Genomic DNA, 454,558 nt, shown 5'->3' on the forward strand with positions numbered 1-454,558 from the left:
TCCTCATCAAGCGGGTCAGGCAACACCTCGCGGTCGCGCCGCGCACACACGAGCACCATCCCGCCGCGGGTCACAGGTAGGAGCGACGATGGAGGGTCCGAAGGAGCGATGGGTCGGCCGGGACGCCGGCCCCCTCGTCCGCCCGTACACCATCACCAAGGGCCGCACCCGGACCTCGGGCGTCCGGCTCGACCTCGTGACGATCCTCGTCGCCACGTGGAACCCGGTCCGCGACCACATGCGCCTCACCAGCGAGCAGCACCGGCTGCTCGCGATGTGCCGCAAGCCCATCACCATCGCCGACCTCGCCTCCGAGATCGACCTCCCGCTGAAGGTCGTGCACGTCCTGCTCGGCGACCTGGTCGAGCACGGGCTGCTGCAGGAGGTGCCGCAGCAGCAGCAGACCCCCACCGGGCGACACGACGCCCGGCTACTGATGAGAGTCCTGAATGGCCTACGAGAACTCTGACCCGGGCGCCGACGACCCGCGCGTCGCGCTGAAGATCCTCGTCGCGGGCGGCTTCGGCGTCGGCAAGACCACGCTCGTCGGCGCCGTCAGCGAGATCCGGCCGCTGCGCACCGAAGAGGATCTGACCGACGTCGGCGCGGGGGTCGACGACCTGACCGGCGTCGAACGCAAGACCACCACCACCGTCGCGATGGACTTCGGCCGCCTCACCTTCGCCGACGGCCTCCGCCTGTACCTGTTCGGGACACCGGGCCAGGAGCGGTTCTGGTTCATGTGGGACGAGATCGCCTACGGGGCGGTCGGGGCCGTCGTCCTCGCCGACACCCGGAGGCTCGAAGACTGCTTCGGCGCCATCGACTTCTTCGAACACCGCCGCATCCCGTTCGTCGTCGCCGCGAACTGCTTCGACGGCGCCCGGCGCTACTCGGCCGAGGAGATCCAGGACGCGCTGGAGGTGGACCCGCACGTCCCCGTCGTCCTGTGCGACGTGCGCCGCCGCGACTCCGTCAAGGAAGTCCTCATCGCGCTCATCGAACTCGCCATCGAGGACTCCGTCACCGCCACCCCGGCGCCGCTCCCCGCCCACCCGCACCGCTGACCTCACCCCCCTCCCCCCGGCCGTCGCCCGGCCCCACCCCCCGGGCGACGGCCCCCTCATCCGCGCGTGGCGGCGACGGCGGGGCGCGGGTCAGGTCAGGGGATGGGCCAGCTCGTCGGAGGGCATCCTGGCGGCGATGAGGGCGATGAGGGCGAAGGCGAGGGGGAGCAGGCCGGCGCCCACAAAGATGAGCGGGATGGGGACGACCTGGGAGAGCGGGCCCGCGGCGGCGATCGAGGCGGGCATGAGGGCCAGCGAGACGAAGAAGTCGAGGCTGGAGACACGGCCGAGCATGTGGGCGGGCACCCGGCGCTGGAGGAGCGTGCCCCAGATGACCATGCCCGCGCCGTCGGTCAGACCCACGACGAAGACGGCGGCCGCCATGATCCAGAACGAGTCGGTGTAGCCGAGGACGACGAGCGGGACGTTGCCGAGGCCCCAGCCGAGAACCATCACCGTCAGGTAGCGGCGCGGCAGCCGCCACGACGAGACGGCGAGGGAGCCGATGATCGCGCCCAGACCGAAGAAGGTGAGCAGCAGCCCGAACACGCGCTCCCCGTCGTCGAACGCGTCGCGGGCCAGGAACGGCAGCAGCACCTCCACCGGCCCCATGACGGCCAGGACGGCGAAGCAGGCGAACAGAAGCGTCCACAGCAGCCACGGTGTGCGCACGGTGAAGAGCACGCCCTCGCGCAGCTCCCCGAACGCGCTCTTCACGCCACCCGACGCTCCCGCCGAGGAAGCGTCGGCGGGCGGCTCCTTCGGCAGGAGAAGCACGAGCACAAAGGCGAGCGCGTACAGCACGGTGACGATCAACGCACCCGTCCGGGGCAGGAACGCCCCGACGACGACCCCTGCGAGCGCGGGCCCCGCCGCCTGCTGCAACGCCGGGCGCAGCGCCCCTTCGAGCCCGTTGGCGGCGAGTAGATCCCGCGCCGGAAGGATCGTCGGCAGGTAAGCCGTGTAAGCCGGATAGAAGAAGGCCGCGCTCGCGCCGAGCGCCAGGGACGCGAGCCCGAGATGCCACAGCTGGATCAGCCCGGTGAAGGCGAGCAGCGTGATCACCGAGGTGACGACGGCGCTCGCCGCGTGCACCACGATGATCACCGCGCGTTTGGAGACCCGGTCGGCGACGACGCCGCCGAGCAGCGAGAACAGGAAGATGCCCGCGCTGAGGCCGGAGGCGACCGCCGACAGCGCCACCGGGCTGTCGCTGAGCGCGATCACCTGGAAGACGAGGACGACCGTCCACATGCCGCCCGCGAACAGCGAGAGCGCCACCGAGCCGACGAGCGGCCGGTACGCCGGGACGCGCAGCGGGGCGAGCGCCCGCCAGCGGACGGGCGGATGGTCGTGCGCTGTCTTCTCCGCGACGTTCTCGGGCATCCGCCCTTGGTAGCAGGCGGGCGGTCCCGGCTTCCAACCATTTTCGGCCGGGCGGCGTCACACAAAACAGGGGCTCAGATACGCCGGAGACGGATGCGCTGGACGGAGTGGTCGGGTCCCTTGTGTAGGACGAGGGTCGCCCTGGCCCGGGTGGGGAGGATGTTCTCGGTGAGGTTCCGCTCGTTGATCTCGTGCCAGATGCCGCGCGCGAACGTCACGGCCTCCGCGTCGTTCTGCAGCCGGGCCTGCTCGTGGAAGTAGGAGCGCGGGTCGGCGAACCTGGTCCGGCGCAGCGCCACGAACCGCTCCAGGTACCACTGGCGGATGTGCTCGACCTTGGCGTCGACGTAGATCGAGAAGTCGAAGTAGTCGGAGACGCTGAGGGAGCCCGTCTGGGGGACCTGGAGGACGTTGATGCCCTCGAAGATGAGGATGTCGGGCGTCTGGACGGTCTGCCGTTCGCCCTTGAGGATGTCGTACTCCAGGTGCGAGTAGACGGGGATCGTCTGGTCCTTGGCGCCCGCCTTGATCCGGGAGACGAACCGGAGCAGGGCCCGCTGGTCGTAGGACTCGGGGAAGCCCTTGCGGTTCATGAGGCCGCGCCGGGCCAGCTCGGCGTTGGGGTGGAGGAAGTTGTCGGTGGTGACGAGCGCCACCCTGGGGTGTTCGGGCCACCGCGCCAGCAGCGCCTGCAGCAGCCGCGACACCGTCGACTTCCCCACGGCGACACTCCCCGCCACCCCGATGACGAACGGCGTCGGCCGCACCGCCTCGCCCAGAAACGTGCTGAGCGCGTCCCGAAGCCCACTGTCCCCGGTGAAGAACAGGTTCAACAGCCGCGTCAGCGGCAGATACACGTCCTCAACCTCATCAATCCCGATCGGGTCCTTCAACCCCCGAAGATCATCCAGATCCGCTTCCGTCAACGTAAGCGGAGTATTCGCCCTGAGTTGCCTCCAGGCGTCCCTGGAGAACTCAACATAGGGACTCGGGATCGGTTCCCAGGGCGCGCTCATGGGTGACGAGGGTAGCCAGGGGTGGCTTCGGTGCAGGTTGGCGGGGCTCCAGTCTTTGACGGATCGACAGATAGTGTGGCGTTCATGTGCGGAATCGTGGGTTACGTCGGCGGTCAGCAGGCCGAGCAGGTCGTCGTTGACGGGCTGGCGCGGCTTGAGTACCGGGGGTACGACTCGGCGGGCATCGCGCTCGTCGTGGAGGGGAAGCTCGCGACGGCCAAGAAGGCCGGCAAGCTGATCAACCTCCGCAAGGTGCTGGAGGAGGAGCCGCCGCCCGCGTCCACGGTGGGGCTCGGGCACACCCGGTGGGCGACGCACGGCGCGCCCAACGACGCCAACGCCCACCCGCACGTGGACTGCGGCGGGCGGATCGCGGTGATCCACAACGGGATCATCGAGAACTTCGCGGCACTGCGGGCGGAGCTGACCGAGCGCGGGCACGTGTTCGGCTCGGAGACCGACACCGAGGTCGTCGCGCACCTCCTGGAGGAGGAGGTCGGCGCCGGGCACGGTCTGGCCGAGGCGATGCGCAGGGTCTGCCGCCGCCTTGAGGGCGCCTACACGCTGGTCGCGGTGGACGCGCAGGACGCCGACGTGGTCGTCGGCGCCCGCCGGAACTCGCCGCTCGTGGTCGGCAAGGGCGTCGGCGAGAACTTCCTGGCCTCGGACGTCGCCGCGTTCATCGAGCACACCAGGGACGCGATCGAGCTGGGCCAGGACCAGGTGGTGGAGCTGCGCCGCGAGGGCGTGAGCGTCACCGACTACGACGGGCGTCCGGCCGACGTCCGCGAGTACCACGTCGACTGGGACGTGTCGGCGGCCGAGAAGGGCGGCTACGACGCGTTCATGCTGAAGGAGATCGCCGAGCAGCCGCGCGCGGTGGCCGACACCCTGCTGGGCCGGATCAGCGCGGACGGCCGCCTGCACCTGGACGAGATGCGGATCACCGACGAGCAGCTCCGCGAGATCGACAAGATCATCATCATCGCGTGCGGCACGTCCTACCACGCGGGCATGATCGCCAAGTACGCGATCGAGCACTGGGCGGGCGTCCCGTGCGAGGTGGAGCTGGCCAGCGAGTTCCGCTACCGCGACCCGATCCTCACCAAGACGACGCTGGTGATCGCGATCTCCCAGTCGGGTGAGTCGATGGACACGCTGATGGCTGTCCGGCACGCGCGTGAGCAGAAGGCGCGGGTGCTGTGCATCTGCAACGTGAACGGCTCCACGATGCCGCGTGAGTGCGACGGCGTCCTGTACACGCACGCGGGCCCCGAGGTGGGCGTCGCGGCCACCAAGACGTTCCTGACGCAGTTGGTGGCGGTGTACCTGATCGCGCTTTACATCGCGCAGGTACGCGGCACCAAGTGGGGTGATGAGGTCTTCGCCATGGTCCAGTTGCTGGGGTCCATGCCGGAGAAGGTGGAGAAGGTCCTGGAGACGATGGAGCCGGTGCGTGAGCTGGCCCGCTCCCTGGCGGACGAGAAGTCGGTGCTGTTCCTGGGCCGTCACGTGGGCTACCCGGTGGCGCTGGAGGGCGCGCTGAAGCTCAAGGAGTTGGCTTACATGCACGCGGAGGGCTTCGCGGCGGGTGAGTTGAAGCACGGGCCTATCGCGCTCATCGAGGACGGCCTGCCTGTGATCGTCGTGGTGCCGCCGCGTGCCCGCGCGGTGCTGCACGACAAGATCGTCTCCAACATCCAGGAGATCAGGGCGCGGGGGGCGCGCACGATCGTGATCGCCGAGGAGGGCGACGACTCGGTCGCGCCGTACTCGGACACGCTGATCGAGGTCCCGGCCGTGCCGACGCTGCTCCAGCCGCTGGTGACGACGGTGCCGCTCCAGGTGTTCTCGTGTGAGCTGGCGACGGCCAAGGGCCACGACGTGGACCAGCCGCGCAACCTCGCCAAGTCCGTCACGGTGGAATAGTCCCGGCGAGTCGTGAACCTCCCGCTGTCGCCCGTCATCTGATCCGCTGATGACCACGGCGGTCGGCGGGAGGACGCATGGACGCAGGGGTGCGGGCGCGGGAGGTGACCCGCTCGTTCGGCGCCGTCCGCGCCCTGGACGGGCTCGACGTCACCGTCCCGTACGGCGCGGTGACGGCGCTGGTGGGCGCGAACGGGGCCGGCAAGACGACCCTCATGCTCATCCTGGCGACGCTGCTGGCGCCGGACTCCGGGTCGGTCGAGGTGGGCGGGCACGACGCGCTGCGCGACCCCGTCGCGGCCCGCGCGTCACTCGGCTGGATGCCCGACGTGTTCGGCGTCTACGACATGCTGACGGCCGAGGAGTACCTGGTCTTCTTCGCCGAGGCGTACGGGCTGCCCAAGGCCGAGGGGGTGTCGCGCGCGCACGAGCTGCTCCAGCGGATGGGGCTCGCGGAGTGGGCGCGCAGGCCCGTCCACGTGCTTTCGCGCGGCCAGAAGCAGCGGCTTGGGCTAGCGCGCGCGCTGGTGCACCGCCCGAAGGTGCTGATCCTTGACGAGCCGTCTTCCGGGCTCGACCTGAAGTCCCGGGTGGAGCTGCGCGGCCTGCTGCGCTCGCTGGCCGCCGACGACGGCGCCGCGGTGCTCCTGTCCAGCCACGTGATGAGCGAGCTGGAGATCGCCGACCGGGTCGTCCTGATCGACGGCGGCCGGACGCGCGGCGAGTGGGACGCCGCCGAACTGCTCTCCGGCCGACGGGTGCCATGGCTCGTGCGCGCGCTTGACGACCAGGCCCTGGCCGTCGCGCTCGATCGCGCCGGGGTGCCGCACAGCAGCGCCTCGGGAGCGGCCGACGTGCGGATCGGCCCGCTTACCGAGGAAGAGGCCGCGGGCGTGCTCTCGGGGCTCGTGGAGGCCGGAGTACGGGTCGTCTCCTACACGCCCGCAGGCGGCGTGCTGGAGAGCGCGGTGCTCGCGGCGGGAGCGGAGGACGAGCCCGATGAACACGGGCTCGTCGTGGACGGCGCGTGGCGGCGGGAGGAGATCTGATGGCGGGTGTGCGCGGGATCGGCCTTGTGGCCCGGCAGGAGCTGCGGACCAGGGTGCGGGCGCGGCGGTGGCGGCTGCTGCTCGGCGTGTGGTTCGGGCTGGTCGGCCTCCTCACCTTCGCCCTGTGGGCCGCCTATGACGGCGGCTACTCCGACCGCGACCTGGGTGTCGCCGTCTACGGGACGCTGCTTCTGCTCGTCCTCCTTCTGGTGCTGCTGCTCGCCCCGGCACTGGCCTCGCAGTCCGTCAACGGGGAGCGGGAGCGCGGCACCCTCGCGCTGCTCCAGCTGACGGGCCTGACGCCGGGCGAGATCGCGGCGGGCAAGCTGGTCGCCGCCTGGGGGACGGGCCTTGTGGCGCTCGGCCTCACGCTGCCGTTCCTGGCCTGGCCGGTGCTCACCGGGGCGGTTCGGCCTGTCACCGCGCTGGTGTCGGTGCTGGTGACGGCTTTGCTTATGGGCGTCGTGTGCGCGCTCGCCCTGTGCTTCTCGGCTGTCGCGGCCCGTGGGGTGGCGTCCGCTCTGGCGTCCTACCTGACCGTCTTCGGGATGCTCATTGGGACGGTCATCTGCTACGGCGTCTATTTCGGACTCACCGCGCCGTCCGAGGGGTCGGGCGCCAGTGAGGACGAGAGCCGGGGCTGGTGGCTGCTCGCCCCGCACCCGTTCGTCGTCCTCGCCGACGCCGCCCCGGAGACGCCTCCCCGGCCCGTCTGCGGCTACACCACGCTGCCGCCGACGCCCGAGCACCCGCAGGGCGAGCGGGTCCGGATCTGCCCGGAGGAGGAGCCCGCCTTCGACCTGCTCGGCGAACTCCGCGAGACGATCCGCGAACTGCGCGCCGAGGATGTCGACTACGTCGTCTCGGACACGGACCACGGCACCCACAGGTACACATACCAGGAGAACGCCTCAGGCCCGGTCTGGCCCTATGGCCTCGCCGTGAACCTCGCCCTGGGCGCGGGCGCCTTCGCGATCACCGTCAAACGCCTCAGACTCCCCGTCAAACACCTCGCCGAAGGCACCCGCCTGGCCTGACTTCACGCCGATAAGCTGCGCGGGTGATCGTGGGTGTGGGCATCGACGTGGTGGACGTGGCGCGCTTCACGGCCTCCCTGGAACGCACACCCCGGATGCGGGAGAGGCTGTTCACCGAGGTGGAGCGTGAGCTGCCCGTGCTGTCCCTGGCCGCCAGGTTCGCCGCCAAGGAGGCGCTGGCCAAGGCGCTGGGCGCGCCGCGCGGCCTGAGGTGGACCGACGCGGAGATCAGGCGCGAGCCCGACGGCCGCCCCACCCTGCACGTCATCGGCACCGTCGCCGCCGCCGCCCAGGCCCGCGGCGTCACCTCCTGGCACGTCTCCCTGAGCCACGACGGCGGCGTCGCCACCGCCGTCGTCATCGCCGAATCCTCCTGAGCCGCCGTCCATCGGACACAGCCCGGAGGTGGGCGCTCCCGACGAAGTCGGGAATTGCCAAGCGCCTGCCTCCGGGCCATCGGACACAGCCCGGAGGTGGGCGCTCCCGACGAAGTCGGGAATTGCCAAGTGCCTGCCTCCGGGCCATCGGACACAGCCGGATGATCGCGGGCGGGCTGTGGGCGGGGTAGGAAGGGTGGGGACGGGCGAGCTCTGGGAGGGCCGTTGAGGTACGCGCACGCGGTGGAGGAGGTCAGGGCCGCGGAGGCGGCGCTGATGGCGACGTTGCCCGAGGGCACGCTGATGCAGCGCGCGGCGGCCGGGCTGGCCGCGGTGTGCGCGCAGTTGCTCGGCGGCGTGTACGGCGCGCGGGTGCTGCTGCTGGTCGGCAGCGGCGACAACGGCGGTGACGCGCTCCACGCGGGCGCCCGCCTGGCCCGGCGCGGCGCGCGGGTGACGGCGGCGCTGGCCGCCCCCAAAACGCACACGGAGGGCCTGGCGGCCTTCCGGGAAGCCGGGGGGCGGGTCATCGTCCACGAGCGTCTTGAGGGGCTTCTGGCGCCCGCGGGGCGGGAGTTCGCGGGCACCGACCTGGTGATCGACGGCCTGGTCGGCATCGGCGGCCGTGGCGCGCTGCGCGGCCTGTACGCGGATCTTGTGCGCGCGCTCCCAGACGACGCCGCCGTGGTCGCCTGCGACGTCCCGAGCGGGGTCGACGCCGACACCGGCGAGGTCGTCGGCGACGCCGTCCGGGCCGACGTGACCGTGACCTTCGGCACACTCAAGCCCGGCCTGCTCATCGACCCCGGTGCCGACCGGGCTGGCGTCGTCGAGCTGATCGACATCGGCCTGCGCGACCTGCCCGCGCCCACCGTCATCGCCCCTGCGACGGCCGACATCCACCCGCCGCGCCCGTCCGCCGAGACCGACAAGTACCGGCGCGGCGTGCTCGGCGTGATCGCCGGGGGCGCCCAGTTCACCGGCGCTGCGCTGCTGTCGGTCGGGTCGGCGCTGCGCGGCGGCGCGGGCATGGTCAGGTTCGCCTCCGCCGCCCGTGTTGTGGACCTCGTGAACGCCCGCTGGCCTGAGGCGGTCACCACGGTCCTGCCGGAGGCGTCCGCCGACCTGGAGTCGGTCGGCCGGGTCCAGGCGTGGGTCGTCGGCCCCGGCCTGGGCGTGGACGCGCGCGGCGAACGCCTCGTGGAGGCGGTGTTGCGCTCTGACGTGCCCGCTCTCGTGGACGCAGACGGGATCACCGTCCTCGCCGAGATGGACACCGCCCGCCGGGCCGATCTCCTCAACCGGGAGGCCCCGACCCTGCTCACCCCGCACGCGGGCGAACTCTCCCGCCTCCTGGACGCCACCCGGGAGCAGATCGAGACGCACCGCCTCGCCCACGTGCGCAGGGCCGCCGCCGACCTTGGCGTCACCGTCCTGCTCAAGGGCTCTACGACGCTCGTGGCCGATCCCAGCGGCCCCGTCCTGGCCAACCTCACCGGCACCCCCTGGCTCGCCACGGCGGGCTCCGGCGACGTCCTGTCCGGCCTGGCGGGCGCCCTCCTCGCCCAGGGGGTGGCCGCCGCCGAGGCCGGGGTCTGGGCGGCCCACCTGCACGGCCTCGCGGCCCGCCGCGCCGCCGCCCCCCGTCGCGGCCTCGCCCCCGCGCCCATCACCGCCGAGGACGTCCTCGCCGCCCTCCCGGACGCCTTCGCCCAACTCCCCTGAGCTGCGCGGACCCGTCGTCACAGGGCGTCGCGTGCGGCAGACTTGGGGACCATGACGCATCCGACGCGCGCGGTGGTCGATCTGGAGGCCATCAGGGACAACGTGGGGTTGCTCGCGGGTATCGCGGGCACCCCCGTGATGGCCATGGTCAAGGCCGACGCCTACGGCCACGGCGCCGTCCCGGTGGCCCGCGCCGCGCTGGAGGCCGGGGCCGCCTGGCTGGGCGTGGCTTTTGTCGAGGAGGCGCTCGCCCTGCGCGCGGCGGGGATCATCGCCCCGGTCCTGGTCGGGGTGATCCCGCCGGGCACCGACGTGGAACCCGCCGTCGCCGCTGACGTCGATCTTGGGGCGGGCACGCTCAGGCTCCTCGCCGAGATCGCCGACGCCGCCGCGCGCGTAGGCCGGACGGCCCGCGTCCACCTCAAGGCCGACACCGGCATGTCCCGGGGAGGCACGACCGAGCGGGAGTGGCCCGCGCTCGTCGAGGCGGCTTTGAAGGCCGAGGCGGCGGGGACGGTCAGCGTCGTAGGGATCTGGTCGCATCTGGCCTGCTCGGATGAGCCCGACCACCCTTCGGTAGCCCGGCAGACGAAGGCGTTCGCGGCGATGGTCGGGCACGCGGAGGCGGCCGGCATCCGGCCCGAGGTAAGGCACCTGGCCAATTCCTCCGCCGTCCTGCACCTGCCCGAGACGCACTGGGATCTGGTCCGCCCCGGCATCGCCGTCTACGGCCTCAACCCGGCGCCCGACCTCCCGGACCCCGGCCTACGCCCCGCGATGACGGTGACGTCCACCGTGACGGTCGCCAAACGCGTCCCGGAAGGCTCCGGCGTCTCCTACGGCCACCTGTACACGACCGACCGTGAGACGACCGTCGCCCTCGTGCCCGCCGGCTACGCGGACGGTGTCCCGCGCGGCGGAAGCGGCATCCTGGAGGTCCTCGCCGCCGGACGCCGCCGTAGGATCGCCGGACGGGTCTGCATGGACCAGTTCGTCATCGACGTCGGCGACGACCCCGTGGCCGAGGGCGACGAGGTTGTCCTGTTCGGCCCCGGCGACCGGGGGGAGGCCACCGCGACGGACTGGGCGCACGCCCTCGGTACCGTCTCCTACGAGATCGTGACGCGCCTGGGCGGCCGGGTCCCGCGCGTCCACCTGGACCGGCGCACCACCGACGCACGCGAGTGACCTCACGGGGAGGACGACTGTGGACGGACGGAGCAAACGGCGGCTCGGCATCGCGGGGGCCGTCGCGGGAGCGGGCGCGGCAGGGTTCGGCGCCGCCATCGCCGCCCGCAAGTACGCCGTAGGCAGGGTCAGGGCCCAGCCCGACCCCGAGGTGAACGAGCCTTTCGGCGTCCCGCGCGGTGACGCCCTGACGGTCTTGGCTGACGACGGCCTGCCCCTGTACGTCGAGGTGGAGGAGCCCGGCATCCCCCCGATGCCGGGAACGCCCACCCTGGTGTTCTGCCACGGCTACTGCCTGACCCGCGACACCTGGCACTACCAGCGCCGCGACCTGACGGGTTTCCGCCGGATCGTCTGGGACCAGCGCAGCCACGGCCTGTCCGGGCGCAGCCACCCCGGCCGCGCCACGATCGACCAGACGGGCCAGGACCTCGCGGCGGTGCTGCGCGCGACGGTAGGCGACGACGAGCCTGTGATCCTCGTAGGCCACTCCATGGGCGGCATGACGGTGATGGCGTATGCCGAGCACCACCCTGAGGAGTTCGGGAGCAGAGTGCGCGGCGTCGGCCTGATCAACACGGCGATAGGCGACATCCAGCAGATGACGCTGGGCCTGCCGCTGGTGCTGGCGAAGCTGGCCAGGCCGCTGACGCCCCGCCTGGTACGCGGCCTGGGCAGGGGAGGCGCTTTCATCGACTCCAACCGCAACCGCAACGTGGGCGCCGACCTCGCCTTCTGGGTGATCCGCCGGATGGGCTTCGCGGACCGCGCGGTCAGCCCGACCGTCGTGGACTTTGTGGAGCGGATGATCCGCGCGACCCCGTTCGAGGTGATCGCGGAGTTCTACCCGACGTTCCTCGGGCACGACAAGCGCGCGGCGCTGGCCGTCCTGGACAAGGTGCCCGCGCTGGTGATGACCGGCGACGCCGACCTCCTCACCCCGGCCGCGCACGGCGCTGAGATCGCCGAGGGGCTGTCGGACGTCGACTACGAGCCGGTGTCGCCCGCCGGGCACCTGCTGCCCCTGGAGCACCCGTACCGGGTCACCGAGGCGCTGTTGCGGCTGGCCGGTCGGGCCGTGGCCGGGACGGGGGGCCGGGGGTGAAGATCGAGACCGCCGAGCGGATGCACGCGTTGGGCGTCGGGCTCGGCGAACGGCTGCGCGCGGGCGACGTCGTCGTGCTGTCGGGCGGCCTGGGCGCGGGCAAGACGACGCTCACGCGGGGCATCGGCGAGGGTCTGGGCGTGCGCGGCCCGGTGACGTCGCCGACGTTCGTGATCGCGCGGGTCCATCCGTCGCTGGTGGACGGGCCGCCGCTCGTCCACGTGGACGCGTACCGGCTGGGTGGCTTCGCCGAGGTGGACGATCTGGACCTGGACGCCGATCTCGCCCATGCCGTCACGGTCGTCGAGTGGGGCGAGGGGCTCGTCGAGGGGCTCGCGGAGGACAGGCTGGAGATCCGGATGACCCGGATAGGTGACGGTGAGTCACGCGAGGTCGCCGTCAGTGGCGTCGGGGCGCGTTGGGCGGGCTGGAGCTGGGACGGGATCGTTCCAGAATAGATAGCTACCGCCGGGTACTCCCGATTCGCCTGTGACATGGCTTACCCTCTACCGAGCATCTTCGACAAAGGGATCACGTCCCGGGACCTGACGGGTATGGGAGTCCTCCAGTGGGTGGTCAGAGACGTAGAAGCAGCGGCTCGGAGCGCAGCATGGCGATCCTCCTCGCCGGTGCGCTCACGGGTGTGCTCGCCGTCTGCGCGATAGCGGGACTTTTTATCCTCAAGAACGCGGGCAGCACGGCGCCCCCGCACCTGGCGCCGGACACGAGCCACCAGTCCGCGCCCGGCGCGGGCGGCGCGGAGTTCCTGCCGCTCGACGGCCCGCCGGACGCCTGCAAGGTGCTCGCGGCGTCCCCGGCGCAGCTCGTGCCCGGCACCAAGCCGACCCCCGGCACCGCCACCGACACCGCCACCGAGGTGCGGTGTAGCTGGGGCGACGTCGGGCTCGGCGACGACCCTCGGGAGCTGAGCGTCGAACTGCGCAGCGTGCTGGGCGTCGACCCGCTCGGCGAGGCCGAGGTCCAGTTCACCGACGAGATGGCCACCGACAAGAAGGGCGAGAACCTCCTCCCCGGCCAGAAGCAGAAGTACTTCGCGGAGGTGAAGGATCTGGGCGACCAGGCGTACGTGCTGTACCTCGCCGACTCCGCCTTCGCCCAGGGCATCCTCAACGCCCGCGTAGGCAACATCCTGGTGACGGTCTCCTACGGCGGCAGCAAGAGCGACGACTCACCCTTGTCCCAGGACACCTGCGTCAACGGGGCCAAGGCGGCGGCCGCGAACGCCGTCGCGGCGATCAAGAAGCTCGGCGCCGCCTGACGCGGGCGCCGTATAGGCTTGACGGTCGTGCTGGTACTGGCTTTCGACACCGCGACCTCGACGGTCACCGTGGCGCTCTACGAGTGGTTCCCCGGCGATCCCGTCAAACCCGTCGCCGTGGTGGCAGGGCGGGACAAACAGCGGCACGCGGAGGTGCTCTCGCCCTCGATCGCCCGTGTGCTCGCCGAGGCCGGAGCCGCCCCCCGCGATCTCGACGCGGTCGCCGTCGGCGTCGGCCCCGGCCCCTACACCGGCCTGCGGGTGGGCCTGGCGACGGCTGACGCGCTCGGCAACGCGCTGCGCGTCCCCGTCCACGGGGTGTGCACGCTCGACGCGATCGCGTGGGCCACCGGCCGCACCGAGCCGTTTGTGGTGGCCACCGACGCGCGCCGCCGCGAGGTCTACTGGGCCAGGTACGACGCCCACGACAGGCGCGCCACCGAGCCCGCCGTGGGCCCCGCCCTCGAAGCCGCCTGCGGCCTGCCCGCGTACGGCGAAGGCGCGGCCCTGTACCGGGACGTCCTGGGCGAGCCCGGAGAACCCCTGCTTCCGTCGGCCGGGGCGATCGCCGAGATCGCGATAAGCCGCCTGTCCGGCAAGCCGGGCCTGCCTCTGCTGCCCGCCGACCCGCTCTACCTACGCCGTCCCGACGCGCAGGAGATCGGCGCGCGGAAGAGGGCGAGCCAGTGACGGACCCCGTCGTCAGGCCCATGACCACCGCCGACCTGCCCGCCGCGCTCAAGCTGGAGCACGAGCTGTTCGGCGCCGAGTCCTGGACCGAGGAGATGCTCCTGGAGGAGCTCGCCGCCGTCCCCCACGTAAGGCACTACGTCGTCCTGGAAGACGCGGGGGAAGTCATCGGCTACGCGGGCCTTGCTTCCGCAGGCGGTGACGGCGACGTCCAGACAATCGGGGTACGCGCCGTCAGCCAGGGCCGGGGCCTGGGCGCCGTCCTGCTGACCGAGCTGCTGGACGAGGCGCGGCGGCGCGGCTGCCGCCGGGTCTTCCTTGAGGTGCGGGCCGACAACACGCCCGCGCAGCGGCTGTACGAGAAGTTCGGCTTCCACCGGATCGGCGTGCGCAAACGCTACTACCAGCCGTCCGGCGTGGACGCGATCATGATGCGGAGGGACGAACCGTGACCGAACCCCTGGTGCTGGGCATCGAGACGTCCTGCGACGAGACGGGCGTGGGGATCGTGCGCGGGCACACGCTGCTGGCCGACACCGTCGCCTCCAGCGTCGACCTCCACGCCAGGTTCGGCGGTGTGGTGCCCGAGGTCGCCAGCCGCGCCCACCTGGAGGCGATGACCCCGACGATCGAGCGGGCCCTGGCCGAGGCGGGCGTCGCGCTCTCCGACCTCGACGCGATCGCCGTCACCGCCGGCCCCGGCCTGGCGGGCGCGCTCATGGTCGGCGTGGCCGCCGCCAAGGCTTACGCACTGGCCCTGGGCAAGCCCCTGTACGGCGTGAACCACCTGGCCGCCCACGTCGCCGTAGACCAACTGGAACACGGCCCTCTCCCGAAGCCGTGCGTCTCCCTCCTGGTCTCCGGCGGCCACTCCTCTCTCCTCCTGGTCCCCGACGTGGCCCGCGACGTCCGCTCACTGGGCTCAACCGTGGACGACGCCGCAGGCGAGGCGTTCGACAAGGTGGCCCGAGTCCTGGACCTGGGCTTCCCCGGCGGCCCTTTGATCGACCGAAGGGCCCGAGAAGGCGACCCCCGCTCTATCGCCTTCCCCCGAGGCAAACTCGACGACGGCACCTACGACTTCTCCTTCTCCGGCCTGAAGTCCGCCGTAGCCCGCTGGGTCGAGGCCCGTGAACGCTCCGGCCACCCCGTCCCCATCGCCGACGTAGCCGCCTCCTTCCAGGAAGCCGTAGTAGACGTCCTCACCCGCAAAGCCATAGCCGTCTGCAAAGACAACGGAGTCGACCACCTACAAATCGGCGGCGGCGTAGCCGCCAACTCCCGCCTCCGAGAACTAGCCGCCACCCGCTGCGAAAAGGCCGGAATCCACCTCCGAGTCCCCCGCCCCGGCCTCTGCACCGACAACGGCGCCATGGTCGCCGCCCTAGGCGCCGAACTAGTCTCAGCCAACCTGGACGACTCCCGCCTGGACATCCCCGCCGACTCCTCCCTCCCCGTAACCACCATCCACCTGTAACCCACCCCAACCCCCACCCCTCCAACCTCGGACACCGCTTCGCGGCGGCAGCCTTTCTCATGCGACCCTGAGATGTCGGTCGGCAACGTCCGCACCCACGACCTGCCCCGAGGACCGCTGTGAACCCCAAGCTTCCGCCCGGCCTGTCCAACGTGATCGCCCCGTTCGTCGGAGAACTGTCGTCCGTCAGCGATCCGGCCGCGCGCGGCTTCTCCTCGGACGTGGCAGCCGTGGTCGAAGGCGACAGGGGAAGGTTCTTCATCAAAGGGATGCGAGGCGGCAAACGCCGCCGCGCGTCCCTGCTCCGTGAAGCCGCGATCAATCCCTACGCACGTGAGTTCTCGCCAGCCGTCCGCTGGCAGGCCGAGTCGGACGGCTGGCTCGTCCTCGGATTCGAAGTCCTGGAGGACTTCCGACCCTCCGACCTTTCCCCCGGATCCGAGGACCTCCCCGAAGTGGTCTCCGACATCAACGCCAACAACATCCTCCTCGGCCAGACCGAGCACTGGGCAAAAGACTGCACCGCATGGCGCAACGCCAACCCCCGCGCCATCGACGCCTTCGCCACCGCCTCAATCCGCCAAACCGCCCGCTTCGCCGAACACCACCCAGACAAAACCTGGCTCAAAGAATGCCTCACCACAACCGAAGCCTGGGCCGAATACCGCAGCCTCCGATAACGGCGGCAGCCGGGGAGTGTGTTCGGCGTCCATCACCCCGGTCGGTCGGCGTAGTCTTCAGCGGGTGGCGGTGGAGGGACGGAGGTCGGGCATGGTCAGGACGGGCGGTAGTCGAAGTGGGGGACGGCCCGTGCCCAGGCCGCCTCAACGGTGTCCCGGCAGAACGCGACGATGTCGGGATCGTCGGAGTACTGGATCTCGGGGATGGTCCCGTGCTCTCCGTCGTGGACGTTGAAGATCACCGCGCTGCCGTCGAGGACGAAGCAGTCGTTTCCGGGCAGCGGGGTCGCGGAGACCTCGCGGCGGGGAAGCCACCGGAGCCGCTCGCCTGCCTTGACCGAGGGTCCGCAGGTCGCGACGGCCATGCGCTGGTACTCCGACAGCGGCTCGGAGACCACGCGAACTCGCCGGAACGTCCAGCCCGTCGCCGACTGCGCCTCGACGAACTCGGCGTACTCCCGCGCGGACCGCTCGACGTACTCGCGATCCCCGCCCCGCCACGCGTCGAGCAGGTGGCGGTCCATCCCGTACTCGTCCAGCAGCTCGACCTTCAGCAGGTCGCGGACGGAGCGGATGAGCGTCGCGCGCCGCTCAGCCGAGATCGACTCCATGGTGCTCCTTCACGTAGTGGAAGCGGGACAGCAGGGTGTACGTGATCGCCGACCAGTCGTGTGTCGATGGGTTTGTTGGGTTATGGCCAGCTGCTCGTGCTGGTGCGGGTGGTGTTGTCGGTGGGGGGTTTGAGGGTGGCTTGGGTGGCGGCTTGGGCTAGGGCGGCTTGGGTTGTGGCGGGGAGGCCGAGGCGGTTCCAGTGGAAGATGATGTGTTGGGAGATGACGGCGCGGATGCCTCGGGTGAGGTGGCCGGTTTCGCGGAGTTGTTGGAGTGTGGTGCCGGTGTGCTGGAAGGAGGTGAGCCAGGCGTTGTCGGTGAGGTCGGGGTGGGGGTGGCCTAGGAGGAGGTGGCGGACGTTGTGGGTGTAGGACGCCCAGACGTTCGGGGTGGGTGGTTCGGGTGTCAGGGGGGCGCGTTGTTCGGCGATTTTGGCCCAGACGTCGCCTTGTTCGTTGAGGTCGAGTCCGGCGGCGCGCATGAGGGCTGTGCAGAGGATGAGGGAGCGTTCTTGTCGGTCGTTGGGGTTGTCGGCCAGGTAGGTGAGGAGGTGGTGGCTGTCGTGGTGGAAGAGGGTGTGTGCGGCGGTCATGCTGTGGGGGCCGCCGAAGGCGTGGGTTTCCGGTTCGTAGATGTCGGGGGTCCAGGCGTGCTTGTTGGTGAAGATGTCTTGTGGGGGGTGGGGCGGACCGAGGTAGCGGATGCGCCAGCGGCCTTTGCGGATGAACCACCAAGAGGTGATGGTGCCGGTGGACTCGGCTGCGGGTAGCACGGTGGACAGGTGCTGGACGGCTGCGTGTTCGCGTTCGCGCGGGGTCTGCCCGGGATAGGTGATGTTCACCTGCTTCCAGCGGGTTTCGTCCATGCGCGGTTTCCTTTGGTCAGCAGAGCAGGAGGCAGGCGTCCCATGCGGTCGTGGTCTCAGCGGTGGCCAGAGTGGTACCTGCCTTGCCTTCGAGGAGCCCGGTGGGTTCGTCTGTCGGGAAAGCGGTCGTGTGGTGGAGGCGGGCGAGGTGTTGCAGTGGGATCGGGTGGAGGGCGTCGGCGGCGATCCGTCGGGCGGTGGTGAGGAGTCCGGCGGTGCCGTGGCACAGGCTGCGGTCGGTGAAGAGGCTTGTTTGGGCGGGGTCGGTCACGCAGGCCGTGAACGCGGTTTCGGCGGTGTGTTGGCGGTCGGGGTCGGTGAGGGCGCGGGCGGCGAGTTGCTGGGCGCGCGCGATGCCGGGGGTGCCGTAGCACCAGGACGGGCGGAGCGGGCCGGTCTGGGCGGGGCGGGCGGTTTTGAGGTCGGCGCGGGTGACGGTTTGGGGCCACCATGCCGCGCCGTTGTCGGTGTGCTGCCGCCAGGTGTCCAGCCAGGTGAGGATGCGTTGGATGGCGTCGGTGTGGCCGTGGACGTGGGTGCCGTCGAGGTGGGTGAGGGCCAGGAGGGCGAGCGGCCCGGTGATGCCGTGGGCGAGGCCGTGGTTGCCGTGGCCGTCTGCGGGGGCGGGGTGGTCGCGGCGTGGGCCGTTGCGGCACCACCAGCCGGGGAGGGGTCCGAGGGGTTCGGTGAGGCGGACGAGGTAGGTCAGGACGTCGCGGAGCAGGTCGGTGCGGCCGACGCGGCGTAGGGCGACGCCGAGGCCGGTCAGTCCTCGGATCAGGTCGTACTCGGCGTAGTCGGGCCGCTGGCGTCGGTCGATGCGGCGGTGCGCGGCGTCCAGGCGTTGCCGGGTCACGTCCACGGTTCCGTCGATGGCGGTGGCCTTGGCGCGGGCGAGGCCGGGGTGGTCGCTGGCGGCGAGGACGAACGCGAGGGCGGGGGCACCGTAGTAGAGGCTCGCGCCCTCGGTGACGCTCACGCCTTCGGCGACGGCCAGTTCGAGTGGCGCGAACGCGCGCTGATGGTCGCCGGTCGCCAGGTGGAGGAGAGCGATCCCGGCTGCTCCGTCCGCGAGGGACTGTCCCGCTGTCATGGCGCAGCCTGGGCGAGGCGGGTAAGGGCGACGGCGCGGGCCAGACGCAAGCAGTGCCGTTCGGAGGCGGTGTCCACCCCGATCATGCGTGCGTGGTGCAGGTGCAGCAGGTTCGACAGGACGTGGTCGAGATCAAGGCCGTCCGCCTCAGCCAGGCCCCGGTAGGCGGCCAGCGCCGTCGAGAGGTCGGCGTCGCCGTAGGGGCGGCGGGAACGGGTGAGCTGGGCGGGGTCGAGGCGGGGCCCGCTGCGGCGGGGCGCGTGGTGGGCGAGCCAGGCGGGGCCGTCGCCGGTGAAGCCGTGCGCGATGGCGAGCATCCCGGCGGCGGTGGCGGCTTGCCGGTCGCCCGACAGGTGCCGCAGGACGTTGCGGGAGTCGGCGGCGAAGACCGTCTCGGCGGCGGCGAGGGTCGGGCCGGTTCCGTGGCGTGTGTCGGGCCGGTAGGTGGTCAGCAGGTAGTCGGTCAGGAGGCCCGCGTCGTGCAGGTGCTCGGCCCAGACGGCGAGGTCACGGGCGGCGTCGGCGAACGCGACGGTGTGCAGCGGAACGCGGAGCCGCAGGTGGGGTTCGGGGTCGGGGTAACGCAGGAACCACCAGCCGCAGGGGAGACGGGGACGGCCGGTGAGGATGTCGTCGGCCCGGCCGAACAAGCGGGCGTCCAGCCAAGGAGACGGCCCCGGCCGGTGCTGCAGGACGCTGGCGGGACGACACGGCCGGGCGGCGCGGGGCACGGTGGACGGTCGCGTGTGGGCGAGCGTGAGAAGGAGCTCGACGGGTCGTCCATCGGACCACCCCGACCCTCCAGGGGCTTCGGTGAGGACCGCGTTCGGGTGCCGGTCGAGGTGGCTGCGCAGAAGCGCGAGATGGGCGTTCTCGTCCAGATCGAGGCGTATCCGGATGTCGTCGTCGCCGAGGAACACCTCACGCGGCAGCCGGTACCGATCGCGATACCGGGCCCAGGCCGTCTCCCACTCCTGCCACGTCGCCCTCCGGCCGGGGAACGCGGTCGCGGGGATCAGCCAACGCGCCGGGTGCAGGATCGACCGGCCGCGCCGGACACGCGGGAGGAACGGCAGGCGGCTGGCGTGGCCCCAGTCGAACCGGGTGCACGGGGCCAGGAACGCCGTCCAGATCTCGGTGAGGAAGCGGACGAGGGGCTGCTGCCCGGCGGGTAGGAGCACGCTGTTGAACAGCAACGGCTCCACCGGTCGCCCTGTCGTGTGGGAGACGAGCCACAGCCGCACACCGTCGCCGACGACAGCGAGGTCCTCGACCCGCACGGCCGGATCGGGATGGAACTCCCCAACGGGCAGGACGGGAAGCAGCTCCGGGGCGCGGGCGAGGGCGGCGAGCCGGAGATCCAGCGGAGGCGCGGCCACCTGGACGGCTTGCGCGTCGGGCGACGCGGAGGGCAGATCCCGGTAGACGCGCTGGAAACGGTCGAGGTCGGCGGGGTCCAGGAGGTGCAGGAACCGGGCGGCGGAGACCCCGGCGTGCCGGGCCGCGCTCACGACCGTCAAGGTGAACTCACCGCGATCAAGGTCATGGACAGTGCCCGCCGCGAGGGTGAAGCGGAGTTCGGTGTGGGGGATCGGTGGCCGGTCGTCGTCGCCGCGCAGCGTGTTGATCGTCGTGTCGTCAAGGAGAGTCTCGGCCGCGTCGGCCAGCGCGGCCTCCTGCGCGAGGGAGAACAGGACGGAGTCGCGCGTCGTGTGCGGTGCCGGGGGCCTGCGACGGGTCGAGGTCCGGTATCCGGCCGGGTACCCGAGAACACGGAGGACTTCGCGGACGGGCACGGCGGCGCCGGGACCCCAGCGTTCGAGGAACGCCCGGTGGTAGTCGGCCGCCCAGGCGAAGCGCGGCGCGATCGCGACCAGAGCGGAAGCCGCGTCCTGTGCCTCGCCGACCACCGATGGAGGAAGCGTCACCGCACAGTCCAGGCGAAGATCAACGGGCGTCTGGGCGGAAGGCTCGGGAAGGTCCCCGGAACAGGTGCGGGCGCGGGAATCCGTGATGATCGTTCTCGTTCGGACGGCCGTGCGGAGTGTCCCCGCTTGCACAAGGTCGGCCAGCAGCACCTCGGCAGCCGCGAGATCGTCGTCGGGCTCTTTGGCGACCAGTTCGGCCAGCTTGACGAACGGAATGGGCGACCGGGCGGCTTCGAGTGCCGTCTCTATCGGGCGGGTCAGTTTGATCTCGGCGTCCCAGACCCGGCCGTCTTCGATGCGGGCGCAGGGCGTCACCCACGCCCCGCCTCGTCGGAACCCGAGTGAGTCGGTCATGACCGAGGTGGTGCGCAGGGCCGGGAGGTCTTCGGTGGTTGCCCGGGGTCCGCCCGGGTGGGGAACCGCGTGATGCCTGTCGTCCCAACGGAACGCGGCGTGTGTGCCGAGGCGACCGGATGCCGCTCCGGCGAAGCGTCCGAACGGTGTCGCCCGTGTCGTCCATCGCAGTACGTAGCGCACCGTCGCCTCGGTCAGACGGCGCAGCCTGTGCGCGTCGAGAGTCTCGCCGCCCAGTACCCGCGTGATCTGGGCGCTGAGGTCCGGCGAGGCGAGGCTGACGGCCTTCGCGAACTCGGGCGACTCCCATACCTCCCGCAGCCACGCCACCCAGGAGGCAGGTCGGTCGCCGGTGAGGTCGGGCCAGGCGGGCAGGGTGAGCCCTTGGGGGTAGGCGGCGGCTCTGATCAGCGTGGCGTCGACGGCTCGGAACATGTCTCGCTCCGGGGGGCGGCGGGTGAAGGGTCCGGCCGCTGGTAGAGGCCGGACCCTCTCGGACGGGACTTTGCTCAGCCTGTTTCAGGCGCCTGAACAGGCGTCGGAGTCAGTGTCGCCGCTGCCGCAGTTGTCGTCGGTGATGGTGGCGTAGGCGTTGGCGGCGGGTCCGGCATCGACCAGGCGCAGGTTCAGTTCGTACTCGGGGCTCATGCGGCGTTTCCCTTCTTGTTGGGGGTGAAGGTCAGGACGAGGCGGCTGTGCCGCTTGTCCAGCACCATTCCGTTCGGCAGGTCGCCGTCCGGGGCGTGCGCGGGAAGGACGGTCAGGACGGGCGCGGGGTTGCCCGCGTCCAGCCAGGCGCGCATGTGCTCGACCATCCGTCCGGCCGCCACCTCGGCCTGCGGGCCGTGGGCGTAGGAACCGAGGTCGAAGACCCTGTCGGTCCAGGACAGCTTGGACCGGTAGGCGAGTGTGCCGTCTTGGAGGGTGGCGGGCGTGCCGTACTGCCAGGACGGCGCCACGGTCCCGGCCTCGATGGCCTCGCTCTGCGCTGTCAGAACGACGAGCCCCTCCCGCAGCCGGGTCGCCAGCCAGAGGTTGAGGTCGGACAGGTTCGTGCGGGGCGGCAGGGCCACCCCGGCCCACGCCTCCGCGCGGGGCAGGTCGAGGAGACCTTCGATCGCGGCGGGGTCGATGTGCTGGCCTTCGTCCAGCCGCAGGTGAACCCCGTCGGCGATGTCGAGGTGCCGGATCTCGGAGGCTCCGTCACCCTGCATCGACACGAAGCCGCACAGGCGGTGGCTCTGGCTCACGAGGCGGTCTCCCTCCCGGCGCAGCGCCCACGAGCGGGTCATCCCGAACGTCCGCAACGGCACGACGAGGACGCCGCCTTCGGTGAGCTGATCCCGCCAAGCGGGCGGCACGTCCCATGCCCCGACGGTGACGATGATCAGGTCGTAACGGCGGCCCGGCTCGACCGGGTGCTCGGCGTCCGCGCGGAGCACGGTGACGTCGTCGTAGCCCGCCGCCGCAAGGCACTTCGAGGCCCGGTCGATGACGTCCGGGTCGATGTCCACCGTCGTGACGGACCCGGCGGCACCGACCAACTCCCGCAGCAGCGAGGCGTTGTACCCACCCGAGCCGATCTCCAGGACCGAACGCCCGGTCAGCCCGCCAAGCGCGTCGGCGGCCTGACCGAGCATCTCGGCGATGAGGAACGGCGCCGACACCGAACTGAGGCTCTCCCCACTGGGCAGCCTCTTGGTGACGACAGCGGTGTTCTCGTACGCCTCCTCCAGCGGCAGCCCCGGCGTGAACAGCTCACGCGGCACGGTCCGCATGGCCGTTTCCACCTCCGGCCGCAACACCAAGCCCTTCGCCTGGTGATCGGCCGCAAGCCGATCCACCATCGCGTCCCGCAGTCCCTCACCACTCAGAGTGCCGATGCTCACCAACATTCCCCCTTCGACGTTCCTCCGCCACCGCGATCACCGCCTCGCGCGTGCTCCACCACCCTCCCGTGCCCCGGCGCGTGGTGCCAGGAATTTAGCTACCTTTAGCAGCTAAGGAAATGGCACTTCCCGCCTGGTCAGGCAGGAAATTGGATGAGTCGGACGCTGCTCGTCACGGCTAGCGAAGACGGAAGCCGGGGGCATGCGTACGTGATGGCCAGTTCGTCCTCGTCGTCGGCCCAGGCCGCCCGTGAGCGCCTGGGAGCCCGCCTGCGCGAGCTGCGGACAGGGGCGGGGCTGTCAGGGGTGGAGTTCGCACGACGGGCTGGCTGGTCTGCCTCGGCCGTCGTGTCGCAGGTGGAGAAGGGCCGCCGCTCCATCACCGCCGATCACGTGCGGCTGTGGTGCTCGCTGACCGGCGCGTCGCCCGAGTTGACGGCCGAGCTGCTCGCCGAGCAGGCGAACATGGCGGGAATCTGGCTCTCGCTCCGCGAACATGGGCGCGGCCTTGCCTTGAACGCCCGCCAGAAACTCACCATCGGCGACTCGATGTCCCGCGTCACGCTTGTCCGCACCTACCAGACCAAGGTCATTCCCGGGTTGCTGCAGACGCCCGGCTACATGGAGCAGGTTCTCCGGGGGGTCCGCAGAGACCGCCGCATCGAGCCCGACGACATCGCCGAGGCCCTCGCCGAACGGCTGGGACGGCAGCGGAATCTACGCCGCCATGGAGCCCGGTTCGTCTTCCTCCTGGAGGAGACCGTCCTGCGGTTCCGCCAGTTCGGGCCGGACGTCCACCGTGAACAGCTCCTGCACCTCCTGGAGGTCATGCGGCTCCCGACGGTGTTCGTGGCCGTCATCCCGATGGACACCGACCGGCGAGGCGTGCGGCCACGCGAGTCCTTCGACATCTCGACCTTCCCCGACCACGAACACGTCCAGGTGGAGCTGCTGTCCGGGCTGCTCACCCTCACCCATCCCGAAGAACTCGCCATGTACCGGCAGGCGTGGGACGCCCTCATGTCCCGCGCCGTCCACGGCGACGGCGTCCGCGCCTTGATCGGACGGGCGTTGGAGGCGCTTGACGGCGAGGCCGAAGGCGGGCGATCGTCGTAGTGCAACTCTCAGCCCGGCTACAAGGAGGCCCGACACCCGTGGTCGAGTTCATCGGTGAAGACCCCGACTCCGACCAGCACGAATGCCCGGCCGTGTGGGCCGAGCCCGGAGGGATGTACATCCGGGGCAAGCGCGTCGATCCGGCCATCAGCGAGCGGTTGAGCCGGGACGTCGCCAAGGGCGAGGACGAAGAGGACGTCTGGGTTCCGGATCGCCTCTTCCCGATCGTCCGTGAAGCCCTTGACGGAACGTTCGAGCCCGGCCGCGAGGGCAAGGGCCAGCCTTCGTTCGACAGGCTCGTCGCGAACGCCAAACGGTCCATCATCCGGCTGGAGATGCGGGACGCCTACGACCCCTCCCAGGCCAGCAGCTTCGCCGAATGGAAGCAGACGGGCGGCCTGTCCAGCCACCAGTGGGGCGACTGGGCCGCCATCGTCGGCGACGCCGTCAACCGGGGTGTGACCTGGCGGCGCGTCCGCGTCATCTCCAAGCCCATGTCGGAGTACATGAGGTGGGAACACGCCGTCACCGACATGAACGTCTCCTTCGGAGAGGACATCCGCTGGCTATGGCGACACGACGCCGCAGACCTGCTCCTCCCCGCTGCCGACTGCTGGGTCTTCGACTCCCGCATCGTCCGCTGGAACTTCCAACGCGGCGACGACACCAACCCCCGCGTCTACACCTTCAGCTCCGACCCACGCATCACCCGAGACATCGCAGGCGCCTTCACCGCCGCCTGGGACCGAGCCACCCCACACACGGAGTTCAAACCCGAGTAATGCCCCGCCGACCTGTAATCCGATGAAGGGAACAAGCGAAAGAGCCTGCCTCTTGAGAGGAGAAGGTAGGCTCTTTCGCGTTTTGGGAAAGAGCTAGCTGCTTTGGTGCTTGAGAGCGTTGGTGAGGGTGGTGAAGGTGGACTTGGTGAAGCGGAGGGTGGGGCCGTTTGGGTGCTTGGAGTCGCGGGTGGCGATTTTTCCGGGGAGGGGGGCTAGTTCTACGCAGTCGCCGCCGTTTCCGCTTGTGTAGGAGGACTTGCGCCAGTTTAGTTCTTCCATTTTTGTACTGCCTTTTCGATCAGGGTCAGGGATTCGTTTCTGCTCAGGGCGGCGGCTCTGAATGTCTCGAAAATGTGGCGTAGGTGTGAGATGGCCTCTGGGCCTTCCACGACTTCGCCGTTGAGCTGGTTGTCCATGTAGGCGACCTCTCCGCCGCCGTTGAGGTTCGCGATGGCGAAAGGTCCGGAGAATCCGCTGCAAACGCTATCAGACAGGGGGAGGAGCGCGACGATCACGTTACGTCGTTGGGCCATCTCGTGGAGGTGTTCCATCTGGCGGTGCATGGTCTCGTCGTCGCCGACGCGCCGTTCGAGGACGGCGGTGTCCATGAGGGCCACGAAGGTGATCGGGCTGTCTCTCGTCAACAGCTCCTGTCGTTCGAGCCGGGTTGCCACGTGCCTGTCGACTTCGGTGCCGAGATATCCGTGGGCCTCGAAAGTGCGTCTCATGTACTCCTCGGTCTGGAGCAGGCCGGGAATGAGAAGCGGCTGGAACGACCAGACGAAAAGGCTCGCGCGTTCGGCTTGGAGCCATTTGCCGAACCATTCCTGGGGCATGGCGTCGTTGATCATGTCGTCGCGGATGCGTGCTAGGTAGCCGGGATCGGGGTTGTCCTTGGTGGCTTTGCTGAAGCCGAAGTAGACCTCGATCTTGGCCAGATCTTCCGGGACGGGTATGCGTTCGCCGCGCTCCCACATGTAGACGAGGCTGAGCGAGACGTTCATCGCGGTGGCGAACTGTTCGGGCTTCAGCCCGCGCCGCTCACGGGCGATCTTGATTTCTCGGCCGAGAAACCTGCGGGGGGTCAGGTGAACGCTCGCCATCGTTTGCACAGCTCCTGCACGCGTCGGGGGAAAGGCCAAGTGCATCCGGTGTGTTTCTGTCCGTACTGCCCAGCATACGCCGGTGAGTGCAGGGTGTGGATACAGAAAGCACATGCTGGATCGATCCTGGTTCCGTTGGATCGGAAAGCGACCCGAGCCTTACCGGGGAAGGAAGGTCCTGGCTGTGGGGAAGCGTAGCGAAGATCGGACACGGCACATGAACGCGCGACCCGGACCGTTCGCCGGGCAGGTCCGCCCACGGTTCCGGCACCTTGAGCGGTGCTACCCGGCTTTTCCCGCAATAGTGGGACTTTCCCGGAGTCTCGTCAGCACCCACGCGCACTCTTGGGGCCTACCAGCGGACATAACGGACTCTCTCGGCCGGTGTGTCTCGGAGCTGGCGACCAACGCGCTCGCCGTCTCGGGCCCACTCGATCTGATCAGGGTCCGTTTGCAGGCGTTCCCCAGTTGTGTCCTTCTCTCGGTCTACGACGTGAGCCCAAAAAAGCCCGAGGCGTCCGCCCCCGACCTGACGCTGGCAGAACTCGACGCCCTCCCCGACGTCGAAGATCCGCTTGGGTTCCCCGAATTCGGCGGATGGGGCCTCCCCCTGGTTCAGGCGCTCGCCGACGTGACGGGCGCCCATTGGCTCGACCCCGTCCCCGAATCCGGCAAATGGGTGTGGGCGCGCTTCGACTTCCCTCCTCAGGTGACAGGGGCGTAGAGGCAAGAGCCTCGGTTATCCCGCACGCGCGGATCGTTGCGGGAGTTCCTCATGATTCGTGAAAGGTGAATGCGTATGTCTGGGCGTGGTTGTTTTGCGGTGAATCTGGCGCGGTGGGGTGTCGTGCCGTACATCACGGCGTGGACGTCGGAGGTGATGTCGGAGGTTGCGGTGGTGGTGCGAGGCGGGCGGATCGCTTACGTCGACGAGAGGGCGGGGGATCGTGATGGTGCGGGGGTGTTGTGGACGCGGGTGGGGTTCAGTCCGGGCGTGGGGGTTCCGGAGTTCAAGTCCGTGCACTCCCTGCGGCAGCGTGAGGCGATGCGCCGTCGACTGTGCCAGGTATGCGGAACGCCCTGCGGGCGGAGCGCGCTGTGGATGCTCTCGCAGGAGGAGTACGAGAGCGCGGAAGGGCCGTGGCCCGCCCCCGTCATGACCGCGCACCCGCCGGTATGTCCGGGATGCGTGGAGCGCTCGGGGCGACTCTGCCCGCACCTGCGCAAGGGATACGTGGTGCTCCGCCCCCGGCGCGTCGCTCCGGCCGCGATCTCCGGCGTGCTCTACCAGCCGACCAGCACCGGCCTGAAAGCCGGTGCCCCCACCACCATCGCCCACGACGACCCCCGCACCCGCTGGCTACGCGCAGCCCAACTCCACGTCACGCTGGAGGACTACGAAGTCATCAACCTAGGCAACATGCTCACCACCGGTTCCCAGGCGCGGCCTCGCTCGGGCCCCGGCGTCTCGGTCAGCGTGTCAGGGCTGCCCTGAGGTGTGTTTCCAGGGCGGTGGCGCGTGGGTCGGAGAGGGGCGCCAGGGACGTCAGGGCTTCGGTCAGGTGGGGGCGGGCGTCGTCTGTCCGGCCCAGGTCGGTGAGGGCCGTCGCCAGGTGGGTCAGGGCGAGGGCCAGGTTCCAGGGGTCGTTCAGCGCGCGATGGGTCCTCGCCGCCTGCAGGTGGAAGCCGACGGCCTCCTCGGGCTGGCCGAGATCCCGGTAGGTCTCGCCGGTGCAGTCCAGCGCCATGGCCTCCCGGCTGCGGTCGCCCACCTTGCGCTGGATGACGGCGGCCCGTCGCAACGGGTCGAGGGCGTCGGCCGGACGACCGAGGGCACACAGGACCCTTGCGTGTTCGACCAGCCAGTGCGCCAGCCACACCTGGTTCCGAGCGGCGTGCGCGATCGCGAGCGCGGACTCGATGCTCCGCAGCGCCTCCGCGGTCATGCCGAGTTCGCGCAGGGCCATGCTGAGGAAGAACCGCGAGTTGCCCTCCTGCGCGGTATCACCGATCTCCTCCTGAACGGCGATCGCCTGCCGGAGATGTTCGGCCGCGTCATCGAGCCGGGCCAGTTCGTACAGGGTCTCGCCCAGATTTCCGAGAATCAGGGCCTGCCATCGCCGGTCGTCGAGGCTTCGGAAAAGGTCAAGGGCTTTCTGGAAGTGGTCGGCGGCGGCGTCGAGACGTCGGTGCCGGAGACCGAGCAGGCCGAGCGCGTTGGTCGAGACGCCTTCACCAAAACGGTTCCCGATCTCCCGCCGGATGTTCAAGGCGGCGACGTGGAACTCCTCCGCCTTGGTCAGCCCGCGCGCCTGGAAATGGGCTTTGCCGAGGCTCTCCAACACTTCGGCTTCACCGTAACGGTCGCCGATCGCCCGGGCGGCGGCCAGCCCGGCGGATCCGGTGACAAGCCAGTCGTCAAAGGCGTTCTGGTGCATGTAGGCGCCTCGCAGAACGGCGGCGAGCTGCCAGCAGATCTCCGCCATGCCGCTCTGCCCGGCGAGGACGGTCGCGGCGACGAGGTTCTCCCGTTCCGTCGCGAACCACAGATCGGCCTCGGCCCCTCCCGGAAAGGACGGCGGCGCGGCGTCCACGGGTTCGGAGAGCACAACGGTGCGGCTGAACGGGGCGAGCGCGCCGAGCGCGGCGTCAGCCGTGTGCAGGTACCAGGAGAGCAGGCGGCGCAGAGCCGTCGCGCGGTCGGCTGCCGTCTCCTCGTGCCGGACCTGGTCGATGGCGTAGGCGCGGAGCAGATCGTGGAGTTGGAAGCGGTCGGGGCCTGACTGTTCGAGGAGATGGGCGCCGACCAGGACGTCCAGGAGATGCCGGACCCGCTGGCCCGCGCCCGCGCCCAACAGGGCTTCGGCCGCCGCGGCGCCGAAGACGGGCGTGGGGTGCAGGCCGAGGAGCCGGAAGAGCCGCGCGGCGGCCTCGGGAAGCGCCCGGTAGGACCAGGCGAAGACCGTGCGCACGGCCTCGGCCTCCGTGTCGTCGCCGGTGGAAAGCGCGTCCCAGAGGCCCGACTCGTCACGGAGGTCCTGGATGAGTTCGCTGAGCGGCATGAACGGCCGGCCGACCGCGCGCTCGGCCGCGATGCGCAGCGCGAGCGGGAGCCGCGCGCACAGGAGCGCCAGTTCCCGGAACTGCTCGGGCGTGTCGTCCGCCCGGTACTGCACGGTGACGCTCGCCAGCAGTTCGATCGCGTCGGACTCCGGCAGGATGCCGAGGGTCAGTCGACGCCCGCCGTCCCTGGCGACGAGCCCGGACAGCCGGTCGCGGCTGGTGACGATGACGAGGGGACCCGCTGTCCCCGGCAGTAGCGGACGCACCTGCCCTGCGGACGCCGCGTTGTCGAGTAGGAGCAGCATCCGCCGGTCGGCGAGCCGCGAGCGGAGCAGGGCCGCCCGTTCGTCGGCGTCGGCGGGTATCTCGGCGGGGCGGACGCCGAGCGCCCGCAGGAACCGGTCGAGCGCCTGCTCCGGCGGGGTGGGCGCCGCCGGGTCATAACCCTTGAGGTTGAGGTAGAGCTGGCCGTCCGGGAACCGATGCCGGACCCGGTGCGCCCACCGCAGCGCCAGCGCCGTCTTGCCGACCCCGGCGGTCCCGGTGATGACGACGAGTGACTCGCCGGTCAGCAGTCCGTCCAGATCCGCCAGTTCGGCGCGGCGGTTGACAAAATGTCTGATGTCCGCGGGGAGTTGGCGCGGGGGCTCGCCGGCGGGATGTCCGGAAGCGTGGAAATGCACCCCGCCGTGGACGTCCCTGGCCTGGACGAGCTCGGCGGGGCCGAGTTGGTCGGAGCGGTTGACGTGCTGTGGCCGCTCGTCGTGGTCGCCTCGATCCATGCTCGAAGAGCCTCAGGGGGTCGCGGGGGGATCCAGATGGGCGATCTCTCTGGCCATGAACGTGTCGAGTGGTTCGCCCGCCCTGTACAGGTCTTCGATGAAGCGCTGGCACGTTGAGATCAGCGCGGAGTCGGTGAACCTGTTCGCCGCCTCCAGGACGCCGTCGTCGTTGTAGACGGCCTCGTACATCACGTCCGTGCCGAGCGTGTAGATCTCCGGCAGGGGGCCGGACTTCTCGAACTCCGCGACGTCGGAGGCGTGGACGACGCTGGTCAGCCCGCCTTTCGCGTGCCGCATCGCGAGCAGGTGCAGTTCCCATCGGAGGTACGGGCTGAACGGTTTCTCGACAATTCGCACCCGGTGGCTGACGAATCCGTGGTCCGCGACCCGCCGGTAGTAGTCGGCGTAGTCGGCCTCACGTTCCCGGATACTGCGCAGAGACGCGTCCCAGTCCCCGGCCGCGAACGCCTCCCAGCTCGGCTCACCCGGCTCCTTGAAAACCTGCTGCCGTTCCAGCTTCCAGAACCCCGGCTCGCGCGTCTCCCAGAACCGTTTCTCAAAATCGGCCCAGTATTCGGCAAGCCCGAGGCGTTCCGGAACGGCTTTCCCGAACCCCTCAAGCATCCGGAATGTCCCGCTTTGCGGCCAGGATCGCGGCTCGCGGAACAACGACCAGGCTTTCCCCGGGATCAATGGAGACGCCCTCGGGTAGCCGGTCGCGATAGGCGGCCGTGAGTTCCTGTCCGATAATGGCGACATCACCGTTCTCAAGTTCCCAGACGTCCGGGCAGCTTCCCTCGCCGGACGTGTCGCCCCGCTCGTGCGGTGACTTCCCCCAGCGTCGCAGGAGTCCCGCGGTCGCGTCCGCTTCCCACTTCTTTCCTGCCATCTCACGCCTTCCCCAAGGCCGATGGGAATTTCAGGCTAGCAGGCGAAGTCCGTTTCTCGCAATGGTGCAATAAGGCGCATAAGGCCAGAAACGACAATATGGGGTGGTGGAAATCAGACGGTGAGTTCGAACCAGACTATTTTGCCGGAGGTGGTTCGGGTGGCGCCCCAGCGGCGGGCCAGGCGGGAGACGAGTTGGAGGCCGCGGCCGCCCTCGTCGTCGTCGTGGGCGTCGCGGAGGACGGGGAGGGTGTGTTCGTCGTCCATGACCTCGACCAGGAGGTGTTCGGTTTGGACCAGGCGGAGTTCGATGGGGCGGCCGGCGAAGCGGACGGCGTTGGTGACGACCTCGGTGGCGAGGAGTTCGGTGATCTCGATGTGGTCGGTGAGATCCCAGGAGTTCAGGGTGGCGCGGATGAGGCGGCGGATCCGGGACGGGGTGGTGCGGCGTGGTTCGAGCATCCAGCGGGCGACGTTGGCGGCGGGGATGCCTGTGAGGTCCGCCATGAGGACGGCTACGTCGTCGCTCCTGTCGTCGATCTGGAGGTGCCGTAGGACGTCGTCGCACTGGGCGTCGAGGGTGAGGCGGCGGCCGTCCAGGGCGTTCCGCAGGTTCTCCAGGCCGGAGGTGATGTCCTCGCCGCGCACCTCGATGAGGCCGTCGGTGCACATGACGAGGCGGTCGCCGTCGCACACGGGGAACTCGATCGGCTCGAAAGCCACGCCGCCGACCCCGATCGGCACGCCTTCGGGGACGTCGAGGAGTTCGGCGCGGCCGTCGGCGCGGACGAGGATCGGCGGCAGATGCCCGGCGTTCGCGAAGGTGCAGCGCCGCGCGACCGGGTCGTAGACGGCGTACATGCACGTGGCGAGGTGGTTCTCGCCGAGCCCCTGGGCGAGCCCGTCGAGCTGCCGGAGCACCTGGTCGGGCGGCAGGTCGAGGGCGGCGAGGGTCTGCACCGAGGTGCGGAGCTGGCCCATGATCGCCGCCGAGCGCATGCCGTGCCCCATGACGTCGCCGACGACGAGCGCGACCCGGCTGCCGGGCAGGCCGATCGCGTCGAACCAGTCGCCGCCGACGCGGGCGTGGTCGCTGGCCGGGAGGTAGCGGTGGGTGATCTCGACGCCCGCGAAGCGCGGTAGCCGGTTGGGCAGCATGCTGCGCTGGAGGGTGTCGGCGGCAGCCGCCTCCTGCCGGTAACGGTGCGCGTTGTCGGCGGCGAGCGCGGCCTGCGCGACGAGCTGGCCGATCATGAGCATGTCGGCCTCGTCGCTGAGGTGCCCTTCGAGGAGGACGGCGCCGAGGGTGCGGCCACGGACCTTCATCGGCAGCGCGAGGAGCTGTCCGTGGCACAGGGCGCCGCCCGCGGCCATCGCGGCGTGCGCGGCCTCCTCGGGCTGTTTGGGGCCGGCGGCCAGGCGCAGGTCGTCGGCGAAGTCGCGCTGGCCGAACAGGCTCTCCTGCAGGTAGACCGACGCCGCGGACGCGAGCCGTGGCACGAGCGCGCCGACGAGGGCCCGCGCGGACTCGGCGGGGTCGAGCCGGGTCCCGATCCGGGCGGCCGCGTCCGCGAGGAAGGCGAGGCGCTCCCTGATGCTCACGGCGGTCTCGGTCACGGGGTCACACCCGGCGGCAGTGGTAGAAGAGCTGGATCTCCGGGACGGCCTGTGTGCTGGACGGCGCGTAGCTGAGCACGTTCTCGGCTTCGACGGCGAATCCGGCGGCTTCGACGGCGGCGCGCAGTTCGTCGCGCAGCAGGCAGGAGACGAGGAGTTCCTGGCCGAGGAAGGAGATGGGGAACTCTTCGAGGTCGGCTTCGACCATCGACAGGCAGAACAGCCCGCCGGGGCGTAGGAGGCCGTGGATGAGGGCGAGCGATTCAGGGATCTGCGCGAGAGGCAGCATGAGCAGGACAAAGAAGGCGACGATGGCGTCGTACTGGCCCTTCACGTCCCGCAGGTCGCCCTGGTGAAATTCTCCTTCGGGAACGTTCTCACGGGCGAGGCGGACCATCTCGGCGCTGAGGTCGAGTCCGGTGACGCGGTGTCCGGCTCCGGCCAGCTGCGCGGCGGTCGGCAGTCCGGTGCCGCAGCCGAGGTCGAGGATGGAGGAGGACGGCGCGAGCTGGTCCAGGAGCCAGCCGCCGGCGGCGAGCTGGCCCTCCTTGTGCGGGAACGCCTCGTCGTAGCGGACGCCGATCGCGTCGAACGCGGCGGCGTGGCGTCTCTCTCGTTCGGCCCACTTGGTCACTGCGCACGGTCCCTGGGTGCTCGGCTACGCGACTTTGGTGTGGTCACTTTAGAGGTGTTTGTTGCGGATAGGGAGAAGTTCCCGAATCGGCCTCATGTGATGTCGGTTTCTTGCGAAGATCCACAAAGTGGATCTTCCTAGGGAGGCTTCTCCGATGCAGGAACACGAATCTCACGCCATCAGCCGACGCGCCGCCGTGACCGGGCTGGTCGCGGGCGCCCTCGTGGTGGGGCTCGACCCCGTCACCCGCACGTGGGCGACCGCGGCACACGCGGCCGGACCCCTCGACGCCGTCCCCTCGCTCGACGGCACGCTACGCACCGACGCCGCTTCTTTGGCGGCGGCCGCCGACGACTTCGGACACATCGTCAGCCGGACCCCGCTCGCCGTCCTCGAACCGGGATCGGTGTCCGACATCGCGAAGATGGTGAAGTTCTGCCGTCCGCGCGGGATCAAGGTGGCCGGACGTGGCCAGGGCCACACCACCCAGGGCCAGGCGCAGGTCTCCGGCGGGCTCGTCATCGAGACGGGACCGCTGAACTCGATCCAGATCCTCTCCGACAGGGCGGTCGTCGGGGGCGGCACCACCTGGAGCGCCCTCCTCCAGGCGTCGCTGGCGCAGGGCCTCACCCCGCCGACCCTGACGGACTACCTGGGCCTGTCCGTAGGCGGCACCCTCTCCAACGGCGGCCTCGGCGGGCAGATCATCCACCACGGGGCACAGGTGGACAACGTGCTCGAACTGGAGGTCGTCACCGGCAAGGGCGACGTGCTGCGCTGCTCGCCCACCCTGCGCAAGGACCTCTTCGACGCCGCCCGCAGCGGCCTCGGCCAGGTCGGCATCATCACCGAGGCGGTGGTGAAGCTCGTGCCCGCGCCCGCCACCGTGCGCAGGTACAACCTGTTCTACCCGAGCGTCGCCGCCCTCACCGCAGCGCAGCGGGCCATGTGCGAGGACGGCCGCTTCGACTACCTCGAAGGCCAGATCGGGCTGGCCGAAGGCGGCCACACCTTCCTGATGGAAGCCGTCAAGTACAACGCCACACCCGCTGACGACGCCGCCCTCATCGGCGACCTCACCCACACGTCCGTCACGATCGACGACCTCACCTACTGGGACTTCGCCGACCGCATCGGACCGATCGTGGACATCCTCAAGGCCATCGGCGAGTGGCAGCGGCCGCACCCGTGGCTCGACAGCGTCGTCGCGGGCTCCGCGGTGAACTCGCTCGTCACGGGGGCGCTGCCCGACCTTACGCCGGAGAAGATCGGGCTCAGCGGCGTCATCCTGCTGTACGCGATCCCGACCAAGAAGGTGAAGGCGCCGCTGCTGCGGCTCGGCTCGACCCGTGAGCTCAACGAGAAGTACGCGTTCCTGTTCTCGCTGCTGCGCACGTCCTCGCCCGGATCCCTCGACCCGGCCGCCATGATCGCCCTGAACAAGGCGTTCTACAAGAAGAACCGGCTGCGCGGAGGCGGCTGGTACCCGGTCGGCTCCAACCCGCTCAGCAAGGCCGAGTGGGTCGTCCACTTCGGCACCGCCTACCCGGCGTTCCTGCTGGCCAAGGCCAAGTACGACCCGTCCCGCATCCTCGCCCCCGGGCAGGGCATCTTCTAGCCTCTCCCGAGCCGCGCGCCCGGTCCTTCGGCCGGGCGCGCGGTCACGTCTTGGCGGTGACGGCCGGGGCGTCGTCTGAGGGCAGGTCGGGGCGGGGCGGCCGGGCGGCGCGTAGGGCGGCCGAGATGACGGCGGCGAAGAGGCACAGGATCGCGGCGCCGTACCAGGCGACGTCGTAGGCGCCCAACCCGTCACGGACCAGGCCCGCCGCGAGGGCGGCGGCGGCCGCGCCGACCATGTGCGAGGCGAACACCCAGCCGAAGACGATCGGGCCGTCCGCGCCGAACACCCGCGCGCACAGCGCCACCGTGGGCGGGACGGTCGCGACCCAGTCCAGGCCGTACAGGGCGATGAACAGGATGATGCCGGGAGACAGCGCGCTAGGCGGGTTCCCGGAGGCGAGCAGTGAAGGGAAGACGAGGAGGGACAGCCCGCGCAGCCCGTAGTAGACGAACAGGAGCTTGGCGGGGTCGAACCTGTCGGTGAGCCAGCCGGACAGGATCGTGCCGACCACGTCGAAGATCCCGATGACCGCGAGCAGCCCTGCGGCGGCCTGCTCCGGCATGCCGTGGTCGTGCGCGGCAGGGATGAAGTGGGTGCCGACGAGGCCGTTGGTGCTCGCGCCGCAGATGAAGAACCCGAACATCAGGTACCAGAACGCCCGGTGCCTCGTGGCACGTCCGAGGACGCGCAGCGCGTGCCGGGCCGCGCCCTTGCGGGGCTCCCTTATGACGGGCCCGTCGGCGCCGTAGGCGGTGAGCCCGATCTCCTCGGGGGAGTCGCGCACCAGGAACCAGACGAGCGGCACCACGGCGAGCGCGGCGGCGGAGACGACGACGGAGGCCGTCCGCCAGCCAGGACCCTCGGCCAGCGCGGCGAGCAGCGGGAGGAACACGAGCTGGCCCGTCGCGCCGCCCGCCGTGAGCACGCCCATCACCAGGCCGCGTCGTTTCGCGAACCAGCGGTCGGTCAGGGTGGCGGCGAACACCAGCGCCATCGAGCCGGTGCCCAGCCCCACCAGGACGCCCCACAGCGCGACGAGCTGCCAACTCGCCGTCATCCAGACGGTGAGGCCGCTGCCCGCGCTGATGAGCAGCAGCGCGGCGGTGACGACCCTGCGCATGCCGAAGCGGTCCATGAGAGCGGCGGCGAACGGGGCGGTGACGCCGTAGAGCACGAGGTTCACCGAGACGGCGAGCGAGACCGTGCCGCTGGACCAGCCGAACTCCGCGCGCAACGGGTTGATCATCACGCCGGGGGTGGCGCGGAACCCGGCGGCGCCCATGATCGCGACGAGCGCGACACCGCCGACGATCCACGCTCTGTGCAACTTCATCAGACGAGTCTCGTGGAACCGGACGGATCCCGGTGAGTGGCGTAAAGGACAACTAACGCAGGATTCCGGCCACTACGCTCGGATCCATGCCCCATCGCGTCGCGGTACTGATCATGGACGACTTCGCGCCCCTCGACGTCGGCGTGCCAGGCCAGGTCTTCTGGGCGGCGCGCGGACCCGCCGACTACGAGGTGCTCGCCTGCACCGAAGACGGCCTGCCCCGGCGCTGCAAGGCCGGATACAGCATCACCCCCGACCACGATCTTTCGCTGCTCGCCACCGCCGACACCGTGGTCGTGCCCGGCGTGCACGGCGGGCCCGTCATGCGCGGGGAGGTCTCCCCGGCCGTCAGGACGGCGCTGCGGGGCACGTCGGCCCGGATCATGTCCATCTGCACGGGCGCGTTCGTGCTCGCCGCAGCGGGCGTCCTGGACGGCCGCAGGGCCACCACACACTGGCGCGACACCGCACGGCTCGCCGCGATGTACCCGGCCGTCAAAGTGGACCCGGACGTGCTTTTTGTGGACGAAGGCGACGTACTGACCTCGGCCGGGGTCGCCGCCGGGATCGACCTCTGCCTGCACGTCATCCGGTGCGACCACGGCGCGGAGGTCGCCAACCGGACGGCCCGGCGCTGCGTCACCGCGCCCATGCGGGACGGCGGCCAGGCCCAGTTCATCGAACGGCCCATCCCCGAGCCGTCCGGGACGTCCACCGCCGCCGCGCGGGACTGGGCGCTGCGGCACCTCGCCGAACCCGTCTCCGTGCCGCTGCTGGCCGCCCGCGCCGGGATGAGCGCCCGCACCTTCACCCGCCGCTTCCGCGACGAGACCGGCCTCAGCCCCGCCCGGTGGCTCGGCCAGCAACGCCTCGCCCACGCCCGCGAACTCCTGGAAGCGACCGACCTGCCCATCGAGGAGATCGCCCGCCGCACCGGCTTCACCACCCCCGTGACCCTCCGCCAACACCTCCACGCCGCCGTCGGCCTCTCCCCCCTCGCCTACCGCCGCACCTTCCGCCACTGACCAGCCGCGACACCGGGGCGGCAGCGGCTTTTTGACGGCGAGCGCCCTCCCGTCCGGCACAGCTTTCCCAAAACGGTGTGGAGTGTAAAAATGACCGGTGGAGGCGCGAAATCGAGGCAACGCGAGCGAACACGGCGTTAATCCGCACCGGACGGCCGTGGCTCCTTTCCACCTTTTCCCCAACAGTCAGCCCGGCCGTCATGCGGTCCCCCAAGAATGGAATTCAGGCCCGTCCGGAATTACCCGCGCCGTCAGATCCCCGCGGTTCAGCCTTCAAGCCGGTAAGCCGACAGCGGGCGGTCCGCGCCGTGGCTGGCGACGAGCGTGACGCCGTCGCGCCGGAGCAGCCACGAGGGCGGCGCGTCCCTCGCCTCGACGCCCGCACCGGGGTGGTTCCCCTCGAAGCGCTCGGAGCGGAACTCCCCGCCCGTCCCGACGTCGAGCAGGATCATCCGGTCGGCGTGCGCCTGGTACCCGTTGAACAGCACGGCGACCTCGCCGTCCGCCACGTGGAGCGCCGTGCCCATCAGGCCGACGCCGTCCGGCGCGGTGGCGCTCATCATGCAAACGACCCCGCCGCCCGTGTCGTACCGCCACGTTTTGGCCCCGTCGGCGATGCGATAGGAGAGGGCGCCGTCCGAGCGCACCCGCACGACCGTGCCTTTCGCGGCGCCGCCGGGCACCCACACGCCCTTGCCCTGGAGGCTCGCGGGCCGGTCCGCCTCGGCCTGCCAGACCGTCTCCAGTTCAGGCGGAAGACTCTCCCTACCGATCACGAACCCCGCGCCCGCCCCCACGGCGATGGAGAGCAGGAGCGCCCCGAGCCCGCCCGCCGCAGACGGCTCGCGCCAGCGTGAGGGCGCACCGCTCGCTGGGGATGCCCACGCCTCAGCCCGATCTGGGCGTTTGTGTGCGGCTGGGGTGCCTGTCGCTTGGCGGCGTGCACCCGACTTTCGCGGATGCGCGTGCCGCGATTCCCGTTCGTAGGGGACGGGTCAGAGGTCGTCGGCGTCGGTGATGCGGTAGGCGTAGCCCTGTTCGGCGAGGAAGCGTTGGCGGTGGGCGGCGAAGTCCTGGTCGAGGGTGTCGCGGGCGACGACGCTGTAGAAGCGGGCGGTCTTGCCGGACGCCTTGGGGCGGAGGACGCGGCCTAGGCGCTGGGCCTCCTCCTGGCGGGAGCCGAACGAGCCGGACACCTGGATAGCGACGGACGCCTCGGGCAGGTCGATAGAGAAGTTCGCGACCTTCGACACGACGAGGCAGGAGATCTCGCCCGTCCGGAACAGCTGGAACAGCCGCTCCCGCTCCTTGATCTTGGTCTCGCCCTTGATCACCGGGGCGTCGAGGCGCTCGCCCAGCTCGTCGAGCTGGTCGATGTACTGACCGATCACCAGAATCTGCTCGTCCCTGTGCGTCTCCACGAGGCGTTCCACCACGCGCGTCTTGGTGTCGGTCGTGGCGCAGAAGCGGTAGCGCTCCTCCGGCTCGGACGTCGCGTAGGCGAGGCGTTCGGAGTCGGTCAGCGTGACGCGGACCTCGACGCAGTCGGCGGGCGCGATCCAGCCCTGGTTCTCCATCTCCTTCCAGGGCGCGTCGTAGCGCTTCGGGCCGATCAGAGAGAAGACGTCGCCCTCCCTGCCGTCCTCGCGCACCAGCGTCGCGGTGAGGCCGAGCCGTCGCCGGGCCTGGAGGTCGGCCGTCATCCGGAAGATCGGGGCGGGCAGGAGGTGCACCTCGTCGTAGATCACGAGGCCCCAGTCGCGCGCGTCGAACAGCTCAAGGTGCCCGTACACGCCCTTACGCCGCGATGTCATGATCTGGTATGTCGCGATCGTGACGGGCCTGATCTCCTTCCTGGAGCCCGAGTACTCGCCGATCTCGTCCTCGGTCAGGGAAGTCCGCTTCAGCAGCTCCTGCTTCCACTGGTGGACGCTGACGGTGTTCGTGACGAGGATCAGGGTCGTCGCCCGCGCGTGCGCCATCGCGGCAGCGCCCACCGTGGTCTTCCCGGCCCCGCAGGGCAGCACGACGACCCCTGAGCCGCCCTGCCAGAACGCCTCCGCCGCGTCCTTCTGGTACGGCCGCAGCGACCAGCCGTCCTCGGCCAGGTCGATCGTGTGCGCCTCGCCGTCCACATAGCCCGCGAGGTCCTCGGCGGGCCAGCCGATCTTCAGCAGCGCCTGCTTGAGCGACCCCCGCTCGGACGGATGCACCACGACGGTGTCCTCAGCCACCCGGTCGCCCAACATCGGCTTGATCTTCCGCGACCGCAGCACCTCTTCAAGGACTGCCCTGTCCACCGACACCATGACAAGCCCATAAGAGGGATGCTTCTCCAGCCGCAACCTCCCATACCGCCCCATCGTGTCCGCCACGTCCACCAGCAGCGCATGCGGCACCGGGTAGCGCGAGAACTGGATCAGCGCGTCAACAACCTGCTCAGCGTCATGCCCGGCCGCCCGAGCGTTCCACAACGCAAGCGGCGTCACCCGATACGTGTGCACATGCTCAGGCGCCCGCTCCAGTTCGGCGAACGGCGCGATCGCCCGCCGACAGTCCGCCGCCCGCTCATGCTCGACTTCCAGAAGCAGCGTCTTGTCCGACTGCACGATCAACGGACCATCGTTCATAGGCATTCAGTCTGCAACACGTGGGCACGTGCTCGTGTTCCGTGGGGCGGTCAGACGCGGGCGGGTTCGTCCCAGGTGCTGCTCTCGGCCTCCAGCGCGCCCCATAGGCCGAAGCCGAAGAGGGCGATGACGAGGAGGATGCCCAGGGCGATGGCCACTCCGAAGATCACCCAGCTGATCGTCGTCAGCCGGGCGGCGGACTGGGGGTCGGTGGTCGTGCGGCTCATGGCGATCGCGGCGGTGATGATCCCCGGTACGGCGAACAGGCCGCAGCAGGTGACCGTCAGCACGATGTTGCAGATCAGCGCGGCTACCGCGCTGCCGTTGTTCGGCGCCGGAGGCGGCGGACCGTAGCCGCCGTACTGGTTGGGATGGCCGGGGACCCCGTAGCCGTAGGCTTTCGGGTCGGGGGTGTGGTAGCCGTAGCTCACGGGAGCATGCACCTTCTCGCAGGCAGGGCGCTCGAACGCCGGACAGGGTCGGCCGTTGGCGGGAGTCTTCTCCTGGTTTGACTGTGCAGCGTAGCGCCTGGTTCCCGCAGGGTGCTCACACGTCCCGCACCCCCGTGATCCGGTGCAGGGTGAACCGCTGCACGGACGCCTTCGTGCGGTCATAGGCCGTGAGGTAGCCACCGTCCACCCGGACGGGCTCGACTATCCGGCTCGTCGCCTGCCCCTGCTGGTCGAGGTAGCCGATCCAGACACGGGAGCCGATGGCCGAGCGCAGCCTCTCGATCGTCGCCATCGACGGGGTCCTGGGCGGATCGCCGTCCGGGGCGCCCACCGCCGCCGCCTCCTCCCCGGCCCTGAGCGCGCGCACGGCGGCCGCCGCGATATCGGCGTCGACCACCTGCTCGTGGTCGATCGGCGGACGGGCGGGCGTCTCGGCGCGGTGCGCGTCCGTCCGCGTCACCACGAGGCCGCCTTCGGCCGACTCGGGCACCGGCGAGAACCCGACCGAGCGCAGCGACTCCAGCAGGTCCTGCCGGGACAGCCGGGACGCCAGGACGGTCGGCGCGAGCCGGTACAGCCGCAGCGCCGACGCCCTACGGTCGGCGAGGATCTCGTCCAGGACGGCCGGGTCGTCACAGCGCACGTAAGACAGGGCCGTGCCCACCCGCAGCCTGCCGTGCTTGCGCCCCACGTCCTCGACCAGGTACGCGAGCGGCTGCGGGACGGGCGTCGCGCTGTGCCGCGTCAGCAGGTCGAGCAGCTCCGAGATGGTGCGGCCCGCGTCCATCGCGCGCCGCACCGAGGCGGGCGTGAACCTGTAGACGGTCGCGCCGCCCGTCGATTCCACGTCGGCCGCCAACGCCAGCTCCCTGGCCAGCTCGGGGACGAGCGGGCCGGGCGCCACGGCCGTCAGGTCGGCCTGGAGCAGGACGTGGTCCACCGGGGCGGGCAGCAGGGCGCCCAGGCCGCCCGTGACGTCCTCACCCCGCAGGAAGGGCCCCGTGTAGGACGCCTTCGCGCCGAACCCCGTGAGGCCCAGGAAGGCCGCCTCCCGGAGCGTCCAGGAGGCCATCCGGGAGTACAGGCCGCCCGTCCTGCGGGGACGCCGCCACGTCAGCCGCTCCATCAGGGACTCCTCGGAGGCCGCCACCTCGTCGGGCAGCGCCTCCAGGACCTCCCTCCGGACGCGCGGGGCGTGCGCGCGCACGGACTCGTCGGCGAGCGCGTTGATCGTCTTGTCCCTGTCGTCCTTGCCGCCCGCCAGGCCGGGCACCCTGTCGGTGTCCAGCCAGGCGTTCGCCAGGTCGGCCCAGCGCTCGGCGGCGCCGCGCAGCAGCCACAGGTCGTAGGAGCGGGTCGGGGTCCACCCGACGTCGCGGGCCAGAAGGCCGGCCGCGTAAGCCACCTCGGCCAGGAGTGCGACGTCCTGCTCCGCCACATCAAGACGGGCCGCCGCGGCCCTCAGGTCGCGGACGGCAAGGCCGCCGCTGCGCAGCACGGACGGCGGCTCCAGGCCCCAGCCCTCCAGCAGCTCCTCCATGAGGCGCAGCGCGGTGAACACCTGCCCCGACGCGATCTGGTCGGTGAGGCCCTGCGGCCGCTCCGGGCCCGCCGCCGACGGCTCGGTGAGCACGTTCTCGCGGAACAGGACGCCGCCGCGCAGATACAGGCCGACCTCCCGGGGCAGCGTCACCGTCCGGTCGTCGGTGGCGACCAGGAGGCCGCGCGCGAGGAGCCTGTCGATCGGGCTCGCCGCCGTGGCGAGCGTCACGGGCCGGCGCGCGTTCTCGATCCGGCCGGACGGCGGGCCCCACGCCAGCCGCTCCAGCGCGGTGCGCGCCTCGGGCCCGGCGTCCGCGACGAGGTCGGCCGGGTCGGCGAGCCGGGCGGCGACGGCCTCGGCGAGGCCGCTCGCGTTCGCGAAGGCGGTGGACAGGCCGAGATCCTCGGCGAGCACGACGAGCCGGTCCAGGGGGAGCACGGCGAACGCGTCACGGGCGGGCGGGCCGAGCCCGGCGGGCTCGCGCAGCGCCGCCCGAATGCCCGGTGCGACCTGGTATGACCGGCGCGTCCCCGGCCACACGAGACCCAGCGCCAGCAAGTTATCCACAGATTCGGCGACGCGCGGTCCGAGCGCCTTTTTCAGTGCTGTGATGGTGGGGGAAGGGAGAACGATGACGGATTCCAGCACCGCGAGCGCGGCCCGGTCCAGCCCGTCGAGCGCCCGGGAGACGGCGGGGGGCGTCGCCGCGCGGGCGGCCAGCGCGCCCAGGTCGGCCGGTACCGGGGTGATCAGTTCCGGGCGCGCCCGCACCAGCGCCGCCAACTCCTCGTCGGTGCGCCCGCGCAGCCAGTCCCCGTAGCTGTCCACGTCCCTAGTCGTGCCCCGCCGTGCCCGCCGTGTCTCCGCCGACGTTCCGGTCGCGGGTTCCGCGCCCGTCACGTCCGCCGCGTCCGTGGTGTCCGCCCGCCGCGCCGGGTCAGTCCCGGGTGGGCAGCAGGCCCAGGGCCAGCCGCGCCCACGCCGTCGTGAACCGCCGCTCGTCGGTCTTGATCGGAGCCTCGTACAGTGACTCGTTCGCCAGCCAGTAGTTCACCACCGAACCGCCGAGGATCGCCGCGATCGCCTCCCAGTCCTCGTCCACGCCCGCGAACTCGGGCTGGGTCGAGATCCACTGGGCGATGCCCTGGTACAGGGGGTTGACGACACCGTCACGCATGTCGGCGACAAGATGCGGGAACTGATCGAGGTCGCGGAAAAGGACCCTGACGAGCTCCTTCTCCTCACGCATCTTCTGCAGACCCGCCACACACGTCATGCGCAGCCGCAGTTCCAGCGGTTTGTCCTTGTACTGTTCGGACTCCGCGAGCACCGTCACCACCTGCTCGCGGGTACGTTCGATGTGCTCGCGGACGGCGGCCGCCAACACCTCCTGCTTGGACGGGAAATGCCGGTACAGGCCGCCCGCCCCCGGCGAAAGGCCCGCCGCGGCCTCGATCTCGGCGACCGACGTCGCCGCGTAACCGCGCTCGGCGAACAGGCGCAGCGCCTCGGCCACGATCCGCTCGCGCGTCGATGTGCTCATTCTCTGAATCCTCCCCCAGAAGCCTAGGGCAGGTCAGGCGTCGATGTCGTCGGCTACTGCGCGCAGTACGGTTGCGATCTTGCGGGACTCGGTGCTGGAGGGGTGCTTGCCGCGCCGGTAGGTCTCCGAGACGTGGTCGAGGAGTTTGATCAGATCCTCGGTGATGTTCACCATGTCGTCCGGCTTCTTGCGCTTGGCCTTGGCGATGGTCTTCTCCACCGACGGGGGCGAGTCAAGCACGCGCACCGACAGGGCCTGCTGCCCGCGCCGACCCTCGACCACGCCGAACTCCACCCGCTGACCCTGCTTCAGCGACGTCGTTCCGCTCGGCAGCGCCGAAGAATGGACGAATACCTCACCGCCGTCGTCGCGGGTGAGAAAACCGAAACCCTTGTCGGAGTCGTACCACTTGACCTTGCCACTGGGCACGGTTGACCTCTGTGTCTTGGCTGCGGGTGCATGGGATCTACAAGGCTAATGCCTTAAGGGATTAAGGCGATACTCCTTATAGGGCGAACGTTCCCCTACCCGTGCCCTTGCCCGTCCCCCGGGCGGAGAACCATGAAGGGAAGGTAGTCAGATCCCCCAGGACATGGTCCGCGCCGTAAGCCGCGAGCGCCTCGGCGGTGAACGGACCCGTCGCCACGGCGAGGCTGAACGCCCCCGCCGCGCGGGCCGCGTCCACGTCGCCGGTGTGGTCGCCGACATAGGTGTGCGCGCCGTGCTCGCGCAGCGCCTCGCCCTTCGCCGCCGACCACAGGCCGCCGACGAGGAGATCCACTTCGAGGCCCAGATGGCGGAGCGTCGCCTCCGCGTGCGGCCTGTTCTTCGCGGTGACGACGATGACCCTGTCGCCGCCGTCCCGCACCGCCTGGACGGCCTCCGCCGCGCCCGCCATCGGGTCCGTCGCGGGGATCGCGAGGTCCGGGTACAGGGCGCGGAACCGCACCACCATCTCAGGGACGCGCTCGGCCGGGAACCAGTGCGCCAGCTCCGCCTCCAGCGGCGGGCCGAGCCGTGACGTGACGAGCGGGACGTCGATGAACACGCCGGTCTCGGCGGACAGAGCGGCATAGACGGCGCCGATGCCGCGGCGGGTGTCCGCGAGCGTCATGTCCAGGTCGAATCCCACCATCATGGGCGTCAGCATAGGCGGCCGACGTGCCCGTCATGGGCGGCATTGGGGGGCCGCGTCCGGCGGCGCGGAGGGCGGCGGGGGCGGGCGCGTGCACGGTCATGCTCCGGGATGGGCGACAATCAGGGGGTGACCTCACTCCGCCCCGCCGCATCCCGCCGCAGCCGGACCCCGGCCGCCGACACGGCCTGTGTGCAGGCCGTCGAGCTGGCCCTACAGGCGGCGAGGGAGACGGCGCGGCCGTCCGAGGTGGGAGATCACCTCGGCTGGGCGGTCGAGGGCGACCGCGTGGTCACGCACTACTTCGCATGTAGGGACGCCGGCTACCGGGGCTGGCGCTGGGCCATCACGGTGACTCGGGCGTCCCGCGCCAAGAACGTCACGATCTCGGAGACGGCGCTCGTGCCGGGCGACGAGGCGATCCTGCCGCCGCCGTGGGTGCCGTGGCTGGAGCGGCTGCGCCCCGGCGACATGGGCCCCGGCGATCTGCTGCCGACGGCCGAGGACGACGTGCGCCTCGCCCCCGGCTTCACCGAGACCGACGACGTGGACGCCGACGTCGAGGCCCAGTGGGAACTCGGCCTCGGCCGCGCCCGGGTGCTGTCGGTCGAGGGCCGCGCCCAGGCCGCCGAACGCTGGTACGACGGCACGGCGGGCCCGCGCGCCCCCATCGCCGCCGCCGCCCCGGCCCAGTGCAGCACCTGCGGCTTCTTCATCCCGCTGTCCGGCGAGCTCCGCCTCCTGTTCGGCGTCTGCGCCAACGCCTACGTCCCCGACGACGGCCGTGTCGTCGCCGCCGACCACGGCTGCGGCGGCCACTCCGAAGCCGTCAAGGCCCCCGCCCAGTCCGACCCCCCACCCCTCATCCTCGACGACCTCACCATCGACCCCTTCACCACCACCCCCCACACCTCCCCGGCCACCGAGGCACCGGCCCAGGCCGATCGCGTCGCCGATGCCGACGACGCGGAGGCCACCGACGGCCCCGAACAGCCCGCCGCCTCACAGGCAGCCGAGCAGCCCGCCGAGCCGGATCTCACTGAGGACACCGAAGGGTCGGCCAGCGCCGCCGCGTCGCAGGCGGTCGAGAACGCCGCCGAAGCGGACTTCGCCGACGACGGGGACGAGCCGTCCGGGCCCGCCAGCCCGCAGGCGGTTGAGATCGCCGTCGAGGCGGACTTCGCCGACGGTGGGGACGAGCCGTCCGGGCCCGCCGGGTCGCAGGCGCAGATTGACGGCGTCGAGCAGGGCGTTGCCGAGGTTGCCGAGGCGTCGGTGCAGGCTGCCGCGCCGCAGGTGTCGGCCGAGGGCGTCGCCAGGCCGGACGCTGCCGAGGGCGTGGCCGGGCCGGATGCTGCCGGGGTCGCCGAGGGTGTCGAGGTGTCGGCCGGGGACGTCGGGGTTGCCGGGGTTGCTGAGGGCGCTGGGGAGGTGCCCGAGGGGGGTGAGGTGCGGGCTGAGGGTGGTGTTGAGCTGGGGGCCGTGGGGTCGGATGACGATGCTGGGGTTCAGGTTGAGGATGGTGCTGAGGGTGTTGGTGGGGAAGAAGGGGTTGGGGTGGAAGTTGTGGTTGAGGGGGAAGGGGCTGGTGGGGGAGAAGAAGGGGCCGGGTTGGGCGAGGGTGGTTGACGGGTGATGGGTGACGGGCTGAGCGGGGCCACGGGCGGGGCGGCGAACGATCCGCTGGACCCGTTCGGGACCGCGCGGATCAGGGAGCGGGTGCTCGCGGCGTGGGCCGCGTCGCCCGCCCGGTTCCGCGAGGACGCGAACAGCGAGGAGGACCACGCGCTCGGCGGCTACCGCGACCGCGTCCTCATCGAACTCGCCCAGAACGCCGCCGACGCCGCCGCCCGCGCGGGCGTCCCCGGCGAACTCCACCTCTCGCTCTCCGCCGGCGTCCTCACCGCCGCCAACACCGGCGCCCCCCTCACCCCCGAAGCCGTCGAATCCCTCTCCACCCTCCGCACCTCCACCAAAACCCCCACCCTCCCCACCCCCGGCATCACCCTCAACACCGCACCCGCCGACCCCGCCGCCCCGACACCCCCACAAACTCCCACCCCGCCGACCACCAGCACCATCACCAGCCCCGAAGCCGCCGAACCCCTCCCCGCAACACCGGAAACCCCCGGCACCCCGACCACCAGCACCAATGCCAGCCCCGAAGCCGCCACAAGCGGGCCCACCACCGAATCTCCCGACCTCTCCGAAACACCGGAAACATCCGGCGTGGAGCCCGGCAGTGGGGCCCGGGGTGGCGCGCCCGCTGAGCCCTCGCTTGCGACGTCGGAAACGCCCGGCACGCCGACTACCGGCGCGCTCAGCGGCGCTGAGGCTGGCGAGGGTCCGTCCGTCACCGGATCCCCCGAGGGTTCCGCGACGCCGGAAACCTCCGGTGTTCAGCCCGGCGGCGTGGCCGGGGGTGGCGCGCCTGCTGAGCCCTCGCTTGCGACGTCGGAAACGCTCGGCACGCCGACCACCGGCGCGCTTGGCGGTGCCGGGGCTGGCGAGGGTTCGTCCGTCACTGAATTCCCCGAGGGTTCCGCGACGCCGGAAACGTCCGGCGTTCAGCCCGGCGGCGCGGCCCGGGGTGGCGCGCCCGCTGGATCGCCCCCGGCAATGCCCGGCACGCCTGGCACGCCGACTACCGGCGCGCTCGGCGGTGCCGGGGCTGGCGAGGGTCCGTCCGTCGCCGGATCCCCCGAGGGTTCTGCAACGTCGGAAACCTCCGGTGTTCAGCCTGGCGGCGTGGCCCTGGGTGGTGCGCCTGCTGAATCCTCGCTTGCGACGTCGGAAACGCCTGGCACGCCGACCACCGGCGCGTTCAGTGGTGCTGGGGCTGGCGAGGGTCTGTCCGTCACCGGGTCCTCCGAGGGGCGCGTGATGTCGGAAACGGCCGGGGGGTGGAGTGGTGGGGGAGAGGTGGAAGGTGGGGAGACGGGGTTTGTGGGGAGGTTTGGGGTGGGGTTTGCGGCGGTGGTGGGGGTTACGGATCGGCCGGTGATCGCTTCGGTTACGGGGGCGGTGAGTTGGTCGGCGGTGGAGACGTTGCAGTTGGTGGAGGTGGTGCCTGGGTTGGCGGGGGAGGTGAAACGGCGTGGGGGGCATGTGCCGGTGTTGCGGTTGCCGTTCGCGTCGTCGGCGCTGCCGCCTGAGGGGTATACGACGCAGGTGACGTTGCCGCTCAGGGACGCGGCGGCGGAGGAGCAGTTGCGGGCCGAGCTTGAGGCGTTCGGGCCGGAGCTGCTGCTGGGGCTGCCCGCGCTGGCCATGGTGACGATCACGGTGGACGGGCGGAGCAGGGTGCTCCAGTCGTCGGACGCGGGCGACGGGCTTGTGGTGGTCGCCGAGACGGGCGGGGAGGGTTCGGCCGTCACCGAGTGGCGCACGGTCGAGCGGCACGGCAGGATCCCCGCCGACCTGCTCGCCGACCGGCCCACCGAGGAGCGCGCAAGGCCGTTCTGGTCGGTGCGCTGGGCGGTCAGGGCGGAGCCGCGCGGCCCCCTCGACGGCCCGCCGGAGGGCCCCGGCGTGCTGTACGCGCCGACCCCCAGCGCCGAGCGCCTCGACCTGCCCGCCCTGCTCATCGCCAGCTTCCCGCTGGCCCCCGACCGCAGACACGTCCAGCCGGGAACGCTCACCGACTTCCTCGTCGCCAGGACGGCCGAGGCGTACGCCGACCTGGTGGCGGGCGCGCCCGGCCCGGAGGCGCTCGACCTCGTGCCCGGCCCGGTCGGCGCGTCGGCGGTGGACGGCGCGATCCGCGCGGCCGTCCTCGACCTGCTGCCCGAACGTCCGCTGCTGCCCCTGGCCGAGGACCAGAACCTCAGGGTCCGCGCCCGCGACGCCGTCGCCCTGGACGCGCCCCAGCCGGTCGTGGAGGCGCTGACGGGCGTCGTCCCGGGCCTGCTGCCGCCCGGCTGGAACGCGGGCCACCGGGGCCTGCGCGCGCTCGGCGTGCGCCGGATGGGCCTCGCGGACGTCGCCGACGCGCTCGCGTCGGTGGAGCGTGAGCCGTCGTGGTGGCGGGAGATCTACACGGCGCTCGCGTCGGCCGACACGGGTGAGCTGGGCGCGCTGCCGGTGCCGCTCGCCGACGGCAGGCTGGTCCGTGGCCCGAAGGGCGTCCTGCTGGGCCGTGATCTGCCGCCCCCGGAGCATCTTGAGGTTCTGGGACTGCGCGTGGTGCATCCGCAGGCCGAGCATCCGCTACTGGTGCGCCTGGGTGCGCTGGAGGCGGGCCCGCGTCAGGTGCTCAACGACCCTGCGGTTCGCGGCGCGGTCGAGGGCTCCCTGGACGCCGAGGATCCGGAGGCCGTCGCCGACGCCGTGCTGTCCCTGGCGCGCGGCCTGGTGACGCCGGGCGAGCCGTGGCTGGCGGAGCTGGCCCTACCGGCCGACGACGGCGAGCTGTACCCGGCGGGCGAACTCATGTTCCCCGACGCGCCGCTCCGCCGGATCGTGGGCGAGGACTCCCCGTTCGGCGTGGTCGCCCCCGAGCTGATCGACGAGTACGGGGAAGACGCGCTGGCCGCCGTAGGCGTGTTGCGAGGTTTCGCCCTCCTGCGCGCCGAGGACGCCGACCCCGAGGATCTCGACCTGGACGGCGTCGAAGACTGGGATCTGCCTTCGGGCCACATCCCCGAACTCGTGGCCGTCCGTGATCTGGAACTCGTCGAAGACTGGGACGCCGCTCTCACCCTCCTGTCCGAGCCGCCCTACCGTGACGCGGTGATCGAGCCGGTCCGCTTTATGGACGGCCGTACCGCCCCGTCGTACACGGCGTGGTGGCTCGCCGAACACGAGGTGCTCGGAGGCCCGCGCCGCACCCACGATTCCGACCCCTTGCTGGACGGCCTGTACGAGCCCGCTCCCGAGGGCCTGGACGCCGGGTTCGGCCGTGCCCTGGGCGTCCGGGCGTCCCTGGGCGACGTGCCGCCGGACGAGTTGCTTGACCGGCTGGCCGATCCGGCCCTGCCCGTCACCCGGCAGCAGTTGCGCGCGCTGTGGGCGTGGCTGGCGGGGACGTCGGGGGCGACACCGCCCGCGCGGGTCAGGGCGCTGTCCGGGGGCGTGCCGGAGGTCGTCCCGGCCGAGGACGCGATAGTCGTCGACGTCCCTTACGCGCTGCCGCTCCTGGAAGGCCAGCCGCTCATCCTGCTTCCGCTGGAGCGGGCCGCCACCCTGGCCGACCTCCTCGACCTGGCCGTCGCGTCGGAGGAGATCCCGGGCGAGGTCGTCTCCGAGGGCGTCGAGCGGGAGGTTCCCGAACATGTCAGGGCGCTTTTCCCGGAGGCCCCGGAAACCTACCTCCATCACGACGCGCTGAGGGTGGACGGCCGTGAGGTCGCCTGGTGGTACGACGGCGCCCCGCACGCGGCGACCCCTGACGGCCTGGCCCGCGCCCTGGCCTGGGAGATGGGCCGCTGGGACGACAGGCTGTTGCTCGCCGCGCTGCTCACGTCCCCCGGGGACGCCGGGGCGCTGCTGGCCGAAGCCGACCTCGGCTGACGGGCCCGCAGGCCGCCAGGCGCGAGATCACGGCCGTCCAGGGGCCTCCGAGCCGTCGTCGGGGACGTCGGCGTGCGGTTCGCGTTTGCGTTCGAAGCGCGGCAGGTACAGGCAGGCGAACACGCCGATGACGGTGCCCGTGACGCACACCCACAGCCACCAGTGGGCGTCCTCGGGGAGGCCGACGGCGAGGAGCACGACGAAGGCGACGACCCACGCTGCCGTACCGACGGCGGCGACCCTGACGTTGTTCGTCTCGATCGGCTCAGGTTGCGGCAGGTGAGGACGGGCCATGCGGCCAGACTATCCGGGAGACGATCAGCGGCCCGTCCGGGGGAATGTCCGAGAAGGGGGGTATCGTTAGCAAGAGTAATGACTCTCGCTAGCGACTTTGACGATGGAACAGAAGAAGACGACCCCAGAGCCGGTCGCCAGAGCGGAGCCGTCGGTGGTGTCCGAGCTGGCGGCGGAGCTGCGGATCTCGGTGGCCCGGCTGTCCCGGCGGCTGCGCAGGCAGGCCAGGAGCGGCCTGTCGGTCACCCAGCTCTCGGCGCTGGTGACGCTGGACAAGCACACCGAGATGACGCCGCGCGAGCTGGCCGGGCACGAGCACGTGAAGCCGCCTTCGATGACGCGGACCGTCGCGTCCCTGGAGGCCGCCGGGCTCGTCGCCAGGCGCGCGCATCCGACCGACGGACGCCAGGTGGTGCTCGCGCTCACCGACTCCGGACGGTCCTTGCTCGTCGAGCATCGACGGCTGAAGGAGGCGTGGCTGGCCCAGCGGCTCGCCGAGTTGACGGCCGAGGAGCGGGCGGCGCTGGAGCGGGCGGCGCCGATCCTGGAGCGGCTGAGCCGGATGTGAGACGCGCCGGGATGTTCCGCAGCCTGCGCAACCGGAACTACCGGCTCTTCATGTCCGGCCAGGTGATCTCCAACACGGGCACCTGGATGCAGCGGATCGCCCAGGACTGGCTCGTCCTCCAGCTCACCCATGGCAGCGGGACGGCCCTGGGCATCACCACGGCGCTCCAGTTCCTCCCGATGCTGCTTTTCGGGCTGTGGGGCGGCGTCATAGCCGACCGCTACTCCAAGCGGAAGCTGCTCGCCGTCACCCAGTTGGGCCTCGCCTTGCCCGCGCTCGCGCTGGGCCTCCTTGACGTCACGGGCCTCGCCCAGGTCTGGCACGTCTACCTTCTGGCGTTCGCCCTGGGCATGGCCACGGTGTTCGACAACCCGGCCAGGCAGGCGTTCGTCAGCGAACTGGTCGGCAAAGAGGACCTGCCCAACGCGATCGCCCTGAACAGCGCGACCTTCAACGGCGCGCGCGTCGTCGGGCCCGCCGTCGCGGGTGTGCTCATCGCGCTGATCGGCACCGGGCCCGTCTTCCTGGTGAACTTCGCGTCCTTCGGCGCCGTCCTGTTCGGGCTGTGGCGGATGCGTGAAAGCGAACTGCGCACCCTTCCGCCCGTCCCACGGCAGAAGGGCCAGCTACGCGAGGGCCTGCGCTATGTCCGGAACCGGCCGGACTTGATGCTGATCCTCGGCACGATCGCGCTGGTCGCCGGGTTCGCGATGAACTTCCAGATCACCACGGCGCTCGTCGCCACCGAGGACTTCGGCAAGGGCGCGTCCCAGTTCGGCCTGGCCAGCACCGCGATGGCCGTCGGCTCTGTGACGGGCGCGCTGCTGGCCGCCCGGAGGGTCGCCCCCACGAACCGTCTCCTGTACGGCTCGGTACTGCTGTTCGGGCTTTCGGCGATCCTGGTCGGCGTCATGCCCACGTGGCCGCTGTTCCTCCTGATGCTCGTGCCGACCGGGATGCTCCTCATGACCTTCACGACCGCCGCGAACGCCACGATGCAACTCGGCGTCATACCGGAGATGCGTGGGCGCGTGATGGGCCTGTACATGTTCGTGTTCATGGGTGTGAACCCGATCACAGCGCCGTTCGTCGGGTGGCTCGCCGAGGTGTTCGGCGGACGCGTCTCGATCATCTTCGGCGGCGCCGTCGCGACCGTCGCCGCGCTGGCCGTCATCACGCTCGGTGCGCGCCGGGAAACGGCGGGAAGGCGGGATACCGCTGGGAAAGTGTCGGCGGGAACGCATAGGCTCAAAGCCGGATGACCACCGGCGGGCCATGGGTGCCGCACCCGTGCACGCGGCCGCCGACCAACCGAGGGGAAAGAAAGCTGTGACGGTTTCCTTGCAGAAGGGCCAGCGGATCTCGCTGAGCAAGCCGGGAGGGGGCGGGCTGACGCTGGTCCGGATGGGCCTGGGCTGGGACGCGGTGAAGAAGAAGGGCTTCTTCGGCTCGCGTGAGCAGGACATCGACCTCGACGCGTCGGTCGTGGTCTTCGCCGACCAACAGGTCGCCGACGTCGTGTACTTCGGCCAGCTGACGAGCCGCGACGGCTCGATCCGGCACACCGGCGACAACCTGACCGGCGCGGGCGACGGCGACGACGAGTCGATCATCGTCGACCTGTCGCGCGTCCCGGTGCACGTGACGGCGCTCGTGTTCGTGGTGAGCTCCTTCCAGGGCCAGACGTTCAACCAGGTGGAGAACGCCTTCTGCCGCCTGGTGGACGAGACGACCCAGGCCGAGCTGGCCCGCTACACGCTCACCGGCGGCGGCGCCCACACCGGCATGGTGATGGCCCGCCTGTACCGGCACGGCCAGGAGTGGAAGCTCGGCGCGATCGGCGAACCAAGCCAGGGCCGCACCTTCCAGGACATGCTCCCGGCGATCGCCGCCCACGCCTGACGCGGTGACCGCCCTCGTCCGCGGGGCCAACGCCCCCCTGCGCGCCACAAGGGTCACCGTCACCCACACTTGTGCGCGCCCGGTCGACCTGAGCGCGCTGCTGGTCGGCCGGGATCTCCGGGTGCGGTCGGACGACGACCTGGTGTTCTACAACGCCCCGGTCGCGTCCGGCGTGCGCTGGAGCCAGGAGGCGCTGGAGATCGATCTGGCCGCGCTGCCCGGCGACGTGCACGCGGTGCTCGTCGCGATGAGCCTTGCCGACGCCGCGCCGTTCGCGACGGTCCCGCCGCCGACGGTGCTGGTCGAGGAGCACACGTTCGCCATGGCGGGGCTCGCCGAGGAGACGGCCGTGGTCGCGCTGGAGCTGTACCGCCGCCAGGACGCCTGGAAGGTGCGGGCGGTGGGCCAGGGCTACGCGGGCGGTCTCGCGGCGCTGCTGGTGGACCACGGCGTCGAGGTGGACGATCCGGGGCCGCGCCCGCCGCGCCCGCCGCGGGTGGCGCCCGATCCGGTGCCGCCGCCGCCGAGCGAGCCCGCCGCGCCAGGCACGTCGCTGCCTTACGTGGATCGGGCCTGGATGGTCTGGGAGGACGCGAGCCGTTCCCTGGATTCCTACCGGGGTTCGCTGGAGCACGCCCTGGCCGTCCGCGACGAGGAGGTGACGGGCAGGGCGCCGCGCGGCAGGGCGCAGCAGCTGATGGACGCGAGTCTGGAGCGGCTCACCACCGACATGGCGCAGTTGGCGGGCGAGCTCGCCGCGCACGAGGGTGTGGTGGGCGCGGAGGTCGCGCCGTTCGCCGGGCCGTCCTGGCTGACGTGGCAGCCGCCGGAGAAGGTCGGGCAGGGCATGCTGCTCGGCCACCTGGACGCCGACGAGGTGTCCACGCCGCGTATCCCGCTGATCCTGCGGGTGCCGTTCGGCAGGCCGGTGTGGCTGAACCGGGGCGTGGTGCCGCGCGATTCGGTGGCGTTCGCTTGGTCGCTCGTCACCCGGTTCCTCGCCGCGGTGCCGCCGGGCGCGGTCGCGCTCGACGTGATCGACCCGACGGGCCTGTCCGGCGCGGGCTGGATCAACGGGCTGCCGCGGCCGGTGCTGGACTTCCTGTGCGGCGGCGGTGTCGCGTCGGGCCCGCAGGCGGGGCAGCGTCTCGACAGGCTGCTCGACCTGGTGGATCTGCGCGCGATCAGCGGTGAGGAGGACCAGTTGCTCGGCGGCACGCCGCCGGTGCGGCTCGTTGTCGTCTTCGACGTCGGCGCGGCGCTGGACGAGTACGGCGACAGGCTGATGCGGCTGGCGAAGGAGGGGCCGCCGCTGGCCGTCCCGGTGATCTGTGTGGAGACGGAGACGCCGACGGGCGAGTCGGTGCGCGCGATGCGGATCAAGATGGCGGGCAACACGCTGCCGTCGGACGAGGGCACGTTGAGCGACCCGTGGGTCGGCGGCACCTGGACCCTCACCCCCGATCTCCTCCCGGACGCGGCCCTCGACCGTCCGCCCGCGCTGCTCACCCACGTCCTGAACACGCACGCCAAGGTGCTCGGCTGACCTTCCGGGTCGGCCGGGCGCCGCACCCGCCTCGGGGGAGGTGCTTCCGACGCGCCTGTACGCCGCGCTCCGTCCGCCGGACGCCGCGCTCGCCGAGCTGGACGCCGCCCTGCGTCCCGTCCGGGCGGCCCACCCCGGCCCGCGCTGGACGGCCCGCGCCTCCTGGCACCTGACGCTCGCCTTCTACGGCGACGTCCCGGACGAGGCGGCCGCCGCCCTACCGGCCCTCCTTGCCGAAGCCGCCTCCGACACCCCGCCTCTACGCCTCGCCTTCACCGGCTCCGGCTCCTTCCCCGCCCGCAACCCCCGCGTCCTGTGGACGGGCCTGCACGGCGACCTGGCCCCCCTCACGTCCCTCGCCGGAGCCTGCGCCGACGCCGGGTCCCGCCTGGGCCTCCCGACGCCCGACCGCCCCTTCCAGCCCCACCTGACGCTCGCCCGCACCCGCACCCCCGGCGACCTCACCACCCCCGCCGCCCTCCTCCACCCCCTCACCGGCACCCCCTGGACGACGGCCGCCTTCACCCTCGTCCACAGCCACTTCCCCCACCCCGGAACCACCCCCCTCCACACCTTCCCCCTCACCGCCCCACCGGACGGCGAAGGCTAGATCTCGGGGGGTGGGGCGGCGGAGCCGGCGGAGTCGGGGGGGCCCCAGGGGAGGCCGTACTGTTCGCAGGCGCGGCGGAGTTCGGCGAGGTCGGGGGCGAAGGAGACGCGGCGCAGGACGCGGCCGCCGGGCGACCAGACGACGAGGCGGGGCACACCCTCGCCGGAGTGGTCGATGCCGACGCCGCCGACGGTCTCCCGGCGCAGGCTCCAGTCGGTCCGGCCGAGCCTGGTCACCGAGGCGATGCCGTGCACGGAGACGCGCAGCTGGGAACGGTTCCGGTCGTAGAACCAGGCGCCGACGAACCCGATGAGCAGCCCGAGCGGCACCGACCAGGCCATGACGGGGCTGAACCCGAGGAACACCCAGGCGACCGTCACGGTGACCAGGAGCGTCACGGCGGCCGTCACCCCGTACGCCCACAGGCGGGCGCGCGGCGTGGCGTCCAGGAGCGCGCCAGGCCCGCCCTCGGGGGTCGGGAGCGGCGCCGGGTCCTCTGCGGCGAGGGTGGAGACGGCGCCGTGGAAGGCGGCGCTGAGATAAGCGTCATACTCCGCGTCGGTGACAGGCAGGCCGACGGCCCGCGCCTTCTCCCGCAGATCGGTACGGGCGATCCGGAGCGCCTTGAGCGGCGCCGCGAGGAACTCCTCACCCTCGGTGTCGTAGACCCGCAGCCAGGCGTGCCCGTCGACGGTGAGCAGTTCGACCACGCCGATCCGGTCGGCGGGCATCTTCAGCATGACGTCGCCCGCCATGTCGGCCCAGCCGAGGCCGTCCTCGCCGACGACGAGCCGCCCGCCGGGCACCTGGGAGAAGATCTCCGGCAGCCCGTCGAGCCCGTACTCGGACGGCCGGGGCGCGGCGGGCGCGGTCGAGACGACCCGGTACCCGTGCTCGTCCAGGGTGTGCGCGAGCTGGAACTCGTCGACGCCGCGCGCGTGCAGTTGGGCGACGACCCGTAGCCGGTGGTCGAACACGACGGCCGTAAGCGGCGCGTACTCAGGCTCGCCCGTCAGGGGGTTCAGTTCGGGTCCCGGCCCGAGCAGCAGCGCCCCGATGGACGCCGCGGGCACGTCCTGCACGCCGTCGGCGGAGATCGCCCAGGTGACGGGCGCCGTCCGCCGCAGCCGCCGCCGGACGCCGAGCGCGGCCAGTGCCCCGCCGAGCGCCCACAGCCCCGCGCCGAACCGCGCGGACATCGTCTCAAGCCCCTGGACGGCCGAGACGACGACCATGAGCCAGGCGAGCGTGACGGCGGTGCCGCCGAGCAGGGCGGCGCGCAGCCGGGCCGGTCCGTCGCCCTGGGAGGCGAGCTTGACGGGTTCGCCGGACGGCGTCGAAGGCTCCACCACGGCTGACATCAACGCGGCCTCGACGTCCAGGTAGTCCTGTTCCTCATCGAGGTCGGGAGCGAAGTCGGAGTCCACGACCCGGATGGGGATGCCGAGCCGCCGCGCGGTCACAAAGAACGCGTGCGGCTCGAACCCCATCTCGGGCAGCGTGCCGAGCTGGGTGGTGCCGAACTTGTGGTGCACGGTGAGCACCTGCTCGTCCGCGCTGATCGACAGCTCCTGGACGCGTCCGGGCGCGTAGGACTGGGCGACGCGCCCGTCACGGTCGAGGAGTTCGAGTCCGGCCGCGGACAGCCGCCAGCGGGGCCCGGGGCGCGGGCCCGGCATGAGCAGGGGCAGGGCCGCGAAGCCGAGCACGAGGGCCGCCCACAGCCAGGACGGCCTGAGCGGGATGAGTGCGACGGCGAAGGCGAGCAGGGCGAAGGGCGCGCCGCCGGGCGGGCGACGGCCCTCGGCCCTCAGGCCGACGAGCTCGTGGTCCACAGGAGGAATAGTGACACGCTCCACTCACTTTCGTCTGCGCCCGAAGACCACCGCGGCCAGCAGGACGCCCGCTAGGACGAACAATCCGACGCCCTTATTAGTTCCTGTTGTGTCCGAATCCCCCGAGGCGTTCTCCGCGGTCTCCGCCGGGGACGGTTGGGGGAGCGCGTCGTCGGGAAGGGGAACCCGCCACACCTTGCGGTCGGCGCCCTCCGAGCTGATCAGGAGGGCCTTCCCGTCGGCCGTGTAGGTGATCCCCTCGCCTTGTTCCTGGTTGGGCAGCGAGATCCTGTCGATCCGCTCTCCGGGGGCCTTGTAGAGGGTGGCCGAGCCGTACCCCCTGATGACGAACGTGCTGCCGTCCGGGGAGAACGCGCCGTCCGTCGCGAACGAGTGGGCGGGCCCGACAGGGCGCAGGACGTTCTTGGCCGACGTGCTGAGCTTCTTGGGCGCCCGGTACAGGGTGCCGCTTCCGAGCTGCTTGGAGGCGATGTAGAGGCGGTTGTCGCGCGGGTCGATCAGGAGGGACTCGGCGTCTCGGGGGCCGTCCTCGTAGGTGAAGCGGAAGGCCGTCACGGGGAGGGTGGCGTCGCGTAGGCGGGCGGGTTCAGGGATGCGGAAGACGGCGACGTGCGGCCAGGCGCCGCGCAGGTTGTCGCCGATGTCACCGAGGAACAGGGCGGGCCTGCCCTGTTCGTCACGGCCCAGGGCCATGCCCTCCCAGTCGCGCGCGGTGATCCCGTCAAGGGTGAGCACCGCCTTGGTCCGCCCGGTGGCGATCTCCACCGCGAACACCTGGGCGAGGCCGCCCGAGTCGTTGTGGGTGTACACGATCCCCGGATGCCGCTGTGAGGCGGCCAGGCCGGACGACTCGGTGATCCTGGCGTCCTGGAAGCTGAACGCCACCTGCGGATCGCCGCCGCTCCCCAGGGGGAGAGCGGCGGCGAGCAGGACTGACGTGAAAGGGCTCACCGCAGCAACGTACCCAGCACCACCGCCAGGACGAGCAGGGCGAGGATGGTCGGCAGGAGCCAGCGAGTCGGGCGGTACACGGCACTGAGCCTACGGCCGGTCCCGGGATGCCCCGGACGGGGGCTTCCCGAAGCGGTTACAGGCGCTCCAGCACGTAGTCGACGCAGGCCGTCAGCGCCTCGACGTCAGCGGGGTCGATGGCCGGGAACATGCCGACCCGGAGCTGGTTCTTGCCCAGCTTCCGGTACGGCTCGGTGTCCACGATGCCGTTGGCCCGCAGCGTCTTGGCGATCGCGGCGGCGTCCACGCCCTCGGCGAAGTCGATGGTGCCGACGACCTGGGAGCGCTGCGCCGGGTCGGTGACGAACGGGGTCGCGACCTCGGACTTCTCGGCCCAGCCGTACAGCCGCTGCGCGGAGTCGGCGGTCCGGGACGTGGTCCAGGCGAGGCCGCCGTTGGCGTTCATCCACTCGATCTGCTCGGCGAAGAGCAGCGCGGTGCCCACGGCCGGGGTGTTGTAGGTCTGGTCCTTGGAGGAGTTGTCCACGACGGTCTTCAGGTTGAAGAACTCGGGGATGTACCGGCCGGTCGCGGCGATCTCGTCGATCCGGGCGAGCGCCTTGGGCGAGACGAGCGCGACCCAGAGGCCGCCGTCGGCCGCGAAGCACTTCTGCGGGGCGAAGTAGTAGACGTCGGTCTCGGCGACGTCCACGGGCAGGCCGCCCGCGCCGGAGGTGGCGTCCACCAGGACCAGCGACTCGTCGTCCACGACCCGCCTGATCGGCATCGCGACGCCGGTGGAGGTCTCGTTGTGGGTGAGCGCGTAGACGTCCACGCCCTCTTCGGGACGCGCCTGCGGGTGGGTGCCCGGCTCGGACGAGATCACGGTGGGCTCGTCCAGCCACGGCGCGCCGGAGACGACCTTGCCGAACTTGGACGAGAACTCGCCGAACGACAGGTGCTGCGACTTGGCCCGGACCAGGCCGAACGCGGCGGTGTCCCAGAAGGCGGTGGTGCCGCCGTTGCTGAGGAGCACCTCGTAGCCGTCGGGAAGCTGGAACAGGTCGGTCAGGCCGGAGCGGATCCGGCCGAACAGCGACTTGACCGGCTTCTGCCGGTGCGAGGTGCCGAAGTAGGTGCTGCCGGACTCGTACAGCGCCTTGAGCTGCTCGGGCCGTACCTTGGACGGGCCGCAGCCGAATCGGCCGTCGGCGGGCTTGATCTCAGCGGGGATGACGATGTCGCTCACGTCAGGACAGCCTACGTGACTCCTGCTCGGTGTCCGGCGCGCGGTACCTGGCCAGGGCCGGGAAGGCCGCGCCGACGACCACGACCAGCACCGCGCAGGCGAGCCCGCCCACGACCCACGACACGCCCGCGCCGAACGCCACGGCCATCAGCCCGGCCCGCAGGTCGCCGAGCCGGGGCCCGCCCGCGACGACGACGGTGAAGATCCCCTGGACGCGGCCGCGCATCTCGTCGGGCGCGTAGGTCTGCAGGATCGTCTGCCGGAAGACGGCCGAGACGAGGTCCGCCGCGCCCCCCAGAGCCAGCAGGAGGACCGCGAGCCACAGCGAGTGCTGGAGCCCCGCGACGGCCACCGCGAGCCCCCACAGGACGATCGAGACGATGAGCGCGAGCCCCTGACGGCGGACCCGGCCGATCCAGCCGGAGAACAGCCCGCCGAGCACCGCCCCGATCCCGATGGCCGCGTAGAGCCAGCCGACCGCGAATCCGCCGTCGGGCGTGTCGCCGAACCGGGTCTCGGCCAGTTCGGGGAAGAGCGCCCGAGGCATGGCGACGCCCATCGCGATGATGTCCACGACGAACGAGAGCAGCAGGACGGGCTGCGTCCACAGGAAACGCAGGCCGTCAAGGACGGAGCGCAGTCCTGGCGTCCCCAGGGCGGCCTCGCCGTGCGGCGGGATGGGCGGCAGCCGGAAGGCGGCCCACAGCATGACGGTGAAGAGCACGGCGTCCACCGCGTAAGCCCACGCGTAGGAGCCGACCGCGAGGATCACGCCCGCCAGGAGCGGCCCGCCCAGGATCGCCGCCTGCGTGAACGTGTAGGTGAGCGTGTTGGCCGCCGGGATGTCCGCGGGCTTGAACAGCCGGGGGATGATCGCGCCGCGGGTCGGCGACGACACGGCGAACCCCGTGGCCTGGAGCGCGGTGATGACCATGATGATCCACAGCTGGCCGAGCCCCAGCACGGCCTGGAGGAGCAGCGCGAGGGTGGCGGCCCACGTCAGGGCCGAGGACCACAGGAGCAGGCGCCGCCGGTCCATGTGGTCGGCGACCGCGCCGCCCCACAGCCCGAAGACGATCAGCGGCGCCAGCGTCACCACGCTGAGCGCGCCGACCCAGAAGGACGACTCGGTGAGCCGCCAGACCTGGACGGGCACCGCCACGGCCGTCACCTGGAAGCCGACGAACGACACGCCGTGCCCGATCCACAGGCGCCGATAGGCGGGGTCGCGTAGGGGGCGGGTGTCCAGGAAGAGGCGACCGCTCACGGGGCCAGGCGCTCCCGCCGCCAGCCCTCGCCCGCGCGGGTGTAGCGCAGCCTGTCGTGCAGCCGGTCGGGACGGCCCTGCCAGAACTCGACGTACCGGGGCACCACGAGGTAACCGCCCCAGAACCCCGGCACGGGCACCCCGTCCGCTTCCGGCCAGCGCGCCGACAATTCGGCGAACCGATTCTCCAGCGCGGCCCGGTCGGCGATCACCTCGGACTGCCGGGAGGCCCACGCGCCCAGTTGCGAGCCGTAAGGGCGCGACCTGAAGTACTCGGCGGACTCCTCGGCGGGCAGCCTGGTGCACAGCCCTCCGACGATCACCTGACGGTGCAGGGGATGCCATGGGAACAGGAGGCTCGCCTGCGGGTTCTCGTCAAGATCGGTGCCCTTGCGCGATGTGTGATTCGTGAAGAACCGGAAACCATCGGACTTGAAGCCTTTGAGCAGGACGGTCCTGGCGCGCGGCTCCCCGTCGGCGGAGGCGGTCGCGAGCACCATCGCGTTGGGCTCGGGCAGGCCCGCGCTCACCGCGTCCGCGAACCAGCCGGTGAACAGCGCGAACGGCTCGGCGGGCGCGGATTCTTCGGCGAGCTCTCCCATGTCGTAGGAGATCCTGAGATGGGCGGGGTCCGCGAGAGAACGATCCACGGTCGTCAAGCCTCTCATCCCGGAGTCGGCGCGCCGGGAGCGCGGGGGGTACTGGACGGTGACGGGCCGGGGTTCAATGGCCGGACACCGATCGCGGGGAGCGCCGTGCCCCCGGAAGGGAAGGCCGCATGAGTGACTTCAAGCCGGGCCTCGAAGGGGTCGTGGCGTTCGAGACGGAGATCGCCGAGCCGGACAAGGAAGGCGGCGCGCTCCGCTACCGGGGCGTGGACATCGAGGATCTCGTCGGGAAGGTCTCCTTCGGCAAGGTGTGGGGCCTGCTGGTGGACGACTCCTTCGATCCCGGCCTCGCGCCCGCCGAACCGCACCTGCTTCCCGTCCGCTCGGGCGATGTGCGGGTGGACGTCCAGGCGTCGCTGCCCACTCTCGCGCCGCTCTACGGCATGCGGCCCCTGCTGGACGTCTCGGACGCGGAGGCGCGCGCCGACCTGGCGAGGGTCTCCGCGCAGGCGCTGTCGTTCGCCGCGCAGAGCGCCCGGGGCCTGGGCCTGCCCGCCGTCCCCCAGCGCCTCGTGGACGCCGCCGAGGGCGTCACCGGGCAGTTCATGGTCCGCTGGCGCGGCGAGCCCGACCCGGCCCACGTCAGGGCCATCGACGCCTACTGGGTGTCGGCCGCCGAGCACGGCCTGAACGCCTCGACGTTCACCGCGCGGGTGATCGCCTCCACCGGCGCGGACGTCGCGGCGGCCGTCTCCGGGGCGGTCGGCGCGATGTCGGGGCCGCTGCACGGCGGCGCGCCCGCCCGGGTGCTCCCGATGATCGAGAAGGTCGAGCAGTTGGGCGACGCGCGCAAGGTCGTCGCCGGGATTCTGGACAGCGGCGACCGCCTCATGGGCTTCGGCCACCGGGTCTACCGGGCCGAGGACCCCAGGGCGAGGGTGCTGCGCCGGACGGCCCGGGAGCTGGGCGCGTCCCGCTACGAGGCGGCCAAGGCGCTGGAGGACGCCGCCCTGGCGGAGCTGCGCGAGCGCCGTCCCGACCGGGCGATCGAGACGAACGTGGAGTTCTGGGCGGCGGTGGTCCTCGACTTCGCCGAGGTGCCCACCGCGATGATGCCCGCGATGTTCACCTGCGGCCGGACGGCCGGGTGGGCGGCGCACATCCTGGAGCAGAAGCGGACGGGTCGGCTGGTGCGGCCCAGCGCCCGGTACGTCGGGCCCGGAAACCGTCCGATCCGTGACGTGGCGGGCCACTCCGGCGACACGGAATAACCCGGTACCCCGAAAACGCTGAACAAAGCCCGGAGACTCGGGCATCTGGAGGGTGGTCGAGAAGTAGACTGCGACCTGGAGAGTGGAGGGACCTTGAGCTCACACGGACTGATCGACACCACGGAGATGTATCTCCGCACGGTGTTCGAGCTTGAGGAAGAAGGCATCGTCCCGCTGCGGGCCCGGATCGCCGAGCGGCTGTCGCAGAGCGGTCCGACGGTGAGCCAGACGGTGGCCCGGATGGAGCGCGACGGGCTGTTGCGCGTCGAGGGCGACCGGCATCTTGTGCTGACCGAATCCGGCCGCGAGCTCGCCGTCCGTGTGATGCGCAAGCACCGCCTCGCCGAGTGCCTGCTGGTCAACGTGATCGGCCTGCCTTGGGAGGACGTGCACGCCGAGGCGTGCCGCTGGGAGCACGTGATGTCCGAGCAGGTGGAGGCCCGTCTGGTCGCCCTGCTGGACAACCCGACGACGTGCCCGCACGGCAACCCGATCCCCGGTCTTGAGGAGTTGGGCGGCACCGCGGCCACCGCGGTGGAGCCGCTCACGGCGATGACGACCGCCGCCACGCGCGACGGACAGGCCGCCGTGATCCGCAGGATCGGCGAACAGGTCCAGGGCGATCACGACCAAATGCTTAAACTCAAGCAGATCGGGATACAACCCGGACGCGAGGTGACGCTCGCGGTAGGCGACGACGATGGTGTGCGAGTTATCTGTGACGACTCCGGGGACGGTCCTGAGACAGAGCTGCCACGGCGTATCGCCGAGCACGTCTTCGTCGCGAAGCTCTGACATCTTGGCCGACGATCTCCGTGGTTTCTCCGCGACGGGTCCGGTGTTCATCGTTGAATGGGCGCCGGAGGTGAGCGGATGAGCCAGTGGGGGGACGCGGAAGGCGAGGATCACGCCTTCGACGCGGAACTGCCGCCGGAGACGGTGTTCAACCAGATGGAGATGGCGGTCATCGTCACCGACCGCTTCAGCAACGTCATCTCGTTCAACGCGTTCGCCAGGAAGCTGTTCGGCTTCGGCGGCGACGAGTTCATCGGGCAGAGCGTGCTCTCGCTGGGCATCGCCGAGGAGGACCACGACCAGGCGCTCGACCTGGCGCGGCACGTCCTCAAGGGCGGCGTCTGGGAGGGCACGTTCTGCAACCTGCGCGACGACGGCACGCCGGTGTACACGCGGGCGCAGGCCGTCCCGCTGCGGCACCCGTCCGGCTCGATCGACGGGGTGGCGATCTTCGCCCGCGAGGCGCTGCGCAGCAACCAGCGCGAACAGGACCGCTACGGCCTCCTCGACCGCGTCGGCACCCGTCTGGCCGCGTCCCTGGAGCTCGACGTGACGCTCCGGGCGGTCGCCGCGACCCTCGTCCCGCAGTTCGCCGACCACCTCTTCATCGACCTCGTGACGGCCGACAAGCTGGTCCGCCGGGTCGCCGAGCACACCCGCGGCTGGGCGCCGCCGCCCGGCACCTGGGCCGAGGCCGGCGAGCAGGTCGACTACCCGCCCGAGCACCACGCGGCCAAGGCGATCCGCCGCCGCGACGCGGTGCTGGTGGAGTCGGCGCAGCCGGGCGGCGAGTTCGGCGTCACCTCGGTGATCGCCGCGCCGCTCGTGGCGCGCGGCGAGGTGTTGGGGGTGATGAGCCTGGCCCTGTCCAACCTGGGCCGTAGACCCGACCCCCACTACGACGAGTTCGACAGGGCGCTGGTCGGCGCGATCGCCTCGCGGGTGGCGCTGTCGATAGACAACGCGATGCTCTTCGAGGAGGAGCGGGAGACGGCGCTGGCGTTCCAGCGGCAACTGCTGCCGGGTGAGCGCCCGCCTGATCTCGACGGCCTCCAGATCGCCTGGAGGTACGAGCCCGCCCGTCCGCTGGAGGCGCACGGCCAGGGCATACAGACCCAGGTCGGCGGCGACTGGTACGACGTGATCCCGCTGTCGGCGGGCCGCGTCGGCATCGTCATCGGCGACGTCGAGGGCAGGGGCGCGCGGGCCGCCGCCGTCATGGGGCAGCTCCGGGCGGCGCTGCGCGCGTTCGCGCAGGACGACAAGTCCCCGGCCGACATCATGCGCAAACTGGACGAGTGGACGCGCGGCATGGTCCGCCCCGACGCGCCGCGCCCGCCGCTGGTGTCCTGTAGCTACTTCGTCTACGACGCGTGGTCGCGCGAGCTGACCTGGGCGAACGCGGGCCACCACCCGCCGCTGCTCGTTGTGGGCGACGCCGTCGGCGACCTGGATTTCAGCCGCTCGACGGGCGCGCTGCTCGGCATGCGCTCGGCGGGCATGGGCGGCGACGCGGTCTTCGAGGAGGAGACCGTCGTGCTGGCCCCCGGAAGCACCCTCGTCCTGTACACCGACGGCCTCGTCGAGCGGCGGCCCAAGCCGGACGGCAGCCTGCACAGCGACGACGAGTCCCGCGCGTTGGTCCGCGGCGCCGTCGGGACGGCCTCCGCGCACGGGGTCGAGGCGGTGGCGCACGCCGTGTTCTCCGCGGTGCCCGGCGAGATAGACGACGACATCGCCCTCGTCGTCATCCGGACCGCGCCCGAGGAACTCGCCGTCCGCGAGCGCACCTTCCCGAGCGAGCCGATCATGGTGTCCGAGGCGCGCCGCCTGGCGTCCGAGACGTTCACCGCCTGGGGCCTTTCCGAGGACGACGCCGAGACGGCCTGCCTGCTCGTCTCCGAGATCGTCACCAACGTCGTGCTGCACGCCACCAACGTCCCGGCGCAGAAGCGCGCGCTGGTCGGCGCGCCCGAACTGTCCTTCGACGAGGACGACTGGGATCTCGGCGGCGGCCTGGGCCGTCCCGAGCCGGTGAAGCCCGAGTTCCGGCTCCGGCTGCGCAAGGGCGCGCGCGCCCTGTGGGTCGAGGTCTTCGACCCGGACCTCCGGCTGCCGCGCATCCGCAACGCGGGCGAGACGGACGAGGGCGGGCGCGGCCTCTACCTCGTCGACCAGATCGCCGCCCGCTGGGGCTCGCGGCCCACGCCCAGCGGCAAGGCCGTCTGGTTCGAACTGCCCCTCGACTGACCCGGCGTCAGGCGGGGCGGGCCACCACGTGCGCCCACGTCTGGGTGAACCACAGCTCGCCGCCGACGATGCGGGGGCGGGCGCCCGTCTTGGGGCCGCCGTCCACCTCGGCGAGCAGGACCTCGCGCAGCCGGTCGGCGATGCGCGGGTCGGGGGCGGCGGCCAGCCAGGGCGCGGCCGGGCGCTCCACGCTGAGGAGGTCCATGCCGGTGACGCGCCCGCCCGCCCGCCCGACCATCGCCAGCAGGTCGTCGATGCGGGGGATGGCCCGGAAACCGGGGTCGCGGACCCGCTCCAGCGCGTCGCGGTGGTCGCTGGACAGGTTGGTGCGGGCCAGATCGGCGACGACGACACGGCCGTCACGGCGGCAGACCCGCAGCATCTCGCGCAGCGCGGCCGCCGGATCGGCCAGGCGGCCCAGCGCGAACCTGGCCGTGACCAGCGAGAACGTGCCGTCCGGGAAGGGCAGCGCGGTCGCGTCGGCCGGGAACTCGCCCGACCTCGTCCCGATCGCCGCCGACGTCACCCGGGCCACCCTGCCCTCCAGGGCGAGCGCCATCGGGCTCGGGCCGTGGCACACGTCGAGGACGTGGTCGGCCGGGGACGGCTCGGCGAAGTCCGCGAGCCGTTCCAGGAAGGTGGAAAGGGTCCCGGGTGCGGTGGCGGTAGGCGACACGGCGGGCTCCCTCCCCAGGCATGGTCAACTCGATGAGACGTCGGGGAGAGCCGTACGGTTCGCTTTCAGTTGAGTGCGTCTCCCCACAGCGCGAGGACCACGAGCACAAAGACGATCGCCACCGAGGAGGCGAGCGGCGCGGGCAGCCGTAGCTTCAGCGCCGTCCAGCGGACGCAGAAGGCGGCGAGGATGGCGAGCAGCGCGAGGGTGACGATCCCGTCCATGCGCCCACAGTAGACGGCCGGGGAGAACCTTGGCGGCCTCCGGGGATTGCCCGGCGGCGCGCTCAGGGTAGGCGTCCGGTGAGGCGCGGGAGGGGGCGCATGGGGCGGCATGACGGGCGGACGGCGCGCGGCCGGGTCTGGATCGTCATCCTTGCCCTGATGCTGGGCACCCTGCTCGGGGCGCTCGACCAGACGATCGTCTCCACCGCCCTGCCTACGATCGTGAGCGAGTTCGGCGGCCTGAACCATCTGGCTTGGGTCGTCACCGCGTACCTGCTGGCGAGTACGGCTTCCACGCCGCTGTGGGGCAAGCTCGGCGACCAGTACGGCCGCAAACCCCTGTACCTGACGGCCATCGTGGTGTTCCTCATCGGCTCCGCGCTGTGCGGGGCGGCCTGGGACATGCCCTCGCTCATCGTGTTCCGCGCGCTCCAGGGACTCGGCGGCGGCGGGCTCATCGTGCTCGGCATGGCGATCGTCGCCGACGTGGTGCCGCCCCGCGAACGCGGCACGTACCAGGGGTTCTTCGGCGCGGTGTTCGGCCTGGCGAGCGTGGCCGGACCGCTGCTCGGCGGATTCTTCGTGGAGAACCTGACCTGGCGGTGGGTGTTCTACGTGAACCTGCCGATCGGGGCGTTCACCTTTGTGCTGGTGCTCATGGTGCTGCACGGCAAGCGGGACAGGACAAGGCACCGGATCGACTACGCGGGCACAGCCGCGATCGCCGCCGCCGCGGTCTGCCTTGTCCTCGGGACGACGTGGGGCGGCACCGAGTACTCGTGGGGCTCACCCGTCATCATCGGGCTGTTCGCCGCCGCCGTGGCGCTGCTCGTGCTGTGGTGGTTCATCGAGAGGCGGGCCGCCGAACCGGTGCTGCCCCCGCACCTGTTCCGGAACCCCGTCTTCACCGTCTCCGGGTTCCTCGCCTTTGTCATCGGGTTCGCGCTGTTCGGGTCGGTCACTTATCTGGCTGTCTACTTCCAGGTCGTCAAAGGGGTCTCGCCTACGTTGTCGGGGCTGAGCCTGCTGCCTCTCATGGCCGGGGTGCTGGCGACGTCGATCCTCTCCGGGCTGCTCATCACCCGGACGGGGAGATACCGGGTGTTCCCCATCGTCGGGACGGGCCTGATGACGGTCGGGCTGTTCCTGTGCTCGCGCCTCACGCCTTCGACGTCGGTGCTGGAACAGAGCGTCTACCTTGCCGTGCTGGGGGTGGGCCTGGGGTGCGTCATGCAGGTGCTCATCATCGCGGTGCAGAACTCCAGCCCGTACGAGGACCTCGGGGCCGCCACGTCCGGGAACACGTTCCTGCGCTCGATAGGCGGGTCGTTCGGGGTCGCGGTGTTCGGGACGGTCTTCAGCAACCAGTTGGCTTCGAACGTCGCGCGGGCACTGCAAGGCATCCAGTTGCCTGCCGGGGTGGACCCCGCGGAGTTGCAGCAGAACTCCTCCGTGCTGCGCAGGCTGCCGCCCCAGGAGTCGGCCGCGATCCTAGGCGCCTACGCCGACGCCATCCAGACGGTCTTCCTGTACGCGGTGCCCGTCACGGCACTCGCGTTCGTCGCAAGCTGGTTCCTCAAGGAAGTCCCCCTGAAGACCGCCACAAGGGAGGCGGGCATAGGCGAGAGCCTGGGCGCCCCCACCGAACGCTCGTCCCGCGCCGAGCTGGAGACCTGCCTGGCCCGCCTCCTCCGCCGCGACCCCACCGCCCGAGTCCTCTACGGCCAGCTGGCCGCCCGAGCGGGCCTGGACCTCCCGGCCGGAAGCATCTGGGCCCTCTGCCGCATCGCCCAGGCCGGCGTCATCACCGGCCGAGACCTAGCAGGCCAAGCCGAAACCACCCGAGAAAAAGGCCGCCACTACGTAGACGAACTAGTCGCCGAGGGCCTGGTAAACCGAGACGGCGAAGCCCTAGTCATCACCAACACCGGCCGAGCCTACGCCGAACGCATCTGGCAAACCCGCCGCCGCGCCCTAGACCACCTCCTAGACGGCTGGAACCCCACCCACCACCCCGAACTAACCACCCTCCTAGACCAAATGAGCCGAGACTCCCTAGGCACCCCCAAAGACCTCACCACCCTCTCCCCCTAACCCCCCATCACAGCCGCTCCACCCTCTCCACCGTCCCACCCGTCGCTCCGCAGCACGCCCGCCCGTCCAGCAGGTGCCACCACGCCGCGTCGACCCGGCACAGGTAGCCGTCCGCCGTGTGCCGGTCCGCCAGCGTCTCCGCCTTCAGCTGCGCCACCAACCGACACCCACGATGCGTCGGAGCCTGGCCGGGGGTGGGCGTGTGGTGGGTCACCTTCGACTTGGGGGGTACCGGCGGGTAAGGTGGTACTGACACCGAACATGATTCGGTTCCGGGACGGAACCCACCCCTAGTTTTGGAGGCGCAGTGGCCGAGGCTTACATCGTCGGAGCGGTCCGTACCCCCGTCGGTACCAAGAAGGGCGCGCTTGCCGGAGTCCACTCGGCGGACCTTGGCGCGCACGTGCTCAAGTCGCTCGTCGAGCGTACGGGGATCGACCCGTCGGCCGTCGAGGACGTGATCATGGGCTGTGTCATGCAGGTCGGCGCGCAGACCCTGGACGTCGCGCGGACCGCGTGGCTGTCGGCGGGACTGCCCGAGAGCGTGCCCGGCGTCACCATCGACCGGCAGTGCGGCTCGTCGCAGCAGGCCGTGCACTTCGCCGCGCAGGGCGTCCTGTCCGGCACCCAGGACCTCGTCGTCGCCGCGGGCGTGGAGAACATGGCGGCGGTGCCGATGGGCGCCTCCGTGCCGTTCACCGCCGAGGGCCCCACCGCGGGCCTGCCCTGGGGCGGGGGCTGGGGCGAGCGCTACGGCAAGCAGGAGATCTCCCAGTTCCGCGGCGCCGAGCTGATGGCCGAGAAGTGGGGTCTCACCCGCGACCAGCTTGAGGAGTTCGCCCTCGAGTCCAACGTGCGCGCCGGCAAGGCCATCGCGGCCGGGTACTTCGACCGTGAGATCGCCCCGCTGGCGGGCGTCGAGCGCGACGAGTGCGCGCGCCCCGACACCACGCTGGAGAAGATGGCGGGCCTGAAGACGCTGCGTGAGGGCGGCGTCATCACCGCCGCCGTCTCCTCCCAGATCGCGGTCGGCGCCTCCGCGCTGCTCATCGCCTCCGAGGAGGCGGTGAAGACCCACAACCTGAAGCCGCGCGCGCGCATCCACACCCTCGCCCTCGCGGGCTCCGACCCGGTCTACATGCTGACCGGCCCGATCCCGGCGACCGAGAAGGCCCTCAAGAAGTCCGGCCTGACGATCGACGACATCGACGTCACCGAGATCAACGAGGCGTTCGCCCCGGTCGTCCTGGCCTGGCAGCAGGAGATCGGCGCCGACCCGGCCAAGGTGAACCCGAACGGCGGCGCGATCGCCCTCGGCCACCCGCTGGGCGCCACCGGCGGCATCCTCATGGCCAAGCTCCTGCACGAGCTGGAGCGCACCGGCGGCCGCTACGGCCTCCAGACGATGTGTGAGGGCGGCGGCCAGGCCAACGCCACCATCATCGAGCGCCTCTGACCCCTCAAGGGTGACGCGTCGTAGGCCGGGACGGGCCATCGCCGTCCCGGCCTCCGTCTTTTCCGCGTGCTGCTTCCCTGTGCTCTCTTTGTCGGTGGGGCACCGTCGTTTCACCGGGACGAGGGGGACGCGCGGCTAGGGTCCTGACCCATGGCGGATGAGACCACCCCTGCGACCCCTGTGACCAGCGCCTCGACCTCGCCGTCGGCGCCCGTCCCCGCTGCTCCCGCGCCCGCGACGGCGCCGGTGGCGGACGCGCCGAAGCGGCCCGCCAAGGCCAAACGCCGCAAGTCGGTGCCGTCGATCTTCCCGATGCCGGGCAAGGCACAGCCCGAGGCCGCCGACGGAGTCGACGGAACCGCTTGACCGGGCGGCGCCGAACGGTGTTCGCTTTCCGTGATGGACGAGACACGCAGACCCACGCTGATCGCGTCGGTGCAACGTGCGCTCCGCCTCCTGGAGGCCGTCGCCGGGCATCCGTCCGGCGCCCCGGCCAAACTCCTGGCGCGTGAGGCGGGGCTGCCGCTGGCCACCTCCTACCATCTGCTGCGCACCCTCGCCCACGAGGGCTACGTCGTGAAGCTGCCCGACGGCGCGTGGCTGCTCGGCGCGCGTGTCGGCGAGCTGCACGGCAGGGCGGGCGGCCAGGTGCTGCTCGGCAGGGTCCGCCCGATCCTGGACGACCTGCGCAAGTCGCTCGGCGCGGCCGCCTACCTCGCGGTGCACCAGGACGACGAGATCCGGCTGATCGACGTCGCGGACTCGCCGCGCACCCCGCGCGTCGACCTCTGGGTCGGCTTCGACGAGGCGGCCCACGCCACCGCGATAGGCAAGTGCCTGCTCGGCCAGCTCGACGACGAGAGCCGGCGCGACTACCTGTCCCGGCACCCGCTGGTGTCGCTGACCCGCAACACCATCACCGAGCGGGAACGCCTGGAGCGGGCCCTCACGCCCGACGGCATCGCGATGGACCGCGAGGAGTACGCGCTCGGCACCGGATGCGCCGCGGTGCCCGTCACGGACGCCGAGGGCGCCGTGGTGGGCGCGCTTGCCGTCTCGTGCCGGCCGCAGCGCCTGGGCCGTCTCACGGCCGACCAGGCGCCGCTGCGGGCCGCCGCGGCCCGGATGGGCAGGGTGCTCGCGCTCGCTTGATCCCCGCGGCGCGGGCCGCCACTGTAGGCTCGGATGCCGTGTCCGAGAAGAACCAGCCGGTCCAGCCCGCCGCAGGTGAAGGCGCCCTGGAGAACCACCTCGGTGGCGACGAGGCGCGCAACTACCGCAAGTACGAGTACGACATGGTCGCGCCGCACGTCGGGCGGTCGCTGCTGGAGATCGGGTCGGGACTCGGCCACTTCTCCGAGCAGTTCGCCGGACGGCTCGACTACCTCGCCGTGAGCGACAACGACCCCTACTGCGTCGAGCAGCTCGCCAAGCGCTACGCCGACGACTCCGGGGTCGAGGTGCTCTCGCTGGCGCTGCCCGCGAAGGTCGGCATCCGCCAGAAGGTCGACACGGTCGTCATGATGAACGTCCTGGAGCACATCGCCGAGGACGTCCAGGCGCTGCGCGACCTCGCGGCCGTGGTGGAGCCCGGCGGCCGGATCGTCATCTGGGTGCCCGGCTACATGCAGCTTTATGGGGACTTCGACCGCAAGGTCGGGCACGTCACCCGGTACACGCCGAAGACGCTCGGGAAGACGATCGCCGAGGCCGGGCTCGAAGCCGAGGTGCTGAAGCCGATCAACTTCCTTGGCGGCATCGCCTGGTGGGCGGCGGTGCGCCGGGGCGGCGTCGGCTACCCGGACCCGCGCCTGGTCAAGATCTACGACCGCACGGTGATCCCGACGACCAGGTTCCTGGAGCGGCTGTTCCGGCCGCCGTTCGGGCAGACGGTCTTCGCGGTCGCGAGAGTCCCGGGCTGACAAGGCCGAACGTGTTCCAGCCGAGCCGCGGCGCCCGCCGGAAGGCCGGTCGCCGTTCGACCCGGTCGGCCTTCGGCGTCGTGGCGGCCGTCGGCGCGGGCGCCGTCCTGGTGCTCGTCATCGCCGCCGCCCTGCTCCACGACGAGCCGCCGCCGCCCGCCGCACCGCGGACCGACCCGGCGTCGGCGAGCGGGGGAGGGCCGCCGCGAGGCGTGTTCCCGCGCGCCTTCGCCGGGACGTGGCGGGGCGCCCTCGCCACCGACGACGGCGGCTGGGAGGTGCAGCTCGCGCTTCCGCTCGGGGAGGGCACCGGATCCGTCCGGTACTACCAGCACGGCGCGCTGGAGTGCCGCGGCACCGTACGCCACCTCGCCCAGCGCCGCACCGTGCTGCGCCTGGAGGAGCGGACCCCCAACTGCGACCCCAACAAGTCGGGGATCGTGCGGCTCACCGTCGAGGGCGACCGGCTGCGGCACGCCTGGTTCGCCGACGCCGACGACCTCGCGCAGGACGCGCCCTCGTTCCACGGGGTCCTGGACCGGGTCGGCTGACCTGCCCCTGGACGGCCCTCAGACGTGCGCCAGGGCCGCGATGGAGTCGTCGTCGCAGGTGGCGAAGAACTCGCCGGCGACGTCCTCCAGATGGCCCAGGGACTCCGCGCGGAACAGGTCCGTCTGGTACTTCGTGATGTCGTAGGCGGTCGAGCCCATCGCGCGGACGTCCAGCGGGTGGATCGACATCGAGCGGAACTCCTCGATCTCCCCGTAGGACGACAGGATGCCCGCGCCGTACGCCTTGAGTTCGCCGTCCTCGTCGACGACGCCGAACTCCAGGGTGAACCAGAAGACCTTGGAGACGAACTCCAGCGCCTCTTCCGTCTCGATCCTGCGGGCGGCGTCTCCGGCGGCCCGGTAGAGGGCGGCGTACCTGTCGGACGCCAGGGCGTTGCCGTGCCCGAGCACCTCGTGCAGGACGTCGGGCTCCGGCGTGTAGAAGGGCGTGCTGTGGTGGCGGATGTACTGGGTGGCGTGGAAGAGGGAGTCGGCCAGGGAGCCGTAGAACTCCCGCAGGGGCACCAGGCCCGCCGCCGGTAGGTAGTTGAACCCGGTGAGGGCCCCGAGGCGGCCGGAGACCTCGCGGAGCTGCGGGATGCGGTCGGCGGGCAGGCGGAGCCGCGCCTTGGCGTCCAGGTACTCGGCGGCGGCGTAGCGCCGGTGCTTGGCGTCGAGCTCGGCCGACACCAGCCGCCACACCTCGTGCTCCTCGGGCGTGTAGGCGGCCTCCGGCAGCGGGTCGCCCCTGCGGTGCTCAAGGGCGAGCCGGGCGATGGCGTTGCGGCGCTCCCGGTACACGGGGTCGGCGAACCCGGGGTGCCCGCTCGCCAGCTCGACGGTCACGGCGCCGTGCTCGTCCCGGGTCACGGGCGCGAAGTACTGTGCCTCTTCGAACATGTCGGCCTCCTCCTCGTCGCGGAGCCGATTACGCGTCCTGGTTCCATCATGCGCCGTCTGTCCACAGGCCGGGATCACGGGGTGGATCGGCCGGGTTACGCTGGGTCTCCCGGTTTGGCGGATCCGCCAAAGAAGGCGGGCTCCCCCAGGGGGGCGTTGTCCGGATATCCGCAGTTCGCGGGCCGGGTTTGGTGGGAGGCGGGCGGATGACGGATGCTGTGGCGGTGACGAGTACCAGAGAGCTCAGGGGCGTGCTGCACGGCCTGCCGGGCGTCGACGAGGTCGGCGCGAAGGCACGCGCGGCCCGTCTCGGCACCCGGTCGATCAAGAACGACACCAAGGCGGCGGCGATCGACCTGGCCATCTCCATGGTCGACCTGACCACCCTGGAGGGGGCCGACACGCCGGGCAAGGTCCGGGCCCTGTGCGTCAAGGCCGTCCGGACGGCGCCGGGCGCGCCGACGGTCGGGGCCGTGTGCGTCTACCCGGATCTGGTGAAGGTCGCCGTCGAGGCGCTGGCGGGCTCCGGCGTCGGGATCGCCTCGGTGGCCACCGCGTTCCCGGCGGGCCGCGCCCCGCTGGAGGTCAAGCTCGCCGACACCCGCCGCGCGGTCGCCGACGGCGCCACCGAGATCGACATGGTGATCGACCGCGGCGCGTTCCTGACCGGCGACTACGGCAGGGTCTTCGACGAGATCACGGCGGTGAAGGAGGCGTGCGGGGAGGCGCATCTCAAGGTCATCCTGGAGACGGGCGAACTCGCCACCTACGACAACGTGCGGCGCGCGTCCTGGCTGGCGATGCTGGCGGGCGCCGACTTCATCAAGACGTCCACGGGCAAGATCCAGCCCGCCGCCACCCCGCCGGTGGTGCTCGTCATGCTCCAGGCGGTCCGCGACTTCCAGGCCGAGCACGGCAGGGTCGTCGGGGTGAAGCCCGCGGGCGGCATCCGCACCACCAAGGACGCGCTGAAGCTGCTCGTCCAGGTGAACGAGGTCGCCGGGCCGCGCTGGCTCGACCCGAGGCTGTTCCGCATCGGCGCCTCCAGCCTCCTCAACGACCTGCTCATGCAGCGGGAGAAGCTCGCCACCGGCGTCTACTCCGGCCCCGACTACTTCACGCTGGACTAGCCATGATCTTCGACACCGGGTACGCGCCCGCCCCCGAGTCCACCTCCGTGGTGGACCTCCGGGCGTCCTACGGGCTGTTCATCGACGGCGGGTTCGTCACGGGCAAGGAGACCTTCCCGACGATCAACCCGGCCACCGAGGAGACCCTCGCGGAGGTCGCCCTCGCCGGGGCCGGGGAGGTGGACGCGGCCGTCGCAGCCGCGCGGACCGCTTACGAGAACGTCTGGGGGCCGATGCCGGGCGCCGAGCGCGCCAAGTACCTGTACCGGATCGCCCGGATCATCCAGGAGCGGTCGCGCGAGCTGGCCGTGCTGGAGACCCTCGACAACGGCAAGCCGATCCGGGAGACCCGCGACGTCGACCTCCCGCTGGTCGCCGCGCACTTCTTCCACTACGCGGGCTGGGCCGACAAGCTGGAGTACGCCGGGTACGGCACCACCCCGGTCGGGGTCGCGGGCCAGGTCATCCCGTGGAACTTCCCGCTGCTCATGCTGGCCTGGAAGATCGCGCCCGCGCTGGCCTGCGGCAACACCGTGGTCCTCAAACCCGCTGAGACGACTCCGCTGACGGCTCTTGCCTTCGCGGAGATCTGTCAGCAGGCCGAGCTGCCTGCGGGCGTCGTCAACATCGTCACGGGCGCGGGGGAGACGGGCCGTCTCCTGGTGGAGCACCCGGGGGTGGACAAGGTCGCCTTCACCGGGTCCACCGAGGTGGGCAGGCAGATAGCGCACGCGCTGGCGGGCACGTCCAAGCGGCTCAGCCTTGAGCTGGGCGGCAAGGGCGCCAACATCGTCTTCGACGACGCGCCCCTGGACCAGGCGGTCGAGGGCGTCGTCAACGCGATCTTCTTCAACCAGGGGCACGTGTGCTGCGCGGGCTCCCGGCTGCTCGTCCAGGAGTCCGTGGCCGAGGAGCTGCTGGCGAAGCTGCGGGCCCGGATGGAGACGCTCGTCGTGGGCGACCCGCTGGACAAGAACACCGACGTCGGGGCGGTCAACTCCGCAGCCCAGCTCGCCAGGATCCGGGAGCTCGTCGCATCGGGCGTCGAAGAGGGCGCCGAGCCGTGGTCGCCGCCGTGCGCGCTGCCCGAGCGCGGGTTCTGGTTCGCGCCGACGGTCTTCACTTGCGTCGCCGCCAGCCACCGCGTCGCCCGGGAGGAGATCTTCGGGCCCGTGCTGTCCGTCCTCACCTTCCGCACGCCCGAGGAGGCCGTGGAGAAGGCCAACAACACCCCCTACGGGCTGTCGGCCGGGATCTGGACGGAGAAGGGCTCCCGCATCCTCGCCGTCGCCGAGAAGCTGCGCGCGGGCGTGGTGTGGGCCAACACGTTCAACCAGTTCGACCCCGCGTCGCCCTTCGGCGGCTTCAAGGAGTCCGGCTACGGGCGCGAGGGCGGCAGGCACGGGCTGGAGGCGTACCTTGCCCAAGGCTGACAAGAAGAACAAGAAGCCGAAGAGGACGGAAGGCGGACCGGTGCGGCTCAGCGTGCGCAAGACCTACAAGCTGTTCATCGGCGGGGCCTTCCCGCGCTCGGAATCCGGCAGGTCCTACGTGGTGCACGACGCCGACGGCGCGTTCCTGGCCAACGCCTCCCTCGCCTCCCGCAAGGACGTCCGCGACGCCGTCGTGGCCGCCCGCAAGGCGTTCGGGCCGTGGGCGGCGCGCACCGCCTACAACCGTGGCCAGATCCTCTACCGGATCGCCGAGATGCTGGAGGGGCGGCGCGCCCAGTTCGTCGCCGAGCTGCGCGCCACCGGCCGGTCCGCCGAGGCGGCCGGGGCCGAGGTGGACGCCGCGGTGGACCGCTGGGTCTGGTACGCGGGCTGGGCCGACAAGGTCGCCGCCGTCGCGGGCAACCCCAACGCGGTCGCGGGGCCGTTCCTGAACATCTCCACGCCGGTGCCCACCGGTGTGGTGGGCGTGCTCGCGCCGGAGGGGTCGCCGCTGCTCGGGCTCGCCTCGGTGCTGGCGCCCGCCATCGCGACGGGCAACACCGCCGTCGCCGTCGCGGACTCCCCGCTGGTCGCCGTCACGTTCGCGGAGGTGCTCGCGACGTCCGATTTGCCGGGCGGCGTCGTCAACATCCTCACCGGGCACCGCGCGGAGCTCGCGCCGTGGCTCGCCGGGCACATGGACGTCAACGCGCTCGACCTCGCGGGCGCGTCTGCGGAGCTCGCCGCCGAGTGCGAGCGGGCGGCGGCGAGCAACCTCAAGCGGGTGCTGCGCCCCGCTGACGAGGACTGGCACGCCGACCCCGGGCTGCGCCGTCTCACCGCGTTCCTGGAGACGCGCACGGTGTGGCATCCGGTCGGTGTCTGACGTTCCGTCGCGGCGTGTCCGCGTCATGCCGGTTGCCGACATGATGGGAACGGCGTCGGTATTTCGGCGTTCTGCGGTTTAAAGCCGCAGGTCACGGGCTATCTCCCCGTTACCTGATCACTACGGGGGGATGGATCAGTGGCTACCAACAACACGAGGCGTGCGACCACTCGCCGTAGTTCTACGACGAAGCGCACGTCGGCCGCCCGGAAGACGGCCGCAAGCAAACCCGCGTCCAAGCGCACGAGCGCCGCCGCGCGCACGACCGGCACCCGCGTCACCGCGCGTGCCGCGTCCTCGCGTGCGACGACACCGCGCTCGGCTTCGGCGCGTTCCACCGCGTCGCGCGGCACCGCGTCCCGCACCGGGACGTCCCGCTCGCGCACCACGACGGCCCGCAAGACCACGTCCGCGGCGGCGCGCAAGCCCGCCGCGAGCCGGGCCACCACCACCCGGGCGACCACGAGCCGCACGACGACGGCCCGCGGCACCGCGAGCCGGTCCACCGCGGGGCTCACGCCCGCCAGGGCGGCGACCAAGGTGAACTCCGCCGCCACCAAGATGACCTCGGCCACCACCAAGCTCACGGCGGCCGCGACCAAGGCCGGCACCTCGGCCAAGTCGATGAACACCGCGATGACCGCGATGAAGTCGGCGACCCGTTCGATGGCGACGGCAGCCAAGGCGATGTCCGACGCGGCGAAGGCGCTCAAGACCGTCAAGGCGACGGCCGCCGCGCCCGCCCGCCGCACCACCACGACCCGCGCGACGGGCACCCGGACCACCGGCACCCGCGCGACGGGCACCCGCGCGACGCCCACCAGGGCGGCGTCCACCCGCAAGACCACCACCCGCGCGTCGTCTGGAACGCGCACGGCGGCGGCCCGCAAGCCCGCCACCCGCACCACCGCGAGCCGGACCGCCGGCACCCGCGCCACCGGCACCCGCACGACGGGAGTGACGCGCAAGGCGGCCGCAGGCGCCCGCAAGACGACCGCGACCCGGGCCAGCGCCGCGCGCAAGCCCGCCGCCACCCGGGCCCGCGCCACCGCGACGACGACGGCCGCGAGCCGCACCCCCGTGGTGCGGACCAAGGCCACCCGCCGGACCGAGGCCCACGAGGTCGTGCCCGGCGACCCGGAGGTGATGAAGGAAGAAATGGCGGAGGGCGATGACGGAGAGTCGACGGTCCTGCGCGGTCTCTCCGGCCTGTTCAGCCGCACCTGACACCACACCACCGCGGCCCCCGTCCCATCCCGGACGGGGGCTGTGTCTATTGGGCGACACGCGGGGGGTGGGTAAAGGGTTGGTGGGGTGGGTGTGGCGGGGTTGCGTGGGGGTGGGGGCGGCCTAGCGTCGTGATCATGCGTCTGGGGATCGCCGCCGTCGGCTCGTTGACCGTGCTGCTCACGCTGGTGCCGGGGGTGCCCGCGCGGGCCGAGACAGGGTTCCGTGACTCGGGACGCGACGTGCGCGTCCTCCAGACGCGGCTGAAGCGCCTCGGGTTCCCGCCGGGGCCCGTCAACGGCCGCTACGGCAAGGAGACCAGGTCGGCCGTCTGGGCGTTCCAGAAGGCCAACGGCCTCAAGGCGACGAACCAGATCAACAGGCGCACCGCGCGCGCGCTGTGGCAGCCGCGCAAGCTCAGGCCGCTGGTACGCGGCGCGCACGGCCGCCGGATCGAGATCGACCTGCGGCGGCAGCTCCTCACCGTCTGGCAGGGCCGCAGGCCGCTGCTGGTCAGCCACATCTCCACCGGCGCGAACAAGTACTACTGCGACAACGGCGTGTGCGGCTTCGCCAGGACGCCGATCGGCGACTTCCGCGTCACCCGCAAGATCAAGGGCTGGCACACCGGACGGCTCGGCTCCATGTACTACCCGGCGTTCTTCGTCGGCGGGGTGGCGCTGCACGGCTCCACCGCCGTGCCGGGCAGGCCCGCCTCACACGGCTGCGTCCGGATCCCGCTGCACAACGCCAAGCGCGTGTACCGGCTGGTGCGGATCGGCACCCCCGTCCACGTGCGCAACCCCGACAGGCGGCGCTGAGGCTCAGCGTGGGGCCCTGGGAAGCCTGACGACGAGCCGGGCACCGGACGCGGAGTCCGCGACCGCCACGGAGCCGTTGTGGGCGTGCGCGATCTGGCGGCAGATGGCCAGGCCGAGCCCGCTGCCCCCGGTGTCCTTGCTGCGTGAGGCGTCGAGCCGGGTGAACCTGTCGAAGATGGCCTCGCGCATCTCCACCGGGATCGAGTCGCCGTCGTTGACGACCTCCAGCACGGCCATCGGCCCGTCGGGGTGCACCCTGACGATGATGGAGTCCTTGGCGTGCCGGGCGGCGTTGTCCAGCAGGTTGGTGAACAGCCGGGCCAGGTGGACGCGCACGCCCAGCACCCGCGTCGGCTGGACCACCACCTTGATCCTGGCGTCCTCCGGCCGCCGCGCGATCTCCTCGCGGACGAGCGCCGCGAGGTCCACCACCTCCCGTTCGACCGACGCGCCCGCGTCCAGCCGACTCAGCGCCAACAGGTCCTCCACCAGCTCGGACAGCCGGTCGAGGCTGCCCGTCAGCTTCTCGGCCGTCTCCGGCCAGTCCGCCTCTTCGGGGTAGAGCATCGCCTCGTCCAGCTCGGTGCGCATCGCGGTGATGGGGGAGCGCAGGTCGTGCGAGGCGTTGGAGGTGAACTCGCGCTCCCGCGCGATCGTGGCCTCCAGCCGGGCCAGGACCAGGTTCGCCGCCTTGGCCAGCGCGCGCAGCTCGTCGTCGTGCTCGGGCAGGGCGATCCGCTGCCCCTTGATCCGGCCCTCGCCGATGTCGAACCCGATCTTGAGGGCCTGCTCCCGGATCCGGGCGACCGGCTCCAGCGCCCCCTTGACGGTGTGCGCGGTGCCCAGCGCCGTCAGCCCGACGAGGATCAGCGAGACGAGCCCGAGCTGGACGATGTAGGCGATGCTGATGTACCAGGGGACCTGCTCGTCGATGATGTAGAGGAACCAGTCGCCCTGCGTGTCGTAGATCCGCACGGCGATGACCGTCTGGCAGCCCTCGAACTCGGGCAGGTCGCACCTGACCTCGTACCCGCGCGGCTGCTCTCGCGCCGGCGTCAGCATCGACACCCGGGGCGCGTACCCCAGCTCGCCCGTCCCCCCGGCGACCTGGCCGACCGGGTCGACGATCTGGATGCCGCCGACCTCGGAGATCCGGCCGGTGCTCGGGAGCACCCGCGGTACCTGGTCGTCCTGGATGAGGCCGATGACGGTGACGGCGGAGCGCATGACCGTCTCGTTGTGCAGGTCCGCGACCCTGCCGCGCAGCACGACGGTCAGCAGGATGCTCATGCCCAGGCAGAGCAGGGCGGTGACGCCAGCCGCGAGCACGGTCAGCCGGGTCCGGATGGACCAGCGGTTCACCACGCACCCCCCGAGGTCGGCTGGGCAACACCATGTCCGGGGGATCTACCGTCAAGTAAAACACGAGGGGGCCTCCGGGCGGGCGCCAGGGTGCCCCCTCGCGATCTTCACATCCGTTCGGGCACCGTGATGCCGAGCAGGCCGAGGCCGGTGACGAGCGTGTTCAGCGCCAGCGCGCAGATCGCCAGCCGGGGCGTCCGCACCTCCTCGGGCACCGGGCCGTCCGGGCCCTTCACGACCGGGCAGTTCTCGTAGAAGCCGGTGAGCGCGTCGGCCACGCCGTACAGGTAGGAGGCGAGCTTGTGCGGGGCGACGTCCTCGACCATCGCGTCGATCGCCGCGCCGAACCCCAGCAGGTGCAGGACGAGGGCGCGTTCGGCCGGGTGGGTGATCGTGATCGGGGTGCTCACGACGGCCTCCGGGCTGCTGCCCGCGAGCCGGAAGATCGACCTGATCCTGGCGGACGCGTACTGCAGGTAGGGGCCGGTGTTGCCGGTGAGCGCGATCATCCGGTCGAAGTCGAAGACGTACTCGCTGTCGCGGGCCACCGACAGGTCGGCGTACTTGACCGCGCCGATCCCGACGGCCTGGGCGATCTCCGCCCGCGTCTCGGCGTCGTAGCCGCGGTCCTCGATGACCTTGGCGGCCCGCTCGACCGCCTCCGCCAGCAGTTGGGCGAGCCGGATCGGGGCGCCGGAGCGGGTCCGCAGGATCTTGCCGTCGGTGCCCAGCACGTTGCCGATCGCCGCGTGGAACGGCTCGGTGCGGCCCAGCCAGCCCGCCTTGCGCACCGTCTCGAACACCATCCGCAGGTGCAGGCCCTGGGGCGCGCCGATGACGTAGACGACGCGGTCGGCGTGCAGGTCCTGCGCCCGGTGGCGGAGCGCGGCGAGGTCGGTGGTGGCGTAGCCGTAGCCGCCGTCGCTCTTACGGATGATGAGAGGCACCGGCTTGCCCTCGCGGCCGGTGAACCCGTCGAGGAAGACGCACAGGGCGCCGTCGTCGACGACGGCGATGCCCTGCTCGTACAGGTCGTCGCAGACGGCGCCGAGCATGTTGTTGTACCGGCTCTCGCCCGCGAGGTCGGCGTCGGACAGGGTGACGTCCAACTCGGCGTAGATCCTGTTGAAGTACACCTTGGACATGTCGACCATGCGCCGCCAGATCGTCAGCGTGGCCTCGTCGCCGGACTGGAGCAGCACCACCCGCTTGCGGGCGCGCTTGGCGAAGTCGCTGTCGTTCTCGCCCTTGTCGCTCGCGTCGAACTTGGCGCGGGCCGCCTGGTAGAACCGGTTCGGGTCGCTCTGCAGCTCGGCGGCGGCCTCCTCCTCGCCGATGTCGAGGAGGTGCTCGATGAGCATGCCGAAGGGCGTGCCCCAGTCTCCGATGTGGTTCTGCCGGATCACCTTGTGGCCGCGGAACTCCGCCGCCCGGCAGAACGCGTCGCCCACGACCGTGGTGCGCAGGTGCCCGACGTGCATCTCCTTGGCCACGTTGGGCGCGGAGTAGTCCACCGGGATGATCTCGGGCCGGTCGGTCAGCGGCACGCCCGCCCGCGCGCCGTCGGCGAGCAGCGGCGTGGCCTGCCGCGCGATCCACTCGTCGGCGAGGGTGAGGTTGATGAAGCCGGGCCCGGAGACCTCGACGGACGAGCAGACGCCCTCCACGTCAAGCCGCTTGACGATCTCGTCGGCGACGTCCCTGGGTCGCTCGCGCAGCCGCTTGGCCAGGGGCAGCGCCGCGTTGGCCTGGAGGTCGGCGAACTGGGACGGCCGGATCACCGGGTCGGTGTGCGCGAACTCGACGCCGAACGCGTCGACGATCGCTGCCTGCACCCGGGCGGCGAGGACGAGTTGTGGATCGGACATGTACCAAGGTTAGCGACCCCCGGGCCGGGCCTCGACGAGATATCCACAGGCTCCCGGCGATCTGGCCGGAGATTACCGGCGCACCACCCGGCGCAGGGGTTCCAGCGCCTTGTCATACCAATTCCGGCGCAGCGCATGGGACAGGAGGAACCCGGCGGCGACCGCGATGAGCAGCGCCACCGCGTCGTTGCGCGCGTCCTGGTGCTGGAGCGCGAAGAACTCGCGCGTCGCGGGCACCGCCAGCACGAGGAGGAACAGGAGGCCCATCGCCACGACGAGGGAGACCCGCCACCACGTGTAGGGGCGCGCGATGAGCGCGAGCACCCACAGCGACAGCAGGAACAGCGCGAGTGTGGCCGTCGTGCTGTCCTGGAGGAACTCGGTGTGCGGGTCGTCCGCCGCGAACACGTACCCGGCGAACGTCGCCGCGCCGCACGCCAGCCCGGCCGGGACGGCGAACCGCAGGACGCGCGGCACGAACCCCGGCCGCGACCGCTCCAGGTTGGGCGCGAGCGCCAGCACGAACGCGGGGATGCCGATGGTCAGCGCGCTGATGAGCGTCAGGTGCCGGGGCAGGAACGGGAACCGCACCCCGACCACGCCCACGAGGATCGACAGCAGGATCGAGTAGACGGTCTTGGTCAGGAAGAGGTTCGCGACCCGCTCGATGTTGCCGAGGACCCGGCGGCCTTCGGCAACGACGTAGGGGAGTGTGGCGAAGCTGTCGTCCAGGAGCACCACCTTGGCGACCGCGCGGGTCGCCCCGCTGCCCGAGCCCATCGCGACGCCCAGGTCGGCGTCCTTCAGGGCGAGCACGTCGTTGACGCCGTCGCCCGTCATCGCCACGGTGTGGCCGCGCGCCTGGAGCGCCCGGACCATCGCCCGCTTCTGCTGCGGGGAGACCCGCCCGAACACCGTGTGCGTCTCCAGGACGTCGCCGATGTCGGCGTCGGTCAGCTTCCGCGCGTCGTAAGGACGGTCGGCGCCCTCGACGCCGAGAGCGGCCGCGATCGCTCCGACGCTCTCGGGGTTGTCGCCCGAGAGCACCTTCACCGCGACGCCCTGCTCGGCGAAGTACGCGAGCGTCGCCTTCGCCTCGGGCCTGAGCCGCTGGCTGAGGACAACGAGGGCAGCCCCCTCCAGCGGCACCCGCCCGCCCCGCGCGAGGTCCTCCAGGCCGTCCTCGCGGGCCCTGGCGAGGGCCAGCACCCGGCGTCCCGTCGCGCCCCGCCGCGCCGCCTCCTTCAGCTCGGCGGAACCGCCCTCCAGCAGCACCTCGGGCGCGCCCAGCACCCAGTCGCCGTGCCCGCCGAACGACGCGCCGCTCCACTTGCGGGCGCTGGAGAACGGCACGACCGCCCCGGACGGCCACCGCGTGCCCGTCCCGTCCAGCGCCGCCGCGACGGCGCGCATCGTCGGGTTGGGCGACGGGTCGGCCGCGACCAGCGAGCACAGCGCGTCGTCCACGGGCAGGCCGGGACGCAGCCTGACGATCTCCTCCAGGTCCATGCCGGGCTCGGTGAGCGTTCCCGTCTTGTCCAGGCACAGCACGTCCACCCGGGCCAGCCCCTCGATCGCCGGGAGCTCCTGGACGAGGCAGCGGCGCCGTCCCAGCCGCACCACCCCGACGGCGAAAGCGATGCTCGTCAGCAGGACGAGCCCCTCCGGCACCATCGTGACGACGCCCGCGACGGCGCCCACGACCGCGTCGGAGAAGCTCCGGGTGGACAGGAACTGACTGATCGTCAACAGGATGCCCACGGGCACCAGAAGCCAGGTCACGTACTTGAGGAACGTGTTGATGCCCGTCATGAGCTCGGACGTCGCCAGCTTGAACCGGCTCGCCTCCGCGACCAGCCGCGCCGCGTAGGCGTCCGCGCCGACCTTCGCTGCGACAAACCCGCCGCTCCCGGCCACCACAAAGCTGCCCGACCTGACCTCGTCGCCCTCCCGCTTGGCCACCGGCTCGGCCTCCCCGGTCAGGAGGGACTCGTCCACCTCCAGCGACCGGGAGACGACGACGGGCCCGTCCACGACTATCCGGTCGCCCGTGGCCACCAGGATGAGGTCGTCCTGGACCACCTCGTCTTGGGCGATCTCCTCTTCCCGCCCGTCCCTCGTCACCCGGACGCGCTGCTCGCCCACCACGGCCAGCCTGTCGAGGGTCCGTTTCGCCCGCAGCTCCTGGATGATCCCGATCAGGGTGTTCGCGAGGATGATCCCGCCGAACAGGCCGTCCCGCCAGTCGCCGAACACGAGCACCAGCACGAACAGCGCGCCGATCAGCGCGTTGAACCGGGTGAACACGTTCGCCCTGACGATCTCGCCGACGCTGCGGCTCGTGTGCCGCCGCACCCGGTTCGTCCGTCCGGCCGCGACCCGGTCGGCCACCTCCGTGCCGCTCAGCCCCGCGGGGGCCCGCTCGGCGAGGCCGGTCACGCGCCGTCGCCGGGCTGCTCGCGCGGGTCCCTGGGCTCCTTCGGCTCCCGCTCGCCGAGCGGCACGAACCTGAACCGCGACGGCCGCGCCGCGCTCCCGAGCTGCTCCCGCACCCGGTCGATCAGTTTGCCCTCGGACAGGTCGAAGGCGAGCTTGCACGCCGCGGCGATCGCGCGCGCGCGGGACGCCCCGTGCGCGATCACCACCGCGCCGTTCAGGCCGAGCAGCACGCCGCCGCCGTAGGTGTCGCTGTCGAAACGGTCCGTCAGCGTGGTCAGCTCACGCCGCTGCAGGGCGGCGCCCAGCTTGGCCCGCCGACTCGACGTCAGCGCGTGCTTCAGCTCGTCCACCGCCACCCGCAAGGTGCCCTCCATCGTCTTCAGCGCGATGTTCCCGGTGAACCCGTCGGCGACGATCACGTCGACCGTGTTGCGGAGCAGATCGTGGCCCTCGATGTTGCCCGCGAACTCCAGGGGAGAGGCCGCAAGCAACTCGTGCGCCTTCTTCGTCAGCTTGTTGCCCTTGCCCGGCTCCGCCCCGATCGTCAGCAGCCCGACCCGCGGCCTGGCCACCCCCAGCCGGATCTGCGCGAACGCCGTCCCCAGCAGCGCGAACTGGACGAGCATCTCCGGCTTGGCGTCGGCCGTCGCGCCCGCGTCCAGCAGCACCGTCGGCCGCGGCCTGGTCGGCAGCGTCACCGCGATCGCCGGACGCAGGATGCCGTGCTGCGTCTTCAGCCGCACCGCCGAGGTGGCCACCACGCCCGCCGTGGAGCCCGCCGACACCAGCGCCCCCGCCTTCCCGTGCTTCATCAGCTCGCAGGCGATCGCGATCGTCGAGCGCGGCTTGCGCCAGGACGCCAGCGCCCCCTCGCCCATCTCCAGCGACTCGTCCGTGTGCACGATCGACAGGTTCCCGACGGCGTCGTACTCGGCGAGCAGCGCGCGGATCCGCCGCGACGGGCCGACGAGGATCAGCGGCACTTCGTGGTCGCGCGCCGCCATGACGGCGCCCGCCACCACCTCCCGGGGCGCGTGGTCTCCTCCCATGCAGTCCAGCACCACCGGCAGCAACGGGCCTCTCCTTCACGTGACGGCTAGTCGTCCTCGCAGTCTGCCCCCAGACAGGGGGCGTTCTTCACCAGGGGCCGTCCGTCCACGAGGATCGTGTAGTACTCACGCCGTGCCGACGGCATCGCCGCACCGAACACATGGACGGGTTTCTTGGCCGCCGTCTGCCCCGTGCACCTGACCAGCAGCCTGTCCGCCGAAGCGCCTTCCATGCTTTCGCAGGCCAGCGCGCCCTCCAGCGGCTGCCCCCGGCCGCCGAGTTCCGCTTTCGCCGCCGCGGGCACCGCCCTGAGCATCGCCGCCTGGTCGGCGTGGCGGGTGCCCTCCCCGCGCAGCGCCAGCGGGATCGCCACGGCGAGCCCCAGCACGAGGGCGGCGGAGAGCGCGCCGATGAGGATCTTCTTGTTCACGCTCGATGATGTCGCCTGGTGGGCCGTCCGCCACACGCCGGGCGCGCCATCTTTTCCCGGCCCTTGCCCGGCCGATAGCCGATCGATAGCGGCCCGGTGCATCGTGGGATCACCTGTTTCGTCACCTTGCAGCCGGGTCGGAGTAGGGACGCACACGGGCGGTCGTCTCGGGGCGATGAATTCGACCGCACCGGGCCGGGCCGACCGCCTGTGTGCGTTGGCCCTCAGACGCCGTAGGTGGCGACGATGTAGCCACGGGCCAGGGTGTGGGCGGTGATGTTGAAGCCCACCTGGGCGGCCGGGGCGTCCGCCGGGACGCCGAGGGACGGCACGTCGAGCGCGTGCACGGCGAAGACGTACCGGTGCGCCGGGCCGGGGGGCGGCCCTGCCCCGCCGAAGGCGTTGTCGCCGTAGTCGTTGCGGCCCTGGATCCCGACCGGGTCGTCGGCCCTGACGCCGGAGGGCAGCTCCGTCACGTGCGCCGGGACGTCCCACAGCAGCCAGTGCCAGAAGCCGGACCCGGTCGGCGCGTCCGGATCGTAGACGGTGACCGCGAAGCTCAGCGTGCCCTCGGGGGCGCCGGACCAGGCGAGCCGTGGGGAGACGTTGCCCCCGGAGTGGCCCCATCCGTCGAACACGTGGGCGCTGGCGAGGGTGCCGCCGTCGGTGACGTCCGTGCTCGTCACCGTGAGGGGCGGTACCTCCGGGAGGAAGTCGAACGGGAGTGGTGCGGGCATGGGAATGGCCTCCATCAACCGGTGATGGAGGCCACTCTAGTGAGCTACTTGTTGATCGCCTCGGTGTACGCGGCGATCACCTCTTCGGGGCTGCCGTCCATGACGATCTGCCCCTCGTCGAGCCACAGCACCCGGTTGCAGGTCTCGGCCACCACGTCCAGCTGGTGGGCGACGAGGAACACCGCGCCCGCGTTCTTGCGCATCTGCTCGATCTTGCGCTTGCTGCGCCGCCGGAACTTGGCGTCGCCGGTGGCCAGCGCCTCGTCGATCAGCAGCACGTCGTGGGTGCGGGCCGAGGCGATCGCGAACCGCAGCCGCGCGCCCATGCCCGAGGAGTAGGTGCTCATCGGGTACTTGATGAACCCCTTGCGCAGCCCCGCGAACTGCACGATCTCCGGGTACTTCTCCTTGGTCTCCTCCGGCGTCAGCCCCATCGCCAGACAGCCCAGGATGATGTTGCGCTCGCCCGTCAGGTCCCGCATGAGGGCGGCCCCGACGCCCAGCAGGGACGGCTGCCCGTCGGTGTACACGCCGCCCGCCGCCGGGGGCAGCAGGCCCGCGACCGCCTTCAGCAGCGTCGACTTGCCCGAGCCGTTCGTGCCGATGACCCCGATCGCGTCGCCCTTGTACGCGACGAAGGACACGCCGCGCACCGCGTGGATCTCGGTCATCTGGGGGCGGCTGCGCCCGCGCAGGATCCGGCCGAGGGCGCTGGCCCCGGTGCCCTTCTCCCGGACCGTTCCGTACACCTTGTACTTGATGTGCAGGTCGTCTACGACAACGATCGGCTGCCGGGTGGTGTCGATGACCACCGGCGGCGGAACGTGGCGCGCCTGCTCTTTCTCTGCCACCTCAAGAGCTCTACCCACGTCCGTACCTCTCCTCGGCCCGGTAGAACCAGTAGAAGCCGCCGACCAGCACGACGACGGCCCAGACGACCGCGTAGGCCCAGAGCGTCCCCGGGTTGGTCGCCGCGACCTGCGGGTCGGTCTGCGCGACGTAGGGGGGGAGCAGGGCCTGACGGGCCAGCTCGATGTAGACGTAGCCCGGGTTGATCTCCAGGACGTCGCTGATCCAGGGGTTCTCCTTGATGAAGTCCGAGCGGTCGTGCAGGCTCGCGACGGAGAAGATCACGCCTGAGGCGTACAGCCAGGTCCGGGTGATGAACGGGATGAGCTGGGAGATGTCCCGCGTGAACGCGCCGAGCCTGGCGACGATCAGGCCGATCCCCATGTTGAACAGGAGTTGCAGCGCCACGATCGGGATGATCAGCAGCCACGTCAGCGCGGGCATGACGCCGAACGCCATGACGATGGCGAAGAGCACCGCGAGCGCGACCATCGCCTGCTGGAACTCCACCACCGTGTAGGCGAGCGGGAGGGTGGCGCGCGGGAAGTGCAGCGCCCGGATGAGCGAGAGGTTCGTCCCGACGGACTTGGCCCCGGAGGTGACCGACCGCTGGGTGAACGAGAACAGGAAGACGCCCGTGACGAGCCACGGCACGTAGTCCGGGATGCCCTCTTTCGCGCCGAGGAGCAGCCCGAAGATGAGGAAGTAGACGCCCGCGTTGAGGATGGGGGTCAGTACCTGCCAGAGCTGCCCGAGCCTCGACGAGGTGTACATCGCCTTGCTCTTGGACGAGGCGAACATCCAGATGAAATGCCGCCGTCCCCATAGTCTGGTCAGATAGAGACCGAGGGAGGGGCGGGCGGCGCTCTGGGTCAGGCCGTGGCGAGCGGCGAACGCGGTCAGTGACTCGCCGGACTTCCCTTGGGATGCGGGGGGTGCGGTGAGACTGCCGGTGGGGCCGCTTGCGGGCCGTTCCGGGTGACTCATGGCGCAGAGCCTATTGCAGCCGAAGCCGCGCATGGGACATTAGCCGCCATGTGATCCACCGCTGGTAGATCTTTCTCCCGTGGCCTGACCTGTCCGTTATCTCACGGCTGTGAACGCGGCATGAAGCAGTGTTCCACACCCGTCCGGTCGGGCGCCGCGACGGGCCGTCCGAGGGAGTTATCCACAGGCCACGTCCGGGGCCGTCGCGTCTTCGGTAGCCTTTGGCGCGTGAGTCGAGAAGGTGTAACTCCGCAGTCCGAAGATTTCTCCGCCTGGTACAACGACGTGGTCGTGCAGTCACTCCTCGTCGACCGGGGGCCGGTGCGCGGCACGATGGTGATCAGGCCGTACGGGTACCGGATCTGGGAGCTGATCCAGGCCGATCTCGACGCCAAGATCAAGGACGCCGGGCACGAGAACGCGTGCTTCCCCCTGTTCATTCCGGAGTCCTATCTCAAGCGCGAGGCCGAACACGTCGAGGGCTTCTCGCCGGAGCTCGCCGTCGTCACCGTCGCGGGCGGCAAGCAGTTGGAGGAGCCGCTCGTCGTCCGGCCGACGTCCGAGACGGTCATCGGCGAGTACATGGCCAAGTGGATCGACTCACACCGCGACCTTCCGCTGCTGCTGAACCAGTGGGCCAACGTCGTCCGCTGGGAGATGCGCCCCCGCATGTTCCTGCGCACCACCGAGTTCCTCTGGCAGGAGGGCCACACCGCCCACGCCGACGAGGAAGACGCCATGCGCGAGACCCTCTGGGCGCTGGACGCCTATGAGAAGGTCGCGCGCGACCTCGCCGCGATGCCCGTGGTGCCCGGCGAGAAGACGCCCGGCGAGCGCTTCGCGGGCGCGGTGCGCACCTACACCATCGAGGGCATGATGCGGGACGGCCGCGCCCTCCAGGCGGGCACCTCCCACTATCTGGGGACGAACTTCGCCAAGGCGTTCGAGATCGACTACCAGGACGAGAACGGCGACCTGACCCTCGCGCACACCACGTCCTGGGGCATGAGCACCCGCATGATCGGCGGCGTCATCATGACCCACGGCGACGACAAGGGCCTCGTCCTGCCGCCCCGGCTCGCGCCCTACCAGGTCGTCATCGTGCCGCTGGGCCGCAAGGAGCAGGCCGAGGTCACCGCGGCCAAGGCGCACGAGGTCGCGGCGGAGCTGAAGGCCGCAGGAGTCCGCGTGCACGTCGACGACAAGCGGCCGCACCTGTCGCCCGGCTTCAAGTTCAACGACTGGGAGATGCGCGGCGTCCCCGTCCGGCTGGAGCTCGGCCTGCGCGACATCGACGGCGGCGTCGTCACCCTCGCGCGGCGGCTGCCGACCGTCGAGGGGCAGGGCAAGGAGCAGATCCCGTTCGGCGAGATCGCCGCGCGCGTGCCGGAGATCCTGGAGGACTTCCACGCGTTCCTGCTGCGCCGCGCCGAGGAGTTCCGCGACGCGCACACCGCCGAGGTGGACACCTGGGAGGCGTTCACCGAGCAGGTCGCCGAAGGCTGGGCGCTCGCCCTGCACTGCGGCACCACCGCCTGCGAGGACGAGATCAAGGCCGAGACGGCAGCCACCCCGCGCTGTATCCCGACCGCGGGCGAGCCCGCCGAGGGCACCTGCGTGAAGTGCGACGCCCCGTCCGCCTACGGCAAGCGCGTCATCTTCAGCAAGTCGTACTGACGGCCCAAGACCAAACGGAGGGGCGGGCCCTATAGGGCCCGCCCCTCCTGGCTTCGCCTAACCGAGCTTGAGCGTCCCGGCCAGCTCCCGTGCCCGCAGCAGCGGGTTGTCCGGGACGCCCGCGAGCCGTCCGTTCGCGGGGGCGGGGATCGGCACGCCGGGGCACGTCCGGTCCTTCTTCGGGTAGACGCCGTCGATCAGGTAGGCGTCCACGACCTTGTCCACACAGGCGTTGCCCGAGGCGTACAGGGCGTGGTCGCCCTCGTTGTTCACCGTGACCAGCCTTGAGTTCTTGTACTTGCGGTGGGCGATGACCGCGCCTTCGTACGGCGTGGCCGCGTCCGTCCGCGACTGGATCATGAGCACGCGAGGCAGGCCCTTGCCTGTCGGCCGCTTCAGCTTGACGCCCTGGGGACGCTTCCAGTGCGCGCAGGGGTCGGACGTGAGCGAGTAGCCGACGAGCGGGTACTTGCGCCCGATCTCGGTGGACTTGGCGGCGTGCTGGGCCGGGGTGCCCTGGAACGGCGTGTCATTGCAGAGGATCTTGATAAACGTCGGGTTTTCGCCCGCGTAGGGGTCGGGCGCGCGCAGCCGGACGGGCAGCGCGCGGGCGGCGGCGTCCGCGATGACGGGGGAGAGGGCGCGCAGGTCGGCGGCGAGGCCGGGGAACTGGATCTTGGAGTACAGCGACATCGCCACCAGGTAGTCCAGATCGGCCGCGTAGAGGATGTCCGTGGTGCCGTCGACGTACTCCACCTCGACGCCGCTCAGGCCCGCGATGGCGGCTCTGACGGCCTCGTAGCGGGCGACGACGCCGGGCGCGGTCGTGCCCAGGCCGTACAGCCCGTCGTACCTTGCCGCCCACTGGGCGAAGTCGCGGGCGAAGCGGCGCTGGAAACCGAGCGGCTGGCGGTGGTTGTCCTGCTGCCAGGTGCCGGTGAACTGGGTGTTGGAGTCCAGCACGAACCGTCCCGCGCGCTTGGGGAAGGCCGCCGCGTAGTGGGCGCCCAGCCACGTCCCGGCCGAGTAGCCGAGCCAGTTGACCTTGGTGACGGCCTTGCCGTTCGACGTCTTCAGGTTGCGCCTGATCCACTCCAGGTCCCGCACGGTCTGCGCGGTGGTGACGTACCGGGAGGGCAGGCCGCCGCCCGTCTGGCAGGCACCGGCCGTCGAGGCGCCCTCCTCCAGTTGGCGCCTGATGCTCGGCGCGCTCCGGTCGCGCGGGTCGAGGCCCGGGTAGTAGTAGGCGTCCTTGCATCGGGTCTGGGTGCTGTAACCGGTGCCTCTGACGTCGATGCCTATGACGTCCTGGGTCTGGAGGAGGCGGGTGCGTCCGGCGTCCATGAGTATCAGCGGAAGGAACAGCCCCACCTGTCCTGGCCCGCCGGGGTTGGTGAACAGCACGCCCTTGGGCTTGCCGCTCTTGGCCTTGAGTCGGCTGATCGCCAGGGTGATCTTCGGGCCGTTCGGCTTGGCCCAGTCGCGCGGGGCCTTGAGGGTGGCGCACTGGAGCCGCGCGTACCGCGCGGGCACGCCGGGCTCCAGGCAGCGCTGCCACTTGAGCTTCTGGAGGGGGAGCCGGGAGACGGCCTCCGTCGCCGGATCGGAGGGTGGGGCGGCAAGGGCGGGGGCCGTAGGCAGGATGAGGGTGCTCGTCAGGCAGACAGCCGCCACGAGGGCACGACGGCGCATGGTCGGGGGGTCCTCCTCGGATGGCGCGCGACGCCGTTATGGGCGGTTCGCACGGAAGATCCAAGGAGCGTATTGCTGGAGAGGTTAAGAAATGTCCGTCTTGGTCGTCTCCGTTGCCTAACGGAAACGCCGGACACGTCAAACGGGGCCGCGGTTGGGCGGCCCTGTCGGTGGTCGGCGGCGTCAGGCGGCGCGTGCGCGGGGCACGTTCGGACTGTGCTCGGCGAGCGCCTCGCGGAGCTGCTTGCGGCCGCGGTGCAGGCGGGACATCACCGTGCCGATGGGGGTGCCCATCATCTCGGCGATCTCCTTGTAGGCGTAGCCTTCGACGTCCGCAAGGTAGACGGCGTTACGGAAGTCCGTAGGCAGGTCGCGCATGGCGGCGACGATGTCGGAGTCGGGGATACGGTCGAGCGCCTCGCGTTCGGCCGAGCGCAGCCCCGAGATGGACGACTCGGTCTGCGCGAGCTGCCATTCCTCCAGCTCGTCGGAGCCGGTCCGCTGCGGTTCGCGCTGCTTCTTCCGGTAGGAGTTGATGAAGTTGTTCGTCAGAATCCGGTGCAGCCAGGCTTTGAGGTTCGTCCCCTCCTGGAACTGGTGGAAGTTCACGTAGGCTTTGGCGAGGGTCTCCTGGACGAGGTCCTCGGCGTCGGCGCTGTTGCGCGTCATGCGCACCGCGCTGGCGTAAAGGGGATCGGCCAGAGGGAGCACGTCGCGTTCGTAGCGCTCGGTCTTCTTCTCGGCCGTGGTCGTTGTCGTCATCAACCCTCCTCTTCGCCACCGGGGCCGGTGCGGCGCGTACTTCATATCCAGTCCACCACCGGAGCCGCCCGCACCCCACAAAGAGTGGGTAAAACCCTCCAAACTATGATTCACCAGACAAAAGCCCTTGGAAGGTGCGACGCGCACCGTGCGGATAGAGCGTTCCGTGGACTCCGGGCGCGCGGCTTCGGTAAGCTTTCGGCCGTCCGTGCATATGCACGTGCAGGAGGCCGGGGCGACGCACCGGAACGGTGTCGGCGGGATGCCGCTGTGGTGGTGGAGGGCGGTCGGCGATGAGTTCCGGTTCGATGACCCGCCGGATCCAGCTCGGCGGGCAGCTCCGGCGGCTCCGCGAGGCGCGCGGCATCACCCGCGCCGACGCCGGGTACGCGATCCGCTCCTCCGAATCCAAGATCAGCCGGATGGAGCTCGGCCGGGTCGGTTTTAAGGAACGTGACGTCGCCGACCTCCTCACCCTCTACGGCGTTACCGAAGCCGACGAACGTCAGCCGATCCTCGACCTGGCGGCGGCGGCCAACCGGCCGGGCTGGTGGCAGGAGTACTCCGATGTCATCCCGGCGTGGATGACGACGTACCTGGGTCTGGAGGAGGCGGCGTCCCTCATCCGGACGTACGCGCCCCAGTTCGTCCCCGACCTGCTCCAGACCGAGGACTACGCCCGCGCTCTCCTGCGCACCGCCCACCCCAAGGCGCACCCGGACGAGCTGGAGACGCGCGTGACGATCGTCAAACGCCGCCAGCACGCTTTCTTCCGCCCCGACGGCCCCCGCCTCTGGGCCGTCCTGGACGAGGCCGTCCTCCGCCGCCCCGTAGGCGACGAGAAGATCCACCAAGCCCAACTCGCCCACCTCCTAAGCCTCAAAGGCGTAATCCTCCAGATCCTCCCCTTCAAGTCCGGCGCCCACCCCGCCACCGCCGGCCCTTTCACCCTCCTCCGCTTCCCCCAGCCCGACCTCCCCGACACCGTCTTCACCCACTCCCTCACCGGCTCCACCCACCACGACCACCCCACCGCCGTAGACACCCACCTCCGCACCATGGAACACCTCTGCGTCCTAGCCAACCCCCCCGCCACCACCCCCACCCACCTAACCCCCACCCCCTAACCCCCAACAACGCCCCCAAACCCGCCGCCGCACAACCCGCCCACAGAGCGAGCCAAACATGGCCCACCCGGCGCACCACCCCCCACCTCCCCAGCCCGCCAAGCACCGGCTCAGCCCCAAGCAGGTCGGCTGCCTCACCATCCTCGCCATCATGCTCGTCGCCGGAGGGATCGGAGCCCTCGCGGAGCGCGTCGGCCGGACGGGTTCCACGCGCTGTGGGCGCTGTTGCAGAGTTGGAGCGTCCGTGCGGACGCCTACGGTCAGCCTGGCTTCTGGGAGGCCAGGGAAGCAGCCCTCGACCCGACAGGGGCAGACCTACAGCCTTGAGGAGATCGGCGCTCTGAGGCGGTCCGCCAGCGCATGACCTGGCGTGTCGAGTTCGCCGCCGCCGGCGCGCACCAGACCATCGGACTCCCCGAATCCGCCTACCTGGCCCTCAACAAGACCCTCGCCCTGATCTCCCGCACCCCCTGGGAACTCAGCCTCCTCGACGACCCAGATGACCCCGCCTTCCGCTGGGCACCCTTCGACAACGGCCTAGGCGCCGTCTTCTTCCGCCTGGACGAACCCCGCCAACTCATTGATCGGGCTCAGGATTCAGGACTGCCTCCTACCTGATGAGGGATGGGGAGAACTCATCCTGGAGAAGGCGAACCCGTCGCCAGGTAAGAGCTGGACCGACAGCGGACGCGTCCATGAGGAGCGAGGACTGAAGCACCGGCCGCGCAAGGCGGTACGACCGGTACCGATCCCACCTGAACTTGTGGCCATGCTGCGCGCGCACATCGACCTGTTCGGCGTCGGTCCGGACGGTCGGATTTTCCGGAGTGTCCATGGGAATCCGATCAGCCCATCGACCTACGACCGGGTGTGGCATCGCGCCCGCGAACTGGGGTTGCCGCCGAACCTGCTGCCCTCGGTGCTGTTGGCGCGGCCGTACGACCTTCGGCATTCGGGGATCACGGTCCGGCTCTATGCCGGGGTTCCGGAGCGTCAGGTGGCGGAGTGGGCGGGGCAGAGCGTGGAAGTTCTGAACCGGATCTACTCGAAGATCCTCGCTGGGTTCGATCGGATCTGGCACTCACGGATCGACCAGGTCCTCGGCGGCCAAGCCCCTGGTTCTTGATCGCGTGCCCGTGCTGTGCCCGTAGCGCGCTGCTTCCAGCGGCTCACCGTGACAATCAGTAGCACAAGCCGAATCCCCGGCTGGCTAGCGTTCTGCCTGGTCAGGCGGGGGTTTTGGCTGGTCTGGGAAGCGGCCCCGAGAGGATTCGAACCTCCGACACACGGTTTAGGAAACCGTTGCTCTATCCCCTGAGCTACGGGGCCTTGGTGCGGGGCAAGCTTACAGGTTTTGGGGCTGGGGCGTGTCCTGGCTTTCATTGGTGGGGGACGAGGAGGGGCGGCGGGTGGTTGGGCGGGTGGGCGTTGGATGGTGGGGGGTGGCGGATTGGGGGGTGGCTGGGGTGGGGTTTGTGGGGGTGGTCGGGGAGGGGTGGGGGTGTAGTAGCGTTCGAGCGCTGGTTGTTGGAACTTGGTCGTGCGGAGGACCTGCGGTGCTGACCTCACGGTTTGCGAGGCTGGTCTGGGCGTTTGTGGTTGTGGGGTTGCTCCTTGTGGTGGAGGGGTCGCCGGGGGTGGCGGCGGTGAAGCCTTCGGTGGACCAGGTGGAGGAGTTGCGGCGGCAGGCGACGAAGGCTCGGAACGAGTTGCAGGGGCTGGACAAGGATCTGAAGGAGCTGCGTAAGACGGTCAAGCAGTCGAAGAAGCGGCTGCGGGACACGTTGGCGCAGTTGGCGGCGGCGGACGCGCAGTTCGAGGAGATCCGGGAACCGCTCGCGCAGCTCGCGAACTCCGCGTACCAGGCGCCCGCGGCGTCGGGACCACTGTCGATCTTCGGGCCCGGCGGGCCGATCGAGGCGCTGCGGGCCTCGGCGGACGTCAACTTCCTCGCCGGGAGTGACGAGGCGCTGATCAACACGGCGAAGGAGCTGCGGGAGCGGCGGGAGACGCTCGCCAACGACGCCCAGGACCTGCAGTCGCAGACGAACCTGGACCAGGCGAAGATCAAGAAGCAGCAGAAGGCGCTGTTCAAACGGATCGCCGAACTCAACGGCCAGTTGACCAAGATGCTCAAACGGCTCGATCTGGACCGGGACACCAAGCTCACCCTCCTGTGTGACACGAGCCTCGTCCAGGACTCGCTGAAGTTCCCGAACGGCCTGATCCCCAGCAAGTACCTGTGCCAGATCCCGCAGAAGGGGTTCCTGCTGCGGGCCGACGCGGCCCTGGCCTTCCTGAAGCTCAACGCCGCCTACAAGAAGCGGTTCGGCGTGGACATGTGCGTCAACGACGCCTACCGGGACCTCGCCGAGCAGCAGCGGCTCTACTACGCCAGGCCGGGCTTCGCGGCCATCCCGGGCCGCAGCAACCACGGCCTCGGCCAGGCGCTCGACCTGTGCGGCGGCGTCGAGAGATCCGGTTCGCTGCAGTTCACCTGGCTGGAGGCGAACGCGAAGAGCTACGGCTGGTTCCACCCGGCGTGGGCCTACAGCAGCCCGTTCGAGCCGTGGCACTGGGAGTACGGCACCGAGGACCGGTGAGCCCGGCGCGCCACGCGACGGGGTTTCCACGGGTGTGCTGACCGCGGGTCATTGATCCTCCCGAAATCGCCGGCCACGCCCGTCGCGGCCGTCCCCGGCACGTTAACCCGCCGCTGAGAATTCTGCTCAGACGCCTGTGGATAACCGCGGAAACGCCGTGCGCCAGGGGCTTTCGGGGGTTCGGGGAAACGCCGGAACGCGCCCGCCGACCGGCGTGCGCGTTCCGCTTGGATCTCCCGAACCGGGGCGAACCCGGCGTCAGGTCGAGGACGTGGAACCCGTGCTCGACGACGTCGAGGGCGACGAGGACGTCGAGGAAGACGACGACTCGGTCTTCGCGGGAGCCGAGTCGGACTTCGTCTCGGCCTTCTTCTCGGAGGTCGTCGTCACCGGGGTCGAGGACTTGCCGGAACCGCGACTGTCGTTGCGGTAGAAGCCGGATCCCTTGAACACGATGCCGACGGCGGAGAAGACCTTGCGAAGGTTGCCGCCGCAGTTCGGGCACTCGGTCAGGGCGTCGTCGGTGAACTTCTGGACGACTTCCAGCCCTTCGCCGCAATCAGCGCACGCGTACTGGTACGTGGGCACGGTCACTCCTTCGCAACGCTGTTGGCACTCGGCATCGCCGACTGCCAATAGTACGTCTAGTCTCCGTGCTCTCCGAACCAGCCCGCCAGCTTGCCCTGTCTACTGACCGCGCGCAGGCGTTTCTCGGCCTCGTCGCGGTCGGCCGCCGTGGTGACGACCAGCAGCGAGTCGCCGCCCTGGAGCACCGTGTGGTCACCGGGGACAAAGCTGTGTTTCTCCGGCATGCCCCCAGTTCCGACGATCTCGCGGAGCACCATGGTGATCTGCGCGCCCTTGGGCAGCCGCAGTTCGAAGATCTCGACCCCGGCGAGCCGCGACCCGTGCGGGATGCTGATCTGGAGCAGGTCGGCTTTCAACGCCTCCAGTGGCGCCGCTTCGACGCCGAGGTCCGCGGGCTGTCCCTCCTCGGTGATCCTGAGCCGTTTGGCGAGGAACGGAAGGGTGGGCCCCTGCACGAGCGTGAAGATCACCACGATGATGAAGACGGCGGAGAACATCGCGTCCGACCCGGGGATGTCGTGCGTCATGGGGACGGTCGCGAAGATGATCGGGACGGCGCCGCGTAGGCCGGCCCAGGACAGGAACGCCTTCTCCCGCCAGCTCACCTTGAAGCCGAAGGTGGCGATGAGGACGGACACGGGTCGGGCGACGAACGACAGGATGAGCCCGGCCACGACGCCGAAGACGAGCTGTCCGGGGAGTTCGGAAGGCGACGCGAGCAGGCCGAGCATGATGAACAGCCCGATCTGCGCCAGCCAGGCGACGCCCTCGGCGAATCCCAGGGTGGCGGGCCGGTGCGGGAGCCCGGAGTTGCCCAGGACGAGGGCCGCCAGGTAGCAGGCGAGGAAGCCTGACGCGTGCAGCATGGCCGCGCTGCCGTAGGCGCCGAACCCGAGCGACATGACAGCCAGCGGGTACAGGCCGGACGCCGGTAGCGCGACCTTCCGCAGTACCCAGGCTCCGCCCCATCCGATGAGCAGCCCGACGACCCCGCCCACGGCCAGCTCGTACCCGAGGACGGCCAGCAGCGACCCCACCCCGGACCCGCCGTGCGACGTGGTGCTCAGCATGACGACGAGGATGACGACGGGCGCGTCGTTGAACCCCGACTCGGCTTCGAGCATGCCCGCCAGCCGGGGCGGTAGCGGGAGCCTGCGGAGTACGGAGAAGACGGCGGCCGAGTCTGTCGGGGCCAGGACGGCGCCCAGGAGCAGCGCGATCCGCCAGTCGGCGCCGAGCAGGTAGTGGGCGGAGGCGGCGACGATGCCGATGCTGACCGTGGTGCCGACGACGGCGAGGGACATCGCGGCGGGCACGCCGCCGCGCATGTGCCGCCAGTCGGTGGTGAGGCCGCCTTCGATGAGGATGATGACGAGCGCGGTGAGCCCGAGCGTCTGCGCGAGCTGGGCGTCGTCGAAGTGGATCCCGACGGGTCCGGCCTCGCCGAGCAGGAGCCCGAGGCCGAGGTAGGCGAGCAGGCTCGGAAGCCCCAGCCGGTAAGAGAGCCGGACGGCCACGATCGCCACAAGCACCATCGCCGCGCCGAACGCGAGCCACTCGTCAAGCCCCACCGATCACCTCCGCCCGGCAATTATCCCGAACGGAACAGTCTGGTAGGGACCGTACGAATGTTACGAAACTGACGAACGGCGCTCGATGTGCGGGCCGAGACCGTTGACGACGTGCCGCACCGGCTCGCCGGAGACCAGCCGTGTGACGTTCGCGACGACCTCGCCGATGATGGCGAGCTGCGCCTGGCCGCTCGCGCCCGCCGCGTGCGGCGACAGCAGCGCGTTCTCGTGCGTGCGCAGCGGATGCCCGGCAGGGAGCGGCTCGGCCTCGAAGACGTCGAGGGCGGCGCCGCCGAGCGCGCCGGACTCCAGCGCGGCGAGCACCGCGGCGTCCGGCACGATGCCGCCGCGCGCGACGTTCACCAGCAGCGCCCCCGACGGCAGGAGGGCGAGCTCCCGCTCACCGATGAGCCCGTGCGTCTCCGGCGTCAGCGGTAGCGCGACGACGAGGACGCTGGCGGTGGACAGCAGCTCCTCCAGCGACAGATAGGCGGCGACGGCGTCGGGCTTCGGGGTACGGCTCCAGTAGGAGACCCGGCAGCCCAGCGCGGAGAACAGCCGGGCCGTCTCGGCGCCGATCGCGCCGTACCCGACGACGCCGACGTGCTGGGCGTGCAGCTCGCGGCCGCCGATCTCCAGCTGCGGCCAGCTGTCTTCGCGCACCCGCCTGTCCGCCCAGGCCAGCCGGCGGCAGAGCGCGAACGCCGCGCCGACCGCCCACTCGGCGACGGCCCTGGTGTTGGCGCCCGGCGTGTTGGCGACGGCGACGCCCGCCGCCGTCAGCGCGTCGAGGTCGCAGCTGTCGACGCCGACCTGGGGCATCTGCACGAACGTGAGTCGCGGCGCGGCCAGGACGGCGGCGGCGTCGAGCGCGAGCGCCCCGGTGAAGTCGCCCACGACGGCGTCGGCGTCAGCGAGGACGGCGTGCAGCCCCGCGGTGTCGCGGGTGGCCGGCACGGCGAACTCGGCACGGTCGCGCACGTCGGCGAAGAGGCCGTCGATGAGTTCCACGGGCAGCGGCGGCAGCGCCGCGATCTTCCACATGACCGCACCCTAGGGGACGGCGGCGGCGTCACGGGAGGCTGTCCCCAGCCTGTGGAAACCCGAGGGCGTCACCACCGCGCGCACCGGCACGTCGTGCGGCTCGGCCGGGATCTCGTCGAGGAACTCGCCGTCGTAGACGACGCCGACCGTGAGGATCGCGGGGCCGACCCGCGCCAGCGCCCGGTCGTAGAACCCGCCGCCGCGCCCCAGCCGGTTGCCGCGCCTGTCGACGGCCAGGGCGGGCACCAGGACGACGTCGGCGGCCTTGACCGCGTCCGCCCCGCGCAGGGGCTCGGTGGGCTCCAGAAGGCCGTACGGGCCCGCCTGGAGCGACTCGGGGCCCTCATAGGACGCCCAGTCCAGTTCGCCGTCTTTTCGGACGACCGGCAACAGAACGTAAGAACCCCGCTTCCACAGGGCGAAGAGGAGACTTTTCGTGCCCGGTTCGTTACCCACCGAGACATAAGCTGCGATGGAAGACGCCATCTCAAGCTCGGGGACGGTCAGGAGGGTGTCGCGTATGGCAGAGCTCGCCCGGTCCTGTTCGGAACTGGGTAGAACACTCCTAGCTTGACGTATATGGGTTCGCAACGAGGGCTTAACGTCTTCCTGCACCCGACACTCCCTTCAGTTGACTAGGGTTTTTCCTATGGCCGACATCTCACCCGTAACCAAGGCAGTGGTTCCCGCAGCAGGACTCGGCACCCGATTCTTGCCCGCGACGAAGGCGACGCCCAAGGAAATGCTGCCGATCGTGGACAAGCCCGCGATCCAGTACGTCGTCGAGGAGGCGGTTTCGGCCGGCCTCTCCGACGTCCTGATGATCACCGGTCGGTCGAAACGCTCCATCGAGGATCATTTCGACCGCGCCTACGAGCTGGAGGAGGCGCTCCGGCACAAGGGCGACACCGTGCGGCTCGCCTCCATCCAGGAGTCCGCCGACCTGGCGCAGATCCACTATGTCCGGCAGGGTGAGCCCAAGGGCCTCGGCCACGCGGTGCACTGCGCGGCCCAGCACGTCGGCAACGAGCCCTTCGCGGTGCTGCTCGGCGACGACCTCATCGGCGCCAGCGACCCGCTGCTCCAGCGCATGATCGAGGTGCGCCAGCAGTACGGCGGCAGCGTCGTCGCGCTCATGGAGGTCGCGCCCGACCAGGTCTCCAAGTTCGGCTGCGCCGCGATCTCCGGCAACGTCGAGGACGACGTCGTGGAGGTCTCCGACCTCGTCGAGAAGCCCTCGATCGAGGACGCGCCCTCCAACTGGATCGTCATCGGCCGCTACGTCCTGGACCCCGAGGTCTTCGACGTGCTCGCCAAGACCCCGCCCGGACGCGGCGGCGAGATCCAGCTCACCGACGCGCTGCGCACCCTGGCCACCATGCCGTCGGAGAACGGCGGCGGAGTCCGGGGCGTGCTGTTCCGCGGCAACCGCTTCGACACCGGCGACAAGCTCGACTACCTGCGCACCGTCGTGCAGTTCGCGGCCGAGCGCGAGGACCTCGGCGCCGACTTCCTCGGCTGGCTGCGAGAGTTCGTGGCCGACCGCCAGTCGTGAAATACATGGGGGCATGAGAACAGTCCCGGAGCACCTCGCCGCGATCGTCGCGCGGCTCAGCCCGCTGCCGCCCGTCCGGCTTCCGCTGCTGGAGGCGGCCGGGACCGTGCTCGCCGAAGATGTCTCCTCACCCGTCGACCTCCCCCCGTTCGACAACTCGGCGATGGACGGATACGCGGTGTGCGCGTCCGACCTCGCCACGCCACCGGTGACGCTACCCGTCGCCACCGACATTCCGGCGGGCGACGCCGCGGCGCACGGGATCCGGCCGGGGCAGGCGGCGCGCATCATGACCGGCGCGCCGCTGCCCCCGGGCGCCGACACCGTCGTCCCCGTCGAGTGGACCGACGGCGGCGCCCACGAGGTCCGGATCGACCGCGGGGCCCCGGTCGGCAACTACATCCGCCGCGCGGGCGAGGACGTGCGGCGCGGCGCGACGGTGCTGGCGGCCGGGACGCCGCTGGGCGCCGCCCAGCTCGGCATCGCGGCCTCGGCGGGCAGGCCGGACCTGCTCGTCAGGCCGCGGCCGCGCGTCACCGTGCTGTCCACCGGCGACGAGCTGCGCCCGCCGGGCGTCCCGCTGGAGCACGGCCAGATCTGGGACTCCAACAGCTTCATGCTGGCCGCCGCCGTCGCTGAGGCGGGCGGGGCGGCGACGCGGCGGTCGTTCGTGGGCGACGACCCGGCGAAGGTCCGCGCGGCCCTGGACGCCGAACTGGAGGGCGCCGACGCCGTCATCACCACCGGCGGCGTCTCGATGGGCGCCTACGACGTGGTGAAGGCCGTCCTTTCGGGCGGGGGAGAGGTCGAGTTCGAGAAGGTCGCGATGCGGCCCGGCAAGCCGCAGGGGTTCGGACTCCTGGACGGACGCGTCCCGATCTTCACCCTTCCCGGCAACCCGGTGAGCGCGTACGTGTCGTTCCAGGTGTTCGTCCGCCCTGCGCTGCGCTACCTCCAGGGCCTGCCCGCCGAAGGGCTGCCCACCGTGACGGCCGTGTGCGAATCCGCCCTGACGTCGCCCGAAGGCGTCCAGCAGTACCTACGCGGCGTCCTCGCCTTCACCGGAGGCGGCTACCGGGTCCGTCCCGCGACGGCGCAGGGATCCCACCAGATGGCGGCGCTCGCCGCGGCGTCCGGCCTCATCGTCGTCCCGGCCGAGGTGACGGAGCTGCCGGCGGGCGCCGAGGTCGAGGTCCTTAGGCTGCCCTCGTGAAGTTCTCCCATCTCGACGAGTCGGGCGCGGCCCGCATGGTCGATGTCTCGGCCAAGGACGTCACCGTGCGCACCGCGACGGCACGGGGCTTCGTCCGCCTCTCCGCCTCCTGTGTCGCCGCGCTGCGCGAGGGCGGCGTGCCGAAGGGCGACGCCCTCGCCGTCGCCCGTATCGCGGGCATCATGGGCGCGAAGAAGACACCCGACCTCGTGCCTATGTGCCATCCGATCCCGATCCACGGCGTGCAGGTGGATCTGCGCGTCACCGACGAAGGGGTCTTCGTCGAGGCGCGTGCCAAGACGGCCGACAGGACGGGCATAGAGATGGAGGCCCTCACCGCCGTCTCCGTCGCGGCGCTCGCGTTGGTCGATATGGTCAAGGCCGTCGATCCCGGCGCCGTCATCACCGACGTGCGCGTCGTGGAGAAGACCGGGGGCAAGACAGGTACCTGGAACCGTCCGGAGGAGCCATGACCGTGCGCGCGCTAGCGGTGACCGTCTCGACCCGGGCTGCGGGCGGCGTCTACGAGGACCGCTCGGGGCCGCTGCTGGCCGAACTCCTGCGCGAGTGGGGCTGCCAGGTGGACGGCCCCCGTGTGGTGCCGGACGGGGAGCCCGTCCTGAGCGTGCTCAAGGAGGCCGTCGAGGAGGGCTACCAGGTGGTGGTCACCTCCGGCGGCACAGGGCTCACCCCGACCGACCGCACCCCGGAGATGACCCGCCAGGTGATCGAACGGGACGTTCCGGGCATCGCCGAGGCGATCCGGCAGCGCGGCTCGGTCGCCACCGCGATCCTCTCGCGCGGTCTGGCCGGGACGGCGGGCGGCACCCTGATCGTCAACCTCCCCGGCTCGACGGGTGGCGTCCGCGAGGGTATGGCCGTCCTTGGGCCGGTGCTCGCCCACGCCGTCTCCCAGATCGGCGGAGGCGACCATCCGCGACCGGGCGATGGCGGATGACGCCCCGGCCGCGCAATCATGGTGGGTGTGGAACGGATGCGAGGGTGGCCGGTCACCCTGACCGACGGGCCTGTCGGCCTGCGGCCCCTGCGGCTGCGGGACGCCGCGACCTGGCGCGACGTGCGCGTGCGCAACGCCGACTGGCTGCGGCCGTGGGAGCCCACCAACCCTGAGACGCCGCTCTTCCGCAGCGGCCTCGGCCCGTACTACAGCATGATCCACACCATGCGCAGGGAGGCCCGCACAGGGCTGTCGCTGCCCTGGGTCGTCACCTACGAGGGTGTCTTCGCGGGCCAGCTGACGATCGGCGCGATCGTGTGGGGATCGGCGCGTAGCGCGCAGGTCGGCTACTGGATCGACCGGGCGTACGCGGGGCGCGGCATCACCCCGACGGCCGTCGCGCTCGCCGTCGACCACTGTTTCCTCACCGTCGGGCTGCACCGCGTCGAGGCGGCGATCCGGCCGGAGAACGCGGCGTCGCGCCGGGTCGTGGAGAAGCTCGGCTTCCGCGACGAGGGCGTGCGCCGCCGTCAGCTGCACATCGACGGGGCGTGGCGCGACCACATCTGCTACGCCCTGACGGCAGAGGACGTTCCGGACGGACTGGCCACCCGGTGGCGGGCGCAGCGGGCCCGGCACTAACGGCAAACCCCGGATGATCCTCACGATCGAGAAAACTTCGCTCAAGAACGGGTCATCACTGGAGAGATCTCACGACACACCGTCCCCTATGCTCGTCAAGACTAGGCACCGGTCCTACCGTGCGGAACGTGAGCATGCCAACGTCCCGGAGCCGCATCGCTCCCGGGTGTGCTCGCCGTGAGCCGGTCCCGGGGGGATGTCGATGAGCAGCACCCTCCTCTACCTGGCCATCGTCGCGGTGTGGGCCGTCGTTCTTGTACCCATGTGGCTGCACCGTGATTCAGACACCCCCTCCGGCTTCACCCGCCTTCTGGCCCGCCGCCCCGCCGCCGAGTACGACGACTACACCTTCGATGACGCGGAGACTGTCGCCGCCCCCACCGAGGAGATCGAGGATGAGGTCGAGGTCGAGGACGACGACCTCGACGTGCCGGAGCCCGTCCGCGCGCCGGTCAGGCAGCCGCTCACTGCGGGGCACCGCAGGGCGCGCCGCTCGGCTGTGATGGCCCGGCGGCGCCGCAACACGACGACGCTCACGCTGGTCGCCGCCGTGTCCGCCTTCGCCTCCGCGTTCACCGCCGCGCCCTGGTGGATCACGGTGCCGCCGGTGCTGCTGCTGCTCGCGCACTTCGCGCTGCTGCGCGCCGCGAGCCGGATCGACGCCTCCCGCACCGCGGCCCGCCGTGCCGCCGAGGCGGCCGCCCGCCGCGCCGCCGTCCCGCCCCCGGCCCCCGCTCCCATCGCCGAGATCCTCCCCTTCACCACCCGCCCCGAGCCCGTCGTCGCCCGCGACGAGGTCTTCGACCAGTACGCCGACCAACCGCGCGCCGTCAACGACTGACCCCGACCCACCCCGCTTCGCCACCAAACCGCTTTTCCCGGCTGATCTCGCGCACCGTCGGCCGAAGGCGGGTCCGTCGGGCGATGACGCGGTGCCGCTGCGGGCCCTGTGCGCCGCCACGGCGGGCTTGGCGGCGGCGGTGCGGTTGGGTGTGGCTGTGGCGCCGCGCGGGGCTGTGGCGCCGGGTCAGGACGTCGCGGGGCGGGGCGTGCCGGAGGGTGGAGTTCGGTGGTGTTGAGGTCCGCGCCGGAGCCGCCGGAAGTCCTATCATCGGGCATGGCTCAACTCCCCGAAGACCTTCGTGCCAGTCTGCGCTTCTTCGCCCTCTACCTGGCCAACGGCACGCTCGACCCCGACCTCCTCGACGGTGTCGACTACCTGCCCGTCCTGACGAAGTCCCCGGCGGCGCTGGAAACCGCCTTCACCATCTTCACCAACGTCCTCGACATCGACGAGGACGGCCAGGTGGACGACGGCGACGCCTACTACCGGACCGCCCAATGGATTCGCTACTACTGCGACCCCGCCTACGTCGTCACCCCGCCCTTCGAGGACTGGGAGACCCGCCCGGCCGGCACCTGACGCCGAAGTGCGGACACCCGCTACCGGGGGCGGCCTGCTGGCGTCCCCGGTAGCCGAGGCCGCGCGGGTCAGGTGGGGTGGGCGGGGTGGGGTGTGGTCCGGGCGTGGGCGAGGAGGGCCGGGTAGTCGGTGGCGGCGCCGCGGAGGAGGGTTTCGACGGTGTTGGTGGCTTCGGCCGGGGTGAGGTGGTGGCCGAACTGGGCGCGGTAGTGGACGAGGGAGGCCAGGAGGTCGAGCAGGTGGGCGGGGTCGGTGTCGGGGCGGAGGTCGCCCCGCGCGCGGGCGCGGTCGAGGGTGCGGGCCACGGCGTGGCGGGAGGGCTCGACCACGGTTTCCAGATAGCGCGCGCGCAGGTCGGGGTCCGTGGCGCACTCGGCGTACAGGGCGGTGAGGACGTCCGGGCGGATCGTGCGGTAGGCGGCGAGGAAGACCGAGAGGCTCTCATCGAGGTCGCACAGGGTGCAGCCCGTGTCGGGGGGCGTGGGGACGTCCAGCCGGGTCGCGATGGCGGCGAGCGCCAGGGGGGCGCGTCCGGGCCAGCGCCGGTAGATCGCGGGCCTTGACGTGCCCGCGCGCCGGGCGACCTCTTCGAGGCTGAGGGCCGCGTAGCCCCCCTGGTCGAGGACGGTGAGCGCGGCGGCGAGCACGGCGTCGTCGATCTGCGGGTCGCGCGGCCGACCGGCCCCGCTGCCCGTGGCGGCGCCGCGCGATGGGGACATGACGCCAGCGTACCGGGGCTGGCGCCGCCGGGGCCAATTCTGTTACGTTCCGGCATGTAACGTAATTGGCGCCCGGAGGGGGACGATCATGGGACGACCGACCACGGAACCGGAAGCGCGTGCCACCGCACGGGAATGGCTGGGCCTCGCCCTCCTCGTGCTCCCGATGCTCGTGCTTGCGATGGACCTGACGGTGCTCTTCTTCGCGCTCCCGTCACTGACCACGGACCTCGACGCCACCCCCGGCCAGGCGCTCTGGATCGCGCACGTGTACGGCTTCCTCATCGCGGGCTTCCTCATCACCATGGGAAGGCTCAGCGACCGCTTCGGCGCGCGGCGCCTGCTGCTGTACGGGTCCGCCGCCTTCGCCGTGCTGTCCTGCGCCGCCGCCTTCGCGCCGACCGCCGGGGCGCTCATCGCCGCCCGCGCGCTGCTCGGCGTCGCGGGCGCGACCCTGATGCCGTCGCTGTTCTCGCTGCTGCGCACGATGTTCGCCGACGACGGGCAGCGCCGGTTCGCCGTCGCCGTCGTGTTCAGCGCCTTCTCGGCAGGCGGGGCGGTCGGGCCGCTCGTCGGCGGCGCGCTCCTCGAACACTTCTGGTGGGGGTCGGTGTTCCTGGTCGGCGTGCCGCCCGTCGTCGCGCTGCTGCTCGCCGGGCCCTACCTGCTCCCCGAACGGCGCGAGGCGACGGCGGCCCGCATCGACGTGCCGAGCGTCGGCCTGTCCGTCGTGGGGATGCTCGCGGTGGTGTACGGGCTCCAGGAGATCGCCGCAGGGGTCGAGACGGGCGGTTTGCCTTGGCGCGATCTGGCGGCCGTCGCGGCGGGTGTGGCGGCGCTCGTCCTGTTCCTGCGCAGGCAGCGCCGGGTGGCGGACCCGCTCTTCGACCCCCGCCTTCTGGCCGACCGGCGGCTCTCCGCCTCTCTCGGGAGCCTTCTCCTCGTCGGCATCGGCATCGTCGGGGTCTTCTACCTCTTCACGCAGTACCTCCAGGGCGCTCGGGGGCTGAGCCCTCTGACGGCCGGTCTGTGGACGCTGCCATGGGTCGCCGTCAACATCATCGGTGCCCTGGCCGCCCCCGCTCTCGCCGCGCGCTTCCGCACCGCCTCCGTCGTCACGTGCGGCCTTGCCGTGGCCGCCTCGGGCGCCCTGCTCACGGCCTTCCTGGCGGACGCCTCCCTGCCCGCCCTCACCGCCGCCCTCTCCATCATCGGCCTGGGCCAGGGCGTCGCGTTCGCCCTCCTCAGCGACCTCATCATCGCCTCCGCCCCACCCGCCCACACCGGCTCGGCCGCCGCCGCCCAGGAGGTCGGCGGCGAACTCGGCGCCGCCCTCGGCATCGCCGCCGCCGGAACCACCCACATCCTCCTCACCCATCCCACCACCCCCACCACATCTCTCACCCACTCCCTCCAGACCTACGCCGCCCTCACCACCGCCCTGATCCTCACCGCCACCCTCCTCACCCTCACCCTCCGCGACACCGCCCACCCCGAGGCCACCCCCGACAAAGCCGGACTCGCCTGAACACCCACAGCCCCGGATGAACACCGCCGAAGCGGGCATAGACCCCGCTCTGACCAGGATCCCCCTTCTTCCTGGACCTGGCGGAACAGGACCTCCCCCAGAACACCCTCTGGTTCACCGCCGCCGCCTCCTGACCCGGTGCGGGCGCGGTCACGGGCGCCCCGGAAAATGTCGGTGGCGGGTGGCAGAGTTCGGCGGGTGGAGATCGACGGGTTCTGGAAGTTGGTGGAGGAAGCTCGGCGGGGGGCCTCGGAAGGGGGCGCTGAGGGGGTGGCCGAGGCGACGGTCGCGTTGTTGGCTCGGCGGAGCGGAGCGGAGATCGTCGGGGCGGCTCAGCCGTTCTGGGACCTCATGGCGGTCTCGTATCGGGGGGAGCTGTGGGGGGCCGCGTACCTGATCAACGGCGGGGCCTCGGACGACGGGTTCGACTACTTTCGCGGGTGGCTGATCAGCCAGGGGCGGGAGGTGTTCGAGCGGGCGGTGGCCGATCCGGACTCGCTCGCGGAGGTTCCGGCGGTGCGGGCGGCGGCAGCCGCCGGGGAGGACCTGGAAGGGGAGGACATGCTGGGCGTCGCCTGGAACGCCCACCGGATCAGGACCGGGCGACGGCTTCCCGAGGGGGCCTTCACGATCCGGTATCCGGCGATCGAGTTCGGCTGGGACTTCGACGACGATGACGCGATACGACGGCGCCTGCCGCGCCTGTCACGGCTCTTCCTCGACTGAGCCACCGGGTGGTGACGGCCGGGCTCGGGGTGAGCCCGGCGTCGGGTGACGGCCGGGCGGGTTGTGGTCAGGGGGTGGGGGTGAAGGCTACGGGGAGGTGGTCGAGGCGGTGGACGAGGAAGGTTTCCTTCCAGGTGAGGGTGGAGGGGGGGACGGTGAGGGTGAGGTCGGGGAGGCGGTCAAGGACGGCGGCGAAGACGACCTCGCCTTCCAGGCGGGCGAGGGGGGCGCCGATGCAGAAGTGGATGCCGTGGCCGAAGCTGAGGTGGCCGTTGGTCTTGCGGCGCAGGTCGAGACGTTCGGGGGAGGGGAACTTCGACGTGTCGTAGTTGGCCGAGGGAGGGGAGAGGGCCACGTGCTCGCCGGCGGAGATCTCCACCCCGGCGAGGACGGTGTCGGCGGCGGCGAAGCGGTAGGTGATGCCGGAGACGGGGCTGTCCCAGCGGAGCAGCTCCTCGACGGCGTTCGACATGAGCGACCGGTCGGCGCGCAGGTCGGCGAGCTGGTCGGGGTGGCGCAGCAGCGCGAGGATCCCGTTCGCGATGAGGTTGACGCTCGTCTCGAAGCCCGCCGCGAGCAGCAGGAACGAGTTCGAGCGGACTTCGAGGTCGGTGAGCCTGTCGTCCTTCTCCTGCGCGGCGATCATCGCGCTGATCATGTCGTCGCCCGGCTCGGCCCGGCGGCGCGCGACGAGCTCGGTCAGATACCGGTCGAACCACTGGCCCGCCGCGACGATGTCCCCGAAGTCGGACGAGGAGTTCGCGCCGGTGAGGATCTCGGCGTACTGCTCGAACTGGTCGCGGTCCTCGACCGGGACGCCGAGCAGCTCGCAGATGACCGCGATGGGCAGCGGCAGCGCGAGCGCCTCGACGAGGTCGATCTCGCCCTTGCCCACAAAGCCGTCGAGGAGCTCGTGGGTGATCTCGGCGACGCGCGGCCTGAGCCGTTCGATGCGGCGCGCGGTGAACGCCTGCGAGACGAGCTTGCGCAGCCGCGTGTGGTCCGGCGGGTCGGCGAACAGCATGTGCCGGGTCAGCACGAAGTCGTCGCTGGCCAGCCCGAGGTACTGGTGCAGTTCGGGCGCGGCGGCCGAGACCCCCCGGACGAGTTTGGGGTCGGCGAGCGCCTGCTTGACGGCGTCGTTCCCGGTGACGAGCCAGGACGGCATGCCGTCGGGCAGGATCACCCGGTGGACGGGGTCGTCCGAGCCGAGGACGGCGCGGAGCGCGACCGGGTCGGCGAAGTGCGCGGTCTCCAGCGCCACGGGTGCTGATCGTTCCAGGCTCTCGGTCATGGCCCGTCCTCTCCTGCGGTGGGTTCGGACGGCAGTCTCGCCGCGGCGGGTTATGCCTGGGTTGTGCGGCTCGCCCGGGTGAACCGGTCGGCGATGCGGCGTACCTCCTCGCGCAGTTCGGGCGGGTCGAGCACGGCGAAGTCGGCGCCGACCATGCCGATGTGCAGGGCGAGCCCGTCCAGGGAGTTGGCGCCGGAGTGCAGGATGCAGGACGTCGCGGAGACGACCTCGATGCGTCCGGCGGTCGGCGGGATGCGTTCGGCGACGCGGTCGGCGGGCGCGTGCATGAGGACGCGCGCCTGGTAGCGGTAGGGCGCGGACGCCACCTTCTGTGAGACGTAGGCGGTGAGGTCCTCGGCGGGCGGGGTCCGTGGCCGGAAGCGGGTGCCGGGTGTCAGCGGGAGGGAGATCCGGTCGGCGCGGAAGGTGCGCCAGTCGTCCTTCGCGACGTCGTAGCCGAGCAGGTACCAGCGGCGGCCCGTGTGCACGAGCCGGTAAGGCTCGACGGTGCGGGTGGTGACCTCTCCCGCGTGCGTCCGGTAGGAGAACTTGACCTTCTCGTGCGCGCGGCAGGACGCGGCGAGGGCCGTCAGGAGGTCGGGGCCGACGGTGGGCGCGCCGGGCCCGGTCAGCGGCAGCGTGACGGCGCTGAGCGCCTCGATGGACTCGCGCAGCCGCGCCGGGACGATCTGCTCCAGCTTCGCCAGGACCCGGATCGCGGTCTCCTCAAGCCCGGCGACGGTGCCGCCCGCCGCCGTCCGCAGGCCGACGGCGATGGCGACGGCCTCCTCGTCGTCCAGGAGCAGCGGCGGCATGACGGCGCCGGAGCCGAGCCGGTAGCCGCCCGCGACGCCCGGCACGGCGTGCACGGGGTAGCCGAGGGTCCGCAGCCTGTCGACGTAGCGGCGGATGGTCCGTGGGGTCACGCCGAGCCGCTCGGCGAGCTCGCCGCCGGTCCAGTCGCGGTGGACCTGGAGCAGCCGGAGCAGTCGCAGAAGTTGCGCCGCGGTTTCTGACATGTTCGCCATTCTCTCCGCGATAGCGGACAGGCGGTGTCCGCGATTTCTCCTAGCGTTGCGGCCGCGCCACCTGAGTCCCCATCCGATGTCCCCGTCCCGACGGAATCCCGTCTCACCGTGGGAGAGAATCCAATGACCGAAGCACGACCGAATCCGCGCAGGTGGAAGGCGCTCGCCGTCCTCGCGCTCGTCCAGTTCCTCGTGTTCACCGACGGCACGATCGTCAACGTGGCGCTGCCGTCGATCCAGCAGGACCTCGATCTCGGGCAGAGCGCGCTGACCTGGGTCGTCAACGGCTACCTGTTGGCCGCAGGTGGCCTCCTGCTGCTCGGCGGCAGGCTCGCCGACCTGGTCGGCCGCCGCGCGATCTTCATGGCGGGCGCGACGCTGTTCGCGCTGGCGTCGCTGGCCGCCGCCCTGGCCGGGTCGGCCGAGATGCTGGTGGCCGCCCGGTTCGCGCAGGGTGTCGGCGAGGCGCTCGCGGTGCCGTCCGCGATGTCGCTCGTCGCCCTGCTGTTCACCGACGATGGCGAGCGCGCCAAGGCGTTCGGCGTCTGGGGCGGTCTGGCCGGTCTCGGCTCGACCGCGGGCGTGCTGCTCGGCGGTGTGCTCACCGACCTCATCAGCTGGCACTGGATCTTCTATGTGAACGTGCCGCTCGCGTTGGGCGCGGTGCTGCTCGTGCCCCGCCTGATCGAGGAGAGCCGGGCGCCCGGTGGGGCCCGGCCTGACTGGACGGGCGCCGTCCTCATCACCGGCGGCCTCATCGCCGTCATCCAGGGCATCCTCTCGCTCGCCGAGCACCCGTTCGCCAGTGTGAACGTGCTCGCGCCGCTGCTGGGCGGGCTCGCCGCCGTGACGCTGTTCGTGTTCCTCCAGTCGCGGGTCGCGAACCCGCTGGTGCCGTTGCGGTTCTTCCGGCACCGGGTCCGGGTGACGGGCAACGTCGCCATGGTCTTCCTGTCCAGCTCGACCGCCGCGATGTTCTTCCTGACGGTCGTGTACGTGCAGCAGATCCTGGGGTTCACCCCGTTGCAGAGCGGCCTGGCCTGGCTGCCGTTCATCGCGACGTTCATGATCGGCCTGACCGTCACGATGAACCTGCTTCCGAAGATCGGGCCGCGCTGGCTGATCTCGGGCGCGCTGCTGCTGGCCGGTGTCGGCATGCTGCTGCTCGCCCGGATCCCGGTGGACGGCAGCTACCCGGCCGACCTGCTCTTCCCGCTCCTGCTCATCGGGCTGGGCGGCGGCGCGGCGACCCCGGCCACGCAGGTGGCGGCGCTGACGGACGTGTCCGGCGAGGACGCGGGCCTGGGCTCCGGCGTGATCACGACGGTCCTCCAGTTGGGCCAGGCGCTGGGTCTCGCCACGATCGTCACCGTCGCGACGGCTTACGCCGCTGACAACGGAGGCACCGTCCAGGCGATCACCGAGGGCGACCAGCTCGCGTTCCTCGTGGCGGGCGCGGTGCTCGTCACCGGGTCGCTGGTGGTGGCGCTGCTGCTGCGCGCGAAGAAGTCCCCGGCCGCGGCGCCGGCCGGGGACGTCGCGGGGATCGGCGCCTAGACGTCGATCTCGAAGAAGGCCATCGAGCCCTTCATCCAGACCCTGTACGCCGAGAAGCGCTTGCCGAGCTCGGCGTCCAGGGTCTCCACCCGGTCGTGCAGGTTCTGGAACGACCCGGCCTTGTTGTAGGAGCGCATCATCCACCGGGTGAGCGGAGGCTGGTCGCGCTGGTCGCCGATGACCGTCGTGCCGAAGATCCGCGCGCCGGGCTCGGCGTAGGGCAGCAGGTGGTCGAAGACGACGGCCTTGTCCGCCATCGAGCCCGGCAGGCAGTGCAGCACGTTCTGCACGGCGAGCGAGGTGAAGCGCCGGTCGCCGAGGTCGAGCGGGTGCAGCACGTCGCGGACGAGGGTCTCGGGGGAGTACCGGGCGATCCGCTTCGCGACGGTGGAGAGCACGAGCTCGTTGAGGTCGGCGACGACGATGGACGGCCGGGGCGTCGGGAAGGCGCAGCGGTCGAGGAAGTAGCCGCTGCCGGGCCCGAGGTCGAGGTGCCGGTCGCGCACGTTGCGGTCGTAGTGGTTCAGCATGACCCGCCGGGAGCAGCGCCACGCGACGGGGCACACGATGCCGAGCGCGATCGGGTCGTAGATGGCGAGGACGGGTCGGGTGTACATCTCGGCGTCGCCGCTGAGCGCGGGCTGGGTCATCGCGGGTCCTTCCTTGGCGTCTTAGGCGAAGTTGGCGAGCAGGTCGGTGGCGGCGACGCTGCCGGCCGCCGCCGCGAAGTACTTCTCGGTGAGCTCGGGCGCCGCCTGGACGGTCCGGAGCAGCGCGAGCCGCTCGGGTTCGACGGCGAGGCGGGCGACGGCGAGGGTCGAGCGGTAGTTGGCGAGGAGGATCCCGTCGCGCTGGTCGGCGAAGCGGCGGGCGGCGGCGTCCGGGTCGTCCGGGGCTTCGGGCCCGGCGAGCAGTTCGGCCTGGAGGAACGCGTCGGTGATGCCGCGCGCGGTGAGGGAGTCCTTGTGGTGTCCGGCGTCGCCGACGAGGACCCAGCCGGGCCCGGTGGCGGTGCGCAGGAAGTTGCGCTGGTCGCCGGTGCCGTAGAGCTGGGCGGCCCGGGACGCGCCGCGTAGCCGCTCGTGCAGGGACGGCGCGGTCAGCCGGATGTTCTCGGTGTAGGCGGTCTCGGCGTCGGCCCTGATCCGTTCGAACTCGGCCTGCCGGAAATAGGCGGCGACGAGCGTCTGGCCGTCGTTGGTGGGGATCGCCCCGATCCAGTGCCCTTCCCGCTGGTACTGCTCGAAGCCCGTCTCGACGCCGTCCCAGTAGCTGTAGTAGGCGCAGCTGAGCTTCGGGTGCTCCTGGTACTCGGCGGCCCCGACGAGCCGCGCGACGGTCGAGCGCATCCCGTCGGCGCCGACGACGAGCCGGGACCGCGCCTCCTCGACCGCCCCGCGCGGTGTCCGGTAGCGGACGCCGGTGACGCGTCCGTCGTCCTCCAGCAGGCCGAGCACGGTGCAGCGGTGCCGCACGTCGGCGCCCGCCTTGGCGGCTGCTTCGGCCAGGAGGGCGTCCAGGACCGTCCGGCGCGGGGCGTAGGCGACGCCCGGGATGGGGCCTTCGAGCCGGATGTCGGCGACCTCGTAGCTCTGCCGGGTCAGCGCGGGCGCGCCGGTGCCCGCGACGTCGTCCAGGACGCCCCAGGCGCCCAGCCGCTCGGTGCCCGGCGGATGGATGTAGAGCGTCGAGAGCTTGTCGGCGCCGGGCCTCGCCCGGTCGAGGACGAGCACTTTCCGGCCGGAAGCGGCAAGCAGGAGGGCGGTGCCCGCTCCCGCGCACCGGGCGCCCACCACGATCACGTCGTACATGACCGAGACCTTCAGGGCCCGCAGTTAGCGCGGGGTTACGCCCCGGCGTAACCCCCGGATGACCTCGCGGACCTACGTTCCCGGCGGGTCGGCAGGGCGCCGCCCCTTCGAACGAGGTGGCCGATGTCAGAAGTGAAAGTGGAGCGCATCGCCAGGCTCTCGCCCGAACGTCAGGCGCTGCTGGCGCGGCTGCGCAGGGACGGCAGGCGCGTCGCGCGCAGGGCGGACGGCGGCCCGCAGCCGCTGTCGCACGCCCAGCGCAGGCTGTGGTTCGTCAACGAGATGGGCGAGGGCGGGACGGCGTTCAGCGCGCCCGTCACCTACCGGGTGCGCGGCCGGATCGACGCCGACGTGCTGGACCGCGCGCTGCGGTTCCTCATCGGGCGGCATCCGTCGCTGCGCACCGTGTTCCCCGAGCACGACGGCGAGCCCGTCCAGGTGACGGGGGAGGTGCCAGAGCAGGCCGTCCGCCGGGTGCGGCTCGGCCATCTGCCGCCCGAGGCGCGGGAGGCGGCCGCGTGGGCGGAGCTGCGGGCGGAGGTGGCCACCCCGTTCGACCTCGGGCAGGGGCCGCCGCTGCGCACGGTCCTGGTGACGCTGGCGGACGACGACCACTTCCTCCTCCTGAACATCCACCACATCACGTCGGACCAGTGGTCGATGGGGATCCTGGCGCGTGAGCTGGAGGCGGTCTACACGGCGTTGGGCGAGGGCCGCGCGCCGGAGCTGCCGCCGCTGCCCATCGACTACGCCGACTACGCCCTCTGGCAGCGCGACCGCCTCACCGGCGCGGCCGAGCGGGAGCTGCTGGCCTACTGGGAGCGGCGCCTGGACGGCATGGTCGAGCTGGACCTGCCCGCCGACCGGCAGCGGCCGCCCGTCCCGTCCTACCGGGGCGCCGAGGACGTGGTGTGGCTGCCGCCGGAGCTGGTGACGGGCCTGCGCCGGGTCGCCGCCGAGACGAAGGCGTCGCCGTTCCTGGTGCTGCTCGCTGCTTTCGCGGCGCTGCTGTCGCGGTACACGGGTGAGGACGACATCGCGGTCGGCACGACGGCGGCGGGCCGGGACGCGCCCGAGGCGGACGGGCTGATCGGCTTCTTCGTGAACACGCTGGTGCTGCGCACGGACACCGGCGGCGATCCGACGTTTCGTGAGCTGGTCGGCCGGGTAGGCAAGGGGGTGCTTGCCGATCAGGCGCACGCCGAGCTGCCGTTCGACAGGCTGGTGGAACACCTGCGGCCGAGCCGCGATCCGGGCCGCCCCCCGCTCGCGTCGATCCTGTTCCAGCAGGACAACACGCCCGCCGCCGCGCTCTCCCTGCCGGGCCTGGATGTCGCGCTCGTCGACGACTTCGACACCGGCACCGCCAAGTACGACTTGCTCGCGAGCGTCCGGGTGCGGGACGAGGGCGTCAGGCTGCACGTCCAGTACAGCCTCGACCTGTTCGAGCCCGCGACGATCCGGCGCTTCCTCACCGCGTTCGAGGCGCTCGCCGAGGCGGCGGTCGCCGACCCGGACACGCCGGTGCGGGCGCTGCCCGTGCTGCCGCCGGACGAGGCCGCGCTGATCCTCGACCACTGGAACGACACAGCCGTCGAGTTCCCCGATGTGTGCCTGCACGAGCTGTTTGACCGGCAGCCGCGGGACGCCGTCGCGCTCGTCGCGGGCGGGGAGCGGTTCACGTTCGGGGAGCTGGACGAGCGGTCCGACCGGCTGGCCGCGCATCTGGGGGCCGCGCCCGGCACGCTGGTCGCGCTGACGCTGCCGCCGGGCCCGGACTACCTGGTCGCGGTCCTCGCGGTGCTCAAGTCGGGTGCGGCTTTTGTGCCGATCGACCCGGCTTATCCGGAGTCGCGGATCGAGTACATCCTGGCCGACTCGGGGGTCGCCGTTGTGGTGACGGCCGAGGACGTCGCGGCGTCGGCCTCGGTGCCGCCCTCGCGGCCGTCCGTCGCGGTGAGCCCTGAGGACCGCTGCTACGTCATCTACACCTCCGGCTCCACGGGCGCGCCGAAGGGTGTGGTGCTGCGGCACCGGGGCGTGGTGAACAACCTGTTCGACCTGAACGTCGGCTTCGGCGTCGGGCCCGGCGACAGTGTGCTCGCGCTTTCGTCGCCCAGCTTCGACATGTCCGTCTACGAGTTCCTCGGTGTGCCGGGGGCGGGCGGCACCGTGGTGCTGCCGGAGCCGGAGCTGGCCAGGGACCCCGCGCACTGGGCCGAACTCGTCACCGAGCACGGGATCACCGTGTGGAACTCCGCGCCCGCGCTGCTCAAACTGTTCCTCGACCAGGTGGAGGGCGCGGTGGAGGACCCGCCCGCCTCGCTCCGGCTGGCGATCCTCGGCGGCGACTGGGTGCCGGTGACGCTGCCCGACCGGCTCCGCGCCCTCGCCCCCGGCCTGGAGTTTGTGGTGCTCGGCGGGGCTACCGAGGCGTCGATTCATTCGATCGTCTACCCGGTGGGCGAGGTCGATCCGGCTTGGGCGTCCATTCCCTACGGGCGTCCGATGGCCAACCAGACCGCTTACATCCTGGACGCGCACGGCGAGCCCGTACCCGTCGGGGTGCCCGGCGAGCTGCACCTGGGAGGGATCGGCGTCGGGCTCGGCTACCTCGGACGGCCCGAGCTGACCGCCGAGAAGTTCGTGAAGTGGCGCGGGAAGCGCCTCTACCGGACGGGCGACCGGGCCCGCTGGCGCCCCGACGGGGTCATCGAGCTGCTCGGCCGGATCGACTTTATGGTCAAGGTGAACGGCGTCCGGATCGAGCCGGGAGAGGTCGAGGCCGTCCTACGGTCGCATCCGGCCGTCGCGGAGGCCGTCGTCGTGGCCAAGAACGACGCGGCGGGGGACAGGCAGCTCGTCGGCTATCTCGTCGCGGACTCGGCCGTCGATCCCGAGGAGGTGCGGGCGCACGCGCGCGGCGTGCTGCCGCAGGGCATGGTGCCGTCCCGGCTCGTCGTGCTGGACGCGCTGCCGCTCAGCCCGAACGGCAAGGTGGACCGCAGGGCGCTCACCGACCGGGTGGACGACCGGGCGCGCGCCGTGCACAGCCCCCCGGACGGCCCCACCGAGACGCGGGTGGCCCGCGCCTGGGGCAGCGTCCTCGGCCTTGAGGTGATCGACCGGAACGGCGACTTCTTCGCGCTCGGCGGCGACTCGTTCAAGGCCGTCAGGGCGGCCCGGCTGCTGGACGACGGGCTCTCGGTCGTGTCGATCTTCAAGCATCCGACCGTCGCCGCGCTGGCCGCCCACCTGGACGAGGGCGGAGCGCGCGATGACCGCTTCCTACACCTGCTCTCTCCGACCGCCGACGCGCCGCTCACCCTGGTGTGCGTCCCTTACGGCGGAGGCAACGCCGTCGCCTACCAGCCGCTCGCCGACGCGCTGGGCACGTCCGCCGCGTTGTGGGCGGTGGACCTGCCGGGCCACGACCTCTCCGACGCCCGGCCGCTCGCCGGGATCGAGGAGGCCATGCCCGCCTGCGCCGCCGAGGTCAGGGAGCGGATCACCGGGCCCGTCGCGCTCTACGGCCAGTGCGCGGGCACCGCGGCGACCCTGCTGCTCGGCCGGGCGCTGGAGGACCTCGGGGTCGAGGTCACCGCGACGTTCATGGGCGCGGCGATCCCCGACCCCGACCCGGAGGCGGCCTGGAGGCTGCTGACCGAAAGCGACCAGGACGACCTGCACGCCCACATGCGCCGGCTCGGCGGCTTCGACGGCGCGCTCGCCGACGACGACGTCACCGCGATCCTCCGGGTCGTCAGGCACGACCTCACCGAGATGGTCGCGCTCTACCGCAAGGAGGCCGGGACGCCGCCCGTGACGCTCACAGGGCCCGTCCACTGCCTTGTCGGCGACGACGACCCGGCGACCGAGGGCTACCCGGAGAGGTACGCCGACTGGGGCCGGTACGGGGCGGGCGCCAGCCTCTCGGTGATCGCCGGGGGCGGCCACTACTTCTGCAAGCACCGGCCGGGCGAGGTCGCCGAGGTCGTCACCCGGCTGTTGGGGGGAGCACGATGAAACAGGCGTTGGCGCGGTGGCAGAGCATGTCGCCGCAGGAGCGGGCGGCGCTCCAGGCGGCGGCGGGCGCGGGCGTCGATCCCGGCCCGGTGCCCGGCGGCGGCTCGGGTGAGGCGTCGGCGACGCAGGGGCAGATCTGGTTCCTTGACAGGCTTTCGGATGATGCCGCTTACGTCGTTCCGTTCGCGTTCCGGCTGCGGGGGCCGCTTGACGTCGCGGCCTTGGACGCGGCGTTGGCGGCCGTCGTTGAGCGGCATGAGGTGCTGCGGTCCCGGCTCGTGCACGGTGACGGCGGGCTGCGGCAGGAGCCGGGGCCCGGCCCCGGACCGCTGGTAGCCGAAGACGTGGCTGACGAGGAGGAAGCCTGGCGCCGGGCCCGCGCGCTCGCCGCCGAGCGGTTCGACCTGGCGTCCGGGCCCGTGGTGCGGACCCGGCTGCTCCGGCTCGCCCCTGACGACAGCGTGCTCGTGTGGATCGCCCACCACGCCGTCGCGGACGGCTGGTCGGCCGGGATCCTCCTGGCCGAACTCGCCGCGCTCTCCTCGGGACGGGCCCTGGAGCCGCTCCAGCTCCAGTACGCGGACTTCGGGGCCTGGCAGCGGACCCGGCCCACCGACAAGGCCCTCGCGTTCTGGAGGGAGCACCTGGGGGACGCGCCGCCCGCCGCCGTCCCGTCCCGGCGGGCCCGTCCGGCGACGCAGAGCTTCCGTGGCGACTGCGTGGAGTTCGCCGTCCCGGCCGGGCTCGCCGAGTTCGCGGCGGCGCGCGGCACCACGCCCTTTGTGGTGCTGCTGGCCGCGCTGCACGTGCTCGTCGCCCGGTACGGCGGCGAGGACGACGCGGTGCTCGGCATGAGCCTGTCGGGCCGGACGAGGCCGGAGGCGGAACCGCTCATCGGCCCGCTCGCCACGACGCTGCCGCTGCGCATCGACGGCTCGGGCGACCCGACCGTCGCGGAGCTGCTCGCCGCCGTCTCGGCCCGGGTGCTGGACGGGCTCGCGCACCAGGAGATCCCGTTCGGCGAGCTGGTGCGCGGGCTCGGCAGGTCCCGCGATCCGGGCCGCAACCCGCTCTACCAGGTGCTCTTTGTGATGGGCGGGCTCGGCGACCCGCCGCGCGAGCTCGCGCCAGGGCTCGCGGTGGAGGTGCGCGGCCTGCCCAACGGCACGGCCCGGCTCGACCTCCAGCTGAACGTGGACGCGACACCGGGCGGGTTCGAGGCACGGCTCGACTACGCGACCGAGCTGTTCGACAGGGCCTTCGCCGAAAGGCTCGTCGCGGGCTACACCGCGCTGCTGCGCGGCTTCCTGGCCGATCCGGACGCGCCCGTCAGCGCGCTCAGCCTCCTCGGGCCGGACGAACGCGACGCCGTCCTCACCCGCTGGACGGACCTTCCCGATATCCCCGCGCCTGACGGGTTCCTTCCGCTGTTCGCCGCGAGCGTCGCCTCCTGGCCCGGCCGGATCGCGCTCTCAGACGACGACGGCGGCGACCTCACCTATCGGGAGCTGGACGAGCGATCGGACGCCGTCGCAAGGGCGATCCTGGCGCGGCACGCCGGGGGCGGTGTCGTCGCCGTCGCGGCCCCGCACACCGCCGACCAGCTCGCCGGGCTCCTCGGGGTGCTCAAGGCCGGGTCGGTCTACCTGCCGCTCGACCCCGAGCTCCCAGGCGAACGCCGTGACTTCGTGCTCGCCGACAGCGGCGCGGAACTCGTGCTGCACGCCGGCGCCCTGCCCGGCGGGCTGCGCTTCGCCGACCTCGCCGACCTCGGTGATCCCGAAGCACCACTGCCCCCTACGCCCGGCCCGCATGATCCGGCCTATCTGATGTACACCTCGGGCTCCACCGGACGTCCCAAGGGCGTGCTCGTCAGGCACGGCGCGCTCGGCAACTTCCTCGCCGCGATGTCCGGCCTGCTCCGCCCGGACGACGCGGTGCCCGCCCTCACCAGCCCGACCTTCGACATCTCCCTGGACGAGCTGCTGCTACCGCTCGTCGTGGGCGCCAGAACCGTCGTGGTGCCCAGGGCCGTCGCACGGGACGGGGCCGCGCTGCTCCGGCTCGTCGAGAAGGAGGGCGTCACCGTGCTGCACGGCACGCCCGCGACGTTCCGGCTCCTCGTGGACGCCGGATGGGACGGGGGCGGCGTCCGGGCGGCGCTGTGCGGCGGCGAGGCGCTGCCCGCGCGGCTGGCGGCCGAACTGACGGCCAGGGCCGGGGAGGTGTGGAACCTGTTCGGCCCGACCGAGGCGACGGTGTGGGCGCTCACCGCGAGGGTGGACGGCTCCGGCGCACCGCCTATCGGCACACCCCTGCCCAACATGACGGCGCTCGCCCTGGACGCCGCCCTACGCCCGGTGCCTCCGGACGCGTTGGGCGAGCTCTACCTGGCGGGCGCAGGGCTCGCCGACGGCTACCACGGCCGTCCCGAGCTGACGGCCGAACGCTTCATCACCGGCCCCGGCGGGCTCCGCCTGTACCGGACGGGCGACCTCGTCAGGTACGACGACCAGGGCGTGTTCTGGTACCACGGCCGGGTAGACGACCAGGTCAAACTGCGCGGCTTCCGGATCGAACTGGGCGAGATCGAGGCGACCCTGCTGCGCCACCCTGACGTCGTGGAGTGCGCCGTCGTCGTCCACGAGCGGAACGAGGACGACCGCAGGCTCGTCGCCTACTTCCGGGGCGCGGCCGACCCCCGGGACCTCACCGTGGCCCTACGCGCCGCGCTGCCCCCGCACATGGTGCCCGCGCTGCTCGTCGCGGTGGACGCGCTGCCACGTACCACCGCGGGCAAAACGGACCGGCGGGCGCTCGCCGCGCGGGCGCTGCCCGACGTCGCGGACGGCGCCGACCACACGCCGCCGCGCACTCCGGTCGAGAAGTGGCTGGCCGCGCAGTGGGCGGACCTGCTGGGCCGTGGCCCGATCGGCGCGCACGACGACTTCTTCGCGCTCGGCGGCCACTCGCTGCTGGCCGTCCGGGTGCTCGGGCAGATCGCCGACCTCTACGGCGTCGAGCTGTCCCTTGAGGTCTTCTTCGCGCGGCCTACCGTCGCCGCGCTCGCCGCCCGCGTCGCCGCCGCCGAGCCCGCCGCCGCCGACGACCTCCTCGCCCGCGTCGAGGAGCTGACCGACGAGGAAGTCGCCCGCCTGCTGGGCGGAGAGGAGACACCATGACGGAGCTGCGGACCACACCCGGCGTCCCCGACACCGGCCGCCCGGCCGTGGTCAGCCGGACCGAGACCCTCACCCACGCCGAACTCGACGCGCGGGTGGACAAGCTCGCCCACGACCTCGCAAGGCGGATCACCCCGGGGCAGTGGATAGCCGTCGACGGTACGCCGAGCGTGGCGGCCGTCGTCGCGACGCTCGCGGTGCTGCGGCTCGGCGCGATCCCGGTGCCGCGCGACCTCGACCGCGTCGCCGAGTTCACGCCCCTGCCCGAGGAGGCGGCGGCCGGAGAAGGCTGGGACGACCTCGCCGCCCGGATCCCGCCGGACGCGCGCGGCGCGTGGGCGGCCCGCTCCGCGCCGCCCGCCTGGACCGCCTTCCTGACGGCGGGCGCCGAGCTGCACGTCGCCGACTCCGCCGCGCTCGCCACGCCCGCCCGGCTGCGCGACTGGCTGCTCGGCAGGCGGATCACGCACGCCGTCGTGGACGGCCCCCTGGACGGCGTGCACTGGCCCGCGCACGTCACCGCGCCCGAGCTGATCGTGCCGCGCACCGAGGACCCCGACCGGTTCGAGCCGTTCCCGCTCACCGACACCCAGCAGGCGTACTGGATCGGCCGTGGCGACGCGGTGGAGCTGGGTGGCGTCGGCTGTCACGGCTACTGGGAGTGGGAGGGCGACGGGCTTGACGTCCCAAGGTTCACCGCCGCCTGGCGTGACGTCGTGGACAGGCACGACGCGCTCCGTACCGTCATCCTCCCGGACGGCACCCAACGCGTTCTGAAGGATCCGCCCGCATACGAGATCCCTGTCTTGGATCTGCGGGAATTGCCCGATGAGGAGGCCGCCGCCCGTGCGGAGGCGCTGCGGGAGGAGCTGGCGCACCGGATCATCCCGGCCGACCGGTTCCCGCTGTGGGACGTCCGCGTCACCCTGCTCCCGCACGGCAGGGTCAGGCTGCACCTCGGCCTCGACCTGCTGATCATCGACGCGTGGAGCTACTTCCAGATCCTCGTGCCCGACCTCGTCGCCAGGTACGCCGACCCCGGACGGGAGCTGCCGCCGCTCAGCCTGCGCTTCCGCACCTACGCGCTGGAGATGGAGGAGTGGCGGCGGACCTCGGCGGAGTACGCTGCGGCCCGCGCCTACTGGCTCGACCGGATCGACGACCTTCCGCCCGCCCCGCAACTGCCCAGGGCGGCCGGGCCGCTTCCGGAGCAGCCCCGGTTCACCCGCCGCGAGTTCACGCAGCCGCCCGACCGCTGGTCGGTGTTCAAGGCGCGCGCCGCCGCGCTGTCGGTGACGCCGTCCGGGCTGCTGCTCGCCGCTTTCGCCGAGGTGCTGCGGACGTGGAGCGCCGACGAGGCGCTGACGATCAACGTGCCGCTGTTCGACAGGGCGCCGGTGCACCCCGACGTCGAGCGGGTGATCGGCGACTTCACCACAACGTCGCTGCTCGCCGTCACCGAGACCGGCGGCGCCTTCGCCGACCGGGCCAGGGCGGTGCAGCGGCGGCTGTGGGCCGACCTGGAGCACCGGCACTTCAGCGGCGTCCAGGTGATGCGTGAGCTCGCGACCCGGCAGGGCGTCGCGTCGCGCGCCGCGTTCCCGATCGTCGCGACGATCCTGCTGGGCCAGCCGCCTAGGCACTTCCACACGGCGCTCGGCGAGGCCATCCACACCAGCACCCAGACGCCGCAGGTGACGCTCGACATGCAGGTCGCCGAGGTGGACGGGGCGCTGCGGCTGTCGTGGGACTCGGTGGACGAGGTGTTCCCGCCCGGCCTGCTCGCCGACATGTTCGGCGCCTTCACCGGGCTCCTCGACCTTCTGGTGGACGACGGGTCGGCACTGGCTCGGGAGGTTTTTGATCTTGTGCCTTCGGCGCAGGTGGCGCTCGTGCGTGAGGTGAACTCGACGGCGGGCCCGCATCCTGACTGGCTGCTGCACGCGCCCGTCGCCGCGTATGCCGCCGCTCAGCCTGACGCCGTCGCGGTGGTCAGCGGGGACGTCAGGCTCTCCTACGCGGAGCTGGACGGGCGCGTCAACCGGGTCGGGCGGGTGCTGCGGGAGACGGGCGCCGAACCGGGGCGGCTCGTGGCGGTCGTCATGCGCAAGGGCTGGGAGCAGATCGTCGCCGCGCACGGGGTGCTCGCGTCCGGCGCCGCCTACCTGCCGATCGACCCGGCGGTGCCCGCCGAGCGGCTGCGGCACCTGCTGGCGGACGGGGAGGTGTCGGTCGTGCTTACGCAGTCCGTCCTGTACGACGGGCTCGCCTGGCCGCCCGGCGTGCGGGTGCTGTGCGTGGACGTGGACTTCGAGGACGTTGACCCGTCGCCGCTTACGCCTGTGCAGGGCCCGTCCGACCTTGCGTACGTCATCTACACGTCCGGCTCCACCGGTGTGCCCAAAGGCGTGATGGTGGAGCACCGGGGGGCGGCCAACACGATCGCCGACGTGAACGCCAGGTTCGGCATCGGGCCTGGCGACTCCTGCCTCGCCGTCTCCGACCTGCACTTCGACCTGTCCGTCTACGACGTGTTCGGCATGATCGCGGCGGGCGGCACCGTCGTCGTCCCGGAGCACTCCGCCAACCCCGACCCCGAGCGCTGGGCCGAGCTGCTGACGGCCGAGCGCGTGACGTTCTGGAACTCCGTCCCGGCGCTGCTCGAACTCCTCGTCGGCCAGCTGGAGGGCACCCCGGACGGGCTGCCCGCGCTGCGCACGGTGATCCTCGCGGGCGACTGGATCCCGGTGGACCTGCCCGGACGCCTGCGCGCGCTGGCCCCCGACGTCAGGGTGATCGCCTCAGGCGGCCCCACCGAGACCTGCGTCTGGTCCGTCATCAACCCTCTCGACGCCCCGGTCGACCCGTCCCTACCGAGCATCCCCTACGGCCGCCCCATGACGAACCAGCGCTACCACGTCGTGGACTCGCGCGGCCGAACCCGCCCCGTCTGGGTCCCCGGCGAGATGCACGTGGCCAGCGAGGTCGGCCTCGCCCGAGGCTACTGGCGCGACCCCGAACGAACCGCCGCGAAGTTCGTCCCCCTCCCCGGCCTCGAACCCCGCGCCTACGCCACCGGCGACCTGGGCCGCCTCCTCCCCGACGGCTCCCTCGAAATCCTCGGCCGAACCGACTTCCAGGTGAAGCTCCAGGGCCACCGCATCGAACTGGGCGAAATCGAGTCCGCCCTCACCACCCACCCCTCGGTCGCCCGAGCCGTCGTTCTCGCTGCCGGTCAGCGCCTCATCGCCTTCGTCACCGGCGAGAACCCCGACCCCGAGGCGCTGCGCACCCACCTGTCCGACCACCTACCCGCCCACATGATCCCGGCGACCATCGGTGTGCTCGACGCGCTGCCGTTGACCCGCAACGGCAAGGTGGACCGTCTCGCCCTCGCCGACCTGGCCGCCGCCGCCGGGCCCGCGCGGGACCCGGGCGGGCCGCCCCAGGGGCCGGTCGAGGAGGTCGTCGCGCTGCTGTGGGGCGAGTTCCTCGGGATCGACGGGATCGGCAGGACCGACCACTTCTTCGGGCTCGGCGGGAACTCGCTCGTCGCGACCCGCACCGTCACCCGGCTGCGCGAGCTGTTCGGCGTTGAACTCCCGCTCCGTGTGGTGTTCGCGCGGCCGACCGTCGCGGACGTCGCCGCCGCGCTGGTCGCCGACCCCGCCGACGCGGCCCGCGTGCACGCGATGTGCGAGGTCCTGCGTGGTCTGGAGGACTGACCGGGCACCGCCAAGGGGCCGACGGATGCGCCGTCGGCCCCTTTGTCGTGCTTGTGGTGGCTTGGGAAAAGGGAACGGCCCGGCGGACCGGGCCGTTTTTTTGGGGTGGGTTTAAAGATCGCGGAGGTGGGTGAGGAAGGAGGTGGCGAGAGTTTGGGCCTGGGGTGGGTTGTTGTTGGTGGTGAGGTGGAGGCGGAGATGGTCGGGGTCCAGGACGGCGCGGATGTCCAGGGTGGCGTAGGGGCTGGTGGAGATGACGGCGGAGGGGGCGGTCGGGGCGTCGGCGGGGGTGGTCTGGAGGGTGAGGAGGAGGGTTTCGGGGCCGCCTCGGAAGAGCTCGGTGATGTGGGCGAAGTTGCCGGTGACGTCGGCCAGGTGCGGGGGGCGGGAGGAGCGGCGCAGCAGGATCGTGGCGCGGGGGGCGGCCGTGTGCAGGGCGGCGGCCAGGTGTTCGGGGAGGCGGGGGCCTGCGGCGGCGCGTAGGCGGGTGAACGAGGGGAGGTCGAGGTCGGCGGTCAGGTGGGTGAGGCCGTTGTAGTGGCCGGGTTCCGGGCCGCGCGAGGTGCGCGGTGAGGGCTCGGGACGGGAGGAGGCGACGTGCTCGCGGAAGGTGAACGACGGTGGGGGCCTCAGCGTGTCGGGGTCCTCGTAGTAGGCGGCAAGATCGGGGAGGACGACGTGATGCATGCTTTCGGGATCGATGACGAGGGGCTGGACGGCGAGCTGGACGTGCGCGCCGCCGTCCGGGAGAAGGCTGAGGGTGAACCGGTGCGGCCGGGCGCCGGAGCGGGAGGCCGCCCGGATCGCGGCGAGCTCACGGGCGGCGGCCTCGGCGTCCGCGTCCCGCAGGTCGCGGAGGGTGAAGTGGGCGCCCTCCGGCGCGACGGCCTGGGTGCCGTCCGGGTGGACGGCGGTGCGCAGCGCGTCGTGCCGGGCCACGACAGCCCGCCAGGCGGCGGCGAGGCGGTGCTCGTCCACCCAGTCGAGCGGCCACTCGTAGACGTCGCGCGCCGGCTGCTGGAAGCCGCTCGCCGCCCACATCTCGCGCTGCGCGGCGGTCAGCGGGAACGGGGCGTGCCGGAGCGCCGGGTCACCGGACGGCCGGGCCGGGTCGGCGGCCAGGAGCGCGGCGAGCCCGGCGACGGTCGGCCTGGCGAACAGGTCGGGCATGCCGATCTCGCCGGGGAACCGGGCGCGGACGGCGGCGAGCAGCCGGGTCGCGCGCAGCGAGTCGCCGCCGAGGTGGTGGAAGTCGTCGTCCAGGCCGACGCCCTCGACCTCCAGGACGTCCTCCCAGATCCGCACGAGCGCACGTTCCGAGGGCGTCTGCGGCGCGCGATAAGGCACCTCGAGTTCTGGCCGTCCGGCCGACGGCGCGGGCAGCGCCGCCCTGTCGATCTTGCCGTTGGCGGTGGTGGGCAGCGCCAGCACCACGTAGGCGGCGGGCAGCATGTAGGGCGGCAGCACCCGGGCGAGCGCCGCGCGCAGGTCGGGCACCCGGGCGGGCCGGGCGGGGTCGGGCTCCACGTAGGCGACGAGCCGTGGTTCGCCCTCGCGGTCCTCGCGCGCGAGCACCGCGCACTGCCGGACCCCGTCCTGCCCGGCCAGCACGCTCTCGATCTCGCCGAGGTGCACCCGGTAGCCGCGGATCTTGGTCTCGCTGTCGGCCCGCCCGACGACCTCGATCAGCCCCTCGGGGGTGTGCCGGGCCAGGTCGCCCGTCCGGTAGAGCACGGGGTACGGGTCGTCCGGCAGCGGGTTCGGCAGGAAGCGCGCGGCGTTCTCGTCGGGCCGGTTCAGGTAGCCGAGCGAGAGGCTCCGGCCGGAGACGTGCAGCTCGCCGATCTCGCCGGGCGGCACCGGCCGCAGCTCGTCGTCCAGGATGTAGGTGCGCACGTTCGGGACGGGCCCGCCGATCGGGGGGCGGCGGCGCGCCCGCTCCGCGTCGGAGAGCCCGGCCGCCGTCGCGGTCAGGTCGCAGGTGGCCACGACGTTGGCCTCGGACGACCCGTACACGTTGAGCACGGTGAACGGAAGCCGGGCGGGCGGCCACGAACGCACCCGCTCGCCCGCTATCCGCATCGAACGGAGCGCCGTGCCTTCGGGCCACTCCAGCGTCCACAGGCGCTCGGCCATGGCCGTCATCTGGAGGGTGTGCGTGACGCGCTCGGCCACCAGCCAGTCCCGCAGCAGCTCGGGGGAGGCGGCCGTCTCCTCGTCCGGGATGACGACGCAGCCGCCCGCCGCGAGCACGGGGAAGAAGTCGACCTCGACCAGGCCCGCGCCGGGCGAGCACAGCCAGGTGCCGCGCGCGTCGGGGCCGATGCCGCACTGGGCGCGCAGCGCGTGCACCGTGTTGCGGAACGGCCCGTGCCGCAGCGCGACCGCCTTCGGCTTCCCGGTCGAGCCGGACGTGTAGGCGATGTGGCTGACGGACTCGTCGGTGATCTCCCCGCGCGGGTCGACCGGGGCGCGGCCGCGCCACCCGGCGTCGGGCTCGGCCGGGACGAGCGGGACGCCGTCCGGCAGGAGGGGGGCGAGGCCGGAGGTGGTCACGACGGCCGTCGCCGCCGAGTCCGCGACCATAAAGGCGAGCCGCTCGGCCGGGTAGCGCGGGTCGAGGAGCACCACGGCGGCGCCCGCCTTGAACACCGCGAGTTGGGCGACGACGCTGGCCGCGCTCCGCTCCAGCAGCACCCCCACCTTCGCGCCGGGCCCGGCGCCCAGCCCGGCCAGGTGCGCGGCGAGCCGGTCGGCGTCGGCGTCCAGCGCGCCGAAGGTCGTCGGGACGCCCTGGTCCAGCACGGCGACGGCGTCCGGGCGCTCCCGCGCGATCCGCCCGATCAGCTCGTGCGCGTGCCCGTCCGGGACGGGCAGGTCCGCGAAGGCCACGGCGGCGCGGCCGGGCGGGGCGGCGGCCCGCGCGTCGGCGGCCCGCGCCACGAAGTTCTTGATCATCAGGTATCCGTTCTCGGTGCCGATACTCTCCGGGTGGAACTGGACCGACTCGACCGGCAGCGCACGGTGCCGCAGGCCCATCACATAGCCGTCGTCGCGCGACCTCGCGGTGATCTGGAGCTCGGCCGGGACGGTCTTGTCGGGGACGATGAGCGAGTGGTAGCGGGTCGCGCGGAAATCGGCGTCGAGCCCGGCGAGCAGGCCCGTGCCGTCGTGGCTGATCCGGCTGGACTTGCCGTGCACGAGGTGCGTGGCGGGCACGACCTCGCCGCCGAACGCGAGGCCGACGGCCTGGTGGCCGAGGCAGACGCCGAGGACGGGGAGCCGTCCGGCGAACTCCCGGATCAGTGGCACGTACCCCGCCTCCGCCGGATGGCCCGGGCCGGGCCCGAGCAGCAGCGCGTCCGGCCGCAGCGACCCTACGAGGCCCGGCTCCGCCACGTCGCTGCGCACCACGACGGGTTCCGCCCCGGCCGAGGACAGGTAGTGGCACAGCGTGTGCACAAAACTGTCGAAGGCGTCGACGACGACGACCCGCATCACGGCTCCACCCCCGTGACGGCCCAGTGCGCGGCGCCCGCCTTGGCCAGCGTCTCCGCCCACTCACGGGCCGGGTCGGAGTCGGCGACGATCCCGGCCGCCGCGCGGGTCCGGTACACGCCGTCGCGGTACACCAGGGCCCGGATGCACAGCGCCAGGTTGAGGTACCCGCCGAACCCGACGAGCCCGAGCGCCCCCGCGTACATGCCGCGTCGGCTCTCCTCGACCTCCTCGATGATCTCCATCGCGCGGATCTTCGGCGCGCCCGTCATGGTGCCCGCGGGAAAGAGGGCCGCGATGACGTCATAGGAGTCGGCTTCAGGGCGGACGTCGCCGACGACCGTCGAGACCAGGTGCAGGACCTTCCCGAACCGTTCGACCGCGAGCAGTTCGGGCACGTCGAGCGTGTCGGTGACGCAGATCCGGCTGATGTCGTTGCGGCACAGGTCCACGAGCATCACGTGCTCGGCGATCTCCTTCTCGTCGGTGCTGAGCCGGGTGACGGAGGCCGCCATGTCGTCGCCCACGGGCAGTGTCCCGGCGAGCGGCCGCATCGTCGCGCGCCCGTCCACGACCCTGACGAACAGCTCGGGGCTGGCGCCGACCAGGGTGCTCCCGGCCGAGGGGGCGAGGAACATGTACGGCGCCGCCGTCCGCTCCCGCAGCCGCGCGTAGACCGCGACCGGTTCGGCGTCACTCCGGAACGCCGTCTCGTGGCCGACGACCACCTGGTAGATGTCCCCGACCGCGATATGCCCCAGACACTTGGCCACCTTGGCCACATACGCCTCCCGTGGCGTATCACCCTCCCCCTCCACACCGCCCTGCGCGCCGGACCCGGCCGACGGCACGAACCCCGCGCCCGCAAGACTCGCGATCAGCCCGAGCACACCCCCCGCCCACCCCTCCCCACCCTCATCATGGGTGTTGGGTGTGGTGTGGGTGTTGGGCCAGGTGTTGGAGGTGTGGAGTAGGAGGTCGGCTTCGTCGCCGGTGATGGGGATGCGTAGCACGCCTTGGTAGAGCACGAGGTGTACGTCGGGCACGTTGGGATCGCCGTTGATGAGGTAGGGGAGGCGCTCGATGTACCGGGCGGTGTCATAACCGAAGTGCGCGACAAAACCGAAGTCGAACGCGGACGGCCCCGCGTCTACCTCAAAATGTGCCTCCAGCGCCCGTAGCAGCTCCCAGAGAGCGGGCCCCTCCACCGGCGTGAAACGGGCGACGAGCGCCCGAACTTGCCCGCACAGCGGCTCCGCCCCCGCGACGTCCACCCGCCCCGCCGTCACCGAAACGGTCAGCACAGGCCCGAACGCCACAACATGCTGTCCCCGATCCGCCCCCGGCCCCCCGGCCGACTCCAGCAGGCACACCCCCTCCGCCCCGTACCTCCCGACAAGCACCCGATAAGCCGCAAGCGGCTCCGGCACCAACACCCGATACCGCTCCGTCCGCACCCTCACCACCCCACCCCCCGCCCCGCGCCTGCCCTGTACACCGCTTACACCGCTCACGTCGCTCACGCTGTGCGCGTCGCTCACGTCGCTCACGTCGCTCACGCTGCTCGCGCTGTGCGCGCCGCTCACGCTGCTCGCGCTGTGCGCGCCGCTCATGCTGCTCGCGCTGTGCGCGCCGCTCACGTCGCTCACGCTGTGTGCGTCGCTCACGCTGTGCGCGCTGCTCGTGATGGGCATGCCGCTCGTGCCGGTCCCGCCGTGGGTGTCACTCGCGCGTTCGGTGTCACTCGCGCCGTGGGTGTCACGTGTACTGTTCGTGCCGTTTGCGCCGTGTGCGTTGTCTGTGCCGTGTGCGCCGTTCATGCCACTCACGCCGCTTCCGTCCTGGGTGCCGTAGGCGCCGCTCGTGCTGACGCTGCTCGTGCTGACGCCGCTCGTGCCGGTTCCGCCGTGGGTGTCGTTCGCGCCGGGCATGTTGCTTGTGCCGGGTGTGCCGGGTGTGCTGGATGCACCGGGTATGTCGGGTGTGCTAGGTGTGTTGGGTGTGGTGTGGGGGTTGTTTTTGTTGGTCATGAGGTCACCGTTTGGCGGGGGGCGGCGGCTCGGGCGGCTAGGTCGGCGGGGTCGGGGGCTACGCGGGTGTCGAGGACTCGGGCGGCTTTCCAGCTGACGAAGGCGCCGGTGGACGTCACCGGGTCCAGTTCGGGTTCGACCTCCAGGTGGACGGGGGTGGCGGGGCCGACCAGGGTGCGGAGGCGGTCCAGGGTGCCTGGGGTGGGGAGCTTTGTCAGGTCCAGGCGGACTGTGACCTTGGTGGGGCTGATTTCGACCTGGTAGCCGTAGCAGCCTTGGACGTTGTGGAGGATGGCGGCCTCCAGTTCGGTGGGGTGGAGCGTGGCGGCGCCGATCCGGAGGCGGTCGGCGGCCCGGCCGATGACGGTGGCGACGCGGCCGGGTGGGCCCGAGCCGGGGTCGGGGTCGATGCGGACCAGGTCGCCGGTGCGGTAGCGGATCAGGGGTTTGATGCCGTCTCCGAGCATCGTGAGGACGAGTTCGCCTTCGGCGCCCGAGCCGTCCTCGTCCTGGATAAGGGCGCCCGTCGACGGGTCCACGAGTTCGAAGACGTAGTTCGGTTCGGCGAGGCGGAGGCGGCCGTCAGGGGCGCCGGTGGCGATGCACAGGGCCTCCTGCGAGCCGTACAGGATGGGCGCGACGGTCGCGTCCGGCCACAGTGAGGAGACGTTGGCCGCGAACTCCGGCGTGCAGATCTCGCCGAGCACGAGGAACAGCTTGAGCGGCAGCTCCGCAAGCGAGAACCCGTGGTAGCGGGCCGCCTTGGCCAGGCTGAGGCACAGCGCGGGCGCACAGACCACGACCTCGACCCCGAGGTCCCGGATGAGCCGCAGCGCCTTGGCGAACCCGACGCGCGGCGACTCCGGCCAGAGCTTCACGTGGCACAGGTCGAGTTCCTCGGTGACGGCGGTGAACACGTCGCCGAACGCGTACAGCTCGGACGGCCCCATCAGCGCGACGACGGGCCGCCGAGCACCGAACCGGGCCTCGACCTGCCGCCGGAACGCGGCGGCGACCGACCGGTTGCTGGACACGATGTCGGCGTGCCCGCGCGGGCAGGGCGTCGGCGGCCCGGTCGTGCCGGTCGTCTCGTAGAAGATCCGCGCGTCGGACGGCGGCCCGGAGAGGATGCCGTAGCCCGCGTCCCGCAGGTCGGCCTTGGTGGTGAACGGCAGTTCCGCCAGCGGCACCGAGGCGAGGTCGAGCCCGCGCAGCCGCTCCCGGTAGAACGGCGACCCGTCAACCACCCTGGCCAGGACGGCGCGCAGCCGCGTCTCCCGCCAGGCGGCCAACTCGCCGTCGGTGAGCGTACGGGCCTCGTAAGCGGCGTGCAGCGCCGCGTGCGCGTCGAGGAAGCCGGTCATCCCCGCCCCCGCACGGTCTCGAAGGCGATGCCGACGCGCTCGTTGGCGTCCGGCACGGGCAGCGGCTCCCGCCCGGTCAGCCCCCGGTGCTCGGCGAGCAGCTCGATCATGTCGATCATCCGGTCGACCATGCGCTCGACGTTCGTCATGCCCTCCTCGTCGTGCAGCGCCTCGCCCGGGTGCAGCCCGTGGACGGCGGCGGGGAAGCCGCTCCCGACGAGGATCATCCGGTTGAGCAGGAGGTGCGCGGTCAGGTGCGTCCACGACTCGGTGGCGCTGTACCGGCGGGCGATCGCGATGGCGCCGCCGACCTTGTTCGTGAGCGGCCGTTCGAACCGCAGGTGGCAGACCCCGGCGCGTTCGATGAACGTCTGCATCAGGCCGGAGATCGCGAACCCCTGGACGGGCGCGGCGAAGATGACGCCGTCCGCCTCGCGCAGCACCCGCACCGCGGCGGGCAGGTCGTCCTGCATCGCGCAGACCTCGGTGCGGGCGTTGCAGTCGCCGCACGTGCCGGTGCCGAGCATCCGCAGGTCCCGGACGTCGATGACCTCGAAGGCGACGTCGCGGCGCTCGGCCATGGCCCCGACGTGCCGGAGGACGTCGGCTGTGTTGCCGTCCCTGATGGACCCGTTGACGGCGACGATCTTCGGTCGGGCGGGCATGCTGCCTCCTCGGTGTGCCGTGAGCTGGACGTGGCGCACGCTAGGCAGCCCGGGTTGGCGTCGGGTTACGGGTTAGGCCGTTCCGTAACCGGGGCCTAACCACGACCGTCTGCCTTTGGGGGCATGGAACCCCTGATCGAGTTGGCCGGGCCGTCCGACGCCGCGACCGCCCTGGTCTGCCTGCCGTTCGCGGGAGGCGGCACGAGCGCCTTCCACACCTGGCCGGGCGAGCTGCCCGCCGCCGTGTTCGCGGCGCGTCCGCCGGGCCGGGAGAGCCGCCTGTTGGAGCCCGCGCACACCGACGCCGCCTCGGTCGTCGCGGAGCTGCTTCCTGCGGCCGCCGCGTTGGCCGGGCGACGGCCTTACGCCGTGTTCGGGCACAGCATGGGCGCCCTGCTCGGCTACGAGCTCGTCCGGGCGCTGCGTAGGCGCGGCCTGCCTGAGCCGTCGTTCCTGGCGGTGTCCGGCCTGGAGGCGCCGCACCTGGACACGCACCGGGGCGCGCTGCACCGGCTGCCCGACGCCGCGCTCGCCGCCAAGCTGCGCGAGTACGGCGCGACCCCGCCCGAGCTCCTCGACGAACCGGGCCTGCTGGAGTTCTTCCTGCCGTCGATCCGCGCGGACTTCGCCGTCGTCGAGACCTACACGTACGCCGACGGCCCGCCGCTGCGCTGCCCGATCGTGGTGTTCCGCGGTGAGGCGGACCCGGAGGTGGGGGAGAAGGGCTGCCGGGAGTGGTCGCGGCACACCCTAGGGGAGTGCACGCTGACCACGCTGCCCGGCGGCCACTTCTACGGTGACGACGGCGCCAAGCTCCTGCGCGCCGCGCTCGGTTCCCTGCTCAGCGGCGGTCGAGCGCCAGCGTGAACCCGTCGGGCATGAAGAAGCCGGCCTCACGGATGGCCAGCTCGTAGCCCGGCGCGCCCTGGATCCGGTAGCGGCGCAGGATCAGCGCGAGCGCGAGCGTCGCCTCGTGCTGGGCGAACTGGCGGCCGATGCAGGCCCGCGCGCCCGTCCCGAACGGCTTGTAGGAGTGCGGGGCGCGGGCCCGGTTCGCCTCGGGGAGGAACCGGTCGGGGTCGAACGCCTCGGCGTCGCCGCCCCACACCGGGTCGCGGTGCAGCATCGGGACGAGCACGAGCGCCCACGCGCCCTTGCGCATCGGGTGGCCGCCGATCGACGTGTCCTGGAGCGCCTCGCGCATGAAGCCGGGCGTCGGCGGCCACAGCCGCAGCGCCTCGTCCAGGACGCGGCGGACGTAGCGGAGCTTCGCGAGGGTCTCGTACGTGGGCGCTTCGCCGTCGCCGAGTACCTCGTCGACCTCCGCGACGGCCCGCTTCAGCACGTCGGGGTGGGTGGACAGGAAGTAGAGGGCGAACGACAGCATGCCCGCCGAGGTGCCGTATCCGGCTATGAGGAACGTGAGGATCTGGAAGCGGATGTTCTCCGGCGTGAGCTTCTCGCCCTTGGCGTCCGCCGAGTCCAGCATCGCGTGCAGCAGGTCGGCGTGGTCGCCGCCCGACGTGCCACGGGTGGCCACGACCTCGTCCACGAGGTCGTGCATGTACTTGATCTTCCGGTCGTTCTCGGAGGCGCCCGCCTGCTGCGCGTCCGGCGGCATCATCGAGTACTGGAGCGTCTCCATCATCGCGGCGACCAGCGGGTGCAGGCCGTCGCGGGAGAACGAGTCGAAGTCGTAGCCGAACCCGACGCGTCCGATGGTCTCCAGCGCGAGCTTCGTCGCGTCGTCCACGACGTCCACCGGGTCGGCGCCGCACCGGGCGTCCCAATACTCCAGGAGACGGCCCACGGTGGTGAGCATGCCGTCGTGGTAGCGCTCCATCGCCTCACGGCTGAACGCCGGGCCGAGGACGTCGTGGGCGAGCCGCCAGTTCGGCTCGTCGTTGTACGCGGTGAACAGGCCGTCGCCGGTGACCGGCCGGAACGCGTCGATGCCGAACCCGACGTGCTTGGCGAACCGCGCCTCGTCGGACAGTTCGGCCACCAGGTCGGCGCCCGAGACCACCACCATCTCGAAGCCGGCCCCCGCCGTCGCGTAGATCGGGCCCAGCTTCCGCGCCCACGCCATCGCCGCCTGCATCGGCGTGTACTGGGTGACGCCCACCGCGTCCGGCGGCACGGGAACGCCTTCGGGGGGCTGCGGGACGCGGTCGAGCTCGGGCCACAGGTTGCCGGTTTCCGCCATGATCGTCTCCCTGGATCGGGGTCGTAGGACCGACCGGACCCTAGGACGGCCCAGTTGTCCGCCGGTTATGCGCGCTTCATAACCGGTGCCTAACCCTCCGGACCTTTGCTTTGCCGCGGACACCACGACGATCCGGGAGCGCGACATGAGCATCACCGAGGTCGGCGCCGCGTTCACCGCGCTCGCGGCGCGGGAGCTCGCCACCGAGGACCCAGAACTGACCACCCTGCTCGACGCCGAGCTCACCGCCCAGCGCGACACGCTCGCGATGGTCGCCTACGCGAGCCTCGCCGCGCCCTCGGTGCTGGCCTGCGGCGCCGCCGCGCTGGCCAACCTCACCGCGGAGGGCTATCCGGGCAAGCGCTACCACCCCGGCTGCGCCCGGCTCGACGACGTCGAACGGCTCGCCGTCGAGCGCGCCAAGACGGCGTTCGGCGCGCGGTACGCCAACGTGCAGCCGCACTCGTGCTCGTCAGCCAACCTCGCCGTTCTCTTCGCGCTGCTTTCGCCCGGCGACACCCTGCTCGGCATGGACCTCGACAGCGGCGGCCACCTCACCCACGGGTCGCCCGCCTCGGTCACCGGCCGCCACTTCCGCGCGCTCGCCTACCGGCTCGGCCCCGACGGGCTCCTCGACTACGACCACGTCCGGGACCTCGCCAAACGGCACGAACCCAAGGTGATCGTCGCGGGGGCCAGCGCCTACCCGCGCGCGTTCGACTACGTGGTCTTCCGGGAGATCGCCGACGAGGTGGGCGCCTACCTGCTCGCGGACATCTCGCACATCGCAGGCCTCGTGGCCGGGGGCATCCTGCCGAGCCCGATCGACCACGCGCACATCACCACAACGAGCACCTACAAGCAGCTCGGCGGGCCACGCGGCGGGCTCATCCTCAGCGGCGCCGAACACCTGACGGCGGGGCCCGGCGGCGTCCCGCTCGCCCGGCTGCTCGACCGTGCCGTCTTCCCCGCCAGCCAGGGCACCCTCAACCCCGCTGGGGTCGCCGCCAAGGCGCGCGCCCTCGACCTCGTCACCCGGCCGTCGTTCCGCGCCCTCGCCGAACGCATCGCCCTCGACGCCCGCGCCCTCGCCGCCGCCCTCGCCCGGCGCGGCTGGGAACCGCTGACCGGCGGCACCGACACGCACATGGTGATCGTCGACGTCGCCGCGCGCGGCCTCACCGGCGGCGCCGCCGAGACGGCCCTCGAATCCGCCGGAATCCTCGCCAACCGGAACCGGATCGCCGCCGACAGCGGCGTCCCCGGACAGACCAGCGGCCTGCGGTTCGGCACCAACATCCTCGCCCAGCGCGGGCTCAGCCCGTCCGACATGGACGCCTGCGCCGACCTCGCCGACCGGGTGCTCGGCGCGCTGCGCCCGCCGTCCTCCGCCCTGCCCGCCGACGTGCTGCGCGCGGTGCGCCGCGACGTCGCCGACCTGTGCGCCCGCTTCCCGATTCCCGGGTACTCCGGGTGAGAAAGGACAAAACCCCATGACCCAGCTCTCCGCGGACCGCGCGAACGCCTGCCGCGTCTACGACTACCTGATCGGCGGCTCGGCCGACCGCGACGTCGACCAGCCGCTGATCGACCAGCTCCTCGCCGTCGCGCCGACCACCCCCGACGTCGCGAAGGAGAACCGCTCGTTCATGCAGCGCGCCGTCCGGTACCTGCACGGGGAGGCCGGGATCACCCAGTTCCTCGACCTCGGCTCCGGCATCCCGGCGTCCGGGAACGTGCACGAGATCGCGCCCGACGCGACCATCGTCTACGTGGACATCGAGGACGTCGCCGTCGAACGGGCGCTCGGGCTCGTCGCCGACCTGCCACGGGTGACGGCGCTGCGAGCCGACATCCGGGACACGTCATACGTGCTATCCCACCCCGAGACGCGGCGCCTCATCGACTTCAGCAAGCCGGTCGCGCTGATCGCCACCGGGGTGTTCCCGTTCATCCCCGACACCGCCGACCCGGCCGGGATCGTCGCCGCCTACCGCGACGTGTGCGCCCCCGGCAGCCACCTCGCGCTCTCCCACGCGCTGACGGCCGAGCACTGGCCCGTCGCCGCCGAGAAGGTGCTGGCGATCTACCGCGAGCTCGCCCAGCCGATGTTCCCGCGGAGCCTGGAGCAGGTGACCGCGTTCTTCGCCGGCTACACGCTGGTCGAGCCCGGCCTCGTCCCGACGCCCGCCTGGCGTCCCGACGAGCCGGTGACCGAGGACCAGGTCGCCTACCGCCGCGCGATGGCCGGAGTCGGCGTTCTGAACTGATCCGGCGGCCCCAATAAAAGGGCCCCGCCTCGCGGCGGGGCCCTTTTCTCGCGGGTTCAGGCGGACACCGCCGGCCGCTGCCTCCGCAGAATTCGGCGGTACACCTGCTGGGTGAATTCGCTGGGCTCCACGTCGAAATCCTCGCGGAGCCGGGTCGCGCAAATTCCGTACCAGCGGCGGGCCGATCCGAGATTCCCCTGTTCACCGTGGGCCATGATCATGAGCTGGTAGGCCCGTTCGTTATAGGGGTCGATGTCGAGTGTGCGCCGACACCATCGGATGATCTCGTTGAGATCGCTGCGGGCGAACGACTCGTCGGCGAGCCAGGCGAGCGCGGGCAGCGCGAGGGCCTTGCACCACTCGCGCTGCTCCTCGATCCAGTCACCGCTCTCCCCGACGAGGAAACCGCCCTGGTACAGCTCCATCGCACCCGCGTAGGCGCCCGTCGCGGCCTCGCGGTCACCGGCCTGAGCAGCGGACCTGCCCTCGTCGACGCGCGCCTCGAACTCCTCGACGTCGACCCAGATCTGGTCGGCCCGCAGCACGTAGCCGAAGTCCTGGTGGATGATCCGGACGGACGACTCGGCGCCCGCCGCCTCGTCGAGAATCCGGCGCAGCGCGTGCACCGCGACCTTCAGGGAACTCGAACCCGGCGACCAGTCGCTGCGCGGCCAGAGCGTGTCGTACAGTTTGTCTTTCGGTACCACTCGCTCTCTGTTGATGACCAGGTACTGAAAGAGGTTGCGCGCCTTGCCGGCCCGCCATTGGTGTACTTCGTGACCGTGGATGGACACGGAGAAGCGGCCCATCAAGGCCACTCTCACTTCTGCATCGTTTGAGAATGACAGGCCCATAACAGCCCTCCGTCGGGAGCAACTCCCTTACAACAGGATAATAACGACCATTCGCGCATTGAGTTCGCCGCAAGCTGGTGCGGTAGCCCAGCCCGGCCGTCGGTTCGTCAATGGACACGTGATCCGCTGCCGTATCCTTTGCGGACACGCCGGAGACTTGGTGGAATATGAGCCGTCAATGGCCGGATCGGGTCGCCACCCGAAGAATATTGACCGGACAAGTCGCCGAATGGTAGGCCGGATAACGTCACGCTCAGTTCTGATCGGCTCTTGCGCCGTTTACCCGGATGACGAATCGTGTTCAATGACGAGACGTCCGGATGGCCGCGTCGATATTCGGGAAGAGCTGGTACGGAACGGCGTGGATGCCTTGCGCGGCGTCCGGCGGAACTGCAAACGCGGACAACCCGTGTCCGCTATTGCGCCGACTGAATTGTCACCCTCGGTGTCGCCCGGCCCGGCGCGGCGAAAGCGGCGAGCGCCGCCCCCTCGGCCTCGACGGCTTCCGTCTCGATTGCGGACAGGCCCACGAAGGGCGTCACGGACACCGACCCCCCGGCCTCGCTCCACACCCCGCGGACGAACCCGTCGACGAGAAAGGTGCCCTTGACGATGCCGTTCTTCGCCACGACCGCGGGCACGTGCGCGGCGTCGATGATCCGGGCGCGGTCCGCATGGGACAGGATCGCGCTGTCGTACTCGGCGAGGAACCGAACCGGCGCGGGCGCGTCCTCGGCCGGCAGCGTCGCGTCCGGCAGGTCGTACAGGACGCGTCCCGCCTCGTCCCGGTAGGTGCGCAGATCCAGGCCCGCGACGACCTCTGCGAGCCCGCCCAGGCCCGACCACTTCTGCATGTCGGCGACCGACGCGGGCCCGTACGCGGCCAGGTAGCGCCGCAGCGCCGCACCCACCTGGGCGGGCCGTTCCAGCGGCCTGTCCAGCCAGTCCTCGATGGCCGTCCAGGCGGGCTGGGCGCTCTTGCCCCACACCCCGCGCGGCGGCGTCTGCAGCACCGGGACGACGAACTGGGCGATCCGCGCCAGCTCGGCCGGCTTGCACTGCGGCCACGCCGCGGCGAGGTGCGCGCCGAGCTCCTTGGCGCCGCGCGGCTCCTTCAGGTACTCGCGCGCGGCGGCGGCGAGCGCCCCCAGGTCGTCGATCTTCTTCAGCTCGGCGGCCCGCCCCGGGTTTCCGGTCAGCTGCCTGTCGATGACGGGCGCGACCGCCGGGCGCAGCGCGAGGCAGTCGTCGGCCGTCACCAGGTGGACGGTGCACCGCATGAGCGTCGCCCGCACCACCTCCCTGTTCACCAGCAGTTCGACAAGCCGTTCCGGCGCGAAATCCGCGACCCGCGACCACAACGCGAAATACGGCGGCATAGGTTGCTGTGACTGGAGCCCGAACAGATGCCGAACAGCTTCCCCCACCCCCACCGATGCCCGCTCATCAAGAAGCTGCCGCCGCAGAAACGCCCGATTCAAGACCCGCCGACTCAGTGCCATACCCCAACGCTAACCATCCCCACCCACCCCACCTCCCAAACCACTCAACCGTGACCCACATCACATCCACCCAATTCCCCACCCACCTTGCCAAAGTCAATAACCCCGTCAACCTGACCGCAACCGGCCATCCCCGCATAGGTGACGGTTTTGGGTTGCAAGTCGCCGTGCGGACCTACCGCCGGGCCAGTCGGCGCAGCCATTCCCGCAGGAGGGCGGTCTCGGGCTCCGTGAGGATCTCGCCTGCGGCCGGGAGGACCGCGTCGAGGGTGAGTGCCCGTGCGGCGACGTCGCCGGTGGAGTCGGTGGGGACTTCGGCTCCTACGAGGATCGCGGAGAGTACGGCGTCGCGGACGCGTGGGGACAGCTCGTTCAGGGCGGGGTCGTCGCGGCGTGCGATCAGCCGCAGGGTCACGCCGATGGCCGCGGACTGGATCATGTGCGCGGCGACGTCGGCGGGCACCCGGAGCGCGCCGGTCGCGGCGACCCGTCGCATCGCCGCGAGGAGTGCCTGGTAGGCGGCCTTGGCCGGTGGCGAGGTGTCACCGCTGGCGGTGTTGGCGTACATGAGCACGTAGAGGTGTGGTCGCTCGCGCCCGAAGGCGACGTGGTTGTCCCAGCCGACCTGGAGGTCTTCGAACACGTTCCCGGTGCTGGCGTGGGCTTGGTGCTTGCTGGCGAGGTAGCGCTCGAATCCGTAGCTCGCGAGGGCGTCCAGAAGACCTCGCTTGTCACCGAACAGGCGGTAGAGCGTCGGTTGCTGAACGCCCGCGCCGGCGGCGACGGCGCGCGTGGAGACCGCCTCGTCCCCGCCGCCCTCCAGGAGTTCGAGACCCACCTGGAGGATCCGGTCGCGCACCGCCGTCTTCTCGTCCGCCATGTATCAATGCTAACGAATATCGGCTATCAGTATTGCAGGGGGTTCGGATCGCCGATAACATCATATGCGAATCACCGATAACACGGAGGTGTGCCCCATGGACAGGTTGCGTTATCTCGCGGAGCAGTTCCCCAGTGCGAACGACACGGGCCTTCTTGTGCTCCGCGTCGCCGTCGCCGTGATCTTCGTCGTGCACGGATACGGGGACATCTCCCAGCCCGGAGGCGTCACCTCGAACGTCGGCAACTACCAGGGCGCCGGGATCCCCCTGGCCGCGCTGACGGCCCCGTTCGCGGCCATCGTGCAGTTCTTCGGCGGCATCCTGCTCGTCGCCGGCCTGCTGAGCCGGGCGATCTGCGCCGGTCTGGCCGTGGTGATGGTCGGCGCGCTGGTCTTCGTGCACGCCGGCGAGTCGATCCCGATCGGTCCCGACGGAAGCGGCTCCGGCTTCGCCCTGATCATGGGGGCGGCCTCCTTCGCGCTCCTGCTGGCCGGCCCCGGCCGATTCAGCGCCGACTACGCGATCGCACAACGCTTCGCCGGCTCCCTGCGCCCGGTGACGACGGCGACCATCCGGAAGCACGCCGCCTGAACCCCACCCGTCGACCCCACCCATGATCTGCGAGCAGACCGGCGTCCCAGCCGAGCTGGGCGCCTCCCTCGCCTACGGCGGCTGCGCACATGATCATGGTTGGGGTGACGGTGAGCGCCCCTCCTGGCCGTCGGCGAACCTGGGCGGCGGCCGCTACCGCCAGGGGTCGAGGGCGTGCTTGCCCCGGGTCTGGCGGGCTTCGAGCCGCTGGAGCACCGACGGACCCTGGGCTAGGGGGTGGACCTCAGGGGCGCCGGGCGGGTAGACGCCCTGGGCGATCAGGGACTCCAGCTCGGTGAGGAGTTCGGCGAACATGGTGGGGGCGTGGGTCGCGAGCGCAAGGATGTGCAGCCCCTTGACCTGGACTCGGTGGGTGAACAGCAGGTCGTGCGTGGACAGGTCGGCGTGGCCGGAGGCGGCGCCGTACACGACGATGCTGCCGGTGACGGGACGGGTGACGGCGAGGCTGGCGGCGAAGGTCGCCCGGCCCACGGATTCCAGGACGAGGTCGACGGGGCCGGTGCGGCGGAGGATCTCTTCGTCCAGGGCGGGGTGGGCGCTGTCGATCACGTGGTCGGCGCCGAGGTCCTTGACGGTGTCATGCTTGGCGGGTGAGGCGGTGGCGATCACGCGTGCGCCGTAGTGGCGGGCGAGCCGCAGCGCGGCCTGGCCCACGCCTCCGGCCGCGGCGTGGATGAGGACGACCTCGCCCGCGGCCAGCCGACCGAGCGGCTTCAACGCCGCCAGGGCGGTCGCCCAGTTCAGGACGAGCCCGAGGGACTGGGCGTCGGTCCAGCCCGTGGGAACGGGGAGCACGCCGTCGGCGGGCATGGCCATGTATTGGGCGAAGGCCCCCGACCCGACCCCGACCACGTGGGTGCCCAACGGTAGGAGGGCCTCTGCCCCAGGACCGTGGGCCACGATCTCACCGGCGGCCTCGAAGCCGGCGGTGTAGGGGGCCTCGGGGCCGCCTTCGTAGGTGCCGAGGGTCTGCATGACGTCCGCGAAGTTGACCCCCGCCGCCCCGACGCGGATCAGGTACTCCCCGGCGCTCGGAGTGGGCACGCGGTGGTCGTTGACGAGGGTCAGGTCCTTCGGCCCCTGGTGGGACACCTGGACCAGGGCGCGTGTCGGCTCGTTGTGGTTCATGCGGCAGACCGTAAAACCCTGACGTGTGTGTCAAGGTCAAGGCACCCGGTCGGGCCGGGCCGCCGCCAGGTAGGCGTCGAGGGCGGCCTGCCGCTCGGCGAGCCCGGCGATGCGCTCGGCGAGGCGGTCGCGGTAACTCTGCACCTGCGCCAGGAACTCGGCGCAGACCCCGTCCTGGGACGTGACATAGGGCAGCACCTCCTTCACCAGCCGGACCGGAAGCCCCGCGTCCAGCAACGCGCGAACGAGACGGACGCGCTCGATCGTCGACTGGCAGTAGTCCCGATACCCGTTAGCCGACCGTCCAGAGACGATCAGCCCCTCCTCCTCGTAGTACCGCAGCGACCGTGCACTAACCCCGCTGACCCTGGCAGCTTCACTGATCCTCACACCCACTAAACCCCCGAACCCCACCCAATCTTCCTAAAGCCCCCCAAACACCAAAAAGGCCCCAGAGCCAGAAGCTCTGAGACCTTTCGCCCCTACCGGGTGCCGCTTCACGCCAACACCCCAAGGTGGAGATGAGGGGATTCGAACCCCTGACCCCTTCGATGCGAACACCCAGAGCTACCAGACCGTTTCCCCAGCTCAGAGCCATGATCGCAGGTTGGCCCAAGCATGATGCCCGCATCTGACCGCGCCTGACCGCATCTGAGCCCTCCTCCCAGCGACTCACCGCACCGCCACTGCCCACGGTTTCGCTCTCATCGTCCGAGCTATACCCACCACCATCACCCACACGGTGTGGCCTCTACGACCCTGATTCACTTGCGCTCGTAACCCGTGACGCTGACTTTCATCAGCGCCCCGGGTCACGAATTTCACCAGCATTCAGCCGACGGCCATGCACGATCGGATCAAGGCTGTCGGCGAGCGCAAGCCCGAAAGCAACCCACGGATCTGGCTCTTCCCCAGGCACACTGCTCGCTTCCAAGGCACGGCAGAATTCACGGATGCCGGCTGCTTTCCTCCAGTCCTCCCACGCCTGCTCGAACACCCAGCAACGACGGATCGCCAACGCCTCGAAAGCGACTTCCTGCCGCCGATCCCATCTCCTACTTCCAGAATTAGATCGCGTCTTCGTCACCGCCTGCAGCGAGCACCCATCCGCGCGGCACGGGGACCATCCTGGAGGCGACGACTGGTCCATCTCACATCATCGACGGCGATGGCCGTCGAACCGATCGGTGAGCACCCAGTGATCGTCGATATGAAGGATGGCTCTTCGCCTCACAACTCGGCGACACTCCACAATCCGCATAGATGTTGATCACCTCGCGCAAGGTGGCTTCGCGCCAGAGTGAAGCAACGACAGTCCGCCCCGGTCCGGCATTCCACTCCTCCGTGATGATCTAGATCCAATGTGCAGGAATCGAAAATTCCCAACATCGCCTACATAAGCTGAGATCAGGAACGCATCTAGGGGTGAAGATCTTGCTTACCTGGATTCCACACCGCACCTCCCAACTGCTGACGGCCGTCACCTTCGTGGTGGCCACCACGCTCTCAGCACTCGTCAATGTGTGGACAGAAGGCTGGGCGTGGCCGGTTGGTGTCGGGATCGTGGTCCTGGTCGTCTGCCAGATCCTGACGGAAATCGTCCGTGCCGGAGACACGTCCGAGGGTCCGCCACCAAGCCCGCCGTTGCACGTGGAGCAGGTGTTTCGAGACGTCAGTGACAGTGAGGTCAGCGGTATTGCCCGCGATCACGTGGGCGGTGCCGTCGACGTGCGGCAACGCTTCCAGAACGTAAGCGGCTCGCGGGTTGTCGGGGTCAGCGAGGTTGATCGAATATGAAGGATTCGGTCAGCAGCGGCATCCCCGCCGAACTGACTGCGCCGTCGGACGAGTTCGTAGTGTCCGCAGCCCTATTCGACCGGATCGCCGAGCGCCACGCCCTAGGCAGCCCTCTCCTGTTGCTCGTGGCAGAACCCGGATTCGGCAAGACGTCGATCGCCATGCGGCTGGTCCAGATCTCGCTCGGCTCCTGCCCGACTGCGCACGGCTTCACACCAGGCTGGATTCACGCCTGGCATTTCTGTCAAGCCCGCCGTTATGAGTCGCTGAACCCACGAGCCGTCCTAGAACGTCTGGCCTCCCAGCTCTGCAAGACCGTGCCCGGCTACGCCGAGCAGATCGCACACGGAGATGACATCAGTGTCACCGTTACGCAATCCATCTCCGGGGACGTCCACGGCTCCTCCATCACAGGCATCGGAAGCCTCGTCCTGCCCGCCACCGATCTGCGACGGCTCCTGCACGACTACTTCCGGAAGCCGCTGGCCCATCTGGACCGGACCGTGACGATCCTCATAGACGCGATCGATGAGTGCGACGAACAGAACGATGCAGCATCCTCTCTCGCTTGGCTGCTCTCGACCATCCAGAACGACCCGATTCCACAACTCCGTCTCATAGCGACCACCCGAACCGGTGCTACCGCCCGCCGCTTCACCGATGGCCACATGGCCCTGGCGGAGATCCCGTCCTCCCATACCGGCGATGTACGCCACTACGCGCTGCGCCGCCTCAGGGAGACCGGCGTCCCTGATTCCGAGCTCCTGGCCAACCGGATCAGTGACGCGGCGAACGGCAACTTCCTCTACGCCGTCTGCGCGGTCGGTCAGTGCATCAGCGAGCCAGCTCATCGCCTGGGCTCCCTGCCTTCCGGGCTCGCCGAGCTCTACCGCGAGTTCTTGTCCCGCAGGATCGCCGCCGACGCCGATCGGTGGCGCGGCACGGTCCGGCCCATCCTCGGGTTGCTCGTACAGAGCAGAGGCGAGGGCTTCACCCGCCGGCAACTGACCACGATCTCGGGACTCGCGCCCTCCGCGGTCGATGAGGCTTTGGACCTGTGCTCCCCTTATCTGTCCGGCGAAGGCGACGGCCCCTTCCTCCCCCATCACGAGGCGCTGCGGAACTACCTCCGGACTTCACCAGAGCACCGTATCTATCCGCTGGAGGCGACCCGCCGCATCGTGAACGCCCTGACGGCGGGGCGGATGGAGCCTCATGCCATCGCTCATCTGCTGGGCTACCTGGCCGACTATCGTCAGGCAGCAGAACACGAGGAAATCGATGACGTCGTCCAAGTCACCGAGAAGACGGTCACAGACCCCACCTTTCTGCGAGCGCGGCTGGCCGCATCCGGTGTCGATTCTCTCTCGGCGGAAGTCGGGGCACTACGCAAGATCTTCAAGGAGAGCCTCCTTCTCGAGACCATTCATGGCGCCCTCACCCAGCAAGCGCACAACCTGCGGTCCCGGCTCGCAAGACGGCGGCCCGGCCTCACGCTCACGCAGCTCCAATACGGGTGCGCCAACTTCGGAGTTCCTGACCTGATAACAGGTTGTCCCGCTGAGGACGAGCCAACGCTTCGGGCCGAGTGGAGTGCGCCCCGTGAGGGCACCTGGCTGCTGGCACACACCCTGGCCCAGCCCGGAACCGGTTTCGGCGAGCTGGCTCTGTCTCCCGATGAGAAGCTTGTCGCGGTCAACAGATTCAAAGGCGTCGACCTCTGCGACACCGTGACCGGGGCCTTGATACAGAGCTTCTCCAGTAGTGACCACAGGGTCTGGGGCATCGGTTTCAGCGAAGACGGTCGCCGTGTGCTGGCCATGCTAGAAGGCCGGAATGTCGTGGCGTGGGACATCAACACCCGGGAGCAAGTCCTCGCGACTCCCGAGGACTTGCTCGCCCTCCCTTGGAAAGTGCCACCGGCCATCCCCTTCTACATTGACGCCCAGAAGGATTCCGATGACGGTCCGATCGCCGCGATCACTCCGGATGGACGTTACGCAGTCGTCTTGTGCAAGGAGCGGAAGACAGGGTTTATCGCGGTCTGGGACCTGCGTCGCCGCGAGATCATCGGCACTTTCTTCGCCGATGCGGTCACTGCGCTGGCGATCACGGCCGATGCTCGCTTGGTCATCGTCGGTGAGATCACGCGAGGCGTCTATGCCATAGCGCCACCACCTGGAATCGGGCGCACCACTCGCCAAGGTCACCGCTGGCCGGTCGAAGCGATCGCGCTCAGCGGTGATCGCGCGGTGTCCGTCGGGAGAGATGGAACGACCATAGTGTGGGCCGTTTCATCCGGCCACCCCGAGCTCATCCTCCCCGGACCGCACGCCGATTCGGTCGGCCTCACGCCCGACGGGGCCTGCCACGTCGTAGCGAGGAACCATGACCTCGACATCTTCGAATTGGGCCTGCGGCTGGTCGTTCGCAGGCTGATGGTGGAGGGCGTCCCCGCCGATGAGCAGTGGGAATCCCGTGACGGAGCGCGCGAATCAGAGCTGCCCCCCATAGGATTCGACCCACCGTACCCTGAGCGAAGGCCGGTCCGTTTCTACGTCGACGCCGACCGTCACTGGAGCACGATCGCCATGGACGTCTCCCCCGATGGCCGCTTCGCCGTCACTGGCACCACCCATGGCGTGCTTCGCGTCTGGGATCTGGACACAGGGGATCTCCACCGCGAGTTCACCAGAGACGGCTGTTTCATCCCTGCCGTGAAGTTCGCGGCGGAGGGAAAAACCGTCGTGACCGTGTCTCGGACTGGCGGGCTTTACCTCCCGGACCTGGTCTCCGTCGACAGATGGTCCATCTCGTCCGGCGACCGGATCGAGCGGCTCTGGCCGCCCGCCTCGGGGGCCTTCCACGAGATACCTTGCGGCGAAGCGGCCGCGATCAGCCGTGACGGCCGATTCCTGGCCATGGAGGGGGAGAACGGGATGGTCGTCGTGCACGATCTTCTGATTCGTCACGAAGTAGGCCGTCTCACCGTGCACGGCAGGCTCCTCAAGCTCGCGATCGACGGCACACGAGTACTCGTGGGCACTGACCGAGGGGAGGTGACCCTCATCCGATTCTCGCCGGACGGGCCTGAAAATGGTGCCCGCCGGTGACTTGGCCGAGGGGCTCGCCGCCTCCTCGGTCCTGCGGCAAGCAGCCATCCGCATAGTTTTGCCCCATTGGTCGCAATGTCCGCAGGGGTGACATGTACTTGAGCTGAGTCGTCGAGAGCTTCTGGGGCGACCTTGGGAACCCGGATCGACTTTCGCACGAAACGGACCGATCCCCAGCACAGCGCTTGGACCCCGACCCTCGCCGGGTCGAGGTGGAGTACAGCATGCTCTATGTGCGAAAGGGGATGCCGCCGACCTCGCGGCCCTCTCCGAGCTCTACCCGAGCACGATGTCGCGACCTCGTGGGCGATGTCGCTAACGAGCCCCGCCCGGGGGCTCGCAAGGGGTTCGTGACGATGTAGTTCAGCTCGTTGATCGTAAACATGGGGTGGAGAAGGCGAAGGCTTGGAGCCGCTCAAACTCCTCGAATGCCCGCATGGTCGCGAGGAGCTGCCCGCGCCGACGATCCGGCACTGCATGACCATCCTCAGCGCCGTGTTCAACACCACGCTCACCGACGACGTGATCGTCCATCATCCGTGCCGCGGGGTGAAGTATCCGCCGGTACCGAGGAAGACCTACACGATCATCACGCCGGAGCAGTTCGAGCGGCTCTATAAGCAGCTGCCGGATGAGCGGGCGAAGCTGCTGGTAGAGCTAGCCGTCGAGTCGGGGCTCCGGTGGGGCGAGCTCATCGAGCTGCGGCCCATGGATTACGAGCGGGCCACTCGGGTCATCCTGGTCCGGCGGGTGGTCTGTGAGCCCGTCGCCAAGCGGGATGCGCTGCGGCGCCGCTTCCTGGTGAAGGACTACCCTAAGGACCGCGACCACCGGAAAGTGAAGATCGGCCAGGAGGTAGGAGCCAGGCTCTGCGCCTACATCGACGCCGAGCACATCGCGCCCGACGAGCTGATCTTCCAGCTCCGGGACGAGGAGCGGGTCCGGAAACGGAGGCGGAAACCGCTGCCGGGCCCCGACACCCTCGGCGACACCGAGCCGAATGCCGCGGGGCCGCGTCTACCGGCATGGGACGACGACCGCTTACCACTCGGGGCCCTGCCGCTGCGTGCATTGCCGGGCCGTCTACGCCGGCTACCGGGCCCGCCGCCGGGCTCTCGGCAAGGACCAGCGACCAGGGAGGGCGCGGCTGGTGGACGCCGACGGCCATATCCCGTGCCGCTGGTTCCAGGACCACGCCTGGCGGCCAGCGCTGCATGGCTCGAACCTGCCGGTCAAAGTTTGTTTCCAGGACCTGCGGCACGCCCACGCGTCCTGGAGCCTGGCCGGCGGCACCGACCTCACCGCGGTGAAAGACCGACTCGGACACGCCAACATCGCCACCACCAGTGGCGCCCTGCACGCCCTGGACGGCGCGGACGAGGACGCGATCGACGCCTTCGCCACGGTCCGTCACCGTATACCCCCCGCCGGACCCGAAGCCTGACCCACCGCCGCGCTACCGTGCTTCCGGACGCGCGGTCGCGTTCCCGCAGCCGTTCGCGCCTTCTCCCCGGTTTCTGCGGGCAAAGTGCGGACATAAACGATCAAAGGGTCTGATCGAGCATTCTCGATCAGACCCTTTGAGCTGGGACGATGTTCCAACCTTTGGGTGGAGATGAGGGGATTCGAACCCCTGACCCCTTCGATGCGAACGAAGTGCGCTACCGGACTGCGCTACATCCCCTGGGAACGGGTCAACCTTAGCAAACATCGGGAGTGGTTGGTGCAGCGGATAGGGGGGTGGTGGGGGTGGGAGATCTCTAGGATGGTGGCGGGTTGTGGGGGGTTGGGCGGAACCTGGAGGAGGAGCGGGTGCGGGAAGGGGTGGAGGTCGCCGGACGGTACCGGATGCGGCGGAGCCTTGGACGGGGGAGCTTCGGGGAGGTCTGGGCGGCGGAAGACCTGCTGCGCGACCGCGACGTCGCGGTGAAGTTCCTGTACCGGGACATAGCGGCCGCCAATCCCGTGTGGTTGGCGAAGTTCCGGCAGGAGGCGCGGATCGCGGTCCGGCTCGCGCATCCGGGGATCACCGCCGTCGACGACTTCGGTGAGTACGACGGGCAGTGGTACCTCGTCATGGAGTTCCTCGAAGGCAGGGACCTCGCTGCGGAGATGGAGGAGTACCCGGAGGGGATGGACCTCGACCGGGTGCGGAGGCTCGGCGTCCAGGTGGCGCGGGCGCTCTTGGCGGCGCATGGGCACGGGATCGTCCACCGGGACCTGAAGCCGGGCAACCTGCTACTGCTGCCGGGCGACCAGGTGAAGATCTGCGACTTCGGGATCGCGCACATCGCGGAGGCGACGGCGACGCACACCCTGCACGGCCAGACGGTCGGGACGCCCGCTTACATGGCGCCGGAGCAGTGGCTGGGCAACGCCGTGGACCACCGGACGGACCTGTACGCGTTCGGCGGCATCCTGTACACGCTGCTCACGGGCAGGCCCCCGTTCCGGGGCGCTTCGGTGACGGCGCTGATGGGCCAGCACCTCACGCTGGACCCGGCCCCGCCGAGCACGCTGCGCGACGAGATCCCGGCACCCCTCGACCAGCTCGTCCTGGATCTCCTCGCCAAGGACCCGGAGCGGCGTCCCGACGGGCAGGCGGTGCAGGAGGCGCTCGCGGGCGACGAACCCCGCGAGGAGCCCCGTGACGAGGCGCGTGACGAGGCGCGTGACGAGCCCCGGAACGAGGCGGTGCGGGAGTCGCCGGGCAGCGGTGAGCCCGCGCAGGCGGAGCCGCCCGCCGTCCCGCCGGGGGACGATCTCGTCACGGAGGGCAGCCAGCGGCTTGAGGAGGGCGACGTGGCAGGTGCCCGCGCTCTCTTCGCGCGCGCGGTGGCGGAGGGCACGGAACCGGCCGCCCTGGTGAATCTCGCCCTGCTGGAGGAGGGCGTCGGTGATTTTGGGGCGGCGCGGGAGTGGTACCGCAAGGCCGTCGAGTCGGGCGATCCCGAGTACGGCCCGCTGGCGATGGTCAACCTCGGTTTTCTGGAGTCCCGTGACGGCGACCAGGACGAGGCGCGTCGCTGGTATCGGATGGCGGTCCAGTCGGGCCACCGGGATCAGGCGCCGCTCGCGATGATGAACCTCGGCGTCCTGGAGGACGAGGAGGGCGAGGCGAGTGACGCCCGAGGCTGGTACTGGAGGGCGATCGAGTCGGGCCACGACGACCAGGCCCCCAAGGCGATGGTGAACCTCGGGTTCCTGGAGAGCAGGCGCGGCGACCTGGAGGCGGCCCGCAAGTGGTACCGCCGCGCGGCGGAGTCGGGCCATGTCGATCAGGCGCCGCTGGCGATGCTGAACCTGGGCGTCCTGGAGAGCGAGGCGGGCGAGCGGGACACGGCGCGTGTCTGGTATCTGCGCGTGGTCGAGTCGGGGCACGCCGAGCAGGGGCCGCTGGCGATGATGAACCTCGGTGTCCTGGAGGACGAGGCGGGGGACCCCGAGGCGGCCCGCAAGTGGTACCGCCGCGCGGCGGAGTCCGGCCACGCCGACCAGGCGCCGAAGGCGATGGTGAACCTCGGCGTCCTGGAGGAGAAGACGGGCGATACCGAGACGGCCGGTATCTGGTACCGCAGGGCGATCGACTCCGGGCACGTCGATCAGACGCCGATGGCGATGGTGAACCTCGGGTTCGTCGCGAACAACGAGGGCGACCTGGACACGGCGCGCCACTGGTACCGCAAGGCGGCCGAGTCGGGGCATGCCGAGCAGGCGCCGCTGGCGATGATGAACCTGGGCATCCTGGAGGAGCAGGAGGGTGACGTCGCGGCCGCGCGCGAGTGGTACCTGCGCGCGCACGGGACGGGCCACGCCGACCGCTCGGTGATGGCGATGGTGAACCTGGGCTTCCTGGAGAACAGGCGCGGCAGGCTCGACGAGGCGCGCACCTGGTACCGGCGCGCGGTGGACTCCGGCCACGCCGACCAGGCGCCGCTGGCGATGATGAACCTCGGCGTCCTGGAGGAGGAGTCGGGCGACAGGACCGCGGCGCGAGGCTGGTACCACAGGGCGATCGAAACCGGGCACGCCGATCAGTGCCCCAAGGCGATGGTGAACTGCGGCGCGTTGGAGGAGGGCGACGGCGACAACGTCACGGCGCGCCAGTGGTACCGGCGCGCGATCGAGTCGGGGCACGCCGACCAGGCGCCGATGGCGATGGTGAACTCGGGCGTCCTGGAGGAGCGGCTGGGTGACGTCGGAGCGGCCCGCTACTGGTACCGCAGGGCGATCGACACCGGGCACGCGCACCAGGCGGCCAAGGCGATGGTGAACCTTGGGTTCCTGGAGAACAACCAGGGTGACGCGGGGTCGGCGCGCGGCTGGTACCTCGCCGCCGTCGAGACGGGCCACCACGACCAGGCGCCGCTGGCGATGATGAACCTCGGTGTTCTCGCTGAGGAGACGGGCGACATAGGCGGGTCCCGTGACTGGTACCGCAGGGCGATCGATTCGGGCCACACCGAGCAGGCGCCGCGCGCGATGTTCAACCTCGGCCTGTTGGAGTCGGCGCAGGGCGACAACGAGTCCGCGCGGTACTGGTACGAGCGGACCCTGGCGACGGGCCACCCCGACCAGGCGCCGCGCGCGATGGTGAGTCTCGGCGTCCAGCGCGGCGCGGCGGGCGACGTCGCGGGCGCGGCCTCCTGGTACCAGCGCGCCGTCGACTCGGGCCATCAGGAGATGGCGGCGATGGCGATGAACAACCTTGCGATCCTCGGACTGAACCGGGGCGACACGCAGGCGGCCCGCTACTGGTACGGCCGGGCGGCCGAGTCCGGCCACCCGGAGCAGGCGGCCCGCGCCATGTCCGAACTCGGCGCCCTCGACCAGCGTGACGGCGACCCCTGGTCGGCCCGCAGCTGGTACCGCCGCGCCCTCGACCAGGGCCCCACCTCCGTCGCCGCCTCCGTCCAGGAACGCCTCCAGGCCCTCGGCTGACCCCGTCCCCCGGGGGTTGCGGGCGGTGCCCAGGGTGGGAAATTCTGGCGTCAGGGTGAGGGGAAGGGGACGGGGTGCTGGAGATCGCGGCGATCCTGGTGGCGCGCGCGGCGGAACGGGCTCTGGGCGGGGTGGGTGAGGGTGTCGCGCGCTGGCTGACGCCCAAGGAGCACGAGCGGCTGCTCAGGCGCGCGCTGGGGGATCTGCGGGAGCGGCTGGGCGACGACGCGGCGGAGCTGATGGACGCGGTGCGCGAGCATCTGGGCGGCAGGGGCGCCCCGCCGCAGTGGTACCGGAGGTTCGTCACGCTGGAGGAGCCGTTGGCGGCGGCGCTGGCGGATCTGCCGGACGCGGTGTTCGGGAGGCGCCGCAGGCGGGTGACGGGCCGTGAGCTGCTCGCCCGGTGCGGGCTGAGCCTGCAGGAGCTCCAGGAGGGCCTCACGGAGGCGCTGGACTGGGCGGTGCGGGAGGAGGCGGCGTTGCAGGGCGGGCTGCCGGAGCTGTCGCGGCAGCGCGAGGCGGCGGTCGGCGCCAAGGCGGCGCGGGAGCGGCCGAACACGCTGCCCGCGGGCAATCCCGGGTTCGTCAACCGGGGCGGTGTGCTCGGCGCGCTGAGCGCGACGGCGAACACGCCGCGCGCGCCGGGCACCCCGGCCAGGGCGGCGCTCACCGGTGCGGGCGGCATGGGCAAGACGAGCACGGGCGTGCAGTGGGGCCACGGGGTCGCCGAGCTGTTCCCGGACGGCCTGGTCTACGTCGACTTCGGCGACCTGGGCGAGCGTGAGGTGCTGGGGCCGTCGGACGCCCTGACGCGCATCCTGTACGCCCTGGGCGCGGCCAGCGAGGCGCTGCCCGCGGACTACGGCGCGCGCCTCCAGATCTTCCGCAGGTTGACGGCCGACCGTAGGTACCTGTTCGTGTACGACAACGTGCGGGTGGCCCGCCAGGTGGAGGACCTGTTCCCTGCGGCGGCCGAGAGCATGGTGCTCGTCATGAGCCGTAAGGCGGTGCACCTGCCTGGGCCGGCGCTCAGGCCGCTGGAGCTGAAGCCGCTGGGCCACGAGTACGCGGAGCGGATGTTGCGCGACGCGGTGCCGCACGCGACCGGAGGCCAGCTCGCGCGGCTCGCCGAGCAGTGCGGCGGGTGGCCGCTGGCGCTGCGGGTCGTCGGCGGGTGGGCCGCCGACGGACGTCCGGTGGAGCACGTCATCGCGCGGCTGCGAGCCGATCCGCTGGGCGCGACGGAAGGCGAGGTGCGCACGGTGTACTCCGTGACCGAGGCCGCGTACGAGGACCTCCCGGAGGATCTGAGGCGCGCCTACCGGCTGCTCAGCCTCCATCCGGGCGAACGCCCGCCCAGGTTCACCCGCGCGGCCGCCGCCGCGCTGCTCGGCGGGGATCCGGTGCCGGCGCTCAGCGGGCTCGTCGAAAGGCACCTTCTGGAGTACGCGGAGGGCCGCTACTTCTTCCACGGCCTTGTCCGCACGCACGCGCAGGAGAAGGCGGGCGACGACCCTGAGGCCGTCCTCCGGCTCGTCGAGTACTACCTGGCGGGGGCCGTCCAGGCGGACACCACGGTGAACCCGGCCAGGGCGCGCGACGCGTTCGGCCCCGGCTACCGGGCGGCGGTGGCGCGCGGCACGAAGGGCGAGGCGCTGGCCTGGCTGGACGCCGAGCACCGCAACCTGAGCGCGGCCGTCTACGAGGCGGTCGCGCGCGGCTGGGTTGAGCCCGCCTGGCAGCTGTGCGAGGCGCTGTGGTCGCTCTACTTCTCGCTCAAGTACTACGACGACTGGATCGCCACGCACAGGGAGGTGCTGCCGCTGACGTCGGGGCTGCCGCACGCGGCGTTCCGGGTCGGCATCCAACTGGGCCGGGGCCTGGCCGAGAGCGGCAGGCACGACGAGGCGCGTCCGGTGTTGCAGGGCGCGCTGGACGCGGCGCACCATCTCGGCAAGCCAGAGCACCGGGCGACGGCGGAGGAGTTCCTGGCCAGGGACCGCGAGCTGGCCGGGGATCTCACGACGGCCCTGGCGGGCTTCCAGAGGGCGCTGCGGCTGGAGCTGGAGGCGGGCCGGGCCCGTGGCGTCGCGATCGACCACCACCACATCGGCAGGGTGTGCCTCGGCCTCGGCGACCTGAACGGCGCGTCCACCGCGCTCACCGCCGCCCTTGAGGCGTTCGAGCGGCTGGGCGACGCCTACAACCGGGCGCGGGTGCTGCACACGTTCGCCCGGGTCCGGCGCGCGTCCGGCCTCGACCCGTCGGCGCTGCTCCTGGACGCGCTCGCGATCATGCGCGCTGAGGGCCGCGCCTACCAGGAGGCGAAGATCCTGGACGACCTTGCGGAGGCCACCGGTGAGGACTCCTACCGTGAGATGGCGCGGGCCATCTACGAGCGGATCGGCGTCATCTGAAGGGTGGTGCTCCGGCGTCCGGTGACGACGGTGATCCGGCCGGGCGGGTCGGGCAGCAGCCGGAGGACGGCGGCGGCCAGCACCGGGTCGGCGTCGCCGCCCAGCGCCAGCGCCCTGCCGTCGCGCAGGTGGACGACGGGGGCGGGCCCGGCGAGGTCGACGAGGCGGCGGCATCCGGGGTGGCGGGCGAAGACGGCGTCGGGCGGCAGCGCCGAGGTGGGTCCGTGGCCGCGCCGCACCAGCGACTCGGCGAGCCCGACGATGCCGGGGTTCGGCTCGGTGTCCTCGACGACGAGTTGGGGGTCGGCGACGTCGGCGGAGACGGGGAACCGTTCGACCCGGCACGCCCCGTCCACCAGCTCCCCGGTGACCAGGCGCGCGGTGACGCCCGGCCCGTCCTCGGGGGAGGTGACGGGCGCGGCGGTGCTGTAGGCGGGTGTGCCGGGCTCGGGCAGGTCCATGAGCCGGTACATCGCGGCCCGGACGGCGGAGGCGGCCGCGCCGGGCGTCTCGACGGCGTCGGCGCGCAGGTGGCCGTGCCGCCGCACCCGGTCGAGCTGGGGCCGGAGCGGTCGGCGCGGGTCGAGCCGGGACGAGGTCGCGCCGAGCCGTGCCATCGCGGTGTCCGGGACGATCGCGGCGGCGTCGAATCCGGCGAGCAGGACGGGACGGTCAAGGCACGCGCCGTACAGCGTCACCGAGCCGTGGTCGCCGACGATGAGGTCGGCGGCCACCACGGCGCCGTGCCAGCCCGCCCGGCGCGGGATGACGATGAGCCCGGCCCGGACGGCGTCGGCGTACCAGGACCGCAGGTTCCATCCGCCGTGCCTGGCGGTGACGTTGGGGTGGACGACGAGCGCGATCCGGAACTCGTCGGACGGGAGCTGCCTGAGCAGTTCGAGCGGCAGTTTTGGGTGTTCGTCCAGGAGTGAGCTGCTTCCCCAGGTGGAGGAGACGACAACGAGGGTCTGGTGTTCGGCGACGCCGAGGGCGGCCCGGTAGGCGTCGCGCCAGGGGAGGCTGGCGGTGAGCCGGTCGAAGGAGAGGTCGCCCACGAGGAGGGCCCGGTCGGCGGCCTCCGGGCAGTCCTGTTTGAGCCTGCCTATCTGTTCACTGTGGGAGACGCCAAGGAGGGACGGTACGACGGCCCCGTCATGGAGGAGTTGTCTTCGAGCGAGCCCGTACGCTTCGCCTTGCGGGTCCGGCTTTGCCTGGCCGTCCGGGACGAGCAGTTTGTTGTATCCGAGCCCGTGCGCGAGGGAGAGCAGCGGCGCGTTCAGCTGGTGCAGCGGCCCGCTGCTCCCGGTGGCGACGGCGAGGTGGAACGGCGCGCGGGCGGCGTCCCGCCAGGGGATGAGCAGCCCGTCGACCTCCTCGATGAGCCGGGTGACGCCGCGCGGGAAGGACGCCCCGTCGATCTCGGTGAAGAACACCTCGACCCTGTCGTCGCCGTGCAGGAGCTCCAGGGCCTCCAGGAGCCTGACGGTCGAGGTCACCGTGTGGGCGACTGCGAGGACCCGGCGGCAGGCCGCTCGGGTGTGACGCATGCTGCCTCCGCGCACTCGTGGACCGGGCGACCCCAATCTATTGCCAGCCCTCCGGTGGTCCATGGCGGATCGGTGAGCCGGTGCCCGGACCGGAGTGGTCGGTGACGTTCTGTGTGATTCTGGCTACTGGGGGTATGGGGCCGTTCGGGGTGGTTTTTCGATGAAGGCTGTGACCTGGCAGGGTAGGCGTGACGTGCGGGTGGAGGAGGTCGCCGATCCGGCGATCAAGGAGCCGAACGACGTGGTCGTGAAGGTGACGTCCACCGCGATCTGCGGTTCGGATCTGCACCTGTACGAGCTGTTCGGCCCGTTTCTCGACCACGGCGACGTCCTCGGGCACGAGGCGATGGGGATCGTCGAGGAGGTCGGCGCGGGCATCGCCCATCTGCGGCCCGGCGACCGTGTGGTGATCCCGTTCACGATCTCCTGCGGCGCCTGTTTTATGTGCGATCGCGCCCTTTACGCGCAGTGCGAGACGACGCAGGTACGCGAGTACGGGTGCGGCGCCGCCCTATTCGGTTACACCAAGCTGTACGGGCAGGTCCCCGGTGGGCAGGCCGAGTACCTGCGGGTGCCGCAGGCCCAGTTCGGTCCGATCAAGGTGCCGCATGAGGGTCCGGACGAAAGGTTCCTCTTCCTGTCCGACGTGCTGCCCACCGCGTGGCAGGCCGTCGAATGGGCGGAGGTCCCCGACGGCGGCAGCGTCGCGATCCTGGGGCTCGGCCCGATCGGCCAGATGTGCGCGCGGATCGCCAAGCACCGCGGTTTCCGGCCCATCGGCATCGACCTGGTCGAGGACCGGCTGGAGATGGCCAGGAGGCGCGGCATCGAGGTGGTGGACGCCGCTGGGAACGTCGTGGAGGCCGTCCGGGAGCTGACGGACGGGCGCGGCGCGGACTCCGTCATCGACGCGGTCGGCATGGAAGCGCACGGCTCGCCTTTCGGCGCGATCGCGCAGACGCTCACCTCGTACATGCCGGACCGGATCGCGGGCCCGCTCATGACGCACGCGGGGGTGGACCGGCTCGCCGCGCTGCACCAGGCGGTGGAGCTGGTGCAGCGCGGCGGCACGGTCTCGGTGTCGGGCGTGTACGGCGGCATGGCCGACCCGATGCCGATGCTGCGCATGTTCGACAAGGGCGTCACGCTGCGGATGGGCCAGGCCCACGTGAAGCGGTGGATCCCCGAGCTGATGCCGCTGGTCACCGACCCGTCCGACCCGCTGGGGGTGCTCGACCTCTCGACGCACCGCTTCCCGCTGTCCCAGGCGACCCTCGCCTACGACATCTTCCAGAAGAAGGACGACGGCTGCGTCAAGGTCGTCCTGGATCCGTCCGCCTGAACCGTCGGGCTACCGCGCCCCGGCTACCGTGACGGTGCCGGGGCGGTGGCTGTCGTCGGCTCGGACGGGGTCATGGTCGCCGCCGCCAGGGCGCACAGCCCCGCGAGGGCGTAGGCGGCGGCGTAGGACGTTGAGGTGATGAGCGCGCCGAAGAAGCCGGGCGTCAGCGCGACGACCAGGTTCTGGCCTGTGTTCTGGACGCCCATGGCGCGCCCCGCCCACGCCGCGCCCGCCAGTTCGGAGACGGCGGTGAAGGCGAGGCCGTTGCCGCTCATCGCCAGCGCCGTCGCCACGACGACCAGTGGCACACCCCACGGGGTGGCCGCCGCGACGGCCAGGAGCAGCATCACCACCGTGTTCACCAGCGCGAGCTGCCGCATCGGCCGGAGCCTGCTGCCCACGACGTCCGACCAGCGTCCGCACGCCAGCCGCCCGGCCGCGCCGAGCACCTGCGCGCCGCTGACGAGCGCGCCGGCGGTCGCGGGGGGCAGGTCCCGCTCGGCCAGCAGGTACACCAGCGCGAACGCCGAGGTGGCGAACTGGGGGACGACGAGCAGCATGCTCGCGGTGTGCACCCGCCACAGCGCCGCCGCGCGGTAGGGCGAGGAAGCCCGCGCGCCCGGCGCCGCCTCGGGGCGCGGCGGGTCCACCACCAGCAGCCCGACGACGAGCGCCGTCACCAGGCACAGCGCGGCCATCGCCAGCAGTGCCGCCCTGACCTGCGGGAACACCCCGGTGAGCAGCCCGGCGAAGGCGACGCCCAGGGGCAGCGCCGTCTGCCGCAGGCCCATCGCAAGGCCGCGCTGCTCCTTGGCGAACCAGCCCAGGACGACGCGTCCGCTCGCCGCGTTGACGGACGCGCCCGCCGCCCCGGCCAGCACCAGCAGGACGCCGAGCAGGACCGTGTCCCTGGCCAGGGCCGCCGCGCCGAGCAGCAGCCCGGCCAGCAGCAGCCCGGACGTCAGGACGAGCCGCTCACCGAACCTGTCGGCGAGCCAGCCCCACAGGATCAGGGTGAAGAGCATGCCCAGGCTGGGCGCCCCGACGAGGAACCCCGCGCGCGCCAGGGAGAGCCCCCGCTCGTCCTGGAAGGCGGGGAGCAGGAACGGGAGGCCGTAGATGAAGACGCTCGCAGCGCCGTTGGCGGCCATGCCGAGCGTGAGCATGGCCCACCGATGGGGAGTCCGCATGCCTGCGACCCTAGCCGTGTCTCACTCAACAAGACGGATCGTCTTGAATACTGAGACGCTGACATTGGGGCGCAGAAACGGCCACGGACCCGCGGTGGTGTTCCGCGGGTCCGTGGCCTTCAGGTCACAGTCGTGGTCCGGCCTAGACGGCCTGGATCAGCGACCGCCTAGCGGCGCCACTTGCAGGTGTAGAACCACTTGTAGCCGCGGTGCCGGTCACGGCGGTCACGGTCCCAGCGGTTGCTGTTGTTGTCCCACCGGTCGTCGTCGTCCCACCAGCGGTTGAAGTCGCGACGCGGCTTCCACTCACCCCAGCAGTGCTTGTAGCCCTGCCGGTTCTGGTGCTTCCAGTGGTGGCGCTTCGGACGCCAGCCGTAGTCGCCGGACAGGATGGTCGCGGAGCCCTCCACCGCCGTGGTGACACTGTTGGCCGCCTGGGGCGCCGCGGAGGCGACACCGGTCAGGGTGGACAGGCCGAGCGCAGCAGCCCCAGCGGAGACCGCGAGGCCCTGCACGATACGGTTGATCTTCATCTTCCGTTCCCCCTCTGTCGCGTGTGTTCTGGATCACGCGACCCGTCACTCTTAGTCGTTATTCCTGCACGAACAGCGAGCAAAACCCGATCAGGGGGATTTGACTGATCTTGGGGAAAGCGAAGGGCCGGGTCCGTCGGTGACGGACCCGGCCCCGGGGCTGGTGTTCAGGCGTGTCGCGCGGTCACAGGGTGTTCTTCTCGGCGAACCGGACCTTGACCCTCCTGTCGTCCTTCCTCTTCTTCTTGTAGACGAAGCGGTGCTTGTGCTTGTGGTGGAAGTAGCGGTGCTGCTTACGGCACGGCTTCTTGCTCTTCCCGTGGTAGTGCCACACCTCGTCGTCCTCCCACGGGCTCGGGAGCCCCGGGAAGTGCTTCCACCAGTTCCCGTGCTTGCCCCGGTCCCCGTCGCGGTCGCGGTCGCGGTCCCGGTCGCCGTCCCGGTTCCGGTTCCAGTCGTCGTCCCAGGCGCCGTCGCGGGTGGCGTCGCGGGCCTCGCCGGGGCAGTCCTCGGCGGACCTGACGCGCTGGTTCTCCAGGCCGTCGATCTGGTCGCGCTCGCCGCCGTCGAGCGGCTGCTGGCGGTGGAGCAGGTGGCTGGCGTACTCGACCGAGTCGTTCGCCACCCTGATGAACTCGTAGGGACGGTCTGCGTCGTCGGTGCGGTGGCACACCCCCACGAGGTCGCCCGGTGCGGCCTGGACGGCCCCCGGCGTGACCGAGAGCGCGAGGACCACCGCACCGGCGGTCACCCCCAGGTTGCGCCCCCATCGGCTCAACTGCATCTCTGGTACTCCCCCCCGCCACAAGCTCATGATCTTGTGGCTTTTCCGCAACACTAAGCAGCGGTCCGAGCGCGCGGAGGAAGTGACACGCGGCGCCCCTATACCGAATCCTGCTGAAGAAGGCAAGGGATTCTTTCGGTTTAAGAGCAATGGATGTGCGTTCATCGAACCATCCCGGGAGTGGCGCGGGGGAGTCGTCCGGAGTGTCCCGATCATTGACGCCGCACCCTCACTCAATTAGGTTAGCCTTACCTAATTAAGGGGCGTCTGTGCTGAGCGAAACGATCGACGGGCGGCCGCGCGCGGCGTACCCGCGGCCGGGCCGTCCCGCCACGGCGGGCCTGGCCACTCCCGCGCAGCTACGGGTGCGCCGCGCGCTGAACACGCGGCCCGCCTGCCCGCCCCGCACCCTGCACGGCGCCTTCTTCCGGCACGCGCTCCGCACCCCCTACGCCGCAGCCGTCCGCTTCGGCGACGGCGGCACCCTCACCTACGGCGAACTCGCCGTCCGCGCGCTCCGCGCCGCCGCCCGCCTCACCGCCCGCGGCGTCCGCCCCGGCGACCGCGTCGCCCTCACCCTCCCCCCTGGCCCCCAGCACGCCGTCGCCGTCCTGGCCGTCCTGTCCGCAGGCGCCACCTACACCCCCCTCTCACCCGGCGGGCTGCGGGTGGTGGAGGCGATCGGGGAGGGGTCCGCGGTGTTCGTGGAATCGGGGGAGCCGGCCCGGCCGGTGGGTGTGGCGGCGGAGAGCACGGCTTACGTGGCGTTCACGGCGGGGCGCGGGGGAGCGCCGAAGGCCGTCGAGGTGTCGCACCGCGCCGCCGCCAACACGGTCGACGCGCTGGTGGAGCGGTACGGGATGGACGACACGGACGTGACGTTCGCCGCGTCGCCGCTCTCGTCCGACCTCTCGGTCTTTGAGCTGTTCGCGGCGTGGACGGTCGGCGGGAGCGTCGTGCTGCCGGAGGCGGACGCCACGGCGGCGCGGCACGCGGAACTCGCCGCGCGCTGGGGGGTGACGGTCCTGAACGGGGTGCCCTCGGTGCTCGAAGGGCTGCTCGCGCAGGACCGTCCGCTGCCTATGCTGCGGCTCGCGCTGCTCGGCCGCGCCGAGTTCCGGCCCGGGCTGCCGGGGCGCGCCGCCAGAAGGCTGCCCGGCTGCCTGCTGGCCCGGCTCGGCGGCGCCACCGAGACGGCGCTGTACGCGACGGTCAGCGAGTACCTCGGGCGGCCCGGCACCGTGCCCTACGGCGTGCCGCTGCGCGGGACCGCCTGCCGGGTCGTCGACGGGCGCGGGCTCGACCGGCCCGACGGCGTCGCGGGCGAGCTGTGGATCGGCGGCGCCTGCCTGGCCGAGGGCTACGCGGACGACACCGTGGCCACGGCCGCCGCCTTCCCCGTGCGCGACGGGATCCGCTGGCACCGCACCGGCGACGTCGCCCGCTACCGCCCCGGCGGCGCCCTGGAGTTCCTCGGCCGCGCCACACCCCCCTGAACTCGGGTGAGGGTGCCCGACACGGAGGGGCACCCTCACCCGAACCTCCCCTCCCCGTCCGGCCAGGGCAGGAGGCGGCGGAGCCAGGCGAGGCGGGCGGCCCGGGCTTCGCGGGAGAGGGCCGCCTTGGGGGCGAGCAGGTCGAAGCCGTGGAAGCCGCCCGGCCAGACGTGCAGTTCGGCGCTGCCGCCCGAGGCCCAGATGCCCGCCGCGTAGGCGACGTCCTCGTCGCGGAACGTCTCGGCCGAGCCGACGTCGATGAAGGCGGGAGGGAGGTTCGAGAGGTCCGTCGCGCGGGCGGGCGCGGCGTAGGGGGAGACGTCGGGGCCGCCCGCCGCCTCGCCGAGCAGCGCCGTCCAGCCCGTCGCGTTCGAGGTGCGGTCCCACACGCCGAGGCCGTCCATCTGGAGCGCGGAGCCGGAGGAGTTGCGGTCGTCGAGCATCGGGCACATGAGGAGCTGGCCGAGCAGCGGCGGCCCGCCCCTGTCCCTGGCCATGAGCGCGACGGCGGCGGCGAGCCCCCCGCCCGCGCTGGTGCCGGAGACGACGACGGCGTGTGGATCGACGCCGAGCACGTCAGCCTGCTCCACCGTCCACACCAGGCCCGCGTAGCAGTCCTCCACGGGCGCCGGGTGCGGGTGCTCGGGCGCCAGCCGGTAGTCCACCGAGACGACGACGAGGCCGAGTTCCGCCGCCCACTTCAGCGGGCCGAGGACGCCGCCGCGCGCGTCCCCGGCGATCATGCCGCCGCCGTGCATGTAGTACAGCGCCGGAAGCGGCCGCCCCGCCTCCACGGGCCTGCCGACGATCAGCGGGATCGGGCCGCGCGGCCCCGGCGCCGTCACCTCCTCGACGGTCAGCCGCCCGCCGAGGGTGAGGTCGAGGTCGGGCAGCGTCATGGTGCGGGCACCACGCAGCGTCGGGATGTCCTCGGGCGTGATGGTGGGGGAGACGACGCCCGCGAGCGCGGCGAGCGTGGCACCGAGTTCCAGGTCGAAGGGGGGCGGTGTCTGCGTCATGCAGGCATGGTCGCATGTACAACGGACACTTACCTCGGCGCGTAATCACCACCGGTTTTTTTCGTCAATTCCGACAATACCGACGTATGACTTCTGCCGTAGTCTCGACCAGCGCTGCGCGCGCACTTCCCCCCCCAATTCCTCCCGCTATCGCGAGGTGACCGTTGGTGACCACCGCCGGCCCGGTGCTGGGCCGTACCCGGCAACTGGCAAGTGATCTGTGGGAGATCTCCCGTCCAGGGCTCTTCCTTGTCTCGCTCGTCCCGTATTACGTCGGTTACCTGTTGGCGGGCGAGGAGCTCATCGGCCCCGCCACGGGCCTGGTCGGCCTCGTCGTCTGGGGGCCGCTCGTCTGGCTCGCGGTGCTGGCCATCAACGACGCCTACGACCTGCCGGGCGACCTGCTCAACCCGCGCAAGAACACACCGCTCACCGCCGGCCGGATCTCCGAACGCGGAGCGAAGGCGGCCGCCTACTGCGCGGCGGCTCTCGCGATCGGGCTTTCCTTCGCCGTCCGCCCCGAGATGGCCCTGGCGACGTTCGGGTTCCTTCTCTGCGGCTGGGTTTACAGCGTGCCGCCGTTGAAGTGGAAGAACCGGCCAGGATTGGACGTGGTGTCCAATTGCATTCCGCTCGGTGTCTTCACCGTGATGGGCGGGTGGGCCACCGTCAAACCGCTGGACGGGTTCCCCTGGATCGTCGCGGGAGTGGTGCTCCTCGTCGAGATCGCCCTGTACACGCCGACGATGATCCCCGACATCGACAGCGACCGGGCGAGCGGCTACACCACCATGGCCGTCAAGATCGGCGCCCGCCGCACGTACCTGCTCGGCTTCGCCTGCTGGACGGCGTTCTGGGTGGTGACGACGGTCATGGCCGCGCTGGGCGAGGTCTTCCCGTCCTGGATGGTCTGGTTCTGGGCCCCCTGCGCCCCGGTCTTCGTCTGGCTGTACCACCACGGCCTGGCCAAGGCCCGCGAGCCCAAGGACATCGGCAAGGGCATGCTCCTCGTGGGCAAGCTCTTCCTTATCCCCTGCGTGGTCTTCGCCCTCGCTTACGTCGGCGTCATCGGCTGACCTTGGGGGCCTTGAGGTTCTTCATGATGGTCGGCCAGAGCTTGGCGGAGACCCGGCGCCAGGCGGGCCAGTTGTGCCGGCCGTCACCGTAGAGATCGGCGGTGTGGGGGACCTTGAGGTCGCGCAGCCGCTTGCGGAACGCCTTGTTGGTGTCGCCCACGGCGCGTTCGCCTATCAGCCCGATGTCCAGCGGCCCGGCCTTCGGGTCGCCGGGGCCGGGACGGCCGGTGGTGCCGGAGGAGAAGAAGACGCGGACACCGCGCAGCTTCGGCGCCAGGTGGTAGGGGTCGTGGGCGCGCCAGTTGGCGATGTCGTGGACGGGGTCGCCGTAGATGTTCCAGGCGTCCTGGCCGTTGACGGCGGCGGTGATCGCGGTGCTGGCCTGGGAGCCGGGGCCGGTGAGCCACAGCGGGCCGCTCAGCGACGCGGCGTAGCGGAACAGGCCGCGGTGCCGCGCCGCGTACTTGAGCGAGCCCATGCCCCCGGCCGAGACGCCGATCGCGGCGCGCCGCTTGCCCGCCCGGTAGTTGCGCTCGACGAGCTGGACGACGTCGGCGGTGTGGAACGTCTCCCAGCGGGGATTGCCCCTCTTGCCCTTGTTGAACCAGTCCGTGTAGCTGCTGTTGGCGGCCTCCGGCATGACCACGATGACGTCGTACTTCGCCGCCCATGTGGCGATCCGCGTCTCGCGCGTCCACGACGTGTAGTCGTCGCGGCCGCCGTGGAACGCGTACAGCACGGGCCATGTCCGCTTGGCGTTCTTCCGCCACGTCTTCGGCAGCAGGATCCTTACCTTGACGCGTGAGTCGAGGTTCGGGGTCTGCACCGTGAGGTCGCGGCCGAGCTTGCCGAACCGCGTCTCCCTGACGATCTTCGCGCCGCTGTCGGCCGGCCGGAAGGCGGGCGCGCGGGCGGCGACGCGGTCGGGCGCGGCGGCCCCGGCGGGCAGGGCGAGCAGGGGTAGCGCGAGCGCCACCGCGGCCGGAAGCGGGAGACGACGGAGGTGTTCCCTTCTCATTCCCCGCAGTGTGGATGATCCCCGGCCGGTGCGATACGCCCTGGGATGAGTGATACGTGATCGTCATTCCGCTCGAAGGTGCGTGGGTCACCTCCTGTAAGGCTCGTCTTTCAGGGCGGACCGGATGCCTTCGCGCAGCTCCGGGCCGTCGGTCTCGCCGTGCACCGCCACCGCGTGCGCCACGGCCGCCTCGACGACCTCGTCCGGCGTGCCGGAGATCGCCAGCGAGCAGCCGACCTCGCTCGGCCAGGCCCGGCAGTCGACGGTCTTGCGGCCGGAGTCGCGCAGCTCGTGGACGGCCACCGTCTCCAGGTCGTGGAACACGACCGGCCCACGGGCGAGTTCGCGCACCTTCTCGGCGAACTCGTGCGTCTCGGGCAGGGCGGAGTTGTCCTTGGCGGCCACCTGGTCGGGGAACTCCACGAGGAGGCGGTAGTGGTCGGGGCGTCCGACGTCCTTGGCGACGGTCGTCCTGACGGCGGTCCGGCGGCCCTCGGTCCTGGCCGCCCACCCGTCGGCGAGCGCCTCCACCCGGGGCATCTGGGACGTCTCCAGTTCGACGATCTGCAGGAACATGGCTCGTCTCCCTTCGTCGTCGCTCGGTTACCACGATACGCCTGGCGGCCTCGGCGGGCGGATCAGTAGAGGACGGGGCGGAAGCCGAGCTCGGAGGGGGCGAGGCCGTCCAGGAGGCGGTCGATGTGGACGAGGAGTTCGCCGTGGAGGGGCCAGTGGCCCGGGTCGTCGCGGAGGAGCCGTCCCAGGCGCTCCCGGTGTTGTCGTGCCTCCACGAGGAGCTCGTGTGTTGTTTGGCCGAGGCGTCGCCCTGACTCGGCGGAGGGCGCCGTAGCCGTGGCGGCGTACAGGGGGAGGGCACGCGAGAGGGTCCGTAGGGTCAGGCTCAGCTCTCCTCTGACGTCCGTCGCCCACATGTCGCTGCCCAGGCCGGAGCCGTCACGCAGGTGCAGGTAGGTGCGGTCGGCCATACAGCGGGCCAGGCCGCGGATCTTGATCGTGGCGGCCTCCAGGGTGCTCATCGCCGTCCGCAGCGGCGCCGACGGCCCGCCGATCCGCAGCGCGCGCGGGTTCAGCCGGGTGCTGTCGTCGGCCTCGCCGAGCCGCGCCGCGACGTCACGGGCCTTCTCCGACAGCCGCGCGGCCTGCCCCTGCCAGCGCGTGGTGTGCGCGTGGTCGGGCTCCAGGTGCAGGTCGTCGGCCAAATCCTCAAGGAACTGGCCCATGTCCATGGCGAGGCCGCGCAGCGCGTCCTCGGCCGGTTTCACCTTGACGGGCGCCGTCAGCAGCGTGCTCGCCAGGCCGACGCCCGCGCCGATGAGGGTCTCCACCACCCGGCCGAGCGCGGCGCTCTCGGTGGGCAGCCCGAGGATGAGCATCGCGCTGATCGGCACTTCGAGCGTGTGGTCGCCGAGCCGGAACATCCTGCCGACGAGCAGCGCGAGCGCGATGACGAGGCCGAGCGTCCACCAGTGGAACCCCAGCGGCCCGGCGATCAGCACCGCGAGCAGGACGCCCACCGTGACGCTCGCGATCCGCTGGATGGAGCTGGTGACCGTCTGGTAGGCGGTGACCTGGACGATGAGCAGCGCGGTGAGCGGCGCCAGCAGCGGCGGCGGACCGGTGCGCAGCAGGTCCGCGACGAGGTAGGCCACCATCGCGGTGGCCACGAGGCGGAAGGCCGTGGCGAGCGTCACCTCTTCTTGATAGGCGACCCGCGGTCAACGGGGCGTGCGCCGCCCGCCCAAGGTCCGGCAAAGGCGGACCTAAACCCAGCTGTCCAGCCACATCCGCAGATGCCAGGAGTCGTACGGGATGTTCTGTGCGGTGAGCACCGGGTACAGGAACCAGAAGTTCAGCAGCACCAGCAGCAGGTAGGAGCCCGCCACGATCGACCCGGCGACGCGCCGGGACCGGGGCGGCCCGTGCGGCGGCCCGATGATCAGCCCGAGCGTCATGACGATCGCCAGGATCAGGAACGGCAGCCCCGGCAGCGCGTAGAACATGAACATGGTCCGGTCGCCGAAGGCCGACGGGAACCACGACAGCCAGCCCGCCCCGTACCCGACGAGGATCGCGCCCGCGCGCCAGTCCCGGGTCGTCATCCACAGCACCACCATGATCGCCAGCGCGGCGATGCCGATCCACCAGATCGCGGGGGTGCCGATGCCGAGGATCTCCCGCGAGCACTTCGCCGCGCCGCAGCCGGGCGTCTTGTCGTCGTAGAAGAACGCGACGGGACGGCGCAGGATCGGCCAGTCCCACGGCCACGACTGGTAGGGGTGCGCGTCGGAGAGCCCGTTGTGGAAGTCGAGGATCTGCTTGTGGTAGCGGATGAGGTCGGGCGTGCCCTCGAACGGGCGTAGCAGGACGTTGGCGGAGGGCACTCCGCGTCCCCACCCTCCCTTGGTGAGGAGCCAGCCCATCCACGTCGTCCAGTAGGCGATGAGCGGAAGGACCATGAGCCCGAGCACCGTGGAGACGCCGTCGCGTAGGGCGGCGCCCGCGTAGGGCAGTTGGACCTGGGCGGCCCGGCGCGCCGACATGTCCCAGATGAACACCAGCACGACGAAGGCGAGGAGGAACGGGGCAGCCGACCACTTGACGCCGGCGGCCAGGCCGAAGCACACGCCCGCCGCGTACCGCCAGGGGTGGCCGAGCATCGGGCCGTAGGAGAGCGTCGCCTTGGGGTCGCTGTCCACCCTGCGGGACAGCCTGCCGCGCGCCTGGTCGCGGTCGGCGACGAGGCAGGCGAACCCGGCGAGGATCCAGAACATGAGGAAGATGTCCAGGAGCGCGGACCTGCTTGTCACCAGGTGGAGGCCGTCGAGGGCGAGCAGGAACCCTGCGGCGCAGCCGAGCAGCGTGTTGCCCGTCATCCGCCTTGCGACCCGGCACAGGATGAGTACCGACAGCGTCCCGATGAGCGCCGCCATGAAGCGCCACCCGAACGGGGTGACCTGGAAGAGCGCCTCGCCGAGCCCGATCATCCACTTCCCGAACGGCGGGTGGGCGATGAACGCGCCGCCGTCGGTGATCATCTGCTCCGGTTTGCCCTCCATGAAGAGCTTGTCGGCGAGGTCCTCGGGCTCACCGATGACCGAGTGCTCGTAGCCGAACCGCCAAAGCGACCACGCGTCCTTGGCGTAGTACTTCTCGTCGAAGACGATCTCGTGGGGCACGCCGAGCCTGTCGAACCGCAGGAACCCCGCGAAGGCCGTCACCACAAGGGGCAGCAGCCACCCCCACAGCCTGCTCCCCGGCACCTCGGGCGCCAGTCTCTCCCGTACCGACGGCCGCCCGTCGACGGCCCGAACCTGGGTCACAGCCATCCCGACATCGTAGGGTCTTCCCGCCCGGCGGGCGTCCCGGCGGGTGGGAGGATGGGGGCGTGACGGGGACGTTGATTCTGGCGGCGGCGCCCATCGGGCGGGTCGAGGACGCATCGGTGCGGTTCCGGGAGGTGCTGGGCGACGCGGGCGTGGTGGCGGCGGAGGACACGCGGCGGCTGCGGCGGCTGGCGGGCGAGCTGGGGGTGGCGATCTCCGGCCGGGTGGTGTCGTACTACGACCAGAACGAGAAGGCGCGGGCCGCCGAGCTGGTCGGGGAGCTGCTCGCCGGAATCGACGTGCTCGTGGTGACGGACGCCGGTATGCCCGGTGTGTCGGATCCGGGCTACCGGCTTGTGGTGGCGGCGGTGGAGGCGGACGTGCCGGTGACGGTCGTGCCGGGGCCGTCGGCGGTGACGACGGCGCTGGTGCTCTCCGGCCTGCCGACCGACAGGTTCTGTTTTGAGGGGTTCCTCCCGCGCAAGCCGGGGGAGCGCGCCGCCCGCCTCGACGAGCTGGCGAACGAACCGAGGACCATGGTCTTCTTCGAGGCCCCGCACCGGCTCTCCGCGGCCCTGGAGGCCCTCGTGACGGCCTTCGGGCCCGACCGGCGGGCCGCGGTGTGCCGGGAGCTCACCAAGACCTACGAGGAGACCCGTCGGGGCGGCCTCGCCGAGCTGGCGGCCTGGGCGGCGGACGGCGTCAAGGGCGAGATCACCCTCGTGGTCGCCGGGGCGCCGCCGCGCGCGGTGCTGACGGACCCGGCCGAGCTGGCCGAGGCGGTCTTCACCCGCGAGGCGGCCGGGGTGGCGCGTAGGGACGCCATCGGGGAGATCGCAAAAGAGAACGGCGTGCCCAAGAAGGTCGTCTACAACGCGGTGCTCGCCGCCAAGTGACGCTCGGATTCGTCGGCTGAACTCCGCCGACGCCGGGTGAAGGCGTACCCGGCCGCCAACGCCGCCACGGGGGTCGCGGTGACGACGTACCGGTGGTCGAAGTCCACGGTGAGCGGCGGGAACGCGAGCAGCACCACGGCCACCGCCCACGGCAGCCCCGGAAACACCCGCCTGCGCGCGAGCAGGATGAGCGGAAGCAGCAGGACGACAGCCAACAGCGGCCCCCGGACGCTCACCACCGCCTGGTAGCCCCGGATCAGCGTCGCCCACGGGTCCACCACCGACGTCCGGTGTGCGGCGGAAGGGTCGTAGGCCGCTATGACGTCCGCAGGGGTGCCGCCGCCGAGCACGGGCCAGGTCGGCAGCGCGTCGGGACGGGTGGGGAAGTCGTACTTGCGGGCCGTCGCCGGGGTCGGGTGGTCGCCGTGGTGCCAGCCGAACGTCCGGATGAAGAGGTCGTGTCCGACGGTTCCGGCGTAGTCGAGCGGCTGGGCGGCGATCGCCTCCAGCGCGAACCGCTGCGCGTCGGCGTTCACCCGGGGGTCGAACGGCGCGCCGTAGGTCCAGCCGATCGGTGAGGCGGCGTCCCACACCTGGGACGAGGAAGCCTTGCGCGTCGCGGGCGGCCCGGCCGGGCACAGGTACCGCAGTTCCGGTGAGATCCGGTCGCAGTGGACGAACGCCGCGGTCCGCCCCCACAGGAACACACCGTCCGTCGCGGTCAGCGCGTACCGGTCGTTCTCGGCGTGGAACCAGACCGCGTAGCCGCCGAGCGGAAGCAGCCCCGCCAAGGCGACGGCTCCGAGCGCGCGCAGACGGTCTCGCCCGCGCCCGTCCGAGAGCCACCGGAAGCCGAGCCACACAAGGACGATCCCCAGGACGGGCAGCCCGATCGTCCGTGTCATCGTCGCCGCCGCGAGGGACAACCCTGCGAGCGCCTGCCACGGCAGACCCAGGCCGGGCCACAACAGGATCGTCAGAGCAGCGACGAGAAGGAACAGGAACAACGTGTCCGAAAGGAGGAGCGTCTCCAACTCGATGACGTCGCCGTCCAGCAGGATCGCCGACGCCGCCAATGCCGCGCCCCATCCGGGCAGCCCGCGCCGTCGCAGCAGCGCGTACACCAGGACGCCCGTAAGCAGCCCGAGCAGGTGTTGCGCCGCCACCACCGCGCCGACGCTCCCGAGCGGCTTCAGCGCCCACAGGAACAGCCCGTACCCCACCGGGCGGATCGGATGGGCGAACGGCGAGAGCGCGATCTGGAGGTAGTCGAAGGAGTCGTTGAACCACAGCCCCGGCCGGTAGCCCGCCTGGGCGACAAGACGGGCGAGCGCGCCGAGCGCCAGCGCGCTGACGAGCCACGGATGGGCCCGCAGGAGCCTTCCGACCTGCGAGAATCTCTCGGTCACGGACACCCCTCGGACACCGGGCGGCGACACCCGTATTGTTGGTTCCTTCCATCCGTCTTCGACGGGTCCGCGACACCGGGTGTCGCGGTTGGGGGAAAACCCCGCCTCGGGACCGGACAACCGGCACCATAACCAACCTGGCCGCTTTCTACAGCAGGGAGCCGTTCCATGGAGTTGTCCGTGGTCATGCCGTGCCTCAACGAGGCCGAGACCGTGGAGACGTGTGTCCGCAAGGCAGTGGCTTTCCTCGCCGAGCACGGGATCGACGGTGAGGTCGTCATCGCCGACAACGGCTCGACCGACGGCTCCCAGGCGCTCGCCGAGGCCGCCGGGGCGCGAGTGGTGCCCGTGGCGCTGAAGGGGTACGGCAACGCGCTCATGGGCGGGATCAGGGCCGCGCGCGGCACCTACGTCATCATGGGCGACGCCGACGACTCCTACGACTTCACGAACCTCATGCCGTTCGTCACCGAGCTGCGCGCGGGCGCCGACCTGGTGATGGGCAACCGGTTCGAGGGCGGGATCGAGCCGGGCGCGATGCCGCCGCTGCACCGCTACCTGGGCAACCCGGTGCTGTCGTTCGTCGGAAGGCTGTTCTTCGGCTCCAAGATCGGCGACTTCCACTGCGGGCTGCGCGGGTTCCGCCGCGACACCGCGCTGGCGCTCGGCCTCCAGTCGTCGGGCATGGAGTTCGCGTCGGAGATGGTCGTCAAGATGACACTCGCCGACGCGCGGATCGCCGAGGTGCCGACGACGCTCAAGCCGGACGGCAGGTCGCGCGCCCCGCACCTCAACACCTGGCGCGACGGCTGGCGCCACCTGCGGTTCCTGCTGCTGTACAGCCCGCGCTGGCTGTTCCTCATCCCCGGCGTCGTGCTCATGACGCTCGGCCTTGTGGCGGGTGTCGCGCTGGCCATCACGCCGATCGACATCAGGGGCGTCGTCTTCGACGTGGACACGCTCGTGGGCGCGTCGGCCGCTGTCGTCATCGGCTTCCAGGCCGTCGTCTTCTCGCTGCTGACGAAGGCGTACGGCGTCACCGAAGGGTTCCTGCGGCCGGACAAGCGGTCGGCCTGGCTGCTGGAGAAGTGGAGCTTCGAGAAGGGGCTCATCAGCGGCGGCCTCCTGGCCGTCGCGGGCCTCGTCGGTGTCGCGTTCTCGGTGGTGCACTGGCACGGCGCCCAGTTCGGCGAGCTGAACGCGCGCGAGACGCTGCGCATGGTCGTGCCCTCGGCGACGGCCCTCATGATGAGCTGCCAGCTCATCCTGGGCACGGCGTTCCTGTCGATCCTGGGCATCCGGCGCTCCAGCCACCCCGGCACCGACTCGCACGCGCACGAGGAACTCACCCTCGCCGACGCCGCCGTGCCGGGCCAGCGGGAGACCCCGGAGACCGACCTGCACCGTACGTTGCGGTAATACTGCGATACGACTGCGTTAGAACAACAAAGTTCACTTCCCGGATGGGAAGTGGACGCCTTACGGGACAGTGAGCCGATGGACAGGCACCCGGGGCCGCGCGGGCACCGGCCGGCGAAGGAGGCGATCTTGCGTCTGCTCCCTCCGCGCCTTTCCCTTGCCCTGCCCCCGGTGAAGCCGCCTACGCGCGCGCAGGTCCTCGCGTTCGCCGTCCGGCACCGGGTGCTGCTGGTGGCGCTCGCCGTCGCCGCGCTGCTGCGGTTCGTGACGGTCCTGGGCTACCGGTGGGCGATCTGGTTCCCCGACTCCTACCCGTACGTCGAGATCGCCCTGAACCCGCGGCCCGACGTCGTCAGGACCTTCGGGTACCCGTTCCTGCTGCTTCTGCTGCGACCCCTGCACAGCTTCGCCGCCGTCATCACCGTGCAGCACCTGATGGGGCTGGCCACCGCGGTGATCCTCTACGGGCTGCTGCGGCGCCCGCACCTGTTCCGGTTCGGGAGGGCGCTGCCCGGATGGGCCGCGACACTCGCCGTCGCGCCCGTGCTGTTCGACGGCAACCAGATCGAGCTTGAGCACCTGCTCCTGTCCGACACCTACTTCCTGCTGCTGGTGGCCGGTGCCGTCGCGCTCGTCCTGTGGGATTCCCAACCGGCTCCCGGCAAGGTCGTCGCGGCCTGCCTGCTGCTGAGCATGGCGGCCATCACCAGGACGATCGGGCTGCCTCTGCTCATCGTGGTGCTCGTCTTCCTGGCGATCCGCCGGGCGGGCTGGCGGACGGTCGTCGCCGGGACGGCCACCGCGATCGTGCCCATCGCCGCTTACATGACCTGGTACGCGTCGGTGAACGGCCAGTTCCAACTGAGCGGCACGGACGGGGTCTTCCTGTACAGCCGCACCATGACGTTCGCGGACTGCGACAACTTCGGCGACCGGCTTCCGGTGGACGCCTACCCGCTGTGCGACAGCACGCCCCCCGAACAGCGCAGGGCCTCGCACTTCTACGTGTGGGAGGAAAGCCAGATCTTCCGGTACCCCGGCGGCATCTTCGACCCGTACAAGAGCGAGCTGGCCAGGACGTTCGCCAAGGAGGCGATCGTCGCCCAGCCGGGCGACTACTTCACCACGTTCCTCACCGACTTCGGCCGCACCTTCCGGTGGGACCGGCCGGTCTACCCCGACCCGAAGACGTACGGCTACTACCTCTTCCCCAAGGAGTCGCAGCCCTACTGGCCGGGCCGGGACGCCTCCATGGCGCGCTATGACGTCCAGCCGGAGGCCACCCGGGTGGTGGAGCCCTTCGCGGGCTTCATGCGGGGCTACCAGAAGGTCGTCTACCTGCCCGGCACGGTGTTGGGCGTCCTTCTCCTGGTGGCCCTGGCCGGTGTCGTCTCGCGCTGGCGTGAGCTGGGCGGCGTCATCCTGCTCCCGTTCGGCTTCGCCCTCGCCCTCCTCGTCGTGCCCCCGGCGACCGTCCTGTTCGACTACAGGTACGTCCTCCCGGCCGTGCCCTTCGCGACGGTCGCCGCGGCCATCGCGCTGCGGAACCTGCACACCTGGTACCGGTCGCGGAACCGCCCGGACCACCCGTCCAGGACCCCGGAAAACGATACGACTTACGTCACCGTCGGATAAATCCGTCATTTCCGGCACAGGGAACAATGTGCATTAATGGGATTCCCCACGGGAAATCGGGCGATTCCCGGCCGGGCCCCCGCGACGTGGACTTGCCGGGCTGTGGATAACCGATTCGGCGTTGGCGGCGGGCGACCGTAGGCTTGGGGCATGTCCCGTCACATCCTCACCGCGCCGGCTTGGCCCTACGCCAACGGGCCGCGCCACATTGGGCACGTCTCCGGGTTCGCGCTGCCGTGCGACATGTTCAGCCGCTACCAGCGGATGATCGGGAACCAGGTGCTCATGGTGTCCGGCACGGACGAGCACGGGACCCCGATCCAGGTCCAGGCCGACAAGGAGGGCGTGACCGCCCGCGAGCTGGCCGACCGGTACAACCGCGTCATCGTCGACGACCTCGCCGGGCTCGGCATCGCCTACGACCTGTTCACCAGGACGTCCACCGAGAACCACTACACCGTCGTCCAGGAGATCTTCAAGGGCCTGCACGACAACGGCTACATCTTCACCGAGACCACGATGGGCGCGATCTCGCCGTCCACCGGCCGCACCCTGCCCGACCGGTACATCGAGGGCACCTGCCCGATCTGCGGCTACGACGGCGCCCGCGGCGACCAGTGCGACAACTGCGGCAACCAGCTCGACCCGATCGACCTCATCGACCCGGTCAGCCGGATCAACGGCGAGAAGCCCGAGTTCGTGGAGACCGAGCACTTCATGCTCGACCTCGCCGCCTTCACCGAGGTGCTCGGCCGCTGGCTGCGCGGCAAGGAGGGCCAGTGGCGCCCCAACGTGCTGCGCTTCTCCCTGAACCTGCTGGACGACCTGCGGCCCCGCGCGATCTCCCGCGACCTCGACTGGGGCGTCCCCATCCCGCTGGACGGCTGGCGCGACCAGCCCACCAAGCGCCTGTACGTGTGGTTCGACGCCGTCATCGGCTACTTCAGCGCGTCCGTCGAGTGGGCCCGCCGCCTGGGCGAGCCCGAGCGCTGGCGCGAGTGGTGGCAGAACCCCGAGGCCCTGTCCTACTACTTCATGGGCAAGGACAACATCGTCTTCCACTCCGAGATCTGGCCCGCGATGCTGCTCGGCTACAGCGGCGAGGGCGACAAGGGCGGCGAACCGGGCTCGCTCGGCAAGCTCAACCTGCCCTCGGAGGTCGTCTCCAGCGAGTACCTGACGATGGAAGGCAGGAAGTTCTCCTCCTCCCGCCAGGTCGTCATCTACGTCAGCGACTTCCTGGAGCGCTACGACGTGGACGCGCTGCGGTACTACATCGCCGTCGCGGGCCCCGAGACGCAGGACACCGACTTCACCTGGCAGCAGTTCGTCGACCGCAACAACGGCGAACTCGTCGCGCAGTGGGGCAACCTGGTCAACCGGTCGGTCTCGATGGCCGCCAAGGAGTTCGGCGCGATCCCCGAGCCGGGCGCCCTCACCGAGGCCGACACCGCGCTGCTGGAGCACGCCAAGGCCGCGTTCGCGAAGGTCGGGGCGGAGCTGGGCCGCTCCCGCTTCAAGAACGCCATCACCGCCGCGTTCGACGTGGTGCGCGAGGCCAACCGGTACCTGGCCGAGCAGGAGCCGTGGAAGATCAAGGACGACGCGGTGCGCAAGGGCACGATCCTGTTCGTCGCGCTCCAGGTGGTGCACGACGCCAAGACGCTGCTGACGCCGTTCCTGCCCAACAGCTCGCAGAAGGTCTTCGAGATGCTCGGCGGCACCGGCGTGTGGTCCGGCATGCCCGAGGTCCGCGAGGTGTCCGAGGGCGCGCGCGCCTACCCCGTCATCACCGGCGACTACTCGGTGGCGCAGGCCCGCTGGGAGCACCTGCCGATCACGGCGGGCACCCCGCTGCAGCGGCCCGTCCCGCTGTTCCCCAAGCTCGACCAGAGCGTGGTGGCGGAGGAGCTGGCGCGCCTTGGCGGCTGACACCGCGAAGAAGCCCAGGCCCGTCCCGCCGACGCCCCGGCTGCCCGTCGCGGTGTTCGACGACCACTGCCACCTGGACATGCTCGACATGCCCGTGGCCGAGGCCGTCGAACGCGCGCGGGCCGTCGGGGTCAGCCGGATCGTGACGATCGGGTGCGACCTCCCGTCCTCGGAGTGGGCCGCCAAGACGGCGGCCGAGCACCCCGACGTGTACGCGGGCGTCGCCATCCACCCGAACGACACCAAGGGCCTCACCGACGACGTGCTGGCCCGCATCGCCGAGCTGGCGCGCGAGCCGAAGGTCGTCGTGGTCGGCGAGACCGGCCTCGACTACTACCGCGACCACGCCACGCCGGACGAGCAGCGGCGCGCGTTCCGGGCGCACATCGCGATCGCCAAGGAGTCCGGCAGGGCCCTCATGATCCACGACAGGGACGCGCACGCCGACGTGCTGCGCCTCCTGGACGAGGAGGGCGCGCCGGAGACCGTGGTGTTCCACTGTTTCTCCGGCGACGCGGAGATGGCCCGGGTCTGCTCGGACAAGGGCTATGTGATGAGCTTCGCCGGGAACGTCACGTTCAAGAACGCCCAGCCGCTCCGTGACGCCCTCGCCGTCGCCCCGCTCGACCTGATCCTCGTCGAGACGGACGCGCCGTTCATGACGCCCGTCCCGCACCGGGGCAAGCCGAACGCGTCGCACCTGATCCCGCACACCGTCGAGCTGATGGCGTCGGTCAAGGGAGTCCCCGTGGACGAGCTGTGCGCGGCCATCGCCGCCACGGGAAAACGAATCTACGGCTTCTGAGGGGTAAACCCCGCGCCATCGGGGAACGTCCTTCTTCACGAGTCACCGGTGCGGGGGTGTTCATCCCCCGAGTCACCCCCGTACCGGTGGACACGCCGCACACCCGGACGTTACGCCGTCATGTTGTCACTCTGCGTGTCGGTCCCGCTAGGCTCCGGGCGTGACTCGTAGTGCGCGGCATGCGGCCGGACGGCCTCCGAGCTTCGTCATGCCCCTGATAGCCACCGTGTTCCTCGTCGGTATCGCCGCCGGGGGTTGGAACCTGTTCTCGCGGGAGCCCGAGGTCGTGCCGGTCGCGCTGGCCGGTGACCACGCGGTGCTCCCGGCGCAGAAGGACGTCAGCTCCGCGGCCGCCGCCGCGCCCGGCACCGGCGGCGGTGCCCCGGTCCTGCCGGACGGCGGTGTGCCGCTGCTGCCGCCGGACGTCGCGGGCGCGCCCCCCGGCGCCGTCCCGCCGCCCGCCGTCGAGTTCGACGACCCGGCCCGCGTCGCCGCCCCCGAGCCGAAGACGGCGGTGCAGCCCGCCGAGAAGGGCGGCGGCCCCCTCGCCCTGCTCAACCTCCCCAAGCTGCTGCCGAAGGAGGCGACCGAGCTGAACCTCCTGAACCTCCCGGTCGCCGACCTCAACTGGGGCGCGGTGGCCCGCTGCGAGTCGAACAACGACCCCGAGCGCATCACCACCAGCGGCCTGTACGGCCTCTACCAGTTCTCCCGCGAAACCTGGGAGTCCGTAGGCGGCACCGGCCTCCCCTCCCACGCCACCCCCGAAGAACAGACCCGCCGAGCCCAACTCCTCTACGAAAAGCAGAACGGCTGGCAGACCACCTGCGGCAAACTCCTCTACTCCGACGAGTGACGCCCGTGCCGTGCGCGCGCGGGACGGCTACCGGAGCGCGGCGAGGTCGATCACGGTGAACCCCTCGCCGGTCCGATAGACGATGGTGTCGCTGTCCGGGCTGTTGTAGACGTACTCCGCCAGCGGGACGACGGCCTCGCCCACCCGGCCCGTCTCCAGGTCGATGATCCGCAGCCGGTCCCGCACCTCCTCGGGATCGTCCGGGCCGGTCGGGCGGAGCACGAGGAAGTGGTCGGCCTCGGGAAGCGTCCCGCCGTAGGTGTACTCGGTGTGCTCCTCCGTGCCGGACGACCCCGTGGGGTGGTGCGCCGTCGCGCCGACGAGTCGCGCGGAGCCGTCGCGCCGGACCATGTCCGCGCCGAGCGAGCACCACACGACGCCGCAGGCGGCCCCGGCCGAGGCGGGCGCGGTGAGGGCGGTGCCCCGGACCTCGCCCGTCTCCACGTTGCGGATGCGCTGCCCGAAGAAGGGCCGTCCTGCGGCGTCGCCGTGGCTGGGGATGTCCGCTTCGGTCACCCAGGGCCAGCCGAGCACGATCTCGCGGACGCCGCCCCTGTGCACCCGCACGGAGCCGTCGGCGAGCGCGGCGGCGGAGAGCGCGGGTGGGGCGTCGCGCCCGGAGGCCCAGATCGCGCGTCCGTTCACGAGGGTCAGGCTGTGCGGGGACCCGGAGACCTTCCAGCGGTGTTCCGGCGGGCCGGGGGTGACGGGACGCGCGAAGACCACGGAGTCGTCGGTGTCCCAGTGGTCGGCCTGCCAGGCGACGTAGCCGTCGCCCGCGACGATCCGGCTGCTGGTCGTGCTGTGCCGCTTCGGCTGGTGGAAGTCCGTGACCTTCGTCGCCTTACGCGTCCGTATGTCGTAGGCGTAGAGGGCCTTCGGCTGGGTGACGCCCTCGCCTCCCCAGTCGTCGGGGACGGGCGCCCAGCTCGCGGCCACCACGGTGTGCCGGTCGAGCATCGCCAGCGGGGTGATCCGCACGCCGTCCGGCAGGGTGCGCGGGACCCGGTGGACGGCGTCCGGCCACAGCTCGTCCAGCGGGACGGCGGGGGCGGGCGTGAGCACGGTGGGCGCGGGCTCCGGGCCGTCCCGGTGCAGGGCGCCGAACGTGCCGAGGACGACGGCGGCGGCCGTCGCGGCGGAGAGCGCGGCGAGCCTGCGGCGGCGGCGGTGGTGCCAGGTTTGTTGGGCTTGGGTGGCGAGGGTGGGTGGGGGGGTGGGGGCGGATTCGGCGTGGGTGTGGAGGGAGCGGGTGAGGGACTGCTCCAGGGGGGATCGGGGCGGGGTCATCGGGGGCTCCCTTCGTAGTGGGGGGTGTAGGCGGCGCGGAGTTTGTCGAGGGCTCGGCTGGCCTGGCTGCGGACGGTGCCTCGGGTGATGTTGAGGCGGGCGGCTATCTCGTCGTCTGACAGGGCCTCGTAGTAGCGCAGGACAAGGACGGCGCGTTGACGGCGGGGGAGGGTGGCGAGGGACTGCCAGAGCGCGTCGTCGGGTGGGGCGGGGTCGTGGTGGGGCGCGTCCGGGACGGCGGACGTGAGGGTCTCGCGGCGGGTGCGGCGCCACAGCGAGATGTGGTGACGGGCCATCGTGGTACGGACGTAGCCTTCCGGGTCCTTCTTGCGCAGCACCCGCGACCAGGAGGCGCGTAGCCGGATCAGTGCCTCCTGGACGAGGTCGGCCGCGTCGTGCGGGTTGCCGGTGAGGACGTAGCCGTACCGGAGCAAAGCGGGCGCGCGGGATACCACCCAGTGCTCAAAATCGAGCTCCGCGTCCGGTTCCGCCCGATCGGACTCGCCTGTCGCGGTTCCTGCGTGATCCAAGGCGTTTCTCCTTTCGTCATGACCCGGACGCGACCGGGCGGGCAACTGTTGCATGGGAGAATCGAGGCGTGGGGGACAACAAGACCGGGCACACGGCCCTGCTGGGCGCCGCCGACGTGCGGGAGATCGCCGCGGCGCTCGACGTGCGGCCCACCAAGCAGCTCGGCCAGAACTTCGTGATCGATCCCGGCACCGTCCGGCGGATCGTCCGGGCGGCCGAGGTCGGGCCGGACGACGTGGTCGTCGAGGTGGGCCCCGGCCTGGGGTCGCTGACGCTGGCGCTGCTGCCCGAGGTCGCCGCGGTGACGGCGGTCGAGCTCGATCCGGTGCTGGCCGGGGCGCTGCCGGAGACCGTCAGGGCCAAGGCCCCCGCGCTGGCCGGGCGGCTCACCGTCGTGCACGGCGACGCGATGCGGATCACGGAGCTGCCGGGCCCGCCGCCCACCGCGCTCGTCGCGAACCTGCCGTACAACGTGGCGGTGCCGGTGGTGCTGCACCTGCTGGAGCTGCTGCCGTCGCTGCGCAGGGGCCTGGTGATGGTGCAGGCCGAGGTGGGCGACAGGCTCGCGGCCGCGCCCGGCAGCCGGATCTACGGGGTGCCGTCGGTGAAGGCCGCCTGGTACGCCGAGGCGCGGCGCGCCGGATCGGTCGGCCGTCACGTCTTCTGGCCCGCGCCGAACGTCGACTCCGCGCTCGTCGCCTTCACCCGGCGGGAGCCGCCGCGCACCGACGCGTCGCGCGAGGAGGTGTTCGCGGTGGTGGACGCCGCCTTCGCGCAGCGCCGCAAGACACTGCGCGCGGCGCTCGCCTCGTGGGCGGGCTCGCCCGCGCGGGCCGAGGCGGCGTTGCGGGCCGCGGGGGTTGATCCGACGGCGCGCGGCGAGGCCCTCGACGTCACCGCGTTCGCCAGGATCGCCGAGCACCGGCCGGTTTGATGCGGCGGGCGCGCGCCTTGTAGAACCGTCCGAAGATCCGTCCACCGTCTTGAACCGAGGGCCGCCATGTCCGTCACCGTCCGGGTTCCCGCCAAAGTCAACCTCCAGCTCGGCGTCGGCCCGCTGCGGGACGACGGCTACCACGACCTGGTGAACGTGTTCCACGCCGTGTCGTTGTTCGACGAGGTGACGGTGGCCGAGGGGCCGTTGGCCGTCACGGTCGAGGGGGCGTCGATCGAGGGCGTCCCGGCGGGTCCCGACAACCTGGCCGCGCGCGCGGCCCGGCTGCTCGCCGAGCATCTGGGGGTGCCGCCGGAGGCGTCGATCCACATCCGCAAGGAGATCCCGGTGGCGGGCGGCATGGCGGGCGGCAGCGCCGACGCGGCGGCCGCGCTGCTGGCCTGTGCGGAGCTGTGGAACCCGAAGCTGCCCCGGCAGACCCTCATGGACCTGGGCGCGGAGCTGGGCAGTGACGTGCCGTTCGCGCTGCTCGGCGGGACGGCCGTCGGCGTCGGCAGGGGCGAGGTGCTCACGCCGCTGCCGACCAAGGGCGAGTTCGCGTGGGTGTTCGCGCTGGCCGACGGCGGGCTCTCCACCCCCGCCGTCTACGCGGAATGCGACAGGCTGCGCGCGGCGTTCGAGCAGGAGGCGGTGTGGCCGCACGAGTCGCCGGCGCTGCTGGCGGCGCTGGCCGGGGGCGACGCCAAGGCGCTGGGCGCGGCGCTCAGCAACGATCTGCAGCCCGCCGCGTTGAGCCTCATGCCCGCGCTGCACCGGACGATCACCGCGGGCCGTGACTTCGGCGCGCTCGGCGCGCTGGTCTCCGGCTCGGGTCCGACCTGCGCGTTCCTCGCCGCGGACGCCGAGCACGCCGCCGACCTGGCCGCCGCGCTGGGCGGCGCGGGGGTGGCGCGCGCGGTGGTCCGGGCGGGCGGCCCGGTGCCTGGCGCGACGGTCCTCTGACCGGACGGCCCTAGGGTGGGGCAAGCCAGGCGAAAGACGACGAGTAGGACGAGACGGTCCGCACCACGGACCTGGGGACGATCCGCGTGAATCTGATCAATCTGGAGAACGTCAGCAAGGCCTACGGGCCGAAGCCGCTGCTGGACGGGGTGTCGCTGGGCATCGAGTCCGGCATGCGGATCGGCGTCGTCGGCCGCAACGGCTACGGCAAGTCGACGCTGATGAACATCATGGCGCGGACGGTCGAGGCCGACTCCGGACGCGTCACGCACACCGGCGGCCTGCGCCTGGCGATGCTGGTCCAGCGCGACGAGTTCGGCCCGGACGCGACGGTCCGCTCCGTCGTCATCGGTGACCGGGCCGAGCACGAGTGGGCGGGGGACACGCGGGTCCGCGACATCCTGTCCGGCCTGCTCACCGGGCTCGACCTGGACGCGCCGCTGGCGGGCATGTCGGGCGGGGAGAAGCGGCGGGTGTCGCTGGCCGCGCTGCTCGTCCCCGAGTCCGACGTGATCATGCTGGACGAGCCCACCAACCACCTCGACATCGAGGCGATCACCTGGCTGGCCCGGCACCTGCGGACGCGCCGCGAGGCCCTGGTCCTGGTGACGCACGACCGGTGGTTCCTGGACGAGGTGACCGACCGGACGTGGGAGGTCGTGGACGGCCGGGTCGAACGGTACGAAGGCGGATATTCCGCTTACGTCCTGGCCAAGGCGGAGCGGGCGCGGATCGCCGACGCGACCGAGGCCAAGCGGCAGAACCTCATGCGCAAGGAGCTCGCCTGGCTCCGGCGCGGCCCGCAGGCCCGCACGTCCAAGCCCAAGTTCCGGGTGGACGCCGCGCAGGCCCTCATCGCCGACGTGCCCCCGCTGCGCGACCAGGTCGAGCTGACGAAGTTCGCCACCGCGCGGCTCGGCAAGACCGTCTACGACGTCGAGAACGTCTCCCTGGACATCGCGGGCAATCCGGTCTTCCGGCAGGTGACATGGCGGCTCGGGCCCGGCGACCGGATCGGGCTCGTCGGCGTCAACGGCAGCGGCAAGACGACGCTGCTCAAGCTGCTCGCGGGCACCCGGCAGCCGGACACGGGCCGGGTCGTGCGCGGCAGGACCGTCGCGCTCGCGCACCTCACCCAGGACCTCGCCGACCTCGACCCCACGCGGCGCGTCCTGGAGTCGGTCGAGGAGATCGCGCGGCGGATCACCGTCGGCAAGCGCGAGTGGACGGCCTCGCAGCTGCTGGAGCGGCTCGGATTCCGCGCCGACGCGCAGTGGAAGCAGGTCGGCGACCTCTCCGGCGGCGAGCGGCGCAGGCTCCAGATCCTGCGGCTGCTCATGGGCGAGCCCAACGTCATGCTGCTGGACGAGCCCACCAACGACCTCGACATCGAGACGCTGACCGAGCTTGAGGACATCCTGGACGGCTGGCCCGGCACCCTCGTCGTCGTCAGCCACGACAGGTACTTCCTGGAGCGCGTCACCGACACCGTGCACGGGCTGCTCGGCGACGGGACGGTGCGGATGCTGCCCGGCGGCGTCGAGGAGTACCTTTCGCGGGTCGAGGCGGGCACGGTGTCGGCGATCCGGCAGGCGGCCCCCGAGGCGGCGGCTCCGGCGGCCAGGCCCGCGCAGTCGGCGACCAAGCTCGACTGGAAGACCCAGAAGGAGCTGGACCGGCTGGAACGCCAGCTCGACAAGCTGACCAGGCGGGAGGCCGAGCTGCACGCCCAGATGGCCGAGGCCGCCACCGACCACGCCCGGCTGCTCGACCTGGACGACAAGCTCAAGGCCGTCCTCGCCGAGAAGGACGAGGTCGAGATGGCCTGGCTGGAACTCGCCGAAAGCTGACCCGCACAGGGCTCCCCACCCGACGAGGCCGGATGGACGGCGCTGGAAGCGCGTCGAACCGCACGGACCAGGAGGGAAGGCGCTGTAAACCGACCGTTCGGCTTACCGGTCGAACGGGACGAGCAGGGTCCGCAGGAGGTCGGCGAGCTGCTTCTGCTCGGTCTCGGTGAGCGTGGCGAGCAGCTCGCGCTCCCTGTCGATCAGGTCGGAGAACGCGGCGTCCACCCGGGCCCTGCCGACGTCGGTGAGGCGCACCTGGACACCGCGCTTGTCTGCGGGGTCGGGGTGCCGCTCGACGAGCCCGGCGGCGGTGAGCCTGTCGATCCGGTTCGTCATGGTGCCCGACGTGACGAGCGTGGCGCGCAGCAGTTGGCCGGGGTTCAGCTGGTAGGGCGGCCCGGCCCGGCGCAGCGCCGTCAGCACGTCGAACTCCCACGACTCCATCTCGTGGGCGGCGAACACCGCGCGGCGGGCACGGTCCAGGTGCCGGGAGAGCCGTGACACCCGGCTCAGCACGTGCAGGGGCTGGACGTCGAGTTCGGGGCGCTCGGTCCGCCACGCCGCGACAAGCCGGTCGACCTCGTCCTCCATGGGTGAACCCTACCTGTATCTCGACATCAAGACACAGGGCGATCCCCCGCTGGGTGGGGCGTGGCTCCGGTCACCCGTCCTCGACCGCGTCGAGCGCGTCGAGGAGCCGCTCCAGCCGGGCCGACGCGCTCCGCGTGACGGCCTCCGCCGAGCCCGTCAGGTACCCGGCCTCGACCATCGCCTCGCGCATGGCCTCCTCCATCATGCCCACGGCGAGCCCGAACGGGATCAGCCTCTCCGCACCCGACATGAGCCCTCCCTCCGGGGACACCCGACCCCCTGCCGAACGGCGACGCACCGCGACCGGCCCACCACGCGGCGCGTGCCGGACCGGACGGCCTCATCCTGCCGTCCCGGGGCCCCGTCTGTCAGGCTTGCGGGGAAAATCCCCGCCCACTTCCCTTCCGATCCACCCGCCTTTCCGGCTCTTCTTCCGCCCCGTTCCGGGGTTCCCTTCCGGCCCGGCCTTCCCCAGCTCCACCACCTGCCCGTCGCCTTCTTCGCCGCCACTGGAATTTTTCAGATCCGCCCGCCCGCTTTTGCCCCCGCCGACCCGCGACGGCCTTTCTCCGGCCCGCCCGGCCCGTTTTCCACAGCCCCTCAACCCGTCTTGACTCGAACATAGTATCGTGTCCAACATCACATCGGTACGCGGGTGGGGGCGGAAGGCGGGGGTGGAAGGAGGAAAAGGACATCTTGACGTCGAGACAGTTGTGTTGCGATGATGTGTCTTGATGTCAAGAGATGCCTGGGATCCCGAGCGGTACGGGGCGTTCTCCGCGGAGCGGGGAAGGCCCTTCGCCGAGCTGGCCGCCCGGGTGCGGGTGAAGGACCCGCGCCGGGTGGTGGATCTGGGCTGCGGCGACGGAAGGCTCACCGCGACACTCGCCGAGCGCTGGCCCGCCGCACGGGTGCAGGGCGTCGACTCCTCACCCGCGATGGTCGAGGCGGCCCGGCGTGTCCCCGGCATCGACGTCGTCCTCGCCGATCTCGCCGCCTGGCGGCCCGCCGCCCCGGTCGACGTGATCGTCTCCAACGCGGCGCTGCACTGGGTGCCGGGGCATCTCGACCTGTTCGAGCACTGGGTCGGCGCGCTCAACCCCGGCGGCGTGTTCGCCTTCCAGGTGCCGGGCAACTTCGGCGCGCCCAGCCACACCCTGCTGCGCGCGACGGCCGAGGCCCACGGCGTCGCCCTGGACTGGCCGTCCGTAGCCGAGCCCGCCGCCTACCTGGCCGCCCTGACGGCCCTGGGCTGCGCGGCCGACGTCTGGGAGACGACCTACCTCCAGGTCCTCAAGGGCGACGACGCCGTCCTGGCATGGATGCGCGGAACGGCCCTACGCCCCGTCCTGGCCGCCCTCGAAGACCCCACCGATTTCCTCGCCGACTACCGGACGAGGCTGCGCGGGTCCTACCCGCCAACAGAACACGGAACGGTCTTCCCGTTCCGCAGGATCTTCGCCGTGGCCCGAAGATCCTGATCCGAAACGAGGTGCCGCCCGCAGTGGGAGGAAAGCGGCTCAACATTCCCCTGCGGTGCTGCCGACTCCCGTAGCGGGCGGCACCTACGCAAGGAAGGCGGCCCACCCGGCCGCCCCCCGCCCGGCTCCGTACCAAGAACCGGGACCCAGCCGGCGGCCGCGTGGAAAACCTCCTCGCGGCCCGCCGGTCTTCTTATGCCAGCCCCCTCGCACAGCGCGCGCACAACGCCCCGAAGAAATCGGCCGATCGAAAACCCTCCGAGTGCTCCCGGGCCTGGCGGTCGGGCGCCCCCGGTGTCGCCCCGGAGGCCGCCAGGCCGGAGGGGCGGCGCCGGGCTCGCAAGGCGCCCGGCCGTCAGGCCAATAAAACTGGTGAATACATGTTCACCGTGTGTGTTTGGGATTTTGCCCTCCGGAGTCTTACGGTCCTACGGGACCGTAGGTTACGTTGGCGTAGCAACACTTTCCGGACGAGAGACGTACCTACGTGACCGCTACCTCCTTCGCCAGCGCACCGCTGAGCGACCTTTCCGACAACCGCAACGGGACCAAGCACAAGGTCCTCGTCGCGCTCTTCACCGGAGTGCCGCTCCTCGCGCTGGCGGCGGCGGTGCCGTTCGCCTGGGGCTGGGCCCTGGGCTGGAGCGACATCGTTATCGCCGCGGTGTTCTACTTCCTGTCCGCGGGCGGGATCACCATCGGCTACCACCGGTACTTCACCCACGGTTCGTTCAAGGTCGGCCGCCCGATGCGGGTCTTCCTGGCCGTCTGCGGGTCCCTGGCCGTCGAGGGTCCGGTGCTGAACTGGGTCGCCGACCACCGCAGGCACCACAAGTTCTCCGACAAGGAGGGCGACCCGCACTCGCCGTGGAAGTACGGCGACGGCGCGGTCGCGCTGTTCAAGGGCCTCGTCTGGTCGCACTACGGCTGGCTGTACGCGAACAAGGCGACCAACGTCGACAAGTACGCCAAGGACCTCAAGAACGACCCGGACCTGCGCCGGGTGCACAACTCGTTCGGCCTGATCGTCGCGGGCACGTTCCTGCTCCCGGCCGCGATCGGCGGCCTGGTGACGATGTCCTGGGCCGGGTTCTTCACCGCGCTGTTCTGGGCGGGGCTGGTCCGGGTCAGCCTGGTCCAGCACGTCACGTGGTCGATCAACTCGATCTGCCACACCTTCGGCGACACCCCGTTCGCCTCCCGCGACCAGGCGAGGAACGTCTGGTGGCTGGCGATCCCGTCGCTCGGCGAGTCCTGGCACAACCTGCACCACGCGGACCCGACGGCGGCCCGCCACGGTGTGCTCAAGGGCCAGGTCGACATCAGCGCCCGGACCATCTGGATCTTCGAGAAGCTCGGCCTGGCCTGGGATGTGCGTTGGCCGAGTAGGGAGCGCCTGGACGCCAAACGCGCTTAAGGTCTTGGACCATGAGTGACTCCCGAAGACGGCGCATGTCCGCGAGTGAGCGGCGAGAGCAGTTGCTTGGCGTCGGCCGGGAGCTGTTCGCCGAACGGGGGTTCGACGGGACGTCGGTGGAGGAGATCGCCGCCAAGGCGGGGGTCTCCAAGCCGGTCGTCTACGAGCACTTCGGAGGCAAGGAAGGGCTCTACGCGGTCGTCGTGGACCGCGAGATGGAACGGCTGCTCGCTTCCGTCACCGCCGCCCTGACGACCGAGGCCCCCTACCGGCGCAAGCTCGAACTCGGCGCGATGGCGCTCCTGGAGTACATCGAGGAGAGCAGCGCCGGGTTCCGCATCCTGGTCCGCGACTCGCACGGCACCGGCGCGGGCAGTTACGCCAGCCTGCTGTCGGAGATCGCCAGCGAGGTCGAGTACCTGCTCGGCCGCGAGTTCGACGACCACGGCCTGGACGAGAAGGCCGCCCCGATGTACGCGCAGATGCTCGTCGGGATGATCTCCCTGGCGGGCCAGTGGTGGCTGGACTCGCGCAGGCCGCGCCGTGAGGACGTGGCCGCGCACGTGGTGAACCTCGCCTGGAACGGCCTTTCGCACCTGGAGGCCAAGCCCACCCTTGATCCGCGCCGCCGTGCCAAGGAGCGGGAGCGGGCCGAGCGCCGTCAGGAGAAGGACAGGGCCAGGGCCGAGAAGGCGTTGGAGCGGGCGCGCCGCAGGGCGGCCAGGGAGGCCGCCGTAGAGGTCTGAGCCGCCGCCGGGCATGATGGTCCGGTGGCGGAGCGGCGTAAGCGGATGACGGGCAAGGAGCGGCGGGAGCAGCTCGTCGAGATCGGCCGCGCGCTGTTCGCGGAGCGGGGTTTCGACGGGACGGCGGTGGAGGAGATCGCCGCCAAGGCCGGGGTGTCCAAGCCCGTCGTCTACGAGCACTTCGGCGGCAAGGAGGGCCTGTACGCGGTCGTGGTCGACCGCGAGATGGCCCGGCTGCTGAGCATGGTCACCCAGGGCATGGCCGACGGCCTGCACTACCGGGGCAAGCTGGAGGGCGCCGCCCTGGCGCTGCTGGAGTACATCGAGGAGAGCACGGACGGCTTCCGCATCCTCGTCCGCGACTCGCACGCCGCGTCCGGGACGGGCACCTTCGCCAGCCTGATCAGCGACATCGCCACCCACGTGGAGTACCTGCTCGTCGAGGAGTTCGAGCGGCACGGCCGGGACGGCCGCCTCGCCCCCATGTACGCGCAGATGCTCGTCGGCATGGTCGCGATGACGGGCCAGTGGTGGCTTGAGGTCCGCAAGCCGCGCCGTGAGGAGGTCGCCGCCCACCTCGTGAACCTCGCCTGGAACGGTCTCTCGCGCCTGGAGCCCGCCCCAAGGCTGCGGCCCCGCTCCCGCAAGACCAAGTAACGGGGTGAGGGTCAAGGGCCCGGAACGGTATCGTTGCCTTGGTCGCGGGTTCGCGACGGTCCGGCGTGGTGTAATCGGCAGCACTAGGGTTTTTGGTGCCCTCTGTTCAGGTTCGAGTCCTGGCGCCGGAGCCGGGGTTCTGGGTGCCCGGTGGGGCCGCCGGTGCAGGCGGCCCTCTGACCGGGCGGTACTCTTTGTTCATGTCAGGTGGGTTACGCCCCGGCGAAGTTCTGCCGCCGCCTCGCCCGCCCAGTCGCACCAGTCCCATCCGCGAAGCCCAGGAGCCACTTAGTGAGCCCGGCCGCAGTCATCGTCCTCGCCGCGGGTGAGGGCACCCGCATGAGATCCCGTACCTCCAAGGTCCTGCACGAGCTGGGCGGCAGGAGCATGCTCGGGCATGTCCTGGCCGCCGCCGACACGCTGGCGCCCGACCGGACGCTCGTTGTCGTCGGGCACCGGCGCGAGCAGGTGATCGCCCATCTCGCGGAGATCCACCCCGCCGCCGTCCCCGTCGTGCAGGAGCGCCAGGGGGGCACCGGGCACGCCGTGCGCACCGCCCTGGAGGCCGCGGGCGCGCTCGACGGCACCGTCGTCGTCACCAACGGCGACCACCCGCTGATCACCGGCGAGACGCTGCGCGACCTCGTGGGGCAGCACGAGCGCGACGGCAACGCTGTGACAGTGCTCACCACCGACGTGCCCGAGCCGACGGGCTACGGCCGGATCCTGCGCGGCTCGGACGGCGCCGTCACCGGCATCGTCGAGCACAAGGACGCCACCGAAGAGCAGCGCGCGATCACCGAGATCAACGTCGGCATGTACGCGTTCGACGGGGCGCTGCTCGCGGGCGCGCTGAAGCGGTTGACCACCGACAACGCGGGGGGTGAGGAGTATCTCACCGACGCCCTCGCCATCCTGCGCGGCGACGGGCACCGCGCGGGCGCGTCCAAGGTCGCCGACTGGGTCGAGACCCTGGGCGTCAACGACCGCGTCCAGCTCGCCGAGGCCCGCCGCCTCCTCAACGACCGGATCCTGACGCGCCTCATGCGCGCGGGCGTCACGGTCGTCGATCCGGCGACCGCCTGGGTGGACGTGCAGGTGCGCGTCGAGGCGGACGCCACCCTGCATCAGAACGTCAGGTTGCACGGGAGTACGGTGGTCGCCGCGGGCGCGCAGGTCGGCCCGGACACCACCCTCACCGACACCGTCGTCGGCGAGGACGCGCGGGTGCTCAACTCCGTGGCGGTCGGGGCCGAGATCGGTCCCGAGGCGACGGTCGGGCCCTTCGCCTATCTGCGTCCGGACGCCAGGCTCGCCCGCAAGGCCAAGGCCGGCGCCTACGTGGAGATCAAGAACTCCGAGGTGGGCGAGGGGTCGAAGGTGCCGCACCTGACTTACGTCGGGGACGCGACCATCGGCGCCGGGTCCAACATCGGGGCGGGCTGCGTCTTCGTCAACTACGACGGCGTCGCCAAGCACCGCACCGTCGTGGGCGACCACGTCCGCGTCGGCAGCGACAACATGCTCGTCGCCCCCGTCACCATCGGGGACGGCAGCTACACAGCGGCCGGATCAGTGATCATCAAGGATGTACCGCCCGGGGCGATGGCCGTGGCCCGCGGGCAGCAGCGCAACGTTGAGGGCTGGGTCGAGCGCAAGCGCGCCGGTACCGCCGCCGCCGACGCGGCGAAACGAGCGCGTGAGAACAACACCCAGGAGGGGGACAAGTGAGCGGGATCAAAACCCAGGGCGAGAAGAAGCTGATGCTCTTCTCCGGCCGTGCCTATCCGGAGCTCGCCAAAGAGGTCGCCGACAACCTCGACTGCGAGCTCGTGCCAACTGCCGCGTACGACTTCGCCAACGGCGAGACGTTCGTCCGGTTCCTGGAGTCGGTCCGGGGCAGCGACGCCTTTGTGATCCAGAGCCACATGGCTCCGATCAACCAGTGGATCATGGAACAGCTGATCATGGTGGACGCGCTCAAGCGGGCCAGCGCCCAGCGCATCACCGTGGTCGCGCCGTTCTTCGGCTACGCCCGTCAGGACAAGAAGCACCGCGGCCGCGAGCCCATCTCCGCGCGCCTCATGGCCGACCTGTTCAAGACCGCCGGCGCCGACCGGCTCATCACCGTCGACCTGCACACCGCGCAGATCCAGGGCTTCTTCGACGGCCCCGTGGACCACCTGTTCGCGCTGGAGATCCTCGCCGACCACGTCGCGAGCACCCTCGACACCTCCCAGGTGACGGTCGTCGCCCCCGACGCGGGCCGGGTCCGCGTCGCGGAGCGCTGGACCGACCGCCTGGGCTGCCCGCTGGCCATCATCCACAAGCGGCGCGACCCGCTGGTCGCCAACGAGGTCAAGGTCTTTGAGGTCGTCGGCCAGGTCGAGGGCCGCACCTGCGTCATCGTCGACGACATGATCGACACCGGTGGCACCATCGTGAAGGCCGCCGAGGCCCTCTTCGAGCAGGGCGCCGCCCGCGTCGTCGTCACCGCGACCCACGGCGTCCTCTCCGGCCCCGCCGTGGACCGCCTGAAGAACTCCCGGATCTCCGAGGTGGTGCTCTGCAACACCCTCCCGATCCCGGCCGAGAAGCAGTTCGACAAACTCACCGTCCTCTCGATCGCCCCACTCCTCGCCAGCGCGATCAACGAGGTCTTCCACGACGGCTCCGTAACGTCCCTCTTCGACGGCGAAGCCTAAAAACACCCGAACCACCAACGTTCCAAACAAACCCAGCAGCCCTACGGATTGCCGGGCCCATCCGCATGGGCCCAGCAGCCCCAGCAGTCCCTACGGATCGCCGGGCCCGTGTGGAACACCCCGGTGGTGGAGCCTCCCGCCCAGGGGGTCGGGCGCTCCCGGTGCTGCCCCGTAGGCCCCCCGGGCCGGAGGGGCAGCGCCGGGCTCGCAAAGCGCCCGGCCCCCTGGGCCAATAAGCACAGCCCGGCCCCCTGGGCCAATAAGCACAGCGCCCGGCCCCTTGGGCCAAACAAACACTGCTAGAATCGTCAGACCGTGTGCGCCTCCGCTAGCGCGGCATGCCCGAGATGGGCGCCTGTGCCGGAGATGCGCCGAGACGCCCTACGGAAGGGCTGAGGTCTTAGCCAGCGTCAGACTTACGAGTTTCCTTCAAGGAGTTCCGCCGTGTCCGAGGTACGCATCGCCGCCGAGCCGCGCTCCGAGTTCGGTAAGGGTGCCGCCCGGCGCACCCGTCGCGCCGGGAAGGTGCCGGCCGTTCTGTACGGGCACGGCACGGACCCGCAGCACATCACGCTTCCGGGTCACGAGCTGATGCTCGCCCTGAAGACCCCGAACGTGCTGCTGCGCGTGTCGGGCCTGTCCGGTGGCGAGGAGCTCGCGCTGCCGAAGGACGTGCAGCGCGACCCGCTGAAGGGGTTCCTGGAGCACGTCGACCTGCTGCTGGTGAAGCGCGGCGAGAAGGTCACGGTGGACGTCCCGGTCGTCACGGTCGGGGACGTGCCGGCGGGCGGCCAGCTCGCGCAGGAGCTCACGGTCGTGTCGCTGGAGGCCGAGGCCACGCACATCCCGACCGAGATCACGGTGGACCTGGGCAAGCTGAGCGAGGGTTCGACCGTTCTGGTCAAGGACCTGTCGTTGCCGCGCGGCGTGACGGTCGCGGGCGGCGAGGACGCGCTGGTGCTGCAGATCACCGGCGTCAAGGAGAACCAGGTCGCGGCTCCCGAGGGTGAGGCCGGGGAGCCCGCTGAGGGCGCCGCCGAGGCCCCGTCCGCCGAGTAGGGCCGACGAGTACGACTCCGGGGGCCCCGGAACGCCTCAGCGCGTTCCGGGGCCCTTGTGGTGTCCGGAGGGGGGCGGGATGGCCTTCTGGAGGAGGAGCACGGTGGGTGAGGACGTCTGGTTGGTGGTCGGTCTGGGCAATCCTGGGCCGAAGTACGAGGCGACGCGGCACAACGCGGGTGTGATGGTCGTGGATCTGCTGGCCGGTCGGGTGGGCGGGCGGTTCAAGGCGCACCGGTCGCGCTGTGACGTGGTGGAGGGCCGTCTTTCCGGGGTGCGGGCGGTGTTGGCGAAGCCGCGGTCTTACATGAACGAGTCGGGTGGCCCGGTGAAGGCGTTGCGCGACTTCTACAAGGTGCCGGACGAGCGGGTTCTGGTCGTCCATGACGAGCTGGATATCGATTTCGGGTCGGTCCGCTTGAAACGGGGTGGTGGTGACAATGGTCACAATGGCTTGCGTTCGGTGACGAGGTCGTTGGGTTCGAAGGAGTACCTGCGGTTGCGCTTCGGAGTCGGCCGTCCGCCGGGCCGGATGGACGCGGCGGCGTTCGTCCTGAAGGAGTTCTCCGTGGCGGAGCGGAGAGAACTCCCCTACTTCCTGGACAGGGCCGGCGACGCGGCGGAGGCGGTGTTGACGTCGGGTCTGGAGGCGGCGCAGAACACCTATCACGCTCCGTGATCGGCTTGGCCGTTCTTGGCCTCGTCGCGGAGGAGAGCGGCACGTGAGCGGCCCGTGGCAATGCCCGTGAAATATTACGAATTGTTACATGATTGACAGGGCGCTCGCTGATATGGTCCCTGGACCTTGCTGCACCTGGGGTGCTCAGGGGGAGACGGGGGCCGGTGCCGGAGTCCGGAGGCTCGTTCACGCGCCATTCACAATTCCCCCGAAACCCGCCCTAACAGGTGAACGGCAGCCTAAGCGAAGCTGTCTCACGGAGGAGTGCGCGGTGAACGGGCTCGACTCTGACCATACGCCGCGGCCCGGGCAAGCCGCGCGCGTGGTCTCGATGGGCGCGGTCGGGCCGGGGTCCGGCCACGGCCGGGACGGCGACTGGACGACGGGTTACGTCGCCACCGCCGTGGTGTGCGACTTCCTCGTGGTGTCCGCGGGCACGCTGCTCGGGTTCTTCCTGCGGTTCCCGGGCACGCCGCACGAGAACTCGATGCCCTACGTCGTCCTGTCGGTCGCGCTGCCGTTCCTGTGGGTGGGCGTGCTGGCGTTCGTCGGGGCCTACGACAGGGGCGTCTTCGGGGAGGGTTCGGAGGAGTACCGGCGGGTGTTCCGCGCCGGGTTCGTCCTGGTCGCCTCGATCGCGATCGGCGCGTACGCGCTGAAGATGGACGTCGCGCGCGGCTATGTGATCACCGCGCTGCCGCTGGCGACGCTGCTGGACTTCCTGTGCCGCTACCTGCTGCGCAAGGGACTGCACCGGATGCGCGCGCGCGGCAGATGCATGCGTACCGCCGTCGTCGTCGGGCATGCGCCCGCCTCGCGTGAGCTGGTGCGCCAGTTGCGCCGCGAGCCCTACCACGGGCTCGACGTGGTCGCCGTCTGCCTGCCGCACGGCCCGCTGGAGCACGAGGAGCTGGACGGGGTCCCGGTGCTCGGCGACTTCGCGCAGGCCAACGACGTCGTCAAGCTGACCGGCGCCAGGACGGTCGCGGTGCTGGCGTGCCCGGAGATGGACGCCGTCGCGCTGCGCCGCCTCGCCTGGAAGCTGGAGTCCGACGACGTCGAACTGTGCGTCGCGCCCGCCCTGATGGACGTCGCGGGCCCCAGGATCAGCATCCGGCCCGTCGCGGGGCTGCCGCTGCTGCACGTGGAGCACCCGGAGCTGAGCGGCACCCGCCGCACGTTCAAGAGCCTGTTCGACCGGACGGTGGCGCTGCTCCTGCTGGCCGTCGCGGCCCCGGTGATGCTCGCGATCGCCGGGTGCGTCGGCGCGACGAGCCGGGGCCCGGTGTTCTTCCGCCAGGTCAGGGTCGGCAAGGACGGTAGGACGTTCGTCGTCTACAAGTTCCGCACGATGGTCGCGGAGGCTGAGCGGCTGCGTCCGGCGCTGGTGAGCGAGGGCGACGGCCTCCTGTTCAAGATCCGGCGCGACCCCCGGATCACCCCGGTCGGGTCGTGGCTGCGCAAGTACTCCCTGGACGAGCTCCCGCAGCTCCTCAACGTGCTCAAGGGCGACATGTCGCTCGTCGGGCCGAGGCCGCCGCTGCCCGAGGAGGTGCGCAGCTTCCCCGCCGACGTCAGGCGCAGGCTCGCCGTCAAGCCCGGAATGACGGGCCTGTGGCAGGTGAGCGGAAGGTCCGACCTTTCGTGGGAGGATTCGGTCAGGCTGGATCTCCGTTATGTGGAGAACTGGACCCTCGCGATGGACCTCCAGATCATCTGGCGCACCGTCGCCACGGTCGTCAGGGGTGACGGCGCTTACTGAGATTTTTTTCCGGCCGGGGGTTCCGTATTCCCGGCAACAAGATCAACTATGTGGGGATACCCTGGTCCGATGACGGTTGATGACCACGACGTTGCCGAAGATCTCGCGACGCGCGCGGGCGCTGTCCTGCTCGCGCTGCGCGCGGCGAAGGGGTTCGCCGACGGCCCCGCCCTGAAGAAGGCGGGCGACCTCGGCTCGCACGAGTTCCTCATGGCCGAGCTCGCCGGAGTCCGTCCCGAGGACGCGGTGCTCAGCGAGGAGGGCAAGGACGACCTCGCCCGGCTGGAGGCCGAGCGCGTCTGGATCGTGGACCCGCTCGACGGCACCCGTGAGTACAGCGAGGAGGGGCGCGACGACTGGGCCGTCCACGTCGCGCTGTACGCCAGGGGCGCCCTCGCCGCCGGAGCCGTCGCGCTGCCCGCCCAGGGCCGCACCCTGTCGACCAAGCCGGGCGCGCCGCTACTGGCGGAGATGAGCGCCCGTTTTGCCGCCCCGCCGCAGGACATTCTGGACAAGAAGGCGCCTGTCCGGATCGTGGTGTCCCGGACCCGTCCGCCCCAGATCGTGGAGACCCTCCGGGAGTACCTGCACGCCCGCGGCCTCACCACCGAACTCGTCCCCATGGGCTCGGCCGGCGCGAAGATCGCCGCGGTGCTGCTCGGTGACGCCGACGTCTACGTGCACGCCGGCGGACAGTATGAGTGGGACAACGCCGCGCCCGCCGCCGTCGCGCTCGCCGCCGGGGCGCACGCCAGCCGGATCGACGGCAGTGACCTGCGCTACAACGCGGAGGACCCGTACTTGCCGGATATCCTGGTGTGCCACCCCGCCCTCTCCGATTTGATCTTGGCTGGAGTTCGCTGACATGCAATACCTGATGTCCCAGCTGGACGTCCTCGAAGCCGAGTCGATCCACATCATCCGGGAGGTGGCCGCGGAGTTCGAGCGCCCGGTGCTGCTGTTCTCGGGTGGTAAGGACAGCATCGTGATGCTGCGGCTCGCCGAGAAGGCGTTCGCGCCCGCGCCGATCCCCTTCCCCGTCATGCACGTGGACACCGGCCACAACTTCGACGAGGTCATCGCCTACCGGGACAGGCGCGTCGAGGAGCTGGGCCTGCGGCTGATCGTCGCCTCCGTCCAGGACGCCATCGACAAGGGCCTGGTCGTCGAGCAGAAGGGCCGCCGCGCCTCGCGCAACCAGCTCCAGACGGTGCCGCTGCTGACGGCCATCGAGGAGCACGAGTTCACCGCCGCGTTCGGCGGCGCCCGCCGCGACGAGGAGAAGGCCCGCGCCAAGGAGCGCGTCGTGTCCTTCCGCGACGAGTTCGGCCAGTGGGACCCGAAGAACCAGCGCCCCGAGCTGTGGAACCTGTACAACACCAAGATCCACCGGGGTGAGCACGTCCGGGTCTTCCCGCTGTCCAACTGGACGGAGCTCGACATCTGGGACTACATCCGGCGTGAGGGCATCGAGCTCCCGTCGATCTACTTCGCGCACACCCGCATGGTGTTCGAGCGTGACGGCATGCTGCTCGCCGACCTGCCGCCCGCCAACCGCGCCGAGGACGAGCCCGCGTTCGAGGCGATGGTCCGCTACCGCACGGTCGGCGACATCTCCTGCACCGGCGCCGTGAAGTCCGCCGCCGTCGGCCTGGACGAGGTGATCGAGGAGATCGCCGCCACCCGCGTCACCGAGCGCGGCCAGACCCGCGCCGACGACCGCGCCTCCGAGGCAGCGATGGAAGACCGCAAGAAGGAAGGCTACTTCTAATGGCCGCCGCTCCCACCCAGCCGCGGATGGACATCCTCCGCTTCGCCACCGCGGGCTCCGTCGACGACGGCAAGTCGACGCTCATCGGCCGGCTCCTGTACGACTCGAAGTCGATCTTCGAGGACCAGTTGGAGGCCGTCGAGCGCACCAGCGTCGACCGCGGCGAGGAGTACACCAACCTCGCGTTGCTCACCGACGGCCTGCGCGCCGAGCGTGAGCAGGGCATCACCATCGACGTCGCCTACCGGTACTTCGCGACGCCACGCCGCAAGTTCATCATCGCCGACACCCCCGGGCACACCCAGTACACCCGGAACATGGTGACGGGCGCGTCCACGGCGGACCTCGCGATCATCCTGGTGGACGCGCGCAAGGGCATCCTGGAGCAGTCGCGGCGGCACGCGTTCCTGACGACGCTGCTGCGGGTCCCGCACCTGGTGGTCGCGGTGAACAAGATGGACCTGGTGGACTACTCCCAGGAGGTCTTCCAGCGGATCCAGGACGAGTTCACCGAGTTCGCGTCGAAGCTGTCGATCGGCGACCTGACGTTCATCCCGATCTCGGCGCTGCACGGCGACAACGTCGTCGAGCGGTCGGTGAACATGCAGTGGTACGAGGGCGCGAGCCTGCTCCACCACCTGGAGCACGTGCACATCGCCTCCGACCGCAACCTCGTGGACGTGCGCTTCCCGGTCCAGTACGTCATCCGCCCGTACAAGTCGACGGACGCGGAGCTGCACGACTACCGGGGTTACGCGGGCCAGGTCGCGGGCGGCGTGCTGAAGCCGGGCGACGAGGTCGTGCACCTGCCGTCCGGTCTTTCCACGACCATCACCCACATCGACGGCCCGAACGGCCCTGTCGCCGAAGCCTTCCCGCCGATGACGGTGACGCTGCGGTTCGCCGACGAGATCGACATCTCCCGCGGCGACATGATCTGCCGCCCCAACAACCAACCCCGCTCCACCCAGGACCTGGACGCGATGGTGTGCTGGATGAGCGAGGCCCGCTCCCTGGCCCCCCGCTCCAAGCTCATCCTGAAGCACACCACCCGAACCGCCCGAGCCATGGTGAAGAACCTCCACTACCAACTGGACGTCAACACCCTGCACCGCAACGAGGAAGCCACCGAACTCCGCCTCAACGAGATCGGCCGCATCACCCTCCGCGTCACCCAACCCCTCTTCGTAGACGACTACGCCCGAAACCGCCTCACCGGCGGCTTCATCCTCATAGACGAAGCCACCAACAGCACCGTAGCCGCCGGCATGATCACCGGCTAAATCCCCTCCTCCCGAAGCCCCGGCCCCCAACGGACGCCGGGGCTTCGCCTTTCCCACCACGCAGAGAGACAAGGCCATGCGAGGAACCCGCTCTTCTTCTCTTCAAGGGCGGACGACTTCAGTGGCCTAACAGCTCCGAACGGGTGTGATCGTGTCTGCGGCGCAGGCCACGGCCCTTCCGCGCTCTCGTACCCGTGCCGCGACTGTCCCTGTCCCGCGCCGTCTCGTCGGCATAGGCGATCCGCCCGTCATGCACCACGACCGCGAACGGCGTTGGCGGCGTGTTCGGAGACGACGGGCAGGAACAACTAGCTCCGGCCTGGCGGTCGAGCTGCTCGGTTGAGGCTGCTTCGGCCTGCCTCGCCTTTGACTGAGGTGGGTGGGTGCCGGTTGTTTCCCGAGTGTCAGCGCTTGGCTTCGGTAGGCTCGGCGCATGGTCGTTTCTCGCCAGGTGCGCTTGAGGAAGCCCGTTGCGCCGAAGCTTCCGGCGAACCTCGCCGTTGCGGATCTCCCGGACGGGGTCGCTGATGACGGCGCATATCTGTCGCTGTTGTTCGCCGGGCAGGATCTGTCTGGTCAGGCCGCCGAGGATGTGGAGTTCGAGCGGTGCCGGTTCACCGGCGGGAGCCTGGCGGGAATGAGGCTGTGGCGTGGCCGGTTCACCGACGTGGAGTTCAGCGACGCGGATCTGGCCAACACGGCCTTTGTTGATGGTCTGGTGTTCAACGTGGAGGTCTCGCGGAGTCGGGTAACCGGGGCCCGGTGGACGGACTGCGGTCTCAAGGACGTGTTGTTCGACGGGTGCCGGGCGGATCTGACGCATTTCCGGATGAGCAAGCTGCGCAACACCGTTTTCCGGGACTGCAATCTGGAGCAGGCCAACTTCCAGGGCGCGGACCTGTCCGGGGTGCGGTTCGAGGACTGTCGTCTCAACGGCGCGCAGTTCTCGGGCGCGACGATGACGGGGACGAGGTTCTCCGGCTGCGACCTTTACGGGATCGCCGGCATCGACAGCCTCAAGGGCGTGATCGTGAAGAGCGCCGACGCGCAGAGCCTGATGTGGGCGCTGGCGTCGGCCCTCGGCATCACGATCGAGGACTAGCCGACGGAGCCAGGACGGGTGACGCTAGCGACGAGTTCGATACGGCGGAACCCGGCCCGCACCTGGTCGAAGTCCAGCGTCTGCGCGAAACCGGTCAAATCGGCCAGGAGCCCTTGACCGTAGGGGGTGAAGAGATCCTTCATGCCGTTCAGGCCCTGGCAGCAGTCATTGAGGGAGACCGCGAACGCGTTTACGAGATCGGTCTTGCCGCGCCGGTGCTGCATATACATGAGCGGCACCGCGACGATCGCGGAGTGGAACGCCTTGTCGAAGGGGCGGAGTTCGCCGACCTTGACCGCGGACACCACCCGATTGTTGTGCTGGGCAAGCTCGTCGGTGGGCAGCGTGTAGAGCCGGTTCACCATGTCCAGCACGAACAGGTTGAGGTGGGTGGCCTCGTGCACGATCGTTTCAGCGAAGTCGTTGACGCGCCAATCCGGTCCCGGGCTGATCGCGACCAGTCCCGGCAGCTGGGAAGCCGACCCGCCGCCGGTGGCCTGCGAGGTGAGGAGGACGACGTCGGTCACCAGGAGATCGGTGATCAGGCCCAGCTCGGGGAACGTCTCGCGGACGTACCGGATCGCGGCCTCCAGCTGCGCCGACCACAGTTCGCGATCGGCTTCGCGGGTGGCGGCGACGCCACGGAAGATGTTCTCGAACACCTTGTTGTCGGACAGGTAGGAGCCCCAGGCTCCATCTTCGAAGGTGATCGCGACGCCTTCCGGAGGCGGGGCATAGGGACGTTTGCGGGCGATGGCGCGCCGGTAGGCGTCGGGTAGGTCGGCGAAGGTCTGGGGAGGGGTATCCCCTGATGCCCGGACCAGCCGCCCCACCGCTTCCACGGTGTGGACCACGTTGAGGAAACGCATGAGGGGATACCTCTCCTGTTTCAGGGTCGGATCGTGCAGGGTGCCGACCAGCTCACGGTCTGGTCGGGCGGGATCAGGTCCAGCCGCCCATCATCGAGCTGTTGTCCGCGCCTTCGAACGCGGTCACGTTGTCGACGTGGTCGCGGATCTGGTCGGGCCGGTCAGCGCCCAGTCCGGCGAGCGCGAAGTCCGCCAGCTTGGTCAGCTCGAGGGCGACAGGGCCCTTCGGTTCGGTCAGGATGGTCACGGGCTCCTCCAAGAGCCTCGGGCATCACCCCTCTTCGCGGGGTGGTGCTGGGACCCGCCGAGACGGCCCTGGGCCTCTACTCCGGAGGCCGTCTCGGCGGGGGTTCACAGAAACACGCGGGCCCTACGCGCCTCGACCGCCTGCGGCCGATAAGCCTCAGCGCGCCGAATAGCCTTGTCCGCCGATGCCGGATCTGTCATTTGATACCCATCGTCGATGGCCCTTGTCAGGGAGTTCCTCAGGTGCCTCCCCATCGTGAGATGGCCCGGCTAGGCTCGGGAAGGGGATAGACCTCTACATGTGCCCGGACTTGGCTACACCTGGTTTGTAGACCCCTGTAGGCGCCAGAAAGGTCCGCTAGTGCCCGAGATCGACCCCACGCGATCCATCAAAGAGTTCTTCGTCTTCCACATGATTCGGCTGCGCACGGAGGCCAGGATGTCCCAGGCGCAACTGGCTGCCGCCATCCCCGTGTCCGCGAGCCTGATTGGCCACATCGAGAACCTCGTCCGCAAGCCCACCATGACCGTGGCCAAGGGCCTCGACCGAGTCTTTGACCTCGATATTTTCTTCGTGGGGCTCATCCCACGCGTTCAAGAGGAATCAGGGCTGGGCGTCGCGTTCGCGAAGTACACGGACGAGGAAGCTCGGGCGGACGAGATCTCCATCTACACCCAGTGGGTCTTCCACGGCATCGTCCAGTGCGAGGCATACGCCCGAACCGTCCTGCGGGCTGGAAACCATGCGGACCAACTAGACGGTAAGGTGGCCGAGCGCCTGAGCCGCCAGGACCGATTCTCAGAGAATCCGCCGTACCTCAACCTGATCATTGCCGAAGCTGCACTTCGCAACCTTGTCGGTGGTCCGGAGGTTATGCGGTCACAACTCGAACATATTCTTGAGCTGGCCACGCACCCGAAGTTCAACGTCTGGGTCGTTCCAGCAGGATCCACTGTCTACCCTGAGTCGTCGTTCACCCTCCTCGGATTCGACAACGACCCCACCATCGGCTACATCGACGGCGCCGGAGGCCACGGGGAGTTTGTAGAGGCGGGCAGCGGTGTCACGCGGCTAAACGGCCTATATAACATGATCAGGACGGCGGCCTTGCCAACCGAGGACTCGCTTCAGATGATCCGCGCGATGTTGGAGAACATGTGACCACGAGGGACTTCTCCTTCGCCACCTGGCGTAAGAGCAGCTACAGCGGCCAGGAGGGCGGCAACTGCGTCGAACTCGCTGACGGCGCGGCGGTCATCGGCGTGCGCGACTCCAAGAACACCCACCTCCCCCACCTGACGATCGGATGCTTCTCATTCCGGGCGGTCGCGGTCGGCATCAAGCGAGGAGACGTCGACCTCTGAGCCTGCGCCAGAAGCCCCCGGGCATCCGGGGGTGTTGTTGGGGGTTAGGGGAGGGGGGTGGCGGTTTGGGTGGGGTGGAGGCGGCCTCGGAGGGTTACTTCGCCGGTGATTTTCCAGTGGGTGGCTTCGGTGGGGGTGGCGGCGGAGAGGACGGGGGCGGCGGCCAGGAGGCGGGTGGGGGTTTGTTTGGCTAGGTCGGTGAGGCGGGCGGCTTCGTTGACGGGGTCGCCGATGACTGTGTATTCGAAGCGGTGGACGGCGCCTACGTGGCCGGCTACGACCTCGCCGCCGGAAACGCCTACGGCTGCGGTGATTTCGGGGACTTCGGTGGCTAGGCGGGTGGCCAGGGTTCGGGCGGCGGCGAGGGTGCGGGTGGGGGCGTCGGTCAGGTGGACGGGGGCGCCGAAGACGGCAAGGGCCGCGTCGCCCTCGAACTTGTTGATCCAGCCGCCGTGTTCCTCCACAACGTCGACCACCACGGCGAAGAACTTGTTCAGTAGGGTGACGACCTCGATGGGGGGACGGGTCGCGGCCAGCCGGGTCGAGCCGACCAGGTCGACGAAGATCACGCAGACGTCGCGGAGTTCACCGCCCAGTTCGACGCCCTGCTCCAGGGTGAGGCGGGCGACGTCGGCGCCTACCTGGCGGCCGAAGAGGTCCTGGATCAGTTCGCGTTCGCGGAGCCCGGCGACCATGTGGTTGAACCCGGCCTGGAGCTGGCCGATCTGGCTGCCGTCGTACACGGGCACCTCGACGTCGAGGTCGCCCCGCTCGACCCGGCCGATCGCGTGCCGCACCGACTCGATGGGGGCGGCGACGGCTTTCGCGGCCAGGTAGGTGATCGCGACGCCGACGATCAGCGCCGTCGTGCCGAGCGCCACCGACACCCAGACCATCTGTTCGGCGGCGACGTCCGCGCCGAGCAGCACGACGGCCCCGAACACCAGCAGTCCGAGGACGGGGATCGCGGTGCCGAGCGTCCAGGCGAGCACCAGTTTGGCGACGACGCCGGGCACACCCGAATCGGAGGGCACCTCGGTGCTGAGCGCGTCGGTGACAGCCCGCCGCAGCAGCCGTTCGGTCATCAGGTAGATGATCGTGCAGGTCGTCAGCCCGCCGAGCAGGCAGGTGAGCCCGAGCTTGAGCGCGAGCAGCGGCGCGAACCACAGGTTGACCAGCGCCCATCCGACGCTGGCGAGCCCCCACAGCGCGAAGTGGACCCGCATCATCCGCAGCGGCGCGCGCAGCACCAGTCGGCGTTCCTCGTCCTCCAGCCGCCGGTCCACGAGGAACAGCCGCCGCAGCGGCCGGAACAGCCGCAGCCCCCAGGCGGCGCCCACGATGATCGCCACCGTCAGGTAGCCGAGCAGGAGCGCGGTGTTGAACCGCCGCACCGCCGCCTTGTCCTCCAGGTCGACCGGGTCGGGCAGCACCACGATCGCGAGCGCCAGCACCACGAGTGCCCCGCCGATGTTCGCCACCAGCACGCTGAACAGCACGAGCCGCCGCGTCCGCCGCTCGACGTCCGCCCGGGACGCCCCGGCCCGCCCGTCGAGCAGCCGTTCCACCAGTCCCATGGCCCCCACCCTCTTCCGCCCGAAGACCCCGCATCACACTACGACCGGCTTCGCACCCCGATAACACACCGCGACCCTCAAAACCCACGCCAACCCCAAACCCCACACCCTTGACAAGCCCCAGGCGGCGTCAGTCGGTGAGGGTCTGGACGGGGTGGTCGTCGGCGGAGGAGGTGAGGGGGGCGCGGGTGCCGTTGGGGGTCGGCTTGGGGTCGGCGGGCGCCGTGGCGGACGGCTTGGGCCGGGGCTGTTCGGGCAGGGTGACCAGGCCGAGGAGGGGCGCGCCGACGCGGTCGACCTGGCGGAGGGCGTCGGTGACGTGGCCGAGTTTGGCGCGGTGGGTCTCGACGACGATGAGGGCGCCGTCGGAGCGGGCCGCGATCGCCTGGGCGTCCGCCCCCAGAGCGGCCGAAGGCGCCTCGATGACGACGTAGTCGACCTTCTCGCGGAGCCGGACCAGGACCTCGTCCAAGCGGATGCTCTGCAACAGGTCGACGGCGCGCTCGACGGCCTGGCCGGGCCCGATGACGGTGAGGGCGGGCGACTCGGTGGTGCGGAGGGTGACCTCGCGGAGCGACGCCTTGCCGAGCAGGAGTTCGGCGAGGCCCGGCTCGCCGCCCCGGCCGAGGTGGGTGTGCCCGCTGCCCGCCTCCAGGTCGGCGGTGATGAGCACGGTGTTCCAGCCGATCCGGGCGAGCGCGGCGGCGGTGTTGGCGGCGACGGCGCCCGCGCCCGCCCCGGTGGCCGCGCCCGCGACCATCACCACGTGTGAGCCGGTGCCGAGCGACGTGGCGATGGCGTGCGCCAGTTCGTGGAACGCCTGGCCCTGCCGGTGCCGCGCGGACAGCAGCCCGAGCGGCGGCGCGCCCCGGCGCGCGGGCGGCAGCGCGAACGCGGCGACGAGCCCGAGCCGCCGTTCCAGGTCGCCCGCGCTGTGCACCCGCCGGTCGAGCCGTTCCAGCAGGATCGCGGCGATGACGCCGACGAGCAGGCCGACCGCGAGGCCGCTCGGCAGGTACCTGCCGGGCCTGGGGTCGACGGGGTCGGCGGTGAGGAGGGCGTCGGTGATGATCTCGCCGGGGGTGATGTTCGCGGCGGTGATCTTGGCGGTGGAGAGCTGGTCGGTGAGCGACTGGAGTTGGGAGAACAGCAGGCTCTTCTGCTGCGGCTCCTTCTCGGCCGACCATTCGCGGGTGATGTTGGCGATCTGCGTCTCCAGCGTCTGGAGCTGCGGGTTGATCACCTTGAGCGCGCTGTCGGTGCGGCTGCTGAGGTAAGCCTGTCCGAACGCCTGGGCGCAGTCGCGCGCCTCGATGGGTTCGGGCGCGGTGCACGTCAGATACAGGACTGTCGAGTCGTTCGGCACCGTCACCGTGATCTGCCGCGAAAGCTCCTTGGGCGACTTCTCCGTCTTGAGGGCGCGTGCCGCGATCTGCGCGACGTTGAGCGACTTGACCCGCTGTGACTCGGTCTGGAGGTTGATGTCGTTCCGCGACGACGACTGCCCGCCCGTCCCGGCGACGCCGGTGGACGTCACGTTGACGACGACGAACGACGCGTACTTCTCCGGCACGAGCACAACGAGCCCGGCGGCGAGCGCGAGGAACACACACGCGGCCTGGGCGACGACCCACCAGCGTCGGCGCAGCATCGCCACGTAGTCGGCGAGCCCCTGGGCGGGGGCGCCGGGCACCGAGCCGGTGAGATCTCGCACAGCCGCTTCCCCTCGTGACCACGCGCCCGTCCCGGCCGTGTGAACGCCTTCCGCGGGTAAAGATACCTTGACGTACCGCGCCCGGACGATGGGCGCGATGTTCCCTTCCTGTTTATCGCCGGTTCATCCTGCTAAATCCTCGTACATCTACCGGGCGGGGATGATTCACGTCATTTCGGCGCGCCGGAGCCGGACCCTGTGCACGCCGATCCCGACCGCCGCGGCGAGCATGAGGACCGCGAACACCGCGAGCGGCGTCTTGCCGAACCCGCCCGTGCCGCCCGCGCCGCCCGCCTCGTCGCTCGGCCGTGGGGTGCGCGCGGTGTCGGCGGAGCCGGGCAGCGGCACCTGCCAGATCGGCTGCCGCACTCCCTCGGAGCCGACGAGCAGCGCGTGCCCGGCCCTGGTGAACGTGACGCCCTCGCCCTGCCGCTGCGGCGGCAGGTGCACCCTGACGGGCGGGTGTGTGACGGCCCCGGCGACGTCCCCGTCGGGCACCCACCACACGTAGGCGTCGGTGCCGTTGCGGATGACGAAGCGGTCGCCCGTCACCGAGAACGCGCCGCCGGACGCGGCGGGCACCGGCAGCGTCGCGGTGACCAGTTCCGGCACGTTGACGTCGGTCGTCACCGGCCGCGCGGGCAGCGCCCAGAGTTCGGCGGCGGCCGGGGCTGCCGCGCTCTGGTGGATCGCGTCGCTGTCGCCGCCCTGCCCGGACGTCCGCGCCCGCGTCTTGGTGACCAGGTACATCCGGCCTGTTCCGGGCTGAAGTAGGAGCGTCTCGACGTTGCGGGATTTTCCGTCGGGGTAGCGGAACCGGAAGATGTGGATGCCGGTCGCGGTCTCGCGGGAGCCGTCGGGCTCGTCGAGCTGGATGAGCCGGAACGTGCGGCGCGGCGCCTGGTTCCGCGCGGCCCGCACCTGGGAGGCGTCGCCGGTGTCGGCGATGACGGCGATCCGCCTGCCGTCGGCCAGGACGCCCGTCGCGAGGTCCTCCCAGTCCTCGTTGCTGCCGGGCGGGAGTTCGACGGTGTAGGCGGTGCGGCCCCTGCGGTCGAGGGCGTACAGCGCGGTGGAGCGGCGCGCGTCCTGGAGGGTGAGGAGCTTCCCGTCGGCGGTGAGGGCGAGGCCGCTGGCGTTGTCCAGGGCGCTGTCGGCGACGACGGACAGCACCTTGGCCGTCCGAGGGTCCGCCGCCGCTCCAGCAGGAAGCAGGGCAGCAGCGAGTACGGCGACGGTGAGCGCCCGGCCTGCGGGGATGAGCATCGGCGGCCCTCGGGGGGAGTGAAGCTTGCGTAACGGACCCGTGCATTATGAGGTCATAACAGTAAACTTTCGGCAATCATTGGGTGTGCTGTTTTGACAGTGACCGAGAGGTCGTCCGGAATGCGCGCGGCGGGCACCGCGCACGGGGGAAAGGACGTTCGGTATTGACCGGGCCTGCGCGCATGGGCGGTGCCGCACGCGGCGCGGCGGCGGTTTCGGTGGTCGTCGCCACCCGCGACCGTCCCGGCCTGCTGGAGCGGGCGGTGCGGGCGGCGCTCGACCAGCGGTACGCCGGTGACGTCGAGGTGCTCGTTGTGTTCGACCAGGTCGAGCCGCGCGCGCTCGACGTAGGGGAACTCCCCGAGGGCCGGACGCTCCGGACGCTGCGCAACACCAGGACGCCGGGCCTGCCGGGCGGCCGCAACACCGGCATCGACGCCGCCACGGGCGCGTACGTCGCGTTCTGCGACGACGACGACCACTGGGTCCCGGACAAGCTCGCCGCCCAGCTCGCGCTCTTCGCCGAGCACCCCGGCAGCGTCGCGGTCGGCTCGGGCGTCGAGGTCCACACGGACGGGAAGGTGACGCCCCGCCTCGTCCCCTATCCGGCCGTAGAGCTGAGGCACCTGCTACGAGACCGTGTCTTCGCGCTGCACCCGTCAACCGTGACGGTGCACCGTGAGCGGCTGCTGGCACGGGTCGGCTACGTGGACGAGGAGATCCCCGGCGGTTACGCGGAGGACTACGACTTTGTCCTACGCATCGCCAAAGCGGCCCCGATCCCCTGTGTGCCGCGCCCGCTCACCGTCGTCACCTGGGGCGGCTCGTTCTTCGCCGACCGCTTCGCCGTCATCGCCGACGCCCTCGCCTACCTGCTGGACCGCCACCCCGAGTTCGCCGACGACCCGGAGGGCAGGGCCCGGATAGAGGGCCAGATCGCCTTCTACCGTGCAGCCTCCGGAGCCCGTGCCGACGCGCGGGGCTGGGCCGTGCGGGCGCTGCGTGGCAACTGGCGTGAGCCGCGCTCCTACCTTGCGTTGGCGATGGGCCTGCGGCTGGTGAGCGCGCCGGGTGTGCTGCGCGCGCTCAACGCGCGGGGCCGGGGGGTCTGAACCACGGTGGCGCTCGTCGCGAACTACCGGACTTATGTCGCGCCCCGGAGCGAACTGCCCACGTGGCCGTTCGTGTGCGCGTTCGGCGCGTTCCCGGTGCTGTGGCTGGCCGGGCTCGGCGGGTTCGCCGCGACGTTCGCGAGCCTGCCGGTGCTGCTCCTGCTCGTCTTCCGCCGGGACGTCAGGCTGCCCGCCGGGTTCCTGCTGTGGCTGCTGTTCCTCGGCTGGACGGTGCTGTCGGCGACCCAGCTCGACACCTCGGGCCGGATCATCGGATACGCGTTCCGGCTCCTCAGTTATGTGTCGGCTGCCGTCCTTTTTGTCTTTGTCTGGAATACCCGGTCACAGAATCTAAGTGCCCGCCGGATATGCGGGGTTTTCACGGTATTCCTCGGCTGGGTGGTGATCGGCGGCTGGCTCGGTGTGCTCGTGCCGAAAATGTCCATCACCACGCCGATGGAGCAGATTCTGCCCGGCGCGTTGAAGAGCAACTCCTATGTCTGGGAACTCGTCCACCCGAAGTTCGCCGAGATCCAGTACCCCTGGGGCGCGCCCGAGCCTTACGTGCGGCCGAGCGCGCCGTTCGCCTACACCAACACCTGGGGCAGCCATTTTGCGCTGCTCGTCCCGTTCGCCGTCTGCTACGCCACGATGTGCGCGGGGAGGCGGCGGTTCGCGGCGCTCGCGCTCGTGGTGCTCGGCCTGGTGCCCGCCTTCGCCACGCTGAACCGTGGCATGTTCCTGTCCCTGTGCGTCGGCGTGATCTACGTGTCGGTCCGGCTGGCGCTGCGCGGCCAGGTGTTCCTCATGACGGCCGTCGGGGCGCTCCTGGCCGCCGCCCTGTACGCCGCGTACGCGCTCGGCGTCTTCGCGCTCATCAGCGCGCGCACGGAGTACAGCCCTACCAACGACGCGCGCTCGAACCTCTACGAGGAGGCGTTCACCAGGACGCTGTCCTCACCCCTGATCGGGGCCGGATCACCCCGTCCGTCGCTCACGCTGAGCATCTCCGTCGGCACCCAGGGCCAGTTCTGGAACATCATGTTCTCCTACGGTTTTGTGGGGCTCGCCCTGTTCTGCGGGTTCGTCTGGTGGCTCGCCCTCAGCTCCCGGAACGCGCCGGGCCCGCTGGTCTGGCTGCACGCGGTGCCCGTCATGGCCTCGTTCATGCTCTTCTTCTACGGGCTCGACGGCTCCCAGCTCGTCCTGATCTTCGTCGCCGGGGCCGTCGCGGTGTCCCGGGCGCACGAGTACGCGCACGCGCGGGCGCCCGCCCGCCCCACCGGCATCACGGGAGGGCTGAGATGACCGAGGCGCCCCCGCGCGCCGCCCTGCGCGAGACGGCCAGGGGCGGCATGGTCGGGCTGCTGGGCGCCGTCGTGGGCGCGGCCGGAGGGTTCGCCCTGACGGTCGTCGTCGCGCGCGCGCTCGGGCCGGAGACCACCGGCGTGTTCTTCATCGTGGTGGCGCTCGTGACGATCGTCGGCGAGATCACCGAGCTGGGCGCCGACACCGGGCTGGTCCGGATGGCCGCCGCCGAACGGGCGCTCGGCCGGACGGGCGCGCTGCGGCACCTGCTGCGCACCGCGCTCGTGCCCGTCGCGATCGTCAGCGTGCTCGCCGCCGCCGTGCTCGCGCTGCTCGTCGAACCGCTCCTGCCGGTGCTCTTCGACGGCGGCCTCGACGAGGCGGAGCTGTTCCTGTACCTGGGCGTCCCGGCCGTCGCGGTGTGGGCGCTGCGGACCGTCGCGCTCGCCGGGACCCGTGGGCTCGGCAGCGTCGCCTCGTTCGCGCTGGTCAACAACGTGGCGCTGCCCGCCGCCCGGCCGCTGCTCGTGCTCGCCTGCCTGGTGCTCGGGCTGCCCGCCTGGACCGTCATGGCCTCCTGGACGCTGCCCGCCGTCGCCGCCGCAGGGGTGGCGCTGTGGCTGCTGTGGCGGGTGCTGCGCCGCGTCGAGCGGGACGAGCCGCCGACCGCGCCCGCCCCGCCGCGCCGCGAGACCACCCGCGCGTTCTGGTCGTTCTCCGGCGTGCGCGGGGTCGCCGCCGCCGTCGAGATCGCCATCATCTGGCTGGACGTGCTCATCGTCGGCGCGATGGTCGCCGCTTTCGACGCGGGCCTGTACGCCACCACGAGCCGGTTCATCACCACCGGCACCCTCGTGCTCGCCGCCACCCGGATCGCGATCGCGCCGCAGATCTCGGCGCTGCTGGCGCGCGGCGCGAAGCCCGAGGCGGAAAGGCTCAACGCCGTCGCCACCACCTGGATCGTCGCCGGGTCGTGGCCGCTCTACCTCGTGCTGGCGCTCGGCGGGCCGTTCGTGCTGACGCTGTTCGGCCCCGAGTTCGCCGAGGGCGCGACGGCGCTGGCGATCCTCAGCGGGGCGATGCTCGTGTCCCTGCTGGCCGGGAACGTCCAGACGGTGCTGCTCATGGGCGGCAAGAGCAGTTGGAGCCTGGCCAACAAGGCGCTGGCGCTGGCCGTGATGATCGTCGCCGACCTGCTGCTGGTGCCGTCGCACGGGATCGTCGGGGCGGCGGTCGGGTGGGCGCTCACCATGGTCGTCAGCAACGGGCTGGCGGCCGTCCAGGTCAGGTACGGGATGCGGCTGCGGCTGCTGCCGTCGGGCCCGCTGAAGGTCGCGCTGGGCGCGCTGGTGTGCTTCGGCGGCGCGGGCCTGGCCGTCCGGGCGGCGCTCGGCATGGACGGCCCCGCGTTCGCCCTCATGTGCGCGTCGGGCGGCATCGCCTACGCCGGGGTGCTCTACGCGCTGCGGAGCACCCTCCACCTTGACGAGCTGCTCGGCGCCGTCAGGCGCGGGAAGGGAAGGCGGGAACATGGCTGACGGGCTCGCGGGACGGCTCAAGGACGTCTCACCGCGCTGGGTCAAGGACCTGGCCAACACGGGAACCCGTGCCTACGCGGTGCGCACGGCGTCCCGCAGGCACCTGCCCGACTTCATGATCGTCGGGACGAAGCGCGGCGGCACCACCTCGATGTGGAACTACCTGGTGCGGCACCCGCACGTCATGCCGATGTATCCGCCTTCACGCGGCCTGAAGAGCCCGTGGTACTTCTACGCGAACTACGCCGAGGGCGACGACTGGTACCGGTCGCACTTCGCCACCGAAGCCGAGCTGGACAGGGCGGAGGCCAGGACGGGCGTCCGGCCCCTCACCGGCGAAGCCTGCCCCTACTACCTGTACGACCCGCGCATCCCCGGCCGCGTCCACGCCATGATGCCGGAGCTGAAGGCCGTCATCCTGCTACGCGACCCCGTCAAGCGCGCCTACTCGCACTTCTGGGAGCGCACCGGAGAGGGCGACGAGACCCTGACGTTCGAGGAGGCGCTCGCCGCCGAGCCCGCGCGGACCGCCGGGGAACTCGACCGGATGGAAGCCGACCCGTACTACTACGGCCGCGCCCACGACTACTTCTCTTACCGCGACAGGGGCGTCTACCTGCCCCAACTCCAGCGGTGGGCGGCGCTTTTCGGACGGGAACGGATGCTCGTCATGTCCGCCGAGGAGATGTACGCCGACGAACAACGCGGACTCGACAAGGTGTGCGCGTTCCTCGGACTTCCCGCGCATCCGATGCGCGCGGCCCGGCGGCACAACCACCTTCCCGCGCCGCCGATGAATTCCACGACCAGGGAAGAGCTCACCGAGTTCTACCGGCCGCACAATCGCGCGTTGTTCTCCTGGCTCGGCGAGGATTACGGATGGCCCGCGTAGCCATTCCGTTCTCGGCATCACATTGACACACTCAGAAATATTTCCCTAGGGTCGGTCGCTGCGGACGCATCCGTCCCTCGGGGGGCTCGGGCTACTGGTCCTCAATGGGGGCTTTCTCATGCAAGCGTTCATCTCGTTCCGGAAATCTCGCCGGAACTGGCGGACGGCGGTCGGAGCCGCCGTCGCCGTCCTCTGCGCCGGGACGGTCCTCGCCGTCCCCGGAACCGCCGCGGCGGCCCCGAACGACGGGCTCACGGCCGCCACGGCCGCCCCGTCGTGCTGGGCCGTCAAGCAGGCGCACCCGGCCAGCGCCAACGGCGTCTACTGGCTGCAGACGCCCGCGCTCGTCACCGCGCAGCAGTTCTACTGCGACATGACGACCGAAGGCGGCGGCTGGGTCCTCGTCGGCCGCGGCCGCGACGGCTGGAACTTCGCCTACCCGGGGCAGGGCACCCCGGCACAGGTGCGCAACACACCGTCGGGCACCGGGGCGTTCGCGCCCGCGACCCTGCCGGGCGACACCATCAACGGGCTCCTCAACGGCACCAACGTCAAGGACCTCCCGGACGGCGTCCGGCTGCGCCGCGCCACCAACGCGGCGGGCACCTCTAACCAGGAGATCCGCTACCGGTTCTCCCGCACCAAGACCTGGTCCTGGACGTTCGACGGAGGCAACGTCCTCAACCAGGTGAAGTTCGGGAGCAACACCTACAACGAGACGCTGAAGACGGACAACGTCGCGAAGGACAGCATCCTGCTGCCCACCCAGCGCGTCACCACCACCCAGAACGCCGCGAAGAACTACAAGAAGGGCTTCGCGCACGGCACCCGCGTGTCCGGCGGCTCCAACGCCGCGACGAACCACCTGTGGACGTACACGAACGAGGGCTCGCCGCTCGCGTTCACCCAGGTGTGGATCCGCCCGCAGGTCACCACGGTGAACTACGGGACCGTCCCGGACGAGGGCCTGCCGCCCGCGCTCAACGAGCCGCTCGTGTCCAGCACGACAACACCGGTCGAATGGGGCGTCACCGGGCTGAAGACCGGCACCCAGACCGAACAGGACATCGAGGTGCACGCGCTCGCCACCCTCGGGAACACCCTGTACGTCGGCGGCACCTTCTCGTTCGTGCAGAAGGGACCCAACCCGGGGCCCGGCGAGAAGATCGACCAGCCTTACCTCGCCGCCTTCGACGTCAACACCGGCGCCTACCTGCCCGCGTTCGCGCCCGCCGTCAACGGCCGCGTCTGGGACCTCCAGGCCGCCGGAGACAAGGTGATCGTCGCGGGCGAGTTCACCAACATCAACGGCGTCGCCGACACCGCCGGTATCGCCGCGCTCGACCCGGCGTCCGGCGCGGTCGTGCCCGGCTGGCGGGCCTCCGTCACGCTGACCGACGGCAGCCCCGCCCTCGTCCGCGCGCTCGACCTCCAGGACGGGTACGTCTACCTCGGCGGCAACTTCACCCGGCTGCGCGGCGGCAACCCCGTCGGGGCGCCCATCACGCTCAGCCGCTCCGGCCGCGTCGAGGTCGCCACCGGCAAGCCCGACCCGCAGTGGAAGCCGCAGTTCAACGGCAGCGTCATCGAACTCGACGCCACCGACGACCGCGTCTACTTCGGCGGCTACTTCACCCAGTTCGCCGGGGCGCCCGCGCGCAAGCTCGCCGTCATCACCACGTCGAAGCCGCCCGCCCAGGTCACCGGGCTCAACGACCAGAACTGGGTGCCGAGCACCACAAACGTGGACAAGCAGTACCGGCAGACGATCCGCGAGACGACCGGCGGCAACGTCTGGATCGGCGGCTCCGAACACGACTTCCAGCTGTACAGCGGCAGCACGTTCGACCGGGTCACCGGCGGCGTCACCCGGCAGGGCGGCGACCTCCAGACGTCCATCGAGATCGACGGCGTCATGTACGGCGGCTGCCACTGCTGGAACTTCTTCTTCCCCGGCGCCACCGACTGGGTCACCCCCACGAACGGGCCCGGCTACGACGCCGTCCAGCAGATCAAGGGCATCGGCGCGTTCAACGCCGAGACCGGCGAGTACCTGCCGAACTTCTGGCCCAGCGCCCTCGACACCCGCAAGGGCCTCGGCCCCTGGGAGATGATCGAGGACGCCAACAAGTGCCTGTGGTTCGGCGGCGACTTCACCCGCGGGTCCTGGAACGCCGCCACCGGCTCCTACCAGTGGCTCGGCGGATTCGGCCGACTCTGCTCGACCGACACCGAGGCCCCGCCCGTCCCGACCAACCTCCGGATCGACGCGGTGGACGCCACCACCGTCCGGCTCCGGTGGAACGGCACCGCGGGCGACCCGTCCATCAAGTACGAGCTCCTCAAGGACGGGCGGGTCATCGCCACGTCCCTGGGCGGCTGGAACCACACAGACACGCTCGACGGCGCGTCGCACCGCTACGTCGTCCGCTCCATGGACGCCGCAGGCAACCGATCGGCCTCCACACCGGTGCTCACAGCTCCCTGACCCACCCAGGAGAAAGCCGTGCGTCAAGCCTCCGCCCTCTCCACCGCCCTCGTCCTCGCCGCCCTGTGCCTCACCGCGTGCGACGACCCGACCCCGTCCGCGGGCGGCCCGGGAGAGGGCGGAGGCCCGGCCCACACGGGCTCCCCACACCCGAACGCCTCCGGCGCCGACGGTTCCGGACCGGACGGCTCGAACCCGAACGCTCCGGGCGGAAGCGGGTCGAACCCGAACGGTCCTGATGGTTCAGGCATGAATCCCCATGACCCGGACGGGGCGGGTTCCAACCCGAACGCTCCGGGAGGCTCCGGCTCAAATCCGAACGGTCCGGGCGCTCCGGGTGTGAATCCCAGCGGTCCGGGAGGGAGCGGTTCGGACCCCAACGGTCTGGGAGGCTCCGGCTCGAACCCGAACGGTCCGGGCGCTCCGGGTGTGAATCCGAACGGTCCGGGAGGGAGCGGTTCGGACCCCAACGGTCTGGGAGGCTCCGGCTCGAACCCGAACGGTCCGGGCGCGGACGGGACAAACCCGAACGGCTCGGGCGCCGACGGCTCGGGGCCGGGCGGCGACGCGCAGCCGTCGCAGGATCCCGGCGGCGCTGCCGGGACGTCGGCCAAGTGCCGGGTGAACGCGAAGCTCGTCCCGTCGTGCGGCGCGCTGTGGGGCGTGTACGTGCGCAACGGCTGGGTGGACTCCAGCCTGACGGGCCTGGAGGCGAAGGTCGGCCGCAGGTTCGCCGTCTTCATGCGCTACGTGGACTGGCGCGCCCAGTTCCCGGACGCCTCCGCGCGGCGGCTCGGCCAGACAAGGCACCTGTTCGTCTCCTGGGACACCCGCGACTACAAGTCCGGCGAAGTCATCAGATGGCGTGACGTCGCCAACGGCGCACACGACGGCGTGGTCCGGGCGGCGGCCCAGCGCATGAAGTCGTTCGGCCGCCCGGTGTTCCTGTCGTTCGACCACGAGATGGAACTCCACATCGGCCAGCGCCGCAACAGCGGCACCGCCGCCGACTACGTGGCCGCCGCCCGCCGGGTCCACGGCATCTTCACCAGCGTCGGCGCCAGGAACGTCGTCTGGGTCTTCACCCTCAGCGGCGGCCTGTGGGGCGACCAGGCCGCGAAGATGCGCGCCCTCTACCCGGGCGACGCCTACGTGGACTGGGTCGGCTGGGACCCGTACAACTTCTACCGCTGCCACAACTCCCCCTGGGAGTCCTTCGCCCAGTCCATCGACACCAGCTACCGCTGGTTCGCCCAGGGCATCGCCCGCAACAAGCCGCTCATCCTCCCCGAGTACGGCACCGCCTGGGACCCGTCCAACCCGTCCCGAGCCGCCCGCTGGCACGACTCGATCCCCTCGGTCCTCAAAACCCGCTACCCCAAGATCAAGGCCCTCATCCGCTGGGACTCCGACGTCGTCAACAACGGCATCCGCTGCCACCTCCCCATCGACTCCGGCCCCGGTATGCTCCCCTCCTTCCGCAAAGCGGGCCTCGACCCCTACCTCTCCGCCCGCTAACCCACCCCACCGGCTGTCCCGCTCGGTGCGGGCGCGCTCGGCCATCAGCGCGCGCAGCCCGTCGGCGTCGACGGCGTCGCCGCGCGCGATCTCCGCCTCGGCCGCCCGGATCTCGTCGAGCGCTCCCGGCGTCGACAGCAGGTCCAGGGTCTCCGCCAGCGCTGGATGGGGGCGTGTCATGGGCGGCGGAGGGTGGGGAGGTGGCGGCGGGGGGATGTCAGCAGGTCGTCGATGAGGGACGTGAAGGTGGTGAGGGTGGGGGTGAGGTCGGTGGGGGTCGGGGGAGTGCGGTGGGGGGTGGTGAGGGAGGTGGTGAGGAGGGTGTGGAGGGTGGGGGCGGAGTCGGGGAGGAGTATGGCGTTCTGGGTGGACAGGAGGGTGGTGAAGCGGATCTGGTGGTTGTCGACGTGTTCGCCGAGGGCGGCGTTTCGGGGGACGACCAGGGGGAGGAGTCCGGCGTTTCGGGCGTCGGTGATGGTGCCGGGGCCGCCGTGGCAGACGACGGCGGTGGCCTCCGCCAGCAGGGAGAGGAGGTCCTCGTGGGGGAGGATGGTGTGGCATTCGGCGCCCCGAGGGGGGCGGGAGGTGCCGTGTTGGGCCACGCAGCGGACGGCCGGGTGGGCGGCCAGCCAGGGTTCGAGCCAGTCCATGAGGCGGTTGAACGGGTGGTGGTCGGTGCCCACGGTGACGACGATCAGGGGGGTGTGCACGGCTGGCCTTCCTAAGGTCGGCTAGAGGAGGGGGCCCAGGACGACGCCGTGGGGGTAGACCTTCTTCTGTTCCTCCCACTGTAGGAGGAAGAGGTCGGTGAAGGGTGTGCAGAGGCGGCCGGTGAGGGTGGCGGAGTCGACGCGGTCGTAGACCTCGATGTAGACGGTCCGGCAGCCCAGGAGACGGCCCAGCACAAAGAAGGGGAGGGCGACTCCCGCGCCGGTGCTGACGATGACGTCCGGGCGGTCCCGTAGCAGCATGCGGAAGGCGAGCAGGAGGTTACGCGCCAGGTTGGGGAGGTTGCGGGTCGTCGGGTGATGGCCCCAGCGGACGGTCTCGTCGCGCAGCAGGGACACCGCGTCGGCCTTGTCGAAGGTGACCCAGACGCGTTCGTGCCGCGACCACCAGGGCCGCAGCCGGTGCAGTTGGGCGAGGTGGCCGCCGGGGGAGCAGACCAGGAGTACCTTCACGCGGGGGCTCCGATGCCGTCGAGGACGTCGAGGAACGCGGGGTGCAGGGCGGGGTTCCAGCCTCCGCCGCCGCGCCGCAGCCGCCAGGTGCGGGCGGCCATCTCCAGGAGGTAGAGGTCGGCGGCGGACGGGTCGCCCAGCTCGGCGGCCGCCGACTCCCGCACGGCCAAGGCCGCCGAGGCCAGGGGACGGCCGCGCAGCACGAGCGCCACCTGGAACCGCCAGTGCAGCAGGTCGAGCCCGAACGGCACGCCGGGCGCGCTGTGCTCCCAGTCGAAGACCTGGGGGACGCCCCGGTGGGTGCCGAGGTTCCAGGGCACCCAGTCGCCGTGCCAGCGCCCGAACTCCCGCTCGGCGGTGCCGTGTAGGGCGGCCACCCGGTCGAGCGCGCCCCGGAGCGCCGCCCTGAACTCCTCGTCTGACGCGTCACCGGGCGGCCCGGAGACGTCCTCAAGAAGCCGCTTCCAGAAGGGCGACCCCTCCAACGTCCCGTAAGACAACGGCTCGGCCAATGCCCGTGACAGGTCGAGCGGAGGAGGCCGGTCGGGATCCCGGTGCCCCCGGACGCGCGCGGGCAGCGGCGCCGTGACGGTGACCGTCAGCCCCCGCCACGTCCCGTGATGCAGCACCGAGGGCACCCGCGCGGCGGCCAGTTCGGGCAGCGCCGTGATCGCGGCAGCCTCCGAAGCGGCAAGGCCCCGCGTCGCGGCGTTCCACCCGACCTTCGCGTAACCCACGGACTCGCCGGCGGGTGAGAACAGTTGGAGCGTCGGCTTTGAGTTCGGATCGACCGGCCGCACCCCCACCCCGAACACCACCGGCCGCCCGAGCGCCGCCCCGAGATACCCGCAGATCAGCGCGTCGTCCTCCGCCACCCCGTCAGGCAGAGAGACGGTCAGCCGTGGCAGCATCACCCCGGCGCCCAGAAGCAGCCCGCCTCCGAGCACCCCCCGGACGACCCGTGTCTTCACCGGCCGTAGCGCGTTGTACCGCAGCAGCGAGGCGGCGGCCACCCGCCGCGAGGCCAGCGGCACCAGGAACTGCGCCCGCGCCGCCGACGGCACCACCGCGTACGTCGCGACGGCCCGGTACCCCGAAGGCGCGCCCGACAGGGAGACCACCGCAGGAGACGGCCACAGTTGCGCGACGAGCGCCCTCAGCCCCGGTCCGCAGGAATCCGGTCCGGTCGCGCCGAGAGTCTCCATGCCCGCCTTCCGCCCAGCCCGCCCAGAACCGGGTCAAGCCTAGCGAAGCCCCGCCGGACAGGCCCGCCATAGCCGGATAAGGCCGCCCGCTCGCGAGGCCCGGTGGTGGCCGTCGCACCGGTCGGATCCCCGTATAAGCGGATAAAGGGCTCGGCGCCGGACGTGCGGTCAGGCGGCGTGGGCGTGGTGACTGTCGGGCTCGCTTTCGGCCTCGGGGGCGCAGTCGTCGCAGACGAGGAGGACGTCGCCGTTCTGGAGGCGGCCGACGGGCCGCTGGGGGCGGGGCCAGCGCTTGCCGCAGGACGCGCAGGCGGAGCCCCGGCGCTGGGCGCGGCTCAGGCCGTCGGCGGCGAACACCCGCCGGGGTACTTCTTGTTCTTGGCTCATGGCCTGTCCGGGATGGGAGCGGTCGGTGGCCCCATGGTGACGCGCCGGGCCGCTTTCGGCCATGCGCGGGGAGTCCCTTTCCCAACCGGTGGGCAAGATTTCACCTGCCCCTCGGGTCAGCCGCCCTGGGGCCTGATCCACCCGCCCGCCGAGAGGTGCTTCAGCACCTCGTCGACACAGTCGGCGACGGCACGCCCGGTCGTGTCGAGCACGAGTTCGGCGTCCGTGGGCGTCTCGTAGGGGTCGGAGATCCCGGTGAACTCGGGGATCAGCCCGGCCCGCGCCTTGGCGTACAGGCCCTTGCGGTCGCGCCGCTCGCACTCGGCGAGGGGCGTCGCGACGTGGATGAGCACAAAGTCGCCGACGGCCTCGACCATCCGGCGTACCTCGGCGCGGGTGGCCGCGTAGGGGGCGATCGGCGCGCAGATCGCGAGGCCGCCGTGCCGGGCGATCTCGGCGGCGACGAACCCGATGCGCCGGATGTTGAGGTCGCGGTCGGCCTTGGAGAAGGTGAGCCCGGCCGAGAGCATCTGCCGGACGACGTCGCCGTCCAGGAGGGTGACGGTCCTGTCTCCGCGTTCCACGAGCGCGTCCGCCAGCGCGCGCGCGACGGTCGACTTGCCCGAGCCGGAGAGCCCGGTGAAGAACACGGTGACGCCCCGCTCGTGCCGGGGCGGCCGTGCCCTGCGCAGTTCGGCCGCGACGGCGGGCGGCGTGAACCACTCGGGGACGGCCGAGCCCCGGTCCAGCAGCTCACCCAGCTCCGCCTCGGTGAGCGCCGCCCGCCGGTGTCGTTCGTCGATCCGGGCGACGGGCCGCCACACCTCCACGTCGGTGTCATAGGCCCACGGCTCAGGCGAGACGACGGTGAGCGGCGCGTCGCCTACGGGAGCCTCCGACAGCAGGTGGGTGGCCCCGTAGGCGGCGGCCACATGGGCGGCCAGCGCCCTGTCGCGGGCGGCGTCGGCGCGCGGCGCGAGGTTCACCGTGACGATCTCGGCGCCCTCGGGCAGTTCCCGGTGCACCGCCAGCAGCGCCCGGACGAGTTCCTGCTCGTGCGCCCCCGACAGCAGCGCGAGGACGAGCACCGGCAGCCCCAGCTTCTCGGCGGTCTGCCGGATCTGCCCGAGTTCGCGCCGGTGCAGCGGCGCGCGCGTCGCGACGGCCAGCACGGGCCGGGCGGCCTCGCCGGGCGCGGGCGGCCTCCGCCGCAGCCGCCGGAACGCCCCGTAGACGGGCTCGCGCAGCGGCGTCAGCGGCCCGGCGAGCCGCACGGTGCCCGCGGGCGCCGCCGGGTCCCGCCACGCCTCGGTGACCTCCAGGACGGCGAGCGGCACCGTCTCCGGGTCCTGGAGCACGATCCGCTTCGCGTCGGCGAGCGCCTCGGGCCCGGTCAGCACGACCGGCGCGGGCCAGGGCGTCCCGTCGGTGAGCCGCCCGCCCGCGGCGACCGTCGCGGCGTCCAGCGGGCCGAGGAACCCGGTCAGCGGCCGGAACGCGCCGGCCAGGAGCTGTTCGAGGTCGGCGAGTTCGGCGGGGGCGGGGGTCAGCGAGGCAAGACCGTGCAGGTCCGCCGACAGTGCGTTGCTCACCCGGGCAAAACTACCTCCCCCGGGCCCGCCGAACTCGCCGCCGGGGCGCGACCGCCACGGATCAGATGATCCGGGCGAACCGGTTCTCGGGTTTGCGGATGACCAGCGACAGTTCCGCGTGCGTCGAGGTGAACCTGCCGTGCGTGAGGATCGCCACGAGCCGGGCCAGCACCCGCACGGGTGTGCCCACCGGAACCCTGTGCACGTGCGCTTCGGCGATGACGAGCCCGCGCATGAGGCACCAGGCCCGGAACCCGGCGAGGGAGCTGACGGGCTCGAACACGGGCGCGGGCGTGTCCTGGGGACGCTCCCCGCGCGATCCGCCGGCGCCGAGGAAGGCGAGCACCCTGCGCGGCACCGCCCTGCGCAGCAGGCCCTGCGCGCTGTCCCTGTCGATGAACCGGACGAGGAGGAGGCCGCCGGGCTTGAGCGCCGCCACCATCCGGTCCATGACGAGTTCGGCGTGCGCGATCCGCTCGATGAGCGCGTCGGCGTGCACCACGTCGAAGGAGCGCGGCGGTAGCGGGGCGCTGCGCAGGTCGCCCAGGTGGTAGGCGTCCAGGTCGGTCCTGGCCATGGTCCGGGAGCGCAGCGCTGGCGTGTCCACGTCGATCCCGGTGACGTGCCCGGTGACGCCCTCGGGCAGCCGCAGGCCCGGTCCGCGGCCGCAGCCCGCCTCCAGCACGTGGAGCTTGGTCAGGCCCTTGTCCAGGGCGTGCAGGCGCACCCGCTCGGCGAACAGGTCGGGGTCGGGGCCGCCGCCCGCGACCGGGCGGTCCCGTACAGAAAGCTCCGTCATGGTTCCGCAGCGTATCCATGGGGAGGGGTGCCGTCCGGTATTTGCACTTTCTTGACCGGTACCGTGTCCTCCTTACAGGGCGTCCGCCCGCTGCGCGTACCCTGGAACCCGCCCCGGCGTCAACCCCGGCTGTCCGGGGATCTTCGGGCTGCCCGCCTAACCCAAGGTCGATGATGACTCTCTCGCCTCTGCTTGATCTTGTGCTCACCGATCCCCGTCTGCGCGCTGGGCTGGACTCGGCCCGGTATCCGCTGGTGGGGCCGCCGTCGCTGCGGCCGATCCTGGCCGCCGCGCTGGCCCGGACGGCGATCGACGGCGCCGCCGTGCTCGCGGTCACCGCGACCGGCAGGGAGGCCGAGGACCTCGCGTCGGCGCTGACGAGCCTGCTCGACCCGCACGCCGTCGCGCACTTCCCGTCCTGGGAGACGCTGCCGCACGAGAAGCTGTCGCCGCGCAGCGACACGGTAGGCCAGCGCCTCGCGGTGCTGCGCCGCCTGGCCCACCCGGACCCGTCCGACCCGTCGACGGGCCCGCTGAAGGTCGTCGTCGCGCCCGTCAGGTCGCTGCTGCAGCCGCTGGTGGCGGGCCTGGGCGACCTGGAGCCGGTCCGGCTGCGCCAGGGCGACGAGATCGACATGGACGACGTTGTGGCGCGCCTGGTCCACGCGGGCTACGACCGGGTGGACCTGGTGGAGAAGCGCGGCGAGATCGCGGTGCGCGGCGGCATCCTCGACGTGTTCCCGGCCTCCGAGCAGCACCCGCTGCGCGTCGAGTTCTGGGGCGACCAGGTCGAGGAGATCCGCTTCTTCAAGGCGGCCGACCAGCGCTCCCTTGAGGTCGCCCAGGACGGCCTGTGGGCCCCGCCCTGCCGTGAGCTGCCGCTCAGCCAGGGGGTCCGTGAGCGGGCCGTCGCGCTGGCCGTCGAGCACCCCGCGCTCGCCGACGTGCTCACCCGCATCGCCGAGGGTGAGGCGGTCGAGGGCATGGAGGCGTTCTCGCCGGTGCTGGCCGAGCGGATGGAGCTGCTCGTCGATCTGCTGCCGAAGGGCAGCCGGGTGCTCGTCTGCGACCCGGAGCGGATCCGGGGACGGGCCGCCGATCTCGTCTCCACGAGCCAGGAGTTCCTTGAGGCTTCGTGGGTGAACGCCGCCTCCGGTGGTGAGGCTCCGATCGACCTGGGCGGGGCCGCCTATCGGACGTTGGAGGAGGTCCGTGAGCGGGCCGCCGAACTCGACGTCCCGTGGTGGAGCACGAGCCCGCTCGCGTCCGGCGACGACGACGTGGTGCTGGGCGTCCAGGCCGCCGACTCCTACCGGGGCGACCGGGAGAAGGTCGTCGCGGACGTGCGCGGCTGGCACGAGCAGGGCTGGCAGGTCGTCCTGACGAGTGAGGGCGCGGGCCCGGCGGAGCGGTACACCGAGGTCCTGAAGGACGCCGGGGTGCCCGCCCAGCGCGCGCGCGTCGAGGGCACCGTCTGGGTGACGACGGGCCGCCTCGAACACGGCTTCATCTGGGACGGCGACGTCAAGCTCGTTGTGCTCACCGAGACCGACCTGTCGGGCCAGAAGTCCTCGACCAAGGACATGCGGCGGATGCCGTCGCGGCGGCGCGGCGGGATCGACCCGCTCCAGCTTTCGGCGGGCGACTACGTGGTGCACGAGCAGCACGGCGTAGGCAGGTACGTCGAGATGGTCTCCCGGACGGTCCAGGGCGCGACCCGCGAGTACCTCATCCTTGAGTACGCCAAGGGCGACCGCCTGTTCGTGCCGACCGACCAGTTGGAGGAGCTGACCCGCTACGTCGGCGGTGAGGCCCCGTCCCTGCACCGGCTGGGCGGCGCGGACTGGCAGAAAGCCAAGTCCCGCGCCAAGAAGGCGGTCAAGCAGATCGCGGGCGAGCTGATCCGCCTGTACTCCGCCCGGATGGCCAGCCCGGGGCACGCGTTCGGCCCCGACACCGTCTGGCAGCGTGAGCTTGAGGACGCCTTCCCGTACACCGAGACGCCCGACCAGCTCGCCGCGATCGACGAGGTCAAGGGCGACATGGAGAAGTCCGTCCCGATGGACCGGCTCATCTGCGGCGACGTCGGCTACGGCAAGACCGAGATCGCGGTCCGCGCGGCGTTCAAGGCCGTCCAGGACGGCAAGCAGGTCGCCGTCCTGGTCCCGACCACCCTGCTCGTCCAGCAGCACCTGTCGACGTTCTCCGAGCGGTTCAGCACGTTCCCGGTCGTGGTGAGGCCGATCTCCCGGTTCCAGTCCGACGCCGAGGTGGCCGAGACGCTGCGCGGGGTCGCGGACGGCACCGTGGACCTCGTGGTCGGCACGCACCGGCTGCTCAGCCCGTCCACCCGGTTCCGGAACCTGGGCCTGGTGATCATCGACGAGGAGCAGCGGTTCGGCGTCGAGCACAAGGAGGAGCTGAAGCGGCTGCGCACCCAGGTGGACGTGCTCGCGATGTCCGCGACGCCGATCCCGCGCACGCTGGAGATGGGCCTGACGGGTATCCGTGAGATGTCCACGATCCTCACCCCGCCGGAGGAGCGGCACCCGGTCCTGACGTTCGTGGGGCCCTACGACACCAAGCAGATCGCGGCGGCGATCCGGCGTGAGCTGCTGCGCGAGGGCCAGGTGTTCTTTGTGCACAACCGGGTGAAGTCGATCAACAAGGTGGCCGCGACGCTGCGGGAGCTCGTCCCGGAGGCCAGGGTCGCGACGGCGCACGGCCAGATGAACGAGCAGCAGCTCGAAAAGGTCATGGTGGACTTCTGGGAGAAGAACTACGACGTGCTCGTCGCGACGACGATCGTCGAGTCCGGCCTGGACATCCCCAATGCCAACACCCTCATCGTGGACAGGGCCGACATGTACGGCCTGTCCCAGTTGCACCAGTTGCGCGGCCGGGTGGGCCGAGGCAGGGAACGCGCCTACTCCTACTTCCTCTACCCCCCGGAGACGCCCCTGAGCGAGACGGCTCACGAGCGGCTCGCGACGATCGCCCAGCACACCGAGATAGGCGCGGGCATGTTCGTCGCGATGAAGGACCTGGAGATCCGGGGCGCGGGCAACATCCTGGGCGCCGAGCAGTCCGGGCACGTCGCGGGCGTGGGCTTCGACCTCTATGTCCGGATGGTCGGCGAGGCCGTCCGGGAGCTCAAGGAGACGGGCCACGAGGCGCCGCCGCAGCAGGAGACCAAGGTCGAGCTGCCGGTGGACGCGCACATCCCGCACGAGTACGTGCCGGGCGAGCGGCTCAGGCTTGAGGCGTATCGCCGGATCGCGGGCATCACCTCGCCGGAGGAGATCCCCGAGGTGCTGGAAGAGCTGAAGGACAGGTTCGGCGCGCCGCCCCTGGCCGTCCTCAACCTCCTCGAGGTCGCCCGGTTCCGTTCCAAGGCGCGCCAGGCCGGGCTCACCGAGGTGGTGCTCCAGGGCAACTACGTCAGGTTCGCGAAGGCGGGCGCGGAAGGCGACATGCTGCCCGAATCGCGGTACCTGCGGATGCAGCGCCTCTACCCGAAGAGCCTGATGAAGCCGGGCCACCTGCTCATCCCGACGCCGAAGACCAACCCGATCGGCGGCCGCCCGCTGCGCGACGGCGACATGCTGCGCTGGGCGACCGACGCCGTTGACGCGCTCTTCCTGGAACAGATCACCCGTCAGTAAGGTGTCCCGGTGATCAGAATGACGCTCGCCGCCGTTGCCCTCGCCCTGACCGTGACGGCCTGCGGCGGCGAGGTGCGGATGGGCGCCGCGGCGACCTTCGCCGACGCGCCCCGCATCAGCCAGGACGACCTCGCCGACGCCACCGCCGAATGGCAGGCGTTCTACGCGAAACACCCCCTGGACCGCAGTGTGCTCATGCTGCCGAAGGCCAACTCCCTCCAGGGCAGTGTCCTGGCTGCCCTGATCGGCCTGCGCGTCGCCGAGGAGACCGCCGACGAGCGCGGCATCGAGGTGACCGACGCCGAGGTCGACAGGTTCGTCTCGACGCTGACCGGCGGGCAGCCCGTCAGGTTCGACCAGGTGGCGATGCGGTTCGGCGTCGCCCCCTCGCACTCCAGGCAGTTCGCCAGGACCGTGCTCATCAACGACAGGCTCGCCCAGGGCGCCGTCGACGAGGAGGCGTCGGTCCGCCAGGTCGGCGACGCGCTCGCGGAGACGGCGCGGGGCATGGGCATCCGGGTGAACCCGAGGTTCGGCGGCGCCTACGCGCCGGGCTTCCCCCTCGGTCTGCTGTACGCGCCGGACTACGACCTGTCCAAGCCGGCGAAGAGGACGGGTGGCGCGTGAGTCTCGTCCTGCTGGCCACCACCCACCGCGTCGCGCCGGGACTCCTGACCTGGCGGGCGTGGACCGTCCTGCACGCCGCCCGGGTGCTCACCGCCACCCCCGACCATCCGCAGTTGCCCTACCTGGGTGAGGCGGGCGTCGCCGTCGAGGTGGTCGAGCCGGACGCGCGTGCCGTGGTGGCCGCCGCGCGGACGTCCGACGTCGTGTGGCTCGCCGCCCCGGACGGCGACGCTGCCTTCGCCGAGCGGGTGGGCGAGCTGGTTGTGGCCGATCCCCTGGACGTCGAGGTCGTGCACGGCTCCTACGACCTGCCCGGAGCCCGTCTCCTTGACATGGTCTCGGTGATGGCGAGGCTGCGCCGCGACTGCCCGTGGGACCGCAAGCAGACCCACGCCTCCCTCGTGCCGTACCTGGTCGAGGAGACCTACGAGACGGTCGACGCCATCGCCTCCGGCGACCCGGACGAGTTGCGTGAGGAACTCGGCGACGTCCTGTTCCAGGTGGTCTTCCACGCGGCCGTCGCGGCCGAGCGGGCGGACGGCTTCACGATCGACGACGTCGCCGCGGGCATCGTGGACAAGCTGATCCGCCGCCACCCCCACGTCTTCGCGGACGTCGAGGTGACGGGCGCGGACGAGGTCGTCGCGAACTGGGACGAGATCAAGAAGGCCGAGAAGGCGGGACGTCCCCTTCTGGCCGGTGTGCCCCGTTCGCTCCCGGCGGTCCTGGAGGCCGAGGACCTCCTGCGCAAGGCCCGCAAGGCCGGAGTGCCGGAAGAGTTGCTGGAAGGCCACAACACTCTCACCGACGCGGCACAGGCCGCTGAGCAGCGGCTCAAGACCTGGACTGGCGAGTTCCGGACACGGGTTGAGGCATGGGAGCGCCACTCGGGGGGATGACGCTGACATGGGCAGGGCTCGGGGGGCTGCTGGTTTTGTGACATACGTCCGGTCTATGGTGTCCGCCATGGACTCGGACGCCCACGGCCGCGGCAAGGCCGGTGCCGCCAGGCGTCTGGCGGGTTACAGCGCGTTGGCGGGCCTGCTCAGCGCCCTGCTCGTGCTCCCCCTCGCCTGTGTGGCGGGCGTCGGGGCCCGTGACTCAGCCGAATGGCTGCTCACCGAGCCGGTCGACCTCGGTGATCTCGCCACCCCGCAGCGTTCCACGATCCTCGCCGCCGACGGCTCCCTGATCGCCACGTTCTACCGGCAGAACCGGGTGGACGTCCCGCTGGCCAAGGTCGCGCCGATCGTCGCCAAGGCGGTGATCGCCATCGAGGACTCCCGCTTCTACGAGCACGGCGCGCTCGACCTCAAGGGCACCCTGCGCGCGCTGGCCTCGAACATGGGCGGCTCCAGCGGCCCGTCCCCGCAGGGCGGCTCCGGCATCACCCAGCAGTACGTGAAGAACCTCCTGTACGTGAACGCCGAGAGCGACGCCGAGCGCCAGGACGCGGTCGAGACGACGCCCGGCCGCAAGATCCGCGAACTGCGCTACGCGATCGCGATCGAGGAGCGGTTCGCCAAGGACGAGATCCTGGAGAAATACCTCAACGTCGCCTATTTCGGTGACGGCGCCTACGGCATCGAGGCCGCGTCCCGGCGCTACTTCTCCGTCCCGGCGTCCAAACTGTCGCTGAACCAGGCGGCCACCCTCGCCGGGGTGCTGAAGAACGGCAACCTCTACAACCCGCGCCGCAACCCCGAGGGCGCCGTCAAACGCCGCGACCTCGTGCTGGACCGGATGGCCGAACTCGGCGTGCTCGACGCCGCCACCGCCGCCAAGGAGAAGGACCGCCCGCTCAAGGTCAAGATCACCGAGACCAAGAACGGCTGCACCGAAAGCAAGGCCGCGTTCTTCTGCGACTACGTGCAGCGCGAGATCCTCACGAACAAGATCTTCGGTAAGACCCCGGAGGAGCGCGAGCGGCTGCTGTGGATCGGCGGCCTGACCATCCGCACCACCCTGGACTGGAAGGTCCAGAACGCGGCGCGCAAGGCGATCCTGCGGCACGTCCCGGCCAAGAACCGGGACGGCAAGGCGGCCGCCCAGGTCCTCGTCGAGCCCGGCACCGGCGAGATCAAGGGCATGGACGTCGGCCGCGACCTCGGCCCCGACCAGGAGCGCGGCAAGACCTGGATCAACTTCGCCGCCGACGCCTCGCACGGCACCAGCATCGGCATGGCCGCCGGATCGACCTTCAAGGCGTTCACGCTGGCCGCCGCGTTCCACGAGGGCGTCCCGATCGGCGAGCGCATCACCGCGCCGAGCGGCTACGCCCCCAGCGGTTTCAAAGACTGCAAGGGCAGGGACGTCAGCGACACCAAGGTCCTCACGAACTCGTCCGACGGCGCGGGCGGCAAGAGCTTCAGCCTGCTGACCGGCACCTGGAACTCGGTGAACACGTTCTTCCTGCTGCTGGAGAAGCGCGTCGGCCTGTGCGACACGGTGAAGATGGCCAAGAAGCTCGGCATCCGCCGCGCCGACGGCAAGCCGCTCCAGGAGTTCGCGTCGTTCACGCTCGGCTTCAACGACGTCTCGCCGCTGCGGGTCGCCGCCGCCTACGCGGCGTTCGGGGCGCGCGGCAAGTACTGCGAGCCGATCGCCATCAGCCGGATCAACCGGGCCGACGGCAAGAGCATCCCGGTCCCGAAGGCCGACTGCGAGCAGGTGATCGACAAGGGCGTCGCGGACGCCGTCAACCACGTGCTGTCGGGGGTGTTCACCAAGGGCACCGCGCGCGGCCTCGGCATCGGCCGTCCGGCGGCGGGCAAGACGGGCACCGTGGACAACTACTCGGCTGCCTGGTTCGCCGGGTACACGCCGCAGTTGGCGTCGGCCGTCTGGGTGGGCGACCCGCGCGGCGGCTACCGCCACCCGATGACGAACGTGTGCCTCCCGACGCACTGCGGCGGCCCGGTCTTCGGCGCGTCGATCCCCGGCCCGATCTGGCGCGACACGATGGGCCCGGCTCTCAGCGGCAGCCCCGCGGGCCGGTTCTACCGCCCGCCGTCCATGTTCTTCCGCAAGGGCTCCGGCGAGGACAACGTCAAGATGCCGGACGTGCGCGGCATGAGCATCGACGCCGCCATCAAGCGCCTCAGCGCGATGGGCTTCGACGTCAAGGTCGGCGACCACGAGTACTCCCCCCGCTACAAGGAGGGCCAGGTCATGGCCACCGACCCGGCCCCCGGCGCCTCCATCGACCCCGGCGACCCCGCCATCACCGTCACCCTCACCATCTCCAAGGGCCGCGACCCCCACCACACCCCCGACCTCCCACCCCCACCCGACCACGACTCCGCTTGGCCGAACTCCCCCTGGGAAGTCCCCTAGCACCCACTTTTGGGGCAAATGGTATCTGCGGCATTTGTGCGGATTGCTCCAATTATCCTTGCGTCACCTCCCTTGTCCTTGTCCGATTCCTTCTGTTCCGGTGCGGCTATGAGCAAAAATCGACTAGCGTTGTTCGCGTCTGAAGGAGAGCCGGAACACCCAGGACCGGAGGCGCGCCCCCCATGCCCACGAACCCCTCGCCCGAGCCCATGGAATCGATGTGGGCGTTCATCGCCGTCCTGGTGCGCGTCTTCCGTCATCGGGCGGGCATGACCGGCGACCAACTGGCGAAGGTACTGAACAGTTCCAAGGCTTCGGTCTCCCGCCTGGAGAACAACCTCAACCGTCTGGAAGAGTGGGAAGCGGAGGCGCTCGACGCGCACTACGGCACCACACCGCTCTTCATCTGCCTCGTCCGCTACGCCGCCCGTGGCCACGACCCGGAATGGTTCAAGCAGCACACCGCGATTGAAGCGGTATCCGAGATCATCAAGGAGTACGAAGCCATCGTCATTCCCGGTCTCGTCCAGACCGAGGACTACGCCCGTGCCGTGATCGTGGCATCGGGTGCCCCGGAGCCCGAACGGCTTCATAGCGAGCGCATGGCCAGGAAGGAAATCTTCGAGCGGGAGTCGCCGCCCGCTCTCATGTGCATCATCAGCCAGAGCGCCCTCGAATGGCCTATGGGCGGCACGGAGGTTCTCAAGGAACAACTCCAGCACCTCCTCGACCTTTCCGATGAGGGGAAGGTCGGTATCCGCGTCCTTCCGCGCTCGGCGGGGGCGCATGCCGGAACGGACGGCAGTTTCAAGCTGATGAGCGGTGCGTTCGGCGACGTCGCGTACACCGAGTCCCCCGGTATGGGGCGGCTGGTCTCGGCTGGGTCTGAAGTGCGAAGATATGCCCTACAGTACGAACGCATCTCACTCAAGGCGTTGGACGAATCGGCGTCACGTGCGCTGATCCGTCGGATCATGGAGGAACTATGAGCACTCTCCCCACGTGGCGGAAGTCCAGCTACAGCGGGGGTCAGGGAGGCAACTGCGTCGAGGTCGCCCCTCTTCCCGGGTCCGTTGGCGTCCGTGATTCCAAGAACCCCGGCACCGGCCACCAGGCGTTCAGCCCCGAGGCGTTCGGCGCGATGGTCCACGCCATCAAGGCGTTCTAGCCCGACCGTAATACCGGCCCCCACCGCCACGGCTGGGGGCTTCACTGTTCCAGCCTCCACCGGGGTCCGGCACCCTCACGTTTTGGATAGCAGCCCCCCGGATACCACCCTGACAGCGCCGCCACATGGCGTGCGCCGATACATCGGGTCACGGAGGAACTATGAGCACTCGCCCCACGTGGCGAAAGTCCAGCTACAGCGGTGGAGGCGGCGGCAATTGCGTCGAGGTCGCCTCGCTCCCCGGGTCCGTAGGCGTCCGTGATTCCAAGAACCCCGGCACCGGCCACCAGGCGTTCAGCCCCGAGGCGTTCGGCGCGATGGTCCACGCCATCAAGGTGTTCTAGCCCGACCGAAATCCGCGCGCCGTTGGTGTTGGCGGGGAGGGGCCGGGGGCGCTGCCGACGGGGTCGGGGCTTTGGGCGCCCCCGGGGGCTTGGGGTCAGTTGGGGAGGCGGCCGTCTCGGAGGTCGGCGAGGGTTACGGAGTCTATGACGCTGAGGAGGGCGCTGTCGGCGGCGGCCCAGAGGGCGTCCAGGGTGCGGACGACGTCCAGGGCGGCGCCGCTGGCGGGGAGTTCGGCGCGGCGGCCGGCGGGTTTGCCGTCGATGGCGCGCAGGACCTGGCCGACGGTGATGGTCGCGGCCGGGCGGGCCAGCCGGTAGCCGGGGTCAGGCAACCGCTGGTTGAAGACGAGGTCGGCGCGCCGCAGGTCGCCGAGGATCGCCTGGAGGAACGTGAGCGGCAACGAGTGGGTCTCCGAGAGCGCGGCGGCGGTCAGGGGGGCCGGCTCGGCCGAGGCCAGGGCCAGCAGGGCTCGGAGCGCGTACTCGACGCGGGCGGTGATCTGCACGGGCTCCCCGATTATCTCGACTTGTTTAGTTGGGTATAGAGCCGAGAAAGCGCCGCATCCTCGGGCGATGCGGCACTTCCCCGGTCTTATCTGTTCTTGTCGTCCATGCCCCAGCGGGTGCGCAGGGAACGGTCGGCCAACCCGAACAACTGGTCCACCACGATGCCGATCACCAGGATCAGGAACATGATCGAGATCATCGTCGCCGTCTGGTTCAGGTCACGGCTGAACGTCAGCAGCGTACCGACCGACTGCTTGCCGATGATCACCAGCAGCTCGCCCGCCATCAGGCTGCGCCAAGCGAACGCCCAGCCCTGCTTGAGGCCCGCGACGAACGACGGCAGCGACGCCGGGATGATCAGGTGCCGGTACCGGGCGAAGCCCTTCAGCCCCATGACCTTGCCCGCGCGCAGCAGGATCGGCGGCGTGTAGTCCACACCCGCGATCAGGCCGTTGGCGATCGACGGCGCGGCGCCCAGGATGACCACGAACAGGATCGCGCCCTCGCTGAGCTTGAACAGCAGGATGGCGAGCGGGAACCAGGCGATCGAAGGCATCGTCTGGAGGCCGGTGATCAGCGAGCCGAACGCCCGCCGCAGCACCCACGACTGGGAGACCAGCGCGCCGATCACACCGCCGATGAGGACGGCGAGGGTGAAGCCGATGAGGGCGCGGCGCATGGTCAGCGCGATCGCGTCCCACGTCTTCGGGTCCTGGAGCGTCTCCCAGAAGACCGGCAGCACGTCGCCGGGGCCGGGCAGGACCCACGGCGGACGCCAGCCCGACCAGACGACGAGCTGCCAGGCGAACAGCGAGATCAGGATCGCGCTGCCGATCGGCCACAGCGCCGACCAGAGCCGCGCCAGGAAGCTCTTCTTGGCGCTGGTCGTCAGCTCCAGCGCGTCCAGGCCGGCCAGCTCGCGGTTGACGCCGGCCTCGGGCACGCCCTCGCTCTTCTGCTCAAGAACCATGGCGGCTGACCTCCTCCTTGAGCCGGTCGGTGATGCGGGCGGCGAGCGCGGAGACCTCGGGCGCGTCGATGCGGCGCGGCCGCTCGAAGTCCACCGGGAACTCCTCGATGACGCGGCCGGGGCGGCTGGACAGCAGCACGACGCGGTCGCCGAGCCGCACCGCCTCGCGGACGTTGTGCGTGACGAACAGCACGGTCAGGTCCCGCTCGCGCCAGATCCGCTCCAGCTCGTCGTGGAGCAGGTCGCGGGTCATCGCGTCGAGCGCGCCGAACGGCTCGTCCATGAGCAGCAGCGTGGAGCGGCGGCCCTGGTAGGACTCGGTGAGGGCGAGCGCGCGGGCCAGCGCGACACGCTGGCGCATACCGCCGGAAAGCTGGTGCGGGCGCTTCTTCTCGAAGCCCTTCAGGTGCACCGACGCCAGCAGCTCCGAGGCGCGCGGGCCGCGCTCCTTGCGGGGCAGCCCGCGCTGGCGCAGCGCCAGCTCCAGGTTGCCGGCGACGGTGAGCCACGGGAACAGGGCGGGCTCCTGGAACATCAGCGCGACGCGGGCGTTGCCGACGTCGATCGTTCCAGAGCTGACCTTGTCGAGGTCGGCGACGAGGTTGAGCAGCGTCGACTTGCCGCAGCCGGACGCGCCGAGCAGGCAGACGAACTCGCCGGGCGCGACGTCGAGCGACACGTTGTCGAGCGCGAGCAGCGCGCCGCTCCCGGAACCGAATGCTTTGGACACACCGGCGAGCCGGACCGCGGCGGCGGTCCGGCTCTCGGCGGCCTCGGGGGCCTGCGTCATTGGGCGGAAACCTCCGGCTTGCCCTGGGACTTGAGGATCTCGTTCAGGTAGGTGAGATCGTAGATCCCGTTCAGGTCGACCGGGTCCAGCAGGCCGATCGCCTCGGCGTTCTTGGCGCCGGTGATCAGGGAGCTGGCGATCGGGTCGTTGGTGAAGTCGATCTCCTTGAAGGCGGCGTCGACGATCTCCGTGGGCAGCGCCTTGCCGGTGAGCTTCTCCAGCTGGGCGTTGGCAGCGGTCTTGGCGTCCTCGGGGTTGGCCGCGATGAAGTCGCCCGACGCGACGGTCGCGTCGACCAGCTTCTTGACGATGTCCGGGTGCTTCTTGGCGAAGTCCTGGCGGACGATCAGGTGGGTGATGACGAACTTGCCGTCAGGCCACAGGTCCTTCTCGTCGAGCAGCTTCTTGGCGCCGCTCTCCAGGATCAGGCGGGACGCGAAGGGCTCCGGCACCCAGGCGCCGTCGATCGTGCCCTGCTTGAAGGTGTCGATCGTCTGGGCGTTGGGCTGCGGGATGACCGAGAGGTCGCCGGTGCCGTCCTGGTTGGCCGTCCAGCCGCGCTCCTTGGCCCAGGCGCGGATCGCCACATCCTGGGTGTTGCCGAGCTGCGGGGTGGCGATCTTCTTGCCCTTGAGGTCGTCCAGGCTCTTGACCTTGTCGGGGTTCACCACGAGGGAGACACCGCCGGACGCGGCACCCGCCACGATCTTGATGGCCTGGCCCTTGGACTGCGCCCAGGCGTTGATCGCCGGGTTCGGGCCGATGAAGGTCGCGTCGAGACCCTCCGCGAACAGCGCCTCGATCGCCTCGGGGCCGGCGTTGAACGCCTTGGTGGAGAGGTTGACGTCGGAGCCGAGCTTCTCGGTGAAGATGCCCTTCTCCAGGCCCACGAGCGCGGTGGCGTGGGTGATGTTCGGGAAGAACCCGAGGTTGACGGTGGTCTTGCCGCCGTCCCCGGAGCCGGAGTCGTCACCACATGCGGCGAGCACCGGAAGGCCGATCACCAGCGCCGCGGTCGCCGCGAGGGCTTTTCTCCTGCTGAGCTTCATCGCGCTCCACACTCCATCTTTCCGACTGCATTTAGGGGGATGAGTCGTGCCTTGCCGTCGGATGGATAATTCCGACTGGTTTGATGCGAAAAGTAGACCAGCTCCCGCCCCGACAAGTCAACCTGATAGGTAGGAATAGTGGGTCGCGATCCGGTAACAGGTGGCCACCCAGGAGGGCGGCGAGCCGCGCCGAGGCTACCCGAACCCCTTCGGTAGGCTCGACGGGCAACCCCCGTGATGCTGAACAAGGAGTGCCACAGTGTCCGCGATCGAGGCCGTACACGCCCGGGAGATCCTCGACTCCCGCGGCAACCCCACCGTTGAGGTCGAGATCCTGCTCGAAGACGGGACACAGGCCCAGGCGGCGGTGCCCAGCGGCGCGTCCACCGGCCAGTTCGAGGCGGTCGAGCTGCGCGACGGCGGCGACCGCTACCTCGGCAAGGGCGTCCAGCAGGCCGTCGCGGCGGTCAACGACGTGATCGGCAAGGAGATCGTCGGCTACGACGCCGACGACCAGCGGATCATCGACCAGGTGATGATCGACCTGGACGGCACGCCGAACAAGGCCAAGCTCGGCGCCAACGCGATCCTGGGCGTCAGCCTCGCGGTGGCCAAGGCCGCCGCCGACTCGGCCGAGCTGCCCCTCTTCCGCTACGTCGGCGGGCCGAACGCGCACGTGCTGCCGGTGCCGATGATGAACATCCTCAACGGCGGCGCGCACGCCGACACCAACGTGGACATCCAGGAGTTCATGATCGCCCCGCTCGGCGCGGCGACGTTCTCCGAGGGCCTGCGCTGGGGCGTCGAGGTCTACCACGCGCTCAAGTCCGTGCTGAAGGGCAAGGGCCTCAACACCGGCCTCGGCGACGAGGGCGGCTTCGCCCCGGACCTGCCGTCCAACCGCGAGGCGCTCGACCTCATCCTCGTCGCCATCCAGAAGGCCGGGCTGACGGCGGGACGCGACGTCGCGCTGGCCCTGGACGTCGCCGCGACCGAGTTCCACGGGGGCGGCGCCTACACCTTCGAGTCGGAGAAGAAGTCCGCCGACCAGATGGCCGAGTACTACGCGTCCCTCGTCGCGGACTACCCGCTCGTGTCCATCGAGGACCCGCTGGACGAGAACGACTGGGACGGCTGGAAGGCCCTCACCGACGCGATCGGGAGCAAGGTCCAGCTCGTCGGCGACGACCTGTTCGTCACCAACCCCGAGCGGCTCGCGCGCGGCGTCAAGACCGGCACCGCCAACGCGCTGCTGGTCAAGGTCAACCAGATCGGCTCGCTGTCCGAGACGCTGGACGCCGTCACCCTCGCCCAGACCAACGGCTTCAAGTGCATGATGAGCCACCGGTCCGGCGAGACCGAGGACACCACGATCGCCGACCTGGCCGTCGCCACCAACTGCGGCCAGATCAAGACCGGCGCGCCCGCCCGCAGCGACCGCGTCGCCAAGTACAACCAGCTCCTCCGCATCGAGGAGCTGCTCGACGACGCCGCCCGGTACGCCGGCGCGGGCGCCTTCCCCCGGTTCGCCTGGGAGGGCTAGATCAGCGCGCGGAGCGGCGGGCCCGCCCCCCGGGAGACGACCCCGGGGGGCAGGTCCCATCTGACCTCGCGCGCCGCGATCCTCGCCGTGGTGCTCTGCGCGATCGCGCTGAGCCTCGCCTACCCCGTCCGCGAGTACATCGCCCAGCGCAGCCAGATAGCCCAGCTCCAGAAGCGCGAGGCGGCGGCCCGCGCGGACGTCGAGGACCTCAACGCCCAGAAGTCACGCCTGGGTGATCCGGACTACGTCAAGGGCGAGGCGCGTAGGCGGCTGCACTACTGCGACCCCGGAGAGCAGTGCTTCGTCGTCCTGGACGGGGAGGGCGGCGCCTCCCAGTACGGTGGAGGCGAGCAGGAGCAGCGCAAGGCGCCGCCCTGGTACGAGACGCTGTGGGGGTCGGTCGAGGCAGCCGACGAGCAGCCTTAAGCGGGAGTATCGGTTTGGAAGAGCGTGACGTTGCCGCTGTCGAGGCCCAGCTGGGCCGGGAGATCCGGGGGGCGGCGAGCGTCGCGCACCGGTGCCCGTGCGGGCTCCCCGACGTGATCGAGACGGCGCCGTACCTGCCCGACGGCTCCCCGTTCCCCACCTTGTACTACCTGACGTGTCCCAAGGCGGCCTCGGCCATCGGACGTCTTGAGGAGCGCGGCGACATGCGCGGCATGCAGGCCCGTCTCGCGGAGGACCCGGAGCTGGCCGCGCGCTACCGGGCCGCGCACGAGGACTACCGGGCGCGCCGCGACAAGGCGGCCGAAGCCGCGGGCCTGCCCCGGCTGCCCGAGACGATGCAGACGGCGGGCGGCATGCCCGAACGGGTCAAGTGCCTGCACGCGCTCGTCGGTCACGAACTGGCGGCCCCCGGAAACAATCCCTTCGGACGGGAAGCACTGGACGAACTCCCGCAATGGTGGCGCTCCGGGCCCTGCGTCGATGTCATGATTGACCGCGGAACGGCCGTAGAGGGCAGCTAGGGCCGGGGAGGGTGACATGACGCGGGTTGCCGCGATCGACTGCGGGACGAACTCCGTCCGGCTTCTCATCGCCGACGTGGGCGAGGAGCTGAAGGACGTCGAGCGCGAGATGCGCATCGTACGCCTCGGACAGGGAGTGGACGAGACCGGCGAGCTGGCGCCCGAGGCGCTGGAACGCACCTTCAAGGAGATGCGCGGGTACGCCGCGCTCATCGAACGGCACGGCGCCGAACGGGTGCGGGTCGTGGCGACCAGCGCGACCCGGGACGCGCGCAACAGGGCGGACTTCGTCGCCGGCGTTGTGGAGATCTTCGGGGTGAAGCCCGAGGTGGTCTCCGGCGAGGAGGAGGCGCAGCTCTCGTTCACCGGCGCGACCCGTGAGCTGGCCGCGCTGCGCCCGCCGCGCCCCTACCTGGTGGTGGACATCGGCGGCGGCTCGACGGAGTTCGTCGTCGGGTCGTCGCAGGTCGAGGCGGCCAAGTCGGTGAACATCGGCTGCGTCCGGATGACCGAGCGGCACTTCAGGGGCGCGAACCCGCCCTCGCCGGAGCTGATCTCCAACGCGGTCGCCGACATCGACGCGCATCTGGAGGCCGTCCGGCAGGAGGTCCCGGTCGGGGAGGCGCGCACGCTGGTGGGCCTCGCCGGTTCGGTCACCACCGTCTCGGCGATCAACCTCGGGCTTGAGGCGTACGACTCGCGGCGGATCCACCTGTCGCGGGTGACGGCGGCGCAGGTCCACGAGATCACCCGGCGGCTGCTGAAGCTGACGCACGAGGAGCGCGCCGCGATCGGTGTGATGCACCCCGGACGGGTCGACGTCATCGGCGCGGGCTCCCTCATCCTGGACCGGATCATGCGCGAGTACGGGTTCGGCGCGGTCGTCGTCAGCGAGCACGACATCCTGGACGGGATCGCCTGGAGTCTCGCCTGAGCGGCGGGAACCCCCCGTACGTCCCGCCCGGCACCGGCTGGCCCGACGACCCGGCCGGCGCGGGCACGCCCGTCGCGGCCGATCCCGGTGCCGTGGCGGCGCTGGCCGCGTCCGCTTCCGGGCTGCCCGAGTTGGACGCGCGTGAGTCGGTGTGCCGTGCCTGCCCGCGTCTGGTCGAGTGGCGTGAGCGGGTGGCCGTCGAGCGGCGCAAGGCGTTCCGGGACGAGCGGTACTGGGGCCGTCCGGTGCCCGGCTGGGGCGCCGCCGACCCGGCGATCCTGCTGGTGGGGCTGGCGCCCGCCGCGCACGGCGGCAACCGGACCGGCCGGATCTTCACCGGCGACCGTTCCGGCGACTGGCTGTTCGCCTCCCTGCACCGGTGCGGCCTGGCCGTCCAGCCGGAGAGCGTCCACGCGGGCGACGGGCAGCGCCTCCTGCACACGAGGGTCGTCGCGACGGTCAGGTGCGCGCCGCCCGACAACAAGCCGTCGCCGCAGGAGCGCGACGCGTGCCGTCCGTGGCTGGTCCGCGAGCTGGAACTGACGCGGCCCAGGGTGCTGGTGGTGCTGGGCGGGTTCGCGTGGCAGGCGCTGTGGCCGTCGCTCGCCGCCGCCGGGGTGCCGGTGCCCCGGCCCCGGCCGCGTTTCGGACACGCCGTCGAGGCGAAGGCGGGCGATATGACGGTGCTGGGCTGCTACCACCCGTCCCAGCAGAACACGTTCACGGGCCGGGTGACCGAGGAGATGCTCGACGCGGTGTTCCACCGGGCCAGGACGCTCGCGGGTGTCTGACCGGGGGGTTCCGCGGAGCCGGGGGAGTGGGACAGGACCGGGCTCAGCGGAAGTCCGCTGAACGCCCCCGTCGGGTCCTGTCCCTTCCCCACGTAGTGGGATGCCCCCTCAGCACCATTGGTTGGCGGTTTCGGCGGATTTTTTCCGGGCCCCATCCGGCCGCCCGACCCGTGGCGCGTGCCACACCGTCCGCGCCGGGCATGGGATAGTCCGCGGCCTGCCTAAGATCACAGACGGGCCGGTGCCGCCGCCCAGACGATCGACAGCGGGGGGAACGCCATGGCGGAGGGGATCGCGGGAAGACTCGAACCGCTGCTGGTACGGCTGCTCGGACCCGAACCGCCGGTCCGGGTGCGCGCCTGGGACGGCAGCGAGATCGGCGGCGCGGAAGGCCCGGTCTTTGTCATCCGGGACCGCAGGGCGCTGCGCAGGCTGCTGTGGAAGCCGGGCGAGGTCGGCCTCGTCCGCGCCTTCGTCAGCGGCGAACTCGACATCGAGGGCGACGTGTACGCCGCGTTGGGCGCGCTCCAGCGGGTGCTGCGCCGGGGCGACGAGCCGATAGCGCTGAGCGCCGACGACAAACGCGAGATCGTCCGGACGGCCGTGATGCTCGGCGCGGTCGGCCCCGAGCCGAAGGCGCCGCCCGAGGAGGACGCGGGCGGGCTCATGGCCGAGACCTCACCCGGCCTGTACGCGCGGATGGCCGGGCCGGGGAAGGGCACCGGTGTGGGCACCTGGACGGACGCCGCCGACCTCGCCGCGGCACAGGACGCCGACGCGGACGGGCTGATCGCACGGCTCGACCCGCGGCCCGGCGAGACGGTGCTGGAGCTGAACGCGGGCTTCGCGGCGTTCTCCCGGAGGCTCGCCGCCGCCCGTCCGGAGATCGCCGTCACCGCCCACACCCCGTTCCCCGCCGACGCGCCGGGCGTCACCGTCGTCGCCGACCCGCCCGGCGAGGGGTTCGACGCCGTCGTCTCGGTCGCCGGGACAACACCCGTGCACCGGTTCGCCGACCGGGTGGCCGCCGCGCTCCGCCCCGGCGGCAGGCTCGTGGCCCGCCAGACGGTGCACCGGCCCGACGCGGTCCCACGACCCTTCACCAGCGACTACGTTTACGGCAGGGAGGGGGAGACGCCCACGCTGGGCGAACTCACCGGCCTGTTCGACGCGGTCGGCCTGGAGGTGCGCGAGGTGCGGGCGCTGCGGGAGGACTACGCTCGGACGCTCCGCGCCTGGGCCGCCAACCTCGCCGACAGCACGGACGACAACGGCGTCGCCCGGGTGTGGGCCCTGCATCTGGCCACTACCGCGCTGGCGTGTGAGAACGGCAGAATCGGGGTGTACGAGGTGACCGCCGTCCTCAGGTGATCGCCAGGGTACGGAACCAATATCGGACACTGTCCGTCTATGGGATGAAAGTACGACTGCTGGAGGCAGTGATGGAGAGCAGGAACCCCGTGTTCCGCAAGGTAGGGGAGCAGGCACGGATGGGGTACACCCCCTCTCCCGCCGAGCTCCAGGGCATGTACGACCAGCCGGCCTACGCGCCGCCCGCCGAGCGGACGATGACCATTGACGACGTCGTCGTCAAGGGGTTCGCGAGCCTCGGCGTGCTGGTCGCCACCGGCGCCGTCGCCTGGGTGCTCAACCTGGGCATGGGCATCGCGCTCATCTCGGTGCTCGTCGCGCTGGGCATCGGCCTGTACCTGAGCTTCAGCGGCAAGTCCAGCGGCCCGCTGACGCTGACGTACTCGGCGTTCTACGGCATCGCCGTCGGCACGATCAGCCACCTGTACAACAACCTGTACAACGGCATCGTCTTCCAGGCCATCCTCGGCACCGCGCTGGCGTTCGCGGCGATGCTGGCCGTGTACTCGCTGCGCATCATCCGGGTGACGCCGAAGTTCACCCGTTACGTGGTCGCCGCCGGTGTCGCGCTGATGGCGCTGATGCTGGTGAACCTCGTCGTCGGCATGTTCAACGACACCGGCATCGGCATCCGGGAGAACGGCCCGATCGGCATCGCGTTCTCCGTGATCGCGATCCTCGTCGGCTGCTTCTTCCTCATGCTCGACTTCGACATGATCGAGCGGGGCGTCCAGGCGGGCGTCCCGGCCAAGTTCGCGTGGGCCTGCGCCTTCGCGCTGACCAGCACCCTGGTCTGGATCTACCTGGAGATCCTGCGTCTGCTCGCGATCCTCCAGGGCGGGGACGACTAGCCGTCCCCTCACTGAGACGTCCCCCTGGGGGGCACCGGCGGAGGGTTGCGCCCCGTCGGTGCCCCCGGGGACACCAGCACGGTCGCAGCCGGGCCCGCCCTTCGTGGACGGGCCCGGCTGTTCCCTTACTTGAGGACGTTGGCGGCGGCCGTGCTCAGGGAGGCGTCGGCGTCGTCGCCGTCCAGCTCCCAGAACATCGCGCCGAGCAGGCCCCTGTCCTTCACGTAGCGGGCCTTCTGGGCGACCAGCGCGGGGTCGTCATAGGTCCACCAGGTGTTGCCGTCGTACTTCCAGACAGCGCCGTGGGCGTCGTCGCGGTGGACGGTGCCCGGCTTGTTCTTGACCACCTTGTAGTCGTCGATGCCGACCTCCCAGACACCCTGCGCGCCGCCGTTGCCCTGCTGCCAGAGCCCGTTCGTGCCGCCCGCCGGGACGCCCTTCCAGCCGCGCGCGTACATCGGGATGCCGATCGTCATCTTCGCGGCGGGCCATCCGCCGTCCAGGTAGACCTGGAGCGAGGAGTCCACCGAGTACCGCTTCGGTGTGCCGGGGTCGCCCGGGACGTCGTAGAGGTTGCTCTGGTGGTTGGTGGTGCCCTCCCAGGCGCCGTGCAGGTCGTAGCCCTGCAGGTTGCCCCAGTCGAGGATCTGGGAGACCTGCGGGATCTCGATGCCGGCGGCGACCTTCTCCGGGTCGGCGGGCATGAACATGGTGAGGCCGTAGCGCTTGCCGTCGGCGGCGCCCTGGACGTCGAGCTGGGTGCGCCACTCGCGCAGCAGCGCGGTCAGGTTCTGCTTGTCCTCGGGCCGGATGACGTTGCCGACCTCGCCGGACGAGCCCGGCCACTCCCAGTCGATGTCGATGCCGTCGAAGACGCCCTTGGCCGCGCCGGGGCCGCCCGCGCCGTCGCCGAGCGGCAGGTTGCCCTTGATGAACAGGTCGATGCAGGAGGCGACGTGGGCCTTGCGGGCCGTGTCGGAGACGGCCGCGTTGGAGAAGTACTTGGACCAGGTCCAGCCGCCGAGCGACAGGTACACCTTGAGGCCCGGGTACATCGCCTTGAGCCGCTTGAGCTGGCCGAAGTTGCCGCGCAGCGGGTCGTCCCACCTGTCGGCGACGCCGTCCACCGAGGCGGCGGCGTTGTAGGACTTCTGGTAGTCGGCGTAGGCGTCGCCGGAGCCTAGTGCGTTCACCATGAAACACCGGCCATCGGCGTTGACGTTGGCGAAGGCGTAGTTGATGGTCGTGAGGTTCTCCGCCGCGCCGGACGTGTGCACGTCCTTCACGTGGAAGTTGCGGCCGTAGACGCCCCACTGGGCGAAGTAGCCGATCTTCTCGTAGTCGCCGGGCGGCGGGTCGGTGGCCTTGGTGGTGGCCGTCGCGGTGTTCGACGGGCCGGAGGTGTTGCCCGCCGCGTCCTTCGCTCGCACGGTGTAGGTATAGCTGGTTTCGGCGGCCAGACCGGAGTCGGTGTAGGTGGTTCCGGTGGCGGTGCCGACGTTCGTCGTCCCCCGGTACACGTCGTAGCCGGTGACGCCGACGTTGTCGGTGGAGGCCGTCCAGGTGAGGGTGATGGCCGAGGAGCTGGTCGCCGTCGCGGTGAGGCCGGCCGGGACGCTCGGCGCCGTCGTGTCGTCGATCGCGGAGGTGGTGACGGTCAGCGGCGCGGAGGCGTCGGACTCCTGGTCGGCGGTGTCCACGGTGCGCACGGTGAAGGTGTAGGCGGTGTTCGGAGCGAGGCCGGTGACGGTGGCGGTGGTGCCGGAGACCGTCGCGGCCTTTGTGGTGCCCCTGTAGACGTGGTAGCCGGTGACGCCGTTGTCGTCGGTGCCGGGCTGCCAGCTCAGGGTGACGCTGTCCTCGGTGACGGTGGTGGCGGCCAGGCCGGTCGGCGCGGTCGGCCTGGCGTCGCCCGGCACGGTGCCGCCGTCGCAGGGGTTGCCGTTGAGCTTGCAGTTGGCCGGGACGACGCCGCCGCCGGGCGCGCCGACAAAGCCGGGGCTGACGGACGCGCCGGGCGCCAGGTTGGCGTTCCAGCTCTTGCCGGTGAACGTGTATCGCTGCCCCGACCGCGTGTAGTCGGCGTCCCAGACGGAGCTGAGCGAGACGCCGGCGGGCAGGTCGAACTCCAGCTTCCAGTTCGCGAGCCCGGCCGAGCCGGCCTTGACGGTGTAGGACCCCTGGAAGCCGCTGCCCCAGTCGCCCTGGGGCGCGTAGGTCGCGGTGGACGGGGTGTCGGCGGACGCCGGGACGGCCGCGAGGAACGGCACGCAGAGCGCCGCCATCGCGAGGAAGGTCGTGAGTCTTCGCATGCTCTCGGACTCCTGTCGGTGGACTTTCCCTGAATGGTTAGGAAAGTTTCCTGTCGATTCGGCCCGAAAATAAGCCGGTGATCCTCCTCACGCAAGAGCGGGAACCCCCGCTTATGCCCGTCTTAAGCAACCCCTAAGTTCCAGGCCCACCCCGTCACCGGCGCCTGACACACACGACATCCTCGGGAAACGCCGAAGGGCGCCACCCGCCGAACACGGATGACGCCCTGCTGGCCGCTTCAGGTCAGCTGAGGCGCTCCAGGATCATCGCCATGCCCTGGCCGCCGCCGACGCACATGGTCTCCAGACCGAACTGCTTGTCGTGGAACTGGAGGCTGTTGATGAGCGTGCTGGTGATGCGCGCGCCCGTCATGCCGAACGGGTGGCCGACCGCGATCGCGCCGCCGTTCACGTTGAGCTTGTCGTAGTCGATGCCCAGCGCGTCCGCCGACGGCAGCACCTGCGCCGCGAACGCCTCGTTGATCTCGACGAGGTCGATGTCGTTGATCGTCAGACCCGCCAGGGCGAGCGCCTTGCTGGACGCGTCGATCGGGCCGAGGCCCATGATCTCCGGCGACAGGCCCGTCACACCGGTCGAGACGATCCGGGCGAGCGGCGTGATGCCCAGCTCGGCGGCCTTGGTGTCGCTCATGATGACGACCGCCGCGGCGCCGTCGTTCAACGCGCAGCAGTTGCCCGCGGTGACCGTGCCGTCGGGACGGAACACCGGCTTGAGCTGCGACACGGCCTCGTAGGTGGTGCCCGCGCGGGGGCCGTCGTCGGAGGAGACGACGGTGCCGTCCGGCAGCGTCACCGGGGTGATGTCCTTCGCCCAGAAGCCGTTCGCGATCGCCTTCTCGGCGAGGTTCTGCGACCGGACGCCGAACTCGTCCTGCCGCTGCCGCGACACGCTCCGGATCTGCGCGACGTTCTCGGCCGTCTGGCCCATCGCGACGTAGATGTCCGGCACCGCGCCGTCCTCACGCGGGTCGTGCCAGACCTGGCCGCCCGTGGCGAGCTCCTCGGTGCGCGCGGCGGCGGGCTCGAACACCGGGTTCGTGGTGCCCTCGCCCGCGTCGGACGAGCCGTAGGCGAAGCCGGAGACGTGCTCCACGCCCGCCGACACGATGACGTCGGCCTCGCCCGCCTTGATGGCGTGCAGGGCCATCCGGGTCGTCTGGAGGGACGACGAGCAGTAGCGGGTGATGGTGGCGCCCGGCACGTTGTCCAGACCCAGCAGCACGCTGACGACGCGTGCCAGGTTGTAGCCCTGGCGGCCGCCCGGCAGACCACAGCCGACGAGCAGGTCGTCGATCTGGTTCGGGTCGAGCTGGGGGACCTTGTCCAGCGCGGCCTTGACCATCGCGGCGGTGAGGTCGTCCGCGCGCAGGTCCTTCAGGGAGCCCTTGAACGCGCGGCCGATGGGGGATCGGGCGGTGGCGACGATGACTGCCTCGGGCATGATGCCTCTTCTCCTCGGACCGGGACGGGTGAGATCCGTTTGTGTGGCCGCGGTGATGGCACCGTCGGCCCAAGTTACCTACCCGTCAGTACTGTAGTCCGTCTCCAGGCGCCGATCCAGAAACGGTGTGCGGGTCAGAGCCCGTACATACCCGGAATTGTGCCTTCGCCCTCCCGGACGGCGCGCAGCGCCCCCTGCTCATCACGCCACACCCGCCAGCCGTCCGCCGAGCCCGTGTACCAGGCGGGCGGCGCCGCGTCCTGGTCCTTCGACCTGCGGCCCTCCGCGAGGTCGTACAGGCACAGGGAGGCCGTCGGGTAGAAGCCCTTCAGGCCGCCCTTGATCCTCAGCTCCGACGGCGTCACCGTGCAGAACGACCAGGTCCGCAGGCCCTCGACGGTGATGGCGCCGCCGCCTTCGAGCGAATAGGCGGTGCCCGGCCTACGCGCGGCGAGGAAGCCGACCGAGGAGAGGTCGGCGGGGAAGGAGAGCCACCAAGGGGTGTCCTTCGGGAGCTTGGACGCCGGGATGCGGGGGCCTTCCGTGCCCGTCCTCGGATCGAGCCGGGTGAAGCCGCCGTACGCGCCCTTGCGGTTCATCCTCCGTGCGACGAGCGCCACACCGGGACTGGCTCCCGGATAGACACGCAGGAGCCCTGGACGGGACCAGACGCGCTCGCCGTTTTTGAGGTCGAGCGCGAAGAAGCCGAAGGGTGTGAGCTTCCCGGCCTGCTCGTTCGGGCCGAGATAGCCGAGCAGCCTGCCTTCCGTGACGCCGGACGCCCAGCCGCCGTCCAGGTCGGCGCCCTCGCCTACGGCGTTGTCCAGGGGGAACGCCCAGTGTCGCCTGCCGCTGGCCGGGTCGTGCGCGCTGACCTCGGGCGTTTTGGTTCGCCGGAGCAGGACGAGCCGTTCGGCGTCCACGTGCTGGACCTCCGCGACGCCCTTGAGCCGCCACAGCACCTTGCCGGAGGCGCCTTCCAGGACGGTGAACCGCGCCTTGGCCGTCCCGGCAGCCTCGGGCAGGCACACGTTCGCGCCGCACGCGACCGGCCCCCACGTCGCCTTGACGTCCCGCCGCCACACGACCGTCCCGCCCCGCGCGTCCCGCGCCACCACCTGCACCCGCCCCGCTCCGACCGGGCCGTCTCCGGGCGTCCGCCGCGCCTCCTCCTGCCCGCCGTCCCGGGGATCGGCCTCCCCGTGTGTGTGCCGAGGCCCCGGCGCGCCTCCTGCGGCTCCGGGTGAGGGCGTGCCCCCGGTGGTTTCGGGTGCGGCTTCCGTGGGTTCCAGGGTGGCGACGAGGCTGCCGGTCACGGCGGGTGGGGCCACGCCCAAGGACGAGGGGCGGCCTTTCATCGTGGAAGGGGTGGTCCAGAGGCGGGTGCCTGTGGCGGTGTCGTAGGTGACGGTCTGGAGGGTGCCGTCCTTGGTGAGGGCCGTGACGGCGGTGACGCCGCCCGACGTCATGGGGCGGCTGACGGCGTTCACCCCGGTGTCGGCCCAGCGGGCGTGCCCGGAGGCGGCTTCCGGCGTCCCACCGGCCGTGCCTCCGCCGTCGTCGGAGCAGCCCGCCAGCAGCGTGACGGCGAGGGCGGGAATGATCACTTTGGGTGATCGGCCGTGGGCGCGACGGGCCATGGGCGGTCTCCTGGGCGGGTCGGGCCCGGCCGCGCGCGGCTCAGGCCATGCCGGGCGCGACCTCCGGCACGGCGGGGGTGGCGCGGGGACGGACGGGAGCCGTGCCCCTGCGGCGCAGCAGCGTCACCCAGCGGGGCGCGCCGTCGCCGCGCGCGGCGACCTCGGTGCCGGGCTTCTCGGCGGCCGAGGCCGCGGCGAGGTACAGCGGCAGGACTCCCTCGGCGAACCGGTCCTCGGGTTCGAGGTCCAGCGCGGCCGTCACCGACGGTAGCAGGGCTGCGGCCGCCGCGCCGTAACCTCGCGCGGACGGGTGGTAGCGGTCGGCGGAGAAGAACTCGCGGGGCTCGCTGGCGAAGTCGCGGCCGAGGAGGTCGCCGAGCGAGACGGTACGGCCGCCCGCGCGGACCACCACGACCGTCTGCGCGGCGGCGAGCTGGCGGCTCGTGCGCTGCGCGATCCAGCGCAGCGGCTGCAGCAGCGGCTCGACCGACCCGAGATCCGGGCAGGTGCCCACGACGACCCGGGCGCCCGCCGCCGTCAGCCGCGACACCGCCCGCTCCAGGTGCCGCACCGACTCGGCGGCCGGGACACGCGCCGTGACGTCGTTCGCGCCGATCATGATGACCGCCACCTCGGGCTCGGCTTCGAGCGCCTTGGCCACCTGTTCCTCCAGCGCCTCGGACCTGGATCCGGACACCGCGACGTTCGTCAGCCGCACCGGCCGTCCCGCGCTGGCCGACAGCCCGGCCGCGAGCAGGCCCGCCGCCGTCTCGTCCGGTTCGACGACGCCGATGCCCGCCGCCGTCGAGTCGCCGAGCATCGCGAACGACAGGGGCGCGCCCGGCAGGTGGCCGCCGTACAGGCCGTCGGTGACGGGCGGGAGGAGTGCCGCCGAGCCCTGGATGATCTTCCGTGCCGCCTTCGCCTCCGCGACGAGCAGCGCGAAGGTGAGGCCGCCCAGGACCGTCAGGCCGCCGCCCCCGAATGCCGCCGCCGCCACGATGCGACGGGTCGTCAGCGCCCTCAGCATGTGTTCGCTCACCCCTGCCCCGAGCTGGGTTAGTGTCGTTTCGGAATCTATCCGAGGAGTCCGGGGGCCCGTGGGCGTCAAGGCCGGACGAAACGGTGTCGAAACACTGAAAGTATTCCCACAAAACAGTCATTTCAGACATAGCTCTCATGACGCGACACGCGCCTCGACAAGGACGTCCAGTGCAGGTACACGACTCTCTCGTCTCACTCATCGGCAACACCCCGCTCGTCCGGCTCCGCCGCGTCGCCGACGGGGTCCCCGGCCAGGTGCTCGCCAAGGTCGAGTACCTCAACCCGGGCGGCTCGGTGAAGGACCGCATCGCGGTCAAGATGATCGACGCCGCCGAGGCGTCCGGCGAACTCAAGCCGGGCGGCACCATCGTCGAACCCACCTCCGGCAACACAGGGGTCGGGCTCGCGATCGTCGCCCAGGAACGCGGCTACAAGTGCGTGTTCGTGGTGCCCGACAAGGTGGCCGCCGACAAGGTGAACGTGCTGCGCGCCTACGGGGCCGAGGTCGTCGTCTGCCCGACGGCCGTCTCGCCCGAACACCCCGACTCCTACTACTCCGTCTCCGACCGGCTCGCCGCCGAGATCCCCGGCGCGTGGAAGCCCGACCAGTACGCCAACCCCGGCAACCCCGCCTCCCACTACGAGACGACCGGCCCGGAGATCTGGGCGCAGACCGAGGGCCTGGTGACGCACTTCGTCGCCGGCGTCGGCACCGGCGGCACCATCTCGGGCGCGGGCCGCTACCTGAAGGACGTCTCCGGCGGACGGGTGCGCGTGGTGGGGGCCGACCCTGAGGGCTCCGTCTATTCGGGCGGCACGGGGCGTCCCTACCTCGTGGAGGGCGTCGGCGAGGACATCTGGCCGCAGACCTACGACCGCACCGTGTGCGACGAGATCATCGCCGTCTCCGACAAGGACAGCTTCGCGATGACCCGGCGGCTCGCCCGCGAGGAGGGGTTGCTCGTCGGCGGCTCCTGCGGCATGGCCGTCGTCGCCGCCCTGCGCGTCGCCGCCTCCGCCGGGCCCGACGCCGTCGTCGTCGTGCTGCTGCCGGACGGGGGCCGAGGCTACCTGTCGAAGATCTTCAACAACGAGTGGATGCGTGACTACGGCTTCCTGGAGACCGCCACCGACGAGGCCACCGTCGGCGACGTCCTGTCCGCCAAGGGCGGGTCACTGCCCGAGTTCGTCCACGCCCACCCGCATGAGACCGTGCACGCCGTCATCGACATCATGCGTGAGTACGACGTCTCCCACATCCCCGTCATGAAGGAGGAACCCCCCGTCATGGCCGCCGAGGTCGTCGGCTCCATCGGCGAACGTGAACTCCTCTCCCTCCTGGCCACCGGCAAGGCCACCCCCACCGACCCCCTCTCCGCCCACATGTCCTCCCCCCTCCCCACCCTGGGCTCCGGCGACTCCGTCACCCGAGCCGTAGAAGTCCTGGAACGCCACGGCGCCGCCGTAGTCCTCGTCGACGGCAAACCCAAGGGCATGCTCACCCGCCAAGACCTCCTCACCTACCTGGCCTCCTGACCGCCGGGCAGGTGCGGAGTTCAGCAGCAGCCGTCGTCGGTGATCTCGTTCCCGGGGTCGAGGAAGTCCACGAGTCTCCAGGCTTCGGTGAAGAGATGGTTCTCGTGCTTCGGCCCCGGGTCGATGAGCGCCGCGTGCTTCCGCGCGCCATCGAGACCATCGGAGAAGTCCGCGAAGTGGGTACAGCCCGGTTCCCAGCCGGGGACGAGCCGCTTCAACTCCCGCTTCGCGGCCTCGGCGCTCCCGAACGGACGCCGGTGCTCCGGGTTCTTGTGGAGGATGAGCCAGAAATCGAAGGAGGGCGCCGACAGGACGAGCCGCACATCTCCGTCTTGTGCCGCCTTGGCGAGATCCTGCGTCATCCTGGGATCCAACTCGGTGTCCAGAACGCACCAGACCGTGTCGTAGTCGTCGGTCCGCCTGCGCTCGGCGGCTTTCTCCACCACCTTTCGGTGGTCGACTTCGAGGTTGATGACTTCGAGTTGGAGCCCGCGGCGTTTGAACCCGCTGAAGTAGAGCCGTTCGGTCACGCCCTCACCGATGATCAGATGGCGAGGGTTGTACCGCCGTCTACCGGGGCGTCGTTCCAGGTCGGTCGGCCTGCTGGCCTTCAACTTCGGACTGCGGCCGTCGGGCTTGGGCGTCCGGGGGGACATCGTCGGGGGCTCCACGCTGGGCCAGTGCGGTCAGGGCCAGTTCGTCGGTGACCGTGGGCACCGCACCGTACCGTCCGGCCAGATAGCGGAGCTCCCGGTTGTCGTCCTTGCGGGGCTTGAAGTCGGTCAGCGGGAACAGTTCGGTGCGTCCACACTCGTCCTTCTCCGTGAACCATATCTGATCCCGCTTCAGCACCTCGACGCCTTGGATGCGGCCGAGCAGCGCCGCGTCATGGGTGGTGAAGATCAGTTGGGCGCCCTGCGGGTTGGTGTCGGGACTCTGGAACAGTCCGATCAGGTGGGCCGAGAGGTACGGGTGCAGACTCGCGTCCAACTCGTCGATGAGGACGGTCGCGCCGTGGCGCAGCGCGTTGAAGATCGGTCGGCTGAGCCCGATCAGGGACCGCGTGCCCGTGGACTGGTCCCGGAAGTCCAGGCGCGCTGTCCCGTGCTCCCCCCGGTGCCGGAACACGAGGGTGCGCATCCGCGATGCGTGCCGTTCGGCGCGCTCACCTACTCTGCCGAGCCGCGCCGCGAACTCCTCCTCGGACTCCTCGATGATCTCGGTGCCCTGAATGCCCGTGTCGGCGGAGCGCAACAGACGGGTGAGCCAGGAGACGAAGGCGTCGTCCTGCTCGAAGAGGAGAGGCTCCCTGTACCGGTCATAGCTTCCGGGCCTGCTGACCCACACTTGCCTGAAGAACCAGTCATAGACCGGGCGTACTTCGTCCTGCTTGGAACGAGCGGCGACGGACAGGAAGAGCACGTTGGACTCGACGAGGTCCTCCACGCTCCTCATCGAGTCGGCGGTGTGGCTTCCCCAGCTGTATCCATCGAGCGTGCGGTGGAAGACACGGCGTCGTCGGCCCAGGGGATAGCTGTACATCCACTCCTCGGTCACCTGCCGGTCGTCAACACAGAAGCCGTATTCATAGCGAATGTCCGTCTTGTTCGGCCCGGGTAGTGACAGGTCAACGACGAACGAGGACGGTTCGGCCTGGAATGAGTCGAGGGCATAGGGGTGTCGCTCCAAGCCGGCGCCTGGCTCGTTCTCCCGAAAGGAACCCCGGACCATCCGTCGCATGTAGGTGAGGGCGTCGAGGACGTTGGACTTGCCTGAGGCGTTGGGGCCGAAAACACCGACGACGGGCACGGCCCCCCACTCGGCGTCGCGAGGAGCGCTGTCAGGGTAGACGGGGGTGAGCAACAGGTGCTGTTCATCGCGGAGCGAGCGATGGTTGGCGGCGCGGAAACTCAGCAGCATGTGGCCTCCAATCTCATCTCGACGCTAGTTCTACCCGTTCTCGCGTGGTGATCCTGCACGAAGGCGCACGTGGTTAGCCTAGAAGACACCGAACCGTGAGATTCAGCCGGGTGACGTCAACGCGCGGTGGGCGGATTTTAGGGCTGTGGTGATGGTGGTGACGGCGGGGTGGGTGGCGGTGCCGGTTCGGTAGGCGATTCGGGTTCGGCGGTGGAGGGGGGTTCGGGTGAGGAGGAGGCCGGGGGGTGGGTTGGAGAGGGCTAGTTCGGGGACTAGGGCGACGCCCAGGTTGGAGGCGGCGAAGGCGAGGGTGGTGGGGAAGTCGTCGATCTCGTGGCGGGTGTGGGGGGTGAATCCGGCGGCCTCGCAGGCGCGGAGCGTCATCTGGCGGCAGAGGGTGCCGCGTTTGGCGGTGATCCAAGGCAGGTCGCGGGCTGCGGCGATGGCGGACGCGTCGGGGGTCTCGACGCGGGTGGTGGCTCCGGGGGACGGGGAAGCCAAGTACATCGCTTCCGTGCACAGAGGGGTGGTGGCCAGGCCGCGGTGGGCGGGGTCGGCGGCGAAGTCGTACTCGTGGATGAGGGCGACGTCCAGCTCCCCGGCGCGCAGCGCGGCGGCGACGTCGGCCGGGTCCAGCTCCAGCACCCGCGGCTCCAGGCCGGGATGCCGGGCGGCGAGGAGGCGCAGGGCCGTCGGGACGATCGTGTGTCCCGCGCTCGCGAACGTGCCGACGCGCAGCGGCCCGGCGAGGCCCTGGCGGGCGCGGGCGAGCTCGGCGGCCGCCTGGTCGAGCCGGTCGAGGACGGCGTCGGCGTGCCGGACCAGCGAGAGCCCGGCCGGGGTGAGCGCCACGCGGCGTCCCGTGCGCTCCAGGAGCGGCACGCCCGCCTCCCGCTCCAGCGCGCTGAGCTGCTGCGAGACGGCCGACGGGGTGAACGCGAGGGCCTCGGCGACGGCGGCGATCGTGCCGCGGTGGGCGAGCTCCCTGAGCAGCCGGAGACGGCGAACGTCGAGCATCAGCTCAGCTTACGCTCGACCGTACGAACATTAACTGGACCTGCATGTTGTGGGGGCGGCACGCTGGTGCGCATGGCGATTCACGGAATCCTCGTCCCGCTGGTCACGCCCTTCGACGCCGACGGGCGGATCGCGGGCGACGCCCTGCAAGCCCTCGCAGCCGACGTGTTGGAGCAGGGCGCGTCAGGGATCGTCGCCCTCGGTACGACGGCGGAAGCAGCCGCCCTGGACGCCGCCGAAAGGCAGCTCGTCGTGGACCTGTGCGCCGAAGTCTGTCGAGAGCGGGATGCGCCGCTCGTCGTCGGGGCCGGATCGGCTGACACGCGCGCAAGCGAGGCCGCGCTGGCCGACCTCGCCCGGTGGCCGGAGATCAGCGCCGCGCTGGTGCCGGTGCCGTCCTTCAGCAGGCCGGGCGAGGCGGGTGTCGTCGCCCATTTCGCCCATCTGGCCGCCGCCGGCCCGGTGCCGCTGATCGTCTACCACGTCCCGTACCGGACGGCCCAGCCGCTGGGCACCTCCGCGCTGCGTGAGCTGGCGGCCCTCCCGAACGTCGCCGGAGCCAAGTACGCCACCGGCTCCCTCGACGGCCCGGCCGTCGACCTCCTCGCCGACCCGCCGCCCGGCTTCGCCCTCCTCGCCGGTGACGACGTCACGCTCTCCCCGCTGCTCGCCCTGGGCGCCGCAGGCGGCGTCCTCGCCTCCGCCCACCTCGCCACCCGCCACTTCGCCGCCCTCGCCGCCGCCTGGGCCGACGGCGACGCCGCGACGGCCCGCCCCCTCGGCCACCGCCTGGCCCGCCTCTCCGCCGCCTGCTTCACCGAACCCAACCCGACCGTCCTCAAGGCGGCCCTCCACGCCCTCGGCCGCATCCCCACGCCAGACGTCCGCCTCCCCCTCCTCCCGGCCGCCCCCGCTTCCGTCAACCTCCTACACCACCACCTGGCCGCTCTCCCTTAACTCCCCGCGAGCGGCCTGTTCGGGGAGGCGCGTCGTCGCTCGGCCGTCCTCCTCGCAGCTGGTCGGGAGGGGTCTGTTCGGGGGCGGGGGGTGGGGTGGTTGGGGGAGGATGGGGGGAGGTTCGTCCGGGTGTGACGGAGGCGGGGTTCGGTGAGCAGGTTGTGGTGGGTGCGGCGGTCGGGAGGCGCGTCGGGCGGGGACGGGGCGATCGTCAACACCGGGATCCAGCACATCCACTACGGGGGCGCGGCGGGGCCCGCCAGGACCGCCTACTCGCGGCAGGTCGAGCAGATCTTCTCGGGGGAGCTGAAGGACCGGGAGGACGAGCTGGCGGAGCTCGCCGCGTTCTGCGCGCGCGAGGAGGGGCCAGAGTACGTCTGGTGGCAGGCCCCGGCGTGGGCGGGGAAGTCGGCGCTGATGGCGTCGTTCGTGCAGCGGCCGCCCGCCGGGGTGCGGGTCGTGTCGTTCTTCATCACCGCGCGGCTGGCCGGGCAGAGCGACCGGACGGCCTTCCTGTCGGCGGTACTGGAGCAGCTCGCCGCGTTGACGGGCCAGCCGCTGCCTGACGTCCTCACCGAGGCCAACCGCCAGCAGTGGTTCCTACAACTGCTGGAGGAGGCCGCAGGCAAGTGCGCGGAGGACGGATGCCGTCTGGTCCTCGTGGTGGACGGCCTCGACGAGGACCGTGGCGTCCGGCGCACCTCCACCGCGCACAGCATCGCGGCACTCCTGCCCGGCCGCCCTCCGACGAACGTGCGCATCGTGGTGGCCGGACGTCCTAACCCGCCCGTGCCTTCCGACGTCCCCGATTGGCACCCCCTGCACGACCCCCGGATCGTCCGCCCTCTGCCGCCGTCCCCATGGGCCGTCGCCTTCCGCGCCTCCGCCGAACGCGAGCTCTCCGACCTCCTGGACGGCGGCGGCCTGGGCCGCGACCTCCTCGGCCTCCTGGTGACGTCAGGAGGCGGCCTCTCCACCCGTGACCTGGCCGAGCTGACCTCCGAGCCGATCGGCGAGGTCGAACGCATCCTCCACGCCGTCACGGGGCGTTCCTTCACCGCCCGCGACCCCCAGTGGCACGACGGCGCCCCCGACCGCCTCACCCTCGCCCACGAGGAACTCGTCCAGGGCGTCCAACGCTCCCTCCGCCCCACCGAGACCGCCGCCTGGCAAGCCCGCCTCCACACCTGGGCCGACACCTACCGCGCCCGCGCCTGGCCCGAACACACCCCCGAATACCTCCTCCGCGGCTACCTCCAACTCCTCCTCACCCTGTCCGACACCCCCCGCATAACCGCCTTGGTCACCGACCGCCCCCGCCTCAACCGCATGCTCGACGTCAGCCACGGCGACGCCGCCGCCATAGCCGACACCCTCACCGCCCAAGAACACCTAGCCACCCACCCCACCCCAGACCTCTCCGCCGCCCTCCACATAGCCCTCACCCGCCAACACCTCACCGAACGCAACACCCACATCCCCACCGACCTCCCCGCCGTCTGGACCCGCCTAGGCAACGTGAACCGAGCCCTGGCCCTCTCCCGCTCCCTGCCCGACCCCAGGTTCCGGGTGGAGGCGCTCGCGGGTGTGGTGGACGTGCTGGCGGCCGCCGGAGACACCGTCCGTGCCGTGGATCTGGCCGCCGAGGCGGAGACCTCCGCCCGTGCGGTCCTTGCCGCGCACAGGCGGGACGGCGCTCTCGCCCGGGTCGCCATGGCGCGGACGGCGGCGGGGGATTTCACCGGGGCGGAACGGACCGCCCGGTCCCTCGCCGACCCGGTGACCCGGATCGGCGCACTGGACGATGTGGCGCGTGCCCTGGCGTCCGCCGGGGACACGGGACGCGCCGAGGCGGTGGCCGCCGTCGCCGAGGAGTCCGCGCGGACGCTCGCCCCGCCCGCGCGGCCTATCGGCGACGCCACGGAGACGCCCGTCGCCCCGGCCGCGTCCGGTGAGCCAGAAGGCCAGGGCGGGGCGACGCCTGAGCAGGAGCCCTCGGGTTGGAACGCACGGTATGTCGAGGCGTTGGTCGCGGCCGCCAGGTCCTGGGCGGTGCTGGGCGCGGCCCGACGGGCGAGCGCGCTGGCCCGGGAGGCGGAGCCCCTGGCCCGCGCGCTCGAAGACGGCTACGTCCGGGCGCTGATGCTGGTCGAGGTGGCGAAGGTCTGGGCGAGGGCCGGAGAGGCCGGACACGCCGGTGCGGTGATCGCCGAGGTGGAAACCGTGGCCCGGGGGCTCGCCGATCCCGCGAGCCGCGCCTGGGCGTTCCGGAGCCTGGCTAGTGGGCTGGCGGCGGTCGGCGAGGTCCACCGGGCGGCGACGATCATCTCCACGATGGTGGAGCAGGCGGCGTGGCTCGCCACCCCGGGCGACTATCTGGACCTCTCGCTGGACACGGCGGTGGTGGCGCTCGCCCTGGCCGGGGACTCCCAGCGGGCCGAGGAACTCGGCCGTTCGATCCCCCTCCCCGAGACCCGGGCACGGTCGCTCCGAGGCGTCGCCTACGCGCTTGCCGACGCGGGCCGTGCCGCCCAGGCCGCGATGCTCGCCCGCACGATCGACGACGCCCGGCTCCGTGCCGAGGCCCTGAGCCGCGCCGCCACCGCGTGGCTGACGGCAGGGGAAGCCGGACGGGCGGCTGACGTGGCCGCCGACGCCGAGGAGGCCGCCCGCGCGTGCGAGTCCGCCCAGAACCAAGCTCAGGCGCTGACGGCCGTCGCGGCCGCGTGGGCCGCCGTCGGGGAGGACGGGCGTGCCGTGACGGCCGCCGTCGAGGCGGAGGCCGCGGCCCGGTCGGTCATCGACACCGAGCGCCAGGCAGAGGTCTTGGGCGATCTGGTGACCGTGTTGGTGGCGGCGGGCGAGCCGGGACATGCCCATGAGGTCGCCGCCGCGGTGCGCGCGATCGCGTCCGAGACCGGAGGGCCGGGAGCGAGGTGGGACGCGTTCCTCGCGTTCGCCGCGCTCGGGGATTTCGCTGAGGCGGAGCGGACCGCTGCCGCGCTCTCCCTTCCGGCGAACCGGGCATCCGCGCTGAAAGTGGTGGCCGCCGGGCTGGCCGCCGCAGGCGAGCCGGAGCAGGCCGAACGGCTCGCCCTGACGATCGGGTATCCGTTGGCGCGGGTCGGAGCGTGGCTCGCGGTGGCACGCGCGTGGGCGGCGGCCGGGCAGGGCGGGCACGCCGCGCGGGCGGCGGAGTCGGCCGAGGCCGCCGCCCGCGAGACGGCGTCGGCGGCCGACGTGCGGATGGCGGCGTCCGCCGACTACTGGAACGGGCTCTACGCCCTGCGGGACGCGGCGTTGGCCTGGGCGGAGGCCGGGGCGCGTGAGCGGGTCCGCGCGGTCGCCGCCGAGGTCGAGACGCTGGCCCGTGCCGTCACGGACCCCGTGAAGCTGGTGAAGACGCTCCTGTTGGCGGCGGAGGCGTGCGTGGGAGAACCGGGCAGGGCCGAAGCCCTGCTGGCGGAGGCGAGCGCCGCCGCCCGTCCGTTCTACTCCGCCCCGCTCATGTCCTCCACGCTCTTCGACCTTGTCGTCGCGTGGGCGGAGCGCGGCGATCTCGGCCGCGCGGAGGAACTCGCCCGCGACTTCGACACGCCTGATTTTGCACGTGTCTACGGCCTGAGCAAGGTGGTGGACGCGCTGGCGCAGGCCGGGGAACTCACCCGAGCCGAGGCGATCGCCCGGGAGCTCACCGACCCGCCGGTCGCCGGGTGGGCGCTGCGGAGCCTGGCCGAGCGGATGGAACGGGCTGACGCCCAACGGCTCCTCGCCACGGTCCTGGTCCACGTGAAGGCGACGGACCTGCTCGGTTCCGTGGCGGCCGCCGCCCCCGACGTCCTCATCGAGGCCATCCCACACGTCCGCGCCCTCCACGGCTGACAGCGGCCGTCTGAGCCCTGCACGGCTCAAGCGGTCGTCTCCGCACACGGCTGACGGCGGTCGTCCCGCAGGTGCTTCATGGCTGGTCGTGGGGCTTTGTGGGGTGGGAAGGGGACGGCCCCGGCGTCCTGGGGACGTCGGGGCCGGTTGGCGGGTGGGGAGGGCCGCCGGTTGGGGTCAGGAGCCGGTGAGTTCGGCTTCGGACTTGGTGAGGTCGGGGGTGGGGGGGACGGGCTTTGTGGGTTCGTCGGCGTGGCCGGGCCACCAGGCTCGGTGGCCGAGCAAGGCGGTGATGCCGGGGACGAGGAAGACGGACATGACGAAGGCGGCGAGCATGATGCCGATGGCGACGCCGAAGCCCATCTGCTGCATCATGGCAACCGGGGCCAGGACCATGACGGCGAAGGTGCCCGCCAAGATGAGGCCGGCGGCCATGACGGTCGGGCCGCCGTGTTCGACGGCGAGCGCCGCCGCCTTGCGGGGCTCGTGGCCTTCGCGGGCCTCCTCGCGGAGGCGGGCGGTCATCAGAATATTGTAGTCGGTCCCGATCGCCAGGACGAACAGGTAGAGGATGATCGGTAGTTGGAAGGTGAGGCCCGGCTTGTCCATGGCGAACTGGAACAGGTAGACGGCCGAGCCGATGGTCGCGGCGAAGCCGAGCAGCACCGCGGGCACCAGGTAGAGCGGGGCCACGAGGCTGCGTAGCTGGAGGGCGAGGATCAGCGCGATGAGCAGCGCCGCCACCGGAAGGATGACCGAGAGGTCCCGGTTGTTCACCTCGTTGATGTCGGCGAAGATCGCCGTCTGCCCGCCGACGTAGGCGCGGACCCCGTCCGGCGCCGCCGCGTGCACGGCGGGCCGCAGTTCGTCCTTGACGAGGGCGATCGCCTCGTTGGACATCGGGTTGTCCTCAAGCAGCAGGTTGACCTGCGCGATGGCCGCGGTGTTCGGGCCCGGGATCGGCGGCTGCACGTCGCCGATGCCGGGGAAGCCCTTGGCGGCCTCGGCGAACGCGGTGAGCTGCTCCTGGGCGAGCGGCGCGCCGCTCTCGCTCTTGAGGAACACCTGGACGGGCGTGGTGAGGCCGGGCGGGAACCCGGTCTGCATGTCCTTGATGGCCTGGGCCGACTCGGTGTCCTGCGGGAATCCGGCCTGGAAGTCGTAGTCGGCCTTGAAGGAGAGCGCTCCGCCTGCGAGCAGCAGCAGCAGGATGCCGGAGCCGAGCGCCGCGGCGACGGGCCTGCCGCCGACGAACGCGCCGAGCCGCCGCGCGGCGCCGCCCTTCGGCTGGGTCTTCCACGACTTGGACGGCCAGAACACGGCCGTGCCGAGCAGCGAGACGATCGCGGGGATCAGCGTCAGCGAGGTGATCGCCATGAAGACGACGGCGATGGCCAGCGACGGGCCCCACGCGCTGAACACGCCGAAGGTGGCGAGCAGCAGCACGAGGAACGCGACGGCCACGGCGGCGGCGGCCGAGGAGATGACCTCGCCGACGCGTTCGACGGCCGCGATCATCGCGGTCTTGCTGTCGTCGCCAGCCCGCAGCCGTTCCCGGTAGCGGAACATGAGGAACAGGTAGTAGTCCGCCCCGATGCCGAAGAGCACGATCGTGACGATGATCTCAAGCGACTGGTCGGCGGCGAAGTTGAAGACCTCGGAGGCGAGCCCGATGAGGGACATCACCGCGATCACCGTCACCGAGATGACGACGAGTGGGAGCAACGCGGCGAGCGGTGCCCGGAAGATCGCCAGGATCAGTCCGATGATGAGCAGGATCGTCGCGATGGTGACGATCTCGAACGCTCGGTTGAAGGAGTCCTCGTTGTCGGCCCAGCCCGCGACGTCACCGCCGACCTTGGCTTCCAGGCCGCTGCCCGCGAGTTCACCCGGGAGCGCCTCGCGGAACTCGGCGACCGCCTTGACCTGGGCTTCCTGGGCCTCCACCGAGGTGCCTTCCATCGGCACCTGGATGACCTGGATGAGCTTGTTGGGCGAGACCAACTCGGGGCCCGTCACCACCCCGAGGACGGACTCCGGCTTCGGCAGCGCCTGCGCGACGGCCGTGACCTTCGTGACGTCCTGTTCGGTGAATTCCTTGCCGTCAGTGCGCTTGACGACGATGAGGGCCGATATGTCCTCCTGCTGAGGGAAGCCCTCAGCGGCGATCCGCATGGCCTGGAGCGACTCGTACTTCGACGGAAGGAAGTCCGCCTGGTCGGCCTGCGTGGAGAGTCGGGGGGAGAAGATGACGATGAGCGCGGCGGTGACGAGCCACGCGGCGATCGTCCACCACGGGTGCCTGACGACGGCATTCCCCAGCCGTCCAAACATGTGTCGGGGCCTCTCTGTCGGGGGGTCGGTGGAGCTGCCGGGTGTCGGTCGCTCCGCGCTGGACCCAAGCTAGCGGCGGGGGGTGACAGAACGGAAAGGGTTATCCACGCTCTCGAAGTCGCCGTCAACCTAAGGTTGACGACACCCTATCTTTTGCGGATCGGCGGCCACAACGTCCGCAGTGGTGAGATGCGGCGCCATACCTGTGGGGGACATCCACCTTCTGAAGGAGGAGGGGTCGTAGCCTTGCGGGCATGAACGCACGGGGAAACACACGGGGTTTCGAGACGCTGGCGATCCACGCGGGCCAGGATCCGGACCCGCTGACGGGCGCCGTGGTGCCGCCGATCCACCAGGTCTCGACGTTCCAGCAGGACGGGATCGGGGGGCTGCGCGGCGGCTACGAGTACAGCCGCAGCGGGAACCCGACGCGTACCGCGCTTGAGGAGTGCGTCGCGGCGTTGGAGGGCGGCGCGCGGGGCCTGGCGTTCGCGTCAGGCCTGGCCGCGGAGGACGCGGTGTTGCGCACGGTGTGCCGTCCGGGCTCCCACGTCGTCATCCCCGGCGACGCGTACGGAGGCACGTACCGGCTCTTCGCGAAGGTCTACGCGCAGTGGGGAGTGGAGTTCACGCCGGTCCCGCTGGGCGATCTGGCGGCCGTCAAGGAGGCGCTGCGCCCGAACACCGTGGCCGTCTGGGCGGAGACGCCCACGAACCCGCTGCTCGGCATCGCTGATATCGCCGCGCTGGCGGAACTCGCCCACGGCGCGGGCGCTCTGCTCGTCGTGGACAACACGTTCGCGAGCCCGTACCTCCAGCGCCCTCTCGACCTCGGGGCTGACGTCGTGGTGCACTCCACGACGAAGTACATGGGCGGCCACTCCGACGTGATCGGGGGCGCCCTCGTCACCAGGGAGGAGGAGCTGGGCGGCCGCCTCGCCTACCACCAGAACGCGATGGGCGCCGTCGCGGGCCCGTTCGACGCGTGGCTGACGCTCCGTGGCATCAGGACGCTCGGCGTCAGGATGGACAGGCACTGCGCGAACGCCGAGAAGGTCGTCGATCTGCTTACGCGTCACCCGAAGGTATCCAGGGTGCTCTACCCCGGCCTGTCCGACCATCCCGGACACAAGACGGCCGTAAGGCAGATGAAGGGCTTCGGCGGCATGGTGTCGTTCCGGATGGGCAGCGAGGCAGAGGCCGTCAAGGTGTGTGAGTCGACGGAGCTGTTCATCCTGGGTGAGTCGCTGGGCGGCGTCGAGTCCCTCATCGAGCACCCGGCCCGGATGACGCACGCGTCGGCGGCGGGCTCGCCGCTGGAGGTGCCGGGCGACCTCGTGCGCCTGTCGGTCGGCATCGAGGACGCCGAGGACCTGCTCGCCGATCTGGAGCAGGCCCTCGGCTGAGCGTTCCCGGGGACGGGATCAGACGGGGTCAGTCCGCGTGCCAGTAGGCGTCGCCTTCGAACACGAGGGCGGCGGCGCCGACGAGGCCGGCGGTCTGCCCGAGCGCGGCCGGGACGACCCGGACGCTACGGGCGAAATCCATGCGCGCGTGCGCGCGGAACGTCTCTTCGAGGGAGTTGAACAGGAGGGGTCCGGCCTGGGCGAGTCCGCCGCCGATGGCGACGACGTCCAGGTCGCACAGGTGGGTGGCCGAGGCGATGCCGATGCCGAGCGCGCGGCCCGCCCTGCGCATCGCCGCGACGGCGATCGGGTGGCCGCGGGCGGCGTCGGCGGCGAGGTCGCGGGCCGTCGCGACGACCTGCTCCGCCCGCCACCCTTCGGCCTGCGCCCAGGCCGCGAGAGAGGGACCGCGCGCGATGGCCTCAAGGCAGCCGCGTCCCCCGCACGCGCAGGGCATGCCGGCGGGATCGACGACGATGTGCCCGATGTGTCCGGCGTTGCCGCTGGCTCCGTCGATGAGCCTGCCGCCGAGGATCAGTCCGCCGCCGACGCCGGTCGACACGACCATCCCCAGCACGTTGGCCGTGCCCTTGCCCGCGCCGCGCCAGTGCTCGCCGACGGCGACCGCGACCGCGTCGTTGTGCACCCGGACGGGCAGCGACGGGTACCGCTCCCGGAGCCTGGCGCGCAGCGGGAAGCCGCGCCAGCCGGGGATGTTGAGGGGGGAGACCTCGCCGGACGGCCACTGCATGGGCCCGCCGCAGCCGACGCCCACGCCGACGAGGTCTGATTCGGGGAGTTTGTCGAGGAGGGCCTCCAGGAGGCGCCAGAGGCCCTCCGCGTCGACCCTGGGGGTTTCGGCCCTTTCATAGGATTCGACCCGTCCTCCCGGGTCGACGATCCCCACGGCCATCTTGGTGCCACCGATGTCTATGGCTAGAACGCGCTCATCGCCCATGCGCTGTCCTTCCGTCATTCCGTGCGTCACGGTTCCCGAAGGCGAGGATCGAGGCCGTGAAACCGTGCACGTGATTGCGGCCGGCGACCGGCCCTATCTCTCCGTCAGCGAAGAATCCGCCTACGGAGCCGAACCCTGTGAGGGCCCGGATGTCGTGGTCGGAGCCGCCGAACATGGCGCGTCCCCGCCCGTTGCAGGAGAACAGGAGCGCCCCTTCGACGGGCCCGACGTCGAACCCGCGGACGAGCGCCTCCAGGTCGTGGTCGGCGGCTCCGGCGTCGCGTACCTGGAAGCGGACGGTCTGGCCCGTCTCCACCACGTCGCCGACGGCGAGGGCGCCTGTGTCGGGGTCGACGCCCACGACGCCCCGGACTAGGAAGTCGCCCTGCTCATGTTCCTCCGCGTACTCGTCCATGGCGACGCCTATGAGCAGGCCGTCCGCGGCCAGATCTCGTTCCTCTCCGGTGAGGCCCGCCACGACCTCCTCCAGTTTCTCCAGGGCGGGTGCGCCCGCGAGCTCGAAGAGGATGTTCTGTTCGGCGCTGGTGACGGTCATGAGGGGGCCGATCGGACGGGCGCCCTGGCTCAGCAGGGTCATCGCCTCTACCGGGCCTCCGATGACGACGCCCACCGCGCCGGACTCGATCACCTTGTCGTCGACGAAGAGACGGGATTCGCCCAGGCCGCCTCCGGCGAGGCCCCCTACGAGGGGCAGCCCTGGCAGGACCTCCTCCGACCGTTCGACGAACGCGTCCACCGGGAACGAGTGCGGGTCGGCCAGGAGGATGCCCACGACGTCGTCGGGCGCCGATTCGGGCATGCCGACGACGACGAGGCGGTCTTCCGCGCGGAGCGTCTCCAGCTGGAAGGGGGTGAGCCGGGCGCCGGGCAGGATGGCCGCCCAGGCCGCGACGGCGCCCAGGTCGTCGATGTCCTTGCGATCTCGTTCGACGCCCTGGCCCCTGCCGATCACGCCCTGGGCGCTGCACCCCACAACGGTGCGGGCGTCGCTGATCGCCATGGCGTGCCGGGCGGCGTGCTCGACCTCCTGCGGGTCGGCTCCGCTCACGAAGACGCAGAGGAGATCCGCCCGTCCATCGAGGGGCAGGGTCGCCTGCCGGACGGCCTCGGCCGCCGCGGCCGCGAGGTCGGGCCCCGTCGCCAGTCCGTCCCCGAAACGAGTCATGTTTCGATTCAACCGGGCCTCGCGCCTTTTCGAAACCACTCCCATGTAAACAGTGCGGACGGGACATCGGGGACGTAGTCTCGTTTAGGTGCCTTCTCAACCGCGAGCCGCCACCCTTGGCGAGCTACTCGACTCCGGACATGTTCACCGCCCGGTCAAGGCAGAGCTCCGGGCGAACCTCTTGTCACGATTGAAATCCGGTGAATCGCGTTTTCCGGGAATCATCGGTTTCGATGAAACGGTGTTGCCCCACGTCGAACGGGCCCTGCTCGCGGGCCATGACCTCGTGCTCCTGGGCGAGCGGGGGCAGGGCAAAACGCGATTGATCCGCACGATCGCCGGACTCCTCGACGAATGGACTCCCGTCGTCGCCGGATGTGAGATCAACGACCATCCCTACGCGCCCGTGTGTGTGCGGTGCGTCAGGCTGAAGGAAGAGGCGGGAATGGACCTCCCCGTCTGGTGGAGGCACCGGGACGAGAGGTACGCGGAGAAACTGGCGACGCCCGACACGTCCGTAGGCGACCTCATCGGTGACGTCGACCCGATCAAGGTCGCCCAGGGCCGGACGCTCGGCGACCCGGAGACCGTCCACTACGGGCTCGTGCCACGGGCGAACCGGGGGATCTTCGCCGTCAACGAGTTGCCGGACCTCGCCGAGCGCATCCAGGTGGCCCTCCTCAACGTGCTGGAGGAGCGGGACGTCCAGATCCGGGGTTACCAGTTGCGGCTTCCGTTGGACGTCCTTCTGGTCGCGTCAGCCAACCCGGAGGATTACACGAACCGGGGGCGGATCATCACGCCGCTCAAGGACAGGTTCGGCGCTGAGGTCCGCACCCACTATCCGCTGGACCTCGATCTTGAGGTGGACCTCATCCTCCAGGAGGCGGAGCTGGCCGCCGAGGTGCCCCGGCACCTGCTGGAGACGCTCGCCCGGTTCACCCGGTTTGTTCGGGATTCCAAGGCGGTGGACGCGCGGTCGGGCGTGTCGGCACGGTTCGCGATCGCCGCCGCCGAGACCGTCGCGGCCGGTGCCATGCGACGGGCTGCGCTGACAGGCGAGGAGACGGCCGTCGCGCGGGTCGCGGACCTCCCGGCGATCGTGCCCAGCCTGATGGGCAAGGTCGAGTTCGAGGTCAGCGAGGAGGGGCGCGAACAGGAGGTGATGGAACACCTGCTGCGCCGCGCCATCGCCGAGACGTTCCGGCGGACCCTCGGCGGGGCCGACCTGTCCGGGCTGCTCGACCGGTTCGACGCCGGCGAGACCGTCGACACGGGCGAGCTTGTCACGGCCGGGGACCTGCTGACCCGGCTCGGGCCCGTGCGCGGCCTCGCCAAGATCATGGCGGCGCTCGACCTCGCGGGCGACTCGCCGGGCCAGGCCGCGGCAGCCGTCGAGTTCGCTTTGGAGGGCCTCTACCTGACCCGCCGCCTCTCCAAGGACGTCTCCGGCGACGAGGCCACCTACCGGCTGTAGGGAGAAGCGTGAAGTACAGGTACGGGGCTTATCGGGAGGGGCCGGATCCGCTGGCGCCGCCGTTCGACGTCCGGGAGGCGGTGGACGCGCTCGGCGACGCCGTCATGGACGGGCGGCGCGCCTCCGACGCGCTGCGCGACCTGCTGCGGCGCGGCGCCACGGCCGGCCGGCGCGGCCTGGACGACCTGCTCCGCCAGGTCCGCGAACGCCGCCGCGAGCTGCGCGAACGCGGCCGTATGGACGGCGTCCTCGAAGCGGCGCGCGCACTCCTCGACACCGCGGTCGGCCAGGAACGCGCCGAGCTGTTCCCCGACCCGTCCGACGAGGCCCGCCTGCGCGAGGCCGAACTCGACCAACTGCCCGCCGACACCGCCGCCGCCGTCCGCGCCCTGCGCGACTACCCGTGGCGCTCCGACGCCGCCCGTGCCACGTTCCAGCGCCTCAAAGACATGCTCCGGGACGAGGTCCTCGACGCCCAGTTCGAGGGCCTCAAACAGGCGCTCAGGGGCGGCGACCCGGCCCAGGCCGAGCGCGTCAAGGCGATGATGGCGGCGCTCAACGCCATGCTGGAGGCCGACGCGCGCGGCGAGCACCGCCAAGCCGATTTCGACGCCTTCATGGCGGAGTTCGGCGAGTTCTTCCCCGACGCGCCGCGCACCCTCGAAGAGCTCGTCGACTCCCTGGCCCGCCGCTCCGCCGCGCTCAACCGCCTCATGAACTCGCTCAGCCCCGAGCAGCGCGCCGAACTCGGCTCGCTCATGTCCGCCGCCCTCCAGGACGCGGGCCTGGACCTGGAGATGACCCGCCTCGCCGACGCGCTCCGCCGCCGCCGTCCCGACCTCGACTGGACGGGCGGCGAACGCATGTCCGGAGAGGAGCCCCTCGGCCTGGGCGACGCCACCAGCGCGCTGGCCGACCTCGCGGATCTCGCCGACCTGGAGTCGTCACTCCAGCAGGACTACCCCGGCGCCGGCCTCGCCGACGTGGACGAGGAGGCGGTCCGCCGCGCGCTGGGCCGCCAGGCGGTGGACGACCTGGCCGAACTACGCCGTATCGAGGCGGAACTAGAACGCCAGGGATACCTCCAGCGTCAGGGCGGCAACCTCGACCTCACCCCCAAGGCCGTCCGCCGCCTCGGCGACACCGCCCTACGCCGTGTCTTCGCGCAACTCAAGGCGGGCCCCAGAGGTGACCACGCCCAGCACGACGCGGGCCAGGCGGGCGAACTGACGGGTACGTCACGCCCCTGGCGGTTCGGCGACGAACAGCCCCTCGACGTGGTCCGCACAGTGCGCAACGCCGTCCTACGCGAGGCCGGAAGCGGATCCCCCGCCCTACGCCTCCTCCCGGAGGACTTCGAGGTCCACGAGACGGAGAACCGCACCGCCGCCGCCGTCTGCCTCCTGGTGGACCTCTCCTACTCGATGGTGACACGCGGCACCTGGGCCGCCGCCAAACAGACGGCTCTCGCCCTCCACACCCTCGTCCGCACGAAGTTCCCCAGGGACGCCGTCCAGATCATCGGCTTCAGCAACTACGCCCGCCGCCTCCAGCCGGAGGAGATGACCTCCCTGGACTGGTCGATGGTCCAAGGCACCAACCTCCACCACGCCCTCCTCCTGGCAGGCCGCCACCTGGACTCCCACCCCAACCACGACCCGGTCGTCCTGGTAGTCACCGACGGAGAGCCCACCGCCCACCTCCGCCCCGACGGCCACTACCTCTTCGACTACCCCCCCTCCCCGGAAACCCTCGTCCTCACCTTCGCCGAGGTGGACAAGATGACCCGCCGAGGCGCCACCCTCAACGTCTTCATGCTCGCCGACGACCCCCGCCTCGTCTCCTTCGTAGACGAGTTGGCCCACCGCAACGGCGGCCGAGTCTTCTCCGCCACCGCCGAGAACCTCTCCCTCACCGTAGTAACCGACTACCTAAAATCCCGACCCCCCCACCGCTGACCCCCCACCCCGATCCGAAGGACGCGCCGGGGCTGGGTGGGTGTGGTGGATTGACGGTGGCGCGGACGCGGCCCGGTGAGGTGGGGTCGCGTCCGCGCGGTGGGTCAGCGGTTCATTCCGGCGGCGATTCGGTCGCCTACGGCCTTGTCGATGTTGCGCCAGTACTGGACGGCGCGGTCCACGACGGGGGAGGAGACGCCGTTCTTGAGGTGGGCGACGATGTTGTCGACCAGGCGGCCTCGGGCGGCGTCGTCCATGACGTCGTTGATGAGGGCGGCGGGCTGGCCGAAGTCGTCGTCGTCGCGGTGCAGGGTCGACGCCTCGCGGACGAGTTCGGCGTTCTCCACCATCCAGCTCGCCAGGTCCTGCCCGGATTGTGAGGCGGCGTCCGGGCCGCCGTACGAGTTCGGGTGGTAAGGCCGGGCGACATTCGCCGCGAACTGCCGCATCGGCCCGTCCTTGGCATAGGAGTTCACCTGGGCGTTCCGCGGCCGGTTGGGCGGTAGTTCGTTGTAGTTCGGCCCGATCCGGTACCGGTGTGTGTCCGGGTAGGAGAAAAGCCGTCCGAGCAGCATCTTGTCCGGCGACGGCCCGATTCCCGGCACCAGGTTCGACGGTTCAAAAGCGGCCTGCTCGATGTGGATGTGGTAGTTCTCCGGGTTCTCGTTCAGCGTCATCCGGCCGACCTCGATCAGCGGGTAGTCGCCGTGCGGCCAGACCTTCGTGAGGTCGAACGGGTTGAACCGGTACGAGGCGGCGTCCTCGAACTCCATGATCTGCATCTTGAGCGTCCACGTCGGGTAGTCGCCCCGCTCGATCGCCGTGAACAGGTCGCGGAGGTTGTGGTCGGGGTCCTCCCCGGCCATCGCGTCGCCTTCGGCCTGGGTGTAGAACGCGTTCCCCTGGTCGGTGACGAAGTGGTATTTCACCCAGAAGCGTTTCCCGGACGCGTTGATCCACATGTAGGTGTGCGAACTGAATCCGTCCATGTGCCGCCAGTCGCGCGGGATGCCGCGGTCGCCCATCAGCCAGGTGACCTGGTGTGACGATTCGGGCGACAGCGTCCAGTAGTCCCACTGCATGTCGTTGTCGCGCAGGTGGGTGACGGGGTGGCGTTTCTGCGAGCGGATGAAGTCCTGGAATTTCATCGGGTCGCGCATGAAGAACACGGGTGTGTTGTTGCCGACCATGTCGTAGTTGCCGTGCTGCGTGTAGAACTTCAGCGCGAAGCCGCGCGGGTCGCGCCAGCTGTCGGGCGTGCCGAGGTCTCCGGCGACGGTGGAGAACCGGGCCAGCATCGGCGTTTTGCGGCCGGGCTGGAAGAGGTCGGCCTGGGTGTACTGGCTGAGGTCGTTCGTCACCTCGAACACGCCGTAGGCGCCGCCGCCCTTGGCGTGCACGACGCGTTCGGGCACCCGTTCGCGGTTGAACTGGGCCATCTTCTCGATGAGGTAGAAGTCCTGGAGCAGGAGCGGCCCGTCGCGGCCGACGCTCAGCGAGTTCTCGTCGCTCCCGACCGGAATGCCGGTGTTGGTGGTGGTGATGGCCATCGTGGTGTTCTCTCCCCCGGGTGCTGGTTTGGGTGGTGGCTTACGGTGTCGCCTCGCCGTCGGCGGCGGCTTCGGCGGCCTGTTCGATCTCGACGGCCCTTTCGGCCTCCTGGAGGGTCTCCTCGGGACGTCCGTCGTGCATGACCGCGTCCCTGTCGGTGTCCTCGTCGACGACGGAGACGGCGGCCAGCTCGGCGGGCTCGTCGTCGCGGTTGGGACGGGACGCGGGGGTGTCCCCGTTGATCTCTTCGAGGACCGGGTCGGGCACCTCGGCGGAGAGCTGGAAGTCGAGCGTCTCGCCGTCGCGCTGCTCCTCGTCGGTGATGCCGTGCCGGATGGGGCGCGACCAGCGGTCGGGCGGGTCGATGCCGTGGTCGAGCGGGTCGGCGGTGATGTCGTCGCCGACGAGCGAGTACGCCGGGTCCTCGACGTCGAGCTGCTCGGACGCGTCGGGCAGGGGCTCGTCGAAGTCCCGGTCGTCCGGGGGCGGGTCGCCGCCGCCGTACGGCCCGGTGCCGTCGCCTGGGCCCGTCGTCATCGTGGGTGTCCTCTCCTTGGGGAGCCTCTGGGAGATACGGGCTCATCCGTACCGTCGCCCCCTTCGAAGCCGACATAACCCGCTTAACCACCAAGTGCGGGCAAAGGTAAAAGGACCCGGGGCGGGAGTTGGCCGACATGGGGGACTGATCACACCCAAACCCCGGGTACCGCACTCAAGGGGCTCAAACACCACGTCCCCCGACGATCCCGGACGATTCAGGAGCGATGCACCTTGGCCACCAAACGATCGAGCAGCGCGCCCAGGACCTCCCGCCGGGAGGAGAGCCAGCCCTGGCCGGACTACGACGGCGCCGAGATCCAGGAGTTCGGCACCATCAGGATGTTCCCGCTCGGCCTGTCCGCCGACGCGCGGATGTACTCCTGTCAGCGGCTCAACCAGATCCTCGCCGACACCCAGATCCTCTACGCGCTGTACAAGAAGGACCACTGGAACATGCGCGGCCCCACGTTCTACCAGTTGCACCTCCTGCTGGACGCGCACGCCAAAGAACAGCGCAAGCTCGTGGACCTCGTCGCCGAACGCGTGCAGACCCTCGGCGGCGTCGCCGTCGGCGACCCCAGGCACGTCGCGGAGATCACCGTGATCCCGCGCCCGCCCGACGGCGTCGAGGAGGTCCCGGCGATGCTCACCCGGCTCGTCGAGGCGCACGAGACGATCCTCGTCGCCGCGCACGACGCCGCCGCCAGGACCCAGGAGATGGGCGACGACGGCACCAACGACGTCCTCGTCTCCGACGTCATCCGCACCAACGAGATGCAGACGTGGTTCATCATCGAGCACCTCGTCGACACCCCGCTCGTCGCGGAGCCGCAGAAGTTCAAGGCGCACCCGCACGAGTGAACCGTCGCGGCCGCCCGCCGGGCGGTCGCGGTTTGGCCTGTTCGGGGGGCGCGCATCACCCGTACCTGCGGGAACGCGGGCTAGGGTCGGACCCATGTCCACTGGTGACCGGCTGCTGCTGATCCTGCACATCGGGTTCGCGATCTTCGCCCTGGGCCCGCTCACCGCGGCGACCATGGCGACGCCCCGCTACATCAGGGCGGGCAACACCACGGTGCTCAGGTTCCTCAACCGCTCCACGCGCGTCTACGCGATCGCCGCCCTCGGCGTCTTCCTGGTGGGGCTCGTCCTCGCGCGCGGCAGGTACGCCGAAGTCTGGCTGTCGGCTTCGATGACGTTGTTCATCGTCGGCTGGCTTCTCCTCGTTGTGGTCGAACGTGACCAGCGCAAGTCGCTGCACAAGCTCACAGGCGCGGGCGCGGGGGTGACAGCCCCGGGCGCGGAGAAGGGCAAGGCCGCCGAGCGCAGCGCAGGGCAGATCGTCGACACCAAGGCGGAACAGGGCAGAATCGCCGCGCTCGCCGGGATCATCGCGATCATCTGGATCGTCATCCTGGTGCTGATGGTGTGGCAGTGAACGCCGCCTGATCGGGCGGCCCGCCTGCGAGGATGGGGGGATGACCACCCAGACCGTCTCCGCCGACGACGTCCGTGCCGCCCGCACGGCGCTCGACGGCGTCCTGGTGCGCACGCCGCTGCTCCACTCGCGCCACCTGTCCGAACTGGTCGGCGGGCCGGTGTACCTCAAGTGCGAGAACGTCCAGCGCACCGGCTCGTACAAGATCCGCGGCGCGTTCACCAGGATCTCCCGGCTGAGCCCGGCGGAGCGGGCCTGCGGCGTCGTCGCGGCGAGCGCGGGCAACCACGCGCAGGGCGTCGCGCTCGCCGCGTCGCTGCTCGGCTGCAAGGCGACGATCTTCATGCCGCAGGGCGCGCCGCTGCCCAAGGTCGAGGCGACCCGCGCGTACGGCGCGGAGATCATCTTCGGCGGCGAGACGGTCGACGCCTGCCTGACCGCGGCCCGCGTCCACGCCGAGGAACGCGGCGCCGTCTTCATCCACCCGTTCGACCACCCCGACGTCGTCGCCGGACAGGGCACGCTCGGCCTCGAACTGCTGGAGGAGTGCCCGGACGTCCGCACGGTCGTCGCGGCCGTGGGCGGCGGCGGGCTCATCTCGGGCCTCGGCGTCGCACTGAAGGGCTCCGGCTGGGACGGCACCCTCCTGGGCGTCCAGGCCAAACGCGCCGCCGCCTTCCCCGCCTCCCTGGCCGCCGGCCGCCCCGTGACGGTCACCCTCAACCCGACCATGGCCGACGGCATCTCGGTAGGCCGCCCCGGCGACCTCACCTTCGACCTCGTCTCCCAACTCGTCGACTCGGTGGTGACGGTCTCCGAGGAGTCCCTCTCCCGCGCGATGCTCCTCTCCCTGGAGCGCGCGAAGCAGGTAGTCGAACCGGCCGGCGCCGCCTCCGTAGCCGCCCTCCTGGAACACACCTACGCGATGCGCCCCCCGGTCGTAGCCATCCTCTCCGGCGGCAACATAGACCCAGTCCTCCTAGCCAAGGTAGTCCGCCACGGCCTAGTCACAGCAGGCCGCTACCTGGTAGTCCGAGTCCGCCTGACGGACCGCCCCGGCGCCCTGGTCCGCCTCCTCTCAGAGTTGGCCGAAGTCGGCGTCAACGTCCTGGACGTCACCCACGAACGCGTAGCCGCCCGCCTCCACCTCGAAGACGCCGAAGTCGTCCTCCACCTAGAAACCCGAGGCCCCGAACACACCCAAGAAGTCCTCTCCCGCCTCCGCCGCCAGGCTTACGCCGTCAAATTCACCTAACCCACCCCCGACGCCAAACAACCCGCGCGGCCAGGGCCACAAAAAGCCCCCGATACGAGCCCGTTTTCCGGCGCGGAGGTTCAGGGTTCGAGGCGGTGGGGGCCGCGGAACAGGAATGTGGTCTCGCGGATGGAGGGGAGGTTGAGCAGAAGCATGAGGAAGCGGGCCAGGCCGAGGCCGAGGCCGCCGTGGGGTGGGGTGCCGTAGCGGAAGCAGTCGAGGTAGCTGCGGAGGGGTTCCAGGTCCATGTGCTTTTCACGGGCCTGGGCGACGAGGATGTCGTGGCGGTGCTCGCGTTGGGCCCCCGTGGTGATCTCGATGCCTTTCCAGAGCAGGTCGAAGCTCTCGGTGACGGTTGGGTCGTCGGCGGGCCGCAGGTGGTAGAAGGGCCGGACTGAGGCGGGGAAACGGGTGACGAAGACGAATTCGTGCCCGGTCTCGGCGGCGATCTGGGTGGAGAGAGCGCGTTCGCCTTCGGGGTCGAGGTCGTTCTTGACGCCTTCGGGATCCCAGCCGGTCGTGCGTAGCCGGCCCAGTGCCTCGGCCATGGTGATGCGCGGGAACGGCGTCTCGGGAACGCGCACGGCGACGCCGAAGTGCTGCCGGATCTCGGTGCCGTGGCGGTCACGGACTTCGGCGAGGACGTGTCGGAGCATCCGTTCTTCGACGGCCATGACGTTCTCGGCGGAGTCGGTCCAGGCGATCTCCAGGTCGACCCCGGTGAACTCGGTGGCGTGCCGCGAGGTGAACGACGGTTCGGCGCGGAACACGGATCCGATTTCGAAGACCCGGTCGATGCCACCGGCGATGGCCATTTGCTTGTAGAACTGCGGGGACTGCGCGAGGTAGGCGGTACGGCCGAAGTATCCGACCTCGAACACCTCCGCGCCCGATTCCGAGGCCGTCCCCATCAGCTTGGGGGTGTGTAGTTCGGTGAAGCCCTCGGTCGCGGCGAATTCCCGCATGGCTCGCTCCGCGGTCGTCTGCACCTGGAACACGAGTTGTTGCTCGGGGCGGCGCAGGTCGAGGAACCGCCAGTCCATTCGCTGATCGAGGTTGGTGTGCTCGTCGATCGGCAGTGGCGCTCGGGCGGCGGCGAGGATCTCGACGCGCTCGGGGATGAGTTCGAGTCCGCCGAGTTTCACCTTGTCGTTCCTGACCACCTTGCCGGTGATCCGGACCGCTGATTCGGCGGTAGCGTTTTCGAATGTCGCCTCGATGGCGTCACCGGTCCGCGTGTGCGTCACCTGGAGGAGTCCGGTGTGGTCGCGGATGATGACGAACTGGATGCGGCGTTGGAGCCGGAGGGCCTGGATCCACCCGCAGACGGTGACCGTCTCGTCCGGACGGAGGGAAAGGTCACGGATCAGGGTGCGCGACATCGGCAACTCCCTTGGTTGCTGGCGCGTTGTTCGCGCCGGTGGGCAGAGCGGTAGACGGCCGTCTGCGGGGACGGGCCACAGCGTAACCGACCCGAAGCCGAGAGGCGCCGAGTTTTCCGCGGGTGTCAGGCGAGGCTGAAGACTCCGGAGAACACGGGAAGGCCATACGCCCGGATGATCTCCCGGAACCCGACATGGACGTTCACCAGGCCGTCCAGGTCGTAATGGAACGGGATACCCTGCTGTTTGACGACAAAAGGCGTGAGCACCGTCGGTGAGGGGACGACGCCGAGTGCGGAAATGGTCTCCAGGCCGCGCAGCGTGTCGGTGGCCGGTTCGATGCCCGCGAGGAGGCAGCTCCCGACCTGCTGGTGGCCGAAGACGGCGACGGCGTCCGTGAACACGGTGACGTAGTCGTCAAAGGTGAGGGTGCCCTTGTAGCCGTGGACGTAGCGCCGCCGGTACTCGTTGTTCACGATCTCGACCCCGCTGTTGAAGCGGCTCACACCGGCCGCCTTCAGGCGGTTCAGGTAGTCCAGCCGGTAACCGGCGTCGTCGCGGATCGCCTGGGGGATGACCTGGGAGACGTAGACGCCTCCGGAGTATCCGATCGCGCGTATTTCGGCGGCCAGCCGACAGTGTCGGTCCAGTTCGAGGCGTGTGTTCTTGATGCTGCCGGTGCACAGCCAGACGATGTCGTACTCGGTCAGGAAGTCCTCGGCGTGGTCGTGCACGTAGGCGAGGCAGGCGTCGAAGTTGGCCGTGTAATTGGCAGGTCCACTCTCCTGAAAGGCGAGGATCTCCCATTCGGACTCCTTGAAGCAGAAGTCGCAGGAGTACGCGCAGTACGTGTGGTAGTCGAAGACGAAACTGCGCACGCCGTTCTCGCGGAGCAGCCCGAAGTTGTACATGCCCGTCGGGGCTCGGCCGTCGTCTACGAACTGGCGGCAGGCGACGTCGCGGACCGTTCCGTTGACGCGGGCGGTCAGGTGTGCCCCGTCGAAGGAGAACGGGGATCGCTGGTCTACCCGCACGGTCACCTTCCTGCGGTAGCCCGGGGCTGTTATCTCGATCTCGATCCGTGGGATCACCTGGCCGAGCAGGGGCAGGCGAATGCCCGTCGTGGCGAGCTGAACCCCGTCGCGCAGCACCCCCAGGCGCAGCAGTTCCGGAAGGCTCACCCTGTCGGCACCCGGCACGGTCAGATCGGCGGGCTTGGCACGTTTGGTGGGGGCGGGCGGCTCCGCCCTGGCGGTTTCCCACATGGACACTCCTGCGATACGCGAGATGTACCGGGTCGGACGGGCTCACGAAGCACCGCGTCCCGGCTACGACGGTGCAGGGGTTCCGGGTCCGAACTCCACAGGGTTGGGGGCACTTGCCGACATCGCGCTCGACGGCATCCGCGGGCTCCTTGTCCTTGCGTGGGCAGGAGTGGGGGCGCGGTGAGCTTGCTCGGGCTTGCTAGGTGTCCAGGGCCGTCAGTGCGGCGGCTATGCGGGAGCGGGCCGCGGCGGCGTGGACGGCGATGCCCGCCAGGATCTCGAAGGTGCGGACGTAGAGCCCGACCTCGTGGAAGTCGACGACGCTGAGCTGGGCTGAGACGGTCTCGACGAGCACCTCGGCGTCGTCGTAGATCCAGAAGCCCTCGACGGGGAAAAGCGGGCGTTCCGCCTCGAAGGGGATGACGCCAAACGAGACGTTGGGCAGTGCCGCGATCGACAAGAGGTGGCCGAGCTGTTCGGCCGTCGTCTCCGGCGTGCCCATCCTTGACCGCAACGCCGTCTCCTCCACGAGGAAGGCGAACCGCCGACCTCCCTCGCGGAGCAGCCGGGTGCGCGCGGCGCGGGCCCGCGCGGCCTCCTCGACGTCGGAGGCGACCCCGTAGAAGCGGGACACCACGTCGAGAACGGCCTGGCCGTAGGCGGGTGTCTGGCAGAGGCCGGGGATCACGCCGGGTTCGTAGACCTTGAAATGGCGGGTCCGCGTCCACTTGGGCAGGAATGAGTCCTGCACGTGCGTCAGCCCGCCGCGCATGGCCCGTCGCCACTCTATGTAGGACTTGTCGGCCCGGCGGTTCAGCGCTATCAGGCCCGCGGCCTCCGCGTCCGCACCGCAGGCTCGGCACCAGGCCCTGATGTCGTCGTCGGAGACGCCCTGCTTGGCCGCCTCGATCTTCGACACCTTGGACTCGTGCCAGCCGCAGGCCGCCGCCAGGGCCCGACCCGTCAGCCTGGGCACCACGTCGAGGCGGAGGTCGCGCAGCCGTCCGGCGACGGCCGCACGCGCCGCCTGCACCGAAGAAGAAGGATGAGCCACCGTCAGACGCCGAAGTCCCGGTGGTCGACGGCGATCTCCCACACGGCGTGGAAAGCCTTCCGACAGAACGCGACGGCGGCGGGATCGTCCGTCATCTCGACGCCCAGCCACTCCCCGTCACCGGTGAAGTGGTTCCACACCACCGTGTCGTCGAACACCCAGAAGTCGTTGCCGGGCAGGCACAGCATCGACGCCCGCCTACGTGGCAGCCACCGCACCCGCTCACCTGCCGCCACGTTGAACCCCTCCGTCACCGCGTGCAGCCACGCCGTGTAGGCGCTGACGGGATCGGTCGAGACGATCCGCGCCCGCCGCACCGCAACCCCACGCCCGACCGCCTCGGCCACCGTCGACATCCACCCCTCGTCCCCGGGAACGGGATCGACGCGCGCCGGACGCCCCTCGGCAAGCCACCTGTCGAACTCGGCGTCCGCCATGTAGCCGTCCCGCATCTCCAGATGCACCGCCGACGACCGCGTCCGGCCGAACAGCTCCGGAAAGAACCCGTCGTCAGGCGGAACGACCCCTGATGACATCGAGCGCCTCCATGATCGTGGCCGCCATCCGCGCGGGCACCCGCACCGACGACTCCTCCGGCATCGTCCGACTGCGCCGGTCGATCTCGGCCAGCGTCCCCGCGTCCGTCACCGTGAGGCCCTGGAAGACCAGATCGCCGGTCTCCTCGTCCACGAACACGGCAGGACTCCCACCCGCCTTCGACTCGTCGTCCTTACCGATGAATCGTAGAGCCATCGCCATCACCCTCCCTCAGGAACATGCGCGAACTTGCCACCCTGGGTCTGACCCTCCCGGCATCCCCAAAACCCGCAAGGCCACGACCGGCCAAGCCGGACGCTCGTCCTGGGGCCGCTCAGCCTGCACGCGGAACAGGCCACTGCTTGACGGGCCCTTGCTGCTTCTGCCGGGACGGTCGTGTGACGGGTCGCCACCGCGGTGGCGTGGGGCTTGAAATCCCTGGGTTCCGATCCGGAGGGAGTTCGGCTCGGTGGGGTCAGAGTTTGGGTTTGCCGGCGGTGTGGATCCAGCGTTTGAAGTAGGTGTCCAGTTGTTTGCCGGAGTATTTTTCGGCGTAGGCGTGGAAGGACTTGGTGGAGATGGTGCCGTTGCGGTGGTGGGCCAGCCAGGAGCGGAGGAGGGGGAAGAAGGTCTTGTCGCCCAGGATGACGCGGAGGCGGTGGACGGCCATGGCGCCGCGCTGGTAGACGAAGTTGTCGAAGATGTGGTCGCGGCCCGGATCGGCCAGGACGCCCTTCCAGACATCGGCGTTGGGACCGGCGGAATAGGCGAGCTGGAACATTTCCGCGGCGGTCTTGCCGCCGGTCTTCTCCGACCACATCCATTCGGCGTACGTCGCGAAACCCTCGTTCAGCCAGATGTCCTTCCAGCGGGCCGGGGTGACGCTGTCGCCGAACCACTGGTGGGCGAGCTCGTGCACGATGAGGCCGTCGGGCGGGTTCTTGCCCTTGAGGCTCCAGTCGTGCACCGGACGGCCCTGCGTCTCCAACGAGTACCCGACGTTGACCTCGTCGACCACACCGCCCGTCGAGGTGAACGGGTAGGGCCCGAACTTGCCCTGGAGCCACCGAAGGACGGCCCGGTTCTTCTTGTCGTAAGCACGTAGCTGATTAGGGGCCGTCGCCAACTCCGTGTCGATGGCAGTGTAGGACGGCAGCCCGTTCACGTTCGTCCGCAGCACCTTGTAGCGCCCGATCGCGACCATCGACAGCTCACTCGCCATCGGCTGCTTCATCTTCCACCGGAACGTCGTCTTGCCGCCCGTGACCTTCCGCGAGACGAGATCGCCGTTCGCGATCGCGGTGAGGCCCTTCGGCACGGTGAGCGCGAAGTCGTAGGCCGCCTTGTCGCGCGGGCTGTCGTTCACCGGGAACCAGGTGGCGGCGCCGAACGGCTGGTTCAACGCGACCGCGCCGTCCCGGGTGGCGACCCAGCCGGACGCGCCCAGCGGGTCGTCGTTGATCTGCTGCGGCTTGCCGTCATAGCCGACGACCACGACGAACCGCTTCCCGGCCGGGATGCCCCTGCGCGGCGTGATCACGAGTTCCTGTTCGCCCGCCCTGCGCCATTTGGCGGCCTTGCCGTCCACGGTGACCGAACGGACCTCAAGGCCCCGCAGATCGAGGTTGAAGCGGGACAGGCCGTGCTTGGCCGTCGCGGTGATCCGCGCCCGGCCGGTGAGGACGAGCGTCGCCGGGTCGTAGGCGATCCTCAGGCCGTAGTGCGCGACGTCGTAGCCGCCGTTGCCCATGCCGGGGAAGTACTTCTCGCCGGAGCCCGCGGCGCCCGGACGGAACGTCGGGGCGGCCTCGGCGGCGGCCGGCAGCAGGACGAGGGGGACGGCGAGCGTCGCGGCTGCGAGCAGTCGGGGGGCGGCCATCGCGGAATCTCCTGTCACCGGAGCCCCCTCCCGCAGGGGACTCGATCAGGTCACTTTACTGGGGTCGGGCGCTTTGAGAGCCGGCGCCGCCCGGCCCGGGTTACCAGGAGCCGCGCTTGGGTTTGCCCTTCTTGTACAGCCAGACCTGGAAGAGCTTGTCCAGCTTCTTGCCCGAGACCCGTTCGGACAGCGCCACGAACTGTTCGGTGGTGCCGTGGCCGCCCTGGCGTTCGGCGGCCCACGTCTTCAGGATGGTGCGGAACTTGGCGTCGCCGACGCGTTGGCGCAGTACGTGCAGTGTCATCGCGCCGCGCACGTACACCGGGAACCCGAACATCTGCTCGCGGCCGGGCGCGCCGGGCGGGGTCTGGAAGATGGGCGCCTTGGCGGGCTGCCGGTAGTAGCTGCGGAACGTCTTGGCGGCGCTGTCCTTCTTGGACCTGTGCTCGCGGTACATCCACTCGGCGTACGTGGCGAAGCCCTCGTTCAGCCAGATGTCCTTCCAGCGGCGGACGGTGACGCTGTTGCCGAACCACTGGTGCGCGAGCTCGTGCACGACGAAGTCCTCGCTGGGCACGAACCCGCCGTAGATCGGCCTGTCCTGGGTCTCCAGCGCGTAGTCCAGGCGCGGGTCGTCGACGATCGCGCCGGACGTGCGGAACGGGTAGGGCCCGAACGTGGTGCGGCCCCAGCGCAGCGCCCGCATCGTCCTGCGGTGCACCTGGGTGAGGCTCTTCTTGAACTTGGGGTCCACCGCGGTGATGACGGTGATGTCGCCTACCTTGCCGTGCGTCATCTCCCACTTGCCGATCGCGACGGACGCCAGGTACGACGCCATCGCGACGGGCTGACGCCACCGGAAGGTCGCCCAGTTGCCTTCGAGGGACGGGGCGAGCGGTTCGCCGTTCGCCAGCGCCTTGAGGTGCTTGGGGACGGTGATGGTGAAGTCGTAGGTGGCCTTGTCGCTCGGATGGTCGTTGACCGGGAGCCAGGTGGACGCCCCGTCGGGCTCGGCCAGCACGATCGCGCCTTCCCGGGTCTTGATCCACCCGTAGGTGCCGAGCGTGCCGTGCTGGATCGAGGTGGGCGTGCCCGTGTAGGAGACGACGGTCGTGAACTCCTCGCCCCTGGCCAGCGGCACCGCCGGGGTGATGACGAGTTCGCCCGCGTCCCGGGTGTGCGCGGCACGGATCCCGTCGACGGTGACGGACGTGACGCGCGGGCCCCGGAAGTCCAGGTTGAAGGTGCGCAGCGGGTGGCCCGCCCGCGCCGTCATGGTGACCGTCGCGGCCACCGTCTGCGTCTTCGGCGTGTACTTCAGGACCACGTCGTAGTGCAGCGCGTTGTATCCGCCGTTGCCGCTGGCGGGGAAGTACGGATCGCCGACGCCCGGCGCGCCCGCGACGTCGGCGAGCGCGAGCGCGCCCGCCGTGAGCGTCACCGACGCGGCCATGGCCGTCGCCGCCATTCCGGCTGTTCGCATCCCGTGCACGGGTTCCACACTGCGTGATCACGGGGGCGCGCGGTCGCTTCCGCCCCGTTCTTTGCCGAGCGTTGCCCGATGATCTTCCCTATAGGGCTGGACGAACCGTGCCGTAGAGCCATCTGTCGAAGAAGTCCGACAGTTCCGTTCCGCCGACCCGTTCGGCGAGCTCCACGAACTCCGTCGTCGTCGCGTTGCCGTGCTGGTGCTCGCTGGCCCACGTGCGCAGGAGGGTGAAGAACTTGTCGTCACCGATCCGCTTACGCAGCGCGTGCAGGGTCATCGCCCCACGGTCGTACACGGCGAAGCTGTCGAACATCCGGTCGCGGCCCGGGTCGCCCGTCGGGACCTGCCACGCCGCCGAGCCCTCCGGCTCGCTGTAGTACTTGACGAAGAACTCCTCGGCCGTCGTGTCGCCCGACTGCTCGCTCCACATCCACTCGGCGTACGTGGCGAAGCCCTCGTTCAGCCAGATGTCCTTCCACTGGGTGACGCCGACGCTGTCGCCGAACCACTGGTGCGCCAGCTCGTGCGCGATGATCGACTCGCCCGGCGCGAAGTCCCCGTAGATCGAGCGGGTCTGCGTCTCCAGCGCGAACCCGACGGCGGCGTTGTCGATGACGCCGCCCGTCGAGCCGAACGGGTACGGGCCGAACGTCTTCGCCCAGAAGTCGGTGATCTCGGCCTTGATCCCGTAGAACTCCTCAAGCGACGGCGACGTGACGGTCTCGTCCACCGCGACGAGGATCGGGATCCCGCCCGTCGTGGTGCCCTCCTTCACCTTGAACCTGCCGATCGAGATCATCGCCAGGTAGGGGGCCATAGGCTGCTTGACCTCCCACTTCACCTTCGAGAAGCCGCCGCCCGCCGACGTCACCCGGCCGCGCTCCCCGTTGGCGATCGCGGTGAGCTTCTCCGGGACGGTCAGCGTGAACGCGAACGTCGCCTTGTCGCTCGGGTGGTCGTTGCCGGGGAACCAGGTGTGCGCGCCGCTCGGCTGGCAGGCCGCCGAGACGCCGTCGGGCGTCCTGATCCAGCCGTACTGGCCGAGGATCGGGTCGTTCACCGCCTGCGGGGTCCCCGAATAGGCGATCGTGACAGTGAAGTCACGGCCTCCGGCGATCGTGGCGGTCGGGCTCACCGTCAGCTCGCCGCCGTCGCGCGTGAACTTCGCCGCCTTGCCGTCCACCTTGACCGAGGCGACGTCGAGGTCGGTGAGGTCCAGGTTGAACGCGACCATGTCGGTCGTGGCGCGGGCGGTGATGGTCGCCGTCGCGTCGAGCGTCTTGGCACGGTCGCCCGGATCGACCTTGAGGTTCAGGTCGTAGTGCTGGACGTCGTAGCCGCCGTTGCCGTCCGACGGGACGTACGGGTCGCCCGCCGAGCCCTGGGACGGCTGGAGCGGCACGTGGTGGGGACCGTTCCCGGCGGTCGGGGGAGGCGCCGTCGGCGAGGCCGGGGCGCCCGTCGGGGGGACGGGCGCGGGCGGCTCGTCACCGGAGATCTGGCAGCCGACCGACGTCGCGGCGAGCAGGGTCAGCGTGACGGCTGCGGCGGCACGCCGCGCGGGAGGGATGGACACGATGCCCAGCCTGCCCGGTTAAGGGCGGGCTGGGCAACCGGTGTGAATGATCAGTACGGCTGGGGTGTGGTCCCCGTCTGGTACGGATCGGCACCGGTAGCGTCAACGACGACCGTCTTGGCGGCCTTGTCGTGGAGCGTCTGGTTCTTGGGGTTGGTGAAGATCCAGATGGCGTCGACCAGGAAACCGACACAGCAGACATAGGCCAGGATCACGAACACGAGCGCCCGGATCGCGGCCTGGCTGGAGTCGACCGCGCCGCCCGTGTCCTCCCGCACCACACGGGTGCCGACCGCCTTCTTGCCGAGCGTCTGCCCGTGCCACTTGGACGTCAGCAGCCAGAAGTACAGGAACGCCAGCGCCGCCACGAGGAGGCTGGACACCGCCTGCCCCGGCGACACCGCGTTGTCCCAGTCCCACGTGGTGGACCCGTCGGGGTTCTCCACCACGAAGTCGTTGGACCTGCCCACGAACGGCAGCGAGAAGCAGCAGGCGAAGACGAGATAGATGAGCCAGTCGATGAGGATGCCGAGGAAGCGCTTGCCCTTGCTGGCGATCATCGGGGCCGCGCCGTAAGGGCCGCCGTAGCCTCCGCCGGGAGGGGGCGCGCCGTAGCCGCCGTACCCGCCCGGATCCTGCCCGAACGCGGCGCCTCCACCGCCTCCGTACTGCCCGTACTGGCCGCCCTGCCCCGGATCACCGGGCCCGTAGGACGTCCCGGCCTGGCCGTACTGTCCGTAGCCCTGGCCCGCGTCACCGTGCGCGTAGGACGTGCCCGCCGACCCCTCTGGCGAAGCGCCGTAGGGGCCTCCGCCCTGGTATGGGCCGGGCTGCTCCCTGGCGAACGAGGGGCCGCCCTCGGGGCCGCCCCGGCCTTCCGCCGCGCCCTCGCGCGGTTCCTCTGGCGGTTGCGTCATAACCGCAAGATCACCTGACTTGCCGGTTCCGAACCGCGCGGCACGGGGGATTGACTCTCTTTTGGATCCGAATTGCCTCACCCGGCACGGGCCGTCGCAGCGGCTTGGGTCGGGGTGCGGTGCTCCGAGCCGCTGGCGGGGGTTCCGGATGGTTCGCCCGGAACCCCTTCCGGCTCCCGGTCGGCGGCGCCCCCGCCGCCGACCGTGCCGCCCGTGGCGGCCTCAGGCCCCGGCGTACGGGACGGCGTCGATGATCTCGACCGTCATGGCCCTGCCGTTCGGCAGGGTGTAGGTGGCCTTCTCACCGATCTTCTTGCCGTTGATCGCCGAGCCCAGCGGCGACTTGGGGGAGTAGACGTCGATCGGGGCGCCCTGCTCCTCGCGGGAGGCGAGCAGGAACGTCACCTCCTCGTCGTCGCCCTGGAACAGGACGGTGACGGTCATTCCCGGGGTGACCTCGCCGTCGGCGCTGACCGGAGCCTCGCCGACCCGGGCGTTGTCGAGGATCTGGCGCAGCTGGAGGATGCGGCCCTCCATCTTGCCCTGCTCCTCCTTGGCCGCGTGGTACCCGCCGTTCTCCTTGAGGTCGCCCTCCTCGCGGGCTGCCTCGATCTTCGCGGCGATCTCCTTGCGGCCAGGACCCGAGAGGTAGTCGAACTCGCCCTTGAGGCGGTCGTACGCCTCCTGGGTGAGCCAGGTGACGTTGTCTGAGCGGGTCTCGGTCACGGGGTACTCCTATTTCCACGCGATGTGGCCGGGTGTCTTCGGACCCACGAGGGACCGTACGGAAACCTCAAGCCTATCCGGTCGTTGAGAGTAAAGGTTCCCACCGGTCGCGATCTGCAACCTGCCAATCGACGGTCAGGAGCCGGTGCAGTCCAGGACTTCGGCGGTGTGCGCGCGCTCGGTCGTCTTCAGCCGGACCAGCAGCGTCGCGGACGTTTTTCCCTGGGCGACGGTGACCTTCTCCTCGCCGACGACCAGGCCGTCCGTGCGCTGTGCCCGCGCGGTGCACGTGACCTCGGTGTCGGCGGGCTTCATGATCTGGAAGGTCAGCTCGGTCGAGGTGTCGCTCTTGGCCTGATATGTAATGGTCTTGGCGGAGATGCCGTGGATCCCGGTCCTGCTGTCGCCCGCGTTGCCCATGATCACCGCCCAGCCCGCCGCGCACAGGAGGCACACCAGCCCGATCACGCCGTAGCCGAGGACGGTGCGGGCGGAGCGCTGGGCCATGGAATCCTCGCGTTTGTGTCGGCGTTGTTTGCAACAATGTAAAGCGCGTTAATAGCGGTGGCCCTCCGGCCCCACGTCAGCAGCTTCTCACCAAAAGGATAGGGAGAGCCTTCAGTGGCTGAGACCTTGCGGCTCATGGCCGTCCACGCCCACCCCGACGACGAGTCGAGCAAGGGCGCCGCGACGATGGCCCGCTACGTCGCCGACGGCGTCGAGGTCCTGGTCGTCACCTGCACCGGAGGTGAGCGGGGCGACATCCTCAACCCGGCGATGGACCGGCCGGAGGTGCTCGCCAACCTGCCCGCCGTCCGGCAGGCCGAGATGGAGGCCGCGCGCGAGATCCTGGGCGTCCGCCAGGAGTGGCTGGGCTTCGTCGATTCGGGGCTGCCCGAAGGCGACCCGCTGCCTCCGCTGCCCGAAGGCTGCTTCGCGCTCGTCCGGCTGGAGGTGGCGACGGAGCCGCTGGTCCGGCAGATCAGGACGTTCCGCCCGCACGTCGTCCTCACCTACGACGAGAACGGCGGCTACCCGCACCCGGACCACATCAAGACCCATGAGATCGCCGCCGCCGCGTTCGACGCCGCGGGCGACCCGGATCGCTTCCCGGGCGCGGGCGAGCCCTGGCAGCCGCTGAAGATGTACTACTTCGTCACCTTCCACCGGGAGCGGATGCTCGCCCTGCACGAGGCGCTCGTCGTGCACGGCAAGGAGTCCCCCTACCTGGACTGGATCGGCGCCCGCGAAGACAAGCCGGAGCCTCCGCGCTGGCCGATCACCACCCGCGTTCCGTGCGGCGACTTCTTTGAGGTCCGCGACGCCGCGCTCATCGCGCACGCCACCCAGATCGACCCGAACGGGTTCTGGTTCGCCTGCCCGCCCGACCTCCAACGCGAGGCATGGCCGACCGAGGATTACCATCTGGCCAGGTCCCTGGTGGACACCGAACTGCCGGAGGACGACCTGTTCGCCGGAATCCGGGAGAAAGTGGGCGCATGATGATCGTGGCCGAGGTGTTCGAGCTCAACGACGACACCGTCTCGCCCGGCCTGGTCGGCACGCTGATGTTCGCGGCGCTGATCGTCGCGACGGTGCTGCTCATCAGGTCGATGAACCGCAGGATGCGCAATATCGACCACCTGCCGCGCGAGGAGGACCTGCTGCAGGAGGAGTGGGAGGCCGAGCAGGCCCGCAAGGCCGGGCAGCCCTGACGGCTCCCTGACGGCCGCCGCTTACCCGCGCGGCGTGAAGCGGGCGCCCCGGAGCGGTAAAAGATCGGGCGTGCCCCGGTAGGTCGCGCGGCGGCCGGGGCGCGAGTCGGTTGCATGGCCTGTCATGAAGCCGCTCGCATCGATCGCCGGGACGGCGCTGCTCCTCGCCGTTGCCGGCTGCAAGCCCGCCATGGAGAACGCTGCGCACGTCGAGACCAAGCCGGGCCAGGCCGCGGGACGCCAGGAGGCCGCCGTCGCGCAGCAGCAGCACCGCGCGAAGCCGCCGCTGCCGGGCTCGCAGCCCGTGCCGCGCGCCTGGGGCAAGCCCGTCCTCGTCGAGACGTTCGACGGGAACCGCGTGGACCCGCTCAAGTGGGTCGTCTACGACTCGCCCGCCGGGGACAACCCCCGGACGCGCAGGGCCACCCGTGTCTCAGACGGTCTGCTGCGGCTCACCGGCGCCGAGTACGGGGGACGCGTCCTGTCCGGCGGCATCGCCTCGCACGCGTCGTTCACCTACGGGCGGTTCGAGGTCCGGATGCGGGCCGACCGGGGCGCGGGCTTCGCCCCGGTCCTGCTGCTGTGGCCGACGATCCAGGGCCAGCCCGAGTGGGCCGAGATCAACTTCGCCGAGATCCCCGACCCGACAAGGCTCTCCACCGGCCTGTTCGTGCACAAGGGCAACCCGGAGAAGGTCGCCTCCCGACTGCTGTACCGGGACTTCACCGAGTGGCACACCTTCGGCCTCGAATGGCTGCCCACCCGGATGAGCTTCTACATCGACGGCCACAGGGTGTGGAACTACACCGGGCCGCTCATCCCGCAGAAGGCCGACATGCACCTTGCGTTGCAGAACGACGTCGTCTGCTACTCGCGCGTCCAGTGCCGCTCGGCTTCCACACCGGACCGCGTCACCATGTACGTCGACTGGGTGCGGGCCTGGCGCGTCCCCGTCTGACCTGCTGCGTCCCGCCGCGCGCGGGGATTAGGGTGGGGGGATGGGCGGGTCGCGGGGTTTGCCCCGGGGCAGGGCCGCACTGCCCCCGGAGGAAGTGGCGCGGGTACAGCGCGCGCGGCTGTGCCGCGCGCTGGCCGAGGCCATGGCCGAGCGCGGGTACGCGGCGACATCGGTGGAGCACGTGCTCAAGCGGGCCGGGGTGTCCCGGCTCAGCTTCTACCAGCTCTTCGACTCCAAGGCCGACTGTTTCGTCGCCGCCTTCGAGCAGGCCAGGGACACCCTGCTGGAGCGGGTGCTCGCCGCGTTCGAGGAGGTCGCGGGCGGCGACGACCCCGTGGAGTGCTTCGAACGCGTCATCTCGGTGTACCTGGAGGTGCTCGTAGCCGAGTGGCCGCTTACCCGGCTCGTCCTGGTCGAGGTGTACGCGGCGGGGCCCGGGATCCTCGGCAGGGGGCGCGAGGCGGAGACGGCGATGGCGGGTGCGTACGCGCAGGTCTTCGGCCTCACGGACGCGCGGGGCATGCTCACCTGCCGGATGCTGGTCGCGGCCACCAACGCGCTCGCCACCTCCGCCGTCGCCGCCAACGACCCCGACGGCCTGCTGGCGCTCCGCCCCCAACTCGTGGAACACGTCCGGGCCCTATGGGAGTGCGGCGCCCTCAGCGCCCGCACCTGACGCCAAGCAAGGTCGCGCCCTTCGGTACCGCGCGGGTCGTCGAAGCCGACCTCGACCACGTGCCGCCCTACCTCGTCAGCGAGTACGTGCCGGGGCCGACCTGCACAACAGGGTCACCCGGAGCGGCGTCCCACGCGCGTGAGCCGCTGGACGGGCTGACGACCGTGGGTGAACCGGGGCTGTGGGGGCGGCGGGGGTGGATCTAGGGTGGAGGGATGAACCGGTTGCGGGGTGCCACCAGTCCTTATCTGTTGCAACATGCGGACAATCCGGTCGAATGGTTTCCGTGGGGGGACGAGGCGTTCGCCGAGGCCAGGCGGCGTGACGTGCCCGTTCTGTTGAGTGTCGGTTACGCCGCGTGTCACTGGTGTCATGTGATGGCGCACGAGAGTTTTGAGGACGCGGCGACGGCCCAGATCATGAACGACGGGTTCGTCAGCGTGAAGGTGGACCGCGAGGAGCGGCCCGATGTCGACGCCGTCTACATGGAGGCGGTGCAGGCGCTGACGGGGCAGGGCGGCTGGCCCATGACGGTCTTCATGACGCCGGACGGGCACCCGTTCTACTGCGGCACGTACTTCCCCAGGTCGCGGTTCCAGGGCCTGCTCAGGGCCGTCTCAGCGGCCTGGCGGGACCAGCGGGCGGAGCTCGTCGCGCAGGGCAGGCAGATCGTGGAGGCGCTCGACGGCCAAAGCGGCGGCCTCGGCGGGGCGGCGGCGCCCGACGAGGCGGCGCTCTCGCGCGCCGCCCAGGTGCTCGGCCGGGGCTTCGACGAGACGTACGCGGGCTTCGGGGGCGCGCCCAAGTTCCCGCCGTCGATGGTGCTGGAGTTCCTCATCAGGCGCGGCGACCCCGGCCGGATGGCAGCCCGCACCCTGGAGGCGATGGCGCGCGGCGGCATCTACGACCAGCTCGGCGGCGGCTTCGCCCGGTACAGCGTGGACGCGGCCTGGGTGGTCCCGCACTTCGAGAAGATGCTCTACGACAACGCGCTTCTGGCCCGCGTGTACGCGCACTGGTGGCGGAAGGACGGCACGCCGCTCGCCAGACGCGTCGCCCTGGAGACGTGCGACTGGATGCTCCGCGAACTCGGCACGGACGAGGGCGGCCTGGCCTCCGCCCTGGACGCCGACAGCGAGGGTGTCGAAGGCAAGTTCTACGTCTGGACGCCAGAGCAACTCGTCGAAGTCCTCGGAGAGGAGGACGGCGCGAGGGCGGCGCAGGCTTTCCGCGTCACCGAGACGGGCACGTTCGAGCACGGCGCGTCCACCCTCCAGCTCGAAGGTGACCTGCCGGAGGACCTCAGAGAGAAGCTGCTGGAGGCGAGGGCCACAAGGGTCCGTCCCGAGCGCGACGACAAGGTGGTCGCCGCATGGAACGGCCTCGCCATCGCCGCGTTGGCCGAGTGCGGCGCCCTGTTCGAGCGCCCCGACCTCATTGAGGCGGCCCGGCGCGTCGCTGATCTGCTCGACCGCCTGCACGTCGTGGACGGCCGTCTCCTGCGCACCTCCCGCGACGGCGTGGCCGGAAGCAACGCGGGAGTCCTGGAGGACTACGCCGACGTCGCCGAAGGGCTGCTCGCCCTGCACGCCGTCACCGGCGACCCCGAGTACGTGACGCGCGCGGGCGTGCTCCTCGACGTCGTCCTGGCGCGCTTCCCGGACGGCGAGGGCGGCTTCTACGACACCGCCGACGACGCCGAGGCGCTGTTCCGCCGCCCGAAGGACCCGACGGACAACGCGGTGCCGTCCGGCCAGTCGGCCGCCGCGGGCGCCCTGCTGTCCTACGCGGCCCTCACGGGCTCCACGAGGCACCGGGACGCCGCCCTCGCCGCGCTGACCCCCTCGGCCGCGCTCGCCGACCGGCACGCCAGGTTCGCGGGCTGGGGCCTCGCCGTCGCGGCCGCCGCCGTGCGCGGCCCCGTCGAGATCGCCATCGTCGGCGACCCCGAGGACCCCGCGACCCGCGCGCTGCGCCGCACCGCGCTGATGAGCACGTCACCCGGCGCCGTCGTGACGGTCGGGGAGCCCGGCGCGCCCCTGGACGGCCCGGTGCCGCTGCTCGGCGGCCGCGACCTCGTGGACGGCGCCCCCGCCGCCTACGTGTGCCGCGACTTCGCCTGCCGGATGCCCGTCACGACGCCCTCCGCGCTCGCCAAGGAACTCGCCGCGACGTGACCGTGTAAGGCACATCGGGAAAGGGACGTTGGCAGTAGGCCGCCGCGCGTTCTAGTGTCGGATGTCACCGTGTCGGGCGCGGGCCACCCGCGTACGGCACGGTGTCTGCGTCCACCCCTCGCAGGAGTCACAGCGTGCGCAAGCCAGGCAGTGTTCGTCCCTGGCCCGGAGTCCGGGCGCTTTTTACGTCCCGGTTTCGTCGGGAGCGCCCGGCCCCGAGCCGTCGGATGACGGTGCTCATAGCCGTGGCCGTCGCTACGACGCTCGCGGCGGATGTGGCGCTGCTGGTCGAGCGCGCCCAGCGGGACGCGCCGCCCACCGCCGCGCCCGAGCCGACCGCCGGACGCCTCGTGGCGGCCGCCAGGGAGGACGGCGCCCGTCAGGTCGCGCCGTTCGCCAAGGCGGTGCAGCCTCAGGTGATGGTCATAGCCAAGGGGCGCACCTCCCTGCCGCCCGAGCTTGTCGCGAAGGTGCGGAAGCTGAAGGGCGTCACCGGCGCGGAGGTCGTGGACGGGGCACGCGCGAAGCTCGCGGGCAAGGAGGTCGGCATCCTCGGGGTCGATCCCTCGGGATTCCGGAACTACACCCCCAAACTGACGGCGAAGCACGACGGCCTGTGGCGAAACGTCGCAGGAGGTGACGTAGCCGTCTCCTTCGTTCTCGGCAGCGACGGAGGGGTCGCCCTCGACAGCCGCGTCCCGGTGAGCGGCAAGACGGAGATAGACAGGGTCCGCGTAGGCGCGATCGCCACCACGGGCATCGCCGACATCGACGCGGTCGTCTCCAAGGAGACCGCGCGCAGGCTCGGCATGGTGGCCGACAACGTCCTGCTCGTAGGCGGCGCAGACAAGGACCGCGACCGGCTGACGAAGGCCGTCAGGGCGCTCGTGGGCAAGGGCGCGGGCACGGTCCGGGCCCTGAACCCCGGCTTCGACTTCACCGGCCAGGCCGCGGGCGGCGCCTACCTCAGCGCCCGCGAGATCCGGACGGCGATCGAGGCGGGCATGACGAAGATCGGCATGCCGTACGTGTGGGGCGGCGAGTCCGACGCCGAGGGCGGCTACGACTGCTCCGGGCTGCTCCAGTGGGCGTTCGCCCAGGCCGGGGTCAGGCTGCCGCGCGTAGCCGCCGACCAGGCCCGCACCGGCCCCGTCGTCCCGTTCGACAAGGCCCGCGTGGGCGACCTCCTCATCTGGGCCAACGACCCGACGGCGCCCGGCCGGATCTCCCACATCGCCCTCTACCTGGGCGGCGACAAGATGCTCGTGGCGCCCCGCACCGGCGATCACGTGAAGATCCAGAAGGTGTACTTCAAGGGCTTCCAGGGGGCCGTCCGCGTCAACCGCCACGCCGCCCGCCAGGTCGCCGGAGGCTGACGACTTCAGGGATCGGTGCGTCAAGCCGCGCGTAAGCGGGGTACCTGGTGGCTATGGGGTCATTGCGCTGTGTGGACGGGTCGTCGCTTGTCGTGTGCCCGGTGCCCGCCTTCGACCTCGGCGGACGCGCCTACGAGGTCGGTCTCGAACTGCGTAGGGAAGGCCGGTTCTTCGGCTCGGTAGGGCCCGGCTGCGCCTACTTCCTCGGCCGGGCGGCCGAGAGGCTGGTCGCCGACGAGCCCCCGACGGGCGAGCTGTTCGCCTTCCGGCGGGAGCGGCGCGGCGCCGTCGCGGGCCCGGAGTTCACCTGTGTGGTCCGCGACTCACCGGAGTGGGTGCCGGAGGGCGGCGCGTTCAGCAGGGGAGACTGGCGCGTGGTCAGGCGGGCCGTCGTGGAGGCGTGGGACGGCGCGGGCAGGGGGGTCCGCGCGGTCCTCACCTCCGCCCAGCTCGCCCGCTTTGTGGCTGATCTCCTGGACGAGGCGGGCCAGACCGGCCTCGAACCGATGCGACCCGGACGGGATCGTAAGAACCGGGAGACTTCGTGTCACGAGCGGAGATAATTGAGTACGGCCCGGGGCCGGGCGCTCCCGACGAAGTCGGGAGTTGAAAAGCGCCCGGCCTCCGGGCCAGAACGAACACGGCTGGTGATGGCCGAGTAAGGGGGCATCCGGGCGATGCGAGTCAGACGGAGCCTGAAGGCGCGGATCAAGGGAAGCCGGCCGTACGGCGCCGTACGCGACCTCGCTTACCGGCTGTACGAGGGCAGGGTGGAGAAGCACCTGCCCAAGGACAGGGTGCCCCGCCACGTCGGCGTGATCCTGGACGGGAACCGCCGCTGGGCCAGGGAGATGGGCCTCGCGGACGTCAACTCCGGGCACCGGGTCGGCGCCGACAAGATCTCGGACCTGCTGCGGTGGTCCACCGAGGCGGGGGTCGAGGTCGTCACGCTGTGGCTGCTTTCGACGGACAATCTGACCCGCCCGTCCAAGGAACTCGACCCCCTGTTGCGGATCATCGAGGAGACCGTCGAGGACCTCGTGGCCTGCGGCTGGCGCGTCCAGGCGGTCGGTGCCCTTGACCTGCTGCCCGATAAGACCGCTCGTGTCCTTAAAAATGCGGGGGAATCCACATCCAACCGCGGCGGACTGATTGTGAACGTCGCCGTTGGGTATGGAGGTAGACGTGAGATCGCTGATGCGGTCCGCTCCCTGCTCCTCGAGGGGGCGGCTCAGGGCACCAGCATCGAGGAGCTCGCGGAGCACCTCGATGCGGAGCACATCGCCGAGCATCTCTACACGCGCGGCCAGCCCGATCCGGATCTGGTCATCAGAACGTCGGGGGAGCAGCGGCTTTCGGGCTTCATGCTCTGGCAGAGCGCCCATTCGGAGTTCCACTTCTGCGAGGTCCACTGGCCGGACTTCCGCAAGGTCGACTTCCTGCGGGCGCTGCGCTCCTATGCCGCGCGGCACCGTCGCTTCGGCGGCTGAAAGCACCTCCCGCAGGTTTGACCCCTGTGTTCACATCCCCGTCACGCGCCTGTCATGCCGGGGATGTTCGCTTTCAGGAGCCGAGGTAGCAAACCCCCAGGTAAGGGCGCTTCCCCAGCGTCCGAAGGAGAGCGAGTGGGCACACCCTCCACGCGCCAGGCATCCGCACGGCGCACCTACGTCCTCGACACCAGCGTTCTCATCTCCGACCCGGCCGCGATAACGCGGTTCGCCGAGCACGAGGTCGTCCTCCCGATCGTGGTGATCACTGAGCTGGAGGCCAAGCGGGACCACCCGGAACTCGGGTACTTCGCCCGCCAGGCCCTGCGCTCGCTGGACGACCTGCGCGTCGAACACGGCCGGTTGGACGACGAGCTCCCGATAGGGGAGTTCGGCGGGACGCTGCGCGTGGAGCTCAACCACTCCGATCCGAGCGTCCTGCCGGACGGGTTCCGGTTGGGCGACAACGACACGAGGATCCTCTCGGTGGCCCGCTGGCTGGCCAAGGAGGGCAAGGACGTCGTCCTGGTCTCCAAGGACCTGCCGCTGCGCGTCAAGGCGTCGGCCGTCGGGCTGACGGCCGAGGAGTACCGGGCCGAGATGGTCGTGGAGACCGGCTGGACCGGGATCCGCGAGCTGGAGGCCGAGGCGGCCCAGGTCGAGGAGCTGTACGACACGCAGCGCCTGGAGCTGGAGGCCGCCCGTGAGCTGCCCGTGCACACCGGGCTGCGGCTGCTGTCGTCGCGCGGCTCGGCGCTCGGCCGGGTGCTGCCGGACAAGTCCGTCAGGCTGGTGCGCGGCGAGCGCGAGGCGTTCGGGCTGCGCGGCCGCTCCGCCGAGCAGCGGATCGCCCTGGACCTCCTGCTGGACGACGAGATCGGCATCGTCTCCCTGGGCGGCAGGGCGGGCACGGGCAAGTCCGCGCTGGCCCTGTGCGCGGGCCTGGAGGCCGTCCTGGAGCGCCGCCAGCACCGCAAGGTCGTCGTCTTCCGGCCGCTGTACGCGGTCGGCGGGCAGGAGCTCGGCTACCTGCCCGGCTCGGAGAACGAGAAGATGTCGCCGTGGGCGCAGGCCGTCTACGACACGCTCTCCGCGGTGACGACGCCCGAGGTGATCGAGGAGGTTTTGGACCGCGGCATGTTGGAGGTCCTGCCCCTCACGCACATCCGCGGCCGCTCGCTGCACGACTCGTTCGTGATCGTCGACGAGGCGCAGTCGCTGGAGCGCGGCGTCCTGCTCACCGTGCTCTCGCGGATCGGGCAGAACTCGCGGGTCGTGCTCACCCACGACGTCGCGCAGCGTGACAACCTCCGGGTCGGCAGGCACGACGGTGTCGCGGCCGTGGTCGAGCGGCTCAAGGGCCACCCGCTGTTCGCGCACGTGACCCTGAGCAGGTCGGAGCGCTCGCCGATCGCCGCGCTCGTCACCGATCTGCTCAACGACATGGGGGCGTAACGCCTGTTTTCTGATCACCGACCGCCCGTGCTCCGGTACGGGCGGTCATTCTTTGTTCCCCGTGGAGTGACTTATCTCTCGCATTCTGGTCAGGTGTGATGAGGATCACACAACTTCGCCGGGAAACCTGGAATCCCAGCTCCACCTGCCTTTGCGCGCCCTTTGCCGGTGGTCGCCGGACCGGTGACCGGTTCCGAACTCAACGTTTCACTTGCGGAGCACCCCCGCCCCTGCGGCAGGGTGTCCCCCGGAGCGCAAACGCGACAGCCACGACCGCCGCACGACCGCACGCCGGGGAAAGGAGCCCGAGGTGACGACGCAGACGCCCCCGACGGCCTGGGACCCGGCGGGACCAGAAAGCCCGCACCCCGACGTCAAGGTGGCGGGCACCCCGCTCACCGACCCCGACGGGGAGCCACTCGATCTCGGGGGGCACCGGGCCGGAGGCGGCCGGAGCAAACTCCTGTTCGCCGGGGGTGCGCTCGCCGCGCTCGTCGCGGTGGGGCTCGCGGTCGGCGTGATCGTCAACCTCGGCGACGCCGAGGGCTCGACCCAGGCCGCCGCGACCGTGGCGCCCGACGACAGGCCGGCGCCGGAGTCGACGCCGCTGTCGGCCGAGCAACAGCGCAAAGCGCTCCGCGACCGGGCCATCGCCGCCGCGTCGCGCGACAAGGTTCCTTCGCTCAGGACCAAGAGCGTCCCGACGCCGACGGCGGCGCCGGGCGAGGTCGAGGGCGGGCCGGGCCCCGCGGTGCCCCCGGGCACGGCGCAGGCCATCGCGAAGAAGATGCTCAAGAGCTACGGCTGGGAACCCGACACCCAGTTCGGCTGCCTGTACAACCTGTGGAACAAGGAATCCGGCTGGCGGACCACCGCCGGACGGCTCGACGGGCCCTACGGGATTCCCCAGGCCAACCCCGGCTCCAAGATGGCGTCGGCAGGCCCGGAATGGAAGACCGACGCGGCGACCCAGATCAAGTGGGGTCTCGGGTACGTCAAGGGGCGCTACGGCACCCCCTGCGGCGCCTGGTCGCACTTCCTCGCCAACCACTGGTACTAGGCGGCACGCCCGTGCCCTGACCGGCAGCGGGACGTTTCTCGGTACGAGGCCGTACCGTTCACAACCCCATAAGCGGCGGGCCCCAGTGAGGCACGGACGCCTCTCCCGCCGCGCCCGTCCCGGATGAGCGGACCCACGGTCCGCGTCCGCGCGCCCACGCGCGCTCCCCTTTCGGAGCCCGGTCCGTCGTGCCCCTGCGACGGCTCCGCCCGGGACGGCCTACGCCAGATGACGCGACCGGCGTCCGGCCGACGAAAGGAAACCCCCATGTCCGGACACACCTCCCCCCAGGCCCCCCGGCACGCTTATCGGGGAATCGTCCGCAAGATCGCGGTCGTTACGGCCTCCGGGGTGATTTTCGGACTTGTCGCGGGACTTCCCGCGCACGCGGCCTCCGCGCAGCGCGTGGTGACCGCGCAGGCCGTCGCCGCCGCACCGGGCGCGGCGAAGACGGCCCAGGCCACCGCCCAGAAGGGCAAGGGCAAGGGCAAGAAGCTCACCCGTAAGCAGCGCAACCAGGCCATCGCGAAGAAGCACGTGGCCAAGCGCAAGTGGTCCAAGAGCCAGTTCCGGTGCCTCGTGAAGCTCTGGAACAAGGAGAGCAACTGGAACCACCTCGCCTACAACCGGTCGTCGGGCGCGGGGGGCATCCCGCAGGCGCTCCCGGCGTCCAAGATGGCGTCGGCGGGCAAGGACTGGCGCACCAACCCCGAGACGCAGATCCGGTGGGGGCTCAAGTACATCAAGGCGCGCTATGGGACCCCGTGCGCCGCCTGGTCGCACGCGGGCGCGACCGGCTGGTACTGATCACCGGATCAACCCGGCGCTCCGGACAGGTCAACGTCGCCGTCCGGGCGTCACGGGCACGCCGAGGGTCGGTCAAGACGCTGTGCTGATCGGCCCCGGCCATGATCACCGGGCACGGTTCGCGGTCAGGAAACCGACGTGTCACCTCACACGTCGTGAGCGGGGCACGGGCACTCCCCGTGCTCCGCCACCGTCCCGAAGGAACCGTGCGTGAACGAACGCAGACACCCGCTCCTCTTCCGTCCCGTCCACCGGGGCGGCCGCTTTGTCGTCTGGACCGCCGCCGTCGCCACGACCGCGGCGCTCCTCGTCCCCGCCGCCACGTCGGCGGCCGAACACGACCCGCGGGCCGCCGAGAACGGCCCGGCCTCGCACGACCCGAAGCCCCGCAAGGGCGACCCCGGCTACGACGATCCCGCCTACGACCGTCCCGGTCACGACGACCCGGACCACGACGAGGCGAACCACGACCGTCCCGGCCACGACGGCCCCGCCTACGGCCAACCGCCTCTCTACGACGACTCCGGCCGACCCATCTACGAGGCCCACGGTCAGCCGCTCTACGACGCGGACGGCCGACCCGTTTACAACGCCTACGGTCAGCCGCTCTACGACGCTGACGGCCGACCCGTCTACAACGCTTACGGTCAGCCGCTCTATGACGCCGACGGTCGGCCCGTCTACAACGCTTACGGTCAGCCGCTCTATGACGCGGACGGCCGACCCGTCTACGACGCTGATGGCCGACCGCGCTACGGCAACCCGTCTTACGGCCAGCCCGGCTACGGCAACCCGTCCTATGGCCAGTCCGGCTACGACGCCTCCGCTTACGGCCCGCCCGGCTTCGGCGCGCCGGGCTCAGGCCGTCCCGGCCAGGACGCCTACGGCGAGTCAGGCCCGAGCCGTCCACGCGACGGTGCGACGGGCTCCGGCCGACCCGGCCACGCGGACAGCGACGCCTCCGCCTACGGCAAGCCCAAGAACACCGCCGCAGACGACGGCCCCGGCTACGCCGCCCCGGGCTACCCGGACACCGACGCGGACGCCCCCGAGGGCGCCTCCGTCCGGCCCGGTTCGGCCCCCGGCGGCAAGCCGGACCGCGGCGGCCCGGCCCACGCCGACTCCGGCCCCGCCCACGGCAAGCCCGGCTCCGGCCAGGGGAAGAGCGGCCCCGGACAAGGGAAGCCGCGCGACGGAGACGCCGCACCGGACTACGCATGGCTGGACGACGAGTCCGACCTGAGCGGCCGCACCCAGGGCAAGCCCAAGGCGGGTGCCGCGCCACACGGCAAGCAGGGCTCCGGCAAGAAGGGCAACGGCCGCCCCGGCAAGGACAAGCCCGGCTACGGCCGCCCGGGTTACGACGTGCCCAGCGCCGCCTTCCCCGCCGACGCCCCCTGGCTCACCTCGAACCAGGGCAAGTCCGCCCAGAACAAGCACAAAGGCAAAAAGCCCAACTCAGGCAAGAACGCCCACGGCAAACCCGGCTCCGCCAAGAAGCCCAACAAACCACGCAAACACCAGCCAAGCTACGGCGGCCTGAGCCACCTCACACCCACCGACACCACACCCGCCCACCCGACCCAGGACAAACCAACCAACACCAAGTCCACGCCAAGCCACGCCGACCCCGCCCACGCCGCCCCGCCCTTCGGCAAGCCAGCCGACGTGAAGGGCCACGCCGGTCCAGTCAAGGGCAGGCCGAGCAACGTGGGCTCCGCCTACGCCGCTCCGCCTTTCGGCAACCCGAGCGACGTGAAGAACTACGGGCCGCCCGTAAGCACGCCCCTCTACGCCAAGCCGAGCGAAGCCAAGGGCTACGACAAGCCCGCAGGCGCAACGAACTACGGCAAGCCGGGCAAGGTGAAGGGCCAGGCCAAGCCGGGCGGCGTGCAGGGCCATGCCGGGCCGGGCGAGGGTAGGCCGAGCCACGGTGGCTCCGCCTACGCCGCGCCGACCTACGGGCACACCGGCTCCGGTCCGGGCAAGGCCGTCCAGGGGAAGTCACACCCCGGTAAGGGGAAGGGCGGCGCGGCCGCCTTCGCGAAGCCCGCCCACGGCAAGCCGGGCGGCGTGCAGGGCCATGCCGGGCCGGTCAGGGACAAGCCGGGCCATGGCGGTTCCGGCTACGACGGTCCGGGCTACGGGTGGCCCCAGGGCGCGTCGGAGCACGACGGGTATGGGTGGTCCGGTTATGGCGGGTCGGACCACGGGCAGTACGGCGAGCCCGGATACGGGCAGTACAAGCCGGGAAAGCCCGGGGGCGTGAAGGCCGGGCACGGTAAGGCGATCCACGGGAAGGCGTTGAAGGGGAAGGGGCACAAGGGGCGGGGCCCGAGGGCCGGGTACGGGAAGGTCCGGAAGCCGAACCGGGTGCGGCACAACCGCCTGATCGGCTGGCGGATGGTCGACAGGTACAGCTGGGACAGGCAGCGCCAATGGCCCTGCCTCCGCGCCCTGTGGTCCCGCGAGAGCGGCTGGAACCACCGCGCCCACAGCACCACCGGCGCCCACGGCATCCCGCAGGCCCTCCCCGGCGCCAAGATGTCCTCCGCTGGCCGAGACTGGGCCGCCAACCCGAAAACCCAGATCAAGTGGGGCCTCCGCTACATCAAGGCCCGCCACGGCACCCCGTGCGCCGCCTGGTCCCACTTCAACACCCACCACTGGTACTGACCAACCGGCCCCGCGCGAGCCCACCCCTCGCGCGGGGCCCACCATCCCGCGCCATGGGATCGGCCACCCGACGGGCACCGCGCCGCGCGTGACACATCACCGGGCGCACGGCTGGCGCCCTAGTCCGATCCGGCGCCGAGCGCCAGAACGGCAACAGCCTCAGCGGCTGCCCGCAGTTCAGCGATAGGCGCGAGCCACCCCCCGTCCTCCCCATAACGAAACCAGGGCGCTCCACCACGGTCCGCGACGACGATCCGAACCGCCTGGTCGCGCCCGCCGGGCCGCCACACGCACAGGTAACCCCACGACGCGACCCGATGGATGCCGCACCCGGCCGCGAACGCCTCAAACAGCGCCCCCAACGCCCTCCCCGCCACCTCGTCCACCTCCCGCGGCCGACCAGGCAGCGGCCCCCCGGCAACCGCCGACCACGACAAATCCCACCCGTCGCCCCCTCCCGGCAAGCTCCCGCTCCGCTTACCCACAAAGAAGAAGGTCATGGTTTGAGGGTACGGAAGGGGTGGTGGGCGACTTCGAGGAACTTGCTTCAGGTTGCTCTCATGGCTTGGGAGATGAGGTCTCGGGCGGGGTTGCCGAGGACGGCGCTGGTCTGGTGGCGCTGGAACTTGCGGAGATAGACGGCGATCTCGCCTTCCTGGGTGATGGTCAGTTCGGCCGAAGGGGTTTCGAGGCGGACGGTGTGCTCGTCGAAGATCCAGAAGCCGACGGACGGCCAGGTTCTGCGTTCGCCGCCCGCGGGGACGACGCCGAGGCTCACCCGCTGGAGGGACATCACCGCGAGCAGCCGGTCGAGTTGGCCCGTCATGACGTCCGTGTTCCCGACGCGCGTCCTGAGGGCCTGCTCCTCCAGCACGAACAGGAACCGGCGATCGCCTGAATAGAGGACTTTCTGGCGTTCCATGCGGGCGGCAACGGCCTGGTCCAGGTCGTTGGGGAAGCCGCCTTGCTCGATGTTGCGGCCGATGATCGCGGCCGCGTACTCCGCGGTCTGGAGGAGGCCGGGGACGATGCCCGGTTCGTAGGCACGGAACACACGCGTCCGCTCGTACAGCGGCAGGAGTGCCTTCTGTTTGTGCCGCATACCTGTGCGCATCGTGCGCCGCAGTTCCAGGTACATGGAGTCGATCGAGCGGACCGTCGCGATGAGGTCGGCCGTCTGGTCTTCGGCGCCGCACGTCCGGCACCAGTCCCGGAGGTTCTCCTCGCTCGGCGTCTGGCCGCCGCCTTCGATCTTGGAGATCTTCGTGAAGTGCCAGCCGCACGCGTCGGCGAGCGCCCGGCCCGTCAGGCCGGCGTCCTTACGGATCTCGCGTAGCCGCACCCCGAGGGCGCGACGCGCGTTCTCAGCGGGCGTCGTCACTTCGGGACATATTCGCCGTGCGGTGTCGCCAGCGCCCAGACCGCGTCGAACGCGGACCTGCACAGCGCGACGACACCGGGGTCCTCACTGGCTTCCCGAGCGACGACCGCACCGACTCCGGAGAAGACGGCGAAGACGGCGACGCGGTCGTCGAACAGCCAGAAGTCGTTACCGGGGAGCGCGAGGGCCGAGGCGCGCGAGCGCGGCAGCCACCGCACCTCCTCGCCCGCCTCGACGATGGGGTCCGTACCGGCCCAGAGGTACCGCACGTAGTCGGTGACGGGCTCGGAGACGACCCGGGCCCGCCGGACCGACTTCCCCGCCGCCTTCGCGTCGGCGATGAGCCGCGTCCAGAAGCGGCGCTCCCCGGCCTCGGCCTCGTGGTCCCGGTACCCGAGTTCGAGGAAGCGGGTGAGCCGTTCGGCCTCGTCGGGCATGGCGTAGTGGTCCCGCATCTCCAGGTGGAGCGCCTCACGCTCGAACGCGGCGAGCAGCTCGTCCCGCTCCCGGCTGGTGATCGGCCTCACGTCACTCCCTCAGTACTGCCTTCATGGCCTCCCTGGTCACCTCCACCGCGTCCTCGTGCGTCGGGATGGCCAGGTGGTCGAGGGCTTCGGGGTCGGTGACCCTGGTGCCCTGGATGATCAGGTCTCCATTGTCGAGCACTCCGACGACGGGCGCGGTCCGGTGCGCGACGATGCCGCTCAGCCCGTCCTTGGCGAGGTGCGGAAGGAGACGGGCGTAGATGCGCACGACCGTCTCGCCGTCCGGGATGTCGAGTTCCGGTGGCATGTCCGCCCGGCCGACGACGTAGCCCTGGATCACGTAGCTGTTCCGGTCGGTGGCGTAGAGCGTCGGGGAATCGCCGTGGTCGCTTTCCTTGCCGAGAAACGTCAGGCGCATGTGTCCTCCCGGAACATGGCTTGCCGGGTATTGCCTACTTATGCTCCATCTTGCTTTGCGCCGCTCGCACGGTCAAGGCGATCCGGAACGCAAAAGGCCCGCCTCCGCAGGGGGGAAACGGGCCGGGTTGGAGTTAGGGGCGGCCGGTCATTCGGAGGACGTCTAGGGCTTCGTCTAGTTGGGGGAGGGTGAGGTGGCCGGAGGTTATGTGGCCTCGTTCTATGACGACTTCTCGGATGGTTTTGCGTTCGGTGAGGGCTTGTTTGGCGATGGTGGCGGCTTCTTCGTAGCCGAGGTAGCGGTTGAGGGGGGTGACGATGGAGGGGGAGCCTTCGGCGTATTCGCGTAGGCGGTCGATGTTGGGTTCTATGCCGACTACGCAGCGGTCGGCGAAGAGGCGGGAGACGTTTGTCAGCAGGGAGATGGACTCCAGGAGGTTGCGGGCCAGCATCGGGAGCTGGACGTTCAGTTCGAAGGAGCCGGAGGCGCCGCCGAAGGCGATCGCCGCGTCGTTGCCGACGACCTGCGCCGCGACCATCGCGACGGCCTCCGGGATCACCGGGTTCACCTTGCCCGGCATGATGGACGACCCCGGCTGGAGGTCGGGGAGGCGGATCTCGGCGAGGCCGGCGCGCGGCCCCGAGCCCATCCACCGCAGATCGTTGGCGATCTTGGTGAGGCTGACCGCGACCGTCCGCAGCGCCCCGCTCGTCTCGACCACGCCGTCCTGCGCGCTCTGCGCCTCGAAGTGGTTGCGCGCCTCGCGGAGCGGGAGCCCGGTCCGCTCGACGAGCAGCGCGACGACCCGCGGCGCGAACCCGGCGGGCGCGTTGACGCCCGTCCCGACGGCGGTGCCGCCCAGCGCGAGCTCGCCGAGCCGCGGCAGTGCGGCTTCGAGACGTTCGATCCCGTACCGGACCTGTGCGGCGTACCCCCCGAACTCCTGCCCGAGCGTGACGGGCGTGGCGTCCATGAGGTGGGTGCGGCCGGACTTCACGAGGTCGGCGAACTCGTCGGCCTTGGCCTCCAGCGCGGCCGCCAGATGGCCCAGCGCGGGCACCAGATCCGTCACGACGGCCTCGGTGGCGGCCAGGTGGAGGGAGGACGGGAAGACGTCGTTCGACGACTGGGAGGCGTTCACGTCGTCGTTCGGGTGGACGGGCCGGCCGAGCCGCTCCTGCGCGAGCGTCGCGACGACCTCGTTCGTGTTCATGTTGGACGAGGTGCCCGAGCCCGTCTGGAACACGTCGACGGGGAACTCGGCGTCCCAGCGGCCCTCGGCGACCTCGTCGGCGGCGGCCGCGACGGCCTCGGCGACGTCCGTGGGCAGCACGCCCAGTTCCGCGTTCGCGGTGGCGGCGGCCGCCTTGATCAGCGCGAGCGCGCGGATGTGCGCGCGCGAGAGGCGCTGCCCGGAGATGGGGAAGTTCGCCACGGCCCGCTGTGTCTGTGCCCGCCACTTGGCTTCGGCGGGTACGAGGACCTCGCCCATGGAGTCGTGCTCTGTCCGGAAGTCGCCCATGGTGACTTGGACACCGGGGGCCGCCGGGTTATTCCGTCTCCCCGGGCGGCGTGCTATTCGCGGTCGATGTCGCGGAACGTCCGCTCGCCGGGCTCGGCCGCCTGGGCCTTGCCGTTGACGGTCACCTTGCAGATGGTGCCGTCGCTGACGGTGACGTCCATGGGCACCTTGTTGGAGCGGAAGAACTGCCCGTCCTGCACGGTGGTGTTCTGCACGTCAGCGGCCGCGCCGCCTACGCCGCCGCTCATGATGGTGAGGTGGCAGGCGCCGCCCTCCGCCTTGACGACGAGGACGTCGGGTGTCGCGCTCACGTTGGTGGAGGTGCCCGCGCTGGTGGTGCCGCCGGTCGGCTTCTCCTCGTCGCCGCCGGACAGCGCGAGCACGAGCGCGACGGCGATGAGGAGGGCGGCGAGGACGACGCCGGCCACGAGCAGCGGCCGGAGCCGTGGCCCGCTCTGTTTGGCCCGGTGCGCGCCGCTGCGGCGGCTGGGCATTCCCGCGGACGACAACACGCTCACCATGCTCTCTGCGGTGGACTGTGCCGCGACGGCGCTGCGCTTGGGCGTCGCGGCGCGGTCGAGCCGCTCGGCGAGCCGCGCGTGCGTGAGGCGGCGGCGCGGGTTGCGCTGGAGCAGCCCGCTGATGATGGGGCCGAGTTCGCCGGAGCGCTGCGCCGGGTGCGGGTCCTCGGTGAGGACCGCGGACAGCGTCGCCATCACGGTCTCGTGGTCGAACGGGGGTCGGCCTTCGACGGCGCAGTACAGGGTCGCGCCGAGCGACCACAGGTCGGACTCTGGGGTGGCTTTCTCCCCGCGCGCCACCTCGGGTGCGACGTAGGCGGGCGAGCCTACGAACGTCCCCACCTTGGTGATGGTGGAGGAGCCGTTGGTGATGGCGAGGCCGAAGTCGGTGAGGACGACGCGGCCGGGCGCGAGCAGCACGTTGGACGGCTTGATGTCGCGGTGCAGCACCCCGGCGGCGTGCGCCTCGGCCAGCGCGGCGACGAGCTGGCGGCCGATCGCGGCGGCTTCTTCGGGCCGTAGCGGGCCGTGGTCCTTGATGTGCTGTTCGAGGGTGGGGGCTTCGATGAGCTCCATGACGATCCAGGGCCGGGCGTGCTCCTGGACGACGTCGTACACCTCGATGATGGACTTGTGCCGGACCCGGGCGGGCGCCCTGGCCTCGCGCAGGGTCCGGCGGTAGAACACAACACGGTCGGCGTCGTCGAGCTCCGCCGGGAAACGGATCTCCTTGATGGCGACGTCGCGCTCGAGGAGCTCGTCGTGGGCGCGCCACACCGTGCCCATCGCCCCGTGTCCGAGAGCCTGGAGCAGGCGGTAACGCTTCGCCAGTACGAAGTGTTCCGTCTGAGTCATGCCGGACAACATACAGGAGTGCCCGGCTTGTCAGACACCGTATGCAATGTCCAGGTAGATAAGCGATCGTTCAGTTTTTCCGGGCCTCGGACACGTGCCGAAAAAGCGAGTCAGCGGCGTCCGATGGTGAGCACGGGACCGGTGGTGTCGGCGAAGAAGTCCTCGCCCTTGTCGTCCACGACGACGAACGCGGGGAAGTCCTCGACCTCGATCTTCCAGACCGCCTCCATGCCCAGTTCGGGGTACTCCAGCACCTCGACCTTGCGGATGCAGTCCTGCGCGAGCCGGGCCGCCGGGCCGCCGATCGAGCCGAGGTAGAAGCCGCCGTGCGCCTTGCACGCGTTGGTGACCTGCTGGGAGCGGTTGCCCTTGGCGAGCATGACGAGCGATCCGCCCGCCGCCTGGAACTCCTCGACGTAGGAGTCCATCCGGCCCGCCGTCGTCGGGCCGAACGAGCCGGACGCGTAGCCTTCGGGCGTCTTGGCGGGGCCCGCGTAGTAGACGGCGTGGTCCTTCAGGTACTGCGGCATGCCCTCGCCCGCGTCGAGCCGCTCCTTGATCTTGGCGTGCGCGATGTCCCGCGCGACGACGAGCGGCCCGCTGAGCGACAGCCGGGTCTTGACGGGGTAGCGGGACAGCTCGGCCCTGATCTCGGCCATGGGACGGTTCAGGTCGATCTTGACGACCTCGTCGTCGAGGTGCTCGTCGGTGGTGTCGGGCAGGAAGCGGGCCGGGTCGGTCTCCAGCTTCTCCAGGAAGACGCCCTCGGCGGTGATCTTCGCGACGGCCTGGCGGTCGGCCGAGCAGGACACCGCGATGGCGACGGGACAGGAGGCGCCGTGCCGGGGCAGCCGGATGACGCGCACGTCGTGGCAGAAGTACTTGCCTCCGAACTGGGCGCCGATCCCCAACTGCTGGGTCAGCTCGAAGACCTGCTGCTCCATCTCCAGGTCGCGGAAGCCGTGCCCGGCGGGGGAGCCCTGCGTCGGGATGTGGTCGAGGTAGTGGGCGCTGGCGTACTTGGCCGTCTTCAACGCGAACTCGGCCGACGTGCCGCCCACGACGATCGCAAGGTGGTACGGCGGACAGGCGGCCGTGCCAAGGCTGCGGATCTTCTCCTCGAGGAACGTCATCATCCGCTTGGGGTTCAGGACGGCTTTCGTCTCCTGGTAGAGGAACGACTTGTTGGCGCTGCCGCCGCCCTTGGCCATGAAGAGGAACTTGTACTCGTCGCCGGGCTCCGCGTACATCTCGATCTGCGCGGGCAGGTTCGAGCCCGTGTTCTTCTCCTCCCACATCGTCAGCGGGGCGAGCTGGGAGTAGCGCAGGTTGAGCCGCGTGTACGCGTCGTAGACGCCGTGCGAAAGGTGGCGGCCGTCCTCGCCGTCGGTGAGGACGTGCTGGCCGCGCTTCGCCACGACGATCGCGGTGCCGGTGTCCTGGCACATCGGGAGGACGCCGCCGGAGGCGATGCCCGCGTTCTTCAGCAGGTCGAGGGCGACAAAACGGTCGTTCGGCGACGCCTCGGGGTCGTCCAGGATCTTGCGGAGCTGGGCGAGGTGGGCGGGGCGCAGCAGGTGCTGGATGTCGCGGATGGCGGTCTCGGCGAGCAGCCGCAGCGCCTCGGGCTCGACCTGGAGGAAGGTGCGTCCGGCGGCCTCGATCGTGGACACGCCCTCGGTGGTCAGGAGCCGGTACTCCGTCTCGGTGTCCTTCCCCAGCGGAAGCAGTTCGGTGTGGACGAACTCGGCCATCTCATCCCTCGCACATCTCGTTCGGCAGGCGGTCTTAGGGTAAGGGGTCGCCCCGACGGGATCGCCCCGCAGGTCACGCCCACCGCGACCAGGAGGCAGCCCGCCGCCTCGGCGGCCGTGGGCAGGCCCCGGCCGAGAAGTGCGGTGGTCACGGCCGCCGAGACGGGGATGAGCCCGCCGAAGAGCGCCGCCCGGTCGGCGCTGATCCGGCCCAGGGCGTCGTACCAGGCGAGGAACGCCACAACGGTGATCACCAGGCCGATGTAGGCCAGCGCTGCCCCCTCGGCGGCCGTCGGCGGCCGGAAGGACTCCCCGGCGACGAGCGCGGCGACCGCCAGCAGCGGGACGGCGAGCGTCACCGCGTACGCCGAGAGCCGGACCGCGCCCATGCGGGGCAGCAGGGGGACGGCCAGGAGCGAGAACATGACCTCTCCGGCGAGCGCGCCCAGCGCCCACGCGAGGCCGCGCAGGTCGCCGCCGCCCAGGCCGCCCGCCAGGGCCGCGCCCGCGCTGACGACGAGAGCGGCCACCACGATCTTGCGGGACGGCCTACGACCCTGCAGGAGCGGCCCCGCTATCGAGATCACCACGGGGGCGCAGCCGACGACGGCACCGACCGTCGCGGGGGAGGTCGTCCGGACGGCTTCGAGGAGGCAGTAGTTGAAGCCTGCCAGGCCCGTCGCGGCGAGGCACAGGAGAAGGAGCCATTCCCGGGCCCCCTTGGGTGGCGCCCCCTGGAAGCGGCGTACCAGTGGCAGGAGGACGGCGGCCGCTATCCCGTAGCGGAGCACTTGGCCCGTCAACACCGGATAGGCGGTGAGGAGGGCTGACACCCCGGCCATCGTCCCCACCAGCGTCATTCCGCCTGCGGCCTCGGCGTTTCCCCGCCACGTGTCTCCCATGAGAGGCGACGCTATGGCCGGAATGGCTCAGGATTGAGTGCCAATTGAGTGGTGGAAATCTGGACCATTGGCCGGGCGCCACGCAAGGATGCCCGGATGGCGGATCTGCATGTGGCGCTCGACCGGAGCGCCGGACGGCTCGGGGTGCAGCTCGCGGCGGGGCTGCGCGCCGCCGTCCGGGAGGGGCGGCTGCCCGGCGGGACCCGGCTGCCCTCCACCCGGAGCCTCGCGGACGACCTCGCCGTCTCAAGAGGCGTCGTGGTGGCCGCGTATGAGCAGCTCGTAGCCGAAGGGTTCCTTATCGCCCGCACAGGTGACGGCACCCGCGTCGCCGAAGGAGGCGGGCACGCGGAGCCGGGCGAAGCCGGACGCGAGAGGCAGCCCGAGCCGGAGTTCGACCTCCGTCCCGGCGTGCCCGACCTGTCGGCGTTCCCCCGCGCGCGCTGGGCGGCCGCCTACAAGCGCGCGCTGGAGACGATGGCGCACTCAGACTTCGCCTACCCCGACCCGGCCGGGGTGCCCGTCCTGCGCGCGGAACTCGCGGGCTACCTGCGCCGCGTCCGGGCCGCCGACGTGACGCCCGACCGGATCGTGGTGACCGGCGGCGTCGCGCACGGACTGTCGGTCGTCGTCCGGCACGTGCGGGCGCCGCTGGCCGTCGAGGACCCCACCTCGGACCGTCAGATCCCGCTGCTGGCCGGGACGGGCGTGCCGATCGTCCGGGTGCCCGTGGACGGCGAGGGGATCGACGTGGCGGCGCTGGCGGCGTCCGGGGCCCGCTCGGTGCTGCTGACGCCCGCGCACCAGTTCCCGACCGGCGGGGTGCTCTCCCCGGCCCGGCGGGCGGCGCTCGTCGCCTGGGCGCGGCGCACCGGCGGCACCCTCATCGAGGACGACTACGACGCCGAGTTCCGCTACGACCGCGACCCCGTCGGCTGCGTCCAGGGCCTCGTGCCCGACCTGACGGTGCTGCTCGGCTCGGTCAGCAAGGCGCTCGCGCCCGGGATGCGGCTCGGCTGGCTCGTCGCGCCCGCGCCGCTGGCCGCCGCCGTCGCCGCCCACCGCGCGCTGACGGACCTCGGCGGCCCCGTCGTCGAGCAGCACGCCCTGGCGCACTTCCTGGCCTCCGGCGCGCACGACCGGCAGCTCCGCCGGATGCGCCGGATCTACCGGGCCCGCCGAGACGCCCTCGTCACCGCCCTGGCCGCCCACCTCCCGCACGCCCAGGTCGGCGGCGTAAGCGCGGGCCTCCACCTCTACGTCCGCATCACGGACCTCCCCGACGACGCCGTAGCCCGCGCCGCCCGCCACGGCGTCGCCGTCCTCTGCCAGGGCCCCGGCCTCACCCTCGGCTACGGCGCCCTCCCCGAACGCCACATCCCCACCGCCGTCGCCCGCCTGGCCCAAGCCCTCACCTGACGCGCGCGCACGGCCGGGGGGGGCCGTGCGCGCGGGAGGGGGCGGGTTAGGCGGGGGTGGGGTCTGGGGTGGTGGGGGTTTTGGGCTTGGGGGAGAAGGAGGGGGCGAGGAGGACGATGAGGAGGATGAGGGCGGCGGGGATGGTGAAGGCGAGGCGGAGGTTGCTGGTGCCGTCGGCGGGGGCGAAGGCGCCGATGATGGCGGCGCCCAGGACAAAGCCGACGTAGTTGAAGAGGTTGACGCGGGAGACGGCGATGCCCAGGCCCGTGCCGTCGACCTTGTCGGCGGCCGAGAAGGAGATGGGCGCGACGACGCAGAGCCCGAGCCCCATCACGGTGACGGCGGCGATCGCGGCGAGCGCGTTGGGCGCCGCGATGACCCCGGCCATGCCCAGGAACCCGACGACGGCCCCGGCCCGCACGACGGCGACCGGCCCGAACCGGCGCACCCCGAAGTCAGCGATGCTCCGGCTCAGCACCATCGCCACCTGGTAGGCGACGTAGGCGAGCGGCGCGATCGTCCCGGAAGCGGAGAGTTCGTCTTCGAGGTACTTGGCGCTGTAGTTGGAGATGGCCGCGTCGGCGATGTAGAAGGAGCCCATCGCGATGCCGACGAGGAGGATCGGCCTCCAGGGCACCTGACCGGCTGCCGCCTTGATCTGCGCGGCGGAAGGCCCGCCCGCCTCCTCCTCGCGCTTGTAGAGGCGCGGCCCGATGACGAGCGCGAGCACGATCCCGATCGCGGCCGGGACGACGAATCCGGCGAACAGCGACAGGTCCTGGCTGTTGGCGAGCGACGCCCACAGCCCGCCCGCGATCCCGGCGACGCTCCACACCGCGTAGAAGCCGGAGATGACGCTGCGTCCCTCGTGCCGTTCGACGGCGACGGCCTGCGCGTTCATGGACGCGTCCACGGCCCCGACGAACAGGCCGAACAGCCCGACCGCGACGTACAGCGGCAGCAGTTCGCCGCCGGTCAGCCCGACCGAGACCGCGCTCAGGCAGACCGCCGGCTGGGCGACGCGCAGCACGGCGGCGCTGCCGAACCGGGCGAAGAGCGGCCCGCACACGGCGCTGCCGATCCCGGCGATGACGGGGACGAGGAGGAGCACGAGCGCGAGGTCCGCGTCGCTGAGGTCGTGCGCGTCCTGGATGCGGGGAACCCGCGTGACGAGCGAGGCGAAGCACAGTCCTTGGATGCCGAACGCGCCGAATGTGGCGAGCCGGGCCTGGCGGTCCCGCATGAACGCCCCCAAAAGTGAGAGAAGTTCACGAAAGGCTAGGACCGGCGCGAATACCGGTCAAGGGATTCGATCCCGTGAAGTTCTGGCTATCTACCCGTCATCTGACGAGTCCGGATCAACGGTGACGGTACGCCGTCCGTCCGGCAGCCGCACCCACAACCGCTCCCCGTCAGCCAGCCCTTCCGCCTCCCGGACGACGCTCCCGTCCGTCCGTTGCACGATCGCGTACCCGCGCGCGAGGGTGGCCGCCGGAGACAGCGCCGTCAGACGGGCCCGTGTGTGCGTCAGCCTGTCCTCGGCCCTGTCGATCGCCACCGCGAGCGCCCTGCGCGCGCGCTCACGCGCGGCGAGCACCTGCTCGTGCTTGCGTTCCACCTCGCGCACCGGGTCGGCCAGCGCGGGGCGCGAGCGCAGCGACCGCAGCCACGTCAGCTCCCGCTCGATCCGCCCGGTCACCGAGCGCCGCCCCCGGTCGCGTAGCTGCCGGACCGTCGCGAGCTGCTCCCTGACGTCCGGCACGACCCGTTTGGCGGCGTCCGTCGGCGTCGAGGCCCGCAGGTCGGCCACGAGGTCCAGGAGCGGCGTGTCCTGCTCGTGCCCGATCGCCGAGACGACGGGCGTGCGCGCCCCCGCGACGGCCCGCACCAGCGTCTCGTCGGAGAACGGGAGCAGGTCCTCCAGGGAGCCGCCGCCCCGGGTGATGATGATCACCTCGACCGAGGGGTCGCCGTCCAGCTTGCGCAGCGCCTCGACGACCTCGCCCACCGCGTTCGACCCCTGCACCGCGACCGTCTCGACCCGGAACGCGACGGCTGGCCAGCGCCGCCGCGCGTTCTCCAGGACGTCCCGCTCGGCCGCCGAGTCCCGCCCGCAGACGAGCCCGACCGTGCCGGGCAGGAACGGCAGCGGCCGCTTGCGCTCGGCCCGGAACAGCCCTTCTGCGGCCAGCGTCCGTTTGAGCTGCTCCAGCCGGGCCAGCAACTCCCCGACGCCGACCGGCCGCACCTCGATCGCGGTCAGCGAGAACGACCCGCGGTTGACGTAGAAGTCCGGTTTGGCATGGATGACGACCCGGGCCCCGTCCACCACCGCCGGGTTGTCGAACACCCCGCGCGCCCCCACGACCCGCACGGAGATGTTCGCGGCGGGGTCGCGCAGCGTCAGGTAGACCGTGCCGCCGCGCCGGTTCAGCTCGGTGATCTGGCCCTCCACCCAGACGCGGCCGAGCCTGCCGATCCACCCGCCGACGAGGTTGAGCACCGTCCGGACGGGGACGGGGTGGTCCGCCGAGGTCTCCAGAGCCATACCGGGAGCCTAGAGGGCGGAAGCCCGTAGGCTTGCCGCATGGCGCAGGAGGAGACGCTCTCGTACGAGAAGGCACGTGACGAGCTCGCGGAGGTGGTGAAGCGCCTGGAGACCGGCGGGCTCACGCTGGAGGAGTCCCTGGCGCTGTGGGAGCGGGGCGAGAAGCTCGCCGCCGTCTGCGAGGAGTGGCTGGAGGGCGCGCGCGCCCGGCTGGCCGCCGCGATGGCCCCCGAGCCGGACGGTGACGCGCCCTTCTGACCGCCGCCTTACTTCTCGCCGCCTACGGGCTGTTCCTTGAGCGAGCCCGCGAGCACCGCGAGCTCGTCGTAGGAGGCGGTGCCGGTGACGACGACGGTGCTGCCCGGAAGGCGCAGGACGAGCGAGTTCTGCTTCTTGTCCCGCTGGTGGTACTCCGACCACTCGGCGCCGTTGACCGTCCGCTGGCCCGCCGCCTGGCCCGGCGCGGACTGGAGCACGTTGGTCATCCTGCGCACGAAGCCGTCCGGCCCGTCGGGGGACTCGTCGCTCTGCACGAGCGCGGCGTGCGCCCCGGCCGGGGTGGCGAAGCCCAGGTGCCAGGTGCGGCCGTCGCCCTTGCCGTCGAGGCCGGTGACGCGGCTCGTGGTGGCGTGCCAGCCGTCGGGCAGTTCCTCGGGCACGAACGTCGCGAAGGGCGCGGCGCGCGCGAAGCCCTTGGCGTCGTAGGTGTACTCGACGGTCTTGGGCACCGCGTTCTCGGGGCTGCCGGGCGTCAGCAGGAACGCCACGAGCGCGAACGCGAAGCAGGCGCCGATCGCGATGGCGAACTGGCCGGGCCCCGACAGGTAGCGCTTGAGGAAGCCGTCGGAGACGACCCGCGTCTCCGTCTTGGCCGGGGCGCTCACTGGTCGGCCTTGATCGTGCCGAGGATGCGGATGATGCTCGCGGACAGCCTGTCGGCCCGCTCCCTGTCGTCGCCCAGGGAGACCTCGGAGACGGCGCCCAGCATCGCGCCCGTGAGCACGATCACCAAAGGCTCGTTGAAACTCTCGCTCTCGCCCTGGAACAGCGCGGCGTTGCGGCGCGCCCACTTGCGCAGCCGGTCGCGCATGATCCGGTCGAAGCCGGGCGGGCCGTCGCCGGAGATGAACAGCCGGGACAGCTCGCGCTCCTCCACCGAGCCGCGCAGGTAGGCCGCCGCGCCCGCGAGGAACAGTTTCTGGGGGTCGCGCTCGCCCTCGTCGCGGACCTTGTAGATGGCCTCGCGGGTGCGGTCCTGCTGGCGTGCCTGGAACTCCTCGAACAGCGTGAGATAGAGGTCGGCCTTGCCGTTGAAGTGGTGGTACAGGCTGCCGACGCTGGCCCCGGCCTTGGCCACGATGTCGGTGACGGCGGCCTGTGCGAAGCCCTCCTGGGCGAACACCTCGCGGGCGGCCCTGAGGAGGGCGCCCCGTGTGGCCTGGCCCCGCTCGGAGACCCTGGCGGAGGTCTCCTCGATGTCGCTGCTCATGGGGACTGAGATTACGCCACCGTGCGGCAGGTCGGTTCTCGGCCCGCTTCCCTGGTCTGGTCCAATTTGTGGGAAGGGCTCGCGAAATCAGAGAATCACGGAGAACCCGTCTTCGACCGAAGGGTCCGCAATGTCTGAAACCTCACCTTTGGCCGCGGCGCCGGAGGCTCCCGACCGCAACCTCGCCCTTGAGCTCGTCAGGGTCACCGAGGCGGCGGCCCTCGCCGCCGCCCGCTGGGTGGGCAGGGGCGACAAGCTGGGCGCCGACGGTGCCGCGGTCAACGCCATGCGCCAGCTGATCAACACGGTGTCCATGCAGGGCGTCGTGGTGATCGGCGAAGGGGAGAAGGACAACGCCCCGATGCTCTACAACGGCGAAGAGGTCGGTGACGGGACCGGCGCCGAGTGCGACGTCGCGGTCGACCCCATCGACGGCACCACACTGAACGCGCTCGGCATGCCCAACGCGATCGCCGTCCTCGCCGTCGCGCCCCGGCACTCCATGTACGACCCCTCCGCCGTCTTCTACATGGAGAAGCTCGTGACCGGCGCGGAGGCCGCCGACGTCGTGGACATCGAGCGTCCCGTCGGCGACAACATCCGCGCCATCGCCCGCGCCAAGGGCTCCGCGCCCGAGGACGTCACCGTGGTGATCCTCGACCGGCCCCGGCACGAGGCGATCGTCAAGGAGATCCGCGAGGCCGGCGCCCGCATCAAGTTCATCAGGGACGGCGACGTCGCGGGCGCGATCATGGCGGCCCGCGCCGGCACCGGCGTCGACCTCCTGCTCGGCATCGGCGGCACCCCCGAGGGCATCATCGCCGCCTGCGCCATGAAGTGCCTCGGCGGCGTCATCCAGGCCCGCCTGTGGCCCCAGGACGACGCCGAGCGCCAGAAGGCGATCGACGCGGGGCACGACCTCGGCCGGGTCCTCACCACCGACGACCTCGTCCGCTCCGACGACGTGTTCTTCGCCGCCACCGGCATCACCGACGGCGAACTCGTCAAGGGCGTCCGGTACGTCAAGGGCGTCGCGACCACGCACTCGCTGGTGATGCGCGGCCGCAGCGGCACCGTCCGGCGGGTCGACGGCGAGCACCGGCTGGGCAAGCTGCGCGCCTACTCCGCGATCAACTTCGACGCCCCCGCCTGAGCAGCGAGCGGCGCGGCGGCTTGGGCCTGCGCGGCCTGATCACCTCGACCGTGCCGAGCAGCAGGGTCCCGGTCAGCTCGACGACCGGGGCCTCGCCCTGCGACGGCCACACCGGCTCGCCCTGCTTGACGGCGCCCGCCATGCTCCGTCCGGTGAAGCGGACCTCCACCTCGCCCGGCACGTGCAGCCTGATCCGCCCGCACAGGGTGCTGAGATCCAGGACGACGTGCCTATGCCGCAGGATCGCCTCGTGCAGGTTCAGGTCGATCTTGCCGAAGACCGCCGACACCGGGAGCCGTCCGGGCACCACCCAGCGGCCCTCCTGGCGCTGGGAGCCGAACATCGCGACGACGTGCTTCGCGTCCACCTGGAACGGCTGCTGCTCGGCGGGCAGGAGGTCGCGTGTGACGCCCGTCAGCTCGCCGAGGGTGCGCGCGCCGAAGACGGCGGCGAGCCGCTCGGCGTGCTCCTCGGCCGTCAGCCTGCCGTCGGCGTAGGCGGCCTGGAGCAGCTCGGCCACCCGGTCGCGGTCGGCGTCGGAGGCGCGCAGGTCGCGCGCCGGAACGGTCCCGTCGGAGTCCACGCTCCCGACCCTAAAGGACGAGCCCCGCCCTGGAACCTCTTCGGCTCGGGGCGGGGCTCGCGGAGACGCCGGACGTCAGGGCTGGGTGGCCAGCTTGGCCAGGCGGTTGTCGTACATGCGGACGATCTCGGGACGGGCCAGGGTGGCCGCCTCGTAGTCGCGCAGGACCGTCACCTCGGCGGCCGTCAGCTTGCGCAGCCGGGCGCGCAGCGAGGCGTGCGAGAGCTCGTCGTAGTTGGGGACGGGAAGGTCGGCCGGCACGACCACGGCGATGAGCTCGACGTCCGGCTCGACGTCGGGCACACCGGGGTCGCCCGGCTCGGGCACCGAGTCCAGCACGGCGGTCTCGGCGGCGGGTCCCGCGTCGACGCCCGGCACGGGTTCGAGCTCCTCCTGGAGGGCCGGGGCGGGCTGGGCGGGCACGGAAGGGGCGGGGTCGGCGGGCTCGTCGGCGGCCTTGGGCTTGCCGAGGGAGATCTCCGCCGGGGGCTCGGCCACGGGGGTGGGGGCGGGCGGCTGCGCGGGCTTGGGGACGACCTTCTCCAGGACGCGTCCGACCCTGGTGCCCTCAAGCCTGGTGGTCAGCTTCTCGGCGTCCGCGAACAACCTGTCCAGAACCGGACCGAAGTCACGGTCGCGAACACTCCGGACGTCCTTGGTGACCCTGTCGGTGAGCAGCAGGGCGCGGCCGACACCGAACATGGCGAGCCGCGCCGCGTGGATCGGCAGATCCCTGACCTGCTCGTTCAGGGTCTCCTGTACCTGCTTGCCGACTTCTCGCGGGGTACGCGACATCTTGATCTGCTCCCTGCTCGTCCGAGAACACGCCGTATATGGCACTACGGGGGAAGTGTTCTTTCTAACTGTGCCGTAATCGTGGGTTTCCGGTCACCCCCTGTAAACGGAAATATGGCCGGGCGGTGCGTGCATTGGGTCACATGCCCGCGCGGCTATCGGTGCCGGGGTCGCGGAACGTAAAGTGTGGGCATGACCGCTACCAGCACGCGTGAGACGAGCACGGCCAAGAAGGGGAAGGTCCTGCTGGCCAAGCCCCGCGGATACTGCGCCGGCGTTGACCGCGCGGTGCAGACGGTGGAGAAGGCGATCGAGCTGTACGGCGCACCCGTGTACGTGCGCAAGCAGATCGTCCATAACAAGCACGTCGTGAAGACGCTCGAAGGGCTCGGCGCGATCTTCGTCGACGAGACCGACGACGTGCCCGAGGGCGCCATCGTCATCTTCTCGGCGCACGGCGTCGCCCCCGTCGTCCACGACAAGGCCGCCGAACGCAACCTCAAGACCATCGACGCGACCTGCCCGCTGGTCACCAAGGTGCACCGGGAGGCCGTCCGGTTCGCCAAGGACGACTACGACATCCTGCTCATCGGGCACCAGGGCCACCCCGAGGTGATCGGCACCTCCGGCGAGGCGCCCGCCCACGTCCAGCTCGTCGACGGCCCCGAGGACGTCGCGAATGTGACGGTCCGTGACCCCGACAAGATCGTCTGGCTGTCCCAGACGACCCTTTCGGTCGACGAGACCAACGAGACGGTGGACGCGCTCCGTGAGCGGTTCCCCTCCCTGCAGAGCCCGCCTTCCGACGACATCTGCTACGCCACCCAGAACCGGCAGACCGCCATCCGGGAGATCGCCGCCCAGGCCGACCTGGTGATCGTCGTCGGCTCCCGCAACTCCTCCAACTCCAAGCGGCTCGTCGAGGTCGCCAAGGACTACGGGGCCAAGGACGCCCACCTGGTCGACTACGCCGAGGAGATCGACGCGGCCTGGCTCGACGGCGTCGAGACCGTCGGCGTCTCCAGCGGCGCGTCTGCTCCCGAGATCCTGGTCCGGGGCGTGCTCGACTACCTCGCCGCGCGCGGCTACGACGACGTCGAGGAGATCGAGTCCGTCCGGGAGCACATGATCTTCGCGCTGCCGCACGAGCTGCGCAAGGACCTGCGCGCCTGACCTCACGTCCGCTCGTCCCATCGGACGGGATCCTCCTCGGTGTAGCGCTCCCGGGTCAGCCGGAAGCCGTCGGCCTTAAGGGTGAGCTCGCGCCACGCCGTCAGCAGGCCGCGGCGTAGCGCGATCGCCGCGGTGAGCACCGTGCCCGCCAGCAGCCAGGGCGCGCGCGTCGCCAGGTCCAGCGGCAGCGCGACGAGGAGGCTCTGCACGAACGAGCGTTCGCCGACCGCGTCGATGATCTCGGCGAGCAGCGTGCCCAGCAGGTAGACCACGGGCGGCGCGACCACCAGCACGGGTAGGTCGTCCGGCCTGGTCGCCAGCGCCGCCAGCACGCACACCACGACAAAGACGGCTCCGGGCACAAACGCGAAGTCGGCGAGCGCCCCGGCGAACGTGCCCGCGAACAGCACGGCGACCGCGCCGCGGGCCGTCAGGCTGACCGTGGGACGGCCCCCGCCCTTGGGGCGGCTCACCGGGCCCACGGCGGGCTTGCGGGCCGCCTTGCGGCCTCCCGGCTTCTTCTCCTGGGTCTCGGTGCTCATCGGGCGTCCTCCGGGAGCGGGGTGGCGTAACGGGCGGATTCGGGGGCGGGGGGCCCGACCAGCTCGGCGGCCGACACGGCGCGCGGCGCCTCCTCGACCGGCCGTGGCCCCTCCAGGACGGCGTCGGTGACGCCGAGGTCGTTGAGCTTGCGCGCGCTCACCAGCACCCGGTGCTCCAGCGAGCCGACCGACCTGTTGTAGGCCCGGACGGCCCCGGTGAGGCCCCGGCCCAGCTCGTCCAGGTGGCCGCCGAGTGTGCCGAGCCGCTCGTACAGCTCGCGGCCGAGGTCGAACACCTGCCTCGCGTTGCGGGAGAGCGCCTCCTGCTGCCAGGCGTAGGCGGCGGTGCGCAGCATGGTGATGAGGGTCGTCGGGGTGGCGAGGTGGACGCGCTTGGCCATCGCGTACTCCAGCAGCGAGGGGTCGCGATCCAGGGCGGGCGCAAGGAAAGCCTCGCCGGGCACGAACAGGACGACGAACTCGGGGGAGGGCGAGAACGCCTGCCAGTAGGACTTGGCCGCCAGCCGGTCCACATGATCGCGCAGGTGCCTCGCGTGCGCGTCCAGCCGGTTCTCCTTGCCCTCGGCCGCCTCCAGATAGGCGGCCAGCGACACCTTGGAGTCGACGACGACCGTCCGTCCTCCGGTGAGGCGTACTACGAGGTCCGGCCTTACCCGGCCGTCGGAGGTGACCGCTGTGGCCTGCTCGGAGAAGTCACAGTGGGGGGACATCCCCGCGAGCTCCACGACCCGGCGTAGCTGGAGCTCACCCCACCGGCCACGGGCTTCCGGGCGTTGGAGCGCGCGCACGAGCGTCCTCGTCTCCCCGCGTAGCTGCTCCGACGTCTGCCTGACGAAGTCCACCTGCTTGGCGAGCATCGCGTGCGACTCCCGGCGGCTCGCCTCCAGCTCCGTCAGCTGCTCCTGCACCTTGCCGAGCGTCTCGCGCAGCGGCGCCACAAGATGCTCCACCGCCTGCTTGCGGCGCTCCAGCTCGCCCGCCGCCTCCACGCCCGCGGCCCGCAGCCGGGTGTCGGCCAGCTCAAGGAAACGCTGGTTGGAGACGTCCAGGGCCTTGGCCGACAGCGCCTCAAAACGCTCCGCCAGCCCCTTCTCGGCATAGGCGAGCTTCTCCTCGGCGGCCCGCGCGCGCGCGATCAGCGACGCCTGGCGGGCGGTGGCCAGGGCGAAGCCCAGCACCACCCCGATCACCAGTCCCGTCAGCAGTCCCGCGCTCATGACCCGATCGTTGCACGGGCGAGGGCGAATCGTTCTTCACCGCGCGGCACGAGTTCGGTGCGTCGTGCCCGGACGGGGCGGCCCGTGTGACGGACACCTGCTTGTGAACCCGGGACGTACAGCGTAAGAATTCGCCCATGACCCCTCGTTTCCGGCAGTTGACCGCGGTGACCCCCCGGACGCCCCCGTCCCTCCAGACCAGGATCTTCAACGGCCTGATCCGGCGCACCGGACGACGGCTCTGGGCCGCCTCGGCCTCCACCGACGCCGGGTTGCGCACCTTCCGCAGGGAGATCTCCGTGCTGCGCACCCGGGTCCCGGCGGGCGTCACCCTGCGTCCGATGGAGTTCCCCGCCTTCAGCGCCGAGTGGGTGCGGGCACGCGGGGCGGACGACAGCAAGGTCGTCCTCTACTTCCACGGCGGCGGGTACTTCTTCGGCAACCCCGTCATGTACCGGGGCTTCTCCTGGCGGCTCTCGGCGGCCACCGGACGTCCCGTGGTGATGGTCGACTACCGGCTCGCCCCCGAGCACCGCCCTGCGGACGCCCTGGAAGACGCGCTCACCGCCTACGACTTCCTGATCGGGATGGGTTACGCGCCCTCCGACATCGTGGTGGGCGGCGACTCGGCCGGGGGCCACCTGGCGCTGTCCGTCATGCACACCCTGAAGCGACGCGGCGACGAACTGCCTGCGGCGTCCGTCGCGATCTCGCCCTGGACGGACCTGCTGTGCACGGGCGCCTCCCACACGCAGTGCGCCGAGAGCGACCACCTCATCCCGGCCGCGAAGCTCAAGTGGCTCGGCACGTCCTTCTGCGCGGACGCCGCCCCCGACGACCCCCTGTTCGACCCCGTGCGCGGCGACCTCACCGGCTTCCCGCCCCTCCTCGTCGTCTCCAGCGACACCGAGATCCTCCGCGACGACTCCCGCGACCTCGTCGCCAGGGCCGGCAAGGCGGGCGTGGACGTCACCCACCGGGAGTGGAACGACCAGGCCCACGTGTTCCCCGTCTTCGCCGACTACGTGCCCGAGGCCAAGGCGGCCATCGCGGACATCGGCGCGTTCCTGCGGTCGCGCTGAGCACTAGACTTTGCGAACGTGAGCCTTTCCATCGGGATCGTCGGACTGCCCAACGTCGGCAAGTCCACGCTGTTCAACGCGCTGACCAAGAACGACGCGCTGGCCGCGAACTACCCCTTCGCGACCATCGAGCCGAACGTGGGCGTCGTCGGCGTGCCCGACCCCCGGCTCGCCCAGCTCGCCGAGATCTTCGGCTCCGGCCGCATCCTGCCCGCCACCATCGAGTTCGTGGACATCGCGGGCATCGTCAAGGGCGCGTCCGAAGGCCAGGGCCTCGGTAACAAGTTTCTCGCCAACATCCGCGACACCGACGCGATCTGCCAGGTGATCCGGGCCTTCCACGACCCCGACGTCACCCACGTGGACGGCGACACCAACCCGCTGCGCGACATCGAGACGATCAACACCGAGCTGATCCTCGCCGACCTCCAGACCATCGAGCGGGCCCTCCCGCGGCTGGAGAAGGAGGTCAAGCTCAAGAAGGACAAGGACGCCCCCGCCGTCCTGGAGGCCGTCAGGGCGGCCGAGGCCAAGCTGAACGAGGGCGTCACCGTCTTCGCCTCCGGCGTCGACCGCGCGCTCCTGCGCGAGCTCCACCTCCTGACGGCCAAGCCCTTCCTGTACGTCTTCAACCTCGACGACGACGAGCTGGGCGACGACGCCCTCAGGGACAAGCTCCGTGGCCTCGTCGCCCCCGCCGAGGCGATCTTCCTCAGCGCCAAGATCGAGTCCGAGCTGATCGAGCTGCCCGACGACGAGGCCCTGGAACTGCTCCAGTCGATGGGCCAGGAGGAGTCCGGCCTGTCCCAGCTCGTCCGCGTCGGCTTCGACACCCTGGGCCTCCAGACCTACCTCACGGCAGGCCCCAAGGAAACCCGCGCCTGGACCATCAAGAAGGGCGCGACGGCCCCCGAGGCCGCTGGCGTCATCCACACCGACTTCCAGCGCGGCTTCATCAAGGCCGAGATCGTCTCCTTCACCGACCTCGTCGCCGAGGGCTCCATCCCGGCCGCCCGCGCCGCCGGCAAGGCCCGCATGGAGGGCAAGGAGTACGTCATGCACGACGGCGACGTCGTGGAGTTCCGCTTCAACGTCTGACGCGCTGCGTCGGGGGGCCGGGTCCGTTCGGATCCGGCCCTTTTTGTTGGTCTGTGCCGGGGTCTCCGATGGTGGGGTTGGTGTGACCCTTGACACGTGGTGGACGTGAGCAAATATTATGCTTGATGGAAAAAGTTTTTACCTCCGAAGGAAGGTTCACCCCCATGACCTGCCAGGTGGTTTTTGAGCTGCACGTCAAGAAGGAGCACGTGGACAACGTGCGGCAGTGGTTCGTCGACAAGCTGCCGGGAACGCGGGCTTTCCGGGGCAACGTCAGTGTTGAGGTGGTCCGCGAGCAGGACGACCCTACGAAGTTCGTCTTTATGGAGAAGTGGAACGAGCGCAAGGACTTCGAGGACTACCTCGCCTGGCGCGTCGAGGAGGGCACCGTGGCGGAACTCGCCGAGATGCTCGAAGGCGACATCGACTTCCGGTACTTCGAGCCCCTGGGCGTCTGACCGCCGCTGAGCGGCCCCGAGGGGAGCCGGGCCCGGCCGGGGCGGCTCCCCTCGGTGTTCCGGCGGGTCAGCGGGCCGTGGCGGCGGTGGGCGGCTGGCGGAGGGAGCCGCGGGCGACGAGGAGGGGCGTGGCCACGGTGACGGCCAGCGTCAGGAGGGTGACGGTAGCGGGCAGGGCCAGGGAGAACTCGGGGAGCCAGGCGTCGGTACGGGCGTAGGAGAAGGGGACGATGGTGGCGGCCGCCGCGAGCAACCCCAGGACGGCCCCGGCGACGGCCAGGGCGAGCGACTCCAAGGCGACCATCGTCAGCAGCTGACGAGGGGTGGCCCCGGCGAGGCGGAGCTGGGCGAACTCACGGCGACGGGCCGTGGTGGACGTCGCAAGGGTGTTCACCAGGAGGATGCACAGGAAGGCGCCCACCATCCCGGTGATGACGTAGTTGAGCGTCCGCACCAGGTCGGCGCCCTCCTCGGGGACGAGCCCGCGCATGGCCTCCGTGTCGATGTCCTGCATCACCAGGGTGCCGACCGCCATCCCGGTGAACAGGACGATAGGCGCGAGCCCGGAGACGAGATGCCCCGACCTGGCCCGTAGGTTGGTGCGCGCCAGGTGCCCGGAGGCGCCCCCACCCGGGACGGTCAGACGGCGCACGATGACGGGCGCGAAGAACGCGAGCGCGACAGCCACCTGGATGTCGATGTAACCGGCCATGGCCTGCGACTCAAGGCCGAGCCCGTGCCCGACCGTCACTGTCATGACAGCCATCGTGGCGGCTCCCGTGAGGAACAGGACGCCGAACAGGACACGTCGCCAGGTGAGCCGGGCCTCTGGAGCGGCGGCCTCGGCCATCGACTCCACGACCCGCAGGCGGGCCGCCCTACGCGCCGCGATGAAGGCCGCCCCTACCGCGCCCAGAAGGGTGACGCCGAATCCCTGGCCGAGCGCGACCGCGCCGAAGACGTGCTCCACGTCCCGCGTGACCTGCCCGCCGTCCTGGACGAGGCCGAGCACCGTCCGTCCCCCGAGGACGCCCACGGGGATCGCCAGCACGCTCGCGGCGAGCGCGAGCAGGACGACCTCCGCGAGGATCATCCGGGTGAGCTGCCCGGGGGAGGCGCCCGCGCTCTTCAGGAGCGCTATCTCGCGCGCCCGCTGACGGATGCCCAGGGTGGTCGCCGTGACGGCGGCGAAGCCCACGAGCAGAAGGCTCCACCCTCCGACGACCCCGCCCATGATGGAGAGCGTCTCCGCGCTCCCGGCGTCGAGGCCCGGCGTCAGCCCTGTGTCCAGCAGCGAGCCGAACGCCATCACCAGCGACGCGCCCAGGAAGAGCGCGAGGAAGACGGCGACAAAAGCGGCCGCGCGGTGGCGTAGCGAGGAAAGGGCGAGCGCGAGCATCACTCACCCGCCCTGACCACGTCGTCACCCAGGTGGGTGAGCCGCTCGGCGACCGCGTCGGCCGTCGGGTCGGCCATCCGCCCGACGATCCTGCCGTCCGCGAGGAACAGCACGGCGTCGGCGTAGGCGGCGGCCACCGGGTCGTGCGTGACCATCACGATCGTCCTTCCGTGCGCGCGTACGGCCTGCTGGAGCAGCTTGAGCACCTCGCGGGCGCTGCGCGTGTCCAGCGCGCCCGTGGGCTCGTCGGCGAAGACGACGGACGGTTCTGCCACGAGGGCCCGCGCGATCGCCGTCCGCTGCTGCTGGCCGCCCGACAGTTGCGGCGGGCGGTGCCCGAGCCGGTCGCCGAGGCCGACCCCGCGCAGGATCTCCGCCGCGCGCGCCTCGTCGGGCCTCCTCCCGGCGAGCCTGAGCGGCAGCGTCACGTTCTGCAGGACGGTGAGGGAGGGCAGCAGGTTGAACTGCTGGAAGACGAAGCCGATGTGCTCTCTACGGAACACCGTCAGCTCCGACTCGGTACCGGTCATCTCCCTGCCGTCCACGAAGACGCGTCCGGCCGTCGGGCGGTCCAGGCCCGCCGCGCACTGCAGAAGCGTGGACTTGCCCGAGCCGGACGGGCCCATGACGGCCGTGAACGTGCCGCGGGCGAGTCGGAGAGAGACGTCCTGGAGGGCGACGACCCTGTTGTCGTCGTCGCCGTGTACCTTGCGCAGCCCTTCGAGCCGCAGTACTTCGGTTGAGGTCATGGCCGTACCGTCGCGGGGCGCGCTGACCGTCCGCTGACGGCGTGCTGACGGTGGGCTGACCGTCCCCTCCGCGGACGGTCAGCCCACGCGCCCGACGGCCCCCCGGGGTGGAGAAGGGCCGTCGTGGGGGGAGTGGATCGCGTCCTCGTCCCAAGCAATCACCACCACATCATGCGAAGACGACCTTCCGATAACACCTCCGTCACTTCCCATCCATCACGGATTTACCTGGACGAACCAGATAGGCGGGGAGAAACCTTCGGGCCGCCGAATGCCGCGCCGAGCCTCACACCTGTGTCCGGCACCGCCACACCGGGGTGTCCCGGAGTTATCCACAGGCTGCCCGGCGCGGTGACGGAAAGTGTGTGAGGGTGATCGGGACGGACGTGATCGAGACCGCGACGTTATGAGATGGGAGTGATTGTCATGGTTCGGTGTGGTTGGTGTGGAGTCTGTGGGTAGTGCGACATGCATAAGCGCGCGCCGAGACTGGGCATCTTGGACTGTCGCTGGAAGAATCTCTCGAGTGGCTACGCTTGGGGCCACGTGAACACGGAAGAGCGTCGGGATTCGGGCGCATTAGGCGGAGGCGTGCATGGCTCGCAGGTCGGCTGTGGAGGAAGAGCCGGACATCGGCTCCGCCGCGCTCGACGAAGCCTGGGACGAGCCCGCGCGACCCGCCAAGAAGCCGTGGGGCGGCGGGGGCGGCCGCTGGTGGATCTGGATCGGACGCGCCCTGCTGTGGGCGTTCGTCCTCGTTGTTGTGGTGAACGGTATCCGTGCCCCGTTCGAACGGTTCACCGCGGACACGCCCGCGGCCCCGGGCGGCGGCGGGCAGCAGGAACCGGGCTTCCCGGTGACGGCCGGCTCCGCGTTCGCCGTGCAGTTCGCGCAGGTCTACCTGAACTACGACGCCTCGACGTCGGGCGGCAGGCAGGAGCAGCTCGCACGCTTCCTGCCCGAGGGCGCCGACGCCCAGTTCGGCTGGAACGGGCTCGGCCAGCTGTCGGCCGACCACCTCCAGGTCTTCGAGGTGCACGTGCGCGACAAGGAGAACGCCGTCGTCGACGTGGTGGCCAAGGTGGGCTCGCGCTGGGTGCGGCTCGCCGTCCCCGTGCACGCGCGCGGCGGCGGCTTCGTCATCGCCGAGCAGCCGGCGTTCCTGGAGCCGCCCACAAAGGCGGCGCGGCCCGCCGAGCCGTCCTACGAGCACGACACCGAACTGGAGACGCGGCTGCAGACGGAGCTCACCGGGTTCTTCCAGGCGTACGCCAACAGCGACGATGTCAACCTCCAGCGGTACACCGAGGGAAGCGACATCGAGGGCCTGGACTCGGCTGTCGTCTTCGACGCCATCGTCGAGGTGGACGCGCCCAAGGGCGACGCCGACGAGCGCACGGTCACCGCCACCGTCAGGTGGAAGGTCCCCCCGACCGAGTCCCGCGGCGAAGAAGGGCTGATGACCCAGACGTACGAACTCACCGTGGTGAAGCGCGACCAGTGGAACGTACGCTCGATCCGCGGCGCCGTGCGGACCGGGTCCTAGAAAAGAGGTTGCAGTGCTGTTCCACCACCTGGCGGCGGCTCTCCCCTGGGAGACGCTGGCAGCGCCCGAAGACGGGCTGAACACCGAGGATCTGGCCACCTGGCTGCGGAACCTTTTTGGTCCGCTGTTCCTTGTGGTCGTCTCGATCGTCGCGCTGTTCTTTCTCTTCACCAGGGAGATCACCCGGTTCGCGCAGTTCATCCTGCTGGCGATCGGGATCGGGATCATCTTCTACGTCCCGAACATCATCGAAGTGACGGCCAAGGCCATAGCCACGGCGCTGGGCGTCGATCTGAACTAGGGAAGGGGTCGGAGCACACCGGGCGGCTGATCAGCGAGGGGAGCGGCGCATGGATCTGCCCACGTACACCAACGTCTGGAGCATCGAGAAGCGGCTGTACAAGCTGTACGACCTGCGGCTGCCGATGCCGTTGCCGCTGGTCACCATCGGCGTGTACGCGGGGTCGTTCCTGCCGTGGATCGTCTTCCTCCAGCTACTCGGCGTGCCCTTCGGCGCGCCCTGGCACGTGCTGTACCTGGTGCCGCCCGGCCTCGTCGCCTGGCTCGCGACCCGCCCCGTCATCGAGGGCAAGCGCCTGAACGAGCTGCTGCAGTCGCAGCTGCGCTACCTGTCCGAGCCGCGCACCTGGTGCCGCCTCACCCCGCTCCGCGAGCCGCAGCGCGTCGTCGTCGTGGCCCGCGTCTGGCGCTCCCCGGACCAGGCGGCCCCCGCCCTGGAACGCGTCGTCACGCCCCGCCGCCAGCCCGCCCCCGCCCCCACCCCGGCCACCTCCCCGACCCCCCAGCCCCTCGCCGAGTACGCCGCCGAACACGCCCCCGACTACGCCACCGCCCACCAGGAGGCCGTCGCCCGAGTCCGCGCCCGCATCACCTCCCCCTCCTACACCACCCCCACCCCCCTCCCCGGCGACTACCCCCCCGAGACCACGCCCGGCCCCGCCACACCCGCGGCACCCCACGGGAGCCTCCGCACAAGCGACCCCGTTCCCGAGGACGCGTCTTCCACCCCCGTCACCAAGCCAGAGCCCCCCGACACGACGCCGCCGCCGCAGACCGCGCCGCGCACCGCCACACCCGCGGCACCACGCGGGGACCTCCGCACAAGCGGCCCCGTTCCCGAGGACGCGTCTTCCGCCCCCGTCAACGAGCCGGAAGTTCCCGGCGCGAGGCCGACGCCGCCCGAGGCCGTGCCGGGTGCCGCCGCACCTGCGGCACCACGTGCGGGCCTCCACGCCAGCGGGCTCGTTTCCGAGGACGCGTCTTCCGCCCCCGTCAGCGAGCCTCCGGCTCCTGGCACGCGGCCGGGGTCGCCTGAGGCCGCGCCGGGTACCGCCGTGCCCAGGGCGACGCGTGGGGATCTCCGCGCGGGTGAGCCCGTTTCCGGGGACGTGGCTTCCGCCTCGGTCAGCGAGTCGGTGGCTCCTGGCACGAGGGCGGGGTCGCCTGAGGCCGTGCCGGGTGCCGTCGTGACCGGGGCGAGGCGTGGGGGTTTCCGCGCGGGCGGGCCCGTTTCCGAGGGCGCGGCTTCCGCGTCCGCCGACGAGCGGGAGGCTTCCGGGGCCGGGCCGGAGACGCCGGGTGCCGATGCGCCCGGGGCGCGCGAGGGCTTCCGCGCGGATGAGCCCGTTGCCGAGGCTTCGGCTACCGGTAGCGGGTCGGAGGCGTCCGCTGTCGGGTCGCGTGCGGACACGGACGGCGAAGTGTGGGAGCCGGCCCGGTGGGTCTTCCGGGCGAGGGGCCGCGCGGGATCCGGCGGCAGCGCGGAAACGCCCGCGCCCGGAGCCGAGTCCGCCCAGGCCGTCGAGACCGGCACGACCCCCGCCGGGCCGGTCGCCGGTGCGGAAGGCGATGTTCCGGCGTCGAGGCGGGAAGACCTGCGCGGTGCCGAGCCTGAACGGAAAGACACGCGCGTGACGCCTGCCCTGTTGGGTGACGACGGGGAGGGCGGCGTTCCGGCGTCCGGCCGGGAAGACCTGCGCGGTGTGGAGCCTGGGCGGGAGGACGTACGCGATACGCCTGCCGTGTTGGGTGGCGACGGGGAGGGCGGCGTTCCGGCGTCCGGCCGGGAAGACCTGCGCGGTGTGGGGCGTGAGCGGAAGGACGTGCTTGGGAGGGCCGCCGGGTCGGGTGACGACGCGGAAGGCGGTGTCTCGGCGTCCGGGTGGGAGGACCCGCGCAGGGCGGAACCTGGGCGGGACGACGTATGGGTGGCGGAGGCCGGTGCGGTCGTGGGCCGGACCGGGCCGGAGGCAGGGGCCGGGGGGGCCGTTGTGGAGCGTTCTGAGGTGCGGCAGGGCACGGCCAACGTCGTCGGCGGCGCCGTGGACGGCGGTGCGGTGGAACGGCCCGAGCCGGAAACGGAAGCCGACCACCCGCCGGTAGGGCCGCCCCCGGCCACCGCCCCCGACATCCCGCAGGTCCCCGCCGCCTTCGGCGCCCTCGGCCGCCCCCACCCCACCAACCACCCCCCGACCGAGACACCCCAGCAAGAGCCCACCGACAAGACACTTCAGCAGGACCCCGCCGACGAGGCGCTCCCGAATCAGCCCGCCAACAAAACGCCCCAGCAGTACCCCGCCGACGAAGCGCTTCCGAAGCAGCCCGCCAACAGAGCACTCGAGGACGAGCCCGCCGCCGACGTGTTCGGTGACGCGCCCGCGAACGAGGTGCTCGGGGGGAAGCCCGCCGACGAGGTGCTCCCGGAGGAGCCCGCGAGCGAGGTGTTCCGGCAGGAGACCGCCAACGCGGTGTTCCAGGACGAGGCCGCCGACGAGGTGCTCAGGGACGCGCCCGTGAGCGAGGTGCTCAGGGACACGCCCGTGAGCGAGGTGTTCGGGGAGGAGACCGCCGACGAGGCGCTTCCGGCCGGGGCCGTCGCGCCGGTGGCGCCCACGCGCACCGACATCCCCGTCGCCGCGAGCACGCGGCGGCCCGAATCCGAGGTCCGGCCCGCCGACTCGGTCGCGTACCGCACCGACCACCAGGTCTGGCCCCCGGTCCCCGCCCCGTCGCGCCCGTCCGCGCCGCCCCCGGCCACCGCCCCCGACATCCCCATGGTCGGCCCCCGCCCCGCCCCCCTGCCCTTCGCCGAGCCCGCCCCTCCGCCGCCCACCCCCCACCGCGCCCAAGTCCCGCCCCCCGCCGTCCCGCCGCCTGCCCCGGCCCCGGACAACCCCACCCCGCGCCCCCAGGCCCACCCCACCCTGCCCACCTTCCCCCGCCCCACCACCCCCGCCGGAGCCGACCGTTCGGCCGCGCCCGGCCCGGCGGATCCCGGTTCGTCTCCCTCCGGCGCCTTCACCCCCGGACGCTCCGGCGTGCCCATAGGCGACGACGCCGGAATCGAGCGCCCGGCAGCCCCAGCCGCCACTGAGCCGGACCCGGGCCACACGGGCGAACACGCGACTCGCCGTGAGCCCGGCGTCGAGCAGGTCTCCCACGAGCCCGGCCCCGCCCGCCCCGCTCCGCCGCCCGCTGCCCCCGGTCCGGTGCGCCCCGGCTCCCACGCCCCCCGACGTCCCGGCACACCCGTCCGCGACGACGCCGCGCCCGGCCGCCCGGCCTCACCCGGCCCGGAAGACCCCGGTTCACAAGCCTCTGGTGCCCTCGCTCCTGGGCGTCCCGGTATGCCCGTCGGCGATGACGCCGCGACCGGGCGCCGGGTAGCTCCGGCTGCGGCTGAGCTGGATCCGAGCCGCGCAGGTGAACCAGGGGCTCGCCGTGAGCCCGGCGTCGAGCAGGCTTCGCACGGGCCCGGCGCCACGCGGCCAGCCGCGACTCCCAGCGTGGAGCATCCCGGTTCGCAAGCCTCGGGTGCCTTCGCCCCTGGACGCCCCGGCGTGCCCATAGGCGACGATGCCGCTACCGGGGGCCCGGTGGCTCCGGTTGCTGCTGGGTTGGACCCGAGTCGCGCGGGTGGACTCGGGGACCGGGCTGAGTCCGGTGTCGAGCAGGGTTCGCTGGAGTCCGGCCCGGCGTCGCCGGCTGTGGCTCCGGGGGCGGAGCGTCCCGGTTCGGACGCCTCCGGCGTCGGTGCTCGTGGGTGGCCCGGTGTGCCGGTTCGTGGTGGCGCCGTTGGCGAGCGTTCGGCCTCGTCCGGGCTGGAGGATCCTGGTTCGTCGGCGTCTGGTGGCTTTGCCGCTGGACGCTCTGGTAGGCCCGTGGGGGATGGTGCCCGAGCGGAGCGTCCGGCGGCGCCGGCTGCGGCTGAGTCGGGCACGGGTCGTGTGGGCGAGGGCGGGGCTCGGCCTGGGCCTGGTGTGGAGCCGGGGGCTGACGAGCCCGGCGTGGTGCGTCCTGCTTTGCCGCCTGTTGCTTCTGGCTCGGGCGCCTCCGGCGCCGGCGTGCCTGGACTGCCGGGTGCGGCGGGTCGGGGTGCTGGTGCCGGAGCTGGTTCGCGGGCCGCTGGCGTGCCCGACGCCGGGCGTTCCGGAGTGCCGGTTCGGGGTGACGGTGTTGGGGAGGGGGCTGGTTCGCGGGCCGCTGGTGTTCCTGCGGCCGGGCGCCCGGTGGTGCCGACTGCCGGGGGGGCCGTTGGTTCGGGTTGGGGGGATGAAGGCGTGGTTCGTGGTGAGGACGGGGTTGGGGGGGCCGTTGGCTCTGGTTCTGGGGCTGCGGGGGATGTGGCGGTTGCCTGGGCTGGGAGGGATGAGACTGGTGCTGGTGCTGGTGCTGGTGCTGGTGCTGGTGCTGGTGCTGGTGCTGGTGCTGGTGCTGGTGCTGGGGAGAGGGGTCGGGGTGCTGGGGAGGGTGTTGAGGGTGAGGGGGCGTTGGGGGAGGGGCCCGGGGAGCGGCCGGGGAGTTTTGGGGGGCGGGTGGGGAGGCCGCGGATTACGGCGGTTGAGGGGAATGTTGGGTTCGCGGGGGGGAGGAGTCCCGATCGGTCGGTTTGGCCGGGGGGGCAGGACAGGCTGCCTGAGCCCGTCAGGGGGCGGGCGGTCAAGCCGGAGGCGCCCAGTGTGGTGCCGCCGGAGCGGCCGGAGAGGTACGCGGAGCCGCCTCGGGAGGTGCGGTCGTCGCCCGCGTCGCCGGTGCGGCCTCGGCCGACGCCGGTGCCGCAGCCGCAGGCGCCGCCGGACAGGCAACTGGCCATCACGCCGCCCGAGCAGGTGGAGGACTCCGGCGGGGGCGGGCTGCGCAGGCTGTTCGGCAGGGGCAACCCCGTCGACCAGGACTACGTGGAGCGGCTGCAGCGGCCCTTCCAGGGGACGCGGCACATCGTGGTGCTCGGCTGCACCGGCGGCGCGGGGCAGACCGTGACGAGCCTGATGATGGGCCACACGTTCGCCCAGTACTGCGGCGAGCCGATCGTCGCGCTCGACGTCAACCCCGGCCCCGGCGCGCTCGCCCGCCGCACCAGGATCGACACCGACGAGACGCTCACCTCGCTCATCGCCAACGCCGAGCAGATCGGCAGCCTGGGCGCGATCCGCCGGTACACGAGCCGCGCCAAGTCCGGCCTCGACGTCGTCGCCCCCGGCAAGTACCCCGTCACCGCGCTCGACGACAGGGACTACGCCGAGGCCATCCGCACGCTCGACAGGTTCTACAGCGTCACCCTGCTCGACGCGGCGGCGGGCGCCGTGAGCCGGGTGCTGCCGCACGCCGACCAGGTCGTGCTCGTCGCACCGGCCAGCGCCGACGCGCCACGGGCCGTCGCGATGACGTTCGAGTGGCTCGACGGCCACGGGTACACCGACCTGCGGCACCGGGCCGTCACCGTCATCAACGGGGTGAGCCGCCGCAGCCAGGCCGACGTGGAGCAGGCCGAACAGGTCGCGCGGGGGCAGTGCCGCGCGCTGGTGCGCATCCCGTGGGACGATCACCTCAGCCTCGACCGCGCCCCGCGCAACGAGCTGAAGGCGTTGCGTCCGCCGACCCGCAGGGCCTACCTGGCGCTGACGGCGGTCGTCGCGGGCGGCTTCACGGTTCTTCCCGAGCGTTACCACGACAGGTATGCAGATCAGGAGAGGGTGCAGTGAGCCGGACGAAGACGAGCCGGCTGGCCGTCCGCTACTTCGACGACAGGATCCTGCTCGCCGAGCAGGCCGCGTGGGCGTACTTCAGGCTGCCGACGTTCAGCTACGAGTTCACCACCAACGAGGAACGCGAGTCGCTCGCCACCAACATCACCATCGCGCTGGCCGCGATCCGGATGCAGGACGCCGAGGTGCACCTGCGGATCGCGCACCGCACCTACCCGGCCGCCGAGTGGGCGCTGAAGCTCGACAAGACGAGCGACGGCGGCGCGGGCTGGCGCGGGTACCTGGAGGAGATGTACGGGCACGTCTGGGCCAAGGACTTCTGGTCCAAGGAGGTGTACCTGGGCGTCCGGCTCGGGAAGCGCGGCGCGCAGCTCCAGGGCTCGCTCGGCACCCTGTTCGGCTTCTACCGGAAGTCGGAGCGGGCGCTCGGCCTCACCGACGACGCGATCGACGAGCGCGAGGTCAAGCGCTGGACGGAGCAGGCCGAGCGGCTCGGCCGGGCGCTCGGCGGCGGCGCGCTGCGGGCCAGGCACGCGACGTCGCGGGAGGTGGCGTGGCTGTTCCAGCACGCCGTCACCGGGTCGCTGGCCGATCCGCCTCCGTCGGCGGTGGCCAAGCGCCGGTGGGGCGCGGGCGAGATCGAGGCGCTCATCGAGGGCGCCATCCACAACGGCAGGTCGAACCTGCGGATGGAGCAGCCGGGCGGCGAGTCCTTCACCGCCTACCTGTCGTTCGCGCGGTTCCCCGATCTCATGCCGTTCCCGGACGGTGAGCCCTGGCTGCACTACAGCGACTCGCTGTCCTTCCCGGTCGAGATCAGTTCGAGGATGCGGCTGATCCCTCCGGCGATGGCCTCCAAGGACGTCTCCCGCAAGCTCGCGCACGCCCGCGACATGGACGCGCACATCCGCGAGGCCGGGGCGGAGGCGCCGATCGCGCTGGCGGAGCAGATCGACGCGGCGCGGATGCTGGAGCACGGCATCACGAAGGAAAGGCTGCCGTTCGTCTACGGGTGGCACCGGCTCATCGTCACCGCGCCGACCGAGGAACTCCTCGTGCAGCGGGTGGACGCGGTGGTCGAGCACTACCGCGACATCGGCATCGACGTCGTCAACTCCACCGGCGACCAGTTCTCGCTGTTCAACGAGTCGCTTCCGGGCGACCGCCTGCGCCTCAACGCCTACGCGCAGCGCCAGCCGCTCCGCACGATCGCGGGCGGCATGCCCGTCGCGACCGTCGACCTCGGCGACCGCACCGACGAGAACGGCGGCGGCTGGACCGGCCCGTACGTCGGCGAGACGCTGGGCCGGGCGCGCAGCATCGTGCACTTCGACCCGCTCGTCGCGGCGGCCCGCAACCGTCCGACGGCCGTCGCCATCACCGGTGAGCCGGGCGGCGGCAAGACCACGCTCGCGCTGCTCCTGCTCTACCAGATGGCGCTGCGCGGCGTGACGATCGCCGCCATCGACCCCAAGGGCGACGCCGAGGCCCTGGTTCAGCTCCTGCAGGCCCGCGGCCGCCGGGCCCGGGTCCTCCCCCTCGGCACGGCCGCCCCGGGCCTCCTGGACCCGTTCAGCTTCGGCGACGACCTCGCCGCCAAGCGCACCATGGCCACCGAGACGCTCAGGCTGCTGCTGCCGCGGATGTCCGAGGAGCGCGAGTCCGCGATGATCCAGGCGGTCGGCGCGGTCGCGAGCGGTGAGCGGCCGTCGCTCGGCAGGGTCGTGGACTACCTGGAGGCGGCGGAGGATCCGGCGTCCAAGAACCTCGGCGCCGTGCTCCGCTCGATGTCCGAAATGCGGCTTGCGTCCCTGTGCTTCGACCCGTCCGGCGGCGAGCGCATCGACACCGCGGGGTGGACGACCGTCTTCACCCTGGGCGGCCTGACGCTGCCGGACGTGACGATCAGCCGCGAGGACTACTCCTACGAGCAGCGCCTCTCGGTGGCACTCATGTATCTCGTGTCCCAATTCGCCCGAAGGCTCATGCACGGGCTCGACCGGAGGCTGCCGAAGGCCATCTTCCTGGACGAGGCGTGGGCCATCACATCGACACCCGAAGGCGCCAAGCTGGTGCCGGAAGTGTCGCGCATGGGCCGCTCCCGCAACACTGCGTTGATCTTGGTTTCGCAGAACGCCGGAGACCTGTTGAATGAACAGGTGACGAACTGTCTCTCGTCGGTGTTCTCGTTCAGGTCCAGCGAACGGGTGGAGGTCGGGCACGTGATGTCACTGCTCGGCGTGGAGGCGTCCGAGGAGCACATGGCGGTGCTGCGCAACCTCGGCAACGGCGAGTGCGTTTTCCGGGATCTGGACGGCCGGGCGGGCCGGATCGGCGTGGATCTGATCTCCGAGGAACTCCAGCGCTGGCTCGACACCAACCCGACCCGGCAGAAGCCGGTGCTGTCCAAGACGGGGGCGATCACGGCGGGGGCCGACTCAGAGGAGAACACGGGATGAGGCTCCGCCGTCGCGGAACGGGCCGCCGCAGGTCGCTGTGGCTGCTGCTCTGCATGGCTTTGTTCGTGTTGTTCAGCCCGGTGGCGAACGCTGCGCCGACGCCGCCGTGGAGCACCAATCCCAACGACGCCTGCGCCCCGGCGACGGCACCGGCCCCCGAGGCCTACGCGTCGGGCACCGACGGGCTCATCCACCAACCCGGCTACCCCTCCGAGCAGCTGAAGGCGACCCCGGCCGAGCAGCTCACCTACTACGACCGCTACGGCACCGCGGGCCAGACGTGGTACGCCGTCGACATGGGCTGCGGCGACGCCATGGCGCTCATGGGCAACTCCGTGGCCAACACCGTGTTCACGCTGGTCCGCGCCATCGACCGGACCACGATCAGCGTCTACCAGTCGGCCGCTTCCGAGTCCCTGCTCGGCTGGTTGAAGACCACCGTCGATGACGTCATCACCGGCATCGGCGAGACGTTCAACGCCCGCTACTGGACGCCCGTCGTCATCCTCGGCGCGATCACGCTCGCCTGGTGGGGCCTGGTCCGCAAGCGCACGTCCAAGGTGGCCGAGGGCACGATCTGGATGGTCGCGGCGATGGTCGGCCTGATGTGGCTGATCGCCCGCCCCGGCGACTTCACCACGCTCGGCACGACGGTCTCCAACGCGACGAGCGCGGCGTTCAACGCGGCGCTGCCGCAGAGCAACGCGGGCACGACGTGCATCCCGGCGCCGGAGGGCCAGCCGACCCTCGACCAGTCCGGGCTGGACGCGACGACCCGCAACGCGAACGGCCTGTGGGTCGCGCTGGTCTGCAAGCCGTGGCTGATGGGCGAGTTCGGCACCACCGACCCGGAAGCCGAGATCGTCAAGAAGCACGCCGACCGCCTCCTGTACGCGCAAGCGGTCGACCTCCCTGAGACGTACGGGACGGCGGCGCCTGATTTCGGCGCCAAGGCCGACGCGTACAAGGAGGTCGCGAAGGACATCAAGGAGAACTACGCGGGCGTCTACCCGGTCTTCCAGGGCAAGCAGTGGACGTCGCGGCTGGCCGTCGCGTTCGGCGCGCTGTTCGCCGCGCTGGTGGCGGGCCTGCTCATCCTCGTCATCTCGGTGACGCTCATCATCGTGAAGATCGCGTTCCTGCTGCTGCTGGTGGCGGGGCCGATCTTCCTGGGCATCGGCATCCATCCGGGCATCGGCAGGGTGATCGCGGTCAGATGGTTGGAGCTGCTGCTGTCGATGCTGCTCAAACAGGCGGCTCTGATAGGTGTGTTGGCGCTTCTGCTGTGGGCCTACGGGTTGATCCTGGGCGAGGGCTTGCCCTGGGGTCTGCAGATCATGCTGCTTGCGCTGGTGACGGGTGCCGCGTTCGTCTATCGGAAGCCGTTCCAGCATCTGTTCGCGTCGGTCGGCTACTCGGCGGTGTCGCGCGGCAGGTCGCAGGACGAGTTGGAGAAGTCGATAGCGACGGTCCGCAAGAACACGCTGACGGTGGCGCAGGGCGCGGCCGCGCCGGGCGCCGCGCTGTCCCGGCTGGTCCGCCGCGAGGGCGGCGCGCCCGCGCTGGGCATCGGCGGCGACGAGCCGGGCACGACGGGCGGCGGCGTCGCCAAGACCCGCACGGGTGACGCCGGTTCCGGCCGCGCGCCCGACACCGCGCCGCCGCTCAACCTGCCGACGCGGCGCACCGGTGGCGGCTCCACCGGAGGCGGCGGCGGAGCGGCTGCGGGAGGTGGCGGCGGTGCCGTCACCACGGGCCGTGGCCGGGGCTCAGGCGGCGGCAGGACCCCGGCGGCCACCGGCGGCGGAGGCGGCAAGCCGCCCGCCCCGCGCAAGCTCGCCACCGCGCCGAAGCGCCCACCCTCGGGCACCTCGGCGGGCACCGCCAAGCCGGTGTCGTGGGGCGAGCGCACCGGGCCCGCCCCCAGGAGCGGCGACGTGCCCGCGCCGCGCACCCCCGGCGCGAGCCCGCCCGCGCCCAGGCCCCCCGCCCCCTCGCGCGACCAGGCGCCGCCCCTGTGGGCGCGCAGGGTCGCCGACACCGAGCCGCCCGCCCCGTTCTGGCTGAAGCCCACCGACGACGACTGACCGTGCCATGGATCTGAGCAACGACCGCCAGCGCCGCCTCGTCTTCGCCGGGATCGCGGCGGCCCTGGTCGTCCTCGGGCTCTGGCTGGCCTGGCCGCGCCCCGACACGTCGCGGACGGGCCAGGCCGCGCGCCCCTCGACGCCGCCGCCCGCCGCCCCCGCGGTCCCGGCGACCCCGCCGCCGGGCATCTCGGGCGAGGTGGACCCCGACGCGTTCGACATCTACCGGCTGTTCCCCTTCGGCCGGAAGGACTTCGCGACGGCCGCGACGGTCGCCCAGCAGTTCGTGAGCCGTTACGGCACCTACCGTCACGACGAGGACCCGCAGACCTACCTGGACCGGCTCCGCCCCCTGGTGAACGACATGGTGTACCACGACCTGCGCGCGGGCGCCTCCAGCGCCGGAGTACTCGAACAGCGCCGTCTCGACCGGACCGTCGCGACGGGCGGCGCCTCCCTCGACGCGATCCGGACGGTCGGCGCGACCTCGGTGACGTTTGTCGTCACCGGCATCCAGGAGGTCGCCTCCGCCGGAACCGACAAGACCGAGTCGAAGTCCTGGGCCGTCACGGTGCAGGGCGACGGCGGCGCCTGGCGGGTGTACTCGTTCGGTCCGGCCGACGAGGGCCAGGACGGTGAGGTCAGGTGAGGCGCAGGCTGCTGGCGCTGGCCGCGGTCGGTGTGTTCGCGGCGCTGTTCTTCGCGCTGCTGGTCGTGCCGACGTTCTTCGGCGCCACCCAGTTCCTGTTCGGCGGCGGGGGCGGCAACGGCAACTGCGTGGACACCTCGACCGCCGGTAACCAGCCGTCGGAGGACGAGGCCGCCAAGGGCATCCCGGCCGACTACCTGGAGCTGTACAAGAAGGCGGGCGAGGAGTACGGCATCCCCTGGAACGTGCTCGCGGGCGTCGGAAGGGTCGAGACGATCCACGGCACCCTCCAGGCCGACGGCGTGCTCAGCGGCGAGAACTACGCGGGCGCGGGCGGCCCGATGCAGTTCCTCAAGGCGACCTGGGACGCGTTCGGCGTCGACGGCGACGGCGACGGCGACAAGGACAGGTACGACCCCCGCGACGCCATCCCTGGCGCGGCCGCCTATCTGAAGCACAACAAGGCGCCGGAGCGGATCCGTACCGCGCTGTTCATGTACAACCACAGCTGGGACTACGTGGACCTGGTCCTGGACTGGGCGGACAAGTACGCGGCGGGAGAGTTCCAGGTCGTAGGCAACGCGGCGGCCCTGCCCGACTGCAAGGAGACCGACGGCCTTCCCCCCTACACCGACGACCTCGTGAAGCGGATCATCGATTTTGCGCTCGCCCAGCGTGGCAAGCCCTACATCTGGGGCGGCACCGGCCCGGACGGCTTCGACTGCTCCGGTCTGCTCCAGACGGCCTACAAGCAGGTCGGCCTGACGGTCCCGCGCGTGACGTTCGACCAGTGGCCGTTCGGCAGGCGGGTGAAGGACGGCGAGGAACGGCCGGGCGACTTTGTGTTCTTCAACTCGGGCCCGAACACCGCGCCGGGGCGTCCCGGGCACGTCGGCATGGTCATCGGCGACAACAGGATGATCGTCGCGCGCTGCGCCACCTGCCGTCCGGCGATCGGTGTCTTCCCGTACCGGATCTCCACGCTCGTCGGGTTCACCCGGCCGATGGCCAACCCGGCGGTCATCGCGCAGATCGAGGCGCTCGGCTGACCCGCGCGGTCGCGGCGCGGGACGGGGCGCGGGCTCTGGCAGACTGGGGCAGGTGCTGTCCGATGACCTGTTCCACCCGCTCGACCTCGACGACGCCCTTGAGGAGGCCGCCGAGGTAGGCGGCCGCGAGGCTGTCGTCGACCTGCTGCTGCGCGCCCTGGACGATCCGAGGGCCAAGGGCGACGAGGCGGTGCCGGAGTACCTCGACGAGTTGATCGACCAGCTCACCGCGCTGAACCGCTACGACGAGGCGATCGCGGCGGCCTACCGGCTGATCGAGGTGGACGAGGCGTCCCGCCTGGAGGAGCTCGGCGCGATCGCGCACCTGCACGCGCTGAACGGCGACGCCGAGACCGCGCGCGGCCTGTTGGAGCGGCTGCGCGGCCAGGTCGAGCCGCTGGAGGGCCTGATGAACACGCTGGTCCTCGCGGGCGACCTGGGCGACCGGGAGACGGCCGTCCGCTGGCTGGCCGAGGATCTGCGCCGGGGTGTGGTGGAGGGCTGGGATCCGGATCTTGTGCTCGTCCTGCGCGGCCACTTCCGTCGGCTGGGCGGCACGGATCCGCAGTTGGAGGCGGTCGTCGGCGCCTACCTGCCGCAGACGGGGCAGGAGGTTCCCGGCAAACGGATCCCGGCGGGCCCCAGGTTCGTCTATCCCGGTACCGACAAACTGGACATCGAGCGGGGTATGCGGGCCGACCTGTCGGCGCGGATCGTCACTCCCGAGGGGGAGCTGGTGCCGTGGCCGCCGGAGCGCAACGACGCGTGCTGGTGCGGTTCCGCCGCGAAGTACAAGAAGTGCTGCGGACGGCCCGCCGTGTGAGTCCCGGAGGAGGAGAGGCGATTGGCTGAGGTAGGCGGTCCCGTCGTGGTGGGCGCGGCGATCATCGAGGACGGGCGGCTGCTCGCGGCGCAGCGCGCCGAGCCGTCGTCGCTGGCCGGGGGCTGGGAGCTGCCCGGCGGCAAGGTCGATCCGGGCGAGGCGGACGAGGCGGCGCTGATCCGCGAGTGCCGCGAGGAACTGGGCGTGACGGTCAAGCTGGTGGACCGGATCGGCGCCGACTGGCCGATCGGCCCGGCGGGCGTGCTGCGGGTCTGGACGGCCCGGCTGATCGAGGGCAGGCCGAGCGCGTTGGAGCACATGGCCCTGCGCTGGCTCGGCCCGTCCGAGCTGGACGACGTCGCCTGGCTGCCCGGCGACCTGCCCGTGGTCGACGCCGTCCGCCCGTATCTGCTGCGCGGACGCTAGAGCCGGACCGCCCCGCTGTAGTCGCGTCGGTCGGTCAGCTGTGTGATTTTCACGACGTCGCCGGACGACGGGGCGTGCACGAACCTGCCCTGGCCGACGTAGATGCCCATGTGGCTGCGTCCGGAGTTGAAGAACACCAGGTCGCCGGGCTTGAGCGCGGACCTGGCGATCTTTGTCCCGAGGTCGTAGAGGGCGCCGGTGTAGTGCGGCAGCCCTGGGCGTCCGGCCTGTGCCCAGGCCCAGATGACCAGCCCTGAGCAGTCGAAGGAGTCGGGGCCCGCCGCGGCCCAGACGTAGGGGTCGCCGAGCTGGTCGAGGGCGGCCCGGGTGGCGACGGCGGCGGTGCCGGAGCCCCAGATGGTGACGCCCTGGTAGGTGTAGGCGTCGCGCAGGTCGTCCTTGACGTCGCGGACCTGGGCGGTCGTGCGGGCCCGCAGGTCGCGGGTGTGCCCGACCCGGTCGACGGCGTCCTGGAAGGCCAGGCGGGCGGTCTCGGCGTCGGCGGCGGCCCGTGCGGCGACGTTTCCGGCGGCGTCGCGGCGCTGCTCCAGCTCGTCGGTGGGGGAGCCGGTGATCCGCAGGAACGCGGCCTGGAGCAGGTTGACGGGCTGGGGCGCGGCCGCGACCTCGGCGACGAGCGCGTCGTGGGCCGCCTTGCGCAGGTCGGCCTGGGCGGCCGCGCTGAACGCGGCGCTCTGCGCGGCGACGAGTGCCTTCTCCTCGGCGGCGAGCCGCTGGTCGAGCCCGTCGACCGTGTCCTGGAGGCCGTCGAGGCGCTTCTGCAGGACGTCGGGTGGGGGCGCGGCGGCGGCGGGCGACGCGCACAGGGGGGCGGTGACGCCGACGAGCACGGCGGCGGCCAGCGTGCGTCTGGCACCCTTCACGGGGGTCTCTCCTCTCGGCTGACCTCGGGACGGGCGCAGACTACGAAAACCGGCAAACTATGACAAATATCCCGAAAGATCGGGAATAGGGCCGAGTGGGGGCGGGTGACCCGACCGGCACCCGCCCGGACCCACTAGAATCAACGAGTACAGCTGTTCTGCCGCCGCCGGCTCGTGAATCTTCCGGTCTTCTCCAATGCGGCGAATCCAACACGAAACCGAGCGTGCCTCCATGCCCATCGCCACCCGTGACGACCTGCGCAACGTGGCCATCGTGGCCCACGTCGACCACGGCAAGACCACCCTCGTCGACGCCATGCTGTGGCAGTCCGGCGCCTTCCGCGACAACCAGTCGGTCGACGAGCGGGTCATGGACTCCAACGACCTCGAACGCGAGAAGGGCATCACGATCCTGGCGAAGAACACCGCGGTCCGCCACGGTGACCTTCTCCTGAACATCATCGACACCCCCGGCCACGCCGACTTCGGCGGCGAGGTCGAGCGCGGCCTGTCCATGGTGGACGGCGTCGTCCTGCTCGTGGACGCCTCCGAGGGCCCCCTCCCGCAGACCCGGTTCGTGCTCCGCAAGGCGCTGTCGGCCAAGATGCCGGTGATCCTCGTCATCAACAAGGTGGACCGGCCCGACGCCCGGATCACCGAGGTCATCGACGAGGTCTACGAACTCTTCATGGACCTCGACGCCACCGAGGACCAGATCGACTTCCCGATCGTCTACGCCTCCGGCCGCGCCGGCCGGGCCAGCCTCGCCAAGCCCGAGAACGGCGAGATGCCCGACAACGAGGACCTGGAGCCGCTGTTCCAGGTCATCCGCGAGACGATCCCCGCGCCGTCCTACGACCCCGACGCGCCCTTCCAGGCCCACGTCACCAACCTGGACGCGTCCAGCTACCTCGGCCGCATCGCGCTGTGCCGGGTGCACAACGGCACCATCAAGAAGGGCCAGCAGGTCGCCTGGTGCAGGGGCGACGGCACGGTCGAGCGGGTCAAGATCTCCGAACTGCTCATGACCGAGGCGCTGGAGCGCAAGCCCGCCGAGTCCGCCGGCCCCGGCGACATCATCGCCATCGCCGGCATCTCCGACATCATGATCGGCGAGACCCTCGCCGACCCCGAGGACCCGCGCCCGCTGCCGCTCATCACCGTCGACGAGCCCGCGATCTCGATGCTGCTCGGCACCAACACCGGCCCGCTGTCCGGCCGGGAGAAGGGCACCAAGGTCACCGCCCGGCTCGTCAAGGACCGGCTCGACCGCGAGCTGATCGGCAACGTGTCCCTGCGCGTGCTGCCCACCGACCGTCCCGACGCCTGGGAGGTCCAGGGCCGCGGCGAGCTCGCCCTCGCCATCCTGGTGGAGACCATGCGCCGCGAAGGCTACGAGCTGACCCTCGGCAAGCCCCGCGTCGTCACCCGGCAGGTCGACGGCAAGCTGCACGAGCCCGTCGAGCGGCTCACCGTGGACATCCCCGAGGAGTACCTCGGCGCCGTCACCCAGCTCCTCGCCGTCCGCAAGGGCCGGATGGAGCAGATGACCAACCACGGCACCGGCTGGATCCGGATGGAGTTCCTGGTGCCCGCGCGCGGCCTCATCGGCTTCCGCACCGAGTTCCTCACCGAGACCCGCGGCACCGGCATCGCCCACCAGGTCTTCGAGAAGTACGAGCCCTGGTTCGGCGAGCTGCGCACCCGCCCGACCGGCTCGCTCGTCTCCGACCGCTCCGGCGTCGCCACCACCTACGCGATGTTCAACCTGCAGGAGCGCGGCACCCTCTTCGTCGACCCGTCGCAGGAGGTCTACGAAGGCATGATCATCGGTGAGAACTCGCGCGCCGACGACATGAGCGTGAACATCACCAAGGAGAAGCAGAAGACCAACATCCGCTCCTCCACGGCCGAGGAGTTCGACCGCCTCATCCCGCCGAAGAAGCTCTCCATGGAAGCGGCCCTGGAGTTCATCCGCGACGACGAGTGCGTCGAGATCACCCCGACCGCCGTCCGCCTCCGCAAGGTCGTCCTCGACACCAAGGAACGCGAACGCCAGGCGGCGCGGGCCAAGCGCGCATAGCATTACCCGGGGGTAGTCCCCCCGGACAACAAAGGGCCCGGTGACCTGCGAAAACCCGGGCCCTTTCTGTTGATTCCGCCTACCCTTGTCACTGAGATTCCCTACGCTGAGACCGGAGCTGAACGTGCAGGAAGAGGTGCGCAAAGTGACAAGAGTCATGATCAAGGAATTTCCGTTCGACCTGCCCGACACGCCCTACAGCCTCTGGGTCAGCGGAGAACTCAACGACCATCTCCCGCTCCCCGAGGACTTCCGAGCCGAGATCGTCAACGGGGAGATCACCGTGTCGCCAGCGCCCGTGGTGGGCCACAACCGGATCGTCTATGCGATCCACTTCGCCTTCACCGAGGCGCGGGTGCTGAACCGTCAGTACCCGTGGATCGTGGACACCGGGTCCGGGACGGATCTTGTGGGCGTGGGGGACGGCTACATCCCCGACCTGATCGTGCTGGACAGCCAGATCTGCGCGGAGGCGGAGGCCGCACAGGTCGCCCTCTGGGTGGCGGACCAGGTGGAGCTGGCCGTGGAGGTGACGTCGAAGTCCAACGCGGCGCAGGACCGGAAGGCGCGTCCGGGCGGCAGGCAGACCAAGTGGTCCGGGTACGCGCGGGCCGAGGTCCCCTACTACCTGCTGGTCGACCGCGATCCGAAGGTCGCCCGGACGACTCTGTACTCGGTGCCGGACGCGGCCACCGGAGCCTACCTCCAGGAGGAGGTCTGGGAGTTCGGCAAGCCGGTGGTGCTGCCCGAGCACTTCGGCGTGACCATCCCGACGGACAACTGGCGGCCGTGGGGCGCGGGCTCGGACCGGGCCGACGGCCGCTGACGCGCTCGACTGACCCGTCGCGACTGCACGGCCCGCTCCGGTTCGGGGCGGGCCGTGCTGTTGTCACAGGAGGGGTTTGCCCTTGGTGTCTACCTTGAGGGTTCTGGAGTAGGCGCGGAAGGTGTCGGCGGTGCCGTCGAAGACGACCTGGAACTTGGCGTCGCACCAGGTCTTGGGGCGCAGCGTGAAGGTTCCCTTTTTGGTGGTCTTGGCGGTGACGGCGCTGTACCACGAGTCGCCGTGCGCGCACTTGAAGATCGCGGTGACCTTGCGGCCCGCGTACGGGACCGGTTTTTTCTTGTTCTTCGCGTTAAAGCGCTTCAGTGTGCCCGTGATGGTGATCTTCTTGCCGACCTTGAGCTTGCGCGGCGTCACCTTCAGGCCGGTGATCGACGTCTTCCACCGCCACACCTTGACGACCTTGGTGACGGCCGGCGCGTACTCGGCGCTGCCCGGGAACGACATCCGCCACCAACCGGGCGCCGCCTGCCGGAACGAGGCGGCCAGGCGGCCCTCATGGTCGGGCCGCAGCGCCTGGACCGTGCGCCACACCTTGCCGTCCGGCGAGAACTGCAGGTTGACGGTGTAGGCGGCGCCCTCGCCCCGGTCGGAGCCGAGCTTGAAGCGGGCCTTGGCGGTGACGACCTGCTTGGTGTTGTGCTTGACGGCGAAGTCGAACAGCAGCGCCTTGGCCAGCACCCGCACCGCCACCGGGCGGCTGAACACCTGCTCGTCCGCGAGCGTGAACACCGCCTCCCAGGTGACGGTCCAGCGCGGCGCGGCGGTGACGGTGAACCTGCCCTGCGCGTCGGTGGTGGCGGTGAGCGCCTCGGTGCTGCCCGACACGTCCTGGACGGTGACGGCGCGCTCGGTGAGCGGCACCGTCTCGCCCTCGGCCGTCTTGCCGCGCAGCGTGCCCGACAGCGTCACCGTCGCGCCGGTGGCGACGGACTTGGCGTCGGCGGCCAGGGTCAGGCTCGCGGACACCACGGGCGGGTCCGCGGCCAGGGCCGGGACGGGGAACAGCACCAGGGCCAGGACGGCCAGGGCCGCGACGATGCGACGCACTACGATCTCGCCTCCACTCACGATGGCGTGATCGTACAAAAGCCGTGTGACATTCCGCTCCAAACGAGAGGCCGGTGACCTGTCCGGTCCGCAACCGTCACCCACCCGTCGCCGAAACCTGTGTTCGATGCGGCCTGGGGCCGTGCCCGACGGCCCCGCGCTGTGTTCGATGCGGCGCGGGTCAGCCGCTTTGCGAGCCCGACTTCGTCGGGAGCGGCTGCCCCGCGCCGTCGCCGGGTCAGGTGAGGTGGACGGTGCCGGTGACGTCGGCGGCCAGCCGTAGCGAGTCGCCGTCCTGGAGGAACGCCTCGACGCCGGGGGAGAGCCGCTCGCCGTTGACGAACGTGCCGTTGGTGGAGCGCTCGTCGCGCACCTTGGCGACGCCGGACGGGTCGAGCCACACCGTCGCGTGCTTGCGCGACACGTTGTCGTACTGGGTGAAGGTCGAGGCGGCGGGTGACTGGCCCGCGTCCCGGCCCAGGATGAGCTGCTGGCCGATGGTCACCTTGAGCTCGCCGGTGGGGAACGCGAGGCGCAGCGTCGGGCCTCCGCCGCCGGGCCGCAGCGGCTTCAGGCAGACGTTGCACTGGGTGGCCGCGGGGTTGACCAGCACGCTCTCGCAGTGCGGGCACATCGCGGCGGTGCTGTCGCCGTGCGGGGGCTGCTGGCGGTGCTCCGGCGGGACGAGCGTGCCGTCCCGCGCGGGCGGCGGGTCGAGCGGGCCGCGGCGGCCGTACGGGTCCTGGGGCTGGCCGTAGCCGCCGCCCTGGGGCGGCTGCCCGTAACCCTGCTGGGGCTGGCCGTAGGGGTCGGCGGCGGGCTGCCCGTAGCCCTGCTGCGGCTGCGCGTACGGGTCCTGCCCGCCCTGCGGGGGCTGGCCGCCGTAGCCGCCGCCCTGCGGGGGCTGCCCGTACCCCTGCTGCGGCTGCGCGTACGGATCCTGGCCCTGGGCGTACGGGTCCTGGCCCTGCGGGGGCTGGTTGCCGTACTGGCCGCCCTGGGGCTGCTGCCCGTAGCCCTGCTGCGGCTGTGCGTAGGGGTCCTGCCCGCCCTGCGGGGGCTGGCCGTAGCCGCCGCCCTGCTGCGGGGGCTGGCCGCCGTAGCCGCCGCCCTGCGCGGGCGCCGCGTACGGGTCCTGGCCGCCCTGGGGCTGGCCGTAGGGATCCTGGCCCTGGGGCTGGGCGTACGGTTCCTGGCCCTGCGGGGGGGCCGCGTACGGGTCCTGGGGCTGCTGCTGGCCGTAGCCGCCCTGCGGGGGCTGCCCGTAGCCCTGCTGGGGCTGGCCGTAGGGGTCGGCGGCGGGCTGCCCGTACCCGCCTCCCTGCGGCTGCGCGTAGGGGTCCTGGTTACCGTACTGGCCGCCCTGGCCGCCCTGGCCGCCCTGGGGCTGCTGCCCGTAGCCCTGCTGCGGCTGTGCGTACGGGTCCTGCCCGCCCTGCGGGGGCTGGCCGCCGTAACCGCCGCCCTGCGGGGGCTGCCCGTACCCCTGCTGCGGCTGGCCGTAGGAGTCGGAGGGCTGCTGCGGGCGCCGCCGCCGGCCGCGGGTGAGGTTGTTCCCGCAGGTCAGGCAGATCAGATCGCCCGGGTTGTGCGGGGTCTGGCAGACCTCGCAGGTCAGAGTCTCCATGACGCCTCCCCGGCTCGTACTCCGGCCCCGTCCAGCACCGCGCTCAGACGATCCATGTCGCCTCGGCGCGGGATGCCGATGTAATACACCCGCCGTCCTTCCGCACCGTCCTCGACGCACACCTGCATGCGCCGCCCGTTGTGTCCCTCGTGTTCGTACCGTTTCCTGCCGAGCGCAGTCAGCGGGACGAGCCTCTGGTTCGCCGACCCCCGGAGCGGGGAGCCGTCGTCGAGCCGTTCCACGTACGGCCCCGTCACCACAGCGTCGCACAGTTCCAGGATGTTCCGCGACTCCGGGACGCGGGACAACCGTGAGCTTACATATCCGGAAAAAACGAGGATGTCCAACTCGCGTGACCCGCGCCACACGTGGATGCCCCGCAACAGCGCCAACAGGGCCGCTGGCTGCTGGAACGGCTCCCCGCCGGAGATCGTGACCCCGTCGACGGGCGGGAGTCCGTCGAGCCAGCCGAGCACCTCCGCGACGGGCAGCAGCCGGCTGTCGTCGGCGGGCCACGTGTCGGTGGACAGGCACCCGGGGCACGCGAGCGTGCAGCCCTGGAACCAGATGCCCGCCCGGACTCCGGGGCCCAGCGCCGTCACCGGGTGGTGCGTCTTCGCGAGCCGCAGAAGCACGTCCCCGGCGTCGGGAGGGTCGGCGGTGGACGGCCCGGTCATGGGGCGATGTCGAGTTCGGCGATGCTGCCCTCACGCTTGATCCCCTGCACGGTGATCTCCTCTCCTGCCTGAAGGTCCCGTTCGAACAGCGCGCGCGCGAGCGGGTTGACGAAGTGGGCCTCCAGGGCCATGCCGATGCCCCGGCCGCCCTTGTCCAGCTCCGCCGTGCACCACTCGCGCAGCGTCCCCAGCACCTCGGACTTGACGGCGAGGGAGACGCGGTGCTCCTCGGTGACGCGGCGGCAGATGTTCTCCAGCTGGAGGTCGAAGATCTTCGACGCGGCCTCGGCGCCGATGAAGTTGAACACGATGATGTTGTCGCCGAGCCGGTTGAGCAGCTCGGGCCGGTTCAGCACGGCGGTGAAGTGGTCGGAGATGGCGCCCTTGATCCGGTGCTCGATCTCCGCGTACCCCAGGCCGGGGATCACCTTGGACGACCCCAGGTTCGAGGTGAAGATGAGGATGGACTCGGAGAAGTGGACGGTGTGGCCGCGCCCGTCGGTGAGGCGGCCGTCCTCCAGGATCTGGAGGAACTTGTCGAGGATGCGCGGGTGCGCCTTCTCGATCTCGTCGAAGAGGATCACCCGGAACGGGTCCTCCCGCACGGCGTTGGTGAGCTCGCCGCCCGCCTCGTGTCCGACGTAGCCGGGCGGGGAGCCGATGAGCCGGTCGCCGGCCTGCTCGGCGGAGAACTCCGACATGTCGAACCGCAGGTAGGCGCCGTCGTCGCCGAACACCAGCGAGGTGATCGCCTTGGCCAGCTCGGTCTTGCCGGTGCCCGTCGGCCCGGCGAAGAACAGCACGCCGCGCGGCCGTGAGCCGGACTTGGTGGCCTGCGCGCCCGAAAGCCCGAGCACGGCCCGCTTGAGGATGTCGAGGGTCTTGGTGACGGCCTGGGGCTGCCCCAGGACCCGTTCGGGGACCCGCTTCTCCCCGTCCAGGACGCGCTTGCGCAGGTGGCCGCGCGACCACGGGTTGTCCAGCACGCCGAGCTTGTAGGTGCGGACGGCGTCGGGCAGGTCGGCGAGGTCGACGTTCTGCTCCTTGGCCAGCCGGGTGACCTCGATCATCGACTGGAGGGTGAGGCCGTCGGCCTGCTCGGCGAACGCGTCGCAGGCGTCGGCCGCGGCCTGGTCCTCGTTGGGGTCGGCGGCGAAGGCGCGGGCCAGCAGCCGTGCGGTCTGCTGACGGTCGCCCAGGTGCGGCCGAGGTAGGGCGATCTCGCGTATCGCGTCGTTCCCGGCCACCAGCCAGGACGGCAGGTCGCCCGGCCGCTCGGCCAGCCAGATGATCGGGTTGTAGAACGGCTTCGGCCTGATGCCGGGCGCCCGGACCGGCCGCGCGGTGCGGGCCAGCTTCTCGCAGAACCGGAAGAAGTCGCGCTCGGCGGGCTGCAGGTCGGTCGCCGACGCGGCGATCCGCGACGCGCCCTCGATGAGGAACGCGGCGCGCACCTGCTCGGCGGGGCGCGCCAGCGCCGCCAGATGCTTGGTGAGGCCCTCGAGCGACGGCTTGGGGTCCCACTTGCCGAGCAGCTTCCCGGCGGCCTCCAGCGCGTCCTCGTCGTCCGGGTGGACGCGCAGGCCGTCGACGGGGTCGTAGCTGAGCAGGCAGGACATGCCGCTCGACTGGAGCGCCTCCCACAGCAGCTCGCGCAGCGGCAGGAGCGCGATCTCGCCGCCGTTGGGGAACAGGAAGCTGTCGTAGAGGTTGCCCGACAGGACGTACTGCGAATGCACGGACAGGGTGGCGTCGAGTTCGCGGATGAACGGAGGCCAGCCCGTCAGTCGGCCGCCCAAGGTCGGCTGTTCATTGCTCAACGTGGCGTTCCTTCGGCTTCTGCCGCTTGCGGCGTGCTTGTGTCACTGATTCTCCCGTGACGGGAAGCTGTTCCGCGCCGGGTTCCAGCCGCCAGGTGACGGCCATGCCGAGGCCGCCCGCGGCGAGCCGCTCCCTGGCCTCCTCGAACGCCTCGCACCAGGCGCGTTCCCGTTCGGCGTCCCTGCGGCGGTCGTCCTCGCTCTCGGGGGGACGGGTGCGCAGCATCTTGGCCCGCAGCGTCCCGTCCTCCAGGCGCATCCTGACCGCCTGGTCCGGCCACTCACCGCGGGTGAGGACGAGGCCGCCGTCGTCGGCGGTGCGCGTCTCGAAGCCGGTGTCCACCTCGTAGCCGAGGTCCTCGAACGCCTTGGTGACGCTCTCCAGGACGTACCGCCTCTCGGCCTCCGCCTGCGCGACGCGTTCCTGTTCGGCCATCCACGCCTTCACGCGCGCGCGCTCGGCCCGGGTGTTCTCGTTGGCGTCCTGCACGCGCAGCCTTACCTCGCTGAGGAGGCTCTCGGCTTCGGCGTCCGTGGGGGCTCCGGCTACTCGGGCGGCGGCCTCGTGGACCCGTCCCCGGTCGGCGTCGGACGCGTCGGGCAGCAGCCGGGCCAGGACCCGCGCCAGATCGGCGGTGCGGTCGGCGGCGCGGTCGCGCGGCGCCGCCGTCTCCCGCGCGACGAGATCGGCCGCGACGACGTCGGCGAGCCTTGCGGCGAGGGCTTTCTCGGCCTCGTCGAGCGCCCGGTCCACGGCGGCGCACCACTCGACGACCTCCTCATAGGACCTGTCCATGAGGTCGAGCTCTTCGGGCAGCGGCAAGGCGACCGCGGCACCGTGCGCGCGCGCTGCCTCGTGCACGGTGTCGCGCAGGGCGCGCACCCGCGCGTTGCGGTCCACCGCCTCGCGCAGCGCCCGCTCGTGGCGTTCCAGGGCGGCGAGCGCCTCGGCGCGGGCGCCCGCCTTCTTCTCGGCGAGCGCGGCGAACGCCTCGGCGCCCTTGGCCGCGGCCCCCGCGCCCGCGCCGAGCAGCCGGTTCGTGCCGAGACTGGCGATCACCGCCGCGTCCAGCACGATCTCGGCTTCCACACCACTGCTCATCTACCGCTCTCTCCCTGGGACGGCCGCCTCATGATTCCGTCCGGTCAGTCTCCTATGACTTCGGCGCGGCGTGCGGAGTTCGCGGTCCGCCAACGGTGCGCGCGCAGACCGCCGCCCACGGCGTGCGCCACGGTGCCGACCGCGATCGCCAGAAGCCAGAGCATCCAGGCGAGCGCGCTCAGGGCCGACAGCAGGAGCAGGAGCAGCAGAAGCGGGATCGTCGCGGCCAGCAGGGCGAGCCCGCACCCGCGCGCGCCGGTGCGCTGCGCCGTCGCCGACATCGCCCGCGACGTCTTGGACAGCCCGCCCCCGGTGAGCCGGGCCGCCTTCGCCAGCGTCGCCCACGGCCCCTCGACGAGGTAGTCGCTGCCCTGCCGGGACGCCAGCGCGACCTCCACCGCGCAGGACACCAGCCACGCGGCGACCGCCGCGGTGAGGAGCAGCCCGAGCGGGACGGGCATCTTCTGCACCTCGTTGACGGCGCGCACCCGGTCCGGCTCGCCGCCGAACAGCGCCTCGACGGCGACGCTCCCGGCCGTCCACAGCGCAAGGAACGGCAGCGACCACAGCACCGCCCGCACGCGTGCCCTACCGGCGCCCGCCTTACGGGCGCTCTCCTTCTGCTCCCACAGGGCGCGCCGTCCTTCGGCGCGGTAAGCGTCCTCGGCCGCTTTCAGCTCCGGAGACGGCGCCACCCGCTGCGGTTCGGGAGGCCGCGCCTCGGGCACCCGGACGACGGGCGCGGCCGCCTCGGCGTGCACGGGCGGGGTCTCGCCGCGCAGCCACGCGGTGACCTCCGGGTACCCCCAGCGGTGCCGCGGGTCGCGGGTGAGCAGGCCGCGGCACAGCAGCCGCAGGTGCGGGTCGTCGACGTCGGTGTTGTCGATCGGCCGGGTCGCCAGATGGTCGACGACGACCGTCTCGCTCATCCCGTCGAACGGCGCGCGGCCGGTGACGAGCTCCCGCGCGATCATCCCGAGCGACCACCAGTCGCGCGCGGGGGAGACCTGCCCTGACAGCGACTCGGGCGCCGCGTAGGCGAGCGTGCGCGACGACGACGCGAACACGACGCTCTGCTCCAGCACCCGGCTCAGCCCGAAGTCGGTGATGACAAGATCGGCGCCCCGCACGAGCACGTTCTCCGGCTTCAGGTCGCGGTGCACGATGCCCGCGTCGTGCAGCGCCTTCAGCCCGTCGGCGAGCTGTGCTACGACGGCGGTCGGATCGACCCTGGCCGCGCGGGTGAGCCGTCGGAGGTTCCCCTCCGGCAGGTACTCCATGATCTCGTAGTCGCGCCCGTCGGCGTGCCCGGTCTCCAGCACCCGCACCACGTGCCGCGACCGCAGCCGCGGCACCTGCTCCCACACCGCGGGATCCGCCCGGTACCCCCGCCGGTAGATCTTCACGACGTACCGGCCGTCGGCGTCCCCGACGTCCCTGACCAGCAGCAGATCCGACTCGGCCCCCTGGACCGGCAGTTCCCCCTCGGCCCTGAACCGTCCCGCCAACACCCCCGGCAGCCGGATGAGCCCTTCGCCGGGAGCGCCCGCCTCCGGGCCGGCTCCGTCCCGACTGGTAACCCCCGGATCCCGTCGCGTCCACTGCGGGTCGTCCACGCCGAGAGCCTATCGCGCCCCACCCCCGCCCCCCGGCTCACTTCCCCGACATCCCACACTTCCCCGGCACTTCTGGAGCGGCCCGTCGAGATGGGGATTGTCGGGAATGCGGGGTAGCGGGAGGGGTGGGTGGTTAGGGTGGGAGCGGGCGTCCGGGATGTGTGACGTGGCGGGCCGCGTCGGTGTTCCGGGTGGGGACAGGGCGGGCCGGGGGTGGCGGGCAGATGGCTTGGCGGCGGCGATGAGGGTGCTGTACGTGAGTCCCTACGAGGCGTCCGATCCGCGGGGGCCGCATGACGACGTCGCCGGGTACACGCGGGTGTTGGCGCGGGCGGTGGAACGGCTCGGGCACACCACCGGGGTGCTCGCCGTGCGGGAGCCCGTAGGGGGACGGGCTCCGGAGGTGGTCGGGGTGCTCGGCCAGGACGTCGTCGACGGGTTCCGGCCCGACCTCGTGCACGTCCAGTTCACCGCTGGCGCCTACGCCGGGCGGTACCGGGCGCTGCTGCGGCTGCTCGACCTGCTTGCCGAGCGGGGCGTCCCGGTGGTGCTGACCGCGCACGCCGTCGGCCGCGACCTCGGCGTGCTGCGCCTGCCCGGCCGCGTCCTGTACCGGAGGATCGCCGCCCGGTGCGCCACGCTCGTCGCGCACTCGCGGGACGCCGCACGGCAGCTCTCCCTGCTCGATCCGGCGGTGCCCGTCACCGTCGTGCCGCACTTCTGCCTGCCGCCCGAGCGGTCCGCCGTCACCGCCGACGCCCTGCGCGAACGGCACGGTCTGGGCGACGCGCCGGTGCTGCTCGCCTTCGGCTTCCTGCACCCCGACAAGGGCCTCGCCGACCTCGTCAGCGCGCTCGGCCTGCTCGGCGGCGACGCCAGGCTCGTCGTCGCGGGCGGCGTGCGGCGGCGCACCGGCCCGGCCCGCCTCGCCGAGGCGCGCGACCTGCTGCACGTGCGCCGGGTGCGGCGGCTCGTCGCGCGCGAACGGCTCGACGGACGTGTCGTCTTCACCGGGTACGTGCCGCCGGCGGAGGTCGGCGCCTGGTTCGCCGTCGCCGACGTGGTGGTGCTGCCGTACCGCAGGGCGGTCCGCACCGGCGTCGCCCGGCTGGCGCTCGCCGCGCACCGGCCCGTCGTCGCCACCACCGTCGGGGCGCTGCCGGAGCTGTTCGGCCGCCGCACCGTGCCGCCCCGCTCGCCCGCCGCGCTCGCGGAGACCGTCAACGGGCTGCTGTACGCGCCGGGCCTGCCGCTGCCCGAGCTGGGCCCCGGACCGGACGAGGCGGCGGCGCGCACCGAGACGCTGTACGAGCGGACGCTGCGGCCCGGTGAGGAACCCCTTGCGCGGAGGTGACGGAGTACGCAACGGAGTCGACCGACAGCGGTCCGCACCCCTAGGATGCGCGGTCTATGAGCGATGAGGGGACCGCCCACCACGGGTACAGCGCGAGCGGCAGCGCGCACCGGCCGAACTACGACGCCGTCCTGGAGCTCATCCGCTGCAAGGCTCCGGGCTGCGGCTTCCGCGGCGACCGCACCGCGTTCGGCGCGCATCTGGCCGAACTCGGCCTGTGCCGGGACTGCTGGGGCCTGGGCGTCATCAAGATCCGCCGACTGGCCAGCTACGACCACGACTGCGCGACGTGCGGCGGCACCGGCCGCCGCGCCAGGGCCCGCAGACGCCGCCTCACCCGGCGCGGCTGACCCGCCTCACCGCTGCCCGGTGCTCCGCCGGATCTTCTGCAGCTCCTCGGTGATCTTGAACTGGTTGATCACGAACTCCAGCGCCAGCCTGACCATGACGACCTGGAAGATCCAGGTGAGCGGGGCGACGACGCACGCGATGACGAGCGGCCAGGCCGAGGCGTCCTCGTACGGGTTGTTGCCGCCGAGTCCCCAGATGAACAGGAACAGCCCGATGCTGAAGAGCGTGATGATAACGAGCGACAGTATGTAGAAGCCCCGGATGAGCATCGGGGTGACCATCGCGTCGAACCTGGTGTCCAGCAGCGAGCCGAAGAAGCCCCTGCGCCGGACGGGCGGCGGCCCCGCGGGCGGGCGCGGGTCGCCCTGCGGCGGGAGGACGGGCTGGGGCCCGGTGTGCTGGGGGCCGCCCTGCTGCCACTGCGGCGGCGGGCCGGGGGGCCGCTGCGGCCCGGGGGGCGTCGGCCCGGGGGGCGTCGGCCCGGGGGGCGCCTGCGGCGGCGGCGTCTGCTGCGGTGGCGTGTCGGGGCGGACGCCGTACTGGTGCGGGTTGAAGCGCGGCTGCTCCGGCGGGGTAGTCACCCCCCAACCTTAGGACGCGCGGGCCCGGTGGCGGGTTAGGTAGGGGAGCGAATAGGTAGTCACGGATGTCCGGAAACAATGCCGGGGTGGCTCGCTGTCCATAGCCCGGGGCTATCGAAGTGGGCGAAGCCCGCTGTGATGAGCATCACATTGGCCCGACCTGTTGTTAACTGTGTCACGTTTGTGAACGGCAGGCGTAGGGTCGCCATCCTGCACCCCGAGGAGGCGGCGATGGCGACGGTCGAGGCGCCCGCGAAGACGCGCGCGCAGATCAAGGAACGCACGTTCCGTACGGACGACTGGCGAAAATATCCCGTACTCACCTTTGTCTTCTTCACGGCATGGGTGGTGTACGCCACGGTTCGGGCGATGTGGGGCAGTGCCTTCTTCGTCCCGGAATACCACTACCTCACCCCCTTCTACTCGCCCTGCCTCAACGACGCCTGCTCCAGCGTGACGCTCGACGGGTACACCGGCAGCGCCGCCCTGTTCGGCACGTTCATCCCGGCGGGCGCCCCGTTCTTCATCCCCTACGCCCTGCTCTCCCTGCCGTTCCTGCTGCTCTTCCGGCTGACCTGCTACTACTACCGGAAGGCGTACTACCGCGCGTTCTGGCTCTCCCCCCAGGCGTGCGCAGTCCGTGAGCCGCACGCCAGGTACACGGGTGAGACCAGGTTCCCGCTGATCGGGCAGAACCTGCACCGGTACTTCTGGGTCGCCGCGGTGCTCATCTCCCTCATCAACACCTATGACGCGATCCTCGCGTTCCACGGCAAGGACGGCGGATTCGGCGTCGGCCTGGGCACGGTCATCCTCTGGGCGAACGTGACCCTGCTGTGGCTGTACACGCTGTCCTGCCACTCGTGCAGGCACGTGATGGGCGGCCGCCTGAAGAACTTCTCGAAGCACCCCGTCAGGTACCGGCTGTGGACCTGGATCTCGGCGATCAACACGCGGCACGGGACGTACGCGCTCATCACGCTCGTCTCCCTCGTCGTCGCCGACTTCTACGTGATGCTCGTGGCCAGCGACACCATCAACGACTTCCGCTTCTTCAACTGAAGGCCCTCATGACTGAACTCGAACGACACTCCTACGACGTCGTCGTCATCGGAGCCGGCGGCGCGGGACTGCGCGCCGCGATCGAGGCGCGGCTGCGCGGCAAGAAGGTCGCGGTCATCTCCAAGTCGCTGTTCGGCAAGGCGCACACCGTCATGGCCGAGGGCGGCGCGGCGGCGGCGATGGGCAACGTCAACTCGAACGACAACTGGCAGGTCCACTTCCGCGACACGATGCGCGGCGGCAAGTTCCTCAACAACTGGCGGATGGCCGAACTGCACGCCAGGGAGGCGCCCGACCGGGTCTGGGAGCTGGAGGCGTGGGGCGCGCTGTTCGACCGCACCAAGGACGGGCGGATCTCCCAGCGCAACTTCGGCGGCCACACCTACCCGCGCCTGGCGCACGTCGGCGACCGGACGGGCCTGGAGCTCATCCGCACCACCCAGCAGAAGATCGTCGCGCTCCAGCAGGAGGACCACGCCGAGACCGGCGACTACGAGGCCCGTATCAAGGTGTGGGCCGAGACGACCGTCACCCGGCTCCTCAAGGACGGCGACCGGATCTGCGGCGCGTTCGCCTATGTCCGCGAGACGGGCAGGTTCGTCGTGTTCGAGGCGCCCGCGGTGGTGCTGGCGACGGGCGGCATCGGCAAGGCGTTCAAGGTGACGTCGAACTCCTGGGAGTACACCGGCGACGGCCACGCGCTGGCCCTGCTGGCCGGGGCGACCCTCCTGAACATGGAGTTCATCCAGTTCCACCCGACGGGCATGGTCTGGCCGCCGTCGGTGAAGGGCATCCTGGTCACCGAGTCGGTGCGCGGCGACGGAGGCGTCCTCACCAACTCCGAGGGCAGGCGGTTCATGTTCGACTACATCCCGGACGTCTTCAAGGAGCAGTACGCGACGACGGAGGAGGAGGGCGACCGCTGGTACACCGACCCGGACAACAACCGCCGTCCGCCCGAGCTGCTGCCCAGGGACGAGGTCGCGCGTGCCATCAACGCCGAGGTGAAGGCCGGTAGGGGATCCCCGCAGGGCGGTGTCTTCCTTGACGTGTCGTCGCGGCTTCCGGCCGAGCAGATCATCAGGAAGCTCCCGTCGATGCACCACCAGTTCAAGGAGCTGGCGGACGTGGACATCACGAAGGAGCCGATGCAGGTGGGCCCGACGTGCCACTACGTCATGGGCGGCATCGAGGTCGATCCGGACACGGGCGCGGCGTCGGTGCCGGGCCTGTTCGCGGCGGGCGAGTGCTCGGGCGGCATGCACGGCTCCAACCGGCTCGGCGGCAACTCGCTGACCGACCTGCTGGTGTTCGGCAAGCGCGCGGGTGACGGCGCGGTGGACTACGTGGACGGGCTCGGCGCGCGCCCCGCCGTCCCGGAGGCCGAGGTCGAGGCGGCGACGGCCGAGGCGCTCGACCCGTTCACCCGCCCGGACGGCGAGAACCCCTACGCGGTGCACGCCGACCTCCAGGCGACGATGAACGAGCTGGTCGGCATCATCAGGACGGCCAAGGAGCTGGAGACGGCGCTGGAGGGCCTGGTCGGGCTGCGGCGGCGGATCGCGGAGGTCGGCGTGAAGGACGCCGGTCCCGGCGGGCGCGGCTACCACCCGGGCTGGCATCTGGCGTTGGACCTGCGCAACATGCTCATCGTCTCCGAGTGTGTCGCGAAGGCGGCGCTGGAGCGCGAGGAGTCGCGCGGCGGCCACACCCGGGAGGACTTCCCGGGCATGTCGCCGGAGTGGCGCAAGGTCAACCTGGTGTGCGAGCTGGCCGGGGACGGCGGGGTGGCGCTGCGCCGCCAGCCGATGCCGGCGATGCGGTCGGACCTCCTGGAGCTCTTCGAGACCGCGGAACTGAAGAAGTACCTCACCGAGGAGGAGCTGCCGTAATGGGTTACCTGGCCAAGTTCCGCGTGTGGCGCGGAGACAGCGGGCGAGGGGCGCTGGAGGACTTCGAGGTGGAGGTCAACGAGGGCGAGGTCGTCCTCGACGTCATCCACCGGCTCCAGGCGACGCAGACCCCCGACCTGGCGGTCCGCTGGAACTGCAAGGCGGGCAAGTGCGGCTCGTGCTCGGCGGAGATCAACGGCAAGCCCCGGCTGCTGTGCATGACCCGGATGTCCACGTTCACCCAGGACGAGGTGATCACCGTGACGCCGGTGCGGACGTTCCCCGTCATCCGCGACCTCGTCACCGACGTGTCGTTCAACTACGCGAAGGCGCGCGAGGTCCCGTCGTTCGACGGCGGCGACGTCGGGCCGGGCGAGTTCCGGATGAAGCAGATCGACGTGGAGCGCTCGCAGGAGTTCCGCAAGTGCATCGAGTGCTTCCTGTGCCAGAACGTGTGCCACGTGATCCGCGACCACGAGGACAACATGCCGGCCTACGCGGGTCCGCGTTTCCTCATGCGGGTCGCCGAGCTGGAGATGCACCCGGCCGACGTGCTGGACCGCCGTGAGATCGCCCAGGACGACTTCGGCCTGGGCCTGTGCAACATCACCAAGTGCTGCACCGAGGTCTGCCCCGAGCACATCAAGATCACCGACAACGCGCTGATTCCGATGAAGGAGCGCGTGGTGGGCCGCAAGTACGACCCCCTGGTGTGGCTCGGCAGCAAGATCGGCATTGTCCGCAAGCCCGACGACACACTCCCCGCCTGACCCTCCGCGACGCCGAAGGCCCCCGGTTCGCCGTGTTCACCGGGGGCCTTTCTCGTGCGCGCGTCGGGCCTCAGCGGGCGGCGACGGAGAGGGTGATGATGAGGTTGGCGAGCTTGCCCGCGGTGCGCTGGCCCTGGGCGTCCTTGAGGAGGGCGTCGAGGGTCCAGGCGACCTTCTTGTTCTGCACGGCGGTGGGGTCGCCGGGGGCGCGCGCGGCGGCCGGGTCGGGCTGCGGGGCGGTCGGGTCGGTGGGCAGCGGCCCGCCGATGATCTCCTCGATGACCCGGGTGACGATCACCTGGAGCTCGCCGAAGATCGCGTTCAGCTGCTCGGGCGGCAGCGTGAAGACGGCCTCGACGAGCAGGAAGAGCTGGGTGTAGTCGCCCGCGAGGATCTGCCGGGCGTACGCCTGGATGTCCGCGGGGAGGACCGCGAGGACCTCTTCGATGATCGCGTTGACGTCCGGTGCCGCGGCGGGCGCGCCGACCGGAATCCGCGGCGCCGCCTGCACCGGCGCGACCGCCGTCAGGGCGGGCGTGACGGCCAGGACCGCGGTGGCGGCCAAGAGCGCGGGCTTGCGAACCTTCACAGGGGGCTCCTCGTAACGAAGGGGGGGAGAGAGCCCGCCAAGCGTAGTGACAAGATCAGATAACAGGCAATACCTGCACGTTAACGGTACGGCCGCGACAGAAGCCACAAAGCTCAACAGAAGTGACAAAAGGGCGCCCGACCCGAAGGCCGGACGCCCTGACGCCCTGGACGGGCCGGAGAGCCCTACTTGCCGGAGGCGCTCAGCCAGTCCTTGTTCATCCGGCCGATGAACTCCAGCGGGATGCCCTTGGGGCAGGCCACGGTGCACTCGCCGGTGTTGGTGCAGCCGCCGAAGTCGAGGTCGTCGTGGGTCCGCACCATGTTGACGACGCGGTCGTCCCGCTCGGGCTGGCCCTGCGGGAGCAGGCCCAGGTGCGAGATCTTCGCGGACATGAACAGCGCGGCCGAGCCGTTCGGGCAGGCCGCCACGCAGGCGCCGCAGCCGATGCACTCGGCCGCGACGAACGCCTTGTCCGCGTCGGCCTTGGGCACCGGGGTGGCGTGCGCGTCGGGCGCGGTGCCGGTCGACGCGGAGATGTAGCCGCCCGCCTCGATGATCTTGTCGAACGCGCCGCGGTCCACGACCAGGTCCTTGACGACCGGGAACGCCTTGGCCCGCCACGGCTCGATGTCGATCGTCTCGCCGTCCTTGAACTTGCGCATGTGCAGCTGGCACGTCGTGGTGTTGCGCTCGGGGCCGTGCGGCTGGCCGTTGATGACCAGCGAACACATGCCGCAGATGCCCTCGCGGCAGTCGTGGTCGAACGCGACCGGCTCCTCGCCCTCGACGGCGAGGCGCTCGTTGAGCACGTCGAGCATCTCCAGGAACGACGCGTCCTCGGAGATGTCGTCGACCTCGTAGGTGACCATCCGGCCCTTGTCAGCCGCGTTCTTCTGACGCCAGATGCGGAGCTTCAGCTTCATGGGGTTGCGCGCCTCTTACTTGTAGGACCGGGTGCTCGGCTTGACGTACTCGAAGACGAGATCCTCCTTGTGGAGGACGGGGACGTCCCCGCCCGTCCACTCCCACGCCGCGGCGTAGGAGAAGTTCTCGTCGTCGCGCTTGGCCTCGCCGTCCTCGTCCTGGGACTCGGCCCGGAAGTGGCCGCCGCACGACTCGGTGCGGTGCAGCGCGTCGACGCACATGAGTTCGCCGAGTTCGAGGAAGTCCGCGACGCGGCCCGCCTTCTCCAGCGACTGGTTCAGGTCGTCGCCGGAGCCGGGGACGGTGACGTTCTTCCAGAAGTCGGCGCGCAGCTCGCGGATGAGGCCGATGGCCTTGCGCAGGCCCTCGTCGGTCCGCTCCATGCCGCAGTACTCCCACATGATGTGGCCGAGTTCGCGGTGGTAGGAGTCGACGGTGCGGCTGCCCTTGATGGACAGCAGCTTGTCGACCTGCGCCTGGACGCCGTCCACGGCCGCCTGGACGGTCTCGTCCGGGACGGAGGTCGCCGGGTTCCGGGCCAGGTAGTCGCCGACCGTCTGCGGGATGACGAAGTACCCGTCGGCCAGGCCCTGCATCAGCGCGGACGCGCCGAGCCGGTTGGCGCCGTGGTCGGAGAAGTTGGCCTCGCCGAGCACGAACAGGCCGGGGACGGTGGACTCCAGGTCGTAGTCCACCCACAGACCGCCCATGGTGTAGTGCACGGCCGGGTAGATGCGCATCGGCTGCTCGTACGGGTTCTCGCCCGTGATGCGCTCGTACATCTGGAAGAGGTTGTCGTACTTGGCTTCGACGGCCTTGAGGCCGAGCCGCTCGATGGCGTCGGAGAAGTCCAGGTAGACGCCGAGGCCGCCGGGGCCGACGCCCCGGCCCTCGTCGCAGACGTTCTTGGCGGCGCGCGAGGCGATGTCGCGCGGCACGAGGTTGCCGAACGCCGGGTAGATGCGCTCCAGGTAGTAGTCGCGCTCGTCCTCGGGGATGTCGGCGGCCTTGCGGGCGTCGCCCGCCTGCTTGGGCACCCACACGCGGCCGTCGTTGCGCAGCGACTCCGACATCAGGGTCAGCTTCGACTGGTGGTCGCCGGAGACCGGGATGCAGGTCGGGTGGATCTGCGTGTAGCACGGGTTCGCGAAGTACGCGCCGTGCTTGTGCGCGCGCCACGCGGCGGTGACGTTGGAGCCCATGGCGTTCGTCGACAGGAAGTAGACGTTGCCGTAGCCGCCGGTCGCGAGCACCACGACGTCCGCGGTGTAGGACTTGATCTCGCCGTTGACGAGGTTCCGCACGACGACGCCGCGCGCCTTGCCCTCGTGCATGATCAGGTCGAGCATCTCGTGCCGCGGGTGCAGTTCGACGTTGCCCGCGTCGACCTGCCGCATCAGCGCCTGGTAGGCGCCGAGCAGGAGCTGCTGGCCCGTCTGGCCGCGGGCGTAGAACGTCCGGGAGACCTGCGCGCCGCCGAAGGAGCGGTTGTCGAGCAGGCCGCCGTACTCGCGGGCGAACGGGACGCCCTGCGCGACGCACTGGTCGATGATCTGGGTGGAGACCTCGGCGAGGCGGTGCACGTTGGACTCGCGGGCGCGGAAGTCGCCGCCCTTGACGGTGTCGTAGAACAGCCGGTGCACCGAGTCGCCGTCGTTGCGGTAGTTCTTGGCGGCGTTGATGCCGCCCTGCGCGGCGATGGAGTGGGCGCGGCGCGGCGAGTCCTGGAAGCAGAACTGGATCACCTTGTAGCCGAGTTCGCCCAGGGTGGCGCCCGCGGAGCCGCCGGCGAGGCCGGTGCCGACGACGATCACCGTCTTCTTCCGCTTGTTGGCGGGGTTGACCAGCTTGACGTCGAACTTGCGCTGGGTCCAGCGGCGTTCGACCGGCAGGTCGTTCGGGGCCTTGGCGTCGGCGATCGGCGCACCGGACCGGTAGAACTCGGAAAGGTCAGGCGTCTCGGTCATTAGTCGACCACCCCCAGGGTCACGGAAATCGGAACGATCAGGAAGCCGACGGTGATCAGCGCGGCGAAACCGGTGGCGATGACGTTCAGCGCCTTGTCCTGTCGGGGGTTCTTCAGGCCGAGCGTCTGGACGGCGCTCACGAGGCCGTGCCGCAGGTGGAAGCCCAGCGAGACGACGGCCAGCACGTAGAAGAGCGTGATGTACCAGCGGTCGGGGGCGAAGCCCGCGACGACGTTCTGGTACGCCTCGCCGTGCACGCCGTGCGGGTTCACGGTGCCGACGGTGAGGTCGAGGATGTGCCAGACGATGAACAGCAGGATGATGACGCCGCCCCAGCGCATGGTGCGCGCGGCGTAGGAGCCGTTCACCTTGGCGCGGTGCTGGTACTTGACGGGCCGCGCGCGCTTGGCGCGGACGGTCAGTTCGGCGGCGGTGCTGAAGTGCAGGACGACGGCGGCGAGCAGCCCGAACCGCATGACCCACAGGAACCAGCCCTCGTGGAGTGCGGGCGCCCCGAGCGTGCGCAGCCAGGCGGCGTAGCCGTTGAACTCTTCGAGCCCGAAGAAGATCTTCAGGTTCCCGACCATGTGTCCGATGAGCCAGAGGACCATGAGCACGCCGGTGACGGCCATGATCGCTTTTTTGCCTACCGTCGAGCGGTAGAGGGAGGGGATCGACGCGATAGCCACGGTCGGGAACCGTACAAATCCGGCAACGGTTCGTCCAAGTCATCGAACATCTGGTTTCCATAGCCTGAAGCTATGGTCCCTTGCCCAGCGGGACTTTGGACCCTCGTGATCTTCCGGCCGGTGACGGAACTCACAGGTCACGGGGGAACCTTCCGATCACTCTACACTGCGTAGTACTACGACGCGTAGTGTCACGGCGCGGGCGGCAGGGACTCCCTGAGGAAGGCGACCTGGAGGTGGAGCAGGTTCTCGGCGACGATCTCCTGGGGCGTCATGTGGGTGACGCCGGACAGCGGGAGCACGGTGTGCGGGCGGCCCGCGGCCAGCAGGGCGCTGGACAGCCGCAGGGTGTGCGCGGCCACCACGTTGTCGTCGCCGAGGCCGTGGATGAGCATCAGCGGACGCTCCAGGGCCGGGGCGTCGTCGATCAGGGAGTTGGCCTTGTAGACGTCAGGCTCCTCGCCCGGGTCGCCCAGGTAGCGCTCGGTGTAGTGGGTGTCGTAGAGCGTCCAGTCGGTGACCGGCGCGCCCGCGACGGCGGCGTGGAACACGTCGGGACGGCGCAGCACGGCCAGCGCGGCGAGGAACCCGCCGAACGACCAGCCGCGGATCGCGACCCGCGAGAGGTCCAGCGGATACCGCTCGGCGGCCGCGTGCAGCGCCGCGATCTGGTCCGCCAGCACGACGTCGCAGAAGTCGCCGGCGATGGCGCGCTCCCAGCCGGGGCCGCGCCCCGGCGTGCCCCGGTTGTCCGCGACGATGACCGCGAACCCCTGGTCGGCGAGGTACTGGGCCTCGCAGAAGGCACGGCCCGCCGCCAGCACCCGCTGCGCGCCCGGCCCGCCGTACGGGTCCACGAGGACGGGCAGCCGCTCCCCGGACGCCGGGTCGAACCCGCTCGGCAGCAGCACCGCCGTCCGGATCGCGCGGTCGCCCGCCGCGAACAGCTCGACCTTCGGGGTGATCACCGGGGTCTCGGCGTGGTTGGCCACGGTGACGTCGGTGCCGTGCACCCAGGTCCGCGAGCGCGTCGCCTCCAGCGTGGTGCCGGACAGCACGACGGTGCCGCCGCCCCGCACCGCGCCGAACACGCCCGAGCCCTCGGTGAGCCGGGTCAGGCCCTCGGGCGTGTACTCCCACACGTGGATCTCGGTGGGCTCCTCCGACGCCGTGAACAGCACCGAGGAGCCGGTGACATCGAGGACGGCCCGCACCTGGAGGCCGGGCGGCGTGACCGGCTCGCCGCCGACGGTGAGCCGCCGGGTGCCGTCGTCGTCCAGCGTCCAGACGAGCGCGCCGGAGCCGGTGCGCGCGGGCACCCCCGCGACGATCTCCAGCCACGCCGCGTCGTGCGCGTTGTGCGCCATCCTCGTCTCGCCGTTCAGCGGGTCGACGCCGAGCACGCGCAGGCTGCGCTGGTCGCGGGTCTGCACCACGATGAGCGGACCGCGCCCGTCCCACAGGGCGGTGACGAGGTACGGGTACATGCCGCGGTCCCAGGAGACCGACGCCTTCTTCTCGCCCTCGGCCGTGACGATGGTGAGCGACACGATCGCGTTGGGCGTCCCGGCGGCCGGGTAGGCGACCTTCTGGGCGGGCCGCTCCGGATGCGCCGGGTCGGCGATGTGCCAGCGCAGCACCGGGGTCTCGTCCACCCGGGCGACGAGCAGGGCGTCGCCGCGCGGCGACCACCAGAAGCCGCGCATCCGGCCCATCTCCTCGGCCGCGATGAACTCCGCGAGCCCGTAGGAGACCTGCTCGCTCTCCGACCGCGCCACCACGGTGTCCGCGCCCGACGCCACGTCGATGACGTGCAGGGACCTGCCGCTCACGTAGGCGACGCGGGCGCCCTTCGGGTCCAGCCGGGGGCCGAACACGGGAGTCTCAGCCGGGAGCTGGCGTACCGCGCCGGTGGCCAGGTCCGCGACGAACAGCTGGCCGCCGAGCGTAAAAGCGGCGGTCCGCACCGCCTCGTCGGTGCTGTAGGCGACGATGCCGCCCGCCGACTCCCTGGCCCGCTCGCGTCTGGCCCGCTCCTCGGCGGGCAGGTCGCGCTCGTCGATGTCCAGCGCGACCGGATCGGCGAGCAGCCGCTCGGCGCCGGTGGCCGGATCGAGCCGCCACAGGCAGGTGACGGGGTCGGCGCCGCTCTTGCTCCGCAGGAAGATCACGGACGAGCCGTCCGGGGAGACCGTCACACCCCTGGGCGCGCCAAGGGTGAACCGCCGGGTCCTGGCGCTCTGTCGCGGAAAGCTCGTCGTCATGGCCCCAAGCCTAAGCGTCGCCGCCGACAGTCCGGGTTCCGGCTCCGGCGCGGGCGGCGGCGCCGCCGGAAAGGCGTGCGGGACAATGGCCGGTGTGCAGTTGCAGCAGCTGGCCTACTTCGTCGCGGTGGCGGAGATCCGCCACTTCACGCAGGCGGCCGAGTCGCTCGGCGTCGCCCAGCCTTCGCTGTCCAAGCAGATCCGGGCGCTGGAGAAGGAGCTGGGCGCGCCGCTGTTCAGCCGGGCGCGCGGCAACATCACGCTGACCCCGGCCGGTGACGTGCTGCTGCCGCTGGCCAAGCGCATCCTCGCCGACGTGGACACCGCCCGCCTTGAGGTGCGGGAGCTGGCCGGGCTGGTGCGCGGCCGGGTGCGGCTGGGCGCGACCCCGTCGCTGTGCGCGGGGCTGCTCGCCGACGCGCTGCGCCGCTTCCACGACGCCTACCCCGGCATCGACCTGACCGTCGAGGAGGGCGGCTCACGTGATCTCGTCCGCGACCTGACGCGCGGCCTGCTCGACCTCGCCCTGGTGATCCTGCCTCTGGCCGACGACACGCCGCTGGTGACGACGCCGATCCTGCGCGAGCACCTCGTCGTCGCGATGCCGTCGGAGCAGCGGCCGCGCCGCCCGTCCATGACCGTCGAGGATCTCCAGGGCCGCGACCTCGTCATGTTCCGGGTCGGCTACGACCTGCGCGACTCCACGATCGCCGCCTGCCGCGAGGCCGGGTTCGAGCCGCGCTACGCGGTGGAGGGCGGCGAGATGGACGCGGTGCTGCGGTTCGTCGAGGCGGGCCTGGGCATCGCGGTGGTGCCCAGCATGGTGCTGGCGGGCCGGCCGGGCCTGCGCGGCGTCCCGCTCACGCCCACCCAGAACGGGACGCCGGGCCTGGAGCGCACGATCGCCATCGCGCACCGCAAGGACGTCGCCCCCACCCACGCGGCCCGCGCCTTCCGCGAGACCTTGGAGTCCTACCTTTCGGAGGCCGCCCGCGACGGCTCGCTCCCGCCCGGCGTCCGCCACCTCACCTGACGCCCGACGCCCGCCTCAGCGGGTCCAGGTGGACCAGAGGTCGGCGTAGGAGCCGCCGCGGGCGACGAGCTCGTCGTGGGTGCCGAGTTCGGTGACGCGGCCGTCCTCGACGACGGCGACGCGGTCCGCGTCGTGCGCGGTGTGCAGCCGGTGCGCGATCGCCACGACCGTCCGGCCGCGCAGGACGGCGCCGAGCGAGCGTTCCAGGGCGCGGGCCGCGCCCGGGTCGAGCAGGGACGTCGCCTCGTCCAGGACGAGGGTGTGCGGGTCGGCCAGGACGAGTCGGGCCAGCGCCACCTGCTGGGCCTGGGCGGGGGACAGCGTGTGCCCGCCGGAGCCGACGACCTCGTCGAGGCCGGGGCCCGCCCACCCGACGACGTCGAGGGCGGCGCGCAGCTCTTCGTCGGGGGCGTCCCGGACGAGCGTGAGGTTCTCCCGCAGCGTCGTCCGGAAGACGTGGTGCTCCTGGGTGACGAGCGCTATCCGGTGCCGCAGCGTGTCCAGGGGGAGGTCCGTCAGCGGGACCTCGCCGAGCGTCACCCGGCCCGCGCGCGGCCCGTCGATGCCCGCGAGCAGCCTGCCCAGCGTGGACTTGCCCGCGCCGGACGGCCCGACGACGGCGAGGGTCTCGCCGGGCCGCAGGTCGAGGTCCACCCCGTGCAGCACGTCGCGGTCGGCGTAGGCGTAGCGCACCTCGCGGGCCGAAAGCCGGGCGTCGGAGGGTTCGGCGCCGGTGGGGGAGCGATCCGGCGGCACGTCCGCGACGCCCAGGAGACGGGCCAGGGAGGCGGCCCCCAGTTGGAACTCGTCGAGCCGCATCAGGAGGACGCTCAGCGGATACCCGAGTTGCTGCACGTACAGCGTCGCCGCCGTCACCTGGGCGAGGGAGGCGTGCCCGTCCAGGTAGAGGAACCCGCCGAACAGCAGGGTGCCGACGACGGGCAGCGCGTAGCTGAGTTCGAGCACGGGGTACCAGCGCTGGCGCAGCCCCAGCGTGTACTTCTCGGCGGTCCAGCTCGCCCGGATGGCGTCGTCGGCGGCCCGCGCCCGCTGCTCCTCGCGGCCGAGCGCCGCGACGGTCCTGGCGCCGGTGACGGTCTCGGTGAACCCGTCGAGGAGCTGGGCGAACCGCTCCTCCTCGGTGAGGTAGCCGCGCAGGGCGCGCCGCAGGTACCAGCGGGTGGACAGCCACAGCAGCGGCACCACCGCGAGCACCGGCAGCAGCAGCGGCGGCGCGGTGAGCGCGAGCGCCACCCCGGTGAACAGCACGGTGACGGCGGAGACGAGCACCTGCGGGACGGCGTCGCGCACCGCCTCCTCCAGCAGGTCCACGTCACGGGAGGAGCGGGCGAGCAGGTCGCCCGTCCCGGCCCGCTCGACCGTGGACAGCGGCAGCCGCAGCGCCCGCGCCACGAACTCCTCGCGCAGGTCGGCGAGCACCCGCTCGCCCAGCGCCGCCGACGCGGCGAACGCGGCGCGCGTCAGCAGCGCCTGGAGCACGACGAACGCGGCGATGGCGGCGGCGACGGCGTCGATCCGCCGCCCCGGATCGGCGACGAGCTGGGCGAACAGCCACGGCACCGTCAGCCCGGACGCGGTGGCGAGCGCGTGCAGCGCCACCGTCCGCGCCAGCGGCCCCGGATAGCGCAGCACGAGCCTGCGCGCGTAAGCCTTGACCTGCGCTCCTCTCGCTACAGGCAGCTTCATTCCCGTCCCCTCGTGACGGCGGCCCGGTAGTCGGGGGCCTCGGCCAGCAGTTCGGTGTGCCCGCCTTCGGCGACGACCTTGCCGCCCCGCACGTGCACCACGTGGTCGGCCTCGGCGAGCACCAGCGGGCTCGACGTGAACACCACGGTGGTGCGGCCCGCCCGGTGCGCGGCGAGCCTCCCGGCGATGCGGGCCTCGGTGTGCGCGTCCACCGCGCTGGTGGGTTCGACGAGCACCAGCACCTCGGGTTCCGCCGCCAGGGCGCGGGCCAGCCTGAGCCGCTGCCGCTGGCCGCCGGAGAACTCACGGCCGGCTTCGGCCACCCGCCCCCGGTCGAGGCCGCCCGCCTCGGCCACGACGTCCTCCGCGCACGCGGCCCTGACGGCGGCGGCCCTGCGCGCGGCGTCGTCGCCGGGGAGGAGTTCGGCCGCCAGCGGCCCGGTGAAGAGGGTGTCCTCGTTGGTCGTGAGCAGGACGCGGCGTCTCAGGCCCGCCAACTCCGGCAGAGGCACCCCGCCGTAGCAGACGCCGCCGTCGTCGGTGTAGCCGGTGATCCGGTCGGCGAGCGGGCCCGCCTCCGGCCCGGCCACCACCGCGGTCAGCACGCCGGGCCGGACGCGCAGGCCCGAGCCCTCGTCGGCCAGCTCGCCCCCGGTCGGCGGGAGGGTGCCGGCGCCGGGATGGTCGGGCGTCATGCCCAGGACGTGGCTGACCCGCCGGGCCGCCACATGGCCCTTGGTGAGCGCGCTGGCCGCCTCGCCGAGCACCCACAGCGGGGTGACGAGGAAGGCCGCGTACCCGTAACACGTCACGAGCTGGCCCACGGTGATCTGCCCTGAGGCGGCATAGCGGGCGCCCATCCAGGTGACGAGCGTCAGCAGCAGGCCGGGGAACAGCAGCGCCGCCGCGTTCAGCCACGACTCGGCCCGGCCCGCCCGCGTCCCGGCCCCGCGCACCCGCTGCGACTCCGCCCGGAACCGCCGTTCGAACAGCTCCTCGCCGCCGATGCCGCGCAGCACCCGCAGCCCGGCGACGATGTCGGAGGCCGTCGCCGTCATCGTGCCGGTGAGGTCGCGGCGCTCGCTCTGACGGCGGTGGATCGGGGCCAGCAGCGGCCCGCTCAGCGCCAGCACCAGCGGCACCCCGACCAGCAGGACCAGGCCGAGCCGCACGTCGATGCCCAGCAGCACCACGGTGACGACGACGATCGACAGGGCCGAGCCGACCGCGCGGCCCGCCACCTCGGAGAGGTCGCCGATCCGCGTCACGTCGTTGGTGCCGACGGCCAGGACCTCGCCCGCGCTGATCCGCCGCGCCAGCGTGTCGCCGAGCCGCCCGGCCTGCCTGGCGACGAGCTGGACCGTCCGGTAGGCGACGCCCAGCCACGCCGCGACCGAGGCGCGGTGCTCCAGCAGCCGGGCCACCGCCAGCAGCACGCCGAGCCCGAGCAGCACGGCCGCCCATCGGAGCAGCTCACCGCCCTCCCGCGCGGTGACGCCCTCGTCGATCGCCCGGCCGAGCGCGGCGGGCATCAGGGCCTGGGCGACCATGCCGCACAGGCTCCACACCGTCACCGCGGCCAGCGCCGGGGCGTGCCGCGCGGCCATCCACGCGAGGAAGCGCCACGGCCCCCCTTCGGGTGGTTCGCCCGGATCGTCGATCGGCAGCTCGCGCATCCCCCGACCGTAGGCAGACACCCCGCGAACACGCCAACGATTTTCCGCGCGACACCCCGTCACCTCACCGTCGGCGCACGGAGATCGTCACCTGGATGTGAGGGTCGGCACGGCCCCTGGTGGGCCGCGCGGGGTCCGGGGATGGTTACCCTGCTTGGCATGAGCGACCGTCGCATCCTGTTCGTGCACGCCCATCCCGACGACGAGTCGATCGGGACGGGTGCGACCATGGCCCGGTATGCGGCGGAAGGAGCCCATGTCACCCTCGTCACCTGCACCCTCGGCGAGGAGGGCGAGGTCATCCCGCCCGAGCTGGCCGACCTCGCCGCCGACCGCAGGGACGAGCTGGGCGCGTACCGGATCAGCGAGCTGGACGCCGCGATGGACGCCCTCGGCGTCACCGACCACAGGTACCTCGGCGGGCCCGGCCGCTGGCGCGACTCCGGCATGGCCGGGGTGCCGTCCAACGAGCGGTCCGAGGCGTTCTGGCAGGCCGACCCCGACGAGGCCGCCGCCCAGCTGGAGGAGGTCGTCCGGGAGGTCAGGCCGCAGGTCATGGTCACCTACGACGACAACGGCTACTACGGCCACCCCGACCACATCCAGGCCCACCGGGTGGCCAGGCGCGCCTTCGACAACGCCAAGGGCACCGACTGGGAGGTCGCGAAGTTCTACGCGACGGCGATGCCCCGCTCGGTGATCGCCCGCTCCGTCGCGGTGCTCCAGGCGGGCGGGCCCTTCCGCGGCCCCGCCTCCGTCGACGAGGTCGCCTACGGCGTCCCCGACGACCAGGTCACCACCGCCATCGACGCCCGCGCCTACCTGCCGCGCAAGCTCACCGCGTTGGCCGCGCACCGCACCCAGATCACCGTGGCGGGCTCGCACTTCGCGCTCTCGGACAACGTCGGCCAGCAGGCGTTCGGCGTCGAGTACTACACGCTGCTGGCCGGGCCGATGGGCCCGCTCGGCCCGGACGGGCGCGAGCACGACCTTTTCGGCGGGATAGCCTGAACGACCGTGGACGGTAGGGGAGGCGCCGCGAAGGGCGCGCTGTACGGGCTGCTGGCGGTCGGCGGAGCCCTCGTAGGGCTGATCGGGGCCTTCCAGTACAACCGGTCGATCCTGGTGTGCCTCCTGGTAGTGGCCTTCACGTTCCTCGCCGTGCGGGGCGCGGGCTGGGCCTCGGGCGCGCGGACGGGGGCGCTCGTGCCCGCCGTCGCCTGGGTCGTCACCACCGGCGCGCTGTCGGTCTCCCGCCCCGAGGGCGACGTGATCGTCACCAACAGCACGGGCGGGCTGCTCTTCCTGTTCGGAGGTGTCGTCGCCGCTCTCGCCGCCGTCCTCCTCACCCCCGCGAACGCCTCCTTCCTCACCGGACTGCCGTATGACGCCCCCACCAGACCCCGCTGAGTTCCGCAGGGTCGTCGGCCGCTTCCCCACCGGCGTCACCGTCGTCACGACGGTCGCCGACGGGGTGCCGCACGCGATGACCATGAGCGCCTTCACGTCGGTCTCCCTCGACCCCCTCCTCGTGCTGTTCTGCGCGGAGAAGAAGGCGCGCTTCCACGACACCGTCCTGGCACAGGACACCTGGGCCGTCTCCATCCTCGGTGAAGGCTCCCAGGACGCCTCCGCGTGGTTCGCGACGCGGGGGAGGCCCCTGGAGGGGCAGCTCGACCCTTGGGCGCACCACCCCGGCGCGGTGACGGGCGCGCCCATCCTGGACGCGGCCATCGGCGCCCTGGAGTGCCGGACCCACGCCGTCCACGACGGGGGCGACCACAGCATCGTCCTAGGCGAGGTGCTCGCCGTCAGCGCCCCGGCCGAGGGGGAGCCGCTGCTGTACGCGGGCGGCGCCTACCGGACGCTCCACCCCCGCTGACGCCGCCTACAGCGAGTCGATCAGCCTCGACAGCACGATCGACGTCTTCGTCTGCACGATCATCCGGTCGGCCCGCAGCCGCTCCAACGTCCGCTCCAGGTGGGTGATGTCGCGCGCGCGCAGGTGCACCAGCGCGTCCGGCTCGCCGCTGACGGTGTAGCAGGCGACGGCCTCGGGATGGCGGCTCACGCTCGCCCTGATCTGCGCCGCCGACGTGCCGCCCGCGCAGAAGATCTCCACGAACGCCTCGGTCGTCCAGCCGAGCGCGGCCGGGCTGACCTGGGCGCGGTACCCGGTGATCGCGCCGTCGGCCCGCAGCCTGTCCACCCTGCGCTTCACCGCGGGCGCGGACAGCCCCACCCGAGCGCCGATCTCCGCGTAGGAGGCGCGGGCGTTCTCGATGAGTGACGCAAGGATGCGCCGGTCGATATCGTCAATTTGCAATGAATTGCCGTTCCGGGTGCACAATCCGCATTGGAGTGGTCTCCACCGCGAGCCTAACCTGAGGTGCATGACCGTCTCCGCCGAACTGCGCACCCTGTCCGACGAGCACGCCGCGCACACCTATCATCCCCTGCCGGTCGTGATCGCCACCGCCGAGGGCGTCTGGGTCCACGACGCCGACGGACGCCGTTTCCTGGACATGCTCTCCGCCTATTCGGCGGTGAACTTCGGGCACCGCAACCCGCGGCTCGTCGCCCGCGCCAAGGAGCAGCTCGACCGCGTCACCCTGGTCAGCCGCGCGTTCGACCACGACCAGTTCGGCCCGTTCGCGGCGGAGCTGACGGCGCTGTGCCGCAAGGACATGATGCTGCCGATGAACTCCGGCGCCGAGGGCGTCGAGACGGCCATCAAGACGGCGCGCAAGTGGGGCTACGAGGTCAAGGGCGTGCCCGCCGGGCAGGCCAACGTCATCGTGTTCGCCGGCAACTTCCACGGCCGCACCACGACGATCATCTCCTTCTCCGACGACCCCGAGGCGCATGAGCACTACGGCCCTTACACGCCCGGCTTCCGCACCGTGCCTTACGGGGACATCGACGCGCTGCGGGCCGCCGTCGACGGGTCCACGGTCGCCGTCCTCATCGAGCCGATCCAGGGCGAGGCGGGCGTGAACGTGCCGCCGCCCGGGTTCCTGCGGGCGGTGCGCGAGCTGTGCACCGAGGCGAACGTGCTCATGATCGACGACGAGATCCAGGCGGGCCTCGGCCGGGCCGGCACCACGTTCGCCGCCGACCACGAGGGCGTCGTCCCGGACGTCTACATCCTCGGTAAGGCCCTCGGCGGCGGGATCATGCCCGTCTCCGCGGTTGTGGCCGACCAGGACGTCCTGGGCGTGTTCAAGCCCGGCCAGCACGGTTCCACGTTCGGCGGCAACCCGCTGGCCTGCGCGATCGGGCGCGAGGTCGTCACGATCCTCAAGGAGGGGACGTACCAGAAGAACTCCGCCGAACTCGGGGCGTACATGCACGAGCGGCTCGCCGGGTTCCCGGGCGTCTCCTACGTCTCGGGACGCGGCCTCTGGGCGGGTCTGCACCTGGACCGGAAGGCACGGCCCGTCTCCGAACGGCTCATGGAACTCGGCGTCCTGGCCAAGGAGACCCACGAGACGACGATCCGGCTCGCGCCGCCCCTGTCGATCACCCGGGAGGAGCTGGACTGGGCGCTGGAGCGGGTCGAGCGGGCCCTCGCCGAGCACTGAGGTACCCGCGGGTAACCCCCCGGTGGCCACGGCTTACGATGCGGCCATGACCTTCGCGACGGCCGACCTCATCGATGACTTCGACGCCGAACTCCAGAGCTGCGAGACACAGTTCCGGCAGTACGGGGGCAAGTCCACCTTCTCCGGACAGATCACAACGATCCGCTGCTTCCGCGACAACGGGCTCGTCAAGAAGACGCTGAACTCGCCCGGCGAAGGCCGCGTCCTAGTCGTCGACGGAGGCGGCTCCCTCGCCTCCGCCCTGTGCGGCGACCTCATCGCCAAGGCGGCCGTCGACAACGGATGGGCCGGCCTCGTCATCAACGGCGCCATCCGCGACAGCGTCACCCTCGGCACCCTCGCGCTCGGCGTCAAGGCGCTCGGCGCCAACCCGCGCAAGAGCGCCAAGGACGCCGCGGGCGAGACCGACGTCACCGTCGGCTTCGGCGGCGTCGAGTTCAAACCCGGCTCCTGGCTCTACAGCGACGCCGACGGCATCGTCGTCGCCGACCGGGACGTCCTCGCGCCCTAGAGGTTCGCCTTCTGCAGGAACGCGGCGAACTCGCCCAGCGTGATCCTGCCGTCCTTGGAGACGTCGGCCGCCACCATGACCTCCACCACCCGCGCGGTGCCCGCCTCCTTACCGAGCGCCCGCATGAGGCCGCCCAGCTCGGCGACGTCGATGTAGCCGTCGCCGTCGGCGTCGATGAGGTCGAAGGTGGCCTTGTACTCGGCTGTGTTGATCTCGTTCGTCACGTCCGGCACGGTATCGAATCCCAGGCGGCGGCGAGAAGAGCACCTTTTGTCATCGCTCCGCGACGTAAAGTGACCGGCATGGTGTTGCACTCGCTTCTCCGCCGGGAGCCCCGGGGCCTGCTGCGCCGACCGCCCACCGCGCCCACCGCCGAGGGCGTCCACCGGGAACTGCGGCTGCCCAAGGGCCGCACCGCCCGGCTCGCCGACGGCAGGGTCCGGATCGACGGCGGCTGGAACGCCCGCTGGCTCGCCGCGCGCCTCACCGGGGAGCTGCCCGCCTCCGTCCGGGTCGAGCAGTACAACGCGGAGATCGTCATAGCCGGAGCCGCGTCGCGCGCGCACGACAGAGCCGTCGAGGCGCTCGCCGACAGACTCGCGCCGCTCGCCAAGGAACGCGAATGGGCCGTCCGGCGCGACGCCACCGTGCTCATGCCCGGCGGCGGCGCCTACGTGCGGCCCGACATCGTGTGCGTCCGGGCCGGATCCGCCTGGCAGGGCGAGGTCGTGCTCGGCTCCGACCTCGCCCTCGCCGTCGAGGTGGCCGCCGCCCCCGACGCCGCCGACGACCGCACCCTGAAGCGGTCCTTCTACGCCACCGCCGGAGTGTCCTGCTACGTCCTGCTGGACCTGGAGCGCGCCTCCGCCGTCCTGTACGACATCCCGTGCGAAGGCGACTACCAGCAGCGTCACGAGGCGGTCCTGGGCGACCCGCTCCCACTGCCCTACGACACCGCGCTGGAGACGGCGGTGCCCCGGCTATACCGGGGCGGCATGTGAGCTGCGGGACGCACCACGGTGATCGCACCATGTGTACATGAAGCGACTCATGGTGATCGGCGTGCTGCTGTGCGCGCCGCTCACGGCATGCGGGGGAGGCGGACCCGAGAAGGCCCCGCCTCCCGCCGCCCCCTCCGCCCCCGCCACCCTGCCCTTGGCGCCCGTGCCTACAGCCGCGCAAGGCGACGTCCGTAAAGCGACCCCACCCGCGACGCCCTCGGTGAACCCGACAGGCAGTGCGATACCCGTCGTTCCACCACCCCTGCCCGCCCTTCCCGGCCTGACGGCGCCCGCCCTGCAGCCCGGTGACCTCCCGTGAGCGCGTAATGCGTCGATCTTGTGGCCTGGACGTGATCAACCGCTGGTTATCGTGCCGTCACCGGAGAGAGGAAAGAGACGATGACCGAGCAGGGAACGTCGAAGGGCCGCCGGATCTCCGGCGACCAGAGAGAGGAACTCGCCCGCATCGCCGTCCAGCAGTACGCGGCAGGGCGCAGCATACGGGCACTCGCCGCCGAGCTGGGGCGCTCGTACGGCTTCATCCACAAGCTGCTCGTCGAGTCGGGCGTGGAGCTGCGCGGCCGCGGGGGCAATAACCGCACCAAGAAGGACTGACGCTCGGCACGTGGTGATTGACACGGTCCATACGGCCGGAAAGCCTCACCGTATGGACCGTGCCCGCCCACTCGCGCCCGGACTGCTGGTGCTGCTGGGGCTCGCCGCATCGGCCATCGTCCTCACCTTCCTCCAGAACGCCTCCGGCTGGGTCGGCCCCGCCGTCCTGGCACTCCTGCTCACCATCGCCGTCCAACCCCTGCGCGCCTGGCTGAGCCGTCTCGGCGCCCCCGACTGGGTGCTCTTTGTCGTCCCGCTCCTCGTCGTCCTGGTCTTCCTCGTCTTTATGGGCGTGGCCATCTCCCTGGCCATCACCCAATTGATCTCGCTGCTGCCCGCCCACTCCCAGCAGTTCGTCGACCTGCTGAACCGGGGCGTCGCCTGGCTCGGCCACCTCGGTGTCGACACGTCCGACCTGTGGTCCCGCCTCAGCAAACTCGACCCGGCGAACCTCGTCCCCTACCTCCAGACGGCCCTGAACGGCCTCCTGAGCGTCGGTTCCGCCGGTGTCCTCCTGGTGACGCTCCTGGTGGCGATGTCCCTGGACGCCAACGCCCTGGGCCGTGAACTCACCGCCCTGGAACCCGCCAAACCCGAACTCGTCCGCGCTCTCCGCGGCGCCGTCCGCGACACCTACAGCTACCTCAAGGTCTCCACCATCTTCGGCGCCCTCATGGCCCTCCTGGACGTAGGAGTCCTCTACCTCCTGGGCGTCCCCCTCCCCTGGCTCTGGGGCCTCCTGGCCTTCATAGCCAACTACATCCCCACCCTGGGCTTCCTCCTAGCCCTGATCCCCCCCGCCCTCTTGACCCTCCTAATCTCCGGCCCAGCCAAAGCCTTGGCAGTAGTAGCCGCCTACATAGTCATCAATTTCATCACCCAATCCCTCCTCCTCCCCAAGTTCCTAAGCACCGCCGTAGGTCTCTCCGTAACCCTGACCATGCTCTCCCTAATAGTCTGGACCTCCGTCCTAGGCCCTTTGGGCGCCCTCCTAGCCGTCCCCCTAACCCTCATGGTCCGAGCCCTCCTCCTAGACCCCGACCCCACCAAACGCTGGGCCGTCCGCCTACTAACCGGCCCCACCCCCCACCCCTAACCAAACCTCCGCAACTGCTCCCCCAACAACTCCGTAGCTTTGTCTTCAAGCGGCTTCGACTTCTTGTCCGGCTCCAACCGCTGCCAGTAGTAGGACGTGAAAATAACGTTCCCCCGCAACGCATAATCCAGCACAAGCACCCGAAGGTTAATCCTGCTGATGCTGGGCGAAGTTACGGCTTCCTCTACCGCCCGCACATGCCGCCAGCCAGAAGTCTCCCCTTCGGTCAACTTCCACGTATCCTTATGGGGGAAGTAGTATTCCTTATCTTTGGTTGGATTCACATCTTTGCGCTCTGTGGCCGGAACATTTTGTTTTGCTGGGCACTCGGCTAGCTTCTTGTATAGTTCGTTGAAGCTGCTGGCGGCAGTTGGGGGATCGTCATAAACTGCGATAAGGCGGGCAAAATTTGCGCCGGTGAACAGATAGTTGGGTGCGCCAAACTCGTCAATTACAAGTTCCGGACTGCCCTTGAGGGCAACCTCAGAAATTGAGCATGATAGGACCTTTCCTTTCTTTAGTGCATCGATTTGGACATCGGTGGTCTTCCATTTTGGACCAATGTGTTTGGCGTTGATCAGCAAACCCTGAACTTGTTTTGCTGTGTATGTTGGCGGCGGCTCGGTGGGCTGGCCTGAGGGTGCGCCCAGATTTTTTGAAGGTTTTTCCTGGCTGTTACCGCAGGCGGCTACGCTGGATGCGGCAAGAGTAACTATTGTGGCAGTTATGGCAAATTTTCGTGTGAATGCTCGGTGCACTCAATCTCCATTGCTTGCTTCGCTCTGTATCTCGTCCACGGTCAGTTCTGCCTCTCCGGTGACTTCGACGTCTGCGAGGTCGTCGCCCAGGTCGGTGCAGTTGGGAGCTGGGGCACATACCCAGGCGACCTCATAGACAACTGTGGCCGAGATCGTATAGGTGCCACCGGGCTGGTTCGCGGACCCTTGCTTGTAGGAATATTCACATTCGACTCCGGGACCGACACCCTTGACCTTTCCGGGGCCAGGGCACTGAACCTCATCTTCGACGAGATTCCAGAGGACAAGTTTCGGGGTCGCGGTGGCTGTAACGGTCTGTGGTGCTATTCCGGTTCCCGGGCCGCCAACAGATGCTTGGGAAACGACTACCTCGAACTGCTCCTGGTCGATCCAGAAAGCCGTTTTCAAACGGACATAGGTTTCGTCTTCCGGAGCGTAGTGGATCACCGGGATGAGGAACTGGGCGGCGTCAAGTGCAGCGTCTACCAATGGTCCTGTGGGCACGATGGCAGGGGGTGGTGGGACATTGTCGCCATCACCGAAGCACCCGCCGCCTACGCCGCCACAGTTCGCCGGGCCGTTGCCTGGGCCGCCGCCGTTTCCGCCGCCTCCGCCGCCCGGGCCGTTGCCTGGGCCGTTTCCGCCGCCGCCGTTGCCGGGGGTTTCGCCGTCGGCGGCGCAGACGACCTGGGGTTGGCCGTTGACGGTGATGGTGATGCAGCCGGCGAGAGCGGGGGAGGGAGCGGCGACGAGTCCGATGGCGACCAGGACGGTGACCAGGATGGCTGCGGGTAGGCGTCTTCTGGGACGGGGCTGTCCGTGGGGGGTCAGCATGGCTTGCCTCTCCGTGCTTCTGTGATCTTCCAGGTGGTCCCGTCGAACCGGAAGCGGGCCTGATAGTCGAAGGTGGTGCCCGGGACGCTCTTCAGCTTCTTGCCGGTCTTCGCGTCGAAGGTGTGGGCGGCGATGGTGCGGACGCAGTCGCGGACCACGACCGACGTGAAGTCCACCGCCCGGCTGATCACCTTGGGGTTGAGTACGTTGGTGAAGCGGAGGACGGTGCCCTTGGTGTTCATGGCTTCGACGTCGTCCGTCACGATCGTGAGGAGGGGGTCTGCCGCGACCTCGGCGAGGTCGGAGGCGTTGCCCGTGGCGTACGCCTTGCGGTAGAGCTGTTGGTACTTGCGGTACTGGGCCAGCACGATCTTGTCGACCTGGCGTTTGCCCAGCGTCGGCGTGGTGAGGGGGGAGGCGACGGAGACCGGGGACTGAGGTGGCGGGGACCCGGACGGCGCGAACGCCCCGTTGCCGGTCGGGTCGTCCGCTCGGCCGCAGCCGGAAATGGTCAGGGCGAGGACGAGCAGCACTGAACCGCTGGTGAATTGGCGGAGCCGGGCATTCGTCATTTCGCCTGCTCAATCCGTCGTCACGGGGTGGACCCGAGCGGGAGCCTACTAATCCGTCAGACCGCACGGTAACCCCTGTGCCGCAAGTGTTATGGACGGAATCCTGACTTGTGTGGAAGCATTCGTTGATCATGCTCCGGCGCGGAGGGATCACCGATGGGCGAGGTCTGGCGCCTTCGCGGATTCACCGAGCTGGCGGAACTCGGTTCGGGCGCCCAGGGTCGGGTGGTGCTGGCGCGGCGCGACGGTGAAGACGGGACCGTCGCGATCAAGTACCTGGCGCCGGAACTGTTGGCGGACGCGGCTTCTCTCGCCGTTTTCCGTGGTGAGGCGACGGTCCTGGCGCGTATAACGGATCCGCACGTGGCGACGCTGTACGGATACGTCGAGGAGGCAGCGGGCGCGGCCATCCTCATGGAGGCCGTCGACGGGACGTCCCTGCGCCGGATTCTCGACGCGCACGGCGCCCTGAGCCCCGAGGCGGCACTCGTTGTGCTGAAGGGCGCACTGCTCGGCTTGGCCGCGGCGCACCGGTCGGGGATCGTCCACCGGGACTTCAAGCCGGCGAACGTCATGGTGGAGCCGGACGGGAACAGCAAGCTCATCGACTTCGGGATCGCGGTGCTCCGGGGCCAGGGGGGACGTTCCGGAACACCTGCTTACATGGCGCCGGAGCAGTGGCAGGGCGCCGCGGCCACATCGGCGACGGACCTGTACGCGGCGACCTGCGTCTTCTTCGAGTGCGTGACAGGACGCCCGCCTTACCGGGGCGTGAGTATCGAGGCCCTGCGCGCGCAGCACGTGTCCGGGCCTCCACCGACGGAGGCGCTGCCCGAGGCTCTTGCCCCCTTGGCGCTGCGAGGCATGGCCAAGGATCCGGCCGAACGATCGGCGGACGCCGAGGAGTTCGTCTCGGAGCTGGAGGAGGTCGCGGCGGGCGAGTACGGCCGGGACTGGGAGGCCGTCGGGCTGCGGGCGCTGGCCGGATCGACGGCGGCCCTGGCGACGGGTGCGGTGGCGGTGGTCGGCAAGTCGGGGATCCTCGCGAAGATCGGGGGCTGGAAGGTGGCCGCGGGCGTCGCGGCGGCCGGATCGGTGACCATCGCCGTCACCGGGGTGGTCTTCTGGCCGAGCGACGATCTCGCCCCCGCGTGGGACACGCGCGCGGTCAGACCGGCGAGCGGCGTGGTGGCGGTCGACGGGGGCTTTGTGCTCTACGGGCACGACGGCCTTGGCGGTTTTGAGGCGGTGGGCCTGGAGGCGGAGAGCGGGCGGGTCCGTTGGCGGGACTCCGCGACGCCCTCGGCCAACGTGCACGGGGTCGGGCTGTATATGCGGGCGACCGAGCGGACGGCCTACTACATGCGTCCGGTGGGGCCGCCTGCGACACGGATGGCGGAACTCGTCGCGGCGGACGCCGGGACGGGTAGGCAGCGATGGACGTACGGCTCCGAAGGGCTGCTGTTCGTGGCTCCGCCCTCGCTGTGCGCGGCCGGGAGGATCTGCGTTTCGGTGTTCCGTGGTCCGTCGGCGCGCAGCGAGGTGCTGGACGCGGAGAGCGGGCGCCTGCTCAGTTCGTCTCCCACGGTCGATGGTCGCGCGCTCGGCCGGGTGGATGACGGCGAGACGGCCGGTGTCCTTTACGTGTCCCGGGAAGGCGGTGATCTGATGCTCGTGTCGGTCGACGGCCGGGTCCGATGGCGGAAGCCCGCGGCGGAGCTGTTCGGCACCGAGGTGACGCCCGACATGGGATGGCACATCCAGGACGAGGGAGGGGTCTTCGCGGGGCAATTGGGGAGGCCGGGCTTCCTGGACCGGGGGACGGGTGTGCTGAGGCTGGATCACACGGTGACCGCGGGCTTCGACGTGCGGTCGGGGACCCCGCTCTGGTCCGACTCCGGCAGCACGGTGTTCTGCGGAGCCGTCGACTACGACATCGCCCATCCGGTGCGCTGCCGGAAGAAGGGGACGTCGGAGGGCGGAGAGCTGAGCGGCCTCGACGTGACCCTGGAGGGATTCGACCCGAGGTCGGGCGCGGTCCGTTGGTCGTGGCACGCGGGGCGGGTGGAGGGGCTGGCGGAGAGTTCGGGTTCCGGCGTGCTGAGGATCAGCGATGTCGAGTACCTGATCCGCAACGAACAAGGCGCGTGGGTGCTGCACCTGGATGAGGGGGTGCGCCCGCTGCGGTCGGAGCCCCCGGTCGGCTGGTGCTCGGGTGCGGGGAAGGTACCCGGTGTCCCGGGAACGACGGTCCCGTCCGGGGGTGAGAACGCCTACCACCTGGAGACGCAACGGCCCTGTACGGCTGACGGCGCGACGGTGAAGGTGCCGAGGACCGCGCCGCTTTTCGCCGGGGCGCGGTCGGGGGGTGTTTTTGTGTGGGTTGATGAGGGGGTGGTGCGGGCGGTCAGGGTTGGGTTAGGTGGGGCGTCGACGGGGGAGGTGGGGGCTGGCATGGTGGGGGTTTGGGTTTGTGGGTGATGAGGAGGAGGAGTGGGATGAGTGGGGTGGCTCGGCATGGGGTGGGGGTGGTTTTGGGGGTGGTTTTGGGGGTGGTGGTCTGGGGGCCGCTGCTTCTGGGGCTGGCCTTTGGGATGGAGCAGGTGCGGCGGGCGGCGCTTGTCTCGCTTGGGGTGGGGGTTCGGCCTGAGTTCTGGGGTGGGGCGGTGACGCTTGTGGGGCTCGGGGTGGTTGTGGGGGTGTTGTGTGGGTCTCGGGTGTCGCCGCTCGCGTCGCTGGTGCCCGGGGTGTTGAACCTGCTGGTCGCGGTCGTGTGGCTCGTCGACGCGCGGGCGGTGTACTCGCTGGTGTTCGACTTCGCGCCGCGCCGGATCGGGTCCGGGCTGGTGACGGTGATCGGCGGTGGGACGCTGCTGCTGTTCGGGGTGCTGCTGGTGGCGGCGTCCGTGCCGCCGTCGCGGTGGCGGGCCGGGGTGCGGGCGGCGCGACCGCCGCTGCCCGGGGTGCCGCCGATCCCGTTCGGCGGCGGAGCCGGTGCCGTGCCGCCCCCGCACGTCCCCGGACCCGCGCAGCCGTTCGCGCCGGGCGGCGAGGCTCCGCACGCGCCGTCGTACGGGCCCGCGCAGGGGGGGCCGTACGGGGCCGGGGTGCCGCCGGAGGGGCCGGCGCCGGAGGGGAGTCGGTGGATGGAGCCGGGGAAGGGGGAGCGGTGAAGGGGAGGAGGGAGCTTCCGGTGGGGGTGCGGGAGGTTGAGGGGGCGGTCGTCGTGCGGCCTCGGGGGGAGGTGGACATGTCGACGGCGCCGGGGTTGCGGGAGGAGCTGGACCGGTTGATCTCGGGCGGGGCGCGCAGGGTCGTCGTGGACCTCGCGGAGGTGACGTTCCTGGACAGCACGGGGCTCGCGGTTTTTGTCGGGGTGTGGCAGCGGCTGCGGAACGAGGGCGGGTCGTTCGCGCTCGCCGCCGCGCCCGCGCACGTGGCGTCGCCGATGCGGCTGACGGGGCTCGACAGGTCGCTGAACCTGCGGGAGACGGTCGAGGACGCGCTCGCCGAACGGTGATCGAACTGGCGTTCGGTCGGTTTGTGGGATAAACCGGACGTATGTTCGAAGGTGTGGGATGCCGGTTCCTCCGGTAGTGCGCTACCGGGGGGCCGGTGGCATCGCCTATCTGCTGGCCTGGGGGCGCCGTCCTGACGGCTCGTGGTGGGCGCTGCTGGTGTGGTTGGAGACGTCGCCCGACGGGTGCCGGGGCTCGCGCGCCTGGGTGGACGCCGCCGACGTCGAGCGACTGCCGGGCGAGGACTACCGCCGGGTGCCGCGCCGCCCGCTGCCCGACCACCCACGGGACCGGGCCCGCGACCGCACCGACCCCCGCGACCCGGGCCGCGTCGGCCGCGCCGCCGACCGCGCCCGCCGCACGGCCCGCCGCCCCGACCCCGACTTCTGACCTTTGACGACCCGTGCCCCACCCAAGCCCGTCAGTACCCCGCCCCGGCGTCCACCAGCCCCTCCAGGGGTTTGCCAAGCCCGAACCGCCGCACGTTCTCCGCGATCCGGGCACAGAGCATCTCCGCCACGTACTCAGAAGAGTCCGCGCAGTGCGATGTCACAAGCACCCGGTCGCGGCTCCACAACGGATGCCCGTCCGGCAAGGGCTCCGGCGAAGTGACGTCCAGCCCCGCCGCTCCCAACCTCCCGGTATCCACCGCCGCGACAAGCGCCTCCGTGTCCACGTGCCCCCCTCGCGCCACGTTCACCAGAACCGCCCCCTCGGGCAGCAAAGCGAACTCCGGCGCCCCCACCACATGCCGTGTCTCCGGTGTCAAAGCCAACGCCACCACCAACACCTCGGTAGACGGCAGCACCGAGTGCAACGAAGAGAGCGGAAGCGTCACATCAGCCCCGGGCACCGGCGTGGAAGACCGACGCAAGGCCGTGACACGGCATCCGAACGGCTGAAGCAGCGCGATGAGTTCGGTCGCGATCCCGCCCCCGCCCAGGATCGTCACCGAGCGGCCGCCGAGCGAGCGCGGGTCGATGGGCAGCCACGAGGGCGTCCGGGCGTGCCGGACAAGATCTCGCAGGCAGGCGAGGATCAGCATCAGCGCGTGCTCGCTCACCTGTTTGGCAAAGCTTCCCTTGGCGCAGGTAAAGGTCTGCGGCCGGGTGAAGGCGGGTCCGAAGTGCTCGACCCCGGCCCACGGCAGTTGGACCCAGCGGATGTCCGGGTGGGCGTCCAGGGTGTCCAGGAGGGGCTGAGGGCCGCCGGGGAGCAGCCAGACCAGGCCCTCGGCCTCCGCCAGCGGGACGACCTCTCCGCCGCCCCGTACGACGGCCTCGGCGACTCTGGCGCGCAGCGGGCCGACCCCCACGTCGGTGGGCCGCCCGACGCCGTCGATGGCCTTTTCCGGGGCGATGCCGATCTTCACCTTCATATCGTGCAGTCTCTCAGTTCCCGCCCGTGACAGATGACGCACGGATTGGCGTGGAATGTCCGATCTTCGCGAGTTACTGTGATCTAGAGGAGCCGAATCGTCACCAGGAGGAGGACACCATGTCCGAAGCCGTGAAGAAGGGCGAGCGCCTGTCCGGAGAGCGTCGTGAGAAGCTCGCGAAGGAGATCGCCGAGGGCTACCAGGAAGGGCGCAGCATCCGGCAGCTCGCCGCTGAGACGGGCCGCTCTTACGGCGCCGTGCACCGCCTCCTCGTCGACAACGGGGTTCCGCTGCGCGGCCGGGGCGGGGCGCGCAGGCCCAAGAGCGCGCAGGGTTCTTCGACGACCCCCGGCAACCAGCAGAAGGGCTGACCCCTAACGCTGTCCGATCAACCCCTGTACGGCTTCGGCGACGGTGTCGTACAGGGGGATCACCTTGTCCAGCCGGGTGATCTCGAACGTCTTGCGGACGCGCGGGATCGCCCCGGCCACCGCCACGCCGGGGCCGAGTCCCCGGGTCATCCGCTGGGTCGCGACGATCGAGTTCAGCCCTGCGGCGGCGCAGAACCGCACCTGCCGCATGTCCACGATGACGGCCCTGTCCCCGAAGCCGATCGATTCGAGCAGCGCCCCCCGGAACCACGGCTCGGACGCCACGTCGAGTTCCCCGTGCACGTTGACGAGCACGTACGGCCCGCAGTCGGCCACTTCCGCCCCATAGTCCATGGAACGCCCCTTCCCCGTGACAATTCAGAGTCGCGCGGGTGCGCGGCGTTGCCAAGGGGGAGGGCGCGACAAATTACCGATCTTTGGGGGTGTCCAAGCTGGCTCACCTGCCTGTTCGCGTCTGGGCCTCGTGCACGACGACCGATGTCGTCCCCGACGCGGGCACGGAGAGCTCGCCGGAAGCCTCGTCGCATCCGCCGGTGCAGCGCCACGCCACCCGATACTCCACCGTCGCGACGACGCGCAGTGGGTCACCTGACGCGCGCGTCCAGGTGTGGACACAGCGCGCGCGCGGAAGGCACGCCTTGCGCCCTTCGGGGCCGAGGTCCCAGACGATCCGCGTAGGCCGTCCGACGAGCTCGACCCGCCTGCCCGCGACGGCCGCCGACGCCCTGCGGGTGCGCCACAGGCCGTCCTGGACGACCAGGTCGGTGGGCATGTTGACCAGGGTCCTGGGCGCGGGGGCCGTCCGGGGGCGGGGCAGCGGAAGCCGGAGCGCGGCCTTGGCCATCCCGACGAGGTCGGCGGTGGTGATCAGCGGCGTGTCGACGAGCGCGGTGCCGCAGTAGTCGGCCGCCTCCGGACAGGCGGCGACGTTCCTGACGGGCGCGGAGCGAGGCCGTCCGCCTACGCCGCCATCCGAGAGGGTCTCCAGGCAGGTGATCACGGACCCGGTGTCGCAGACCGGCTCGGAGGGCTGCACGGGCAGCAGGATCAAAGCGAGCGCACTCAGCACGTGCCCTCCGCCCTGACGGACGCGACCTTCCACGTCCCGTCGAGGACGAGCCGCGTGTGCAGGACGGCCTGCTCCGGCCGTGGCCCCGGCGGGCGGCGCCTGCCGGAGGCGGCGTCGAAGGTGGTGAACCCCGGCGAGCTGACGCAGTCGGCGACCAGCGCCGTCCCGCCCTTGATCCACGCGACCGACGGGTTCAGCGCGGTGTGCGTGCGCCGGACGACCGAGCGCCGCGCCTGCGCCCGCACCACGCCGTCCAGCCGGGACGTGAGCGGTTCGACGGTGACCGCGCCGAGCCCCGAGGTGTCGTTGCCGCCCAGCGCCGTCTGGAAGGCCCGGTGGAAGTCCAGGTAGGCGGCGAGGACGGCGGGCCGCTGGTCGGGCGCGGGGGGCGCGGTGCCGGACGGCTGGAAGATCCCGGCCGCCGCGTTGGTGCAGGCTGTCGTCAGCAGGAGGCAGGCGAGTGCGGGACGCATGCCGGGGAGCCTAAGCACCCCGGCGGCCCCGCGTGGTCACTCCGAGAAATCGTGCCGGTTCATGCCGTGCGCATGCTCCGACATCTCAGGACAGCAGGTCGACCAGCAGCGCGGACGGTTCCCCGCCGCCCTCCACCGGGTCGATGAGCGCCGCCGTGTCGATCCGGTCGAAGCCGGGGCCGACCATGACGTGCTGGGCGAGCACGTGTTCGGGCCGGTAGCCGCGACGGCGCAGCGCGTCGCCCAGCAGCGGCCCGAGGACCCGCCCGACCGGGAACAGCTCGGGCGACTCCGCGCCCGCCTTGCGCAGGATGTCCGCCGCCCTGCCCTGACGGACCAGCGCGACGACGTCCGCGCCCAGCACCACCGGATGCCCGAGGAACTCCGCCGCCGCGCCCCGGATCCGCACCGCGCACCGGGCCGCCGCGTCCTCCCACACCGTCTCGTCCACGCCGTCGAACGTGACGCCGCGCAGCCCGGCGGGCTCCCGGCGGACGGCGGCGGCCAGCCGCTGCGACGTGGGGCACCCGGCCGACACCGGACACATCTCGGGTGGCGCGGCGCTCGCCAGGCCCTCGGCCAGCGCCTTGGCGAACCCCGCCTCCACCTCGACGGGCAGGGGCCGCAGCGGCACCGGACGGGCCGCCCGCTCGCGCTGGACGCGGCCCGCGCGCCACGCGTCCCAGAGGTCGACCGGGTACCACCCGGCGGCGGCCAGCGGCCCCACGTACTGCAGGACGAACCGCTCGAAGGTGAACGCCAGATAGGAGGCGTGGACGAGCGCGGAGGCGACCGACTCGGGCGAGACGACCAGGGCCTCGGTGACGGAGGCGCGTCCCCCGGCGTGGAAGGCGAGCGGCCGGGAGGCGACGGCCTGCGGCCGGGCCAGCTCGTGCGCGACGACGGCGGCGAGCTCGTCGGCGGGCAGGCCGAGCACGTGCGGGAGGCCGAGCAGCAGGACGCCGGGCGCCGCGGTGACCTCGGCCCGCGGGTGGAGGCCGACCGCCTCCGGCGCGGCGACGCCGAGCCTGGCCGCGGTGTCCTGGACCAGCAGCCAGAGGTCCGGCTGGCTCTCGGCGGTGACGGGCACGGCCGCGCCGTGCCCGTCCAGGCCGCCCGATTGCGCTGTGTTCCTCATGAGAACCGGAGGCTACCAACCGCCTCTGACATCACTTCGGGGGCCGGGAGATCACCGGGCGCCGACGGAAGATCACCCGCGCGTAAGGTGGGGACATGCTGCGACTACGTGAGGCCCGGACCGGACAGGTCGTCGGAGTCCGGTCCGGGCCCCTGAGACTCTATGTCCAAGTGCCCGGTGACCTGCGCGTCTGCCTCACCGCCGATCTGCTCCGCCGGCTGGCCCCCCGGCTGCGCAGGCCGACGCTGTCCACCGCAGCTCAGGACGCGGACCACACGCCCTGGAACATCCCTCCGCTGGACGCCGGAGACCCCCTCCCGGGGGCGTTGAGTGTGGGAAACGTCACGTCGGGCGGCGACGTCGTCTGCGGCCCCTGGACGGCGCCGTCGGACGTCCCCGGCGATCCCCTGGCCCTCCGCCTCGCCCTCTTCGCCCGCCACTACGCCGACGAGGTCGAGATCACCCCCGATGACCTGGCCGTTCACGCCGGAACCCTCGACCGCTGGCGGCGCGCGCTCGCCCGCTGGGCCACCGAACCGTCCAAAGCCCCGGCCCCCGCCTACGCCGAAGGCACCCTCGCCGCCCTCTGCGACGATCTCGACACCCCGGCCGCCCTGACCCTCCTCGACCGGCTCACCGAGGACGTCACGATCCCGCCGGGCGCCAGGCTGGAGACGGCCCTCCAGCTCGACCAGATCCTCGCCCTGGACCTCCCCCGAGCCATCGGCACCCTCTAGCGATACGACCCGACGCCGTCGCCTACAGCAGGCCCAGGGTCGGGATCGTGGCGGCCGGGGGAGGGGTGCCGCCCGCCTTGCGGACGGCGGCGAAGCGGAGCCTGACGTAGTCGGCGACCCAGCCGGACTCGCGGCGCAGCGCCGGGGCGGCCAGGTCGTTCACCCGGGCCAGCAGCGCGGGCGTGATCTCGGCGGGCACCTCGCGCAGCGGCTCGGCGGCGAACACCCGCACCCAGTCGGCGGCGCCGTTGGGCCCCTCGGTCATCCGGGTCGGACGGTCGAAGTACTCGAGGATCCGGACGGTGAACCCGGCCTCCTCCAGCCGTGCCGCGTACCCGGCGGGGGTCGGGAAGTACCAGGGCAGTTCCGGCTCGGTCAGCCCGAACTCGCGCCAGGCCGTCTGCATCGCGGCGATCAGCTCGGCGCAGTTGCCCGCGCCGCCCATCTCCGCGACGAACCGCCCGCCGGGCCGCAGCGCCGAGTAGACGCGGGCGATCACCGCGTCGGGGTCGCGCGCCATCCAGTGCAGCGCCGACATGGAGATCACCGCGTCGTAGGGGTCGGAGACGGTGAAGTCGTGCGCGTCGCCCAGCGCGAACGACAGCTCGGGGAAGTTGACGGTGGCCTGCGCGATGAGCAGCGGGTTGCCGTCGATGCCGAGCGGGTTGGCGCCGCGCGCGTGCAGCTCGGCGGTGAGCAGGCCCGCCCCGCAGCCCAGGTCGATGACGCGCTCGCCCGGCTGCGGGTCGAGCAGGTCGATGAGGGGGGCGCCGTGGGCTGAGACATATCCGAAGGCGGAGTCATATGTCGCCACGGACCAGTTCATGCAGCGAAGATATCCGACCAATGCGACCTGGCGGGGGCTGTCCGGACACCCGGCGCGACCCCGTCCTAGAATCAGATTCGACATCACGCGCGAGAAGGCGGGGACCCATGAGCTACACGGAGATCGGCTACGAGGTCGACGAGGGCGTCGCCACGATCACCCTCAACCGGCCCGCGCGGCTCAACGCCTACACCAACACGATGCGGCTGGAGACCCTGGACGCCTTCGACCGGATCGACGCCGACGACGCGGTGCGCGCCGTCGTCGTCACCGGGGCGGGCCGCGCCTTCTGCGCGGGCGCCGACCTGGAGGGCGGCGCGGACACCTTCAACCACGAGAAGGCCCTCGACATGTTCGCCGACGAGGACACCCTCGCCGACGGCAAGACGCCCCGCGACGGCGGCGGCACCGTGGTCCTGCGGATCGCCCGCTGCCTCAAGCCGGTGATCGCCGCGGTGAACGGCCCGGCCGTGGGCGTCGGCGCGACCATGACGCTGCCGATGGACGTCCGGATCGCCTCCGACACCGCGAAGTTCGGCTTTGTCTTCGCCCGGCGCGGGATCGTCACCGAGGCCGCCTCGTCCTGGTACCTGCCGCGCGTCGTCGGGATCTCCCAGGCGATGGAGTGGGCGATGACGGGCCGGGTCTTCCCCGCCTCCGAGGCGCTCGCCGGACGGCTCGTCTCCCGCGTCGTCCCCCCGGCGGAACTGCTTCCGACCGCCTACGCGCTCGCCAAGGAGGTCGCCGAGAACACCTCGGCGGTAGCCGTCGCGTCGATCAGGAGGCTCATGTACGCGGGCCTGTCAGCCGAGACGCCGTGGCAGGCGCACGCCAGCGACTCGAAGCTGATGGCCGCGCTCGGCCAGGCCGCCGACGCCGCCGAGGGCATCAAGTCGTTCCTGGAGAAGCGGCCCGCGGAGTTCCCGATGGCCGTCTCGCGCGACCTGCCCGAGGCGCTGCCGGAGTTCCCGAAGCGGCGCGAGGACTAGCGCGGCCTGCGCGGCGGCGCGGGCGGCACGACCTTGCCCGCGGCGAGGATCGCGGCGGGCACCTCGACGACCTCGTCGGTGCGCCGCCGCACCCGCAGCACCCCGTCGGCCCACGACTCCAACACCCCGACGACATCGGAGTACTCTCCGGTGGGGAGGCGTCGGCGCAGCGAAACCCGCCTGCCGACGTCCGCTGGTGTGACGGTCACGGCAAGACGCGCGGCGAACTGGGATGACAAGTGGGTACCCCCACGTCGAAAAGACTGCCCTGCGCCAGCAATACTATTGCCCACAAGCTTACGGTGAGCCGTGGCTGACGGCGGGGCCGGGGAAGTACTGAGAGGAGTACGGCGTGACCTACGTCATCGCGCAGCCTTGCGTGGACGTTCTCGACAAGGCATGCATTGAGGAGTGCCCGGTCGACTGCATCTACGAGGGGCAGCGCCAGCTCTACATCCACCCGGACGAATGCGTCGACTGTGGTGCGTGTGAGCCCGTGTGCCCCGTGGAGGCCATCTACTACGAGGACGACCTTCCGGATCAGTGGAAGGACTTCTACAAGGTCAACACGGAGTTCTTCGACGACATGGGGGCCCCCGGCGGGGCGTCCAAGGTCGGCAAGATCGAGCGTGACCACCCGATCGTCGCCGCGCTGCCCCCGCAGGGCGAGTAAGACGCCACGGCTCCCGTGTCGCGGCCCAGGCGAGGCCGCGGGGCGGGAGCTTTTTCCTCTTTTCTAGGAGCATCACCGATGGATCTGCCCGATTTCCCCTGGGACCGGCTCGAACCGTACAAGCGGACGGCCTTGGCACACCCCGGTGGGATCGTGGACCTGTCGGTCGGGACGCCCGTGGACCCCGTCCCCGAGGTCGCCCAGCGCGCGCTCGTCGAGGCGGCCAACTCGCCCGGCTACCCGCAGACGTGGGGCACGCCCGCGCTGCGTGAGTCCGTCGCGGGCTGGCTGGCCTGCTCGCTCGGCGTCACCGTCGCGCCCGACGCGGTGCTGCCGGTGATCGGCACCAAGGAACTCGTCGCGTGGCTGCCGAAGCTGCTCGACGTGCGGCCCGGCGACACCGTCGTCTTCCCCGAACTGGCCTACCCGACCTACGACGTGGGCGCGCGCATCGCCGGGGCCACCGGCGTCGCCTCCGACGGCCTGCTTACGCTCGGCCCGGTCGTGCCGAAGCTGATCTGGGTGAACTCGCCGTCCAACCCGACCGGGCGTGTCCTGCCCGTCGAGCACCTGCGCAAGGTCGTCTCGTGGGCTCGGGAGCGCGGGGTGCCCGTCGTCAGCGACGAGTGCTACATCGAGCTGGTGTGGGAGGGGCCCAGGCCCGTCTCGATCCTGCACCCCGACGTGTCCGGCGGCTCACACGAGGGGCTGCTGGCGATCCACTCGCTGTCCAAGCGGTCCAACCTCGCCGGGTACCGGGCCGGGTTCGTCACCGGCGACCCCGCGATCGTCCGGCGGCTGCTGGAGATCCGCAAGCACGCCGGGATGATGGTGCCCGCTCCCGTCCAGGCGGCCATGACGGCCGCCTACGGCGATGACGAGCACTTCGTGGAGCAGCACGCCCGCTACGCACGCCGCCGGACGGCACTGAAGGCCGCGCTGGAAGGCCACGGCTTCAGGGTGGACCACTCCGAGGCGTCCCTGTACCTGTGGTCCACGCGTGACGAGCCCTGCTGGGAGACCGTCGCCTACCTGGCCGAGCTGGGCGTCCTCGTCGCGCCCGGCGAGTTCTACGGGCCCGCGGGCGGGCGGCACGTGCGGGTCGCGATCACCGCGACGGACGAGCGGATCGACGAGGCGGTCGCCCGGCTCAAGTGAGCGGCGCGCCGGGCCGTCGAGAAAGCCTGATTTCTTGCGGTCCTTCCGGGAGAATCCCGCCATGGCACCGATCGCAATGATCCAGGCTTATGTCGAGAAGCTCGTCACGGAGATGCTCCAGCTCGACGGGCCCCTCTCCGTCGACAAGGACGGATCCATCCCGGTCCGCCGGGGCAGCGCCCTCTACTACGTGGACGTCGTGGACAGGGGCGACAACCCGCACATCGTGCGCGTCTGGTCGATCCTCCTGCGCAACGCGGCGGGCGGCCGCGCCCTGCTCAAGGCGCTCAACTCGATCAACGCGCGCATCCTGCAGGCCAAGGTCTTCGTCACCGACGACGGCGACGTGATCATGAGCACCGAGCTGCTCGCCGACACCCTCACCGTCGAGAACCTCTCCTACGCGTGCGACGCCATCGGTGAGCTCGCCGACCGCTTCGACGACGAACTCCAGGCCGACTTCAGCGGCGAGAAGTCCTTCGAGGACGACGAGGACGCGGTGACCGTATGAGTCTCGCCGCCTTCAGCGACGAGCTCGCCGCGCTCACCGAGCGGGTGCTCCCGTCCGTCGTGGCGCTCACCCTCAAGGCCGAGCGTGGTACGGCGTTCGGCTCCGGCTTTGTCATCGACGCCGCGGGGCACGTCGTCACCAACCACCACGTCATCGAGGACGGCGGCCAGATCGTCGCGGACCTGCCGGGCCGTCCCGCGCGGACCGCCGAGATCGTCGGGCACGACAGGCTGACCGACCTCGCCGTGCTGCGGCTCGACGAACCGCCGCCGTCCCACCTCGACCTGCGCGCCGAACCCGCCAGGCTCGGCGAGCTGTGCCTCGCGCTCGGCTCGCCGCTCGGGCTGTTCCCCGAGTCGGTGTCGCTCGGCATCGTCAGCGGCCTCGCCCGCTCGCTGCCGACCCGCGACGGGGTGCGCTCGCTGGAACGCGTCCTGCAGACCGACTGCGCGATCAACCCCGGCAACTCCGGCGGGCCGCTTGTGGACGCGCGCGGCCGGGTCCTCGGCGTCAACACCGCGATCCGGCGGGACGGGGCGGGCATCGGCTTCGCCGTCCCGGCCGAGACCGTCGCCGTGGTCGCCGCCGAGCTGGTCGCGCACGGCAGGGTCGCGCGGGCGTCGCTGGGCGTCGCGATCGCCGAACGGCACGTGGAGATCGACGGGCGGACGGTGAAGCGCCAGGTCGTCACCCGTGTCGGCTCCGGTTCCGGGCTGCGGGTCGGCGACGCGCTCCTGGCCGTCAACGGGGTCGAGATCTCCGGCCGCGCGGTCCTGTACGACCACCTCGGCGGGGAGCGGATCGGCGCGGCGCTGACCCTCGCCGTGCACCGGGACGGCGCGCTGCACCACGTCGAGGTGATCCCCGCGGCACTGGACGGCTGAGCCCCGCGGCGGCGACCCACCGCGGCATACAATCCCGGCAAAAGCCGATCCTTTGGAAGGTTCCGGATGCTGGAACTCGCCAGGCCCGACGTCGTCATCAGGGCCGACGACCTGTCGTTCACGCTCGACGACCCGCCGCACGGGCCGCTCGCCGTCCGGGGCTGGCGGATGGCCGGGGTGGACGTGCAGGCGCGGCTGCTCCCGGCCGGGTTCCAGGTCGTCGCCGGGCCGTGTGTGGAGACCGTCGCGCAGGACGAGGAACGTCCCGGGCCGCTGCCGTACCTCCTCACCCGGGAGATCGGCGGCTGGGAGCACACCTTCTCCGCCGACGTCTACCGGCGCGACTACGCCGACTTCACCCGTGCCGTCGCCTTCCTGCGCCGCTACCTCACCGACCGGGACGACACCCTCGCGGCGGCGTTCCCGGGCCGTCAGGACGTGCTGTGCGGGGTGTTGGTCCGGCAGATCAGGCGCGGCATCGAGTGGCGCGGGTGGTACACCTTTCCCGAGTCACGCCAGGTGGTGAGCACGCGGAGCCGTCTTACGGTGGGGTGATCGGGGCGGCGCGCCGGTGAACCGAGCCACGTTCTAGTCGGCGTGGCGGCCTTGGTACCCTCCTGTAAGTCGGTACGTACTTACAGGAGAGTGGCTTCCATGGCGCGCGAGATCTTCACCGAGGAGCACGAGGCATTCCGCGACATGGTGCGCGCCTTCATCGCGAAGGAGTGCGCGCCCCATCACGAGCAGTGGGAGAAGGACGGCATCGTCTCCCGCGAGGTCTGGCTCGCCGCCGGGCGCGCGGGCCTGCTCGGCATCGACATGCCCGAGGAGCACGGGGGCGGCGGCAACGACGACTACCGCTACTACGTGGTCTTCAACGAGGAGCTCGCCAAGGCGGGCATCCACGGCCCCGGCTGGGCCGTCCACAACGACATCAACGGCGGCTACCTGCGCCAGCTCGCCAACGACGAGCAGAAGCGGCGCTGGTTCCCCGGATACTGCTCCGGCGAGATCATCACCGCCATCGCGATGACGGAGCCCGCCGCCGGCTCCGACCTGCAGGGCATCAAGACCACGGCGCTCCGTGACGGCGACGACTACGTCCTCAACGGCTCCAAGACCTTCATCTCCAACGGCATCCTCGCCGACCTGGTGATCGTCGTCGCCAAGACCGACCCGGAGGCGGGCGCGCGCGGCGTGTCACTCCTCGTCGTCGAGCGCGGCATGCCCGGTTTTGAGCGCGGCCGCAACCTCGACAAGATCGGCATGCACGCGCAGGACACCGCCGAGTTGTTCTTCGACAACGTGCGCGTCCCGGCCGCGAACCTCCTCGGCGACGAGGGCATGGGCTTCATCTACCTGATGCAGAACCTGGCCCGCGAGCGCCTCTCCATCGGCGCGACGGCCCTGGCCGCCGCCGAGGACGCCTTCGAGAAGACCGTCGAGTACTGCAGGACCCGCACCGCCTTCGGCCGCCCCATCGGCAAGTTCCAGAACACCCGCTTCGTCCTAGCCGAAATCAAAACCGAACTCACGGTCGCCCGCTCCTTCACCGACAAGTGCATTCTGGCCGACACCACCCACTCCCTCACCCCCGAAGACGCCGCCATGCTCAAATGGTGGAACACCGAACTCCTCAAGCGCACCGTGGACCGCTGCCTCCAACTCTTCGGCGGCTACGGCTACATGACCGAATACCCCATAGCCAAGGCCTACCAGGACGTCCGAATCCAAACCATCTTCGGCGGCACCACCGAAATCATGAAGGAGATCATCGGCCGCTCCCTCGACCTCTAACCCGCCCTGCACCTCCATGGCTTCGGTGGCACGGCTCGCCACCATCGATGGTAGCGAAATAGTAGAAACCTCCATGATCGCGAAATCTGTGATCGCATGGAGGCCATGTCCACGCGCTGGCGGACGCTCTGGTCGGAGCGCCCGCCAGGCGTGTTCGGCCCTCGTCGCGGAGCGTCGAGACCCTTTTTAGCTCGACGCCACGTGGACCAGCGCCGCCAATTCACAAGAGGAACAGACTCGGGGAAAAGCCCCTCGGTCATGACCACCGAGGGAGACAGCCCTCCTCTCTTTCGGTACTTGCGCTGCCAGGAAAGCCACAGCCCGAGTGGGAATCCGTCCGGCACCGGCTTGTCACCGATCCGTGCCAGGGCAACGGCACGACGTGGCTCGCCTGAGGGCGACGTGCAACCGGCACACCCGGACGCGAAGTGAGACGTCCCGAGAGCGATCGGTGTGATCCGGCGACCTCGGTCTCTCCCAGGCATCGCCCCTGTTAACCCTTCGACTGGCCGGTGTGGGGTTTTGATCTTGTGGCTGGACGTCTCGTCTGCTGCCACGGGTGTCGGTGGGCGTTGGTGGCACGGTCGCGATGAGGTCTCAGAGGTCGAGCTTGTCGACATGGAACGCCTGGCTGATCTCGGCGCTCCGGGATTCGTGGCCCTGGCAAAGTAGTGGTTGACTATCTTCTAGAGCGATCTATAAAGTTTCTGCCATGACAAAAGTACCTGAACCCACAGCGCGGGGGGTCGAGCGGCTACGGTCGACCGGCGCGGCGGCGGTCGATCCGCTGGCGATGCGCCGGTGTGTGAGCCGGTTCGCGACGGGCGTGGTGGTGGTCTCCTATGCCGGCCCCGACGGGCCGCGTGGGATCACGGTCAATTCGTTCACGTCGGTGTCGCTGGCCCCGCCCCTGATCCTGGTCTGTGTCGCGCGTTCCTCCCGCAGTCACGCCCTGCTGCCGGGGCACCCGTTCGCCGTCAACATCCTCGGCGCGGACCAGATCGCCGTCGCCCGGCATTTCGCCGGGGCCGATCCGAACCTGGCGATCGCCTGGGCCGAGGGCCCGACGCCCTCGGTGGCAGGGTCACTCGCCCGCCTGTTCTGCGAGCCGTGGGAGCGCCTGGACGGCGGCGACCACTCGCTGTTCCTGGGCCGCGTCGTCGGCCTGGACCACCGGGAGGGCGACGCGCTCGCCTATCACGAGAGCCGCTTCACCTCGCTGCGGGCGCCGCGCGGCTGGCTTCCCAACGACGGCCTGCTGGAACAGGAGAGGCACATGGCATGGATGTGAGCGCACGGACACGCCCGCAGATCGAGGCGCTGATCGCCGAGTTCGCCTTCAGGGTCGACCACCGGGACGGCGAGGGGGTCGCCGAGTTGTTCATCCCCGAGGGCAGCTACTCGCTCGGTGCGATCGCCCGGTTGCGCGGCCGCGCGCAGATCGCCGAGTTCTACGACCGGCGGCGCTCGACGGGCCCCCGAACGTCCCGGCACCTGTTCACCAACCTGCACGTGCGGACCGTCGACCTCGACGCCGGCCGCGCCCGCGGCACATGCGTGCTGAACCTGCACGCCGCGCAGGGCACCCGGCCACGCCCGCTGTCACCGGTGATGATCGCCGACTACGACGACGAGTACCTGCGCGCCGCGGACGGCACCTGGCGGTTCGTACGCCGTGACGTCTCGGTCGTCTTCGGCCAGGTCCCCGCGCTCCTCAACGGAAGCCCGTGACATGTTCACGATCGCGCGCGTCCTGCTGACCGTCGCGGTGCTCGGCTTCAGCCTGATCCCGGTGCTCGCCGACTTCAACCGCACCCACGCCACCAACCCGCTGTGGACCGGGCACGCCAGATACCACGTGGTGTGGCAGGTCTCCAGCTATGCCGCGCTCGGGGCGGTGTCGCTGGGACTGCTGTGGCTTCCCCTGGACCATGCCGTCTGGCGCGCGCACCTGACGGCGGCGATCGCGCTGTGCGTCTACGGGGGCTTCTTCGCCGCCGCCGCGACCAGGCGGCTGTACGGGGGCACGCTCGCCGACCCCAACGGCTACCAGCCGATCAAGCTGCGCGTCTTTGGACGGGCCCGGTCCGCCGACCTCAACATCCTCGCCTTCACCATTTTTGTCCTGGTGCTGGCCATCGCCTGGGCGATCCTCATCGGTTCCTGACGACGCCGGCGACACCCACATGAAGACACCGACCAGAAAGGCGGGACGCACCATGTCCACCGCCACCACCCTCAGCGACCGCATCCGCGAACTGCTACCCGCCATCGCCGAGCGCGCCCCCGAGACCGAACGACTCCGGCGCGTCCCCGACCAGACCATCGCGGAGCTGCGCGAGGCCGGGTATCTGCGCGCGTTCGTCCCCGCCAAGTACGGCGGCCTGGAGGTCAGCCCGCACGAGCTGTCCCAGGCGACCCGGCTGCTGGCCGGAGCCTGCACATCGACCGCGTGGGCGGTGTCCCTGCTCGCCGCGCACGCGCATCCGCTCGCCAACTTCAGCCCCCGGCTCCAGGACGAGGTGTGGGGCGCCGACCCCGGCGCGCTGGTCTGCTCGAGCGTCGCGCCGATGGGTGTGGCCACCCCGGCCACCGGCGGCATCCGCCTCAGCGGACGGTACAGCTGGTCCAGTGGCTGCGAGCACGCGACCTGGGCGATCGTCGGATTCAGGATGCCCGGGGCCGCGGGCGAACCCGAGCCGCACTTCGCCGTTATACCGCGGGGCGACTACACCATCGAGGACACCTGGCATGTGATGGGGCTCAGGGGCACCGGCAGTCAGGACCTGGTGATGGACGAGGTCTTTGTCCCCGACCACCGGATCGAATCGGTGATCGGCCTGAACATCGGCACGGCCAAGGGATTCGGGACCCACCCGGCGTCGCTGTTCACCCTGCCGTTCATGCCGGTCTTCTCCCTCGGCTTCGCCGCCGTGGGTCTGGGCGCCGCAGAGGCGCTCCTCGACCTCTACCGGCAGCGGCTCTCCACCCGCGTGCGGGCCTACACCGGCACCAGGGCCACCCAGTCGACACCCGCCCTGGTGCGCCTGGCCGAAGCGACGCACGAAGTGCGCTGCGCCGCCCGGCTGCTGGAACACGACTGGGAGCGCATGCGGGCCCGGGCCGTCTCATCCGAGCCGGTGACCTGGGACGACCTGGTCGAATGGCGCGGCAACCAGGCGTATGCCACCCGCCTGTGCGTGCGCGCGGTCGACCGGCTGTTCGAGGCGTCGGGAGGCGGCGCCGTCCGCGACGAGAGCACCATGCAGCGCCTGTGGCGCGACATCCACGCCGGTGCGGCGCACGCCTACTCCGACTACGACACCGCGGCACAAACCGTCGGAGCCCACCTGGCCGGGGTCGCGCTGCCCGAAGGAAGCTTCTAGGAGCATCGATGAGACTTGCCAACGTCATCATCAAGGGCCGCCCGCGCCTGGCCGTCCGGGGAGACGAGGACGTCGTCGTCGACGCGGCCCTCCTCCTCGGCCGAGACGACCTGGACATGCAGACCGTCATCGCACATTCCGGCTCGCTGCTGCCGTCCTTGCGGGCGAAGCTCGCGCGGCCGGCACCCGAACACACCATCCTCGATGTCTCCGTCGACGCCCCCGCCATCAGCTCCGCCAGCGCCGCCGCTGACATCCCGGCTGGGTCTCGCCGGGTCCGCTGGCTGCCGCCGTCACCGCGGCCATCAAAGATCGTGGGTGTCGCGGTCAACAACAGACTCGGAGCCCGGTTCGCGCACCGGGCACCCGTCGAGCCCGCCTACTTCCTCAAACCGCCCTCGGCGCTGACCGGTCACCGGGAACCCATCGTGGTGCCCGCCGAGTACGGCCTCACCCACCCCGAACCCGAACTCGCCGCGATCATCGGCACCCGCTCACGCGACCTGGCCCCCGACACCGCCTTGGACGCGGTGTTCGGCTTCACCATCATCAACGACATCACCTCGCCCGGCCTCAAGGACCGCGACAGCATGGAACTGGTCCTGCCCGGCCCGATCGGATCCGACCTCGGCTGGCGCCGCCGCCACGGCGAGGACGACCACTCGGTCTACCTGACCTACCACGCACGCTCCAAGGGCTGCGACACCTTCGCGCCGATGGGGCCGTGGCTGGTCACCCGTGAGGAGGTCGCCGATCCCAACGACCTGGACATCGAAGGCCGACTGAACGGAGAACTCGTGCTCACCGACTCCACCCGCAACCTCACGTTCACCATCCAGGCCGCACTCGCCCACCTGTCGCGGCACATGACCCTTGAACCCGGCGACATCGTCCACTTCGGGACCGCGTTCCAACCCGCCGCGCCCGACCGCTACCCGACGATCCGCCATCTGGACCTGAGCACGATCGACGGCACCTTCTCGGTCGGCATCTCCGGGATCGGGCGCCTGGACAACCCCATCAGGCGATCATGATCTCGCTGATCCCCTACCCTGAGCAGGTGTCACCATCAGAGAAGCCCGGCGAGAACCCCAAGATCGACGGGCGTCGTCTGCGGGGTTCGGCCACGCGTGCGGCAGCGATCAAAGCGGCAGCCGAACTCTTCGCCTCGCAGGGCTACTCCGCGACCGGCATCAACAGCATCGCCAAAGCGGCGGGAGCCAACGCGGCATCGATCTACCACGCCTTCGGCAGTAAGGAAGGGCTGCTGGCCGCCGTCGTCGACCACGCCAGCAACGAGTTCTTCGAACAACTCGACGTGCTCACCGGCCAGCCCACACCCGCCCAGGCCCTGCGACGGCTGGCCGACTCCTTCGAGTCGAACCCCCTGTTCATCCGGCTTCTGTTGATTCTCATCCTTGAGCGCGGCGACGAGGACCCGGCACTGCTGCAGACCGCCGTCGACGTCCGAGAGCGCGGCCGCGCGGTGATCGCCGAGGCGATGACCAACCATCTGCCCGACCTGCCCGAGGCCCGGCGCGGCCAGATCCTCGACGACCTCAGCCGCCTGCTCATGGTGTTGATGGACGGCGCGTTCATCGCACGCCAGGTCGACGCGGACGCGGCGGTGTTCCGCCGCATCTTCGACCTGATGGCAGCCGCGATGCGCGGCATGGTGAGCGAGCTCTCGCCTGAGGAAGGCACCGCTTGATCGGTGTAGCCGACTCATCCGGCTGCACCTGAGGCCGTCGGACGGCCGAGATGCCGACGCGGCCGACCGGGCCGACGGCAGGACGCTACCCATGCTCGGGGATCGCCGGAGTCCTCGACCTTCGAGCCTCGTCGCGTGCGCCCACGGGGTCCTGCCGCCCATGAGACGTCCCTTACCGCAGAACGAAAAGGATCAGTGTGATGTCCTTCGAACCACCTACCCCGCGCACGGCCGTGCGGTGCCCGCGATGACGGCGCTCCAGTGGCCGGCCCGCTACGAGGCCCCGGCGGACCTGGCCGCCATCGAGGCGGTCCCGCTCGCCGAGCGTAACCTGCCGGAGACGACCTACCACGTGCTGGAACGGGCCGCGGAACTATGGCCCGACCGGACCGCCGTGGCGGTGCTCCCGAACGCCGACGACTGGAAAGCACACACCAGCGTCACCTTCGGGCGACTGCGAGCCGAGGTGAACGCGGTGGCGAACGCGCTGCACGAACTGGGACTGCGACGTCGCGGCACGGTCGGCCTGCTGTCCCCGAACTGCCGGGAACTGCTGGCCGCCACGATCGCGGCGCAGACCGCCGGCATCGCCGTGCCGGTCAACCCGGGCATGAGTCCAGAACACATCCGCGAACTCCTGGTGCGCACGGGCGCCCGGATCCTGATCGCGGCCGGGCCGGAACTCGACCCGGCGGCCTGGCGAGTGGCGCTCGGGCTGGCACGCGGCGGCACGGTGGACGCCGTGCTGGCTCTGCGGCCCACCGGCGCCACGGGGCGGCCACCGTCCCCGCCCCTCGTCGACGGTGCCCTGGTGGCCTACCTGGACGAACGGAGCACGATCCGCACCGACCGGTTCACCGGCACCCCGCCCACGGCCGCGGACCTGGCCGCGATCTTCCACACCGGCGGTACCACCGGACTGCCCAAACTGGCCGCGCACACCCACGCCAACCAGGTCGTCAACGCCTGGATGGTCGCCGCCAACACCACCCTCGACCAGCACTCGGTCGCCTTCGCGGGCCTGCCCCTCTTCCATGTCAACGCCCTCATCGTCACCCTGCTCGCACCGCTCCTGCGCGGCCACCAGGTGGTCTGGGCCGGACCAGACGGCTACCGCGACGCCCAGCTCTACCCGCGGTTCTGGGAGATCGTCGAGCACTTCCAGGTGGCGACCATGAGCGCCGTCCCCACCGTCTACCAGGTCCTGGCGCGGGTTCCCGTCGACGCCGACATCTCCAGCATGCGGGCGGCCGCGGTGGGGGCCGCCGCGCTCCCGCCCGCCGTACGCGACGCGTTCGTGGGCAACACCGGCATCCCGCTGATCGAGGGATACGGACTGACCGAAGCGACGTGCGCCAGCGTGCGCGGCTTCCTGCGCCACCCCAGGCCCGGATCCATCGGCCAGCGGATGCCCTACCAGCAGGTCAAGATCGTCCGAGTCGAACCCGACGGCACCTGGACCGACCTGCCGGCGGGCGAGGTCGGCCTGCTGGTGATCAAGGGCCCGACGGTGTTCCCCGGATACGTCACCGGACACGACGCGCAGGGGCCGGTGCTCGACGGGCAGGGCAGACTCGTCGACGGCTGGCTCGACACCGGCGACCTGGCCCGCATCGACCAGGACGGCTACGTACACCTCACCGGACGCGCCAAGGACCTGATCATCCGCGGCGGCCACAACATCGACCCCGCGATGATCGAGGACGTCCTGCTCGCGCACCCCGCGGTCACCGGCGCCGCGGCGGTCGGCCGCCCGGACCACCACGCCGGTGAGGTCCCGGTCGCCTTCGTCACCCTGGTTCCCGCGGCCACCGTCACCGGCGCGGACCTGAAGGTCTGGGCGGCCCGACACGTCGCCGACAGAGCCGCGGCGCCCAAGGCGGTGACGATCCGCGACTCCCTGCCGGTCACCGCGATCGGCAAACCACACAAACCGACGCTACGGGCTGAGGCCGCCCGCGATGCGCTCAGCGGGGCCCTCGAAGGACTGCCGCACATCGACGCCGTGGAAGCCGTCGTCGAGGACGGCTCCCCCGTCGTGATCGTCCACACCGGCGAGGACGTCGACCAGGCGGCGGTGAGATCGGCCCTGAACGTCTACGACGTCGAATGGCGGCTCAGGGTGGGGGCGGACGGTCCGGTCGCGGGGAGGAACACATGAGGTACCGGAAACTCGGCGGCACCGGGGTGTCGGTCAGCGAGTTCGCCCTCGGCGCGATGATGCTCGGCCCCTGGGGCAACGCCGACGAGGACGCCGTCGTCCGGATCGTCCACACCGCGCTGGACGCGGGGATCAACCTGGTGGACACCGCGGACGTCTACTCGAACGGCGAGTCCGAACGCCTCGTCGGAAAAGCGCTCAAGGGCCGCCGCGACGACGTCGTCCTGGCCACCAAGTTCTTCCACCCCACCGGCTTCGACCCCAACAGCGGCGGCGGGTCGCGACGCTGGATCGTCCGCGCCGTCGAGGACAGCCTCCGCCGACTGGACACCGACCACATCGACCTCTACCAGATGCACCGGCCCGACCCCGGCACCGAGATGGAGGAGACTCTCGCCGCCCTCTCTGATCTGGTGCGCTCGGGCAAGGTCGGCCTCATCGGGCACTCCACCTTCCCCGCCGACCTGCTTGTGGAGGCCCGGTGGGCGGCCGAACGCGGTGGGCATGTGCGCTTCCGTACCGAGCAGCCGCCCTACTCGGTGCTCGCGCGCCGCGTCGAGGCCGACCTGCTCCCCGCGGCCCAACGCCATGGGATGGGTGTCCTCACCTGGGGGCCGCTCAGCGCGGGCTGGCTGTCGGGCAGGCACACCATGAAGGGCGTACAGGCCGACGGCGGCCGCACCGTCCTGGAAGCCCACAAATACGACCAGACCAACCCGGCGAACGTCCGCAAACTGGAGGCCGCCACTCAGCTCCACCAGCTCGCCGACGACGCGGGGCTGAGGCTCCCGCACCTGGCCACCGCCTTCGTCCTCGCCCACCCCGCGGTCAGCTCGGTCATCCTCGGCCCCCGCACCCTGGACCAGCTCACCGACCTCCTGGAGGGCGTCGACACGATCCTCACCGACGACGTCCTGGACCGCATCGACCAGATCGTCCCACCGGGCACCGACCTCAACCCCGACGACGCCTACTACACCCCACCGTCCATCGCCGACCCGGCGCTGCGCAGAAGGCCCCACCCACCGCGAACGGCCCACTGACCCGATTCTCCCGCCAACCCGAGGACGACGCCCTGGTCAGGTCTCGCGGAGACCCGACCAGGGCGAGCGCCCGCCAGCCCGGATGGCGGGCGACGCCTGGACGTCCGGGTCCCGTGCCGCGTCGAGGCCGCCGAGTCCCTGGCGGGCGGCGCCCGTCCGGGCCAGGCTCAGGACACGCAGGGGCAGGTCCACGTTCGGCGGCCTCCCGGAGCGCGGAAGGCCGGGGTTGGGTGGACTTTGGACGGTAGATCCGGTGGTGGTGGGGAGGGTGGGGTTACTCGACGTGCTGGGCTAGGGTGCGGCGGAGTTCGGCGGGGTCGATGGGGGTGGTGAAGCCGGAGTTGTCGGTTGAGCGGCGGAAGGACATTGAGGGGCATCCGCCCTCGGTTTTGCCCTTGAGGTCTGATGCGGTGGTGACTGTCTTGCCGGTTTTGGCCTCGTAGAGGGTGACGTTGTAGATGCCGCGGTAGAGGGGGAAGGTTTCGGTCTTCGGGCTGGTGAACGTGCACTCGCCGACCCGCTCGCCCTCTTCGACGTCGAGGCAGGCGACGAGCTGGATGTCGTTGAGCTGCTCGCTCCTGGGGTTCCAGACCGCGGGGTAGCGGTCGGCGCCGTCCGGCGGGTCGACGCGCACCGAGTTCCGGCCGGAGAAGACCTCGATGAGGTGCGGGCCGGGCTCGGTGTAGGCGGCCGCCTCAGGGAAGTACTTCGGGCCCCTCGGGTCGCACAGCTCGACGTAGTCGTAGTTCGACTTCAGTGGCTTGTCGCTGGCCTCCGGGTCGTCCTTGCCGGAGAAGAACAGGTTCCAGCCACCCCACACCACCACGCCCATGATCACGATCATGACGAGGCATCCCACGTTCCGCATGCGCCCCTTTCTAGCAGACACCTCTGTCTATCAAGAACCCGCATCCGTCCTTACGAATCAGGGGAAGCGCGCGTTCGGTCTCGGCCCACGCGTTGCCCGCGGCGCGGAAGAACACGCGGCGCAGGGTTCCCGGCCGCGTCCGCTGGCGCGCGCTTTTGAGCCGGGTGTGGCGCTTCCTTCCCGGCGGTGTCGGGTGCGGGGTGGCGGCAGGCTTTGTGGGAGAACATGGCGAACTGGTGGCCGTCTGCGGGGGCGGTGTGGAGCTGGGAGTGGGTGGTGAATATTCGGATGATTGGGGATGAACTTCGCGTTTTTGGGTGAACCTGTGGGCGGGGTGGGGGCGTCGACGGAGGGCGGACGTGGCCGTGAGGGCCGCGCGGTCCCTGGAGGGCGTATGCGGTGGCGGAAGGCGGCGGTTGTCGTTGTGGGTGCGGTGCTCGTGGCGGAGGGCTTGGTGGCCGGGTCCGCCGCGGCGGGGCGTAAGCCCGCGAAGCCCGGGGACTTCAACGGCGACGGGCGGGTCGACCTTGTCGCCGGGCATCCGGGGCTGACGGTCAAGGGCCGGAAGCGGGCGGGCGGTGTCGTCGTCATCGACGGGGCGCGCAAGCCCGGGACGCGGTGGCGCACGCTCACCAGGGACACGGCGGGCGTGCCGGACAGGTCGCGGTCGAAGGAGCGGTTCGGGGCGGCGCTCGCCTCCGGCGACTTCGACCGCGACGGGTACGCCGACCTCGCGGTGTCGGCGGGCGGAAAGGTCGTGGTGCTCCACGGGACGGCCGGGGGCCTCACCGGCCGACGGGCAAGGCAGATCGCACCGGGATTCCCGGCGAACCAGGACGGTCCCGGCAGCGCCAAGGGTCGGCCGGACAGCCGTAGGTTCGGCACCGTGCTCACGTCCGGCGACTACAACGGCGACGGGTACGCCGACCTCGCCGTACGCAGCGACAGGGGAGAGGCGGGCCTCCTGGTGCTCAAGGGCGGCCGGAACGGCCTCACCACCAAGGGCGCGCGCCGCCTCACCAACGGCCTGAAGCGGTTCGGCACGTTCCTCGGTTCGGCCGACGTCACCGGCGACGGCGTCACCGACCTCGTCGCCTCCCAGGAGACGCCGGACGGGCTGCCGCGCCCCGCCGGAGCCGTCGTGGACCAGCCGTTCACCCTCGTCCCCGGATCGCGCGCGGGGCTGCGCATGGCCGCCGCCGTCCGGTGGTCGGCGCCCGCCGCCCGCGCCCTGCGGTTCGGGCTCGGCGACCTCACCGGCGACGGCCGTGCCGACCTCGTCCGCGCCGACGCCCCGTCCGCCGACGCGCCCGGCGGCTTCGCCACACAGGTAAGCGAGGGGGGCGCCTTCGGGACGCCCCGCGTGACGTCCCTGGGCGGCGACATAGCGGCGTCCGGCGCGTTCGCGATAGGCGACGTCACCGGGGACGGCCGAGGCGACCTGCTGGCGGGCCTGTGGGCCTTCGCCGCGTTCACGGCCCTCTACCCCGGTGCGGCCACGGGCGTCGGCCCTCGACTGCGTGCCTACGGCGGCGACTCCGAGGCCGTCCGGTACGGCGACCACGTCGCGGTGGCCGACGTGGCCGGGAACCGTCGCGCTGACGTCCTGTACACCGCGACGGGAGGCTACGGAGACGCGGCGGTCTCTCTGCACACCGCCGGAGCGGCCGCCCGCAGAACGGTCTTCCGCGCCTCGGGCGCCCCCGAGGGCTTCACCCTCCTCAGTCCTTGAGACGCATCGCCTAATGACAGCGGTGAGGCGGCGCCCACGTGCCGGGTGGGGGTCGCGGGTTTTGGGCGCCGTGAGGGGCGTCACATTTTGGAGGGTCCAAGGCCGGTCCGCAAGGTGTGACGGTGGCCACATCGCGCCGCGGGCTGGGTGGTGACGAGCGTCACGAGAGGAGGTAGAACGTGTTCTAGCTCGAAAGGAGTGAGGTGCATCACATGAGTGATGAAAGCGTGTACAGAGCGCGAAGATTGCAGGTTTCGCGCCGTGGTTTCCTTGCTGGAACTGGTTCTATGTTGGGCGCCGCCACGGTGCTCGGCGGGCAGCGTCGGGCGAGTGCCGCGCCGCCCGTCGCGCCCATCGCGTCCGGGTCGCACGTGCCCGCGCTCGTCATCGGGACGGGTTACGGCGGTTCCGTCACGGCCCTCCGGCTCGCCCAGGCGGGCGTCGACGTGCACATGATCGAGATGGGCATGGCCTGGGACACCCCGGGCTCCGACGGCAAGATCTTCGCGAACACCCGCACCCCGGACCAGCGGTCCTACTGGCTCCGGACGAAGACCAAGCAGCCGCTCAGCAACTTCCTCGGCTTCCCGATCGACAAGAACATCCCGAAGTACACCGGCATCCTGGACGCCGAGGACTTCGCCGGGATCACCGTGTACCAGGGCCGCGGCGTCGGCGGCGGCTCGCTGGTCAACGGCGGCATGGCGGTGACGCCGCAGCAGTCGCGGTTCTCGCAGATCCTGCCCTCGGTCAACGCCAGCGAGATGTACAGCGTCTACTACCCGCGCGCCAACGCGGGGCTCGGCGTCACCAACGTCAACCAGTCGTGGTGGGAGAACGCGTCCTGCTACCAGTACTCCCGGGTGGGACGTAAGCACGCGCAGCGTTCGGGCTTCCCGTACGTGTTCGTGCCCAACGTGTACGACTGGAGCTACATGGAGCAGGAGCTGGCCGGGAACGTCCCCAAGTCGGCGGTCAACGCCGAGGTCCTGTACGGCAACAACCACGGCAAGAAGCACCTGCAGAAGAACTACATCGCGCAGGCCGAGGCCACCGGCCGGGTCGCCATCTCGCCGCTGCACAAGGTGACCTCGGTGGCGCCCGCATCGACCGGCGGCTACACCGTGACGGTCGAGCAGATCAACACCGCGGGAGACACCGTCGCCACCAAGACGGTGACGGCCGACCGCGTGTTCTTCGCCGCCGGCAGCGTCGGCACCAGCAAGCTGCTCGTGCGGCTGAAGGCGACCGGCGTGCTGCCGAACCTCAACAACGAGGTCGGCAAGGGCTGGGGCGACAACGGCAACGTCATGTGCGGCAGGGCCAACCACCTGTGGGACCCGACGGGCACCGTCCAGTCCTCGATGCCCACCACCGGCATCGACAACTGGGACGCGGGCGGCGCGTTCGCCGAGGTCGCGCCGCTGCCGACCGGCATCGAGACGTGGGCGTCGTTCTACCTGTCCATCACCGCGAACCCGCACCGCGCGGAGTTCTCCTGGAACGCCGCGACGGGCAAGGTGGACCTGAGCTGGCAGACGTCCTGGAAGCAGTCATCGATCACCATGGCCAAGACGATCTTCGACAAGATCAACAAGAAGGAGGGGACGATCTACCGGACCGACCTCTTCGGCGTCTACAAGATCTGGGGCGACCACCTCACGTACCACCCGCTGGGCGGCGCCGTCCTCAACAAGGCGACCGACAACCACGGCCGCCTGCACGGCTACCCCGGCCTGTACGTCATGGACGGCTCGCTGATCCCCGGCAACACCACGGTGAACCCCTTCGTCACCATCACGGCGCTCGCCGAGCGGAACATCGAGAACATCATCCTGAACGACCTGGCGTGATGTCCTGAGCGGGGAGCCGGCCGCGGGCGCGTGCGGCCGGCCTTTGACGTCCGGGGCCCGACCTCCCCGCCGGGATCCCGATGCCTCACCCGTCCGCCGCCTATCCGAACGCGCGTGGGGCGGCCAGGGGGTGGGCCGCCCCCCGCGCGGGTGGGGGAGGGGTCAGGTGGGGCGTGGGAGGACGCACATGGTGTCCAGGCCCAGGACGTGGTTGAGGCGGCCGAAGGCCAGCCAGGAGCCGATGCTCATGCTGAGTTCGACGACTTCGAGCTGGGTGTAGTGGGCCGTCATGCGGTCCCAGAACTCGGGGTCGAGGTTGTGGTGGTCGGTGGCGTAGCGTTCGGCGTACTCGGCGGCGAGCCTTGTGCGTTCGTCGAACGCGTCGGTGGTGCGCCAGTCCGAGACGGCGTCGAGGAAGGCGTCCTCGACCTTCTCGCCGTCCCGCTCGGTGCGCCAGTCCAGGCAGAAGACACAGCCGTTGATCTGGGCGACGCGCAGCCGGGCCGCCTCGAACTCGCGCAGGCCGAGCGTCGTGTGCTCGTAGACCGAGAGGGAGAAGGCGGAAGCGGCGGGCCCGATGCCGGGCACCAGTTCACCCCACACGTAGAGGATGGGGTCCTTGCCGTCGGGGATGTCGATGTTCACGACGGTTTCCTTCCGAGCTTGCCCACCGCGGGCCGCAGCGGGACGTCCAGGGCGTCGTAGAGGCCGGGGTCGTGCTCCACGAGCCAGTCGATGGCGCCGACGAGTCGGCCGACGGCGGTGGCGTTGCCGCCCGCCGAGCGGTTGCCGTGCTCGTCCACGGCCTCGACGGTGACCTCGATGCGCGGGTCGCCCTCGATGACGACCCGGTGCGCGCCGTCGCCGTCCGGCGGGGTCGGCCAGTCGGGCGCGCAGGACGGGTGGATGCGGGTGACGTGCTCGATGACGATCCGCGGCTCGCCTTCGACGATGCCCTGCACCTCGAACCGGACGGCGCCCTGCGTGCCCGCCTCGAAGTCGCCCATCGCCTTGGTGCTGACCGTCGTTTCGAGGGGCCGCCTCTCGACGACCTCGCGTACCTCGTCCAGCGTGACGCCGAGGGCCCGCGCGATGAGCCTGACCTGGCCGCCCCACACCATCGTCGGGACGGTCGGGGCGAGCATCGGCGGCTCGTAGTCCAGCGGCTGGCCCATGCCGACCAGGTAGCGGACGGAGTCCTCCTGGTCGTAGGTGGTGTAGTCGAAGATCTCTTGGCAGCGGACGGCGTCGATGGTGGAGCCGAGGCCGCTGACGAGCACGGGCAGCACGTCGTTGCCCCAGCCCGGGTCGACGCCGGACACGAACAGCGAGCCGCCGCCGTCGGCGATCGCGGACAGCACCTGTTCGCGCGTCTCGGCGGGGGCGTTGCGCTGGTCGTAGAGGGCGTAGAGGGACGGTGTGACGACGACGGCGCCCGCCCGGATCGCCTGACAGATGTCGGCGAGCGCGTCGTCGGGGCGGATGTCGCCGGACGCGCAGTACACGACGGCGCCGGGGCGCGCGGCGAGTGCGGCGGCGACGTCGGAGGTGGCGGCGACGCCGAGGTGGCGGGTGAGCCCGGCCAGTTCGCCCGCGTCCCGGCCGACCTTCTCGTCGCTGTGCACGATCACGCCGCCCAGCTCCAGCTCCGGATGGGCCGTCACGGCCCGGATGGCGGCCCGGCCGACATTGCCGGTGCCCCAGACAATCGTGGAGATCATGCCGGTAGCCTAGCAAGCGTTTGGTTGTGTGAATAGAGTCACAGACACCCCGGAAGGGCACGACGAGAGCGGTGTCTCAGTCCTCGGGAAGCGCGGAGGAGAGGGCCGTGGCGCGCGCGAGGGTGCGCTCGGCCTCCGGCGAGCCCGTGCGGGCCTGGAGGTCGGCGAGCGCCCCGAGCGAGACGGCCAGGGCGTGCCTGTGGCCGGGGAAGCGGGTCGCGAGGGACTCGTACAGGCCCGTCGCGCGGGCCTGGTGCGGCAGCGCCTCGGCGGGCCGGTCGGCGTCGGCGAGGTAGGCGGCGAGCCGGGCCAGGGAGCGGGCGAGCGCGCCGTCCTGCTCGGCCGGACGGTGCCGGCCCGGCCGCAACAGGGGTTCGAGCAGCTCCAGCGCCATGGCCTGCGCGTCGGCCGCCGCGTCGGGCAGGCCGAACCTGGACTTGAGGGCCGCCTCCGTCTCCCACAGCGCGGCGGCGGGCCCGGCCGGGGTGCCCGGACGCTCCAGGAGGTGGATGTCCCAAAGCGCGCGCGCTTGGGTGTGGACGGCCTCCGCGCCCTCCAGTTCGCCGTCTCCGATGAGCCTGTCTGCGACGGCCGTCAGCGCGCGCACGGCCTCCACGGTGTCTTCCTGGGCGCTGACGCGGGACACCGTCTCGGCGACGTCGTCGCCCGCGAGGGCACGGTCGCGGAGCAGCCGCAGAAGCTCGGCCGTCGCCTCCGTGTCCTCCTCCGCGTCGGTGAACAGCGTGATGGCGCGCTCGCGCAGGCCGACGGCGTCCTCCGGGGCCAACAGCTCCGCCAGGCGGCTCGCCGTGCGCGCCGTGGGGAGGGGGTCGCCGCCCTCCAGCAGGAGGAGTTCCTCGTGGACGTCGAGGGACTCCCGCGTGACGGCGATCGCCTCGTCCGTCCGGCCCAGGGCCTCGTGCCTGTGGCCCAGCGAGCACAGCGCGTGGGCGAGGCCCGTACGGTCGCCGGACTCACGGTGCAGGTCGACGTCGAAGAGCGCCGCCGTGTAAGCGTCCTCGTCGTGGCCGAGCCCGGAAAGGCAGGAACCGAGGGTGCGCCACGCGTCCGCGAGCGGCGGACGGAACCGCACGGGATCGTCCTTGGCCAGCTCCCCGTACAGCGTGACGGCGCGCCGCGCCAGGACGAGCGCCTTGTCCTGCGTGCCCATCCGCTCGTGCAGGCGCGCCGCGTCGCGCAGGGACATCGCCAGGCAGACCGTAACCCGGGGGAAGTCGGGGTGGTGCAGCCGCTCCAGCAGGCTGACCGCGCGCTCGGCGGCGGTGAGCGCGTGCTCGAAGCGCCGCTCGGCCTCACGGAGTCGGCCCAGCAGGCACAGGGACTCGGCGAGGACGAGGCCGTAGGACAGGTCGTCCTCGTAGAGGTCCTGGTACAGGGCGGTCGCCTCCAGGGCGGAGTCGAGCGCGAGGTCGTGCTCGCCGAGTTGCCGTGCGCGCGCGGCGCGGTGGTGCAGGGCGGGCGCGATCCAGCCGGGCGAGGCGTCCAGCGCGCGGAACACCTCGACGGCCTCGGCCGCCGCCTCGAACGCGCCGGAGACGTCACCGGCGTCCTCGCGGCGGTTGCCGAGCACGGTGAGCGCCTCGCCGAGCGACCGGCCGCCCAGGCCGCGGGCCTGCTCCACCGCCTCCTCCGCGTGCTCCAGGGCGGCGGCGGGCGGGCCGTCGAGCAGGGCCAGGTGGTCGCTGAGGACGCACAGGGCGTGCACCCGGCCCTCGGCGTCGCCGTGCGCGGCGAAGACCTCGGCGGCCTCCCGCGCCGACTCCGCCGCCCGCCCGACGTGGCCGAGCGGGCGCTGGAGCTCCCCGAGGCGCAGCAGCGCCAGCGCCAGGCCCGGCAGGTCGCCCGTGGTGTCCACGGCCGCCCTGCGCGCCTCCACGAGCGCCTCAGCGGCCTCCAGGGCCTCCTCGACGGCGCCCGCGGCCGCGCACGCGGCGGAGAGGTCCTCCAGGTAGTCGGCGTAGGAGGCGTGGATCTCGGGGGCCTCCTCGTGCAGCAGCTCGAACGGGGCGCGGACCGAGAGGAGGGCGTCCAGAGCCTCGTCCTCGCGGCCGAGCGCCGAGAGCCGCCGCGCGACGGAGTGGGTCGCCATGCACACGCTCATCCGCCAGTCGCCGGGGTCGGCGTGCTCCAGGGCGGCTGCTTCGGCGAGCGCGCCGCGCGCGCTGGCCAGCGCCTCCTCCGGGTCGTCGAGGACGGTCTGGAGGGCGCTGAGCCGGGACAGGCCCAGGGCGGCGGCGTACCTGTCGCCGACCCGCCGGAACTCCTGGACGCTGTGCAGGACGGTGTCGGCGGCCTGCCGCCACTCCTCGTCCTCCGCGAGGCGGTCGCCCCACAGCCGCAGGCTCCGGGCGTACTCCGGGCGCAGCCCCTCCCGGCCCGACTCCACCAGCCGCTCCAGCGCGCGCGCCACACGACCGCTGACGACCGTCGCGTCCGTCGGGCGCAGGGCGTCGTGCAGGAGTCCGGTGTACTCCTCGGCGTCGATGAGGACCTCGGGCCACAGCCGCTCGTCGTCGCGGGCCATCGCCTCCAGGAGCCGGAACGCCCGGCCACGCGCGGAGACGGCGGCCTCCAGGTCCCCGGAGGCGGCGTGCGCGGCGGCGAGGTCGCGCAGGGCGTCGGCCAGGGCGCGGCCGCCCGATGGCTGCAGCACGCGGGTGAGCAGGCCGAGCGCGGTGATCTCGCCCTGCCCGTCGCCGTCGAGGTGGCGGCGCACGGCCAGCCCGCGCAGGCCCCTGGCCAGCTCGACGCGCAGCACCGCCGGGTCGTCGAGCGCGAGCTGGACCTTCGCCGGGGCGGGCGCGCCCGCGAGCAGCGTGCGCAGCGCGGGCACGAGGTCGGGCGCGCACAGGGCGGCGAGGTCGACGAGGGGATGAGTGGCGGACAGGGTGTGCTCCGGGAGTTGCGGGACCCCGGTGCCGGCGTGCGCCCCGGTGATCGCCTGCGCGAAGGAGGACGGGGACGGGCCGTGCCGCGCCCCCCGGTCCACGGCGAAGGTATCCGGATCGGGCGGGACGATCAACCGGGGGAGGGGCCCAGGGCGTGTGGGGCGTGCCGTCCGCGCGGTTCCAGGAGCGGCTCGAAGACGAGCGCGCGCAGGTCGGCGAGGGCGGCGGTGTCGGGGTGCGGGGCCGCGAGCACGTCGACGGCGAGCAGCGCCAGCTCGGGCGGAGGGTAGTCGCGTGCCAGCGTGGCCCTGACGGGCTCGGGCCCCGCCATCTCCAGGAAGCGCAGCAGGCCGTCGGTAAGGCACAGGAGGTGCTCGTCGGGCGTCAGCGCCGTCGCGGGGACCAGACCCCTGCGGAGGAGCGAGGTGAGCGCTGACGGGGCGAGCAGAGGGTCGGCGCGTAGGGAGACCAGAAGGGTGGGCCCCTCAGCCAGCGCGTCGATGAGGACGTCCAGGAGGACGAGTGCGCGGTTGCGGAAGGGGCAGGCGCGCACCGCGTCGAGCAGCGCCGTCACGTCGTGCCCGTGCGCGGCGAGCCAGCCCCGGATCTCGACCCGCCGGGCGTCGGCGGGATAGTGCTCGGCGACGACGCCCAGCAGCTCGGCGGGACGTGCTCCGACGAGCTCGCCCATGAGGCCGCACTCCCGACCGGCCTCCAGCAGCATCCCCCTGACGGCGGAGGCCGCGAGCTGGGTGAGCGAGACGCCTCCGGGCACTCCGTGGCGCGCGCCCTCCCTGACCCGCCCCTCCACGGCCGCCACCGCGCCGTGGAACTCCAGGACGCCGAGGTCGCCCAGCGCGCGCAGGGTGCGGGCCAGATCCAGGTCCATCGCGTCGCGCCACTGGTTGCGCCGCGCGCCGTCGATCCGGGTGAGGTCGTAGGGCGCCGCGCAGTAGCCCCACACCTTGTCCTCCACCCGGTGGCGCGGGACGGGCAGCGGCAGCCCGTACAGCGCCATGAGGAGTTCGGGGACGGCCGAGGCGAAGTCGGTGCCCAGGACCGAGAAGGAGGTGCACACCTCCTCGGCCAGCTCAGGGAACACGGTGAAGGCCGCGCGCCACAGGGCGAGCGGATCGTCCAGCAGCGGCGCGGCCCTGGCGACGGCGGACAGCCGACGGCTGCGCACGCGCACCAGCCTTGTCCGCTTCGCCCACACGACGAGCAGGGGCACCCACTCCGGGCCGCCGCGCACGCCCGCTCCTTCGAGCAGCGTGACGAGTTCCTCCGCGTCGTCCGGAAGCAGCGCTCCCGAGGAGGCCAAGGCACGTCCCTCAGGGCCCGCCCATTGGGCGAGGGCCGTCAGCGCGCGCACGACGGGCACCCGCCGCGCCGCCTCGCGCAACTCGTCATCGCCGGGCAGGACGCACGGCGCGGCGGGCACGGAGCGCGGGATCGGAGGACGGGTCCGCGTCGCGAGCCGGATGAGCAGCTCGCGGTCGTGCGGGATGCGGCCCGCCGAGACGCCCGACTTGAGGCGTTCCAGCGCGAGCCCGTCCACGAGCGGGATGCCGTGCCGCGCGGCGACGAGCTTCCAGTACTTGGCGACGCCGTAGCGTTCCGGGTCGCGGACCGCCTCCTCGAACGCCGCGCGGGCGCCGTCGATGGCCTCCTCGACGGCCGTGAGCGCGCCCGCGCGGGGATCGCGCAGCCCGGCGGCGTCCAGGTAGCGCAGGAGGGCGCGGAGCGTCTCAGGGACGCACGCGAGGTCCTCCGGCTCGGCGGCGACGCGCTCGGGCACCCACTCCAGCAGGAACGCCTCGACCTCGCGCGCCCGCCAGAACCCCAGCCGTCCGTCGGCGCACTCGTGCCGGAACTGCAGCGCCGCCTCGACCACGTCGGGGATGAGCCGGACACCCTTGTCCCGCGCCCAGACAAGACATCTACGGACGATCAGGTCGCGGGCGGCCCGGTACTCCCCGTCCTCTTCGGTGCGGAAGCAGGTGCGCATCCTCTGAAGTTACATACTGGTCTCCCGAGAGTAATGGGATTTTCACGAACTGTGGCCCACGATCACAGGCGCGTCGCCGCCCGAGCCGCCCGACGTGCACCGCCGAAACCGGACCAAGAGCACGTACCGGCGCAACGGGGTAGGGACACCGAAGAACACACCCGTCGGCGGCGGAAAGGGCGACCCCGATGACCCACGGCACACCCCCGAACCCCGACGAGGCCGGGCACGGCGCGCACGGCGCGCACGGCGGGCATGACGCGCACGCCGGGCACGATCCCGAGGTGTTCCGGCGCCGGTTCTGGTGGAGTGTGCTGCTGTCGGTGCCCTTGGTGCTGGTGAGCGAGCTGTTTCAGGAGTGGCTCGGGTATCGGGTGGATTTTCCCGGGTCGTGGCTGATCGGGCCGGTGTTCGGGAGCGCGGTGTTCTTCTACGGCGGGTGGCCGTTCCTGGTGGGGGCGGCGCGGGAGGTGCGTGACAGGGCGCCCGGGATGATGCTGCTCATCTCAATGGCGGTGGTGGTCGCCTACGCGGCCTCGCTGGCGAGCAGCGTGGGCTGGTTCCACATGGACTTCTGGTGGGAGCTCGGCACCCTCATCGCGGTCATGCTGCTCGGACACTGGCAGGAGATGAAGGCCGTCGGGCAGGCGCACGGCGCCCTGTCGGCGCTGGCGGCGCTGCTGCCCGACGAGGCGGAGGTCGTCGGCGCGGACGGCGGGTTGGAGGCGGTGCCCGCGTCCTCGGTCCGGCTGGGCGACACCGTGCTGGTGCGGCCGGGCGGGCGCGTCCCCACCGACGGGGAGGTCACCCAGGGTGCCGCCGAGATGGACGAGTCCATGATCACCGGGGAGTCCCGGCCGGTCGCGCGCGGCGTAGGCGAGAAGGTCGTGGCGGGCACCGTCGCGACGGACTCGGCGCTGCGCGTCAGGGTGACCGCCGTGGGCGAGGACACCGCGCTGGCCGGGATCGCCCGGCTCGTCGCGCGCGCGCAGGCGTCGCGCGGCAGGGCCCAGGTGCTGGCCGACAGGTTCGCCGCCGCGCTCTTCTACGTCGCGCTGTCCACGGCCGTGGTGACGTTCGTCGTCTGGACGGTCATCGGGAACATCGAGGAGGCGGTGACGCGGACCGTCACCGTGCTCGTCATCGCCTGCCCGCACGCGCTCGGCCTGGCCATCCCCCTCGTCGTCGCGCTGTCCACGGCGGTGGCGGCCAAGGCGGGCATCCTCATCAAGGACAGGCTCGCGTTGGAGCGGATGCGCACGGTGGACACCGTCCTGTTCGACAAGACGGGCACCCTGACGAAGGGGGAGCACGCCGTCACAGGGGTCGTCACGGACGGCGTCCCGGAAGCACGGGCACGGGCTCTCGCCGCAGGTGTCGAGTCCGAGAGCGAACACCCACTGGCGCGTGCCCTGGTCAGGGCTTCCGACAGCCCCGCCTCCGCGACGGGCTTCCGCGCCCTCCCCGGCAAGGGCGTCACTGCCGAGATAGACGGCACGCCCTACGCCGTCGGAGGACCCGGCCTGCTGAAGGACACCGGGGCGGGCGTCCCCGAACGGCTGCGTCCCGAGACGGAAAGGTGGTCGGCGGAGGGCGCGGCGGTCCTGTACCTGGTGCGGGAGGGCGCGGAGCCGAAGGCCGAGGCGGCGTTCGCGCTGCGCGACGAGGTGCGGCCGGAGGCGCGCGAGGCGGTGCGCGGCCTGCGCGACGAGGGCGTGCGGACGATCGGGATGATCACCGGCGACGCGTGGCCGGTGGCCAGGTCGGTCGCCGCCGAGCTGGGCGTCGACGAGGTCTTCGCCGAGGTGGTGCCCGCCGACAAGGACGGCAAGGTGGCCGAGCTGCAGGAACGCGGCCACAAGGTGGCGATGGTGGGCGACGGCGTGAACGACGCGCCTGCCCTGGCCCGAGCCGACGTCGGCCTGGCGATCGGCGCGGGCACCGACGTGGCTATCGAGTCGGCCGGTGTGGTGCTCGCCTCGTCCGACCCCAGGTCGGTCACCTCGGTGATCCGGCTTTCGCGGGCCACCTACCGCAAGATGATCCAGAACCTCGCCTGGGCGGCGGGCTACAACATCGTCACGCTGCCGCTGGCGGCGGGCGTCCTGGCGTGGGCGGGGGTGAGCCTCGGTCCTGCGGTCGGCGCGCTGCTCATGTCCGCCTCGACGATCGTGGTGGCGCTGAACGCGCAACTCCTGCGCCGCGTCGATCTACGGCCGCGCTGACACGCGCCGTCACCGGGGACGGAAGCCCGACGCCGCAGGGGCCGTGGTCGAATAAGTCGAAACATAAGGGGTTGGAACGCTCTCGGGGAGATGGCCTGATGGGGGACGGTAAGGAGGGCGCAGAGCCCGACGTGCGGTTCACGTTCGCGAACGAGCGGACGTTCCTCGCGTGGAGCAGGACGGGCCTGGCGCTCGTCGTCGCGGGCCTGGCCATCGCGCAGTTGCTGCCGCCGTTCCCGGGTGTCCCGTGGGGCAGGCATCTGCTCGCGGTGCCGCTGATCGTGCTGGGCGGCGCGGTCGCCGTCGCCGGGTACGCCGAGTGGGGCCGCAACCAGCGGGCGCTGCGCCGTGGCGCGCCGCTGCCGCCGTCGGCGCTGCCCCGGCTCCTGGCGGGCGTGATCACGCTCGTGGCGTTCCTGGCGGCCGGGGTGGTCACCCTGTCCGCGGTGCTCGCGTGAGGGCCGTGTGAGCGGTCTGGAGGCCGGGGAGAGCGATCCCGGGCTGGCCGGCGAGCGCACCGAGCTGGCCTGGCTGCGCACCGCGATCTCGCTGGCGGCCCTCGGCGCCGCCGTGGTGCGCGCGGCCCCGGCGGCGGGGGTGCTGATCCTCGCGCTCGCGGTGGGCGTCTGGGCGGTCAGCAGGTCGGTGCGGGCGCCGGGGCGCAGGCCGGGCGACGCGCGCCGGGCGCTCATGATCACCCTGGCCAACGCGGTGGTGGCGGTGGCCGCGCTGTTCATCATCTTCTGAACCGATACCGGCGGCACGTCATGGTCTTGGTTAGACTGCCCGGCGTGTTGCGCTTGGGGTTTATCGCCGTTTTCGTCCTTTTGGGCGGTCTTGTGGCGGCCCCTGCCTCCGCCGCGCCCCCCGAGCCGAAGAGCCGCGCCGACCTCGTCGCCGAGGCGCTGGCCAAGGATCCCGTCCAGATCACCGACCACGCGCCGCGCGCGGTGGAACCGGACGCGAAGGCGCGGATCGTCAGCGCGCTGGAACCCCTCGGTGTGCCGTACTACGTGGTCGTCGTCCCGTCCGGGCTGTTCTTCGAGGGGCACCAGCGGCCCCGCGAGCTCGTCCCGATCCTGCACGACAGGCTCGGGAAGGACGGCGTCTACCTCGTCACCGACACCTCCGGCAGCGGCGAGGCGCGCCACTACGGCGGCTCCCTGCCCGTGCTCGACGCGTGGCGCGCCGCCCGGTCCGAACTGGGCTACGACGCGGGGCCCGCCGCGCACATCGAGCGGTTCGGCCAGATCCTCGCCGCCCCCGACCCGGCGGCCCGCATCGCCGCGAGCACCCCGGCCCCCCGCTACGTCAGCAGGAGCGACGCCCGCGACCGCGCGGAGATGGCGGCGATGGCCGCGGGCACCGGTGTCGGCGCGCTGCTCGTCGGCGTGCCCCTGCTCGTCAGCGCCGTCCGAGGGCGTCGCCGGGCTTCGGCGTCACCCGCGCGCATCCCGCCTACGCGCGGCCCGGCGAAGCCCGCCGGGAACAAGGGCGGCAAGCGCAAGGGGAAGCGCCGATGAGCGCGGTCGGACGGCGCGCCCTGTGCCTGCTCGTCGCCGCCCTGACGGTGCTGGGCGCGGCCCCCGCTTCGGCCGAGGTGCCTCCGGGCGCCACCGCGCGCTGGGACAGGATCGCGGCGGCGCTGCGCGAGGACCCGCTGTTCGTGGACACCGACCTGACCGACGCCTTCGATCCGGTGACCCGCCGCGAGCTCCGCGTCGAGATGGACGAGCTCGGCACCCGGCTCGGCGCCCGCGTGTTCGTCTTCGCCGTCCCCAACACGGGCGACAGCGAGGCCAACGGACGCGAGGAGCTGCTGGTGGACGGCGTCCGGGAGCGGCTCGGCGAGGACGGCGTCTATCTGCTCATCGACCACGACGGCAGGCTCGCGGGCGACGCCTACGGGGTGCCCCGGTACTTCGGCTATGACTTCGTGGACTGGGAGATCCGCCGCCCCGCCGACTGGGCGCGGCCCTTCGCCGACCTGCTCATCCGCGTCTCCCGGACCTTCGACGAGGTGGCGGCGGCCCCGTCCGCTGAGGCGAAGGCACCCAGCGGCCCCGTCGAGCTCCCGTCGTTCACGAAGGAGAAGTCCCCGCCTCGCGAGCCCGCCTTCTGGGGCCCGTTCTCGGCGGGCGTCCTCCTCCTCGGCCCCGCGCTCGCCCTGGCCGTCGCCGCCCTCTGGACCGTGGGCAGGTTCTACGCCCTGCGACGGCGTGAGCAGCCCGCCCCCGCACGTCCGAGCCGGCGCTACCTCCGGGCCGCTTCACGCCGCGCCCTGAGGGACCTCGCCGCCGCGCTGGCGAAGGCCGACGACGGCCCTGGCGCGGGCGCCGCGCTGCGCGCCTACGACGCGGCGGTCCTGCTCGCCGACGAGGCGCTCCGCGAGACGGAGGAGAACGCCGCGCTCGACTACGTCGGCGTTGTCGTCCTGGGCAGGCAAGGGCTCCTCGCGCTGGCCGAGGACCTGCCTGAGGCGCCCGCCTTCTGCCAGGCCAACCCGCTGCACGGACGCGCCGTGGCGGCCCGCACCCTACGCGGCGACGCCTACCCGGCGGGCCGGGTGTGCGCGTCCTGCGCGGACCTGCCCGCGCGCAAGCTCAAACGGAGCGTCCTGCGCGTCCCCGACGGCCGCCGCTACCCGCTGGTCCCCGGCCGCTGGCAGCGCGGCTTCGGCGGGCGCCCCGACCTCGCCGCACGAGTCCTGGAGTCGCTCGGTGTCTGAACCGTCCCCCGGCGAGAGGATCGCGCGGGCGCTGCGCCGCTCGCCCGTCCACCTCGACCCGTCCCTGGAGTCCGCGCTCCCCGACGGCCGCCGCGCCGAACTCCTGGCGGCCATCGAAGCCGCCCCGATGCCTATCTACGTCATCATCGTGCCGCTGGTGGACGGCGGCACCTGGAGCGACACCGAAGAGCTCATCACCGTCGTGCACGACAGGCTCAAGCGCGACGGCGTGTACCTCACGATGGAGGGCTACCAGCAGTTCCGCGCGCGCCGCTTCGGAGGCACGGAGGAGGAGCAGGAGGCCGCCTCCTCAGCCGCCCGCGTGCCGTTCTTCCTCGACGAGTTCGACAACGCCGTCCTGGCCGACCGGCTCCTCAAGGCCGTCGAACTGATCGCCGCGGGCAACGGCGTGGCCGAGTACGAGAAGGCCACGGCGCACCTACGCTCCACCCCCAACCCGGTGGAGAAGCTGACGCGCAACGACCAAGGGGAGACATCTCCCCTACGCGTCACCGCCATCGGTCTCGGCGTCGCCGCCGTGGCGGGACTCGCCGTGTGGCGGTGGAGGCGGACCGGTCGTCCCGAGCCGCAGCACAGCCATCCGCTCATCCTGTCGCGGGCGACCCTGGAGACGGCCCGCAAGGCCGACGAGAAGGGGCTGCGCAAGCAGGCCGCCGAGGCGGTCGTCGCCTTCGGGGAACTCGTGGACGCCGCCGCCGTGTCCTCCGGCGACGCCCGCGCGCGCGAGCTTCTGGCGCTCGCCCTGGACGCCTACCAGGCGGCGGGCAAGGTGCTCGACGAGGCGCGCGGCGTCCCCGACCTGGCCGGGGTGCTCGTCCTGGTCGACCGGGGCCAGGACGCCCTGGCGTCGGCCCGTGCGCGCGCGGCGGGCCGCAAGGAGATCCCGCCGAGCGCGCTGTGCTTCTTCAACCCCCTGCACGGCGACGCCACCGGCATGGTCACGTGGCGCCGCCTGGGCACCCGTGACGCCATCAAGGTCGAGGCGTGCCAGGCGTGCGCCAAAGCGGTGCGCGGCCACCGGCCGCCCGAGGCGCTGCTGGACACCTCCGGAGCCAAGCCGCTGCCTTACTACGCGACGTCCTCGCTGTGGGCGCGCACCGGCTACGGCCAGTTCGGCGACGGCGGCTTCGAGGACGGCACCGGCGACGGACTCATCGCCCGGGTGCTGCGCGGCGACCACCGGTCCTGACCCGGGCACTGCGTGATCTTGCCCGAGCCTGGGGCATGAAGTCGCCCGGCACGGGCTATGGAAGACACACGGGACGCCCACGGGGGAGGGGCGGTCCGTTTCGGGGGAAGCCATGGTGCTGCGGCGCGCGTTCGGCGCTGTCGTCGGGCTGCCCGCGCTCGCGGGCGGGATCGCGACAGCCGTCGGACGGATCCCGGTCGACACCGCGCGCGGCGCGTACGCCGCCGTCAGGCTCGTCGCCACGGCGTCGGGCGACCGCGACGTCCACCACCGCGTGGCCGGCCACAGCGACTTCGCGGTGCGGGGCGAGGTCGGCGAGAAGTTCGCCGACGCCCTTGAGACGGCGCTGGAGGCCGTCGAGGGCGTCGCCCGCGCCGAGGTGAACGGGGTGCTCGGCCGGGTCCTCGTCGTCCACGACGGGGTCGCGCAGGACGTGCTGCTGGACGTCGTGGCGCAGGTCGAGGGCGAGTTCGGGTGCGACGACGAGCCGCCTGCGCCGGTCGCGCACCATCCGGCCGAGGCCGCGGCGCTCGTCCGGGAGACGACGCACGCGGCGGCCGCGCTGGCCGGGTGGGGCGTCGCGACGGTCGCGGCGGCCCTGCGGATCGCGATGCTGCCGCCGGGCGTCTCGGCCGTAATCGCCCTCACCGACGTGAACCCGCCTCTGCGCTCCGTCCTTGAACGCACGATAGGCAAGTCCGTCACCGACAACGCCATGTCCGTCGGCCTCGTGGTCAGCCAGGTGCTCGCGGCGCAGCCCGTGGGGCTGCTGCTGTCGTTCGCCACGCGCGCCTCGCACGTCGCCGAGCTGCGCTCCCGCCGCGCCGTCTGGCTGCGCAGGGCGGACCGCTTGACCGAGCCCGGCTCCTATCGGGCCGACTCCTCCGAGCGCGAGGCACGGCCCGTCCCCCTGCCGGACGGCCCCGTCGAGACGATGCGCTGGAGCACCCCCGTCACGCTCGCGGCGACGGCGGGCGCCTACGCGTTCACGCGGAGCCCCGAGCGCGCCGAAGGGGTACTCGTCGCGGGCGTGCCGAAGGCGGCCCGGCTCGGCCGCGAGGCGTTCTGCGGCCAGGTCGCGCGCGCGCTGGCCGAGCGCGACGCTCTCGTGCTCGACTCCGCCGCGCTGCGCGGCCTCGACCGGGTGGACCGTGTCCTCCTGGACGCCGGGGTCCTCACGACCGGCCGCCTCGTGATCGACGAGGTGGTGCCCGTGGCGTCCCGGTGGTCCGTCGAGGAGCTCTACGGCAGGGCCCACGCCCTCACCGACCTCTCCCGGCCCCGCGCCCTGGCCCGCGACGGCGCGTGGATGACGAGCCCGCTCAGTCGCGGCTCCGGCCTGTTCGACGACGACCCCGACCTCTCCGACCGGCTGGCCCGGCTGCGCCGCAGGGGTGCGACGGTGCTGCTCCTCGAACACACCGACGAGCCCGCCGCGCTGGTCTCCGTCGTCCCGGAGCTGCATCCGACGGCCGAGGCGCTCGTGCTGGCCGCGCGCAAGGCGGGCCTGGTGATGGTCGGCGGCGACGGGCGCGGCCTCGACCAGCGGTTGCGCGTGGACGGCGTGCGTCCGGGGCCGCTGGTGGAGTCGGTCCGCGCGACCCAGGAGAACGGCCACGTGGTCGTCGTGATCTCGCCGGACGACGGGGCGGCCCTGGCCGCGGCCGACGTCGGCGTGGGTCTCGTCACCCACGGCGCGCCGCCTCCGTGGGACGCGGACGTCCTGTGCGGCCCCGGCCTCGAAGGCGCGTGCCTTCTCCTGGAGACGGTCCCGGGCGCCCGGGAGAACAGCCGCCGCAGCGCGCGCACGGCGAAGCTCGGCTCTGTGACCGGCGCGCTTCTGTCGGCTGCGGGTCCGGCCGCCTCGTCCGCCCGTAGGGCGCAGCTCGCGGTGGACCTGTCGGGCCTGTCCGCGCTCGCGCACGGCACCTGGGCGGGGCTCGGCTTCTCCCGCAGCCCCACCCCCCTGTCGGTGGACCGGACGCCCTGGCACGCCTGGCCCGTCGCGGAGGTCCTCGACCACCTGGAGACGGCGAAAGCGGGCCTCACCGAGGACGAGGCCGAACAGCGGCGCGGCACCCTCGCCCACGAGCGTCCCGCCGAGCACGGCCTCACCCGGCTCACCCTGGAGGAGCTGGACAACCCGCTCACCCCCGCGCTCGCCCTGGGCGCGGGCGTCTCCGCCGTCGTGGGGTCGGTCACCGACGCGACGCTGATCGGCGTCGTCCTGGCGACCAACGCCTTCCTGTCCGGCCTGCAACGGATGGGGGCCGACCGCGCCCTACGCGGCCTGGTGGACCGCAGCGCGGTGAAGGTCAGGGTGGCCCGCCCGGACGGCGACAGGACCGAGGCGGCCGAGGAACTCGTGCCCGGCGACATCGTCAGGTTCACCGCGGGCGACGCGGTGCCCGCCGACTGCCGGCTGCTCAGCGCCGACAACCTGGAGATCGACGAGTCGAGCCTCACCGGCGAGTCCCAGCTCGTCCCCAAGGCCGCCGAGCCCAGCTTCTCGCCCCTGGTGGCCGAGCGGCGCTCCATGCTCTACCAGGGCACCGTGGTGGCCGCGGGCGAGGGCGTGGGCGTCGTGGTGGCCACCGGCGCGGCCACCGAGGTCGGCCGGACCGCGCACCTCACCGGGGCCGAGTACCGCGAGACCGGCGTGGAGCGGCGGCTGCGCGAGCTCACCAAGGTCACCCTGCCGGTCTCGCTCGCCGCAGGCATCTCGCTACTGGGCTCCAACCTCCTGCGCGGCCAGCCGTTCGCCAGGGCGCTCGGCTCAGCAGTCAGCCTCGCTGTCGCGGCGGTGCCTGAAGGGCTGCCCTTTGTGGCGACGGCCGCCGAACTGGCCACCGCGCGGCGGCTCACCCGGCGCGGCGCCCTCGTCCGCAACCCCGCGACGATCGAGGCGCTCGGCCGGGTGGACGTGCTCTGCTTCGACAAGACAGGCACACTCACCGAGGGCAGGCTAAGGCTCCGCGTCGTCTCCGACGGCGTCACCAGCGCCCCGGTGGACGACCTCCCCGACGCGCTCCTCGAAGTCGTCGGGGTGGCCATGAGGGCGGGGCCCGACCTCGCCGAACGGCCTCCGCACCCCACCGACCGGGCCGTCATGCACGCCGTGGACGACCTCGGCCTCGCCGCGCGCATGGAGCCGTGGAAGCGGCTCGACGAACTGCCCTTCGAGCCCGCGCGCGGCTACCACGCCGTCCTGGGGTCGTCACCGGACGGCCGGTGGCTGAGCGTCAAGGGCGCGCCGGAGGTCGTCCTCGACAAGTGCGCGACCTGGCAGCGCGAGGGCGAGAACCGTCCCTTCGACGCCGCCGCGCGCGCACGGGTGGAGGAGGAGATCGAGGCGCTGGCGCGGCGCGGCTACCGGGTCCTGGCGGTCGCGGACGGGCCCGCGCCGCAGGGGTCGCTCACCGAAGAGCGTGTGGAGGGGCTCGCCTTCCTCGGATTGCTCTGCATCGCTGATCCGGTACGTCCCACCGCCGCCGCGGCCGTCGCCAGGCTGCGCGCGGCGGGGATCAGCATCGTCATGATCACCGGCGACCACCCCAGCACCGCCGAGGCGATCGCCGCCGACCTCGGCCTCCTCGACGGCGCGCGCATGACCGGCGCCGACCTCGACGCGCTCAGCGACGCCGAACTCGCGCGGAAGCTGTCCGACGTGTCGGTCTTCGCCAGGATGACGCCCGCGCAGAAGGCGAGGACGGTCGGCGCGCTGCACGCGCTCGGCAAGGTCGTCGCGGTCACCGGGGACGGCGCCAACGACGCCCCGGCGATCCGCCTCGCCGACGTCGGCATCGCGCTGGGCGAGCGCGCCTCGCCCGCCGCCCGCGAGACCGCCGACGTGGTGATCACCGACAACCGGATCGAGACCATCACCCAGGCCATCGCCGACTGCCGCGCGATGTGGCGCTCCACCCGCGACGCGCTCGCCGTGCTGCTCGGAGGCAACCTCGGTGAGATCGGCTTCACCGTGGGCACGGGCATACTCATGGGCGCGAGTCCGCTCAACGTCAGGCAGCTCCTGCTGGTCAACATGCTGACCGACCTGCTGCCCGCGATCGCGCTCGCCGTCCGGCCGCCGCACCGCGTCACCAAGGCCGACCTGCTGGCCGAGGGGCCGTCGCGGTCGCTCGGCGCGGCGCTGACCCACGACATCTGCGTGCGCGGCGTCACCACCGCCGCCTCCGCGTTCGTCGCGTTCCTGCTCGGCCACTCGGGCGGCTCGCGGCTCCAGGCGTCCACCACGGGCCTCGTGGCGCTCGTCGCGACCCAGCTGTTCCAGACGATCGCCGCGGGCGGCAGGGACCCGCTGGTGCTCGCCTCCGGCGTGTTCTCGCTGACGGTGCTCGCCGCGGTCGTCCAGATCCCCGGGCTCAGCCACTTCTTCGGGTGCCGCCCGCTGATGCCGCACTGCTGGTTCGTCGCCTACGCGTCGGCGGCTTGCGCGGCCGTCCTGGCGTTCCTCCTGACACGGCTGCCTCTGCCCACTCCTCTGGCCGCCCGCTGACGTCGTTCAGACGAGCGGCGTCAGGTGGTACCAGCCGTCACGCGAGATGGACGTGGCGGCCAGGGGATGGGCGGCGAGGAAGACGGCGCGGACGGCGTGCCGCCAGGCCCGTGCCTGGGCGGGGTCACCCGCGCGCAGCGCAAGGATGTCCTCGGGGATGCGGCACCAGACGGCGTCCCTGCCACGAGCCTTGAAGGGGAGCCCGTCCGGGCCCGGTTCAAGGGACGGCTCCGGGCGCGGCTCGAAGCCGGGCACGTGGTCCGGATCGAAGCGGGCGAGCGGCCATTGGACGGTCAGCCTGTCGGTCTCGTCTCCCGCGTTGAAGGCGTCCTCCAGCGGGCCGTAGAAGTCGACGAGGTACTCGGGCGCGTGCGCGCCGAGTTTGCCCAGGTTGAACCACGCGTTCCGGCGGATGAGCGGGTCGAACGTCCAGCTGATCGTCGCCGCGCCGCGCTCCAGCGCCCAGGCGCGCTGCGCGAGCTTCAGCGCGTAGCCGACGCCCCGGCAGGTCCGGTCGGCGCCCGCGATGAGGGAGTAGACGTCGCGGGCGTCCGGCGGGCCCCAGATCGCGGCGCTGGCACCCACCACGCCGTCTGAGGTGAGCGCGGCGTGGACGACGCCGCCCGCGTGCGTGCAGGCGCGCAGCGCGTCCGACGGGAGGGGCCCCGCGCCGGGCTTGCTCGCCCACACCCTGGCGAAGAGCGCGGCTACCTCGCGCAGCCGCGAGGCGTCCTCGACCGCCATGACGCGCACCACGGCGGCGTCAGCCGCCACCTCGGCTTGGCGCCGCGCGGACTCGGTCGTCGCAGGGGCTGTCGTCACGGCCATATCTCCACTCTCGTGACCAGCGGGACAACACCGGCACAGCGGACCGGCCGGAAAGCCCCAAGAATCGACAAGGGGGTGGAAAGGCTGACTTGTCTGGCGTTATCCGACTAGCCGCGCGGCGCCTGCGCCGGGACGGTGCCCGCCGGTACCGTCTGGGCGGCCAGCATCGTGAGGACGGCGTGGGGTCCGTCGCCCGAGGCCCGGCGCTGCCGGTCGGCGCCGGTGCCGTGGTCGCGCAGGAACCGCCACAGCCGCCGCGCCTCGGGCAGGTCGCCGGTGTCGGCGAGCGCGGGCCGGACGGCCCCCAGCAGCGTCGAGACGGCCTCGGCGGCCCGGATCCGGCGGCCGCGCCGCAGGTCGAGCGCGAAGCCCGACATGCCGTAACGGGCCGCCGTCCACAGGGCGGCGGAGCCGAGCTGCGGGTCCACCGGACCCGCCTCCCGGCCCCCGGCCAGCAGCCCCAGGGCGACCCGCACCAGGGCCCTGGTGAGCGCGGCCTGGAAAACGGCCTCGTCCAGGGTGCCCGCCGTGTCGGCGACGCGCACCTCGACCCCGGGGCCGTCGGGCGAGGGGCGGGCCGCCCAGAACGTCTGTGTGGGGTCGGTGAGGACGCCGCAGTCCACCAGCCGGTCCACCTTGCGGTCGTGCTCGGTCGCCGAGCCCAGGTGCGGCGGGAGCCCGCCGCCCGGGAACCGGGACAGCAGGACCGTCCGCCAACTCCCGTAGCCGGTGTCGGAACCCCTGTCGTAAGGCGAGTTCACCGAGAGGGAGAGCAGGGACGGCAGCCAGGGGACGAGGTGGTTGACGACGGCCACGGCGGTGTCCCTGTCCGGTACGTTCACGCGCACCCGGCATCCGCAGACGTGATGGTCGGCCGCCAGCGCGGCGTAGGGCCCCGCGCTCCGGGCCGGTCTGGGCGGATCGAGGCAGGGCAGCACGGGGGTGCCCGCCGCGACGAGCCGTAGGCCCTCCCGCTCGGCGGCGGCCGCCAGGCGGCGCCGTGACTCCGCGAGCGACCTGCGCAGCGCGCCGAGGCCCGGGGCGGAGGCCGTGGCCACCACCCGTCCCCGCCGCACCGTGCCGCCGGCGTCCGCGAGCGCGTGCGGCACCTGCGCCGCCGCACCGCCCGAGGCGGCGTCGACGAGCAGGAACTCCTCCTCGACGGCGACGGCGGGCCCCGCTTCGATGACCGACATATCCGGCACCCTGCCCGGCCCGCGCCGCCGGAAAACCGGTGGGGGCTCCCGTGCGCCCTTCCTTGTTGATCCCCTCTTGCCGTAGGGAGATTTGTGGAATTTGGCATAGTTCCTGGGCTTATGCGTCCCATGTCGGGTGAGGCGTTTGTCCCGACGCTCCGGGCAGACCGGTACATCGTGCTCAGGCGCGGGTGTTTCGTATGACGGATGCTGGTTTCGGTCGAAAGGAGACCGGAACCATGGACGACGGCTGGAGTGTGCCGGGCTACACCACCCTTGAGACGCTGGGGGAGGGCGCCCACGGGCGGGTCGTGGCGGCGGTGCGCGAGCGCGACGGACGCCACGCCGCCGTCAAGTACCTGACCGACCCCGACCAGCGGCCCGCCTTCGCCGCGGAGGCCGGGCACCTGTCGTCGCTCCGCTCCCGGCACGTCGTCGGGCTCCTGGACTACGTCGAGGCGGACCGCGGCGCGGCGCTCGTCATGGACCACGTCCCCGGACGCACCCTGAAGTCCCTGCTGGCGGGATGCGGAAGCCTGCCCGGCGAGGCCGCCCTCCTCGTCTTCCGGGGCGCCCTGCGCGCGCTGGAGGACGCGCACCGGGCCGGGATCGTCCACCGCGACCTCAAGCCCGGCAACCTCCTTGTCACCGATCGCGGCGACGTCACCCTCATCGACTTCGGTATCGCCGTCACCGAGGGCGCCGAGACCGCCCCGATCGGTACGCCCGCTTACATGCCGCCCGAACAGTGGCAGGCGCTTCCCGCCGCACCCTCCTGGGACCTGTACGCCGCGACCGCCGTCCTCTTCGAGTGCCTCACCGGCGTCCGCCCCTACCCGGCCCGCTACCTCGCCCAACTGGCCGCCCAGCACCTGCACAGCCCCGTCCCGTACGCGGACGTGCCCGGCCCGTTCCAGCCGCTCGTCGCGGCGGGGCTGGCCAAGGAGCCGCAGGCTCGCCCGCACTCGGCCGCCGCGTTCCTGCGCGCCCTCGACCTCACCGCGCGCCGCGCCTACGGCCGCGCCTGGCAGCGGCGCGCCCGCGTCGCGCTCGCCACGGCGCCGCCCGCGTTCGCCCTCGCCGCCTGACCCTCCCGCCTCGCTCGGGGCGGCCCCGGCCCACCGGGGTTCGCCACGCCGGGCCGTCGGCCGCGCCCGGGGCGAGCGGCGGGCGGCTCGGGGGCACGAACATCGACGCCCTGCGGGGGAGTTCTCCTGGAATGTTCGGGTAGGGCCCTGCGGGAACATGACGCGTCCGGCGGTGGTTGCACCCGGCATGTGCCGGACCGCCGCGGAACCGGCTGAGGGAAGGAGACGGCGATGGCCACGGTCGAGCTGACCAAGGAGACGTTCGAGGAGGCGTTCGGCCGGGAGGGGCTGGTGCTCGTCGACTTCTGGGCGAGCTGGTGCGGCCCGTGCCGCAGCTTCGCGCCGATCTACGAGCGGGTCTCCGAGGAGCACCCCGACGCGATCTTCGGCAAGGTCGACACCGAGGACCAGCGGGAGCTCGCCGCCGCGTTCGAGATCACGTCGATCCCGACCCTCGTCGTGGCCCGCGACGGCATCATCCTCTACGCGGAGCCCGGCGCCCTGCCCGAGCCCGCCCTGAAGGAACTCGTCGGCAAGGCCCTCGAACTCGACATGGACGACGTGCGCACCCAGATCGCGGCCCGCCAGGCCGCCCAGAACGACTGACCGGCGCGGGCCGACGCGGACGTGGGCCGGGCATCGAGTTCCGTGCGGCACCATGAGGGAGTGGTACGGACAGGGCACGCGTTTGATGGGCGCGGCCACCCCCGCGCCGGTGTCGGGCGCTCCCGACGGAGTCCGGAGTTGAACGACACACGCCTCGGGGCCCGGTCGGACACGGTGGGGGACGAGGTGGACGCCGCGCTGCTCGCCGACCTCGTCGCCGACGGCGAGGTCGTGGTGCTGAGCGGCGCCGGGATGTCCACGGAATCGGGGATCCCGGACTACCGGGGCGAGACGGGACGCTCCCGGCCGTCGTCGCCGATGACGTACCAGACCTTCACCGGCAGCGCCGAGGCGCGGCGGCGGTACTGGGCGCGCAGCCACCTCGGGTGGCGGCGGATGCGCGGCGCCGCGCCCAACGACGGCCACCGTGCCGTCGCCGAGCTGGAGCGGCGCGGCCTCGTCGCGGCCGTGATCACCCAGAACGTCGACGGGTTGCACCAGGCCGCCGGGTCGCGGCGGGTCGTGGAGCTGCACGGCTCGCTCGACCGTGTCGTGTGCCTCGGGTGCGGCGCGCGCACCTCCCGCGCGCTGCTCGACGCCCGCCTGCGCGCCGTGAACCCCTCCTGGGAGGCGCGGCCCGGCCTGGTCAACCCCGACGGCGACGTGTCGCTCACCGACGCTGAGACGGCCTCCTTCACCCCCGTGGACTGCGCCTCCTGCGCGGGCGTGCTCAAACCCGACGTGATCTTCTTCGGCGAGACGGTGCCCCGCCCCCGCGTCGAGGAGTGCTACGCCCTCACCGAACGCGCGGGCGCCCTGCTGGTCCTCGGTTCCTCCCTCACCGTCCACTCCGGCCGCCGCTTCGTCCGCCACGCCGCCGCCCACCACATCCCCGTACTCATCATCAACCGCGGCCCCACCCGCTCCGACCCCGACGCCCTCTGCCGCCTCGACGCCCCCCTGGGCCCCACCCTCCAAACCCTCCTCGCCACCCTCCCCTGACCCGGTTCGCCCGAGCCCCCGCTCACACTCCCCGCCTCCACGGGTGTCCGTGTGCTTGAGGGCGGGTGGGGCTTCTTTGGGGTGAAGGGTGGTGCTTTGTGGGTGGGGTGAGGGTTTTGGGGGTGGGGAAAAGAGGGGTTCGTTGGTTAGGCTGCGCGGGTGCGGATTGTGACGGTGGGCGGCGACGACGTCGGGTTCTTCGCGGTCGGACAGGAGGCCGTGGGGATCATCGCCTTCGGCCAGCTCGCCACCGGGGTGGTGGCGGTCGGGCAGCTCGCCACCGGCTTTCTGGCGATCGGGCAGGTGGCGCGCGGGGTGATCGCCGTCGGGCAGCTCGCGGCGGGCATCATCGCCGTGGGCATGCTGAGCTTCGGCGCGCTGTGGGCCGTGGGCATGCTCTCGGTCGCGCCGTTCGGCGCGCCGTTCATCGCCTCCATCGGGCTGTTCGGGAAGGTGCACCCGGCGGCGCTGTTCGACCCGCGCGGCAGGCCGGTCTTCACCGGGCAGCTCCCGCCGTGGCGCGCCGTGATGGCGGGCCTCGGCACGCTCGTCCTGCTGGGCCTGTGGTGGTCGTTCGTCGGCTCCGACCTCATCCTGCCGCGGATCCCGCTGCCCGGACTGTGACGCCGCGGCCCACCGCCGCCCTGTGGGACGGCGGCACGGCACCTCGCGGGCCGGAGCTCTTCAGGTGGGCGTCAGCAGGGTGGCGAGAACCGACACCAGGACGAAGACCTGGAACAGGAAGAGGAACGCGCCGAGCAGGTTGACCGGCCAGGGGACGCGGGCCAGCAGCGACCTTCCACCCGGCGAGAAGGGATCCCGCTCGACCGGCGCGTACTGCGCGCGCACCTTCTTGGGGGACATCAGCCGACCTTCCGTTCCGGTGCCGGGGCGGGCACAAGCGCGAGGCCGGCCCTGCGCGCCTTCTCGATGCTGGCGCGCAGCGCCTCCTCGACGGCGCGCGCCTGTTCGGTGAGGCCGTCGATCTCGGCGACGGCGAGTTCGTCGCGGACGGTGCGGGCCAGCAGGTCGCGGTAGGCGTCGCCCTTGGCGGCGAGGCGCTGCACGACCTCCCACTGTTCGAGCGCGGCGTCGGCGGCCCGCACCTGGGCGGCGTAGGACTCCAGCGCGGAGATCCGCTCGCTGACCGAGGCGGTGGCCAGCCGCAGCACCTCACGCTGCGGCGCGAGCAGTTCGGCGACCCGTGGGTCGTTCGGGTCGGCGCCGCGGTGCTCGGCCGCGAGCCGGTCCAGTTCGAACAGCGTCTCGGCGATCTCCCAGACCTGGTGCGGGAGCGTGACGGCGTTGCGGATGTCGTCGAGCAGGCCCTCGGCCTGGGAGCGCGAGCCCAGCACCGCCGCGACCGCCTTGCGCGCGCGTTCGAGCAGCCTGCGGCGTTCGCCGCCGAGCTCCTGTGGCCGCAGGTAGCGGCCGTGGTGGAGGCGGGCGAGCCGTCCCGCCTCGCCCTCGCCGCACCGGCTCACCAGGAACGCGTAGACGACGGGCTGCAGCGCGAGCCCGGCGACGAGCGCGATCTCGGGGGCCACCGCGAACGCCGCGACGACGAGCACCTGCGCGGCGAGCGCCGCGTTGCGCACACGGGTGGAGTACAGCGTGCCGACCAGCGCCGGCAGGTACGTCCACAGTGGCGCCTGCCAGAGCGCGAACACGAAGTCCCGTGGCCGCCGCCCGCCCAGCGGCAGCCCGGGAACCGGCCCGGAGCCGGGGTGCAGTACCGACGGGTCGCGCTCCAGCGCCCGCCGCACGTCCTCCGGCAGCCGGGGATCGACGACGGGCGCCGTGACGACCGCCATGGGTTCGTTCATGACCCACCTCCCGCTGCGTTTTTACCATCGGGCGGCGACATCCCGTCCGAGTTATCCACAGGGCAGAGCATGACGAACCACGCGAAAATCCGACAGTCCCCTACGAAACCAAATTCTTGAGGAACGCGCGGGTGCGGGCGGCGTCCGGGCCGCCGAGGAACGGCGCGGCGCCGAAGTCGGTGACGCCCGCCTTGCGCAGCTCGTCGATCTGGGCGGCGACGGCGTCCTCGTCGCCGACGACGGCGAGCCCGCCCGGCCCCGCGACGCCCTCGCGGTCCATCATCGCCCGGTAGGACGGCAGGGTCCCGTAGACCTCGAAGATCTGGTCGGCCCTGGCCCGCGCCGCCTCGACGTCGGAGGTGACGCCGACGGGCAGGACGCACACGACGCGCGGCGCGGGCCGTCCGGCGGCGGCCGCGGCGGCGGTGATGGTCGGCGCGATGTGGTCGCGCACGGTCTTCGGCCCCGTCATCCACAGGACGGTGCCGTCGGCGCGCTCCCCGGCGAGCCTGAGCATCCGGGGGCCGAGCGCGGCCACCACGACCGGCACCGGGGCGACGCCCTCGACGCCCAGCCCGATCTCGGCCTTGACCGTCTCGCCCTGCACCGAAGCGTGCTCGCCGTGCAGCAGCGGGACGAGCGCCGACAGGTACTCCTCCATGTGCTGGGCGGGCCGGTCGAAGGGGTAGCCGAACATGCCCTCGATGACGACCTTGTGCGACAGGCCCACGCCGAGCGTCAGCCGCCCCCGCCCGATGGCCTGCGCGACGGTCAGCGCCTGCTGGGCGAGCGCCGCGGGGTGCCGGGGGTAGGTCGGCACGACGGCGGTGCCCAGCTCGATGCCAGGCACCGCGCCGCCCGCGACGGCGAGCGCGGTGAGCGCGTCGAGCCCGAAGATGTGGCTGAGCCAGGCGCTGGCGAACCCGTCGTCCGCCGCGGCACGGACGTCGTCCGTGAGCTTGCGCAGCGCGTCCGGCCCGCCGGGGTCCATGAGCGAGATCCCGATCTTCATGCTTCCTCCTCGATCGCGGCGTCAGTCACCGACCTCCCCATGATCGCCCGTAGCCGTCCGCGCGGAACCGGCGGCCGCGACGGGGTGGGGATCGCGTCGGCTCAGGAGCGGCAACCCCGGGGAGACGGGCTGCCTTCCCAGATCGGGAATGTGATGTGTGTCACAGTGAAATCCGACAGAGGCATCCGCTGCGACAGTCAGGACATGAAAGCCGAACCCCCCGAGGACGCGGCGCTTCTCCGCGCCGTGGCGGGCGGCGACGAGGCGGCGCTCCGGCTCCTGTACGAGCGGCACGCGACGTGGCTGTTCGTCAGGTTGCTGCGCCGCTGCAACGACGAGGACCTGGTGGCCGACGTCCTCCAGGACACCTTCGTCGCCGTCTGGCGCGGTGCCGCGCGGTGGCGCGGCGACGGCGAGGCGGCCGCGTGGATCTGGGGGATCGCGGTACGGAGGCTGGTGTCGCGCCTGCGCGGGGGCAGGGCGCCGAGCCCGGTGCCCGACGACCGCCTCGACCCGGCCGTCGCGCGCTCGGTGTCGGCTGAGGAGACGGTGCTGCTCGGCGTCGAGCACGGGGACCTCGGCGCCGCGCTGGCCCGGATGGCGCCGGAGTTGCGCGCCGTCGTCCAGGCGACCGTCCTGGACGGGCTGAGCACCCGCGAGGCGGCGGTCCTGCTCGGCCTGCCGCACGGCACCGTCAAGAGCCGGATGCGCAAGGCCAAGGAGCGGCTGCGGTGGGAGCTGGCGAACCCGGGGAGCACACGATGAACGCGTGGCACGTGGACGATGAACTGGTCGACCGGTACCTACGCGGCGCCGTCACGATGGGCCTCGCGGCGTCGGTGGAGGCCCACGTCACAGGATGCGAGGAGTGCCGTCTCAGGGTCGGCGCTCGGGTGCCGCCGCAGGTGGCGGCCCGTGTCCTGGCCACATGGGACGACGTGCGGGAGCGGGTGGAGGTGCCGCGGCCGCCATGGGCCGTGCGGATCCTGCGCGGGGCGGGACTGGGTGAGGCGTCCGCTGTTGTGCTCGGCGCGGCCCGTTCGATGAGCACCGCCTGGACGGCCGCCAGCGCCGTCGTCCTCGCCTTCGCCGCTCTCGCGGTGATGACGGGCACGGACGAGGGACGTGCCCTGTACCTCGTGGTGGCGCCGCTGGTCCCTGTCGTCGGGGTGGCCATGGCCTTCGGCCCCACGACCGATCCGCTTACCGAGATCACCCGTGCCGCGCCCTTCCCCGCCGCGCGGCTCGTCCTGCTGCGGGCGGCCGGGGTCGCTGTGACCAGCGTGCCTCCCGCCGTCGTGGTGGGGCTCCTGGTGCCGGGCTCGCTGCTCCTGGCCGTCGGATGGCTCCTGCCCGGCCTCGCGTTCGTCGTGGCCGTGCTCGCCGCTTCCACCTGGGTCGATCCGCGCCTCGCGGGCGCCGCCGTCTGCACCGCCTGGGCGTGCGCGGTGGGCGGCGCCGCCGGACGCGCCGAAGGCGTACTCGTCCTGGTCGGGCTCGGCGTCCAGCCCCTGTACCTCGCGCTCGCGGTCCTCGCGGCGCTCGTCCTCGCCGTCCGCCTGGGCCGCGCGAAGGGAGACCTGTGATGACCGTCGTCCTGAAGTCCGTAGGCAAGCGCTACAAGGGCGTCGTCGCGCTAGCCGACGTGGACCTGGAGTTCGGCAGGGGTGTCACCGGCCTACTCGGCCCGAACGGGGCTGGGAAGACAACGATCCTGCGCCTTGTCTCCACCGCCCTGGAACCCTCCTCGGGCACCGTGACGGTGTTCGGCCGCGACGCGCACGGCACCCACGCGGAGCGGACGGCGGTCCGGCGCGGGCTCGGCTACCTGCCACAGGAGGTCGCCTTCCCGCCCGGCATGACGGTGTTCGGGTTCGTCGACTACATCGCCGTGCTCAAGGAGTGGACGGACACGCGGGCGCGGCACGCCGAGATCCGCAGGGTGCTCGACGTCGTCGGGCTCGGCGACCTCGCCACCCGCCGGATCCGCGCCCTGTCCGGCGGCCAGCGCCGCCGTGCGGCCCTCGCGCAGGCGCTGCTGGGCGATCCGGGGCTGCTGATCCTCGACGAGCCCACGACGGGCCTGGACCCCGAGCAGCACGTCGCGTTCCGGTCGGTGCTGTCCGGGATCGCCGCGCGGGCCACCGTGCTCCTGGCCACCCACCAGACCGAGGACGTCGCCGCGCTGTGCGACCGGGTCGTCGTCCTCGCCGGGGGCGGCGTGCGGTTCGACGGCGGCGTCCGCGACCTCACCGCCACGGCCGACGGAAGGGTCTGGCTGTGCGAGGGCGACCACCCCGGCGCGGTGGCGTCCTGGCGTACGGGCGCGGGAAGGCACCGCCGGATAGGCGGATCGCCGCCACCCGAGGGCGACCCCGCCGAACCCACCCTCGAAGACGCCTACCTGCTCATGCTCGCGACCCCCCGAAAGGCGACGTGATGACCACGACGACCCGCTCCGCATCGCGGACCCTCGCCCGTCTGGAGGCGGCCCGCTACGCCCGGCACCCCTTGTTCCTCGTAGGGCTGGCGCTCCTCCTCCTGGCGACCGTCGTGTCCTCCCTGGAGGACCCCGTCCCTGTGGACCTCCTGTCCTATCCGCTGGTGCCCGCGATGACGCTCGGTGTCTTCGGGCTCGTGGTGGCCGCCCGGCTCACGAGGTCCGTGGACGACTCCCTGGAGACGCTCGGCGGATCGCCCGTCCCGGAGTCCACCCGCACCGCGGCGCTCGCGCTGGCCTGCCTCGTCCCGGCGGCGGTGGGCCTCGCCTGGACGGCCTACACGCTCGTCTTCCACGCCTTCAACCGGCCCGTCCCGGACGCCTGGTGGTACGACACCCTGCCTACCGCCCACGTCGTCGGCTACTACCTGGGCGCTGCGGCCATCGCGTCCTATGGCGGGCCCATCCTGGGCGTGGTGATAGCGCGCTGGGTCAGATGGGCGGGCGCCCCGATCGTGGCCGCCGTCGGGCTCGTCGCGGTGACGATCGCGGGCCAGGGCATCATCGAACCCCTGCGCACCGTCCGGACGGTGCTGCCCTGGACGCACTGGTATGGCGGCGACAACGGCGCGGGAGCCGACTACCACTACCAGGGCAACCCCCTCTGGTGGGCCGTCTACACCCTCTGCCTGTGCGGCCTCGGCGTCCTGCTCGCCCTCTTCCACGACAAGGCCGCGCGCACCCGAGGGCTCGTCCTCTGCGCGGCGCTGCTCGCCGTCGCCGCCCTGACCGCGACGACCCTAGCGATGGTGACGGGGCCGCAGGAGACGCGGCTCTCGCCTCCGACCCTGCACCCCGCCCAGGTCGGCTGATGCTCCGGCACGCCGCCCGCGCCCTGCCCGTCCCGGTGCTGGGCGCGGCGGCCCCGGTCGTCGCGCTCCTGCTCTGGATGCTCGACCGGTGGCCCTGGATGGCCTGGCCGGCGGCGGGGATCGCCGCGGCGCTGGTCGGCGCGGCGGCGGCGCGGCTGTTCGACGAGCCCGCCGCCGCGATCGTGGACACGCTGCCGCGGGCGCTGTGGTGGCGCACGACGGCTCGGCTCGGCCCGGCCTGCCTCCTGGTCGCGGGATGGCTCGCCGCGGCCTCCCTCGTGGATCTCGACGGCGCGGGCCGTCCCGCGTTCGTGCGCCTCCAGGGCGTCGTGACGGTGCTCTGCGCCGCCGCCTGGACCACCTGGCTGCGCCGGCGCGGCCGGGCGCGTCCCGGTTCCGCCGTGGCCGCCGGGCTGCTGCTGGTGCTCAGCTCGCTCGCTCTGCGTAACCCGTTGGAGCGGTTCGTCCCGCTCTACCCCTATGGCCCTGACCCCGAACCCTGGCGGACCGCCTACTTCCTGTGGGGCGCGGCAGGCGCTGTCGCGGCCGTGCTCCTCGTCCTCGCGGCACTGCCCAGGGGACGGCGCTTCCGGTAGGCGAGGCGGCGTCCGTCAGCGCAGAAGGATCCGGTCGGTAGGCGCCTCGGTGTCCTTCGACCAGCCGTCGTGGCCTGTCTTCGCCGTCCAGACACGGCCCGCGTAACGCACCTCGGTGATGCCGTAGACGGACGCGTGGGAGACGGCCCAGGAAGCCACCGTCCAGCCCGTCCGGCCCTCGGCGGGCACCCGGATGGCGCCGTCCTGCGTCCTGATGCTCTTGCCGAACGTACGGCGCAGCTCGGAGAACGCCGCCTTCGTGTCGGACGGGCGGTCCTTCTCCACGCGGTACCAGCAGGTGACGGCGGCGGGCTCCGCGCCGGTGTACCCCTGCGCGAGGATCGCGGCCATCGGCTCGTGCTGGGCGTACAGGGTGCCGTCGAAGCTGCGCTGCACCTCCTGCGCCGCCACGTGCAGCTCCCGGTCGGTGTACCCGTCCACCTTCTCCAGCGCGTCGAAGAACTTCGTCGACGCGTACACCGGGTCCTGGAGCTGGTCGGGGCTGCCCCAGCCCTGCGACGGCCGCTGCTGGAAGATGCCGAGGGAGTCCCGGTCGCCGTAGTCGAGGTTCTCGATGTGGGACTCCTGCTCGGCTGTCGCGTACGCGATCACCACGGCCCGCTCGGGCAGCCGCTTGCGGTGCGCCACCCCCGCGATCGTCGCGGCGTTGGCGCCCTGGCTGAGGCTCAGCTGGACGTCGTCGCCCTTCGCCGTCACCGCGCAGCCCTGGCCCAGGAAGACGGTGCGGGCCTTGCTGAACAGCTGGTAACCGAAGTAGCAGATCGCGGCGAGGAGGGCCACGACGACCGCGCCCGCGAGGACGCGCATGCTCAGCCGCACCCTAGTCTCCGGTGAGCCATGAGCGGAGGCGCTTCTCGCATGCCGCCACCGACGTCAGAGAGACGTGCTCGTCCTTGTGGTGGGCGAGGGTGGGGTCACCCGGGCCGAAGTTGACGGCGGGCACCCCGAGTCCGGAGAAGAGCGACACGTCGGTCCAGCCCAGCTTCGCCCTGACCCTGCCGAGTTCGACCGCCCGGTCCAGCTCGACATCGGTGACGGAACGGACGAACGACCGCGCGGCGGGATGGCCGAGTCCGGGCCGCGCCGCCTCGCTGGCGTCCACGACGGCCACCTCGTATCCGGCGAACAGCTCACGCAGGTGCGCTTCGGCGGAGGCAAGGTCGCGGTCGGGGGCGAACCGGTGGTTCACCGAGATCACGCACTCGTCGGGCACCACGTTCCTGGCGATGCCGCCGCGCGTGAAGACGGCGTTCAGCCCCTCCCGGTAGGTGATGCCGTCCACGACGGGCCTGCGCGGCTCGTAGGACGTCAACAGATCCAGCAGCGGCTTCATCGCGTGGATGGCGTTCTCGCCCATCCAGGACCGTGCCGTGTGCGCGCGGGCGCCCCTCGCCGTCACCTCGACGGTGAGGGTGCCTTGGCAGCCGCCCTCCACCTCGCCGTCCGTGGGTTCCATGAGCACCGCGAAGTCGGCTTCGAGCAGGTCCGGACGGGTCTGGGCGAGGCGCTTCAGGCCGTTGCGGTCGGCACTGACCTCTTCGCACTCGTACGCCAGGAACGTCACGTCGCGGGTGGGCAGCGGGACCGTCGCCGCCAGGTGCAGCAGGACGGCGAGGCCGCCTTTCATGTCGCAGGAGCCGAGCCCCCACAGCAGGTCGCCGTCGAGCCGCGACGGCAGGTTCCCGTTCTCCGGGACGGTGTCCAGGTGCCCGGCCAGAACCACTCGCTCGCCCCTGCCCAGGTGGGTGCGGGCCACGAGGGTGTCGCCGTCGCGGACGACCTCCAGGTGCGGCTGGGCGCGCAGGCCCGCTTCGACGGCGTCGGCGAGCGCCCGCTCGGCCCCGCTCACCGACGGGGTGTCGACGAGCTCACGAACCAGCGAGGTCACGTCCTGCGAGAGATCCATGTCCATTGAGCTTACTTCGCCCGCCACTCTCCTCGCGCTGCCAAGCCGCCCGAGCGGCCATGGCCTGGGCCCACTCGGGCCCATCCAACACGGCCCGGTCACCGTGATCGTGGACCGGTCCCGGCTAGGTTGAGCCGCATGGATGACACCGCTTACCGTCAGGGCCCTGCGACGCTGCGGGGCCGCGCCCGGCCCTCGACCACCCATGACGAGCGCCTGCTCGACGAGCGGGGCACCGCGGAGTGGCTGCACAAGGACTCCTGGCGGGTGCTGCGGATCCAGGCGGAGTTCGTCGAGGGGTTCGGCATGCTCGCCGAGGTGGGCCGGGCCGTCAGTGTGTTCGGTTCCGCCCGCATCAGACCCGGCAGCCCTTACTACGACCTCGCCTGCGACGTAGGCGCGCGCCTCGCCTCCGCGGGCTACGCCGTGATCACCGGCGGCGGCCCCGGCATCATGGAGGCCGCCAACAAGGGCGCGAGCCCGCACGGCCTGTCCATCGGCCTGGGCATCGAACTCCCCTTTGAACAGGGCATGAACGCCCACGTCGACATGGGAATGGTGTTCCGCTATTTCTTCGTCCGTAAGACGATGTTCGTCAAGTACTCGCAGGCCTTCGTCGTTCTTCCCGGCGGTTTCGGCACCCTGGACGAGCTTTTTGAAGCCATCACCCTGGTCCAGACAAGAAAGATCACCCGATTCCCGATCGTCCTCATGGGCACGGAGTTCTGGCGACCCCTCCTCGACTGGATCCAGGGAACCCTGCAGTCCGAGGGCCTGATCTCCGCCGACGACCCCGCCCTCCTCCACCTAACGGACGACCCGGAGGAAGCCGTCCGCCTCGTCGTGGAAGGCAACGTGAGCGCCGAACAAGTCAGCATCGAAGCCCGCGTCCAAGCCGCCACCGCCGAAGACGCCAGCACCTGATTTTACGATCAAACTGCTTCGTTTTCCTAGCCGTGATAGATCATCCGCTAGAAACACGAAGCAGCGGTTGCGTTGTATCGCCTTATGCTGACGAATGGAGAACGCTGAAGCCTGGTCCGGGGTGAAGGCCCAACGCCCGTGACCTAAGTTCTTCCTGGACGACGAGGTCGGGGAGTTTTGAACGGAGAACGACCGCGCCGCTTCTTTGATGGGTTTCTATCTCGTCGAAGGTGAGTTCCGCTTCCCAACGTTCGTTGTATGTAGTCGACGGCACGCACATACATGCCTTCCAGGTCGGTAATGGAGACCTCTCCGGACCTCAGCTGCCGCCGTGCTTTCTCCTTGGCTCCAGAGGCCGCTATATAGGACAGGTAGGTTCCGTCGGGGAACCATTTCAGTACCGGCAGGGATTCCTTAAGTTACGGGCATTGGGTCAGGGCCAGGAGGGCCAGCTGCCTGCAGGGAAGGCATTGACCAGACGATCGCGGACCTCGTCTCGGATCTTGGCGCGGCCTTCTTCGACGATTGGGGTCACGCAATGTTCCCGGACCGCTGGGTGGCGTGAGATGTCCGGGCACATGAAGACCGCGATCACGCGAACCGGCCAGATGAGGGATTCGGGGTCGTAGGCGCCCGCAGCAATTATGAGGCCCTCGAGCAGGTACCGCCAGGTGGCGTGAGTGGCCATCTCGGTAATTTCGCTCTGGTTCAGGCTATCCGGCATGGGGGCGGAATCTCGCAGGAGGAGTGCCTTCGTGATGGTAACCGCAATGGTGTTCTTGAACTTCGAGTAGTGGGTCAATGTTAGGGCGAGCTGGGCCAGCAACTCGCACCAGAAGTGCGTTTCCAGGGCCCATTTCTGGAAGTCTTTCATCCCGTCTTCGAGATGCACTTCGAGCACGCGCAGGACAAGACCGAAATCCGGCAGATCAGCAACACCGCCGAACGCGCGCTGCTGGGCCCCTCGGGTGTGGTCAAGCAGCACCCGATCGCGATGTAGCCAATGGACGACATCCGCCAGCACGCAGCCGATCGCGGCCTGCGCCGCACTCGTCCCTGCCGGAGGGCGAACCCAGTCCCGATCTCGCTCAGCAACGTAGATCAGGACCGTTTCTCTGGATCCCTCGGCGGCCTCAAAGCCCCCTTGACACCCATGCTTCGCGCCACCACATGCGCACTTGCACCCAGGTTGTCGAGCACGACCACACGAGTCGTTGTGCGCCATGCGCTCCTCCTTGATCTTCAAGGGCGAACACATCATCCGCTCCAGGAGCGGATCAGTAAATACTCGTCAAGGAGAGACGTGTAATTCTCTGGAGCTTACTCTCCAACTGGCCGCGACCACGGCCCAGCTATGGCAAGCCGACCACCGTTCTTCTCGCCGAGGTAAACGGTCCCCTCACCGCTCTTGCCAAGCCGGTTTGGCAGTGCATACTTGCGGATCGCCAGCGGATCGTCATCCCTCAGTCCCTCGTGCGTGGCACGCCACCTCCATCCCGTACGACGTTAGAGGCGGAAGATCTGAAAATGGTCATCTGTGGGACGAGTCGAAAACCGGCGAGGAAGAACGCGGTGCCGAGCGGCTTTACGGTCGGGGCGTTCGGCTATCTAAAACTGACAGAGATCGTTGGCGGCGGTGTCGTGTCGGATGCACCCGAGCCGCGCCATGGTCACCGCATCAGCAGCTCTGTTCCTGCGCTCCTGGTGGCCGGGCCCTCATCTGCCTCACCGGTGTCCTCGTCATCATGTTCGCCCCCGCCCCGCCCCTGACCTCGTCGCGCATACGGGGGTTGCCTGTCTCACATGGGAGGAAACCCCTTATCCGGCATCCGTAGATCGGACATGGTCTCGAGAGAAGCCAGGAGAGGAGGCGGTCGTGAGAGCGCCGCTGGAAGAGGACGAGACTGGGCTGCCGGAACAGCTCCGGGTGCGCAGGGCCAAGCGCGACCGCCTGCTAGATAGCGGCACGGAGGCGTATCCCGTCCGGCTGGAGCGCAGTCACACTCTCGGAGAGGTGCGAGCGGCGTTCGAGGGAGGGGTCGCGGGGGCGGGAACGGGGCGGGTGGTCGCGATCGCGGGCAGGATCGTTGCCCTGCGGGATGGCGGCCGGGTGATGTTCGCGACCCTGCGCGAGGGCTCAGGAGCGGAACTTCAGATCATGCTCGCGGCCGACCGCCTCGGTGAGGAACTGAGGAGCGACTGGAAGCGGCTCGTTGATCTCGGGGATCTCATCGGGGCCACGGGTGAGGTGATCACGACGGCGCGCGGGGAGCTCACGGTCGCGGTCGAGGACTGGCGGATGGCCGCGAAGGCACTCCGTCCCCTGCCCGTCGCGCACCGGCCGATGTCCGAGGAGTCGCGCGTCCGGCGGCGTTATCTCGACCTGATCATGCGGCCCGAGGCGGGGGAGGTCGTCAGGATCAGGTCGGAGGCGCTGCGCACGCTCCGGGAGTCGTTCCACCGGCGGGACTTCCTTGAGGTGGAGACCCCGATGCTACAGACGGTTCCGGGCGGCGCCAGCGCCCGCCCGTTCCAGACGCACAGCAACGCCTTCGACTGCGACCTCTATCTCCGGATCGCGCCGGAGCTGTTCCTGAAGCGGTGCGTCGTCGGCGGACTCGAACGGGTCTTTGAGATCAATCGCAACTTCCGCAACGAAGGTTCTGATTCCAGTCATTCGCCAGAGTTCTGTGCCCTTGAGTCGTATCAGGCGTTTGCTGACTACCGCGACATGGCACGGCTCACCCGCGAACTCGTCCAGGAAACCGTACGTGCCGTGACCGGGGGCGAGGTCGTCAGGCATCCCGACGGCACCGAGGTCGAGTTCGGCGGCGCGTGGACCGAGATCAGCCTGCACGGCTCGCTGTCCGAGGCACTGGGGGAGGAGATCACTCCGGAGACCTCCGTCGAGCGGCTTCTCAAGCACGCCGAGCGTCTCGGCGTCGCCCCGCCTGCGGAAGCGACGTCCGGTCGCCTCGTGGAGGATCTGTTCGAGGCCGTGGTCGTGCCGGGACTGACCGCGCCGACCTTCGTGTTCGACTTCCCCGAGGAGACCAGTCCGCTCGCCCGGCAGCACCGGTCAGTGCCCGGCCTGGCCGAGAAGTGGGACCTGTACGTGCTGGGCTTCGAACTCGCCACGGCCTATTCCGAGCTCGTCGACCCGGTGATCCAGCGGGAACGCCTCATGGCGCAGGCGGCGGCCGGAGGACGCGGCGACGACGAGGCGATGCGCCTGGACGAGGAGTTCCTGACGGCCCTGGAACACGGGATGCCGCCCACCGGCGGCATGGGGATGGGCTTCGACCGCCTGCTCATGGCGATCACGGGTCTGGGGATCCGGGAGACCGTCCTGTTCCCGCTGGTCCGGCGGGAGCGGCGATGACGGAGGTGACATTCCCCCACGGAGCGGTCACGGGCGAGTCCACGGTCCGGCGGGTGATCCCCTACGGAGCGGACTGGGCCGTGATCACCGACTCCACGCCGTTCCATCCGGTGGACCACCGCTGGCCCGACCAGCCCGGCGACCACGGGACGATCTGGGCGGACGGCCCGCCAGTCAGCGTGGTCGACTGCGTGACGGGAGCGGCGCCCGTCGATGGCGGCGACATCCTCACGGGCGGAGAGATCACGGCGAGGAGGGACGATCCGGGCTGGCGCTGGCTGGTGCTCCACGTGGTGCGCTCGCCGTCCGACCTCCTGGGGCGCAGGGTGCTTCTGGAGGTCGACGTGCCGCGCCGTGAGGCCCTGTCGTCCGCGCACAGTCTCTGCCATCTGTCGGGGCTGGCCCTCAACCGCCTGCTGGCCGATCTCTGGTCGAAGGAGCACACACGTGACACCCTGGGCTCCGCCGATTTCGACGGCTCCGCGCTGACCCGCTCCGAGATCTCCGTCAACGGCTTCCACGACACCTATCGGCTGGGCCGCTCCCTGCGCCGCGCCGGATTCAGGACCGGACTCCTTCCAGAGACCGTTCCTGATCTCGGTGGACGGCTGACCGCGCAGGTCAACGCCTGGATCGACACGGGCGCACCGGTACGGATCAAGACCGCAGGCCCCGGCCTGACCGCCTCCCGCAGCTGGGTTTGCGGCCTCCCCGAGGGGGAGGCCGAGGTCCTGTGCGGAGGTACTCATCCGCGCACGCTGACCGCGTGCGGTCGTGCGGCGCTCACCGCCGAACTGTCGGCCGACGCGACGGAGCTGCACGTGCGCGGCCTGACCCGAATGGCCCCTGACCCGTGTGACCGTGGAGAGGAAACGACATGAGCGACTCGCTGGAGCCGCTGATCTGGCCCCGCAACGTGACGAGGGAGGCCGACGGAGCGCTGCGCGTGAACGGTGTCGCCGTGGGAGCGCTCGCCGCCGAGTTCGGGACGCCGGTGTTCGTCCTGGACGAGGACGACTTCCGCGCCCGCTGCCGCGAGTTCCGCGCCGCGTTCGACGGTATGGACGTCTACTACGCCGGCAAGGCGTTCCTCAGCATGGCGATCGTCCGGATGATCGTCGAGGAGGGGCTGCGCCTCGACGTCTGCACCGGAGGCGAGCTCGCGACGGCTCTGTTGGCGGGGATGCCCGCCGAGGACATCGGGTTCCACGGCAACAACAAGTCCGTCGCCGAACTCCAGGCGGCGCTCGACGCCGGCGTCGGCAGGATCATCGTCGACTCCCACGACGAGATCGCCCGGCTCACGCGGCTAGCCTCCGCCGCAGGGCTGCGCCCGAAGGTTCTGGTACGGGTCACTGTCGGGATCGAGGCGCACACCCACGAGTACATCGCCACGGCCCACGAGGACCAGAAGTTCGGGTTCTCCCTCGCGGGCGGCGACGCCATGCGGGCCATCGCGGGGATCCTGAGCGACGGCGCCCTCGACCTCGTGGGACTCCACTCCCACATCGGCAGCCAGATCTTCGAGCCGGGAGGATTCGAGGTGGCGGCCAAGCGCCTCGTGTCGATGTGCGCGCGGGTCCGTTCGGAGCAGGGGACGGTCCTGTCCGAGCTGAACCTGGGAGGCGGCTTCGGCATCGCTTACGTCGCGTCCGACGATCCGGCGCCGACGGACCAGCTCGCGTGCGGCATGCGCAAGATCGTGGAGCAGGAATGCGAGTTGGCCGGGCTTCCCCTGCCGCGCATCGCTGTGGAGCCGGGGCGGGCGATCGTCGGACCGGCGATGTTCACCCTCTACGAGGTCGGCACCGTCAAGGACGTCGGAATCCGCACGTACGTGAGCGTCGACGGCGGGATGAGCGACAACATCCGGCCCGCCCTCTACGGCGCGGCCTACACCGCCGTTCTGGCGGGTCGGACGTCGACGGCGCCCGGCGCGCCAACCAGGGTCGTCGGCAGGCACTGCGAGTCGGGCGACATCGTCGTCCGCGACATCGAACTCCCCTCAGACACCGCGATCGGCGATCTCCTCGCGGTTCCGGCGACAGGAGCGTACTGCCGGAGCATGGCCAGCAACTACAACCACCAGCCGCGGCCGCCGGTCATCGCGGTGAGGGACGGAGCCGCACGGCTCCTGGTCCGCCGGGAGACCTTCGAGGACCTGCTCCGGCTGGACGAGGACTGACGATCAGGCGTCCGGCGGGTGGCCCTGGCGCCGCCAGACCGAACGCCAGATCGTCGCGGGCAGCGGAGTGAGGATCATCGAGACAAACGCCTGCATGTGCAGGTCGGTGCCGATGCCGACGGTTTCCGCGGCGGCCCTCCTGGTCTCGCTGAACTGCGTCCAGGCACCTCGCAGGTCACCGGAGATCCGCAGCATGACGCCCAGTTCCCTCCGGGATTCGAGGGTCTCGGGATGGGTCGGGCCGAGGACCCTGAGCTGCCCTTCGACGGCGGCGCGGAGCAGCGCCTCCGCTCGGCGGATATCGTTGCGCTGGGCGTGGGCGAGTCCCAGCAGGTAGAGGGTCCGCAAGAAGATCGGATGGTCGGAGCCGAGCCGCGCCCGCAGGCTGGGCAGGGTCTTCTCCAGTTCGTGCAGGGCCTCCGCCGGGCGCCCCCGGGAGACCAGGGCGTAGCTGCGGCCGACCGAGGCGGAGAGCGAGAACACGCTGTCGCCGCCGAAGGCTCGCCGGTGCTCCTCCAACAGGTCCCGGTAGATCAGCTCCGCATCCTCCCAGCCGTCGTGGTCCGGTTTCAGCTCCGTGAAGGCGACGCTCAACAACGCCTGAGCCAGCACCTCCTGCGCCTCCGCGATCAGGCGATGCCTTGGCAGCCCGCGCCGCCGGTAGTGCTCGATGACGAGCCGCGCCGTGCCCCTGGCCTCGCGCTGCTCCGTGGTGGCGAGCTGGATGCGCGCGAGTTCGAGTCGCGCCTCCTGGACGGTGCCGCTCATCTCCGGGTCGTCCTCATGCACGAGCACGCGCTCGACCTGACCGCGGGCCTCGGCCAAGCGCCCGCGGCGGCGGAGCCGACGCGCCTTGGGCAGAAGGTGCTCGTCGGGGTCCAGACTCCGCCAGCGAACATCAGCCTCCTCGTACCTGCCGAGCCCGTCGAGCGCCTCCGCGGCGATCAGCGCCCCGGCGGGGTGCGGCGCCGCGAGCGACAGCGCCCGCTCGTGATCTCCGGAGGCGAGAAAGGCCTCCGCGGCCGCGAGCCTGACGTCCGGGTCGTCAGGCCGACGCTGGAGCAGGAGCGCGTGGTAGCGGGCGGCAGGCGCCGCCTCGCCCCGGGCCAGGTGGTGGGAGGCGAGCCGCGCCAGCAGCGGTTCCCGCAGGTCCTCAGGAAGGCCGTTCCTGACGGCGAACGCGGCCGCATGCGGCACGAGCCCGGACAGATCGGGATCGTCGGCGATCACTCGTGCGACGGCGGCAGGGTCCGCGGTCTCGACGGCCACTCTCCGGAACTCCCATGATGAGCCGATCTGCGCCGCCAGGAGGCGTTCCCGCAGCCCGGTCAGAGCCTCGGCGAGGTCGAGGGGATCCGTGTCGGTGAGGACGGCGGCGATCGTCCTGGCGGGGAGGACGGCGGGCGCGCAGACAGCCGCGACGCCGAGCACCCGGAGTTGCAGAGGGCTCAGCCCGTCGAGCGGCGCGGACCTCGGAGGCGAGCCGTTCTCCAGGCGCGCGGCGTAGGAGCCGTAGTCCTCCAGGTCGGCGAGCGCCCGCAGTTCCCGTCCGACCTCGTGCAGCCTGCGGGGACTCCCGTCGCAGTGCTCGATGACACGGTCCATGGCGCGGTGATCGTCCGTCGGCCGGTACCGCGACAGCAGGTCCCTCGCGTCGGCGGTGGCGAGCGGGCCCACGGAGACTGCCTCGCCGAGGTCTGTGTAGGCCCGCCGATCGGTGATGAGGACCGTGCGCACTCTGGTGCCTGCAGGCAGGAGGAGCCGCTCCACGGTCTCGCGGGGCAGATCGTGGGGAACGTCGTCGATGATCCAGAGGCTGGGCTCGTCCTTCGCGGCGAGACAGTCCGCGAGCAGACCACAGAGGCGTTCCCTGGTGGCGTCGTCCTCCGGGGCCAGTCCCATCGTCTCGGCCACCTCGCGCAACTGCGTCGTGTAGTGGGGCAGGATGTCGCCGCCCGCACCCGCGAGGCTCATCCAGTGGACTCCGCCGAGGAACGCGGCGCCGTACTGCCAGGCATACTCCGAGACCATCGCCGTTCTCCCCGAATCGGGCAGCCCTGACACGACTGCGATCGGCCCCGATCTGGCCTCCTGGGTCAGGGGCTGGTCCGGGCGGTGCAGCGCGTCGTGCAGTGCCCACTGCTCGCGGAAGCGTCCGACGAAGCCCGGGGCTCCGAGCACCCGCCCCGGGAACCAGAGAGGGCGCTTGGTGAAGTCGACGCCGCCCATGGGCCCCGCGACCCGGCGGACCCGGTCCTGGATCAGCTGGGCGAGCTCGGACATCGCCGCTTTTCCGGGCGGGGCGACGGCGAAGCGCGCGTCGGCCAGCTCGACCGGCACGATGTGAGCGGTCTCCTCCTCCGGATTGATCACGATGATCCGGCGGCTCGGGTCGCCCTCGCGCTGACCGGCGAGGAAGAAGGCGGTCAGTTCGTACTGGCAGGCGTAGCGCTCGGGGTAGCCGACCGAGTAGTAGGCCACGAGAACCTTGCAGTCGCGCAGGCCTGCCTCGATCGTGGCCGTGATGCCCGCGAAGTGCTCGATGCCGTCCTCGTCTAGGAAGACGCGTAGGCCCAGCCTTCGGAGCTCGCGAACGAGACGTCTGACCAGTTCGCGGTCGCAGCCGCCGAGAGAAAGGAAGATCTCTGGATCCGCATCCTGCGCCATTGGGCCGATGCTAGGACCAATCCGGGCAACTCGCGGGGCCGTGGCCGAGCATGGCCGCATACTGGACCGAGGCACGATCCGAAAGGGACGGGCGATGGTCTTCGGTGAAGAGATGCGCCGCCGCCGGAGGGCGCTCGGGCTCTCGCTCCAGGGCCTCGCTGACCTCGCCTATTACAGCAAGGGTCATCTGAGCAGGATCGAGAACGGCAGGAGCACGCCGCAGCCCGACTGCGCGTGGGCGATCGACGGAGCGCTGAGGGCCGGCGGAGAACTGGCGGGCGTCCTTCCGGACCTGCCCAGAAGGTCCACGGAAGTCCTTCCCCCGTCGGGGCTGCCCCACGACCCTCCGCACTTCGTCGGCCGAGGCGCAGAGCTCACCAGGCTGGTCGCTGAGCTGTCCGCGGTGCGCAACGACCCCGGACACGCGGGGGTCTGCGCGATCAACGGCATCGCGGGCGTCGGGAAGACCGCCCTGGCCATCAAGGTGGCGCGGGCGCTCTCCCGACGCTTCTCCCAGGGGATCCTTTTCCTCGACCTCCACGGTCACACCGCGGACCGGTCGCCGATGACCTCTGCCGACGCCCTAGCGATCCTGCTCGGCAGGCTGGGCCTCCAGGCGCCGGCCGACGCCGACGAGCGGGCCGTCCTGTTCGGACACCACCTTGGTCTGCGCCAGGTCCTGCTGGTCCTGGACAACGCCGTCTCTGCGGAGCAGGTCAGGCCGTTCATTCCGCGGACGTCCGCGGCGCGGCTGCTGGTGACGAGCCGCGCCCGGCTGTCGTCGCTCGACGAGGCGTCCCACCTCAGGCTGGGACCGCTGTCGGAGGAGGACGGGGCCGAGCTGCTCGGGGCGGCGGTGCCCGGGGCGCACGAGGAGTCGCTGGTGAGGCTGATCCTCGAACTCGGAGGAGGACTACCGCTCGCGCTCACTATCCTCGCCGCTCGCGTCGGCGACCAGTCGCTTCCCGATCTCGCGACCTCGATCAGAGGTTCCGAGGACCGGATCGGGGAGATCAGCGACGGAGAGCGCAGTCTCGTGTCGACGTTCGAGACCTCCTTCCGGGCGCTGCCCGATGAGGAGCGGCGCTTCTTCGCCCTGCTCGGCGTTCACGGGGCTGTCCTCTGGAACGCGGATCGGGCGGCAGCCCTGGTCGGCGTCGACGTGAGCACCGCCGCCCGGAGCCTGGAGCGCCTGGCCCGGGCCCGCCTGATCGAAGCGCGTCCCGGCCGCAGGTTCCAGTTCCACGACCTGGTCGGCGAGTTCGCCCGGCGCAAGGCCCGTTCGGAGGTGTCGGCCGAGACCCGCGCGGCCGCGATCCGACGGCTGCTCGCCAGGACGCTCGATCTGGTCGACAGGGCCGACTCCCAGATCGTTCCCGATCGTTACCGGCCTCCGGTGCTGCGGACGGCGGCCTTGGCCCCGTTCACCGACGCGGCCGAGTGGCTGGCGACCGAACAGGCCGATCTCGTCGCCCTGTGCGGCCTCGCCCACGCCGAGAACGAGGACGCGTCCTGCTGGAAGCTGGCGGCGCTCCTGCGCGGGCACTTCTTTCAGACCAAGCAGTGGGACGACTGGATCAGGACCCATGAATGGGCGCTGGCCTCGGCGCTGCGTGACGGCGACCGCGACGGCGAGGCGATGACGCGCAACAACCTAGGCCTCGCCCTCATGGAGCTGGGCCGCCTGGACGAGGCCGACGAGCACTTCCGCGTGGTCCGCGGCCTTCCGCAGCGCAACGCGCGGATGAACGCGCTGGCCAACCACGCGTCGATCCTTTACTACCGGGGCAGGTACGAGGAGTCCCTGAGGGACAACCACGAGGCGCTCGCCTTCTATCGTGCCGAGGGCATCGACAGGAACGTCGGGATCACCCTCAGGAGCATCGCGCTCGTCGAACTCGAACTGGGTCTGCCCGAGCAGGCGATACGCCATCTGACCGAGGCGCTGGAGATCTTCGATCCCCTGTCGCTGGACGCCGTGATGGCCCTGAACTGCCTCGGCGAGATCTGCTTGCGCTCCGGAGATCCCGCCGAGGCCGAGGTCTGGCTGAACAAGGCAGTCAAGGCGATCGAAGCGTCCCGTGAGCGTGGGAGCCCGTACGAGCGGGCGCGCGCTCTGAGAGGGCTCGGGGAGGCGGCGTCGCTCGGCGGACGTTCCGCGGAGGCGCGCGAGCACTGGCGGCTCGCGCTGGACCTCCTGACTGACCTGGGAGCGCCGGAACGCTCAGCCGTCGCCGATCTCATCGCGGGCGTCTGACCGTTTCATGGGATACGCAACGGGCAACAGTTCCACCGCTTCAATCAGGCGACAAGGGTGTGAACTAAATCATTCCCGGCACCATGGAGCGAAGATCATGACATCGGTTCTCGTCGGCTCGGCCGATCTCCCTCTCACCTCGAATGAGGTCGCAAAGATCACCGACCTCGCGAAGTACGTCTCGGCGGATCCGGAGCTCGACCCCGAGGAGTTCTGCCACGAGGCCGCCAGGGCCGCAGTCCATCTCCCGAACCGGGTCGCCGAGGCCCTGCGGGGCTTCCGCCGCTCGGGCTCGGCCACCGGAGTCCTCACGTTCTCGGGACTGCCCGTCGGCGACCTCCCGCCCACGCCGGAGGACAACACGAGGAACCTGGGCATGCGCACGCTCCTCGCCCGGGTGCAGGCGATCTTCAACGAGTTCCTCGGTTCCATGGTTGCCTACCAGGGTGAGGGCACCGGTCTGCTGTTTCAGGACATGGTCCCGGCGCGCTCCGCGGCGCGCGTCCAGACCAGCATGAGCTCCGCGGTGGAACTGGAGGTCCACACTGAGCAGGCGTTCAGCGACCTGCGTCCCGACTACCTCAGCCTCGCGTGTCTGCGAGGGGACCCCGCCGCGACGACCTACGCGATCACCGCGCGGCAGCTGGTGGCCTACTTCACCCGGGAGGAGGTCGACACCCTGCGCGAGCCCCTCTGGACGACCACGATCGACCTGTCGTTCCTCGCCAAGAGCGACGTCTACGCCTCCGACGAGGTGCGCGGCCCAATGCCGATCCTCCGAGGTGCCCCCGACGACCCCTTCCTCCTGCTCGACCTGGACCTCATGCGCGGCGTCACCGCCGAGGCGCGGGAGCTCCTGAAACGGATAGGCGCGTTCTACAGGGCCGAACGCACCGCTCTGACCCTCGCTGCAGGTGATCTGGTGTTCATCGACAACCTGCGCGCGGCGCACGGCCGGTCGGAGTTCCTCGCCCGCTTCGACGGAACCGACCGGTTCGTGATCAGGAGTTTCGCCGTCCGCGACCTTACCCGCTCCCGGCACGCCCGTCCCGGCGACTGCCGCCGGGTCCTCGCCGTCCACAGCTGATGGCCTTCCTCCCTGGCCTCTTCGAGCGGTCGCGGCTCCTGATCCTGGACTTCGCCCGGATCCCGGCCGCGGCCGAGCCACACGAGGACATCTCCCGGTTCTTCGCCGACCACGAGGACGCGGCCCTCCCGCACCAGCGTCAGCGGTTCAACGATCGGCTGATAGCCGCGTCCGGTTTCCGGTATCTGGTCGGTCGGCACGGCGAGGACCGTTCGGCGCTGCTGTCCGGTTCGCCGATGGCGGAGGAGGGGCGTGTCGTGCACCTGGGCGTCGACGTGTTCTGCACCGAACTTGAGCCGGTACACGCACCCTGCGACGGCACCGTTCTGCGCGCGGGATTCGAGGAGCAGCATCGCGGATACGGCTACTATCTGGTCTTCCAGCCCGATTCTCCTTCGCTGCCGGGCTTCTTTCTTGGGCACCTGTCGGCCGAACCACCAACGATCGGCTGGGTTCGGGGCGGCGAGCGGATCGCCAGGATCGGCGATCGCGCGTCGGGGGAGAACGGCGGCTGGTCACGCCACTTGCACGTTCAGGCGTTGGCCGCGCCCTTTCCTGAGGGAACGCCGCCCGGATACTCCACGGTCGCGGGATTCCCCGCCGCCTGCGCTCTCCACCCGGACCCGATGTCCTTCTTCCCGGCGTGGCGTCTTCGGTGACGGCCTTCCCGGCGTGGCGTCTTCGGTGACGGCCGTGGGGGGCGGTGCTGGGAGAGCGGTGGCCTGGACGCCCGCTGGGACGGGTGGATGATGGTCGTTCGGCGTGGTCGATTTGCCCCCCAGGGCCACAACTTGCGGGGACGCGTCCGCTGCCCACCCGGCGACCGCAGTGAACGACCAAGCCCCGGCCAGCATGGACGCGACCGTGACCGCGAACGACACCAGCCGGTGCCGCACCCCACGCCGATCCCGAGGATCGGGAACTCAGGATGCCGATGACGTGAGTGACCTTCCGCTTCCATGCCTGGGGCGGTGTCGTCGCGATCGGGCCGAGCGCTATGTAGTGGGTGCGCACCTGCAGGTCGGATCTCAAGATCCGATTCCCTTCCAGGACGGCCGGATGGTCGGGGATGAGCGCGCTGGCGACGAGGCGCTCCGCCGAGATATCGACCAGCGCAAGAAGATCGTCGCGGATGCCGCCAGCGTCCATGTCACGCTCGATCGCGGCTCGGACGGATTGCGGTCAGCATCGAAGCCCGCGTCCAGGCCGCCACCGCCGAAGAGGCGAGCACCTGATCTCATTGAGGAGGTGGGCGACTGATCCTGGGGGGTGGGGGTATCTCCACTTTTGGGGGAGAAACGGATGAGTCGGAAGCCGATCGCTGATCATGCGCTGCTGTCGGACTGCCGGACGGCGGCGCTGACGACCCGCGACGGGTCGGTCGACTGGCTGTGCCTGCCCAGGTTCGACGCGCCGTCGCAGTTCGCCGGGATCCTCGACGACGCGGCGGGCCACTGGTCGATCCGTCCTTCGGACGGTGCCTTCAAGTCACGCAGGTACGTCGAGGACACCCTCGTGTTGGAGACGGTCTTCGAGGCGGGCGATACCGAGGTCGTCGTGACGGACGCGCTTGCGCTGGGCCTGAATGACCACGCCCACGGGATAGGTGCTCACGCGCCCCACCTACTCGTGCGCGTCGTCGAGTGCAGGGGCGGGGACGCCGAGGTGGACGTCGAGTTCGAACCGAGGCCCGAGTACGGCCTCATCCACCCGCTGCTTACCGAGATCGAAGGCGGGATCAGCGCTTACGGCGGCGCGGACAGGCTGATCCTGACGACGCCCGTCCCGTTGGCGATCGCCGAGGGCGCGGCGCGGGGCAGGGCACGGGTCGCCGAGGGCGGCCCGCTCGCCTTCGCGCTGCACCACGCCTACCTGGACGGCCCTCCCGCGCGCGTCTGGTCGCAGCAGGAGCTGCTGCGGCGGCTGGCGCGGACGGAGCACGCCTGGCGCACCTGGTCGGACGCCCACCAGGCGTACGAGGGCCCCTGGCGCGAGGAGGTCCGGCTGAGCGGCCGCGTCCTGCAGGCGCTCACCTGCCAGCCGACCGGCGCGATCGTCGCCGCGCCCACCACGTCGCTGCCCGAGGCGGTCGGCGGCGAGCGCAACTGGGACTACCGGTTCACCTGGGTCCGCGACGCCAGCCTCACCATGGGCGCCCTGTGGGTCGCCGCCTGCCCCGACGAAGCCACGAGGTTCTTCTCCTTCCTCACCACGACGGCGGCGGGGGCCGTGGACGAGGAGCTGTCCCTCCAGATCATGTTCGGCGTGGACGGAAGGCACGACCTCACCGAACGATCGTTGAAGCACCTCGACGGATGGCGCTCAAGCCGTCCCGTCCGGGTGGGGAACGGCGCCTGGGACCAGCGTCAGCACGACGTCTACGGGGAGCTGCTGGCGGCCGCCCGCAGGCTGGCCGACTACCTGACCGACATGGACGACGCGACCCGCGCCTTCCTCGTCGCCTGCGCGGACGCCGCCGCGCACCACTGGCGCGACCCCGACCAGGGCATCTGGGAGGTGCGCGGAGAGCCCCGCCACTACCTGCACTCCAAGGTGATGTGCTGGGCGGCGCTCGACCACGCGGTCGCCCTGGCCGACCTGCTGCGCGCGCACGACAGGGTCCCTGAATGGACGCGTGTGCGCGACGAGATACACGCCGAGGTACTACGCCGCGGCTGGCACCCCGAGGTGGGCGCGTTCACCCGCGACTTCGATTCCACCGACCTGGACGCCTCCGCCCTCACCCTGTCGATGACGGGCTTCCTGCCCGGCGACGACCCGCGCGTCGTCGCCACGATCGACGCGATAGCCGCCGGACTCACCGACAAGCGCGGCCTCGTCCACCGCTACCGCGCCCCCGACGGCCTGGAAGGCGACGAAGGCACCTTCCTGCTCTGTACCTTCTGGCTCGCCCACGCCCTCGCCTTGGCGGGCCGGAAGGACGAGGCGGTCGAAGTCTTCGAACGCACCCTCGCCTACGGCAACGACCTCGGCCTCTTCTCCGAGGAGATCGACTCCACGACCGGCGAGCACCTGGGCAACTTCCCCCAGGCGTTCAGCCACATCGGCCTGGTCAACGCCGCCTGGGCCATCTCCCAGCTCGTCCCGCCGGAGGATCTTGACGCACGGTGAGAGAGACGGGTCGAATGTCGGCTTCGACCGATCCGTCAATGTTGGGATGTCCGATGCCTCCTCCCCGCCGCCGTTGGGATCTCGCCCGGCTGACGAACGCCGTCTTCGTCGGCTACCTGACGCTGACCGTCGTCGGCGGCCTCGCCTTCCTGGCGTTCGTCGAAGGAGGCAGCGCCTTTGGGATCGGCGGCTCCCTCGTCTGCCTGTCGATCGACACGGGCGCGTCCTCCGCCGAGGCGCAGCGCGTGCTGCGCGATCTGGGCGGGATCGTGCCGGATGTCGGCGTTGTGCTCGACGGGCTCCGGGTCTGCGACCGGACGCCGAGCACCGAGCAGTACCTGTGGAGCTTTCTCAGCGTGACGCCGACGTACCTGTTGTCCCTGCGCGTGCTCCAGGTGGTCGCTCAGACGGCGCGGGCGGCGCGGGACGGCGGGAGGGTCACCCCGGCCGTCGCGGACCGGCTCCGGGCGCTGGGGTGCGCGCTGGCCGTCGGCGGGACCGTCGCGTGCCTCGTTGAGGCGGCGGCGCGGGTGGCGCTGGTGAACACCGTGGTGCTCCCCGACGGCCTACTGCGCAGAGATCCCGCGTGGGCCGCCTACGAGGTGCTCGTTGACGGCCTTCCGTTCACGCTCCTCCTCATCGGAGGAGGGCTGCTTCTGCTCGCGCGAGCGGTACGGGACGAGGCGGCGAAGCGTGTGATGGCGGGCTGAACTCCGGGAGCGGTGCAGAATCTCGGTGTCGGCGGTGCGCGTTCGTGATCGCCGACATCGTTTTCTACGCATCGAGGGAGCATGTCCGTGAACCGTGACGAGCGCCTGAGCGCCGTTCTCGAACTCGTGGCGGAGCGGGGGAGGGTGGACGTCGATGAGGTCGTCGGGGCGCTGGGAGTGTCGGCGGCGACCGTGCGGAGGGATCTCGACCAACTGGCGCGGCAGCGGCTGCTGACGCGGACGCGCGGCGGAGCGGTCGCCAACGGGGTGGCCGTCGACCTGCCGATGCGGTACCGGACGGCGCGTAACGCCGAACAGAAGGAGCGGATCGCGCACGAGGCGGCCCGGCTCGTCACCAGGGGGATGGTCGTGGGGCTGAACGGGGGCACCACCACCACGCGGCTCGCGGCGGAACTCGCCACGCGAGCCGACCTCACGGGCTCCGCGCAGGAACCCGCTTTCACCGTCGTGACGAACGCGCTGAACATCGCGTATGAGCTGACCGTCCGGCCGCAGGTGAAGGTGGTCGTCACGGGCGGGGTGGAGCGGCCGCAGTCGTACGAGCTCATCGGGCCGCTCGCCACCCGCATCCTGCAGGACGTCTCCCTTGACGTCGCGTTCCTCGGGGTGGACGCGGTGGACCCGGAGGCGGGCGCGACCGCCCACCACGAGGGAGAGGCCAGCATCAACCAACTGCTCGCGTCACGGGCGCGCAGGGTCGTCGTTGTGGCGGACTCCTCCAAGCTGGGCGGTAGGGCGTTCGCGCGGATCTGCGGGATGGCTGACGTGGACGTGCTCATCACCGACACGGGGGCGCCCTCGGACGTCGTCGCGCGGTTCGCCGAACGGGACGTCGAAGTGCGCACAGTCTGATCAGTACTGCTCGTAACTGATCGAAACAACTCTCTTCTTGACAGAATCAATCAGAAAGGCGATGCTCGGTGCGCCCTCCGGCGTCCCGCGCCGGTCCGGGCGCGGCACACGAGGGAGGACGACGGGGATGGACGCGAGCGGCATCGGGGGCACCCACCTGGCACGGGAGATCGCGACACAGCCGGGCGACTGGCTGGACGCGGCCGCCAAGGCCGGTGAGCACGCCGCCCTCCTTCCCCGTCCGGGCGAGCGCGTCGCGGTCGTGGGCTGCGGCACCTCGTTCTACATGGCCCAGTCCTACGCCGCGCTGCGCGAGGGCGCGGGCCAGGGCCTCACCGACGCGTGGGCGGCCAGCGAGCACAGGCTGGAACGCGGCTACGACAGGATCATCGCGCTGACCCGCTCAGGAACCACCACCGAGGTGCTGCGCGTTCTTGAGCGATACGGGAGCCTCGCGACGGTCATCACCGCGGACGGCGCCACCCCGGCCGTCGAACTCGCCGACGCGATCGTCATGGCCGACGTGGACGAGCGCTCCGTCGTCCAGACGCGCTTCGCCACGACCGCGCTCGCCCTCCTGCGCGCCTCCCTGGGCGAGGACCTCACCAGGGCGTCACGCGACGCGCAGGCGGTGCTCGACGAAGGCGACGCAGGGCTGGGCCCCGCCCTGCACGCCGACCAAGTGACGTTCGTAGGACGCGGCTGGACTGTCGGCCTCGCGGAGGAGGCAGCCCTGAAGCTGCGCGAGTCCGCGCAGGCGTGGTCCGAAAGCTACCCCGCGATGGAGTACCGCCACGGCCCGATCAGCGTGACCACCGAAGGCAGGGTGACGTGGGCGTTCGGTGACGTGCCCGCAGGGCTGCCCGCGCAGGTACACGCCACCGGAGGCCACTTCGAGCACGCGCAAGGCCGCGACCCGATGGCCGACCTCGTCCGCGTCCACCTGCTGTGCCTCGCAAGGGCCGCCGCCGCAGGGCTCAACCCCGACGAGCCGCGCGGCCTGACCCGTTCCGTCGTCCTCGACGCCGCGCAGGTCCCCTGATGCGACCCGGCGGGGTCCTCGCCGTCACGCCGAACCCGGCCCTCGACGTCACCTACCGGGTGCCTCAACTCGTCCCCGGACGCGTCCACCGGGTCGCGGAGATGGCGGTGCGCGCGGGCGGCAAGGGCGTCAACGTGGCGCGGGTGCTGCACCGGCTCGGCGCGCCGTGCGCGGTGCTCGGCCTGGGCGGTGGGCCCGGCGGCGCCCGGCTCGCCGCCGAACTGGAGGCGGACGGCCTCGACGTGCGGCTGGTCGACGCGCTCCCCGACGTGCGTAGGACGGTCGTCGTACACGGCGCTGACGGCGTCACGACCTCCTTGTGGGAGCCGGGGCCGCCGCCTCACGACGCCGCGAAGGCCGAACGGCTGCTTCTGGACTCCGTCCTTACGGGGCTCCCCGACTCAGGCGCCGTCACCGTCTCCGGAAGCCTGCCTGTCGGCGTCGATCCTGAACTGCCCCTACGCGTCGCCGCCCTGTGCGCCGAGCACGATGTACCCGTTGTCCTCGACCTGGACGGCGCACCCCTGCGCGCGGCCGCCACGGCCGGGGGAGCGGTGCTGATGCCCAACGAGGACGAACTCGCCGCGCTCACCGGAGAACGTCCCGACACCCCCGCCGACGCCGCCCGCCTTGCGACCGCACTCCTGCACACCGGCCCTACGGCCGTCGTGGTGGCGACGCTCGGAGCGCGCGGCATCGTCGCCGTAGGACGTGCCGGTGCTGTGCACGCGCGGCTTCCCTCGCCCGTCCAGGGCAACCCGACCGGCGCGGGTGACGCCGCCTGCGCGGCGGTGGCACGTGCGCTCGCGCGCGCCGGGTCGGCCGCCGCCCTCGACCTCAGGCGGATGGCCGTGGACGCCGTCGCCGTGTCGGCCGCCTCGGTGCTCCGCCCTGTGGCGGGTGACCTTGACCTCGCCGCCTACCGGCGACTGACCACGGAGATCGTTGTGGAGGACCCGTGCCGCTGACCCCCATGGCGGAGATCGTCGCCGCAGCCCGCGCCGCCGGTCGCGGCCTGGGCGCCTTCAACGTCATCCAGCTCGAACACGCCGAGGCGATCGTCGCGGGCGCCGAGCGCGCGCGGCTGCCCGTGGTGCTCCAGATCTCGGAGAACACCGTCGCCTACCATGGCGCGCTCGCCCCCCTCGCGGCCGCGGCGCTGGCCATCGCCGAGGCGTCCTCGGTGGACGTTGTGGTGCACCTGGACCACGCGACCCGCCCCGAGCTCGTCAGGGAGGCCGTGGGCCTCGGCATCCCGTCCGTGATGGTGGACGCGTCGGCGCTCCCGCACGCCGCGAACGTCGCGTTGACCGCCGAGCTGACGGCCTGGTGCCACGCCCGCGGCGTCTGGGTGGAGGCCGAGTTGGGCGAGATCGGCGGCAAGGACGGCGCGCACGCCCCCGGCGTCCGCACCGACCCGCGCGAGGCCGCCGCGTTCGTCGCCGAGACCGGCGTGGACGCCCTCGCCGTAGCCGTCGGCTCCTCCCACGCCATGTCCACCCGCGACGCCGTCCTGGACGACACCCTCATCGCCGAGATCGCCGCCCACGTCCCCGTCCCCCTGGTCCTCCACGGCTCCTCCGGCGTCCCCGACCCGGGCCTGGTCTCCGCCGTCCACCACGGCATGCTCAAAATCAACGTAGCCACCCACCTCAACCGAGCCATGACCACCACCCTCCGCCAAACCCTCCTCACCCACCCCACCCTCACCGACCCCCGCAAATACCTAACCCCCGCCCGAACCGCCATAACCACCGAAGTAACCCACCTCCTCACCCTCCTAGCCCCCGAAGGCTCCGCAGCAGGAAGTCCCGGTAGCGCCATCCGCGACCCTCATCGTTCCAGCCATTGACGGTGGTCGCGCCCCACCCAAGGGCGGATCCGCAAAGCCACCGGCCGCCACCCCGAGTGCCGGGTGGGCCTGCGGCCGCCCATATAGGGCGGGGCGCGGTCGGTCGCCTGTCCAAGACCTGGCCGATCTATGGGCAAAATAGGGCATATGCATTTTCATCATGATCTAGCTGGATCTAGATCATGGTGGAGAAGATTCTTCGTGTGAGGGATGCCCGGTGTCACAGACCCCCCGATGCGCGCGGCGGAGCACTGTGAGGACGCTCAGGGAAGAGCTGACCAGCCCTTCTGTGTCGCAGAGAGCCTTCGTGCGTGCCCTGAGCGCCCACTACAAGGAGGCGACGGGCAGGACCGCTTCCCCCGGCCAGAAGAAGGCGTGGGTCAACAGCCTGTCGAGCCTCACCGCAGATCTCATGGACGCGGGCCTCGACAGACTGGAGATGATCGTCGAGTACGTGATGCCGACGAACAAGAGCAGCCAGGCCGACGTCGTGCTGGCGGGCGTTGATCGACTTGGCCGGGACGTCCTGATGGTGGTCGAGCTGAAGCAATGGGGCACGGTCACCCCTTATGAGGACGACGCGTCCAGCGATGCGGACTGGGCTGTGGACGGAGAGGGCGGTCCAGGGCCAGAGCTCTTCGTCGTTCCGGGCCTGCCGACTCCCCAGGCGCATCCGCTCGACCAGTTGGAGGGTTACTGCTCGACGATCACCCACTACTGCGGAATGGTCGGTGGCCGGGAGGAGGTCGTGCATGGCGTCGTCTATCTGCACGATGCTCAGCGGTCGTCTGTGGAAGACCTGTTCCGGCGCGCTCCGCAGCCGCGCAGGCACATCTTCACAGCCGACCGGCGAGGCGAGTTCATCCGGTATCTGCGCGAGGTCTTCGCGCCCGAGCCCGGATGGGACGTCGCCGACCGCTTTCTGAGCGGTGTCGTGGTTCCGAGCCCGGCTCTGCTCGACATGGTCGCCGACATCGTCGCGGGTCGGCGGCACTTCACCCTGCTCGATCAGCAGGTGGACGCCTACAACGCGGTGGAGCACGCGGTGCGCAGCGCCAGGAGCGACAGGGCCCGACGCGTGGTGGTCGTCGTGGGCCGCGCGGGATCCGGCAAGACGGCCATCGCCCTGGAGCTCCTGGGCCGTCTGTCCGGACGGGGGATCCGCGTCGAGCTCGCGGCGGGGTCGGCCGCGATGGCCAAGACGGTCCAGAAGGAGCTGGCCGGGAACCGCAAGGGCCATGCGAAGCTCGTCAACAAGTTCCACCGCTACGTCGACCCGGACCGGGAGCTCGACGTTCTGATCGTTGATGAGGCCCACAGGGCGAGGGACAGGACGCGGATACAGCGCCATGCCCGCTACACCAGCGACGAGCATCAGCTGAGGACGCTCATCAAGGCGGCGCGCGTCACCGTTTTCCTGACGGATCATCATCAGAGCATCAGGCCGAACGAGTGCGGGACCGTGACGGCCATCAAGAACGCCGCGCAGGAACTCGACGTGCACTTCTACCCGGTCATCGAGTTGGAGCAGCAATGGCGCTGCGGAGGGAGCAGCGTTTACGAGGGGTGGCTCCGTGCGGTTCTCGGCCTTGGCGCGGAGGACCTTGAGGCGCGTGCGGACCGGAACGTCGAGAAGTGGCCGGGCGACCCTTCCTTCGACGTGAAGATCGCGTCCTCTCCCGCCGTTATGGAGGATTTCCTGCGGTCGAAGATCGAAGCCGGGCAGTCCGCGCGTATCGCCGCCGGTTACTGCTGGCGGTGGGACAAGAATCCCGAGGGCGAGCTCACCAAGGACGTACGCATCGGTGACTGGGAGCGCCCATGGAACAGTCCGTGGCCAGGCAGGTTGGGGAACGTGCCGCCCTCGTCGCTCTGGGCGAGTCAGGACGGTGGGTTCGATCAGATCGGCTGCGTCTACACCGCGCAGGGGCTCGAGTACGACTGGGCGGGTGTGATCATCGGGGATGACCTGGTCGCCCGTGGCGGGCGTCTTGTCGTGGACAGGAACAAGAACGCGGATCAGGTCGTACGCGCCAGCCAGGTCTCGGATGAGCGTTTTGACCAACTCATTCGCAACACCTACTACATCCTGCTGACTCGGGGACTGCGTGGTGTTGTGATCTGCTCGACGGATGAGGAGACGCGTGCTTATCTTCGTGACCTGATCGGCGGGTCGCCGGAGGCGTGCCTCGACTGATGCTCCGCGAAATGCGGGGCGTCACCTCGGGACGCGGGGCTAGGCTGATTCTTGTTCAGGCGGCATGGCGGGCTTCCGGGGGTGGTTCCGGAACATGTCCCCGCTCGCGCGAGGGTTTGTGCTGTTCGGGGGTGGGTTGGGTGACGGCGTTCCGGCATTCCGCGCAGAGTCTTGCCGCGTTGGCCTCGCCGATGGAGACGGCGTTGAGTGAGCGGATCGCCGAGCATCTGCGGTTGGCGGCGCGGAGGAATCCCGGTGCCGCGGAGCGGCGGTCGTGGGACCGGAGTCTGCCCGTCCTGGCGCGGGACCTTGTGGACGCGGGGCTCGGGCAGGTGGAGATGCTGGCGGAGTACCAGTTGCCGCTGACGAGCAAGCGGGCCGACGTGGTGCTCGCCGGAGTCGGGCATGACGGGAACGACGCGTACGTCGTGGTCGAGCTCAAGCAGTGGAGCCGGGCGGAGCTGTACGAGGACGACCCGGAGCTGGTGCTGGTCGAGGGGATGCCGGGCGGGCCGAAGCTGCACCCGGCGCGGCAGGTGGCGCAGTACTGCGAGTACCTGCGGGACTTCGTGGGCGCGCTCGACGGAGCGCGGCTGGACGGGGTGGCGTACCTGCACAACGCGGAGGACGGCGACGTGCTCGACCTCTTCGGGCAGGTGGTGTCCGAAGAGGGGAGGCTGTTCACGAAGACCCGGCGCGGGGCCTTCCAGGAGTACCTGCGTAAGCGCTTCGCTCCGGAGCCCGGCGCGGCCGCGGCGGACCGGCTGATGGACAGCGCGATCCGCCCGTCCAAGCAGCTCATGGAGCTGGGCGCGAAGGAGATCAAGGAGCGGGAACAGTTCGTCCTCCTGGATGAGCAGCGGCTCGCCTACGACCTCGTGATGCACGCCGTGCGGTCCGCCCAGCACGCGGACGCCAAGGAGGTCGTCGTCGTCACGGGAGGGCCGGGCAGCGGCAAGAGCGTCATCGCGCTGTCCGTCCTGGGCGAGCTGTACCGGCAGGGGCGGACGGCCCTGCACGCCACCGGGTCCTCGGCCTTCACCACGACCCTGCGCAACCACGTGGGAAGAGGTTCGACCCGGGTCAAGGCGCTCTTCAAGTACTTCAACAGCTTCATGGCGGCCGAGCGGAACTCTCTCGACGTGCTCATCTGCGACGAGGCGCACCGGCTCAGGGAGACCTCCGTCAACCGTTTCACGCGGGCGGAACTGCGCAGCGGACGGCCGCAGATAGACGAGCTCATCTCAGTAGCCAGGGTTCCGGTGTTCCTCCTGGACGAGAACCAGGTGGTGCGTCCAGGGGAACTGGGCAGCCCGGCGGAGATCCGCGCCTACGCGGAGGGGCGCGGCTTCAGGGTCCACGACATTTCGCTCGACGGGCAGTTCCGCTGCGGCGGCAGCGCCGTGTACGAGGACTGGGTGCTGCGCCTGCTGGGCCTGCGCGGAGACGGGCCGAGCGCCTGGCCGGGCGACGACCACTTCCGCGTCGAGGTGGCGGGGAGCCCCGCCGAGCTCGAGGAGCGGCTCCGTGAGGAGCAGGAGGCGGGGTACTCCGCCCGGATGACCGCCGGTTACTGCTGGCCGTGGAGCGACCCCGTGGACGGGGCCCTCGTCCCGGACGTGCGGATCGGAGACTGGGCCCGGCCCTGGAACGTCAAGGGCGACCGCGCGGTTGGCACCGCGCCGGCGAGCCCGATGTGGGCGACCGCGCCGGGCGGGTTCGGGCAGGTGGGGTGCGTCTACACCGCGCAGGGGTTCGAGTACGACTGGAACGGCGTGATCCTCGGTCCCGACCTGGTGGTCCGCGGGGGGCGGTTCGTGGCCGTGCGGGAGGCGACGAAGGATCCTGTGTTCAGGAAGAGCACGCCCTTGCCGGACTATGACCGGCTGATCCGGCACACCTACAAGGTGCTGCTGACGCGCGGGATGATGGGGACCGTTCTGTACTCGGTCGACGAGGAGACGCGGGAGTTCCTGGCGGGGCTTGTCGGGCGGGGGTGGGGGGCGTCTTAGGGTGGGGGCATGGTGGAGGGGATGGATGGGTTGGTGGGGAGGTTGCGTGAGGTGGTTGGGGAGAGGGGGTGGGCGAGGTATCACACGCCGAAGAATTTGGTGATGGCGTTGGCGGGGGAGGTGGGGGAGTTGGTGGCGGAGTTCCAGTGGTTGACGGAGGAGGAGTCGGTGGGGGTGATGGCGCGGGAGGAGAAGGCGGCGGCGGTGCGGTCGGAACTGGCGGACGTGTTCACGTATCTGGTGGAGTTGGCGGACGTGCTGGGGGTTGATCTTGTGCGGGCGGCGCATGAGAAGGCGGATGTTGTGGCGGAAAGGTATGCGCGGGGGGAGTACGCGGAGTTCGACCAGCCCTGACCAGACCGGGTCCGATCGCCGGGCCCGGGCGCGGCCGTGTGGCAGCTCGTTCCTGGCACCGGCCGCACGGTGGGGTGGTGGGAGAGGGGTGGTCAGGTTGGTAGGTGGTAGAAGCGCCATAGGTCGTGGGGGATGGGGAGGGGGTGGGCGCCGGAGGGGTAGCCGGCGGTCAGGGCGTAGGTGTGGACCTGGGCGGGGCGGAGGACGGTGCCGGCTTCGACCTGGGGGTCCTCGGCGCGGGTGGCGGGGAGGCAGTGCAGGGTGCTGAAGCCGTAGTTGAGGCGTTCCAGGAGATCGCCGGGGGCCCGGTAGGACTCGGCGACGCGTTCGTCGCCTACGAGGACCGAGCCGCCCTGCGCGAGCAGGCGGCGCGCGTTGCCGAGGACGGCGACGGGATCGGCCATGTCGTGCAGCGCCTCGAACAGGCAGACCAGGTCGTACCGCTCGTCCTCCGGCGGATCGAAGGTCGCCGCGTCCGCGAGGGTGAACCCGACGCGCCCGGCGAGGCCGCGCCCGGCCGCGTTGGACCGCGCCTCCGCCACGGACTTCGCGTCGAGATCGACACCGCGCACCGCCGCCGCCGGGAACGCCTCGGCCAGCGCGATCGCCGACCAGCCGGTGCCGCAGCCCAGGTCGAGGATCCGCGCGCCAGGACGGGCCAGCCGCTCCGCCGCGCCCGGCACCGCCGCGACCCAGCCCGCCGCCGCCGTCAGGTACATCGGCCGGTTCAGCCCGCCGATGCCGTGCCTGGTGCCCGCCCCGTAGGCCGAGAACGGGACGCCGCCGCCGTGCCGGTAGGCGTCGGCGACGTCCGGCAGCACCCCCGTGATGGAGGTGAGGAAGCGCGGCAGCGCCCCCATGTAGAACGGGCTGTCCTCATCGAGCAGGACCTCGCGCGCCTCCTCGGGCAGCGCGAACGTCCGCCGGTACGGATCGCCGCCCGCGTCCTCTTCTACGACTTCGAGCCACCCCGCGACGCCCTGTTGTTCCAGCCATTCGCGCGCGTACCTCGGGTGGACGCCCGCGGCGTCGGCGAGGCCGTTGGCGTCCAGCGGGCCCTTCTCCAGCGCGCGGTACAGCCCGAGCCGCGCGCCCAGGCACATCGCCATGATCTCCAGCCCGACCACGGCGTCGCCGATCATCCGCTCGACGAGTTCCTCGACCTTCGGCATGGTGAACCCCCGTTCTCCGTTTCCCCGTGCGGCCCGCGCCGGCGGGCACACCCCGATCATCACCCGGATCAGAAAATCCCGCGCGACGCCCTGTGGATAACTCCGCGAGTCCCGCGGTGACCGGCGGAAACGGGTGTACCCGCGCGATCCGAAAGGGATACTTTGGCGGCGGCGAAGAGAGGATCAGCGGTGGGGATGACGGTGACGGTGTTCTGCGCGTCGAGCACCAGGGTGGACGGCAGGCATGTGGCGGTCGCGGCGGAGGTCGGCGCGGAGCTCGCGCGGCGCGGCCACACGCTGGTGACGGGCGGCGGCGTCCAGTCGTGCATGGGCGCGGTGGCGGCGGCGGCCCGCGCGGGCGGCGCCCGGACGGTCGGTGTGGTGCCCGCGGGCATGCCCGCGTCCCAGGAGGTCCCGGACGGCGCGAACGACGAGCTGGTGCTGGTGTCCGACATGCGGGCCCGCAAGGCCGAGATGGACCGCCGCGCCGACGGCTTCCTCGTGCTGCCCGGCGGCATCGGCACCCTGGAGGAGCTGCTGGAGATCTGGGTGGCGCGGACGCTCAAGTTCCACGCCAAGCCGATCGTCATCCTTGATCCGCACGGCGTCTACGGCCGGCTGCGCGAACTCATGGAGCACCTGCTGGACGAGGGGTTCAACCGGCCCGCGGCCGTTGAGGCGGTGCACTACGCGGCCGACATCGCCGCCGCCTTCGACCACCTGGAGGCCGAGCACCGCCTACTGAGCGCGGCCCTCCAGCAGACCTGAGCTGACGCTAGGCGAGCGCCCGCCTGCTGACGGCGGGCTGCCGCACGCCCCGCATCGCGGCGACCATGTCGAGGACCTGCCGCAGCTCGGCGGGCGGCAGTTCGGAGACGAACGCGCTGACGCCCAGCCAGGCGTAGACCGCGGCGGCGGCGAGCGGCCCGCTGCCCGTCCCGGCGAGCCTGACCTTGACGGGCCCGCGCGCCAGCAGTGCCCGCACCCGCGCCGCGGACGGGTCGGTGCCCGCGTCGATGAGGTCCCCGGCCGTGCCGGGGCGGGCCGTCCACAGCAGGTGCTCGTCCATGCCTGAGAGCATGGCACGATCGGGGGACGACGCCGATCGGAGGGATCCATGCCCGCAGTGCTCGCGTTGGCCGCGCTCGCGGTGGTCGTGGCGACGGTGGTGCTCGCGCGCGGCCGTGGGGGCGCGCTCGTCGAGGCGCTCCCCGACCATCCGCCCAGCGGCCTCCCGGCCGACCGTCTGCCGCGCGCGTCGGACGCCCGGAGGCTGCGGCTGCCGAAGAGCCCGTGGGGCTACCACGCCCCCATGACCGACGACGCGCTCATCCGCCTCGCGGACGCGCTGGCGGTGCGGGAGGAGCAGGTCGAGCGCCTTGAGCGGGAACTAGCGGTGCTGCGCAGCGCCCCGCCCGCCGACAAGTCCGACCTGCCGCACCTGTCGGATCTGTCGGGCGACGCGGGCAGTACGGCGCTGGAGCCGTGGGAGATCGACGAGCGGCCCGCCGGGGGCGGGGACGCGCAGGAGGAACCGTGGAAGAGCAGCCAGCGGGAGCAGTGGCGGCGGGAGGAGGGCTGGCGCAGGGCGTGAAGTGCGCGTGGGCGGCCTCGGCCCCCGAGTACGTCGCCTATCACGACGAGGAGTGGGGACGCCCGGTCACCGAGGACGCCGCCCTGTACGAGCGGCTCAGCCTGGAGGCTTTCCAGTCGGGCCTCTCCTGGCTGGTGATCCTGCGCAAGCGTGAGGGCTTCCGTAGGGCCTTCGACGGCTTCGACCCGCACAAGGTCGCCGCCTACACCGAACAGGACGTCACGCGCCTTCTGGGGGACGCCTCGATCGTCCGCAACCGCCGCAAGATCGAGGCAGCCGTCGCGAATGCGCGGGCGGCCCTGG

At 71.2% G+C, this 454,558-nt stretch carries 408 protein-coding genes, 3 tRNA genes and 4 pseudogenes (2 of these 415 only partly in view); 235 read left to right on the forward strand and 180 right to left on the reverse strand.

Features of this window, described 5'->3' with window-relative positions; translation table 11 throughout:
• The 3 genes in view from LO762_RS00265 to LO762_RS00275 are tightly spaced (at most 8 nt apart) and all read left to right on the forward strand, a layout consistent with a single transcriptional unit that may run on beyond the window.
• A protein-coding gene (locus tag LO762_RS00265; RefSeq protein WP_230611119.1) for a roadblock/LC7 domain-containing protein crosses the window boundary here: on the forward strand, window positions 1-80 show its end. Its footprint begins 346 nt before the window's first position; the window shows 80 of its 426 coding nt (coding positions 347-426); the start codon falls outside the window, past its left edge; the stop codon is at window positions 78-80.
• 8 nt (window positions 81-88) lie between these two features.
• On the forward strand, window positions 89-469 hold the full coding sequence (locus LO762_RS00270; protein WP_230611123.1) for a DUF742 domain-containing protein: 381 nt from the start codon (window positions 89-91) through the stop codon (window positions 467-469).
• A complete protein-coding gene (locus LO762_RS00275; RefSeq protein WP_230611126.1) occupies window positions 450-1,067 on the forward strand; it encodes an ATP/GTP-binding protein in 618 nt (205 codons plus the stop codon). Before LO762_RS00270 ends, LO762_RS00275 begins: the two co-directional genes overlap by 20 nt.
• 90 nt (window positions 1,068-1,157) lie before the next feature.
• Here LO762_RS00275 and LO762_RS00280 read toward each other — a convergent pair whose 3' ends face one another.
• Window positions 1,158-2,453 (reverse strand): MFS transporter, encoded by a 1,296-nt coding sequence (locus LO762_RS00280; protein ID WP_230611129.1) that lies wholly within the window; start codon window positions 2,451-2,453, stop codon window positions 1,158-1,160.
• 74 nt (window positions 2,454-2,527) lie between these two features.
• On the reverse strand, window positions 2,528-3,469 hold the full coding sequence (gene coaA, locus LO762_RS00285) for a type I pantothenate kinase (RefSeq protein WP_230611132.1): 942 nt from the start codon (window positions 3,467-3,469) through the stop codon (window positions 2,528-2,530).
• A gap of 84 nt (window positions 3,470-3,553) precedes the next feature.
• Here coaA and glmS point away from each other — a divergent pair, with 84 nt between their 5' ends.
• The 13 genes from glmS to LO762_RS00350 all read left to right on the forward strand — a co-directional run bounded on the left by glmS (window position 3,554) and on the right by LO762_RS00350 (window position 16,005).
• Complete coding sequence (gene glmS, locus LO762_RS00290) at window positions 3,554-5,398, forward strand: glutamine--fructose-6-phosphate transaminase (isomerizing) (RefSeq protein WP_230611135.1); 1,845 nt, start codon at window positions 3,554-3,556, stop codon at window positions 5,396-5,398.
• 77 nt (window positions 5,399-5,475) lie between these two features.
• Window positions 5,476-6,447: an ABC transporter ATP-binding protein gene (locus LO762_RS00295; protein ID WP_230611138.1), complete on the forward strand. Its 972-nt coding sequence runs from the start codon at window positions 5,476-5,478 to the stop codon at window positions 6,445-6,447.
• Window positions 6,447-7,484, forward strand: a complete 1,038-nt coding sequence (locus LO762_RS00300) for an ABC transporter permease (RefSeq protein WP_230611141.1) — start codon at window positions 6,447-6,449, stop codon at window positions 7,482-7,484. The genes LO762_RS00295 and LO762_RS00300 overlap by 1 nt, the downstream gene beginning before the upstream one ends.
• Before the next feature lie 23 nt (window positions 7,485-7,507).
• The gene (locus tag LO762_RS00305; protein WP_230611144.1) at window positions 7,508-7,861 is read left to right on the forward strand and encodes a holo-ACP synthase; all 354 of its coding nucleotides are present in this window, start codon (window positions 7,508-7,510) and stop codon (window positions 7,859-7,861) included.
• A 225-nt stretch (window positions 7,862-8,086) separates the two neighbouring features.
• Entirely contained in the window at window positions 8,087-9,586 is a 1,500-nt protein-coding gene (locus tag LO762_RS00310; protein WP_230611148.1) for an NAD(P)H-hydrate dehydratase, read from the forward strand.
• Window positions 9,587-9,637: 51 nt separating this feature from the next.
• Window positions 9,638-10,774: an alanine racemase gene (gene alr / locus LO762_RS00315; RefSeq protein ID WP_230611151.1), complete on the forward strand. Its 1,137-nt coding sequence runs from the start codon at window positions 9,638-9,640 to the stop codon at window positions 10,772-10,774.
• A gap of 19 nt (window positions 10,775-10,793) precedes the next feature.
• Window positions 10,794-11,879 (forward strand): alpha/beta fold hydrolase, encoded by a 1,086-nt coding sequence (locus tag LO762_RS00320; protein WP_230611154.1) that lies wholly within the window; start codon window positions 10,794-10,796, stop codon window positions 11,877-11,879.
• A complete protein-coding gene (tsaE, locus tag LO762_RS00325; protein ID WP_374201517.1) occupies window positions 11,876-12,337 on the forward strand; it encodes a tRNA (adenosine(37)-N6)-threonylcarbamoyltransferase complex ATPase subunit type 1 TsaE in 462 nt (153 codons plus the stop codon). The genes LO762_RS00320 and tsaE overlap by 4 nt, the downstream gene beginning before the upstream one ends.
• A gap of 152 nt (window positions 12,338-12,489) precedes the next feature.
• On the forward strand, window positions 12,490-13,158 hold the full coding sequence (locus tag LO762_RS00330) for a hypothetical protein (protein ID WP_230611157.1): 669 nt from the start codon (window positions 12,490-12,492) through the stop codon (window positions 13,156-13,158).
• 27 nt (window positions 13,159-13,185) lie between these two features.
• Window positions 13,186-13,848 carry a tRNA (adenosine(37)-N6)-threonylcarbamoyltransferase complex dimerization subunit type 1 TsaB gene (tsaB, locus tag LO762_RS00335; RefSeq protein WP_230611160.1) on the forward strand — a complete coding sequence of 221 codons (663 nt, stop codon included), beginning with the start codon at window positions 13,186-13,188 and terminating at the stop codon, window positions 13,846-13,848.
• Window positions 13,845-14,300: a ribosomal protein S18-alanine N-acetyltransferase gene (gene rimI, locus LO762_RS00340; protein WP_230611164.1), complete on the forward strand. Its 456-nt coding sequence runs from the start codon at window positions 13,845-13,847 to the stop codon at window positions 14,298-14,300. The genes tsaB and rimI overlap by 4 nt, the downstream gene beginning before the upstream one ends.
• Complete coding sequence (tsaD, locus tag LO762_RS00345; protein WP_230611167.1) at window positions 14,297-15,325, forward strand: tRNA (adenosine(37)-N6)-threonylcarbamoyltransferase complex transferase subunit TsaD; 1,029 nt, start codon at window positions 14,297-14,299, stop codon at window positions 15,323-15,325. Before rimI ends, tsaD begins: the two co-directional genes overlap by 4 nt.
• A gap of 152 nt (window positions 15,326-15,477) precedes the next feature.
• Entirely contained in the window at window positions 15,478-16,005 is a 528-nt protein-coding gene (locus LO762_RS00350) for a hypothetical protein (RefSeq protein WP_230611170.1), read from the forward strand.
• 95 nt (window positions 16,006-16,100) lie between these two features.
• On the opposite strand, the gene LO762_RS00355 is transcribed toward LO762_RS00350, so the two are convergent.
• From LO762_RS00355 to fxlM, 6 genes are all read right to left on the reverse strand, one after another.
• Window positions 16,101-16,616 carry a DUF6879 family protein gene (locus LO762_RS00355; protein ID WP_230611173.1) on the reverse strand — a complete coding sequence of 172 codons (516 nt, stop codon included), beginning with the start codon at window positions 16,614-16,616 and terminating at the stop codon, window positions 16,101-16,103.
• Between the two features lie 80 nt (window positions 16,617-16,696).
• Window positions 16,697-17,482 carry a thiopeptide-type bacteriocin biosynthesis protein gene (locus tag LO762_RS00360; protein ID WP_230611176.1) on the reverse strand — a complete coding sequence of 262 codons (786 nt, stop codon included), beginning with the start codon at window positions 17,480-17,482 and terminating at the stop codon, window positions 16,697-16,699.
• Window positions 17,483-17,498: 16 nt separating this feature from the next.
• On the reverse strand, window positions 17,499-18,575 hold the full coding sequence (locus tag LO762_RS00365) for a lanthionine synthetase C family protein (RefSeq protein ID WP_230611180.1): 1,077 nt from the start codon (window positions 18,573-18,575) through the stop codon (window positions 17,499-17,501).
• The gene (locus LO762_RS00370) at window positions 18,572-21,292 is read right to left on the reverse strand and encodes a lantibiotic dehydratase (RefSeq protein WP_230611184.1); all 2,721 of its coding nucleotides are present in this window, start codon (window positions 21,290-21,292) and stop codon (window positions 18,572-18,574) included. The genes LO762_RS00365 and LO762_RS00370 overlap by 4 nt, the downstream gene beginning before the upstream one ends.
• Before the next feature lie 84 nt (window positions 21,293-21,376).
• Window positions 21,377-21,505: an FxLD family lanthipeptide gene (fxlA, locus tag LO762_RS00375; protein WP_230611187.1), complete on the reverse strand. Its 129-nt coding sequence runs from the start codon at window positions 21,503-21,505 to the stop codon at window positions 21,377-21,379.
• Window positions 21,502-22,746 (reverse strand): methyltransferase, FxLD system, encoded by a 1,245-nt coding sequence (fxlM, locus tag LO762_RS00380; RefSeq protein WP_230611190.1) that lies wholly within the window; start codon window positions 22,744-22,746, stop codon window positions 21,502-21,504. The genes fxlA and fxlM overlap by 4 nt, the downstream gene beginning before the upstream one ends.
• Window positions 22,747-22,899: 153 nt before the next feature.
• On the opposite strand from fxlM, the gene LO762_RS00385 reads away from it, so the two are divergent.
• Both LO762_RS00385 and LO762_RS00390 read left to right on the forward strand, forming a co-directional pair.
• Window positions 22,900-23,862 (forward strand): helix-turn-helix transcriptional regulator, encoded by a 963-nt coding sequence (locus LO762_RS00385; RefSeq protein WP_230611194.1) that lies wholly within the window; start codon window positions 22,900-22,902, stop codon window positions 23,860-23,862.
• A 38-nt stretch (window positions 23,863-23,900) separates the two neighbouring features.
• Entirely contained in the window at window positions 23,901-24,644 is a 744-nt protein-coding gene (locus LO762_RS00390) for a DUF6879 family protein (RefSeq protein WP_230611197.1), read from the forward strand.
• 93 nt (window positions 24,645-24,737) lie between these two features.
• Here the strand turns inward: LO762_RS00390 and LO762_RS00395 are convergent, their stop codons facing one another.
• A complete protein-coding gene (locus tag LO762_RS00395; RefSeq protein ID WP_230611200.1) occupies window positions 24,738-24,923 on the reverse strand; it encodes a DUF397 domain-containing protein in 186 nt (61 codons plus the stop codon).
• Complete coding sequence (locus LO762_RS00400; protein ID WP_230611203.1) at window positions 24,911-25,747, reverse strand: helix-turn-helix transcriptional regulator; 837 nt, start codon at window positions 25,745-25,747, stop codon at window positions 24,911-24,913. The genes LO762_RS00395 and LO762_RS00400 overlap by 13 nt, the downstream gene beginning before the upstream one ends.
• 217 nt (window positions 25,748-25,964) lie before the next feature.
• Here LO762_RS00400 and LO762_RS33805 point away from each other — a divergent pair, with 217 nt between their 5' ends.
• Window positions 25,965-26,471: an ATP-binding protein gene (locus LO762_RS33805; protein WP_374201518.1), complete on the forward strand. Its 507-nt coding sequence runs from the start codon at window positions 25,965-25,967 to the stop codon at window positions 26,469-26,471.
• 123 nt (window positions 26,472-26,594) lie between these two features.
• On the forward strand, window positions 26,595-27,242 hold the full coding sequence (locus tag LO762_RS00410) for a hypothetical protein (RefSeq protein ID WP_230611209.1): 648 nt from the start codon (window positions 26,595-26,597) through the stop codon (window positions 27,240-27,242).
• Here the strand turns inward: LO762_RS00410 and LO762_RS00415 are convergent.
• From LO762_RS00415 to LO762_RS00435, 5 genes are all read right to left on the reverse strand, one after another.
• Entirely contained in the window at window positions 27,220-29,592 is a 2,373-nt protein-coding gene (locus tag LO762_RS00415; protein WP_230611211.1) for a tetratricopeptide repeat protein, read from the reverse strand. The two genes, LO762_RS00410 and LO762_RS00415, sit on opposite strands and share 23 nt — an antisense overlap.
• A 12-nt stretch (window positions 29,593-29,604) precedes the next feature.
• Window positions 29,605-30,216, reverse strand: coding sequence for a DUF6879 family protein (locus tag LO762_RS00420; RefSeq protein WP_230611214.1), 612 nt, complete (start codon window positions 30,214-30,216; stop codon window positions 29,605-29,607).
• Window positions 30,209-30,481, reverse strand: a complete 273-nt coding sequence (locus LO762_RS00425) for a hypothetical protein (RefSeq protein ID WP_230611217.1) — start codon at window positions 30,479-30,481, stop codon at window positions 30,209-30,211. Before LO762_RS00425 ends, LO762_RS00420 begins: the two co-directional genes overlap by 8 nt.
• Window positions 30,482-30,594: 113 nt before the next feature.
• Window positions 30,595-32,097, reverse strand: a complete 1,503-nt coding sequence (locus LO762_RS00430; RefSeq protein ID WP_230611220.1) for an ATP-binding SpoIIE family protein phosphatase — start codon at window positions 32,095-32,097, stop codon at window positions 30,595-30,597.
• Between the two features lie 4 nt (window positions 32,098-32,101).
• Window positions 32,102-32,731 (reverse strand): class I SAM-dependent methyltransferase, encoded by a 630-nt coding sequence (locus LO762_RS00435; RefSeq protein WP_230611223.1) that lies wholly within the window; start codon window positions 32,729-32,731, stop codon window positions 32,102-32,104.
• Window positions 32,732-32,885: 154 nt separating this feature from the next.
• Here LO762_RS00435 and LO762_RS00440 point away from each other — a divergent pair, with 154 nt between their 5' ends.
• The gene (locus tag LO762_RS00440) at window positions 32,886-34,349 is read left to right on the forward strand and encodes an FAD-binding protein (protein WP_230611226.1); all 1,464 of its coding nucleotides are present in this window, start codon (window positions 32,886-32,888) and stop codon (window positions 34,347-34,349) included.
• Window positions 34,350-34,392: 43 nt separating this feature from the next.
• On the opposite strand, the gene LO762_RS00445 is transcribed toward LO762_RS00440, so the two are convergent.
• The gene (locus tag LO762_RS00445; protein WP_230611229.1) at window positions 34,393-35,685 is read right to left on the reverse strand and encodes an MFS transporter; all 1,293 of its coding nucleotides are present in this window, start codon (window positions 35,683-35,685) and stop codon (window positions 34,393-34,395) included.
• An 86-nt stretch (window positions 35,686-35,771) separates the two neighbouring features.
• On the opposite strand from LO762_RS00445, the gene LO762_RS00450 reads away from it, so the two are divergent.
• Window positions 35,772-36,710, forward strand: a complete 939-nt coding sequence (locus LO762_RS00450; RefSeq protein ID WP_230611232.1) for a GlxA family transcriptional regulator — start codon at window positions 35,772-35,774, stop codon at window positions 36,708-36,710.
• 266 nt (window positions 36,711-36,976) lie between these two features.
• On the opposite strand, the gene LO762_RS00455 is transcribed toward LO762_RS00450, so the two are convergent.
• The 7 genes from LO762_RS00455 to LO762_RS00485 all read right to left on the reverse strand — a co-directional run bounded on the left by LO762_RS00455 (window position 36,977) and on the right by LO762_RS00485 (window position 44,016).
• Window positions 36,977-37,486 (reverse strand): hypothetical protein, encoded by a 510-nt coding sequence (locus LO762_RS00455; protein ID WP_230611236.1) that lies wholly within the window; start codon window positions 37,484-37,486, stop codon window positions 36,977-36,979.
• A gap of 219 nt (window positions 37,487-37,705) precedes the next feature.
• The gene (locus LO762_RS00460) at window positions 37,706-39,340 is read right to left on the reverse strand and encodes a DNA repair helicase XPB (RefSeq protein WP_230611239.1); all 1,635 of its coding nucleotides are present in this window, start codon (window positions 39,338-39,340) and stop codon (window positions 37,706-37,708) included.
• A gap of 50 nt (window positions 39,341-39,390) precedes the next feature.
• Window positions 39,391-39,771: a hypothetical protein gene (locus LO762_RS00465; RefSeq protein ID WP_230611242.1), complete on the reverse strand. Its 381-nt coding sequence runs from the start codon at window positions 39,769-39,771 to the stop codon at window positions 39,391-39,393.
• Window positions 39,772-39,886: 115 nt separating this feature from the next.
• Window positions 39,887-42,163 (reverse strand): helicase-associated domain-containing protein, encoded by a 2,277-nt coding sequence (locus tag LO762_RS00470; RefSeq protein ID WP_230611245.1) that lies wholly within the window; start codon window positions 42,161-42,163, stop codon window positions 39,887-39,889.
• Window positions 42,164-42,272: 109 nt separating this feature from the next.
• Complete coding sequence (locus LO762_RS00475; RefSeq protein WP_230611250.1) at window positions 42,273-42,878, reverse strand: TetR/AcrR family transcriptional regulator; 606 nt, start codon at window positions 42,876-42,878, stop codon at window positions 42,273-42,275.
• Window positions 42,879-42,911: 33 nt separating this feature from the next.
• A complete protein-coding gene (locus LO762_RS33025) occupies window positions 42,912-43,307 on the reverse strand; it encodes a cold-shock protein (RefSeq protein WP_308103160.1) in 396 nt (131 codons plus the stop codon).
• 76 nt (window positions 43,308-43,383) lie between these two features.
• Entirely contained in the window at window positions 43,384-44,016 is a 633-nt protein-coding gene (locus tag LO762_RS00485) for an HAD family hydrolase (RefSeq protein ID WP_230611253.1), read from the reverse strand.
• 126 nt (window positions 44,017-44,142) lie between these two features.
• Here LO762_RS00485 and LO762_RS33285 point away from each other — a divergent pair, with 126 nt between their 5' ends.
• Window positions 44,143-45,642 (forward strand): DUF3027 domain-containing protein, encoded by a 1,500-nt coding sequence (locus tag LO762_RS33285; protein ID WP_308103161.1) that lies wholly within the window; start codon window positions 44,143-44,145, stop codon window positions 45,640-45,642.
• Window positions 45,643-45,648: 6 nt separating this feature from the next.
• The gene (locus tag LO762_RS00495) at window positions 45,649-49,524 is read left to right on the forward strand and encodes a hypothetical protein (protein ID WP_230611255.1); all 3,876 of its coding nucleotides are present in this window, start codon (window positions 45,649-45,651) and stop codon (window positions 49,522-49,524) included.
• Window positions 49,525-49,551: 27 nt separating this feature from the next.
• On the opposite strand, the gene LO762_RS00500 is transcribed toward LO762_RS00495, so the two are convergent.
• Window positions 49,552-49,818, reverse strand: a complete 267-nt coding sequence (locus tag LO762_RS00500; RefSeq protein WP_230611258.1) for a DUF2530 domain-containing protein — start codon at window positions 49,816-49,818, stop codon at window positions 49,552-49,554.
• A gap of 103 nt (window positions 49,819-49,921) precedes the next feature.
• Here LO762_RS00500 and LO762_RS00505 point away from each other — a divergent pair, with 103 nt between their 5' ends.
• The 5 genes from LO762_RS00505 to thpR all read left to right on the forward strand — a co-directional run bounded on the left by LO762_RS00505 (window position 49,922) and on the right by thpR (window position 54,444).
• Complete coding sequence (locus LO762_RS00505) at window positions 49,922-50,386, forward strand: MarR family winged helix-turn-helix transcriptional regulator (RefSeq protein ID WP_230611261.1); 465 nt, start codon at window positions 49,922-49,924, stop codon at window positions 50,384-50,386.
• Window positions 50,383-51,648, forward strand: a complete 1,266-nt coding sequence (locus tag LO762_RS00510; RefSeq protein ID WP_230611266.1) for an MFS transporter — start codon at window positions 50,383-50,385, stop codon at window positions 51,646-51,648. The genes LO762_RS00505 and LO762_RS00510 overlap by 4 nt, the downstream gene beginning before the upstream one ends.
• 67 nt (window positions 51,649-51,715) lie before the next feature.
• On the forward strand, window positions 51,716-52,288 hold the full coding sequence (locus tag LO762_RS00515) for a TerD family protein (protein ID WP_230611269.1): 573 nt from the start codon (window positions 51,716-51,718) through the stop codon (window positions 52,286-52,288).
• A 4-nt stretch (window positions 52,289-52,292) separates the two neighbouring features.
• Window positions 52,293-53,834, forward strand: a complete 1,542-nt coding sequence (locus LO762_RS00520; RefSeq protein ID WP_230611271.1) for a TerD family protein — start codon at window positions 52,293-52,295, stop codon at window positions 53,832-53,834.
• A 40-nt stretch (window positions 53,835-53,874) separates the two neighbouring features.
• Window positions 53,875-54,444 carry an RNA 2',3'-cyclic phosphodiesterase gene (gene thpR / locus LO762_RS00525; RefSeq protein ID WP_230611274.1) on the forward strand — a complete coding sequence of 190 codons (570 nt, stop codon included), beginning with the start codon at window positions 53,875-53,877 and terminating at the stop codon, window positions 54,442-54,444.
• On the opposite strand, the gene LO762_RS00530 is transcribed toward thpR, so the two are convergent.
• From LO762_RS00530 to pdxH, 5 genes are all read right to left on the reverse strand, one after another.
• Window positions 54,441-56,279 carry a hypothetical protein gene (locus tag LO762_RS00530; protein WP_230611277.1) on the reverse strand — a complete coding sequence of 613 codons (1,839 nt, stop codon included), beginning with the start codon at window positions 56,277-56,279 and terminating at the stop codon, window positions 54,441-54,443. The genes thpR and LO762_RS00530 overlap by 4 nt on opposite strands.
• A 24-nt stretch (window positions 56,280-56,303) precedes the next feature.
• Window positions 56,304-57,251 carry a hypothetical protein gene (locus LO762_RS00535; RefSeq protein WP_230611280.1) on the reverse strand — a complete coding sequence of 316 codons (948 nt, stop codon included), beginning with the start codon at window positions 57,249-57,251 and terminating at the stop codon, window positions 56,304-56,306.
• A 136-nt stretch (window positions 57,252-57,387) separates the two neighbouring features.
• Complete coding sequence (serC, locus tag LO762_RS00540; RefSeq protein WP_230611282.1) at window positions 57,388-58,500, reverse strand: phosphoserine transaminase; 1,113 nt, start codon at window positions 58,498-58,500, stop codon at window positions 57,388-57,390.
• 1 nt (window position 58,501) lies between these two features.
• Window positions 58,502-59,767, reverse strand: coding sequence for an MFS transporter (locus LO762_RS00545; RefSeq protein WP_230611291.1), 1,266 nt, complete (start codon window positions 59,765-59,767; stop codon window positions 58,502-58,504).
• Window positions 59,764-60,417 carry a pyridoxamine 5'-phosphate oxidase gene (gene pdxH / locus LO762_RS00550; protein WP_230611293.1) on the reverse strand — a complete coding sequence of 218 codons (654 nt, stop codon included), beginning with the start codon at window positions 60,415-60,417 and terminating at the stop codon, window positions 59,764-59,766. The genes LO762_RS00545 and pdxH overlap by 4 nt, the downstream gene beginning before the upstream one ends.
• A 128-nt stretch (window positions 60,418-60,545) precedes the next feature.
• On the opposite strand from pdxH, the gene LO762_RS00555 reads away from it, so the two are divergent.
• The 3 genes from LO762_RS00555 (at window position 60,546) to LO762_RS00565 (ending at window position 64,691) form a co-directional block, all read left to right on the forward strand.
• Entirely contained in the window at window positions 60,546-61,646 is a 1,101-nt protein-coding gene (locus LO762_RS00555; RefSeq protein ID WP_230611296.1) for a citrate synthase 2, read from the forward strand.
• A 93-nt stretch (window positions 61,647-61,739) separates the two neighbouring features.
• Window positions 61,740-62,441, forward strand: a complete 702-nt coding sequence (locus tag LO762_RS00560; protein ID WP_255684329.1) for a metal-dependent transcriptional regulator — start codon at window positions 61,740-61,742, stop codon at window positions 62,439-62,441.
• Between the two features lie 78 nt (window positions 62,442-62,519).
• Window positions 62,520-64,691 (forward strand): SpoIIE family protein phosphatase, encoded by a 2,172-nt coding sequence (locus LO762_RS00565; protein ID WP_230611300.1) that lies wholly within the window; start codon window positions 62,520-62,522, stop codon window positions 64,689-64,691.
• A gap of 7 nt (window positions 64,692-64,698) precedes the next feature.
• Here the strand turns inward: LO762_RS00565 and LO762_RS00570 are convergent, their stop codons facing one another.
• Window positions 64,699-65,367 (reverse strand): class I SAM-dependent methyltransferase, encoded by a 669-nt coding sequence (locus LO762_RS00570; RefSeq protein ID WP_230611303.1) that lies wholly within the window; start codon window positions 65,365-65,367, stop codon window positions 64,699-64,701.
• A 65-nt stretch (window positions 65,368-65,432) separates the two neighbouring features.
• Entirely contained in the window at window positions 65,433-65,591 is a 159-nt protein-coding gene (locus LO762_RS00575) for a hypothetical protein (protein WP_230611306.1), read from the reverse strand.
• Between the two features lie 99 nt (window positions 65,592-65,690).
• On the opposite strand from LO762_RS00575, the gene LO762_RS00580 reads away from it, so the two are divergent.
• Window positions 65,691-67,685, forward strand: coding sequence for an MFS transporter (locus LO762_RS00580; protein WP_230611309.1), 1,995 nt, complete (start codon window positions 65,691-65,693; stop codon window positions 67,683-67,685).
• A 7-nt stretch (window positions 67,686-67,692) separates the two neighbouring features.
• On the opposite strand, the gene LO762_RS00585 is transcribed toward LO762_RS00580, so the two are convergent.
• Window positions 67,693-67,842 carry a hypothetical protein gene (locus LO762_RS00585; protein ID WP_230611312.1) on the reverse strand — a complete coding sequence of 50 codons (150 nt, stop codon included), beginning with the start codon at window positions 67,840-67,842 and terminating at the stop codon, window positions 67,693-67,695.
• Window positions 67,843-67,992: 150 nt separating this feature from the next.
• Here LO762_RS00585 and LO762_RS00590 point away from each other — a divergent pair, with 150 nt between their 5' ends.
• From LO762_RS00590 to LO762_RS00610, 5 genes are all read left to right on the forward strand, one after another.
• Window positions 67,993-69,141, forward strand: a complete 1,149-nt coding sequence (locus LO762_RS00590) for an acetyl-CoA C-acetyltransferase (RefSeq protein WP_230611315.1) — start codon at window positions 67,993-67,995, stop codon at window positions 69,139-69,141.
• Window positions 69,142-69,291: 150 nt separating this feature from the next.
• Window positions 69,292-69,507 carry a hypothetical protein gene (locus LO762_RS00595; protein WP_230611318.1) on the forward strand — a complete coding sequence of 72 codons (216 nt, stop codon included), beginning with the start codon at window positions 69,292-69,294 and terminating at the stop codon, window positions 69,505-69,507.
• Between the two features lie 33 nt (window positions 69,508-69,540).
• A complete protein-coding gene (locus tag LO762_RS00600) occupies window positions 69,541-70,293 on the forward strand; it encodes an IclR family transcriptional regulator (RefSeq protein ID WP_230611321.1) in 753 nt (250 codons plus the stop codon).
• A 38-nt stretch (window positions 70,294-70,331) separates the two neighbouring features.
• On the forward strand, window positions 70,332-71,063 hold the full coding sequence (locus tag LO762_RS00605; protein ID WP_230611324.1) for a bifunctional 2-polyprenyl-6-hydroxyphenol methylase/3-demethylubiquinol 3-O-methyltransferase UbiG: 732 nt from the start codon (window positions 70,332-70,334) through the stop codon (window positions 71,061-71,063).
• An 11-nt stretch (window positions 71,064-71,074) separates the two neighbouring features.
• Window positions 71,075-71,614, forward strand: a complete 540-nt coding sequence (locus LO762_RS00610) for a hypothetical protein (RefSeq protein WP_230611326.1) — start codon at window positions 71,075-71,077, stop codon at window positions 71,612-71,614.
• Window positions 71,615-71,632: 18 nt separating this feature from the next.
• On the opposite strand, the gene LO762_RS00615 is transcribed toward LO762_RS00610, so the two are convergent.
• Window positions 71,633-72,514, reverse strand: coding sequence for a phenylalanine 4-monooxygenase (locus tag LO762_RS00615; RefSeq protein ID WP_230611329.1), 882 nt, complete (start codon window positions 72,512-72,514; stop codon window positions 71,633-71,635).
• A gap of 206 nt (window positions 72,515-72,720) precedes the next feature.
• On the opposite strand from LO762_RS00615, the gene deoC reads away from it, so the two are divergent.
• The 3 genes from deoC to LO762_RS00630 are packed head-to-tail and all read left to right on the forward strand — an operon-like array spanning window position 72,721 to window position 75,963.
• Window positions 72,721-73,644 (forward strand): deoxyribose-phosphate aldolase, encoded by a 924-nt coding sequence (deoC, locus tag LO762_RS00620; protein ID WP_230611341.1) that lies wholly within the window; start codon window positions 72,721-72,723, stop codon window positions 73,642-73,644.
• A gap of 2 nt (window positions 73,645-73,646) precedes the next feature.
• Window positions 73,647-75,077, forward strand: coding sequence for an aldehyde dehydrogenase family protein (locus tag LO762_RS00625; RefSeq protein WP_230611344.1), 1,431 nt, complete (start codon window positions 73,647-73,649; stop codon window positions 75,075-75,077).
• Window positions 75,064-75,963: an aldehyde dehydrogenase family protein gene (locus LO762_RS00630; RefSeq protein ID WP_230611347.1), complete on the forward strand. Its 900-nt coding sequence runs from the start codon at window positions 75,064-75,066 to the stop codon at window positions 75,961-75,963. The genes LO762_RS00625 and LO762_RS00630 overlap by 14 nt, the downstream gene beginning before the upstream one ends.
• A gap of 98 nt (window positions 75,964-76,061) precedes the next feature.
• On the opposite strand, the gene LO762_RS00635 is transcribed toward LO762_RS00630, so the two are convergent.
• Window positions 76,062-76,676, reverse strand: a complete 615-nt coding sequence (locus tag LO762_RS00635; RefSeq protein WP_230611350.1) for a hypothetical protein — start codon at window positions 76,674-76,676, stop codon at window positions 76,062-76,064.
• Here LO762_RS00635 and LO762_RS00640 point away from each other — a divergent pair.
• Together LO762_RS00640 and LO762_RS00645 are read left to right on the forward strand one after the other, a co-directional pair.
• On the forward strand, window positions 76,651-77,190 hold the full coding sequence (locus LO762_RS00640; protein ID WP_230611352.1) for a hypothetical protein: 540 nt from the start codon (window positions 76,651-76,653) through the stop codon (window positions 77,188-77,190). The genes LO762_RS00635 and LO762_RS00640 overlap by 26 nt on opposite strands.
• 137 nt (window positions 77,191-77,327) lie before the next feature.
• Window positions 77,328-78,011 (forward strand): L,D-transpeptidase family protein, encoded by a 684-nt coding sequence (locus LO762_RS00645; RefSeq protein ID WP_230611355.1) that lies wholly within the window; start codon window positions 77,328-77,330, stop codon window positions 78,009-78,011.
• A gap of 3 nt (window positions 78,012-78,014) precedes the next feature.
• Here LO762_RS00645 and LO762_RS00650 read toward each other — a convergent pair whose 3' ends face one another.
• The 8 genes from LO762_RS00650 to LO762_RS00685 form a co-directional block, all read right to left on the reverse strand.
• Window positions 78,015-79,373 (reverse strand): cell wall metabolism sensor histidine kinase WalK, encoded by a 1,359-nt coding sequence (locus LO762_RS00650; RefSeq protein ID WP_230611358.1) that lies wholly within the window; start codon window positions 79,371-79,373, stop codon window positions 78,015-78,017.
• Between the two features lie 107 nt (window positions 79,374-79,480).
• Window positions 79,481-81,241 (reverse strand): arginine--tRNA ligase, encoded by a 1,761-nt coding sequence (argS, locus tag LO762_RS00655; RefSeq protein ID WP_230611367.1) that lies wholly within the window; start codon window positions 81,239-81,241, stop codon window positions 79,481-79,483.
• Between the two features lie 72 nt (window positions 81,242-81,313).
• Window positions 81,314-83,680 carry an HAD-IC family P-type ATPase gene (locus LO762_RS00660; protein ID WP_230611370.1) on the reverse strand — a complete coding sequence of 789 codons (2,367 nt, stop codon included), beginning with the start codon at window positions 83,678-83,680 and terminating at the stop codon, window positions 81,314-81,316.
• Window positions 83,677-84,729: a phosphate acyltransferase PlsX gene (gene plsX, locus LO762_RS00665; RefSeq protein ID WP_230612792.1), complete on the reverse strand. Its 1,053-nt coding sequence runs from the start codon at window positions 84,727-84,729 to the stop codon at window positions 83,677-83,679. Before plsX ends, LO762_RS00660 begins: the two co-directional genes overlap by 4 nt.
• A 47-nt stretch (window positions 84,730-84,776) precedes the next feature.
• Window positions 84,777-85,160 carry a hypothetical protein gene (locus LO762_RS00670; protein WP_230611373.1) on the reverse strand — a complete coding sequence of 128 codons (384 nt, stop codon included), beginning with the start codon at window positions 85,158-85,160 and terminating at the stop codon, window positions 84,777-84,779.
• Between the two features lie 224 nt (window positions 85,161-85,384).
• The gene (locus tag LO762_RS00675; RefSeq protein WP_230611376.1) at window positions 85,385-85,897 is read right to left on the reverse strand and encodes a YbhB/YbcL family Raf kinase inhibitor-like protein; all 513 of its coding nucleotides are present in this window, start codon (window positions 85,895-85,897) and stop codon (window positions 85,385-85,387) included.
• Window positions 85,898-85,941: 44 nt separating this feature from the next.
• A complete protein-coding gene (locus tag LO762_RS00680) occupies window positions 85,942-86,748 on the reverse strand; it encodes an ABC transporter ATP-binding protein (RefSeq protein ID WP_230611379.1) in 807 nt (268 codons plus the stop codon).
• Window positions 86,749-86,758: 10 nt separating this feature from the next.
• Window positions 86,759-87,547 carry an ABC transporter permease gene (locus LO762_RS00685; protein WP_230611382.1) on the reverse strand — a complete coding sequence of 263 codons (789 nt, stop codon included), beginning with the start codon at window positions 87,545-87,547 and terminating at the stop codon, window positions 86,759-86,761.
• A 414-nt stretch (window positions 87,548-87,961) separates the two neighbouring features.
• Between LO762_RS00685 and proS the strand changes: the two genes are divergently transcribed.
• Window positions 87,962-89,410: a proline--tRNA ligase gene (gene proS, locus LO762_RS00690; protein ID WP_230611393.1), complete on the forward strand. Its 1,449-nt coding sequence runs from the start codon at window positions 87,962-87,964 to the stop codon at window positions 89,408-89,410.
• Between the two features lie 57 nt (window positions 89,411-89,467).
• Here the strand turns inward: proS and LO762_RS00695 are convergent, their stop codons facing one another.
• Together LO762_RS00695 and LO762_RS00700 are read right to left on the reverse strand one after the other, a co-directional pair.
• Window positions 89,468-91,102 carry an alpha/beta hydrolase gene (locus LO762_RS00695; protein ID WP_230611396.1) on the reverse strand — a complete coding sequence of 545 codons (1,635 nt, stop codon included), beginning with the start codon at window positions 91,100-91,102 and terminating at the stop codon, window positions 89,468-89,470.
• Window positions 91,103-91,285: 183 nt separating this feature from the next.
• Entirely contained in the window at window positions 91,286-91,864 is a 579-nt protein-coding gene (locus tag LO762_RS00700) for a sigma-70 family RNA polymerase sigma factor (protein WP_230611399.1), read from the reverse strand.
• 293 nt (window positions 91,865-92,157) lie between these two features.
• Here LO762_RS00700 and LO762_RS00705 point away from each other — a divergent pair, with 293 nt between their 5' ends.
• The 3 genes from LO762_RS00705 to LO762_RS00715 all read left to right on the forward strand — a co-directional run bounded on the left by LO762_RS00705 (window position 92,158) and on the right by LO762_RS00715 (window position 94,117).
• On the forward strand, window positions 92,158-92,991 hold the full coding sequence (locus LO762_RS00705; RefSeq protein ID WP_230611401.1) for a helix-turn-helix transcriptional regulator: 834 nt from the start codon (window positions 92,158-92,160) through the stop codon (window positions 92,989-92,991).
• 360 nt (window positions 92,992-93,351) lie between these two features.
• On the forward strand, window positions 93,352-93,609 hold the full coding sequence (locus LO762_RS00710; RefSeq protein ID WP_230611404.1) for a hypothetical protein: 258 nt from the start codon (window positions 93,352-93,354) through the stop codon (window positions 93,607-93,609).
• A 151-nt stretch (window positions 93,610-93,760) separates the two neighbouring features.
• Window positions 93,761-94,117 (forward strand): hypothetical protein, encoded by a 357-nt coding sequence (locus LO762_RS00715; protein WP_230611407.1) that lies wholly within the window; start codon window positions 93,761-93,763, stop codon window positions 94,115-94,117.
• A 130-nt stretch (window positions 94,118-94,247) separates the two neighbouring features.
• On the opposite strand, the gene LO762_RS00720 is transcribed toward LO762_RS00715, so the two are convergent.
• Window positions 94,248-94,320 (reverse strand) — tRNA-Arg (locus LO762_RS00720).
• Between the two features lie 227 nt (window positions 94,321-94,547).
• Here LO762_RS00720 and LO762_RS00725 point away from each other — a divergent pair.
• Window positions 94,548-95,594 (forward strand): M15 family metallopeptidase, encoded by a 1,047-nt coding sequence (locus tag LO762_RS00725; RefSeq protein WP_230611410.1) that lies wholly within the window; start codon window positions 94,548-94,550, stop codon window positions 95,592-95,594.
• Window positions 95,595-95,852: 258 nt separating this feature from the next.
• Here the strand turns inward: LO762_RS00725 and LO762_RS00730 are convergent, their stop codons facing one another.
• The 4 genes from LO762_RS00730 to LO762_RS00745 are packed head-to-tail and all read right to left on the reverse strand — an operon-like array spanning window position 95,853 to window position 99,412.
• Window positions 95,853-96,182 carry an FmdB family zinc ribbon protein gene (locus LO762_RS00730; RefSeq protein WP_230611413.1) on the reverse strand — a complete coding sequence of 110 codons (330 nt, stop codon included), beginning with the start codon at window positions 96,180-96,182 and terminating at the stop codon, window positions 95,853-95,855.
• A 56-nt stretch (window positions 96,183-96,238) separates the two neighbouring features.
• Window positions 96,239-97,753, reverse strand: coding sequence for a potassium/proton antiporter (locus LO762_RS00735; protein ID WP_230611416.1), 1,515 nt, complete (start codon window positions 97,751-97,753; stop codon window positions 96,239-96,241).
• Between the two features lie 60 nt (window positions 97,754-97,813).
• Window positions 97,814-98,797, reverse strand: coding sequence for a D-isomer specific 2-hydroxyacid dehydrogenase family protein (locus tag LO762_RS00740; RefSeq protein ID WP_230611419.1), 984 nt, complete (start codon window positions 98,795-98,797; stop codon window positions 97,814-97,816).
• A 9-nt stretch (window positions 98,798-98,806) separates the two neighbouring features.
• Window positions 98,807-99,412 (reverse strand): 5-formyltetrahydrofolate cyclo-ligase, encoded by a 606-nt coding sequence (locus tag LO762_RS00745; protein WP_308103163.1) that lies wholly within the window; start codon window positions 99,410-99,412, stop codon window positions 98,807-98,809.
• A gap of 34 nt (window positions 99,413-99,446) precedes the next feature.
• On the opposite strand from LO762_RS00745, the gene galU reads away from it, so the two are divergent.
• From galU to LO762_RS00780, 7 genes are all read left to right on the forward strand, one after another.
• Window positions 99,447-100,352, forward strand: coding sequence for a UTP--glucose-1-phosphate uridylyltransferase GalU (gene galU, locus LO762_RS00750; protein WP_230611422.1), 906 nt, complete (start codon window positions 99,447-99,449; stop codon window positions 100,350-100,352).
• A 13-nt stretch (window positions 100,353-100,365) separates the two neighbouring features.
• The gene (glp, locus tag LO762_RS00755; RefSeq protein ID WP_230611424.1) at window positions 100,366-101,565 is read left to right on the forward strand and encodes a gephyrin-like molybdotransferase Glp; all 1,200 of its coding nucleotides are present in this window, start codon (window positions 100,366-100,368) and stop codon (window positions 101,563-101,565) included.
• Window positions 101,562-102,038: a cyclic pyranopterin monophosphate synthase MoaC gene (gene moaC / locus LO762_RS00760; protein WP_308103164.1), complete on the forward strand. Its 477-nt coding sequence runs from the start codon at window positions 101,562-101,564 to the stop codon at window positions 102,036-102,038. The genes glp and moaC overlap by 4 nt, the downstream gene beginning before the upstream one ends.
• A complete protein-coding gene (locus tag LO762_RS00765) occupies window positions 102,035-102,523 on the forward strand; it encodes a molybdenum cofactor biosynthesis protein B (protein WP_230611426.1) in 489 nt (162 codons plus the stop codon). The genes moaC and LO762_RS00765 overlap by 4 nt, the downstream gene beginning before the upstream one ends.
• A 36-nt stretch (window positions 102,524-102,559) precedes the next feature.
• Window positions 102,560-103,165 (forward strand): GNAT family N-acetyltransferase, encoded by a 606-nt coding sequence (locus LO762_RS00770; RefSeq protein WP_230612798.1) that lies wholly within the window; start codon window positions 102,560-102,562, stop codon window positions 103,163-103,165.
• A 202-nt stretch (window positions 103,166-103,367) separates the two neighbouring features.
• Window positions 103,368-104,006 carry a hypothetical protein gene (locus tag LO762_RS00775; RefSeq protein ID WP_230611428.1) on the forward strand — a complete coding sequence of 213 codons (639 nt, stop codon included), beginning with the start codon at window positions 103,368-103,370 and terminating at the stop codon, window positions 104,004-104,006.
• Between the two features lie 276 nt (window positions 104,007-104,282).
• Window positions 104,283-104,588, forward strand: a complete 306-nt coding sequence (locus tag LO762_RS00780) for a hypothetical protein (protein ID WP_230611431.1) — start codon at window positions 104,283-104,285, stop codon at window positions 104,586-104,588.
• A gap of 68 nt (window positions 104,589-104,656) precedes the next feature.
• Here LO762_RS00780 and LO762_RS00785 read toward each other — a convergent pair whose 3' ends face one another.
• On the reverse strand, window positions 104,657-105,307 hold the full coding sequence (locus LO762_RS00785; protein WP_230611434.1) for a TetR/AcrR family transcriptional regulator: 651 nt from the start codon (window positions 105,305-105,307) through the stop codon (window positions 104,657-104,659).
• Between the two features lie 88 nt (window positions 105,308-105,395).
• On the opposite strand from LO762_RS00785, the gene LO762_RS00790 reads away from it, so the two are divergent.
• Together LO762_RS00790 and LO762_RS00795 are read left to right on the forward strand one after the other, a co-directional pair.
• A complete protein-coding gene (locus tag LO762_RS00790) occupies window positions 105,396-106,835 on the forward strand; it encodes an MFS transporter (RefSeq protein WP_255684354.1) in 1,440 nt (479 codons plus the stop codon).
• A gap of 168 nt (window positions 106,836-107,003) precedes the next feature.
• Entirely contained in the window at window positions 107,004-107,561 is a 558-nt protein-coding gene (locus tag LO762_RS00795) for a DUF4240 domain-containing protein (RefSeq protein ID WP_230611437.1), read from the forward strand.
• Between the two features lie 67 nt (window positions 107,562-107,628).
• On the opposite strand, the gene LO762_RS00800 is transcribed toward LO762_RS00795, so the two are convergent.
• Window positions 107,629-108,855 (reverse strand): cytochrome P450, encoded by a 1,227-nt coding sequence (locus tag LO762_RS00800; RefSeq protein ID WP_230611440.1) that lies wholly within the window; start codon window positions 108,853-108,855, stop codon window positions 107,629-107,631.
• 50 nt (window positions 108,856-108,905) lie between these two features.
• Window positions 108,906-109,874 carry a YafY family protein gene (locus tag LO762_RS00805; RefSeq protein WP_230611443.1) on the reverse strand — a complete coding sequence of 323 codons (969 nt, stop codon included), beginning with the start codon at window positions 109,872-109,874 and terminating at the stop codon, window positions 108,906-108,908.
• 132 nt (window positions 109,875-110,006) lie between these two features.
• Here LO762_RS00805 and LO762_RS00810 point away from each other — a divergent pair, with 132 nt between their 5' ends.
• A complete protein-coding gene (locus tag LO762_RS00810; protein WP_230611446.1) occupies window positions 110,007-111,440 on the forward strand; it encodes an MFS transporter in 1,434 nt (477 codons plus the stop codon).
• Here LO762_RS00810 and LO762_RS00815 read toward each other — a convergent pair.
• Together LO762_RS00815 and LO762_RS00820 are read right to left on the reverse strand one after the other, a co-directional pair.
• Window positions 111,437-112,090 carry a class I SAM-dependent methyltransferase gene (locus tag LO762_RS00815; RefSeq protein ID WP_230611449.1) on the reverse strand — a complete coding sequence of 218 codons (654 nt, stop codon included), beginning with the start codon at window positions 112,088-112,090 and terminating at the stop codon, window positions 111,437-111,439. The two genes, LO762_RS00810 and LO762_RS00815, sit on opposite strands and share 4 nt — an antisense overlap.
• A 21-nt stretch (window positions 112,091-112,111) precedes the next feature.
• The gene (locus LO762_RS00820; protein ID WP_230611452.1) at window positions 112,112-113,251 is read right to left on the reverse strand and encodes an NAD(P)/FAD-dependent oxidoreductase; all 1,140 of its coding nucleotides are present in this window, start codon (window positions 113,249-113,251) and stop codon (window positions 112,112-112,114) included.
• Window positions 113,252-113,374: 123 nt separating this feature from the next.
• On the opposite strand from LO762_RS00820, the gene LO762_RS00825 reads away from it, so the two are divergent.
• Genes LO762_RS00825 through LO762_RS00835 form a run of 3 tightly spaced genes read left to right on the forward strand, consistent with a single transcriptional unit; the run spans window position 113,375 to window position 124,184 of the window.
• Window positions 113,375-117,277, forward strand: coding sequence for a non-ribosomal peptide synthetase (locus tag LO762_RS00825; protein ID WP_230611454.1), 3,903 nt, complete (start codon window positions 113,375-113,377; stop codon window positions 117,275-117,277).
• On the forward strand, window positions 117,274-120,459 hold the full coding sequence (locus LO762_RS00830; protein ID WP_230611457.1) for a non-ribosomal peptide synthetase: 3,186 nt from the start codon (window positions 117,274-117,276) through the stop codon (window positions 120,457-120,459). The genes LO762_RS00825 and LO762_RS00830 overlap by 4 nt, the downstream gene beginning before the upstream one ends.
• Entirely contained in the window at window positions 120,456-124,184 is a 3,729-nt protein-coding gene (locus LO762_RS00835) for a non-ribosomal peptide synthetase (protein WP_230611460.1), read from the forward strand. The genes LO762_RS00830 and LO762_RS00835 overlap by 4 nt, the downstream gene beginning before the upstream one ends.
• A gap of 111 nt (window positions 124,185-124,295) precedes the next feature.
• On the opposite strand, the gene LO762_RS00840 is transcribed toward LO762_RS00835, so the two are convergent.
• The 4 genes from LO762_RS00840 to LO762_RS00855 all read right to left on the reverse strand — a co-directional run bounded on the left by LO762_RS00840 (window position 124,296) and on the right by LO762_RS00855 (window position 131,741).
• A complete protein-coding gene (locus LO762_RS00840; protein WP_230611463.1) occupies window positions 124,296-127,682 on the reverse strand; it encodes an amino acid adenylation domain-containing protein in 3,387 nt (1,128 codons plus the stop codon).
• Window positions 127,682-129,349 (reverse strand): anthranilate synthase component I family protein, encoded by a 1,668-nt coding sequence (locus LO762_RS00845; protein WP_308103165.1) that lies wholly within the window; start codon window positions 129,347-129,349, stop codon window positions 127,682-127,684. Before LO762_RS00845 ends, LO762_RS00840 begins: the two co-directional genes overlap by 1 nt.
• 359 nt (window positions 129,350-129,708) lie before the next feature.
• Complete coding sequence (locus tag LO762_RS00850; protein ID WP_230611465.1) at window positions 129,709-131,076, reverse strand: phenylacetate--CoA ligase family protein; 1,368 nt, start codon at window positions 131,074-131,076, stop codon at window positions 129,709-129,711.
• Complete coding sequence (locus tag LO762_RS00855; RefSeq protein WP_230611471.1) at window positions 131,073-131,741, reverse strand: flavodoxin family protein; 669 nt, start codon at window positions 131,739-131,741, stop codon at window positions 131,073-131,075. Before LO762_RS00855 ends, LO762_RS00850 begins: the two co-directional genes overlap by 4 nt.
• 123 nt (window positions 131,742-131,864) lie before the next feature.
• Between LO762_RS00855 and LO762_RS00860 the strand changes: the two genes are divergently transcribed.
• Window positions 131,865-132,608: a thioesterase II family protein gene (locus LO762_RS00860; RefSeq protein ID WP_230611474.1), complete on the forward strand. Its 744-nt coding sequence runs from the start codon at window positions 131,865-131,867 to the stop codon at window positions 132,606-132,608.
• Here the strand turns inward: LO762_RS00860 and LO762_RS00865 are convergent.
• On the reverse strand, window positions 132,583-133,947 hold the full coding sequence (locus LO762_RS00865) for a cytochrome P450 (protein ID WP_230611478.1): 1,365 nt from the start codon (window positions 133,945-133,947) through the stop codon (window positions 132,583-132,585). The genes LO762_RS00860 and LO762_RS00865 overlap by 26 nt on opposite strands.
• 145 nt (window positions 133,948-134,092) lie before the next feature.
• Here LO762_RS00865 and glyA point away from each other — a divergent pair, with 145 nt between their 5' ends.
• Together glyA and LO762_RS00875 are read left to right on the forward strand one after the other, a co-directional pair.
• Window positions 134,093-135,424: a serine hydroxymethyltransferase gene (gene glyA, locus LO762_RS00870; RefSeq protein ID WP_230611481.1), complete on the forward strand. Its 1,332-nt coding sequence runs from the start codon at window positions 134,093-134,095 to the stop codon at window positions 135,422-135,424.
• A gap of 16 nt (window positions 135,425-135,440) precedes the next feature.
• The gene (locus LO762_RS00875; RefSeq protein WP_230611483.1) at window positions 135,441-136,217 is read left to right on the forward strand and encodes an SAM-dependent methyltransferase; all 777 of its coding nucleotides are present in this window, start codon (window positions 135,441-135,443) and stop codon (window positions 136,215-136,217) included.
• Between the two features lie 56 nt (window positions 136,218-136,273).
• Here the strand turns inward: LO762_RS00875 and LO762_RS00880 are convergent, their stop codons facing one another.
• From LO762_RS00880 to LO762_RS00890, 3 genes are all read right to left on the reverse strand, one after another.
• Window positions 136,274-137,071 (reverse strand): BTAD domain-containing putative transcriptional regulator, encoded by a 798-nt coding sequence (locus LO762_RS00880; RefSeq protein WP_308103166.1) that lies wholly within the window; start codon window positions 137,069-137,071, stop codon window positions 136,274-136,276.
• Between the two features lie 416 nt (window positions 137,072-137,487).
• Window positions 137,488-138,573 carry a winged helix DNA-binding domain-containing protein gene (locus tag LO762_RS00885; protein ID WP_255684367.1) on the reverse strand — a complete coding sequence of 362 codons (1,086 nt, stop codon included), beginning with the start codon at window positions 138,571-138,573 and terminating at the stop codon, window positions 137,488-137,490.
• A gap of 175 nt (window positions 138,574-138,748) precedes the next feature.
• A complete protein-coding gene (locus LO762_RS00890; RefSeq protein ID WP_230611492.1) occupies window positions 138,749-139,453 on the reverse strand; it encodes a TetR/AcrR family transcriptional regulator in 705 nt (234 codons plus the stop codon).
• Between the two features lie 97 nt (window positions 139,454-139,550).
• Between LO762_RS00890 and LO762_RS00895 the strand changes: the two genes are divergently transcribed.
• On the forward strand, window positions 139,551-140,045 hold the full coding sequence (locus LO762_RS00895; protein WP_230611495.1) for a DoxX family protein: 495 nt from the start codon (window positions 139,551-139,553) through the stop codon (window positions 140,043-140,045).
• Window positions 140,046-140,198: 153 nt separating this feature from the next.
• On the opposite strand, the gene LO762_RS00900 is transcribed toward LO762_RS00895, so the two are convergent.
• From LO762_RS00900 to LO762_RS00910, 3 genes are all read right to left on the reverse strand, one after another.
• Window positions 140,199-141,194, reverse strand: coding sequence for a zinc-binding dehydrogenase (locus tag LO762_RS00900; RefSeq protein WP_230611498.1), 996 nt, complete (start codon window positions 141,192-141,194; stop codon window positions 140,199-140,201).
• Between the two features lie 36 nt (window positions 141,195-141,230).
• On the reverse strand, window positions 141,231-141,584 hold the full coding sequence (locus LO762_RS00905) for a MerR family transcriptional regulator (protein ID WP_230611501.1): 354 nt from the start codon (window positions 141,582-141,584) through the stop codon (window positions 141,231-141,233).
• A gap of 409 nt (window positions 141,585-141,993) precedes the next feature.
• Window positions 141,994-142,191 carry a hypothetical protein gene (locus LO762_RS00910; RefSeq protein ID WP_230611504.1) on the reverse strand — a complete coding sequence of 66 codons (198 nt, stop codon included), beginning with the start codon at window positions 142,189-142,191 and terminating at the stop codon, window positions 141,994-141,996.
• 428 nt (window positions 142,192-142,619) lie between these two features.
• On the opposite strand from LO762_RS00910, the gene LO762_RS00915 reads away from it, so the two are divergent.
• From LO762_RS00915 to LO762_RS33810, 3 genes are all read left to right on the forward strand, one after another.
• Window positions 142,620-142,991 carry a hypothetical protein gene (locus LO762_RS00915; RefSeq protein ID WP_230611508.1) on the forward strand — a complete coding sequence of 124 codons (372 nt, stop codon included), beginning with the start codon at window positions 142,620-142,622 and terminating at the stop codon, window positions 142,989-142,991.
• Window positions 142,988-146,104 carry a WD40 repeat domain-containing protein gene (locus LO762_RS00920; RefSeq protein WP_230611511.1) on the forward strand — a complete coding sequence of 1,039 codons (3,117 nt, stop codon included), beginning with the start codon at window positions 142,988-142,990 and terminating at the stop codon, window positions 146,102-146,104. The genes LO762_RS00915 and LO762_RS00920 overlap by 4 nt, the downstream gene beginning before the upstream one ends.
• A 1,150-nt stretch (window positions 146,105-147,254) precedes the next feature.
• Entirely contained in the window at window positions 147,255-147,548 is a 294-nt protein-coding gene (locus tag LO762_RS33810; RefSeq protein ID WP_230612858.1) for a tyrosine-type recombinase/integrase, read from the forward strand.
• Window positions 147,549-147,714: 166 nt separating this feature from the next.
• Here the strand turns inward: LO762_RS33810 and LO762_RS00930 are convergent.
• Window positions 147,715-147,788 (reverse strand) — tRNA-Ala (locus LO762_RS00930).
• A 128-nt stretch (window positions 147,789-147,916) separates the two neighbouring features.
• On the opposite strand from LO762_RS00930, the gene LO762_RS00935 reads away from it, so the two are divergent.
• Window positions 147,917-151,045 carry a tetratricopeptide repeat protein gene (locus LO762_RS00935; RefSeq protein WP_230611522.1) on the forward strand — a complete coding sequence of 1,043 codons (3,129 nt, stop codon included), beginning with the start codon at window positions 147,917-147,919 and terminating at the stop codon, window positions 151,043-151,045.
• 74 nt (window positions 151,046-151,119) lie between these two features.
• Entirely contained in the window at window positions 151,120-153,462 is a 2,343-nt protein-coding gene (locus LO762_RS00940) for a tetratricopeptide repeat protein (protein WP_230611525.1), read from the forward strand.
• Here LO762_RS00940 and LO762_RS00945 read toward each other — a convergent pair.
• A complete protein-coding gene (locus LO762_RS00945) occupies window positions 153,438-155,009 on the reverse strand; it encodes a hypothetical protein (RefSeq protein ID WP_230611528.1) in 1,572 nt (523 codons plus the stop codon). The two genes, LO762_RS00940 and LO762_RS00945, sit on opposite strands and share 25 nt — an antisense overlap.
• Window positions 155,010-155,169: 160 nt before the next feature.
• Between LO762_RS00945 and LO762_RS00950 the strand changes: the two genes are divergently transcribed.
• Complete coding sequence (locus LO762_RS00950; RefSeq protein WP_230611532.1) at window positions 155,170-156,351, forward strand: zinc-dependent alcohol dehydrogenase; 1,182 nt, start codon at window positions 155,170-155,172, stop codon at window positions 156,349-156,351.
• A 23-nt stretch (window positions 156,352-156,374) separates the two neighbouring features.
• Here the strand turns inward: LO762_RS00950 and LO762_RS00955 are convergent, their stop codons facing one another.
• From LO762_RS00955 to LO762_RS00965, 3 genes are all read right to left on the reverse strand, one after another.
• Window positions 156,375-157,541 carry an MFS transporter gene (locus LO762_RS00955; protein WP_230611534.1) on the reverse strand — a complete coding sequence of 389 codons (1,167 nt, stop codon included), beginning with the start codon at window positions 157,539-157,541 and terminating at the stop codon, window positions 156,375-156,377.
• Window positions 157,542-157,708: 167 nt separating this feature from the next.
• Window positions 157,709-158,074, reverse strand: a complete 366-nt coding sequence (locus tag LO762_RS00960; RefSeq protein WP_230611539.1) for a hypothetical protein — start codon at window positions 158,072-158,074, stop codon at window positions 157,709-157,711.
• Between the two features lie 184 nt (window positions 158,075-158,258).
• A complete protein-coding gene (locus LO762_RS00965; protein ID WP_230611541.1) occupies window positions 158,259-158,858 on the reverse strand; it encodes a hypothetical protein in 600 nt (199 codons plus the stop codon).
• Window positions 158,859-159,127: 269 nt separating this feature from the next.
• On the opposite strand from LO762_RS00965, the gene LO762_RS00970 reads away from it, so the two are divergent.
• The gene (locus LO762_RS00970; protein WP_230611543.1) at window positions 159,128-160,354 is read left to right on the forward strand and encodes an AMP-binding protein; all 1,227 of its coding nucleotides are present in this window, start codon (window positions 159,128-159,130) and stop codon (window positions 160,352-160,354) included.
• A gap of 35 nt (window positions 160,355-160,389) precedes the next feature.
• Here the strand turns inward: LO762_RS00970 and LO762_RS00975 are convergent, their stop codons facing one another.
• Window positions 160,390-161,373: an alpha/beta hydrolase gene (locus LO762_RS00975; protein WP_230611545.1), complete on the reverse strand. Its 984-nt coding sequence runs from the start codon at window positions 161,371-161,373 to the stop codon at window positions 160,390-160,392.
• Window positions 161,374-161,540: 167 nt separating this feature from the next.
• On the opposite strand from LO762_RS00975, the gene LO762_RS00980 reads away from it, so the two are divergent.
• Complete coding sequence (locus tag LO762_RS00980; RefSeq protein ID WP_230611548.1) at window positions 161,541-162,449, forward strand: UbiA family prenyltransferase; 909 nt, start codon at window positions 161,541-161,543, stop codon at window positions 162,447-162,449.
• Here LO762_RS00980 and LO762_RS00985 read toward each other — a convergent pair.
• From LO762_RS00985 to LO762_RS01000, 4 genes are all read right to left on the reverse strand, one after another.
• Window positions 162,439-163,467 carry an alpha/beta hydrolase family protein gene (locus LO762_RS00985; RefSeq protein WP_230611549.1) on the reverse strand — a complete coding sequence of 343 codons (1,029 nt, stop codon included), beginning with the start codon at window positions 163,465-163,467 and terminating at the stop codon, window positions 162,439-162,441. The genes LO762_RS00980 and LO762_RS00985 overlap by 11 nt on opposite strands.
• Window positions 163,468-163,554: 87 nt before the next feature.
• Window positions 163,555-164,043, reverse strand: a complete 489-nt coding sequence (locus LO762_RS00990; RefSeq protein WP_230611551.1) for a DUF1059 domain-containing protein — start codon at window positions 164,041-164,043, stop codon at window positions 163,555-163,557.
• Between the two features lie 62 nt (window positions 164,044-164,105).
• Window positions 164,106-165,179, reverse strand: coding sequence for an aromatic acid exporter family protein (locus LO762_RS00995; protein ID WP_230611556.1), 1,074 nt, complete (start codon window positions 165,177-165,179; stop codon window positions 164,106-164,108).
• 69 nt (window positions 165,180-165,248) lie between these two features.
• Window positions 165,249-166,814, reverse strand: a complete 1,566-nt coding sequence (locus LO762_RS01000) for a dolichyl-phosphate-mannose--protein mannosyltransferase (RefSeq protein ID WP_230611560.1) — start codon at window positions 166,812-166,814, stop codon at window positions 165,249-165,251.
• Window positions 166,815-166,873: 59 nt separating this feature from the next.
• On the opposite strand from LO762_RS01000, the gene rsmI reads away from it, so the two are divergent.
• On the forward strand, window positions 166,874-167,707 hold the full coding sequence (rsmI, locus tag LO762_RS01005) for a 16S rRNA (cytidine(1402)-2'-O)-methyltransferase (protein WP_230611562.1): 834 nt from the start codon (window positions 166,874-166,876) through the stop codon (window positions 167,705-167,707).
• Here rsmI and LO762_RS01010 read toward each other — a convergent pair.
• Window positions 167,680-169,116, reverse strand: coding sequence for a phospholipid carrier-dependent glycosyltransferase (locus LO762_RS01010; protein ID WP_230611567.1), 1,437 nt, complete (start codon window positions 169,114-169,116; stop codon window positions 167,680-167,682). The genes rsmI and LO762_RS01010 overlap by 28 nt on opposite strands.
• A gap of 168 nt (window positions 169,117-169,284) precedes the next feature.
• On the opposite strand from LO762_RS01010, the gene LO762_RS01015 reads away from it, so the two are divergent.
• From LO762_RS01015 to LO762_RS01035, 5 genes are all read left to right on the forward strand, one after another.
• On the forward strand, window positions 169,285-170,535 hold the full coding sequence (locus tag LO762_RS01015; protein WP_230611569.1) for a glycosyltransferase family 2 protein: 1,251 nt from the start codon (window positions 169,285-169,287) through the stop codon (window positions 170,533-170,535).
• Between the two features lie 129 nt (window positions 170,536-170,664).
• The gene (locus LO762_RS01020) at window positions 170,665-172,170 is read left to right on the forward strand and encodes a hypothetical protein (protein ID WP_230611571.1); all 1,506 of its coding nucleotides are present in this window, start codon (window positions 170,665-170,667) and stop codon (window positions 172,168-172,170) included.
• A 150-nt stretch (window positions 172,171-172,320) separates the two neighbouring features.
• Window positions 172,321-174,102: a methionine--tRNA ligase gene (gene metG, locus LO762_RS01025; protein WP_230611573.1), complete on the forward strand. Its 1,782-nt coding sequence runs from the start codon at window positions 172,321-172,323 to the stop codon at window positions 174,100-174,102.
• A complete protein-coding gene (locus tag LO762_RS01030) occupies window positions 174,092-174,907 on the forward strand; it encodes a TatD family hydrolase (protein ID WP_230611575.1) in 816 nt (271 codons plus the stop codon). The genes metG and LO762_RS01030 overlap by 11 nt, the downstream gene beginning before the upstream one ends.
• A gap of 160 nt (window positions 174,908-175,067) precedes the next feature.
• Window positions 175,068-175,763 (forward strand): transglycosylase family protein, encoded by a 696-nt coding sequence (locus LO762_RS01035; RefSeq protein ID WP_230611577.1) that lies wholly within the window; start codon window positions 175,068-175,070, stop codon window positions 175,761-175,763.
• A 27-nt stretch (window positions 175,764-175,790) separates the two neighbouring features.
• On the opposite strand, the gene LO762_RS01040 is transcribed toward LO762_RS01035, so the two are convergent.
• Window positions 175,791-177,053 (reverse strand): hypothetical protein, encoded by a 1,263-nt coding sequence (locus tag LO762_RS01040; RefSeq protein ID WP_230611579.1) that lies wholly within the window; start codon window positions 177,051-177,053, stop codon window positions 175,791-175,793.
• A complete protein-coding gene (locus LO762_RS01045) occupies window positions 177,050-177,583 on the reverse strand; it encodes a SigE family RNA polymerase sigma factor (RefSeq protein WP_230611581.1) in 534 nt (177 codons plus the stop codon). Before LO762_RS01045 ends, LO762_RS01040 begins: the two co-directional genes overlap by 4 nt.
• A 68-nt stretch (window positions 177,584-177,651) precedes the next feature.
• Between LO762_RS01045 and rsmA the strand changes: the two genes are divergently transcribed.
• The 5 genes and pseudogenes from rsmA to LO762_RS33825 form a co-directional block, all read left to right on the forward strand.
• Window positions 177,652-178,518 carry a 16S rRNA (adenine(1518)-N(6)/adenine(1519)-N(6))-dimethyltransferase RsmA gene (gene rsmA / locus LO762_RS01050; protein ID WP_230611582.1) on the forward strand — a complete coding sequence of 289 codons (867 nt, stop codon included), beginning with the start codon at window positions 177,652-177,654 and terminating at the stop codon, window positions 178,516-178,518.
• A gap of 66 nt (window positions 178,519-178,584) precedes the next feature.
• Window positions 178,585-179,481 carry a 4-(cytidine 5'-diphospho)-2-C-methyl-D-erythritol kinase gene (locus LO762_RS01055; RefSeq protein WP_230611584.1) on the forward strand — a complete coding sequence of 299 codons (897 nt, stop codon included), beginning with the start codon at window positions 178,585-178,587 and terminating at the stop codon, window positions 179,479-179,481.
• Window positions 179,482-179,654: 173 nt separating this feature from the next.
• Window positions 179,655-180,248, forward strand: a pseudogene (locus LO762_RS33815) (ATP-binding cassette domain-containing protein); the annotation flags it as partial.
• A 240-nt stretch (window positions 180,249-180,488) separates the two neighbouring features.
• A pseudogene (locus tag LO762_RS33820) lies at window positions 180,489-180,800 on the forward strand (ATP-binding cassette domain-containing protein); the annotation flags it as partial.
• Window positions 180,801-181,136: 336 nt separating this feature from the next.
• Window positions 181,137-181,331: pseudogene (locus tag LO762_RS33825) on the forward strand (ABC transporter ATP-binding protein); the annotation flags it as partial.
• A 102-nt stretch (window positions 181,332-181,433) separates the two neighbouring features.
• Here LO762_RS33825 and LO762_RS01065 read toward each other — a convergent pair.
• Entirely contained in the window at window positions 181,434-181,922 is a 489-nt protein-coding gene (locus LO762_RS01065) for a MarR family winged helix-turn-helix transcriptional regulator (RefSeq protein ID WP_230611589.1), read from the reverse strand.
• A 70-nt stretch (window positions 181,923-181,992) separates the two neighbouring features.
• Complete coding sequence (locus LO762_RS01070) at window positions 181,993-182,172, reverse strand: hypothetical protein (RefSeq protein ID WP_230611590.1); 180 nt, start codon at window positions 182,170-182,172, stop codon at window positions 181,993-181,995.
• 484 nt (window positions 182,173-182,656) lie between these two features.
• Here LO762_RS01070 and LO762_RS01075 point away from each other — a divergent pair, with 484 nt between their 5' ends.
• The 14 genes from LO762_RS01075 (at window position 182,657) to LO762_RS01140 (ending at window position 196,584) form a co-directional block, all read left to right on the forward strand.
• Window positions 182,657-183,403 carry a methyltransferase domain-containing protein gene (locus LO762_RS01075; protein WP_230611592.1) on the forward strand — a complete coding sequence of 249 codons (747 nt, stop codon included), beginning with the start codon at window positions 182,657-182,659 and terminating at the stop codon, window positions 183,401-183,403.
• 487 nt (window positions 183,404-183,890) lie between these two features.
• Complete coding sequence (locus LO762_RS01080) at window positions 183,891-184,820, forward strand: acyl-CoA desaturase (protein ID WP_230611594.1); 930 nt, start codon at window positions 183,891-183,893, stop codon at window positions 184,818-184,820.
• Between the two features lie 35 nt (window positions 184,821-184,855).
• Window positions 184,856-185,566 carry a TetR/AcrR family transcriptional regulator gene (locus LO762_RS01085; RefSeq protein WP_230611595.1) on the forward strand — a complete coding sequence of 237 codons (711 nt, stop codon included), beginning with the start codon at window positions 184,856-184,858 and terminating at the stop codon, window positions 185,564-185,566.
• Window positions 185,567-185,611: 45 nt separating this feature from the next.
• Window positions 185,612-186,223 carry a TetR/AcrR family transcriptional regulator gene (locus LO762_RS01090; protein ID WP_230612801.1) on the forward strand — a complete coding sequence of 204 codons (612 nt, stop codon included), beginning with the start codon at window positions 185,612-185,614 and terminating at the stop codon, window positions 186,221-186,223.
• Between the two features lie 59 nt (window positions 186,224-186,282).
• Window positions 186,283-186,354: transfer RNA gene (locus LO762_RS01095), tRNA-Gln, on the forward strand.
• Window positions 186,355-186,514: 160 nt separating this feature from the next.
• Window positions 186,515-187,954 carry a bifunctional UDP-N-acetylglucosamine diphosphorylase/glucosamine-1-phosphate N-acetyltransferase GlmU gene (gene glmU / locus LO762_RS01100; protein WP_308103168.1) on the forward strand — a complete coding sequence of 480 codons (1,440 nt, stop codon included), beginning with the start codon at window positions 186,515-186,517 and terminating at the stop codon, window positions 187,952-187,954.
• Complete coding sequence (locus LO762_RS01105) at window positions 187,951-188,928, forward strand: ribose-phosphate diphosphokinase (RefSeq protein ID WP_308103169.1); 978 nt, start codon at window positions 187,951-187,953, stop codon at window positions 188,926-188,928. The genes glmU and LO762_RS01105 overlap by 4 nt, the downstream gene beginning before the upstream one ends.
• Window positions 188,929-189,372: 444 nt before the next feature.
• Entirely contained in the window at window positions 189,373-189,987 is a 615-nt protein-coding gene (locus LO762_RS01110; RefSeq protein WP_230611597.1) for a 50S ribosomal protein L25/general stress protein Ctc, read from the forward strand.
• A gap of 79 nt (window positions 189,988-190,066) precedes the next feature.
• Complete coding sequence (gene pth / locus LO762_RS01115) at window positions 190,067-190,666, forward strand: aminoacyl-tRNA hydrolase (RefSeq protein WP_230611599.1); 600 nt, start codon at window positions 190,067-190,069, stop codon at window positions 190,664-190,666.
• Between the two features lie 271 nt (window positions 190,667-190,937).
• Window positions 190,938-192,428, forward strand: coding sequence for a sugar transferase (locus LO762_RS01120; RefSeq protein WP_230611601.1), 1,491 nt, complete (start codon window positions 190,938-190,940; stop codon window positions 192,426-192,428).
• Between the two features lie 69 nt (window positions 192,429-192,497).
• Window positions 192,498-193,292, forward strand: coding sequence for an inositol monophosphatase family protein (locus LO762_RS01125; RefSeq protein WP_230611603.1), 795 nt, complete (start codon window positions 192,498-192,500; stop codon window positions 193,290-193,292).
• 1 nt (window position 193,293) lies between these two features.
• Window positions 193,294-194,199 carry a sulfate adenylyltransferase subunit CysD gene (gene cysD / locus LO762_RS01130; RefSeq protein ID WP_230611605.1) on the forward strand — a complete coding sequence of 302 codons (906 nt, stop codon included), beginning with the start codon at window positions 193,294-193,296 and terminating at the stop codon, window positions 194,197-194,199.
• A gap of 26 nt (window positions 194,200-194,225) precedes the next feature.
• On the forward strand, window positions 194,226-195,482 hold the full coding sequence (locus LO762_RS01135; protein ID WP_230612806.1) for a sulfate adenylyltransferase subunit 1: 1,257 nt from the start codon (window positions 194,226-194,228) through the stop codon (window positions 195,480-195,482).
• A gap of 433 nt (window positions 195,483-195,915) precedes the next feature.
• On the forward strand, window positions 195,916-196,584 hold the full coding sequence (locus tag LO762_RS01140) for a pentapeptide repeat-containing protein (protein WP_230611607.1): 669 nt from the start codon (window positions 195,916-195,918) through the stop codon (window positions 196,582-196,584).
• Here LO762_RS01140 and LO762_RS01145 read toward each other — a convergent pair.
• Together LO762_RS01145 and LO762_RS01150 are read right to left on the reverse strand one after the other, a co-directional pair.
• Complete coding sequence (locus LO762_RS01145; protein WP_230611609.1) at window positions 196,581-197,453, reverse strand: HEXXH motif-containing putative peptide modification protein; 873 nt, start codon at window positions 197,451-197,453, stop codon at window positions 196,581-196,583. The genes LO762_RS01140 and LO762_RS01145 overlap by 4 nt on opposite strands.
• Before the next feature lie 73 nt (window positions 197,454-197,526).
• On the reverse strand, window positions 197,527-197,700 hold the full coding sequence (locus tag LO762_RS01150) for a hypothetical protein (protein WP_230611611.1): 174 nt from the start codon (window positions 197,698-197,700) through the stop codon (window positions 197,527-197,529).
• Window positions 197,701-198,060: 360 nt separating this feature from the next.
• Here LO762_RS01150 and LO762_RS01155 point away from each other — a divergent pair, with 360 nt between their 5' ends.
• The gene (locus tag LO762_RS01155) at window positions 198,061-198,861 is read left to right on the forward strand and encodes a helix-turn-helix transcriptional regulator (RefSeq protein ID WP_230611613.1); all 801 of its coding nucleotides are present in this window, start codon (window positions 198,061-198,063) and stop codon (window positions 198,859-198,861) included.
• Window positions 198,858-199,064, forward strand: a complete 207-nt coding sequence (locus LO762_RS01160) for a DUF397 domain-containing protein (protein WP_230611615.1) — start codon at window positions 198,858-198,860, stop codon at window positions 199,062-199,064. The genes LO762_RS01155 and LO762_RS01160 overlap by 4 nt, the downstream gene beginning before the upstream one ends.
• A gap of 44 nt (window positions 199,065-199,108) precedes the next feature.
• Here the strand turns inward: LO762_RS01160 and LO762_RS01165 are convergent, their stop codons facing one another.
• The 3 genes from LO762_RS01165 to LO762_RS01175 all read right to left on the reverse strand — a co-directional run bounded on the left by LO762_RS01165 (window position 199,109) and on the right by LO762_RS01175 (window position 203,621).
• Window positions 199,109-200,641 (reverse strand): adenylate/guanylate cyclase domain-containing protein, encoded by a 1,533-nt coding sequence (locus LO762_RS01165; RefSeq protein WP_230611617.1) that lies wholly within the window; start codon window positions 200,639-200,641, stop codon window positions 199,109-199,111.
• 130 nt (window positions 200,642-200,771) lie between these two features.
• Window positions 200,772-202,355: a Wzz/FepE/Etk N-terminal domain-containing protein gene (locus LO762_RS01170; protein ID WP_230611619.1), complete on the reverse strand. Its 1,584-nt coding sequence runs from the start codon at window positions 202,353-202,355 to the stop codon at window positions 200,772-200,774.
• 165 nt (window positions 202,356-202,520) lie between these two features.
• Window positions 202,521-203,621: a hypothetical protein gene (locus LO762_RS01175; protein WP_230611622.1), complete on the reverse strand. Its 1,101-nt coding sequence runs from the start codon at window positions 203,619-203,621 to the stop codon at window positions 202,521-202,523.
• A 182-nt stretch (window positions 203,622-203,803) separates the two neighbouring features.
• Here LO762_RS01175 and LO762_RS01180 point away from each other — a divergent pair, with 182 nt between their 5' ends.
• The 6 genes from LO762_RS01180 (at window position 203,804) to LO762_RS01205 (ending at window position 212,477) form a co-directional block, all read left to right on the forward strand.
• Window positions 203,804-204,733: a glycosyltransferase family 2 protein gene (locus LO762_RS01180; RefSeq protein WP_230611624.1), complete on the forward strand. Its 930-nt coding sequence runs from the start codon at window positions 203,804-203,806 to the stop codon at window positions 204,731-204,733.
• A gap of 6 nt (window positions 204,734-204,739) precedes the next feature.
• The gene (locus tag LO762_RS01185) at window positions 204,740-206,041 is read left to right on the forward strand and encodes a hypothetical protein (RefSeq protein ID WP_230611626.1); all 1,302 of its coding nucleotides are present in this window, start codon (window positions 204,740-204,742) and stop codon (window positions 206,039-206,041) included.
• Window positions 206,038-207,579: a polysaccharide biosynthesis C-terminal domain-containing protein gene (locus LO762_RS01190; protein ID WP_230611628.1), complete on the forward strand. Its 1,542-nt coding sequence runs from the start codon at window positions 206,038-206,040 to the stop codon at window positions 207,577-207,579. The genes LO762_RS01185 and LO762_RS01190 overlap by 4 nt, the downstream gene beginning before the upstream one ends.
• The gene (locus LO762_RS01195) at window positions 207,572-208,471 is read left to right on the forward strand and encodes a sulfotransferase domain-containing protein (RefSeq protein WP_230611630.1); all 900 of its coding nucleotides are present in this window, start codon (window positions 207,572-207,574) and stop codon (window positions 208,469-208,471) included. Before LO762_RS01190 ends, LO762_RS01195 begins: the two co-directional genes overlap by 8 nt.
• A 118-nt stretch (window positions 208,472-208,589) precedes the next feature.
• The gene (locus tag LO762_RS01200) at window positions 208,590-210,959 is read left to right on the forward strand and encodes a fibrinogen-like YCDxxxxGGGW domain-containing protein (RefSeq protein WP_230611632.1); all 2,370 of its coding nucleotides are present in this window, start codon (window positions 208,590-208,592) and stop codon (window positions 210,957-210,959) included.
• A gap of 429 nt (window positions 210,960-211,388) precedes the next feature.
• Entirely contained in the window at window positions 211,389-212,477 is a 1,089-nt protein-coding gene (locus tag LO762_RS01205) for a glycoside hydrolase family 26 protein (RefSeq protein WP_230611634.1), read from the forward strand.
• A 176-nt stretch (window positions 212,478-212,653) separates the two neighbouring features.
• On the opposite strand, the gene LO762_RS32280 is transcribed toward LO762_RS01205, so the two are convergent.
• The 6 genes from LO762_RS32280 to LO762_RS01235 all read right to left on the reverse strand — a co-directional run bounded on the left by LO762_RS32280 (window position 212,654) and on the right by LO762_RS01235 (window position 217,641).
• Entirely contained in the window at window positions 212,654-213,187 is a 534-nt protein-coding gene (locus LO762_RS32280) for a glycosyltransferase (protein ID WP_308103171.1), read from the reverse strand.
• A gap of 21 nt (window positions 213,188-213,208) precedes the next feature.
• Complete coding sequence (gene pssD, locus LO762_RS01215) at window positions 213,209-213,658, reverse strand: PssD/Cps14F family polysaccharide biosynthesis glycosyltransferase (RefSeq protein WP_230611636.1); 450 nt, start codon at window positions 213,656-213,658, stop codon at window positions 213,209-213,211.
• Entirely contained in the window at window positions 213,655-214,863 is a 1,209-nt protein-coding gene (locus tag LO762_RS01220; RefSeq protein WP_230611638.1) for a hypothetical protein, read from the reverse strand. The genes pssD and LO762_RS01220 overlap by 4 nt, the downstream gene beginning before the upstream one ends.
• 168 nt (window positions 214,864-215,031) lie before the next feature.
• Window positions 215,032-215,250, reverse strand: coding sequence for a hypothetical protein (locus LO762_RS01225; RefSeq protein WP_230611640.1), 219 nt, complete (start codon window positions 215,248-215,250; stop codon window positions 215,032-215,034).
• Between the two features lie 116 nt (window positions 215,251-215,366).
• On the reverse strand, window positions 215,367-216,842 hold the full coding sequence (cysC, locus tag LO762_RS01230) for an adenylyl-sulfate kinase (protein ID WP_230611642.1): 1,476 nt from the start codon (window positions 216,840-216,842) through the stop codon (window positions 215,367-215,369).
• Between the two features lie 61 nt (window positions 216,843-216,903).
• Window positions 216,904-217,641: a bifunctional 2-polyprenyl-6-hydroxyphenol methylase/3-demethylubiquinol 3-O-methyltransferase UbiG gene (locus LO762_RS01235; RefSeq protein WP_230611644.1), complete on the reverse strand. Its 738-nt coding sequence runs from the start codon at window positions 217,639-217,641 to the stop codon at window positions 216,904-216,906.
• Window positions 217,642-217,814: 173 nt separating this feature from the next.
• Here LO762_RS01235 and mfd point away from each other — a divergent pair, with 173 nt between their 5' ends.
• From mfd to LO762_RS01270, 7 genes are all read left to right on the forward strand, one after another.
• Window positions 217,815-221,306 (forward strand): transcription-repair coupling factor, encoded by a 3,492-nt coding sequence (mfd, locus tag LO762_RS01240; protein WP_230611646.1) that lies wholly within the window; start codon window positions 217,815-217,817, stop codon window positions 221,304-221,306.
• Window positions 221,307-221,315: 9 nt separating this feature from the next.
• Entirely contained in the window at window positions 221,316-221,933 is a 618-nt protein-coding gene (locus LO762_RS01245) for a hypothetical protein (RefSeq protein ID WP_230611648.1), read from the forward strand.
• On the forward strand, window positions 221,930-222,832 hold the full coding sequence (locus tag LO762_RS01250; RefSeq protein WP_230611650.1) for a MazG family protein: 903 nt from the start codon (window positions 221,930-221,932) through the stop codon (window positions 222,830-222,832). The genes LO762_RS01245 and LO762_RS01250 overlap by 4 nt, the downstream gene beginning before the upstream one ends.
• A 67-nt stretch (window positions 222,833-222,899) precedes the next feature.
• Window positions 222,900-225,269 carry a penicillin-binding protein gene (locus LO762_RS01255; protein WP_230611652.1) on the forward strand — a complete coding sequence of 790 codons (2,370 nt, stop codon included), beginning with the start codon at window positions 222,900-222,902 and terminating at the stop codon, window positions 225,267-225,269.
• Window positions 225,270-225,451: 182 nt separating this feature from the next.
• Window positions 225,452-226,258 (forward strand): helix-turn-helix transcriptional regulator, encoded by an 807-nt coding sequence (locus LO762_RS01260; protein ID WP_230611654.1) that lies wholly within the window; start codon window positions 225,452-225,454, stop codon window positions 226,256-226,258.
• Entirely contained in the window at window positions 226,255-226,437 is a 183-nt protein-coding gene (locus tag LO762_RS01265; RefSeq protein ID WP_230611656.1) for a DUF397 domain-containing protein, read from the forward strand. The genes LO762_RS01260 and LO762_RS01265 overlap by 4 nt, the downstream gene beginning before the upstream one ends.
• Window positions 226,438-226,598: 161 nt before the next feature.
• A complete protein-coding gene (locus tag LO762_RS01270) occupies window positions 226,599-226,781 on the forward strand; it encodes a DUF397 domain-containing protein (protein ID WP_230611658.1) in 183 nt (60 codons plus the stop codon).
• 95 nt (window positions 226,782-226,876) lie between these two features.
• Here LO762_RS01270 and LO762_RS01275 read toward each other — a convergent pair whose 3' ends face one another.
• The 4 genes from LO762_RS01275 to LO762_RS01290 all read right to left on the reverse strand — a co-directional run bounded on the left by LO762_RS01275 (window position 226,877) and on the right by LO762_RS01290 (window position 230,097).
• Entirely contained in the window at window positions 226,877-227,287 is a 411-nt protein-coding gene (locus tag LO762_RS01275) for an Rrf2 family transcriptional regulator (RefSeq protein ID WP_230611660.1), read from the reverse strand.
• 86 nt (window positions 227,288-227,373) lie between these two features.
• Complete coding sequence (locus LO762_RS01280; protein ID WP_230611661.1) at window positions 227,374-228,258, reverse strand: ABC transporter permease; 885 nt, start codon at window positions 228,256-228,258, stop codon at window positions 227,374-227,376.
• Window positions 228,248-229,048, reverse strand: coding sequence for an ABC transporter ATP-binding protein (locus LO762_RS01285; RefSeq protein ID WP_230611663.1), 801 nt, complete (start codon window positions 229,046-229,048; stop codon window positions 228,248-228,250). Before LO762_RS01285 ends, LO762_RS01280 begins: the two co-directional genes overlap by 11 nt.
• Window positions 229,045-230,097 carry an ABC transporter substrate-binding protein gene (locus LO762_RS01290; RefSeq protein ID WP_230611665.1) on the reverse strand — a complete coding sequence of 351 codons (1,053 nt, stop codon included), beginning with the start codon at window positions 230,095-230,097 and terminating at the stop codon, window positions 229,045-229,047. The genes LO762_RS01285 and LO762_RS01290 overlap by 4 nt, the downstream gene beginning before the upstream one ends.
• A gap of 259 nt (window positions 230,098-230,356) precedes the next feature.
• On the opposite strand from LO762_RS01290, the gene eno reads away from it, so the two are divergent.
• The 7 genes from eno (at window position 230,357) to LO762_RS01325 (ending at window position 236,555) form a co-directional block, all read left to right on the forward strand.
• Window positions 230,357-231,640 carry a phosphopyruvate hydratase gene (gene eno, locus LO762_RS01295; protein ID WP_230611667.1) on the forward strand — a complete coding sequence of 428 codons (1,284 nt, stop codon included), beginning with the start codon at window positions 230,357-230,359 and terminating at the stop codon, window positions 231,638-231,640.
• A 90-nt stretch (window positions 231,641-231,730) separates the two neighbouring features.
• The gene (locus LO762_RS01300) at window positions 231,731-232,066 is read left to right on the forward strand and encodes a septum formation initiator family protein (protein ID WP_230611669.1); all 336 of its coding nucleotides are present in this window, start codon (window positions 231,731-231,733) and stop codon (window positions 232,064-232,066) included.
• Window positions 232,067-232,080: 14 nt separating this feature from the next.
• Complete coding sequence (locus LO762_RS01305; RefSeq protein ID WP_230611670.1) at window positions 232,081-232,608, forward strand: DUF501 domain-containing protein; 528 nt, start codon at window positions 232,081-232,083, stop codon at window positions 232,606-232,608.
• A gap of 16 nt (window positions 232,609-232,624) precedes the next feature.
• Window positions 232,625-233,542, forward strand: a complete 918-nt coding sequence (locus tag LO762_RS01310; RefSeq protein ID WP_230611673.1) for a Ppx/GppA phosphatase family protein — start codon at window positions 232,625-232,627, stop codon at window positions 233,540-233,542.
• Window positions 233,539-234,333, forward strand: coding sequence for a uracil-DNA glycosylase (locus tag LO762_RS01315; RefSeq protein WP_304523606.1), 795 nt, complete (start codon window positions 233,539-233,541; stop codon window positions 234,331-234,333). Before LO762_RS01310 ends, LO762_RS01315 begins: the two co-directional genes overlap by 4 nt.
• A gap of 279 nt (window positions 234,334-234,612) precedes the next feature.
• Window positions 234,613-235,704, forward strand: coding sequence for a class I SAM-dependent methyltransferase (locus tag LO762_RS01320; RefSeq protein ID WP_230611677.1), 1,092 nt, complete (start codon window positions 234,613-234,615; stop codon window positions 235,702-235,704).
• Between the two features lie 44 nt (window positions 235,705-235,748).
• Complete coding sequence (locus tag LO762_RS01325; RefSeq protein WP_230611679.1) at window positions 235,749-236,555, forward strand: Bax inhibitor-1/YccA family protein; 807 nt, start codon at window positions 235,749-235,751, stop codon at window positions 236,553-236,555.
• Between the two features lie 125 nt (window positions 236,556-236,680).
• Here LO762_RS01325 and LO762_RS01330 read toward each other — a convergent pair whose 3' ends face one another.
• The 4 genes from LO762_RS01330 to LO762_RS01345 form a co-directional block, all read right to left on the reverse strand.
• Window positions 236,681-238,867 carry a glycosyl hydrolase family 18 protein gene (locus LO762_RS01330; protein ID WP_230611681.1) on the reverse strand — a complete coding sequence of 729 codons (2,187 nt, stop codon included), beginning with the start codon at window positions 238,865-238,867 and terminating at the stop codon, window positions 236,681-236,683.
• A 244-nt stretch (window positions 238,868-239,111) separates the two neighbouring features.
• Window positions 239,112-240,329 carry an acetyl-CoA C-acetyltransferase gene (locus LO762_RS01335; protein WP_230611683.1) on the reverse strand — a complete coding sequence of 406 codons (1,218 nt, stop codon included), beginning with the start codon at window positions 240,327-240,329 and terminating at the stop codon, window positions 239,112-239,114.
• 134 nt (window positions 240,330-240,463) lie between these two features.
• Complete coding sequence (locus LO762_RS01340) at window positions 240,464-241,969, reverse strand: PQQ-binding-like beta-propeller repeat protein (RefSeq protein ID WP_230611685.1); 1,506 nt, start codon at window positions 241,967-241,969, stop codon at window positions 240,464-240,466.
• A gap of 40 nt (window positions 241,970-242,009) precedes the next feature.
• A complete protein-coding gene (locus tag LO762_RS01345) occupies window positions 242,010-242,999 on the reverse strand; it encodes an SGNH/GDSL hydrolase family protein (protein ID WP_255684647.1) in 990 nt (329 codons plus the stop codon).
• Window positions 243,000-243,181: 182 nt separating this feature from the next.
• Here LO762_RS01345 and LO762_RS01350 point away from each other — a divergent pair, with 182 nt between their 5' ends.
• The gene (locus tag LO762_RS01350; protein WP_230611690.1) at window positions 243,182-244,549 is read left to right on the forward strand and encodes a cystathionine beta-synthase; all 1,368 of its coding nucleotides are present in this window, start codon (window positions 243,182-243,184) and stop codon (window positions 244,547-244,549) included.
• A gap of 20 nt (window positions 244,550-244,569) precedes the next feature.
• Here LO762_RS01350 and LO762_RS01355 read toward each other — a convergent pair whose 3' ends face one another.
• The 3 genes from LO762_RS01355 to LO762_RS01365 form a co-directional block, all read right to left on the reverse strand.
• Window positions 244,570-245,205 carry an RloB family protein gene (locus LO762_RS01355; protein ID WP_255684436.1) on the reverse strand — a complete coding sequence of 212 codons (636 nt, stop codon included), beginning with the start codon at window positions 245,203-245,205 and terminating at the stop codon, window positions 244,570-244,572.
• Window positions 245,120-246,469: an ATP/GTP-binding protein gene (locus tag LO762_RS01360; protein ID WP_230611694.1), complete on the reverse strand. Its 1,350-nt coding sequence runs from the start codon at window positions 246,467-246,469 to the stop codon at window positions 245,120-245,122. The genes LO762_RS01355 and LO762_RS01360 overlap by 86 nt, the downstream gene beginning before the upstream one ends.
• Before the next feature lie 102 nt (window positions 246,470-246,571).
• Complete coding sequence (locus tag LO762_RS01365) at window positions 246,572-247,486, reverse strand: LysR family transcriptional regulator (RefSeq protein ID WP_230611696.1); 915 nt, start codon at window positions 247,484-247,486, stop codon at window positions 246,572-246,574.
• Between the two features lie 72 nt (window positions 247,487-247,558).
• Between LO762_RS01365 and LO762_RS01370 the strand changes: the two genes are divergently transcribed.
• Both LO762_RS01370 and LO762_RS01375 read left to right on the forward strand, forming a co-directional pair.
• Window positions 247,559-248,443, forward strand: a complete 885-nt coding sequence (locus LO762_RS01370; protein WP_230611698.1) for a dihydrodipicolinate synthase family protein — start codon at window positions 247,559-247,561, stop codon at window positions 248,441-248,443.
• 150 nt (window positions 248,444-248,593) lie between these two features.
• Window positions 248,594-252,325 (forward strand): hypothetical protein, encoded by a 3,732-nt coding sequence (locus LO762_RS01375; RefSeq protein ID WP_230611700.1) that lies wholly within the window; start codon window positions 248,594-248,596, stop codon window positions 252,323-252,325.
• A 177-nt stretch (window positions 252,326-252,502) separates the two neighbouring features.
• On the opposite strand, the gene LO762_RS01380 is transcribed toward LO762_RS01375, so the two are convergent.
• Complete coding sequence (locus LO762_RS01380) at window positions 252,503-254,659, reverse strand: MMPL family transporter (RefSeq protein WP_230611702.1); 2,157 nt, start codon at window positions 254,657-254,659, stop codon at window positions 252,503-252,505.
• Window positions 254,660-254,913: 254 nt separating this feature from the next.
• Here LO762_RS01380 and LO762_RS01385 point away from each other — a divergent pair, with 254 nt between their 5' ends.
• Window positions 254,914-256,065 carry a cystathionine gamma-synthase gene (locus LO762_RS01385; protein ID WP_230611704.1) on the forward strand — a complete coding sequence of 384 codons (1,152 nt, stop codon included), beginning with the start codon at window positions 254,914-254,916 and terminating at the stop codon, window positions 256,063-256,065.
• Window positions 256,066-256,093: 28 nt separating this feature from the next.
• Here the strand turns inward: LO762_RS01385 and LO762_RS01390 are convergent, their stop codons facing one another.
• Together LO762_RS01390 and LO762_RS01395 are read right to left on the reverse strand one after the other, a co-directional pair.
• Window positions 256,094-257,023, reverse strand: a complete 930-nt coding sequence (locus LO762_RS01390; RefSeq protein WP_230611707.1) for an ROK family protein — start codon at window positions 257,021-257,023, stop codon at window positions 256,094-256,096.
• Window positions 257,013-258,209: an FIST N-terminal domain-containing protein gene (locus LO762_RS01395; protein ID WP_230611709.1), complete on the reverse strand. Its 1,197-nt coding sequence runs from the start codon at window positions 258,207-258,209 to the stop codon at window positions 257,013-257,015. Before LO762_RS01395 ends, LO762_RS01390 begins: the two co-directional genes overlap by 11 nt.
• 88 nt (window positions 258,210-258,297) lie before the next feature.
• Between LO762_RS01395 and LO762_RS01400 the strand changes: the two genes are divergently transcribed.
• Both LO762_RS01400 and LO762_RS01405 read left to right on the forward strand, forming a co-directional pair.
• A complete protein-coding gene (locus tag LO762_RS01400) occupies window positions 258,298-259,686 on the forward strand; it encodes a sigma 54-interacting transcriptional regulator (protein ID WP_230611711.1) in 1,389 nt (462 codons plus the stop codon).
• A gap of 8 nt (window positions 259,687-259,694) precedes the next feature.
• Window positions 259,695-261,644, forward strand: coding sequence for a hypothetical protein (locus tag LO762_RS01405; protein WP_230611713.1), 1,950 nt, complete (start codon window positions 259,695-259,697; stop codon window positions 261,642-261,644).
• Between the two features lie 104 nt (window positions 261,645-261,748).
• On the opposite strand, the gene LO762_RS01410 is transcribed toward LO762_RS01405, so the two are convergent.
• Both LO762_RS01410 and LO762_RS01415 read right to left on the reverse strand, forming a co-directional pair.
• Entirely contained in the window at window positions 261,749-263,194 is a 1,446-nt protein-coding gene (locus LO762_RS01410; protein ID WP_230611715.1) for a catalase, read from the reverse strand.
• 40 nt (window positions 263,195-263,234) lie between these two features.
• On the reverse strand, window positions 263,235-263,732 hold the full coding sequence (locus tag LO762_RS01415; RefSeq protein WP_230611717.1) for a hypothetical protein: 498 nt from the start codon (window positions 263,730-263,732) through the stop codon (window positions 263,235-263,237).
• 234 nt (window positions 263,733-263,966) lie between these two features.
• On the opposite strand from LO762_RS01415, the gene LO762_RS01420 reads away from it, so the two are divergent.
• The 3 genes from LO762_RS01420 (at window position 263,967) to ilvA (ending at window position 266,428) form a co-directional block, all read left to right on the forward strand.
• A complete protein-coding gene (locus tag LO762_RS01420; protein ID WP_230611719.1) occupies window positions 263,967-264,596 on the forward strand; it encodes a Dps family protein in 630 nt (209 codons plus the stop codon).
• A 94-nt stretch (window positions 264,597-264,690) separates the two neighbouring features.
• The gene (locus LO762_RS01425; protein WP_230611721.1) at window positions 264,691-265,173 is read left to right on the forward strand and encodes a hypothetical protein; all 483 of its coding nucleotides are present in this window, start codon (window positions 264,691-264,693) and stop codon (window positions 265,171-265,173) included.
• A 40-nt stretch (window positions 265,174-265,213) separates the two neighbouring features.
• Window positions 265,214-266,428 carry a threonine ammonia-lyase gene (gene ilvA / locus LO762_RS01430; RefSeq protein WP_230611723.1) on the forward strand — a complete coding sequence of 405 codons (1,215 nt, stop codon included), beginning with the start codon at window positions 265,214-265,216 and terminating at the stop codon, window positions 266,426-266,428.
• Window positions 266,429-266,508: 80 nt separating this feature from the next.
• Here ilvA and aspS read toward each other — a convergent pair whose 3' ends face one another.
• From aspS to LO762_RS01485, 11 genes are all read right to left on the reverse strand, one after another.
• Entirely contained in the window at window positions 266,509-267,810 is a 1,302-nt protein-coding gene (aspS, locus tag LO762_RS01435; protein ID WP_230611725.1) for an aspartate--tRNA(Asn) ligase, read from the reverse strand.
• 125 nt (window positions 267,811-267,935) lie between these two features.
• Window positions 267,936-269,075: a hypothetical protein gene (locus tag LO762_RS01440; protein WP_230611727.1), complete on the reverse strand. Its 1,140-nt coding sequence runs from the start codon at window positions 269,073-269,075 to the stop codon at window positions 267,936-267,938.
• Window positions 269,076-269,274: 199 nt separating this feature from the next.
• Entirely contained in the window at window positions 269,275-270,108 is an 834-nt protein-coding gene (locus tag LO762_RS01445; protein ID WP_230611729.1) for a Scr1 family TA system antitoxin-like transcriptional regulator, read from the reverse strand.
• Between the two features lie 23 nt (window positions 270,109-270,131).
• Window positions 270,132-270,665, reverse strand: a complete 534-nt coding sequence (locus LO762_RS01450; RefSeq protein ID WP_230611731.1) for a DUF6879 family protein — start codon at window positions 270,663-270,665, stop codon at window positions 270,132-270,134.
• On the reverse strand, window positions 270,640-270,882 hold the full coding sequence (locus tag LO762_RS01455) for a hypothetical protein (protein ID WP_230611736.1): 243 nt from the start codon (window positions 270,880-270,882) through the stop codon (window positions 270,640-270,642). Before LO762_RS01455 ends, LO762_RS01450 begins: the two co-directional genes overlap by 26 nt.
• A 259-nt stretch (window positions 270,883-271,141) precedes the next feature.
• Window positions 271,142-272,545, reverse strand: a complete 1,404-nt coding sequence (locus LO762_RS01460) for a M1 family metallopeptidase (protein ID WP_230611738.1) — start codon at window positions 272,543-272,545, stop codon at window positions 271,142-271,144.
• 100 nt (window positions 272,546-272,645) lie between these two features.
• Window positions 272,646-274,028 (reverse strand): M1 family metallopeptidase, encoded by a 1,383-nt coding sequence (locus LO762_RS01465; protein ID WP_230611740.1) that lies wholly within the window; start codon window positions 274,026-274,028, stop codon window positions 272,646-272,648.
• A gap of 88 nt (window positions 274,029-274,116) precedes the next feature.
• Entirely contained in the window at window positions 274,117-275,610 is a 1,494-nt protein-coding gene (locus LO762_RS01470; RefSeq protein ID WP_230611742.1) for a M1 family metallopeptidase, read from the reverse strand.
• Window positions 275,611-275,660: 50 nt separating this feature from the next.
• Complete coding sequence (locus LO762_RS01475) at window positions 275,661-276,527, reverse strand: RDD family protein (protein ID WP_230611744.1); 867 nt, start codon at window positions 276,525-276,527, stop codon at window positions 275,661-275,663.
• Window positions 276,528-276,749: 222 nt separating this feature from the next.
• Window positions 276,750-277,253, reverse strand: coding sequence for a transcription elongation factor GreA (gene greA / locus LO762_RS01480; protein WP_230611746.1), 504 nt, complete (start codon window positions 277,251-277,253; stop codon window positions 276,750-276,752).
• A gap of 135 nt (window positions 277,254-277,388) precedes the next feature.
• A complete protein-coding gene (locus tag LO762_RS01485; RefSeq protein ID WP_230611748.1) occupies window positions 277,389-277,760 on the reverse strand; it encodes a DUF4307 domain-containing protein in 372 nt (123 codons plus the stop codon).
• A gap of 114 nt (window positions 277,761-277,874) precedes the next feature.
• On the opposite strand from LO762_RS01485, the gene mca reads away from it, so the two are divergent.
• The 13 genes from mca to LO762_RS33290 all read left to right on the forward strand — a co-directional run bounded on the left by mca (window position 277,875) and on the right by LO762_RS33290 (window position 291,643).
• The gene (gene mca, locus LO762_RS01490) at window positions 277,875-278,756 is read left to right on the forward strand and encodes a mycothiol conjugate amidase Mca (protein WP_230611749.1); all 882 of its coding nucleotides are present in this window, start codon (window positions 277,875-277,877) and stop codon (window positions 278,754-278,756) included.
• Entirely contained in the window at window positions 278,753-278,968 is a 216-nt protein-coding gene (locus LO762_RS01495) for a hypothetical protein (RefSeq protein ID WP_230611751.1), read from the forward strand. Before mca ends, LO762_RS01495 begins: the two co-directional genes overlap by 4 nt.
• A 124-nt stretch (window positions 278,969-279,092) precedes the next feature.
• Complete coding sequence (locus LO762_RS01500; protein WP_230611753.1) at window positions 279,093-279,926, forward strand: glycoside hydrolase family 16 protein; 834 nt, start codon at window positions 279,093-279,095, stop codon at window positions 279,924-279,926.
• A 94-nt stretch (window positions 279,927-280,020) separates the two neighbouring features.
• Window positions 280,021-280,602, forward strand: a complete 582-nt coding sequence (locus tag LO762_RS01505) for a TetR/AcrR family transcriptional regulator (protein WP_230611754.1) — start codon at window positions 280,021-280,023, stop codon at window positions 280,600-280,602.
• A complete protein-coding gene (locus LO762_RS01510) occupies window positions 280,575-280,808 on the forward strand; it encodes a hypothetical protein (protein ID WP_230611756.1) in 234 nt (77 codons plus the stop codon). The genes LO762_RS01505 and LO762_RS01510 overlap by 28 nt, the downstream gene beginning before the upstream one ends.
• A 9-nt stretch (window positions 280,809-280,817) precedes the next feature.
• Window positions 280,818-282,779, forward strand: coding sequence for a thioredoxin domain-containing protein (locus LO762_RS01515; RefSeq protein WP_230611758.1), 1,962 nt, complete (start codon window positions 280,818-280,820; stop codon window positions 282,777-282,779).
• A 227-nt stretch (window positions 282,780-283,006) separates the two neighbouring features.
• The gene (locus LO762_RS01520; RefSeq protein WP_230611759.1) at window positions 283,007-284,155 is read left to right on the forward strand and encodes a C40 family peptidase; all 1,149 of its coding nucleotides are present in this window, start codon (window positions 283,007-283,009) and stop codon (window positions 284,153-284,155) included.
• 71 nt (window positions 284,156-284,226) lie between these two features.
• The gene (locus LO762_RS01525; protein ID WP_230611761.1) at window positions 284,227-284,718 is read left to right on the forward strand and encodes a hypothetical protein; all 492 of its coding nucleotides are present in this window, start codon (window positions 284,227-284,229) and stop codon (window positions 284,716-284,718) included.
• Window positions 284,719-284,832: 114 nt separating this feature from the next.
• Window positions 284,833-285,645: an isoprenyl transferase gene (locus tag LO762_RS01530; protein WP_230611763.1), complete on the forward strand. Its 813-nt coding sequence runs from the start codon at window positions 284,833-284,835 to the stop codon at window positions 285,643-285,645.
• A gap of 135 nt (window positions 285,646-285,780) precedes the next feature.
• Window positions 285,781-287,100 (forward strand): PhoH family protein, encoded by a 1,320-nt coding sequence (locus LO762_RS01535; RefSeq protein WP_230611769.1) that lies wholly within the window; start codon window positions 285,781-285,783, stop codon window positions 287,098-287,100.
• Between the two features lie 310 nt (window positions 287,101-287,410).
• Complete coding sequence (locus tag LO762_RS01540) at window positions 287,411-288,160, forward strand: lytic transglycosylase domain-containing protein (protein ID WP_230611771.1); 750 nt, start codon at window positions 287,411-287,413, stop codon at window positions 288,158-288,160.
• A 267-nt stretch (window positions 288,161-288,427) separates the two neighbouring features.
• Window positions 288,428-288,967, forward strand: coding sequence for a transglycosylase SLT domain-containing protein (locus LO762_RS01545; RefSeq protein WP_230611773.1), 540 nt, complete (start codon window positions 288,428-288,430; stop codon window positions 288,965-288,967).
• A gap of 210 nt (window positions 288,968-289,177) precedes the next feature.
• Complete coding sequence (locus tag LO762_RS33290) at window positions 289,178-291,643, forward strand: transglycosylase SLT domain-containing protein (RefSeq protein ID WP_308103176.1); 2,466 nt, start codon at window positions 289,178-289,180, stop codon at window positions 291,641-291,643.
• Window positions 291,644-292,190: 547 nt separating this feature from the next.
• Here the strand turns inward: LO762_RS33290 and LO762_RS01555 are convergent.
• From LO762_RS01555 to LO762_RS01585, 7 genes are all read right to left on the reverse strand, one after another.
• Entirely contained in the window at window positions 292,191-293,024 is an 834-nt protein-coding gene (locus tag LO762_RS01555; protein ID WP_230611775.1) for a helix-turn-helix transcriptional regulator, read from the reverse strand.
• Entirely contained in the window at window positions 293,021-293,551 is a 531-nt protein-coding gene (locus tag LO762_RS01560) for a DUF6879 family protein (protein WP_230611777.1), read from the reverse strand. The genes LO762_RS01555 and LO762_RS01560 overlap by 4 nt, the downstream gene beginning before the upstream one ends.
• Before the next feature lies 1 nt (window position 293,552).
• Window positions 293,553-293,927 (reverse strand): hypothetical protein, encoded by a 375-nt coding sequence (locus LO762_RS01565; RefSeq protein ID WP_230611778.1) that lies wholly within the window; start codon window positions 293,925-293,927, stop codon window positions 293,553-293,555.
• A 133-nt stretch (window positions 293,928-294,060) separates the two neighbouring features.
• On the reverse strand, window positions 294,061-295,449 hold the full coding sequence (locus LO762_RS01570) for an aspartate ammonia-lyase (protein WP_230611781.1): 1,389 nt from the start codon (window positions 295,447-295,449) through the stop codon (window positions 294,061-294,063).
• Between the two features lie 53 nt (window positions 295,450-295,502).
• Complete coding sequence (locus LO762_RS01575; protein ID WP_230611783.1) at window positions 295,503-296,825, reverse strand: serine/threonine-protein kinase; 1,323 nt, start codon at window positions 296,823-296,825, stop codon at window positions 295,503-295,505.
• 110 nt (window positions 296,826-296,935) lie between these two features.
• Window positions 296,936-298,579 carry a fumarate hydratase gene (locus LO762_RS01580; protein ID WP_230611785.1) on the reverse strand — a complete coding sequence of 548 codons (1,644 nt, stop codon included), beginning with the start codon at window positions 298,577-298,579 and terminating at the stop codon, window positions 296,936-296,938.
• Window positions 298,510-299,481, reverse strand: coding sequence for a DMT family transporter (locus LO762_RS01585; protein WP_230611787.1), 972 nt, complete (start codon window positions 299,479-299,481; stop codon window positions 298,510-298,512). Before LO762_RS01585 ends, LO762_RS01580 begins: the two co-directional genes overlap by 70 nt.
• 96 nt (window positions 299,482-299,577) lie before the next feature.
• Here LO762_RS01585 and LO762_RS01590 point away from each other — a divergent pair, with 96 nt between their 5' ends.
• Entirely contained in the window at window positions 299,578-300,900 is a 1,323-nt protein-coding gene (locus tag LO762_RS01590) for a PLP-dependent aminotransferase family protein (RefSeq protein ID WP_230611789.1), read from the forward strand.
• Window positions 300,901-300,946: 46 nt separating this feature from the next.
• Here LO762_RS01590 and LO762_RS01595 read toward each other — a convergent pair whose 3' ends face one another.
• Window positions 300,947-302,143 (reverse strand): MFS transporter, encoded by a 1,197-nt coding sequence (locus LO762_RS01595; RefSeq protein ID WP_230611791.1) that lies wholly within the window; start codon window positions 302,141-302,143, stop codon window positions 300,947-300,949.
• Window positions 302,144-302,233: 90 nt separating this feature from the next.
• Window positions 302,234-303,448, reverse strand: coding sequence for an exodeoxyribonuclease VII large subunit (xseA, locus tag LO762_RS01600; RefSeq protein WP_230611795.1), 1,215 nt, complete (start codon window positions 303,446-303,448; stop codon window positions 302,234-302,236).
• Window positions 303,449-303,487: 39 nt separating this feature from the next.
• Between xseA and LO762_RS01605 the strand changes: the two genes are divergently transcribed.
• Window positions 303,488-303,706: an exodeoxyribonuclease VII small subunit gene (locus tag LO762_RS01605; protein ID WP_230611797.1), complete on the forward strand. Its 219-nt coding sequence runs from the start codon at window positions 303,488-303,490 to the stop codon at window positions 303,704-303,706.
• A gap of 8 nt (window positions 303,707-303,714) precedes the next feature.
• Here LO762_RS01605 and LO762_RS01610 read toward each other — a convergent pair whose 3' ends face one another.
• Together LO762_RS01610 and LO762_RS01615 are read right to left on the reverse strand one after the other, a co-directional pair.
• The gene (locus tag LO762_RS01610) at window positions 303,715-304,332 is read right to left on the reverse strand and encodes a DUF4245 domain-containing protein (RefSeq protein ID WP_230611799.1); all 618 of its coding nucleotides are present in this window, start codon (window positions 304,330-304,332) and stop codon (window positions 303,715-303,717) included.
• Window positions 304,329-304,937 (reverse strand): TetR/AcrR family transcriptional regulator, encoded by a 609-nt coding sequence (locus tag LO762_RS01615; protein WP_230611801.1) that lies wholly within the window; start codon window positions 304,935-304,937, stop codon window positions 304,329-304,331. The genes LO762_RS01610 and LO762_RS01615 overlap by 4 nt, the downstream gene beginning before the upstream one ends.
• A 130-nt stretch (window positions 304,938-305,067) precedes the next feature.
• On the opposite strand from LO762_RS01615, the gene glpX reads away from it, so the two are divergent.
• Window positions 305,068-306,090: a class II fructose-bisphosphatase gene (gene glpX, locus LO762_RS01620; RefSeq protein WP_230611807.1), complete on the forward strand. Its 1,023-nt coding sequence runs from the start codon at window positions 305,068-305,070 to the stop codon at window positions 306,088-306,090.
• Here glpX and LO762_RS01625 read toward each other — a convergent pair.
• Both LO762_RS01625 and LO762_RS01630 read right to left on the reverse strand, forming a co-directional pair.
• On the reverse strand, window positions 306,068-306,673 hold the full coding sequence (locus LO762_RS01625; RefSeq protein ID WP_230611813.1) for a DUF1707 domain-containing protein: 606 nt from the start codon (window positions 306,671-306,673) through the stop codon (window positions 306,068-306,070). The two genes, glpX and LO762_RS01625, sit on opposite strands and share 23 nt — an antisense overlap.
• Window positions 306,674-306,748: 75 nt before the next feature.
• Window positions 306,749-307,468: a hypothetical protein gene (locus LO762_RS01630; RefSeq protein WP_230612860.1), complete on the reverse strand. Its 720-nt coding sequence runs from the start codon at window positions 307,466-307,468 to the stop codon at window positions 306,749-306,751.
• Window positions 307,469-307,660: 192 nt separating this feature from the next.
• Between LO762_RS01630 and LO762_RS01635 the strand changes: the two genes are divergently transcribed.
• Entirely contained in the window at window positions 307,661-308,641 is a 981-nt protein-coding gene (locus LO762_RS01635; RefSeq protein WP_230611814.1) for a 4-hydroxy-3-methylbut-2-enyl diphosphate reductase, read from the forward strand.
• A 2-nt stretch (window positions 308,642-308,643) separates the two neighbouring features.
• Here the strand turns inward: LO762_RS01635 and LO762_RS01640 are convergent, their stop codons facing one another.
• Window positions 308,644-309,183, reverse strand: coding sequence for a DUF6542 domain-containing protein (locus LO762_RS01640; protein WP_230611816.1), 540 nt, complete (start codon window positions 309,181-309,183; stop codon window positions 308,644-308,646).
• Window positions 309,180-310,421: a DNA recombination protein RmuC gene (locus LO762_RS01645; protein WP_230611818.1), complete on the reverse strand. Its 1,242-nt coding sequence runs from the start codon at window positions 310,419-310,421 to the stop codon at window positions 309,180-309,182. Before LO762_RS01645 ends, LO762_RS01640 begins: the two co-directional genes overlap by 4 nt.
• A gap of 137 nt (window positions 310,422-310,558) precedes the next feature.
• Here LO762_RS01645 and LO762_RS01650 point away from each other — a divergent pair, with 137 nt between their 5' ends.
• The 3 genes from LO762_RS01650 to LO762_RS01660 all read left to right on the forward strand — a co-directional run bounded on the left by LO762_RS01650 (window position 310,559) and on the right by LO762_RS01660 (window position 313,059).
• Window positions 310,559-311,503, forward strand: a complete 945-nt coding sequence (locus LO762_RS01650; RefSeq protein ID WP_230611820.1) for an alpha/beta hydrolase — start codon at window positions 310,559-310,561, stop codon at window positions 311,501-311,503.
• An 18-nt stretch (window positions 311,504-311,521) separates the two neighbouring features.
• The gene (ychF, locus tag LO762_RS01655; RefSeq protein ID WP_230611825.1) at window positions 311,522-312,601 is read left to right on the forward strand and encodes a redox-regulated ATPase YchF; all 1,080 of its coding nucleotides are present in this window, start codon (window positions 311,522-311,524) and stop codon (window positions 312,599-312,601) included.
• Between the two features lie 164 nt (window positions 312,602-312,765).
• Window positions 312,766-313,059 (forward strand): putative quinol monooxygenase, encoded by a 294-nt coding sequence (locus tag LO762_RS01660; RefSeq protein ID WP_230611827.1) that lies wholly within the window; start codon window positions 312,766-312,768, stop codon window positions 313,057-313,059.
• Window positions 313,060-313,126: 67 nt separating this feature from the next.
• On the opposite strand, the gene LO762_RS01665 is transcribed toward LO762_RS01660, so the two are convergent.
• Window positions 313,127-314,458 (reverse strand): FtsX-like permease family protein, encoded by a 1,332-nt coding sequence (locus LO762_RS01665; RefSeq protein ID WP_230611829.1) that lies wholly within the window; start codon window positions 314,456-314,458, stop codon window positions 313,127-313,129.
• Entirely contained in the window at window positions 314,458-315,207 is a 750-nt protein-coding gene (locus tag LO762_RS01670) for an ABC transporter ATP-binding protein (protein WP_230611831.1), read from the reverse strand. Before LO762_RS01670 ends, LO762_RS01665 begins: the two co-directional genes overlap by 1 nt.
• Before the next feature lie 595 nt (window positions 315,208-315,802).
• Here LO762_RS01670 and LO762_RS01675 point away from each other — a divergent pair.
• The 3 genes and pseudogenes from LO762_RS01675 to LO762_RS33830 all read left to right on the forward strand — a co-directional run.
• Window positions 315,803-316,753, forward strand: a complete 951-nt coding sequence (locus tag LO762_RS01675; protein WP_230611833.1) for a conjugal transfer protein — start codon at window positions 315,803-315,805, stop codon at window positions 316,751-316,753.
• Between the two features lie 16 nt (window positions 316,754-316,769).
• A complete protein-coding gene (locus LO762_RS01680; RefSeq protein WP_230612808.1) occupies window positions 316,770-317,054 on the forward strand; it encodes a hypothetical protein in 285 nt (94 codons plus the stop codon).
• 49 nt (window positions 317,055-317,103) lie between these two features.
• Window positions 317,104-317,349, forward strand: a pseudogene (locus LO762_RS33830) (conjugal transfer protein); the annotation flags it as partial.
• Window positions 317,350-319,316: 1,967 nt separating this feature from the next.
• Here LO762_RS33830 and LO762_RS01695 read toward each other — a convergent pair.
• Window positions 319,317-319,829, reverse strand: a complete 513-nt coding sequence (locus LO762_RS01695) for a hypothetical protein (RefSeq protein WP_230611835.1) — start codon at window positions 319,827-319,829, stop codon at window positions 319,317-319,319.
• Between the two features lie 1,903 nt (window positions 319,830-321,732).
• On the opposite strand from LO762_RS01695, the gene LO762_RS01705 reads away from it, so the two are divergent.
• The 7 genes from LO762_RS01705 to LO762_RS01735 are packed head-to-tail and all read left to right on the forward strand — an operon-like array spanning window position 321,733 to window position 330,251.
• Window positions 321,733-322,755 (forward strand): hypothetical protein, encoded by a 1,023-nt coding sequence (locus LO762_RS01705; protein ID WP_230611837.1) that lies wholly within the window; start codon window positions 321,733-321,735, stop codon window positions 322,753-322,755.
• Window positions 322,752-325,217 carry an ATP-binding protein gene (locus LO762_RS01710; RefSeq protein WP_230611839.1) on the forward strand — a complete coding sequence of 822 codons (2,466 nt, stop codon included), beginning with the start codon at window positions 322,752-322,754 and terminating at the stop codon, window positions 325,215-325,217. Before LO762_RS01705 ends, LO762_RS01710 begins: the two co-directional genes overlap by 4 nt.
• Window positions 325,214-327,304 carry a type IV secretion system protein gene (locus LO762_RS01715; RefSeq protein WP_230611841.1) on the forward strand — a complete coding sequence of 697 codons (2,091 nt, stop codon included), beginning with the start codon at window positions 325,214-325,216 and terminating at the stop codon, window positions 327,302-327,304. Before LO762_RS01710 ends, LO762_RS01715 begins: the two co-directional genes overlap by 4 nt.
• Window positions 327,305-327,311: 7 nt before the next feature.
• The gene (locus LO762_RS01720) at window positions 327,312-327,953 is read left to right on the forward strand and encodes a hypothetical protein (protein ID WP_230611843.1); all 642 of its coding nucleotides are present in this window, start codon (window positions 327,312-327,314) and stop codon (window positions 327,951-327,953) included.
• Window positions 327,950-329,002 carry an NlpC/P60 family protein gene (locus LO762_RS01725; RefSeq protein ID WP_230611845.1) on the forward strand — a complete coding sequence of 351 codons (1,053 nt, stop codon included), beginning with the start codon at window positions 327,950-327,952 and terminating at the stop codon, window positions 329,000-329,002. The genes LO762_RS01720 and LO762_RS01725 overlap by 4 nt, the downstream gene beginning before the upstream one ends.
• A gap of 52 nt (window positions 329,003-329,054) precedes the next feature.
• Window positions 329,055-329,825, forward strand: coding sequence for an SEC-C domain-containing protein (locus LO762_RS01730; protein WP_230611847.1), 771 nt, complete (start codon window positions 329,055-329,057; stop codon window positions 329,823-329,825).
• A gap of 21 nt (window positions 329,826-329,846) precedes the next feature.
• Window positions 329,847-330,251 (forward strand): (deoxy)nucleoside triphosphate pyrophosphohydrolase, encoded by a 405-nt coding sequence (locus LO762_RS01735; RefSeq protein WP_230611849.1) that lies wholly within the window; start codon window positions 329,847-329,849, stop codon window positions 330,249-330,251.
• Here the strand turns inward: LO762_RS01735 and LO762_RS33295 are convergent.
• Window positions 330,248-331,135: a C40 family peptidase gene (locus LO762_RS33295; protein ID WP_230611851.1), complete on the reverse strand. Its 888-nt coding sequence runs from the start codon at window positions 331,133-331,135 to the stop codon at window positions 330,248-330,250. The genes LO762_RS01735 and LO762_RS33295 overlap by 4 nt on opposite strands.
• Before the next feature lie 232 nt (window positions 331,136-331,367).
• Here LO762_RS33295 and typA point away from each other — a divergent pair, with 232 nt between their 5' ends.
• Together typA and LO762_RS01750 are read left to right on the forward strand one after the other, a co-directional pair.
• Window positions 331,368-333,218, forward strand: coding sequence for a translational GTPase TypA (gene typA, locus LO762_RS01745; protein WP_230611853.1), 1,851 nt, complete (start codon window positions 331,368-331,370; stop codon window positions 333,216-333,218).
• A 157-nt stretch (window positions 333,219-333,375) separates the two neighbouring features.
• A complete protein-coding gene (locus tag LO762_RS01750; RefSeq protein WP_230611855.1) occupies window positions 333,376-334,044 on the forward strand; it encodes a Uma2 family endonuclease in 669 nt (222 codons plus the stop codon).
• Window positions 334,045-334,107: 63 nt separating this feature from the next.
• Here LO762_RS01750 and LO762_RS01755 read toward each other — a convergent pair whose 3' ends face one another.
• The 6 genes from LO762_RS01755 to LO762_RS01780 form a co-directional block, all read right to left on the reverse strand.
• A complete protein-coding gene (locus LO762_RS01755) occupies window positions 334,108-335,112 on the reverse strand; it encodes a hypothetical protein (protein ID WP_230611856.1) in 1,005 nt (334 codons plus the stop codon).
• 238 nt (window positions 335,113-335,350) lie between these two features.
• Complete coding sequence (locus LO762_RS01760; protein ID WP_230611858.1) at window positions 335,351-336,739, reverse strand: FHA domain-containing protein; 1,389 nt, start codon at window positions 336,737-336,739, stop codon at window positions 335,351-335,353.
• A complete protein-coding gene (locus tag LO762_RS01765; protein ID WP_230611860.1) occupies window positions 336,727-337,416 on the reverse strand; it encodes a 4Fe-4S single cluster domain-containing protein in 690 nt (229 codons plus the stop codon). Before LO762_RS01765 ends, LO762_RS01760 begins: the two co-directional genes overlap by 13 nt.
• On the reverse strand, window positions 337,413-339,236 hold the full coding sequence (locus LO762_RS01770; RefSeq protein WP_230611862.1) for an AAA family ATPase: 1,824 nt from the start codon (window positions 339,234-339,236) through the stop codon (window positions 337,413-337,415). The genes LO762_RS01765 and LO762_RS01770 overlap by 4 nt, the downstream gene beginning before the upstream one ends.
• Entirely contained in the window at window positions 339,226-340,338 is a 1,113-nt protein-coding gene (locus tag LO762_RS01775) for a response regulator receiver protein (RefSeq protein ID WP_230611863.1), read from the reverse strand. The genes LO762_RS01770 and LO762_RS01775 overlap by 11 nt, the downstream gene beginning before the upstream one ends.
• Window positions 340,339-340,382: 44 nt before the next feature.
• Complete coding sequence (locus LO762_RS01780) at window positions 340,383-341,954, reverse strand: serine/threonine-protein kinase (RefSeq protein ID WP_230611865.1); 1,572 nt, start codon at window positions 341,952-341,954, stop codon at window positions 340,383-340,385.
• Window positions 341,955-342,210: 256 nt separating this feature from the next.
• Here LO762_RS01780 and LO762_RS01785 point away from each other — a divergent pair, with 256 nt between their 5' ends.
• Both LO762_RS01785 and LO762_RS01790 read left to right on the forward strand, forming a co-directional pair.
• Window positions 342,211-343,308: a glycosyltransferase gene (locus tag LO762_RS01785; RefSeq protein WP_230611867.1), complete on the forward strand. Its 1,098-nt coding sequence runs from the start codon at window positions 342,211-342,213 to the stop codon at window positions 343,306-343,308.
• A 56-nt stretch (window positions 343,309-343,364) separates the two neighbouring features.
• A complete protein-coding gene (locus tag LO762_RS01790; protein WP_230611869.1) occupies window positions 343,365-343,658 on the forward strand; it encodes a hypothetical protein in 294 nt (97 codons plus the stop codon).
• Window positions 343,659-343,664: 6 nt separating this feature from the next.
• Here LO762_RS01790 and LO762_RS33300 read toward each other — a convergent pair whose 3' ends face one another.
• On the reverse strand, window positions 343,665-344,240 hold the full coding sequence (locus LO762_RS33300) for a DUF4282 domain-containing protein (RefSeq protein ID WP_230611871.1): 576 nt from the start codon (window positions 344,238-344,240) through the stop codon (window positions 343,665-343,667).
• A gap of 231 nt (window positions 344,241-344,471) precedes the next feature.
• On the opposite strand from LO762_RS33300, the gene LO762_RS01800 reads away from it, so the two are divergent.
• Genes LO762_RS01800 through LO762_RS01810 form a run of 3 tightly spaced genes read left to right on the forward strand, consistent with a single transcriptional unit; the run spans window position 344,472 to window position 347,964 of the window.
• Complete coding sequence (locus LO762_RS01800) at window positions 344,472-345,302, forward strand: hypothetical protein (protein WP_230612810.1); 831 nt, start codon at window positions 344,472-344,474, stop codon at window positions 345,300-345,302.
• An 8-nt stretch (window positions 345,303-345,310) separates the two neighbouring features.
• Window positions 345,311-347,194: a fumarate reductase/succinate dehydrogenase flavoprotein subunit gene (locus LO762_RS01805; protein WP_230611873.1), complete on the forward strand. Its 1,884-nt coding sequence runs from the start codon at window positions 345,311-345,313 to the stop codon at window positions 347,192-347,194.
• Window positions 347,194-347,964 carry a succinate dehydrogenase/fumarate reductase iron-sulfur subunit gene (locus LO762_RS01810; protein ID WP_230611875.1) on the forward strand — a complete coding sequence of 257 codons (771 nt, stop codon included), beginning with the start codon at window positions 347,194-347,196 and terminating at the stop codon, window positions 347,962-347,964. Before LO762_RS01805 ends, LO762_RS01810 begins: the two co-directional genes overlap by 1 nt.
• A gap of 70 nt (window positions 347,965-348,034) precedes the next feature.
• Here LO762_RS01810 and LO762_RS01815 read toward each other — a convergent pair whose 3' ends face one another.
• The 5 genes from LO762_RS01815 to LO762_RS01835 form a co-directional block, all read right to left on the reverse strand.
• Window positions 348,035-348,553, reverse strand: coding sequence for a hypothetical protein (locus tag LO762_RS01815; protein WP_230611877.1), 519 nt, complete (start codon window positions 348,551-348,553; stop codon window positions 348,035-348,037).
• 185 nt (window positions 348,554-348,738) lie between these two features.
• Window positions 348,739-349,479, reverse strand: coding sequence for a succinate dehydrogenase/fumarate reductase iron-sulfur subunit (locus LO762_RS01820; RefSeq protein WP_230611879.1), 741 nt, complete (start codon window positions 349,477-349,479; stop codon window positions 348,739-348,741).
• 15 nt (window positions 349,480-349,494) lie between these two features.
• On the reverse strand, window positions 349,495-351,447 hold the full coding sequence (locus LO762_RS01825) for a fumarate reductase/succinate dehydrogenase flavoprotein subunit (RefSeq protein WP_230611881.1): 1,953 nt from the start codon (window positions 351,445-351,447) through the stop codon (window positions 349,495-349,497).
• Window positions 351,447-352,136: a succinate dehydrogenase cytochrome b subunit gene (locus tag LO762_RS01830; protein WP_308103179.1), complete on the reverse strand. Its 690-nt coding sequence runs from the start codon at window positions 352,134-352,136 to the stop codon at window positions 351,447-351,449. Before LO762_RS01830 ends, LO762_RS01825 begins: the two co-directional genes overlap by 1 nt.
• 191 nt (window positions 352,137-352,327) lie before the next feature.
• The gene (locus LO762_RS01835) at window positions 352,328-354,400 is read right to left on the reverse strand and encodes a S9 family peptidase (protein ID WP_230611883.1); all 2,073 of its coding nucleotides are present in this window, start codon (window positions 354,398-354,400) and stop codon (window positions 352,328-352,330) included.
• A gap of 94 nt (window positions 354,401-354,494) precedes the next feature.
• Here LO762_RS01835 and LO762_RS01840 point away from each other — a divergent pair, with 94 nt between their 5' ends.
• Window positions 354,495-355,433, forward strand: a complete 939-nt coding sequence (locus tag LO762_RS01840; protein ID WP_230611885.1) for a LysR family transcriptional regulator — start codon at window positions 354,495-354,497, stop codon at window positions 355,431-355,433.
• A 15-nt stretch (window positions 355,434-355,448) separates the two neighbouring features.
• Here LO762_RS01840 and LO762_RS01845 read toward each other — a convergent pair whose 3' ends face one another.
• Entirely contained in the window at window positions 355,449-357,140 is a 1,692-nt protein-coding gene (locus LO762_RS01845) for an ABC transporter ATP-binding protein (RefSeq protein ID WP_230611887.1), read from the reverse strand.
• Window positions 357,137-358,816, reverse strand: a complete 1,680-nt coding sequence (locus LO762_RS01850) for an ABC transporter ATP-binding protein (protein WP_230611889.1) — start codon at window positions 358,814-358,816, stop codon at window positions 357,137-357,139. Before LO762_RS01850 ends, LO762_RS01845 begins: the two co-directional genes overlap by 4 nt.
• Before the next feature lie 159 nt (window positions 358,817-358,975).
• Between LO762_RS01850 and mshB the strand changes: the two genes are divergently transcribed.
• The 3 genes from mshB to LO762_RS01865 are packed head-to-tail and all read left to right on the forward strand — an operon-like array spanning window position 358,976 to window position 360,698.
• Entirely contained in the window at window positions 358,976-359,827 is an 852-nt protein-coding gene (gene mshB, locus LO762_RS01855; protein WP_230611891.1) for an N-acetyl-1-D-myo-inositol-2-amino-2-deoxy-alpha-D-glucopyranoside deacetylase, read from the forward strand.
• A gap of 6 nt (window positions 359,828-359,833) precedes the next feature.
• Window positions 359,834-360,226: a DUF6113 family protein gene (locus LO762_RS01860; protein ID WP_230611893.1), complete on the forward strand. Its 393-nt coding sequence runs from the start codon at window positions 359,834-359,836 to the stop codon at window positions 360,224-360,226.
• Complete coding sequence (locus LO762_RS01865; RefSeq protein ID WP_230611895.1) at window positions 360,201-360,698, forward strand: flavin reductase family protein; 498 nt, start codon at window positions 360,201-360,203, stop codon at window positions 360,696-360,698. Before LO762_RS01860 ends, LO762_RS01865 begins: the two co-directional genes overlap by 26 nt.
• 6 nt (window positions 360,699-360,704) lie before the next feature.
• Here the strand turns inward: LO762_RS01865 and LO762_RS01870 are convergent, their stop codons facing one another.
• Window positions 360,705-361,142, reverse strand: a complete 438-nt coding sequence (locus LO762_RS01870; protein WP_230611897.1) for an Lrp/AsnC family transcriptional regulator — start codon at window positions 361,140-361,142, stop codon at window positions 360,705-360,707.
• Between the two features lie 67 nt (window positions 361,143-361,209).
• Between LO762_RS01870 and rocD the strand changes: the two genes are divergently transcribed.
• Together rocD and rraA are read left to right on the forward strand one after the other, a co-directional pair.
• A complete protein-coding gene (gene rocD / locus LO762_RS01875; protein WP_230611899.1) occupies window positions 361,210-362,400 on the forward strand; it encodes an ornithine--oxo-acid transaminase in 1,191 nt (396 codons plus the stop codon).
• A gap of 46 nt (window positions 362,401-362,446) precedes the next feature.
• The gene (rraA, locus tag LO762_RS01880; protein WP_230611901.1) at window positions 362,447-362,932 is read left to right on the forward strand and encodes a ribonuclease E activity regulator RraA; all 486 of its coding nucleotides are present in this window, start codon (window positions 362,447-362,449) and stop codon (window positions 362,930-362,932) included.
• Here rraA and LO762_RS01885 read toward each other — a convergent pair.
• On the reverse strand, window positions 362,929-363,156 hold the full coding sequence (locus tag LO762_RS01885) for an EF-hand domain-containing protein (RefSeq protein WP_230611903.1): 228 nt from the start codon (window positions 363,154-363,156) through the stop codon (window positions 362,929-362,931). The genes rraA and LO762_RS01885 overlap by 4 nt on opposite strands.
• A gap of 78 nt (window positions 363,157-363,234) precedes the next feature.
• Between LO762_RS01885 and LO762_RS01890 the strand changes: the two genes are divergently transcribed.
• The 4 genes from LO762_RS01890 to LO762_RS01905 all read left to right on the forward strand — a co-directional run bounded on the left by LO762_RS01890 (window position 363,235) and on the right by LO762_RS01905 (window position 365,644).
• Window positions 363,235-363,933, forward strand: coding sequence for a Uma2 family endonuclease (locus LO762_RS01890; protein WP_230611905.1), 699 nt, complete (start codon window positions 363,235-363,237; stop codon window positions 363,931-363,933).
• A gap of 37 nt (window positions 363,934-363,970) precedes the next feature.
• Window positions 363,971-364,252 carry a hypothetical protein gene (locus LO762_RS01895; RefSeq protein WP_230611907.1) on the forward strand — a complete coding sequence of 94 codons (282 nt, stop codon included), beginning with the start codon at window positions 363,971-363,973 and terminating at the stop codon, window positions 364,250-364,252.
• An 80-nt stretch (window positions 364,253-364,332) separates the two neighbouring features.
• Window positions 364,333-364,548 (forward strand): helix-turn-helix domain-containing protein, encoded by a 216-nt coding sequence (locus LO762_RS01900; RefSeq protein WP_230611908.1) that lies wholly within the window; start codon window positions 364,333-364,335, stop codon window positions 364,546-364,548.
• Window positions 364,549-364,600: 52 nt separating this feature from the next.
• Entirely contained in the window at window positions 364,601-365,644 is a 1,044-nt protein-coding gene (locus LO762_RS01905) for an AI-2E family transporter (protein WP_230611909.1), read from the forward strand.
• Here LO762_RS01905 and LO762_RS01910 read toward each other — a convergent pair.
• Genes LO762_RS01910 through LO762_RS01920 form a run of 3 tightly spaced genes read right to left on the reverse strand, consistent with a single transcriptional unit; the run spans window position 365,641 to window position 367,808 of the window.
• Window positions 365,641-366,402 carry a hypothetical protein gene (locus LO762_RS01910; RefSeq protein WP_230611910.1) on the reverse strand — a complete coding sequence of 254 codons (762 nt, stop codon included), beginning with the start codon at window positions 366,400-366,402 and terminating at the stop codon, window positions 365,641-365,643. The genes LO762_RS01905 and LO762_RS01910 overlap by 4 nt on opposite strands.
• A complete protein-coding gene (locus LO762_RS01915) occupies window positions 366,403-367,236 on the reverse strand; it encodes a hypothetical protein (protein ID WP_230611911.1) in 834 nt (277 codons plus the stop codon).
• Complete coding sequence (locus LO762_RS01920) at window positions 367,230-367,808, reverse strand: hypothetical protein (RefSeq protein WP_230611912.1); 579 nt, start codon at window positions 367,806-367,808, stop codon at window positions 367,230-367,232. The genes LO762_RS01915 and LO762_RS01920 overlap by 7 nt, the downstream gene beginning before the upstream one ends.
• Before the next feature lie 156 nt (window positions 367,809-367,964).
• Here LO762_RS01920 and LO762_RS01925 point away from each other — a divergent pair, with 156 nt between their 5' ends.
• The 4 genes from LO762_RS01925 to LO762_RS01940 all read left to right on the forward strand — a co-directional run bounded on the left by LO762_RS01925 (window position 367,965) and on the right by LO762_RS01940 (window position 371,716).
• Window positions 367,965-370,289, forward strand: coding sequence for a protein kinase (locus LO762_RS01925; protein ID WP_230611913.1), 2,325 nt, complete (start codon window positions 367,965-367,967; stop codon window positions 370,287-370,289).
• Between the two features lie 236 nt (window positions 370,290-370,525).
• A complete protein-coding gene (locus LO762_RS33305) occupies window positions 370,526-370,981 on the forward strand; it encodes a hypothetical protein (protein WP_230611914.1) in 456 nt (151 codons plus the stop codon).
• Between the two features lie 26 nt (window positions 370,982-371,007).
• The gene (locus LO762_RS33310) at window positions 371,008-371,328 is read left to right on the forward strand and encodes an STAS domain-containing protein (protein WP_308103320.1); all 321 of its coding nucleotides are present in this window, start codon (window positions 371,008-371,010) and stop codon (window positions 371,326-371,328) included.
• A gap of 58 nt (window positions 371,329-371,386) precedes the next feature.
• Window positions 371,387-371,716 carry a hypothetical protein gene (locus LO762_RS01940; RefSeq protein WP_230611916.1) on the forward strand — a complete coding sequence of 110 codons (330 nt, stop codon included), beginning with the start codon at window positions 371,387-371,389 and terminating at the stop codon, window positions 371,714-371,716.
• 31 nt (window positions 371,717-371,747) lie between these two features.
• On the opposite strand, the gene LO762_RS01945 is transcribed toward LO762_RS01940, so the two are convergent.
• Complete coding sequence (locus LO762_RS01945) at window positions 371,748-372,704, reverse strand: D-isomer specific 2-hydroxyacid dehydrogenase family protein (protein ID WP_230611917.1); 957 nt, start codon at window positions 372,702-372,704, stop codon at window positions 371,748-371,750.
• A gap of 119 nt (window positions 372,705-372,823) precedes the next feature.
• Here LO762_RS01945 and LO762_RS01950 point away from each other — a divergent pair, with 119 nt between their 5' ends.
• Complete coding sequence (locus LO762_RS01950; protein WP_230611918.1) at window positions 372,824-373,075, forward strand: helix-turn-helix domain-containing protein; 252 nt, start codon at window positions 372,824-372,826, stop codon at window positions 373,073-373,075.
• A gap of 3 nt (window positions 373,076-373,078) precedes the next feature.
• Here LO762_RS01950 and LO762_RS01955 read toward each other — a convergent pair whose 3' ends face one another.
• From LO762_RS01955 to LO762_RS01970, 4 genes are all read right to left on the reverse strand, one after another.
• Window positions 373,079-373,429, reverse strand: a complete 351-nt coding sequence (locus tag LO762_RS01955) for an STAS domain-containing protein (RefSeq protein ID WP_230611919.1) — start codon at window positions 373,427-373,429, stop codon at window positions 373,079-373,081.
• A gap of 103 nt (window positions 373,430-373,532) precedes the next feature.
• A complete protein-coding gene (locus LO762_RS01960; RefSeq protein ID WP_230611920.1) occupies window positions 373,533-374,165 on the reverse strand; it encodes a hypothetical protein in 633 nt (210 codons plus the stop codon).
• Window positions 374,159-374,638: a hypothetical protein gene (locus LO762_RS01965; protein WP_230611921.1), complete on the reverse strand. Its 480-nt coding sequence runs from the start codon at window positions 374,636-374,638 to the stop codon at window positions 374,159-374,161. The genes LO762_RS01960 and LO762_RS01965 overlap by 7 nt, the downstream gene beginning before the upstream one ends.
• A gap of 85 nt (window positions 374,639-374,723) precedes the next feature.
• Window positions 374,724-375,776: a hypothetical protein gene (locus LO762_RS01970; protein WP_230611922.1), complete on the reverse strand. Its 1,053-nt coding sequence runs from the start codon at window positions 375,774-375,776 to the stop codon at window positions 374,724-374,726.
• A gap of 170 nt (window positions 375,777-375,946) precedes the next feature.
• Here LO762_RS01970 and LO762_RS01975 point away from each other — a divergent pair, with 170 nt between their 5' ends.
• Window positions 375,947-376,513, forward strand: a complete 567-nt coding sequence (locus tag LO762_RS01975) for a hypothetical protein (RefSeq protein WP_230611923.1) — start codon at window positions 375,947-375,949, stop codon at window positions 376,511-376,513.
• A gap of 22 nt (window positions 376,514-376,535) precedes the next feature.
• Here LO762_RS01975 and LO762_RS01980 read toward each other — a convergent pair whose 3' ends face one another.
• The gene (locus LO762_RS01980; protein ID WP_230611924.1) at window positions 376,536-377,339 is read right to left on the reverse strand and encodes a trans-aconitate 2-methyltransferase; all 804 of its coding nucleotides are present in this window, start codon (window positions 377,337-377,339) and stop codon (window positions 376,536-376,538) included.
• 107 nt (window positions 377,340-377,446) lie between these two features.
• On the opposite strand from LO762_RS01980, the gene LO762_RS01985 reads away from it, so the two are divergent.
• Window positions 377,447-378,328, forward strand: coding sequence for an enoyl-CoA hydratase-related protein (locus LO762_RS01985; RefSeq protein ID WP_230611925.1), 882 nt, complete (start codon window positions 377,447-377,449; stop codon window positions 378,326-378,328).
• Here LO762_RS01985 and LO762_RS01990 read toward each other — a convergent pair.
• Entirely contained in the window at window positions 378,325-378,537 is a 213-nt protein-coding gene (locus tag LO762_RS01990) for a hypothetical protein (protein WP_230611926.1), read from the reverse strand. The two genes, LO762_RS01985 and LO762_RS01990, sit on opposite strands and share 4 nt — an antisense overlap.
• A 143-nt stretch (window positions 378,538-378,680) precedes the next feature.
• Between LO762_RS01990 and fdxA the strand changes: the two genes are divergently transcribed.
• The 14 genes from fdxA to LO762_RS02060 all read left to right on the forward strand — a co-directional run bounded on the left by fdxA (window position 378,681) and on the right by LO762_RS02060 (window position 391,652).
• A complete protein-coding gene (gene fdxA, locus LO762_RS01995; protein WP_230611927.1) occupies window positions 378,681-379,001 on the forward strand; it encodes a ferredoxin in 321 nt (106 codons plus the stop codon).
• Window positions 379,002-379,079: 78 nt separating this feature from the next.
• Window positions 379,080-380,159, forward strand: coding sequence for a succinyldiaminopimelate transaminase (gene dapC, locus LO762_RS02000; protein WP_230611928.1), 1,080 nt, complete (start codon window positions 379,080-379,082; stop codon window positions 380,157-380,159).
• Window positions 380,160-380,220: 61 nt separating this feature from the next.
• Window positions 380,221-380,670 carry a YbjN domain-containing protein gene (locus LO762_RS02005; RefSeq protein WP_230611929.1) on the forward strand — a complete coding sequence of 150 codons (450 nt, stop codon included), beginning with the start codon at window positions 380,221-380,223 and terminating at the stop codon, window positions 380,668-380,670.
• Window positions 380,667-381,554 (forward strand): S1C family serine protease, encoded by an 888-nt coding sequence (locus LO762_RS02010; protein WP_230611930.1) that lies wholly within the window; start codon window positions 380,667-380,669, stop codon window positions 381,552-381,554. The genes LO762_RS02005 and LO762_RS02010 overlap by 4 nt, the downstream gene beginning before the upstream one ends.
• A 66-nt stretch (window positions 381,555-381,620) precedes the next feature.
• Window positions 381,621-382,109, forward strand: coding sequence for a DUF2617 family protein (locus LO762_RS02015; protein WP_230611931.1), 489 nt, complete (start codon window positions 381,621-381,623; stop codon window positions 382,107-382,109).
• A 99-nt stretch (window positions 382,110-382,208) separates the two neighbouring features.
• The gene (locus LO762_RS02020; protein WP_230611932.1) at window positions 382,209-383,351 is read left to right on the forward strand and encodes an acyl-CoA dehydrogenase family protein; all 1,143 of its coding nucleotides are present in this window, start codon (window positions 382,209-382,211) and stop codon (window positions 383,349-383,351) included.
• Window positions 383,352-384,063: 712 nt separating this feature from the next.
• Window positions 384,064-384,642 (forward strand): flavin reductase family protein, encoded by a 579-nt coding sequence (locus LO762_RS02025; RefSeq protein WP_230611933.1) that lies wholly within the window; start codon window positions 384,064-384,066, stop codon window positions 384,640-384,642.
• Window positions 384,633-385,082: a nuclear transport factor 2 family protein gene (locus LO762_RS02030; protein ID WP_230611934.1), complete on the forward strand. Its 450-nt coding sequence runs from the start codon at window positions 384,633-384,635 to the stop codon at window positions 385,080-385,082. The genes LO762_RS02025 and LO762_RS02030 overlap by 10 nt, the downstream gene beginning before the upstream one ends.
• Window position 385,083: 1 nt before the next feature.
• Window positions 385,084-385,518 carry a DUF6640 family protein gene (locus LO762_RS02035; RefSeq protein ID WP_230611935.1) on the forward strand — a complete coding sequence of 145 codons (435 nt, stop codon included), beginning with the start codon at window positions 385,084-385,086 and terminating at the stop codon, window positions 385,516-385,518.
• 52 nt (window positions 385,519-385,570) lie between these two features.
• Window positions 385,571-386,737 (forward strand): flavin-dependent monooxygenase, encoded by a 1,167-nt coding sequence (locus LO762_RS02040; protein WP_230611936.1) that lies wholly within the window; start codon window positions 385,571-385,573, stop codon window positions 386,735-386,737.
• 8 nt (window positions 386,738-386,745) lie between these two features.
• Complete coding sequence (locus tag LO762_RS02045) at window positions 386,746-387,771, forward strand: fumarylacetoacetate hydrolase family protein (protein WP_230611937.1); 1,026 nt, start codon at window positions 386,746-386,748, stop codon at window positions 387,769-387,771.
• Window positions 387,772-387,797: 26 nt separating this feature from the next.
• Entirely contained in the window at window positions 387,798-388,448 is a 651-nt protein-coding gene (locus LO762_RS02050) for a TetR/AcrR family transcriptional regulator (RefSeq protein ID WP_230611938.1), read from the forward strand.
• A gap of 247 nt (window positions 388,449-388,695) precedes the next feature.
• Window positions 388,696-390,609 (forward strand): acyl-CoA synthetase, encoded by a 1,914-nt coding sequence (locus LO762_RS02055; RefSeq protein WP_230611939.1) that lies wholly within the window; start codon window positions 388,696-388,698, stop codon window positions 390,607-390,609.
• The gene (locus LO762_RS02060; protein WP_230611940.1) at window positions 390,606-391,652 is read left to right on the forward strand and encodes an aldo/keto reductase; all 1,047 of its coding nucleotides are present in this window, start codon (window positions 390,606-390,608) and stop codon (window positions 391,650-391,652) included. The genes LO762_RS02055 and LO762_RS02060 overlap by 4 nt, the downstream gene beginning before the upstream one ends.
• Before the next feature lie 36 nt (window positions 391,653-391,688).
• Here the strand turns inward: LO762_RS02060 and LO762_RS02065 are convergent, their stop codons facing one another.
• Both LO762_RS02065 and LO762_RS02070 read right to left on the reverse strand, forming a co-directional pair.
• Entirely contained in the window at window positions 391,689-391,844 is a 156-nt protein-coding gene (locus LO762_RS02065) for a hypothetical protein (protein WP_230611941.1), read from the reverse strand.
• Between the two features lie 82 nt (window positions 391,845-391,926).
• The gene (locus LO762_RS02070) at window positions 391,927-392,520 is read right to left on the reverse strand and encodes a hypothetical protein (protein ID WP_230611942.1); all 594 of its coding nucleotides are present in this window, start codon (window positions 392,518-392,520) and stop codon (window positions 391,927-391,929) included.
• A 394-nt stretch (window positions 392,521-392,914) separates the two neighbouring features.
• Here LO762_RS02070 and LO762_RS02075 point away from each other — a divergent pair, with 394 nt between their 5' ends.
• Window positions 392,915-394,252 carry a VCBS repeat-containing protein gene (locus tag LO762_RS02075; RefSeq protein ID WP_230611943.1) on the forward strand — a complete coding sequence of 446 codons (1,338 nt, stop codon included), beginning with the start codon at window positions 392,915-392,917 and terminating at the stop codon, window positions 394,250-394,252.
• A 287-nt stretch (window positions 394,253-394,539) separates the two neighbouring features.
• On the forward strand, window positions 394,540-396,105 hold the full coding sequence (locus LO762_RS02080; protein ID WP_230611944.1) for a GMC oxidoreductase: 1,566 nt from the start codon (window positions 394,540-394,542) through the stop codon (window positions 396,103-396,105).
• Window positions 396,106-396,267: 162 nt separating this feature from the next.
• Here the strand turns inward: LO762_RS02080 and LO762_RS02085 are convergent, their stop codons facing one another.
• From LO762_RS02085 to LO762_RS02100, 4 genes are all read right to left on the reverse strand, one after another.
• Complete coding sequence (locus LO762_RS02085; RefSeq protein WP_230611945.1) at window positions 396,268-396,750, reverse strand: carboxymuconolactone decarboxylase family protein; 483 nt, start codon at window positions 396,748-396,750, stop codon at window positions 396,268-396,270.
• Window positions 396,747-397,826, reverse strand: a complete 1,080-nt coding sequence (locus tag LO762_RS02090; RefSeq protein ID WP_230611946.1) for a dihydrodipicolinate reductase — start codon at window positions 397,824-397,826, stop codon at window positions 396,747-396,749. The genes LO762_RS02085 and LO762_RS02090 overlap by 4 nt, the downstream gene beginning before the upstream one ends.
• A 76-nt stretch (window positions 397,827-397,902) precedes the next feature.
• Window positions 397,903-400,836, reverse strand: coding sequence for a tetratricopeptide repeat protein (locus LO762_RS02095; protein WP_230611947.1), 2,934 nt, complete (start codon window positions 400,834-400,836; stop codon window positions 397,903-397,905).
• Window positions 400,837-400,865: 29 nt separating this feature from the next.
• Window positions 400,866-402,743 (reverse strand): hypothetical protein, encoded by a 1,878-nt coding sequence (locus LO762_RS02100; RefSeq protein ID WP_230611948.1) that lies wholly within the window; start codon window positions 402,741-402,743, stop codon window positions 400,866-400,868.
• A 188-nt stretch (window positions 402,744-402,931) separates the two neighbouring features.
• Here LO762_RS02100 and LO762_RS02105 point away from each other — a divergent pair, with 188 nt between their 5' ends.
• The 7 genes from LO762_RS02105 (at window position 402,932) to LO762_RS02135 (ending at window position 413,422) form a co-directional block, all read left to right on the forward strand.
• A complete protein-coding gene (locus LO762_RS02105) occupies window positions 402,932-404,968 on the forward strand; it encodes a copper-translocating P-type ATPase (protein WP_230611949.1) in 2,037 nt (678 codons plus the stop codon).
• 98 nt (window positions 404,969-405,066) lie between these two features.
• Window positions 405,067-405,426, forward strand: coding sequence for a YidH family protein (locus LO762_RS02110; RefSeq protein WP_230611950.1), 360 nt, complete (start codon window positions 405,067-405,069; stop codon window positions 405,424-405,426).
• A gap of 7 nt (window positions 405,427-405,433) precedes the next feature.
• The gene (locus LO762_RS02115) at window positions 405,434-405,715 is read left to right on the forward strand and encodes a DUF202 domain-containing protein (protein ID WP_230611951.1); all 282 of its coding nucleotides are present in this window, start codon (window positions 405,434-405,436) and stop codon (window positions 405,713-405,715) included.
• A 92-nt stretch (window positions 405,716-405,807) separates the two neighbouring features.
• Entirely contained in the window at window positions 405,808-406,491 is a 684-nt protein-coding gene (locus LO762_RS02120) for a hypothetical protein (protein ID WP_230611952.1), read from the forward strand.
• Complete coding sequence (locus LO762_RS02125; protein WP_230611953.1) at window positions 406,488-407,696, forward strand: hypothetical protein; 1,209 nt, start codon at window positions 406,488-406,490, stop codon at window positions 407,694-407,696. Before LO762_RS02120 ends, LO762_RS02125 begins: the two co-directional genes overlap by 4 nt.
• Window positions 407,689-408,906, forward strand: a complete 1,218-nt coding sequence (locus tag LO762_RS02130; protein ID WP_230611954.1) for a hypothetical protein — start codon at window positions 407,689-407,691, stop codon at window positions 408,904-408,906. Before LO762_RS02125 ends, LO762_RS02130 begins: the two co-directional genes overlap by 8 nt.
• Window positions 408,907-409,018: 112 nt before the next feature.
• Window positions 409,019-413,422, forward strand: coding sequence for an HAD-IC family P-type ATPase (locus LO762_RS02135; RefSeq protein WP_230611955.1), 4,404 nt, complete (start codon window positions 409,019-409,021; stop codon window positions 413,420-413,422).
• 6 nt (window positions 413,423-413,428) lie between these two features.
• Here LO762_RS02135 and LO762_RS02140 read toward each other — a convergent pair whose 3' ends face one another.
• Window positions 413,429-414,244, reverse strand: a complete 816-nt coding sequence (locus tag LO762_RS02140; RefSeq protein ID WP_230611956.1) for a GNAT family N-acetyltransferase — start codon at window positions 414,242-414,244, stop codon at window positions 413,429-413,431.
• A gap of 113 nt (window positions 414,245-414,357) precedes the next feature.
• Window positions 414,358-415,446: a glutamate-cysteine ligase family protein gene (locus LO762_RS02145; protein ID WP_230611957.1), complete on the reverse strand. Its 1,089-nt coding sequence runs from the start codon at window positions 415,444-415,446 to the stop codon at window positions 414,358-414,360.
• A gap of 239 nt (window positions 415,447-415,685) precedes the next feature.
• On the opposite strand from LO762_RS02145, the gene LO762_RS02150 reads away from it, so the two are divergent.
• From LO762_RS02150 to LO762_RS02165, 4 genes are all read left to right on the forward strand, one after another.
• Complete coding sequence (locus tag LO762_RS02150) at window positions 415,686-416,534, forward strand: serine/threonine-protein kinase (RefSeq protein WP_230611958.1); 849 nt, start codon at window positions 415,686-415,688, stop codon at window positions 416,532-416,534.
• 231 nt (window positions 416,535-416,765) lie between these two features.
• Window positions 416,766-417,140 carry a co-chaperone YbbN gene (locus LO762_RS02155; protein WP_230611959.1) on the forward strand — a complete coding sequence of 125 codons (375 nt, stop codon included), beginning with the start codon at window positions 416,766-416,768 and terminating at the stop codon, window positions 417,138-417,140.
• A 138-nt stretch (window positions 417,141-417,278) separates the two neighbouring features.
• A complete protein-coding gene (locus tag LO762_RS02160) occupies window positions 417,279-418,142 on the forward strand; it encodes an NAD-dependent protein deacetylase (RefSeq protein WP_230611960.1) in 864 nt (287 codons plus the stop codon).
• A gap of 159 nt (window positions 418,143-418,301) precedes the next feature.
• Window positions 418,302-418,766: a hypothetical protein gene (locus LO762_RS02165; RefSeq protein WP_230611961.1), complete on the forward strand. Its 465-nt coding sequence runs from the start codon at window positions 418,302-418,304 to the stop codon at window positions 418,764-418,766.
• Window positions 418,767-418,826: 60 nt separating this feature from the next.
• Here the strand turns inward: LO762_RS02165 and LO762_RS02170 are convergent, their stop codons facing one another.
• From LO762_RS02170 to LO762_RS02180, 3 genes are all read right to left on the reverse strand, one after another.
• Entirely contained in the window at window positions 418,827-419,006 is a 180-nt protein-coding gene (locus tag LO762_RS02170; RefSeq protein WP_230611962.1) for a hypothetical protein, read from the reverse strand.
• Complete coding sequence (locus LO762_RS02175) at window positions 419,006-419,968, reverse strand: hypothetical protein (protein WP_230611963.1); 963 nt, start codon at window positions 419,966-419,968, stop codon at window positions 419,006-419,008. The genes LO762_RS02170 and LO762_RS02175 overlap by 1 nt, the downstream gene beginning before the upstream one ends.
• Window positions 419,969-420,068: 100 nt before the next feature.
• Entirely contained in the window at window positions 420,069-420,980 is a 912-nt protein-coding gene (locus tag LO762_RS02180; protein ID WP_230611964.1) for a TIGR03564 family F420-dependent LLM class oxidoreductase, read from the reverse strand.
• A gap of 204 nt (window positions 420,981-421,184) precedes the next feature.
• Between LO762_RS02180 and LO762_RS02185 the strand changes: the two genes are divergently transcribed.
• Genes LO762_RS02185 through LO762_RS02205 form a run of 5 tightly spaced genes read left to right on the forward strand, consistent with a single transcriptional unit; the run spans window position 421,185 to window position 424,888 of the window.
• Window positions 421,185-421,745: an RNA polymerase sigma factor gene (locus tag LO762_RS02185; protein WP_230611965.1), complete on the forward strand. Its 561-nt coding sequence runs from the start codon at window positions 421,185-421,187 to the stop codon at window positions 421,743-421,745.
• A complete protein-coding gene (locus tag LO762_RS02190) occupies window positions 421,742-422,566 on the forward strand; it encodes a zf-HC2 domain-containing protein (RefSeq protein WP_230611966.1) in 825 nt (274 codons plus the stop codon). The genes LO762_RS02185 and LO762_RS02190 overlap by 4 nt, the downstream gene beginning before the upstream one ends.
• A complete protein-coding gene (locus LO762_RS02195) occupies window positions 422,566-423,420 on the forward strand; it encodes an ATP-binding cassette domain-containing protein (protein ID WP_230611967.1) in 855 nt (284 codons plus the stop codon). Before LO762_RS02190 ends, LO762_RS02195 begins: the two co-directional genes overlap by 1 nt.
• The gene (locus LO762_RS02200; protein WP_230611968.1) at window positions 423,420-424,292 is read left to right on the forward strand and encodes a hypothetical protein; all 873 of its coding nucleotides are present in this window, start codon (window positions 423,420-423,422) and stop codon (window positions 424,290-424,292) included. Before LO762_RS02195 ends, LO762_RS02200 begins: the two co-directional genes overlap by 1 nt.
• Window positions 424,292-424,888: a hypothetical protein gene (locus LO762_RS02205; RefSeq protein ID WP_230611969.1), complete on the forward strand. Its 597-nt coding sequence runs from the start codon at window positions 424,292-424,294 to the stop codon at window positions 424,886-424,888. Before LO762_RS02200 ends, LO762_RS02205 begins: the two co-directional genes overlap by 1 nt.
• A gap of 15 nt (window positions 424,889-424,903) precedes the next feature.
• Here LO762_RS02205 and LO762_RS02210 read toward each other — a convergent pair whose 3' ends face one another.
• A complete protein-coding gene (locus LO762_RS02210) occupies window positions 424,904-425,728 on the reverse strand; it encodes a hypothetical protein (RefSeq protein ID WP_230611970.1) in 825 nt (274 codons plus the stop codon).
• A 1-nt stretch (window position 425,729) separates the two neighbouring features.
• Window positions 425,730-426,821, reverse strand: a complete 1,092-nt coding sequence (gene dapE, locus LO762_RS02215) for a succinyl-diaminopimelate desuccinylase (RefSeq protein ID WP_230611971.1) — start codon at window positions 426,819-426,821, stop codon at window positions 425,730-425,732.
• Window positions 426,822-426,953: 132 nt separating this feature from the next.
• On the opposite strand from dapE, the gene LO762_RS02220 reads away from it, so the two are divergent.
• A complete protein-coding gene (locus tag LO762_RS02220; RefSeq protein WP_230611972.1) occupies window positions 426,954-427,739 on the forward strand; it encodes a TIGR00730 family Rossman fold protein in 786 nt (261 codons plus the stop codon).
• Window positions 427,740-428,172: 433 nt separating this feature from the next.
• On the opposite strand, the gene LO762_RS02225 is transcribed toward LO762_RS02220, so the two are convergent.
• Window positions 428,173-428,985, reverse strand: coding sequence for a hypothetical protein (locus LO762_RS02225; protein WP_230611973.1), 813 nt, complete (start codon window positions 428,983-428,985; stop codon window positions 428,173-428,175).
• A 630-nt stretch (window positions 428,986-429,615) separates the two neighbouring features.
• Here LO762_RS02225 and lysS point away from each other — a divergent pair.
• From lysS to lysA, 3 genes are read left to right on the forward strand one after another with little or no spacing between them, the layout of a single operon-like run.
• Window positions 429,616-431,121, forward strand: coding sequence for a lysine--tRNA ligase (gene lysS, locus LO762_RS02230; RefSeq protein ID WP_230611974.1), 1,506 nt, complete (start codon window positions 429,616-429,618; stop codon window positions 431,119-431,121).
• The gene (locus LO762_RS02235) at window positions 431,118-432,002 is read left to right on the forward strand and encodes a metal-dependent hydrolase (RefSeq protein ID WP_230611975.1); all 885 of its coding nucleotides are present in this window, start codon (window positions 431,118-431,120) and stop codon (window positions 432,000-432,002) included. Before lysS ends, LO762_RS02235 begins: the two co-directional genes overlap by 4 nt.
• Entirely contained in the window at window positions 431,999-433,306 is a 1,308-nt protein-coding gene (gene lysA / locus LO762_RS02240; protein ID WP_374201521.1) for a diaminopimelate decarboxylase, read from the forward strand. Before LO762_RS02235 ends, lysA begins: the two co-directional genes overlap by 4 nt.
• A 3-nt stretch (window positions 433,307-433,309) precedes the next feature.
• Here lysA and LO762_RS02245 read toward each other — a convergent pair whose 3' ends face one another.
• Window positions 433,310-435,973 (reverse strand): tetratricopeptide repeat protein, encoded by a 2,664-nt coding sequence (locus LO762_RS02245; RefSeq protein WP_230611976.1) that lies wholly within the window; start codon window positions 435,971-435,973, stop codon window positions 433,310-433,312.
• A gap of 94 nt (window positions 435,974-436,067) precedes the next feature.
• Between LO762_RS02245 and LO762_RS02250 the strand changes: the two genes are divergently transcribed.
• From LO762_RS02250 to LO762_RS02310, 13 genes are all read left to right on the forward strand, one after another.
• Window positions 436,068-438,230, forward strand: a complete 2,163-nt coding sequence (locus LO762_RS02250; RefSeq protein ID WP_230611977.1) for a tetratricopeptide repeat protein — start codon at window positions 436,068-436,070, stop codon at window positions 438,228-438,230.
• Between the two features lie 97 nt (window positions 438,231-438,327).
• Window positions 438,328-439,317 carry a TauD/TfdA family dioxygenase gene (locus tag LO762_RS02255; RefSeq protein ID WP_230611978.1) on the forward strand — a complete coding sequence of 330 codons (990 nt, stop codon included), beginning with the start codon at window positions 438,328-438,330 and terminating at the stop codon, window positions 439,315-439,317.
• The gene (locus LO762_RS02260) at window positions 439,317-439,976 is read left to right on the forward strand and encodes a peptidoglycan DD-metalloendopeptidase family protein (RefSeq protein ID WP_230611979.1); all 660 of its coding nucleotides are present in this window, start codon (window positions 439,317-439,319) and stop codon (window positions 439,974-439,976) included. The genes LO762_RS02255 and LO762_RS02260 overlap by 1 nt, the downstream gene beginning before the upstream one ends.
• Before the next feature lie 343 nt (window positions 439,977-440,319).
• Window positions 440,320-440,577 carry a hypothetical protein gene (locus LO762_RS02265; RefSeq protein WP_230611980.1) on the forward strand — a complete coding sequence of 86 codons (258 nt, stop codon included), beginning with the start codon at window positions 440,320-440,322 and terminating at the stop codon, window positions 440,575-440,577.
• A gap of 42 nt (window positions 440,578-440,619) precedes the next feature.
• Window positions 440,620-442,449: a glycoside hydrolase family 15 protein gene (locus LO762_RS02270; protein ID WP_230611981.1), complete on the forward strand. Its 1,830-nt coding sequence runs from the start codon at window positions 440,620-440,622 to the stop codon at window positions 442,447-442,449.
• 53 nt (window positions 442,450-442,502) lie between these two features.
• On the forward strand, window positions 442,503-443,159 hold the full coding sequence (locus tag LO762_RS02275) for a hypothetical protein (RefSeq protein ID WP_230611982.1): 657 nt from the start codon (window positions 442,503-442,505) through the stop codon (window positions 443,157-443,159).
• Between the two features lie 87 nt (window positions 443,160-443,246).
• Window positions 443,247-444,032, forward strand: a complete 786-nt coding sequence (locus LO762_RS02280; RefSeq protein ID WP_230611983.1) for a DeoR/GlpR family DNA-binding transcription regulator — start codon at window positions 443,247-443,249, stop codon at window positions 444,030-444,032.
• A gap of 127 nt (window positions 444,033-444,159) precedes the next feature.
• Window positions 444,160-445,074, forward strand: a complete 915-nt coding sequence (locus LO762_RS02285) for an SIS domain-containing protein (protein ID WP_230611984.1) — start codon at window positions 444,160-444,162, stop codon at window positions 445,072-445,074.
• On the forward strand, window positions 445,074-446,042 hold the full coding sequence (locus LO762_RS02290) for a 1-phosphofructokinase family hexose kinase (RefSeq protein ID WP_230611985.1): 969 nt from the start codon (window positions 445,074-445,076) through the stop codon (window positions 446,040-446,042). The genes LO762_RS02285 and LO762_RS02290 overlap by 1 nt, the downstream gene beginning before the upstream one ends.
• A 5-nt stretch (window positions 446,043-446,047) precedes the next feature.
• Window positions 446,048-446,926: a class II fructose-bisphosphate aldolase gene (locus LO762_RS02295; protein WP_255684701.1), complete on the forward strand. Its 879-nt coding sequence runs from the start codon at window positions 446,048-446,050 to the stop codon at window positions 446,924-446,926.
• 253 nt (window positions 446,927-447,179) lie between these two features.
• A complete protein-coding gene (locus LO762_RS33315) occupies window positions 447,180-449,123 on the forward strand; it encodes a DNA/RNA helicase domain-containing protein (protein ID WP_230611987.1) in 1,944 nt (647 codons plus the stop codon).
• Between the two features lie 203 nt (window positions 449,124-449,326).
• Window positions 449,327-451,135, forward strand: a complete 1,809-nt coding sequence (locus LO762_RS02305) for a DUF2075 domain-containing protein (protein ID WP_230611988.1) — start codon at window positions 449,327-449,329, stop codon at window positions 451,133-451,135.
• A gap of 9 nt (window positions 451,136-451,144) precedes the next feature.
• Entirely contained in the window at window positions 451,145-451,489 is a 345-nt protein-coding gene (locus tag LO762_RS02310; RefSeq protein WP_230611989.1) for a nucleotide pyrophosphohydrolase, read from the forward strand.
• A 92-nt stretch (window positions 451,490-451,581) separates the two neighbouring features.
• Here LO762_RS02310 and LO762_RS02315 read toward each other — a convergent pair whose 3' ends face one another.
• Window positions 451,582-452,661: a bifunctional 2-polyprenyl-6-hydroxyphenol methylase/3-demethylubiquinol 3-O-methyltransferase UbiG gene (locus LO762_RS02315; RefSeq protein WP_230611990.1), complete on the reverse strand. Its 1,080-nt coding sequence runs from the start codon at window positions 452,659-452,661 to the stop codon at window positions 451,582-451,584.
• 195 nt (window positions 452,662-452,856) lie between these two features.
• Here LO762_RS02315 and LO762_RS02320 point away from each other — a divergent pair, with 195 nt between their 5' ends.
• Window positions 452,857-453,429, forward strand: a complete 573-nt coding sequence (locus tag LO762_RS02320) for a TIGR00730 family Rossman fold protein (protein WP_230611991.1) — start codon at window positions 452,857-452,859, stop codon at window positions 453,427-453,429.
• Between the two features lie 7 nt (window positions 453,430-453,436).
• Here LO762_RS02320 and LO762_RS02325 read toward each other — a convergent pair whose 3' ends face one another.
• Window positions 453,437-453,730: a hypothetical protein gene (locus LO762_RS02325; RefSeq protein ID WP_230611992.1), complete on the reverse strand. Its 294-nt coding sequence runs from the start codon at window positions 453,728-453,730 to the stop codon at window positions 453,437-453,439.
• 48 nt (window positions 453,731-453,778) lie between these two features.
• Here LO762_RS02325 and LO762_RS02330 point away from each other — a divergent pair, with 48 nt between their 5' ends.
• A complete protein-coding gene (locus LO762_RS02330; protein ID WP_230611993.1) occupies window positions 453,779-454,255 on the forward strand; it encodes a hypothetical protein in 477 nt (158 codons plus the stop codon).
• Window positions 454,198-454,558, forward strand: the 5' portion of a protein-coding gene (locus LO762_RS02335; protein WP_308103181.1) for a DNA-3-methyladenine glycosylase I. 257 nt of this gene lie beyond the right edge of the window; the window shows 361 of its 618 coding nt (coding positions 1-361); the start codon lies at window positions 454,198-454,200; its stop codon lies beyond the right edge, outside the window. The genes LO762_RS02330 and LO762_RS02335 overlap by 58 nt, the downstream gene beginning before the upstream one ends.

It is taken from the genome of Actinocorallia sp. API 0066 (assembly GCF_020991275.1).
In the GTDB taxonomy this organism is placed as follows: domain Bacteria; phylum Actinomycetota; class Actinomycetes; order Streptosporangiales; family Streptosporangiaceae; genus Actinocorallia.

What these genes read in the sequence shown, in the direction of transcription:
- LO762_RS00270 (WP_230611123.1), top strand. Translation starts at nt 89, where the DNA reads ATGGAGGGTCCGAAGGAGCGATGGGTCGGCCGGGACGCCGGCCCCCTC.
- LO762_RS00275 (WP_230611126.1), top strand. Translation starts at nt 450, where the DNA reads ATGGCCTACGAGAACTCTGACCCGGGCGCCGACGACCCGCGCGTCGCG.
- LO762_RS00280 (WP_230611129.1), bottom strand. Translation starts at nt 2,453, where the DNA reads ATGCCCGAGAACGTCGCGGAGAAGACAGCGCACGACCATCCGCCCGTC.
- coaA (WP_230611132.1), bottom strand. Translation starts at nt 3,469, where the DNA reads ATGAGCGCGCCCTGGGAACCGATCCCGAGTCCCTATGTTGAGTTCTCC.
- glmS (WP_230611135.1), top strand. Translation starts at nt 3,554, where the DNA reads ATGTGCGGAATCGTGGGTTACGTCGGCGGTCAGCAGGCCGAGCAGGTC.
- LO762_RS00295 (WP_230611138.1), top strand. Translation starts at nt 5,476, where the DNA reads ATGGACGCAGGGGTGCGGGCGCGGGAGGTGACCCGCTCGTTCGGCGCC.
- LO762_RS00300 (WP_230611141.1), top strand. Translation starts at nt 6,447, where the DNA reads ATGGCGGGTGTGCGCGGGATCGGCCTTGTGGCCCGGCAGGAGCTGCGG.
- alr (WP_230611151.1), top strand. Translation starts at nt 9,638, where the DNA reads ATGACGCATCCGACGCGCGCGGTGGTCGATCTGGAGGCCATCAGGGAC.
- LO762_RS00330 (WP_230611157.1), top strand. Translation starts at nt 12,490, where the DNA reads ATGGCGATCCTCCTCGCCGGTGCGCTCACGGGTGTGCTCGCCGTCTGC.
- LO762_RS00355 (WP_230611173.1), bottom strand. Translation starts at nt 16,616, where the DNA reads ATGGAGTCGATCTCGGCTGAGCGGCGCGCGACGCTCATCCGCTCCGTC.
- LO762_RS00360 (WP_230611176.1), bottom strand. Translation starts at nt 17,482, where the DNA reads ATGGACGAAACCCGCTGGAAGCAGGTGAACATCACCTATCCCGGGCAG.
- LO762_RS00365 (WP_230611180.1), bottom strand. Translation starts at nt 18,575, where the DNA reads ATGACAGCGGGACAGTCCCTCGCGGACGGAGCAGCCGGGATCGCTCTC.
- LO762_RS00370 (WP_230611184.1), bottom strand. Translation starts at nt 21,292, where the DNA reads ATGTTCCGAGCCGTCGACGCCACGCTGATCAGAGCCGCCGCCTACCCC.
- fxlA (WP_230611187.1), bottom strand. Translation starts at nt 21,505, where the DNA reads ATGAGCCCCGAGTACGAACTGAACCTGCGCCTGGTCGATGCCGGACCC.
- LO762_RS00385 (WP_230611194.1), top strand. Translation starts at nt 22,900, where the DNA reads ATGAGTCGGACGCTGCTCGTCACGGCTAGCGAAGACGGAAGCCGGGGG.
- LO762_RS00395 (WP_230611200.1), bottom strand. Translation starts at nt 24,923, where the DNA reads ATGGAAGAACTAAACTGGCGCAAGTCCTCCTACACAAGCGGAAACGGC.
- LO762_RS00400 (WP_230611203.1), bottom strand. Translation starts at nt 25,747, where the DNA reads ATGGCGAGCGTTCACCTGACCCCCCGCAGGTTTCTCGGCCGAGAAATC.
- LO762_RS33805 (WP_374201518.1), top strand. Translation starts at nt 25,965, where the DNA reads ATGAACGCGCGACCCGGACCGTTCGCCGGGCAGGTCCGCCCACGGTTC.
- LO762_RS00415 (WP_230611211.1), bottom strand. Translation starts at nt 29,592, where the DNA reads ATGGATCGAGGCGACCACGACGAGCGGCCACAGCACGTCAACCGCTCC.
- LO762_RS00420 (WP_230611214.1), bottom strand. Translation starts at nt 30,216, where the DNA reads ATGCTTGAGGGGTTCGGGAAAGCCGTTCCGGAACGCCTCGGGCTTGCC.
- LO762_RS00425 (WP_230611217.1), bottom strand. Translation starts at nt 30,481, where the DNA reads ATGGCAGGAAAGAAGTGGGAAGCGGACGCGACCGCGGGACTCCTGCGA.
- LO762_RS00440 (WP_230611226.1), top strand. Translation starts at nt 32,886, where the DNA reads ATGCAGGAACACGAATCTCACGCCATCAGCCGACGCGCCGCCGTGACC.
- LO762_RS00445 (WP_230611229.1), bottom strand. Translation starts at nt 35,685, where the DNA reads ATGAAGTTGCACAGAGCGTGGATCGTCGGCGGTGTCGCGCTCGTCGCG.
- LO762_RS00450 (WP_230611232.1), top strand. Translation starts at nt 35,772, where the DNA reads ATGCCCCATCGCGTCGCGGTACTGATCATGGACGACTTCGCGCCCCTC.
- LO762_RS00460 (WP_230611239.1), bottom strand. Translation starts at nt 39,340, where the DNA reads ATGAACGATGGTCCGTTGATCGTGCAGTCGGACAAGACGCTGCTTCTG.
- LO762_RS00475 (WP_230611250.1), bottom strand. Translation starts at nt 42,878, where the DNA reads ATGAGCACATCGACGCGCGAGCGGATCGTGGCCGAGGCGCTGCGCCTG.
- LO762_RS00485 (WP_230611253.1), bottom strand. Translation starts at nt 44,016, where the DNA reads ATGATGGTGGGATTCGACCTGGACATGACGCTCGCGGACACCCGCCGC.
- LO762_RS00495 (WP_230611255.1), top strand. Translation starts at nt 45,649, where the DNA reads ATGGGTGACGGGCTGAGCGGGGCCACGGGCGGGGCGGCGAACGATCCG.
- LO762_RS00500 (WP_230611258.1), bottom strand. Translation starts at nt 49,818, where the DNA reads ATGGCCCGTCCTCACCTGCCGCAACCTGAGCCGATCGAGACGAACAAC.
- LO762_RS00505 (WP_230611261.1), top strand. Translation starts at nt 49,922, where the DNA reads ATGGAACAGAAGAAGACGACCCCAGAGCCGGTCGCCAGAGCGGAGCCG.
- LO762_RS00555 (WP_230611296.1), top strand. Translation starts at nt 60,546, where the DNA reads ATGAGTGACTTCAAGCCGGGCCTCGAAGGGGTCGTGGCGTTCGAGACG.
- LO762_RS00565 (WP_230611300.1), top strand. Translation starts at nt 62,520, where the DNA reads ATGAGCCAGTGGGGGGACGCGGAAGGCGAGGATCACGCCTTCGACGCG.
- LO762_RS00575 (WP_230611306.1), bottom strand. Translation starts at nt 65,591, where the DNA reads ATGGACGGGATCGTCACCCTCGCGCTGCTCGCCATCCTCGCCGCCTTC.
- LO762_RS00580 (WP_230611309.1), top strand. Translation starts at nt 65,691, where the DNA reads ATGGGGCGGCATGACGGGCGGACGGCGCGCGGCCGGGTCTGGATCGTC.
- LO762_RS00595 (WP_230611318.1), top strand. Translation starts at nt 69,292, where the DNA reads ATGGCGGATGAGACCACCCCTGCGACCCCTGTGACCAGCGCCTCGACC.
- LO762_RS00600 (WP_230611321.1), top strand. Translation starts at nt 69,541, where the DNA reads ATGGACGAGACACGCAGACCCACGCTGATCGCGTCGGTGCAACGTGCG.
- LO762_RS00615 (WP_230611329.1), bottom strand. Translation starts at nt 72,514, where the DNA reads ATGTTCGAAGAGGCACAGTACTTCGCGCCCGTGACCCGGGACGAGCAC.
- deoC (WP_230611341.1), top strand. Translation starts at nt 72,721, where the DNA reads ATGACGGATGCTGTGGCGGTGACGAGTACCAGAGAGCTCAGGGGCGTG.
- LO762_RS00625 (WP_230611344.1), top strand. Translation starts at nt 73,647, where the DNA reads ATGATCTTCGACACCGGGTACGCGCCCGCCCCCGAGTCCACCTCCGTG.
- LO762_RS00640 (WP_230611352.1), top strand. Translation starts at nt 76,651, where the DNA reads ATGTCCGACGCGGCGAAGGCGCTCAAGACCGTCAAGGCGACGGCCGCC.
- LO762_RS00645 (WP_230611355.1), top strand. Translation starts at nt 77,328, where the DNA reads ATGCGTCTGGGGATCGCCGCCGTCGGCTCGTTGACCGTGCTGCTCACG.
- argS (WP_230611367.1), bottom strand. Translation starts at nt 81,241, where the DNA reads ATGTCCGATCCACAACTCGTCCTCGCCGCCCGGGTGCAGGCAGCGATC.
- plsX (WP_230612792.1), bottom strand. Translation starts at nt 84,729, where the DNA reads ATGGGAGGAGACCACGCGCCCCGGGAGGTGGTGGCGGGCGCCGTCATG.
- LO762_RS00675 (WP_230611376.1), bottom strand. Translation starts at nt 85,897, where the DNA reads ATGCCCGCACCACTCCCGTTCGACTTCCTCCCGGAGGTACCGCCCCTC.
- LO762_RS00685 (WP_230611382.1), bottom strand. Translation starts at nt 87,547, where the DNA reads ATGTTCGCCTCGTCCAAGAGCAAGGCGATGTACACCTCGTCGAGGCTC.
- LO762_RS00695 (WP_230611396.1), bottom strand. Translation starts at nt 91,102, where the DNA reads ATGCGCCGTCGTGCCCTCGTGGCGGCTGTCTGCCTGACGAGCACCCTC.
- LO762_RS00700 (WP_230611399.1), bottom strand. Translation starts at nt 91,864, where the DNA reads ATGACGACAACGACCACGGCCGAGAAGAAGACCGAGCGCTACGAACGC.
- LO762_RS00705 (WP_230611401.1), top strand. Translation starts at nt 92,158, where the DNA reads ATGAGTTCCGGTTCGATGACCCGCCGGATCCAGCTCGGCGGGCAGCTC.
- LO762_RS00710 (WP_230611404.1), top strand. Translation starts at nt 93,352, where the DNA reads ATGACCTGGCGTGTCGAGTTCGCCGCCGCCGGCGCGCACCAGACCATC.
- LO762_RS00715 (WP_230611407.1), top strand. Translation starts at nt 93,761, where the DNA reads ATGCTGCGCGCGCACATCGACCTGTTCGGCGTCGGTCCGGACGGTCGG.
- LO762_RS00740 (WP_230611419.1), bottom strand. Translation starts at nt 98,797, where the DNA reads ATGTGGAAGATCGCGGCGCTGCCGCCGCTGCCCGTGGAACTCATCGAC.
- galU (WP_230611422.1), top strand. Translation starts at nt 99,447, where the DNA reads ATGGCCGACATCTCACCCGTAACCAAGGCAGTGGTTCCCGCAGCAGGA.
- glp (WP_230611424.1), top strand. Translation starts at nt 100,366, where the DNA reads ATGAGAACAGTCCCGGAGCACCTCGCCGCGATCGTCGCGCGGCTCAGC.
- LO762_RS00765 (WP_230611426.1), top strand. Translation starts at nt 102,035, where the DNA reads ATGACCGTGCGCGCGCTAGCGGTGACCGTCTCGACCCGGGCTGCGGGC.
- LO762_RS00770 (WP_230612798.1), top strand. Translation starts at nt 102,560, where the DNA reads ATGCGAGGGTGGCCGGTCACCCTGACCGACGGGCCTGTCGGCCTGCGG.
- LO762_RS00775 (WP_230611428.1), top strand. Translation starts at nt 103,368, where the DNA reads ATGAGCAGCACCCTCCTCTACCTGGCCATCGTCGCGGTGTGGGCCGTC.
- LO762_RS00780 (WP_230611431.1), top strand. Translation starts at nt 104,283, where the DNA reads ATGGCTCAACTCCCCGAAGACCTTCGTGCCAGTCTGCGCTTCTTCGCC.
- LO762_RS00785 (WP_230611434.1), bottom strand. Translation starts at nt 105,307, where the DNA reads ATGTCCCCATCGCGCGGCGCCGCCACGGGCAGCGGGGCCGGTCGGCCG.
- LO762_RS00790 (WP_255684354.1), top strand. Translation starts at nt 105,396, where the DNA reads ATGGGACGACCGACCACGGAACCGGAAGCGCGTGCCACCGCACGGGAA.
- LO762_RS00795 (WP_230611437.1), top strand. Translation starts at nt 107,004, where the DNA reads ATGTCGGTGGCGGGTGGCAGAGTTCGGCGGGTGGAGATCGACGGGTTC.
- LO762_RS00800 (WP_230611440.1), bottom strand. Translation starts at nt 108,855, where the DNA reads ATGACCGAGAGCCTGGAACGATCAGCACCCGTGGCGCTGGAGACCGCG.
- LO762_RS00805 (WP_230611443.1), bottom strand. Translation starts at nt 109,874, where the DNA reads ATGTCAGAAACCGCGGCGCAACTTCTGCGACTGCTCCGGCTGCTCCAG.
- LO762_RS00810 (WP_230611446.1), top strand. Translation starts at nt 110,007, where the DNA reads ATGACCGAAGCACGACCGAATCCGCGCAGGTGGAAGGCGCTCGCCGTC.
- LO762_RS00815 (WP_230611449.1), bottom strand. Translation starts at nt 112,090, where the DNA reads ATGACCCAGCCCGCGCTCAGCGGCGACGCCGAGATGTACACCCGACCC.
- LO762_RS00820 (WP_230611452.1), bottom strand. Translation starts at nt 113,251, where the DNA reads ATGTACGACGTGATCGTGGTGGGCGCCCGGTGCGCGGGAGCGGGCACC.
- LO762_RS00825 (WP_230611454.1), top strand. Translation starts at nt 113,375, where the DNA reads ATGTCAGAAGTGAAAGTGGAGCGCATCGCCAGGCTCTCGCCCGAACGT.
- LO762_RS00830 (WP_230611457.1), top strand. Translation starts at nt 117,274, where the DNA reads ATGAAACAGGCGTTGGCGCGGTGGCAGAGCATGTCGCCGCAGGAGCGG.
- LO762_RS00835 (WP_230611460.1), top strand. Translation starts at nt 120,456, where the DNA reads ATGACGGAGCTGCGGACCACACCCGGCGTCCCCGACACCGGCCGCCCG.
- LO762_RS00840 (WP_230611463.1), bottom strand. Translation starts at nt 127,682, where the DNA reads ATGCGGGTCGTCGTCGTCGACGCCTTCGACAGTTTTGTGCACACGCTG.
- LO762_RS00850 (WP_230611465.1), bottom strand. Translation starts at nt 131,076, where the DNA reads ATGACCGGCTTCCTCGACGCGCACGCGGCGCTGCACGCCGCTTACGAG.
- LO762_RS00855 (WP_230611471.1), bottom strand. Translation starts at nt 131,741, where the DNA reads ATGCCCGCCCGACCGAAGATCGTCGCCGTCAACGGGTCCATCAGGGAC.
- LO762_RS00860 (WP_230611474.1), top strand. Translation starts at nt 131,865, where the DNA reads ATGGAACCCCTGATCGAGTTGGCCGGGCCGTCCGACGCCGCGACCGCC.
- LO762_RS00865 (WP_230611478.1), bottom strand. Translation starts at nt 133,947, where the DNA reads ATGGCGGAAACCGGCAACCTGTGGCCCGAGCTCGACCGCGTCCCGCAG.
- glyA (WP_230611481.1), top strand. Translation starts at nt 134,093, where the DNA reads ATGAGCATCACCGAGGTCGGCGCCGCGTTCACCGCGCTCGCGGCGCGG.
- LO762_RS00875 (WP_230611483.1), top strand. Translation starts at nt 135,441, where the DNA reads ATGACCCAGCTCTCCGCGGACCGCGCGAACGCCTGCCGCGTCTACGAC.
- LO762_RS00880 (WP_308103166.1), bottom strand. Translation starts at nt 137,071, where the DNA reads ATGGGCCTGTCATTCTCAAACGATGCAGAAGTGAGAGTGGCCTTGATG.
- LO762_RS00885 (WP_255684367.1), bottom strand. Translation starts at nt 138,573, where the DNA reads ATGGCACTGAGTCGGCGGGTCTTGAATCGGGCGTTTCTGCGGCGGCAG.
- LO762_RS00890 (WP_230611492.1), bottom strand. Translation starts at nt 139,453, where the DNA reads ATGGCGGACGAGAAGACGGCGGTGCGCGACCGGATCCTCCAGGTGGGT.
- LO762_RS00895 (WP_230611495.1), top strand. Translation starts at nt 139,551, where the DNA reads ATGGACAGGTTGCGTTATCTCGCGGAGCAGTTCCCCAGTGCGAACGAC.
- LO762_RS00900 (WP_230611498.1), bottom strand. Translation starts at nt 141,194, where the DNA reads ATGAACCACAACGAGCCGACACGCGCCCTGGTCCAGGTGTCCCACCAG.
- LO762_RS00920 (WP_230611511.1), top strand. Translation starts at nt 142,988, where the DNA reads ATGAAGGATTCGGTCAGCAGCGGCATCCCCGCCGAACTGACTGCGCCG.
- LO762_RS00945 (WP_230611528.1), bottom strand. Translation starts at nt 155,009, where the DNA reads ATGCGTCACACCCGAGCGGCCTGCCGCCGGGTCCTCGCAGTCGCCCAC.
- LO762_RS00950 (WP_230611532.1), top strand. Translation starts at nt 155,170, where the DNA reads ATGAAGGCTGTGACCTGGCAGGGTAGGCGTGACGTGCGGGTGGAGGAG.
- LO762_RS00955 (WP_230611534.1), bottom strand. Translation starts at nt 157,541, where the DNA reads ATGCGGACTCCCCATCGGTGGGCCATGCTCACGCTCGGCATGGCCGCC.
- LO762_RS00960 (WP_230611539.1), bottom strand. Translation starts at nt 158,074, where the DNA reads ATGAAGATCAACCGTATCGTGCAGGGCCTCGCGGTCTCCGCTGGGGCT.
- LO762_RS00965 (WP_230611541.1), bottom strand. Translation starts at nt 158,858, where the DNA reads ATGCAGTTGAGCCGATGGGGGCGCAACCTGGGGGTGACCGCCGGTGCG.
- LO762_RS00975 (WP_230611545.1), bottom strand. Translation starts at nt 161,373, where the DNA reads ATGACGCAGACACCGCCCCCCTTCGACCTGGAACTCGGTGCCACGCTC.
- LO762_RS00985 (WP_230611549.1), bottom strand. Translation starts at nt 163,467, where the DNA reads ATGAGAAGGGAACACCTCCGTCGTCTCCCGCTTCCGGCCGCGGTGGCG.
- LO762_RS00990 (WP_230611551.1), bottom strand. Translation starts at nt 164,043, where the DNA reads ATGTTCCTGCAGATCGTCGAACTGGAGACGTCCCAGATGCCCCGGGTG.
- LO762_RS01000 (WP_230611560.1), bottom strand. Translation starts at nt 166,814, where the DNA reads ATGGCTGTGACCCAGGTTCGGGCCGTCGACGGGCGGCCGTCGGTACGG.
- LO762_RS01015 (WP_230611569.1), top strand. Translation starts at nt 169,285, where the DNA reads ATGGAGTTGTCCGTGGTCATGCCGTGCCTCAACGAGGCCGAGACCGTG.
- metG (WP_230611573.1), top strand. Translation starts at nt 172,321, where the DNA reads ATGTCCCGTCACATCCTCACCGCGCCGGCTTGGCCCTACGCCAACGGG.
- LO762_RS01040 (WP_230611579.1), bottom strand. Translation starts at nt 177,053, where the DNA reads ATGACCCCGCCCCGATCCCCCCTGGAGCAGTCCCTCACCCGCTCCCTC.
- LO762_RS01055 (WP_230611584.1), top strand. Translation starts at nt 178,585, where the DNA reads ATGTCCGTCACCGTCCGGGTTCCCGCCAAAGTCAACCTCCAGCTCGGC.
- LO762_RS01065 (WP_230611589.1), bottom strand. Translation starts at nt 181,922, where the DNA reads ATGGAGGACGAGGTCGACCGGCTTGTCGCGGCGTGGCGGACCGAGCGC.
- LO762_RS01070 (WP_230611590.1), bottom strand. Translation starts at nt 182,172, where the DNA reads ATGTCGGGTGCGGAGAGGCTGATCCCGTTCGGGCTCGCCGTGGGCATG.
- LO762_RS01075 (WP_230611592.1), top strand. Translation starts at nt 182,657, where the DNA reads ATGTCAAGAGATGCCTGGGATCCCGAGCGGTACGGGGCGTTCTCCGCG.
- LO762_RS01085 (WP_230611595.1), top strand. Translation starts at nt 184,856, where the DNA reads ATGTCCGCGAGTGAGCGGCGAGAGCAGTTGCTTGGCGTCGGCCGGGAG.
- LO762_RS01090 (WP_230612801.1), top strand. Translation starts at nt 185,612, where the DNA reads ATGACGGGCAAGGAGCGGCGGGAGCAGCTCGTCGAGATCGGCCGCGCG.
- pth (WP_230611599.1), top strand. Translation starts at nt 190,067, where the DNA reads ATGGCCTTCTGGAGGAGGAGCACGGTGGGTGAGGACGTCTGGTTGGTG.
- LO762_RS01125 (WP_230611603.1), top strand. Translation starts at nt 192,498, where the DNA reads ATGACGGTTGATGACCACGACGTTGCCGAAGATCTCGCGACGCGCGCG.
- cysD (WP_230611605.1), top strand. Translation starts at nt 193,294, where the DNA reads ATGCAATACCTGATGTCCCAGCTGGACGTCCTCGAAGCCGAGTCGATC.
- LO762_RS01135 (WP_230612806.1), top strand. Translation starts at nt 194,226, where the DNA reads ATGGACATCCTCCGCTTCGCCACCGCGGGCTCCGTCGACGACGGCAAG.
- LO762_RS01140 (WP_230611607.1), top strand. Translation starts at nt 195,916, where the DNA reads ATGGTCGTTTCTCGCCAGGTGCGCTTGAGGAAGCCCGTTGCGCCGAAG.
- LO762_RS01145 (WP_230611609.1), bottom strand. Translation starts at nt 197,453, where the DNA reads ATGCGTTTCCTCAACGTGGTCCACACCGTGGAAGCGGTGGGGCGGCTG.
- LO762_RS01165 (WP_230611617.1), bottom strand. Translation starts at nt 200,641, where the DNA reads ATGGGACTGGTGGAACGGCTGCTCGACGGGCGGGCCGGGGCGTCCCGG.
- LO762_RS01175 (WP_230611622.1), bottom strand. Translation starts at nt 203,621, where the DNA reads ATGCTCATCCCCGCAGGCCGGGCGCTCACCGTCGCCGTACTCGCTGCT.
- LO762_RS01180 (WP_230611624.1), top strand. Translation starts at nt 203,804, where the DNA reads ATGGGCGGTGCCGCACGCGGCGCGGCGGCGGTTTCGGTGGTCGTCGCC.
- LO762_RS01190 (WP_230611628.1), top strand. Translation starts at nt 206,038, where the DNA reads ATGACCGAGGCGCCCCCGCGCGCCGCCCTGCGCGAGACGGCCAGGGGC.
- LO762_RS01195 (WP_230611630.1), top strand. Translation starts at nt 207,572, where the DNA reads ATGGCTGACGGGCTCGCGGGACGGCTCAAGGACGTCTCACCGCGCTGG.
- LO762_RS01200 (WP_230611632.1), top strand. Translation starts at nt 208,590, where the DNA reads ATGCAAGCGTTCATCTCGTTCCGGAAATCTCGCCGGAACTGGCGGACG.
- LO762_RS01220 (WP_230611638.1), bottom strand. Translation starts at nt 214,863, where the DNA reads ATGGAGACTCTCGGCGCGACCGGACCGGATTCCTGCGGACCGGGGCTG.
- LO762_RS01225 (WP_230611640.1), bottom strand. Translation starts at nt 215,250, where the DNA reads ATGAGCCAAGAACAAGAAGTACCCCGGCGGGTGTTCGCCGCCGACGGC.
- LO762_RS01235 (WP_230611644.1), bottom strand. Translation starts at nt 217,641, where the DNA reads ATGACGGAGCTTTCTGTACGGGACCGCCCGGTCGCGGGCGGCGGCCCC.
- mfd (WP_230611646.1), top strand. Translation starts at nt 217,815, where the DNA reads ATGACTCTCTCGCCTCTGCTTGATCTTGTGCTCACCGATCCCCGTCTG.
- LO762_RS01255 (WP_230611652.1), top strand. Translation starts at nt 222,900, where the DNA reads ATGGACTCGGACGCCCACGGCCGCGGCAAGGCCGGTGCCGCCAGGCGT.
- LO762_RS01260 (WP_230611654.1), top strand. Translation starts at nt 225,452, where the DNA reads ATGCCCACGAACCCCTCGCCCGAGCCCATGGAATCGATGTGGGCGTTC.
- LO762_RS01265 (WP_230611656.1), top strand. Translation starts at nt 226,255, where the DNA reads ATGAGCACTCTCCCCACGTGGCGGAAGTCCAGCTACAGCGGGGGTCAG.
- LO762_RS01270 (WP_230611658.1), top strand. Translation starts at nt 226,599, where the DNA reads ATGAGCACTCGCCCCACGTGGCGAAAGTCCAGCTACAGCGGTGGAGGC.
- LO762_RS01280 (WP_230611661.1), bottom strand. Translation starts at nt 228,258, where the DNA reads ATGGTTCTTGAGCAGAAGAGCGAGGGCGTGCCCGAGGCCGGCGTCAAC.
- LO762_RS01285 (WP_230611663.1), bottom strand. Translation starts at nt 229,048, where the DNA reads ATGACGCAGGCCCCCGAGGCCGCCGAGAGCCGGACCGCCGCCGCGGTC.
- LO762_RS01290 (WP_230611665.1), bottom strand. Translation starts at nt 230,097, where the DNA reads ATGAAGCTCAGCAGGAGAAAAGCCCTCGCGGCGACCGCGGCGCTGGTG.
- LO762_RS01310 (WP_230611673.1), top strand. Translation starts at nt 232,625, where the DNA reads ATGACGCGGGTTGCCGCGATCGACTGCGGGACGAACTCCGTCCGGCTT.
- LO762_RS01320 (WP_230611677.1), top strand. Translation starts at nt 234,613, where the DNA reads ATGGCGGAGGGGATCGCGGGAAGACTCGAACCGCTGCTGGTACGGCTG.
- LO762_RS01325 (WP_230611679.1), top strand. Translation starts at nt 235,749, where the DNA reads ATGAAAGTACGACTGCTGGAGGCAGTGATGGAGAGCAGGAACCCCGTG.
- LO762_RS01330 (WP_230611681.1), bottom strand. Translation starts at nt 238,867, where the DNA reads ATGCGAAGACTCACGACCTTCCTCGCGATGGCGGCGCTCTGCGTGCCG.
- LO762_RS01335 (WP_230611683.1), bottom strand. Translation starts at nt 240,329, where the DNA reads ATGCCCGAGGCAGTCATCGTCGCCACCGCCCGATCCCCCATCGGCCGC.
- LO762_RS01340 (WP_230611685.1), bottom strand. Translation starts at nt 241,969, where the DNA reads ATGGCCCGTCGCGCCCACGGCCGATCACCCAAAGTGATCATTCCCGCC.
- LO762_RS01345 (WP_255684647.1), bottom strand. Translation starts at nt 242,999, where the DNA reads ATGCTGAGGGCGCTGACGACCCGTCGCATCGTGGCGGCGGCGGCATTC.
- LO762_RS01355 (WP_255684436.1), bottom strand. Translation starts at nt 245,205, where the DNA reads ATGTCCCCCCGGACGCCCAAGCCCGACGGCCGCAGTCCGAAGTTGAAG.
- LO762_RS01360 (WP_230611694.1), bottom strand. Translation starts at nt 246,469, where the DNA reads ATGCTGCTGAGTTTCCGCGCCGCCAACCATCGCTCGCTCCGCGATGAA.
- LO762_RS01365 (WP_230611696.1), bottom strand. Translation starts at nt 247,486, where the DNA reads ATGCTCGACGTTCGCCGTCTCCGGCTGCTCAGGGAGCTCGCCCACCGC.
- LO762_RS01370 (WP_230611698.1), top strand. Translation starts at nt 247,559, where the DNA reads ATGGCGATTCACGGAATCCTCGTCCCGCTGGTCACGCCCTTCGACGCC.
- LO762_RS01380 (WP_230611702.1), bottom strand. Translation starts at nt 254,659, where the DNA reads ATGTTTGGACGGCTGGGGAATGCCGTCGTCAGGCACCCGTGGTGGACG.
- LO762_RS01385 (WP_230611704.1), top strand. Translation starts at nt 254,914, where the DNA reads ATGAACGCACGGGGAAACACACGGGGTTTCGAGACGCTGGCGATCCAC.
- LO762_RS01390 (WP_230611707.1), bottom strand. Translation starts at nt 257,023, where the DNA reads ATGGGCGATGAGCGCGTTCTAGCCATAGACATCGGTGGCACCAAGATG.
- LO762_RS01395 (WP_230611709.1), bottom strand. Translation starts at nt 258,209, where the DNA reads ATGACTCGTTTCGGGGACGGACTGGCGACGGGGCCCGACCTCGCGGCC.
- LO762_RS01410 (WP_230611715.1), bottom strand. Translation starts at nt 263,194, where the DNA reads ATGGCCATCACCACCACCAACACCGGCATTCCGGTCGGGAGCGACGAG.
- LO762_RS01415 (WP_230611717.1), bottom strand. Translation starts at nt 263,732, where the DNA reads ATGACGACGGGCCCAGGCGACGGCACCGGGCCGTACGGCGGCGGCGAC.
- LO762_RS01425 (WP_230611721.1), top strand. Translation starts at nt 264,691, where the DNA reads ATGTCCACTGGTGACCGGCTGCTGCTGATCCTGCACATCGGGTTCGCG.
- ilvA (WP_230611723.1), top strand. Translation starts at nt 265,214, where the DNA reads ATGACCACCCAGACCGTCTCCGCCGACGACGTCCGTGCCGCCCGCACG.
- aspS (WP_230611725.1), bottom strand. Translation starts at nt 267,810, where the DNA reads ATGTCGCGCACCCTGATCCGTGACCTTTCCCTCCGTCCGGACGAGACG.
- LO762_RS01440 (WP_230611727.1), bottom strand. Translation starts at nt 269,075, where the DNA reads ATGTGGGAAACCGCCAGGGCGGAGCCGCCCGCCCCCACCAAACGTGCC.
- LO762_RS01450 (WP_230611731.1), bottom strand. Translation starts at nt 270,665, where the DNA reads ATGTCATCAGGGGTCGTTCCGCCTGACGACGGGTTCTTTCCGGAGCTG.
- LO762_RS01455 (WP_230611736.1), bottom strand. Translation starts at nt 270,882, where the DNA reads ATGGCTCTACGATTCATCGGTAAGGACGACGAGTCGAAGGCGGGTGGG.
- LO762_RS01460 (WP_230611738.1), bottom strand. Translation starts at nt 272,545, where the DNA reads ATGGCCGCCCCCCGACTGCTCGCAGCCGCGACGCTCGCCGTCCCCCTC.
- LO762_RS01465 (WP_230611740.1), bottom strand. Translation starts at nt 274,028, where the DNA reads ATGCGAACAGCCGGAATGGCGGCGACGGCCATGGCCGCGTCGGTGACG.
- LO762_RS01475 (WP_230611744.1), bottom strand. Translation starts at nt 276,527, where the DNA reads ATGACGCAACCGCCAGAGGAACCGCGCGAGGGCGCGGCGGAAGGCCGG.
- LO762_RS01485 (WP_230611748.1), bottom strand. Translation starts at nt 277,760, where the DNA reads ATGGCCCAGCGCTCCGCCCGCACCGTCCTCGGCTACGGCGTGATCGGG.
- LO762_RS01495 (WP_230611751.1), top strand. Translation starts at nt 278,753, where the DNA reads ATGATGATCGTGGCCGAGGTGTTCGAGCTCAACGACGACACCGTCTCG.
- LO762_RS01500 (WP_230611753.1), top strand. Translation starts at nt 279,093, where the DNA reads ATGAAGCCGCTCGCATCGATCGCCGGGACGGCGCTGCTCCTCGCCGTT.
- LO762_RS01515 (WP_230611758.1), top strand. Translation starts at nt 280,818, where the DNA reads ATGAACCGGTTGCGGGGTGCCACCAGTCCTTATCTGTTGCAACATGCG.
- LO762_RS01520 (WP_230611759.1), top strand. Translation starts at nt 283,007, where the DNA reads ATGACGGTGCTCATAGCCGTGGCCGTCGCTACGACGCTCGCGGCGGAT.
- LO762_RS01530 (WP_230611763.1), top strand. Translation starts at nt 284,833, where the DNA reads ATGCGAGTCAGACGGAGCCTGAAGGCGCGGATCAAGGGAAGCCGGCCG.
- LO762_RS01545 (WP_230611773.1), top strand. Translation starts at nt 288,428, where the DNA reads ATGTCCGGACACACCTCCCCCCAGGCCCCCCGGCACGCTTATCGGGGA.
- LO762_RS01565 (WP_230611778.1), bottom strand. Translation starts at nt 293,927, where the DNA reads ATGCGCCTGACGTTTCTCGGCAAGGAAAGCGACCACGGCGATTCCCCG.
- LO762_RS01570 (WP_230611781.1), bottom strand. Translation starts at nt 295,449, where the DNA reads ATGGGCGACTTCCGGACAGAGCACGACTCCATGGGCGAGGTCCTCGTA.
- LO762_RS01575 (WP_230611783.1), bottom strand. Translation starts at nt 296,825, where the DNA reads ATGACTCAGACGGAACACTTCGTACTGGCGAAGCGTTACCGCCTGCTC.
- LO762_RS01580 (WP_230611785.1), bottom strand. Translation starts at nt 298,579, where the DNA reads ATGGCCGAGTTCGTCCACACCGAACTGCTTCCGCTGGGGAAGGACACC.
- LO762_RS01585 (WP_230611787.1), bottom strand. Translation starts at nt 299,481, where the DNA reads ATGGGAGACACGTGGCGGGGAAACGCCGAGGCCGCAGGCGGAATGACG.
- LO762_RS01590 (WP_230611789.1), top strand. Translation starts at nt 299,578, where the DNA reads ATGGCGGATCTGCATGTGGCGCTCGACCGGAGCGCCGGACGGCTCGGG.
- LO762_RS01595 (WP_230611791.1), bottom strand. Translation starts at nt 302,143, where the DNA reads ATGCGGGACCGCCAGGCCCGGCTCGCCACATTCGGCGCGTTCGGCATC.
- xseA (WP_230611795.1), bottom strand. Translation starts at nt 303,448, where the DNA reads ATGGCTCTGGAGACCTCGGCGGACCACCCCGTCCCCGTCCGGACGGTG.
- LO762_RS01605 (WP_230611797.1), top strand. Translation starts at nt 303,488, where the DNA reads ATGGCGCAGGAGGAGACGCTCTCGTACGAGAAGGCACGTGACGAGCTC.
- LO762_RS01615 (WP_230611801.1), bottom strand. Translation starts at nt 304,937, where the DNA reads ATGAGCAGCGACATCGAGGAGACCTCCGCCAGGGTCTCCGAGCGGGGC.
- glpX (WP_230611807.1), top strand. Translation starts at nt 305,068, where the DNA reads ATGTCTGAAACCTCACCTTTGGCCGCGGCGCCGGAGGCTCCCGACCGC.
- LO762_RS01630 (WP_230612860.1), bottom strand. Translation starts at nt 307,468, where the DNA reads ATGTCGCGTACCCCGCGAGAAGTCGGCAAGCAGGTACAGGAGACCCTG.
- LO762_RS01635 (WP_230611814.1), top strand. Translation starts at nt 307,661, where the DNA reads ATGACCGCTACCAGCACGCGTGAGACGAGCACGGCCAAGAAGGGGAAG.
- LO762_RS01640 (WP_230611816.1), bottom strand. Translation starts at nt 309,183, where the DNA reads ATGAGCACCGAGACCCAGGAGAAGAAGCCGGGAGGCCGCAAGGCGGCC.
- LO762_RS01645 (WP_230611818.1), bottom strand. Translation starts at nt 310,421, where the DNA reads ATGAGCGCGGGACTGCTGACGGGACTGGTGATCGGGGTGGTGCTGGGC.
- LO762_RS01650 (WP_230611820.1), top strand. Translation starts at nt 310,559, where the DNA reads ATGACCCCTCGTTTCCGGCAGTTGACCGCGGTGACCCCCCGGACGCCC.
- LO762_RS01660 (WP_230611827.1), top strand. Translation starts at nt 312,766, where the DNA reads ATGACCTGCCAGGTGGTTTTTGAGCTGCACGTCAAGAAGGAGCACGTG.
- LO762_RS01665 (WP_230611829.1), bottom strand. Translation starts at nt 314,458, where the DNA reads ATGCTCGCGCTCGCCCTTTCCTCGCTACGCCACCGCGCGGCCGCTTTT.
- LO762_RS01670 (WP_230611831.1), bottom strand. Translation starts at nt 315,207, where the DNA reads ATGACCTCAACCGAAGTACTGCGGCTCGAAGGGCTGCGCAAGGTACAC.
- LO762_RS01675 (WP_230611833.1), top strand. Translation starts at nt 315,803, where the DNA reads ATGGCTCGCAGGTCGGCTGTGGAGGAAGAGCCGGACATCGGCTCCGCC.
- LO762_RS01695 (WP_230611835.1), bottom strand. Translation starts at nt 319,829, where the DNA reads ATGGGGATGTCGGGGGCGGTGGCCGGGGGCGGCGCGGACGGGCGCGAC.
- LO762_RS01715 (WP_230611841.1), top strand. Translation starts at nt 325,214, where the DNA reads ATGAGGCTCCGCCGTCGCGGAACGGGCCGCCGCAGGTCGCTGTGGCTG.
- LO762_RS01720 (WP_230611843.1), top strand. Translation starts at nt 327,312, where the DNA reads ATGGATCTGAGCAACGACCGCCAGCGCCGCCTCGTCTTCGCCGGGATC.
- typA (WP_230611853.1), top strand. Translation starts at nt 331,368, where the DNA reads ATGCCCATCGCCACCCGTGACGACCTGCGCAACGTGGCCATCGTGGCC.
- LO762_RS01750 (WP_230611855.1), top strand. Translation starts at nt 333,376, where the DNA reads ATGATCAAGGAATTTCCGTTCGACCTGCCCGACACGCCCTACAGCCTC.
- LO762_RS01760 (WP_230611858.1), bottom strand. Translation starts at nt 336,739, where the DNA reads ATGGAGACTCTGACCTGCGAGGTCTGCCAGACCCCGCACAACCCGGGC.
- LO762_RS01765 (WP_230611860.1), bottom strand. Translation starts at nt 337,416, where the DNA reads ATGACCGGGCCGTCCACCGCCGACCCTCCCGACGCCGGGGACGTGCTT.
- LO762_RS01775 (WP_230611863.1), bottom strand. Translation starts at nt 340,338, where the DNA reads ATGAGCAGTGGTGTGGAAGCCGAGATCGTGCTGGACGCGGCGGTGATC.
- LO762_RS01790 (WP_230611869.1), top strand. Translation starts at nt 343,365, where the DNA reads ATGAGCGATGAGGGGACCGCCCACCACGGGTACAGCGCGAGCGGCAGC.
- LO762_RS01800 (WP_230612810.1), top strand. Translation starts at nt 344,472, where the DNA reads ATGGCGACGGTCGAGGCGCCCGCGAAGACGCGCGCGCAGATCAAGGAA.
- LO762_RS01805 (WP_230611873.1), top strand. Translation starts at nt 345,311, where the DNA reads ATGACTGAACTCGAACGACACTCCTACGACGTCGTCGTCATCGGAGCC.
- LO762_RS01810 (WP_230611875.1), top strand. Translation starts at nt 347,194, where the DNA reads ATGGGTTACCTGGCCAAGTTCCGCGTGTGGCGCGGAGACAGCGGGCGA.
- LO762_RS01820 (WP_230611879.1), bottom strand. Translation starts at nt 349,479, where the DNA reads ATGAAGCTGAAGCTCCGCATCTGGCGTCAGAAGAACGCGGCTGACAAG.
- LO762_RS01825 (WP_230611881.1), bottom strand. Translation starts at nt 351,447, where the DNA reads ATGACCGAGACGCCTGACCTTTCCGAGTTCTACCGGTCCGGTGCGCCG.
- LO762_RS01835 (WP_230611883.1), bottom strand. Translation starts at nt 354,400, where the DNA reads ATGACGACGAGCTTTCCGCGACAGAGCGCCAGGACCCGGCGGTTCACC.
- LO762_RS01845 (WP_230611887.1), bottom strand. Translation starts at nt 357,140, where the DNA reads ATGAAGCTGCCTGTAGCGAGAGGAGCGCAGGTCAAGGCTTACGCGCGC.
- LO762_RS01850 (WP_230611889.1), bottom strand. Translation starts at nt 358,816, where the DNA reads ATGCGCGAGCTGCCGATCGACGATCCGGGCGAACCACCCGAAGGGGGG.
- mshB (WP_230611891.1), top strand. Translation starts at nt 358,976, where the DNA reads ATGAGCGACCGTCGCATCCTGTTCGTGCACGCCCATCCCGACGACGAG.
- LO762_RS01865 (WP_230611895.1), top strand. Translation starts at nt 360,201, where the DNA reads ATGACGCCCCCACCAGACCCCGCTGAGTTCCGCAGGGTCGTCGGCCGC.
- rocD (WP_230611899.1), top strand. Translation starts at nt 361,210, where the DNA reads ATGACCGTCTCCGCCGAACTGCGCACCCTGTCCGACGAGCACGCCGCG.
- rraA (WP_230611901.1), top strand. Translation starts at nt 362,447, where the DNA reads ATGACCTTCGCGACGGCCGACCTCATCGATGACTTCGACGCCGAACTC.
- LO762_RS01890 (WP_230611905.1), top strand. Translation starts at nt 363,235, where the DNA reads ATGGTGTTGCACTCGCTTCTCCGCCGGGAGCCCCGGGGCCTGCTGCGC.
- LO762_RS01895 (WP_230611907.1), top strand. Translation starts at nt 363,971, where the DNA reads ATGAAGCGACTCATGGTGATCGGCGTGCTGCTGTGCGCGCCGCTCACG.
- LO762_RS01900 (WP_230611908.1), top strand. Translation starts at nt 364,333, where the DNA reads ATGACCGAGCAGGGAACGTCGAAGGGCCGCCGGATCTCCGGCGACCAG.
- LO762_RS01905 (WP_230611909.1), top strand. Translation starts at nt 364,601, where the DNA reads ATGGACCGTGCCCGCCCACTCGCGCCCGGACTGCTGGTGCTGCTGGGG.
- LO762_RS01915 (WP_230611911.1), bottom strand. Translation starts at nt 367,236, where the DNA reads ATGCTGACCCCCCACGGACAGCCCCGTCCCAGAAGACGCCTACCCGCA.
- LO762_RS01920 (WP_230611912.1), bottom strand. Translation starts at nt 367,808, where the DNA reads ATGACGAATGCCCGGCTCCGCCAATTCACCAGCGGTTCAGTGCTGCTC.
- LO762_RS01925 (WP_230611913.1), top strand. Translation starts at nt 367,965, where the DNA reads ATGGGCGAGGTCTGGCGCCTTCGCGGATTCACCGAGCTGGCGGAACTC.
- LO762_RS01940 (WP_230611916.1), top strand. Translation starts at nt 371,387, where the DNA reads ATGCCGGTTCCTCCGGTAGTGCGCTACCGGGGGGCCGGTGGCATCGCC.
- LO762_RS01945 (WP_230611917.1), bottom strand. Translation starts at nt 372,704, where the DNA reads ATGAAGGTGAAGATCGGCATCGCCCCGGAAAAGGCCATCGACGGCGTC.
- LO762_RS01950 (WP_230611918.1), top strand. Translation starts at nt 372,824, where the DNA reads ATGTCCGAAGCCGTGAAGAAGGGCGAGCGCCTGTCCGGAGAGCGTCGT.
- LO762_RS01955 (WP_230611919.1), bottom strand. Translation starts at nt 373,429, where the DNA reads ATGGACTATGGGGCGGAAGTGGCCGACTGCGGGCCGTACGTGCTCGTC.
- LO762_RS01965 (WP_230611921.1), bottom strand. Translation starts at nt 374,638, where the DNA reads ATGCGTCCCGCACTCGCCTGCCTCCTGCTGACGACAGCCTGCACCAAC.
- LO762_RS01970 (WP_230611922.1), bottom strand. Translation starts at nt 375,776, where the DNA reads ATGAGGAACACAGCGCAATCGGGCGGCCTGGACGGGCACGGCGCGGCC.
- LO762_RS01980 (WP_230611924.1), bottom strand. Translation starts at nt 377,339, where the DNA reads ATGAACTGGTCCGTGGCGACATATGACTCCGCCTTCGGATATGTCTCA.
- LO762_RS01985 (WP_230611925.1), top strand. Translation starts at nt 377,447, where the DNA reads ATGAGCTACACGGAGATCGGCTACGAGGTCGACGAGGGCGTCGCCACG.
- dapC (WP_230611928.1), top strand. Translation starts at nt 379,080, where the DNA reads ATGGATCTGCCCGATTTCCCCTGGGACCGGCTCGAACCGTACAAGCGG.
- LO762_RS02005 (WP_230611929.1), top strand. Translation starts at nt 380,221, where the DNA reads ATGGCACCGATCGCAATGATCCAGGCTTATGTCGAGAAGCTCGTCACG.
- LO762_RS02010 (WP_230611930.1), top strand. Translation starts at nt 380,667, where the DNA reads ATGAGTCTCGCCGCCTTCAGCGACGAGCTCGCCGCGCTCACCGAGCGG.
- LO762_RS02015 (WP_230611931.1), top strand. Translation starts at nt 381,621, where the DNA reads ATGCTGGAACTCGCCAGGCCCGACGTCGTCATCAGGGCCGACGACCTG.
- LO762_RS02020 (WP_230611932.1), top strand. Translation starts at nt 382,209, where the DNA reads ATGGCGCGCGAGATCTTCACCGAGGAGCACGAGGCATTCCGCGACATG.
- LO762_RS02025 (WP_230611933.1), top strand. Translation starts at nt 384,064, where the DNA reads ATGACAAAAGTACCTGAACCCACAGCGCGGGGGGTCGAGCGGCTACGG.
- LO762_RS02030 (WP_230611934.1), top strand. Translation starts at nt 384,633, where the DNA reads ATGGATGTGAGCGCACGGACACGCCCGCAGATCGAGGCGCTGATCGCC.
- LO762_RS02035 (WP_230611935.1), top strand. Translation starts at nt 385,084, where the DNA reads ATGTTCACGATCGCGCGCGTCCTGCTGACCGTCGCGGTGCTCGGCTTC.
- LO762_RS02040 (WP_230611936.1), top strand. Translation starts at nt 385,571, where the DNA reads ATGTCCACCGCCACCACCCTCAGCGACCGCATCCGCGAACTGCTACCC.
- LO762_RS02045 (WP_230611937.1), top strand. Translation starts at nt 386,746, where the DNA reads ATGAGACTTGCCAACGTCATCATCAAGGGCCGCCCGCGCCTGGCCGTC.
- LO762_RS02055 (WP_230611939.1), top strand. Translation starts at nt 388,696, where the DNA reads ATGACGGCGCTCCAGTGGCCGGCCCGCTACGAGGCCCCGGCGGACCTG.
- LO762_RS02060 (WP_230611940.1), top strand. Translation starts at nt 390,606, where the DNA reads ATGAGGTACCGGAAACTCGGCGGCACCGGGGTGTCGGTCAGCGAGTTC.
- LO762_RS02070 (WP_230611942.1), bottom strand. Translation starts at nt 392,520, where the DNA reads ATGCGGAACGTGGGATGCCTCGTCATGATCGTGATCATGGGCGTGGTG.
- LO762_RS02075 (WP_230611943.1), top strand. Translation starts at nt 392,915, where the DNA reads ATGCGGTGGCGGAAGGCGGCGGTTGTCGTTGTGGGTGCGGTGCTCGTG.
- LO762_RS02080 (WP_230611944.1), top strand. Translation starts at nt 394,540, where the DNA reads ATGTTGGGCGCCGCCACGGTGCTCGGCGGGCAGCGTCGGGCGAGTGCC.
- LO762_RS02090 (WP_230611946.1), bottom strand. Translation starts at nt 397,826, where the DNA reads ATGATCTCCACGATTGTCTGGGGCACCGGCAATGTCGGCCGGGCCGCC.
- LO762_RS02100 (WP_230611948.1), bottom strand. Translation starts at nt 402,743, where the DNA reads ATGCGCACCTGCTTCCGCACCGAAGAGGACGGGGAGTACCGGGCCGCC.
- LO762_RS02105 (WP_230611949.1), top strand. Translation starts at nt 402,932, where the DNA reads ATGACCCACGGCACACCCCCGAACCCCGACGAGGCCGGGCACGGCGCG.
- LO762_RS02110 (WP_230611950.1), top strand. Translation starts at nt 405,067, where the DNA reads ATGGGGGACGGTAAGGAGGGCGCAGAGCCCGACGTGCGGTTCACGTTC.
- LO762_RS02125 (WP_230611953.1), top strand. Translation starts at nt 406,488, where the DNA reads ATGAGCGCGGTCGGACGGCGCGCCCTGTGCCTGCTCGTCGCCGCCCTG.
- LO762_RS02135 (WP_230611955.1), top strand. Translation starts at nt 409,019, where the DNA reads ATGGTGCTGCGGCGCGCGTTCGGCGCTGTCGTCGGGCTGCCCGCGCTC.
- LO762_RS02145 (WP_230611957.1), bottom strand. Translation starts at nt 415,446, where the DNA reads ATGTCGGTCATCGAAGCGGGGCCCGCCGTCGCCGTCGAGGAGGAGTTC.
- LO762_RS02150 (WP_230611958.1), top strand. Translation starts at nt 415,686, where the DNA reads ATGGACGACGGCTGGAGTGTGCCGGGCTACACCACCCTTGAGACGCTG.
- LO762_RS02155 (WP_230611959.1), top strand. Translation starts at nt 416,766, where the DNA reads ATGGCCACGGTCGAGCTGACCAAGGAGACGTTCGAGGAGGCGTTCGGC.
- LO762_RS02170 (WP_230611962.1), bottom strand. Translation starts at nt 419,006, where the DNA reads ATGTCCCCCAAGAAGGTGCGCGCGCAGTACGCGCCGGTCGAGCGGGAT.
- LO762_RS02175 (WP_230611963.1), bottom strand. Translation starts at nt 419,968, where the DNA reads ATGAACGAACCCATGGCGGTCGTCACGGCGCCCGTCGTCGATCCCCGG.
- LO762_RS02180 (WP_230611964.1), bottom strand. Translation starts at nt 420,980, where the DNA reads ATGAAGATCGGGATCTCGCTCATGGACCCCGGCGGGCCGGACGCGCTG.
- LO762_RS02185 (WP_230611965.1), top strand. Translation starts at nt 421,185, where the DNA reads ATGAAAGCCGAACCCCCCGAGGACGCGGCGCTTCTCCGCGCCGTGGCG.
- LO762_RS02190 (WP_230611966.1), top strand. Translation starts at nt 421,742, where the DNA reads ATGAACGCGTGGCACGTGGACGATGAACTGGTCGACCGGTACCTACGC.
- LO762_RS02195 (WP_230611967.1), top strand. Translation starts at nt 422,566, where the DNA reads ATGACCGTCGTCCTGAAGTCCGTAGGCAAGCGCTACAAGGGCGTCGTC.
- LO762_RS02200 (WP_230611968.1), top strand. Translation starts at nt 423,420, where the DNA reads ATGACCACGACGACCCGCTCCGCATCGCGGACCCTCGCCCGTCTGGAG.
- LO762_RS02205 (WP_230611969.1), top strand. Translation starts at nt 424,292, where the DNA reads ATGCTCCGGCACGCCGCCCGCGCCCTGCCCGTCCCGGTGCTGGGCGCG.
- dapE (WP_230611971.1), bottom strand. Translation starts at nt 426,821, where the DNA reads ATGGACATGGATCTCTCGCAGGACGTGACCTCGCTGGTTCGTGAGCTC.
- LO762_RS02220 (WP_230611972.1), top strand. Translation starts at nt 426,954, where the DNA reads ATGGATGACACCGCTTACCGTCAGGGCCCTGCGACGCTGCGGGGCCGC.
- LO762_RS02235 (WP_230611975.1), top strand. Translation starts at nt 431,118, where the DNA reads ATGACGGAGGTGACATTCCCCCACGGAGCGGTCACGGGCGAGTCCACG.
- lysA (WP_374201521.1), top strand. Translation starts at nt 431,999, where the DNA reads ATGAGCGACTCGCTGGAGCCGCTGATCTGGCCCCGCAACGTGACGAGG.
- LO762_RS02245 (WP_230611976.1), bottom strand. Translation starts at nt 435,973, where the DNA reads ATGGCGCAGGATGCGGATCCAGAGATCTTCCTTTCTCTCGGCGGCTGC.
- LO762_RS02250 (WP_230611977.1), top strand. Translation starts at nt 436,068, where the DNA reads ATGGTCTTCGGTGAAGAGATGCGCCGCCGCCGGAGGGCGCTCGGGCTC.
- LO762_RS02255 (WP_230611978.1), top strand. Translation starts at nt 438,328, where the DNA reads ATGACATCGGTTCTCGTCGGCTCGGCCGATCTCCCTCTCACCTCGAAT.
- LO762_RS02260 (WP_230611979.1), top strand. Translation starts at nt 439,317, where the DNA reads ATGGCCTTCCTCCCTGGCCTCTTCGAGCGGTCGCGGCTCCTGATCCTG.
- LO762_RS02270 (WP_230611981.1), top strand. Translation starts at nt 440,620, where the DNA reads ATGAGTCGGAAGCCGATCGCTGATCATGCGCTGCTGTCGGACTGCCGG.
- LO762_RS02275 (WP_230611982.1), top strand. Translation starts at nt 442,503, where the DNA reads ATGCCTCCTCCCCGCCGCCGTTGGGATCTCGCCCGGCTGACGAACGCC.
- LO762_RS02285 (WP_230611984.1), top strand. Translation starts at nt 444,160, where the DNA reads ATGGACGCGAGCGGCATCGGGGGCACCCACCTGGCACGGGAGATCGCG.
- LO762_RS02290 (WP_230611985.1), top strand. Translation starts at nt 445,074, where the DNA reads ATGCGACCCGGCGGGGTCCTCGCCGTCACGCCGAACCCGGCCCTCGAC.
- LO762_RS02295 (WP_255684701.1), top strand. Translation starts at nt 446,048, where the DNA reads ATGGCGGAGATCGTCGCCGCAGCCCGCGCCGCCGGTCGCGGCCTGGGC.
- LO762_RS02310 (WP_230611989.1), top strand. Translation starts at nt 451,145, where the DNA reads ATGGTGGAGGGGATGGATGGGTTGGTGGGGAGGTTGCGTGAGGTGGTT.
- LO762_RS02315 (WP_230611990.1), bottom strand. Translation starts at nt 452,661, where the DNA reads ATGCCGAAGGTCGAGGAACTCGTCGAGCGGATGATCGGCGACGCCGTG.
- LO762_RS02320 (WP_230611991.1), top strand. Translation starts at nt 452,857, where the DNA reads ATGACGGTGACGGTGTTCTGCGCGTCGAGCACCAGGGTGGACGGCAGG.
- LO762_RS02325 (WP_230611992.1), bottom strand. Translation starts at nt 453,730, where the DNA reads ATGGACGAGCACCTGCTGTGGACGGCCCGCCCCGGCACGGCCGGGGAC.
- LO762_RS02330 (WP_230611993.1), top strand. Translation starts at nt 453,779, where the DNA reads ATGCCCGCAGTGCTCGCGTTGGCCGCGCTCGCGGTGGTCGTGGCGACG.